The 461,373-nt window shown below is 58.9% G+C and carries 364 protein-coding genes, 12 tRNA genes, 5 pseudogenes and 2 riboswitches (1 of these 383 only partly in view); of the genes and pseudogenes, 217 read left to right on the plus strand and 164 right to left on the minus strand.

All coding sequences use genetic code 11. The annotated features are described in order from the left end of the window. The 3 genes and pseudogenes from H3T90_RS00005 to H3T90_RS00015 all read left to right on the plus strand — a co-directional run. Positions 1 to 408, plus strand: a pseudogene (locus tag H3T90_RS00005) (IS256 family transposase); the annotation flags it as partial. A gap of 1,164 nt (positions 409 to 1,572) precedes the next feature. Next, the gene (locus tag H3T90_RS00010) at positions 1,573 to 1,875 is read left to right on the plus strand and encodes a hypothetical protein (protein ID WP_198229143.1); all 303 of its coding nucleotides are present in this window, start codon (positions 1,573 to 1,575) and stop codon (positions 1,873 to 1,875) included. Between the two features lie 38 nt (positions 1,876 to 1,913). Beyond that, on the plus strand, positions 1,914 to 5,336 hold the full coding sequence (locus H3T90_RS00015) for a hypothetical protein (protein ID WP_198229145.1): 3,423 nt from the start codon (positions 1,914 to 1,916) through the stop codon (positions 5,334 to 5,336). Between the two features lie 470 nt (positions 5,337 to 5,806). Here H3T90_RS00015 and H3T90_RS00020 read toward each other — a convergent pair whose 3' ends face one another. Further along, positions 5,807 to 6,796, minus strand: a complete 990-nt coding sequence (locus H3T90_RS00020) for a helix-turn-helix domain-containing protein (protein WP_198229147.1) — start codon at positions 6,794 to 6,796, stop codon at positions 5,807 to 5,809. Positions 6,797 to 6,971: 175 nt separating this feature from the next. On the opposite strand from H3T90_RS00020, the gene H3T90_RS00025 reads away from it, so the two are divergent. The 6 genes from H3T90_RS00025 (at position 6,972) to H3T90_RS00050 (ending at position 13,772) form a co-directional block, all read left to right on the plus strand. Next, a complete protein-coding gene (locus H3T90_RS00025; RefSeq protein WP_198229149.1) occupies positions 6,972 to 8,990 on the plus strand; it encodes an ABC transporter ATP-binding protein in 2,019 nt (672 codons plus the stop codon). Next, on the plus strand, positions 8,991 to 10,748 hold the full coding sequence (locus H3T90_RS00030; protein WP_198229151.1) for an ABC transporter ATP-binding protein: 1,758 nt from the start codon (positions 8,991 to 8,993) through the stop codon (positions 10,746 to 10,748). 238 nt (positions 10,749 to 10,986) lie between these two features. Continuing rightward, on the plus strand, positions 10,987 to 11,187 hold the full coding sequence (locus H3T90_RS00035; protein ID WP_052733338.1) for a P-loop NTPase family protein: 201 nt from the start codon (positions 10,987 to 10,989) through the stop codon (positions 11,185 to 11,187). Between the two features lie 3 nt (positions 11,188 to 11,190). Next, positions 11,191 to 11,340, plus strand: coding sequence for a hypothetical protein (locus tag H3T90_RS00040; protein WP_015022038.1), 150 nt, complete (start codon positions 11,191 to 11,193; stop codon positions 11,338 to 11,340). A 730-nt stretch (positions 11,341 to 12,070) separates the two neighbouring features. Beyond that, positions 12,071 to 12,985, plus strand: coding sequence for an ABC transporter ATP-binding protein (locus tag H3T90_RS00045; protein ID WP_198229153.1), 915 nt, complete (start codon positions 12,071 to 12,073; stop codon positions 12,983 to 12,985). Between the two features lie 31 nt (positions 12,986 to 13,016). Further along, positions 13,017 to 13,772, plus strand: coding sequence for an ABC transporter permease (locus tag H3T90_RS00050; RefSeq protein WP_198229155.1), 756 nt, complete (start codon positions 13,017 to 13,019; stop codon positions 13,770 to 13,772). A gap of 544 nt (positions 13,773 to 14,316) precedes the next feature. Here the strand turns inward: H3T90_RS00050 and H3T90_RS00055 are convergent. Then, complete coding sequence (locus H3T90_RS00055; protein WP_198229157.1) at positions 14,317 to 15,411, minus strand: LacI family DNA-binding transcriptional regulator; 1,095 nt, start codon at positions 15,409 to 15,411, stop codon at positions 14,317 to 14,319. A gap of 373 nt (positions 15,412 to 15,784) precedes the next feature. Between H3T90_RS00055 and H3T90_RS00060 the strand changes: the two genes are divergently transcribed. The 5 genes from H3T90_RS00060 (at position 15,785) to H3T90_RS00080 (ending at position 23,192) form a co-directional block, all read left to right on the plus strand. Further along, complete coding sequence (locus H3T90_RS00060; protein WP_046323057.1) at positions 15,785 to 17,050, plus strand: ABC transporter substrate-binding protein; 1,266 nt, start codon at positions 15,785 to 15,787, stop codon at positions 17,048 to 17,050. Between the two features lie 141 nt (positions 17,051 to 17,191). After that, positions 17,192 to 18,133: a carbohydrate ABC transporter permease gene (locus tag H3T90_RS00065; RefSeq protein ID WP_198208426.1), complete on the plus strand. Its 942-nt coding sequence runs from the start codon at positions 17,192 to 17,194 to the stop codon at positions 18,131 to 18,133. Next, positions 18,130 to 18,984 carry a carbohydrate ABC transporter permease gene (locus tag H3T90_RS00070; protein ID WP_198229159.1) on the plus strand — a complete coding sequence of 285 codons (855 nt, stop codon included), beginning with the start codon at positions 18,130 to 18,132 and terminating at the stop codon, positions 18,982 to 18,984. The genes H3T90_RS00065 and H3T90_RS00070 overlap by 4 nt, the downstream gene beginning before the upstream one ends. A gap of 102 nt (positions 18,985 to 19,086) precedes the next feature. Further along, complete coding sequence (locus tag H3T90_RS00075; protein WP_198229161.1) at positions 19,087 to 22,077, plus strand: beta-galactosidase; 2,991 nt, start codon at positions 19,087 to 19,089, stop codon at positions 22,075 to 22,077. Between the two features lie 347 nt (positions 22,078 to 22,424). Beyond that, entirely contained in the window at positions 22,425 to 23,192 is a 768-nt protein-coding gene (locus H3T90_RS00080) for an LOG family protein (RefSeq protein WP_198229163.1), read from the plus strand. A gap of 20 nt (positions 23,193 to 23,212) precedes the next feature. Here the strand turns inward: H3T90_RS00080 and H3T90_RS00085 are convergent, their stop codons facing one another. The 3 genes from H3T90_RS00085 to H3T90_RS00095 all read right to left on the minus strand — a co-directional run bounded on the left by H3T90_RS00085 (position 23,213) and on the right by H3T90_RS00095 (position 27,206). After that, a complete protein-coding gene (locus tag H3T90_RS00085; RefSeq protein WP_198229165.1) occupies positions 23,213 to 23,890 on the minus strand; it encodes an O-methyltransferase in 678 nt (225 codons plus the stop codon). Between the two features lie 43 nt (positions 23,891 to 23,933). Beyond that, the gene (locus H3T90_RS00090; RefSeq protein WP_408610674.1) at positions 23,934 to 25,175 is read right to left on the minus strand and encodes a succinate dehydrogenase/fumarate reductase iron-sulfur subunit; all 1,242 of its coding nucleotides are present in this window, start codon (positions 25,173 to 25,175) and stop codon (positions 23,934 to 23,936) included. 129 nt (positions 25,176 to 25,304) lie between these two features. Then, positions 25,305 to 27,206 (minus strand): FAD-dependent oxidoreductase, encoded by a 1,902-nt coding sequence (locus tag H3T90_RS00095; RefSeq protein ID WP_198229169.1) that lies wholly within the window; start codon positions 27,204 to 27,206, stop codon positions 25,305 to 25,307. Between the two features lie 79 nt (positions 27,207 to 27,285). Here H3T90_RS00095 and H3T90_RS00100 point away from each other — a divergent pair, with 79 nt between their 5' ends. After that, positions 27,286 to 27,630 carry an MGMT family protein gene (locus H3T90_RS00100; protein WP_198229171.1) on the plus strand — a complete coding sequence of 115 codons (345 nt, stop codon included), beginning with the start codon at positions 27,286 to 27,288 and terminating at the stop codon, positions 27,628 to 27,630. A gap of 4 nt (positions 27,631 to 27,634) precedes the next feature. Here the strand turns inward: H3T90_RS00100 and H3T90_RS00105 are convergent, their stop codons facing one another. From H3T90_RS00105 to H3T90_RS00120, 4 genes are all read right to left on the minus strand, one after another. After that, positions 27,635 to 29,170: a DNA-processing protein DprA gene (locus H3T90_RS00105; protein WP_198229173.1), complete on the minus strand. Its 1,536-nt coding sequence runs from the start codon at positions 29,168 to 29,170 to the stop codon at positions 27,635 to 27,637. 49 nt (positions 29,171 to 29,219) lie between these two features. Next, positions 29,220 to 30,806: a YifB family Mg chelatase-like AAA ATPase gene (locus tag H3T90_RS00110; RefSeq protein ID WP_198229175.1), complete on the minus strand. Its 1,587-nt coding sequence runs from the start codon at positions 30,804 to 30,806 to the stop codon at positions 29,220 to 29,222. Beyond that, positions 30,806 to 31,534: a YraN family protein gene (locus tag H3T90_RS00115; protein ID WP_332468217.1), complete on the minus strand. Its 729-nt coding sequence runs from the start codon at positions 31,532 to 31,534 to the stop codon at positions 30,806 to 30,808. The genes H3T90_RS00110 and H3T90_RS00115 overlap by 1 nt, the downstream gene beginning before the upstream one ends. A gap of 530 nt (positions 31,535 to 32,064) precedes the next feature. Next, complete coding sequence (locus tag H3T90_RS00120) at positions 32,065 to 32,961, minus strand: pyridoxamine kinase (RefSeq protein ID WP_110425377.1); 897 nt, start codon at positions 32,959 to 32,961, stop codon at positions 32,065 to 32,067. 265 nt (positions 32,962 to 33,226) lie between these two features. Here H3T90_RS00120 and H3T90_RS00125 point away from each other — a divergent pair, with 265 nt between their 5' ends. The 5 genes from H3T90_RS00125 (at position 33,227) to H3T90_RS00145 (ending at position 42,346) form a co-directional block, all read left to right on the plus strand. Beyond that, positions 33,227 to 34,546 carry an O-acetylhomoserine aminocarboxypropyltransferase/cysteine synthase family protein gene (locus H3T90_RS00125; protein ID WP_198229177.1) on the plus strand — a complete coding sequence of 440 codons (1,320 nt, stop codon included), beginning with the start codon at positions 33,227 to 33,229 and terminating at the stop codon, positions 34,544 to 34,546. A 194-nt stretch (positions 34,547 to 34,740) separates the two neighbouring features. After that, positions 34,741 to 35,631, plus strand: a complete 891-nt coding sequence (locus tag H3T90_RS00130; protein WP_232350468.1) for an ABC transporter ATP-binding protein — start codon at positions 34,741 to 34,743, stop codon at positions 35,629 to 35,631. A gap of 11 nt (positions 35,632 to 35,642) precedes the next feature. Continuing rightward, on the plus strand, positions 35,643 to 38,336 hold the full coding sequence (locus H3T90_RS00135; RefSeq protein WP_198229179.1) for an ABC transporter permease: 2,694 nt from the start codon (positions 35,643 to 35,645) through the stop codon (positions 38,334 to 38,336). A gap of 445 nt (positions 38,337 to 38,781) precedes the next feature. Further along, a complete protein-coding gene (locus H3T90_RS00140) occupies positions 38,782 to 39,666 on the plus strand; it encodes an ABC transporter ATP-binding protein (RefSeq protein ID WP_232350469.1) in 885 nt (294 codons plus the stop codon). A gap of 10 nt (positions 39,667 to 39,676) precedes the next feature. Next, positions 39,677 to 42,346, plus strand: a complete 2,670-nt coding sequence (locus H3T90_RS00145; RefSeq protein WP_198229181.1) for an ABC transporter permease — start codon at positions 39,677 to 39,679, stop codon at positions 42,344 to 42,346. A gap of 19 nt (positions 42,347 to 42,365) precedes the next feature. On the opposite strand, the gene H3T90_RS00150 is transcribed toward H3T90_RS00145, so the two are convergent. From H3T90_RS00150 to H3T90_RS00170, 5 genes are all read right to left on the minus strand, one after another. Further along, the gene (locus H3T90_RS00150) at positions 42,366 to 43,055 is read right to left on the minus strand and encodes a response regulator (RefSeq protein ID WP_144177242.1); all 690 of its coding nucleotides are present in this window, start codon (positions 43,053 to 43,055) and stop codon (positions 42,366 to 42,368) included. A gap of 318 nt (positions 43,056 to 43,373) precedes the next feature. Continuing rightward, a complete protein-coding gene (locus H3T90_RS00155; RefSeq protein ID WP_198229183.1) occupies positions 43,374 to 46,097 on the minus strand; it encodes a sensor histidine kinase in 2,724 nt (907 codons plus the stop codon). 523 nt (positions 46,098 to 46,620) lie between these two features. Then, positions 46,621 to 47,604, minus strand: a complete 984-nt coding sequence (locus H3T90_RS00160; protein ID WP_144177238.1) for a ribokinase — start codon at positions 47,602 to 47,604, stop codon at positions 46,621 to 46,623. Between the two features lie 54 nt (positions 47,605 to 47,658). Beyond that, positions 47,659 to 48,696 carry a LacI family DNA-binding transcriptional regulator gene (locus tag H3T90_RS00165; protein WP_144177236.1) on the minus strand — a complete coding sequence of 346 codons (1,038 nt, stop codon included), beginning with the start codon at positions 48,694 to 48,696 and terminating at the stop codon, positions 47,659 to 47,661. Positions 48,697 to 49,173: 477 nt separating this feature from the next. Then, positions 49,174 to 52,734: an RCC1 domain-containing protein gene (locus tag H3T90_RS00170; protein ID WP_144177234.1), complete on the minus strand. Its 3,561-nt coding sequence runs from the start codon at positions 52,732 to 52,734 to the stop codon at positions 49,174 to 49,176. A gap of 253 nt (positions 52,735 to 52,987) precedes the next feature. Here H3T90_RS00170 and H3T90_RS00175 point away from each other — a divergent pair, with 253 nt between their 5' ends. The 6 genes from H3T90_RS00175 to H3T90_RS00200 all read left to right on the plus strand — a co-directional run bounded on the left by H3T90_RS00175 (position 52,988) and on the right by H3T90_RS00200 (position 59,116). Beyond that, the gene (locus tag H3T90_RS00175) at positions 52,988 to 54,367 is read left to right on the plus strand and encodes an alpha/beta fold hydrolase (protein ID WP_144177232.1); all 1,380 of its coding nucleotides are present in this window, start codon (positions 52,988 to 52,990) and stop codon (positions 54,365 to 54,367) included. 10 nt (positions 54,368 to 54,377) lie between these two features. After that, positions 54,378 to 55,181 carry a pyrroline-5-carboxylate reductase gene (gene proC, locus H3T90_RS00180; protein ID WP_144177230.1) on the plus strand — a complete coding sequence of 268 codons (804 nt, stop codon included), beginning with the start codon at positions 54,378 to 54,380 and terminating at the stop codon, positions 55,179 to 55,181. A gap of 56 nt (positions 55,182 to 55,237) precedes the next feature. Further along, positions 55,238 to 56,344 carry a redox-regulated ATPase YchF gene (gene ychF / locus H3T90_RS00185; protein WP_144177228.1) on the plus strand — a complete coding sequence of 369 codons (1,107 nt, stop codon included), beginning with the start codon at positions 55,238 to 55,240 and terminating at the stop codon, positions 56,342 to 56,344. Next, positions 56,341 to 57,141, plus strand: coding sequence for an alpha/beta fold hydrolase (locus tag H3T90_RS00190; protein ID WP_144177226.1), 801 nt, complete (start codon positions 56,341 to 56,343; stop codon positions 57,139 to 57,141). Before ychF ends, H3T90_RS00190 begins: the two co-directional genes overlap by 4 nt. Positions 57,142 to 57,216: 75 nt before the next feature. Beyond that, positions 57,217 to 57,987, plus strand: coding sequence for a L,D-transpeptidase (locus tag H3T90_RS00195; protein ID WP_082097757.1), 771 nt, complete (start codon positions 57,217 to 57,219; stop codon positions 57,985 to 57,987). A gap of 121 nt (positions 57,988 to 58,108) precedes the next feature. Beyond that, on the plus strand, positions 58,109 to 59,116 hold the full coding sequence (locus H3T90_RS00200) for a bile acid:sodium symporter family protein (protein ID WP_046323037.1): 1,008 nt from the start codon (positions 58,109 to 58,111) through the stop codon (positions 59,114 to 59,116). Positions 59,117 to 59,149: 33 nt separating this feature from the next. Here the strand turns inward: H3T90_RS00200 and H3T90_RS00205 are convergent, their stop codons facing one another. The 4 genes from H3T90_RS00205 to H3T90_RS00220 all read right to left on the minus strand — a co-directional run bounded on the left by H3T90_RS00205 (position 59,150) and on the right by H3T90_RS00220 (position 63,278). After that, positions 59,150 to 59,530 (minus strand): fluoride efflux transporter FluC, encoded by a 381-nt coding sequence (locus H3T90_RS00205; protein WP_198208441.1) that lies wholly within the window; start codon positions 59,528 to 59,530, stop codon positions 59,150 to 59,152. Then, positions 59,527 to 59,964, minus strand: coding sequence for a FluC/FEX family fluoride channel (locus tag H3T90_RS00210; protein WP_198208442.1), 438 nt, complete (start codon positions 59,962 to 59,964; stop codon positions 59,527 to 59,529). The genes H3T90_RS00205 and H3T90_RS00210 overlap by 4 nt, the downstream gene beginning before the upstream one ends. A 90-nt stretch (positions 59,965 to 60,054) precedes the next feature. Beyond that, positions 60,055 to 60,127: riboswitch (Fluoride riboswitch) on the minus strand. A 38-nt stretch (positions 60,128 to 60,165) separates the two neighbouring features. Further along, positions 60,166 to 61,542 (minus strand): ABC transporter ATP-binding protein, encoded by a 1,377-nt coding sequence (locus H3T90_RS00215; protein ID WP_181415100.1) that lies wholly within the window; start codon positions 61,540 to 61,542, stop codon positions 60,166 to 60,168. Then, positions 61,539 to 63,278 (minus strand): ABC transporter permease, encoded by a 1,740-nt coding sequence (locus H3T90_RS00220; RefSeq protein ID WP_181415140.1) that lies wholly within the window; start codon positions 63,276 to 63,278, stop codon positions 61,539 to 61,541. Before H3T90_RS00220 ends, H3T90_RS00215 begins: the two co-directional genes overlap by 4 nt. A gap of 97 nt (positions 63,279 to 63,375) precedes the next feature. After that, positions 63,376 to 63,534, minus strand: a riboswitch (M-box (ykoK) riboswitch). Positions 63,535 to 63,667: 133 nt separating this feature from the next. On the opposite strand from H3T90_RS00220, the gene H3T90_RS00225 reads away from it, so the two are divergent. The 13 genes from H3T90_RS00225 to H3T90_RS00285 all read left to right on the plus strand — a co-directional run bounded on the left by H3T90_RS00225 (position 63,668) and on the right by H3T90_RS00285 (position 78,460). Further along, entirely contained in the window at positions 63,668 to 64,300 is a 633-nt protein-coding gene (locus H3T90_RS00225; RefSeq protein WP_198229185.1) for an NAD(P)H-dependent oxidoreductase, read from the plus strand. Further along, a complete protein-coding gene (locus H3T90_RS00230; RefSeq protein WP_198229187.1) occupies positions 64,297 to 65,460 on the plus strand; it encodes a glycosyltransferase family 4 protein in 1,164 nt (387 codons plus the stop codon). The genes H3T90_RS00225 and H3T90_RS00230 overlap by 4 nt, the downstream gene beginning before the upstream one ends. Positions 65,461 to 65,469: 9 nt before the next feature. After that, positions 65,470 to 68,676 (plus strand): UPF0182 family membrane protein, encoded by a 3,207-nt coding sequence (locus H3T90_RS00235; protein ID WP_198229189.1) that lies wholly within the window; start codon positions 65,470 to 65,472, stop codon positions 68,674 to 68,676. Next, positions 68,673 to 69,203, plus strand: a complete 531-nt coding sequence (locus H3T90_RS00240) for a GNAT family N-acetyltransferase (protein WP_332468218.1) — start codon at positions 68,673 to 68,675, stop codon at positions 69,201 to 69,203. Before H3T90_RS00235 ends, H3T90_RS00240 begins: the two co-directional genes overlap by 4 nt. 40 nt (positions 69,204 to 69,243) lie before the next feature. Continuing rightward, the gene (gene pth, locus H3T90_RS00245; RefSeq protein ID WP_110425356.1) at positions 69,244 to 69,843 is read left to right on the plus strand and encodes an aminoacyl-tRNA hydrolase; all 600 of its coding nucleotides are present in this window, start codon (positions 69,244 to 69,246) and stop codon (positions 69,841 to 69,843) included. Beyond that, a complete protein-coding gene (mfd, locus tag H3T90_RS00250) occupies positions 69,833 to 73,456 on the plus strand; it encodes a transcription-repair coupling factor (RefSeq protein WP_198229191.1) in 3,624 nt (1,207 codons plus the stop codon). The genes pth and mfd overlap by 11 nt, the downstream gene beginning before the upstream one ends. Before the next feature lie 43 nt (positions 73,457 to 73,499). Next, positions 73,500 to 74,795: a phosphopyruvate hydratase gene (eno, locus tag H3T90_RS00255; RefSeq protein WP_015021986.1), complete on the plus strand. Its 1,296-nt coding sequence runs from the start codon at positions 73,500 to 73,502 to the stop codon at positions 74,793 to 74,795. A gap of 101 nt (positions 74,796 to 74,896) precedes the next feature. Next, positions 74,897 to 75,475 (plus strand): FtsB family cell division protein, encoded by a 579-nt coding sequence (locus H3T90_RS00260; RefSeq protein ID WP_408610675.1) that lies wholly within the window; start codon positions 74,897 to 74,899, stop codon positions 75,473 to 75,475. 51 nt (positions 75,476 to 75,526) lie between these two features. After that, positions 75,527 to 76,255 (plus strand): DUF501 domain-containing protein, encoded by a 729-nt coding sequence (locus H3T90_RS00265; protein ID WP_198229196.1) that lies wholly within the window; start codon positions 75,527 to 75,529, stop codon positions 76,253 to 76,255. A 10-nt stretch (positions 76,256 to 76,265) separates the two neighbouring features. Further along, positions 76,266 to 77,267, plus strand: a complete 1,002-nt coding sequence (locus tag H3T90_RS00270) for a Ppx/GppA phosphatase family protein (RefSeq protein ID WP_198229198.1) — start codon at positions 76,266 to 76,268, stop codon at positions 77,265 to 77,267. A 24-nt stretch (positions 77,268 to 77,291) separates the two neighbouring features. Further along, positions 77,292 to 77,377: transfer RNA gene (locus H3T90_RS00275), tRNA-Leu, on the plus strand. Between the two features lie 90 nt (positions 77,378 to 77,467). Continuing rightward, positions 77,468 to 77,875: an FKBP-type peptidyl-prolyl cis-trans isomerase gene (locus H3T90_RS00280; RefSeq protein ID WP_046323026.1), complete on the plus strand. Its 408-nt coding sequence runs from the start codon at positions 77,468 to 77,470 to the stop codon at positions 77,873 to 77,875. A 105-nt stretch (positions 77,876 to 77,980) separates the two neighbouring features. Continuing rightward, a complete protein-coding gene (locus H3T90_RS00285; protein WP_024627331.1) occupies positions 77,981 to 78,460 on the plus strand; it encodes a GreA/GreB family elongation factor in 480 nt (159 codons plus the stop codon). Between the two features lie 164 nt (positions 78,461 to 78,624). Here the strand turns inward: H3T90_RS00285 and trhA are convergent, their stop codons facing one another. After that, positions 78,625 to 79,545, minus strand: coding sequence for a PAQR family membrane homeostasis protein TrhA (gene trhA, locus H3T90_RS00290; protein ID WP_198229200.1), 921 nt, complete (start codon positions 79,543 to 79,545; stop codon positions 78,625 to 78,627). A gap of 168 nt (positions 79,546 to 79,713) precedes the next feature. On the opposite strand from trhA, the gene H3T90_RS00295 reads away from it, so the two are divergent. Continuing rightward, positions 79,714 to 81,201: a sensor histidine kinase gene (locus H3T90_RS00295; RefSeq protein ID WP_046323025.1), complete on the plus strand. Its 1,488-nt coding sequence runs from the start codon at positions 79,714 to 79,716 to the stop codon at positions 81,199 to 81,201. Positions 81,202 to 81,301: 100 nt separating this feature from the next. On the opposite strand, the gene H3T90_RS00300 is transcribed toward H3T90_RS00295, so the two are convergent. The 4 genes from H3T90_RS00300 to H3T90_RS00315 form a co-directional block, all read right to left on the minus strand. Beyond that, positions 81,302 to 81,580 carry a WhiB family transcriptional regulator gene (locus tag H3T90_RS00300; protein WP_015021978.1) on the minus strand — a complete coding sequence of 93 codons (279 nt, stop codon included), beginning with the start codon at positions 81,578 to 81,580 and terminating at the stop codon, positions 81,302 to 81,304. A gap of 77 nt (positions 81,581 to 81,657) precedes the next feature. Continuing rightward, positions 81,658 to 83,628: an FtsK/SpoIIIE domain-containing protein gene (locus tag H3T90_RS00305; protein ID WP_198229202.1), complete on the minus strand. Its 1,971-nt coding sequence runs from the start codon at positions 83,626 to 83,628 to the stop codon at positions 81,658 to 81,660. Between the two features lie 90 nt (positions 83,629 to 83,718). Then, the gene (locus H3T90_RS00310) at positions 83,719 to 84,690 is read right to left on the minus strand and encodes an LCP family protein (protein ID WP_232346966.1); all 972 of its coding nucleotides are present in this window, start codon (positions 84,688 to 84,690) and stop codon (positions 83,719 to 83,721) included. Between the two features lie 363 nt (positions 84,691 to 85,053). Further along, positions 85,054 to 86,508 carry an LCP family protein gene (locus tag H3T90_RS00315; protein WP_198229204.1) on the minus strand — a complete coding sequence of 485 codons (1,455 nt, stop codon included), beginning with the start codon at positions 86,506 to 86,508 and terminating at the stop codon, positions 85,054 to 85,056. A 305-nt stretch (positions 86,509 to 86,813) separates the two neighbouring features. Here H3T90_RS00315 and H3T90_RS00320 point away from each other — a divergent pair, with 305 nt between their 5' ends. The 3 genes from H3T90_RS00320 to H3T90_RS00330 are packed head-to-tail and all read left to right on the plus strand — an operon-like array spanning position 86,814 to position 91,790. Further along, positions 86,814 to 87,071 (plus strand): WhiB family transcriptional regulator, encoded by a 258-nt coding sequence (locus tag H3T90_RS00320; protein ID WP_046323023.1) that lies wholly within the window; start codon positions 86,814 to 86,816, stop codon positions 87,069 to 87,071. A 58-nt stretch (positions 87,072 to 87,129) separates the two neighbouring features. Further along, positions 87,130 to 90,270: a glycosyltransferase family 2 protein gene (locus H3T90_RS00325; protein WP_198229206.1), complete on the plus strand. Its 3,141-nt coding sequence runs from the start codon at positions 87,130 to 87,132 to the stop codon at positions 90,268 to 90,270. Then, positions 90,267 to 91,790 (plus strand): DUF5719 family protein, encoded by a 1,524-nt coding sequence (locus H3T90_RS00330; RefSeq protein ID WP_198229208.1) that lies wholly within the window; start codon positions 90,267 to 90,269, stop codon positions 91,788 to 91,790. Before H3T90_RS00325 ends, H3T90_RS00330 begins: the two co-directional genes overlap by 4 nt. 10 nt (positions 91,791 to 91,800) lie before the next feature. On the opposite strand, the gene H3T90_RS00335 is transcribed toward H3T90_RS00330, so the two are convergent. Further along, positions 91,801 to 92,235 carry a metallopeptidase family protein gene (locus tag H3T90_RS00335; RefSeq protein ID WP_046323788.1) on the minus strand — a complete coding sequence of 145 codons (435 nt, stop codon included), beginning with the start codon at positions 92,233 to 92,235 and terminating at the stop codon, positions 91,801 to 91,803. Between the two features lie 65 nt (positions 92,236 to 92,300). On the opposite strand from H3T90_RS00335, the gene H3T90_RS00340 reads away from it, so the two are divergent. Then, entirely contained in the window at positions 92,301 to 93,140 is an 840-nt protein-coding gene (locus H3T90_RS00340; RefSeq protein WP_408610676.1) for an HAD-IIB family hydrolase, read from the plus strand. A gap of 121 nt (positions 93,141 to 93,261) precedes the next feature. Continuing rightward, positions 93,262 to 94,017 carry a ComF family protein gene (locus tag H3T90_RS00345; RefSeq protein WP_198229210.1) on the plus strand — a complete coding sequence of 252 codons (756 nt, stop codon included), beginning with the start codon at positions 93,262 to 93,264 and terminating at the stop codon, positions 94,015 to 94,017. Here the strand turns inward: H3T90_RS00345 and H3T90_RS00350 are convergent. The 4 genes from H3T90_RS00350 to H3T90_RS00365 all read right to left on the minus strand — a co-directional run bounded on the left by H3T90_RS00350 (position 94,014) and on the right by H3T90_RS00365 (position 97,937). Beyond that, positions 94,014 to 95,366, minus strand: a complete 1,353-nt coding sequence (locus H3T90_RS00350; protein ID WP_198229212.1) for a Y-family DNA polymerase — start codon at positions 95,364 to 95,366, stop codon at positions 94,014 to 94,016. The genes H3T90_RS00345 and H3T90_RS00350 overlap by 4 nt on opposite strands. After that, positions 95,363 to 95,980, minus strand: coding sequence for a LexA family protein (locus H3T90_RS00355; protein ID WP_110425341.1), 618 nt, complete (start codon positions 95,978 to 95,980; stop codon positions 95,363 to 95,365). The genes H3T90_RS00350 and H3T90_RS00355 overlap by 4 nt, the downstream gene beginning before the upstream one ends. 88 nt (positions 95,981 to 96,068) lie before the next feature. Then, positions 96,069 to 97,181, minus strand: a complete 1,113-nt coding sequence (locus H3T90_RS00360; protein ID WP_110425639.1) for a sensor histidine kinase — start codon at positions 97,179 to 97,181, stop codon at positions 96,069 to 96,071. An 18-nt stretch (positions 97,182 to 97,199) separates the two neighbouring features. Further along, positions 97,200 to 97,937, minus strand: a complete 738-nt coding sequence (locus tag H3T90_RS00365) for a response regulator transcription factor (protein ID WP_046323019.1) — start codon at positions 97,935 to 97,937, stop codon at positions 97,200 to 97,202. A 224-nt stretch (positions 97,938 to 98,161) separates the two neighbouring features. Here H3T90_RS00365 and H3T90_RS00370 point away from each other — a divergent pair, with 224 nt between their 5' ends. Next, entirely contained in the window at positions 98,162 to 98,782 is a 621-nt protein-coding gene (locus H3T90_RS00370) for a CarD family transcriptional regulator (protein ID WP_198229214.1), read from the plus strand. Between the two features lie 14 nt (positions 98,783 to 98,796). Then, positions 98,797 to 99,276, plus strand: coding sequence for a 2-C-methyl-D-erythritol 2,4-cyclodiphosphate synthase (locus H3T90_RS00375; RefSeq protein WP_198229216.1), 480 nt, complete (start codon positions 98,797 to 98,799; stop codon positions 99,274 to 99,276). 6 nt (positions 99,277 to 99,282) lie between these two features. Here the strand turns inward: H3T90_RS00375 and H3T90_RS00380 are convergent, their stop codons facing one another. Both H3T90_RS00380 and H3T90_RS00385 read right to left on the minus strand, forming a co-directional pair. Next, the gene (locus tag H3T90_RS00380) at positions 99,283 to 100,110 is read right to left on the minus strand and encodes a metal ABC transporter permease (protein WP_198229218.1); all 828 of its coding nucleotides are present in this window, start codon (positions 100,108 to 100,110) and stop codon (positions 99,283 to 99,285) included. Continuing rightward, positions 100,107 to 100,982, minus strand: coding sequence for an ABC transporter ATP-binding protein (locus tag H3T90_RS00385; RefSeq protein WP_198229566.1), 876 nt, complete (start codon positions 100,980 to 100,982; stop codon positions 100,107 to 100,109). The genes H3T90_RS00380 and H3T90_RS00385 overlap by 4 nt, the downstream gene beginning before the upstream one ends. 211 nt (positions 100,983 to 101,193) lie before the next feature. On the opposite strand from H3T90_RS00385, the gene H3T90_RS00390 reads away from it, so the two are divergent. From H3T90_RS00390 to pyk, 6 genes are all read left to right on the plus strand, one after another. Next, positions 101,194 to 102,114 carry a bifunctional methylenetetrahydrofolate dehydrogenase/methenyltetrahydrofolate cyclohydrolase gene (locus tag H3T90_RS00390; RefSeq protein WP_144177204.1) on the plus strand — a complete coding sequence of 307 codons (921 nt, stop codon included), beginning with the start codon at positions 101,194 to 101,196 and terminating at the stop codon, positions 102,112 to 102,114. A gap of 104 nt (positions 102,115 to 102,218) precedes the next feature. Then, positions 102,219 to 103,724, plus strand: coding sequence for a 30S ribosomal protein S1 (rpsA, locus tag H3T90_RS00395; protein WP_046323014.1), 1,506 nt, complete (start codon positions 102,219 to 102,221; stop codon positions 103,722 to 103,724). Between the two features lie 86 nt (positions 103,725 to 103,810). Then, the gene (coaE, locus tag H3T90_RS00400; RefSeq protein WP_198229221.1) at positions 103,811 to 104,443 is read left to right on the plus strand and encodes a dephospho-CoA kinase; all 633 of its coding nucleotides are present in this window, start codon (positions 103,811 to 103,813) and stop codon (positions 104,441 to 104,443) included. 38 nt (positions 104,444 to 104,481) lie between these two features. Further along, positions 104,482 to 106,593, plus strand: a complete 2,112-nt coding sequence (uvrB, locus tag H3T90_RS00405; RefSeq protein WP_198229223.1) for an excinuclease ABC subunit UvrB — start codon at positions 104,482 to 104,484, stop codon at positions 106,591 to 106,593. 185 nt (positions 106,594 to 106,778) lie between these two features. Then, positions 106,779 to 107,777 carry a TerC family protein gene (locus H3T90_RS00410; RefSeq protein ID WP_198229225.1) on the plus strand — a complete coding sequence of 333 codons (999 nt, stop codon included), beginning with the start codon at positions 106,779 to 106,781 and terminating at the stop codon, positions 107,775 to 107,777. Positions 107,778 to 107,891: 114 nt separating this feature from the next. Further along, positions 107,892 to 109,334 carry a pyruvate kinase gene (gene pyk, locus H3T90_RS00415; protein ID WP_046323011.1) on the plus strand — a complete coding sequence of 481 codons (1,443 nt, stop codon included), beginning with the start codon at positions 107,892 to 107,894 and terminating at the stop codon, positions 109,332 to 109,334. A gap of 208 nt (positions 109,335 to 109,542) precedes the next feature. On the opposite strand, the gene H3T90_RS00420 is transcribed toward pyk, so the two are convergent. Next, a complete protein-coding gene (locus H3T90_RS00420; RefSeq protein WP_046323781.1) occupies positions 109,543 to 110,136 on the minus strand; it encodes an NUDIX domain-containing protein in 594 nt (197 codons plus the stop codon). 121 nt (positions 110,137 to 110,257) lie between these two features. Here H3T90_RS00420 and H3T90_RS00425 point away from each other — a divergent pair. The 9 genes from H3T90_RS00425 to H3T90_RS00465 all read left to right on the plus strand — a co-directional run bounded on the left by H3T90_RS00425 (position 110,258) and on the right by H3T90_RS00465 (position 119,301). Continuing rightward, positions 110,258 to 110,331: transfer RNA gene (locus tag H3T90_RS00425), tRNA-Leu, on the plus strand. Positions 110,332 to 110,380: 49 nt separating this feature from the next. Beyond that, the gene (locus H3T90_RS00430) at positions 110,381 to 111,028 is read left to right on the plus strand and encodes an ANTAR domain-containing response regulator (protein WP_015021953.1); all 648 of its coding nucleotides are present in this window, start codon (positions 110,381 to 110,383) and stop codon (positions 111,026 to 111,028) included. Positions 111,029 to 111,036: 8 nt separating this feature from the next. Further along, a complete protein-coding gene (gene polA / locus H3T90_RS00435) occupies positions 111,037 to 113,931 on the plus strand; it encodes a DNA polymerase I (RefSeq protein ID WP_198208461.1) in 2,895 nt (964 codons plus the stop codon). A gap of 48 nt (positions 113,932 to 113,979) precedes the next feature. Then, complete coding sequence (locus H3T90_RS00440) at positions 113,980 to 114,897, plus strand: Nif3-like dinuclear metal center hexameric protein (RefSeq protein ID WP_198229227.1); 918 nt, start codon at positions 113,980 to 113,982, stop codon at positions 114,895 to 114,897. A gap of 35 nt (positions 114,898 to 114,932) precedes the next feature. Then, positions 114,933 to 115,616, plus strand: a complete 684-nt coding sequence (locus H3T90_RS00445; RefSeq protein WP_198229229.1) for an NUDIX hydrolase — start codon at positions 114,933 to 114,935, stop codon at positions 115,614 to 115,616. Between the two features lie 125 nt (positions 115,617 to 115,741). Then, a complete protein-coding gene (locus tag H3T90_RS00450) occupies positions 115,742 to 116,473 on the plus strand; it encodes a TetR/AcrR family transcriptional regulator (RefSeq protein WP_198229231.1) in 732 nt (243 codons plus the stop codon). 99 nt (positions 116,474 to 116,572) lie between these two features. Next, a complete protein-coding gene (locus tag H3T90_RS00455; RefSeq protein ID WP_198229233.1) occupies positions 116,573 to 117,304 on the plus strand; it encodes an ABC transporter ATP-binding protein in 732 nt (243 codons plus the stop codon). A 1-nt stretch (position 117,305) separates the two neighbouring features. Beyond that, positions 117,306 to 118,001 carry an ABC transporter permease gene (locus tag H3T90_RS00460; protein ID WP_198229235.1) on the plus strand — a complete coding sequence of 232 codons (696 nt, stop codon included), beginning with the start codon at positions 117,306 to 117,308 and terminating at the stop codon, positions 117,999 to 118,001. A gap of 13 nt (positions 118,002 to 118,014) precedes the next feature. Continuing rightward, positions 118,015 to 119,301: an MFS transporter gene (locus tag H3T90_RS00465; protein WP_198229237.1), complete on the plus strand. Its 1,287-nt coding sequence runs from the start codon at positions 118,015 to 118,017 to the stop codon at positions 119,299 to 119,301. A 187-nt stretch (positions 119,302 to 119,488) separates the two neighbouring features. Here H3T90_RS00465 and H3T90_RS00470 read toward each other — a convergent pair whose 3' ends face one another. From H3T90_RS00470 to H3T90_RS00490, 5 genes are all read right to left on the minus strand, one after another. Further along, complete coding sequence (locus H3T90_RS00470; RefSeq protein WP_198229240.1) at positions 119,489 to 122,941, minus strand: DUF499 family protein; 3,453 nt, start codon at positions 122,939 to 122,941, stop codon at positions 119,489 to 119,491. Positions 122,942 to 122,976: 35 nt separating this feature from the next. Next, the gene (locus H3T90_RS00475; RefSeq protein WP_198229242.1) at positions 122,977 to 125,739 is read right to left on the minus strand and encodes a DUF1156 domain-containing protein; all 2,763 of its coding nucleotides are present in this window, start codon (positions 125,737 to 125,739) and stop codon (positions 122,977 to 122,979) included. A 74-nt stretch (positions 125,740 to 125,813) separates the two neighbouring features. Then, positions 125,814 to 129,353 (minus strand): helicase-related protein, encoded by a 3,540-nt coding sequence (locus H3T90_RS00480; protein WP_332468220.1) that lies wholly within the window; start codon positions 129,351 to 129,353, stop codon positions 125,814 to 125,816. A 520-nt stretch (positions 129,354 to 129,873) separates the two neighbouring features. Continuing rightward, positions 129,874 to 130,725: a hypothetical protein gene (locus H3T90_RS00485; RefSeq protein WP_198229246.1), complete on the minus strand. Its 852-nt coding sequence runs from the start codon at positions 130,723 to 130,725 to the stop codon at positions 129,874 to 129,876. Positions 130,726 to 130,971: 246 nt separating this feature from the next. Beyond that, positions 130,972 to 131,045 (minus strand) — tRNA-Pro (locus tag H3T90_RS00490). 118 nt (positions 131,046 to 131,163) lie between these two features. On the opposite strand from H3T90_RS00490, the gene aroA reads away from it, so the two are divergent. Further along, complete coding sequence (aroA, locus tag H3T90_RS00495) at positions 131,164 to 132,519, plus strand: 3-phosphoshikimate 1-carboxyvinyltransferase (RefSeq protein WP_408610682.1); 1,356 nt, start codon at positions 131,164 to 131,166, stop codon at positions 132,517 to 132,519. A 32-nt stretch (positions 132,520 to 132,551) separates the two neighbouring features. After that, a complete protein-coding gene (hisN, locus tag H3T90_RS00500) occupies positions 132,552 to 133,352 on the plus strand; it encodes a histidinol-phosphatase (protein ID WP_198229250.1) in 801 nt (266 codons plus the stop codon). 157 nt (positions 133,353 to 133,509) lie between these two features. Here the strand turns inward: hisN and H3T90_RS00505 are convergent, their stop codons facing one another. The 3 genes from H3T90_RS00505 to H3T90_RS00515 form a co-directional block, all read right to left on the minus strand. After that, positions 133,510 to 134,736, minus strand: coding sequence for an acetate/propionate family kinase (locus tag H3T90_RS00505; RefSeq protein WP_198229252.1), 1,227 nt, complete (start codon positions 134,734 to 134,736; stop codon positions 133,510 to 133,512). Positions 134,737 to 134,932: 196 nt separating this feature from the next. Beyond that, positions 134,933 to 136,615 (minus strand): phosphate acetyltransferase, encoded by a 1,683-nt coding sequence (pta, locus tag H3T90_RS00510; RefSeq protein WP_332468221.1) that lies wholly within the window; start codon positions 136,613 to 136,615, stop codon positions 134,933 to 134,935. A 126-nt stretch (positions 136,616 to 136,741) separates the two neighbouring features. Continuing rightward, the gene (locus tag H3T90_RS00515) at positions 136,742 to 139,216 is read right to left on the minus strand and encodes a phosphoketolase (RefSeq protein WP_046323000.1); all 2,475 of its coding nucleotides are present in this window, start codon (positions 139,214 to 139,216) and stop codon (positions 136,742 to 136,744) included. Between the two features lie 336 nt (positions 139,217 to 139,552). Between H3T90_RS00515 and guaA the strand changes: the two genes are divergently transcribed. Beyond that, positions 139,553 to 141,115, plus strand: coding sequence for a glutamine-hydrolyzing GMP synthase (guaA, locus tag H3T90_RS00520; protein ID WP_198229256.1), 1,563 nt, complete (start codon positions 139,553 to 139,555; stop codon positions 141,113 to 141,115). Positions 141,116 to 141,229: 114 nt separating this feature from the next. Here the strand turns inward: guaA and H3T90_RS00525 are convergent, their stop codons facing one another. From H3T90_RS00525 to H3T90_RS00535, 3 genes are read right to left on the minus strand one after another with little or no spacing between them, the layout of a single operon-like run. Beyond that, on the minus strand, positions 141,230 to 141,607 hold the full coding sequence (locus H3T90_RS00525; RefSeq protein ID WP_198229258.1) for a PH domain-containing protein: 378 nt from the start codon (positions 141,605 to 141,607) through the stop codon (positions 141,230 to 141,232). Further along, positions 141,604 to 142,029, minus strand: a complete 426-nt coding sequence (locus H3T90_RS00530; RefSeq protein WP_110425321.1) for a helix-turn-helix domain-containing protein — start codon at positions 142,027 to 142,029, stop codon at positions 141,604 to 141,606. Before H3T90_RS00530 ends, H3T90_RS00525 begins: the two co-directional genes overlap by 4 nt. A 49-nt stretch (positions 142,030 to 142,078) precedes the next feature. Next, the gene (locus H3T90_RS00535) at positions 142,079 to 143,074 is read right to left on the minus strand and encodes a glycosylasparaginase (protein WP_198229259.1); all 996 of its coding nucleotides are present in this window, start codon (positions 143,072 to 143,074) and stop codon (positions 142,079 to 142,081) included. Positions 143,075 to 143,926: 852 nt separating this feature from the next. On the opposite strand from H3T90_RS00535, the gene H3T90_RS00540 reads away from it, so the two are divergent. Continuing rightward, positions 143,927 to 144,955, plus strand: coding sequence for an alpha-L-fucosidase (locus H3T90_RS00540; RefSeq protein ID WP_198229261.1), 1,029 nt, complete (start codon positions 143,927 to 143,929; stop codon positions 144,953 to 144,955). Positions 144,956 to 145,201: 246 nt separating this feature from the next. Here the strand turns inward: H3T90_RS00540 and H3T90_RS00545 are convergent, their stop codons facing one another. After that, positions 145,202 to 146,026, minus strand: coding sequence for an oxidoreductase (locus H3T90_RS00545; RefSeq protein WP_198229263.1), 825 nt, complete (start codon positions 146,024 to 146,026; stop codon positions 145,202 to 145,204). A gap of 715 nt (positions 146,027 to 146,741) precedes the next feature. Here H3T90_RS00545 and H3T90_RS00550 point away from each other — a divergent pair. From H3T90_RS00550 to H3T90_RS00565, 4 genes and pseudogenes are all read left to right on the plus strand, one after another. Then, positions 146,742 to 147,911 carry an aminotransferase class I/II-fold pyridoxal phosphate-dependent enzyme gene (locus H3T90_RS00550; RefSeq protein ID WP_198229265.1) on the plus strand — a complete coding sequence of 390 codons (1,170 nt, stop codon included), beginning with the start codon at positions 146,742 to 146,744 and terminating at the stop codon, positions 147,909 to 147,911. Between the two features lie 68 nt (positions 147,912 to 147,979). Beyond that, positions 147,980 to 148,972, plus strand: coding sequence for a D-2-hydroxyacid dehydrogenase (locus H3T90_RS00555; RefSeq protein WP_198229267.1), 993 nt, complete (start codon positions 147,980 to 147,982; stop codon positions 148,970 to 148,972). A 189-nt stretch (positions 148,973 to 149,161) separates the two neighbouring features. Beyond that, positions 149,162 to 149,411 (plus strand): annotated as a pseudogene (locus tag H3T90_RS09055) (glutamine-hydrolyzing GMP synthase); the annotation flags it as partial. 1,215 nt (positions 149,412 to 150,626) lie between these two features. Continuing rightward, positions 150,627 to 152,324, plus strand: coding sequence for an AIPR family protein (locus H3T90_RS00565; protein ID WP_198229270.1), 1,698 nt, complete (start codon positions 150,627 to 150,629; stop codon positions 152,322 to 152,324). 582 nt (positions 152,325 to 152,906) lie between these two features. Here the strand turns inward: H3T90_RS00565 and H3T90_RS00570 are convergent. Further along, positions 152,907 to 153,524 (minus strand): xanthine phosphoribosyltransferase, encoded by a 618-nt coding sequence (locus H3T90_RS00570; RefSeq protein WP_198229271.1) that lies wholly within the window; start codon positions 153,522 to 153,524, stop codon positions 152,907 to 152,909. Positions 153,525 to 153,771: 247 nt separating this feature from the next. Between H3T90_RS00570 and H3T90_RS00575 the strand changes: the two genes are divergently transcribed. Together H3T90_RS00575 and H3T90_RS00580 are read left to right on the plus strand one after the other, a co-directional pair. Further along, positions 153,772 to 154,065, plus strand: coding sequence for a hypothetical protein (locus H3T90_RS00575; RefSeq protein ID WP_045924523.1), 294 nt, complete (start codon positions 153,772 to 153,774; stop codon positions 154,063 to 154,065). A 206-nt stretch (positions 154,066 to 154,271) separates the two neighbouring features. Further along, complete coding sequence (locus tag H3T90_RS00580; RefSeq protein ID WP_198229272.1) at positions 154,272 to 156,806, plus strand: UvrD-helicase domain-containing protein; 2,535 nt, start codon at positions 154,272 to 154,274, stop codon at positions 156,804 to 156,806. Positions 156,807 to 156,833: 27 nt separating this feature from the next. On the opposite strand, the gene H3T90_RS00585 is transcribed toward H3T90_RS00580, so the two are convergent. Further along, positions 156,834 to 157,487 carry a response regulator transcription factor gene (locus H3T90_RS00585; RefSeq protein WP_198229273.1) on the minus strand — a complete coding sequence of 218 codons (654 nt, stop codon included), beginning with the start codon at positions 157,485 to 157,487 and terminating at the stop codon, positions 156,834 to 156,836. Further along, a complete protein-coding gene (locus H3T90_RS00590) occupies positions 157,484 to 158,746 on the minus strand; it encodes a histidine kinase (RefSeq protein WP_198229274.1) in 1,263 nt (420 codons plus the stop codon). The genes H3T90_RS00585 and H3T90_RS00590 overlap by 4 nt, the downstream gene beginning before the upstream one ends. Before the next feature lie 179 nt (positions 158,747 to 158,925). Here H3T90_RS00590 and H3T90_RS00595 point away from each other — a divergent pair, with 179 nt between their 5' ends. The 4 genes from H3T90_RS00595 to H3T90_RS00610 all read left to right on the plus strand — a co-directional run bounded on the left by H3T90_RS00595 (position 158,926) and on the right by H3T90_RS00610 (position 163,157). Next, the gene (locus tag H3T90_RS00595) at positions 158,926 to 159,882 is read left to right on the plus strand and encodes an ABC transporter ATP-binding protein (RefSeq protein ID WP_198229275.1); all 957 of its coding nucleotides are present in this window, start codon (positions 158,926 to 158,928) and stop codon (positions 159,880 to 159,882) included. 41 nt (positions 159,883 to 159,923) lie between these two features. Continuing rightward, positions 159,924 to 161,117 carry an ABC transporter permease gene (locus H3T90_RS00600; protein WP_198229276.1) on the plus strand — a complete coding sequence of 398 codons (1,194 nt, stop codon included), beginning with the start codon at positions 159,924 to 159,926 and terminating at the stop codon, positions 161,115 to 161,117. Next, positions 161,104 to 162,441, plus strand: coding sequence for an ABC transporter permease (locus H3T90_RS00605; protein ID WP_198229277.1), 1,338 nt, complete (start codon positions 161,104 to 161,106; stop codon positions 162,439 to 162,441). Before H3T90_RS00600 ends, H3T90_RS00605 begins: the two co-directional genes overlap by 14 nt. A 143-nt stretch (positions 162,442 to 162,584) precedes the next feature. Further along, entirely contained in the window at positions 162,585 to 163,157 is a 573-nt protein-coding gene (locus H3T90_RS00610) for an NAD(P)H-dependent oxidoreductase (protein ID WP_198229278.1), read from the plus strand. A 116-nt stretch (positions 163,158 to 163,273) separates the two neighbouring features. Here the strand turns inward: H3T90_RS00610 and H3T90_RS00615 are convergent, their stop codons facing one another. Both H3T90_RS00615 and H3T90_RS00620 read right to left on the minus strand, forming a co-directional pair. Beyond that, positions 163,274 to 164,551 (minus strand): MFS transporter, encoded by a 1,278-nt coding sequence (locus H3T90_RS00615; protein WP_198229279.1) that lies wholly within the window; start codon positions 164,549 to 164,551, stop codon positions 163,274 to 163,276. Beyond that, positions 164,548 to 165,234, minus strand: coding sequence for a TetR/AcrR family transcriptional regulator (locus H3T90_RS00620; protein ID WP_198229280.1), 687 nt, complete (start codon positions 165,232 to 165,234; stop codon positions 164,548 to 164,550). Before H3T90_RS00620 ends, H3T90_RS00615 begins: the two co-directional genes overlap by 4 nt. A gap of 317 nt (positions 165,235 to 165,551) precedes the next feature. Between H3T90_RS00620 and rpsD the strand changes: the two genes are divergently transcribed. From rpsD to mltG, 7 genes are all read left to right on the plus strand, one after another. After that, positions 165,552 to 166,178, plus strand: a complete 627-nt coding sequence (gene rpsD / locus H3T90_RS00625; protein WP_015021916.1) for a 30S ribosomal protein S4 — start codon at positions 165,552 to 165,554, stop codon at positions 166,176 to 166,178. Between the two features lie 92 nt (positions 166,179 to 166,270). After that, the gene (locus tag H3T90_RS00630; protein WP_198190849.1) at positions 166,271 to 166,939 is read left to right on the plus strand and encodes a histidine phosphatase family protein; all 669 of its coding nucleotides are present in this window, start codon (positions 166,271 to 166,273) and stop codon (positions 166,937 to 166,939) included. A gap of 92 nt (positions 166,940 to 167,031) precedes the next feature. After that, on the plus strand, positions 167,032 to 167,463 hold the full coding sequence (locus H3T90_RS00635) for a DUF948 domain-containing protein (protein ID WP_198190848.1): 432 nt from the start codon (positions 167,032 to 167,034) through the stop codon (positions 167,461 to 167,463). Further along, entirely contained in the window at positions 167,463 to 167,702 is a 240-nt protein-coding gene (locus H3T90_RS00640) for a hypothetical protein (RefSeq protein ID WP_046322979.1), read from the plus strand. Before H3T90_RS00635 ends, H3T90_RS00640 begins: the two co-directional genes overlap by 1 nt. 166 nt (positions 167,703 to 167,868) lie before the next feature. Next, on the plus strand, positions 167,869 to 170,550 hold the full coding sequence (gene alaS, locus H3T90_RS00645; protein ID WP_198190847.1) for an alanine--tRNA ligase: 2,682 nt from the start codon (positions 167,869 to 167,871) through the stop codon (positions 170,548 to 170,550). Positions 170,551 to 170,557: 7 nt separating this feature from the next. Beyond that, positions 170,558 to 171,040: a Holliday junction resolvase RuvX gene (ruvX, locus tag H3T90_RS00650; protein WP_082097851.1), complete on the plus strand. Its 483-nt coding sequence runs from the start codon at positions 170,558 to 170,560 to the stop codon at positions 171,038 to 171,040. Then, complete coding sequence (gene mltG / locus H3T90_RS00655) at positions 171,041 to 172,237, plus strand: endolytic transglycosylase MltG (RefSeq protein ID WP_232339342.1); 1,197 nt, start codon at positions 171,041 to 171,043, stop codon at positions 172,235 to 172,237. It abuts the gene before it with no gap. A 52-nt stretch (positions 172,238 to 172,289) separates the two neighbouring features. Here mltG and H3T90_RS00660 read toward each other — a convergent pair whose 3' ends face one another. Then, entirely contained in the window at positions 172,290 to 172,763 is a 474-nt protein-coding gene (locus H3T90_RS00660; protein ID WP_198229281.1) for a prepilin peptidase, read from the minus strand. 62 nt (positions 172,764 to 172,825) lie between these two features. Between H3T90_RS00660 and aroC the strand changes: the two genes are divergently transcribed. The 12 genes from aroC to H3T90_RS00720 all read left to right on the plus strand — a co-directional run bounded on the left by aroC (position 172,826) and on the right by H3T90_RS00720 (position 188,211). Next, positions 172,826 to 174,019 carry a chorismate synthase gene (gene aroC / locus H3T90_RS00665; protein ID WP_046322975.1) on the plus strand — a complete coding sequence of 398 codons (1,194 nt, stop codon included), beginning with the start codon at positions 172,826 to 172,828 and terminating at the stop codon, positions 174,017 to 174,019. A gap of 13 nt (positions 174,020 to 174,032) precedes the next feature. Beyond that, complete coding sequence (locus H3T90_RS00670) at positions 174,033 to 175,664, plus strand: bifunctional shikimate kinase/3-dehydroquinate synthase (RefSeq protein WP_198229282.1); 1,632 nt, start codon at positions 174,033 to 174,035, stop codon at positions 175,662 to 175,664. A gap of 3 nt (positions 175,665 to 175,667) precedes the next feature. Further along, positions 175,668 to 176,138, plus strand: coding sequence for a type II 3-dehydroquinate dehydratase (aroQ, locus tag H3T90_RS00675; protein ID WP_198190845.1), 471 nt, complete (start codon positions 175,668 to 175,670; stop codon positions 176,136 to 176,138). Continuing rightward, positions 176,135 to 178,678, plus strand: coding sequence for an excinuclease ABC subunit UvrA (locus H3T90_RS00680; RefSeq protein ID WP_198229283.1), 2,544 nt, complete (start codon positions 176,135 to 176,137; stop codon positions 178,676 to 178,678). The genes aroQ and H3T90_RS00680 overlap by 4 nt, the downstream gene beginning before the upstream one ends. Positions 178,679 to 178,743: 65 nt before the next feature. After that, entirely contained in the window at positions 178,744 to 180,408 is a 1,665-nt protein-coding gene (locus tag H3T90_RS00685) for a CTP synthase (protein ID WP_046322971.1), read from the plus strand. A 260-nt stretch (positions 180,409 to 180,668) separates the two neighbouring features. After that, positions 180,669 to 182,123 (plus strand): Fe-S cluster assembly protein SufB, encoded by a 1,455-nt coding sequence (gene sufB / locus H3T90_RS00690; RefSeq protein WP_081581024.1) that lies wholly within the window; start codon positions 180,669 to 180,671, stop codon positions 182,121 to 182,123. Then, a complete protein-coding gene (gene sufD, locus H3T90_RS00695) occupies positions 182,123 to 183,349 on the plus strand; it encodes a Fe-S cluster assembly protein SufD (protein ID WP_198190842.1) in 1,227 nt (408 codons plus the stop codon). Before sufB ends, sufD begins: the two co-directional genes overlap by 1 nt. A gap of 1 nt (position 183,350) precedes the next feature. After that, on the plus strand, positions 183,351 to 184,130 hold the full coding sequence (gene sufC / locus H3T90_RS00700) for a Fe-S cluster assembly ATPase SufC (RefSeq protein ID WP_029678566.1): 780 nt from the start codon (positions 183,351 to 183,353) through the stop codon (positions 184,128 to 184,130). Positions 184,131 to 184,151: 21 nt separating this feature from the next. Continuing rightward, a complete protein-coding gene (locus tag H3T90_RS00705; RefSeq protein ID WP_198229284.1) occupies positions 184,152 to 185,426 on the plus strand; it encodes a SufS family cysteine desulfurase in 1,275 nt (424 codons plus the stop codon). Positions 185,427 to 185,486: 60 nt separating this feature from the next. Further along, entirely contained in the window at positions 185,487 to 186,074 is a 588-nt protein-coding gene (sufU, locus tag H3T90_RS00710; protein WP_046322968.1) for a Fe-S cluster assembly sulfur transfer protein SufU, read from the plus strand. Beyond that, positions 186,071 to 186,793 carry a metal-sulfur cluster assembly factor gene (locus H3T90_RS09010; protein WP_046322967.1) on the plus strand — a complete coding sequence of 241 codons (723 nt, stop codon included), beginning with the start codon at positions 186,071 to 186,073 and terminating at the stop codon, positions 186,791 to 186,793. The genes sufU and H3T90_RS09010 overlap by 4 nt, the downstream gene beginning before the upstream one ends. Before the next feature lie 101 nt (positions 186,794 to 186,894). Further along, entirely contained in the window at positions 186,895 to 188,211 is a 1,317-nt protein-coding gene (locus tag H3T90_RS00720) for a uracil-xanthine permease family protein (RefSeq protein ID WP_110417249.1), read from the plus strand. Positions 188,212 to 188,524: 313 nt separating this feature from the next. Here the strand turns inward: H3T90_RS00720 and H3T90_RS00725 are convergent, their stop codons facing one another. Beyond that, positions 188,525 to 189,400, minus strand: coding sequence for a TrmH family RNA methyltransferase (locus H3T90_RS00725; protein ID WP_046322965.1), 876 nt, complete (start codon positions 189,398 to 189,400; stop codon positions 188,525 to 188,527). 238 nt (positions 189,401 to 189,638) lie between these two features. Further along, a tRNA-Leu gene (locus H3T90_RS00730) sits at positions 189,639 to 189,727 on the minus strand. A gap of 119 nt (positions 189,728 to 189,846) precedes the next feature. Between H3T90_RS00730 and H3T90_RS00735 the strand changes: the two genes are divergently transcribed. From H3T90_RS00735 to era, 6 genes are all read left to right on the plus strand, one after another. Continuing rightward, a complete protein-coding gene (locus H3T90_RS00735) occupies positions 189,847 to 190,647 on the plus strand; it encodes a 16S rRNA (uracil(1498)-N(3))-methyltransferase (RefSeq protein ID WP_046322964.1) in 801 nt (266 codons plus the stop codon). An 87-nt stretch (positions 190,648 to 190,734) separates the two neighbouring features. Then, positions 190,735 to 191,082, plus strand: coding sequence for a histidine triad nucleotide-binding protein (locus tag H3T90_RS00740; RefSeq protein ID WP_046322963.1), 348 nt, complete (start codon positions 190,735 to 190,737; stop codon positions 191,080 to 191,082). A 40-nt stretch (positions 191,083 to 191,122) separates the two neighbouring features. Beyond that, a complete protein-coding gene (locus H3T90_RS00745) occupies positions 191,123 to 192,277 on the plus strand; it encodes a PhoH family protein (RefSeq protein WP_046322962.1) in 1,155 nt (384 codons plus the stop codon). Beyond that, on the plus strand, positions 192,274 to 192,828 hold the full coding sequence (ybeY, locus tag H3T90_RS00750) for an rRNA maturation RNase YbeY (RefSeq protein ID WP_046322961.1): 555 nt from the start codon (positions 192,274 to 192,276) through the stop codon (positions 192,826 to 192,828). The genes H3T90_RS00745 and ybeY overlap by 4 nt, the downstream gene beginning before the upstream one ends. Beyond that, on the plus strand, positions 192,821 to 194,239 hold the full coding sequence (locus H3T90_RS00755; protein WP_046322960.1) for a hemolysin family protein: 1,419 nt from the start codon (positions 192,821 to 192,823) through the stop codon (positions 194,237 to 194,239). The genes ybeY and H3T90_RS00755 overlap by 8 nt, the downstream gene beginning before the upstream one ends. Then, positions 194,236 to 195,189 carry a GTPase Era gene (gene era, locus H3T90_RS00760; protein ID WP_046322959.1) on the plus strand — a complete coding sequence of 318 codons (954 nt, stop codon included), beginning with the start codon at positions 194,236 to 194,238 and terminating at the stop codon, positions 195,187 to 195,189. Before H3T90_RS00755 ends, era begins: the two co-directional genes overlap by 4 nt. 6 nt (positions 195,190 to 195,195) lie before the next feature. Here the strand turns inward: era and H3T90_RS00765 are convergent, their stop codons facing one another. Continuing rightward, positions 195,196 to 197,205, minus strand: coding sequence for an AMP-dependent synthetase/ligase (locus tag H3T90_RS00765; protein ID WP_046322958.1), 2,010 nt, complete (start codon positions 197,203 to 197,205; stop codon positions 195,196 to 195,198). A gap of 236 nt (positions 197,206 to 197,441) precedes the next feature. Between H3T90_RS00765 and H3T90_RS00770 the strand changes: the two genes are divergently transcribed. The 3 genes from H3T90_RS00770 (at position 197,442) to H3T90_RS00780 (ending at position 200,369) form a co-directional block, all read left to right on the plus strand. Then, positions 197,442 to 198,065, plus strand: a complete 624-nt coding sequence (locus H3T90_RS00770) for a 50S ribosomal protein L25/general stress protein Ctc (protein WP_110425283.1) — start codon at positions 197,442 to 197,444, stop codon at positions 198,063 to 198,065. 186 nt (positions 198,066 to 198,251) lie between these two features. Further along, entirely contained in the window at positions 198,252 to 199,379 is a 1,128-nt protein-coding gene (locus tag H3T90_RS00775) for a branched-chain amino acid aminotransferase (RefSeq protein WP_046322956.1), read from the plus strand. A gap of 183 nt (positions 199,380 to 199,562) precedes the next feature. Beyond that, positions 199,563 to 200,369: a trimeric intracellular cation channel family protein gene (locus H3T90_RS00780; protein ID WP_198229285.1), complete on the plus strand. Its 807-nt coding sequence runs from the start codon at positions 199,563 to 199,565 to the stop codon at positions 200,367 to 200,369. 40 nt (positions 200,370 to 200,409) lie between these two features. Here H3T90_RS00780 and rpsT read toward each other — a convergent pair whose 3' ends face one another. Next, positions 200,410 to 200,670: a 30S ribosomal protein S20 gene (rpsT, locus tag H3T90_RS00785; protein WP_198229286.1), complete on the minus strand. Its 261-nt coding sequence runs from the start codon at positions 200,668 to 200,670 to the stop codon at positions 200,410 to 200,412. A gap of 147 nt (positions 200,671 to 200,817) precedes the next feature. Here rpsT and lepA point away from each other — a divergent pair, with 147 nt between their 5' ends. The 12 genes from lepA to metF all read left to right on the plus strand — a co-directional run bounded on the left by lepA (position 200,818) and on the right by metF (position 220,642). Further along, complete coding sequence (gene lepA, locus H3T90_RS00790) at positions 200,818 to 202,695, plus strand: translation elongation factor 4 (RefSeq protein WP_198229287.1); 1,878 nt, start codon at positions 200,818 to 200,820, stop codon at positions 202,693 to 202,695. Positions 202,696 to 202,699: 4 nt separating this feature from the next. Beyond that, positions 202,700 to 204,043 (plus strand): radical SAM family heme chaperone HemW, encoded by a 1,344-nt coding sequence (gene hemW / locus H3T90_RS00795; RefSeq protein ID WP_198229288.1) that lies wholly within the window; start codon positions 202,700 to 202,702, stop codon positions 204,041 to 204,043. Positions 204,044 to 204,166: 123 nt separating this feature from the next. Then, positions 204,167 to 208,741, plus strand: coding sequence for a glutamate synthase large subunit (gene gltB / locus H3T90_RS00800; RefSeq protein WP_198229289.1), 4,575 nt, complete (start codon positions 204,167 to 204,169; stop codon positions 208,739 to 208,741). Between the two features lies 1 nt (position 208,742). Beyond that, a complete protein-coding gene (locus H3T90_RS00805) occupies positions 208,743 to 210,290 on the plus strand; it encodes a glutamate synthase subunit beta (protein ID WP_198190837.1) in 1,548 nt (515 codons plus the stop codon). A gap of 45 nt (positions 210,291 to 210,335) precedes the next feature. Beyond that, the gene (locus H3T90_RS00810) at positions 210,336 to 210,788 is read left to right on the plus strand and encodes a tripartite tricarboxylate transporter TctB family protein (protein ID WP_232339339.1); all 453 of its coding nucleotides are present in this window, start codon (positions 210,336 to 210,338) and stop codon (positions 210,786 to 210,788) included. A 2-nt stretch (positions 210,789 to 210,790) separates the two neighbouring features. Next, a complete protein-coding gene (locus H3T90_RS00815) occupies positions 210,791 to 211,630 on the plus strand; it encodes an ABC transporter ATP-binding protein (protein ID WP_198191119.1) in 840 nt (279 codons plus the stop codon). 140 nt (positions 211,631 to 211,770) lie between these two features. Beyond that, entirely contained in the window at positions 211,771 to 213,534 is a 1,764-nt protein-coding gene (locus tag H3T90_RS00820; RefSeq protein WP_198229290.1) for an ABC transporter ATP-binding protein, read from the plus strand. Continuing rightward, the gene (locus tag H3T90_RS00825; protein WP_198229291.1) at positions 213,535 to 215,481 is read left to right on the plus strand and encodes an ABC transporter ATP-binding protein; all 1,947 of its coding nucleotides are present in this window, start codon (positions 213,535 to 213,537) and stop codon (positions 215,479 to 215,481) included. Between the two features lie 6 nt (positions 215,482 to 215,487). Further along, a complete protein-coding gene (locus H3T90_RS00830; RefSeq protein WP_198229292.1) occupies positions 215,488 to 216,621 on the plus strand; it encodes a tRNA (adenine-N1)-methyltransferase in 1,134 nt (377 codons plus the stop codon). A gap of 80 nt (positions 216,622 to 216,701) precedes the next feature. Then, positions 216,702 to 217,262 (plus strand): SixA phosphatase family protein, encoded by a 561-nt coding sequence (locus tag H3T90_RS00835; RefSeq protein ID WP_198229293.1) that lies wholly within the window; start codon positions 216,702 to 216,704, stop codon positions 217,260 to 217,262. 178 nt (positions 217,263 to 217,440) lie between these two features. Beyond that, positions 217,441 to 219,777 (plus strand): 5-methyltetrahydropteroyltriglutamate--homocysteine S-methyltransferase, encoded by a 2,337-nt coding sequence (gene metE / locus H3T90_RS00840; RefSeq protein WP_198229294.1) that lies wholly within the window; start codon positions 217,441 to 217,443, stop codon positions 219,775 to 219,777. Continuing rightward, positions 219,770 to 220,642, plus strand: a complete 873-nt coding sequence (metF, locus tag H3T90_RS00845; protein WP_198229295.1) for a methylenetetrahydrofolate reductase [NAD(P)H] — start codon at positions 219,770 to 219,772, stop codon at positions 220,640 to 220,642. The genes metE and metF overlap by 8 nt, the downstream gene beginning before the upstream one ends. Positions 220,643 to 220,679: 37 nt before the next feature. Here the strand turns inward: metF and H3T90_RS00850 are convergent, their stop codons facing one another. Both H3T90_RS00850 and H3T90_RS00855 read right to left on the minus strand, forming a co-directional pair. After that, entirely contained in the window at positions 220,680 to 222,473 is a 1,794-nt protein-coding gene (locus tag H3T90_RS00850) for a sialate O-acetylesterase (protein ID WP_198229296.1), read from the minus strand. A 14-nt stretch (positions 222,474 to 222,487) separates the two neighbouring features. Continuing rightward, positions 222,488 to 223,564: an SGNH/GDSL hydrolase family protein gene (locus H3T90_RS00855; RefSeq protein ID WP_198229297.1), complete on the minus strand. Its 1,077-nt coding sequence runs from the start codon at positions 223,562 to 223,564 to the stop codon at positions 222,488 to 222,490. Between the two features lie 524 nt (positions 223,565 to 224,088). Here H3T90_RS00855 and H3T90_RS00860 point away from each other — a divergent pair. From H3T90_RS00860 to H3T90_RS00880, 5 genes are all read left to right on the plus strand, one after another. Continuing rightward, a complete protein-coding gene (locus H3T90_RS00860) occupies positions 224,089 to 225,516 on the plus strand; it encodes an ABC transporter substrate-binding protein (protein WP_232350471.1) in 1,428 nt (475 codons plus the stop codon). A gap of 75 nt (positions 225,517 to 225,591) precedes the next feature. Continuing rightward, positions 225,592 to 226,650, plus strand: coding sequence for a carbohydrate ABC transporter permease (locus H3T90_RS00865; protein ID WP_198229298.1), 1,059 nt, complete (start codon positions 225,592 to 225,594; stop codon positions 226,648 to 226,650). Beyond that, on the plus strand, positions 226,650 to 227,543 hold the full coding sequence (locus H3T90_RS00870) for a carbohydrate ABC transporter permease (protein WP_232350511.1): 894 nt from the start codon (positions 226,650 to 226,652) through the stop codon (positions 227,541 to 227,543). Before H3T90_RS00865 ends, H3T90_RS00870 begins: the two co-directional genes overlap by 1 nt. A gap of 123 nt (positions 227,544 to 227,666) precedes the next feature. Then, the gene (locus H3T90_RS00875; RefSeq protein ID WP_232350472.1) at positions 227,667 to 230,378 is read left to right on the plus strand and encodes a glycoside hydrolase family 2 protein; all 2,712 of its coding nucleotides are present in this window, start codon (positions 227,667 to 227,669) and stop codon (positions 230,376 to 230,378) included. A gap of 96 nt (positions 230,379 to 230,474) precedes the next feature. Continuing rightward, entirely contained in the window at positions 230,475 to 231,506 is a 1,032-nt protein-coding gene (locus H3T90_RS00880) for a LacI family DNA-binding transcriptional regulator (RefSeq protein ID WP_198229299.1), read from the plus strand. A gap of 37 nt (positions 231,507 to 231,543) precedes the next feature. Here H3T90_RS00880 and H3T90_RS09060 read toward each other — a convergent pair whose 3' ends face one another. Beyond that, entirely contained in the window at positions 231,544 to 232,179 is a 636-nt protein-coding gene (locus tag H3T90_RS09060) for a DUF624 domain-containing protein (RefSeq protein WP_198229300.1), read from the minus strand. Positions 232,180 to 232,183: 4 nt separating this feature from the next. Further along, positions 232,184 to 232,948, minus strand: a complete 765-nt coding sequence (locus H3T90_RS00890) for a hypothetical protein (protein WP_198229301.1) — start codon at positions 232,946 to 232,948, stop codon at positions 232,184 to 232,186. 228 nt (positions 232,949 to 233,176) lie between these two features. Here H3T90_RS00890 and H3T90_RS00895 point away from each other — a divergent pair, with 228 nt between their 5' ends. The 10 genes from H3T90_RS00895 (at position 233,177) to H3T90_RS00940 (ending at position 245,384) form a co-directional block, all read left to right on the plus strand. After that, positions 233,177 to 234,346, plus strand: a complete 1,170-nt coding sequence (locus tag H3T90_RS00895; protein ID WP_198229302.1) for a glycoside hydrolase family 26 protein — start codon at positions 233,177 to 233,179, stop codon at positions 234,344 to 234,346. A 136-nt stretch (positions 234,347 to 234,482) separates the two neighbouring features. Next, the gene (locus H3T90_RS00900; RefSeq protein WP_198229303.1) at positions 234,483 to 237,587 is read left to right on the plus strand and encodes a bifunctional [glutamine synthetase] adenylyltransferase/[glutamine synthetase]-adenylyl-L-tyrosine phosphorylase; all 3,105 of its coding nucleotides are present in this window, start codon (positions 234,483 to 234,485) and stop codon (positions 237,585 to 237,587) included. Positions 237,588 to 237,657: 70 nt separating this feature from the next. Continuing rightward, positions 237,658 to 238,665: an aspartate carbamoyltransferase gene (gene pyrB, locus H3T90_RS00905; RefSeq protein WP_198229304.1), complete on the plus strand. Its 1,008-nt coding sequence runs from the start codon at positions 237,658 to 237,660 to the stop codon at positions 238,663 to 238,665. Next, on the plus strand, positions 238,662 to 239,075 hold the full coding sequence (locus H3T90_RS00910; RefSeq protein WP_015021856.1) for an aspartate carbamoyltransferase regulatory subunit: 414 nt from the start codon (positions 238,662 to 238,664) through the stop codon (positions 239,073 to 239,075). Before pyrB ends, H3T90_RS00910 begins: the two co-directional genes overlap by 4 nt. A gap of 1 nt (position 239,076) precedes the next feature. After that, complete coding sequence (locus tag H3T90_RS00915; protein ID WP_198229305.1) at positions 239,077 to 240,510, plus strand: dihydroorotase; 1,434 nt, start codon at positions 239,077 to 239,079, stop codon at positions 240,508 to 240,510. Next, positions 240,498 to 241,559 (plus strand): orotidine-5'-phosphate decarboxylase, encoded by a 1,062-nt coding sequence (gene pyrF, locus H3T90_RS00920; RefSeq protein WP_198229306.1) that lies wholly within the window; start codon positions 240,498 to 240,500, stop codon positions 241,557 to 241,559. The genes H3T90_RS00915 and pyrF overlap by 13 nt, the downstream gene beginning before the upstream one ends. After that, a complete protein-coding gene (locus tag H3T90_RS00925; protein WP_198229307.1) occupies positions 241,556 to 242,401 on the plus strand; it encodes a dihydroorotate dehydrogenase electron transfer subunit in 846 nt (281 codons plus the stop codon). The genes pyrF and H3T90_RS00925 overlap by 4 nt, the downstream gene beginning before the upstream one ends. Next, positions 242,398 to 243,369, plus strand: coding sequence for a dihydroorotate dehydrogenase (locus H3T90_RS00930; RefSeq protein WP_232350473.1), 972 nt, complete (start codon positions 242,398 to 242,400; stop codon positions 243,367 to 243,369). The genes H3T90_RS00925 and H3T90_RS00930 overlap by 4 nt, the downstream gene beginning before the upstream one ends. Further along, entirely contained in the window at positions 243,366 to 244,112 is a 747-nt protein-coding gene (gene pyrE, locus H3T90_RS00935) for an orotate phosphoribosyltransferase (RefSeq protein ID WP_232346970.1), read from the plus strand. The genes H3T90_RS00930 and pyrE overlap by 4 nt, the downstream gene beginning before the upstream one ends. 156 nt (positions 244,113 to 244,268) lie before the next feature. Then, the gene (locus tag H3T90_RS00940; RefSeq protein WP_198229308.1) at positions 244,269 to 245,384 is read left to right on the plus strand and encodes a DsbA family protein; all 1,116 of its coding nucleotides are present in this window, start codon (positions 244,269 to 244,271) and stop codon (positions 245,382 to 245,384) included. A gap of 109 nt (positions 245,385 to 245,493) precedes the next feature. On the opposite strand, the gene H3T90_RS00945 is transcribed toward H3T90_RS00940, so the two are convergent. Genes H3T90_RS00945 through H3T90_RS00955 form a run of 3 tightly spaced genes read right to left on the minus strand, consistent with a single transcriptional unit; the run spans position 245,494 to position 249,177 of the window. Then, positions 245,494 to 246,432: a LysR family transcriptional regulator gene (locus H3T90_RS00945; protein ID WP_198229309.1), complete on the minus strand. Its 939-nt coding sequence runs from the start codon at positions 246,430 to 246,432 to the stop codon at positions 245,494 to 245,496. A gap of 24 nt (positions 246,433 to 246,456) precedes the next feature. Continuing rightward, positions 246,457 to 247,239 (minus strand): 2,3-bisphosphoglycerate-dependent phosphoglycerate mutase, encoded by a 783-nt coding sequence (locus tag H3T90_RS00950; RefSeq protein WP_198229310.1) that lies wholly within the window; start codon positions 247,237 to 247,239, stop codon positions 246,457 to 246,459. Between the two features lie 30 nt (positions 247,240 to 247,269). Next, positions 247,270 to 249,177 carry a bifunctional ADP-dependent NAD(P)H-hydrate dehydratase/NAD(P)H-hydrate epimerase gene (locus H3T90_RS00955; protein WP_198229311.1) on the minus strand — a complete coding sequence of 636 codons (1,908 nt, stop codon included), beginning with the start codon at positions 249,175 to 249,177 and terminating at the stop codon, positions 247,270 to 247,272. Positions 249,178 to 249,314: 137 nt separating this feature from the next. Here H3T90_RS00955 and H3T90_RS00960 point away from each other — a divergent pair, with 137 nt between their 5' ends. Beyond that, positions 249,315 to 250,004: an MgtC/SapB family protein gene (locus H3T90_RS00960; protein WP_198229312.1), complete on the plus strand. Its 690-nt coding sequence runs from the start codon at positions 249,315 to 249,317 to the stop codon at positions 250,002 to 250,004. 49 nt (positions 250,005 to 250,053) lie between these two features. Here the strand turns inward: H3T90_RS00960 and H3T90_RS00965 are convergent, their stop codons facing one another. After that, a complete protein-coding gene (locus tag H3T90_RS00965) occupies positions 250,054 to 251,655 on the minus strand; it encodes an ABC-F family ATP-binding cassette domain-containing protein (protein ID WP_198229313.1) in 1,602 nt (533 codons plus the stop codon). A gap of 117 nt (positions 251,656 to 251,772) precedes the next feature. After that, the gene (locus H3T90_RS00970; protein ID WP_198229314.1) at positions 251,773 to 253,005 is read right to left on the minus strand and encodes a TspO/MBR family protein; all 1,233 of its coding nucleotides are present in this window, start codon (positions 253,003 to 253,005) and stop codon (positions 251,773 to 251,775) included. 184 nt (positions 253,006 to 253,189) lie between these two features. Here H3T90_RS00970 and H3T90_RS00975 point away from each other — a divergent pair, with 184 nt between their 5' ends. The 12 genes from H3T90_RS00975 (at position 253,190) to hemH (ending at position 268,151) form a co-directional block, all read left to right on the plus strand. Further along, on the plus strand, positions 253,190 to 253,792 hold the full coding sequence (locus H3T90_RS00975) for a DNA-3-methyladenine glycosylase I (protein ID WP_198190826.1): 603 nt from the start codon (positions 253,190 to 253,192) through the stop codon (positions 253,790 to 253,792). 126 nt (positions 253,793 to 253,918) lie between these two features. After that, positions 253,919 to 256,876, plus strand: a complete 2,958-nt coding sequence (gene uvrA / locus H3T90_RS00980; RefSeq protein WP_198229571.1) for an excinuclease ABC subunit UvrA — start codon at positions 253,919 to 253,921, stop codon at positions 256,874 to 256,876. Next, positions 256,873 to 259,173 carry an excinuclease ABC subunit UvrC gene (gene uvrC, locus H3T90_RS00985; RefSeq protein ID WP_198229315.1) on the plus strand — a complete coding sequence of 767 codons (2,301 nt, stop codon included), beginning with the start codon at positions 256,873 to 256,875 and terminating at the stop codon, positions 259,171 to 259,173. Before uvrA ends, uvrC begins: the two co-directional genes overlap by 4 nt. 60 nt (positions 259,174 to 259,233) lie before the next feature. Beyond that, complete coding sequence (locus H3T90_RS00990; protein ID WP_198229316.1) at positions 259,234 to 260,277, plus strand: shikimate dehydrogenase family protein; 1,044 nt, start codon at positions 259,234 to 259,236, stop codon at positions 260,275 to 260,277. A gap of 2 nt (positions 260,278 to 260,279) precedes the next feature. Next, positions 260,280 to 261,173 carry an RNase adapter RapZ gene (gene rapZ, locus H3T90_RS00995; protein ID WP_121913408.1) on the plus strand — a complete coding sequence of 298 codons (894 nt, stop codon included), beginning with the start codon at positions 260,280 to 260,282 and terminating at the stop codon, positions 261,171 to 261,173. Between the two features lie 120 nt (positions 261,174 to 261,293). Beyond that, positions 261,294 to 262,253: a DNA-binding protein WhiA gene (gene whiA, locus H3T90_RS01000; protein ID WP_110425252.1), complete on the plus strand. Its 960-nt coding sequence runs from the start codon at positions 261,294 to 261,296 to the stop codon at positions 262,251 to 262,253. 79 nt (positions 262,254 to 262,332) lie between these two features. Next, positions 262,333 to 263,529, plus strand: a complete 1,197-nt coding sequence (locus H3T90_RS01005) for a phosphoglycerate kinase (RefSeq protein WP_110425251.1) — start codon at positions 262,333 to 262,335, stop codon at positions 263,527 to 263,529. Positions 263,530 to 263,619: 90 nt separating this feature from the next. Then, entirely contained in the window at positions 263,620 to 264,402 is a 783-nt protein-coding gene (gene tpiA, locus H3T90_RS01010) for a triose-phosphate isomerase (RefSeq protein WP_110412931.1), read from the plus strand. Positions 264,403 to 264,462: 60 nt separating this feature from the next. Then, on the plus strand, positions 264,463 to 264,711 hold the full coding sequence (gene secG, locus H3T90_RS01015; RefSeq protein ID WP_046322919.1) for a preprotein translocase subunit SecG: 249 nt from the start codon (positions 264,463 to 264,465) through the stop codon (positions 264,709 to 264,711). Positions 264,712 to 265,074: 363 nt separating this feature from the next. Further along, a complete protein-coding gene (gene hemQ, locus H3T90_RS01020) occupies positions 265,075 to 265,833 on the plus strand; it encodes a hydrogen peroxide-dependent heme synthase (protein WP_198229317.1) in 759 nt (252 codons plus the stop codon). A gap of 55 nt (positions 265,834 to 265,888) precedes the next feature. Further along, positions 265,889 to 267,235, plus strand: coding sequence for an MFS transporter (locus H3T90_RS01025; RefSeq protein ID WP_232350474.1), 1,347 nt, complete (start codon positions 265,889 to 265,891; stop codon positions 267,233 to 267,235). Beyond that, entirely contained in the window at positions 267,228 to 268,151 is a 924-nt protein-coding gene (gene hemH / locus H3T90_RS01030) for a ferrochelatase (RefSeq protein WP_144177113.1), read from the plus strand. The genes H3T90_RS01025 and hemH overlap by 8 nt, the downstream gene beginning before the upstream one ends. A gap of 78 nt (positions 268,152 to 268,229) precedes the next feature. Here hemH and tal read toward each other — a convergent pair whose 3' ends face one another. Continuing rightward, positions 268,230 to 269,339, minus strand: a complete 1,110-nt coding sequence (gene tal, locus H3T90_RS01035; RefSeq protein ID WP_198208532.1) for a transaldolase — start codon at positions 269,337 to 269,339, stop codon at positions 268,230 to 268,232. 155 nt (positions 269,340 to 269,494) lie between these two features. Further along, the gene (gene tkt, locus H3T90_RS01040; protein ID WP_198208533.1) at positions 269,495 to 271,597 is read right to left on the minus strand and encodes a transketolase; all 2,103 of its coding nucleotides are present in this window, start codon (positions 271,595 to 271,597) and stop codon (positions 269,495 to 269,497) included. Between the two features lie 184 nt (positions 271,598 to 271,781). Here tkt and hrcA point away from each other — a divergent pair, with 184 nt between their 5' ends. Both hrcA and dnaJ read left to right on the plus strand, forming a co-directional pair. Next, a complete protein-coding gene (hrcA, locus tag H3T90_RS01045; RefSeq protein ID WP_198208594.1) occupies positions 271,782 to 272,855 on the plus strand; it encodes a heat-inducible transcriptional repressor HrcA in 1,074 nt (357 codons plus the stop codon). An 84-nt stretch (positions 272,856 to 272,939) separates the two neighbouring features. Next, positions 272,940 to 274,076, plus strand: a complete 1,137-nt coding sequence (dnaJ, locus tag H3T90_RS01050) for a molecular chaperone DnaJ (protein ID WP_198190815.1) — start codon at positions 272,940 to 272,942, stop codon at positions 274,074 to 274,076. A gap of 1 nt (position 274,077) precedes the next feature. Here dnaJ and H3T90_RS01055 read toward each other — a convergent pair whose 3' ends face one another. Beyond that, the gene (locus tag H3T90_RS01055) at positions 274,078 to 274,872 is read right to left on the minus strand and encodes a fructosamine kinase family protein (RefSeq protein ID WP_198190814.1); all 795 of its coding nucleotides are present in this window, start codon (positions 274,870 to 274,872) and stop codon (positions 274,078 to 274,080) included. A 145-nt stretch (positions 274,873 to 275,017) separates the two neighbouring features. On the opposite strand from H3T90_RS01055, the gene H3T90_RS01060 reads away from it, so the two are divergent. From H3T90_RS01060 to H3T90_RS01070, 3 genes are all read left to right on the plus strand, one after another. Beyond that, positions 275,018 to 275,893: an undecaprenyl-diphosphate phosphatase gene (locus H3T90_RS01060; RefSeq protein ID WP_144177105.1), complete on the plus strand. Its 876-nt coding sequence runs from the start codon at positions 275,018 to 275,020 to the stop codon at positions 275,891 to 275,893. Positions 275,894 to 276,426: 533 nt separating this feature from the next. Next, on the plus strand, positions 276,427 to 279,618 hold the full coding sequence (locus tag H3T90_RS01065) for an RCC1 domain-containing protein (RefSeq protein WP_332461838.1): 3,192 nt from the start codon (positions 276,427 to 276,429) through the stop codon (positions 279,616 to 279,618). 741 nt (positions 279,619 to 280,359) lie between these two features. Then, entirely contained in the window at positions 280,360 to 281,013 is a 654-nt protein-coding gene (locus H3T90_RS01070) for a helix-turn-helix transcriptional regulator (RefSeq protein ID WP_110425241.1), read from the plus strand. Between the two features lie 557 nt (positions 281,014 to 281,570). Here H3T90_RS01070 and H3T90_RS01075 read toward each other — a convergent pair. From H3T90_RS01075 to H3T90_RS01090, 4 genes are all read right to left on the minus strand, one after another. Then, positions 281,571 to 281,643 (minus strand) — tRNA-Val (locus H3T90_RS01075). A gap of 31 nt (positions 281,644 to 281,674) precedes the next feature. Next, a tRNA-Val gene (locus H3T90_RS01080) sits at positions 281,675 to 281,746 on the minus strand. A 23-nt stretch (positions 281,747 to 281,769) separates the two neighbouring features. After that, positions 281,770 to 281,840, minus strand: a tRNA-Cys gene (locus H3T90_RS01085). A gap of 27 nt (positions 281,841 to 281,867) precedes the next feature. Next, positions 281,868 to 281,940 (minus strand) — tRNA-Gly (locus H3T90_RS01090). 162 nt (positions 281,941 to 282,102) lie between these two features. Here H3T90_RS01090 and H3T90_RS01095 point away from each other — a divergent pair. The 17 genes from H3T90_RS01095 (at position 282,103) to H3T90_RS01175 (ending at position 299,664) form a co-directional block, all read left to right on the plus strand. After that, complete coding sequence (locus H3T90_RS01095) at positions 282,103 to 282,933, plus strand: PAC2 family protein (protein ID WP_024628113.1); 831 nt, start codon at positions 282,103 to 282,105, stop codon at positions 282,931 to 282,933. Positions 282,934 to 283,010: 77 nt separating this feature from the next. Then, positions 283,011 to 285,056, plus strand: a complete 2,046-nt coding sequence (gene thrS / locus H3T90_RS01100) for a threonine--tRNA ligase (RefSeq protein ID WP_198190812.1) — start codon at positions 283,011 to 283,013, stop codon at positions 285,054 to 285,056. Between the two features lie 3 nt (positions 285,057 to 285,059). Continuing rightward, a complete protein-coding gene (pgsA, locus tag H3T90_RS01105; protein ID WP_198190811.1) occupies positions 285,060 to 285,734 on the plus strand; it encodes a phosphatidylinositol phosphate synthase in 675 nt (224 codons plus the stop codon). A 4-nt stretch (positions 285,735 to 285,738) separates the two neighbouring features. After that, positions 285,739 to 286,749 carry a phosphatidylinositol mannoside acyltransferase gene (locus tag H3T90_RS01110; protein ID WP_198229320.1) on the plus strand — a complete coding sequence of 337 codons (1,011 nt, stop codon included), beginning with the start codon at positions 285,739 to 285,741 and terminating at the stop codon, positions 286,747 to 286,749. Further along, positions 286,724 to 288,010, plus strand: a complete 1,287-nt coding sequence (locus tag H3T90_RS01115; protein WP_198229321.1) for a glycosyltransferase family 4 protein — start codon at positions 286,724 to 286,726, stop codon at positions 288,008 to 288,010. The genes H3T90_RS01110 and H3T90_RS01115 overlap by 26 nt, the downstream gene beginning before the upstream one ends. Before the next feature lie 61 nt (positions 288,011 to 288,071). Continuing rightward, complete coding sequence (locus tag H3T90_RS01120) at positions 288,072 to 288,827, plus strand: YebC/PmpR family DNA-binding transcriptional regulator (RefSeq protein WP_198229322.1); 756 nt, start codon at positions 288,072 to 288,074, stop codon at positions 288,825 to 288,827. Positions 288,828 to 288,831: 4 nt separating this feature from the next. After that, entirely contained in the window at positions 288,832 to 289,413 is a 582-nt protein-coding gene (gene ruvC / locus H3T90_RS01125; RefSeq protein WP_110412913.1) for a crossover junction endodeoxyribonuclease RuvC, read from the plus strand. A gap of 42 nt (positions 289,414 to 289,455) precedes the next feature. Further along, on the plus strand, positions 289,456 to 290,067 hold the full coding sequence (ruvA, locus tag H3T90_RS01130; RefSeq protein ID WP_198229323.1) for a Holliday junction branch migration protein RuvA: 612 nt from the start codon (positions 289,456 to 289,458) through the stop codon (positions 290,065 to 290,067). Between the two features lie 3 nt (positions 290,068 to 290,070). Further along, a complete protein-coding gene (ruvB, locus tag H3T90_RS01135) occupies positions 290,071 to 291,147 on the plus strand; it encodes a Holliday junction branch migration DNA helicase RuvB (RefSeq protein WP_232350475.1) in 1,077 nt (358 codons plus the stop codon). A gap of 66 nt (positions 291,148 to 291,213) precedes the next feature. Next, entirely contained in the window at positions 291,214 to 291,774 is a 561-nt protein-coding gene (locus H3T90_RS01140) for a preprotein translocase subunit YajC (protein WP_198229324.1), read from the plus strand. Between the two features lie 108 nt (positions 291,775 to 291,882). Further along, the gene (locus H3T90_RS01145) at positions 291,883 to 292,467 is read left to right on the plus strand and encodes an adenine phosphoribosyltransferase (RefSeq protein ID WP_046323766.1); all 585 of its coding nucleotides are present in this window, start codon (positions 291,883 to 291,885) and stop codon (positions 292,465 to 292,467) included. A 22-nt stretch (positions 292,468 to 292,489) separates the two neighbouring features. Then, entirely contained in the window at positions 292,490 to 293,704 is a 1,215-nt protein-coding gene (sucC, locus tag H3T90_RS01150) for an ADP-forming succinate--CoA ligase subunit beta (RefSeq protein WP_198229325.1), read from the plus strand. Further along, positions 293,701 to 294,624: a succinate--CoA ligase subunit alpha gene (gene sucD, locus H3T90_RS01155; protein WP_198229326.1), complete on the plus strand. Its 924-nt coding sequence runs from the start codon at positions 293,701 to 293,703 to the stop codon at positions 294,622 to 294,624. Before sucC ends, sucD begins: the two co-directional genes overlap by 4 nt. Further along, a complete protein-coding gene (locus tag H3T90_RS01160) occupies positions 294,621 to 295,997 on the plus strand; it encodes a cell division protein PerM (RefSeq protein ID WP_198208543.1) in 1,377 nt (458 codons plus the stop codon). The genes sucD and H3T90_RS01160 overlap by 4 nt, the downstream gene beginning before the upstream one ends. Positions 295,998 to 296,049: 52 nt before the next feature. Beyond that, a complete protein-coding gene (gene purH, locus H3T90_RS01165) occupies positions 296,050 to 297,651 on the plus strand; it encodes a bifunctional phosphoribosylaminoimidazolecarboxamide formyltransferase/IMP cyclohydrolase (protein WP_198229327.1) in 1,602 nt (533 codons plus the stop codon). Positions 297,652 to 297,782: 131 nt separating this feature from the next. After that, on the plus strand, positions 297,783 to 299,156 hold the full coding sequence (locus H3T90_RS01170; protein WP_198229328.1) for an NAD-dependent succinate-semialdehyde dehydrogenase: 1,374 nt from the start codon (positions 297,783 to 297,785) through the stop codon (positions 299,154 to 299,156). A gap of 160 nt (positions 299,157 to 299,316) precedes the next feature. Continuing rightward, positions 299,317 to 299,664, plus strand: coding sequence for a DUF3017 domain-containing protein (locus tag H3T90_RS01175; protein WP_232350476.1), 348 nt, complete (start codon positions 299,317 to 299,319; stop codon positions 299,662 to 299,664). A gap of 30 nt (positions 299,665 to 299,694) precedes the next feature. On the opposite strand, the gene H3T90_RS01180 is transcribed toward H3T90_RS01175, so the two are convergent. Continuing rightward, entirely contained in the window at positions 299,695 to 300,909 is a 1,215-nt protein-coding gene (locus H3T90_RS01180) for an MIP/aquaporin family protein (protein WP_198229329.1), read from the minus strand. A 170-nt stretch (positions 300,910 to 301,079) separates the two neighbouring features. On the opposite strand from H3T90_RS01180, the gene H3T90_RS01185 reads away from it, so the two are divergent. The 3 genes from H3T90_RS01185 (at position 301,080) to H3T90_RS01195 (ending at position 304,681) form a co-directional block, all read left to right on the plus strand. Continuing rightward, positions 301,080 to 301,853: a pseudouridine synthase gene (locus tag H3T90_RS01185; protein WP_198229330.1), complete on the plus strand. Its 774-nt coding sequence runs from the start codon at positions 301,080 to 301,082 to the stop codon at positions 301,851 to 301,853. Beyond that, the gene (gene der / locus H3T90_RS01190; RefSeq protein WP_198229331.1) at positions 301,850 to 303,958 is read left to right on the plus strand and encodes a bifunctional cytidylate kinase/GTPase Der; all 2,109 of its coding nucleotides are present in this window, start codon (positions 301,850 to 301,852) and stop codon (positions 303,956 to 303,958) included. Before H3T90_RS01185 ends, der begins: the two co-directional genes overlap by 4 nt. 246 nt (positions 303,959 to 304,204) lie before the next feature. Then, complete coding sequence (locus H3T90_RS01195; protein ID WP_198229332.1) at positions 304,205 to 304,681, plus strand: GNAT family N-acetyltransferase; 477 nt, start codon at positions 304,205 to 304,207, stop codon at positions 304,679 to 304,681. A 445-nt stretch (positions 304,682 to 305,126) separates the two neighbouring features. Here H3T90_RS01195 and H3T90_RS01200 read toward each other — a convergent pair whose 3' ends face one another. Together H3T90_RS01200 and H3T90_RS01205 are read right to left on the minus strand one after the other, a co-directional pair. Further along, a complete protein-coding gene (locus tag H3T90_RS01200) occupies positions 305,127 to 305,855 on the minus strand; it encodes an SdpI family protein (protein ID WP_198229333.1) in 729 nt (242 codons plus the stop codon). Between the two features lie 10 nt (positions 305,856 to 305,865). Then, the gene (locus H3T90_RS01205; protein ID WP_052733317.1) at positions 305,866 to 306,204 is read right to left on the minus strand and encodes a metalloregulator ArsR/SmtB family transcription factor; all 339 of its coding nucleotides are present in this window, start codon (positions 306,202 to 306,204) and stop codon (positions 305,866 to 305,868) included. Between the two features lie 284 nt (positions 306,205 to 306,488). On the opposite strand from H3T90_RS01205, the gene H3T90_RS01210 reads away from it, so the two are divergent. From H3T90_RS01210 to H3T90_RS01265, 12 genes are all read left to right on the plus strand, one after another. Beyond that, positions 306,489 to 307,163, plus strand: coding sequence for an HAD family hydrolase (locus H3T90_RS01210; protein ID WP_198229334.1), 675 nt, complete (start codon positions 306,489 to 306,491; stop codon positions 307,161 to 307,163). A gap of 188 nt (positions 307,164 to 307,351) precedes the next feature. After that, positions 307,352 to 307,906, plus strand: a complete 555-nt coding sequence (locus H3T90_RS01215; protein WP_198229335.1) for a DNA repair protein — start codon at positions 307,352 to 307,354, stop codon at positions 307,904 to 307,906. 306 nt (positions 307,907 to 308,212) lie between these two features. Next, positions 308,213 to 309,253, plus strand: coding sequence for a zinc-dependent alcohol dehydrogenase family protein (locus tag H3T90_RS01220; protein WP_198229336.1), 1,041 nt, complete (start codon positions 308,213 to 308,215; stop codon positions 309,251 to 309,253). 315 nt (positions 309,254 to 309,568) lie between these two features. After that, a complete protein-coding gene (locus H3T90_RS01225; RefSeq protein WP_232350477.1) occupies positions 309,569 to 310,300 on the plus strand; it encodes an ABC transporter ATP-binding protein in 732 nt (243 codons plus the stop codon). 32 nt (positions 310,301 to 310,332) lie between these two features. Further along, positions 310,333 to 311,718: an ABC transporter permease family protein gene (locus H3T90_RS01230; protein ID WP_046322885.1), complete on the plus strand. Its 1,386-nt coding sequence runs from the start codon at positions 310,333 to 310,335 to the stop codon at positions 311,716 to 311,718. 312 nt (positions 311,719 to 312,030) lie between these two features. Beyond that, positions 312,031 to 312,564: a ClbS/DfsB family four-helix bundle protein gene (locus H3T90_RS01235; RefSeq protein WP_154313468.1), complete on the plus strand. Its 534-nt coding sequence runs from the start codon at positions 312,031 to 312,033 to the stop codon at positions 312,562 to 312,564. A gap of 241 nt (positions 312,565 to 312,805) precedes the next feature. Further along, positions 312,806 to 313,402: an RNA polymerase sigma factor gene (locus H3T90_RS01240; protein ID WP_324612074.1), complete on the plus strand. Its 597-nt coding sequence runs from the start codon at positions 312,806 to 312,808 to the stop codon at positions 313,400 to 313,402. A gap of 14 nt (positions 313,403 to 313,416) precedes the next feature. Further along, positions 313,417 to 314,262: a hypothetical protein gene (locus H3T90_RS01245; protein WP_198229338.1), complete on the plus strand. Its 846-nt coding sequence runs from the start codon at positions 313,417 to 313,419 to the stop codon at positions 314,260 to 314,262. 239 nt (positions 314,263 to 314,501) lie between these two features. Next, a complete protein-coding gene (locus tag H3T90_RS01250) occupies positions 314,502 to 314,987 on the plus strand; it encodes a hypothetical protein (RefSeq protein ID WP_198229339.1) in 486 nt (161 codons plus the stop codon). After that, a complete protein-coding gene (locus H3T90_RS01255; RefSeq protein WP_154313465.1) occupies positions 314,984 to 315,742 on the plus strand; it encodes a murein hydrolase transporter LrgB in 759 nt (252 codons plus the stop codon). The genes H3T90_RS01250 and H3T90_RS01255 overlap by 4 nt, the downstream gene beginning before the upstream one ends. A 31-nt stretch (positions 315,743 to 315,773) precedes the next feature. After that, a complete protein-coding gene (locus H3T90_RS01260) occupies positions 315,774 to 316,634 on the plus strand; it encodes an ATP-binding cassette domain-containing protein (protein WP_154313464.1) in 861 nt (286 codons plus the stop codon). Between the two features lie 30 nt (positions 316,635 to 316,664). Then, entirely contained in the window at positions 316,665 to 317,075 is a 411-nt protein-coding gene (locus tag H3T90_RS01265) for a DUF2511 domain-containing protein (protein ID WP_198229340.1), read from the plus strand. 309 nt (positions 317,076 to 317,384) lie between these two features. Here the strand turns inward: H3T90_RS01265 and H3T90_RS01270 are convergent, their stop codons facing one another. Further along, a complete protein-coding gene (locus H3T90_RS01270; RefSeq protein WP_198229341.1) occupies positions 317,385 to 317,912 on the minus strand; it encodes a hypothetical protein in 528 nt (175 codons plus the stop codon). 84 nt (positions 317,913 to 317,996) lie between these two features. Continuing rightward, entirely contained in the window at positions 317,997 to 318,800 is an 804-nt protein-coding gene (locus H3T90_RS01275) for a MerR family transcriptional regulator (protein WP_198229342.1), read from the minus strand. A 327-nt stretch (positions 318,801 to 319,127) separates the two neighbouring features. On the opposite strand from H3T90_RS01275, the gene H3T90_RS01280 reads away from it, so the two are divergent. The 5 genes from H3T90_RS01280 (at position 319,128) to H3T90_RS01300 (ending at position 323,851) form a co-directional block, all read left to right on the plus strand. Beyond that, on the plus strand, positions 319,128 to 320,147 hold the full coding sequence (locus H3T90_RS01280) for an ABC transporter ATP-binding protein (protein ID WP_198229343.1): 1,020 nt from the start codon (positions 319,128 to 319,130) through the stop codon (positions 320,145 to 320,147). 95 nt (positions 320,148 to 320,242) lie between these two features. After that, positions 320,243 to 320,995, plus strand: a complete 753-nt coding sequence (locus H3T90_RS01285; protein WP_269751087.1) for an ABC transporter permease — start codon at positions 320,243 to 320,245, stop codon at positions 320,993 to 320,995. Further along, positions 320,992 to 321,792: an ABC-2 family transporter permease gene (locus H3T90_RS01290; RefSeq protein ID WP_198229345.1), complete on the plus strand. Its 801-nt coding sequence runs from the start codon at positions 320,992 to 320,994 to the stop codon at positions 321,790 to 321,792. Before H3T90_RS01285 ends, H3T90_RS01290 begins: the two co-directional genes overlap by 4 nt. A gap of 107 nt (positions 321,793 to 321,899) precedes the next feature. Then, on the plus strand, positions 321,900 to 323,180 hold the full coding sequence (locus H3T90_RS01295) for a sensor histidine kinase (protein ID WP_198229346.1): 1,281 nt from the start codon (positions 321,900 to 321,902) through the stop codon (positions 323,178 to 323,180). Further along, positions 323,177 to 323,851 carry a response regulator transcription factor gene (locus H3T90_RS01300; RefSeq protein WP_198229347.1) on the plus strand — a complete coding sequence of 225 codons (675 nt, stop codon included), beginning with the start codon at positions 323,177 to 323,179 and terminating at the stop codon, positions 323,849 to 323,851. Before H3T90_RS01295 ends, H3T90_RS01300 begins: the two co-directional genes overlap by 4 nt. Positions 323,852 to 323,919: 68 nt before the next feature. On the opposite strand, the gene H3T90_RS01305 is transcribed toward H3T90_RS01300, so the two are convergent. The 6 genes from H3T90_RS01305 to H3T90_RS08850 form a co-directional block, all read right to left on the minus strand. Beyond that, positions 323,920 to 324,936, minus strand: a complete 1,017-nt coding sequence (locus H3T90_RS01305) for an alpha/beta hydrolase family protein (RefSeq protein WP_198229348.1) — start codon at positions 324,934 to 324,936, stop codon at positions 323,920 to 323,922. A 611-nt stretch (positions 324,937 to 325,547) separates the two neighbouring features. Beyond that, positions 325,548 to 325,778, minus strand: coding sequence for a mannosyltransferase YkcB-related protein (locus H3T90_RS08830; RefSeq protein ID WP_232350479.1), 231 nt, complete (start codon positions 325,776 to 325,778; stop codon positions 325,548 to 325,550). 769 nt (positions 325,779 to 326,547) lie between these two features. Beyond that, positions 326,548 to 326,928, minus strand: a complete 381-nt coding sequence (locus tag H3T90_RS08835; protein WP_232350480.1) for a hypothetical protein — start codon at positions 326,926 to 326,928, stop codon at positions 326,548 to 326,550. 88 nt (positions 326,929 to 327,016) lie between these two features. Next, positions 327,017 to 327,907 (minus strand): ArnT family glycosyltransferase, encoded by an 891-nt coding sequence (locus H3T90_RS08840; RefSeq protein ID WP_232350481.1) that lies wholly within the window; start codon positions 327,905 to 327,907, stop codon positions 327,017 to 327,019. A 50-nt stretch (positions 327,908 to 327,957) separates the two neighbouring features. Further along, the gene (locus tag H3T90_RS08845) at positions 327,958 to 328,551 is read right to left on the minus strand and encodes a glycosyltransferase family protein (protein WP_232350482.1); all 594 of its coding nucleotides are present in this window, start codon (positions 328,549 to 328,551) and stop codon (positions 327,958 to 327,960) included. A 21-nt stretch (positions 328,552 to 328,572) separates the two neighbouring features. Then, the gene (locus H3T90_RS08850) at positions 328,573 to 328,959 is read right to left on the minus strand and encodes a glycosyltransferase (protein ID WP_232350483.1); all 387 of its coding nucleotides are present in this window, start codon (positions 328,957 to 328,959) and stop codon (positions 328,573 to 328,575) included. A gap of 1,192 nt (positions 328,960 to 330,151) precedes the next feature. On the opposite strand from H3T90_RS08850, the gene H3T90_RS01320 reads away from it, so the two are divergent. From H3T90_RS01320 to H3T90_RS01345, 6 genes are all read left to right on the plus strand, one after another. After that, positions 330,152 to 330,640, plus strand: coding sequence for a hypothetical protein (locus H3T90_RS01320; RefSeq protein ID WP_198229349.1), 489 nt, complete (start codon positions 330,152 to 330,154; stop codon positions 330,638 to 330,640). Beyond that, positions 330,633 to 330,821 (plus strand): helix-turn-helix transcriptional regulator, encoded by a 189-nt coding sequence (locus H3T90_RS01325; RefSeq protein ID WP_045935340.1) that lies wholly within the window; start codon positions 330,633 to 330,635, stop codon positions 330,819 to 330,821. The genes H3T90_RS01320 and H3T90_RS01325 overlap by 8 nt, the downstream gene beginning before the upstream one ends. A gap of 1,058 nt (positions 330,822 to 331,879) precedes the next feature. Then, positions 331,880 to 333,616 carry an McrB family protein gene (locus H3T90_RS01330; RefSeq protein ID WP_198229350.1) on the plus strand — a complete coding sequence of 579 codons (1,737 nt, stop codon included), beginning with the start codon at positions 331,880 to 331,882 and terminating at the stop codon, positions 333,614 to 333,616. Beyond that, positions 333,613 to 335,100, plus strand: coding sequence for a 5-methylcytosine restriction system specificity protein McrC (locus H3T90_RS01335; protein ID WP_198229351.1), 1,488 nt, complete (start codon positions 333,613 to 333,615; stop codon positions 335,098 to 335,100). The genes H3T90_RS01330 and H3T90_RS01335 overlap by 4 nt, the downstream gene beginning before the upstream one ends. 2,549 nt (positions 335,101 to 337,649) lie before the next feature. Beyond that, on the plus strand, positions 337,650 to 339,230 hold the full coding sequence (locus H3T90_RS01340) for an ATP-binding cassette domain-containing protein (RefSeq protein WP_198229352.1): 1,581 nt from the start codon (positions 337,650 to 337,652) through the stop codon (positions 339,228 to 339,230). A gap of 685 nt (positions 339,231 to 339,915) precedes the next feature. Next, positions 339,916 to 340,506 carry a helix-turn-helix transcriptional regulator gene (locus H3T90_RS01345; RefSeq protein WP_198229353.1) on the plus strand — a complete coding sequence of 197 codons (591 nt, stop codon included), beginning with the start codon at positions 339,916 to 339,918 and terminating at the stop codon, positions 340,504 to 340,506. Between the two features lie 397 nt (positions 340,507 to 340,903). Here H3T90_RS01345 and H3T90_RS01350 read toward each other — a convergent pair. Further along, positions 340,904 to 340,977: transfer RNA gene (locus H3T90_RS01350), tRNA-Pro, on the minus strand. Positions 340,978 to 341,156: 179 nt separating this feature from the next. Here H3T90_RS01350 and H3T90_RS01355 point away from each other — a divergent pair. The 7 genes and pseudogenes from H3T90_RS01355 (at position 341,157) to H3T90_RS01380 (ending at position 348,750) form a co-directional block, all read left to right on the plus strand. Further along, entirely contained in the window at positions 341,157 to 342,587 is a 1,431-nt protein-coding gene (locus tag H3T90_RS01355; RefSeq protein WP_198229354.1) for a UTP--glucose-1-phosphate uridylyltransferase, read from the plus strand. Between the two features lie 143 nt (positions 342,588 to 342,730). Then, positions 342,731 to 343,514 (plus strand): annotated as a pseudogene (locus tag H3T90_RS09065) (helix-turn-helix transcriptional regulator); the annotation flags it as partial. Positions 343,515 to 343,588: 74 nt separating this feature from the next. Continuing rightward, positions 343,589 to 344,686 (plus strand): annotated as a pseudogene (locus H3T90_RS09070) (helix-turn-helix transcriptional regulator); the annotation flags it as partial. A gap of 21 nt (positions 344,687 to 344,707) precedes the next feature. Beyond that, positions 344,708 to 345,031, plus strand: coding sequence for a hypothetical protein (locus H3T90_RS01365; RefSeq protein WP_110425190.1), 324 nt, complete (start codon positions 344,708 to 344,710; stop codon positions 345,029 to 345,031). A gap of 13 nt (positions 345,032 to 345,044) precedes the next feature. After that, positions 345,045 to 347,609: a DEAD/DEAH box helicase gene (locus H3T90_RS01370; protein ID WP_198229355.1), complete on the plus strand. Its 2,565-nt coding sequence runs from the start codon at positions 345,045 to 345,047 to the stop codon at positions 347,607 to 347,609. A gap of 84 nt (positions 347,610 to 347,693) precedes the next feature. Continuing rightward, entirely contained in the window at positions 347,694 to 348,041 is a 348-nt protein-coding gene (locus H3T90_RS01375; protein ID WP_045935333.1) for an RNA polymerase-binding protein RbpA, read from the plus strand. Next, complete coding sequence (locus H3T90_RS01380; RefSeq protein ID WP_198229356.1) at positions 348,034 to 348,750, plus strand: HAD hydrolase-like protein; 717 nt, start codon at positions 348,034 to 348,036, stop codon at positions 348,748 to 348,750. The genes H3T90_RS01375 and H3T90_RS01380 overlap by 8 nt, the downstream gene beginning before the upstream one ends. A 199-nt stretch (positions 348,751 to 348,949) precedes the next feature. On the opposite strand, the gene H3T90_RS01385 is transcribed toward H3T90_RS01380, so the two are convergent. The 24 genes from H3T90_RS01385 to H3T90_RS01500 all read right to left on the minus strand — a co-directional run bounded on the left by H3T90_RS01385 (position 348,950) and on the right by H3T90_RS01500 (position 370,438). Then, positions 348,950 to 349,546, minus strand: a complete 597-nt coding sequence (locus H3T90_RS01385; protein WP_046322860.1) for a MerR family transcriptional regulator — start codon at positions 349,544 to 349,546, stop codon at positions 348,950 to 348,952. Positions 349,547 to 349,559: 13 nt separating this feature from the next. After that, complete coding sequence (locus H3T90_RS01390) at positions 349,560 to 350,003, minus strand: FHA domain-containing protein (RefSeq protein WP_046322859.1); 444 nt, start codon at positions 350,001 to 350,003, stop codon at positions 349,560 to 349,562. A gap of 6 nt (positions 350,004 to 350,009) precedes the next feature. After that, positions 350,010 to 350,843: a DUF881 domain-containing protein gene (locus tag H3T90_RS01395; RefSeq protein ID WP_082097744.1), complete on the minus strand. Its 834-nt coding sequence runs from the start codon at positions 350,841 to 350,843 to the stop codon at positions 350,010 to 350,012. A gap of 4 nt (positions 350,844 to 350,847) precedes the next feature. Further along, a complete protein-coding gene (locus tag H3T90_RS01400; RefSeq protein ID WP_015021764.1) occupies positions 350,848 to 351,180 on the minus strand; it encodes a small basic family protein in 333 nt (110 codons plus the stop codon). Position 351,181: 1 nt separating this feature from the next. Next, positions 351,182 to 352,138 (minus strand): DUF881 domain-containing protein, encoded by a 957-nt coding sequence (locus H3T90_RS01405; RefSeq protein ID WP_110425185.1) that lies wholly within the window; start codon positions 352,136 to 352,138, stop codon positions 351,182 to 351,184. Then, positions 352,131 to 352,745: a CDP-alcohol phosphatidyltransferase family protein gene (locus H3T90_RS01410; RefSeq protein ID WP_198229357.1), complete on the minus strand. Its 615-nt coding sequence runs from the start codon at positions 352,743 to 352,745 to the stop codon at positions 352,131 to 352,133. The genes H3T90_RS01405 and H3T90_RS01410 overlap by 8 nt, the downstream gene beginning before the upstream one ends. A 4-nt stretch (positions 352,746 to 352,749) precedes the next feature. After that, positions 352,750 to 353,601, minus strand: a complete 852-nt coding sequence (hisG, locus tag H3T90_RS01415) for an ATP phosphoribosyltransferase (RefSeq protein WP_198229358.1) — start codon at positions 353,599 to 353,601, stop codon at positions 352,750 to 352,752. 49 nt (positions 353,602 to 353,650) lie between these two features. Further along, positions 353,651 to 353,914 (minus strand): phosphoribosyl-ATP diphosphatase, encoded by a 264-nt coding sequence (locus tag H3T90_RS01420; RefSeq protein ID WP_046322855.1) that lies wholly within the window; start codon positions 353,912 to 353,914, stop codon positions 353,651 to 353,653. A 31-nt stretch (positions 353,915 to 353,945) separates the two neighbouring features. Then, positions 353,946 to 354,611, minus strand: a complete 666-nt coding sequence (rpe, locus tag H3T90_RS01425) for a ribulose-phosphate 3-epimerase (protein ID WP_198229359.1) — start codon at positions 354,609 to 354,611, stop codon at positions 353,946 to 353,948. A 90-nt stretch (positions 354,612 to 354,701) separates the two neighbouring features. Then, positions 354,702 to 355,613, minus strand: coding sequence for a prolipoprotein diacylglyceryl transferase (gene lgt / locus H3T90_RS01430; RefSeq protein WP_198229360.1), 912 nt, complete (start codon positions 355,611 to 355,613; stop codon positions 354,702 to 354,704). A gap of 37 nt (positions 355,614 to 355,650) precedes the next feature. Beyond that, positions 355,651 to 356,532 carry a tryptophan synthase subunit alpha gene (gene trpA, locus H3T90_RS01435; protein ID WP_198229573.1) on the minus strand — a complete coding sequence of 294 codons (882 nt, stop codon included), beginning with the start codon at positions 356,530 to 356,532 and terminating at the stop codon, positions 355,651 to 355,653. Beyond that, positions 356,532 to 358,637, minus strand: a complete 2,106-nt coding sequence (trpB, locus tag H3T90_RS01440) for a tryptophan synthase subunit beta (protein WP_198229361.1) — start codon at positions 358,635 to 358,637, stop codon at positions 356,532 to 356,534. Before trpB ends, trpA begins: the two co-directional genes overlap by 1 nt. 43 nt (positions 358,638 to 358,680) lie before the next feature. After that, positions 358,681 to 359,115: a phosphoribosyl-AMP cyclohydrolase gene (gene hisI / locus H3T90_RS01445; protein ID WP_046322851.1), complete on the minus strand. Its 435-nt coding sequence runs from the start codon at positions 359,113 to 359,115 to the stop codon at positions 358,681 to 358,683. Positions 359,116 to 359,278: 163 nt separating this feature from the next. Continuing rightward, entirely contained in the window at positions 359,279 to 360,055 is a 777-nt protein-coding gene (hisF, locus tag H3T90_RS01450) for an imidazole glycerol phosphate synthase subunit HisF (RefSeq protein WP_198229362.1), read from the minus strand. 114 nt (positions 360,056 to 360,169) lie between these two features. Next, positions 360,170 to 361,357, minus strand: coding sequence for a dual-specificity RNA methyltransferase RlmN (rlmN, locus tag H3T90_RS01455; RefSeq protein WP_408610677.1), 1,188 nt, complete (start codon positions 361,355 to 361,357; stop codon positions 360,170 to 360,172). A gap of 69 nt (positions 361,358 to 361,426) precedes the next feature. After that, the gene (locus H3T90_RS01460; protein WP_198229363.1) at positions 361,427 to 362,416 is read right to left on the minus strand and encodes a phosphatidate cytidylyltransferase; all 990 of its coding nucleotides are present in this window, start codon (positions 362,414 to 362,416) and stop codon (positions 361,427 to 361,429) included. 24 nt (positions 362,417 to 362,440) lie between these two features. Beyond that, positions 362,441 to 362,995 (minus strand): ribosome recycling factor, encoded by a 555-nt coding sequence (gene frr / locus H3T90_RS01465; protein ID WP_046322848.1) that lies wholly within the window; start codon positions 362,993 to 362,995, stop codon positions 362,441 to 362,443. Between the two features lie 116 nt (positions 362,996 to 363,111). Continuing rightward, positions 363,112 to 363,867: a UMP kinase gene (gene pyrH, locus H3T90_RS01470; protein ID WP_110412760.1), complete on the minus strand. Its 756-nt coding sequence runs from the start codon at positions 363,865 to 363,867 to the stop codon at positions 363,112 to 363,114. Between the two features lie 240 nt (positions 363,868 to 364,107). Further along, entirely contained in the window at positions 364,108 to 364,959 is an 852-nt protein-coding gene (gene tsf, locus H3T90_RS01475) for a translation elongation factor Ts (RefSeq protein ID WP_198229364.1), read from the minus strand. Positions 364,960 to 365,009: 50 nt separating this feature from the next. Beyond that, on the minus strand, positions 365,010 to 365,876 hold the full coding sequence (gene rpsB / locus H3T90_RS01480) for a 30S ribosomal protein S2 (protein ID WP_198229365.1): 867 nt from the start codon (positions 365,874 to 365,876) through the stop codon (positions 365,010 to 365,012). Positions 365,877 to 366,101: 225 nt separating this feature from the next. Further along, positions 366,102 to 366,584: a peptide deformylase gene (locus H3T90_RS01485; protein WP_015021747.1), complete on the minus strand. Its 483-nt coding sequence runs from the start codon at positions 366,582 to 366,584 to the stop codon at positions 366,102 to 366,104. A 3-nt stretch (positions 366,585 to 366,587) separates the two neighbouring features. Then, entirely contained in the window at positions 366,588 to 368,570 is a 1,983-nt protein-coding gene (locus H3T90_RS01490) for an AMP-dependent synthetase/ligase (protein ID WP_046322845.1), read from the minus strand. Between the two features lie 38 nt (positions 368,571 to 368,608). Continuing rightward, complete coding sequence (locus H3T90_RS01495; RefSeq protein WP_110425178.1) at positions 368,609 to 369,163, minus strand: Rv3235 family protein; 555 nt, start codon at positions 369,161 to 369,163, stop codon at positions 368,609 to 368,611. A gap of 150 nt (positions 369,164 to 369,313) precedes the next feature. After that, on the minus strand, positions 369,314 to 370,438 hold the full coding sequence (locus tag H3T90_RS01500; protein ID WP_198229366.1) for a GuaB3 family IMP dehydrogenase-related protein: 1,125 nt from the start codon (positions 370,436 to 370,438) through the stop codon (positions 369,314 to 369,316). 163 nt (positions 370,439 to 370,601) lie between these two features. Between H3T90_RS01500 and H3T90_RS01505 the strand changes: the two genes are divergently transcribed. Next, positions 370,602 to 371,852, plus strand: a complete 1,251-nt coding sequence (locus tag H3T90_RS01505) for an NADP-dependent isocitrate dehydrogenase (RefSeq protein ID WP_198229367.1) — start codon at positions 370,602 to 370,604, stop codon at positions 371,850 to 371,852. 230 nt (positions 371,853 to 372,082) lie between these two features. Further along, positions 372,083 to 373,645: a type 1 periplasmic-binding domain-containing protein gene (locus tag H3T90_RS01510; RefSeq protein ID WP_198229575.1), complete on the plus strand. Its 1,563-nt coding sequence runs from the start codon at positions 372,083 to 372,085 to the stop codon at positions 373,643 to 373,645. Here the strand turns inward: H3T90_RS01510 and H3T90_RS01515 are convergent. The 16 genes and pseudogenes from H3T90_RS01515 to H3T90_RS01585 form a co-directional block, all read right to left on the minus strand. Continuing rightward, on the minus strand, positions 373,615 to 375,450 hold the full coding sequence (locus H3T90_RS01515) for an AMP-dependent synthetase/ligase (RefSeq protein ID WP_198229368.1): 1,836 nt from the start codon (positions 375,448 to 375,450) through the stop codon (positions 373,615 to 373,617). The two genes, H3T90_RS01510 and H3T90_RS01515, sit on opposite strands and share 31 nt — an antisense overlap. 110 nt (positions 375,451 to 375,560) lie before the next feature. Further along, the gene (locus tag H3T90_RS01520) at positions 375,561 to 376,229 is read right to left on the minus strand and encodes a M23 family metallopeptidase (RefSeq protein WP_198229369.1); all 669 of its coding nucleotides are present in this window, start codon (positions 376,227 to 376,229) and stop codon (positions 375,561 to 375,563) included. A 194-nt stretch (positions 376,230 to 376,423) separates the two neighbouring features. Continuing rightward, a complete protein-coding gene (gene arfA / locus H3T90_RS01525; RefSeq protein WP_198229370.1) occupies positions 376,424 to 377,959 on the minus strand; it encodes an arabinosylfuranosidase ArfA in 1,536 nt (511 codons plus the stop codon). 371 nt (positions 377,960 to 378,330) lie between these two features. Beyond that, positions 378,331 to 378,403 (minus strand) — tRNA-Asn (locus H3T90_RS01530). A 78-nt stretch (positions 378,404 to 378,481) separates the two neighbouring features. Beyond that, on the minus strand, positions 378,482 to 379,525 hold the full coding sequence (gene tsaD, locus H3T90_RS01535) for a tRNA (adenosine(37)-N6)-threonylcarbamoyltransferase complex transferase subunit TsaD (RefSeq protein WP_198229371.1): 1,044 nt from the start codon (positions 379,523 to 379,525) through the stop codon (positions 378,482 to 378,484). Continuing rightward, entirely contained in the window at positions 379,518 to 380,030 is a 513-nt protein-coding gene (rimI, locus tag H3T90_RS01540) for a ribosomal protein S18-alanine N-acetyltransferase (protein ID WP_198229372.1), read from the minus strand. Before rimI ends, tsaD begins: the two co-directional genes overlap by 8 nt. Continuing rightward, the gene (tsaB, locus tag H3T90_RS01545; RefSeq protein ID WP_198229373.1) at positions 380,027 to 380,815 is read right to left on the minus strand and encodes a tRNA (adenosine(37)-N6)-threonylcarbamoyltransferase complex dimerization subunit type 1 TsaB; all 789 of its coding nucleotides are present in this window, start codon (positions 380,813 to 380,815) and stop codon (positions 380,027 to 380,029) included. Before tsaB ends, rimI begins: the two co-directional genes overlap by 4 nt. Continuing rightward, positions 380,812 to 381,414 (minus strand): tRNA (adenosine(37)-N6)-threonylcarbamoyltransferase complex ATPase subunit type 1 TsaE, encoded by a 603-nt coding sequence (tsaE, locus tag H3T90_RS01550; protein ID WP_198229374.1) that lies wholly within the window; start codon positions 381,412 to 381,414, stop codon positions 380,812 to 380,814. The genes tsaB and tsaE overlap by 4 nt, the downstream gene beginning before the upstream one ends. After that, positions 381,411 to 382,388, minus strand: a complete 978-nt coding sequence (holA, locus tag H3T90_RS01555; RefSeq protein ID WP_198229375.1) for a DNA polymerase III subunit delta — start codon at positions 382,386 to 382,388, stop codon at positions 381,411 to 381,413. The genes tsaE and holA overlap by 4 nt, the downstream gene beginning before the upstream one ends. Before the next feature lie 223 nt (positions 382,389 to 382,611). After that, a pseudogene (locus tag H3T90_RS09075) lies at positions 382,612 to 384,609 on the minus strand (ComEC/Rec2 family competence protein); the annotation flags it as partial. Further along, the gene (locus tag H3T90_RS01560) at positions 384,606 to 385,271 is read right to left on the minus strand and encodes a ComEA family DNA-binding protein (RefSeq protein WP_198229376.1); all 666 of its coding nucleotides are present in this window, start codon (positions 385,269 to 385,271) and stop codon (positions 384,606 to 384,608) included. The gene H3T90_RS01560 and the pseudogene H3T90_RS09075, both read right to left, overlap by 4 nt. A gap of 99 nt (positions 385,272 to 385,370) precedes the next feature. Continuing rightward, complete coding sequence (leuS, locus tag H3T90_RS01565) at positions 385,371 to 388,340, minus strand: leucine--tRNA ligase (RefSeq protein WP_198229377.1); 2,970 nt, start codon at positions 388,338 to 388,340, stop codon at positions 385,371 to 385,373. Positions 388,341 to 388,415: 75 nt separating this feature from the next. Then, on the minus strand, positions 388,416 to 389,246 hold the full coding sequence (locus H3T90_RS01570; protein ID WP_046322835.1) for a glutamate ABC transporter substrate-binding protein: 831 nt from the start codon (positions 389,244 to 389,246) through the stop codon (positions 388,416 to 388,418). 9 nt (positions 389,247 to 389,255) lie between these two features. Next, positions 389,256 to 390,206 (minus strand): magnesium transporter CorA family protein, encoded by a 951-nt coding sequence (locus tag H3T90_RS01575; protein WP_046322833.1) that lies wholly within the window; start codon positions 390,204 to 390,206, stop codon positions 389,256 to 389,258. 106 nt (positions 390,207 to 390,312) lie between these two features. Next, on the minus strand, positions 390,313 to 391,125 hold the full coding sequence (locus H3T90_RS01580) for a DUF1287 domain-containing protein (protein WP_046323744.1): 813 nt from the start codon (positions 391,123 to 391,125) through the stop codon (positions 390,313 to 390,315). 5 nt (positions 391,126 to 391,130) lie between these two features. After that, positions 391,131 to 392,132, minus strand: coding sequence for a D-2-hydroxyacid dehydrogenase (locus tag H3T90_RS01585; RefSeq protein WP_046323743.1), 1,002 nt, complete (start codon positions 392,130 to 392,132; stop codon positions 391,131 to 391,133). Positions 392,133 to 392,367: 235 nt separating this feature from the next. Between H3T90_RS01585 and H3T90_RS01590 the strand changes: the two genes are divergently transcribed. From H3T90_RS01590 to H3T90_RS01605, 4 genes are all read left to right on the plus strand, one after another. Continuing rightward, positions 392,368 to 392,440: transfer RNA gene (locus H3T90_RS01590), tRNA-Ala, on the plus strand. A 385-nt stretch (positions 392,441 to 392,825) separates the two neighbouring features. Continuing rightward, positions 392,826 to 393,821, plus strand: a complete 996-nt coding sequence (locus H3T90_RS01595; protein ID WP_121913316.1) for an ADP-ribosylglycohydrolase family protein — start codon at positions 392,826 to 392,828, stop codon at positions 393,819 to 393,821. Between the two features lie 156 nt (positions 393,822 to 393,977). Then, positions 393,978 to 395,444, plus strand: a complete 1,467-nt coding sequence (locus H3T90_RS01600) for a purine-cytosine permease family protein (RefSeq protein ID WP_198190703.1) — start codon at positions 393,978 to 393,980, stop codon at positions 395,442 to 395,444. Further along, positions 395,437 to 396,405 (plus strand): PfkB family carbohydrate kinase, encoded by a 969-nt coding sequence (locus tag H3T90_RS01605; RefSeq protein WP_198190702.1) that lies wholly within the window; start codon positions 395,437 to 395,439, stop codon positions 396,403 to 396,405. The genes H3T90_RS01600 and H3T90_RS01605 overlap by 8 nt, the downstream gene beginning before the upstream one ends. Positions 396,406 to 396,494: 89 nt before the next feature. Here H3T90_RS01605 and H3T90_RS01610 read toward each other — a convergent pair whose 3' ends face one another. From H3T90_RS01610 to glyA, 12 genes are all read right to left on the minus strand, one after another. Then, positions 396,495 to 397,580, minus strand: a complete 1,086-nt coding sequence (locus H3T90_RS01610; protein WP_198190701.1) for a glycerol dehydrogenase — start codon at positions 397,578 to 397,580, stop codon at positions 396,495 to 396,497. A gap of 128 nt (positions 397,581 to 397,708) precedes the next feature. Continuing rightward, the gene (locus tag H3T90_RS01615) at positions 397,709 to 398,638 is read right to left on the minus strand and encodes a hypothetical protein (protein WP_198190700.1); all 930 of its coding nucleotides are present in this window, start codon (positions 398,636 to 398,638) and stop codon (positions 397,709 to 397,711) included. 95 nt (positions 398,639 to 398,733) lie between these two features. Beyond that, positions 398,734 to 399,474 (minus strand): histidine phosphatase family protein, encoded by a 741-nt coding sequence (locus H3T90_RS01620; RefSeq protein ID WP_046322827.1) that lies wholly within the window; start codon positions 399,472 to 399,474, stop codon positions 398,734 to 398,736. Beyond that, positions 399,467 to 399,943: a ribosome silencing factor gene (rsfS, locus tag H3T90_RS01625; protein WP_046322826.1), complete on the minus strand. Its 477-nt coding sequence runs from the start codon at positions 399,941 to 399,943 to the stop codon at positions 399,467 to 399,469. The genes H3T90_RS01620 and rsfS overlap by 8 nt, the downstream gene beginning before the upstream one ends. A gap of 41 nt (positions 399,944 to 399,984) precedes the next feature. Then, positions 399,985 to 401,361 (minus strand): bifunctional UDP-N-acetylglucosamine diphosphorylase/glucosamine-1-phosphate N-acetyltransferase GlmU, encoded by a 1,377-nt coding sequence (glmU, locus tag H3T90_RS01630; RefSeq protein WP_255297787.1) that lies wholly within the window; start codon positions 401,359 to 401,361, stop codon positions 399,985 to 399,987. Between the two features lie 14 nt (positions 401,362 to 401,375). Then, on the minus strand, positions 401,376 to 402,173 hold the full coding sequence (locus H3T90_RS01635) for an HAD-IIA family hydrolase (protein WP_015021717.1): 798 nt from the start codon (positions 402,171 to 402,173) through the stop codon (positions 401,376 to 401,378). A 67-nt stretch (positions 402,174 to 402,240) separates the two neighbouring features. Further along, positions 402,241 to 402,311: transfer RNA gene (locus H3T90_RS01640), tRNA-Gln, on the minus strand. A gap of 82 nt (positions 402,312 to 402,393) precedes the next feature. Continuing rightward, positions 402,394 to 403,410, minus strand: a complete 1,017-nt coding sequence (locus H3T90_RS01645; RefSeq protein ID WP_029678934.1) for a ribose-phosphate diphosphokinase — start codon at positions 403,408 to 403,410, stop codon at positions 402,394 to 402,396. A gap of 103 nt (positions 403,411 to 403,513) precedes the next feature. Then, a complete protein-coding gene (nadD, locus tag H3T90_RS01650) occupies positions 403,514 to 404,194 on the minus strand; it encodes a nicotinate-nucleotide adenylyltransferase (RefSeq protein ID WP_121913372.1) in 681 nt (226 codons plus the stop codon). Between the two features lie 5 nt (positions 404,195 to 404,199). Then, positions 404,200 to 404,757, minus strand: coding sequence for a hypothetical protein (locus H3T90_RS01655; protein WP_046323738.1), 558 nt, complete (start codon positions 404,755 to 404,757; stop codon positions 404,200 to 404,202). Further along, positions 404,754 to 406,058 (minus strand): glutamate-5-semialdehyde dehydrogenase, encoded by a 1,305-nt coding sequence (locus H3T90_RS01660; protein WP_046322825.1) that lies wholly within the window; start codon positions 406,056 to 406,058, stop codon positions 404,754 to 404,756. Before H3T90_RS01660 ends, H3T90_RS01655 begins: the two co-directional genes overlap by 4 nt. Positions 406,059 to 406,186: 128 nt before the next feature. Then, a complete protein-coding gene (glyA, locus tag H3T90_RS01665) occupies positions 406,187 to 407,494 on the minus strand; it encodes a serine hydroxymethyltransferase (RefSeq protein WP_110417070.1) in 1,308 nt (435 codons plus the stop codon). Positions 407,495 to 407,696: 202 nt separating this feature from the next. Here glyA and thrC point away from each other — a divergent pair, with 202 nt between their 5' ends. Further along, on the plus strand, positions 407,697 to 409,178 hold the full coding sequence (gene thrC / locus H3T90_RS01670; RefSeq protein WP_198229378.1) for a threonine synthase: 1,482 nt from the start codon (positions 407,697 to 407,699) through the stop codon (positions 409,176 to 409,178). Between the two features lie 63 nt (positions 409,179 to 409,241). Here thrC and H3T90_RS08960 read toward each other — a convergent pair whose 3' ends face one another. The 16 genes from H3T90_RS08960 to H3T90_RS01745 form a co-directional block, all read right to left on the minus strand. Then, on the minus strand, positions 409,242 to 409,376 hold the full coding sequence (locus tag H3T90_RS08960) for a hypothetical protein (RefSeq protein ID WP_269751088.1): 135 nt from the start codon (positions 409,374 to 409,376) through the stop codon (positions 409,242 to 409,244). After that, complete coding sequence (locus H3T90_RS01675) at positions 409,373 to 409,963, minus strand: hypothetical protein (protein ID WP_198229379.1); 591 nt, start codon at positions 409,961 to 409,963, stop codon at positions 409,373 to 409,375. Before H3T90_RS01675 ends, H3T90_RS08960 begins: the two co-directional genes overlap by 4 nt. Next, a complete protein-coding gene (locus tag H3T90_RS01680) occupies positions 409,960 to 410,916 on the minus strand; it encodes an ABC transporter ATP-binding protein (RefSeq protein ID WP_408610683.1) in 957 nt (318 codons plus the stop codon). The genes H3T90_RS01675 and H3T90_RS01680 overlap by 4 nt, the downstream gene beginning before the upstream one ends. Positions 410,917 to 410,938: 22 nt before the next feature. Next, positions 410,939 to 411,346 carry a GntR family transcriptional regulator gene (locus H3T90_RS01685; RefSeq protein ID WP_198190696.1) on the minus strand — a complete coding sequence of 136 codons (408 nt, stop codon included), beginning with the start codon at positions 411,344 to 411,346 and terminating at the stop codon, positions 410,939 to 410,941. A 442-nt stretch (positions 411,347 to 411,788) separates the two neighbouring features. Further along, positions 411,789 to 413,561, minus strand: coding sequence for a DNA repair protein RecN (locus H3T90_RS01690; RefSeq protein WP_198229380.1), 1,773 nt, complete (start codon positions 413,559 to 413,561; stop codon positions 411,789 to 411,791). Continuing rightward, complete coding sequence (locus tag H3T90_RS01695) at positions 413,561 to 414,499, minus strand: NAD kinase (RefSeq protein ID WP_198229381.1); 939 nt, start codon at positions 414,497 to 414,499, stop codon at positions 413,561 to 413,563. The genes H3T90_RS01690 and H3T90_RS01695 overlap by 1 nt, the downstream gene beginning before the upstream one ends. A 70-nt stretch (positions 414,500 to 414,569) precedes the next feature. Continuing rightward, positions 414,570 to 415,883: an ATP-dependent Clp protease ATP-binding subunit ClpX gene (gene clpX, locus H3T90_RS01700; protein ID WP_198229382.1), complete on the minus strand. Its 1,314-nt coding sequence runs from the start codon at positions 415,881 to 415,883 to the stop codon at positions 414,570 to 414,572. A 144-nt stretch (positions 415,884 to 416,027) separates the two neighbouring features. Continuing rightward, positions 416,028 to 416,696, minus strand: coding sequence for an ATP-dependent Clp protease proteolytic subunit (locus H3T90_RS01705; RefSeq protein ID WP_015021704.1), 669 nt, complete (start codon positions 416,694 to 416,696; stop codon positions 416,028 to 416,030). A 9-nt stretch (positions 416,697 to 416,705) separates the two neighbouring features. Next, positions 416,706 to 417,293, minus strand: coding sequence for an ATP-dependent Clp protease proteolytic subunit (locus tag H3T90_RS01710; protein WP_029678947.1), 588 nt, complete (start codon positions 417,291 to 417,293; stop codon positions 416,706 to 416,708). A 181-nt stretch (positions 417,294 to 417,474) separates the two neighbouring features. Continuing rightward, positions 417,475 to 418,851, minus strand: coding sequence for a trigger factor (gene tig / locus H3T90_RS01715; protein ID WP_198229383.1), 1,377 nt, complete (start codon positions 418,849 to 418,851; stop codon positions 417,475 to 417,477). A gap of 49 nt (positions 418,852 to 418,900) precedes the next feature. Further along, positions 418,901 to 420,187, minus strand: coding sequence for an HRDC domain-containing protein (locus tag H3T90_RS01720; protein ID WP_198229384.1), 1,287 nt, complete (start codon positions 420,185 to 420,187; stop codon positions 418,901 to 418,903). 351 nt (positions 420,188 to 420,538) lie between these two features. Further along, positions 420,539 to 421,420 (minus strand): pyruvate formate-lyase-activating protein, encoded by an 882-nt coding sequence (pflA, locus tag H3T90_RS01725; protein ID WP_110425144.1) that lies wholly within the window; start codon positions 421,418 to 421,420, stop codon positions 420,539 to 420,541. A gap of 98 nt (positions 421,421 to 421,518) precedes the next feature. Next, complete coding sequence (gene pflB, locus H3T90_RS01730; RefSeq protein WP_046322815.1) at positions 421,519 to 423,894, minus strand: formate C-acetyltransferase; 2,376 nt, start codon at positions 423,892 to 423,894, stop codon at positions 421,519 to 421,521. Between the two features lie 242 nt (positions 423,895 to 424,136). After that, the gene (locus H3T90_RS01735; RefSeq protein ID WP_198229385.1) at positions 424,137 to 424,373 is read right to left on the minus strand and encodes a hypothetical protein; all 237 of its coding nucleotides are present in this window, start codon (positions 424,371 to 424,373) and stop codon (positions 424,137 to 424,139) included. A gap of 5 nt (positions 424,374 to 424,378) precedes the next feature. Beyond that, complete coding sequence (locus H3T90_RS01740; RefSeq protein WP_110425141.1) at positions 424,379 to 426,052, minus strand: NAD+ synthase; 1,674 nt, start codon at positions 426,050 to 426,052, stop codon at positions 424,379 to 424,381. 84 nt (positions 426,053 to 426,136) lie between these two features. After that, positions 426,137 to 427,819, minus strand: a complete 1,683-nt coding sequence (locus H3T90_RS01745; protein WP_198229386.1) for an MFS transporter — start codon at positions 427,817 to 427,819, stop codon at positions 426,137 to 426,139. Between the two features lie 209 nt (positions 427,820 to 428,028). Between H3T90_RS01745 and H3T90_RS01750 the strand changes: the two genes are divergently transcribed. Genes H3T90_RS01750 through H3T90_RS01770 form a run of 5 tightly spaced genes read left to right on the plus strand, consistent with a single transcriptional unit; the run spans position 428,029 to position 431,167 of the window. Beyond that, positions 428,029 to 428,736 carry a TetR/AcrR family transcriptional regulator gene (locus tag H3T90_RS01750; RefSeq protein ID WP_198229387.1) on the plus strand — a complete coding sequence of 236 codons (708 nt, stop codon included), beginning with the start codon at positions 428,029 to 428,031 and terminating at the stop codon, positions 428,734 to 428,736. Beyond that, positions 428,727 to 429,098 (plus strand): YccF domain-containing protein, encoded by a 372-nt coding sequence (locus tag H3T90_RS01755; RefSeq protein ID WP_110425138.1) that lies wholly within the window; start codon positions 428,727 to 428,729, stop codon positions 429,096 to 429,098. Before H3T90_RS01750 ends, H3T90_RS01755 begins: the two co-directional genes overlap by 10 nt. A 13-nt stretch (positions 429,099 to 429,111) precedes the next feature. Then, complete coding sequence (locus H3T90_RS01760; RefSeq protein ID WP_198229388.1) at positions 429,112 to 429,651, plus strand: peptidylprolyl isomerase; 540 nt, start codon at positions 429,112 to 429,114, stop codon at positions 429,649 to 429,651. Between the two features lie 12 nt (positions 429,652 to 429,663). Continuing rightward, on the plus strand, positions 429,664 to 430,155 hold the full coding sequence (locus H3T90_RS01765; protein WP_110425136.1) for a very short patch repair endonuclease: 492 nt from the start codon (positions 429,664 to 429,666) through the stop codon (positions 430,153 to 430,155). After that, complete coding sequence (locus H3T90_RS01770; protein ID WP_198229389.1) at positions 430,121 to 431,167, plus strand: Gfo/Idh/MocA family protein; 1,047 nt, start codon at positions 430,121 to 430,123, stop codon at positions 431,165 to 431,167. The genes H3T90_RS01765 and H3T90_RS01770 overlap by 35 nt, the downstream gene beginning before the upstream one ends. Positions 431,168 to 431,253: 86 nt before the next feature. Here H3T90_RS01770 and H3T90_RS01775 read toward each other — a convergent pair whose 3' ends face one another. Next, positions 431,254 to 431,832, minus strand: coding sequence for a haloacid dehalogenase-like hydrolase (locus H3T90_RS01775; RefSeq protein WP_198229390.1), 579 nt, complete (start codon positions 431,830 to 431,832; stop codon positions 431,254 to 431,256). Between the two features lie 405 nt (positions 431,833 to 432,237). Between H3T90_RS01775 and H3T90_RS01780 the strand changes: the two genes are divergently transcribed. Next, entirely contained in the window at positions 432,238 to 432,678 is a 441-nt protein-coding gene (locus H3T90_RS01780; RefSeq protein WP_046322805.1) for a MarR family winged helix-turn-helix transcriptional regulator, read from the plus strand. A 129-nt stretch (positions 432,679 to 432,807) separates the two neighbouring features. Here H3T90_RS01780 and H3T90_RS01785 read toward each other — a convergent pair whose 3' ends face one another. Then, complete coding sequence (locus H3T90_RS01785; protein WP_198229391.1) at positions 432,808 to 434,205, minus strand: MFS transporter; 1,398 nt, start codon at positions 434,203 to 434,205, stop codon at positions 432,808 to 432,810. Between the two features lie 185 nt (positions 434,206 to 434,390). After that, positions 434,391 to 435,785: a replication-associated recombination protein A gene (locus H3T90_RS01790; protein ID WP_198229392.1), complete on the minus strand. Its 1,395-nt coding sequence runs from the start codon at positions 435,783 to 435,785 to the stop codon at positions 434,391 to 434,393. A gap of 269 nt (positions 435,786 to 436,054) precedes the next feature. Between H3T90_RS01790 and H3T90_RS01795 the strand changes: the two genes are divergently transcribed. Continuing rightward, on the plus strand, positions 436,055 to 437,569 hold the full coding sequence (locus H3T90_RS01795; RefSeq protein ID WP_332468222.1) for an amino acid ABC transporter substrate-binding protein/permease: 1,515 nt from the start codon (positions 436,055 to 436,057) through the stop codon (positions 437,567 to 437,569). An 86-nt stretch (positions 437,570 to 437,655) separates the two neighbouring features. Next, a complete protein-coding gene (locus tag H3T90_RS01800) occupies positions 437,656 to 438,381 on the plus strand; it encodes an amino acid ABC transporter ATP-binding protein (protein ID WP_045936082.1) in 726 nt (241 codons plus the stop codon). Positions 438,382 to 438,391: 10 nt separating this feature from the next. Here the strand turns inward: H3T90_RS01800 and H3T90_RS01805 are convergent, their stop codons facing one another. The 7 genes from H3T90_RS01805 to hisS form a co-directional block, all read right to left on the minus strand. Further along, positions 438,392 to 440,995, minus strand: coding sequence for a DEAD/DEAH box helicase (locus tag H3T90_RS01805; RefSeq protein ID WP_232350484.1), 2,604 nt, complete (start codon positions 440,993 to 440,995; stop codon positions 438,392 to 438,394). Between the two features lie 109 nt (positions 440,996 to 441,104). Next, a complete protein-coding gene (locus H3T90_RS01810) occupies positions 441,105 to 442,295 on the minus strand; it encodes an amino acid ABC transporter permease (protein ID WP_198229393.1) in 1,191 nt (396 codons plus the stop codon). Between the two features lie 6 nt (positions 442,296 to 442,301). Continuing rightward, complete coding sequence (locus H3T90_RS01815) at positions 442,302 to 442,979, minus strand: amino acid ABC transporter permease (protein ID WP_110412705.1); 678 nt, start codon at positions 442,977 to 442,979, stop codon at positions 442,302 to 442,304. 1 nt (position 442,980) lies between these two features. Beyond that, positions 442,981 to 443,811, minus strand: a complete 831-nt coding sequence (locus H3T90_RS01820; RefSeq protein WP_046323731.1) for a glutamate ABC transporter substrate-binding protein — start codon at positions 443,809 to 443,811, stop codon at positions 442,981 to 442,983. Between the two features lie 43 nt (positions 443,812 to 443,854). Then, the gene (locus H3T90_RS01825) at positions 443,855 to 444,709 is read right to left on the minus strand and encodes an amino acid ABC transporter ATP-binding protein (protein WP_269751089.1); all 855 of its coding nucleotides are present in this window, start codon (positions 444,707 to 444,709) and stop codon (positions 443,855 to 443,857) included. Between the two features lie 144 nt (positions 444,710 to 444,853). Next, the gene (gene aspS / locus H3T90_RS01830; RefSeq protein ID WP_198229394.1) at positions 444,854 to 446,656 is read right to left on the minus strand and encodes an aspartate--tRNA ligase; all 1,803 of its coding nucleotides are present in this window, start codon (positions 446,654 to 446,656) and stop codon (positions 444,854 to 444,856) included. Positions 446,657 to 446,695: 39 nt separating this feature from the next. Next, complete coding sequence (gene hisS / locus H3T90_RS01835; protein WP_198229395.1) at positions 446,696 to 448,081, minus strand: histidine--tRNA ligase; 1,386 nt, start codon at positions 448,079 to 448,081, stop codon at positions 446,696 to 446,698. Between the two features lie 84 nt (positions 448,082 to 448,165). Here hisS and H3T90_RS01840 point away from each other — a divergent pair, with 84 nt between their 5' ends. Then, a complete protein-coding gene (locus H3T90_RS01840; protein ID WP_198229396.1) occupies positions 448,166 to 449,728 on the plus strand; it encodes a DUF349 domain-containing protein in 1,563 nt (520 codons plus the stop codon). A 217-nt stretch (positions 449,729 to 449,945) separates the two neighbouring features. Here the strand turns inward: H3T90_RS01840 and H3T90_RS01845 are convergent, their stop codons facing one another. From H3T90_RS01845 to H3T90_RS01855, 3 genes are all read right to left on the minus strand, one after another. Continuing rightward, positions 449,946 to 452,306: a RelA/SpoT family protein gene (locus tag H3T90_RS01845; RefSeq protein WP_232348601.1), complete on the minus strand. Its 2,361-nt coding sequence runs from the start codon at positions 452,304 to 452,306 to the stop codon at positions 449,946 to 449,948. A gap of 83 nt (positions 452,307 to 452,389) precedes the next feature. After that, positions 452,390 to 452,854 carry a dUTP diphosphatase gene (gene dut / locus H3T90_RS01850; protein ID WP_046322794.1) on the minus strand — a complete coding sequence of 155 codons (465 nt, stop codon included), beginning with the start codon at positions 452,852 to 452,854 and terminating at the stop codon, positions 452,390 to 452,392. Further along, positions 452,854 to 453,147 carry a DUF4193 domain-containing protein gene (locus tag H3T90_RS01855; protein WP_024627827.1) on the minus strand — a complete coding sequence of 98 codons (294 nt, stop codon included), beginning with the start codon at positions 453,145 to 453,147 and terminating at the stop codon, positions 452,854 to 452,856. The genes dut and H3T90_RS01855 overlap by 1 nt, the downstream gene beginning before the upstream one ends. A 167-nt stretch (positions 453,148 to 453,314) precedes the next feature. Between H3T90_RS01855 and sepH the strand changes: the two genes are divergently transcribed. Next, positions 453,315 to 454,400: a septation protein SepH gene (sepH, locus tag H3T90_RS01860; protein WP_198229397.1), complete on the plus strand. Its 1,086-nt coding sequence runs from the start codon at positions 453,315 to 453,317 to the stop codon at positions 454,398 to 454,400. 22 nt (positions 454,401 to 454,422) lie between these two features. Here the strand turns inward: sepH and H3T90_RS01865 are convergent, their stop codons facing one another. Next, positions 454,423 to 455,646: an alkaline phosphatase family protein gene (locus H3T90_RS01865; protein ID WP_198229398.1), complete on the minus strand. Its 1,224-nt coding sequence runs from the start codon at positions 455,644 to 455,646 to the stop codon at positions 454,423 to 454,425. 112 nt (positions 455,647 to 455,758) lie between these two features. Here H3T90_RS01865 and H3T90_RS01870 point away from each other — a divergent pair, with 112 nt between their 5' ends. Continuing rightward, a complete protein-coding gene (locus H3T90_RS01870; protein ID WP_198229399.1) occupies positions 455,759 to 458,392 on the plus strand; it encodes a DNA gyrase/topoisomerase IV subunit A in 2,634 nt (877 codons plus the stop codon). Between the two features lie 17 nt (positions 458,393 to 458,409). Here H3T90_RS01870 and H3T90_RS01875 read toward each other — a convergent pair whose 3' ends face one another. Next, positions 458,410 to 461,373: the 3' portion of an ATP-dependent helicase gene (locus H3T90_RS01875; RefSeq protein ID WP_198229400.1), read on the minus strand. It continues 1,956 nt past the right edge of the window; only the last 2,964 of its 4,920 coding nucleotides appear in the window; its start codon lies beyond the right edge, outside the window; it ends in the stop codon at positions 458,410 to 458,412.

A 461,373-nucleotide genomic window follows, 5' to 3' on the forward strand; every position in this document is an offset into this window, starting at 1 on the left:
TCCTGGTGGTGGACCCACCAGGAACTCCGCCGCTGCTACCGCAGGCTCGAACACCTCTTCCAAGACAGGCAGCCCTTCGCCTTCCTGGAACCCGAACTCACCGCCGGCGGGCCAGTGGAACGCACCACCAACCGGCTGGAAGGAGGAGTCAACCCACCCATCAAACGCACCCTCCTGCAACACCACGGCCTACCCGAGAGCCACATGAGACGCGCCTGCGAATGGCACTGCTACATGAAAACCGACAACCCCGACCCCGCCAGCCTGATCAGGGACGAACACCACCAGCCACAACCAGCACCCAAACGGGAAACCAGACAGGAACAGGACGAGCCCGAACACTACGGCACCGCCATCAACTGGAACGAGTTCCACACACCAGTCAGATACCCCAACACCACACTCTGACCAACACACAACCAAACCCACACACAGAACCTAAAACAACGCGTTTAGTTCCTATAGGCCCAATGTCCGAATTATACGCCATGAGGTCTGTCTGAGAGTGTTTGTTAGGTATCAGGAAAGTATGGCTTTAGCCGTTAGTAAGTGTCTACTTTGCCCGAGAATCAAGAAGACGTCGATATGCTCTGTTTGAAGGCAGTCGTGAAGAAGAGCAGTACTGTCGGCGCAGGTCGTATCCATTGGCTGCGTATGTAGTGTGGAGCCTAAAAAGCCACGGCTAAAATTGGTGGGCTGCCAATTTGAGAAGTGACTTGGACTGGTTATTCTCTAAGCAGGAGCTTGATGACGGCGCGAGCGGGGACAAGCCCATCTTGTGACCTGCTCATGGACCGTATCGCCGCCCCCAAGGTCCCAGTGTGTAACGGCGTCGTCAGGGTATCGCTAAGGTCGTCAGGCGCGGCCAGGTACGCTCATACGCTGCTACCTGCCCATATCAGCATGAACCTCATCGCCTTGACCGGTAAGCGACTACGGATGAAGGTCGGCAGGCAGCTGTGGCGCATCGTTGTCACCCTGAACCGGGTGAAGACTGAGGAGGACTTGAGGTAATAACTGGTCGCTTACAACGACTAGGAATGCAAAGGCACGAATGGCTTGAGAGGCAAAGCACATTTAAGGACGAGATTGAGGCTGATATGCCCATCAACGATGCGTAAAAGCTAGAAAACTGTTGAATAAGAGCGTCATGGAAGGCGCCATGAACACCTTTTTCTCCATGGTTGACCAGTGCGAGGACCTGATACTTACGATCAACAAACTACTCGAAGCTTGAAATAAACAACTACACCATGCTCCTCAATCACAACGGCTAGACTGGAACGAACGATATAGCCGATCTGCTGGTGTGCCATCAACAGACCTAAGACTCCCGAGAATCTTCCACTCATCCATTTTCACAATCAGACAAGTTTTGCAACAATCTTTAGAAACCACCCACCATGCCGAAATGTACGGGTGATGGGGATCATCGGTGACGGTGCAATGTACTTCTCGTAAACATTTGCTACTGCTCTTCTCTCACAGCCATAAGTCTTATACCGCTATCAAATCTTATGGGGTATGGAAGTAAGGTAGGTGTAGTCGTTTCATAAGGTCAGGAAGGGAATTATGGGGAGACTGCCGTATTTAGCTCAGCTCAAAGATGTTTATTCATTTGGAAGAACAACTACAGCTCGTTCGACATTGCCTATCCTGATAAGAAGAATTATCTTGCAGTCGAATCAAACAATTACTTTTATTAAAATGCCCGGAGAGGAAGATACGGACCTAGGTGGATACGATGGTCAAGTGCGTGCTGGGCAAGGAAACGCATTTGTTCCATCAGGGTACAGTGTGTGGGAATTCGGCACATCTCGTGGTATCAAAGCTAAAGCCAATTCTGACTATAACAAGCGTACAAAAACCCTTTAGGCATAAACCAATCCGAAACCACCTTCGTCTTTGTTACCTTGGGGAGATGGGCGGATGCACAGGCTTGGGCTTGCGAGAAAAACAAAGAGGGAAAATGGAAAGAAGTCCGTGTATATACCGCCGATGACATATTAACAGCGCTTGAGGAAACTCCAGCGGTATATTTGTGGTTTTCAGAAATGTGCGGGAAATCGGTTCATGGATTATCCAGTCTGGAAACTTGGTGGAATGACTACCGAAAACCGTGTGATAATCTACTTACTTCTGAGCTTGTCTTGTGTGATCGATCTTATGAAAAAAGTCTTCTTAAGAAGAAACTAAGTGACAGCAAGCCGAGTCAAATAATAATAGGGTCTGTGACGATTGAAGATTGTCTTGCATTCGTGGCGGCGACTTTGCTTTCTGATGAGCAAGGAATGCTGTCTAAAGCTGTGGTCGTTAGTGAGACAAGCGCACTGGAGTATTTAAGACAAGTGTCAGAACGTCTAATTGTGCTTTTGTCAGATGCTGCTCTAGTAAGAGAAGCTGAACTACTTACCGGACACCATATAGTTATTGGCGTAAATAAAGTGCAGCAAGTCGCACCAACAATAAATTTGCCTGACATCTCGTATGAAAAAGCTGTAAACTATTTCGAAACGAAGAATATATCAGATGAGAAACAAGCAGAATATGCACGTTCAGCGCATAAAAGTATACCATTGCTGCGTCAAAAAATCGCTCATATACCTCTTCCTGATGCGCTCTTACCGAATTCAAACTCTCCTCATGTAAATGAACTAGTTAGAAGAGCATGGATGCTTGGGCGGTGGGACGGCGCAATAAAGGGGGATGCAGACGTTTTTGCTCGTTTTGTGATAGACCCCAACGATGAAGAGTTAACTGATGCGCTACTTAAAGACGCTAATAGTGCTAATCCTATTTTTTCAATATTTGGAAGTGTGCGTGCAGTTATTTCTCCTATTGAAAGTTCTGAACGTCTGCTACAGACGATAACAAAATCCGATTTAGACGCTTTCCGAGAGGCAGTTTGTTTTGTACTGAAAAAAGCGAATCCCGCTTTGTCTCTTCCCGAAGACCTGCAATGGACGGCAACGATTTATAGAAAGAGGAGGGGAGAATCCGAAGATCTTAGGAAGGGAATTGCGACTACACTTGCCTTGCTAGGTTCCTCGAGTGCGACTGTAAGTGATTTCCCTTCTCTGTCTTTTTCGGATTGGGCGGCCAATGTTGTTTCAGATATACTGCGTTTCGCAAATGACGATTGCACCGGGGGCATATGGATTTCGATAAATGATGTTTTGTCGGAAATTGCTGAGGCGGCACCCGAAGAGTTTCTGGATGAATTGCAAAGAGCAATAAGTCCAAGCGGTGTACTTATGGATAAATTATTCCATGAATCATCTAATTTGTTGGCACCAACCAGCCCGCATGTACAAGTGCTCTGGGCTTTGGAACGTCTGGCAATGATTCCCGATTATTTTGGGAGAGCTATGTGGTTACTTGCATTACTTGCTGATCACGATCCAGGCGGGGAACTCGTTAATCGACCGTTGAACTCTCTCGCTACTATTCTGTGTGCATGGTATCCGCAAACAGCTACATTATCAGATGAAAGGCATTCGTTCGTTCAAAAAGTCTGCAAAAAACTACCTCAGGTTGGTAAATCACTAGTTATTGCTCTCATTCCTAGAATTGGAGAAAGAACTTCAACAATTACGCCGTTTAAATTTAGACAATCCGCTTCACCAAATAAGCCGACCCACAATCAATTCGTTGGTGATATTAACGTATATCTTGGCTGTGCTGTTGACCTTGCTGAAAGTGATCCATCAATCTGGATCAAGATCATCCCTAGGTTGCCGTGTTTGCCTCAAAAGAGCAGAAATACTGCTTTGAATAAGCTCAGTCTCGCTAAGTTGAAATCAAACGATACGCGTGATGCGATATGGTTGGAGTTTTATAAACTTATTGAGGAATATCAGACTTCAGCAAATGTGTCAGCGTCTTTATCTCACAAAGATATCGAACGTTTCAAATCGGTCATGAAAGAGCTAGAACCAGCGGATCCTGTTGTTCAAGTAGCCCCGCTATTTGCCTACGACCGGTTGGTTTACGTCTTGGACAATCATACTCAGTCGATTGATAGAAAGCAGCTTCTGGCAAAAGCAAGAAATGATGCAATAAGTAAGGTCTTTGCGGAAGGCGGTTTGGAGAGCGTATTGCGACTTGCCAAAAGAGTTGAATGCCCTTGGATCGTTGGAGACGCGTTTGCTTGCCTCGGCCTACAGATACAAGACCATGCGATTGCCAGACTATTAGAAAGTGAGTTTTCCGGAGTATGTTCTTTTGCGAGTTCAGCTTTGTATAGACTAACTAATGGTAGATTAAGTAATCTACTGGAGATAATGCATAGTGATAGTTTGTCCAACACGGTAAAAGCTCGCTTGCTCTTACTCTCTAATGAATTCGACGAAGTATGGACATTTCTTATTAGTTATGATGAAGAAGTGGAGATGATATATTGGCTAGAGTTTCCAATTAATCACTTAGGAACCGATTTCATGTTAGCCAATGAAGCAGCAAAACAGCTGGCGAGTCATGGACGAATCGTGGACGCTCTCAAATTGCTTGTGTTATATAGTGAGGCTAGTGCTGTTAAAGTCGATTCGTGCTTAGCAGCTGATCTTATGGAAAAGTTCCTGATAAGCCATGATCATGAAAGTGAGACGTTATCTAGTCACGAAATAAAAGTGCTGATAAAACTCCTCCAAGATAGTGTGAGTGTAGACCGTACTCGTCTTGGGAAACTTGAATGGGCCTATTTGCGTGCATTTAATGATGGGCATGTGTGCTTATTTTTGCACCGGAAACTCGCTGATGACCCGCGCTATTTTGCTGACACTCTCTCTCTTGTATACCCAGAAACTGCTAATGGTGGAAAACAGCTGGAGGTCCCGAAAGAGCAGTCGGAAAATGCTTGGCTTCTGCTAAATACTTGGAGAACAATTCCAGGAGCGGTCAATGAGTCAAGTGAAATTGTCGAAGAACAACTGAGATCATGGATTCAAGAAGTTCAAAAGATACTGGGCTCGCGTGATCTAACTAGACGAGGAGATTACTATATTGGAAAAGTACTGGCTTATGCTCCCGCTGATAGTGACGGCACATGGCCATGTAAATCAGTATGTAATATAATAGAAGACTCTCAATCCACGTCTTTAGATGAAGGTTTCAGTGCTGAGCTGTTCAACAAAAGAGGGGCGGTTAGTCGTAGTTTAGAAGAAGGCGGGAAACAAGAGTATGAGCTTGAAGATGAGCTCCAAAAATGTGCTAACAGAATTAACGTTCAATGGCCGAAGGTGGCTGCGCTGCTGACAAGACAAGCGAGAGAATATCACTCAATGGGATTAAACGAAGATGAGCAAGCTAAAAGGTATAAAGAGGGAATAGATTATTGAGTCTTGTGCTCTGGATTACGGATAATCTGGTTTTGCATTTGATAGTTAAGCAGTAAAACTAGTAATAGTCCTACTTTTTGGCGTTTAGAGTGGTACATATACGGCCGGAAGGCTTTTATTTTGTTTGTGTTTGGTGTATTCCATACAGGTAATGTGTCTGTGCCTTTTGCCAATCAAAATAGTAAAGAATAAATCGACATATACGCCTGGAAGTTCTAGAAATAACGATTCGTGGCGACAAGCTGCGGATAGGCTCATTAGTTTCGATGCAGAGCCATATGGGCCTGATCTATATGTAAGGAGGAACGTGAGCTGGTTCCCTCTGCCAGAACGGGAACATCACCATCGCTCCATACAGCTCCTCTGCCTGGACGCCAAAATCGGACAATGGTCTCAGCTAGGGGAACGTTCATAAAGTCATAGTCCTCAGGTCTGTGACCGTCTACTTGACTTTCGCAATTGCGGACGTATCAATTGCAGCGAGCTTGTTCGATGCGCTTGCTTTGCTCGCGCCAAGTGATTGGAGGGATTCCGGTTTCTCTGGTGAAAGCCGCGCTGAATGAACTCGGACGCGTATATCCGACCCGCCTGCCAATCCGGGCAATGTCTTCCGTGGTTGACGAGAGAAGACGGCGGGCCCGGTCCATTCTTTGCTCTCTGATGTACCTGGCCAGACTTGTTCCGGTCTGACGCCTGAAGGCGAGGCATAAACGGGTGCGTCCCACATACAGGGATTGGGCTATCCGATCAATGGAGAGGTCGCCGTCCATGTGGGATTGGATGTGAGCTTTGACCTGTTGGACCAAGTCGCGGTCGTGTGAGGATTCGTGTCTTTGCACAAGTGCAGAGGAAGCCTGGGCCAACATTGCCATGAGGAGGTCGATGTGTGCTTTTATGAGGAACTCCGTCTGGCCTGGCCTTCCGGGGGCAAACGTTGACAGGGCGGTTAAAGCGGACTGTGCAATATTGGATGGCCAGGGCCTGCCAAAGGCGTCAAAGAGTCCCCCGACCTGACCGGGCCATTGGTTTTCCAGCTCCATGAAATAGCCGGGCAGGATGCAGATGCTCCGGGTCCGAGAGCGAGAGCCTGCCGGTATGCGGTTGGTGACCGATCCCGCCTGCTGGATCAGGGAGACCATATTGCCTTTCTGCATGGTAAATGGCTGCACCCCATAAGGAACAGGGTTGGATACCGGGCTTTCATCCAGGGTCAGGCAGGCGTAGTCGGTCATGGCGTACTCACTGAAGCTCATCTCGCGCAGGAAAATGATGTCGTGCCATATGACCAGGCAATAAGGACCCGCCAAATTGGCTTGGAACCTTCCTCGGCAAATGTCGCCATCCACCTGCCCTTCCAGTCCTCCTGATCGATAATGGAGTTCCATGCCGAGTTGCTCCACCTGGGGGCGGTACAGGGTCTGAATCTCGCGGGATTCGGAGTGCATCTCGTGGTCGGTCATTGCTCACCTGGTTTCATCCTGCCGGCTTTGTGGCAATCTCGGCAGACTTTCGTTTTCGTTCGCAGCTTTTATGGATTCATTCGTCCCTTTGCGACGGTCTTCCGGGCATTGACTTCTCAAATTACGTTCGATGGCAGCGGACGACAAGAGTTTTGGATGAACCTGGAGGAAAGAGATGACCACAGACCAGGCGGATTCGGGTAGCAAGCCGGATTTTGCAGAAGGTAAAGCACAGGGCGGGGGAGGCCGACCTGGCCAGGAGAGGCCACCTGCACGCAGTTCCCTAATGCGGCTGCTCGATTTCGCTGGCCCTCGCAAGGTGTTCTCCTATCTCGGCTGTGGTCTATCCGCGCCCTCCACGATTGCCGGCCTTGGACCTTACATCTGCATATGGCTGGCGGTGAAAGACCTCCTCGCCGTAGCGCCGAAGTGGTCCCAGGCCATGGGAATCGCCATATACGGATGGATTGGATTGGGGTTTGCGGTGGCTTCCGTCATTCTGTACTGTGCAGGACTGTTGATGGCACATCTGGCAGCTTTCCGGAGTGCCTCCAACATGCGTAAAGAGGCCATGAGCCACCTGATGAGCCTGCCCCTGGGGTATTTTGACCTCCACGCTTCAGGCGAGTTGCGTCGCACGATTGATGGCTCGGCCGGCGATACCGAGAATCTGCTTGCCCATATCCTCCCTGATGCAGCCGGCTCCTTCGCCATGATTCTTGGTATGCCGATATTGATGCTGGCTTTCGACTGGCGTATGGGCCTGGCCTGTCTCTTCCCCATCCTGATCGCCCTGGTCTGCATCCGTGTCATGATGAACGATCAGGGACAGTCCTTTGTGAAGAAGTACCAGGATGCCCTGGTGCGAATGTCCAAGACCGGGACCGAATATGTCCGTGGCATTCCTGTGGTCAAGGTCTTCCAGCAGACGGTCTATTCCTTCAAGGCCTTCCACGAGGCCATCGAGCACTACAGCCGAATAGCCAGGAACTATGCCATGCAAATCTGCCACCTGCCCCAGACCATTCAGATGACAGCCCTGAACGGGACTGTAATTTTCCTTGTTCCTGTAGCCATCCTGCTGGCTTCGGGGCATGGTGACTTCACCTCTTTCCTGACTGATTTCGCCTTCTACGCTGTCTTCTCGGGCATGGTTCCCACAGCCATGACCCGTCTGCAGTTCTCCAATGAGTCCTTCAGCAAGGCCGACGATGCCTTGAACAGAATCACCGGCGTGCTCAGCATCGATCCCCTGATGGTAGTTGCCGAACCGGAACACCCGAAGTCGGCGGATGCATCCATGGAACAGGTGTCCTATAGCTATCCAGGTGCCAATCGTCCGGCACTCGATCGGATTGACTTCAAGGTGCCGGAGGGCGCAATGGTGGCTCTGGTTGGTCCCTCGGGAGGAGGAAAATCGACCTGTGCCAGTCTGGTGCCGCGTTTCTGGGATGTGGATTCGGGCAGGGTCGCTTTGGGTGGCATTGATGTCAGATCCATGGATCCCCACGATCTGATGGGGCAGGTCGCCTTCGTTTTCCAGGCCAACAGGCTCTTTTCGACGACCCTGCTCGAAAACGTCCGCGCAGCCAGGCCAGAAGCGACTCCCGAGCAGGTACTGGACGCATTGAGGGCGGCTCAGTGCGTGGACATTGTCGACAAGCTTCCCAATGGGCTGGATACCGTGCTCGGTTCGGGTGGAACCTATCTTTCCGGGGGAGAGGTCCAACGCGTGGCTCTGGCCAGGGCAATCCTCAAAAGGTCTCCCATTGTGGTTCTGGATGAGGCGACTGCTTTTGCCGATCCTGAGAACGAGGTCCTGACACAGAAGGCGCTGACCAAACTGACCCAGGCTGAAGGGGGCCGACGACGAACCGTTCTTATGATTGCCCACCGCCTGTCGACTGTGGCCCACGTCGATCGAATTCTGGTGCTGGACGGGGGCCGTCTGGTTGAGCAGGGTACACATCGCCAGCTTCTTGATGCGCAGGGTACCTATGCCCGTCTCTGGTCTGATTACAAGCGGGCGGTTTCATGGAAGGTCAACAACTCTTCGAAGGCTGCCGGCAAAGCGGATCACGACCTCGCAGGCTCCACTGTGGGTGAGGAGTACGCCGCTTCCGGTGCCGGGCCATACGCTGCGGACTCGTCGACTGGTGATTCCGACATTCAGAGGGAAGGAGGTGAGGCATAAGTGCTCGCCTCATTCAAGAAGAAGTACGCCCTGTCCGATCAGGGCGTGAGAATCGTGGTTCTGGGAACGTTGTGGACTACACTGACCAATCTGATCATCATGGCGGGAACGGCCTCTCTTCTGCTGGTCATGAACGCTTTTGTCGGACACCTGACAGCGGGGGCGCCCCTGCCGGAGATCTTGCCCTATCTAGCTGGTCTCCTGGTCTTTGCCCTCATTCTCTTCGGCTCCTCCTGGTTCCAGTACAGTTACTCCTACGGTGCGGTCTTCAGCCAGACCGGAACTCAGCGGATCAACTTGGCCGAGAGACTGCGCAAACTGCCACTCTCATTTTTTGGGCGGCGTGACCTGGCTGATCTGACCGATACCATTCTGGGTGACGTGGCCACCATGGAACATGCCTACGCCCATGCCTTGAGCCAGCTCTATGGCGCAGTCGTTTCATCCGTCCTGATATTCCTGTCGCTTCTGCCCATCAATTGGGCACTTGATCTGGCTGCCTTCTGGAGTGTGCCGGTGGCCTTCGCTATCATCTTTGCCACTCGACGATTTGTTGAAGCCTCGTCACGGCGCACGAGGCAGGCTCAGGTGCGGGTCAGTGACGGCATTCAGGAGGCGCTTGACTGCGTTCGGGAGATTCACGCCACCAACCAGGAAGACAGGTATCTGGACAGGCTATTCTCGACCATTGACGACACCGAAGCCACTACAGTCCGAACCGAGATGACCAATGGTCTTATAATGAACTCCGCCATGGTGGTTTTGAGGTTGGGTGTGGCAACGACCTTCCTGGTGGCTGCCGGATTGATTATCCAGGGCAGGATCGACTTCATGGTCATGTTCCTCTTCCTCCTGATGGTCTCACGGATCTACTCGCCCTTTGATCAGGCGCTGATGCTGGTTTCGGAGCTCTTCCAATCCCAGGGCTCGGCCCGGCGGATCCGCTCCATCACCGAGGAACCTGTAGCCGGGGGTAGTACGGAATTCCATCCCGATGGGCACGATATCGTCTTCGACCACGTTGCCTTCTCCTATCCCGGTCTTGCGGGTAAGGCGACAGGTGAGCCGGTTCTTGAGGATGTCGGTTTCACTGCCAAGGAGGGGGAGATTACGGCCCTGGTCGGTCCTTCGGGGTCCGGTAAATCGACCTGCGCCCGCCTTGCGGCTCGCTTCTGGGATGCCGTTTCAGGTTCCATCACCGTAGGAGGGGTGGATGTGAGCCAAGTAAATCCGGAGGTTCTCCTGCGAGACTATGCCGTGGTTTTTCAGGACGTGATGCTCTTTGATGACACGGTCTTGGGCAATATTCGGATGGGTCGGAGCGGTGCCAGTGACGAGGAGGTGTTGGCTGCGGCCAGCGCTGCCAACTGCGACCAGTTCGTCTCGCGCCTGCCACAGGGGTACCAGACGATGATTGGTGAAAACGGCTCCAGGCTTTCCGGGGGCGAGCGGCAACGAATCTCAATTGCCAGAGCCATCCTCAAGAATGCCCCGATTGTTTTGCTCGACGAGGCTACCGCCTCCCTGGATGTGGAGAACGAGACGCAGGTGCAGGAAGCCCTGTCGCAATTACTGGTGGGCAAGACCGTCATGGTCATCGCCCACCGGATGCGCACTGTTGAGCAGGCCGACAAGATTGTCGTTCTTGACCATGGGCGTGTGGTCGAGCAGGGTTCTCCCCAGGAGCTTATGTCCGCAGATGGTGAGTTTGCGCGGATGGTTCGCTTGCAGGGGGAGAGCGCAGGATGGTCCTTATAGAACGAGCTTGAATCGGCTGCATGGAGGAGCCAGGAAATCAGGTCCGTTCTGCAGGAATCAAGGCTCATCAGGTCCTTGAGCATCGCGAACAACATCAAGCTGTACCTGCTCTAGGCAGGGACGCCAGGCAAGGTGCATTCGGGAAGATTCGGCCAGGTGGTGGACTCTCTGGGCATTGGGTCTATACTTGGCAAAACCGCTTAAATGCTCCGGTGGGAGAAAAGCAGGAACAGTTTTCGTGCGGGCCGTCATTATGAATTCCGAGGCTGTTCTTGCTGATGAGCCCGCTGCCGCTCTCGATTCAGCGAACAGGTCGAGGATCATCGCTCTGCTCTTTGGCCTGAACCAAGATTCGGGATCCACAATCGTCACCGTTATGCATGACGCCTCACTGGCTGACCAGCATGATCGAATCATCAAACTTCAACGAAAGGCCTAGAACATGGGTTTCTGGATTATGGTATTCGCGGCTTTGCTCGGCTTGGCACTGATTGTTCGGGGATTTGTATTGGGCAAGAAGGACAAGCGCTGGTTCGTGCTGTGCATATTGGGCGCAGCAAGCCTGGCGTTAGCCGTTTGGCTTGCTATATGAGCACACGGTGAAACAATGCCGACCGCCAGCATCGGGTGAGTATAAGTACAAATCGCTGTCAGGTAGGACTGAGTGTGCCCAGTATGTGGCTGGACATACTGCGCATGGGGGGGAAACCTGATAGGTTCAAGCAACTTGTAGTTCTGCTTTGGGTGCTTCGTGGGAGGGATCGATCCTTCCCAGTATAAAAAGAGTCTGACAGGGCCTCTTCCATCTGTAGAAGTCGGATAAGGGTTCTCGTTGCGGTAAAAGCAACGCCCAACAACCTGCGAGACGCATTGTTTCCGTTCGGGGAACTCCGGCATTTGAGATTCAGGCATTTGAGCAAATCGCTTGCTGAAGCCATGGATGAGGAAACCAGGTTCTAGGAGATAGTTTTTTGTTTTGCCAGAGAGGCTGCAGGGGGGCTGCAGATGTCTTATTAGGAGAACCGCAGAGATTCCGTATTGCCGATGGCTGATCGAATTAATAAGTGAGTTCTTTCTTCTTTCTATGAACGTGTGGCAGATACTCATGGCTCACTTGATTCGCCAATGAGTAGAGTTGCATGTTTCTCTTTAGATTTGTAGACAGGTGCTTGAGCATTCGGTCCTAACAGCCAGCGGTTCTTATGCTGATGTATTTCAATCACCATTGGTGGTAATCTTTTCAAAGAGTGTGTGGCAGGTTTGGCCGCTCAATGCAATGAAACTTTAACGAACCGCTGTACCTACCATAAAGGGTGGCACCAATGAATGCTGCTATAGAACTTGGCAATCTAGTTAAAGAGTATGAAACGCCAGCAGGGGTTATCAAGGCCCTGGATCACCTCGATTTAACCGTCCCTGAAGGGGGCATCTTTGGTCTGCTGGGCCCTAACGGTGCCGGAAAATCAACAACGCTCGAAATAGCTGTCGGCTTGAGAAAACCGACTTCCGGAACTGTCAACATATTCGATAGGAATCCGCAGACTGATTCGCAGTGGATTCATCAGAGGGTGAGTATTCAACCACAGGAGTCCACTGTCTTTCCCCAGGAAAGAGTGGGGGAGATACTGTCATTTTGGGCCAGTCTTTATGATCACCCGCGCGACGTGGACAAGGTCGCGAAATGGATGGGCTTGGACGAATTGCTGCTCCGCAAGGTGGCGAAATTATCAGGTGGACAAAAACAACGTCTGAACGTTGGTTTATCCATCATCGGACGGACGAAACTAGCCATACTTGACGAACCTTCCACTGGTCTTGACGTAATGGCTCGAGACGACCTTTGGAAGGTGCTTCGTTTTTTGGCCGAAGAAGGTACGACAATTGTCTTATCGACACATGATTTGGATGAGGCGAGAGTTCTGTGCCAAGAAGTTGCGGTGATAGATCATGGTCGGTCTGTAGCTCAAGGAAGTCCGGAGGAACTCATAAGGAAATATGCCGAGGGGACGTTGATATCTTGCCAAGTAAGCCCAGATGGAATATTGGATCTGATGAGCATGCTTCGAACTTTCGGCGAACCGAAAGTTATTGATAAGACAACCATCTCGATACGTGCCGACGATACGGATCCGGTTATTGCTGTGCTGTCAAGCAATCCTGCGGTTTCCCAATTACGTATGAACGAACCAAGCCTTTATGATGCCTTCGTAAGGCTGACCGGGCATGATTTTGAATAGTTGACGATACTCATTTTTGATAGGACTCCAGATGACACAAAAACGGGACCTTCGCCCCCTGTTGGCGCTACAGACTCGTGAACTAATCAGGAACACTTCATACTTTATTTTTGTCATAATTTTTCCTTTTGCCATGGCTGGTATGTTCCTTTTCATGTCCGAGATGATGAAAGGGCAGGCTGATGCTCCGGACTTCAGCCCCTTTGTCATGCCCATGGCCCTCTTTCTGGCAGTGACCGGTACAGCTTTGACAATGACTGCAGGCCCTTTGGCCGAGGTCAGGCAATCAGGAGCTCTTCGGGTACTTTCAACTACGCCGATTCGCAAAGCTGACTATTTGATGACGTATCTGGCTGTAAGGTTCATTATGGCGACCGTGCAGATCATTGCCATAGTCGGCGCTTCAGTATTGCTTAATCTGCTTCCGCTCAGGGATGTTGGTCGAGTTTTTGTCGTGTCCTTATTGGGCCTGGTCATGTTCCTTGCTCTGGGTTATTTAATGGGCGGGTGTCTTTCCTCATCGCAGTTGGCAACCAACTTGGGAACTCTCGTACAATTGTTGGCTTTGTTCCTCAGCGGTCTGGCCATACCCTTCGCCATCCTTCCAGATTGGTTGACGAATGTTATCAGATGGATTCCTTCGACTCTATTTGGAGATCTTATTTTCTGGGCGTCAAAAAATCCTCTGCAACAAACGGGCGCTATGCTTTCAACCTCCATCGTGCTTGCTGTTACTGTATTGCTTGTGTTTTTGGCGGTTCGTAGTTTCAAATGGGATGTGGAGTGAATTTAGAACACCGATTCTTACTAATATTAAGAGAGTACAGGAAAGTTGAACCGTTGAATACGAAACATAAGTTAATTATGGCACTGGTCAATAAGAGAGTTTGAGGGTTGAGCTAGGCTTCTTTTCTCAATTACTGTCATGTCTGGGATTATCGGCACATACTCAGTGGAACCGATTCAGCCTGTTTATACTTCTGCCGATGGTCAACGGCATCATCTGTTTCAGGAGGATTGCTCAGATGGACCTGATCCCCGTCATTTAAGCCGAGGTTGTTCCATTTGACAATTCATGCTATTGGCAAGGTTTCTTAATCTTCTGTTCTTTTCCTGTGAAGCACTGTACTGCGACTGTCGGTCGTGTGCTGCTATCCCGCTGGCAGTATTGTCATGAAAGTTTCTTTTAGCGCGGCAGATACTTGGTCATGCCGAAGACATGGCATGACCTGCATTTAGTCTGTTTCGGATGTCTATTGTTTAATGGTCCTCCTGTCTGTCGCGACTGTGGCCACCAATGGAACACGTATATCATCGTCGTTTCGGATTTTTTAGAGGGACTTCGTCGATTCACGTTGCAACAGTTGATAGTGGGCGGTAAGTCTTTGGGGTTGTTGCCTGGTTTTGGTTTGAGTCTTCCCGGAGGCTTCGTCTAGGCGCATCACCAGGGTGTCAACAGCCTGCCGGGCCATATCGTTGAAGTCGAAGGCCACAGTACTCAGACTGGGAGCGATGAAGGCTCCCTGGGAGATACCGTCGAAGCCAATGACGGATACTTGATCAGGAATGCTGATATTCCGATCGATTAACGCTCTGATGACGCCAAGCGCCGCAGCATCGTTGATGCAGACCACAGCGTCAAAGCTTACCTGATTGCCGTATTGGTTCCTTGGCGAATTTTCGTAATTGGAGGCGAGGTCATAGTCGATATAATCCAGCATGGTTTGGCGGCTGGTGCCGGGGCTCCAATCCGGAGGGTTGATGAACTGTTGAGGTCCTGGTTTCATGCCGTGGTTTGCCAGTGAGGATTCATAGCCGACGACTCGGGTCGTGGCTGAATTCAGCGGATTTACGCATTCGGTTAAAGGTATATAGGGCATGCCAAAAAAAACAGGATTTCGACAGCCGGAGGCAAATAGATAATCGGTGGCTTCGCGCATGGCTTTTTTGCCTGGGGTTTGCAAAACATCATATTCGGGATTTTCATCTTGAGCGGAAAGGAGTAAAGCGGGTTTGCCGTGTAATTGCGCCTTGATCTGCCGGCTTGTCAATTTACTGGGGCTGAAAATGACTGCATCGCAGAAAGCGCTGATTACATGCTCCAGAATTGTGGTTTCGCTCTCACGACGGTAGAGGGTTTGTTGGATGACTGTTTGTAGCCCCTTGCCCAAGGCATATTCTGAAATAGCGTCAGCTAGCTGGCTGACGTATGGATTGGCAATTTCCTGGACGACCAAGCCGATAGCCCCACTTTTACCAGACTTGAGGTTTCTGGCGGAAAGGTTAACGGCGTAGTCGAGTTCTTGTGCCGCTGCCATGACTCGTGAACGTGTGGCCTCGGAAATCATAGGGTCCCCGTTCAAGGCATAGGATACTGTGGCCTGTGATACACCCGCCAAAGCGGCGACATCACGCATTGTGACCATGAATTCTACCTTCGTCTTTCTTCTGTTTATGCTGTCGATGCCGAACCATAGGAAATTGATTGCTGTCTCCAACCAATGAACAATGCAGCTGAATCCATTAATCTAAGAATTCATTGCATATAGCTCATTACCTATCGTTCTTCTGACTTCAATCATGCTATGACTTCTTCAGCTTATATAAGCAGGCTATGGCAAATCTACATCATATTTGACACGTATAAGTTGCATGCGTTATATTGTTACTGGCAATTAGCTGATTCGATTCAGTAAGTGTCTTCACTGAGTCGAAATCATGTCGAATGGTTGGTGCGTTGATGCCTGGCCATCCGGCAATATATGAGAATCAAGGATTCCTTGAACCAAGGAGGTTTCAATGAGGTCCTGGAAGAAGAAAGGCCTGACCGCGATCCTGGCGGTACTTGCTTCAGTGTCCATGGTGTCTTCACTGGCGGCTTGTGGGGGCAGCAATGGCGCCGGCAAGGATGAATTGGTCCTAACGATCTGGGGTGGTGATATCGACAAACGCGTCATGCAGAAACGCCTGAGCCTGGCTAAGAAGAAATATCCCAATATCCCCGTCAAACTGCAGTATATAGCCAAGGATTACGATACCAAGATCCAGACTATGTTTTCAGGCGGAACACCACCCGATATTTTGGAAATGGCTGATAATATCAACGCATACTCCAGTCGTGGTCAGCTAGCTGATTTGACATCAGATTTCCCGAACGTCGCTCGAGACTATGGCAAAACCAATCAGAAGATCTATACATATAAAGGCAAGCTGTATGGGGCTCCTGACAGGGCGGCACCAGCGGTGATCTTCTATAACAAGGACATTTTCGATGCTGCTGGTGTGGAATACCCCAGCGAAAAGTGGGATTGGAATACCTTCTTGACCAACGCCCAGAAATTGGTCAAGCGTGAGAATGGCAAGACCACTCAGTGGGCCTACTGCGAAGGTGATTGGTGGGCCTGGTATATGACCTGGATCTATCAAAACGGCGGCCGTATTCTCGACAAAGATGGCAAGCCGGTGGTGAATTCGCCTGAGAATGTTGAAGCCATGCAGTTCTATCAAGATCTCATGTACAAGTATGAGGTCATTCCCAAGCCGCAGGAGATCACGGATTCAGGCGCTGACCCCCTGTTCGCACAAGGTAAGACAGCCATGAATGTGACTGGTTTCTGGGACATCTCCTCACTTAAGGATGCCAAATTCAACTGGGGAGTTGCACCCCTGTGGCATGGCAAGAAGACTGCTGTACCCATGTTCTTCAACGCCCTTACGGTCTCTTCTCAGAGCAAGCATAAGGATGATGCAATCAAGATTGTGAAATATCTGACCTCGAAAGAGGGACAGCGGCCTATCGCCGAGAGCGGGCTCGACATGCCAGCGAACCTTGCTGCGGCCAAGGACAAGTCCTTTACCCAGGCATCTTGGAATAAGAATGGATTGGATCTGACTGCTTTCACCAGATCTACCTCGATGACCTATGCTCCGCCGTTGACGCCAGAATGGTCACAGATTACCAAGGCCATGTCCGATGGTATGTCCCAAACCTGGAACGGCAAGCAGGATGTCAAAACTGGCTTGGATAAAGCTCAGAAGACATTGGAGCAGGCTCTGAACAAGTAGCAGGGTCAGTCCAGTTCCAGGCAGCTGGCGGATCCGGCGCATAATGGCCGGATCCGCAGCGCCTTTTTACCCGCAGTGCTCTGTTGCGCCAAGTCAGATGCGCCTGCCGTCGTGTTTTTACATCGTCAAGAGGTGATTTGTATGAGTATATCCGCATCCATAGGTCGTCGTCATCGTGGTTCGCGTCGAGGAATGAAACGGAGCACTAGGGAGACCCTGTTCTTTTACGTATGTATATCTCCGTGGATTATCGGCTTTGTAGTTTTCACTGCGGTGCCTATGTTTTCTTCGCTGTATCTGTCGTTTACCGATTGGGATTCATTTCAGAAACCCAACTGGGTGGGTCTTGGCAACTATGCCAAGGCTCTTACTGCTGATCCTCTTTTTTGGAAAGTGCTCAGAAACACTTTCTATTACGCTATAGTCTCTGTACCTGTCTCCCTGCTCATCGCCCTGTACTTGTCCAATCTGCTTTCTCATGACTTTCGTGGTAAACGCATTTACCGCACCATCATTTATCTGCCTTCATTGGTGCCGCTTGTGGCAGCAGGATTGATTTTTAAATGGTTGCTCAAGCCTGAAGATGGACCAGTCAATGCCTTGCTGGGCCTGTTCGGCATCAAGGGTCCTGCCTGGCTGTTGGATGCAAACTGGGTTATTCCTGCCATAATCCTACTGTCCATCTGGCAGGTTGGAGGTGGAACGATCTTGCTTATTTCTGCCATTAATGGAGTGCCAAAAGAATTGTACGAAGCGGCTGAAATTGATGGAGCAGGTCACTACAGATTGTTTTGGAGCATAACGTTCCCAATGATCACACCTATTTTATTCTTCAATCTGGTCACAGGAATCATTGGCGCTTTCCAGGTCTTTGACCAGGTTTACATCCTGACCCAGGGTGGCCCAGACAATGCCAGCCAGATGATGGTGCCTTATATCTATACGTCCGCGTTCAAGGATTTTCATATGGGTTATGCATCAGCTCTGGCTTGGATACTCTTTGTCATCATCATGGTAATTTCGGCAGCGGTGCTTAAGTCCTCGGATGCCTGGGTGTTTTATGAGTCGGAGGTAAAGAAGTGAATACCCGTTCTGATTTTGGCGGCAAGGCGAGGCGTTACGCCATTCTCACCGTAGTCTCCGCTATTCTTTGTGCCCCACTGGTCTTCGTCGTGTCTATTGCTTTAAGCTCGGATGCAACGACTAAGGCTATGAAGTTTACTTTTCTGCCAGGGGAATGGCACTGGGAGAATTTCATCCAAGTCTTCAGCTCTGGACTTCCTATTGGCAGATTCATCCTCAATTCTCTGATAATCGTCATCCCTGCCTGCATTTTTATGACGTTTTCTTCGGCATTGGTCGCATACGGGTTTGCCAGGCTGCATGCACCAGGCAAGAACATCCTGTTCATCCTGGTTCTATCGACGATGATGATACCCGGCCAGGTGCTGATGATTCCTCAGTTCATTCTCTTCAGAACGCTCGGATGGATCAACACGCTCCTGCCCATGATCGTTCCGAATCTTTTCGCCAACGCTTACAACGTTTTTCTTATGCGTCAGTTCATCACTCGTATCCCCACGGAACTTGATGAGGCAGCGGAGATAGACGGCCTGGGATACTTTAGGATTTTCACCAGAATTATCCTGCCTATGATGGTCCCGGTCTTGGCAGCAGTGTGCGTCTTCACATTTTCATCCAACTGGGGGAGTTTCTTCGGGCCCCTGCTCTACATCAATGATGAGGATAAAATGCCTCTGGCGTTAGGCTTGCAGGTGCTTTCGAGCCAGAGTTCCAGCGTGCAGACACCGCCTTGGAACATGATCATGGTAGGAGCACTGATCCTCATCCTGCCGGTGCTTATCGTTTACTACTTTGCCCAGAGATATCTGTACGAGTCGGGGATGTTCGCCGGATCAGCAGGAATCAAGTAAACACCAAGGTTTGTCTTGTTTTGCAACAAGGCGAAAGGCATAGGAATGATGAGAAGAAAAGCGAAGACTTCGAATACCCTTGGAGCACCTGTAGGTCCGATCATGAATCAGGAGTCGGACGGCCGATTCGGTTATGTTGCGCCGGACATGGCGGTCTCAAATGCCAGGAAGGGCTCACCCTATCCAGTAGCTTTGACTCAAGGGCGTTTGTGGATTGATGGAAAAGCAAGGGTTCTGCTGTGTGCCTCGGTCTTTCCCTTTCGTATACCCCGAAGTCAGTGGGAGCAGCGTCTGAATGCGGTTAAACGGCTGGGTTATCAGGTCATAGATGTCTATACGCCTTGGAACCTGCATATGAGGGAACCGGGCAAGGCTGACTTTTCAGGTCGTTTGGACATCGAGGAGTTTCTGCGCATGACCAAACGTGCCGGTCTCTATGCTTTGATCCGGCCAGGCCCCTATATCTGTGCAGAATGGGATGGCGGGGGTCTGCCAGCCTGGGTGCTTACCGATCCTAAGATTCGAGCCCGGCAGCACGATGAGGCCTTCCTGGAGGCTGTCAGAACCTGGTATCAGCAAATTATCCCCATTATTTCGCGCCAACAATATGCTGGACACGGCCTTGGAGGACCCGTGATCATGGTCCAGGCGGATAACGAACTGGACTTCTTCGACTGTGACGATCCAACTGGCTACATTGGCTCACTGGCCTCCATGATGCGGGAAATGGGAGTGCGTGTGCCCATTGTCGTCTGTGCTGGTCAGGGGGATATGACTCGTGCCGGCGCTGACGCTGCAACGGTGGCGCCCGCTGTCAACCTCTATCCTGATGATGACGATCCGGATTTTGATCGTCAGGTGCGTTATTACCGTCATGCCGCCAGTAGGCGTGGAGCACCCCTGATTGTGACGGAGACTAACCGCGTACATCGCACGCTGAGGCGTTTGGTTGGATCGGGAGCGGCCTTCATAGGACCTTACCTGCAGGTGTCTGGCTGGGATTTCGATTACGGAACCTCCGTCAACAGTTGGGGTTCGTTAGAGGCCTTTATGACAGCCGACTACGACTTCGGCGGAGCTGTCGACCCTGCCGGCGGCGAGCGACCCGAGGCCGATCAGGCACGTCGATTGAGTGCAATCATCAATGCCTTGGGCGACCGGCTGAGCATGGCTCAAGTGGCGGATGAGGAGGCAATCGCCAGCTTTGCCAGTGGAATTCGAGTAGAAGGCCGTCCGCTCAGCCTGGAGGATCCGCAGTTGGGATTGGGTCTCCTGAATTTGGCCGGTGGTGGCAAATTGCTGACCTTGACCAACGTGAGTGAGCAAAATCTGAAGCTGGAGGCTAATAGCGGCCAGGGTTCACCTGACGAATGGCCACTGCCAGCGAAGACTGGGGTGATGCTGGTACGGGATCTCCCTCTGGGATCGGGTTGCCTTTTGGAAGCCACTAGCGGTGAATTGACAGGACTCGAATTCAACGAGAAGACCGGGGTACGAGTGCAAGTGGATGCTCCCGACATGATACCCGGTCCCCTGTGGTTGCGTTTAGCATTTCCTGCCGATACGTCGCTGGATAAGGTGCGGATTGACGGGGACTTGATCTGGCATCCCCTGGCTGACACCTGTAAGGATTCCGCCCAGAATACCGGGCTCGGAGATAAACCTGTCAATGGATTGGCCCTTTCTGGAAAGCATGGAGTCCTCCGAACAATGCTGATTACTCCAGAAGGCCGGAAATCAATTACTGTGCAGTTGGGTCAGCCGGTTACGAGGGCGCAGTCCTCGCATGCACCCATCGTTCGGTTGGAATCGGCGGGCAAGGCTGAATGTGACCAGGTATGGTCTTCTCCGTCTGCGTTGATTCCAGGCAGCAGGCTGCCTATGTTGGAAGAGCGAGGTCTGTGGTCTGGCAGTGGTCTGTATAGTACGCGTTGCTGTCCCGACGGAATTCGCGGGATGGTCCTGCGGCAGGCAGCAGATGTGGTTGGCCTGCAATGGGGGGATCTGGTGATGCCCTGGGTAGCGAATGGCGGCGGTGATTATTGGATGCCATTGGACGGCTCAGCTATCCAACGAACTGATGATGAGGATCCGCTCTTGTCCATAAGAGTAGGCATCTGGGGGCACTCCAATTTCGATGACACGAGATTGCAAGCTCTTCGGTTGTCTGCCGGGCGGGGTTTATCCGGTGTGCTGGCAGTGCATGAAGTCCTGCCCCTGAATTCAGGATGGCAAGCAACTGAAATTAAACGCTGGTCGTCGCCAGCAGGAAAGGCCGATGTGGTCCTTCCGGGGCGAGATCCGGTTCCCCGAATGGGCTTTGGGGGCTGGTCGGCCTCTTATTGGCCCAGGGTGGTGACATATACCCGTTCCCTGCCAAGTTTGTCGGTTTCATACCCGGCAGAGGCTGGTACAAGTTCTCGGTCGAGAATTAAGAATGCATCTTCGGGTCGAATGCTGGATGAAGAGAGCTGGTTGCCGGTCGGAGCCTTGCACTTCAAGGGTTGCCAGTGCAAGTGCGAAGTTGAACTTAACGGCTGCCAGATAGGAACAATCACCCCTTATGAGTCGACGCTTTGGCTGGGGCCCTTACAGGCAACGGATCGGTTGACTATCAGAACGTGGCAGACTTGGGGTGAGCCAACTGGAACGATTGAACTACTGGTAGGCGAACCCATTGCGGACTGGACTTTACGCACGCAAAATCTGACGATGCTTCGAAAGAGCGCAAGTCGGGCAATTTTCAAAGACCAGCGCCTTCCCGTAACTTGCCCGCCCGGCAGCTGCCTCTGGCTACAGGTTTCTCGGTCGGCTCTAGCGCAAGCTCAACAACGTGGATCAACGATAGTCCGCATGCAGGGTCAGGGCCTGCAAGTGACTGCTTTCGGGGAGCACACCAATCTGGGTCGGTTGGTGTTGGGCGGTTTGCCTGGAACGATATTTGCCGGAGGACGCGGCGATCTGCTCATAGTTCCTCAAGAAGAGGGAGATCTTTCGCTGCTCATCGAGTCTACTGGCAAAGAAGCAGGTCGGTTGGAAACAATTCAGCTAGGAGGTGCTGTGGACTTGAACTCAGAGAGCGGAGATCGGTAAATAAATATTCCTGGAACGTTGATCGCTGCTTCATGAGAATGCAAACGGAGACAAAGTCAAATTGGGTTACCGTTCGGTCCAATAATCGTTCTTGGAAGCAATCGTGTGTTTCGAGATTGACTTGTCTAGCGATAGCAAACCAACAGGGGTGATTATAGGCATATTCATTGGGTTTGTACGGGCTTGCCGTTCATCTTAAATGTGCTAGACGGATTGCTTTATTGTGCCCGCTGGCCACTTTTCCATGTTGGTCTTGCTGTCGACTGGGCGGCGGGGGCCGCTATCATGAAAGCCGGAACAGGATCGAGCGGGTCCTTCGGATCAGGGCCCGATGGAGGAATGCGTACATGGCGGATATGGTTGACAATCACAATGACGATGAAGGCCCGGACTTAGGCAGGACCTACCATAGTGGTCCGGTCATCATGCGCGGGCCCATGATTCCTGAGGCGGATGCCAACGCTGGTTTGCTCTCGTCAGGCGGCGATACGGACTGGCTGCATATGGACCCCTGGCGGGTGCTGCGCATCCAGGCTGAGTTCGTCGACGGGTTCGGTGCACTGGCTGAGCTGGGACCGGCAGCCGCCATCTTTGGCTCAGCTCGGACCGGCAGGGAGGATCCCACCTATGCTGCTGCACGCAAGATGGGCGGCGACCTGGCCAAGGCCGGTATGGCAGTAATCACCGGGGGAGGGCCTGGCATCATGGAGGCGGCCAACAAGGGCGCGGCGGAGGTCGGCGGCAAGTCCGTCGGCCTGGGCATCGAATTGCCCATGGAGCAGGGGCTCAACCGCTGGGTGAATCTGGGCATCACCTTCCGTTACTTCTTCGTACGCAAGATGATGTTCATGAAATACTCCTCGGGCATCATCGTCTGCCCCGGTGGGTTCGGCACCCTGGACGAGATGTTTGAGGTCCTGACGCTTGTCCAAACACATAAGGCGCCCAGCATGCCCATCGTCCTCTTCGACAGGGTCTACTGGCAGGGGCTCTTTGACTGGATGTCAGACACAGTGCAGCAGAGGGGCATGATTTCTGAGCTGGACCCCGATCTGGTCATCAGCACTGATGATCCTGATGAGGCTGTCGAAGTCATCCTGCACCACCGTGACTGATAATAATAGGCGGGCGGCGGTCAGCGGGCGCGGGTAGCCATGATCATACCTGTGCCAATGGGTAGCAGACAGGATTCCCAGGCATCGTCTTTGCTCATGGCTTCCATGATGGTCCGTAAGGTGATTGTTTTGGCGGACCTGTTGGCCGGGTTGAGTACGCCGCCCTTGTCCGGATCCTTCAGCAGATCGAAGGCATCCGTGAAGATCACCTGTCCTCGGTCCTTGAGCAGGCGCGGAGCCTGGTCCATGACCTGTTGGTAGTTGTCCCCATTGCCTGAGACGACGATAAGGTCGTAGTCGCTGGGGTTGAGCTTGGGGAAGTAGGTTTTGGCAGCCGCATTGACTGCCCGCAGCCTCATGCCTGGGTGGGCTTTTTCCATGCCCGCGAATATTTTTTTGACCAGTGAGGTGCCTTGGGCTGTGGAGTCGACGGCGGTGAACTGGCCATGACCATGCAGGCCCGTCATCAGGCGCAGGGCTTCGACCACAGAGCCGTTGCCGACCAGGATGATGGATGCCGGAGCGTTCCGGCCAGCCAAAAACTGCAGAAAGGCGCCTTGAGACCGGGAGCACTGTGCGAATCCGGCCTCCGAAGCCTTGTCTCGCAAGGTCTGCAACTTGTCTGATTCGACGTTCAGAGCGCTTGCCTCGGCGAATTCCCATCCTCTGGCGATGTTGTTGTACGAGGTTTTGTCCATGCTAACCATGGTAACGACCAGAGGGCACAAGCCTGTCGAATGCTCATGCTGACCTGTGTGCGTACGAGTCTGACTGTTCCTTGACGGCTTCGACTAGCTTCCACATCTCTTCACCCACGTCGATGCCTCTGGGGCAGGGTCGGGTGCAGGCCCGTATGGACTGGCATGCCTGGATTCCGTCCACCTGGTCAATGGCCTCTAGACGTTCCTGTCGATGGCTGTCGCGGGAATCGTTGATGAATCGAGCCGCTGCGATCATGGCCGCCGGGCCGGCGAAGGCCTCACCGCCCGCATAAATAGGACAGGCACCTTGGCAGAGTCCGCAGGCGATGCAGGTGCTGAGCAGTTCATACCGGGCCAGCTCTTCCGGAGTCTGCCGGTATTCCGACGCCGGTTCTGCGTCGACCACCTTAGCCTTGGCTGCTTGGCTGATGGCTTTTGTTAATGGGTTTTGCACCGAATCTTGGGTCTCTGGTTGATCGGATTCGTGGTGATTTTGGCGGCTTTCGGCAGAGGAATCATCATGAAGCAGATAAGGCTTAAAGCGTCGAATCTGTTCAAACATGGTGTCGGTGTCCACTATCAGGTCTCTGAGTGGGGTGAAGCCGGGGAGCGGACTGATCTCTATCACTGAAGATTTATCAGGGTCTGAAGTTTCTGTAAAGTGTGTGGTGCCTGTATGGTTTGTGGTTTCTGTATGGTCTGAGGCTTCAGAAGGATTTGTGGCTTTAGGGCCTGTGGCTCTGGAGCCTATGCCCGAATCTGAGTGCAATGCCGACGAGGATGTGGCCGTTGCGGTGGTTGCCGAGCCGGTGCGGCGGAAAGCTGGAGGCTGCTGAACTTGTGGACTTCCATTAGCTACACCGAATGAGGCGTATGCGTTCGGCATGGTCTCGGATGCAGACAAGCAGTCGGCGATGGTGGCTGTGCAGAGCAGATCCGGACGGCCGTTGATGAGCACGGCATCCGACCCGCACATGCCATGCCCACAGGAGTACCGGAAGTTCAGTGTGGGATCCACCTCTCGCTTGATCTGCAGAAGGGCATCGAGAACAGTGCGCTGTGGGGCAATGCGGATCGTGTACTCCTGTGTCCATCGGCGTCCTCGTGCTCGTCGGGTACCCGCTGCGGCAAAGGGGTTGCTCTTGGCGAATGGGCTGGTTCGCGCCGGACGCTCTGATTGAGGTCGTGGGGTAAACCGGGCTATTCGGAAGGTCACCGGACGGGGATCGCAGTCCGATGCTGATGCCTTGGATCCGTCTGAGCCTGTGGACTGTGATGTCACGGTTGCTCCTGTCCTTGCTTGAGATGTGGCCCGATGCCCACTAATATGCGCGGCCTCCATCCTAATCCCTGACTGACCAGCATAGGTGTCGAGCAGGTGCCTGTCGGAACAGGTTGAGCTCAGGGTCCATCAGTAGTTGCGGCCCTTGGGAGGCATGTCAACGATATGAACAGGCTGCCAGGAGACAACTTCCCTGGCGTCGATCATAGTGTGAGCCAGGTAGTGTTCGTCGTCGCGTTGCGGATAATCGCTCCGGTACAAGGCACCGCGAGATTCCTTACGTTTCAGGCTGGCGTTCAGTACGGCCCGGGCCAGGGTCAGCAGGTTGTCTACCTCCATGATGGCGGTCACCTCTTGGTTGAGCACTGCTGTGCCACTGTGCGCACGCAACTGCTTGGCATCGGCATCCAGTTGATCAAGGCCACGCAAACCCTTTTCGATGCTGCTCTGATCGCAGCGGACGGCTACGGCCTCCTCCATCAGACGTCCCAGCCGACCCATTAACGCGTAAGGGTTGTTCGGGCTGGCACCGCCATTGGGGTCGGATTCTTCGTTTTGGTTGTTGGTCAATGTTGACTCCGAGGGCTCGGCATCACTCTCTACAGCCAGCAACTTGTCCATGAAGGTCTGACGCCTTCGCAGTGCCTGTGCGAGCGTAGGCGCGTCGGTCATGTCGTTTGGCTTGTCGGCATTGGCCATGATGGCGGCAATGGCCTGTCCGGTTCTGGTGCCGAAAAGGCAGGCGTCCAGCAGGGAGTTGCCACCTAGCCTGTTGGCCCCGTGAACGCTGACGCATGAGCATTCCCCGGCGGCATACAGTCCGTCGACGATTCGACGGCTGCCATCCTGCCAGCGATAGACGTGGCCACGATCTGTGATGGGGATGCCGCCCATGGTGTAGTGGGCGGTGGGTTTGACAGGAACCATGTCCACAGTGGGATCCAGGTGGGCGTAGCGATGGATGGTCTCGGTGACCTGGGGGAGCAGAGTGGTCATGCGCTGGGCGTCAATGCCGGTCATGTCCAGCCAGACGCAATCATGAGGTCCGTCCGGGTCTGATGGATCGGCCACTCCGCGACCTGCATCAATCTCGGCCACAATGGAACGGCTGACTACATCCCTGGCGGCCAGGTCGCCGTGTCCCGGCGCGTAGTCCTGCATGAAGGCCCGTCCTTCGCAGTTCCTGAGCACGCCGCCTTCTGCGCGGGAGGCCTCCGACAGCAGGATGCCAGTGTGACCCAGGCCGGTGGGATGGAATTGGATGAACTCCACATCTTCCAACTGCAGTCCAGCCTGTAGGGCGAGCGCCATGCCGTCACCGGTCAGATCCCAGGAGTTGGAGGTCGTATGGAAGAGTCGGCCGGCCCCACCCGTGCATAGAACGATATTGTCGGCTTGGATGGCCTGCAACTTGCCGGCATGGGTATCCAGCACGATTAGTCCTCGGGCATGGCAGCCGGGTTCCTCATCGGTGGGCGGGTCAAGGACCAGATCGGTCACATACCATTCCTCGGCGAACTCGACTCCACGACGCAGGCACTGCTGCCAGAGGGCGTGGAGAATCTGGTGGCCGATACGGTCTGCTGCATAGGCGGCTCTCCTGACTGGATGGCCGCCATAATCAGCGGTATGGCCGCCGAACTTCCGCTGGGCGATATGCCCGTCTTCGGTCCTTGAGAAGGCCACTCCGTCATGTTCCAGCTCGATGACGATGCCCGGGGCCTGCTCGGCCAGAATCCGCACAGCGTCCTGGTCAGCCAGCCAGTCGCTGCCCTTGACGGTATCGTAGTAGTGCCAATGCCAGTCGTCTTTTTCCTGGTTGCCCAGACTGGCCGCGATGCCTCCTTCTGCTGAGCCGGTGTGGGAGCGTAGGGGCTGCAGCTTGGAGACGACCAAGACCTTTGGAGATAAGTCGCTCTTGCTCTTTTTGTTCTCTAAAGCTCTGTACAGGCCAAGAGCTGTTGACAATCCAGCCGCTCCGGCTCCGACGATGACGGCATCATAGCGGTTTCTGACTTTCTGGGGATTCATACCAACGATACTGTCACGACCTATTGATAGCGGCGCCCTCATCCGGTCGATGTCTGCTTACGCGGGCAGAATGAGTCTTATGACCGAACTTTCCTTCTCCCAGCAGGTTTATCAGGTCGTTAGACGGATCCCTCGCGGCAAGGTGGCCACCTATGGTCAGGTCGCCTCCCTGACAGGTCATCCGCGCAACGCCAGGTTCGTAGGTTATGCGCTTCATGACAATCCCGAACCTGGCGTGATTCCCTGTCATCGCGTGGTCTTTCGTGATGGTTCGCTGGCGCCAGGATTCGCCTTTGGCGGTCCGGAGCGTCAGCGTCAACTGCTGGAGGATGAGGGTGTTCGCTTTGTTCCTCCCCATAGTGACGAATCAGCTGGTGCCGGCGGCTGGGTGGTGGATTTGGATCGCTGTCGCTGGAAGGCCTGACTCTTCAGGTCTTCGGATCTTCGGCTACCACACATCCGTCCTGCAAACTGACCAGACCACGAATTTCCAGGGATCCCAGTAGCTGCATCAGTTTCCTCACGGAGAGCTCATGTCCCTGATTGTCGAGCAGAACACGAAGCTGTCCCGTCATGGGTGGACCATTCTGACGCTGACAGTTGCGGATCGCCACCAGCACTGTGGTCTCTGCCTTAGTTAGGCGCTCATCCCCGGCTTTTTCCCATTCATGGTCCATAGCTGGATTTGATGGCGGGGTTGAAGAATCCTTTTTGCCCTTCGAACGGGCCGAAAGCCTGTCTCTATCTGTCCGGGATTGTTTGAATGTGGTTGAGGGCAGTTGACTGCCGTGGATGGTTTGGATCGGATGATCGGAGTCAAGCGGCGGTATGCGCTGCGTAGGCTGTCGACTTGCTCGGTGGTTCTCATGATCTTCGGTGGTTTTGACTGAAACGCCGGTTCCCTGTTGAACGGATTTGTCAGGGTGGATAGGTGCATGGGCGGGATGGCAGATGTCTTGGATGTCGGTCGCCGACAGGAGCAACTCCGCCTTGCCCTCATGGATGAGTCTGTTGCAGCCGGTGTTTTCTGGCTGGTCGATTCTTCCGGGAGCAGCCAATACACGACGGCCCAATTCCACGCCCCAGTTGGCTGTGTTCAGCGCGCCGGATCGGTGTCGTGCCTGTGCCACTACAATGTCGGAGGCCAGGGCGGCGATGATTCGGTTGCGCAGCAGGAACCGCCGTGCTTCGGGGATAGTGCCTGGCGGCAGCTCGCTGATCAGTGCGCCACCATCTGCCTCAATGTTCTCAAACAGACGACTGTTGCGTTTGGGACCCATATGCAGCAAGCCTCCAGCGAAAACGGCCACCGTTCGTCCGCCGCCAGCGGCCAGTGCTCCCCAGTGGGCGGCGGCATCCGTGCCCATGGCCCCGCCGGAGACGACCAGGTGGCCTTTACCAGCAGCCTGTTTGGCTATCTGGTGAGCGGTGGACCGGCCATACTCGTCGCATGTCCTTGATCCGACTACGGCCAAAGGACGGTCACAGCAGATCAAGGCTTCAGGATTGCCTTGTCCCCACAGGCAGAGGGGAGGGGCCCAATCAGAGCGACGTGCCAGGTCACCCACCTGACCTGGCCAGCAGGGGTCGCCAGGGGTCATCACCCAGAACCGACCTCCACCAGTCATCATGGTCCGCACCTGGTCAGTGTCCATGGCCAGCAAGGGTGTTAGGCGTCTTCGCCAGGAGTCACTGATCTTATGGAACCGAGTTAGGTCTTCAGGGCTCGTTTGTCGTCCCCATCGAGCCGTCCCCTTCAGAAAGCGTTCGTCTAGTCTGGCGCGAGCAGCATCATGAAGGCCGTCGCCATCCGAGTGGTTCGGTGCCTTTAGTTCGATCAGATTTCGACAAAGGTCGGCCGCCTGGTTCGAGCCCAGCAGACAGCTGATCATGAAGGCATCCGGGCCGTCTGCAGCCAGGGTCAGCACAGCTCTGGCAAGCCAGTCACTTTCTACCATGGTCATCGGTCGCGGTTGATCTGCTGGCATGGTTTTCATCAAGGGTTTGGTCATCTCAGACGGCCCTTGTCCTGAGTAGGATGCCGGTGGTCACATCGTCGGCACCGGGGCTGGGCCGTCCGTCCAGGTCTGCCAGAGTCCATGCCAAGCGCATGGTCCTGTCGGCCCCTCGCAGACTGATCCGCTGTCTGCGCAGTGCTTGATCCACGACCGAACGCGCCTTGGATGATGTGTTCTGACGCAGCCATTCGCCGCTGACCTGGGCGTTGCAGGTCCAGCCTTCCTTGTGGAAACGCTCTTTTGCCGTCTGGCGTGCACGTGTCACACGCTTGCGGATCTGGACGCTGTGCTGGCGTGGACGGTGATCGTCGAATCCCGGGTCGATCACCGGGGGGACCGTGGTCTGGATGTCGATGCGGTCCATGATGGGTCCTGACAGCCTGTTCCAATAACGGATGCGCTCGCGGGGCGTGCAGGTGCAGCGCTCGCCTGTGCCGTATCCATATCCGCAAGGACAGGGGTTGGCGGCCATGACCAGCTGGAAACGAGCCGGGAAGGTGGTGCTGCCCTTGGCCCGGGACAAGAAGATCCGCCCGATCTCCATGGGCTCGCGTAGGGATTGGATCACCCTTGGAGAGAATTCCGGCGCCTCATCCATAAAGAGGACTCCGCGATGGGCACGGGTGATGGCACCAGGGGTGGCCAGTCCGGCCCCGCCCCCGACCATGGCCGCCATGGAGATCGTATGATGAGGGGCCTCGAAGGGTGGCACATTGGTAATCCCATACTGGCTCAGCGTGCCGCATAGGGATCGGATGGAAGCCACCTCAAGCTGTTGAACAGCATCCAGAGCGGGCATGATGCTGGGAAGCCGTTCCGCAAGCATGCTCTTGCCGGCTCCTGGAGGACCGACCATGAGCATGTGGTGGCCGCCGGCTGCAGCCACCATCATGGCCCATTTGGTCTCCTCCTGGCCAATCACGTCAGCCATGTCCGGCTTCGGTGGAGCTGGTTCGGCATTGGCGGGGGAGTTGACATTATGAGCTGAGTTCCTAGTGTGCACACTCGCTATGGCGGTTGGCTCGTCGGCTTTCTTATGGCCGTCTGCTTCAGGGACGGCGATTCTGCTTCGCCCGCCCAAGGCCTGAATGAGCTGGCCCAGGTGACGCAGTCCGACAACCTCAATATCGGGAACCAGACGGGCTTCGTCAAGGTTGTCTGCGGGGACGAAGGCTCGCGTGATTCCCTGAGCTCTGGCCTGCGTCAGGATGGGCAGCAGACCGTTGATAGGCAGAATCGTGCCATCCAAGTTAAGCTCGCCCAAGATGACTGTATGATCCAGGCCTTCCGTCGGCAGCGCACCGCCGGCTTCTAGGACGCTGGTCGCAATGGCCAGGTCGTGTGAGGAGCCGTGTTTAGGCTTTGAAGCAGGGGACATGTTGACGGTGACTCTGGTCTGCGGCCACCGAAATCCGCAGGCCGAGCAGGCGGATTTGACCCGTTCCCGCGACTCCGACAAGGAGGCATCCGGCAGCCCGATGATGGAGAAGTAGGGCAGTCCTGGGGAGATGAAGGACTGCACGTGAATGAGAAAGGCCTTGAGCCCTATCAATCCTACGGATTCAGCAGATCCAAGACGCATCAGAAGGCCTCTTTGGTGTGCCTGAGGAAGACTGATCCCGGTTTCCATCCGCCCCTGCCCGAATGGTTGGATCCTCTGACAGTCTCGGCGGATGTCTGACAGGAAGTCAGGGGATGGGCACCCTCGGAATACATGCTTCTGCCAGGGTCGGACTTGACTGACAGGCTGATGACATCGAATCGGGTGCTGCGATGCCGTGCGTTGGGTTCTCGGTCGTGGCTTATCAGCCATTGGACTGCTGCGTGACGCAGGTGGATCTGCTTGCGCGGGCCGACAGCCTGTTCTGGGGATCCGAACCGACCGGTGCGCCTGGTCTTGACCTCTACGAATACCAGAGTCGCCTCGGGATCCAGAGCGATGATGTCCAACTCGCCGAATCTGCTTCTCCAATTGCGGGCTAGAATCTTCCAGTTTCGTTGCCGCAGCCACTGGCAGGCGTAATCCTCACCCAAACGTCCGAGCTCTCGGCTGTCTATGCCACTGACTCTGATCTGTCGTTCAATATCTGCCAGTTCTATGTCGATGGATTCATCGTTGTTCGTACTAAACCTTGCTCCACTAGTTCGTGTATTTTCTGGGTTGTCGAAGGATCTCTTGGAATTGGGCAGAGCTCTTATGGGTCGCGCGACCAATGGGTCTGTGATCATAATATCGGCATCGGTTCTGTCACCCCTGTCGTTTATGGCTGTGCGGAGATTATTTGGTCTAGTCAGTTCTTGTGTGTCCATGTTTCTAGGAGACCACTGAAAGGAAGTCGGTGACTAGCCGAACCAGGCATGTGGTCGAATGATCCTGCGCACGCACGAAAGTGGATGAACGAGTGGATTCCCGATGCTGATGTTGTATCGATTGCATTCATCTCTACACCAGGCAGAGTCGGCAGAGGCAAGAAGAACTGAAACAGAAACGAAAGAAAGGAGAAGCAGGCAAAGCGGAACTAAGTAAAGCAGAAACCAAGGAAACAGAAACGCATGATACACATAGAGAGAAATAAGCGAAGGGAGCAGAGCATCAGGCAACTAAGAAACCAGGAATAAAGAGATAACGGAGACCGGAAGGTACCGTCGGCGAATTCGCTGGCAACGCCTTCCGGTCTGCTGTGTCCGGGTTGCTCTATGACTGATTTGTCACATTGTCGACCACGTATCTGGCCGGCAAGAATGCGCCGATTAAGGCGGTCTAGGTTTTATTCATCCACCTTGGTCTTCCACCTTTGACAAATGCCCAGACTCTTATGCCGCTTTCGCCGACCTTGGGCTCACAGCTCCTGCACCAGAGCAGTCATCTGCCCCAGGTCCAGCTCAAAACTGACCCCGCGTTGCTGATAGTCGGGTTGATTGCGTGTGTGCTGCATGGCCGAGCGGACGAATTCACCGGCGATTCGGGCGGCATCGGCCAAGCCTCGTCCTGTAAAGAGCGCCCCGCAGAGGCTGGAGGCGAAGGCATCACCGGTGCCATGAATCATGAAGGGCAGCTTGTCGTGGACCAGCTCGGTGCGCTCGCTGACTCCGCCATGATCCGCCGAGGCCACGAAGTTGCGCAGCTTGCCGTCCTTCCTGTCGATGCCCTTGATGATGACGTTTTTCGCGCCCATGTCCAGCAGACGGCCCAGACGCTCACCAACCTGGGCATCGTCGAGGTCCTGGCCTTCGTAGTCGATGCCGGTCAGCAGACTGACCTCGGTCAGGTTGGGCATGAGCAGGTCGGCTCCATCGACCAGATTGGTCACGGCCCGGCACATCTCCTCGGTGTAGGTGGGGTACATGGATCCGCCGTCGCCCATAACCGGGTCGACCAGCCTCAGGGCCTTGGGGTATTCCCGATACATGCGCTGAATAATGTCAACCTGTTCGGCGCTGCCCAGGAACCCGCTGTAGATCCCGTCCAGGTCGACACCCTCCTTCTGCCAGGCATCCAGGTATCCCGGCAGCATCTCGGTGGTGTCGTGGAAGGTGTAGTCCTTGAACATGGTGTGCGCGCTGAACAGGGCTGTAGGCACCGGGCAAACGTCGCATCCGGCCGCCGAAAGAATGGGGATGGCGGCCGTCAGCGAGCACTTGCCATACCCGCACATGTCATGCACAGCGGCGACTCGGGGGATGTACTTGCTGTCGCGCTGGTAGAGCCTGTTCTGATCGTCCGTCTGTCCGGCCATCTTTTGAACTCCTTCATGCCTGCTGAGGCTGTTCGCAGCGGAACCTTCTCCGTTGCTTACTCGACTCTACAGCGGAGGGGCTAAACGGATACCTTCGCGTGTGCAATGTCGAGACAAAAAGGCCCGCTTTCAACCTTTTGGAAGCTGTTATAAAAAAGGACGATACCGAAAAGTCCTTTTTGGCTTGAACAGGTGGGCTTGGCCGCTTATGGTCACATTCAAGAACTTACAAGAGGACGCACGTCACCAACAGATAGGAATCGACATGACCGACCAGAACCCGCACAAGTACCATTTCGAGACGCTTCAGCTCCACGTGGGCCAGGAGCAGGCCGACCCCGCCACTGATTCCCGGGCCGTGCCCATCTACGCCACCACCAGCTACGTCTTCCACGACTTCGACCACGCCGAAGCTCGGTTCGCGCTGAAGGATCCGGGCAACATCTACGGCCGTCTGACCAACTCCACCCAGGGGGTCTTCGAGGACAGGATCGCCGCCTTGGAGAACGGCACTGCCGGCTTAGCCGTGGCATCAGGGGCAGCCGCAGTGGAGTATGCATTCCGGAACATCACCCAGACCGGAGACCATATCGTGTCCTCCAAGAACATCTACGGCGGAACCTTCAACCTCCTCAAGCACACTTTGCCCCGCGATGGTGTCGAGACCACCTTCGTGGATCCTTCGGACCCATCCAACTTCGAGTCGGCCATTCAGGAGAACACCAAGCTGGTCTTCTTTGAGACCTTCGGCAACCCCAACGCCGACCTGCCCGACTTCGAGGCCATCTCCAAGATCGCCCATGACCACAACCTGCCGGTGATTGTAGACAATACCTTCGCCACTCCTTACCTGTTCCGTCCGCTGGAGCACGGCGCTGACATCGTCGTGGAATCGGCCACCAAGTTCATCGGTGGCCATGGCACCACCTTGGGCGGGGTAGTCGTGGAAGGCGGCAAGTTCGACTGGGCGGCAGCTCCCGGCAAGTTCCCCACCCTGACTGAGCCTGACCCCAGCTACCACGGTCTGCGCTTCTACCAGGATCTGGGTGCTGCGGCCTTCGTCACCCGCATTCGTGCCATCCTCCTGCGCGACACTGGCGCCGTCATCTCGCCCTTCGCAGCCTTCCTCCTCCTGCAAGGGACCGAGACGCTCTCGCTGAGGGTTGAGCGCCACGTTGAGAACGCCCTGAAGGTAGTGGACTACCTGCAGACCGTGCCGGAAGTGGAGTCGGTCAGCCACCCGGCCATCGAGGGGCGCCCCGACCACGAGCTTTACAAGCGCTACTTCCCGAACGGCGCCGGCTCCATCTTCACCTTCGATCTGAAGGGCGGCAAGGATGCGGCCAGGGTTTTCATCAACAACCTACATCTCTTCTCACTTCTGGCCAACGTGGCTGATGTGAAGTCGCTGGCCATCCACCCAGCATCGACCACCCACTCCCAGGAGACACCGGAGGAGCTGGAGGATCAGGCAATCCATCCCGGTACCATCAGGCTCTCCATCGGCACGGAGAACATTGAGGACATTCTGGATGACCTCAAGGGTGGCTTCCAGGCATTGAAGGAGTCCGGTCTGGCCAAGTAGCCGACAATCACACTTCCTTCTTGGTGCCGTATCCGCGTGATATATGACCGAGAAGAGGAAGAAGCACAAAGTGCCTGTCGAAACCTCATTACGTTTCGATGGGCACTTTTGTATATGTTTCCCTCTTCCCCTCTCCAGTGGCGGACAGCATCTGACTGGTCAGGCTGAAATATTGTGGTGGGTAAAATGGAAGCATGAAACATGGAGCAAAGACGAGGACGTCTTCTGATTTGTCGTCCGGTGCGGGGAAACCGAGGCAGATCGCCCAGGTGGCCATCAAAGCCAAGGGACTGACCAAGGACTATGGGAGTGGGGAGAACCTGGTCCATGCCCTACGGGGTGTTGATGTCGAATTCGAACGGGGCAGGTTCACAGTCATCATGGGTCCCTCCGGGTCGGGCAAGTCCACTCTCATGCATACCTTGGCCGGCTTGGACACCGTTACCTCCGGACATGTCTACCTGAACGGGACCGATGCTGCCGGGGTGAAGGGCAGTCGAGCCAGCCGCCATGGAGGGCGGAGGGGAGTGGTCGACCTGACCAAGCTCAACGACAATCAGCTGACTCTCTTGAGGCGCCAGAGCCTGGGCTTTATTTTCCAAAGCTTCAACCTCCTGCCCATGTTTACGGCCAAGCAGAACATCCTCATGCCTCTGATCCTGGATGGGGCCAAGCCAGACACAGCCTGGCTGGAGGTTCTGGCCAAGACCCTGGGCTTGGAGGAGAGGCTGAGCCACCGGCCCAGCGAGCTTTCGGGCGGTCAGCAGCAACGTGTGGCCATCGCCAGGGCCCTCATTACCAAACCTTCCATTGTCTTTGCGGACGAACCCACCGGAAACTTGGACACGGCCTCTTCGACCGAGGTCCTCAGCTTTCTGCGGGACTCGGTCCGCGAGCTGGGACAGACCATCATCATGGTCACACATGATGTTTTTGCGGCCTCCTTTGCCGACCGCGCTCTGGTCTTTGCGGATGGGCGAATCGTGGCAGACCAGGACAGACCCACTGTGGATTCTATGAACGCACTGCTCTCCGAGGAGGTCATGGCCTCCGCGGCTACAGCTGACTCGGCTGCTCATCGCTGAGGGTAATGCTTATGTTGTTCGTTGCCAGAAAAATGATGCGGCATGACCTGGGCATGATGATTCCCGCGGGCATTGCCATTGTCGTCGGAACACTGTTTATTGCCATGACCTTCCTCTTCGGAAATACCATGGACGTTTCCATGCGGCGGATGGTCTCATCCGATGCTGCTCAGGCCAACTACGCCATCATCCCTGCGGAAGGGAGCCATCCCGATCAGAAGAGGGTGAAGGACTTCAAAACCGAGGAGCTGGCAAAAGTCCCAGGCGTTCACGGAGTCAGATCAGACACGCAGCTCATGGTGGATGTTCGCGCCGGCAAGATCAAAAGCGAGAGCGTGATTGCCATTCCTATGGCGGATTCATCGTTGATGCCGGTCGGTTTGTCCAAGGGATCCTGGCCCAGCGCTGATGACCAAGTGGTCTTACCCGGGCCGACTGTTTCCAGACTCAAGCTCTCCCTGGGTGACAAGGTGAGTCTGAATCTGTCGCCTAATATGCTGTATATTTCCCAGGACCTTGGGCCGAAAGGGCAGGCCAGCGCTGACCAGGTTGCGGGCAGATTCATATCGAAGCCCCTGACCTTGTCGGGCGTCAGTTCGAACCAGGGCAACGAGGGCGGCGAGTTTGGCGAGTCGGGCGGCGCAATCGTGCTGACCCCCAAGGCCATAGATACTTTTATGGCTACAGCAGGTCTTGGTGAAATCGGTAACCTGTATGCCCAGAACGTTTACCTGAATGTTGGCGGGCAGGGAAGCGACCTTGATGGGAGTCTGGCTTCTCTGCGCAGGCTCATGCCTTCCGGCTATTCCCTTGAAGACCGTCACACCATGGAGGACAGACTGGTCAAGACCGCGCTCGGTGGTTCCCGAAACCCCGTGACCACCTTCCTTCTGGTCTTTGGCACACTGGCCATGTTCGTGGCTGCCACCGTCATCGCCAACACCTTCCAGGTCATGGTTGCTCGGCAACGTCGCTACTTGGCCCTCCTGAGGACGATAGGCGCCAATAAGAGCCAGGTCAGGGCCAGCGTCCTGATTCGTTCCATCATCCTGGGCGCTGTGGCATCCTTGATCGGGGTCGGCGCCGCCATTGGCATCATGGCTATTCTGGGTGCAGTTAAGGCTCATACGAATTCCCTCTACTTCCAATTGAAGCTGACTCCGGCGGTTATCCTGGTGCCTCTCGTTTTCGGCACTGTCGTTACGATCTTGGCCTCCCTCAACTCCTCATGGGCCGCCACCAGAGTCAGTCCTTTGGAGGCGCTGAGGCCTGCTGATCTTCTGGAGAACAAACAGACGAGCAGGATACGTCTGTTTTTCAGCGTTGTCATGATTCTGTCGGGCATCACCATGACCGTCTGGTCTCTCTGGCAGGTCAGGTTCAATGTCACGGGAGACAAGGCCGGCAAGGCATCTGGAGACGGGCCGAATATTGTTGCTGTCATAGCTGTCATCGGCATTATCCTTGCCTTCCTGGGCATTTTGCTCAGTGCCAATCGTTGGATTCCTTTCATGCTCAAGGGAATCGGATCCCTGGTTTCGCGGGTTGGGCCCTCGTCCACAATCGCCGTGGCTAACATCGCGCGGAATCATTCCCGTGTGGCGGCAACAGGTACCGCCCTCCTGATCGGTGTGACACTGGTTGCCACGCTGGTCACAGGCGCCGCTAGCGCCAAGCAGACTATGGCCGACATGCTGGATGAGCACTACTCAGTCGATTTGCAGATCAGCGCTGATGGTCTGGATGCCAAGGCTCTGAACGACATTCGACGGATCGACGGGGTTGCACAGGCCGAGCTGGTGCCCCAGTATGCAGCCATGGTCAAATCAGGCGGCGAGAACGGGGCGGGAATGACTATTTTCGCCCTGGATGCGCATAAGATCGATCGTCTTCTGAACTCCAGGGTCGGCAAGGATCTTTCCGGACCGGATGCCCTGCTGCTTCCAGAAAGCCTCATGGACAGACAGAAGGATTTTCACGACGGCGGGAATCTAGGGCTCAATATTCTCAGCCCGATTCAAGGCGACGCTCATGGCGGATCCACGTCGGTGGCTCAAAGACTCTTCGTAACTAGCATCTATGCGCCCTACCAGGGGATTGATGCCAGCAATTTATATGGCTTGACTGACTCATCCTTGCTAAATGGCGTTCAGCCTCAGACCGTGCAGATCTGGGCCAAGGTTGATGGCTCGCCAACAGTCTCGACGTTTATGGACAAGGTGAAGAGTGCGCTTTCTGGATATTCGGCTGTTTACGTGAAGGGAGGGTTGGCTGAAAAGCAGCAGTGGGATCGGACCATCGACAGCCTGCTCATGATTATCCTGGGCCTGCTTGCGGTTGCAGTGGCCATCGCCCTGATCGGCGTAGCCAACACGCTTTCCCTGTCGGTGTTGGAACGTCGGCGGGAGTCTGCCACCCTGCGGGCCATCGGGATGACCCGCAAGCAGATCAGACGTTCCCTGGCTGTGGAGTCAGGTCTGATAGCCCTGGGGTCGTCCTTGTCCGGCATGGTCCTGGGCCTGCTCTTCGGCTGGGCTGCAGCCTATGAGATCTTCTCCTCTCTGGGGACGGTGGCTTTCCCGATTCCTTGGTCCATTGGCCTGGTGATTCTGCTGGTGGCGCTCGTAGCGGCGATTCTGGCAAGCGTCCTGCCTGCAAGGCGCGTCAACCGGACTCCACCGGTCGTGGCTCTAGCAGAGGAATGACGACCAGCAGTCAGATCGCATCAGAGCCAGCCAACTTTCACCAAGGCGCACCTTGGTTGGCGCCGGGAATGAATGATTTATTCTGCCAGATGATGTTTTCCTTGAGGCTGCTTGGAAGCGAGCCGGCTTGATCGCGGGGACCTCGTTATTCTCGTAGTCGATTAAGGGGATCGAGGCAATTGTCTCAATCCTCTGGTCTGATGGATCCATGTCTTTAGGCTCATGTCTTTTGTGCTGAACATGATTTGCTTCATCTCCGCAGAGTCCATCCCCCGTCGCCCGCGTTGATTTGAATGGTGCCAGCTTAACAGGAAGAGTTCTTCAGTGCACTCATCCGTAAGGATGATTATCTTCATCGCTCCTAGGGAGCATATCGCTGCAGCCGATAGCCGGATACGGTCGGAAGCTGACGGGAGAAAGGCTTCCTCGCGGATAAAGGAGCACCATGCAGAACAAAGCGGATACTTCGTCTTCACAAGGTTTAATCGACAGAGCAGTCCCAGGTGTCGCGGGACCGCCTGCCGTCAGTGCCAGACAGCTGACCAAGGATTATGGGCAAGGTTCGAACGTCGTCCACGCCCTGCGCGGAATTGACGTGAATTTTGAGCAAGGCCGGTTCACTGCCATCATGGGCCCTTCAGGTTCGGGCAAATCAACACTTATGCACGTTCTGGCTGGTCTGGATACTGTCACCTCTGGCCATGTCTATATGGCCGCTGATCTTCTGCATTCGAAAAGCGGAGATCGTCACCATCCATCGATTGATCAGGCCGGCCGAGTTGACCTGACACGACTGGACGACCGTCAGCTGACTCTGATCAGGCGGAGGCATCTGGGATTCATCTTCCAGAGCTTCAACCTGTTGCCTATGTTCACTGCCAAACAGAATATCCTCATGCCGCTGGTACTGGACGGCGTTCGGCCTGACAGCTCGTGGATGGAGCAACTGGTAGAGACCCTCGGTTTGTCGGAGAGGCTGGACCATCTTCCCGGTGAATTATCCGGGGGGCAGCAGCAACGGGTCGCCATCGCCAGAGCGCTGATAACCAAACCCGGTCTGGTCTTTGCGGACGAACCGACGGGTAACCTGGACCTGGCCGCCAGCACTGGTGTTCTGAAGTTCCTGCGTGATTCCGTGCGCGAGCTGAATCAGACCGTTATCATGGTCACTCATGATGCCTATGCCGCATCCTACGCAGATCGTGCGCTTGTCTTTGCCGACGGACGGATTGTTTCGGACCGAAAAGATCCGACAGTGAAAGCCATGAACGATCTTCTGGCTGAACAAGTCTCGGCTGGCACTGCCGGCAATTCCCAGTTCCAGGACTAAGGGGTGCATTGTGTGGCGGATAACTCGTACGATGATGAAGCGCGATGCACGTATGATGATGCCGGCTGGTCTGGCCATCGTTATCGGCACCCTCTTTATGTGCCTGACGCTTCTTTTTGGCAACGTGGCGAATGCCTCCATGCGTCGCGAAATCAGCATGGATGCAGGTCAAGCCAACTATGCTGTGACATCCAGAAGGGATCAGGACAAGCCGATCCTGCTCGACGAATTCGATGGCAAAGGGCTGTCGAAACTGCGCGGTGTTAGTGGTTTGCGCCCTGATGCCGACCTTATGGTGGATACGGAAGCAAACGGTCAGTCCAGCAAGGGAATTCTGGCCATTGTGAGTGCCAGGCAGGAGCTTATGCCTGTCGATCTGGCTCGGGGGCAATGGCCTGATTCAGACGATCAGGTTGTGCTGCCGCATTCCGTCGCCAACAGGCTCCAGGTTGGTCTGGGCGATAAGGTGCGCCTCCATCTGTCCCCGCTGATGCTGCCAGGTAGTGATAGTGCTCAGGATTCTTCAAGTAAAGAACGCCTTGTCGACCGAGGCACTGTGGACTTGACCATCTCAGGCATCAGCAAGAGCCATGGGGGAAAGTACGACGATTTCGGCGGAGCTGTGGTGCTGACGGGTTCTCGGATTGAACGCCTGCTGAGTATGGCGGGAATGGTTGGGCCGGAGTCCCTTCCTGTAGGAAACATCTATCTTCAGGTTGATGGACAAGGCAAGGAACTCCAGAACACTCTGCAAAATATCAGTCGATACGTTCCCGACGGATACCAGCTGGAGGACCGTCGTGCCATGGAGGACAGACTGCTCAGTGAGCAGACCGGCAATGGTGTGAACATCATGACTGTTTTCCTCATGACTTTCGGTGTGCTGGCCATGGTGGTGGCTACCTTGGTGATTGCCAACACCTTCCAGATCATGGTGGCCAGACAGCGCAGGTATCTGGCCCTGCTGAGGGTTATTGGTGCTGATCGATGGCAAATCAGGGCAGGCGTGTTGCAGCAGGCCCTGTTCCTTGGCGTTATATCTTCCCTGGTCGGCATCTTTTTGGCTATGGGATTGATGGGCCTTGCCGGTTGCCTTGGTTTGCATTCGGGCACCATGAAGCTTGAACTTCTGCTTACACCTACAGCCCTTCTGGTTCCGTTTGTGCTCGGCGTTCTGGCAACCTTGGTGGCTGCCTTTGGGTCTACTCGTACGGCTATCAGGGTCAGACCGCTTGAAGCCCTGCAACCAGTGGATCATCAGGAACAAGGCAGCAGGAAGCGGACCGGTTTGTGGATCAGCATCCTGCTGGCAGTCGGCGGCTTGGTATTCGTGATCTGGTCCTCTTGGCGCATCACAGAGCTGGTCAGGACAAACTCTGGCGATACAGTCCAGACCAGTAATCAGCAGGAATTATTGCTAGGTCTTGCGGTATTGGGTGTTTTGCTTATTTTCCTGGGTGCCCTGATGGGTGCGCGTCGATGGATTCCGGCTCTTCTGCGTTGCTTGGGTGGACCTGTGTCCCGGATTGGACCATCTTGCAGGGTCGGAGTGGCGAATATCGCTCGAAATCCCTCACGAGTCGCTGCCACAGGTGTTGCTCTGCTGATCGGCGTAACCTTGGTCTCCACTCTGGCTACAGGTGCGGTAACCACTAAACGGACCTTGGCCAAGGATATTGATCAGCGTTATTCCTTGGATATTGAAATATCCGGTCAGGGGCTGAACAAGAATAATGTGCGGGCCATTGAGCGTATCGAAGGTGTTGCTGATGCAGAGCTTGTGCAGCGGTTCAATGCTGAGGTCGAGTCAGGAGGCCCCTCACAAGATTCCATGACTGTCTATGCCTTGGATGCTTCACGGATTAGGCGTGTGCTCCATGCCACTCTGGGTCCAGGTATGCAAAGGTCTGATGCGTTGTTGGTGTCGACCAGAACGATTTCCAAGCATTCCGGTTACCGGGATGGAAGTCAGTTGAAGTTGTTGATAGCTGATCCTCAGGCGGACGATGAACGTGGAAAAGAGGCAGACGCAAGAAGAACATTGACTGGGGTCTTTGCCGGATTCGGCGGGCTGGATACCAGTGGCGTCTATGCAATCACGGACTCTCAAAATGTTGCCGGGATTGACACCAAGACGCATGAAATCTGGATCAGGACGCAGGGAGATCGCGATGCTGCACTGCTCTTGGATGACATACGTCAGGCTGTTGGAGAGCATGACGACATGGCTATGAGCGGAGGGCTGACGCAGAAGAGGATATGGGGTGAAAGAATTGATTCCTTGTTGGCAATCATGGTGGCATTGCTGGGCGTTGCCGTCATTATCGCCCTGATAGGGGTCTCCAATACTTTGATGATGTCGGTGCTGGAGCGCCGTCGTGAGACTGCCACACTCAGGGCAATCGGCATGAGCAGCGTCCAGGTTCGCCGATCCTTGGGAGTCGAGGCCTGCATGATTGCCCTAGGAGCCAGTCTGGCTGGAATCGTTCTAGGAACGCTATTCGGGTGGATAGGAGCTTATCAGGTCTTTGTGCCTTTAGGGTCCGTGACCTTTACCGTACCATGGTCGGCTTTTGCGCTGATACTGCCAGTGGCCTTGCTGGCTGCTGTGGTAGCCAGTGTGCTGCCAGCCAGGGAGGCAGTCAAGGTTTCACCTATTGAGGCGCTCAGCGACGATTGATACCGCCTGACGGCCGGGTTCATACCAGGTGGTTTTCGTAAGCGAAGACCACCGCCTGGACGCGGTCGCGGGCATTGATCTTCTGAAGAATGTGAGTTACATGAGTTTTCACTGTGGGCAGTGAGATCCCCAGATTGTCGGCGATCTCCTGGTTGCTCAGGCCCTGGGCTATGTGAACCAGGACCTGCAGCTCACGATCAGTGAGCAGGTCCGCCTCGGGATCGCGATAGATCGATCCCGATGGCATGGACCTGGTCGCAGGCATGTCATGGGCCATATGTTCGATCAGGCGTTTTGTAGCCGAAGGAGCGATGATCGCATTGCCCTGGTGAACTGTACGGATGGAGGTCAGGAGGGTTTCAGGCTCGGTATCCTTGAGCAGAAATCCTGATGCGCCGGCTTTTATAGCCGCCATGACGTATTCGTCAAGATCGAAGGTGGTTAGCACAATGACCCTGGGCTCGGGGCGGTCAGGTGACAAAGCAGTGATACGGCGGGTGGCTGTCAAACCATCCATGCCGGGCATGCGGACATCCATGAGGATCACATCGGGCCGCAGGCGTGAAGCCAGATCCACTGCTTGCTCGCCGTCCGCGCCTTGGCCGACCACGGTCATGTCATCCTGGGAGCCGATGACCATGGCAAAGCCAGCTCGGACCAGATCCTGGTCGTCCACGATGGCAACGCTGATGGGTTCGGTCCGTTCCATGACTGCCTGCTTCTTTCCGCTATATGGTGGCCAGCGCCACCATCCGATTTTATCTGAGTTGAGTGTTGCTTGAAATTACAACTGGATTTAATTTGGAGCCAGGGTAATCGCTGTCTGATTGATTGCTGATTGAGTAATTGTTGGCTAAGTGACTGTCGTCGGAGAGACTTTCAACTGGTGAAGTTATGCTCGTCAGCAATCGATTCCCGGAGTGGCTAATCTTCGAGTTCGCGATTCATGGAGTGCTCAATTTTTCGATTGTGCTGATTACCTGACACGGTCATTTTCCTGTTTGCTATCCATAGGAGATGCTCATCATCAAGAACGCTCACGCCTGGAGTCTGGGTGGTCCTGTTGGTCTGATTGGGCATGCTCTGGTTCCTTATCCTGTTGCGATTGTTGCGAATAGTTGTCAAGCTGATCATCAAGATCTACTGGCAGGGGTTTGGCTGGGTGAAGAGCCGGTATATGTGGGTTTTTACGGGTGGGCTCGCCAATATGGTTCCTGTCTGAGTTGAGGCTCTTGTTTGGGGAATCGGCAGTGTCAATGTTTGAGCGCAAACCGGTGCTGGAACTGTGACGCAGGACGGTGAGCAGTTGTCGCATGCGAGCCAGGGCCTGGCGTCCTTGAGAAGCAATGTCGCCGAAGGCTTGCGCTACCTGCTCTGGGGGAGGGTTCACCCCCTTGACTTGATAATGGTTCAACTCGGAGATGGCTTTGGTAGTGGATGCAATAACTGTATTCAGGGTTGCAGCCACTTCTACCTGCATGGTAGAGCCAATGAGTTCGCGCTCTTGATTGGCTGCCAGAGCCTGGCTTTCCTGCAGGGTCTGGTTTAGCGCGCGCTCGCGTTCCTGCTGTAGGAGCAGGACTGAACCACGAGTACGTCGGCGTGAGGCAATCAGCATGGTCAGCAGACAGATCAAGGCCGGTGCGGCCATCACTATGAAAAGTGTTAAATGGGATTCAGAGAAAGATGATTCTGCCGGGCCTTCTATCATGTAGGCCAGAATGGTTGGGCACCCTTGGTTATTGGCTACACATCTGACAGCCCATAAAACCGTATCCGTGATGACCGCCAACGGAGCCCACCGCCTGGTGGTGTATTTGCCGTAAACCATTGCTGAATAGACGGCGACTGGGGATAAGACTGCAGCTTCTGGCAGCCAGGGCGAGAAGAGCAGCAGCAGGGTGGCAACTGCAGACACTATAGCGGCGCAAATGCCGGGACGGACCCTGCGCACAATCAGGGGCAAAGCAATACCTAGCGTGGCGATGATCCTTACTGGTCGGCCCGGATCATATTGTCGCGTGACAGGTGCTATAGCAAGAGCTTGACCTGGATTCTCTACCAGTACTAGTCCGATTACCAAACCCAGGTCGGCCGTCAATGGATGGCGTTGAAACCAGACGAAGAGCGTGGAGACAATCGAGCGCAGGGACCATTGAGCTTGTCGATTGGCACGTATCTCCGCTTCAGAGTCTGATTTTGGCGGAGTGGCAAAAGGAATCCACGCTTGGAGGTGGTAACCGCCTTCTGGTTCGGAACCTGTTTGAAGGTCGCCTCCAAGAGAAGTCAGTCGTTCGCGCATCCCTAAAAGACCGAAACCTGAATGCGCAGGTCGCTCCATCTGCGGCGGAGAATCTGAATTGGTAGAGGCATGGTCAAATGGGCGGTCGTCAATGGTTAGACACAAACCGTCCGTGAGCCACTGTTCTTCAACTAGCACAGCCGAAGCCGGAGCGGCATGCTTGCGAACATTGGTCAATGCTTCTTGCAGGACCCGGTAAGCAGTTATGGCGCGGCTGCGATCCAGCTTTTCTGGGCATGGTCGGCCTTTAATGCGTCGGCTGAATTGGGATTTCGGCTGAGCAAGTCGGGCGGCATCTATCAGGTCTGACCATGATTTATAGCTGGTCGGCGGATTGTTTGAAGAGGTGGTAACCGAGGGACAGGTACGCGCATTGTTGGCCGTATCCATGTTGGCCTTGGCAGTGTTGGCAGCTGGAATCTCTTTGATTGTGTGAAGATGGTCGCTGGCTTGGCTCGGCTGAGTGCAATCTGTTCCGGCTGGATTCAGATTATGAGCGTTCGCGGATTGACTAGCGGAATTCGTTTGGGCAGTTGCTTGAGATTGGTCAGGCGGCTGAATATGGGCTGGGTCCGTTGGTGGTGGGGAAGAAGAGTGTTGGCCTGGAAGAGAATCAGCTGTCTTTTGGCTGGTTTCGGGTGCAGGGTTGGTTGGAGTCTTGAGTTTGCCGAAGAGCGAGCTCAGCTCACGTAGGGCGCGACGGCTCTCTTGATCGATGGTGCGCATGGTCTTAAGAGCAAGGTGCGCATCGGCAGTGGCTGCGTACCTGCCGGCATCTGCCTGCACAATGACAATGGACAGAGTGTGGGCGACTACATCGTGCATGTCACGCGCTATGCGGGCCCGCTCAGCGCTGGCAGACAGGGCCGCGCTTTGCTCTGCCTGCAGGGCCAAGGCGTGGTTGCGTCGCCGGGCCTCATCAATGGCATCCCTTCTGGTCCGCGTCCAGTAGGCTGCAACGATGGCTATGAGTAGCAGAAGCCCCTCGATCAGTAAATTCGATAGGAAGGTGATTGCCAGATCTTTGAATGAGGTCGGCAACATTGAGATGTGGTCCGGCCACGTCTTGCCTGGAGGCAGAAACCCCAAATCGACCAATGTGAAGATAAGGCAGGATAGGGGCGTCATGACCCAGGCCACAGTCAGATAGAGTCGGCGCCAGGATGGACGTCCGTAGAGCAGACAGGAATAGACCATCACCAGGCAGACTGCGTCGGAGAGCATGATGGCAGGTCCCAACAGGAGCTGAGCCAGAGCCACAGCGACGAAGAGCCCGGCTGCTACGTTCGGGAATCGGCGACGGATAACGACAGGGGCTATGAGCAGGACCGTCCACATCAGGATCAGGTTTTCCTGCAAGGGGATCAGGGCCCCATCTCGTAGATTGGCGCTGGAGCCGCTCACCAGCAGAAACAAAAGGATGGCGAAGAGGGCGTCAGTCAGTAGCATTCGATTATTGGACCTGGTGATTGGTCGCTGCGCTGTTTGACTGACTGTGTTCATGGAATCAACAATATTCGGGGACAGCGGGAGGTGCCATCAGTCCGAGGGATGATGAGGTCAAACGTGGTCCCAGGCTGTCGCAAGGTGGATGAGCCGGAGCAGTTGTAAGATGTATTTAACACTGGCGATAAGAACAGATTCAGTGCTTGAATTCAGTTGGCAACAAAAGCGGATTTAGGACTTGCTCTCAGTTGGCAATGAGTCTAAATTCCACATTTGCACTCAACTGGCAACAAGTATGCATCCCATATTCATCCATCCAGCCTCTATCGCACAGATACCAGTCAGGCCGACGAATCGTCGTGCATTTTTCGCAACGGTTCATCGGCCTGACAACGCAGGGGAGGGAGTCAGCAGCGCTCTACCTGTCTAATCGTTGGACCCTGACCAGCGGACCCTGGTTACAAGACCCCGGTGGTCAGGATTCCGATGGCTCGACCTTGATGGCTCCGACCACGAACGCCCAGACTCAGGAGAAACGTAGCCTAATCTGCTCGGCCGTGCCGTAGGAGGCCTGCGCCCCCTGCCCGGTGGCAGCGTAGGCGGAGACGTAGGAGGCCAGCTGGGCGGCCTGCACCAGGGTCATGTCGGAGGCCAGGCCGGCCAGCACGGTGCCCATGAAGGCATCCCCGCAGCCAGTGGTGTCCACGGCGTCCACATGCACGGCGTGAATCCGGTAGGTCTGGCCATGGTCCAGCACCATGGACCCCTCGCCGCCCAGGGTGACGATGGCCCGATGGAAGCCGAAGTCCTGCATGGTCTGGTTGATCCGGTCCCAGTCGGCCCCCAGCCAGTCGCCGTCCTCGGGCTCGTCGATGCCCAGCAGCTGGGCCATCTCATGCTCGTTGACCAGGATCAGGTCGGAGTTGGCGATCAGGTCGGTGGGCAGGTCGGCGCGGAAGGGGGAGTCGTTGAGCAGCACGGTCATGTCGGCCTCGTGGCCCATGCGCGCGGCCTCGGTGACCGTCTCGATGGGGCTCTCCAGGCACAAGCCCAGCACCTTGGCCGAGGTCAGGGCCTGGCGGGAGCGGTGGGCGTAGTCCACATCCACCTTGCCGTTGGAGCCGGGGGAGTAGACGATGGTGTTCTCACCACGCGCATCCACGGTGATGACTGTGGTCCCGCTGGCTCCTGGAACGGTCATCACATGGGAGACATCCACCCCGGCGTTGCCCAGCTGCCCCAGCAGAAAGTCGGCGTTTGAGTCGGATCCGACGGCCCCGAAGAGCCGTACCTGAGCGCCGATGCGGGCCGCGGTCGCCGCCTGGTTGGCCGACTTGCCCCCGGGCAGCACCTGCAGGGGACCCCCGTTGATGGTCTCGCCGGGCTTGGGCAGCCGGTCGGTGTTGACGGTGTAGTCCGCATTCATGGACCCGACCACCGAGATGGATCCCTTGATGGTATCCAATCCCTTGAGCACCTGGTCAGATGCCGCCGCCATATCTTGAATCATGTTTCTCCGTTCCTTGATGAGCTTGTCCGCCTTGATGATCACACTGTGACAGGTTCAGGGATCCTGGCCGGTGTGCGCGGGCGGGCGCCCCACCGAGGCGCAGTGGCGGTAGCTGGTCTGCAACCGGACCGACCGCACGGGCGAGCCTGCCATCAGAGCCAGGAGCATGTCCACGCAGCGGATGCCCATGGTGTCGACCTGCTGGGAGATGGTCGACACTGCCGGGGTCAGGATGCGGAAGACGGGCAGGTCGTCGAAGGTGATCATGGACAGGTCCTCGCCGATGCTGATTCCTCGGGACTGGGTCGTTTTGATGGCGCGTATGGCCTCCAGGGAGGATCCGAAGAGCACCCCGGTGATTCCCTGCCGGGCCCAGAGGTGGATCATGTCGGGGTCGAAGGTCCCGGGCTCTACCTGGTCGGCCAGGGGGTCGTCCATGCCCTCGATGCCTGCCAGCAGGTTCCGGTAGACGTCCAGGCGTTCCTGGAAGGTGGCCGATGCTTTGAGAGGGCCGGGCACCAGGGTGATGCGTCGGTGGCCCCGGGTGTGCAGATCCTCAAGGGCCTGCCGCAGGCCGGGTTCGGGGTCGGCGTCCACGCAGGGGATGGTCCGCCCGTCGCGACCGGCGGCACCCTCGGCGGCACGGTCCACGCAGACCAGGGGCAGTCCGCGTCTGGTCAGCTCTTCCAGAGTATGTGAGGAACGCGGCCCGGGCACGATGATGGCTCCGTCAATGTGCTGGCCCAGCAGATTGCGCACCTGGGCCCGGTCTTCGCCTGGGTCGCCCTGGATTGAGGTGCAGATCAGGGTCTGGAAGCCGTGGTTGAGCAGCTGGCCCTGGATCAGATAGGCCAGGTCTGCGAAGTAGGAGTTGCGGATGTCGGGGATGAGCAGGCCGATGGTGCGCGAGTGGGCGGAGTGCATGGATCGGGCTCGGGAGTCCGGCACATAGTGCAGGTCGTGGATGACCTGGTTGATGCGCTGTCGAGTGGCAGGGGAGATGCGCCCGGAGTCGTTAAGGGCTCGGGAGACCGTCGATACGGAGACACCGGCCCGTTGGGCCACATCCCTGATCGTCGCGTACGCCATCATGGCCTTTCGTCGAAGTGGTCGGCCGCCGGGCCGGACTGCCTACCTCGGCGGTTGCCTGACCGCCGCCATGGGCAGGCGAACGGTTCTGACAGCCTTCAGTTATATCAGTGCGGTAACGATACCGCAACTTTTACAGCATGGCCCGTCAAGGCTTGGCTATGAGTGAAGGCGGGCGAGGCTGAATGCTCGAGGATGAGGCTGTTGTTTGCGCGAGTATGCTGGGGTAGGGAGATGAACAGCGGCCGGGCTGGCTGGGGGCTGTTAAGCCTCCTGACCGACCTGGCCGTGTTTCCTCCTCTGCCAGGCAGGGGCGGGGGCGTGCATGCCTGCCCTCGGTTTCCGCCTGCGGAAGTGTGGTGAGGCGCGGGAGGGAAGTGTTGGCTCTCTTGGGGTTTGAGCCTTAAGTGACACTTTTCCTCCCCGCTCCCCATATATGGGCCGGGGGCGTGGGGATTGATACGCCGCCCCCGGCCGTTCTCACCCGTGCGAAGCAAGTGAGAGACTATGTGTTTCCCTCCGGTGGCGGCGTGATGCCAGGACCCCGCCCATGCCGGTCATGCCGGTGGCCAGGGCGAGCAGGATGCCTTCCCCCCCAGCATTGGGGAGCACACCTGCGGGAAGGTACGTGTATTGGAGGGAGGTGTCCGGCGTTTTGGGTGCGCCGCCCAGCGTGTAGTCCACGTTGACCGTGACCGTGCCCGGCGCGTGTGCGGACGTCGTCACGGTCACGCTGCTGCCATCGCCGCGCGTCAGCCCTGATGCGGGGGTCTGGTCGAATCTGACCCCGGTGATCACCAGCTGCAGGTTGAACGACACCGGCACAGGAGCAGGATTCTGAGCTTTACTGTTATATTGCCCTGTGGGAATGCTGTCGTTGCCGAGCTGGCCATTCTCGTTGTCCCCCCATGCGTAGGCGTTGCCGTCGCTGCCTACGGCTAGCGAATGCTGGTATCCGGCGCTGACCTGTTCGGCTTGCAGTCCTTTGCTCTTGTCCTTGGGGCTGGAGGGGTCGCGCACGCGCATAGGAGCAGGATTCGTGTCACCCCACCAGATGGCGATGTTGATGCCGAGCACGCCCTTCTGGTTGGACCCCCATGCGTAGGCGTTGCCGTCGCTGCCCACGGCCAGCGAATAATTGTTCCCGCCGCTGACCTGTGTGTAGGTGAAGTCCGCGGGAGTGTCTGCAGGCGACATGACTTTGACCGGCGTAGTCCGGCGGGTTGTCGTCCCGTCGCCGATCTGGCCAGTGTCGTTATATCCCCATGCGTAGGCGTTGCCGTCGCTGCCCACGGCCAGCGCATGATAGCCTCCGGCGCTGACCTGTGTGTAGGTGAAGTCCGCGGGCGTGTCTGCAGGCGACATGACTTTGACCGGCGTAGTCCGGCGGGTTGTCGTCCCGTCGCCGATCTGGCCTTTGTCGTTTTCTCCCCATGCGTAGGCGTTGCCGTCGCTGCCCAGGGCCAGCGAATAATAGACTCCGGCGCTGACCTGTGTGTAGGTGAAGTCCGCGGGCGTGCCTGCAGGCTTCTTCACTTTGACCGGCGTAGTCCGGCGGGTTGTCGTCCCGTCGCCGATCTGGCCGGAGTAGTTATGTCCCCATGCGTAGGCGTTGCCGTCGCTGCCCAGGGCCAGCGAATGATAGGCTCCGCCGCTGACCTGTGTGTAGGTGAAGTCCGCGGGCGTGCCTGCAGGCTTCTTCACTTTGACCGGTGTCGTCCGGGGGGAAGTGTTGTCCGTCCCGTCGCCGATCTGGCCTTTGCTGTTTTCTCCCCATGCGTAGGCGTTGCCGTCGCTGCCCAGGGCCAGCGAATGCCGACTTCCGGCGCTGACCTGCACGTAGGTGAAATCCATAGGTGTGTCTGCAGGCTTCGGCACCGGGGCGGGCGTGTTCCGCTGGTCGGGCTTGTCGATGCCGAGCTGGCCATAGTAGTTGCTTCCCCATGCCCAGGCGTTGCCGTCGCTGCCCACAGCCAATGAAAAGCCATAGCTGATCGAACTGTCGTACATTGATCCGCTGACCTGGGTGAACCTAATGCCTCGGCTGGTGTCTGGCGGGGTGATGGTGGTGGTTTCGTTGCCGAGGCGGCTACCCTGGTCGGGGTTGATTTTCCACGTGTTGTCGGGGTCTTTGAATGTCCATCTGGCGGTGAGGGTGAGGCTCTTGGTGACGGGCTTGCTGAAGTCGTAGGCGACTTCCCCGGTGAACCATCCGTCGAACAGGTAGCCTTCACGCGCAGGGTCGGGGGAGGGTCGTTTCACCCTGCCGTTTGGAGTGGAGACGTTCTGGTCTGCTGGTTCGGGGTTTCCCCCGCCCGTATCGAAGTGGACCGTGAACGTGGATCTTGGTTCGGCGCCTCGTGTCAGCGGCTGGTCGACCGTGTAGTTGAGGTTTTTGGTGAAGGGTTGGCCGTCCTGTCTGCCGACGATGAGAACAGTGGTTGGTCCCGGCTTGCTGGCGGGCATGTCTGTCTGCCAGGCGTCGTTGTTCTTAGTGAGATTGAGCGGCTGGCCGTTCAGGCTGGCTGACTCCAGGATGGACGCTGTGGTGGTGCTGACTCTTGCTGGCTTGCCGGGCTGTCCCTGCCCGTCCACGTCCCACGTGAACATGCTGCCTTGCCGGTCAATGGCGGTGATCCTGCTGCCGGTGCTTGCGGCCTGCATATACCGCTTGTTCCCGTCGTCCGCGCGCATGGGTGCTTCGCCGGGCTGCCAGGACCATACGTGGCCCTCCGTGTCGGTGATAACGGCCTGGCTATCATTGGCTGTAATCGAGTTGGTTTTTATGTTTGCCGGCAGGTTGACGGCTGTGGGACTGGTCGTGTTGTCGGCCAGGTAACGGATCCGCCTTTCCGTGTCCAGGAGGAGGAACCCCTGGTTGAGGGCATGGGCCTGGATGATGCGCATTCCCGGGTCCTGCTTGATGCGCGCGGGCTTGGCGCTTCCGGTATTGGCCGTCTCCCAGGTCCAGGCCTGCCCGTCAGCGTCCACGATGAGGATCCGGCCGGGGGAGGCGATGGCGGTCACGGCCTGCGCCTTTCCGGGCAGGCTGGTCTCGGCTTGTTTTGTGAATTTCGGGTTCGGCTCCTGGCTGCCGGCATCCCTGGTCTGATAGGCGTGGGCCTGTCCCTGCTGGTCCACGGCCAGGAGTCGATTATCGTTCATGCCGATGCTGGTGAATTTGGTGTCCTGTCCGGTGTCGAGGATCGTGGGCGTCGCTTGACCGCTGTTCCAGGTGTAGATCCGCTGGTCGGATCCCAAGGCGGCCTGCCGGTGGCTGCCGGCTGCGGCCTGCAGGTAGCGGAACCCGTCGGCAGCATGGGTGGGGAGAGGAAATTGCACAGGTGTGCTGTCCTGCGTCCAGGTGTAGATGCGGCCGTCGCCGGTCAGGCCGGCAATCTGGTTTCCTGCGGCTTGGATGCTGGCGATTTGAGGTTCCTGCCTGTCGGGCGGGCTGATGGTCAGCCGCGCCCCTGTGGCGGGCCCGTGATCCGGGCTCAGCGTCCAGTCCGTGACCTTCGTCCACCGGGCTTTCAGGGTCGTGTCCTGGAGGACGGGGGTTTGGAAATCATAGGGCCGGCCGTCAAGCGTCCAACCCTCGAACCGGAAGCCCTCACGCTGTGGATTCTGTTGCGGGGCAGCAGCGAGGGTGCCGGTCTTCACGCTCGCATGGGTGGGCTTGCTGCTGTCGGCCGGGTCGAAAAGCACCGTGTGCGAAGCCTGATCTTCCGTCTTGTCGGCCGATTCAGCCGGAGCGGGGGCTGTGCTGTCAGGCGTGCCCGCCGTCGACGACAGGGTGCTGGGCGTGGGGCTTAATGGTGTGGTGGTTTGTATCGGCGATGGTGAGGACAGTGGAGTGTCTGTTGCGTTGCTGTGGAGAGAGGCGGAGGTTCCGTCAGCTGCGCGAGGGGTCTGACGACCCCCTTCCCCGGAGGGGATGGGAGCGTCCTCTTGGGCGGATGCGACGCCCAGGCCTGCCAGCAGGCTGATCAGGACGGTCATCATCGCCAGGATGCGACGCAGCCGGGTACCCAGATGCATGAAACCGAAACCCCTTCACCGAACACCAAGCAGGGCAAACGCCGCTTGCAGAATAAGGTTCTTCCTGTCGGGAAGCTACCAATGCCTCAACGCCAGTCCGCGCAACAGATTGCGCGAATCATAGAGGAAGCCAGCCGGCTTCCCGACGTCCCCTGCCTCTCACCCTACCACCCAGCCCACAGACAACACACAATCCAGGTCCAACCGCCCGGCGACAATGAACCCGACTGACCTATAGGAAAGGAGCCAGGGTATGACCAACCAGGGATACTATCTGCCGGGACTCTACGTGAGTGAGGGGTCCATCCCCGTTCCCCTGGACTGGGCGGGCAGTGAACCTGGCGTCTGGCGAGCTGAAGATAATGCAGATCAGGCGGTCCTCCGCTGCTTCTACCGCGTGGTCTGCGCCCCTGAGCACTTGAACGACGACCTGCCGCTGCTGGTTTATTTGCAAGGCGGACCCGGGTATGGGGCTCCACGGCCGCTGAGCGCCGTTGCCGACGGGTGGATGGCCGAGGCCCTGCGCCACTTCCGCATTGTTCTGCCCGACCAGCGGGGTACAGGCCGGTCCAGCGCCATCGACGGAACCACCATGGCAGCCCTAGAAGAGCCCCGTGCTCAGGCCGATTATCTGAAGTATTTTCTGGCGGACTCCATCATCCGGGACTTCGAGCACCTGCGTCGCACGGTCTTCGCTGGCCGTCCCTGGGTGGCCTTGGGACAGAGCTTCGGCGGCTACCTGACCTTGGCCTACCTGTCGAACTTCCCCCAGGGGCTGGCTGCGGCCTTCACCGCCGGGGGCGTGCCTCATATCCCCACTGATGCCTACGAGCTCTTCTCTCATACCTTCACCAAAATGGCTCAGCGGTCCCGGGCCTTCTACCAGCGATATCCGAGGGACCAAGACCGTGTGGCGGCCATTGCCGACCGGCTGGCCCAGGGTGATGTGGTCCTGCCCGGCGGCGACCCTTTGAGCGTGGAGCGACTGCAGACCCTGGGCGTCGACCTGGGCAAGAGCGGCGGGTTCGAACGTCTCCACTGGCTGTTGGACACGGCCTTCCTGGACGGCGACGGCAGCCTGCCCGCTTCCGGAGCTAGCAGCTCCCGAGCCACCCTCTCGCAGACCTTCCTGGAAGGCGTGCGGGCGGCTACCTCGGTCAGCCCGCTCTACTGGCCCTTGCAAGAGTTTATCTACGCCGACGGGGACTGCGGCCCCCTGCACTGGGCAGGGCAGCGGGTGCGCGATGCCCGACCCGAATTCGATACTGCTGACCGACCGCTCATGTTCACCGGGGAGGCGATCTTCCCTTGGATGTTCGAGCAGGAGTCCGCCCTGCGTCCCTTCGGTCCGGCGGTCAGCCTGCTCATGGAGGAGGGCTCCTGGGGCCACCTGTACGATCCCGACCGTCTGGCTGACAATCAGGTTCCCCTACAGGCCGTGGTCTACGCCGACGACCTCTACGTGCCCTCCGAGCTCCAGCTGGACACCCTCTCGCGTGTGGGCCACGCCCATGCCTGGGTGACCAACGAGTTCGAGCACGACGGCCTGCACGGGGACAGGGTCTTCGCCCACCTCTACAGGCTGGCCCTGGAGCGCGGCGATCTGGAGGGGCTCTTCCCGGCGCGCGGCTAGACTTGAGAACATGAACACGGACTCATTGACTCTTGGATTCATCGGATACGGCAACATGGCCCAAGCCATGGCCCAGGGGCTTGTCGACGCGGGTGTGCTGCCCGGCGGCCGGATTGTGGCTTGCGCAGCCCACTATGACCGGCTAGTGGAGCGGACGGCTCAGCTAGGTGTGCGGCCCATGCACTCCGGCACCGAGGTGGCCGCGGCTGCCGACCTTGTGATTCTGGCCGTCAAGCCGGGGCAGGTGGCCCAGGTCTGCGAGCCCATCCGCCATGAGCTGGCTGATCCGGACCGCATGGTCCTGTCCGTGGTGGGCGGCATGACCCTTGAGGACTATGCCGACATCCTGGAGGAGGGCACCCACCTGATCTGCGCCATCCCCAACACCCCCATTTCAGTGGGGCAGGGGATTCTGGTCACTCAGGAGGACGATACCCTGACCGACCAGCAACGGGAGCTCTTCACCCAGGTCTTTGACCCGGTGGCCATGATCGTGCGCCTGCCCCGTGAGCTGGTCTCGGTGGGGACGACCATCGCCGGATGTGCGCCCGCCTACACGGCCATGTATATGGAGGCTCTGGCTGACGCTGGGGTGGAGCATGGGCTGCCCAGGCAGGCGGCCTACCGGCTGGCGGCGCGAATGGTGGAGGGGACTGGAGCCCTCTACCTGGCCACCGGCACCAACCCCGGGGCCATGAAGGACGCGGTCTGCTCACCGGGCGGAACCACAATCAAGGGTGTTGCATCCTTGGAGAAGCACGGCTTCCGTGGAGCGGTTATTGAGGCTATTGATGCGGTGGAGCGCGGTGACTGAGCCTGCCGCTCTATGGGGAGCCACGCCGGGGCAGTCCGGGCAATAGACTGGTGGATATGTCGTTAACCATAGGAATCGTCGGGCTGCCCAACGTTGGCAAGTCCACACTCTTCAACGCCCTCACCCGCAACAACGTTCTGGCGGAGAACTACCCCTTCGCCACCATAGAGCCCAACACTGGCATCGTGCCCCTGCCCGACGACCGGCTGCCTGTTCTGGCCAAGCTGGTCCACACGGACAAAATCGTGCCCGCTACGGTCACCTTCGTGGACATCGCCGGCATCGTCAAGGGGGCCTCGGAGGGGGAAGGGCTGGGCAACCAGTTCTTGGCCAACATCCGCGAGGCCGACGCCATCTGCGAGGTGGTCCGCGCTTTCAATGACGACGACATTGTCCACGTCAATGGCAAGGTGGATCCGGCCGACGACATCGACACCATCAACACCGAGCTGATTCTGGCCGACATGCAGACCATCGACAAGGCCCTGCCCAAGCTGGAGAAGGATCAGCGTGGGGGCAAGATCAAGCCCGCCTACCTGGACACCGTCCGCAAGGCCAAGGAGATTCTTGGACAGGGGCGGACCATCGACCAGGCGGCCCAGGCCGGGGACATCGACAAGGATGTGCTCTACGACCTGCATCTGATGACCGCCAAGCCCTTCATCTACGTCTTCAACGTGGATGACGACGAACTGCAGAATGAGGATATGAAAAAGCAGCTGGCTGACTCAGTGGCTCCCGCGCCTGCCATCTTCCTCAACGCTCAGTTCGAGTCCGAGCTGACCGAGCTTGACGAGGCGGATGCCCGCGAGATGCTGACCGATGCCGGGCTCAAGGAGTCCGGCCTGGACCAGCTGGCCCGGGTGGGCTTTGACATTCTTGGTCTGCAGACCTTCCTGACCGCCGGGGTCAAGGAGGTGCGCGCCTGGCAGATTCACAAGGGCTGGACCGCCCCCCAGGCCGCCGGGGTCATCCACACCGATTTCGAGAAGGGCTTCATCAAGGCCGAGGTGGTCTCCTACGACGACTTCGTGGCCGCCGACGGGTCCTACGCCAAGGTGCGCGAGGAGGGCAAGATGCGCCTTGAGGGCAAGGACTATGTCATGCAGGACGGCGACATCGTGGAGTTCAAGACCGGCATCCCCTCCGGTGCCAAGAAGTGAGCACCAGGCCCGGGTTCGCCATTCGCCGGGGTCATGGGCTGCCGCTGATTTTTGTACACGGGTCAGGTGTGGATCACCACATCTTCGATGACTTGGACCCCGTTTTCGAACGGGTGGGCGGCTTTGAGCGGATCTACCTGGACCAGCCCGGCTTTGGCCGCACGCCACCCGACCCGTCCATCCTCGACCTGGACGGTTTGGCTCGGTGGCTGGATGACCAGGTGGACATTTTCAGCGAAGGCGGCCCCTTCGCTCTAGTGGGCAACTCCCTAGGTGGGCTGCTCAGCCGCCATGCCGCCGCCGGGCGGTTGGACCGCTGCCGGGGGATGGCCCTGCTCTCCTCGGTGGTCGACCCGGTGACCGCCCACAGGCGCCTGCCCTCACGTCAGGTGCTGGTCCATGACGACCAGGGCCTGGCCGACGCGGACGAGTTCACCAGGCATGCTTACCGGCAGATGGCAGTGGTGGAGTCCCGGGGGCACTTGGAAGCCTACCAACGCACCATCATGCCCGGCATTCGTTCGGCCGATGCCGATACGGTGGCTCGAATGGAGAAGTACTACCAGTTGGATCTGGACTTCGACCAGGTTTGGTCCGGGTTCATAGCCCCGGTGCTCTTCGTCTGCGGCCGCCAGGACGACCGTGTAGGCTACTTGGATCAGTTTGACCTGGCCTGCCGCTTCCCCCGGGCCTCCTACTCGGTGCTGGACCGGGCCGGCCACAATGTCCAGATCGAGCAGACTGCCCTGGTCTGCGACCTGCTGGAGGACTGGGCCAGGCAGGTGCTGAAAGGCTGAGGCCGTCCTGGTTTCTTCTGTCGCTAAAATGAACTGTGCAAACAGGTTCGTTCAATGGCGACGAAAGGGAAGTAGATGGCTGTCTGGGGATTGGATAGCAAACACCTTAAGCGGCGTGTGCTTGCCATGCTCCGTTGGCTGCTGGACCCTGTACGCCGCACGCCTGTGGTAGTGACGACCGCCCTGTTGACGCTGCTGCTGACAGTTTTGGTCGACAATCTGTTCCAGCCGGTGGATGCGGCTCATGCAGAACGATCGGCAGATGCGAGCACTTCTAGCGCATCAACCGTTTCGGTGAGACAATTTCCCAAGGCGCATCATCCCAGCAAATCCAAGTCCTCCTCTTCATCAGCGGCAAAGAAGCAAACAAAGGTTCAGAAGACAGACCCTGATGGTTCCTCCACTCAGCCTGTCGATTGGCTCAAGCCTTCGCAGCAGGTCGATTACCCGGATCCTGCGGCCCACCCTGGCATCTCCTTGGAGGTCAGCCTTCAGGATCAGCGGGTCTACGTGCGTGATGGGTCTCAACTGCTCTACACCATGTATGCCTCGACAGGTATGGATGACTCCACGCCCAGGGGCAGCTTCCGCATCCAGGCCGAGCGCGGCGACCACTTCTACAACCCCAACGAGGGGATAGGCGCCCGCTACTACACCAGCTTTCTGAACCACGGGGTCTTCCTCTTCCACTCGGTTCCCACTGATCCCAGTGGCAGCTACATAAAGGAGGAGGCTGACTTGTTGGGCATTCGACCCAGCTCCCATGGCTGCATCAGGCTGACGGTGCCCGATGCCCTGTGGATCATGAAGTCCGTGCCCACCGGCACGCCCGTCCTGGTCAACTGAATTCCAGTCGGTACCGGAACATCCTCGTCCAAAATGTGGCCATTCTCGGTCGTGCCTGCCCTCGGTTTTCTAATTTTGCTCTACCACAAAGAGAACTATCGAGAGGAAGTGGTCAGGAATCATGCAAAAGGTGCAGCGGTTCAGTGACTGGTTGACTAAGTGGTTCATTCTGGTGGTCCTGGTTTGGGCCGCCATCAACTTCTTTGTCCCGCAGATTAGCATTTGGGCCCGCAGCTACACCAACTACTTCCTGAGCATTATTCTCTTCGGCATGGGGCTGACCCTGAGCCTGGACGATTTCAAGCGAATTATCAAGATGCCGCTCATGGTCATCGTGGGCACCATAGCCCATTACCTGATCATGCCCCTGCTGGCCGTGCTGCTCTGCCGCATCTTCCGGCTGGACGGCATGATCGCTGTGGGCGTCATCCTGGTGGGCTGCTGCCCCTCGGGGACCTCCTCCAACGTCATGTCCTACCTGTCGCGCGGCGACGTTGCCCTGGATGTGTCCATTGGTCTGCTTTCCACCCTGTGTGCGCCCTTCATGATCCCCATGCTGATGAACCTGCTGGCCAGCCAGTATGTGGCCATCCCCACCAAGCAGCTCTTCCTGACCGCCCTTGAGGTGGTGCTGATCCCCATCGCCCTGGGCCTGGCCGTCCACGCCTTCTTCAAGGAGAAGGTGCAGAAGGTGACCGTGGCCCTGCCGGCGGTCTCGCAGATCGCCATCCTGATCATCATCGGCGTGGTGGTCTCCGTCAACCATGCCAAGCTCTTCACAGCCGCCACCGCCCTGGTCCTGCCGGTTGTCATGCTCCACAACCTGTGCGGGTACGGGCTGGGCTTCCTCTTCAGCCGGCTCATGTACCGCATCTACCCCAAGGGGTTCCGCTACGCCCAGCAGAAGGCCATCACCTTCGAGGTGGGCATGCAGGATTCCGGACTGGGCGCGACCCTGGCCCTGCAGGCCTTTGCCGCCGACCCGATTGTGGCCATACCCTCCACCTTCTTCAGCGTCTGGCACAACATCTCCGGCTCGGTGTTGTCCGCCTGGTGGCGTCGGCATGACGACCGTCTGGGGATTGCTGCCGACTCCGCCCAGGGTCGTCCGGAACCGGCTCGCGCCTAGGTTCCGCAGCTCCTTGATTGCTGGCTGGATCTGCTACATGCCCGGTCCGGCCAGCAGGAAACCCAGGGCTGTCAGCAGGGGCGGCAGGAGCATTGAGGCTGCCAGATAGCCAAGAGCCGCCAGATGCCGTCTCTGCCGGGTCAGGGCCAACACTTCGTTGACCGCTGTCGAGAAGGTGGAGAAGCCGCCCAGTAGTCCTGTGGCCAGCAGCAGCCGTCCCCAGGCGGGCAGTCCGTGGAAGGCGGCCAGGGCGGCCACCAGTCCTGCAGCCAATCCGGCCAGCAGGTTGATGATCATGGTCGAGAGGGGCAGGTACACCTGCCAGCGGGCCTTGACCAGGGTATCCAACAGGTAGCGAAGTCCGGCACCCAGGCCGCCGCACAGGCAGATCAGCAATGTACATGCAATGGTCATCGCACACCCGCCTGGATGTGTGCGGCCAGACGTGCTCCCAGCGCGGCCATGGCCCAGGAGACCATCAGGCCTCCGGCAAAGGAGATCAGCAGGTAGGCAAGGGTTGCCCGGACTTGACCGCCCGACAGTCCTTGGATCAGTTCCAGCGAGAGCGTGGACATGGTCGACAGCCCTCCGCACAGGCCCATGCCCAGGCCCCTGTTGGTCAGTTGCCTTTGGCGCGCGTGTGCGCTTTTGGGCAGCCCGGCCAGGAAGGCGGTCAGCAGGGCGTAGCCTGCGCAGGCGATTAGGTTGGCCAAGAGGGTTCCCGGATGCAGCGGGCCGCTCTGGCCCGGCAGCAGGCTCAGGGCGTACCGGCAGCCGGTGCCCAGGGTTCCGCCCAGCATCACCACCAGGGTTGTGGCCGTGTCAGGTCCGGTAGGGGGTTTGGTCATTGGAGGCCTCGGTTCCCGACGGATCAGCGTCCGCAGGGTCGGGCTGAATGGCATGCGCCTGCACCCGGCCCGCAGACGGGGTCGTCGAATCATGGTGCAGGAACTATCAGCAGTTTGCGGTTCGGAGCTCAAGCCCCGGGCGGGTTCCATCGCCCGGAGCACATTCTAGGAGTGGAAGGGGACCGTAGCTGCCGCGACTACTCACTCGGTGTGGTTCTCCGGGTCCAGCGTCAGCCGGTCGTCGTCGGCATCGTAGTCGAAGAGCTCGCCGTAACGGCCCCAGGTGATGGCGGTGTCGAACTGCTGGACGGCCTCCTTGTCCGAGTGGTGGGCCCGCAGCAGGTCCAGGATAAGAGAGCCGTGCAGACTCTTGTCGTCACTATTCTTCAGGGCCCGGTCGATGATGCGGATCAGGGGAACGTGATCCATCAGCATGCGTGAGAACATCTCCTTGCTCTCCAGGATGTCGGCATCGTGCCAGGCCCGGCCCTGGTCGGTCAGCCTGACGTGCCCGTTGTCCGCCTGGAAGATGCCCAGCATGAGTCCGGCGTCGATCAGGGGGAAAAGGTCGTCCACTTCGAAGGAGAGCTTGGCGGCCAGGTCGGCCAGATCCATGCCGTTGGGCTGGTTGACCATAACATCGGCCAGACCGGCCAGGCCGCCGGGGGTGGCGTCGGGTAGGTTGCGCTCGGCGGTCTCCTCGCCCCGCACCGAGTCCCGAACGGCCTGACGGTTGCGCACCTTGGTCTGCAGACGGCGGCGGATGTCCTCGCTGTCGCGCTGGCCGGTCAGGATGGAGTAGAGGTAGTCCACGCAGGACTGGAAGAGGTCGGACTGCTTGTCCCGAGGCCTGTCCAGGTTGATGGGCACGTTGGCGATGACCCGGCCGGGATGCGAGTCCAAGACCAGGACCCGGTCGGCCATCTCCACGGCCTCCTCGATGTTGTGGGTGACGATCAGGACCGCCTTGACGCTGCCCGCCTCCTCGGACCAGACCTTGAGGACCTCCTGGCGAAGATTCTCGGCAGTCAGCACGTCCAGGGCTGAGAAGGGCTCGTCCATGAAGAGGGCGTCCGGCTTGAGGACCAGAGCCCGGGCGATGCCAACGCGCTGGCGCATGCCGCCGGAGAGCTCCTTGGGGTAGGCGCTCTCGAATCCGTCCAGGCCGATGGCGTCGATGGCGGCCAGGGAGAGTTTCTCACGCTCCTTCTTGGGCACGCCACGGGCCTGCAGGCCCAGCTCGACGTTGTCCTTGACGGTCAGCCAGGGCATCAGGGCGAAGCTCTGGAAGACCAGGGCCACGCCGGGGTTGGGCCCATCCAGCTGCTTGCCCCGGTATTCGACGCTGCCCTTGCTGGCCGGGACCAGGCCGGCCAGGATGCGCAGCAGGGTGGACTTGCCAGCACCGGAACGTCCCAGGATGGCCACCACCTCGCCCTCGTGCAGGGTGAAATCGATGTTGTCCAGGACGGTCAGCTCCGCGCCCTTGTCGGACTGGTAGGTCTTGGTCACGTGCTCGGCCGTGATGATCCCGTTGGAATTGATCTTGGTCATTGTCGAACCTTTCAGACTTCTCATGTCAGGGAATAGCGCCGTTGTGCCAGTGATTGCAGGGGAGACCAGAAGAACCGGTCGGCCAGGACCACGAAGATGCTCATGACGGCCACACCAAGGATGATGCGGGGGGTGTCGCCGGTGGCGGTCACCTGGGCTATGTAGGCACCCAGGCCCCGGGCCGTCAGTTCCGTTTTGCCGTAGGAGACCACCTCGGAGACGATGGAGGCATTCCAGGCCCCGCCCGCCGCTGTGATGCCGCCGGTGCACCAGGAGCCGAACAGGGCCGGTAGGATCAGGGTCTTCCATCGTTGCCAGCGGTTCTGTCCCAGACTGCGCGACATCTCCAGCAGGTCGTCGGGGATGGCCGAGGCCCCGGCGATGACGTTGAAGAGGATGTACCACTGGGTGCCCAGGGCCATAAGCAGGATGCTGCCCCAGTTGATGTCGATTCGCCAGATGATGAAAACCATGGTGACGAAGGGGAAGATGAAGTTGGCCGGGAAGGAGGCCAGGATCTGCACCAAGGGCTGCAGGTAGCGGGAGATGCGCGGATTCATGCCGATCAGAGCACCTATCGGGACCCAGACGATGGTGCAGACCACCATCAGGATCAGCACTCGCAGGAAGGTCAGCAAACCTAGCTGGAAGACGTGCCCGACCTCGCCCAGGCCCAGAGGATGGATGACCATACGGTCCAGCTGCCAGAGACCCCACAGGCCGATCAGAGCCAGGCAGGCCCACCAAACCAGATCGCTTGCCCTCCTGCGTCCGCCGCCACGGCTCCAACGCGCTCCAGTGCGGCCCAGGGGGCGGGTGATCCGATCCAGCATGTCCGCCAAGGGGTGGCCCACCAGGCCCAACAGGTCCTTGACCCCGGACAGGCGGATGACCGTCAGCACCAGGCTGCGCCGGGGCTCGGTGGACTGGCTGCTGGTGTAGCGGAACTTCTCAGCCCAGGCGGTCAGCGGCTTCCAGAGCAGGAAATCAATCAGCAGAACCACCACGATCATGGTCAGGATGGCCAGGCCCACCTTGCCCAGGTCCTGCTCGGCGGTGGCCTCCTCCACAAAGGAGCCGATGCCTGGCAGGGCCAGGGTCCTGTTGTTGACCGAGATCATCTCGGAGGCAGTCAGGAAGAACCAGCCGCCGCCCATGCTCATCATGCAGTTCCAGAGCAGGGGAATCATGGAGTTGGGCACGTCCAGCTTCCAGAAGCGTTGCCAGCGGGTCAGGCGCATCAGCCTCACCGCCTCGTCCAGGTCGGCGGGTTCGCTGGTCAGGGAGTTATAGAAGGAGAAGGCCATGTTCCAGGCCTGGCTGGTGAAGATGGCGAAAATGGAGGCCGCTTCCACGCCCATGATGGACCCGGGGAATAGGACCAGCCAGATGGAGATGGTGGCCGACAGAAAGCCCAGGACGGGCACCGACTGCAGGATGTCCAGCAGGGGGATGAGCACGGCGCCCAGGCGGCGGGAGCGCGCGGCGGCCAGTCCGTAGAGGAAGGCGAAGACCAGGGAGATGATCAGGGCCGTGAACATGCGGAAGAGGGAGCGCAGCGCATAATAGGGCAGGTTAGCCGGATCGGTAGAGACGTGCGAGGGCACGCCGGCCGGGCCAATGGGGGCACCTAGTGCGGGCAGCAGATAGGCCAGGGCCCCCAGTAAAACCAGGGCGCCTATGGCTACGGCCAGGCCCGTCCATATGCGGGTGGAGCGCGATGCCTGGCTGCGGTCGTCGTTCAATGGAGAACGGAGCATTCCTGGCAGTACGACAGTATTCACGATGGCCTCCCTTCAAGGTGCGGAACATCCCTGTCGGCAGCCTCGAAGACGGCGTTGCGATCGGCCATGAGCCGACCATTGTCATCGTTCAAGCTTCGGCTTCGCATGGTGTTTGGCCCTGCATTAGTCCCTGCCTTGACACGACGGGGACTGTTGACCTGCGCGGGGTGTCTCCACCACTTTGCGGCAGCATGCCTTGTCCATGCGGTAGCTTCACCTACCGACCACCCAATAACATAGATGGGCCTAAGAGCAGTGTCAAGCATTTGCCAAACCAGCGTTGCCGTCCTTGCCAGGACTGACAATGGCAAGGGTCTGCACGCAGTCGGTGCAGGCGCGAAATGAAATGTAAGGAGTGAATCCCTATGAAGATCGTGGCAGTCACGGCCAACCCCGAACCCAAGAGTCTGACCGATGCGGCAGGCAACGCCCTGCTGGACGGGGCGGCCGAGGGCGGGGCTCGCACCGAGTTGATCGACCTTTGCGCCGAGGGGTTCAATCCCGTCTTCGGCATGGAGGACAGGACCCACTACCTGGGCCAGGGACCCATGCCCGAGGATGCCCAGGCCATGCAGGAGCGCATCAAGGATGCGGACGTGCTGGCCCTGGTCTTCCCCGTCTACTGGTACAGCATGCCGGCCATCATGAAGGGCTTCGTCGACCGGGTCATCTGCCGGGGCTTCGCCTACCACGCTGATGGAACCCCGGGGGCTCTGGCCGGGCGCCGGGTGGAGCTCGTCATGCTGACCGGCGGGGAAAAGGGATGGTACCAGTCCAGCGGCATCGGAGAGGCCTTGGACAACCAGCTGCGTAGGCAGACCTTCCTCAAGTACTGCCAGGTTGCGCAGGTGGAGACCATTTATGTGGATAATCTGGATTCGGGCAACGATGAACAGCAGGCGCGGGAGGCTGCTGACCGGCACCTGGTGGCCCTGGCCTTGAAGGGTCGTCAGCTGGCCGCAGGGACCGAGCCCGGAGCGGACCAGGACGCTCAGTGACGCTCAGCATCGGGTTCGTCTTCGATGACACCCTGGATGTGTTCGACGGGGTCCAGCAGCACATTCTGATCCTGGGACGGGAGCTGGGCAGGCGGGGTCACAGGGTCCAGTATCTGGTCGGGCATACCGCCCATCCGCCGGTTGACGGAGTCCACTCCCTGTCCCGCAACGTCATGGTCTCCTTCAACGGCAACAGGATGCGCATACCACTCCCTGCACCCAAGGAGCCTATCCGCCGGGTCCTGGAGGCCGGGCACTTCGACCTGTTGCACGTCCAGGCCCCCTATAGCCCCTTCCTGGCAGGGCGGGTCATCCGTGCCGCAGATCCGGCAACGGCCCTGGTGGCCACCTATCACATTGCCCCCACAGGAAACCTGCAGTTGCTGGGCGGTCGGCTGTTGGGGATGATCAACCGAAGGACCCATAGACGCATCGACAGGGTCATCGCAGTCTCGCCTGTGGCGGCCAGTTATGCCCGGCAGACTGCCGGTGTGTCCAGCAGGGTGGTGGCAAACCCTGTGGACGTGGCTGCCCTGCGCCAGGCTCGTCAGGCCGCTGGCGACCAGGAGGTGGCGCGCCTACACGGCCAGGGACCGCATCTGGTCTTTCTGGGACGGTTCGTGGCTCGCAAGGGGGCGGGGATCCTGCTTTCAGCCCTCCAGACGGGGGAGCGTGCCGGCATTCTGCCTGAAGGCCTGCATGTGACTATGGCCGGCAAGGGTCCACTGCTGGAGGATTGCCGTCGAAAGGCCGCCGCCCTGCGCACCCCGGTGGCCTTCCCCGGTTTTGTGGACGAGAAGGACAAACCTGCCCTCCTGGCCTCCTCCGACCTGACGGTCTTTCCCTCCACCGGGGGCGAATCCTTCGGCATCGTCCTCTTGGAGGCCATCGCTTCGGGCACGGCTCCGGTGCTGGCTGGGGACAATCCCGGCTACCGGTCCACCCTGATGGGCGATGAACGGGCTCTGGTGCCCGTCGACTCGCCCAACACCCCCGAACTGATGGCCCGGCGACTTGCCCAGGCCTTAGGGGATCCCTCCTGGAGGCGGAATGTGCGCCACGACCAGCTGACGCTCCTGGACCGCTACGACGTGACCACCGTGGCCGATCAGGTGGAGGAGGTCTACCAGCAAGCCATTCAAGACCGCCGTCTCATGTAGGGTAGGTACATGTCATTCTTTGATTTCTTCGGTGCCATGTTCGACCCTGAGGGCGGTCCAGGCGGACCAGGCCGGCGTCGCAATGAAGACGACCCGGTCATCCTGCATGTGCAAACCGATGGGGAGGGTCCCGGCCAGGGGGGCGGCGGCGCGCCTCGCTTCCGCTTCCCCGGACCAGGTGACCCCCGGCTGACTTCCCGCACGAAGGGCAATGACGGGCCTTCCCGGGGTTCGCGGATCCTGGCAGTGGTTGTGGCAGTCGTGCTGGTCGTCTTCCTGCTACTGTTCGCGCTCAGCCGCTTCATCACCGATGTCATGTGGTTCTCCCAACTGGGGGCGGCGCAGATAGTCTGGACCCAGCTGGGCATCAAGGTGGGCCTATGGCTGGCTTATGCACTGCTGCTGGCCGCGGTGACCCTGCTTTCGGCCATCCTGGCCATCCGCAGCCGTCCCGATTCGCCTGACGGGTCTACCATCAGGGTCAAGGGCGATCTGATTGAGGTAGGCAAGGGAGTCTCCTCACGCACGGCGCTGAAGGTGGCCGTGGTGGTCTCCCTGGTTGTTGGCGTATTCTTCGGCTTCCAGTTCAACGCCGACTGGAAGCAGGTGCTCCTGCTCTTCAACGCCCAGTCCTTCGGGGTGCGCGATCCCCAGTTCGGCCTGGACAACGGCTTCTATGTCTTCATCCTGCCTGGCCTGCAGCTGTTGGTCTCCTCCCTGCTGATGATGCTGCTGGCGGCCACGGTCTTCAGCCTGGTCACCAACTTCCTCATGGGTGGCATTCGCTTGACCATGCCCGTGCACGGCCGGGGCATTCTGGAGATGACCCGTTCCGCCCGCAGACAGGTGGCCGTCTGGTTGATCCTGTTCATGCTGGTCTGGGCCGGCGATACGGCCCTGGGTGTCTTCGGCAGGCTGACCGAGGAGGGCGATCGGATCACCGGCGCCTCTTACACCTCGGTTAAAGCGGCCATCCCAGTGACCCTGATTATGGCCGTGGTCATAGCTCTGCTGGGCATAATTTTGGCCGTCTGGATTCTGAGGTCGCCCACCCTGGAACCCGGCCGTGTCCATGCAGGATCCCTGGGTTCGGCCGTCAAGCAGTGGAGGATTCCCGCTCTGGCTGTAGCCGTCACCATCGTTCTGTCCCTGTTGCTGACCGTCTTCTGGCCGGCCCTGGTCCAGCGCTTCCGGGTCAATCCAAACGCCCAGGAGATGGAATCCGCCTACATTCAGCGCAACATCGCCGCCACCACCAAGGCCTATGGGCTGGATAGACTCAAGACCGAGGCCTATGACGCCACTACCGAGGTCCAGTCAGGCGCTCTCTCCCGGGATGCAGAGACTACCGCACAGATTCGTTTGTTGGATCCCCAGGTGGTTTCTCCCACCTTCCGCCAGCTGCAGCAGTCCAAGCAGTACTACACCTTCGAGGACACTCTGGCCGTTGACAAGTACGACATCGACGGAGTCAGCCAGGATACGGTCATCGGCGCTCGCGAGCTGGACTTGGAGGGCAACGACAACCGCAACTGGGTCAACGACCACACGGTCTTCACCCACGGCTACGGCATCGTGGCCGCCTACGGTAACAAGGTCACCCCGGACGGGCAGCCCGAATTCTTCGAGCAGGACATCCCAACCAAGGGCAAGCTGACCGACAGCCAGCACTACGAGCCGCGAATCTACTTCTCGCCCAACGCGCCCGAGTACTCCATCGTCGGCGCGCCCCAGGGCTCGTCAGGCTGGGAGTTCGACTATCCTACCGGTTCTAAGGGAGCCACCAACACCTTCAAGGGCAACGGCGGCCCCTCGGTGGGCAACTTCCTGGCCCGAGTACTTTACGCCATCCGTTTTGGATCCGATCAGATACTCTTCTCGGACCGCGTCACCCCCGACTCGCAGATTCTCTACAACCGCTCGCCCAAGGAGCGCGTGGCCCAGATCGCCCCCTATCTGACCCTGGACGGGCGCGTCTACCCGGCTGTGGTGGATGGCCGGGTCAAGTGGATCGTCGACGGCTACACCACCTCTGACGCCTACCCCTACTCACAGAAGGTAGACCTGGGGCCCATCACCCAGGACACGACCACCCTGAGCTCTGAGGCCGTCAAGGGCTTGGGCTCTCAGAAGGCTAACTACATCCGCAACTCCGTCAAGGCTACGGTCGATGCCTACGACGGCTCGGTGGATCTGTATGCCTGGGATGCCAAGGATCCGGTGCTCAAGGCATGGCAGAAGGTCTTCCCCGGCCAGTTCAAGCCGCTTTCGTCAATCTCCGGTGACCTGATGAGCCACATGCGTTACCCGGAGAGCCTGTTCAAGGTGCAGCGCCAGCTCCTGTCCCAGTACCACGTCAACTCGGCCAGCCAGTTCTTCTCCGGCGAGGACTTCTGGCAGACCCCCGTGGATCCGACCGGAACCAGCAAGGAGCAGAAGGCGGGTATCAAGCAGCCTCCCTACTATCTGACCTTGCAGACCCCGGGGACTGACAAGCCCGCCTTCTCGCTGACTTCCACCTTCATCCCCGCCGGCACCTCCACCAGGGAGATTCTGACCGGGTTCCTGTCTGTGGATTCCGACGCCGGGTCGACCAAGGGGGTGATAGGGCCGGACTACGGGACCATCCGGCTGATGGAGCTGCCCAAGAATTCCAATGTTCCCGGCCCGGGGCAGGCCCAAAACAACTTCAACTCGGATGCTGCGGTCTCGACCGAGCTCAACCTGCTCCAGTCCGGATCCACCAAGGTCAAACGTGGCAACCTGCTGACTCTGCCAATTGGCGGCGGACTGATCTACATCCAGCCGGTATACGTCCAGTCCAGCGGTGCCACCAGCTTCCCCCTGCTCAAGCGGGTTTTGGTGGCCTTCGGAGACAAGGTTTCTTCCTCAGCGACCTTGGATGCGGCTCTTGACAAGACCTTCCAGGGCAACTCGGGCGCATCGGCAGGCGATGCCGACAACACTGGACGCACCAATTCCAATGCTGACCAGAGCGAGCAATCCGATAAGGCCCCAGGTAAGACCGCCGGGTCCGGCGGGGCATCTACCACAGGAGGACAGGCCTTGAAACAGGCCTTGGACAAGGCCAACCAGGCCATGAGCGACGGCGATGCCGCCCTGAAGAAGGGCGACTTCAGCGCCTACGGCGAGGCTCAGAACCGTCTGCGCGAAGCCCTCAAGGAGGCCTCCGACCAGGAGGGCGGCAACAAGTGAGCGCCACCCCGCGCATCCGGCTCTGCCGTCGCGGGGACCTGGAGGCGGTCACCGATATTTACAACCAGGCGGTCATGGATGGCGGTTCCACGGCGGATACGGCCCCGGTCAGTCTGGACCAGCGCCTGCAATGGTGGCTGGACCACAATCCCGACCAGGGCCATCCGGTCCTGGTCCTGGAGCAGGAGGGCCGGGTGCTGGCCTTCGGCTCCCTGTCGGCATACTACGATCGGCCCGGCTACCAGGAGACCTGCGAGCTGAGCTACTACGTGGACCGTGGCAGCCGTGGCCGTGGCCTGGGTGTCCTGATGGTCCATTCCCTGCTGGAGCGTGCCCAGCGGCAGGGCATGCGTCTGGCCGTGGCCATCATATTCGATGACAATTCGGCCTCCAAGGCCCTTTTGCACCGGTTCGGTTTCAGCCGCTTCGGCCTTCTGCCCCAGGCAGCTTGGGACCGGTTCGTCCTGCATGATGTTTCCTACTGGAGCCTGTCCCTTGAGCGAAATGGGGTCGGGGAGCCTGTGTAGAATCTCACCGTCCCGTCTGAGAGCAGGAGGTATCACCTACATGGCATCCGATTTCTGGCTGATAGCCGGACTGGGCAACCCGGGTGACGAGTATAAGGGCACCAGGCACAACATGGGCTTCATGTGCGCCGATCTGCTGGCCGAACGCTGGTCGGTTAACCTGCGCGACCACAAAGGTCTGGCCCAGCTGGGCCGTGGCACCCTGGATCTTGACGGACGCCGCATACCCTTCTTCCTGGCCAAGCCGCTGACTTTCATGAACGACTCCGGCGATGCCCTGGCCTCCATCTGCTCTTACTACCACATACCGGTTGGGCGGGTCGTGGTCATCCATGACGACATGGACCTAGAGTTCGGCCGGATCAAGGTCAAGGCCGGCGGGTCCTCGGGCGGGCATAACGGCATCCGTTCCATCGACCGTTCTTTGGGCAGCAACGCCTATGCCCGGGTCCGCATGGGCGTGGGGCATGCCCGGAGAGGTCCTGACGCCCACCGGCGCACCGTGGACTGGGTTCTGGGCACCTTTGTCGGCGATCAGCGCAAGCGTCTGCCCGAGTTCCTGGCCGACGGCGCGGATGCCGCAGAAATCGTGATTACCAAGGGCCTCAGCCAGGCTCAGGAGCAGTTCAATGGTCGATGAGCATATCCAGTCAGGGCAGGGGACCGGCAAGAAGGTGGAACCTCAGGAATCGCTGAATGGATCCCTGCGTCCTCTTTTGGACGACCTGCAGGCGGATGCCGCCTTCAAAAGGTTGGTCCAAGGAGATTCCGAGCCTGCTACCGACACCGACACCTCTCTTATGGTGCAGGCTCCCCAGGGGATCAGGCCAGCCCTGGCCGCTGCGGCAGCCGGACGTGCCCCGGTGGTCCTGGTGGTCCCCTCCGAGCGTGATGCCGAGGAGATGGCCGGCGCCATCCGTTCCTGGTATGAGGGCGACCCTGGCGATGTAGCCCTGCTGCGCTCATGGGAGACCCTGCCTCACGAGCGGCTTTCGCCCCGGGCAGACACCGTGGCATCCCGGATGGCCGTCTTCAGGCGGCTGGCCCATCCGATTCAGGACGACCCTGACTTCGGACCCATCCGCATCCTGGTCATGCCCGTGCGCTCCCTGCTGCAGCCGGTTGTTAAAGGTCTGCAGGATGTGGAGCCCCTGGTCTTCCTACGCGGCCAGGACCTGCCTTTGGACCAGGCAGTCGAAGCCTTGGTCCGCAACGCCTACACCCGGGTGGACCTGGTCATGGAGCGCGGACAGTTCGCCGTCAGAGGCGGAATCCTGGATGTCTTCGTCCCCACCATGGCCCACCCGGTGCGCATTGAGTTCTTCGGCGACGAGGTGGACACCATCCGCAGCTTCCACGCCTCCGATCAGCGCACCTACGGCCCCGACCTGGACCGGATCTGGGCGCCGCCCTGCCGCGAGCTGCAGCTGACCGACCAGGTCCGCGCCCGCGCCCGTTCCCTGATCGGGAGCATCCCCAACGCCGACGACATGCTGGAGTCCATCGCCCAAGCCATTCCGGTGGAGGGCATGGAATCCCTTCTGCCTGCCCTGGTCGACGAGCTAGTGCCGGTGGGGTCCATGTTGCCTGAGGGTGCCCTGATTCTGCTGTCTGAGCCGCAGCTGTTGGCCCGCTCCGCCCAGGACCTGGTCAAGACCGCCAACGAGTTCCTGGCCGCAAGCTGGCATGTGGCAGCCTCAGGACAGGGCTCGGGCGCACCCATCAGCTTTGACAGGGCCAGCTTCCTGGACTACGACGAGGTCATCTCATCCTTGGAGTACCGCAAGGGTGAGGTCTGGAAGCTGACCGACCTATCGGTGGATCCGGACCGGGAGGGGGCCGAGCGTCTGGATGCCCTGGCTCCGGACCAGTACCGCGGCGACGAGGATCGGGCCGCTTCGGGCATTGCATCCCTGCTGGAGCGCGGCGACCGGGTTGTTGTGACTGCTCCGGCCCAGGGGACGCTGAGCCGTCTGCGTCGGGCCGTGCAGACCACGGGGATCACTGGGTTGGAGTACCACCGCTCCCTGGCTGTGGACGGCTTCGTGGACCAGTCCGCCCATCTGGCCCTGCTGACCGAGAGGGACCTGACCGGGCGTACCAGCGTGGCCGCTGGCAGCAAGACCTCCAACCGACGGCGCAAGGCCATCGACCTGGACGAGCTCAAGCCCGGTGACTATGTGGTCCACGACCAGCACGGCATCGGCCGCTTCCTAGGCATGCGCCAGCGCAGCGTGGGCGTGGGCCCCAGCAAGGGCAGCCGGGAGTATCTGGTCCTGGAGTACGCCCCCTCCAAGCGCAATGCCCCGCCAGACAAGCTCTTCGTGCCGGCCGACCAGCTGGACCAGGTCAGCCGCTATATCGGTGCCGAAATTCCCAGGCTCAACAAGCTGGGCGGATCCGACTGGTCGGCCACCAAGGCCAAGGCCCGCAAGCACGTTCACAAGATCGCCCAGGGACTGGTCAAACTCTACTCGGCCCGGCAGCGCACCAAGGGCTTCGCCTTCAGTCCCGACACCCCCTGGCAGAAGGAGCTGGAGGATGCCTTCCCCTACCAGGAGACCCCCGACCAGCTGACCGCCATCGACGATGTCAAGGCCGATATGGAGAAGCCGGTGCCCATGGACCGCCTGATCTGCGGGGATGTGGGCTTCGGCAAGACCGAGATAGCCATCCGTGCCGCCTTCAAGGCCGTTCAGGACGGCAAGCAGGTGGTCGTCCTGGTGCCCACGACCCTGCTGGTTCAGCAGCACTATCAAACCTTTACCGAGCGGTTCGAAGGCTTCCCGGTGGATGTGGCCGCCATGAGCCGCTTCCAGACCGCCAAGGAGAACCAGGCCACCATGGAGGGCCTGGCCAGCGGGGCCGTGGACGTGGTCATCGGCACCCACAAGTTGCTCAACCCGCGTATCCGATTCAAGGATCTGGGTCTGATGATCGTGGACGAGGAGCAGCGCTTCGGCGTGGAGGCCAAGGAGACCCTCAAGGCCATGCGGACCAACGTGGATGTCCTGTCCCTGTCGGCTACTCCCATTCCGCGCACCCTGGAGATGGCGGTGACCGGCATCCGCGAGATGTCGACCCTGGCCACGCCCCCCGAGGATCGTCTGCCGGTACTGACCTATGTGGGCGCCTACGAGGATGCCCAGGTGACTGCGGCCATTCGCCGTGAGCTCCTACGCGGGGGCCAGATCTTCTACATCCATAACCGGGTGGAGGACATCGGCAAGGTCTCGGCCAAGGTGCAGACGCTGGTTCCCGAGGCCAAGGTGGGCGTGGCCCACGGCAAGATGGGGGAGAAGCAGCTGGACGGGGTCATCCGGGACTTTTGGCACCGGGATATCGATGTGCTGGTCTGCACCACCATCGTTGAGACTGGCCTTGATATACCCAACGCCAACACGCTGATCGTGGACCGGGCCGACCGCTTCGGTCTCTCCCAGCTCCACCAGCTGCGCGGCCGGGTGGGACGCGGCCGGGAGCGCGCTTACGCCTACTTCCTCTACGACCCCAGCAAGCCCATGACCCAGACCGCCCACGACAGGCTGGCCACCATCGCCCAGAACACAGCTCTAGGGTCCGGCTACGACGTGGCCATGAAGGATCTGGAGCTGCGCGGCACCGGCAACCTGTTGGGCGACGAGCAGTCCGGCCATATCGAGGGGGTCGGCTTCGACCTTTACGTGCGCATGGTCTCCGAAGCGGTGGAAGAGTACAAGGAGCCTGGGCGGACCGAGCCGGTCACCGTCAGCATCGATCTGCCCTTGGAAGCTTCCATCCCTGTGGACTACATTGATTCGGACAAGCTGCGTCTGGAGGCCTACCGCAAGCTGGCCTCGGCCCGCAACGAGCAGGATCTGCGCGACCTGCATGAGGAGCTGACCGACCGATATGGGCGTCCGCCGGCCCAGTTCGACACCCTCTTCGCAGTAGCCAGGCTGCGGGCCAAGGCTCGTTCCCTGGGCATTGCGGAGATCGCCTCCCAGGGCTCCAGAGTGCGGATCAGACCCGTGGCCATGCCCGACTCCCTCCAGGCAAGGATCGCACGCATCTACAAGGGCAGCCAGTACCGTCCTGTGACGCAGACCCTGCTGATCCCAGCGCCCTTCGCGGGCTCCCTGGGTTCGGGACCCATGGATTCAGCGGCCATGACCGCCTGGGTGGACACCTTGCTGGACGACCTGGCTTGGGGGCTGCCCAAGTCCTCCGACGATGGCACGCCAGCGGGTCCCTCGTCCGTCCAACAAAACTAGTATCCTGTAAGGGACATCACAACAACTTATTGAAGGAGCAGTTGTGGCAGCAATTGAAAGCGTGTTCGCGCGCGAAATTCTTGATTCCCGTGGCAACCCGACCGTCGAGGTCGTTCTGCAGACTGAGGACGGCGCCGAGGGGCGTGGTCTGGTTCCCTCCGGTGCTTCCACCGGCGAGGCCGAGGCCTGGGAACGTAGGGATGGCGACAAGAAGCGCTATCAGGGCAAGGGTGTGCTGGACGCCGTCAAGGCGGTCAATGAGACCATCGCTCCTAACGTCATCGGCATGGACGCTACCGATCAGCGCGCCCTGGACGAGACCATGATTGATCTGGACGGCACCCCCAACAAGGGCAAGCTGGGCGCCAATGCCATTCTGGGCGTCTCCCTGGCTGCGCTTTATGCGGCTGCTGAGTCCGCCGAACTGCCTCTCTACCGTTACCTGGGTGGCACCAACGGCCACATCCTGCCCGTGCCCAACATGAACATCATGAACGGCGGTGCCCACGCCGACTTCGCCACCGACATCCAGGAGTACATGATCTCCCCCTACGGCTTCGACTCCTACCGGGAGGCCCTGCGCGCCGGCGTCGAGGTCTACCACACCCTTAAGGGCATCCTCAAGAAGGACGGCCATGAGACCGGCCTGGGCGATGAGGGCGGCTTTGCCCCCAAGATGAAGTCCAACGAGGACTCCTTGAAGTACATCGTCGACGCCATTCAGGCTGCCGGCTACGAGCCTGGCAAGCAGATCGGCCTCTGCCTGGACGTGGCATCCTCGGAGTTCTACAACAAGGACACCGACAAGTACCACTTCGACGGCGAGGATCGCGACGCGGACTACATGCTGGACTACTACCAGGGCCTGGTCGAGAAGTATCCGCTGGTCTCCATCGAGGATCCCTTCGCTGAGGAGGACTGGGGCGCCTGGCAGAAGATTACCGCCGCAATGGGTGACCGTCTGCAGTTTGTGGGCGACGACCTGCTGGTGACCAACCCCAAGAGGCTGCAGAAGGGCATCGACCTGAAGGCCGCCAACTCCCTGCTGGTCAAGCTTAACCAGATAGGCACCGTGACCGAGACTTTGGATGCCATCGAGCTGGCTACTGCCAACGGGTTCACATCCATGGTTTCCCACCGTTCCGGCGAGACCTCCGATACTACCATCGCCGACCTGGCCGTGGCCAAGAACACCCGCCAGATCAAGACCGGTGCTCCGGCCCGTGGCGAGCGCATCGCCAAGTACAACCGGCTGCTGGAGATCGAGGAAGAGCTGGGCTCCACCGCCGAGTATGCCGGCTACAGCGCCTTCAAGGCCTGCAAGAAGTACACCAAGTAAGGCTTTGTCGGTCGGGCCGGACCCTTTGCAGGTTTCGAACCAACCGTGAAGTCTTTCACCCGTGGCGGTCCGCGTCGGCTGCCGCGGGTATTTTTATGGGTATGGCCAAGAACAAACGTGACGGCGCCAACCGGCGGACAAACAGGCAGTCGTCGGGACCCATCACCTTCTTTGTGGCGGTCATCATCGTGGCTCTGGGGCTAATTCAACTGGTCTCCACCTTCCACGCCTACGCCATTAATCTTTCCGAACTCAACGGCCTGCGCAACCAGCAGGCCCAGCTTGTCGAACACAAGCGTGACCTGGAGAACCAGATCCGGCGCTGGGATGACAAGGCCTATGTAACCGCCCAGGCCCGGGATCGGCTGGGATTCATTTTCCCCGACGAGGAGGCTATCCGGGTCCTGCACCCGGAGGCGGTCACGGGCAGCAAGGACAAAGACCAGGCTGGAAGCAAGGGGGTCCGGGCCCCCAGGAAGAACTCCCTGCCCTGGTATCAGGAGATGGCTTACTCCTTCGCCAAGGCGGACCAGGATCCTACTGCCGATAGAAGCAAGGGGAGCACAGGTCAGCATCCTGGCGACGGAGCCAGTCCGAACGGCTCTGCCAGTCCGTCTGGTTCAAGTAGTCCGGGTGGCTCTGATGGCTCCACTCCATCTGGGGGCGGGGGAGCGCAGTGAACTTCGAAGGCTTGGATTTCGCCGCTTCAACAGGCTATGAACTTTGCAGCAATGCACAATCAGAAAGATGAGGACAGCGTGAACAAGGCCCAGGGAAGGCCCCAGGCAGCAGTGGGATCTCAAGTCGTAGACAAGGCCAGGGTCGAGTCCGAGATTGGGCAGAATAAGGTCGAAGCCTTTGTCCTGATTGGCGACCGGGAACTGGCGGCGGTCAGGGATCGGGTCCAGGAGCTTCTGGCGACTCCGGCCACGCCGGAACAGATAGACGTCGTGAACCACCAGCTGGGTCGCTATCCGCGGGGTATGGTGGCCGTGGGCGCTCGCTGTGTCTGCGGCAACCCCCTGGCCGTGGTCACCCGGCCGCAGCTGGAGGACGGCACGCCTTTTCCGACCACGTGCTATCTGACCAGCCCCGAGGCCGTCAAGGCCGTCTCCCGGTTGGAAGCTAACGGTATCATGACCGACTGGAATGCCGAACTTGGTTCCGATCCGGATCTGGCCAGTGCTTATCGCAGGGCCCATGAGCTCTACCTGGCCTTCCGGTCTGCCTTGGCCCATCAGCTGGGCGACGACGAAGGGCACATCGCCGGAATCTCGGCGGGGGGCATGCCCAAGCGGGTCAAGTGCCTGCATGCTCTGACCGCTCAGTCTCTGGTTATGGGCCCTGGGGTTAATCCTTTGGGCGACCGTGCTCTTGGTTTGGTGCGTCAAGTATTCGATCCCCAGGTCTGCAGGTGCGTTCGGCCTTGGACTGAGTCATACCGGGAAGAGAACCGATGAAGGGGGTTTTATGGATCAGGTAACGGTGGCGGGTGTGGATTGCGGCACTAACTCCATACGTCTGCTGATTGCCGAGGTGGACCGGCAGGGGCTCCATCCGGTGGCTCCCAGGCTGATGCGCGTTATCCGGTTGGGGGAGGGCGTGGACCGCAATCACTGCTTCTCCGACCAAGCTCTGGAGCGCGCCTTTGAGGCCTGTCGGCTCTTCGCCCAGCAGCTGCATGAGCACCCGGTAGATGGCCTGCGCTTTGTGGCCACCTCAGCCACCAGGGATGCCGACAACCGAGAAAAATTCGAGGCGGGGGTGCACTCCATCCTAGGGGTCACGCCCGAGGTCATCAGTGGCTCCCAGGAGGCCTCGCTGAGCTTTCTGGGAGCGGTCAGCGTGCTGGAGCAGCGAGGCGGCACCGACATGCCCCCTGCGCCATACCTGGTGGTCGACCTGGGTGGTGGCTCCACCGAGCTGGTCCTGGGCGGGGATGGGAGCGATTTGCTTGTTGACCATGTCAGGGCCTCCTACTCCATGAACATCGGCTCCGTGCGGATGACTGAGCGCCATCTGCTGAACGATCCTCCCAGCCAGGAGCAGATTGACCAGGCGCTTGAGGATGTTGACAGCTGGATCGACCGGGCCTTCGACCAGGTCCCTGTAGCCGGAGTAGGCAGTGTGATCGGAGTCTCCGGCACGGTCACCACCATGAGCGCCTTGGCCCTGGGATGCGAGGTCTACAACCGCCATGCCGTCGATGGTCAGTCCATTTCGGTTGATGCGGCCTGCCGGGTTGACGACCGGGTGCTGAACATGAGCCGGCAGGAGCGTAGGGAGCTCAAGGCCATCCATCCTGGGCGTGTGGATGTGATTGGCGGCGGCGCCCTGATCTGGAGTCGCCTGTTGGAGCGTCTGGGCCAGGCCAGCCCGAGTGCGTTGGCTTCGGGAACCTATGTGGCCAGCGAGCATGGTCTCCTGGACGGCCTGGTCCTGGACTACGGTCGGACCCTCCTGCGCGAATGATATACTAAGGCGTTATGGGTCATGGCCCCGGTGGCGAAATGGTATACGCATCGGACTTAAAATCCGCCGCCTTCACCGGCTTGTGGGTTCGATTCCCACCCGGGGCACCAAGGCCTCATCGGCTTGGACGGCAGTGTCGCAACTTGTCACCCGGCCGACGAACCGATACTCTGGTACGCAAGAAAACCAAAGGAGTTGTCATGAGTGACCAATCCATGCCCGAGGTGAACGCCGAATTCGGCGCCACGCCGACCATAACCTTCCATGGTTCGGCGCCCAGCGGGCTGCGCGCCGTGGAGCTGGTCGAGGGGGACGGGCCAGTCGTCCGCAAGGGCGATACCGTCACCGTCAACTATCACGGTGTCGTTTGGGGGTCCGATCAGGTCTTCGACTCCAGCTTCCAGCGTCATCAGCCAGCCAGCTTCGGCATTGGCGTGGGGCAGGTCATTCGCGGCTGGGACCAGACGGTGCCCGGCCACAACGTGGGGTCCAGGTTGGTGGTCTCCATTCCGCCGGAGTACGGATATGGTCGTCAGGGGATGCCTCAGGCGGGCATCGGCGGCGACGATACCCTGGTTTTCGTGATCGACATCATATCGACACGGTAGACAAGGGTCTCCAGGCGCCGGTGAGGGCCGGCGCCTTTTTCATACCCTTGACTTTGCAGTTCAGGTCGGGCCACGAGACAAGTGCATTAAACAAGGAGGAATCACATGGCTGAGGAAAAGACGATTCTGCTGACACAGGCCGCTTACGACAAGCTGAAGGAGGAGCTTGACCACCGTCAGGGCGAGTACCGCGACGAGATTACCGAACGTATCGCGGCGGCTCGAGCCGAGGGTGATCTGAGCGAGAACGGCGGCTACCAGGCTGCGCGCGAGGAGCAGGGTAAGAACGAGGGGCGGATAAACGAGCTGATCGTCAAGCTTCGCAACGCCAAGATCCTCAAGGCTCCTAAGGCTGGCACGGTGGGCAACGGATCCCTGGTGACCTTGACCATGGCCGGCAATGAAATGGTCTATGTGCTGGGTTCCAGAGATTTGACCGTGGCCACCGACTATGATGTCATCAGCCCCGAGTCGCCTATCGGCGCGGCCCTCATGGGCGCCAAGAAGGGCCAGACCGTGACCTACAAGGCTCCCAATGGCAAGGACATCTCGGTCACCGTCAAGGATGCCCAGCCTCTCAAGTAGCGGGACGACCCCTCACCGTCCCAGCTCGGCCTGAATGAAGCCGCTCTCCGCCATGGTCGACGGGGGGCGGCTTCGTCTGTGGGTGACTGCTCTATGAATGACCACTTGGTTCGTAAGGCAGGCCGATGGTCTTTGTTAAAAGTGCGGTTCGGCTGGAGAGCTGCTCAGCGCAGGTTGCAGACCACCAGATAGATGGCCACGATGTGGCAGGCATAGCCGATGACCGTGCCGCAGTGGAATATCTCATGGAAGCCGAATACCCGGGGCCAAGGGTCCGGCCGACGCAGACCGTAGACAATCGCCCCCAGGATGTAGGCCAGGCCGCCGGCCACGATCAGCCAAACCACCGGCGGACCGGCCATGGGGGAGTCCCAGAAGAGTTTCAGGAAGCCCACTCCCGAGACTCCGAAGACCACGTAGACAAGGGTGTAGAGCCAGCGGGGAGCATCGATCCAGAAGACGTGGACGATCATGGCCACCAGGCTGGCCCCCCACATGCCCAGGATGATGACCCGCCGCCAGAAGGGGTCCAGTGCAAAGGAAATCGGCGTGTAGGTGCCGGCGATGAGCAGGAAGATGTTGACGTGGTCCAAGCGGCGCAGAACGTCCGTGGTCCCCGGGGTCCAGTCGCCCAGATGGTAGAGAGCCGAGTTACCGAAGAGGGCCAGTGAGGCGACCATGAAGACCGCACATGCCAGCTTAAGGCCAGTGCCGTGGGCCAAACAGATCAGCACGATGCCGGCGGCCAGGGCCAGCGGGGCGGCCACGGCGTGAATCCAGCCACGCAGCAGGGGCTTGGGGCGGCCGTGCACATCCAGGCGGACCTTGCGTTCGATCTCCATGTCGGGGATGCCCTCGATTCGTGAGGCTTTGATCTCGGCCTTGGCCATGATCCGTGCAGCCTTGGCCTTGGCTTTGGCGCGCACCGCATCGGCCTTGGCCTGCAGATGGGCCTCATGGGCCACCTCTGCGTCCCTGCGCAGGTAGGTCAGCTCCTGTCGGCGCTGTTGGCGACGGCGTTCGAGATCGGGATCGACCTCCTGGTCCTCAGGCGGTCTGCCGTCCTCGCTGGTCCTGGTTGCCATGGCCCTCCCTTGGCCCCTTGACTGGTCCGGGCCTGTCGGGTCCGGTAGCCGGGGCGAAACATCCGTGAACCACCCTACCCCAGACCTGTGTATTGGACGCGCATGTCATCATCGCCCTGGGCATGACCCACCTATCCGCTTCCGCGGGCCCTTTGTATGATGGAGGGCATGGCTGATTTTTCCGAGATTCTGGCATCCTGCGACGACTGCAATGAGGAGGACCGCGAGTGGCTGCACCACCTAGTGGCCGACTGGCAGGTCATCGCCGATCTAAGCTTTGCCGACCTGCTGCTCCTGCTGCGTACCGGCGAGGGCGAGTTCACTGTAGCCGAGCAGTGCAGGCCCTCTACGGTCATGTCTTTGCGCACCGAAGATGTGGTCGGAGAGCATTTCCCGACTGATCGCAGCGAGGAGCTGGAGGCGGCCATGCAGTCCAAGGGAGTGCTGCGATCCAATAAGCTGCGAACCATCGGCCGCGCCACGGTCTGCGATGTCTATGCCCCTATTCGTCACCAGGGCAAAACCCTGGGCTTGGTGGTCCGCGAGACCAACATGGCCACGCGCGAGTCCAACGGCCGTTACGAAAGCGAGAGCATCAACGCGGGCAAGGAACTCTTCGAGATGATCACCCGCGGCGAGTTCCCCTACGCAGATTCGGTGCTCAACCAGCGGCACAACGCCAGGGTGGCCGACGGTTTCTTTGTGTTGACGGCAAGCGGCGTAGTGCGTTATGCCTCGCCCAACGCCATCAGCTGCTTCCGCCGACTGGGCTCAGTAGAGACCATGATTGGCCAGTACCTGAGCGAGATCGGCACCTCCCTGCTCAAGGAGAACGATCCCGTGCCCGACTCTTTGCCGTTGGTCTTATCGGGCAAGGCGGCTGTGGACTCGGAACTAGATGCCAACGGGTCGGCTGTCTCCATGCGCTCCCTGCCCTTGTACGGCAAGCAGGGCAGGACCGGCGCCATCGTTCTCTGCCGGGACGTGACCGAGCTGCGCCGCCGGGAGAAGGAGCTGCAGACCAAGGATGCCACCATCTCCGAGATCCATCACCGTGTCAAGAACAACCTTCAGGCCGTGTCAGCCCTGCTGCGGCTGCAGGCCAGGCGCACCAAGTCAGACGAGGTCCGCAAGGAGCTGGAGGAAGCCCAGCGCCGCGTCCAGACCATCGCCGTAGTTCACGAGGGCCTCAGCCAGACCGCCGACGAGATTGTGGACTTTGATAAGGTGATTGCCAACCTGCTGAAGATGAGCGTGGACCTGGCCACCACCAGCGACCAGCACATCACCATCTCCTACGTGGGCAAGTTCGGGATGATGCCAGCCCAGGATGCAACACCCTTGTCCCTGGTGCTGACCGAGCTGGTCAACAATGCTGTCGAACACGGTTTTGAGGGCCGTGACGAGGGGCATATCACCATATCGGTAGGCCGGGGCGGCAACAACCTCAATGTGGTGGTCGAGGATGACGGCAACGGCTACAGCACCGAGTCGGATCAGGGACAGGCTCGATCCACCGGGTCCGGGCTGGGCACGCAGATCATCAATACCTTCGTCACCAACGACTTCGGCGGTACGGTCAAGTGGGAGCCACGCCGGGATGGGGGCACCCGGGTGGTCATCAACATCAAGCTGCGCGTGGCGCAGGACGTGTGATATCCCGAAAACCTATTAGCGAGGAGTGCTTTTCAGGAAAAGAAAGGGGCGGTGGCATCAAGCCATCGCCCCTCAACTGTTCGGTGCAATCGGGAAGGAATCAGGACTGCATCTGCATGGCCTGGGACCTGCGCGCACGCATGGCCCGACGCTTGAGAGCCCTGCGTTCGTCCTCGCTCAGTCCGCCCCAGACGCCGTAATCCTGATTGGTGTCCAGGGCGCACTTCAGACAGGCGTCAATGACCTTGCAGGTCCGGCAGACAGCCTTGGCCTCCTCGATCTGCTGATAGGCTGCACCTGTGTTGCCGACAGGGAAGAACAGCTCAGGGTCCTTGTCACGGCAAGCAGCCTTGGCGCGCCAATCAAACGCATTACTCATCTACCTAAGCCTCCAAGAAGTTTTTATCTGTGTTTTATCACTACCCTATGCAAGATAAGCACGATGGGTGACTTTTTTCAAGAGTCCATTTGTTTTACGGCTAAAGAGAACACCTGTAGCGGAATGGCGTGACCCGCCTCCAGAACCAGACACCGTCCAGGAACGGCGTTGGCCCGGGTAGATAGGGCGGCCAGCTGATCGGCGGGGATGCCAGCCGCCAGATCGGCCCCCCGTTCGCCACAGGGGAACACCAGACGACGGCTGAAACGCTCAGGTCTGCGCAGGGCACTGGCCGCATCCACAGCTAGAATCACCGTGGTTCCCTCCTGTCCCAAAGCCTCATGCAAGAGCGGGGACAATGGATCCCGACAGAGTGGATCCAGCAGGTCTTGGGCATCGTCAACAATCCAGACCAGCCCTCGGTTGCCGTGTTGATGACCTTTAGGCGGTGTCGGCACCGGACCTGTCGAGTCCTGGCTGCTGTAGCCCTGGCCTGTTCGCCGCGTGATGCGCAAATCAAAGCTGGGTTCTGGTCGGGCTCCCGGCTTCATCAGGGTAAGCAGGGAACGAAGCAGCAGGGCTAGAAGGGTGCTCTTTCCTCGGCCTGGCGGTCCAATCACAGCCGTATGACCTTTGAGGGGCAGGTGGTAGAGGTGCAGCAGGACCCCGTCGTCGGTGCGCCCCAAAGGTATCAGGGGCCGCCCTGATTGCCAAAGAATCTTTCCGCAGGCCGGATCACGCTCTGGCAGGGGAGGAGAGAAGAGCGGTGCTGGCGGTCGGCTGCCGCAGAAGCGACTGGCTTTGATGATCTGTTCCACCAGAGTTTGTGGGTCAGCTGCCGGGCAGGTGCGGAAGGCCTGGGGGCCCCGACCTTGCTCCAGGAAGCCCAGACCTGGACAGGCAGGGTCAATCGCCGTGGCGCAGGAGGACCCCAGCAACTCTTTGGACTGCAGGGGGTCGCGCACGCGCAGACATATGCCCAGGTTCATGTTGGCACGCATCTGGGCGCTGACCTGCCCCATGGTTTGCTGGGTGCAGGCCACTAGGTTCATACCCAGGGACCTGCCCTGAGATGCCAGGGCGGTCAGTTTGTCCAGATAGTCGGGCAGGAGTTGGCGCAGGGCCTGGAACTCGTCAATGACCACCACCAGGCGCGCTGGTGGATCGGACATCAGGGCAGTGTCCTCCACCCCCGCTCTGGCAACCAGGCGCTGACGGCGCTCCAATTCCCGCTGAAGGCCGTTCAGCGCTCGTACGGCCTGGTCCAGATCCAAATTGGTCACGCAGCCCACGGTGTGTGGCAGTCGGGCCAACAGGCCGAAGCCGGCACCGCCCTTGAAGTCCAGCAGGACCAGATTGAGCCGGTCTGGAGGCTGACTGGCGGCCAGGGCCAGACACCAGGTCTGCAGAAAAACCGACTTGCCTGATCCCGTTGTACCTGCCACCAGGGCGTGGGGTCCGTCACGCGGCAGATCGATGACCAGCGGTCTGTGATCAGGACGGGCACCGATGATTGCCGGTGCTGTCTTCCCCGATGCAGCAAGCCAGGCATGAACGATGCTCTGCCAGAGCAGACCATGTGCTTCCGAAGCCCCTGATCCCAACAGACGGGACTCCAGCCGAGGGCCCGGGTCGGAGGCCAGCTGAGCCAAGTCCTGCCGTGTCTGGTCCTCTGTGCTTGTCGATAGGGAAGCACGATTCGATGCTATGCCGTATTCCAATTGTGCGTGGGCGGGGAGAGATGACGGTGGCTGTTGATGCGCTCGCAGCAGGCTCAAAAGCAGCATGGCCAGGGTACCTGTCAGGCTGGGAAGCAAGAGGAGGAGCAATATCCAGCGGCCCTGGCCGACTGCGTACCAGATCATGCCCGCCTGGGCCAGGGCCGGAGCCGTTTGGGCGACCAGGGTCAGAATGACCTGGATCCTTCCCTTTTTGGCCTTTCGCTCTTTGACGCTGGCAGAGTGCCAATCGCCTGCAACCTGGTTAGAGACTTTCGGCCCGGCTGCTGATATCGGAAATGCAGCTGCTGATGAATTGGCCTTTATCATGTCTTCAGCATGAAGGGCCCGGCTGGGGAGTGCCAGGGCAAATCTGGCATGTGGTCGAATGTGGAATCTGGCCGGGATAGGCGGACGGTGCTACATGCCGCCGACGGTTCCGGGGGCATGACTGCCCTGCGCAAGCTTATTGAACAGATCGGTGTTGCGGGCTTGATCCAGCAGAACGGTGGAACCGAGACCCCAGCCCGGATAGTAGTCAGGATCTGCCCAGTAGACGCTTCCGGTGATGCCTTTGCTACTGCTGGCACTGCGGAAGGCCAGGACCATGCGCACAAGGTCTATGGGGTTGGTCCGCTCATCCACCACCAAGGCATCCAGACCCGCCGAAAGGACCTTTCCGGCCGTCGACGGGTTGAGCATGACCGAGGGCTGGAGCGCCTTGGCAGTGATGGCTGAGATGGCCTGACGCTGGCGTTCGGCACGCCCGAAGTCCCCCTTGGGGTCCGAGTAGCGCATGCGGGTGAAGGCCAGGGCCATACCGCCGTCAGCCTGATGACAGCCGCGGGACCAGACCATGCCTGAGTTGGGGTCGTTGACGTCTGCATCGTAGCAAAGCCTGACACCGCCCAGAGCGTCGACCACCTTACTGAGGCCTCCAAACCGGATCAAGGCCACGTGATCGACCTTATGGCCGGTGATGTCCTCAATCTGGCCGGTCAGGGCCCGGTAGCCCGATGTGTAGGCCACGGCGTTGATTTTCATGTAATCCCCGTCCTGCTTGACCAGGGAATCCCGGGGGACTGAAATCAAGGAGGCGGCTCCGTGCCGGGGCTTGGTCAGTACCAGGATGGTGTCGGTGCGGAAGCCGGTGATGCTGGCATCCTGTCCTGCCCCCGGAGAACCGTCGCGCTGGTCCGATCCCAGAAGGAGCCATGTGGTGGCCTCTGAACCAGGGGCATCGGTCAGCATTTTGTCGCGGGTGAGCTTGCCATTGATCCAGAACCATCCTCCACCCGCCAGTACGACCAGTGCCAGCAGCAGGACCAAAAGCAGAATGGTTATGAATCTGCGCAAGGGGTGTCTGCGGACGAGGGCAGTGCCATTGCGCATGCTTCGATTGCTTCTGTTGCTCCAGTCGTTTCCAACAGGTGCAGCCGTGGCCCTTGGCTGGGGTGTGGTCTTCGATGAGCCGCTGGTGCGTCTGGCCTTCCGGGCCCCGCTGGTCTGCCCCGGCTGATGCCCAGTCCCGGAGGAGGGGGAAAAGCTGGGAGGCGTCTGGCTACGGCTGTGTCTAGCCTCGGTACCTGGGGTTCCGAGGTCGGCAGCCGGACGGTGATGACCGGAGGGCATGAAGCTAGGAGGCTCCTGTCCCTGTCCGCCTTGGTCTGATCCAGTCCGCATACCCTTAACCTCCGTAGCTTTGACCGACTAGGTAAGCAATAGCATGCTTGAACGACCCAGCGGCTTAATCGGCTATCTCTGCGCCGGAACCGCACAGACCGTAGCGAACAGGTAGCGGTCCGCCATACCGATGTACTGTCCGGTGTTTGCATCCCTGATGGTTCCGTCGTCCGGATCGACAATTCCGCCCGTGTTCGGATCTATCAGGGTCTTGTCAGGCATGGTGATCAGTCCGGTGCGGGGATTGGGCTTGGGTAGAGTAGCGGCGGACGCAGATGGGGATTGGGTGCCGTCCTCTGTGTCAGAGCCGTTGCCCGCTGTCTGAGTAGCACCCTGTGTGTTTTGGACACTCTGGGCATCCTGATCATTGCTGGCCTGCTTGTCTGATGAAGATGTTGACTCTGCAGCCTCATTGGCCTGGGTCAAAGGTTTCCCTTCTCGGAGCAGTTGCCAGATAGTGTCGGCCTCATCCGTCCATACCACTCGGTAATTGTCCTGGGACCATTCCTCGACAGGTATGGTACGGGCGTAGATATGTTTGGTGTCTATGTGCTTGAGCGAATTGCCCAGACCCAGCAGGGTCTGGAAGTTGCCCAAGCCCTCGCTCAGTTGCAGGGTGGACATGGAGGTGGTGGCCAGACGGTAGGCCTTGGGCAGGTCGGAATAGATATTGACGGCCTTGGCTTCGTTGACCAGACTCTTGATCAGATACTGCTGGCGGGTGGTTCGCATAATGTCCGACCCGTCGGCAGCGGTTCCATGGCGCATGCGAGCGTACTCGGTGGCTTGGGTTCCGTCCAGATGCCGCAGACCGCGCTTCAGGTTGATGCCGGTATAGCCGTCCCAGGTATCCTTGGGGATGCACACGTCGACCCCGCCCAGGGCGTCGATGATGGACTTGAAACCGTTGAAGTCAGCCACCGCGAACTGTTGAATGTCCAAACCGGTCAGTGAGCGGACCGCAGCCAGAGAGCAGCTGGCGGCCGAATTCACATCGCCGCCCTGGCTGTAGCCTTCGGCAAAGATGGAGTTGAACATGACCTGGCGGCGGGCCGGAATAGTTTCCCCCTTGCTGGTGGTGCAGGCCGGGGCGTTCACGATGGAGTCCCTGGGAATGGAGACCACGTTCACGTAGGAACGGTCTGCGGCGATCTGGACCACCATGGCCGTGTCCGACTGGTGATTCTCCTCTAGGCCGTCGCCGCTGCCGCCCACATCGGCATTGCCCTTGCCGTCCCGGGTGTCCTGTCCCAGGACCAGGATGTTCAGGGTTTTGCCTTTGTAGATGTCTTCCGGGGCCTTGTTGCTTTGAGCAAGGGTGACGGGCTCCAGCACGTGCATGTGACCGTTGATGTCGGTCCAGAAGGCCGCCACTGTCGAGGCTACGAAACAAAGAATGAAGGTAAGGGCCAGACAGATGCCCGTGCGCAGACGGTGGCTGTTGCGAAACCCACCGCTGTGCTGGGGCTTGCCGTTCCTGCCCGCCTTGATGTTGGGCAGACCCATCTTTCTGGTTGGGGACGTCAATGGTTATGCCTTCCTCATCGGCTGTCGCTGTAGGGGTCATTCCGGCGGGAAGAACCGGGATGACGGTAAAGCGTGCTTGAACCAGTCATAGTATAGTCTGACCCTCATCCGCAGCTCCTCTTCGGGCGATATGGCCTCCTCTACGTGTTGCTCAGTTGCGCTTGCAGACATGTAGGGGTTGACAGAAGACCTCCGTAGCGGCTGTAATAAAAGTGTGTAAACACACTAGGGACTGGGGGGTCGCTATGAGTGGTTTTATAGACACTCGATACAGCAGTACAACTAAAAACAGGCTGACGCCGCTGATGCAATGGTTCGAAGTCAACATCGGACCATCCTGGCGGAGCGAGGCGCTCTGTGCACAGACAGACCCGGAAGCATTCTTCCCAGGCAAGGGAGGCTCCACTCAGGAAGCCAAGCGGGTCTGCGCCGACTGCACCGTCCGAAAGCAGTGCTTGGACTGGGCGGTCGAACACGACGAACGCTTTGGCATCTGGGGTGGCATGAGCGAACGGGAGCGCCGCCGTTACAAGAAGAGGATGCGCGCGCAGCACCAGGTCTGAATCGCCGCAGGTGCCCGAGCGAGGCATCCGGTGACCTGGATTGCGTAGACTGGAACGCATGAGTTTCGTCGCGCCTCAAGCCCAGGATGTCCGGCAGGTCCTCTCTGCAGTTATGAACGCATGTTCGCCTGCTGCCAGTCCTCATGTGGAGGATGCCGTGGCGGCGGTGATCACGGTCGAGCATGACCTGACCTACCTGTCTGATACCCTGCGCGCCCTCTTGCGACAGAGCCTCTTGCCTAGGGTCATAGTTATTGCGGACTGTTCGGGGATCACTGTGGAGCCTCTCTATGCGCAGTTCCCGGTGGACGGGCCAGCGCGGGTGGAAGTGCAGGTGGTTCGCGCCAAAGGCGCCTCTTCCTTCGGCGATGCCGTGGACAAGGCACTTGGCTATGCCCGTCTGCCTGGTCGAATCCGTGCCCTTTGGCTTCTGCACGACGACTGCCGTCCGATGGATGAGCATTGCCTAGACAGGCTGGTGGACACCTGGCACAGCAATCCCACTGCTTCCCTGTTGGGCGCCAAGCAGTATGACTGGCAGGGCGAGGGACTGCGGGATGTGGGTCGGTATGCCTACCATCACCGAACGGTGAGCCTGGTAGTGGACAGCGAGCCCGACCAGGAGCAGTATGACGCACGCCAGGATGTTTTCGCGGTGAGTCTGGCTGGTGCCCTGGTGCCCATGCAGACTATGAAGGATCTGGGTGGACCAGGTGCCTGGGCTGGAACTTTCGGCCAAGCCGACGACCTTTGCCGCCGCATCTGCCTGTCAGGGGGGCGTGTGGTAGTGGTGCCCAGTGTCCGGATGGCCCATGCCAGCGCACGGATGAGCGGATTGCGCGACCGGAATGGGCGGCCGGTGCAGCCCGACCGTCCCTTGGATGCCTCCATGGGGCCCATACTGGCTCGAGAGCGTTACCTGCTGACTGACTTTGCCCTTCCCTGGTGGCCACTGGTCTGGCTCTGGCGAGTTCTGGCGGCACTGTGGTTCATGGCCCTTGATCTCATCGGCAAACGGCCTTACAGGGCCCTGTGCCGTCTGTGTGCGCCCTGGCGGATTCTAACCCGTCCTGCGGCCTTGCTGACCATGCGTCGCCGTCTGACTTCCGCCTGCCATGGCGGTCCCCGCCGATTGAACATTCTCCAAGCCAACAGTCAGCAGATCCGGCAGTGGCGGCAACGCAGACAAGCCTTCCGTGACCAACAGGAGCATCCCATGCTCAGCCACCTGGCCCTGGCTCATCTGCGCCAGCAGTTCCTGCGTCGCCTGGCTTGGGCATCGGGGATGACCATAGCAGTCTTGGTGGCTCTGGTTGCCACTCACTGGCCCCTCTGCCGAGCAATTTTCTCAGGAGGTGCCATCCACGCGCCCTTCCTGCCCTCGTCAGGAGCTGACTGGTCCCGCCTGCTGGCGGCGGCCACCACCTCCTGGTCCTGGGCCGGGGGCGTGGGACAGCCTGCAGTTCCTGCCCCCTTCCTCTTGGTGCTCCTACCCTTCGCCCTGTTGACTGGCGGTCATGTGGCCCAGGCCATGGCCTTGATGCTCCTGGCCGAAACGGGACTGGCCGCTCTGTCTTTCTGGGCCCTGGCCGGCGTGGTCACCAGGTCCAATCCCATCCGCTTCCTGCTGGGGCTGCTCTGGACTTGTCTGGCATTCGCCCTAGGCATCGTGGATGGTCTGCAGTTGCCCATGCTGACGGTCATGGCCTTCATGCCTGCCGCCTTTGCCTTCGTTTTCAAGGCCGTGGGGCTGTATCAGACCGAGGCTCCCGTGCACCCCAAGGCTTCGGTGCAGCAGGCGGCTCTGGCCTCCATCTGCTTCCTGCCGGTCCTGGTAGCCGAACCTCAGCTCATATTGGCCATGATTCCGCTCTTCATCATGGCAATCTGCCTGGTGTCATCCCATCGGATAATGCTGTTGCTGATGCCCCTGCCTTCGGTGCTGGCCCTGGCGCCAACCCTGGTCAACTCCCTGCATCATGCCAAGGACGGGCTTTGGAGGCAGCTTTTCGCAGATCTGATGGTTCCCTCGGTGGATCTGACCGGTCAGCCTCGAACCGGGAGCCTAGGGGAACTGCTGGCCCGCCTGCTGGGCCTGGATGCTTCGGCCCTGTGGCCCACCAGGTGGCGACCTGAACTCTGGCGTCCTGCCACGCTGGCCTGCTGTCTGCTGGCGGTGGTCCTCCTGGCCTTTGTTACCTTGATTGTGCCTCGGGTGCTCAACGCGGCCAGGATTCTTTGGATCACGGTCCTGTTGGGCCTGGTCCTGGCGCTGGCCTCGCAGGCGGTCTGCACTGGCCTGGACGAGACCGGTCCAGTGGCCGGTTCAGTCCTGCCTGGCATGATGATGGCATTTATGGGTCTTCTGGCCTGCCTTGGTCTGCTGGCTGGCAGGGCCGTCCGTCCCTTCTCGCCCCTTGCTTCTGGGCATGATCAGGCCCCTGACAACGATGCCGATCGTCCGCCCCTGCCTCCTGCGCAACCCTCTTCAACCTCTGCAATTGCAGTTAATGGTGGCGGACGTGTTTTCAGGCTCTTGCTGGTCCTGGTCCTGGCCCTAGTCACTGTGGGTGTAGCAGTGATCGGTCTGGTGGCGCCTGTCGGTGGGCCCCTGTCTGCGGACGGCCGGCAGCTTCCGGCTGTGGCGGTGGACTACCTGGAGAAGGATCCATCCCATCGGGTGCTGGTGCTGACATCGCCCTCCCATGGTCGCGTGGCCTACACCGGTCTGCACACCTCACGAGGAGAGCTGGTAGATGCCTCGCCTGCCCTGCGCGTCCAGAGAATGAATGGCAGTCAGCTGGCTGGCGAGGATGTCCTCTCGCATTCAGCAGCTGCTCTGATGGCCAAAGCCGACTCAAAAGCCGTAGCTGTGGTGGTCGACCTAGGCTTCGGCGGTATCTACGTGCCAGTTGATCGTTCCGGAACAGCGGGATTGGGGTCCACGCCCAACGATGACCTGGTGTCCAATATCACCGCCAGCGAAGGTGCCCAGCAGGTGGTGGCCAATGCACAGGGAACCTATTTCCGTTTGAACTCACAGTCCGGCAAGGACGTGGGCGTTGACATGACTGGTGTCACACGAGCAGAGGCCAGCACTTGGAGGCGGGTCTGGCTGTGGACCCTGGGCCTGGTCCTGCTGGGATACTGCCTGGTGGCTCTGCCGCGTCCGGGCTACTTTGGAGGGGAGCAGCTATGAGTGCACGAAGCAAGGGATCCCTGGTGGCCGCTCTGGTCACGGCGCCCCTGGTGGTGGTCCTGATTGCCGTTCTGCTGATCTGGGCACCTCCGGCCTCATTGGCTGATGGTGCCCGAGGATCTACAGCCGTTTCCAGCCGGGTCAGTCAGCGAGAGGTAGCGGCCTACTGTCCGGCTCGAATGACGGTAGCGGACGAGGATAAGGTCGGTGATGACCAGTTCAAGGCATCGGAGGGCGATCTGAGCTCCCGCGTCACGGCCGCCGCCTTCGGATCCATTGGCAGTTCCAGCCTGACCCCAATGGGAAGTGGGCGACACACCACGTTGACTGATCCCGATCTCTTGGACGGGCAGAAAGTCATGGCCGCTTCGCTCGACCCCGGCGCTTCGGCCACTGCCTTCGATTCCCGGATGCTCAAGTCCCAGCCGGGTACGGGGGCTACTGCCGGTATGGTCTCCTGGGCCACGAAGGGTGATCTTAGAGGAATCCAGGCGCTGGCCTGCCCCCGGGCCGTCATGGATGCCGACTTCCTGTTGCCCGCCACCAGCAGAGGGAATACCCAGCGGTTGGTGGTCTACAACCCGTCATCCAAGGCCACGGTGATCAGTCTCGAGGTCCAGGGTTCGCACTCCTCAGGTAGGCTGCCCCTGGAGACAGGCAAGACCATGACCGTGGCTCCTGGCGGCCATGCCTCATATGATCTGTCTGCGGCGGCTCCTGGTCAGCAGGCCATCTACGTCCGGGCTCGCAGCTCACAGGCTCCGGTAGCCATGTCGGTCTCCGTCAATGTTATGGCCGGGCTCGATCCACGCGGGTCTGATCAGGTGACTACATTGGCGGCTCCCGGCCGTGATCTGGTCATTCCCGGCCTGCGCGGGGCTGACCAGGCCACTCTGCTTCTACAGGGATCCCATGCCACGGCGGTGGACCTGTTCTGGGTGGATGAAGGCGGTCAGCAATCCTCGCGGCGGGTGGATCTGCAGGGCTCTCAGGCCACCGCGGTGGATCTGGGTGGTGTGCCCGATGGCAAGCTGGCTCTGCAGGTGCATGCCGACCGGCCCGTCCGTGCAGTCCTGCAGGTGACAGGCCAGGGTAGCCAGGACCAGTCACAGTCCGACCTGGCTCTGATTCCCGCGGGGACTGCTACTGCCTCCTCGGCCCTGACTATATCCCAGCCTGCCCAGGCCGCACTGACACTGGTCAACCCATCAACGAATCAGATCAAGGCCGAACTGGTTGGATTCGACGAGAAGGGCAACAAGCTGGGGGAGCGCTCGCTGACCATAGAAGCAGGTCGTGCCCATGAGCTTTCAACCCACGATTTGGGCGACCATGTGGCCGCCGTGCGGCTGAATGAGGCTTCCGAGCATGGCTCCTCCCGGTTGATCTGGAACGCACGCCTGAGTGTGGACGCGGTCAAACAGGCTGGCTTGTCTGGTCTGGCGATCATGACTCCTGACGGGCTCATGCCCACGACCACCGTGATCCGCTCCGGCCCAGACTCCACTGTCCTGCCCTAAGATTCGGCCCTCAGCGTCCCCACATGGGGTCGATCTCTTCGGGGTCACGCCCGTACAGGTCAGCCAGCTGGAGGACAAGCTCGTCGCGGATGATCAGCTCCAGCTCCGTGCGGTCTCGGGTCTTGCTCTGGATGGGCATTCGGTAGAGAACGATCCTGGCGGGGATGCCGCGGCCTGCCGGAAAACTGCGTGAGAAGAGGTCTGACTGGTCCTCCCATGGGGTGGGGTCGGATGGCGGTACATCCTCGACCGCGAATTGGACGGGCTTGACCAGTTGTGGCCAGCCGGCACCCAACCGCCGAATTTGAGCTGCTGTCAGATCGTCGAAGATTCCGCATCTGGTGCGATAGCGGGGCAGGCGGGTGCCGAAGGTGGGCCGACGAATCCCCCGGCCATGACTGTTCCGGTAGACGCTACGGGACCAAGGCGGCTGATCGTTGATCATGACACTCACCATAGCCCCCAACCCGGAGGCATTTTTCGATTCAGGGTGTCTTGTAGCATGGAGCGATGATCGACAAGCGGATGGGAGCAATCATGGCGGAGGATGGTGCGGTGAACGTGGCCTGGTGGGGCAGCCAAGACATAAGGTCCATCTGCGCACGGGCACGGGTGCTGGCCTTCGATCTGGACAACACCCTGGCGCTGTCCAAGACCCGCATGGACCAGACCATGGCTGTCCATTTCGCTGCCCTCACCCGGTTCCGGCCCGTGGCCATCGTCTCTGGCGGGCGGTTCAGCCAGTTCCGCGACCAGGTGTTGGATGCCCTGCCTGAGGATACCTGTTTCAATCAGCTGCATCTGATGCCCACCAGCGGCACTCGCTACTACCGCTGGCAGGATGGAAGCTGGGGTTGCGTTTATGCCCACGATCTGAGCACCCAGGACCGGCAGGCCGCCGAGGCCAGCCTGGAGCGCAGGGCCAAGCAGCTGGGAGACTGGGAGGAGCAGGTCTGGGGGCCGCGCATCGAGGATCGCGGCAGCCAGATAACCTTCTCCGCCCTGGGTCAGCAGGCCCCAGTCCAAGCCAAGGAGGCCTGGGATCCGGACAACAGCCGCAAGGATGCCCTAGCCCGGGCCGTGGCCGCAGACCTGCCCCACCTGCAGGTGCGATCCGGCGGCTCCACCAGCGTGGACATCTCAGCCAAGGGCATCGACAAGGCCTATGCCATGACCTCCCTGGCCAAGATACTGGGCGTAGATGTCGGTCAGATCGCTTTCGTGGGCGACCGGATGGATCCGGACGGCAACGATTATCCAGCTGCTATGGCCGGGGCCATGGCTCTGCGTGTGCATAATCCGGCCGATACCCTGGACCTGATCCGGGCTCTTGAGGCAGATCTGGTCTGAACCTGCTGAACCTGTCTGCAGACAATCCTGTGAGCGGATGGTCTGTGAACGGATGGTCTGTTCATGCACATGGCTCTGTCCTGCTTTCCTATCCTCAATGTTTGAGGGTTGACTAGGCGTTATGTGCAACCTTTCATTGGCATCCGGCCGGTTCCGACAGGCCGCTTATACTGTCGCCTCAGCCTTGGTCAGCTCGGCGCTGGACTTGCTGGCTCCTCGATCCTGCGCCGGCTGTGATCGCCCCGATCTTCTGCTATGCCCCACTTGCAGATCCCTGCTCTTCCGGCCCCTGTCGGTGCCTGCGCCCGCCTATGCCATGGGCCTGGCTCTGGCCTGTGCTCCATATCGAGGACCTGTCAGGCGGATCATTCTAGCTTGGAAGGACCACGACAACCGGCCCTTGGACGCACCCTTGGGCCAGGTCATGGCCGATCTTGCTCCAGTTCTGGCCAGACTGATCGATCCTCTGCTCCGGTCCAAGCCTGCGAAGGCGATCCTGGTGGTTCCCGCCCCCTCCTCGGCTGCCTCCCTGCGAAGGCGGGGGAGGGTTCATCTGCAGCCGATCCTTTTGTCTCTGGTTCAGGCTCTGCAGGAGCAGGGCCTGACTGCCAGTGTGGAACCCGCGCTGATCATGAACTCCGTCAGCACCAAGTCCGTCCAGGCGGGCGGCCGCCGGAACCGTTCGCGTCGGCTGGCAGGCCGGATCGCGGTTGCGGATCCCTTACGGTTGGCCGGCCATCCCGTCCTGGTGGTGGACGACATCATTACCACAGGATCCACCATCCGCCAGTGCGCTCGTGCCCTGGAGACCGCAGGCGCCCTGCCGTTGGCTGCCTTAGCTCTAGCGGCCGTTTCTCCAGGCCATGAGGATCTCTAGCGGGCCTGGACCACGGCCATCTCATCCCAGCGGGTGGTAGATCGGGGGGAGAGCATGCCCCGGTTCATGGCCCAGTCGGCCCCTGTATCCTCGTCGCCTCGGCCCTTGCCGCGGATGCCTCCGTAGCCTACGCCCACCCGGAAGGGACCGAAACGACGGGTGGCATCCTCTAGGACATCCCCCAGACCATGGGTGTCCCGGGCTGCGTCCAGGCCTTCCAGGGTGCGGAAGTGGTCGGCATCAGTCAGATCCAACAGAACCACCCCGGCTCGGATCCAGCGGGCGTGCGGATCCACTCGACCCTTGAGCGCCCGGCTGGCTGCGCCGGCGATGACCAGGGGGTCGTCGCTGGGATCCTCCAGGATGACAGTCCGGCCGACTGCGCAGAACTGCTGGGGCGCATAGGGACTGGTGGAGCAGAAGACCCGCACCTTGCCGCACAGGCCGTGCTGTCGACGCAGACGGCGGCAGGCCTTCTGGGCATAGATGCTCAGCGCCTGGGCCAGAGTGGTGTAGCCCTCGATAGGGTGGGAGAACATGCGCGAGCACAGAATCTGATCGGTGCGCACACCCCTGGCGGCATCCGCCTCGGGTTCGATGCAGGGCCGTCCCCTCAATTCCAGGACAGTGCGTTGCAGCATGACGGAGAACCGGTGACGGATCAGCGAGGGATCGGCATCGCGCAGATCCAGAGCGGTGGTGATGCCCATGCCCATGAGCCTGCCTGTCAGCCGTCGGCCCACCCCCCAAACCTGGTCGACGGGCACTGATGCCAGAGCCTGGTCGCCGTACTGGGCTTCCACCTGGCTCCAGAGGGTGATTCCCTCGGTCGAGGGATGGTCCTTGGCCCAGTGGTTGGCCACCTTGGCCAGGGTCTTGGTAGGCGCCACCCCCACGCTGACGGGAATGCCGGTGGACCGCAGGACTGCGGCACGTAGCTCCCGGCAGATCTCGACAGTGCGCTTGTCGTTCCAGATGCTGTCCATGAAGCACTCGTCGATGGAATAGACCTCCTGGTTGGGCAGGAAATGGGCCATGATGGCCATCATGCGCCGGGAGAGGCTGGCGTAGAGCTCATAGTTGGAACTGCGGGCCACCACCCCGTCCTGTAGGGCCCGTTCACGAATGGTGAACCAGGGTGTGCCGTTGGTGATGCCCAGGGCCTTGGCCGGGCGGTTGCGGGCCACTACACAGCCGTCATTGTTGGACAGCACGACCACCGGGCGGTCAGCCAGGGAAGGGTCGAAGACGGCCTCGCAGGAGGCAAAGAAAGAATTGGCATCAGCCAGGACTACTCGGCCTGTCAGAGCGGTCCCGGGTGCAGGATCGGCCGGTTTTGGCGTGCTCATGCCGACCCCCAGCCCGTGGAAGGATAGGCGGGTTTTCGGCCCTGGCTTCCCGTACGCCTGCGTTCATGCAGGGTGTGTCCGGGATAGGTGACCTGCGGCAGGGGAGAGCCGCTCCGGGATTCGCCCTTGGTGTCTACCCGCTGCCAGTGGTAGTTGCCGATGACCACCCCCCAGATGACCAGTTCCTCGCCCTCCTGGGGCATGAAGTCGGGGTAGGCGGGGTTCTCGGCCCGCAACATGGTCCGTCCCTTGTACCTGGCCAGCCGCTTGACCAGCAGCTCGTCGTCCAGGATGGCGATGACGATGTCCCCCTCACGTGGCTCCAGGGAACGGTCGACCACCAGCAGATCCCCATCGAAGATGCCGGCGCCGGTCATGGAATCGCCTGCCACATGGATGATGAAGGTGGCGTCGGGGTGGACGATGACGTTCTGATCGAAGCTGAAGTCGCCGCTGAAGTAGTCCTGAGCGACTGAGGGAAAGCCGGCGTGGACGGCCTCCAAGGCCTGGGGAACGGGACTGGGGTGCCCTCGGAAGAGGCTCAGGGCATCGACCCGGCACTCCGGCAGAGAAGCAGGGGCCGCCTCTGGCGACCCATGGATGGTAGCGACCATGGCACACCTCGAACTCGATGACATTCGAACAAATGTTCGATTTCATTATGAGTCGAAGTCCGCCTCCCAGTCAATGCGGCGCGTCGGATCAGTCGGAACGGCCCACGCCCTCCTCGTCCTCGTCGAGGTCACGGTGATATCTGGGCAGGGTGATCTCGAAGTCCGCTCCGCGCGGATCGTCCACCACCTGCACCTGACCTCCATGCAGCTGGGCCGCCCAGCGCGCGATGGACAGTCCCAGCCCGGTGCCGCCCGACTCCGTGCCCGGCCCGGCCTTGCCTTTGACGAAACGCCGGAAGATATCGGTACGGGCCTCGGGAGGTATCTGCGAGCCGAAGTTGACCACGTTGGTGACTATGGTCTCCTGCTGCCGGTCCTCGTGGGCTTGGATCAGCACCGTGGTGCCGTCGGCCGAGTGCTTCAGGGCGTTGCTGATGACGTTGGTGAAGAGCTGGCGCAGCCGGTCCTGGTCGCCCTCCATTCTCAGGCCCTTCTCCAGGTCCACCTGGATGTCGTGGGCGTGCCCGGCATCGGCTATGGCTAGGGGCTGAAGGGTCTCGTCGATGAAGTCCCCGAAGTCGAAGTCCTCGATTTGCAGGCTGGCGGCCCCGGCCTCCATCCTCGACAGGTCCAACAGGAAGGCGATCAGGTCGGACAGACGATGGGTCTGCTCCAGAATTCCCTCCAGGTTGGCTGGTGTGGGCTCGGTCACCCCGTCCGCCATGTTCTCCACCATGGCCTGCAGGGCCGAGACCGGGGTACGCAGCTCGTGGCTGACATTGGCCACCATGTCCCGGCGCATCTGGTCGGCGTGCTGGAGCTCCTCGGCCATCTCGTTGAAGGACTGGGCCAGGAGCCCCACCTCGTCATGGCTGGTCGTGGTGGCGTGGACCCGGACCGTGTAGTCCCCGTCGGCCATGGCCTCGGCAGCATCCCGCATCTGCCGCAGGGGGGCGGTGAGTCCTCGGGAGAAGAAATAGGTGATTCCCAAGGCCACCACCAGGGTCAGCGGCATGGCAATCCAGCCGCTCCAGCCCATCTTCAGCAGGAACCAGGCCATGACGAAGGCGATGGCTGTGGAGATGATGATCAGAACGCTCAGCTCCACCTTCAATGAGGCGAAGGATCCGATGGGCCGTTCGCGGTCCACCCGTGCACTCAGACTGGGTCCCTTGCGCCGGCTCCTGCCGTCCTTGCTCATGGTGTGCATCCGCGGCCGTTACCGCTGGTCCTGGTCCTGATCCTCGGGCGGCTCGAAGGCGTAGCCCACTCCATGCACGGTGCGGATCATCTGCGAGCCCAGCTTGTGACGCAGGGCCTTGACGTGGGAATCCACCGTCCTGGTGCCCGAGGCATCCACCCAGTCCCAGACCTCCTCCAGCAGCTTCTCGCGGGTGAGTACGGACTTAGGTCGGCGGGCCAGCGTCGCCAGCAGGTCGAATTCGGTGGGGGTCAGATGGATCTGCTCCCCGCGTAGGGTCACGATGCGCTGGGCCGGGTCGATGACCAGGGATCCAAAATCCAGCACCTTCTCGTTCTCGGAGTTCTTGGCGATGACCTTGGCCCGCTCCACCCGGCGCAGGAGGGCCTTGCAGCGGGCGATCAGCTCGCGCATGGAGAAGGGCTTGGTCATATAATCGTCGGCACCGGCGCCCAGACCGGTCACCTTGTCGGCCTCATCGTCCCGGGCGGTCAGAATCAGCACCGGTACCGGCCGCTCGGCCACGATCCTCTTGGTGGCCTCCAGTCCGTCCATGACGGGCAGCATGATATCCATGATGACCAGGTCGGGTTTGATCTGGGATGCGGCCTGCACGGCGCTGGCACCGTCCGAGGCCACCCGTGCCGTCCACCCTTCGGCGGTGATGCGCTGGGCGATGGCGGTGGCCAGGGTGGGTTCGTCCTCAACCACCAGGATGGTGCTGGGTGTAGTGTAGCGGCTTGTGTTTTTGATCATGCCTACCTCTGTCTTCGATCACTGATCCGCAAAACGATGCTCGTCATGCGGGGTGGAGCCTTGTCGGCATTCGTTCCACCACCGTCGTTTCTTCCAGAATAGTCTTCAGAGCCTCCAGGGGAAGTGTGCTCGCAGAGAATCGCGTCGTCGTCGAGTCCCCGTCGGCAAGTCCATACGCAATGGCATTATTATATGGTATTTTCTCGACTCGTTCTGGAGGGCATATGGGTTACAAGGTCGGTGACATGGTCGTCTATCCGCGTCATGGGGCCGCCAGAGTGGATGCCATCACCGAACGGACCGTCAAGGGTGTCACCCGCAAGTACCTGCAGCTGTCCGTGCTCTCCTCGGATGGGCTGGTCATCAACGTCCCCGTCGAGAACGCGGCCAAGGTGGGCGTCAGGGACATCGTCGACGCCAAGGCGGTGGCCAAGGTCTTCGAGATTCTGCGCACTCCGGTGGTCGAGGAGAAGGAGATGAACTGGTCCCGCCGCTACAAGCTGAACGTAGAGAAGATCGCCACCGGCGAGGTCAACAAGATCGCCGAAGTGGTGCGCGACCTCTCCCAACGCGACGTGGACGAGCACGGGCTGTCGGCGGGCGAGAAGCGGATGCTGATCAAGGCCCGCAAGATCCTGACCTCCGAGATCGCCCTGTCCGAGAATCTGGACGAGGACGAGGCCCAGCGTCTGCTGGATGTCAATCTGGGCTATGCGGAGCCCATGCCCGGTGACGACAAGCACCATACCAAGTCTCCCACGGAGCCAGCTTCCAAGACTCTGGCACGGGTGGCCCAGGAGGCTGCCAAGACCAAGGGCAAGGGTAAGACCAAGGGTAAGCGCTGAGGCCGGAGCCGGCCATGGATCATCCAAGCATCGGACTGGGTTTTGATGCCCATCGCTTCGATCCGACTGGTGAACGTCCCCTCTGGCTGGCCTGCCTGTCCTGGAATGATGGAACCCCCGGCCTGCTGGGCGATTCTGACGGTGATGCAGCTGCCCATGCCCTGATTGATGCCATCCTGTCAGCTACTGACTTGGGCGATATAGGCACCTTGTTCGGCCTGGGTGCACAGGCTCCTGGAGCGGGCATGCATGGGGCAGCCATGTTGGAGAAAACCATGACCTGCCTGCATGAGCACGGTCGCAGGCTGCTCAATGCTTCCCTGGTTATCGTCGGCCAGCGCCCCAGACTTTCTTCTCGTCGCCACCTGGCGCAGCAGGCCATGAGCCAGGCAGTTGGCGCACCGGTTCGGCTGACCGCCACCACCACTGATGGCATGGGTTTTACCGGTCACGACGAGGGCATCGCCGTCATGGCCACCGCGCTGGTGGGCTGACTGGCATCAGGCACGCAGGGCTGTCCATCCCTTGGCCAGAGCCCAAAAGAGGGTGGATAGGGTCACGATGATGAAGCTTGGCGGGGCTGGCACCATGGCCGAAATCACCAGGCCTCCCCAGATGGAAGCCAGGCAGATCAGTCCCGACAGAAGCATGGCCCTCAGGGGAGAGGCCACCAGGATGTTGGCCGTGGCCGCTGGGGTGACGACCAGAGCGAAGATGAGCAGGGTCCCCACTGCTGGCACGGCGATGGTGATAACCCCGGCCATGATGGCCATGAAGGTCAGGTTCATCAGCCCGATGGGCACGCCGCGAGCCTGGGCCACCTGCTCATCCAGGGAGCTGAAAAGCAAGGGCCGATAGATCAGAGCCAGCAGGATTAACAGGACTGCGTCGAAGATTATGAAGCCGATGACCTGCCCTCGGGTGATGGTCAGGATGGATCCGAAGAGGATGGCCTGCATCTGCTGGGAGGCCGAACTGGACATCCTGGCGAAGAAGAGCCCCAGACCGGTGGCAAAGGCCAGGACCGTGCCTGTGGCGATTTCCCTCTGGGAGGCTCGCTTGCCCAGGGCTCCGATGACCAGTGCCCCGCCCAGGGCGAACAGGCCCATGCCGGCAGAGACCGGCAGCCCAAGCAGGACGGCCCCCGTGGCGCCTGGCAACCCGATGTGGGCCAGGGCATGGGCGGCGAAGGTGGAGTGTCTGGCGATGGTGAAGTAGCCCATGGCTCCGGCGGCCACAGCGATGCACAGACCAGCCACCATGGCGTTACGCATAAAGGGAGCGGCGAGGATTTCCATCCAATGGGGATCGAAGACTTGTGTGGTCATGAGGTCCTTTCCCGGTCCGTCCCATGCAGGCGGGCCACCTGGCTGGGTTGGTAGCGATTGTGGACGGGTCCGATCGGCTCGTCCATGTCGGGGGCTACGAACATGTCCCCCTGGGGTGTGGTGACCACCTCCACCTTGGTGCCGTAGAGGTGGGTGAGCAGGTCCGAGTCCAGCACGTCGTCCATGCGGGCGTAGTGGGGGTGCCCGTCCAGCAGGTAGACCGCCCCGGTCAGCACCGGCAGCAGCATGTTCAGGTCATGGGCCACCACTTGGATGGTCATGCCCAGACGGCTGTTGAGCTGTGCCAGCAGGTGGACGGTGGCGCGCTGCCCGGCCAGATCCAGATTGGCCAAGGGCTCATCAAGCATGAGCAGATAAGGATCGCAGACCAGGGCCTGGGCGATTGCCACCCGCTGGCGCAGGCCGCCGGAGAGCTGTGACAGGCGCAGGTGTGCCCTGTCCTCCACGCCGACGAAGCGCATGGCCTTTCTGGCGCGCTCGCGGTCCTGCCTAGTGACGGGGTGGATGCCGAAACGGGTGCCGGTCAGCCCGAGCAGAACGGACTGCTCAGCCGTCAGGTTGGAGTCGATATCCGAGGTATAGCTCTGGGGTACGTAGCCGATGTGGTCGTTGGCTTGGCCGGCCGGCTGCCCCAGGACCTGCAGGCTGCCGGCATCCAGGGGGAGCAAGCCCAGCTCGGCCTGCATCATGCTGGTTTTGCCGGTGCCGTTGGTGCCCACGATGGCTGTTACGGTCCCCGATGGAATGGCGAAGGTCCCCTCCGACCAGATCAGCCGCCCGGATCGGCGGATGGCGGCATGGTCGAAGACGATGCAGGCCTGCGTGGATGTTCTATCTGTGTCCGTATCCATGGCGTCCTTCTCACAGGCATCCAAATTAGTGATCCTGCTCTTATTGAGCATGATTCTCATTATGGTGGAGAAGGGGACAGCGCGCAACTTCGTCAGCCAAGTCCTCCCGGACCGGCCATTGGACAGTGGTTCCAGTCGGGGAGGAATCTGCGCTAGTCTGGCTCAGACAACTTTGACAAGGGTTTGCGCCCGCTTGAATGATGGAGACCTATTGACGGCAGTGAAACTAGACGGAAAGGCGGCGGCTGCAGAACTCAAGGAGGACCTGCGCGCTCGCGTGGCTAGGCTGACGGCCATGGGACGCACTCCTGGCCTGGGGACCATCCTGGTAGGGGAGGATCCCGGTTCGCTCAAGTATGTGGAGGGCAAGCACCGGGACTGCAGCCAGGTGGGCATCCGGTCCATCCGAGTGGATCTGCCCGCCGATGCCGGCAAAGATCGGATTCTAGCTGCAGTGGATCAGCTCAACCAGGATCCTGACTGCACCGGCTACATTGTCCAGTTGCCCCTGCCCGATGGAGTGGACCCCACTGAGATCATCGAGCGCATCGATCCGGCCAAGGACGCCGACGGCATGCATCCTTACAATCTGGGCCAGCTGGTTCTGCATGCCGACGGCCGGGTGCGGACCCCTCTGCCCTGCACCCCGCGGGGGGTCCTGTACCTGCTGGACCATTACGGGATTGACCTGGCCGGCAAGGAGGTCTGTGTGCTGGGCCGAGGATTGACTGTGGGTCGCACCATCGGACTGCTCCTGACCAACCGCGGGGTGGATGCCACCGTGACCCTCTGCCATACCCGCACCAAGGATATTGATGCCCATCTGCGCAGGGCTGATGTGATCATTGCAGCCGTGGGTCAAGCCGGGCTGGTTGGCCCAGACCAGGTTCGCCAAGGTACCGTCCTGGTGGATGTAGGCGTCTCCCGGATTTGGGATCAGCAGGAGAAGCGCTGGCGGATCAAGGGCGACATCGATCCGGCCGCAAGGCTGTCTGCAGCTGCCTATACGCCAAATCCCGGCGGCGTGGGGCCCATGACCCGGGCTATGCTCTTGGCCAATGTTGTCGATTCCGCTGAGCGAGCCGCAGGAATCCCTGTGCGCGACACGCCCGAGGCTCCCCGGCGACAATGACCGTGGTGTCTCCTATCATGGGGAATGTTCACGCCTGCCGGCGGGAACGCATAACTCAATAACGGTAAAAATATCCACCAACTATACAAGAAACAATTTAATTAATGGCAGAGAATAACAAGGAAGTCCCTCAGGTCGCGGTCAATGACATCGGATCCGAGGAAGACTTCATCAAGGCAGTCGATTCCACCATCAAGAACTTCGACGATGGGGATCTGGTCGAGGGGACGGTCGTTAAGATCGACCATGACGAGGTTCTGCTGGACATCGGCTACAAGACCGAGGGCGTGATTCCCTCCCGCGAGCTTTCCATCAAGAAGGATGTCGATCCCGACGATGTGGTCCAGGTCGGTGACACCATTGAGGCTCTGGTCGTCACCAAGGAGGACAAGGAAGGCCGTCTGATCCTGTCCAAGAAGCGCGCACAGTACGAGCGTGCCTGGGGCGACATCGAGAAGATCAAGGATGCTGACGGCGTCGTCGAGGGCACCGTCATCGAGGCCGTCAAGGGCGGACTCATCGTCGACATCGGCCTGCGTGGCTTCCTGCCCGCATCCCTGGTCGAGATGCGCCGCGTTCGCGACCTGTCTCCCTACATCGGCCAGAAGATCAAGGCCAAGATCCTGGAGCTGGACAAGAACCGCAACAATGTGGTCCTCTCCCGCCGCCAGTACCTGGAGGAGACCCAGTCCGAGGTGCGTGAGACCTTCATGGCCCAGCTCAAGAAGGGCCAGATCCGCGAGGGCACGGTCAGCTCCATCGTCAACTTCGGCGCCTTCGTCGACTTGGGCGGCGTGGACGGCCTGATCCACGTTTCCGAGCTCTCCTGGAAGCACATCGATCACCCCAGCGAGGTCGTCAAGGTGGGCGACAAGGTCACCGTCGAAGTGCTGGATGTCGATATGGACCGTGAGCGTATCTCACTGTCCCTCAAGGCCACCCAGGAAGACCCCTGGCAGCGCTTCGCCCGGACCCATGTGCCCGGACAGATCGTCAAGGGCAAAGTCACCAAGATTGTGCAGTTCGGCGTCTTCGTCTCCGTCGAGGACGGCATCGAGGGCCTGGTTCATATCTCCGAGCTGGCCAACCGCCACGTGGAGAACCCAGAGACCGTGGTCAAGCAGGGTGAGGAGATCTTCGTCAAGGTTATTGACGTCGATCTGGATCGCCGCCGCATCTCACTGTCCCTCAAGCAGGCCGACGACTCTGTCGACCCGACTTCCGAGGACTTCGACCCGGCCATCTACGGCATGCCTGCCGAATATGACGAGGACGGCAACTACAAGTACCCCGAGGGCTTCGATCCCGAGAGCAACGAGTGGATCGCCGGCTACGAGAAGCAGCGGGAGGAGTGGGAGTCCCAGTATGCGGCCGCCCACGACCTCTGGGAGCAGCACAAGGCTTTCGTGGCCAAGGAGTTGGAGAACGCCGAGGCTTCGGCCGCCGAGGACAGCCGGTCCTCCCAGGCGCCCGCCGCCGGTTCCCACTCCCACCGTCAGAGCTCCGAGGAGACCACCAACTACAGCTCGGAGTCCAGCTCCGAGGGCACTTTGGCCTCCGACGATCAGCTGGCCGCCCTGCGCGAGCAGCTGCTCAAGGAAAAGAAGTGAGCATTAAGTAGTGAATGGAGGGGTCCGGCCTCGGTCGGGTCCCTCCATTTGTATGTGTTGCCATCAGCATTGCCTGGGAGGTCTGGATGATACGTGTGGGATTGACCGGGGGGATTGCGGCCGGCAAGAGCACGGTGGCGGCTCGGCTGGCTCGGAACGGGGCCAGGGTCATCGACTACGACAGGCTCTCCCACGAGGTCATCGCTCCGGGCGGACCTGGGGTAGGGCCGGTCCTCGAGCGGTTCGGAGCAGACTGCGGGGACGGCCATGGGGGAGTGGACAGGTCAGCCTTGGCTGCACGGGTCTTCGGAGGGGCGACGGCGGACCAGGATCGCAAGGATTTGGACGACCTCATCCATCCGCTGGTCTATGACCTAGCCGCCAAAGCCGAGCGGCCCTGGCTGGAGGGTTCCGAGGTGGTAGTCCACGACGTGCCCCTGCTGACCGAGGTGCGCTCAGCTATACCTTTTCACTTTGACAAGGTTCTGCTGGTAGAAGCCCCCAGTCAGGTGAGGATTGCGCGCATGGTGAATCAGAGGCATATGACTCAGAGTCAGGCTGTTGAGCGCATCGGCTCACAGACCAACAGCAGTGCGCGACGCGCTCAGGCCGACCTGCTGGTGGACGGGTCCCAGCCTATCGAACAAATGTTCGAGTCTGTTGATAGGATATATAAAGAGCTGAAATCCTTGGCCCTGGGTTCCTCGCACAGTAACTGACGGGCCTTGGCGAATGACGCATCCTGGAAGGGAGTTTCATGGGGTTCAACATAGAGCGGACCGATAAGCCCTTCGTGGTCAAGTCTCCCTACAAGCCCTCCGGCGACCAGCCAGAGGCTATCGAGGAGCTGGCTACACGGATTGAGAATGGCGAGAACGATGTGGTGCTCATGGGCGCCACCGGCACGGGCAAGACCGCGACCACGGCCTGGCTGATTGAGCGCCTGCAGCGGCCCACTCTGATTCTGGAGCCCAACAAGACCCTGGCCGCCCAGCTATGCGCCGAGTTCCGCGAGCTCATGCCCGACAATGCGGTCTCCTACTTCGTCTCCTACTACGACTACTACCAGCCCGAGGCCTACATTCCACAGACGGACACCTACATCGAAAAGGACTCCAACATCAACGACGATGTGGAGCGGCTCCGGCACGCCGCCACTGCCAACTTGCTGACTAGGCGCGACTGCGTGGTGGTGGCCACCGTCTCCTGTATCTACGGCTTGGGCACGCCCGAGGAGTACGCCGGCCGCATGCTCTTTCTGCACGAGGGGGACCGGATCAACCGGGACGACCTGCTGCGCAAGTTCGTGGACATGCAGTACAAGCGCAACGACATCGCCTTCACCCGAGGCACCTTCCGAGTACGCGGCGACACGGTTGAGATCATCCCCGTCTATGAGGAGCTGGCCGTCCGCATCGAATTCTTTGGCGATGAGATCGACCGCATCTCCACCCTGCACCCGCTGACCGGGGACGAGATCGCCCATGAGACCTCAGTGCACATCTTCCCCGCTTCCCACTATGTGGCCGGTCCCGAACGGATGGAGCGCGCCCTGAAGACCATCAAGGAGGAGTTGGACTGGCGTGTGGGCCAACTGCGCAAGCAGGGCAAGGAGCTGGAGGCCCAGAGGCTGACCATGCGCACCACCTACGACCTGGAGATGCTCACCCAGATTGGCACTTGCTCCGGAGTGGAGAACTACTCCCGTCACTTCGACGGGCGCGAACCTGGGACGCCGCCTCACACCTTGCTGGACTTCTTCCCTGACGACTTCCTGCTGGTCATCGACGAGTCCCATGTGACCGTCCCCCAGATCGGAGCCATGTACGAGGGTGATGCCAGCCGCAAGCGGACTCTGGTGGAGCACGGCTTCCGCTTGCCTTCGGCCATGGACAACCGTCCGCTGAAGTGGCCTGAGTTTCTGGACAAGGTGGGCCAGACGGTCTACCTGTCGGCAACGCCAGGCGACTATGAGATGGGCCTGTCCGACGGGGTGGTAGAGCAGGTCATACGGCCCACAGGCCTGCTGGATCCCGAGGTGGAGGTTAGGCCTGTCAAGGGCCAGGTGGATGATCTCCTGGACGAAATCAAGACAAGGGTGGATCGCCACGAGCGGGTTCTGGTAACCACGCTGACCAAGAAGATGGCCGAGGACCTGACCGATTACCTACTTGAGCGCGACATCAAAGTGGAATACTTGCACTCTGACGTGGACACCCTCAGGCGGGTGGAGCTCCTGCGGGAGCTGCGCGAGGGCAAGATCGACGTCATCGTGGGCATCAACCTCCTACGCGAGGGACTGGACCTGCCTGAGGTCTCCTTGGTGGCCATTCTGGATGCGGACAAGGAGGGCTTCCTGCGCTCATACCGCTCACTGATCCAAACCATCGGCCGTGCGGCCAGGAACGTGTCCGGCAAGGTCATCATGTACGCCGACGAGGTCACCGACTCCATGGACAAGGCCATCAGCGAGACCAATCGTCGTCGGGCCAAGCAGATCGCCTACAACAAGGAACATGGCGTGAATCCCAAGCCATTGATCAAGAAGATCAGCGATGTCAACGACATGCTGGCCAAGGAGGACGTGGATACCCAGACCCTGCTGGCAGGAGGCTACCGCAACGCCAACAAGGCTGGCAATTCCCACCTGGGCGTTCCCCTCTACGACAAGGAGGAGGCCGACAAGCGGCACCAGGAGATTCTCCAGGCTGGTCTGCCGGCGCAGGATCTTGCCGACCTGATTCGTCAGCTGAGCGACCAGATGCACACGGCTGCGCAACAGCTGCAGTTCGAGCTTGCAGCCCGTCTGCGCGACGAAATTAAGGATCTGAAGAAGGAGCTGAGGCAGATGACCGAGGCCAAAAAATAAGTTTAGCCTTAGCCTTAGCCTTAGCCTTGGCCCATGGCTTTTGGTCCGACCAGGCCATGCTTCAAGCTTGTGACAATGAATGAGGAATCATAGGCCCGATCCTGCGGAACATTGCTTGCGAGGATGTTCTGATGGGTGGGCCGGGAAGATGAGCACGTCATATCTTGCCACTAGAGTCAGGTGATATGTCCGAGACACCTCTGCCGTTCATGGTTGTGAGCCTGGTTGTGCTGGCCCTCTTCTTCGTGGTCGATCTTCTGGTGATCGGACGGCGACCACACGTGCCTTCCACCGGCGAGTGCGTGCGGCACATTGCCTTCTTCGTGGTCATGGCCTTGATTTTTGGTGCGCTGATCTGGAAGGTGGCTGGGTCCAAGCCGGCCATCGAGTTCTACTCGGGTTGGCTGACCGAGTACTCGCTCAGCATTGACAACCTCTTCGTCTTCGTCATCATCATGAGCAATTTTGCCGTGCCCTTGCGTCTTCAGCGCTATGTGCTCAGCATCGGCATTACTATCGCCCTACTGCTGCGCGGCGTCTTCATCCTGGCCGGAACGGCACTAATTACCCGCTTCACTTGGGTATTCTTCATCTTCGGCTTCTTTCTGCTCTATACCGCCTGGAACATGGTCTCCAGCCGCGGCAAGCAGGAGGAGTACCACGAGAACGGGCTGATCAGGATCCTGCGCCGGGTCATCCCCATCACCAGCCACTATGACGGCGAACATCTGCGGACCACCTTTGAGGGCAAGCACTACTTCACGCCCATGCTGGTGGTTTTCCTGGCCATTGGCACTACAGATGTCATGTTCGCCTTCGACTCCATTCCGGCCATCTTCGGACTGACCAAGGATCCCTTCATCGTTTTCACCTCCAATGTCTTCGCCCTGCTGGGCCTTCAGCAGCTTTACTTCCTGCTTGGATCCCTGCTCGACAAGCTGGAGTATCTGCCCCTTGGGCTGGCTGTGGTTCTGGCCTTCATCGGAGTCAAGCTGATCATGGAGGCTCTGCACGGCAACACCCTGCCTTTCATCAACGGCGGGCGGTCCTTGACTGCCGTGCCGGAGATACCGACCTGGGTGTCCCTGCTGGTCATCGTCCTGGCCATCGGTATATCCGCACTGGCCTCAGTGCTCAAGAGTCGCCATCAGTCCTTTGAATCAGCTGCACAGGGAGAAAGGTAATTAACAATCCACTGAGCCACTAGGGTTGTTAGCGCTAACGGGAAATACTGGTTCCCATCACCCTAAGTCTGTACAATAGAACGGTAAGTAAGAAAAAGAACAGGCAGGTAGCATATGCGCAAAGCCAAGATCGTCGATACCATCGGGCCGGCTTCGGAGTCGCTGGAGAACATCACCAAGCTGGTCAGGGCCGGCATGGATGTGGCCAGGCTCAACCGGTCCCACGGCACCCCCGAAGATCACCTCAAGGTTTACAACAACGTGCGTCAGGCCAGCAAGGAGACTGGACGCAACGTGGCGGCCCTTGTCGATTTGCAGGGTCCTAAGATTCGTTGCGGCTGGTTTAAGAAGAACGAGCAGGGCGAAGACAAGGTCTTCCTCAAGGAGGGCCAGGAGTTCACCATCACCACCGACGATGTCGAGGGTGACGAGCACATGACCTCCACCACCTTCAAGGGTCTGCCCGGTGACTGCCATCCCGGCGATCCCATTTTGATTGATGACGGCAAGGTCCGTCTGGAGGTCACCAAGGTCGAGGGCAACCAGGTTCACACCAAGGTGGTCGTGGCTGGTCCGGTCTCCTCCCACAAGGGCATCAACCTGCCCGGCGTGGCCGTGAGCCTACCGGCATTGACCCCCAAGGACGAGGAGGACTTGCGCTGGGGTATCCGCACCGGTGCCGACATCATTGCCATGTCTTTCGTCCGCTTCGCCACTGACATCGACCGCGCCCATGAGATCATGGACGAGGAGGGTCGCCGCATCCCCATCGTGGCCAAGATCGAAAAGCCCCAGGCGGTTGAGAACCTGGAGGAGATCGTCAAAGCCTTCGACGGCATCATGGTAGCCCGCGGCGACATGGCTGTGGAGATGCCGTTCGAGCAGGTTCCCCTGGTGACCAAGCGCTGCATCGAGCTGGCCCGTCAGTACGCCAAGCCGGTCATCGTCGCTACCGAGGTTCTGGGATCCATGGTTCATTCGCCCATCCCCAGCCGCGCCGAGGCCTCCGACTGCGCCAATGCCGTCCTTGACGGTGCCGACGCCACCATGACCTCCAACGAGACCGCCGTGGGCGACTACCCCGACACCACGGTCTCTACAATGGCCCGGATCTCTGAGTACGCCACCACCCACGGGTTTGATCGTATCCCGGATATGCACAACCTGGACATGTCCAACTCGGGTGCTGTTTCTTCCGCTGCCGTGGACCTGGCTGACAAGATCAACGCCAAGGCCATCGTGGCCTTCACTCAGACCGGCAACACCGTGCACCGCGTCTCCCGCGAGCGTCCGGCCGCCCCCATCTATGCGCTGACCACCGATGAGCACACTTATCATTGGCTGGCACTGAGCTGGGGCACCGAGGCCTTCATGTGTGAGCAGGACTACCACGACTTCAACCGTGCAGGCCTCATGGCCTTCGTGGACTCCACTTTGAAGAAGCAGGGCAAGGTCTCCGACGGCGACTGCCTGGTGGTGCTCAGTAGCGCCCAAGGCGAGTATGAGCCGGGAAACACCGACTGCATCTACGTCCACACAGTTGGCGCCAACGACTGATCTCCGGACTGTTGCCTGACTGCCGTCTGAGTCAGCCAGGCAGCTGGACCTTTAGAGTCATTCGATGCTGACACAGCAAAGAACCGGTGGTCTTTCCCCGCCTAACAAGGTAGGGGGAGAGGTCACCGGTTCGCTATGTGATTGCTCCTGTGCTAGTCGGCTCGCTGCTAAGGCGTTTAGGTAGCAGGCAATTGTCGCAGGAACAGCCTCAGTGCAGGTCGGACAGTCCGATTTTGGCTCGCAGGATGGCGATGGTGGTTTTAGCATCCAATATGGTCCCTGCGATCACCATGTCATAGGCCTCATCCACGGTGAAGAGCCGCACATTCTGGTGGGGAGTCTCTGGTGCCAGGCTGGAAGGTTGCACCGCTGTCAAGCCTTCGGCATAGAAGAGCGTGGTGTGTTGCGTGGAGAAGCTTGGAGTGTTGATGAACCTCGCGAACTGGTTGAAGGAGGCAGCCTTGTATCCGGCCTCTTCGCGCAGTCGTCTGGTAGCCACATCGATGGGGGCCTCCTTGTCGTTGAGCGGATGGCCGGCCGGCAGCTCAAGGGTCCAACGATGGGTGGGCAGACGGTACTGCTCGACCAGGGGTATCCTTCCATCGTCGGTGATGGCTAGGACGGCGATGGTGTCTCCATGCTTCTCGCTGACGATGCTGCGATCGAAGGTCTGATTGTCACTGGATTCAAAGGTGACCCTGTCGACGCTGAAGTAATGGCTGTCCATAATTTGCTTGCGGGCCTTTTCCTGGACGGGGGAGGTGCGCCAAGGATCGAACCGTCGATAGATCTGAGTGGTCATCATGCTCTCCTTCGACTGCTGATGTGCCTGTATACATAACTGTCTTCATTCTAAGGCAGATTCAACACGAATAGCCTTGCGTCGTCGCCAAAGTATGGTAAATTCTCTGTGGTAACGAAAAGCCCCCGTATCCCAATTGGTAGAGGAAACGGCCTCAAAATCCGTGCAGTGTGAGTTCGAGTCTCACCGGGGGCACGATAAAGCGAACCCCATCCGTCACTCATCGGTTTTCGGTGGAGCCAGGATGGACTTTCAGGAAACGAGGTTGAAAGTGGCTTCAGAGAGTAAGAACCGCAGCGATTCCCCTGAAGGGCGGACCGTGGTTGTGGCGGAAGATGAGGCTTTGATCAGGCTCGATACCGTCGAAGCTCTCGAGGATGCCGGCTATGACGTGGTCGGCCAGGCAGCCAGCGGCCAGGAGGCCATTGATCTGACTCGTGAGCTGAGACCCGATGTAGTCGTTATGGACGTGAAGATGCCCGGCACCGACGGCATTACCGCCGCCACTGAGATCGGCAAGGAGAATCTGGCCCCGGTGGTTATGCTGACGGCGTTTTCTCAGCAGAGTCTGGTCGAGAAGGCGGCTGATGCTGGGGCTATGGCCTATGTGGTCAAGCCCTTCGCTCCGGAAAAGCTGCTTCCGGCCCTTGAGGTGGCCATTTCACGCTTCGATCAGATCAACGCCCTGAAGGACGAGGTAACCGACATGAAGGCCCGTTTCGAAGCCCGGAAGCGGGTGGACAGGGCCAAGGGTCTGCTCATGGAGAGCATGGGCATGACCGAGTCTGAGGCCTTCCGCTGGATCCAGAAGACATCCATGGACCGCAGGCTGACTATGCAGGAGGTGGCCGACGTGGTCATCAACAACGTGGCCAATCAGAACGATCGTTAGTCATTCTTATGGAAGACCAGACGAAGGAGCAGGACAAGGACGGCCGCACCCTGCTGGTCGTCGATGGACATTCGCTGGCCTTCCGGGCCTTCTATGCCCTTCCCGTCGAGAGCTTCACTACCTCGACGGGGCAACCCACCAACGCGGTATGGGGCTTTGCCACCATGCTGGCGGATGTAATGGCCAAGGAGAAGCCCACTCACATGGGCGTGGCCTTTGACGTCAAGGGCGGCACCTTCCGCAACGCAATGTTGCCCCAATACAAGGGCACCCGTGAAGCCGCTCCTAAGGAACTGCTGAGCCAGCTGCCTCTGATCCAGGACCTGCTTAAGGGCCTGGGCATCACCTATATCGAAAAGCCCGGTTACGAGGGCGACGATATCATCGGCACGCTGGCCACCATGGGGGAGCAGGCCGGGTTCAAGACCCTGGTCCTGTCGGGGGACAGGGATGCCTTTCAGCTAGTGGACGACGACATCACCGTGCTCTACCCAGGCCACCACTTCAAGAACCTCAAGCACATGACGCCCCAGGCCATCATGGATCGCTACAAGGTGACCCCGGAGCAGTATCCGGATCTGGCCGCCATGCGCGGCGAGGGGGCCGACAACATCCCTGGCGTGCCGGGTGTGGGCGACGGCTATGCCGCCAAGTGGATCAACAAGTACGGATCGTTGGATTCCATTCTGGAACACGCTGACGAAATCGGCGGCAAGAAGGGCCAGGCATTGGCGGAGAATGCCGACCAGGTGCGGCTCAACCGGAAGGTCAATGCCCTGGTGCGCGACCTGGATCTGGGCGTGAAGGTGGAGGATCTGCGTTTCGGCACCATCCATACGGATCAGGTTCTGCCCATCTTTGAGCAGCTGCAGTTCGGCCCGCAGACCCGCAAGAAGATCCTGCGCGGATTCAACACGGTTGCCGATTACGATTACTCTCCAGCTTCAGCGCTGGTGGATGTCAGCAACAAGCAAGAGGAGTTCACGCAGCCCGAGCGTGATAAGGCGGAGTCCGCCGACCAGCTGCGGGACTGGTGTGAGAAGCATCTGCCGGATAAGGCCCTCTGCCGGCGCTCGGCAGACCATGTCAAGGCCATGGCAGATGCCCTGGACCAAATCAAAGACATCGGAGACTCCGACCAGAATGCCATGCGCTGCAGTGAAGCCATGAAAGAGCACTGGGTTCTTCACGCTATCGGCTGGGCCAAGCACGGCGACTACGGCCTGGAGGAACTGGCTATTCTCTCCATGGATGGCCACGGCCTGGTCCTTATGGCGGAAGACATTGACGAAGCCATGCGTGAAGCCATCCAGGAGCTGATTGACCAGCGGATTGGGACCTGCGTGGTCCATGGTTATAAGGAGCATCTGCACTTCTTGGAGAGCCAGGGACTGCACATGTCCCTGCCCCTGTTCGATACCAAGCTGGCAGGCTATTTGGCTGAGCCTGATTTCCACGCTGACAATCTGGAACAGGCCGTAGCCCACTTCCTGGCCATCCCCGTAGAGGAGGAGCCTGAAGCCACACAGGGGGCCCTGGCCCTGGACGGGCGAGAGGATGAGGACGAGCGTCGGCGGGGGACTCGGATTCTTCGTCAGGCGCAATACGTTATGATGGTTTCCGAGCGCCTGCAGGAACTTATGGACGAGCGTCATCAGTACGGGCTGCTCCGCACCATAGAGCTGCCCACCTCCGCAGTCCTGGCGCAGATGGAGACCGAGGGCGCCAAGGTGGACGATGCCCGCCTGAAGGAGATGCACGACCGGTTCGCTGCAGAGGCCCGTCAGGCTCAGGAAATCGCTTGGGATAAGGCCGGCAGCCGTGTCAACCTGCAGAGCCCCAAGCAGCTTAGCAAGGTGCTCTTTGATGATATGGGCCTGGTGCCCACCCATAGGACTAAGACCGGTTCCTATTCCACCAACGTCTCGGTCCTGCAGGACTTGTATATAAAGTCGGTCAACAACGAACGGGCCAACGACTTCCTGGGTGCGCTCCTCAAGCACAGGGAGACCAACAAGCTCAAGCAGATCGTGCAAACCCTGCGCGAGGCTGTCAATCCCCGGGATGGACGGCTGCACACCACCTATGAGCAGACCGTGGCCGCCACTGGCCGGTTGAGCTCGGTTGATCCCAACTTGCAGAACATTCCCAACCGGGATGCCCGTGGGCGTGAGATTCGTTCGGCCTTCGTGCCTGGCAGCGGGTACGAGGCGCTGCTTTCCTCGGACTACTCCCAGGTGGAGCTGCGGATCATGGCCCATCTTTCCGGGGACCAGGCCTTGATCGATGCCTTCAAGTCTGGCGCTGACTTCCACCGGTACGTGGCCAGCTTGGTCTACGACATCCCCATGGAGGAGGTCACCGGGGACCAGCGCTCCCATGTGAAGGCCATGAGCTATGGGCTGGCCTATGGGCTGAGCACCTATGGCCTGGCCCAGCAACTCAAGATCAGCCCGGCCGCGGCTGATGTGCTGCGCGCCAAGTACTTCGCCACCTTCGGCAAGGTCCATGAGTACTTGGAGTCCCTGGTGGCCGATGCCCGTGAGAAGGGTTACACCGAGACCATGTTCGGTCGGCGGCGCTACTTCCCAGGGCTGCGTTCCAAGCGCCGTCCCACCCGCGAAGCCGCCGAGAGGGCTGCTCTGAACGCGCCCATCCAGGGGTCAGCTGCCGATATCATGAAAATCGCCATGATCAAGGCCAGCCGTGCCTTGTCCGATCAGGGGCTGAAGAGCCGAATCTCCCTGCAGATCCACGATGAATTGCTGGTGGAGATCGCTCCCGGAGAGACCGACAAGGCCACCAAACTGGTCAAGGATTCCATGGAACATGCCGTTGAATTGGCCGTGCCCCTGGATGTGTCCACCGGCATTGGCCAGGATTGGGAGCTAGCCGCTCACTGAACTAACATGGGGTGGCTTGGGCCCAGCAGGATCCGAGGAGGGATCGTTATGTCTGATGGGCAAGATGAGGTTCAGAGGCCTTCGGTGTCCCTGGGCCAGGTTGTGGATCTGCTGGAGGGGCTTTACCCCTTGGAATACGCAGAGGACTGGGATTATCCTGGTCTGGTGGCGGGGGATCCGTCCTGGCCGGTCAGGCGGATTTGGTGCGCCGTAGACCCTCGGCCCGATGTGGTTCAGGAGGCTCTTGACCACAAGGCCGACCTGCTGATCACCCACCATCCGCTCTTCTTCAGGTCGGTCCACCAGGTTTCCGGCCAGGATTTCCGCGGGGATATGATAACCAGGCTGATTGAGGGCCGTTGTGGGCTCTGGGTTGGGCATACCAACGCTGATGCTGCTTACCGTGGCGTGGCCCAGGCCGCTGCCGATGTTCTTGACCTGCAGGAGGCGAGACCACTGGCTCCTCAGTCGGTCTCTAAACGCGATTTACACGCTGATCAGGGGATCCAGGTAGGCCTGGGTCGTTGGGGACGGCTTCCTAAGCCCGCACCATTTGAGGATTTGGTCCATACCGTGGCGGGCCTCCTGCCCAGGACGGCTCTGGGTGTTCAGGCGGTCGGTGTGCCCGAGGCCATGGTTTCCACGGTCGCCCTGCTGCCCGGCTCTGGGGACTCCGAGTTCGACCTGGTCCGGTCCACGGGGGCAGATGTCTACATTACCAGCGATTTGCGCCATCATCCAGCCACGGATGCCTACCAGCAGGCCCTTTATGAGGCCCGGATGGCGGGTCGTCCCAATCAGCCCAGACCCATGCTGATCAACACCCCGCACTCGGCCATCGAAAGTCTCTGGTTCCGCTACGCCAGGGGAGACATTGCCCAGGCCCTGGAGATGGCTACTGGTGTTCGTCCACAGGTGGAGGTCTCATCGATCGTCACCGACCCTTGGACCATGGTGGTGCGCTGACGGCTGGGGGTTGATGATTGAGGAGGAATGATTGCATGAGCGATGAAGCACAGGATCTGCAGGCACGATTGGCTGCCAGACTGGCCGACCGGGATGGCCAGGGGCCCAAGGGCATCGATATGGACCGTGTACCCGAGCTGATGGATGATAGGGAGGTCTTCCGCGGCCCGATATTCGTTATCGACCAACAGCAGGTGGCCATGTTCCGGCGTGACGGTTCTAAGGAGATCATCGGCAGACAGCTCATCCGTCACGCCCCCTGCGTGGTCATGCTGGTGCACGACTGCACTGCCGATGCCTATCTGCTGACCCGTGAGTACCGGGTGGGCGCCCAGGCCTACGTATTCGGCCTGCCAGCCGGCTTCATCGACCCGGGCGAGAGCCCTGTCAAGGCCGTCCTGCGCGAGCTGCGTGAGGAGACCGGTTTGGTACCTGGGCCTGAGGGTGCTCCGGGCTCAGAAAGCCATCTGGATCCGGACAACGGCTGGATTGATGCCGCTCCCGACGTCTACTCCTCCCTGGGCATGAGTGACGAGCTCGGACACATCGTGGTCCTGCATTTGCGTCGCTGGCATCAGGGGCCAACCGACTTCGACCCGGGCGAGCACATCCAGTCGGCCTGGGTCTCCTGGCAGGAGCTCTGCGCAGCAGGAGTCGCCGATGCCAAGGCGGTGGTTGCCATTCAGCACGAGGCCATCCGTCGTCTGCTGAAGGATTGATATCGAGGCATAAAGTTTATGATTGGTCAAGCAGAACATACCAGTGGTATGATAGCTTTTGTCGGACAAGATGGTCAGACCAGGATGGTCAGGCATTGATGCACTGACAGGAAGAGGAGCACCGCATGGGCACGCCGAAGGATCCCGAAGGGCATCGCAATCAGATCCTTGATGTAGCTCAGCGGCTCTTCCTGGAAAAGGGCTACGACGGAACCAGCATTCAGGACATTGTCGATGGTCTGGGTGGCATGACCAAGGGAGCTGTCTACTACCATTTTCCTTCCAAGACGGCCATTTTCCATGCGGTCACCGAGCGCATGGCTTCGTCCTCATCCCAGGGGGACTGGCTGGGGGAATGGCCCGGAAAAACTGGCCTGGACAAACTGCGCAACGAGCTGATTGCCTCTCTGTCGGCTTACTCGCGTCTCGATGTGACCTTTTCAGCCAGAACCTTGTTGAAGAGCCCCCGCATGGTCGGGGAGATGTACTTGAAATCCATGGACAGGATTGTGGACGTGATCACCCCCTACGTTCGTGAAGGCGTGGAGGACGGCTCCATTGCCCCCTGCAATCCCGAGGATCTGGCCCAGGTGCTCTATATCCTGCTCAACATGTGGATAGGGATCCGGTTCTCGACCATGACTCGGGACCAAGTGGTTTCCAAGTTTACTCTGTTGGCCGATATGCTCAAGGGGATCGGGGCACCGGTCATAGATGATCGGGTCATTCGCGCAGCCGTGCACTTGCATGCGCATCTGAAGAGCAATCCACTGACTGCCACTGGTGGCGAGTCCACTCAGGAGAAATCCGACCGGGATCAGGATCACGAGGCCTCTCTGAGCCGAGAGATCTCTTAGGGCCTAGATGGCTCTGGCGATTAGCAAGATTCGGGTACTCAACGGGTGAATGGTTTTGTTTCCGCCAAACATACCATTGGTATTTTTGAAAGGAGTTTCATGAAAATTCTGGAGGCGGACGGTATCGTCCAAGTGTTTGAAGGCAGGGAGGTGCTGGCTGGGCTGGACCTGTCATTGGAGCAGGGCGAAATTCTGGGCCTGTTGGGAGCCAACGGGGCTGGCAAGTCCACGCTGTTGAAGATTCTGACTGGAATGCAGAGACCTGCCGGCGGACAGGTCCGCTTTCTGGAGAAACCTCTCAGCAAAGGCTACCCGGGCAGTTTGGCAAGGATGGGGGTGTCCATCAACGAGCCCGTATTTTATGAGTCCCTCAGTGCCAGGCAGAACCTGGAGATCGACCTGTCCTACCATTCGTTGGCAAGCGGGGAGCATAGAGCCGTTGATCTCGCCGGAATCAGCCAACTCTTGGAGAACGTCGGATTGACTGCCGATTCAACCACGCCTGTTGGCAGATATTCCATGGGCATGAGGCAGAGGCTGGCCCTGGCAAGATGCATGGGCCATCATCCTGACCTTTGCCTACTGGACGAGCCGCTCAACGGATTGGATCCTGTGGCCATCGGACAGCTGCGAAACAGCCTGCAAAGTCTGGCTGCCCAAGGCAGTGCGGTCCTCTTTTCCAGCCACATCCTCTCCGAGGTGCTGCACACTGCCGACCGTGTGATGGTGGTGGCGGACGGCAGGGTAAGTCTGCGGGCCAGCGTCTCGGAGCTCCTCAATAAGGGCCAAGAGGCCGCCGAACAGACCCTGATCAATGCTATGGAGGGCTGATATGAAGACGCTGCTGCAATTGGAGCTGAAAAAGACGAGACTATGGCCCTGCATTTTCGGAGGACTGGCAGTGGTGGCCGCATCCTTGGCCCTGGGAGGCATGTTCCTGGCCATTGGCCACACGAGCGGGCGGTCTGATCCTCGGCTGTCCAGTCTGGCTTTCGTGTTGCAGATGGCCATGGTCATCCTTCTGGTAGGTTTCTCTTTGGTGGCCGCTGCCCTCTGCAACCTGGTCTTCATCGAACCCTATACAGGGAGGAATCTGACACTCACCCTGTCGTGCCCCATCTCGCGGGAACGAATCCTGCTGGCCAAACTGGTGTTCGTCGGCTTCTTCACGGCCCTGTCCTATCTGGCGGGGACGGCCGTTACCCTGACCGTCTTGCTGCTGGTCGACCGTCTTGTGGGTTCACTCGGAAAGGGTTCGCCAGTCAGCCTGTTCGGACAGGTTCTCTTCATGCTGGTCACCAGTCTCGCGGGACTGGCAGGGCTGGTCGGCATTGCCCTTTCCTTGGGCTTCTGGAAGCGCTCGCTGCCCATCATGTTTGGGGTCCTGCTCCTGCTGGACGCTTTGGTGGGCAACCTGCTCTCCCTTTCCCCACTGCTGTCTGCGCTGGTGCTTCTGATCATCTTTCTGACCTCCCTGCCGGCCTGGTGGTTGCTTCACCGGACTCTCATGAAGATCGAACTGCCCTGAACGGCTGCTGACCATGCAGGAACTTCTGAAGAACAAGCCTTTCGTGACCATGGTTCTGGCCAGTTTGTTTAATACGGTCGGGGGCGAGCTCTTCAACATCGTCTTCATCGTCTATGCCCAGACCATGCCCTTTGCCGGACTGGCCGTCTCCATAGCTTCAATGGCCTGGGTGGCGCCAACGCTGACGGCCATCCTGACCGGATACTTGGCCGACAGGACCGTGCACAAGACACGGATGCAAGTGGTGATCAAGCTGATTCAGGTGTGTATTTACCTGGCTATGGCCATGACAATCGGCAGGTCCAAGAGTTTGCCCGTCTTTCTACTGCTGGTAGCCATGGACATGGCATCTTCCATGCTGGAGGGATATGCGGGCAGTCTGTGGATGCCGGTCCTCAAACACCTGGTCCAGCCAGGCCAGCTCCATCAGGCGACCTCAATCACCTCCGCTGCATCCAATGTCGCGGCTGTCATCAGTGCAGGCGGAGGTGTGGTGTTGATCGCTATCCTGGGCAACAGATTCGCTGTATTCGCGCTGATCAATGCTGCCACCTTTCTGCTGGCGGGAATTCTGGTGGCCATTGGCTATAAGGCATTCGCCAGGGCGGAGGTCACAGGCAATGATTCACCTGTGGGCAAGCATGTGGGCCTGTCCTCCAGCCTCCGTATGACCTTGGGGGAGTTTCGCAGCTCTACATTCCTGGTCCTGATGGTGGGCTTCGGCTGTCTGGTCAACCTTCTGGGGACGGCTCTGCAACCCTTGCTCAATCTGGGGCTGATTTCCATGTCCGAGGTCTGGTGGGGAAGCTACGGCACAACCATAGCCGTAGTCAACGGCATCTCCTCGCTTGGACTGATCCTTGGCGCACTCCTTGCCGCAGATCCGCTCAGGCGGCTGCCCATGGCCCACCTGCTGACCGGAGTCATGGCTGCAGCCGCTACGGTAGGTGTCAACCTGGTTTGGCTGCACATCCATGCCCTGCTGCTCCTCCCGCTCCTGGCCATGAACTATCTTTTGGGCAAGATCAACCCTCGGTTCATGACCATGCTCATCCGCACAGTGGGCGAGGACCATCTGGCTGCAACTATGGGAGTGGTACAGACTGTCATGATGTTAGGGGCGCCTCTGGGGCAGACGATTTTTCTAACGCTGGGAAATCTGGTTGGCATCGCCATTACCATGTCCATTTATGCGAGCCTGACGGGCCTTCTGGCTCTGACGATTCTCCTTGCAGGATTGCTGGGCATGAATGCCAAGGATCCGACTCCCGACATGGGCCAAAAGCAAAAGTCGGGCTAGCCGGATTTGAACCGGCGAAATTTTAATAATTCGGAGCTTTTTGAATGGATTCAATCTGATTTCTCATACTAAACGGCATTGGGAATCAGCCGTTTTGACTTCCAATGCCGTTCAGTTAGACAAAGTAAAATTGATTGATTATGACGATCATTGTTTATCTATGAGAATGCGCAGCATGTACCAGTGGTCATTCCTCCTCAAAGTTGGACACATCTAGTTTAAGTGACGCTGCGTTGGAATTGATGACTTCTACAATATTCTTGTCGAAGCCATCGTCGTTTTCTGCGCTGATTTCGAGACTGAGCTTGATCTTGGCATGACTCATGCGTAGTTGATCGATTATCTTCTCATTGATCCGAGCGAAATCACGGTTCATAAAATCAGGGTCCAACTTGACAGTGCCGTAGTAGCGCTTCATCGACGCCTGGATGGGCGTAGCAGGTGTGCCAACAGGCTGCTCATCATTTTCATTGGAGCCAGAGCCGAAATTGTCGGCAGCGGAGTCACCGTTTACAGACTGCGATTCTAGATTACCTTCGTCTCCCGGATTCCCAATCAGATCCCGCGTCGCGTCATCCACAAGGGACTTCCTGCTGCTTTCTTCAATCTCGCGCTCATACTGCTGATGCGCAGCAATGGCTGTGTCCCACTCGACAAATAGCGTGGAGTCGGTGACCTGCAGCACTCTATCATTCTCAGTGACACCAGGAATAATCAGGTTGTGGAACCTGCCGCTTTCCTCGTCACGACCTGATGCCAGTGCGAATCGTTCATCCGGAAGAGCTGGCCTGTTCAGAGAGCCTTCAATGGCTTGATCGAGCACGTCGCGGTTCACGAACCTGGGCATGTATGGGAACCGTGTGATATAACTCCATACAGTCTTGACATCTAGCACGCCGTCCTTGAACGCGGACTTGATATTCTTCAATATCTCGTAACCCAGGCCGGATGAGTCGTAAACATCTATAAGCAGATCATCGGCAGCCATCTGATCACCGGTACGCTGCGCCATGCTGTCGCCGCCGGTATCGGATATCTTCTTGACAGCTAGACGGTATGCGGCCTTCGGGTCAAATTGCTCAGGGTAGATGGCCCAGTTATAAGCAGCTCGGATACGCTCATCCAGAGTCTTGCTGAAGTGCGCCATGTCAGTCTGGGCCTGTTGCAACTGCTGGTGGGTCAGGTTTAGCTGAAGCTCGTTGTCCGACACATGCTTCCAGCCAAGGTATGATCGGGCAGCATCCTGCGCCAGTTCAATACCGTTTTTGTCAGCGGCGAGGAACACGAGCATGTTCCTGTTTGTTCTCTGTGCGGTGCCGCGTCGTTCAATGGCATCTCGAATCCAATGCATGGAGTCGGAGCTTTCTCCTTCGCCTTTGCTGGTGCTCCAACGTGGGTGTGTGATGACAAGGGTGGCCTCATCAACGTCAGGGATACCGTCATGAGATGCAGGTGCCACACACACGCGGCGGAACTTGCCACGCATAGCCTTACGTCCTTCTGGCTGTATACGCTCGACAATCTCGTTGTACACTGTCTCTGGGTCTTCACGCAAACGTTCTGCGAAGTCGCGAGCAGTTTTGCCAATAGAAGGCTGCAGACTATATCGGTAGTGGGATTCCTCGTTGAAGAAGTATGTGGACCGCTGTTCCAGCATGTTCAATGCTGTGCCAAAGTTGCCCTGCTGATCGCCTGGGATGGCTGTTCCCAGCCGCACATACTGTTCGCTGATGCCGGGGTTCTGTGCGCCATTGCGAGGCACAGAACCCATAAATACCGTGCGTGCGATTCGCTGTGTCAGATGACGTTGTCCAAGCGCGGGCCTGTCATTGTCGATGTATGCGGCAGTGGAATCTGGCCCAGACACGTCGGCATCGATGATCGGCTTCCACGGGTCGCGCAGGTACTGGGTTAGATTTGAATTTACGGACTCAGATTCCAAGGGTACGTTGCCTGGCAGAATCAGCGGACTGGAGTCGTTCGATACCCACAGTTCGTGGATGATGCTCGATACTAAAGTCAGTACTCCTCGCGTGCGCTGGAAGTTCTCCAAACCGGACCAATCCTCGTACAGGCGATCCAGTAGCTCAGGGTGTAACGGATAGGATGCTCGGATGCGTTTCTCGTAGTCGTTGGAGTCCACGCCGGAGGGATAGTATTTCACTCCCTGACGGTACATTTCAACGAACCGGCGTGCGGTCAGTGCGATCTGTTCTTGTGCGGTGGCGGTAGGTGCCTCGAAGAGGCGCTTGCGGACTATTTCGAAGGATTCATCACGAGTTGATGGCCGCCACTGGTCGGCCTTGCGGCGCACGATATTCTGCAACCGTTGTAGAGCCTGATGGCCGTTCTCTCCACCAATTTCAATGTCATTTGCACTGTCGCCGGTATCGGATGCAGGGATGGAGATTACGAGCATGCAATTCGGAGTGGATGCCACTGCTTCAGTCAGTGTTTGGGCGAATACGAACTGGTCATCGAACGTGCCAGCTGGGAGGTCGTCATGGTTGACAAGCTGTTTGGCGTAGGCTACCCACTCATCAATGAGTATCAGACATGGCGAGTATTTTTTGAGTAGTCTGTCGATGCCGTTGCCTGGGTTCTTGCCCATCTTGTCGTTTTCGGCAATCATGTCGTAGGCCTCGCGCCCGCCGAGCTGCCAAGCAAGCTCACCCCAGATGGTGTGCACCTCAGTACCGTCAGCCTTTACGTCGGGCTGCGCGACGTTAAGCCTAGTGCCCACCAAAGCCACACGTCGCACACGGCCTGGCTGCCAGGCATTCACACCCAATCCTGCGACGAGATTTTGCACGTCGGATGACAGGTCAGTCACGGGCTTGTCGCCGAACAGGTGGTATAAGGCGAGCAGGGAGTGGGTCTTGCCGCCACCGAAATTGGTCTGTAGATTCACTACAGGCGAGCCGGAGTTGTCTCCGGTCAGGCGGCGTATGGCGCGGGTGAGCAAGTCACGTAGGCCTTCAGTCAGATAGGTGCGGTTAAAGAACTCAACTGGGTCACCATAGGCGTTGCCTGGTTCGCATACGGATTTGTCTACTGCGACCTGCCACAGGTCGGCCGCGAACTCGGATGCCGTGAATCTGCCGGATGCTACATCCGGGTGAGGCTTGATGACATAGCGCCACGGCTTCATACCTTGCGTAGGATCAATAGAAAGAACCTTGCGGTGGCTGGCCTTCCTAGTGTGATCTTCGTACACGGTACGCTGCAAGTCATCACGCAGCTTGCGTACGTCGGCCGCGGAATCTGGAGCACTCACTGCATTGAGCAGATATTCGATGGTGCTCAAGGCTCGGATTGTGTCATCTGAACTGAACGCCTGCATATGTGCCCAACGGTTGCGTGTATCACGTAGCTCTGAGGCATATGCCTGCTGGAAACGGGAAAGCGTACCCTGGAAATTGCGTCCGAACTCGGTGATGGCACGCAACTGGACTTGTACATCCTCCTTGGACATTTTATGCATCGTGCTGCCACGATTCTGCTGGTCATAATGCGCCCACGCATCCGGCCAGCTCTGCGTTCTGAATACCTGGGTCATGACATTGTCAACTGGATCTTTCAGCCCCTCGGACAGGTATTCGAATGCCTTGCCGACTCTGTCTCTATTGTTCATCGCCATAGCAGGCTCCTTTTACTATCAGGATGTTTCAACTTTTAGTACACATCCAGCTCGCCTTGGACGTTCTCCTGCGGGTTCGTGGCTTCCTTCTTGGTCTTTGTCGACAGGTCATCCCACATGGACACTAAGCTATTGAATTTGATTGCGCCCTCAGTATCCTTGCGTTTCTCTGCCTCATGGAACATCCGGAATCCCAAAGCTCTGACATCATCCAAAGGTATGCGCTCACCAAGCTGTGCCATCATCGGGGCTACAGTGTCCGCACCTTTAGAGTCGAGGATGCCGGTCAGACGTACCATGCCCTCCCAAAGACTGATGTGGTCGTCCTTGATTGGGTTCCATTCGCCTGTTATTTCATCGGGTTTGAACAGACGGGCCTTGCCTCCAGCCGCTTCGAACACGCCGCTTCGCCTTAGAGCATCAGGTGTGGTACCGCAGGATCGCGATAATTGATCGGCCATCCCAGAGCTTTCCTGATTCCAACCGTATGATTGGTACCATTTTACGGCGAAACGTGTGTCGGGATCATAGTCTGAGTCAGCGTCGCCCATAACTTCATCAATAACATGGTTGATGACTTCCAATGCTTTCTGTATCGGCATATCGGTGCCATCAGCTTCGCGAATGCGCGAATACCTGGAATAGACGCTGATGCCAGGGCCGATGGCTGCTTGATTTAAGTCCACTGGATCGATACCTGAAGCCATGAGCGTCTTTAGTTCCTTAGTGAGTTCCTCGCGCAGCACGCTGTTGAACACACGCATAGGAATTGATGGTGCATCTCTAGGGCGAGGACGGCATGCAAGCACAATAGAGGATGCCAGTGCGTTGGAATCAATGACACGCATCCTACCTGATCGTTCGCTACGCACAGGCCATGTGGCAGTAATCTCCCAACCACCGTGAATCAGTCCGTCGAGTAGTGCGTACCAGCCTGTGGAAGTCCCGGTTTTGTCGTCCTTTTGTTTGTAGGCGTAGTAAACGGCCATGGGAATATCAGTGCGTGCGGTTTTCCGTACATGTTCAAAGACATGGTTAAACCCTTCCACGAAGAATCGAGCAGCACCGTCCTTACCGCCGTGACGGTAAGGATCGGCTACTAGTTCCTGCGCCTTAGGAGTAAGTATGGTGGCGCAAACGGATGGCAAGATGTCTTTGAGCATGCGTCGTAACCAAACATAGAAATAGTCAGACAAGTCAGCATAACCTATATTGTCGTAATATGGCGGATCAGTGGACACTACAACGTTATTATAATTACGTGTGGCGGCATCATCCTGATGAGCCTCGCATGACGGCTTAGCGGGAACAGTCTCTACAGCCTCAGCCACCCAGTTGACCTGTCCTAGGAAATTACCAGACCGTGACGAGAAAGGATTCGCCTCTGCGAAGTCCCATGTCATTGAGATTGCTTGACGAGCGAATACATTACGCATCTGTTCGCCAGTATTGTTCCAAGTGCAAATGCTGGAGCTATAGTCTGCTTGACGGCTGACCGCGAGCGATAGGTAAAGCGACAACGTATCTGCATAGGCTGTTGCACCGTCACCGCCCCCGTCTAATGGTTCACCTTCAGGCATGCCGGATGCCAAGGCATCGGCCAACACCAGGTTGCGAATCTCACTGACCGTGTCCGCCAAATTCATCAACACTGTCAACTGACGGTTTGTGAATAAATCAGACCATGCTTTAAAACCATAAGCTTGAACGCGAAAACCTAGAGCATGCTCCGGTAACAGTTCCAGTGGTTTATCAACAGGCTCACCAACGGCTGCAGCCCTGATTTGGCTACTTGTCGGAGAAAAGTATATGCGTCCATCTTCACTATCCCCGACAATCGCAACTAGACTCGAACCTATACGACCTGCTTTGCCTTGTTGACGAATATACTTCAGATCAATTGGCGTTCCGTCGACAATCGAGATAGCACCTTTTCGACTTACTGTGCCTTCGTCATCTCCTCTGGGCCCATTAGCATTGTGCTGCACATCATAATGGATGGAACCATCCTTCTGGATTGAAGGTTTGATCCAAGCTTCTCTGCCCTTCTTCTTGGACAGCCACCAAGATCGCACCAATGGCACCCGTACAGGGTTAGCCGGGTTGGGATTGATGACAGTGCGTGCCCAAATCAACGCAATGACGGTATGGTCTTCACCATTTTTGTCTTTGATCTTCGGATATAAGTGACCCACTTTCTCGAAGGCCCTGTCGTGCAGGAGCTTCCCATAGTATCGAATATCATCAGCAAGGCCACCGGACTTGTCGCTAGTAGCTACTGCAGCTGGGTGCACCGCTGGCTTATTACAGAAGCGAGATGGAAACTCGATCAATGCCTTGTTGATGATGACTGCCAAAGGGTTCAGGTCAGAAGCATGCGCCTCCGCGCCTAGCCGCTGAGCTTCCAACGGAATTGCGCCACCGCCTGCAAACGGATCGAGCACAACGGGCATAACCCCATTGTTGGAATCAAGAATTGCTTTGCGGGCTTCATCATAGAGGCTTTTGTCACGGATGTTTTCCCATCGCGCAAGTCTAACCATCAGATTATGTAGACGTGTACGCTCCCGGCCCTGGGCCTCCTCGGTAGGAAAACGGTCTGAATGAGCAGATGGGTCATCGACCAGTTGGGCGAACAGGATGGAGCGTGTGGTGGCTAATGGACGGCGAGCCCAGTACAAATGCAGAGTCGAAGGCAGTCCATGTCGCAAAGACTTTTCACGGGAGGACTCTTCGTTGATTTTCTTGAGGGGTATACCTGTTTCAATGAGCTTCTTTCTGCGCTCAGTGTCCGCCATGATTCTTACTCCTTGCAGTGTTTTACCTTCATGCAATATCTGTTGCATCTACCTATTGCACCAATTACATTTTTTCAGCATGGCGTGACGCCTCGCTCCCAGTATGATTGCAAACTCTCGTTGAATGATCTAGTGGTATCAGCTGGCGCAATCAAGTCGAACGCATGCTCCACATAGCGTAGCCTGTCATGTTCTGCTCCTCGTGGGCTGACCTTGACCAAAGCTAATCGGTGGCGATCTCCTTGCGATTGTGCAAAGGCCACTTCATTGGCAGTCACTGTGAATGTGTCAACATCTGGCAGGTCTATCCGGCCTTTGACTTCAATGAAGTACGTATATCCCAGCTTATCGGTGGATTTGATGTCGAAGCCCTTGTTGTTGTGAGGCATCTCTTCAGGAGTGCGGCCGAGCTTACGCTCGGCATTCATCGTCATGGTGATAGCTCTGCAGTCCACATCCTCGGTGTTCTTAGCAAACAGTCTGGAAGCATTGACCTTATCAATTGGAGCGACCAGTCTTTCGGGCACGATCAATGCAATGCCACGCATAGTTGGTGACTTTGCGCGTAGACGTGTGTCACCAGTGAGCTCGTGTTCACGTTTTTTGAGACGTTGCTCGTATTCCTCAGCGCGCTTGCGGGCGATATCAGAGTTCATGTTTTTCCCGCGCTTCTCACCATTGCGTTCCTTCTCGGAGAGCTTATTGTGCAACTTCCACCAGAACTCGCTTTCCGCGTGTAACCGGTTGTGTATCTGAACGAGCAGATGCTCGTTCTCTGCGTCCTGACGGGCCTGTAATTCCTTTATGCGTGGTTTGGTACCGTTTGTGTATACATACTGGCGCATCTCACCAATGTAATCACGTCCCTGTGAATCCTTGTTCATCAGCTTGGTAATCTCGGCCTTCTCATCGTCATGCGGCCTGTCATAGTCTAGATAAGGTGGTGCTGGCGAGAACCGAACTTCCCCCTGCTTAGGCAACTGCAGGTAGTCGAAATGCTTTGAGACGACCTTGCCCTCGGGATTTGTAATCGTCTGCTCGGCGGCAACCATCACCACAGGTTCATCAGGTTGACTGTCTGTACGGTCCACGAATACGGTGCCATGCACCAATGCGGCACCATAGCGTTTGATGATCAACTGGCTTACGGCATCCAGCAGCGGTGTGCCCGGTGCCACAAGTACCGCATCCGGACCGTCGTCTATATGCGTGAGTGATGGCTCGAAGGTTATGCGTTCATATGCGTCGGCTATCGTCTGGTGCCGATTAATGGTTTCGCCCATATGGCGCACGTCCTGGGGCACATGTGTAATCTCCCAACGGTTCGTCTCGCGTAAATGTATGGTGCCGCCAAGTTTCCTAAATGCAGGGACAAAGAACGCTGAAATGTAGCCCGGTTGGAGCTTTCGTTCGCGGGTTTTCTCCATAAGACGGCGCACTTCCTCGACGTTCACGGTAGAATACCTATCCGGATGCGCGGAGCGTTCATTGATTAGATCGTTAAGTCCTTTGTTAACGCTGCTATCGATAACCTCGTTCAATCTCGCTTGTACCTTGGGGTTGTCGCCATGTTTGATGGCATCAAGCATAAGATCTTTCAACGACTTGCCATCGAAAGCTTTGCCGTCGCCAAGCACGTTGAACAAACGACCATCATAGGCCTTACCGATTGTCTCAATCTTCTCTAATAATTTGCCGTATACCTCGCCCTCGCGCGTATTCTTTGCCACGAGGTTCCATAGGGAGCAGGACCTTTTCTGGCCGATGCGGTGAATACGACCGAACCGCTGCTCTATACGGTTGGGGTTCCAAGGCAGATCGTAGTTGACCATTAAATCAGCTCTTTGAAGGTTTAAGCCTTCGCCGGCAGCGTCGGTGGCCACGAGGATACGCACGCTGGGGTCGTTCATGAATCTTTCCTGCACAGCCTTGCGTTCGTCATGGTTCATGCCGCCATGGATTGTTACTACTGACTCGGGTTTGCCCAGCAGTGTCCTGATTTGACTGCTCAAGTAGTTGAGAGTGTCCCTGTGTTCGGTGAACACGATGAGCTTATGCGGCTGTTCGGATGTACCAGCGTTGAGCACGTTGTTGTTCAGGATGTCGCTCAGCTGAGTCCATTTAGTATCCGTGCCCGAATGCCTGACCTCGCGAGCTTGCGCGACGAGACTATCAAGCTGGCTGATTTCGGAGCGTAGCTCTTCCACTGTCTGGGCTGCGGTTGCTGAGTCCATAACCTCGTCGAGTGTAAGTTCGAGCTGTCCCTGACCATCCTCTCCAGTTTCCACCCACATGTCGTCGTATTCATCCGAATCATCAGGAGCATCAGCAGCAGGCTCAAGAATATTCTCTATATTGTATGGATTCTTCTCGATGCTCTGCAGCAGGTCATTCAAGCGATCGCGGCGTCGTCTCAACGACTGATAGATTGCCTCGGGACTGGATGCCAAACGGCGTTGAAGGATCGTCAATGCGAAGCCGATGCTGCTGCCGCGCCGTCCGTCTACCTGCCGAATACGCTGTGCGGCATTCATGCCTCCCCGTACGTAGTCTGTCACGGCCTTGTACAGCCGACTCTCGCCTTCTGATAGCGCGTATTCAACTGTCTCAGCCTTGCGTTCAGGAAACAGCGGCTTTCCTTCGAAGGTTAGCAGTTCTTCTTTAACCATCCGACGCATAAGACCTTTGGTGTCGGTAATGTACCGCTTCTTCTTGGACCATTGGCCGGCGAACCTGTCCTTGTCGAGCAGGGACATGAATAGTTGGAAGTCCTCTTCTTTGCCTGAATGTGGTGTCGCCGTCATTAACAACAAGTTTTCTGATGTAGATGCTAATGTTTCGCCGAGCTTGAAGCGTTTGGTCAGGTCGATGTCACCGTAGTTGTTCTTATAGTGTGCGCTCATGCGATGGGCTTCGTCCACGATGGCGATGTCCCATTTCACCTCGCTGAGCATACGCTGGAAGTCATCGTTACGGGCCACCTGATCCATACGCACAATTAGTCGGTTCTGGTCACGAAACGGATTACCCGAAGGGGCCTGATCTTGCATAAACGGTTGGAACACATCGAAATGAAGGTTGAACTTCTCCGTAAGCTCGTCCCGCCATTGGTCGGCTAATCCACCAGGGCAGACAATGATAATTCGCACAGCGGCAGAGCGCAGTAGCATCTCCTTGATGTACAGGCCGGCCATGATGGTTTTGCCGGCACCCGGATCATCGGCCAACAGAAACCGCAAGGGCACCTTCGGCAGCATGTCCTCGTATACGGCACGGATCTGGTGAGGCAGCGGGTCGATACTTGAAGAGTACACGGCAGACATCGGATCATACAGAGCAGCACAGTTGATACGTAGAGCCTCTGCCGCCAATCGAAATTCTTCAGGGTCAGCATCCAGTTTTGGTTTCTGTCCTGGCTGAACTATGCGAAGTTCTTTGAAAGCAGCATCGTCGATGATTTCCTGACTTACCTTACCATCTGCGGTCTCGTAGTACAGATTGATGACATCGCCGATCGGCTCAGTAGAGACGACTTTAACCAACTGATTTGGTATCACGCCGGAAAGGGTCAGCCCCTGTCGGAGATCAACGGACGAAAGTGATTCCTGTTCCACTATTCTGCCCACCTTCTTGCTTCTATTTGATTCAAGTTTACGCTGACGGTTTCATCGGTCTGTCGAGCGTTGAAGCAGATTGGCTCATGACAAAAAGAAAACTCGACCGTTGCGCGATGATGAAATTGGGTAGGTGTGGGAAGGTAAGTAATACGTTGTCAGGGCCGAAAAGCGCATTGGTGAAGACGAATATCTGCCGCTGAATTTGTCGGATGGCAAGAAGTGTGCTGTGCTTGTCCGCAAACCATAGATATGCGGCTGATGGCTTACCATGAACGGGTGCAAGCGCAGCTTAAATTCCATCATTGATTGCTTTTATGAGCCTATTGTTCACCGCGACCTCTGGTCTGCGTGACAGACCCAACACACGTTCGATATTGACTGGAAAACTGGTCAATGACCAACATGAGTGGGAATAGGGTGATTAACTATCTGTCCTGAGAAAACAGCAGCAATCCAGTATGATGTTCATGCATGGCACCGTTACCTTTGCAAAGCTGTGACAGATCATCGCTATTCTTTAATCTTTATCTTTATGAGATGAAGACTCCAGCTTGGCTTTGAAAGGCTCCAAACTAAGCGCCATTCGTAGGGCATCGCCGCTCAGAGGCACAAAGTCGCCATCCTTAGATACGTTTCCCAGCATTGCGGACCAAGTATCGAAGCCTTCTTGTTTCTTAAGCAGCGGAATATTACGCTCCAAGGCTGTGTTGATCAAGTTTGTCACGTTCTGTGTCGTCAATTTCTCCACGGTTTGACGCAGATCCATTTTCCGCTTCTCGTCAAAAGGAGAATCTTGAATGTTGGCCGCAGAAAGTTCACGAATATCTCTGGCGAGGTCCATTGCCTTGTACATGATGATGAGAAGACGATTCTGGGCTTCCTCGCTGTCCATGTTCGATTGGCATTCTTCGATTGCTCCATCTGCTTCTTTGGAGAATGCCTCTGTTTCCTCTGAATTCGCTGTTATCAACGCTATCGGCTGGGAATTTTCGGAGTTGTTCTCCTCCTGATGAGTTATCTTGCTCCACACTTTATCTGCAGTGTGTATGACAGAATCCCGCCACCAGTGGACAATGGTCTTGTCCCACCATCCCTTGAACTTTTCATTATTTGCCAAGTAGACTGCGGTTCCTGCTACTAGGGCAACCGCGATTGCTGCAGCAGAAATCGCGGTTGCTGGCGAACTCTTGTCATCATCGTTGTTCCCAGTATCATCGGAAACAGGCTCCCAGCGCGCCTGTCCTCGCAAGTGGTTGTCTTCATCGAAGATTGCTCCCAGATACTGGCTCGGATTATCATGAGGACTGGCCAAATGCATAGCTTCCATGCCTTCGGGCATACTTAAACGAAATAATGATCCGTCATCCATAGAGGCTCCTTGATCTGTTCGCTGCGCGCTTGGAATATAGGTATTACTATACTCGCCGACTTTTGTTCTGGTGAAGGCTTAGCTTGATCGCGCGAGTGACATTGATGGAAAATGTGCCGAATAGTGCGACGACAAAGGGTATTAGCGGATTAAGTTAATCTGTGAACCATGGTATTTGTTGACCTAAGCTGAAATCAGAGAGTGAAAAGAAACCTTACGCCCCAGATGGAGGTAGGGTTTTCGCAGTCGGGCTAGCCGGATTTGAACCGGCGACATCCTGCACCCAAAGCAGGCGCGCTACCAAGCTGCGCTATAGCCCGGCGCCCATCAGTATCACCGTATGGGCACAATGTATCAATATAGCACAGGGTCGGGTCCCCACTGGACCTCTAGGGGTGAGCAGGGAGCAGAAACAGCTCTGCGCCTGCGGTTACCATGGTGACCATGACAGTGGAAGAGACATGGGCGGCGCCGCAGGCGGATGGCCCCTTGGATGCAACGGTGACCATACCGGGGAGCAAGTCCCTTTCGAACAGGTATCTGATTCTGGCGGCCCTGGGAAGTCGCCCTGTCAGGTTGACTGGTCTACTCAGGTCACGTGATACGGACCTGATGATTCAGGCTCTGGAGGCCCTTGGCGTGAGCTGTCGGGTTGACCCGAACAGTCCCACAGAAGTGACAGTTGTTCCACCGGCAGGCGGACGTTTCCGTGGCGGCGCCCGGGTAGAATGCGGACTGGCTGGAACCGTTATGCGTTTCGTGCCGGGTCTGGCCATGCTGGCTGATGGTCCCACACACTTCGACGGGGACCAGCAGGCCTATCGGCGACCTATGAGGCCCCTGTTGGACGGCCTGACCCAGTTGGGAGCCAAGATAGATTACCTGGGCCAGGAAGGTTTCCTGCCCTTTGTGCTCACACCGCCGGACCGCCTGGTAGGCAGGGAGGTGACCATAGACTCCTCGGCATCCTCGCAGTTCATTTCCGGCCTCCTGCTCCTGGCTGCTAGGGCTGATGGCACTATGACCATCGTTCACTCTGGTCAGCATCTTCCCAGCCTTCCACACATCGCCATGACTGTTGAGGATTTGCGTCAGGCCGGAGTTCAGGTCCAGGCCAATCCCGACCGTTGCAGGTGGAGCGTTGAAGGCAGGGGATTTGCTGGGACGCAGCTGCCTGATCAGGTCCAGGTGGAGCCCGACCTGTCAAATGCGGCCCCCTTCCTGGGAGCGGCTCTGATAGGTGGCGGGCAAGTCAGCGTGCCCAACTGGCCAGATCGGACCACACAGCCAGGCGGCTTGCTGCCCAAGTATTTGGAGACCATGGGCGCGAAGGTAGACATGGTTCCCGACGGGCAGGGTAGCGCCACCTGCAGGGTGACCGGCGGGGAAGCCATACACGGACTCGGCGACTTCGATCTGTCTCCCGCGGGGGAGATTGTGCCCTCTATTGCAGCCATCCTGGTTTTTGCCGACAGACCCAGTCGCCTGCACGGCATCGGCCACCTGCGTGGTCATGAGACCAACCGGCTGAAGGCGCTGGCCACGGAAATCACCAGAATAGGAGGTCAAGCCCGCGAACTGGATGATGGCCTGGCAATTGAGCCTGTGCCGACTCAGCGTATGCACGGGGCCGTCATGGAGACCTATGCCGACCATCGCATGGCTACTTTCGCCGCCATGATTGGTCTTAAGATACCTGGCATCCGGGTGCGCAACATCGGTACCACGGCCAAGACCATGCCTGACTTCCCGGGTATGTGGAAGCGAATGCTAGCGGGCGAGGGTCAAGGCTAAACCAGAGCGATTCAAGCGAAAGGAGCCGTGCTATGAGCATCGAGGATGAAAGGCAGACCTGGCAGGAGGATCTGGATCTGGCCATCGCCATGGCCGATCAGGCAGATCAGGTCACCGTGGGCTACTTCAAGTCGCCAGATCTTAAGGTGGAACGCAAGGAGGACAATACCCCAGTCACCCAGGCCGACAAAGAGGCGGAGGCGGTGATTCGTCGCGTTTTGGCCCGAGCAAGGCCCAACGATACCATCTATGCTGAGGAGTTGGGAAAGCAGGAGTCCAACGGCAGGCGGTGGATCATCGATCCGATTGACGGGACCAAGAACTATGTGCGCGGGGTCCCTGTCTGGGCGACCCTGATCGGCTTGGAGGTAGACCACCAGATGGTGGTCGGCGCGGTATCGGCCCCCATGCTGGGCACCCGCTGGTATGCTGCGCAGGGTCAGGGAGCCTGCATGGCGCGCCAGGGCGAAGCCCCCAAGGCCATCCACGTATCAAGAGTGGACCGGATGGAGGACGCCTCCATGTCCCTGTCGTCGCTGACCGGTTGGAAGGCCATAGGCCGCCGGGAGCGGCTTCTCGACCTGACTGACCGGATCTGGCGTCTGCGCGGATTCGGCGACTTCTGGCAGTACATGCTCCTGGCCCAGGGTGCCATCGATCTGGCGGCCGAACCTGAGCTGGACCTCTACGACATGGGTGCCCTGGTCCCCATCGTGACCGAGGCAGGCGGGAGCTTTACCGACCTGGCAGGCAACCCGGGTCCATGGGGTGGCAGTGGTCTAGCCAGCAACGGTCTTCTGCACAAGGAGGCATTGGCGGCTTTGGGGGACTGAGCTATACGACATATAGAAAGAGGCCGGCGACCACAGCAATGCATGTGGTCGCCGGCCTCTTTCTGCTCTTAGGACCAGGTTCCTAGAACCAAACCTTGAACTCAATCATCCCTCATTCAATCATCAATCAGATTGAGGGGACAGATCAGGTTAACGGTCAGGCCTGGAACTTGTTGCCGTAGGCATCGCCCTGGCTGGCGACGACCTCGGCCTGGCGGGCGATGGAGAGCTCCTCGTTGGTGGGGATGACGCAGACGGAGACCGTGCTGTCAGGAGCGGAGATGATCCGGGCCTCCTTGGACCGCTGGTCGTTCTTCTCCTGGTCCAGCTTCACGCCGAAGGGCGCCAGCTGCTCGATGACCCGACGGCGCACGATCTCGTCGTTTTCGCCCACGCCGGCCGTGAAGGTAATGGCATCCAGGCCGCCCATCTGGGCCGTGTAGTTGCCGATGTAGCCGACAATGCGGTGAACGTAGATGTCCAGGGCCAGCTTGGCATCCTCGTCGCCCTCGGCGATCAGCTTGTGAACCTCGCGCATGTCGCCATGGCCGGTCAGGCCGGTCATCCCGGAACGCTTGTTGAAGAGGGTGTCCAGCTCATCCACGCTCATGTGGGCGTTGCGGATCAGGTGGAAGACAACGGCAGGGTCAATGTCGCCGGTGCGGCCGCCCATGACCAGGCCCTCCAGTGGGGTCAGACCCATGGAGGTCTCGACGGGATGCCCGGAGACCTGCGCTGAAGCGGAAGCACCGTTGCCGATGTGTAGGACGATCTGCCGCAGACCTTCTGCAGGCTTGCCCAGCAGACCGGGAACCAGCTGGCCCACATACTGGTGGCTGGTGCCGTGGGCGCCGTAACGACGGATGTGGTACTGCTTGGCAATGTCCTTGTTGAGAGCGTAGGTGGAGGCCTTCTTGGGCAGCTCGAAGAAGAAGGAGGAGTCGAAGACGAAGACCTGCGGGGTCTGGGGCATCAGCCGGCTCATGACTTCGGCGCCCTCTGCCTCTGGTCCGTTGTGCAGAGGGGCCAGCACAGCCAGATCCTTAACCTGGCTCAGGGTCTTCTTAGTCAGGAGTGCAGGCTTGGGGAAGATGGCTCCACCTTGGACGACACGGTGGCCAACGGCGATGATGCCGGCCTTGTCCAAATCAGGACCGTACTCCTTGAAGAAACCCAGGACACGCTTGAGCCCGACCTCATGATCGTGGATGGGCTCCTCAAGCTCGTGCTTTTCGCCGTTGACCTCGTGCTTGTAATGGCCGTCGGTGGGCTCGCCGATCTTCTCGACCAGACCCGAGGCCAGGCTCTGGCTGGTCTCCAGATCGACCAGCTGGTACTTGATCGAGCTTGAACCCGAATTGATGACTAGGACGGTTTTCGCCATTGGGGCATCCTCCTGATGTGCTTGTATAGAGCCTGCGCTCCTCAATCAGTCTTCAAGATTACTCGTCGGCCCTTACAAGGAGCGGTATATTGCCGGACTGACATGATTTTGGGGCTGCTACTGGATCCGTTTTGGAGGTAGGATCCAGTAGCAGCCCCAGAGGTTTATAGAGACGTTACAGGGACGGCGATCAGTCCTAAGCCTCGACGGCGGTCAGGGCTACGGTGTTGATGATGTCGGCAACCAAGGCGCCGCGTGAAAGGTCGTTTACCGGCTTATTCAGACCCTGTAGGACCGGTCCGATGGCCAGGGCGCCCGAGGTTCGCTGAACGGCCTTGTAGCCGATGTTGCCTGCGCTCAGGCTGGGGAAGACGAAGACGTTGACCTTTCCGGCAACCGGATCACCCTTGGCCTTGGTGGCTGCCACAGTGGGGGACCAGGCCGCGTCGAACTGGATGGGGCCCACGATGGGCAGGTCCGGTGCCTTCTCCTTGGCCAGGCGGGTAGCCTCTTCAACCAGGTCCACATCCGGGCCCTTGCCTGATCCCAGGGTGGAGTAGGAGAGCATGCCCACGCGCGGGTCCACGCCGAAGGAGCGAGCGGTTTGGGCCGACTGGATGGCGATGTCGGCCAGCTGCTCGGACGATGGGTTGAGGTTGATGGCACAGTCCGCGAAGACCGCCACATGGTCGGGGAAGCACATGAGGAAGGCTCCAGAAACCAGCGAGGCGCCCGGCTTGGTCTTGATCACCTGCAGAGCGGGACGGACCGTGTTGGCAGTGGAATTAATCGAGCCTGACACCAGGCCGTCGGCCTTGCCCAGCACGACCAGCATGGTGCCGAAATAAGAGGGATCGGCCAGCTGCTTGCGCGCCTGCTCCGAAGTCATGCCTTTCTTGGCACGCAGCTGGCAGAGGCGATCGACCATGGGCGCCATCACCTGCTCGTCGTTCATGGGCTGGAATGAGGCCTTGTCCAGGTGGTTGAGGCCAAGCTCCTTGCCGCGCGCCAGAATGGAATCCTCGTCGCCCACGATGATCAGGTCGACGATGTTGCGGGCCAGCAGGTAGTCGGCCGCCTTGATGATGCGGTCCTCGCCTCCTTCCGGCAGGACGATGGTCTTCCTGTTGGCCTTGGCCTTGGCCAACAGATCGTTCTGGAAGGCTACAGGCGTGGTGGCCTTGGGGCTGGCGGCGTCGGCGGCCTTCACCACCTGGTCGACATCCACCTCCTGCTGGAATGTCTGGCTGGTGGCCTGGCGGGCCTGATCGGCGGACGGATCCGTGTCGAAGTCCATCTTGGAGACGGTCCAGGTCGGCAGGTCGTACTCCTGGAAGGCCTGGGTAAGAGGCGCCTTCTGCTCTGGCTGGCATCCGGTGATGAAGACTCCGGCAAGCACGGCTCCTTGGGCCTCGATGGTCCTGCGGCAGGCAGCCACGGTCTTCATGACCTGGCCGGGTTCCCTGCCGATGGTGCAGACGGCCAGCATGACCGGAGACCTCAGGTCGGCGGCGATTTGTGCATTGAGAGCAAACAGGCCGGGGTCGAAGAGTTTCGAGGCATCGCTGCCCACGATCAGGACACGCTCGGGATGGGTGGCTTCCACCAGCCCGTCATAGGCATTGAGGACATCGGCACGGGTCTGCATGGGATCCTCAGTGGCGTGCCCAGGGCACTTGCCACGGCAGATCTCCGGATCTGTATCGGGGAAAGAGCTGGCTGCAACCAGTTCCGGGGTCAACGGGTGCTTCCTGCAGGCGATTGGCCTGAATACGGCCGTTTTGGCTTTGGCGCTCAGGGCCTTGGTCAGGCCGTAGGCCACGACATTGCGGCCGTTGGCGGCTTCTGGGCTGATGATGGTGATGCTTGCAAGACTCACTGTGTCTTCTCCTGTCCGGACGTGGTTGCCTTGATGACTGCTTTGTTCACAACCTTGTCCAGTATACAGAAACCGCCCGCCATGCGGGCTGCGCATGACGGGCGGTTCCAGGGTCGGATCAGCGTATCACTCGTTGTCTCCGGCGGTCGCGGCGGTGGCGGAGATGGTCTCCTGGCCGGCGCGGTTGGCATCGGGCCAGACCCAATCGGTGTAATCGGGGTGGTCGTAGCCCTTGTCCACGGCGAACTGGAAGGCCTCGTCGCGGAACTTGGTCCACTTGTCGATCTGGTCGGCGTACTTGCCGGCGTCCACCAGCTTCAGGGCGGAGGCGGCCAGGCACCAACGATCCATGTTGTTGACGCGCACCATGTCGAAGGGCGTGGTGGTGGAGCCCTGCTCCTCGTAGCCGTGCACGGAGAAGTTGTCGTGGTTGGGACGTCCGTGGATCAGGCGGTAGATGGAGCCGGGGTAGGCGTGGAAGGCGAACAAGACCGGCTTGTCCTTGCTGAAGAGCTCGGTGAACTCCTCGTCGGACAGGGCCTGATCATTCTCTTCGGCGTCCTGGATTTTCAGCAGATCAACCACGTTGACGAACTGGACCTTCACGCCCAGCTTCTGCAGCATGTCGTCGGCAGCCAGGGCCTCTTGGGTGGGGATGTCACCTGCAGTGGCGATGACCACATCAGCATCCTCGGCATCCTTGGCGTTGGAGGCCCAATCCCAGCGGGCGGCCCCCTTCTCCAGCTCGGCGGCGGCCTCGTCCACGCTCTGGTAGGTGGCGGCGGGCTGCTTGCCGGCGAAGATGGCGTTGATGCAGTTGGTCGACTTGTAGCAACGTTCGCCCACGTTTAGCAGCATGTTGGCATCGGCGGGGAAGTAGATGTTGACCACGTGATCGTTGTTGAAGTTCTTGTTCAGCAGGATGTCGACGAAGCCGGGATCCTGGTGGGAGAACCCGTTGTGGTCCTGACGCCAGACGTGCGAGGTGACCAGGAGGTTCAGTCCGGCGATGGGCTTGCGCCACGGAATCTCGCGGACGGTGGCCTCCAGCCACTTGGCGTGCTGGTTGATCATGGAGTCGATGACGTGCACGAAGGACTCGTAGGAGCTCCAGATGCCGTGGCGTCCGGTCAGCAGATAGCCCTCCAGGAAGCCTTCCATCTGGTGCTCGGAGAGCTGCTCGATGACCTGGCCGGTATGAGCCATATGCTCGTCGGTCAGCTCCGACAGGTAGTCGGCATCCCACTGCTTGTTGGTCACCTCATAGGCGGCTGCCAGACGGTTGGAAGCCGTCTCGTCAGGCCCGAAAATGCGGAAGTCGGTGGGGTTCTTGGCCAGTACGTCGCGAGTGTAGTATCCCAGGACGCGGGTGGCCTCGGTGGCGCCCCAACCATGGCCGTGCTTCTTGATGTCGATCTCGTAATCGTGGATGTCAGGCAGCTCCAGCGGTTTGAGCAGCCGGCCACCGTTGGCGTTGGGGTTCTCGCCGATGCGCAGGTCGCCCTTGGGCATGAAGCTGGTGACCTCGGGACGCAGGGTGCCCTTCTCGTCGAAGAGCTCCTCGGGCTTGTAGGAGGCCAGCCAGTTCTTGAGGATCTGGAAGTGGGCCTCGGTGTCGCGGGCGGAGGTCAGCGGCACCTGGTGGGCCCGCCAGGATCCCTCGGTCTTCTTGCCGTCGATGAACTTGGGGCAGGTCCAGCCCTTGGGGGTGCGGAAGATGATCATGGGGTAGAAGGGACGCGTCATGTCGTCGGTTTCGGCCCGGGCCTTGATGTCGCAGATCTTGTCGAAGACAGTCTCCAGCATGTCTGCGAAGCGACGGTGGATGGACAGATGGTCCTCATCATCGAACCCTGCGACGAACTCGAAGGGCTCGTAGCCCATGCCATGGAAGTACTCATGCAGCTCCTCGTCGGAGATGCGCGAAAGGATGGTCGGGTTGGCAATCTTGTAACCGTTCAGGTGCAGGATGGGCAGGACGATGCCGTCGGTGCGGGGGTTGACCAGCTTGTTGGACTGCCAGCCGGTGGCCAGAGGGCCGGTCTCGGCTTCGCCGTCGCCCACGATGCAGGGCACGAAGAGGCTGGGGTTGTTCATAATGGCGCCGTAGGCGTGGGAGAGGGCGTAACCCAGTTCCCCGCCCTCGTGAATGGACCCGGGGGTCTCAGGCGCGAAGTGGGAGGGGATGCCTCCCGGGTAGGAGAACTGGCGGAAGAACTTCTGCAGGCCAGCCTCATCGTTGGTGATCTTGGGGTAGTACTCGCTGTAGGTGCCATCCAGGTAGGACTGCGAGGTACCGGCGGGGCCGCCATGGCCGGGGCCCATGATGATCACGGTGTTCTGCTGATGGTCGGCGATCAGACGGTTGATATGACCCAGCAGGAAGTTCAAGCCGGGGGTGGTGCCCCAGTGGCCGACCAGACGATGCTTGACATCCTCCCGAGTGAAGGGCTCCTTCATCAGGGGGTTGCTGCGAAGATAAATCTGTCCGATGGAAAGATAGTTGGCCGCCCGCCAATACTTGTCGACGGCCTCGAGGGTCTCCTCGGCGATTGGGGTCTCCAGCTTCGCCCAAGGGGTGCCGATAACAGGATTCGTCATGTGTACTCCTGCACTTTAGTGCGATTGTTTATTTACTTCGGTTACGGGCTTGTGCAGTGTCATTTCAGGCATCTGCCGGGTCCGTACCCAATGCCTACATGGTACGTGAACGAGCAGACTTTTCTGAACGTTTTCTTGCAGTGTGTGTTCGCTCTTGTGAGAAAATGCGATGGAATTGTCTGCTTGCAGGCATGTATTTCCTCTGGGGGTGCGACCAGGCCGCAATGACGGTAGCATTGTCGAAAACTGCAACCATACTGGACTTGTCCGCGGGCGTTGAATCGTCGCTCTCGGGCATCCATGGCAGACACAGCATACATATATATAAGGAGTCTTATGGCACAGGGTCCCGTCCTGGTGGTCGATTTCGGTGCGCAGTACGCCCAGCTGATCGCTCGTCGAGTCAGGGAGGCGGGGGTCTACTCTGAGCTGGTGCCTCATTCGATGAGCCTGGACCAGATGCTGGCCAAGGATCCCAAGGCGGTCATCCTTTCCGGCGGCCCAGCCTCCGTCTACGTGGACGGGGCGCCGACTATCGACAAGAGGGTTTTCGAGGCGGGGGTGCCTGTGCTGGGCATCTGCTACGGCTTCCAGGTCATGGCCCATGAGCTGGGTGGCGAGGTGGACAAGGCAGCCCTGGGGGAGTACGGCAAGACCGAGGCCTTCATCGACAGCGCCAAGGGAATACTGCAGGATTCGCCCGCGCAGCAGGATGTATGGATGAGCCATGGCGTCGCCGTCAATCGAGCGCCCGATGGCTTTGAGGTTTTGGCGCATACCGAGGGTGCCCCGGTGGCGGCCATGCAGGATCCATCCCGGGGGCTGTACGGGGTCCAGTGGCATCCCGAGGTGACCAACACCCCTCTGGGGCAGGACCTGATCGACCGCTTCCTGCACCAGTGCGCCGGACTGCCGTCGGATTGGAACGCCTCAGGCATCATCGAACAACAGGTGGAGAAGATCCGTCGCACGGTGGGTGACGACCAGGTCATCTGCGGCCTGTCGGGCGGCGTCGATTCAGCCGTAGCAGCTGCCTTGGTCCACAGGGCCGTCGGCGACCAGCTGACCTGCGTCTTCGTGGATCATGGCCTGCTGCGTAAGGGGGAGGCCGAACAGGTCAAGCATGATTTTGTGGCCGCCACGGGCATCAAGCTGATCGCCGTGGATGCCTCGCAGGACTTCCTGACCGCTCTCAAGGGCGTTTCCGAGCCTGAGCGCAAGCGCAAGATCATCGGGGAGAAGTTCATCCGCACTTTTGAAAAAGCCCAGCGGCAGGTGATCGAGGAGGCCGGCAAGACCGGCAAGGAAGTCAAGTTCCTGGTGCAGGGCACGCTCTACCCAGACGTGGTCGAGTCTGGTGGTGGAGACGGAGCGGCCAATATCAAGTCCCACCACAATGTGGGTGGTCTGCCCAAGGATGTCAAGTTCAAGCTCATCGAGCCCCTGCGCACCCTCTTCAAGGATGAAGTCCGGGCCATCGGCACCGAACTGGGCCTGCCTGACCAGATCGTCTGGCGTCAGCCCTTCCCGGGTCCTGGTCTGGGCATCCGCATCATTGGCGAAATCACCCGTGAACGCTTGGAGACTCTGCGTGAGGCTGATGCCATCGCCCGCGAGGAGCTGTCACGAGCCGGACTGGATCGGCAGATCTGGCAGTGCCCGGTGGTGCTGCTGGCCAATGTGCATTCAGTAGGTGTGCAGGGCGACGAGCGTACCTATGGTTCGCCGATCGTGCTGCGTCCTGTTTCCTCTGAGGACGCCATGACCGCCGACTGGACACGTCTGCCCTATGACGTGCTGGCCACTATTTCCACACGCATTACCAACGAGTGCCCGGGCATCAACCGCGTGGTCCTGGATTGCACCTCGAAGCCTCCGGCAACCATCGAGTGGGAGTGAGTATCTGGGTCGACAAGCCATACGGCAATGTGTCAAAGACAGTATTGTTCAGATGACTTGTCGGCCCAGTTATTTGGTGCTTGGGCTATAAATGTCAATGGTCGATAAAAGAACTCAGATGCTGCAATTCGTCCTTTGTTGCTCGCTGATGGCCGCGTTGATCCGGTTGACCAACTCATGGGGATGTTCCACCCCAAGCACCAGTCGGTCATAGCGTTCGCCCTTGAGTTGGATGACGATGGGACTTTCCGGTCTGGTGACATTCCAGAATGTTATCTCCCCATGCTCGGTGAATGTACCGGCCCATTTACCGGGAACATGAAGGCCAAGTGCACGCCAGCCTTTGGCATCATCAAGAATGCCCGGATCCTCGCTCGCACCTAGAACATGCTCGATTGGCATCACTAATTTTCGCTTGAACGACCACATTTTATCTAAACCCTGTGGTTCAATCTCCAGTGTTCGCCCGACAATTGCCACCTTGTTGTTCATGACTTGCTTCTTTCATTATCAGACTGCAACTGAACATGTGCACGTTGCAGCAGCCTTTCGCCAAGGAGCGTGGCGACATTAACGGTGACGGCGTTGGTATCGCCTGATTCCGAGCAGGACAGCTTCACGAGGTAATCCCTGACCAGCCCACGAACCTCCAAATCATGATCTGACAGCTCCATGAGTGCCACCAATACCAGATTGAGCACTTTTGAATCGCGCGACTCCGAATCTGTTGCATCATGCAGCGCAGCTACGAACATGCCACGCTTGCTGCCGAACGCACCGTAGAGACTACCTCGGAGCAGACCCGTGGCCTTGACGAGAGCATCGATCGACGTGCCCTCATAGCCATGCTCCAAGAAAACCTCGCGGGCACGGGCAAGCACCTCATCATCATCGAAGCTTCTCTTGCGACCCATGCTCGCCAAGATAGCATTATTTGACCAAACAGTCAAGAATAATAGACGTTCATTTGATGGGTGCCTTGAGCGAGCGTTTATATTCCTGCAGCCATTCCTTAGTCACTGGTTCGATTCGTGTTCTGCCCTTACCGTCCGGATTGGCCATGAGTATGCGTATCTGCTGGCCTTTCTTGGCTGTGCAGAAGGTGAATTCCACGTTGGTGGCGACCCCCCAATCCCCTCTCTTGTTGAGGGCGATCAGAGAGATCTCGCCGGCCTTGCCGTAGCGGTTCCTCAGGAGGTCGTCGAATTCGTAGACTGCAGAATCGCAGGCTTCCTGCGGGGTCAATCCGCTTCCCATCAGGGCGACGATACGATAGGAGAGGCATCCTTTCATGATGTCTTCTCCCAGCCCGGTGGCGGCAGCTCCTCCGATAGTGCTGTCCACGTAGAAGCCCGAGCCGGGCAGGGGTGAATCGCCCACTCTGCCCGGCTCCTTCATAAAGAGACCCGATGTCGATGTGCCAACAGCCATCGATCCCTGCATATCCAAGGAGATGGCCCCGACCGTATCGTGCCCTCGATAGGGGCTGGCAGACTCCGGTGTTGTGGTCTTGGCAGCCTCCAGCTCCCAACGTCTTCTGGCTCTGTCCGTCAGCATATTGCGCATTTCGAATCCGCTGACCTGGGCGTAGCGAGTCGCTCCCTGTCCAACCAGAAAGCTGCTGGTATGGCGTCGACTCAGTTGCCTTGCCACGGATATGGGGTGGAGTACATGCTGGATGCCGGCCACTGCGCCCAAGGCCATGCTGTTCCCGTCCATGAAAGCAGCATCCATCTCCATCTCGCCTTCCCGGTTCGGCAAGGCGCCATAACCGACGGAGGTGTAATCCGGGTTGGCCTCAACTTCTTGAATCAGCCTCTCGACAGCATCGCCCGACTGGCCGCCCTCTTCAAGACCGGAACTGGCCTTGACCATACCTTCATAGGCCATCCGCCAGGTAGCAATAGATGCCCAAGTGGACTGATCGTGACTGGCTTTCTGCGGGGATGAATCACACATTTGCTTGTTCCTTTCTGTCGGTATGGTTGTTTGGCTCTTCCTGACCGGAACACGAATGCAGTTAGTGTGCCGGTCCTCAGCCGATCGTCGAATGACCAAGCTGATGGACCGTGCTCTTGAGGGCAAACTGTCAGTAGCGGGCTTGCCTTGCTCGCATGCAGACAGCAATGATGTCCTCTATCCTATTCTTGTCTGTTAATGACAGTTACTAAAGATACTTCTTGTTTTGTAGAATGTCATGTTTGTGCTCTTAATCGTTTGTCAGATATCAGTTTTGCATACATGCCATTAAGTCGCTTTAAAGACCGGATACTAATAATATGCTCGTTAATCGCCCTATGGCAGATCTTGATAATTCATAGTGGCATGAAGTCTCTGGCATGTATGATTCTGAATTGGGTATATACTGTTAACAAAATAGTACCTATCGAAGTATTCATGACCAAGATGGTTCATGGAATCCGGTTGTTTTGCAGTATATGAGTGAAGCAATCGCTCTCCATCACGAATGGGGAACGTGCTGACAGTTCCGAGGAAGGAACCTTCATGGGGTCAAAAGAGGTACAGTGAACAGCAGTCCACCGATTTTGATGCTAGGCACCTTATCTACGTCATTTGAAGGCTTTGCAGCCAATACCACCGGGATCCTCAGCTCCCTGGTTGCTCGTTACTTCTTTCCAGGTTTCGGTCAGGGTACTTGGCAGGAAAGATCCAGGTTTCATGATCATGTGTACAGGAGTCCGCTATGTGCGTATGGCTCTTTATGATACTTTCGTTGTCAAGAAGGGCAAGCTGACCATCTGAGGTCCGGTTCAAACAATTCGTGTTAATCAGCAGAAACAGAGGTAAGTAATGAGCGATACCGTGGAATGGTTCAAGCAAGCCAAGTATGGAATGATGATTCACTGGGGTCTCTATTCGCTCCTGGGAGGGGAGTACCAGGGAAAGTCGTCAAGCAACTACGCGGAGTGGATCCAATCCAAGCTCCAGATTCCCAACAAGGAGTACGAACGCCTGACCCAGGCCTTCAATCCCATCTACTTCGATGCCGATGCCATAGTCGATCTTGCAAAGCGTTGCGGCATGCAGTATCTGGTCGTCACAGCAAAGCACCACGACGGCTTCGCCATGTACCGATCCCTGGTAGATGCTTACAACGTCTATGACGCGACACCATTTCACCGGGATGTAATTGGCGAGTTGTCCCTGGCCTGCCGCAAGGCTGGCCTGCGATTTGGCCTTTACTATTCTCAAGATTTGGATTGGCATGAACCGGATGGCGGCGGATACCTCTCAAATGACATCGAGACGGCGGGCACCACCTGGGACAACAGCTGGGACTTTGTGGGGGAGAAGAACTACGACCGTGCGTTCAAGCACAAGATCATGCCGCAGATCGAAGAGATCATGAGCAACTACGGGGAAATATCGGTCGCCTGGTTCGACATGCCCATGACTCTCAGCGACGAGCAGAGCCAGACCATCTACGATACGGTCAAGCGCCTGCAGCCCGACTGCCTGATTAATTCCAGACTGGGCAACGGTCGCTACGACTATGTTTCGTTGGGAGACAACGAGATTCCTGAGGATTCGGATGCCAGCGCCAAGGCCTCCTCGGAGGAAGATGTCGATTACAATTCCGTCGAAGGATTCAAACCCTCAAAGCTCGGCCTTTATGAGACCGCCGGAACCATCAACGATTCCTGGGGATTCTCCTACCATGACCAGAACTGGAAGAGCCCGAAGACCATTCACGATTACAAGGCCCATCTGAACAAGTACGGCATCAACTACCTGCTCAATGTTGGTCTGGATGGACTGGGACGAGTCCCCATGGCGGCAGAGCAGGCGCTCCTAGGAGCTCAAGCTCTAGAGGTTTGAGGAGTCGGAATTCTGCCAATTGGCGAGGGACTCTGTGGTAAGGATGCTGATCCTGTCCTACGGAATCCCTTGCTGACTGTCTGCTTCATTTTGCATAGCTTGGCGGCTTTCAAAAGCGAGCTTTTCGTATTCAGCAGCAGTGAATCTAAGAAGCTGTGGACCGGTTCATCTGAATGAACATGCCCTAAATGCCTTTATTCCTTTGAAACTCGACGGTGGGGTATCGTTTGATACCTTTTTTATTGTCTACAAGTCCTTAGCATGGACCATCAGATAGTCCCATGCACGGGTGGGGAGCAGGGCATGAAGGGCGACCAGAGGCTTGGCGCCGAAGCCCAGAAGGTAACGTGGACGGGGATGGCGTACTGTCGAGGCACGTACGATGGTCTTGGCGATGGTTGATGGTTGGGTCAAATGCCTGCTGGAGTACAGTTTGCGCAACCCGGCGGCAGCTTGGGATCCTGACTTTTGATAGGCATTCTTGCGTGTGACTGTCTGGAGATGTTCGGCGGCTATCGCGCCCCAGTTGGTGGCGATGGCCCCCGGCTCGATTAGGACCACGTCGATGCCGAAGGGACGCACTTCCATGCGCAAAGCATCACTGAAGGCTTCAAGAGCGTATTTGGTGGCATGGTACCAGGCACCCATATAGGTGACCATCCGGCCAGCCATGGATGATGTGTTCACGATCCGGCCGTGTCTGGCTCGGCGCATGGCGGGCAGTACCAGCTGGGTTAAGCGGGCAAGGCCGAAGAGGTTGACCTCAAATTGTCGTCGCACCTCTTCGATGGAGACCTGTTCGACCGGACCATAGGAGCCATATCCGGCATTGTTGACCAGCAGGTCGACGCGTTTTTCCTTCTGCAGAATTCGTGCGACAGCCTTCTCAATGGATGCAGAATCAGTCAGGTCCATCTGCACAGCCGTCACCCCCTTGTCGCCAAGCGGCTCCAGCCGTTGAACGCGTCGTCCTGCTGCATACACTCGGTATCCATGCTCTGCGAGCATTCGAGCGGTTTCATACCCAATGCCGCTGGTGGCCCCTGTGACCAGTGCAACTCGAATGGTCATTTCCTCACCCCTTTTGGCCGGCACAACCAAGAATTCTGTCTCTTGCCTGTCTTTGAGGCAAAGTATATGACAGAGATCTCAATGCAGGGACGCAACAGTCGGATAAGGCGAATCTCGCGTCCGAGTTTGGTAGTGCGACACAACTTTGACAAGACTTTTACCCGAATTCGTTCTTGCCGAGCATAGCTTACAGACCGTAGTGAAGAGATAGGACCCAGGATGCAAACGACCAATGCTTCGGTACGGGATGAGCTTGTATGGGAAGGGGTATCTGAATGTGTTGATTACGGATTCGCAGGCTGCGGCTTGCGAGAGACTCCCAAGGGAGCCTTAAGATAAATCTCTGAAATTTCGAGATTAGTCTGGTCTGTCTTGTCATAGGCACGTTTATTTTGGATGCTTATCGCGTCCGCAAAATGCAAGCGTCTGGTCAAATAATGGTCGCGTTTATAAGATTGCTGGAACTTCGCTGTACGCTTACTCTAATGCTGATTGTAGATTCCGCAGGAGGTTTCAGCATGCAGGGCACACGATTTACCTATTGGTGGCACGGATTCGATCTGTGACGCCCGGTGCCTTGTAGGAACGGTTGCACGGATCGGAACCCACCGGCCCTGCAGTCGTCGACAGCATTTCCCGTGCATCGTCACCGCATAGTCGGTAGGGCAGTACCAGCGACAATGGTTGTAGTAACCGCATGGGAAAGGACAAGCCAATGACATTGGCGGATCATATGAATGCCAGGGTCAAAGCTCTGGCGCCGAGCGACATACTCGAATTCAACAAGGAGATCGCCGGAATAGACGGCATCGTGAAGCTGACCCTGGGGGAGCCTGACTTCTTCACCCCCGAGCATGTCAAGCAGGCGGGCATCGAGGCCATTCAAAACAATTACAGTCATTACACCGAGAGCCGCGGTATGCCCAGTCTGCGTAAGGCAGCTGCCGACTATCTTCAGGCCAAGTACGGGCTGGACTACGACCCTGACAGCCAGATTGTGATTACGGCCGGTGCCACCGGGGGCATCTTCTCGGGCCTTACCGCCATGATCAACCCGGGTGATACGGTCATTCTGCCCACGCCCATCTTCCCGCTTTACATCCCCATCGCCCAGCTGAGCGGCGCCAAAACCGTCTTCGTGGATACCTCCGAGGACGGCTTCATTCTCAAGCCGGACAAACTGGAGGCCGCCGTCGAAAACAGCGAGGGTCCGGTCAAAGCCCTGGTGCTCAACTATCCCACCAACCCCACCGGCGTGACCTATGCCCGTGAGGATCTGGAGGCTCTGGCCCAGGTGGCGCGCAAGCACGGCTTCTTCGTGCTCAGCGATGAAATCTACGCCGAGCTGACCTACCAGGGTACTCACGTGTCCATGGGCACTATCCTGCCCGAGCAGACAGTCGTTCTTGGCGGGGTTTCCAAGTCCCATGCCATGACTGGATGGCGTGTCGGCATCGCAGCTGGCCCCGCCGACGTTATTGATCAGATCAGCAAGGTTAACGAGTTCACTATTACCTCGGTGACCACCAACGCCCAGTATGCGGCCCAGGAGGCTCTGACCAAGGGTATGAATGACACGGACCCGATGCGCGAAGCATATCGCAAGCGGCGGGACTATCTGGTCAAGGCCCTGCCCGAGGTCGGTCTGGATGTCATTGATCCCAAGGGCGCCTTCTATATCTTCGCCCGGCTGCCCGAGGGCATGCGCGACAGCTGGAGCTTCGTCTATGACCTGGCTCGCAAGGCCAAGGTGGCGGTAATCCCCGGGGCAAGCTTTGGGCCCGGGGGTGAGGGCTACGTCCGCATCTCCTACGCGGCTTCCATGGAGGACCTGCACACCGCCGTGGAGCGGATCGGCGACTATATGCGTCAGAATCGCGGATGACTCATCTGGCGATTCATCCGACAGCCGGCAAAAATCATCAATGAAGACAGTTACCAAGGACAGGAAAAATGACCAGCATTCTTATGTATTCAGTACGTCCCGACGAGCAGGAGGCCATTCAGGCCTGGGCGCAAGCCAATGACATTCAAGTGGATACCACTGACCACGATCTGGGGATGAACACTGTTGACATGATCAAGGGATACGACGGAATCGTCATCCAGCAGCACGCGGCCCTGCCCGAGCCTGAGCTCTACCAGCGGCTCAAGGAGTATGGTCTCAAGCAACTGACCCTGCGAATCACCGGGTATGACATCGTCAACCTGCAGGCCGCTCGGGAGAACGGGTTGGTCGTCACCAACGTACCTGCCTACTCGCCCCGGTCGGTCTCCGAACTGGTTCTGGCCCAGGTCATGCGTCTGGTTCGGCATCTGGGGGAGGCCAGCGCTCGCGAGGCCAAGGATGACTATACCTGGGATGGACTTCAGGCCCATGAGATCCACAACCTGACCGTGGGGATCATCGGAGCAGGCAAAATCGGATCGGCCGTGGCCAGAATCTTCAGGGCCCTGGGCTCCACCGTCATCGCCAACGATCCGGTCCACCGCCCCGAGCTGGCAGACACCCTGGATTACGTCGATCTGCCCACGCTTTTGAAGCGGGCCGACATCGTCACCGTTCATACGCCGCTGGACGATACCACCCATCATCTGATCAATGCCCAGGCACTGGATGCCATGAAGCCCTCGGCCTTCCTGATCAACGCCGCCCGCGGCCCCATTGTGGACACCCCGGCCCTGATTGAGGCCCTGCAGACCAAGTCCATCGCTGGTGCCGCCATCGACACCATCGAGGGTGAGGCGGGCATCTTCGAAAAGGATCTGAGCGGGACCAAGGTCGACAACCAGGCCCTGGAGACCCTCAAGGCCATGCCCAATGTAGAGGTCTCACCACACATCGGCTTCTACACCGATGCTGCCGTGACCGCCATGGTAAATATCTCCCTGAATGATGTGAAGACCATTCTGGAGGGCGGCACCAGCGAGCATCAGGTGGACTGATCCATTTTATTGCAGCGACCCGAACCGGGGCAGACCGACTCAGGCAGGATTCTGAGCAAAGGTGTTGATGTCCTGGTCCGGGTACATGCTTTACACGATGGCCAAGGACTTGAGGTTGTAGCCCTCTTTGCGCAGGGTGCGGCCGCCCTCCTGGAATCCGCTCTCCACGGCGATGTCGATGCTATCAATGAGGACCTTGGTATCGTGGCAGATGATGAGGTACGGGTCATCGGCATCAAGCTGGGCTTGCCTGACGAGATTGTCTAGTGTTAGCCTTTCCCCTTCCTGGCTTGGGCATTCGCGTTATTGGCGACATTGCTAAGAAGCGACAGTATCTTCTGAGAGAGGCCGATGCCATCGCTCTTGAGAAAATGACCGAGGCCGGTATGGAGGGCATCTAGCAGTCCTTCTGCCCGATGTCCATTCCGTTGGTGTACAGCGTTGATGAGTACGCGCCAAAGTTTCAGCTATCGTTCTGCGCTTTATCTAATCAGAGGATGCCACAACAACCGATTGCTCCATGTTTCCCTGACGATATGCTATCAGCCGCCTCCAAAAAGAAAGCACTCTCTGCTCTAGCATCAACAGTTTGGTTCGAATGTCACCTACAAACCGCTGACAACCATTGAACGGGAATGATACGATACCACTCTTACATGTAATTCAACATTTGTACATAATACAGTGTCAGATTCCCACATATATTTAAGCGGGCGACAGCAGGTTGTAGGACCGTCGGATATTAGATGATTCTTCTATTGAGTAGGAGAAGAGACTCATTCTCCTCTGGGGTTAAGGGTTCTCTGCAATTCTCGGTTTAAACAACAAAGTATGTGTAGTGGCTAAGAACAGTTTCTTGCGGTTTTAAGTAGCTAAAGATGATATTGCACTGCTATACAGAGAAGCTGTCATCATCAAGACTGCCGAAGTTTTTCTGTAGTGGTTTGTAACCATAGTGATCGTGAGTTTACGGTTTTGCGGCAGGCGTCAATTCGATATTTGTTGATCGTTGTAATCTATGAGTATTTTTATCAAAGTATGGGGGAACGAACAGATTGATTTTAATACTGCAATAACTTTACCTATTCCGCATATTACTGCAATCTTGGTTTTTTTAGTGGTATCTGCTGATTTAGCGTCGAATCTGACTTTGAGCACTAGAATACCTGCTCTTGAAGTCATCTTATTATCTACAAGCTTGAATCTTGAATAATGAATGCTAGTATAACACTGTTTTATATCCACATATCGAAGCGAACGTTTGTGAAGAAAACATGCCTTAGATTTTAGAGTAACAGTAGATTCTTATACAAATATATGTGAGCACATCCCCCGTTATCTGTCTTAAGGCTCCATCCTGCTTTATGTGGGGTCAATTCGAGTCATCGCAAGTATGGCGACTATCGGTAGCTTTGTCTAGGCTCAATTCTGTAATTGTGGTTCAGTCTCGAATTTTTGTCTAAATGTGCTGTTTCCGAGTTTGAGTTTGCAAGTTGAGCTTTGCTCCTTTGCATTAGTAGTATCCGTTCACGCAGTACCGATGGTCACATTGTTGATATATATATTGATATATTTTTGGATTTGTTTGGTCAATTATGCTTAAATAGTTGTAAATACAAACATGGAAGTAAGGGAAATGACTAGAAAACTAAATATGACACAGGCTACGATCCGTAACTTTGTCGAAAGTGAACGTTTTCGAATTGATAAGAATATGGGTGCTGATGAAGCTTTTGAAAGAGTCGTAGCTCAGCAAGTTTTGACTCAGTATCTTCTCGATGATGACGAAGTAACAAGAGGTATGACCGATGGTGGGCTCGATGGCGGTTACGACGGAATATTTATATTCGTTAACGATACTCTTATGAATGGCGAAGATCCCAAATCTATTTCACTAGATAGCAAAAGCCAAATTGATATTCACCTTATACAATCAAAAAATCAAACTCATTTTTCAGAAGCCATTGTTCAAAACTGGAAAGTTTCTTTTCCGAATCTTGTCGAGACAGACCAGCCGGATAAAGACAGGTACAATCAGGCAGTAATTGATCTCTTTGAACTCATAAGAATTATTTTAGAGCAAACCATAAAAAAGCGACTTCAGGTATCGATTCATTTCTGGGCGGTTTCTTTAGCTGTGAGAGTTCACCCAAATCTCTTGAAGCAGGCAGAAGAACTAAAGGAGCTTGTAGAATCCATCATCCCTTCCAAGAACACGTCTGTTCATGTGGATTTTGTAACGGCAAAGAACTTGTTTGAGCTGATTGAGGAAGCTCCCGATGAAACGGTTAGTTTAAAAGGTACAAAGGAACCTCTATGTCCTGATGAGTCAAGTGCGATATTGACTGTCTTGCTTGGAGATTATTTTTCATTCATCACAGATGAAAAACAGAATCTTAAGAAGTCACTTTTTGAAGCGAATATTCGTGACTATCAAGGAAAAGTACATGTCAATAAAGCAATTCATGAAACACTCGAGAATAAGTCTGATATTGACTTCTGGTGGCTTAACAACGGAATCACAATTGTCGCTGATAAAGTGACACGAGATATGGGGAACTCAATTTCCTTGACTAATCCCAGAATTGTAAATGGGCTTCAGACATCCAATGAGATTGCTCAGTATTGTAAATCGGAAAAGAGCCTAGATGACAACAGAACAGTTCTTATTAAGTGCATCGCTTCCAGTGACCATGCGACCAGGGCTAAAATAATACAGGCAACAAATAACCAAACATCGATTCCTCCTGCATTCCTTCATTCGCTTGAGACGATACACTTACAAATAGAAAGATACTTTAGTGATCGACATCTTCAGTATGATCGCCGGAAGAGCACCGGAAAAAACAACGGCTGGCCTGCAAAGGACATTATTTCTATCTCATTTTTGGGGCAATGTCTTATTTCAACGCTTCTTGGGCAGCCTGATTATGCGCGTGCTAGACCAGCACAAATACTTGGTGACGCAAAGAAGTACGCGAGGATTTTTAATGAGCACGTGCCATTGGAAGCCTATTATAGACTAGCGCGAACAAGCGCTAATATAAAGCAGCTAATTAAAGGTTGCGGGCTGACACGAGGGGAACAAAACGACCTACTATTTCATACGATATATCTTTACTGTGCAAAGGATGCAGGTTCTTTGAAATTAGATTCGGAAGACCTTGTAAACTTGCATCAGCCTAAAGAGAAAGAATTTAAAGAAGTTGTCAATTTGGCAAAATCAGTTTATTTGGAAAACGGCGGAAATGCTCAAACTGCTAAAAATGCTTCATTTGTCGTGAAGCTTCAGGAAAGAGCAGCTGATGAGTGGGGACTTAGACAGCAGGCAGATAACAGGAAGCAAGGTTAAAATTTCAAAAAACTTAGGTTATCGGCATATTAAGGATGGACATTAACTGTGATCTGATTGGCTTGGTCTGCATGAAAACGCATAACAGGTGCGAATCAGCTTCGAAGCTAAGTGGCTTAAGGGTTTAATTTCGCTGTATCTCTGAATTAACGTGATTTTACTTGATAGACCCGCACTGAGTTAGCTGAGTTATATAGAGTTGATTCGAGTATCTCTTCTTTTACTCGAGCTAAGGGCGAATAGAATTGTTCCGATATCTTTGTGTAAGAGATGCTTGATGAGTCTATTTATGTCTCGAGATTTACTCGGTGTTTACACCGTTAAAGGGCAGACGGTATTTCCGAGAAAACCGGAGCCAAGAAGACTATTATCCAAATATGCTAAAGGACTCCCAAATCCGAACAGGCACTATATTTGCACTATGTATGGAGTCAAACGTCGCTTTGGACGTGTATGAGAGGATTGTACTGCCAAATTGATGTGAGCAATTACACTGGAATACCGTCGTGAGGCAAGTGAACTGACCAGAAAAAGCGTTAAAAAAGTCAGGTTGAACAATCCACCTGACGCGAGTTGTTGCTTCTAATTGGCTCTGGCGGAAGGAGCGTTTGAATTCTCATTGGACGCAAAGGTGATGGTGCCCTGGTCCGGGTCCATGCTTTCCACGATGGCTAGGGACTTGAGGTTGTAGCCCTCTTTGCGCAGGGTACGGCCGCCCTCCTGGAATCCCTTCTCCACGGCGATGCCGATACCCTCAATGACAACCTTGGCGTCATGACAGATGTCGATCAGACCATGCAAGGCGTTGCCCTTGGCAAGGAAGTCGTCAAGGATCAGTACATGCTCGCCTTCCTTGAGGAAGCGCTTGGCCACGATGACGGGGTACTCACGCTGCTTGGTGAAGGAGTAGATGCGGGCCGTGTACTGGTCGCCGTCAAGGTTGATGGACTGGGTCTTCTTGGCGAAGACCACCGGCACGTCCCCGAAGTGGCGGGCGGCCAGGCAGGCGATGCCGATTCCGGATGCCTCGATGGTCAGAATCTTGTCGATCTGGTGTCCAGCGAACAGGCGGGCCCATTCAGCGCCCATGTGGTCGAAGAGCCGCACGTCGCACTGATGGTTGAGGAAGGCGTCCACCTTGAGTACATTGCCAGGCTTGACCGTGCCCTGGCGGCGGATTCGCTCCTCAAGTTCCTGCATGTCATCGTCCTTGTCGTCATGAAAGCGGGACCCCTATGGTCCCGACGGATAAACACCAAGATAACCCGGTTCTGGGACTGTGGTCTGGCTGCCCTGATCCGTCAGGTTTCACCGCCAGCGGATTGGAGTGTCTTCCTGGCGTGTCAGCCCGTCAATCCGCGGATTTAAGGCCCTGACTGTTACAGTGAAAATTGACCGCAATGGTCACGCATCGTCACGGTGCGTTCAAGGACCTAAGGAGGACCATATGGGGATTCTGGATGATGCAAAGGATGCCATGAAGTCTGCCGGCGAGAAGATTTCCGATGTCGCTGGCGATGTCAAGGACACCGTTATGGACAAGGCATCCGATGCCAAGGACGCCGTTGCCGATAAGATGGGCGACGCCAAGGACGCTGCCCAGGACAAGATGGGCGACGCCAAGGACGCCGCCTCCGACAAGATGGACCAGGCCAAGGCCGATGCCAAGGTCGGCAAGGCCAAGGCTGAGCAGGGCGCCACCGAGGCTGTCAACAACGCCAAGGACCAAGTGCGCAACTGACTGGGTCATCTCGACTTCCCCCGACTAAATCCCGTTCGCTTTCCCTATCTAAGGCGGACGGGGTCTTTTATGTCTGCTGACATCTCTGCTGGCTAACCCTTGAGCCAAGATCCGATGACACCGCTTTGTGGTAGAAATGGTTGTTTGCCGGGTGTGCGCCATCCGGCCTGTGACGGTGACGGAGACCAGATGGCAAGAGGTGGCTTGTGAACGAGGAACCGGACTTGATCCAGCGCAGTGCCAAGGAGCTGCTCAAGGGGCTCAACGATCGGCAGGCCGAGGCAGTACAATACCAGGGGCAGGCCCTGCTGATCGGTGCAGGTGCAGGCTCGGGCAAGACCAGGGTGCTGACCCGCAGAATCGCCTGGATCCTCAGTCAGTTTGGCGCCTGGCCCAGTCAGGTTCTGGCCATCACCTTCACCAACAAGGCGGCCTCCGAGATGCGCGAACGTCTGCGCAGGTTGATTGGGCCTGTGGCCGACCGCATGTGGGTGTCTACCTTCCATTCAGCCTGCGTGCGTATTCTGAGGCGAGATGGCAAGGAGATCGGCTTGCGGTCGGGCTTCACCATCTATGACACAGCCGATTCCGAGCGCCTGATCAAGCTGATCGGCAAGGATCTCAACATTGATCTGAAGCGCTACACCCCCAGAAACATTCTGAGCCACATATCCGACTACAAGAACAACCTGCAGGATTGGCGCACGCAGCTGCATGAGTACGCCCCCGACTACCGTCCCGGGCAGCGCGGCCAGCAGATCACCGCCCGCTTCGGCAACGAGGAGGAGCTCTACTCCGTAATCTACGCCGAGTATGAGCATCGGCTGGCTCAGGCCAATGCTGTCGACTTCGACGATCTGATCGTACGTACGGTCCAGTTGCTCCAACAATCCCCAATGGTGGCGCAGTACTACCATCATCGTTTCCGCTACGTGCTGGTGGACGAGTACCAGGACACCAACCATGCCCAGTATGTACTCATGCGCGAGCTGGCCGGCGCCGATGCTGACAAGCAGGATCCCGCCTGGATTACCGTGGTGGGCGATTCGGATCAGTCCATCTATGCCTTCCGAGGGGCTGACATCAGCAACATCAGGGACTTTGAAAAGGACTTCCCCGGAGCCCGGACCATCCTCCTGGAGCAGAACTACCGTTCCACCCAGACCATTCTGGATGCGGCCAATGCCATCATCGTCAAGAACGAGGGCCGCAAGCCCAAGAAACTCTGGACTGCCCTGGGCAAGGGGGAGCCCATCGTGGGCTATGCAGCCGACAACGCCCAGCAGGAGGCCGCCTGGATTGCCACCGAGATCGCCCGGTTGCGCAGCGAGGAGGGCATTCCCTACTCCGACATGGCCATCATGTACCGGGCCAACGCCCAGTCCCGCGCCCTGGAAGAGGGATTGATCAATGCCGGCCTGCCTTATCAGCTGGTGGGTGGGACCCGCTTCTATGAGCGCAAGGAGATCAAGGACGCACTGGCCTATCTGCACGCCATCGCCAATCCCCAGGACGACGTGAACATGCGGCGGATACTCAACGTGCCCAAGCGGGGCCTGGCCGCACGTGCCGAGGCAGCGGCGACCTCCTATGCGGATTTGCATCAGGTCTCCTTCTGGGAGGGGGTGCAACATATAGAGGAGGTGCCCGGGGCTTCCACGCTGATGGTCAAGCGGATGAAGGCCTTCAGGGATCTGATCACCTCCCTGACAGGCTTTGCTGCAGAGCATGATACCAAGCCGTCTCAGATCGTCGAGAAGGTTCTGGAGGAGTCCGGCATGCTGGATGAGCTTCGCAAGTCGGTTGACCCGCAGGATGCCTCCCGGCTTGAGAACCTTGGCCAGTTGCAGTCCGTGGCCGCCGAGTTTGAACAGAAGACTCCTGACGCTACCTTGGCAGGTTTCCTGGAGACCACAGCACTGGTGGCTGACTCGGACCAGCTGCCAGGCCTGGGCGACGACTCAGGCAAGGTGACGCTGATGACCCTGCACACGGCTAAGGGCCTGGAGTATCCTGTGGTCTTCCTGACCGGTATGGAGCAGGGAACCTTCCCGCACTCCCGCTGTCTGGAAGATGCCGATGAGATGCAGGAAGAGCGTCGGCTGGCCTATGTGGGCGTGACTCGTGCCAAGCGGCGTCTCTACCTGACCCGGGCGGCCGTCCGCTCTCAGTGGGGGCAGGTCAATGAGATGCTACCCAGCCAGTTCCTGGACGACATCCCTGACGAGTTAATCGACTGGAAGCGTCGACAGGCAGGAAACGAGCGGATGCGCGCAGGTTGGGACCTGGGTGATGACGAGGACGAATTCGGTGGTTTCGAGGATGAAAGCGATGGCCGAGCGTTCGGTCATCGCTCATTCGGTGGGTTTGGCTCCGGATCCGGGTTTGGCTCTTCCCGCAGTGGGTATGGGCGCTCGCGAACCTCCTCACAGCGTTCGTTTAGATCATCAGGGTATGGCTCTCGCGGCTCCTCCTCAAGAAATGGAAGGGTCACGACCAGACGCAGCACAACAAGCTCATCGTCAACCTCACACGCTGGCAGGGCCTCAGCCCAACCAAAATCGAATGGCCTGTCCATTCAAGACTTTTCCTTGGGTGACAGGGTGGCCCACGACCAGTATGGCCTGGGCAAGGTTGTCGACATTCAGGACAAGGGTCACAACTCGGTTCTGACAGTGGACTTCGGCTCCGAGGGGACCAAGAGGCTGATGCTGCGCTTGGCGCCGATCGAAAAGCTCTGAACGATCGAGACTCCAAAAGCTGTATGCTCACGACTCTTGCATGGACAGCCATTCCACGGCGAGTTGGGTGCGGTTGGCCAGGTTGGTCTTGGCCAGGATGGCTGAGATGTGATTGCGGACGGTGCCCTCACTGAGATAGAGCCGCCTGGCGATGGCCTGGTTATCGAGGCCGTCGGCCACCAGAGCGACGATTTCCTGTTCGCGGTCGGTCAGTGTTTGGAAGCGCCGGGTAACAGGTTCTGCTGGGTCTTTTCGTGTCTGCTCCTCCTGCTTGCCAAGTGAGAGATTAGCCACTGCTTCAGCGCCAAGAACCGTCTGCCCAGCCATCACAGCTTGCAGGGCCGGCACCACAGAAGCCACGTTCTGCTTGATTACATAGCCCTTGGCACCCAAGGCCAAGGCACGGGAAATATACTCCTTGTCGGCAAAGGTGGTCAGAAAGAGTACACGGGCAGTCGAATCCATGGCGATGATGCGCTCCGCCGCCTCCAGGCCGTCCATACCAGGCATCTGCACGTCAAGCAGCAGTACGTCAGGCCTGCCACCAGCGGCCTGGTAACAATCCAGGGTTGACTGGCCGTCACTGGCGGTCCAGAGCACGTCTGCAGTGCCGGTTGCGGTCAGAATCGTTGACAGGGACGAGCAGACGATCGGATCGTCATCAGCGATAGCGACTTTCATGCCATAACCTTCTTATTCTCTACATGCTCAGTTGCACTCTGGTTGAACCAGGGTTCCTTGGGCAAGGATACGAAAACCTTCCATCCTTTTCGGTTGGGTCCACTGTTGGCTGTGCCGCCCAGGGCTCTGGCCCTGGCCTCTATATCGGCCAACCCCATGCCGCGCTGGAGATCTGGTTTCTTAAGACGCGAGCTGTAAGGCTGCGATTGCTGGATCGCGCCGTCATCCTGCACCACCATCTGCCAGAAGGCTGGGAGGTCGCGCAGAATTACTTGCGCTGACTTGGCTGAAGAATGGCGGACCGTATTGGTAAGGGCCTCACGAACAATGCTGGCCAGGCAACGGCACACTGGTGCAGGCGCTGTCTTAATGCCGTTGTTTAGATCGACCTGTAGCTGCCCCATAGAAGCCTCGGAGCTGGCATCCTCCATCTGGGATGCGAAGTCGGTGCCCTCATCCTCCAAGTCATGCACCGAACGACGAATTGTGGTCATGGCTTCGTCTAAAGTCTTTCCGACACTATCAAAGACTTGCTCGGTACTCTGATCGCCCTTGCTCTGAGCAACCACCCGGCCAGCCTGGGTCTGCATGATGGCTCGAGTGAGTAGGTGGCCCACATTGTCATGAATATCTCGCGCGATCCGGGTCCGCTCGGATAAGTGCGCCATCCGTGTTGCTTGGGACCTCTCCTCGTCCAGGTCGCTGATGCGGCCATGCAGTTGGCGGATCCTGTAGCGTTCGATGTCTTCAATCTGCCATACACGACCCTTGGCTACGGCCAAGTGCGCGCACGTCAGTCCGCCGCCTTGCGCCAGTGCTGAGGTCAATAAAGTCAGCAGGGCATAGCGTTGGGGGAGGCCTCTGAACTGTATGAGGTCGGCCATGCCAGGTATCAGCCAAAAGAATGTCGGCAGCAAGGCTAAGAGCAGCCTGGGCCAGACCAGTCCAGAGTCCTTGGTCTGGGGGACCTTCATACCGACTGACCCGGTAGCCGGGACCATGCTTCCGAGTCCGACCCCCGCCTCAAAAGCCAGCGCTGGCAAGAAGAAAAGCCAGTCTGGTATAAACGTTGCCAAAAGCGACACCAGAGCGCCACCCCACGTGGAACCCGGCGCTGGCAACAGCCATTCGCTCAGGGCTCCTGTGGCTACTGAGGCCAAGAGGCCTGCGATCAGGATTCCTGAAATCTCTGAACCATACCATGATCCGCATAAGGTCCCCAGACCAAGCAGGACCAGCCAGCCAGCTATCCTGCCCATGAATGTCTCCTCGCCCAGTTGCCCTATTGTCTCAAATAGTAATTGGCGGGCTACCCGTTCCTGAGCCTATCCGAAGGCAGGACTACCCATGACAAATGTCATAGGTCTGATTTGAGCATCCACAACATTGATGACGGCTGTCATGGTGTTGGGCCAGTTGTAGCTGGGATGATGGAATCATGAACAGTTCACGTGAGCAAGAGCCGGCCTTGAAGGTCAATGCATTGGTGAAGCGCTACGGTGACATGGTGGCCTTGGACCACTTCGACATGGAAGTCAATCGAGGCGAAGTTTTCGGACTGCTTGGTCCCAATGGTTCAGGCAAGTCAACCGCCATCAACTGCATACTGGCCCTGCTCAGCTTTGAATCGGGGACGGTTCGGGTATTTGGGCAGGAGATGACCCCGACCTCCTATGACCTCAAAAGTCATATCGGCGTGGTTCCACAGAATGTGGCTGTTTTCAACGAACTGAACGTGCAGGAGAACATCGACTATTTTTGCTCCCTCTATGTGCCCAAGAAGGCCGACCGCAAGGAGCTGGTTGAGCAGGCTATTGACTTCGTGGGGCTGGGTGACTTCCGCAGGTTCCGTCCCGGCAAGCTGTCGGGCGGTCTGTTGCGCAGGCTCAACATCGCCTGTGGCATCGCCCATCAGCCCGACCTCATCTTCTTTGACGAGCCCACCGTCGCCGTGGATCCCCAGAGCCGCAACGCCATACTGGAAGGTATCGAGCGGCTAAACGCCCAGGGGGCCACCGTAGTTTACACCAGCCATTACATGGAGGAGGTGGAGCAGATTTGCACGCGCATCATGATCATGGACCACGGCCGACAGATTGCCCTAGGCACTGCTGAGGAGCTCAAGGGCATGGTCCAGGCCGGCGAGCAGGTCACTGTCGAGACACTGGATTTGAAGGAGTCTACACTGGCCAAGATCCGTGCTCTGCCTCTGGCCCAGTCCGTCGATTATGACGGCAAGGAATTGGTTATCCACTGCCGGCAGGGCGAGCACAACTTGCAGGATGTGCTGACGGTCCTGGAATCCACCCAGACCAGCTACGGCCACCTGACCAGCCGTCCGCCATCCCTGAACGACGTGTTTCTGGAACTGACCGGCAAGGAACTACGCGACTGAGCGCGGTCCCTAGGCTCAATTGCCGTAAGGAGCACATATCTATGTGGAACTCATTCCTGATCAACGTCAAGACCTCGATACGCAATACCTCCTCCCTCTTCTGGGTACTGGCCTTTCCAGTCATATTGGCCGCTCTGATGCTGGGCATCATGGGCAACCTTCAGGACGGTTACACTGCCGAGGCGCAACATTTCGCCATTGTCTCTGACGCCAACTGGAAAGCCAGCCTGGGCGCTGACGAATTGGTTTCATCACTATCGAAGAAACCCAAGGCCGGGTCCGATGACACTCAGCTGCTTATCCCGACGACAGTGGCTTCCAGAGCCGAAGCAGACACACGTCTGGATAGTCAGAAGGACATCGGCTACCTGTACGCTGGTTCTGACGGACGGGTCAACATGGTCCTGTCCGATCGTGAAGCCGCCAACATCCAATCCGACTCAACTGCCTCAGAAGGCATAACGGTCTCTATTCTCTCCGCCTCGCTAGTCAGCTTCAATCAGGCTAACTCGGCAAGCTCAATCTTGGCCTTGCCAAATACTCAAATACTGCTGCATTCCGGCCAACAGACCTACACTAAGCAAATCCGTCTGACCCATATCAATCCTTCGATGACCGCACCTTACTTCTTTGCCGTGCTCGCTATGGCCTGCCTTATCGGCGCCAGCACCGCAGCAGAGATGATTGCCAGGACTCAGCCCAACCTTTCAGCCCTGGGAGCCCGACGGGCCAGTTCTCCCAGCTCCAAGTGGCGGCAGGCAGCGGGCGCCTTCCTGGCCTCCTGGCTCTTCTCCGCAGTCAGCCTTCTGGTTGCCTACATCTTCGTCCGCACAGTCTGCGGCGTGCAAACCGGTGGTCGTGACCCGATAGCCCTCGTAGCCATCGCCGTGGGCACCTTTATGGCTACCGCTTTCGGCTCTATGATGGGAGCGATCCCTAAACTTTCCACCGAAACGAAGATTGGCCTGGTCATAGGCATCGACTGTACGCTGAGTGCCTTTATCGGCCTCTACGGCAGCCTGGCTATGGACCTTAATAACGCCATCCAGGAGCATGCTCCGATCCTTCACCTGATCAACCCGGTCAAGCAGGTCTCCAACCTCTTCTACGACATCGTCTATTACGACAGCCTGGAACCCTTTGCCCGCACCTGCGGCATCCTGGCTATCATGGCCGCCGTCTTCCTGGCCATTTGTGGTCTGTTCCTAAGGAAACAACGTTATGAATACTTGTAAAACAGCACTGCGCGTCATCTGGGCGCATAAGTTCTACCTCCTCTTGTATCTGGTGGGCATGAGCCTCATCATGATTGTCATCGGTTCCACGAACATGCAGGCCGCGGTACGTGCCAATGCCTCAAGCTCGGTTGGTCGCTTTGAACCCGCGAAGGCGAAAATAGTCGTTATTAACAGGGACCACGGCAACCAGGTTGGTTGTGAGCTGGGCCAAGGTCTGGAGCGGTATCTGGGCAAGTCGGCCCAACTGGTGACAGTCGAAGATAGACCCCAGGCCCTGCAGGATGCCAACGTATCCGGCAAAAGCGATTTGACCGTCATCATTCCAGCGGGATATGGCCAACGCTTTCTTGATGCGCTTGAAAATACTGCTGCTCAAGCTCACAGCGGTAGCAAAGCCCCTGGTTTCCCTAAAGTTGAAACAGCTGCCTCCTATAATTCCAGCCGCGGCAGTTTGGCACAACTGCAGGTGGACAGTTATTTCGATGCTCTTCGTACTGCTCTGCTGCCAGATCTGGGCCAAAACGGTCCCATGGAGCTGCATTCGTCTGCTGCGATCAAGGATGCGGCTGCCTATGCAGTATCGCACTATGCCAGCAACCAGCCACATGTGGGCATCCATACCAGCCCAAAGGATGATGACCATGGCGCCCTCTTGGAAGGTTTCGCCACCACCGTCGGCCTGGCTGCCTTTCCCTTGATGACAGCGCTGACGGTCTGTGTTGCGACGCTTTTCGGAGCCTTCAGCTCTCCGGACCGACATCGACGCCTGCTTGCCTCTCCAATGCGTTCAAGCAGCCTGAACGGACAGGAGCTCACGGCAGCCCTCATCCTGGCAGGCTTCTCCTGGATATATTACGTGGCACTCGTCGCCTTCAGCATGGCGACGTCAGGGGTGTCTTTGGCTTCGCTTGGCTGGGGGAGGGTGCTGCTGAGCTTTTTCGTCATGCTGATATTTGCTGTGTCGGCGGCCTCCTTTGGATTCATGCTTGCTCAGTTCAATCCTTCCTCTTCTCTCATAAACTCGGTAGGGGTCATCTTCGGCTTGGTGGTTATGTTCACCTCCGGGTCAAGTTCGGGAGGCCCCCTGCCTCCGGTCATGCAGACCATCGGCAAATTGACTCCTGGCTGGTGGTACAACACCGCTGTCCAATCAATCATGGATTCACGTGCAGCAGGTCTGACATCTTGGGGTCTTCCGCTGATCGTGGTTGCCCTGTTCGCTCTGGCCTATGCCTGTGTCGGTCTCATGGTCTCACGCCTCACCCGCACCCGCGCCACCCTGGTCGCTCCTGTCAGTTCCGACCCCAGTATGATCGGGTAGTTTTCCTGCATTCATATCATCTTTCTGTCAACAGTTTTGCTTATGATAATCTACCAAATATTAAATTATTTTAGATAATAGAGTCGGCAGAGGTTTTCGATAGCGCCTAAGCCAGATGCAGCATAACTGAAGAAGTAAACGATATGAACATACTCGTTATTCAAGGATCACCCTATGAAGGTAGTTTCAGCCGTACCAACGCCCAGGCTTATGCACAAGCTGCCCGGCGTAAAGGCCACACGGTCGAAATGATCGACCTCAGCCAGGAAGACTTCGACCCGGTGCTTCGCTACGGCTATGTCAAGCACATGGAAGACGAATCAGCACCTAAGCGTTATCAAAGCATGGTCGCCCGAGCCGATCATCTGGTCTTTGTCTTCCCCATTTGGTGGGCAGGTGAACCGGCCATCCTCAAGGGCTGGTTAGATAGGGTACTCACGCCACAATTTGCATACCGGTATGAAAGCAGCCTTAAATCGGAGGGGCTGCTCAGAGGCAAGACGGCGCAAATTATCAGCAGCAGCCATGGGCCGGCCTTCGTCTCCAAGATGTATGGCTCAACCGTGACCCGATGGAAGTACTCCATCCTGAAATTCTGCGGTATCAAATTCACCGGGGCCAGCATTCTGGGCCGCATAGACTCGAAGGTTGATACACCTGAACGCCGCGAAGCCTTCACTCAGAAGATTTGCAAGACAGTACCCTCAACAAAGTAAGGCCTGTCAGCCTTATTGAGATGCTTATGTGTCTACGTCGCTAAGTAATGGACCTTTGGTCGTCAATGTCGAAAAGCGCCGGCGCGGCATTCAAAAAAGGGCATATGCCATGCCATTTATTCGTCCGGATTCATGGCAAGCCTGGCAATCACACATGTCAGCAGTGTCACCGTGACCACCCCAGCGATGATCAGGGTCATGGGGCAGTGGTCGATCAGCGGGCCGAAGGCGGCCTGCCCCAGTGGAATCGCGCACATGCATAGGCTGTTGGTCAGTCCTATCACCTTGCCTATCAGCCCTACAGGGGTATGAATCTGCTCATAGGAAAGGGATGTGATGTTGACCGTCTGCACCACTCCCGCAGCCAGAGCCATGCACCCGGTGACCAGGGCGAAGAGGACATGAGTAGGCAAATGCAGAAGCAGCCCTGCGGCAATGGGCAGGAGGACCAGGGCGCTGCCCGAAAGCAGCATGGGTATCCGTTGCAGATAGAACCAGGTTGGGCGGATGGACACCAAGATGGCTCCAAGCAGGCTCCCGCAGGCCAGTATTCCTTCGGCCAGCCCCTGCATGGCATTGTTCAGACCCAGCGTACGAGTGACCATATATGGTAGTGCCACGTTGACGTAGGAGGCAAAGATCAAGTTGGCCGCCAGACTGAGTCCTATGACCACTTTGAGGTTGCCATGCCTGACCAGAAATTGTGCAGCAGCTTTGGTGTCCGCGACCAGATGGCTCACCAGTGCTCTCGGACCTTGGGAGGTGCCCTGTGCTGGTTCAGGAATCCTGACGGCAATTCTGATCCAGACGGCAGAAAGAAGACAGACCAAGGCGGCAACCCCGACTACTTGCATGATTCCGAAGAAGCCCATGACCATGCCGGCCAATACTGGTCCGATCATTCCTACGAGGGAGATCGCCTGGGAAACCATGGCTGATGCGCGGGTTAGGTCTTTTCTGTCTACCAGGCAGTGGAGGGCTGCTTGCACCGTTGGGCTGTAACAGGCCCTATAGGCATTGACCAGCATCATGCAGGCCACGGTCAAAAAAACCGGGTCGATCTTGCGGCTGATCAGGATGTACAAGAGTGCTGTCAATGCCGACAGAACGTCCAGGACTGCCATGGTGGACTGCTTGTGCAACCGGTCGGCCAGAGCTCCGCCCAGGGGGGTCAGGAGAATGGATGGAAGGACTGCCAGAGCAGATGCCATGCTATAAAGTGATGCCGATCCTGAGATGTTGAGCAGGTGAAGCGGGAGGGCGAAGACCAAGCATGTTTGCCCTAGATTGGAGAGGATCTCAGTCGTCAGAAGAGCAATGAATGGCAGTGTCAGCAGTCCCTTGCCCTTGGAGTGGTCCATGTTTGAGGTTTGGTCGCTAGCGGGCGGGTTCATATACCGCCTTCGCTTTCAGTCTTTTCCTTGTTGTTGCCTTTGGTGTCGGTACCGAAGGATGCCAGCGAGTCGGAGAATCCCTGGTCTTGCAGGGGGATACCCAAGCTTTGCATGATCGTGAAGAAACAGGCGGCTCTGGTGCGTAGTTCAGCCTGCGTACCACGGCGAAAGAAAGGCAGCAGCCACATGTTGGCCAGCAAGCGGAGAATCTCCGCGGCTTGTTTGACGTGGTCCACGTGCAGTGAGCCGTCCTGATTGCCTTGTTTCAAGAGATCGACAAAGTCGTCCCGCTCGTCCACCATGGCGGTGAATTCCATGCCGATCATCTTGGGATTAGCCTTTGGATTGAATTTGCGGAACATCAGCTCCGCGGCCTCCAGTCTCTTTTGCGCTCGCCCGGGGGAGAAGAGCGACTGCAGCTGCTCCAATGCCGTGCCTTGTTCCGTCCGGGGTCGGGTCTTGTCGGTTGTCTCGCTCATGGTCCTCATCAACCTATCGGCCACGGCATCAAAGAGGTCTTCCTTGGACTGGAAGTGATGGTAGACGGCTCCCTTGCTCAAGCCTCCGGTCGCATCGATGATGTCCTGCATGCTGGTTTTGTCGTAGCCCCGGCTGGTGAAGAGCCCGGTTGCGGCTTTGATGATTCGTTCCTGCGTCAGCTCAGGGTGTGCGTTGCGGGCCATGGTCGTTTTCCTTTCAGGTCGATGATGATGAGCCGTCGTCGATTGGATGGTGAGGCTGCCATTCCTGCGTCAATTTCATACCGACCGTTGGTATGAATATATCACAACACTCTCCTCTGGCAGGTCAGGCACATGTGGTTTAATAAACACTTGGTTTGCGCATTTGTGCGTGAATCTATCTGGAGTCTCAGCCCATCAATGGGTCGGCGGCCGCAAGGTCGTTCGTGCTTGGCACGGTGAAGCATTGGAGAGGCCTGACTCGACGGTTCCGGCCGTCTTCGTTCAGATAACGACAGAAGCAAGTAAGGATTGCATCAATGACTAACATTCAGCGTGCACGTCGGCAGGTCCGCCTGTCCCGTGCTCTGGGCATTGCCCTGACGCCCAAGGCCCAGCGCCTGTTCGAGAAGCGCCCCTATGGCCCCGGCGAGCACGGCCGCAGCCGTCGTCGCACCGAGTCCGATTACGCCGTTCGTCTGCGGGAGAAGCAGAGGCTGCGCGCCCAGTACGGCGTCTCTGAGAAGCAACTGCGTGCCGCCTATGAGCGGGGCACCCACGAGTCCGGCCAGACCGGTGCCGCAATGCTTCGCGAGCTGGAGTGCCGCCTGGATAACCTGGTCCTGCGCGCCGGCATCGCCCGCACCACCGCTCAGGCCCGTCAGTACGTGGTTCACCGCCACATCCTGGTCGACGGCAACATCGTGGACCGGCCCTCCTACAGGGTCAAGCCCGGCCAGACCATCCAGGTCAAGCCCAAGAGCCAGACCATGGTGCCCTTCCAGATCGCAGCAGAAGGCGTCCACCGGGATGTGCTGCCAGCAGTCCCCGGCTACCTGGACGTGGACCTGGCCTCCCTGAAGGCCAGTCTGGTCCGCAAGCCCGAGCCGGAGGAGATTCCGGTTCAGATTAACATCCAGTACGTGGTCGAGTTCTACGCTCGCTGACCGCCAGCAACTTTGGGGCCCCGGTTTGTCCGGGGCCCTTTGCATACCAAAATCTGCCGCTTCTGCCGAAGCATGGGTGGGATAATAGAGGCATGTTGCTCCATCTGTATGCTGTCCGCCATGGACAGACCTATTTCAATCGCTACAACCGTCTCCAGGGATGGTCCAACTCGCCGCTGACTTCATCGGGGCTGCAGGATGCCGACCGTGCAGGCCACAAATTGAGCCAGGTGAGCTTTGCGGCCGCCTACTGCTCGGACACCACACGCGCCCAAGAGACAGTCCACAGGATCCTGGACAAGAACCAGTCGGAGAAGAAGCCTGAGCCGGTCAGTGACAGCCACTTCCGTGAGCAGTTCTACGGCTATTTCGAGGGACAGGACATGGCCATGGCCTGGTGGGCTGCAGGCGCGCCTCATGGGGCTGGCACCTATCAGCAGATCGTGGACCGTTTCGGCCTGGCAGCCACCAGGGACTTCCTCAAGGAGGCAGATCCCTTTGGCGATGCCGAGTCCGACAACGAGTATTGGACGCGGATTGCCGGCGGATTCGCCCTGATTGCCTCCGGCCAGCACCTGAAGAATGACGACCGCGTCCTACTGATCTCGCACGGCAACACACTGCTTAGTTTGGTCAACCGCTTCGGCGGGGGCAGATATGACACCAGCAGCCGCCCAAGCAATGGAAGCGTCACCATATTCGACTTCGATACGGATGCCCCTTTTGAGCGGGCCCTGCAGGTACGGTCCTTCAATCGCTGAACCGGCTTCAACAGGCCGGTCATGTCCTGGACTGATAGACGGCGCGTGCTAGCGTTGTCCCCAGTATCGTACCAATGGAAGAGAGGTAGCAGATGGACGTAGGACAGATTGCCGGCCTGATAGCGGCTATTGCCTTCGCTATCCTGGCGGGGTTTCTGATCTATCCCCTGATTCGTCTGGGGAAGCTCTTCGATCAGCTGGCGCAGACCATCAAGCAGACGGGCGATCATGTGGTGCCCACCCTGGACGAGTCCACCAGCACGGTCACTCAACTCAACCAGACTCTGACTGACGTCAATCGCATCTCCGCAGCGGCCTCAACCACTGCAGGCAACGTCGGTGCTCTAACCGATCTGTACGGATCAATGCTGGGCAAGCCGGTCATCAAAGTAGCAGCCTTCCTATATGCCTTGCGCAAGACGATTTCGTCATTCCTTTCAGGAGGCCGTGACAACGCTGGAGTCCAGTCCTCAACAGCCAAAAAGGCCAATGACGGCCAAGGGAACGAGGGGAGGACCCGCTGATGTTCAAACGGATCTTCTGGCTGGGGTTGGGCGTGACAACAGGCGTGGTCCTGGTGACCAAGGCTGAGGCCTATGTGAGGGCCAATACCCCCAAGCGTGCCCGGGAATTCGTTCTGGGCGAGGACCAGGACCAGGTGGCCTCTCGGACCTTGTCCGGACTGGTGCGCCAATTCACCCAGACAATGCATCAGCGGCAGGACGAGCTGGACCGCCGCTATCTGGACCGTTTCCAGGGCTGAGCCTGGGGCGGACAGACCAGGACAGATGCACCTGGTCGGTGTAAAATCACCATATTCAGCTATGAGTCCGGAGTGCGGGCGACCTGCTCGTGCCCCGGACAACCGAGTCATTTGGACAACCCGCAAGCCCGTCGGCGTTCACCGGGTCTGAAGGAGCAGAAGCAGCATGCGCACATCGGAAATCGCCAAGCGTTTCCTCGATTATTTCCAGGGCAAGGATCATCTGGTGGTCCCATCCGCATCCCTGATCTCGCCCAATCCCACCACGCTCTTCACCATCGCCGGCATGGTCCCCTTCATCCCCTACCTGTTGGGGGAACAGACCCCGCCCAAGAGCCGGATGGCCAGCAACCAGAAGTGCGTGCGCACTCTGGACATCGACGAGGTGGGTAAGACCACCCGTCACGGCACCTTCTTCCAGATGCTGGGCAACTTCTCCTTTGGGGACTACTTCAAGGAGGAGGCCATCCACTACGCCTGGGACCTGCTGACCAAGCCCCAGGACCAGGGCGGCTACGGCTTCGACCCCGATACGATCTGGGTGACCACCTACACCGACGATGACGAGGCTCGCTCCCTATGGAAAAACGAGGGCTTCGACCCCGAGCACATGGAAATTTTGGGCATGGAGGACAACTTCTGGACCACCGGCGGCCCCGGCCCTGGCGGCCCTTGCTCTGAAATCTATGTGGACCGTGGGCCTGCTTATGGCAAGGAGGGCGGCCCCTCGGCCGATGAGAACCGGTACATCGAAATATGGGATCTGGTCTTCGAGAACTACGAGGTGGACAACGTCCGCTCCAAGACCGACCTGCACATCGTGGGCGAGCTGGAGCACAAGAACATCGACACCGGCGCCGGATTGGAGCGCCTGGCCTACCTGCTTCAGGGCAAGCAGAACATCTACGAGACCGACGAGGTCTATCCCGTCATCCAGGCGGCCGAAGGTCTGTCCGCTCGGCACTACGGCGATGACGCCCAGGATGACGTGCGCTTCCGTGTGGTGGCTGACCATGTTCGCTCGGCTTTGATGATCATGAGCGACGGCGTCCGTCCCAGCAACGTCGGCCGTGGCTATGTGCTGCGTCGTCTGCTGCGCCGGACCATCCGCTCCATGAAGATGCTGGGCGTGGACCAGGAGGTTCTGCCCCAGCTCTTCCCGGTCTCCAAGGAGGCCATGGCTCCCAGCTACCCAGAGCTCAACGACACCTTCTCCGAGGTGGCCGAATCGGCCTATGGCGAGGAGCTGGCCTTCCGCCGGACCCTGGACAAGGGGACCACCATTTTGGATACGGCCGTCAACAAGGCCAAGAGCGGGAAGGGCGACCCCGAGGTTTCGGGCAAGGATGCCTTTACCCTGCATGACACTTACGGCTTCCCCATCGAGCTGACCCTGGAGATGGCTGCCGAGCAGGGTGTCAAGGTGGACCAGGACGAGTTCCGAAAGCTCATGAATGAGCAGAAGTCCAGGGCCCGCGCCGATGCCATGAAGAAGCGGCACAACGTCGATCTGAGTGTCTACGACGATATGCGCAAGAGTCTGGACGAGCCTCAGGTCTTCCTGGGCTACACCGACTTCTCCAGCCGCTCGACCGTCCTGGGCATCATCCAGGAGGGCAAGGGGGCGGTTCCGGCTGTCAAGGCACCTGCTCAGGTTGAGGTTATTCTGGACCGCTCGCCCTTCTACGCCGAGGCCGGCGGCCAGCTGGCCGACCAGGGTGAGATATTGACCGACGATGGAGCCGTCCTGGAGGTGGACGACGTGCAAAAGCCCATCAAAGGGCTGACCATCCACCGCTGCCGGCTGACTGAAGGAACGCTGATCCTGCAGGCCAAGGTCACGGCCACCATCGACCGGAACCGGCGCGGCGCCATCGCCCGCTCGCACACCGCCACGCACATGGTCCATAAGGCTCTGCGAGAGGAACTGGGTCCCCAGGCCACGCAGCGCGGTTCCGAGGATGCACCCAACAGGCTGCGTTTCGACTTCCAATGGTCGCAAGCTCCCAGCCGCCAGGCCATGGATGCGGTGGAATCCCGTGTCAACGACCGCCTGCGGGACAACCTGGCCGTGACCGCGCAGGAGATGAAGTATGACGATGCCATCGCCCTGGGCGCCATGCATCTGTTCGGGGAGAAGTACGGCGACGTGGTCCGTGTGGTCTCCATTGGCGAGGACGGCTGGAGCCGTGAGCTCTGCGGGGGAACCCATGTGGATCACGTGGGCAAGATCGGTGCGGTCTCCATCATGTCCGAAGCCTCGGTGGGTACCGGTGTTCGTCGTGTGGATGCCGTGGTGGGCCAGGGCGCTTACGAGTACAACGCCCGTGAGCACGCCCTGGTCTCTCAGCTTTCCGACAAGCTCAACGCCCGCCCTGACGAGCTTGAGTCAAGGATTTCGGCCCTGCTGGCCAAGCTCAAGGAGTCCGACCGCCGACTGGCGGCCACCTATGAGCAGCAGATGGCCCAGGCTGTGCCCGAACTGGCCAACCAGGCCTTGCATGCCCCGGGCGAGGTCAAGGTTGCATCCCGGAACATGGGACATTTCGGCTCGGTCGATGCTCTGCGCAAGACGGTGACCGACCTGCGGGCCCGCATGGGCGAGGAGTACCCGGTTGTGGTCGCACTGGCCGGTGTAAGCGAGGATGGCAAGCCCGTCATCTTCGTAGCCACCAACCAGGCGGCCCGTGACCGCGGTCTCAGGGCCGGCGATTTGGTCAGGACGGCTTCCAAGGTCCTGGGAGGCGGCGGTGGGGGCAAGCCTGACTTTGCCCAGGGTGGCGGCCAGGATGCCTCGGCCATCGATCGGGCCTTGAAAGCCCTGAGTGATCAGGTCCAAGAAGGCTGAGCTTCCCGTGGGATCACAGACAGCCGTGTGGCTGGGGGTGGATCTTGGTGAGGCCAGGGTGGGTCTGGCCCTGTCGGACCCGGAGCTGACCCTGGCCTTTCCCGCTGGCAACATCAAGGTTCAGGGCGACTACTTCCAAGCCCTGGACCAGGTGGAAGACCTGATTATGGACAAGTGTGTTTCCAAGGTTGTAGTCGGACACCCCTTGCTTCTGAGCGGCCAGGCTGGTCGCAGCGCAAAAAAGGCGGCCCGTTGGGTGCGTGCATTGACTGGACGCCTGCAGGAGGCCGCCCAGGATGCCGACATTGCCCCTGAGCAGCTGCCCAGTGTAGTATTGCGAGACGAACGACTGACGACCGTCAGCGCCCATCGTCAGCTATATGATGCCCGCGTGGACGGGCGAAGACATCGTCCCGTGGTCGATCAGCAGTCCGCTGTTGTGCTGTTGCAGTCGGCCCTGGACGACCAACGTGCCGACAAGGAGTGCTAATTGGCCGACGACATGCAGGAATTCTTCCAGAACAAAGTTCAGTGGGTTACCGATGGGCAGGCCCCGGTTTCCGCCATGCCGCCGCGTCCTCCTCATTCGCGCCGTGAAATGCGCCGTCGGCGCGAAAGGCGCAAGCATCGCAAGCAGATCATGATCGTTATCATCGCCCTGGCTGTTGTGCTGGCCACCTCATGCGTAGTGATTCTGGTAGGCGGGCTGCGTCATGGCGCCCCTAGGATCGTAGCCACCAAGGAGGTCGCCCCTGACTATCCAGGTCCCGGCGGACAGCCGCTGGAGTTTACTGTCGAGAGCGGTCAGGGTGCTGATCAGGTGGGTGCCAATTTGGTCAAGGCCGGGGTGGTCAAGTCCACGGCAGCCTTCCTGCACGCCATCACCAGTACCCAGTCCGAATCCAGGCTTCTGCCCGGCGTTTTCGATCTGCGTTTGCGGATGAAGGCCTCGGATGTGGTTGCCATTCTGACTGACAGCAGCAAGGCTGGAGGCTTCCTGCAGGTGCGGGCCGGCGAACGGGTCCGCGACGTGGTCGCCCGGGCCGCCCAGCTTTCCGGTGTTCCGCAGAGCGAATTCGACACCCTGATTCAAGCCAAGGGCGAGGGCATCCTGCCCCAGGAGGCACAGGGCAACTTCGAGGGGTGGCTGCAACCTGGCGAGTACGACGTGCGCAAAGCCGGGTCGGCCAAGGCCATTTTGAGCAATCTGGTGTCCAAGCGAATCGAGCACCTGGACCAGTTGGGCGTGCCCGGTGGTCAGGATCGGCAGACCATACTCAATACGGCCTCCATCACCGAGGCCGAGGTCAACAAGTCGGAATACTACAGCAAGGTGGCCCGGGTCATAGAAAACCGATTGGCCAAGGGGATGCCCTTGGGCATGGACAGCACCGTGGCATACTCCAACAATGTCTCCGCCTTGAAGCTGACCGATGCCATGTTGAAGAACGCCGATGACCCCTACAACACCAGGGTCCATCCGGGTCTGCCTCCAGGCCCCATCGGCAGCCCTGGGGATGAGGCCATCCAAGCAGTCATGCACCCTGAGTCGGGCGACTGGCTCTATTTCGTCACTGTGAACATGGATACAGGAGAGACCAGGTTCAGCGACAACCAGGATCAGTTCAACCGGGATGTCAAGGAGTACAAGGCCTGGGAGTCCCAGCACAACCAGCAGGGCGAGTAGCGCTTTTTCCCTGGATTTCAAGGTCTCAATTGTCAACTAGATGCATACGGCATTAGAAGGCATTGATTATTAAGGCCGTTACCGCTGCGGCGAGGATGATCGGGACATAGGCCAGCGAGAGTGGGGTGTTTGTTCTGTCTGATCTGCGGCGGCGTGCCAACCAGACCAAAGCCAGCGCGACCAGTCCCAGCAGCCCCATCATCAACCACCAAACCAGGATGGTTGTCCATCCCAGAACTGACAGGCTCAGGGCGACCAGACCCGTGGCGGTCACGTCGCCCAGTCCCAGGGCGCCGGGTCGGACCAGGGCCAGCAAAAACTGAAGGCCTGCAGAGGTCAGAGTCAATAGCAGGCACTGCGCGAGCAGCATCGGCCGACCTTGGATCAGCGCAAATGCCAGCAGGATCACGGTCTGCAACACCATTCCCAAGAGCACCAGAAGACGTGGGACTCGCCGGGAGCGGATGTCGATCAGGGCCAGGAGGAGGGCGGTCAGCAGTCCAGGTGCTGGGATGAGGTAGACCATCTTCTAAGATAATCATACGTAGCCCTAACCTGGCAAACGATGAACGAACGAGGAGCTTGAATATGTTGCGCTGGCAGACGGCAGGGGAATCCCATGGAGAGGCCCTAGTGGCCATGTTGGAGGGTCTGCCCGCCGGGGTTGCCGTGTCCACCAAGGATATTGAATCAGCCCTGGCTCGCCGCCGGTTGGGCTATGGTCGCGGGGCCAGGATGGGCTTTGAGCAGGACCGGGTGCGACTGTTGACCGGTGTCAGGCATGGACGGACGCTCGGTTCGCCAGTGGCCATCGAGATCGGTAACACTGAGTGGCCCAAGTGGGAGCAGGTGATGAGTGTGGACGAGCTGCCTGCCGATCAGGAGCCTCCGGCCACCGGTCGTAATGCACCACTGACCAGGCCCAGACCCGGCCACGCCGATCTGACCGGTATGCGCAAGTATGGGTTTACAGATGCGCGTCCGGTACTTGAGCGTTCCTCGGCCAGGGAGACTGCCTCCCGGGTTGCTCTGGGATCGGTGGCTGCCGACTTCCTGCAGCAAGCCTTGGGCATACGAACTGTCTCCCATGTCATCTCTATAGCCGGTGTCGGCTTGGAGGGTCATGAAGTCACGCCCGGCCCTGAGGACGCACCCGCCTTGGATGCCTCGCCGGTCAGGACTCTGGACAAGGACGCTGAGAAGCGGATGATGGCCAGAATCGATCAGATCAAGAAGGACGGCGACACCGCTGGTGGGGTCTTCGAGGTCATCGCTTATGGCGTGCCTGCGGGCTTGGGCACTTATGTGGAGGACGACCGGCGTTTGGATGCGGCCCTGGCCAGCGCCTTCATGGGCATTCAAGCCATCAAGGGCGTGGAGATCGGCGACGGATTCAGCGAGGCTGATCGTCCAGGATCGCAGGCCCATGACGAAATGGAGCCCGGTCCTGACGGCACCATTCGCAGGCTCAGCAACCATGCAGGCGGTCTGGAGGGTGGCACGTCCAACGGCCAGCCCATTAGGGTGAGGGCCGCCATGAAGCCCATCTCCTCGGTGCCGCGGGCTCTGCGTACGGTGGATGTGGCCACCGGACTGCCTGCCCAGGCCATCCATCAGCGTTCCGATGTGACCGCCGTGCCTGCCGCTGCAGTGATCGGCGAAGCTATGATGAACCTGACCCTGGCGCGATTCGCTTTGGAGAAGTTCGGCGGCGACTCGCTCGAAGAGGTTCGGCGCAATGCCCAGGCCTACCTTCAGTCCTGGCCCGAGCATCTGCGGTGAGGGGCGGTCTTGCATGATTGAAAGCAACAGCATGCCCAAGGCCGTCGTCATCGGCATGCCCGGTGCGGGCAAGACCCGTCTGGGCAGGGAGACAGCCACCCTGATCAAAGCGCCCTTCCGGGACACGGACCAGTGCATTGAGGAAGAGGCAGGCCAATCGGTCAGTGAGATCTTCGACGCTCAGGGCGAGCAGGCTTTCCGAGACATGGAGACCGGGGTGATACTGGACCTGCTGAAGGACTTTTCCGGTGGAATCCTGTCCTTGGGAGGAGGTGCTCCAATGAGCACCGAGGTCTTTCAGGCGCTGCAGGAATATCGGCGGGCAGGCGGAGCTGTGGTCTACCTGCAGATCGACCCGGAGGAGGGGGTCAGTCGGGCGGTTCGGTCGGATCATCGCCCCCTTCTTCGCGGTGCCGCATCGGAGCGCTGGATGGCCCTCTATCGTGAGCGCCGCAGCGTCTACCAGGAGCTGGCCACCATCACCCTCAAATCCAGGAACACCACCCCCCGGGCCCTGGCCCGTCGTCTGGCCGATGCCTTGACTGAGCGGGTGGTTCACGTAAGCGGTCCCGACCCCTACGATGTCAGGATCGGTGCAGGAGTGACCGGGCGGTTGCATGAGATGCTTGGAGACCAGGCCATGCGCGTGGCCCTGATTCACACCCAGCCCGTCCAGCGCCATTCCGACCATGCCAGGGCCCTCCTCCGTCAGGCCGGGTATCAGGTCGTGGATCTGACCATTCCCGATGCGGAGGCCGGCAAGACCATTCAGGTCAGCCAGGGTATCTGGGAGCGCCTGGCCACCGAGGGCTTCACCCGTTCCGACGCGGTTGTAGGACTAGGTGGGGGAGCGGCTACAGACCAAGCTGGGTTCATCGCCGCCACCTGGATGCGAGGTATCCGTTATGTGAACTGTCCGACCTCTCTGCTGGCCATGGTCGATGCCTCTACCGGAGGCAAAACCGGCATCAACCTGGAGCAGGGCAAGAATCTGGTCGGCAGCTTCTATACCCCTGCCGGTGTCCTGGCTGATCTGCGAACCCTGCGGACCCTGCCCAATGAGATTTTTGTAGAGGGCCTGGGCGAGGTGGCCAAGTCTGGTTTCATCATGGACGGCGGCATTCTGAGTGAACTTGAGGAGCGGGCCGACTCCCTTCGTTCCTTCGATGGGCAGGAGTCCGACCAGTCGTTGGGCACGGTGGTCCAGGATCTGATTGAACGCACCGTAGAGGTCAAGGCCCGGCATGTCTCAGTGGACCTCAAGGAATCCGGCTTGCGGGAGTTCCTCAACTATGGTCACACCCTGGGCCACGCCATCGAGAAGATCGAACACTTCACCTGGCGGCATGGTCAGGCCGTGTCCGTGGGCATGGTCTTCGCAGCCGAGTTGGCCAGGATCACCGGCCACCTGGATCAGGATGCGGTCGACTACCACCGGCGGCTTCTTTCCTCCCTAGGCTTGCGAACCTGGTGGAATGGGGGAGACTTCGACCAGGTACTGGCGCTCATGCATAGGGACAAAAAGGCCCGCGGCAACAAGTTGCGGTTTATCATTCTTGATGGTTTGGGCGAACCCACCCACCTGGACGACCCGCCGGTTTCGGCGCTCAAGGAGGCCTTCCAGGCCATACGCAAGGAGGAATGACAGATGGCGGATGCCGACAAGGGCAGGCAGACGGTTCTGGTGGTCAACGGACCCAACCTGGGTCGGCTGGGAGTGCGCGACCCTGATGTTTACGGTCGTCAGGATCTGGCTACTCTGACCCGTGACTGCGAAGACTGGGGTCAGCAACTGGGTCTGGATGTCCAGGTGCTGCAATCGGACGACGAAGGCCAGGTCATTCGCTGGATGCATCAGGCCGTGGACCAGGGCAGCGCAGTGGTGCTCAACCCGGCGGCTTTCACCCACTACAGCTACGGGCTTGCCGATGCCGCCGTTCAGGTCACCCAAGCAGGGTTGCCGCTGATGGAGGTTCATATTTCCAATCCTTCGTCCAGGGAGGCCTTCCGCCGACGCAGCGTCATCTCACCGGTGGCCACCGGCACCATCACCGGCATGGGCTTCTATGGCTACCGGCTTGCCCTGGAAGCTGTGGCCCATCTGTTGGAGAGCGCATGAGTGAGAGTGGAGAGACCGGCAAGAAACTCTCCGCACCGCCCAAGGCCATCCTTGTCCGCGGCGCCAGGGTCCACAACCTGCACAATCTGGATGTCGACATTCCTTTGAATCACTTGGTGGGCATTGCCGGGGTCTCGGGCTCCGGCAAGTCCTCCCTGGCTCTGGGGGTCCTCTACGCCGAGGGGTCCCGGCGTTATTTGGAATCCTTATCCACCTACACCAGGAGGCGGATGACCCAGGCCCAGCGCCCCCAGGTGGACTCGGTGCGCTTTCTGCCGCCGGCTTTAGCTCTGCGTCAACGGCCGGGCGTGGGAGGCATGCGCTCCACTTTCGGCACCGCCACCGAGCTACTCAACGTACTTCGGCTGATGTTCTCACGGCTGGCCAGCCATGTCTGCCCCAATGACCATCGCCAGGAGCCCACCCTGGCTGTGGCAGCCGAGATACCCATCGCCTGCCCTACTTGCGGTGCTAAAGTGGAGCCTCCCAGCGCTGAGGAGCTGGCTTTCAACTCTCTGGGAGCCTGCCCTACCTGCCAGGGGACCGGGACCGTGCGCGAGGTGGACGATGCCACCCTGGTTCCCGATGACAGTCTGACTATCGACCAGGGTGCCGTGGTGCCTTGGCGAACCTTCGGTTTCAACGTCCAGCCAGACATCGTCCGCGAGTTCGGAGTCCGCACCGACGTACCTTGGCGGGACCTGACCGATCGGGAGCGGAAGATCGTTTTCGAAGGGCCGGCTGAGAAGAAGCACATCACCATCACTTCGGTCAAGGGGGTTCACGAGCTGGACTTCACTTTCCGCAACGCACGCTTGACCGTGACCGAGGAGCTCAAGAGGGCTAATGATGACAAGCGACTGGCCAAGGTGGCCAAGTTTCTGACTGAGCGGACCTGCCCGGACTGCAAGGGTACCCGGCTCAACCAGCGAGCGCGTCTGCCTGAGATCAATGGGGACAATCTGGCCGCGGTTACCTCCTGGCCTCTGGACAAGGTGCTGGGCTGGGGACGAAAGTTGCCGCCCACGCTGCCTGAACCCATGCAGCCCATGGCTTCGGCCCTATGCAAGACCCTGGACGAGATGGGCAGGCGGTTGATTCAGTTGGGACTGAGCTACCTGACCTTGGACCGCTCCAGCACATCCCTGTCCACAGGTGAGAGGCAGCGGGCCCAGCTAGCCAGGGCGGTGCGTAATGAGACCACAGGCGTGCTCTATGTGCTGGACGAGCCCTCGACCGGTCTGCATCCTGCCAACCTGGAGGGGCTTATAGGGGTCATGCGCGACCTGTTGGCTGATGGCAATTCGGTGGTTTTCGTCGACCACGATGTCAAGGTACTAGAATCGGCCGATTATCTGATCGAAATGGGTCCCGGGGCAGGGGAGCGCGGCGGCAGGATCCTGGCCCAGGGAGCTCCTGAACGGATCGCTGCAGACCCGGGCTCGCGCATCGCAGGTTTTCTGGATGGACGCGAGCCGGTTCTGGTAAGGGACCGTCACCCTATGCCTGCAGAGGATGGATGGATTCGTATGCAGTCAGGACTCATTCACACGGTCCGCCCTCTGGATCTGGCCATTCCTCGTGGGTGCATGACGGCTGTTACCGGCGTATCCGGCTCAGGCAAGACCACCATGATCCTGGAGTCCTTGGTCCCGGCCCTGCAGGCTTGCATCCAGGGCGACCCCATGCCCAAACATGTGCACAGTCTGGACCCAGCCGGCATCGACAGGGTTCGTCTGGTGGATTCCTCGCCCATAGGCATCAACGTGCGCTCCACGGTGGCCACCTACTCAGGGCTCATGGACCGGTTGCGCCGCCTCTTCGCGGCCACTGACCAGGCGAAAAAGGACAAGCTGGGCATCTCAGCATTCTCATACAACACAGGATCACTGCGCTGTCCCCAGTGCGACGGAACCGGCCAGATCAGCCTGGACGTGCAGTTCCTGCCCGACATCCCCATCACCTGCCCCAGCTGTCAGGGTCGTCGATACCGTCCGGAGGCCGAGCATTACCGTCTGTCCACACCGGCACACTCCAAGCCGCTGAGCCTGCCCGATCTGCTGGCCATGGAGGTGGGCCGGGTCCTGGAGGTCTTTGCGCAGGGCCGCGAGTACACGGCCATTCGCCGAGGCTTGCAGACCTTGAAAGACCTGGGCCTTGACTACTTGACCCTGGGAGAGGACACTCCCTCCCTGTCTGGCGGAGAGGCCCAGCGGCTGAAGCTGTCCAACGAATTGGGCCGCAGGCAGAATGGTTCCATGTTCGTCCTGGACGAGCCCACCACAGGTCTGCATCCCTTGGATGTGCGCGTCCTGATTGGAGTGCTGGAGCGTCTGGTCAGCAAGGGGGCCACGGTGGTCTTCATCGAGCACGATCTGGATATGATCGCCAACGCCGACCATGTGGTCGATATGGGTCCGGGCGGCGGCGATCGTGGCGGAAGAATCGTAGCTCAGGGCGACCCTGAATCTGTGGCCCGCAACCCTGATTCAGTGACCGGTCGCTACCTGGCTGACCACCTGCATCTGAGTCGTCCCTGAAACCTTCCGTTCTCCTCGAGTGTTGGCCGGTTTCTGGTCGCTCCTGCCTGATAGGCTGAAGTTCCATGGTCAGAGAACATGGAAATTCGCAAGGGCATATCACCAAACACATTTTCGTCACCGGCGGCGTGGTTTCTTCACTGGGCAAGGGACTGACCGCATCATCTCTGGGCCGACTGCTGAGAAGCCGCGGAATCCGCGTTCTTCAACAGAAGCTGGATCCCTACATCAACGTCGATCCGGGGACCATGAACCCCTTCCAACACGGCGAAGTCTACGTGACCGAGGATGGGGCCGAAACCGATCTGGACATCGGCCACTATGAGCGTTTCACCGATGTCTTCCTCTCCCAGAAGGCCAACGTGACCACCGGTCAGATTTACCAGTCTGTTCTGCGTAAGGAGCGGGCGGGGGAATACCTGGGCCAGTGCGTCCAGGTCATTCCCCACGTGACCAACGAAATCAAGAGCCGCATGCGGGCCCAGGCCAGCGACGATGTGGACGTGATCATCACCGAGATCGGCGGGACTGTGGGCGACATCGAGTCCCAGCCCTTCATGGAAGCCGCCCGCGAGGTGCGTCGGGACATCGGCCCGGACAACTGCATGTTCGTCCATGTCTCCCTGGTGCCCTACGTGGCCGCCGCCCACGAGCTCAAGACCAAGCCCACCCAGCACTCGGTCATGGCCCTGCGCCAGCTGGGCATCGCCCCCGATGCCCTGGTGCTGCGCTCCGACCGGCCGCTCAATCAAGGCATCAAGGACAAGATCTCCCTCATGTGCGACGTGGATGCCGAGGGCGTAGTCAACTGCGTGGATGCGCCCAGCATCTACGACGTGCCCAAGATCCTCTATAAGGAGGGCCTTGACACCTACGTGGTGCGTAAGCTGGGGTTGCCCTTCCACGACGTCGACTGGAACGAGTGGGAGGACCTGCTGGACCGAGTCCACAATCCCCGTACCAAGGTGGCCATCGCCATCGTGGGCAAGTACATCGACCTGCCTGATGCCTACCTGTCGGTTATCGAGGCGCTGAAGGCCGGCGGCTTCGCCAACCGTTCCCAGGTCCAGGTCAAGCTGGTGGCAGCCGACACCTGCGAGACCATGGATGGTGCCCGCAAGGCCCTGGAGGGCGTGGATGGCATCGTGGTTCCCGGCGGCTTCGGCATCCGCGGCATCGAGGGCAAGATTGGCGCCCTTCGCTACGCCCGCGAGACTGGCCTGCCTGCCCTGGGACTCTGCCTGGGTCTGCAGTCCATGGTCATCGAGTTCGCCCGCCACGTCCTGGGGCTGGAGGACGCCAACTCCTCGGAGTTCGAGCCTGACTGCGAAAACCCGGTCATCGCCACCATGGAGGAACAGAAGGATATCGTGGCCGGCCATGGCGATATGGGCCACACCATGCGGCTGGGCGCCTACCCGGCAGTGCTCAAGCCCGACTCCCTGGTGGCCCGGCTCTATGGCTCCACCGAGATCTCCGAGCGTCACCGCCACCGCTACGAGGTCAACGTGGCCTACAAGGAGCGGCTGGACAAGGCCGGCCTGCACATCTCGGGCACCAGCCCGGACGGGCAGCTGACCGAGTTCGTAGAGCTCTCCCAGGACCAGCATCCCTTCTATGTGGGCACCCAGGCCCACCCGGAGTTCAAGTCCCGGCCCACCAAGCCGCACCCCCTCTTCGCCGGCCTGGTCAAGGCCAGCCTAGAGCACGGAGGCCAGGAGGCCGCCTGAGGTCAATCCGTTTTCAAAAACGTTGACTATGATCGCCCGTTTCCCTCTTATGGGAAGCGGGCGATTGTCCGTATCGGTACTGTTGTCAAGAGGAAGGGCCGGATTCCTTAGAGAGCGTAAGCCGGGGTCTGGCGGTTCACTATGGTCCCGGTTATCCTGTAATGGTGTGAACGGCCGCATATGGCGGCCGTGCGTGTGTTAGGAGGTCTCAGCTCGTGGACAGCACCTCGCAGCGGACAGACACATCGCGGGATGTGGAAATGAGCCAGTACGTGGCCGACCGCTCCCGCGTCAACGAAGAAAAAATCAAAAAAGACGACCAGATCATCTCCGAGTTCGGCGACTATACCTATGGCTGGCACGACTCCGATGATGCCGGGCGCAATGCCCACAAGGGCATTGACGAGGACGTGGTCCGGGCCATCTCGGCCGACAAGGGCGAGCCTGATTGGATGCTGCAGATGCGTCTCAAGGGCTATCGGGCCTTCATGGAAAAGCCCATGCCCAAGTGGGGCGTGGATTTAAGCGGGTTCGATGCCGACGACTTCAAGTACTATGTCAAGCCTTTAAAGGAGCAGGCCAAGGACTGGAAGGACCTGCCCGACGACATCCGTACCACCTATGACCGGCTGGGCATCCCCGAGGCCGAGAAGAAGCGGCTGGTCTCCGGTGTTGCCGCCCAGTACGAGTCTGAGGTCATCTACAACTCCATTCGCGACGACTTGCGCAAACAAGGGGTCATCTTCCTGGATACGGACACGGCCTTGAAAGAGTACCCGGACCTCTTCCGCAAGTACTTCGCCACGGTCATCCCCCCGGACGACAACAAGTTCGCCGCACTGAACACGGCGGCCTGGTCGGGCGGATCCTTCGTCTACGTGCCCAAGGGCGTCCATGTGGACATCCCCCTGCAGGCCTACTTCCGTATCAACACACCCAACATGGGCCAGTTCGAGCGCACGCTGATCATTGCCGACGAGGGTTCCTACGTCCATTACGTGGAGGGCTGCACAGCACCCATTTACTCCACTGACTCTTTGCACGCGGCCAACGTGGAGATTGTGGTCGAACCTCATGCACGTGTGCGCTACACCACGGTCCAGAACTGGTCCAACAACGTTTACAACCTGGTCACTCAGCGTGCCTATGTGCGCGAGGGCGGCACCATGGAGTGGGTGGACGGCAACATCGGGTCCAAGGCGACCATGAAATATCCGGCCTGCATCCTGGCCGAGCCCTACGCCAAGGCCGAGACCCTCTCCCTGGGCTTCGCCGGCAAGGGGCAGTACCAGGACACGGGCGCCAAGATGATTCACCTGGCACCCCATACCTCATCCACCATCGTCTCCAAGTCCATCTCCCGCAACGGGGGAAGGGCCGCTTACCGAGGCCTGGTCAAGATCATCAAAGGCGCCGAGAAGTCCTCTTCTTCGGTGGTCTGCGACGCCTTGCTGGTGGACGACTACTCTCGTTCGGATACCTACCCGCACGTGGATGTTCGCGAGGACGACGTTTCCATGGCTCATGAGGCCACCGTCTCCAAGGTCTCCGAGGACCAGCTCTTCTATCTGATGAGCCGCGGCCTGGAGGAGAAGGAGGCCATGGGCATGATCGTGCGGGGGTTCGTGGAGCCCATTTCCCGGCAGCTGCCCATGGAGTACGCGTTGGAGCTTAACCGCTTGGTCGAATTGCAGATGGAGGGTTCGGTAGGCTGATGTCACAAAACAGCGAAATAACCATTCCGCATGCGGATCCCAAGGATCCCTATGCTTTCCCGGCCACCATGCCGTCCAGTGCCGACAAGGAGCCACGTTCCTTCAACCCTGATGACTTTCTCATGCCTACCCGCAAGCAGGATGATTGGCGGTTCACCCCCATCGACCGGATGGAGGAGTTCTTCACTGTCTTCAAGCCCAGCGGTCTGACCAAGGTCTCAGTCACCATGATCGACGGGTCCGAACCGCCCGCGGATCAGGTCAGCTTCAGCCAAATTCCTATGGATCAGGCTCCCTGCGGCACCGTCCTCAAGCCCAGCGACCGAGCGGCAGCCGTGGAGTGGGCGAGCGGTAAGCAGGCGACTGTGGTCAACCTCAAGGGCACGCTGGATCAGCCTGTGCTGGTCCGTGTCAACGGTGGCGGCCCCGAACTCGATGCTTTCCACTTGGTGATCAAGGCCGAAGCGGGCACCAAGGCCGATCTGGTGGTCGAGCACCAGGGCCAGGCACGTCTGGCTGAGGGGGTTGAAATCGACATCGGTGACAATTCGCAGATGTCGACCACCTTCATTCAGGAGTGGGACAAGGGCAGCAAGCATGTAGGCAACCACCGCATTCATCTGGGCGCCGAGGCCTCCCTGCGCCACTCTGTGGTCAGTCTGGGCGGCGATGTCGTGCGGCTGCGCATGGACCAGGACTTCGGCGGCGAGCAGGGCGACCTGAACATGCTGGGCATCTACTTCGTCGATCCCGGCCAGCACATGGAGCACCGGACCATGGTGGTGCACAACCATCCCAATTGCAAGTCCCGTGTGGTCTACAAGGGTGCCTTGGACGGAATCGGCGCGCACACCACCTGGGTGGGCAACGCGCTCATTCAGCCGACTGCGCCTGGAACCGACTCATACGAGCTCAACCGGAACCTGGTTCTGACCCCTGGGGCCATCGCCGATTCCGAGCCCAACCTGGAGATCGAGAACGGCGACATCATCGGGGCAGGCCATGCGAGTTCGGTCGGACGCTTCGACGACGAGGAGCTCTTCTACTTGCAGTCCCGCGGCATTCCCGAGCAGGAAGCCCGCAAGCTGGTGGTTCGAGGCTTCTTCGGTGAACTGGTGGAGGAGATTGACGTCCCCAGCGTCTCCGGGCACCTGATGGGGGTCATCGACCGCAGGCTGGCGGCCGGCGAGGATCAAGAGATGCAGCACGTTTTGGAGGAGAACTGACATGTCCACATTGGAAATCAAGGATCTGCACGTCTCGGTGGAGACCAAGGAGGGTCGCAAGCAGATCCTCAAGGGGGCCACGCTGACCGTCCACTCCGGTGAGACCCACGCCATCATGGGGCCCAACGGGTCGGGCAAGTCCACCCTGGCCTACACCCTGGCCGGGCATCCCAAGTACGAGGTGGATTCAGGCCAGGCCCTGCTGGATGGGCAAGATCTGCTCAAGATGACCCCAGACGAGCGAGCCAAGGCCGGGCTCTTCTTGGCCATGCAGTACCCGGTCGAGGTGCCCGGTGTATCCATGACCAACTTCCTGCGTACCGCCAAGACCGAGGTCGACGGCAAGGCCCCGGCCATCCGTCAGTGGACCAAGGATCTGAATGAAGCCATGAAGCGGCTACGCATGGATCCCAAGTTTGCCCAGCGCTCGGTCAACGAGGGCTTCTCAGGCGGCGAGAAGAAGCGTGCCGAGGTCCTGCAGCTGGAGCTGCTCAAGCCTAAGTTCGCCATCCTGGACGAAACCGACTCCGGTCTGGACGTGGATGCCCTGCGCATCGTCTCCGAAGGGGTCAACAGGGCCAAGGAGAATACCGGCATGGGTGTGCTCATGGTTACCCACTACACCAGGATTCTCAAGTACATCAAGCCTGACATCGTCCACGTTTTCGCAGATGGCCGCTTTGTGAAGACCGGTGGCCCTGAGCTGGCCGACACCCTGGAGGAGACCGGGTACGACCAGTACCTGCCCGAGGGCGCCGACTCTGAATCAGCCCTGGCCTGAGGATAAGAGAAGAGGTCCGCAATGGTCATTGATGACAGCATTCGACAGCAGTTTCCGATTCTGGACCAGCAGGTGCATGGCCACCCTCTGGTCTATCTGGATTCGGCTGCCACTGCCCAGAAACCCCTGGCGGTCATCGATGCCGTTCGGGACTTCTACCTGAAGGACAATGCCGGGGTGCACAGGGGCGCCCACGAACTGGCCGCCCGCAGCACCATGGCTTTCGAGCACGCGCGCTCACGTGTGGCTGCCCTGGTCGGCGCAGAAGGCCAGGAGGGCAGCGAGGAGATTGTCGTCACCGCCGGGGCCACGGCTGCTCTGAACCTGCTCGCCACCGCCTTCGGCAACGCCAGTCTGGGTCGCGGAGGCAAGGCGGCGCGTCGATTTGCGCTGAAGCCCGGGGATGAAGTCGTGGTCAGCAAGGCCGAGCACCACTCGGTCCTGCTGCCCTTCCAGGAGCTCTGCTATCGGACCGGAGCAGTCCTCAAGTACTTTGATCTGGACCCTGAAGGCCGTGTTCTGGCCGATACCGCCGACCAGGTCATTACCGAGCGAACCAAGGTGGTCGCCGTCACCCACGTCAGCAATGTGACTGGTGCCATCACTGACATAAAGCCCATCGTCCGCCGTGCCCATCAGGTGGGTGCCCTGGTGGTGCTTGACGTTTGCCAGTCGGTGCCTCATCTGCCTGTGGATCTGCACGCCATGGATGTGGACTTCGCTGCCTGGAGCGCCCACAAGATGTATGGCCCGACCGGTGTGGGCTTCCTCTATGGCCGTAGGGAACTCCTGGAGGCCCTGCCTCCGGCATCATTCGGCGGTTCCATGGTGGAGTTGGCCTATCTGGATCGTCCTGCCAGCTATATGGATCCCCCGGCTCGGTTCGAGGCCGGTACACAGCCGGTGGCACAGATGATCGGGGCCGGAGTAGCCGCCGATTGGCTGATGGATTTGGGCATGGATAAGGTGGCCGAACATGAGAAGGCCATCACCGCCGGTCTGTTGAGGCTGGGGGAGTTGGACGGAGTGCGCATCCTAGGTCCGACCACACCAGAGGACCGGATCGGCACGGTCGCTTTCGACGTTCAGGGAGTCCATCCCCACGACGTAGGCCAGTATGTGGATTCGCGTGGTATTGCCATCCGCGTAGGGCACCACTGCGCTCAGCCGGTGCATCGTCACTTTGGCCTGATGGCCTCCAACCGGGCCTCTACCGGCGTCTACAATACTGTGGCCGACACGGATGCCCTGCTGGATGCCGTCTCCGGCGTTCGCGGCTTCTTCAAAGTAGGCTGAGGGTCTTCACCGGCGGCACATTGACGGTTTTAGCAAAGACTTACTGGTAGGTTTAAGGACATGGCGGATTTCGGGATGGATGACGAAGAACTGGAGCAGATGTACCAGGAGGTGATTCTGGACGCAGCCCGTGATCCTCACGGGCGCGTAGGGGATCAGGCTGATGGGGGAGAAGACTCCGATGGCGACGGCGTGACCATCCGGGTGGAGCACGAGGCCTGCCTGGCTGCCGAGTCCCATCAGTTCAACCCCACCTGCGGGGACCAGGCCACCATCCATGTGGAAGTGGCGCCTGGCGAGCAGGGCGGCCCCGACCTCATCCAGCGAATCGTCTGGCAGGGTTCGGGTTGTTCCATCAGCCAGGCCAGTCTGTCCATCATGGTGGATCTGGTCCAGGGGCAGACTGTTGATCATGCCATGGACCTGGCTGCTGACTTCCGCAGGCTCATGGAATCTCGCGGAGCCGGACTTGAGGATGAGCAGGCCCAGGACGCTCTTGGCGATGCCATGGTCTTCCAGGGTGTGTCCAAGTACCCCATGCGAATCAAGTGCGCTCTACTGGGCTGGGAAGGCATGAAGGCCTCGGTAGCCCAAGCCCTGTCAGCTGGACGTGAGGGCAGCGAAGGTGAGAAGGAGGAGCAGGTATGAGCGGCAATACGAATCTGGTTCCCGAGCCACAGGACTCCATTCTGGCCTCGGTTGGCAGAGCCATCAGTGATCCTGGCACGGCGCAGGCGCTGGCCAGCAATCCCTTGGGCGCGGAGACAGTCCTGAAATCGGCCGAGGGCACTTCCATGCGTAAGGTCGATGGCCGGGAGGATAAGAAGTCCGATTCGGCCAAGTCTGACGATAAGCCTGTTGACACAGCTACCCCTGAAGCTTCCACTGAAGGTGCGTCGGCTGGACAGGGTTCGAATGTAGAATCCGCGGAAAGTGTGTCAGCCACCAATGGTGAGAAGCCTGCGGATCAGAATGCCGCTGATGCCGAGGCTGCTGCTGAGGAGGCCATCCCTCTGAAGGCAGTTGACGACATCGGCCGGGCCACTGCAGAGGATGTCAGGGAGGCCCTGCACCAGGTCATCGATCCCGAGTTGGGTATTGATGTGGTCGATCTGGGCTTGGTCTATGGCATTGAAATCGACGAACTGGGACGGGCCATCATCACCATGACCCTGACCACGCCGGCCTGCCCGTTGACTGACCTGATCGAGGATCAGTGTGCCAGCGTCCTGGCGGGCCTGGTCGAGGAGTTCCGCATCGATTGGACCTGGTCGCCACGTTGGACCCTGGACATGATCACCCCTGAGGGTCGTGAACAATTGGCCGCCATCGGCTTCAACTTCGAGAACATGCCCACCTATCAGTGAGACCATCCGCCCGGTAGATGGTTTCGGGTCCTCCCATGTGAATATACTGATGATTCCGGTCCGCCGTGACCGGCACGGCGCACGAGAGAAAGCACAGTGAAATGGCATTGTCCATGGGCTGGAAACTGCACGGCGACGGGAAAACATTAGCTCCGGGCGAAGTGGTGGAACCCGATGAGCGACTCACATGGCCACGTACGGCTGGCATCGGTGCGCAGCATGTCATTGCCATGTTCGGCTCCACTTTCCTGGTTCCCATTCTGACTGGATTCGACCCCTCCACCACCCTCTTCTTCACGGCCATGTCCACGGCCCTCTTCCTGCTGATCAACCGCAACCGTCTGCCCTCCTACCTGGGCAGCTCCTTCGGCTTCATCGCCCCGGTCCTGGCAGTGACCACCGCCCACAAGGGTCTGGCTGTGGCCTCCTTCGGGATCATGGTCACCGGCGCCCTGCTCTTCCTGATTGGTCTGATCGTCCACTTCGCAGGTTCGCGATGGATCGATATGATTATGCCCCCGGTGGTCAACGGTGCCATCGTCGCCATCATCGGCTTCAACCTGGCCCCCTCGGCCTGGAAGAACTTCAAGTCGGCCCCGCTGACCGCCCTGATCACCCTGGTGGCTGTTATGCTGATAGCCGTCCTCTTCAAGGGCCTGATCGGCCGTCTCAACATCCTTTTGGGCGTCATTGTCGGCTACATCTTCGCAGTCACCCAGGGCCAGGTGGACTTCGCTGCTGTGGAAAAGGCTGCCTGGTTCGGTCTACCTCACTTCCACACTCCTCAGGCCGACCCATCTGTCTTGGCCATGTTCATCCCCGTGGTGCTGGTCCTGGTGGCCGAGAACATCGGTCACGTCAAGTCGGTGGCCCTGATGACCGGCCGAGATTATGACGATCAGATCGGAACCGCCCTGATGGCCGACGGACTGGGCACTACGCTTGCCGGGCTGGGTGGAGGCTCGGGCACCACTACTTACGCAGAGAACATCGGCGTCATGGCCGCCACCAAGGTCTACTCCACGGCCGCCTACTGGTGTGCCGCCATCTTTGCCTTCCTGCTCTCCCTGTGCCCCAAGTTCGGGGCCATTATCAACACCATTCCCACCGGCGTTCTGGGCGGGGTCACCACCATGCTCTATGGCATGATCGGCATGCTGGGCATCCGTATCTGGGTGGAGAACAAGGTGGACTTCGGCAAGTCCGTCAACATGACTGTGGGTGCCGTCGTCATGATCGTGGGCATCGCGGACTTCACCTTCGCGGTGGCCGGAGTCAGCTTCAACGGCATCGCCATCGGCTCGGTTGCCACCCTCATCATGTACCACGGTTTGAAGGCCATCGGCCGCTGGCGGGGGACCATCGACCCTGACGACTACATCCATGAGGATTCGCAGGCTGTCTCAAAAGAGGGCTGATTGCGTAGGGTCATCCGTTTTCCTTGGTCGCCTCATGTTCGGATGTTGTCTGTGATCAGGCATCGCCTGATGCCAAGGGTCGTCTGATGTCAAAGATTGTCTGGTACTAAGTGCTCGACCCGGCCATGGAGTGAAGCGACTGAGGCACCATGAATCTGCTATGTAGTACGGGCTCGATTTACAAGCTCAGTCAGTCGCTTAGTGGGTTCAGTTGGTTGCCAGACATCAGTTGGCTGCCAGAGATCAGTTGGTCGGCTCGGTCAGTTTGTTAACGAGCTCAACTGGCTGGCTGGGCTTAGTTGCCAGACTTGGTTCAGCCAGCATGCTTGGGTCTGGTCGCGTAAAAGGCCACGGCACTTGAGGCTGCTACATTCAGGCTGTCCACCTCGTGGCTCATGGGGATGCGCACGGTCAGGTCCGCCCGGGCGATGGTCCTGTGGCTCAGCCCGTCGCCTTCGGTACCGAATATCAGGGCCAGGCGATCGATCTGGTCAGTCCCTGGTCCTAGGCGTTCAGCCAATTCATCCAGGCTGATGGCATCCCGGTTCAGGGCCATGGCCGCCGTGGTGAAGCCGAGATCATGGAGTTGGCGCATGCCTTGGTTGGGCCAGGCGTGGACGTCGTCGCCGCCAATCCTGGTCCAGGGAACCTGAAAGACCGTGCCCATTGAGACCCGTGCGGCCCTGCGGTAAAGGGGATCGGAGCAGGAGGGGGTGACCAGGACCGCATCCACCTGCAGGGCTGCCGCAGAACGCATCAGGGCGCCGATGTTGGTGTGATCAACGATGTTCTCCATGACGGCCACCCGCTTTGCCGAGCGGCAGATCTGCTCTACTGTAGGCAGAGGCCAGCGTCGCATGGCGGCCAGCGCGCCCCGATGCAGCCGGTACCCGGTTATGGTCTTGAGCTGAGCAGGACTGGCCACGTAGATGGGAACGTTGGGTCCAAAGGCTGCGTCCACCTGGTCGAACATGGAGCTCATTCCCTCAAGCCAAGGCTCCTCGACCAGGAAGGAAATGGGCTCAACCCCGGCATCCAGGGCACGGGCGATGACCTTGGGGGACTCGGCGATGAACAGACCCTTGGCTGGTTCCAGACGATTGCGCAACTGCGGCTCGGTCAGCCTGGTGTAGGCCTCGATTCTGTCGTCCTCGATGGAGTCGATTCTCACCTTCAGCACGCCTGCCATACCTCCTTCTGGTTCTGACAACAGCATAGGCGGCGCGACCGAAAACCAAGTCTTGATCATTTCGGTGAAGAAGTCAGACGACAAGTCAAAAAGAGCCGTATGGATCAGCTGCCTGAATCAAAGCCACGATTCCAGCCATACATGGATTTACGAATTCTATATGTGACACTGATTCTCAGCAAATATATAAATTAGAAAAGATACGAACCTCAGCAGTCACCAACGACGTGGAATCGAGTGTCCGGAACGGGAGTTGAACCCGTACGCCTGTATATATATAGGCACTAGCACCTCAAGCTAGCGCGTCTACCATTCCGCCACCCGGACAGGTGCGTAATCGCAACGGAAATAATCATAGCATCTCAGGCGGCATTGCGCACTGGTCGATTGGGGGAGCGTGTCGTCGTAGGCGAGTGCTTTTCGGCAGCGGGCTGTAGCCTAACACCATGACCGCACCCCTCTTCCTGCTGGATCCCGACCATGATGATTCCCCATTGGCCAGTGATGAGCTCCATACAGGCTGGCGCCTGACCCTGCCCGAGCACATCCGTCGCCATGCCCTGGGCTCCATGAGGCTGAAGAACGGGGACCAGCTGGATCTTTCAGACGGAGATGGACTGCGCATCAGCGCCCTGGTCAGGGATGCATCGACCGGCTTGGTGGAGGTCACCACTGTAGGACGCCAGGCACCTCCCGAGAAGGAATTGATTCTTGTTCAGGCTCTGGCTAAGGGCGGTAGGGACGAGCAGGCCATCGACATGGCTACCCAGATCGGGGTGGATCAGGTCATGCCCTGGCAGGCTGACCGGTCCATAGCCAAATGGCGGCCCGGCCGCAACGACCGGCACTGGCAGACCACCTTGGACGCGGCTACCGAACAGAGCCGAAGGTCCTACCGTCCTCGACTGCTGGACAAGGTGGACAGTCATGGTCTCGCATCTTGGTGCCGGAAGGCGACCGATCAGGGACGTCTGGTCCTGGTACTGCACCAGGATGCCGACCTTGGATGGGATGCGGTCCGCAAACGCGTAAATAAGCTGCCGTCGGGCTCGTCGGTTGCCATAGTTGTGGGGCCCGAAGGAGGCATTGCCGATCAGGAGATTCAGGGCATGATGAGGCAGGGGGCCCTACCGGTCCGGCTGGGGGGCAACATCCTCCGTGCCGCTTTGGCCGGACCTGTGGCCTTGACCCTTCTGGCGGACATGCTGGGTCGTTGGCAGTCAGAAGCCCCTGAGCTCAGCGCATGAAGTCGCGCGCAATATACGACCTCGACAATAAGATGGGTAACAGCGAAAACGCCAAAAAGCCATGTCGGCAAACGGTAAGGAGTGGTCATGAGCGATGACGATCGACAGGAGGACTGCATTTTCTGCAAAATCGTGGCAGGGGAGGTCCCCAGTGAAAAGGTCTATGAGGATGAGACCGTCTACGCTTTCAAGGATGCCAACCCCAAGGCCGCCGTCCATGTCCTGATCGTCCCGCGTCACCACTACGCGTCCGTGGCTGAATTGGCCAAGGCCGATCCCAACACCCTGGCCCACATCGTCCAGGTGGCGCAGCAGATCGCCGACCAGGATTTCCACGGAGCCTACCGGCTGATCTTCAACACGGGGGAGGATGCCGGCCAATCGGTCTTTCATGTCCACGCCCACGTCCTGACCGGACAGGTGCTGCCCGAGTGAAGCCCATGTTCACCATCGTCATCGTGCAGGAAGGGAATCCGTGGCGGTAACTACGCGAACCCTGGAGATTCCGGAGGGAATCGACCCGGTTCAGGTGTTGGGGCCGGAAGACGCAGTCATTGACAGGATCGAGCATGCCTTCCCGGCAGTGTCTATCCTGGTTCGTGGCAACCGGATTATGCTGCGGGCTCAGGACCGGCAGGGCGACGTTGAGGCGGCACAGATCAGGGATCTACTGACCGAACTCATGCAGAACGCCGATCAGGTTCCCGTGGATGCCGATCAGGTGGGGCGAATACTGGACCACCGTCGTTTGGGGAACGCCGACGCAGCCGATTACTCCCATCCGGAAGAGCAGAAAATTACAGACCGCAATACTCAGGATCGCAATACGATAAACCATACTTCTGTAGACCGCGATTATGGGCAGACAGCTATGGCAGAGTCGGAGCGGAACAACGCTCTGGAAGGCATTGACCAACCACGTCAGGCAGCCCCAGCTGCAGTTCGCCGCCGCCCTCTGACCCAGGCTTCCAAGGGTCCGATCAGGCCCAAGACCGCTGGCCAGTCCGCCTATGTGGCCGCCATTGAAACGCATACCATCACTTTCGGCATTGGTCCGGCCGGCACCGGCAAGACCTATTTGGCAGTGGCCAAGGCCGTTCAGGAATTCCGGGCCGGCCGCATCGGCCGCATCATCCTGACCCGGCCTGCTGTGGAGGCGGGAGAGAGCCTGGGCTTTCTGCCTGGCACCCTCAATGAGAAGGTCGACCCCTATCTGCGGCCCCTCTACGATGCCCTGGCCGACATGCTGGGCACTTCGCGGCTCCACCGCCTTCTGGCCGATGAGACCATTGAAGTGGCCCCGCTGGCCTACATGCGGGGGCGCACCCTGAACGATGCCTTCGTCATCCTGGACGAAGCGCAGAACACCACCCGCAGGCAGATGAAGATGTTCTTGACCCGCCTGGGTTTCAACACCAAGATGGTCATCACCGGCGACGTCACCCAGGTGGATTTGGGTGGGCCTGCATCTGGTCTGGCCACTATCGAACAGGTTCTGCACGGCATCGACGATATTGCCTTCGTGCACCTGCAGGCGGCCGATGTGGTGCGCAATCGGCTGGTCGGGCAGATTGTCCGGGCCTACGACCGCGCCGATCAAGCCCGCAGCCGGAGACGGGAGCAGGCATGAGCGTTGAAGTGACCAACGAGACCCAATGGCTGATCGATGCCAAAACCTTCTCCGATCTGGGAGTGTGGGTGCTGGACCAGATGCGGGTGAGCACCCAGTCTGACATGACTATCATCTTCAACGATCCCGAGCCCATGGCGGTGCTGCACGAGCGCTGGATGAACCTGGTCGGCCCTACTGATGTCATGAGCTTCCCTATGGACGAGCTGCGTCCCGGCGACGAGAACCATCGGCAGGAGGGCATCCTGGGCGACATCGTCATCTGCCCCTGGGTGGCGGCACAGCAGGCTCTGGCTGCCGGTCATTCCACCATGGAGGAGATGCTGCTGCTGGCGATTCACGGCACCCTGCATCTGCTTGGATACGACCACGCCAGCAGGGAGCAGGAGGCGCAGATGTTCGGACTGCAGCGCCAGCTGCTGCTGACCTTCCTGGCCTTGCGCCAGGGGCCCATTGCGAATGCCGCGCTGCCGGCCGGAGCCACCAATGCTTTGGAGATCTATGAGCGGTACGGCCGTGGTGCCTCTCAGAGAGGCAAATCTCATGAATGAGCGGACCATAGCCGCCATGGTGGTCATGGCTTTGGCCATCATCGCCTTGGTCATACTCTCCCTGGCGCTGGCCGAGGCCCAGGGGGCGCTCAACAGAGTGACCCGATCCAGTCTCAACAATTTGATTTTGGGCCTGCAGACCGACCAGGAACTCAGCCAGTTCTCCAGGATGAAGCGAATCGACCGCATTCATCGGGCCCAGAACCTAATCTCCCAGCGGCAGGTGACTGGAAGCGCCTGTGCCTTTTTCCGCATCATCTGTGACATCATGGTCGGCGTCCTGGTGGCCTGCATGGCTGCTCTTGGTGGCATGCCTCTCTGGGAGCAGCTGCTGTGCGGAGTGGTCATGGCCATCCTGGTGGCTGCCATCTCCGTCACCCTGGGCCCTCGTGGTCGTTCCCGTCAGCCCATGGAAGCGTTGCTCAAACACGTGCGCCTGGTCGGGATGGCTGTTCTGTTGACCCCCTTCAAGCGTCGACGGCAGGCTGAAGCCAGTGCCCGCAAAAACCTTCGCGGCGAACTTTCCGACGACGAGGAACTGGAGAAGATCCAGATCGAACAGGGTCGGGCCATGGTCGACCAGCTGGTGGAGGCCGGTGCCTTTGATCCCGAGATCTCCGAGATGTTGAAGAATGTGCTGACACTATCGACTACGCTGACACGCGAAATCATGGTTCCTCGCACCGACATGATCTGCATCTCCAAGGATGCCAGTTTGGATTCGGCTCTGAAGCTCTTCTCCCGGTCGGGATTCTCCCGTATTCCCGCCATTGGTGAAGACGTGGATGACCTGGTCGGTATCGTCTATTTGAAGGACGTGGTCCGTGCCCTGGCCTTCAACCGCAAGGGTGACAGATCAGTTGCCTCCATCATCCGTCGTCCCGTTCTGGTGCCAGAGTCCAAGCCCGTGGACGACCTCTTCCACTACATGCAACGCTCACGCCACCACCTGGCTGTGGTTGTGGACGAGTACGGGGGCATAGCCGGTTTGGTCACCATTGAGGATGCCATCGAGCAGATCGTGGGCGAGCTGGAGGATGAGCACGACCGGGTCCAGCACGACGAGCCCAAGCAGATCGGCCCGCATACTTGGCAGCTGCCGGTCCGCACGCCTATCGCCGACCTGGAGGAGCTCTACGAGATCACCATTGATGAAGATGACGTAGATACGGTCTACGGTTTGTTGACCAAGCTGCTGGGCTCCGTGCCAGTTTCAGGCTCATCGGCGGTGACCCGAGGAATAAGATTGACCGCCGGCGAGGCGGTCGGCCGTCGCAAGAAGATCGCCACCATCGTGGTCGAGCCAGCCAACGGATCCAACATCGCCCTGGACCTGGAAGACGGTGCTGAGCAAGGAGACGAACAGGCCGACAGGGATCAATCCGAGCAGGACAGTCAGGAGAATTCATGACCAAGGAAGAACAGAGCGAGGGCAAGGCACCGGTCCACCGATCGGGTTTCGTGGCGGTAGTGGGCCGACCCAATGTGGGCAAGTCCACGCTCATGAACGCCCTGGTAGGCAGGCCCATCGCCATAGCTTCCTCAAGGCCAGAGACTACCCGCAAGGCCATTCGGGGGATAATGACCCGCCCAGAGGCCCAGGTGGTCTTGGTGGACACCCCAGGCATCCATCGCCCGCGTACCTTGTTGGGCCAACGGCTCAACGACGTGGTGGAGGCATCCCTGTCGGACGTGGATGCCATTGCGTTCCTGCTGCCCGCAGACCAGGCCATCGGTCCAGGCGACCGTCGCATTCTCAGCCGGTTGCGGTCCGATTTCGCCCATAAGGACAAGGACGGCAAGTGGATTTGGCGAAAGCCTCTGATCGCCGTAGTGACGAAGATCGACCAGCTGAGCAAAAGCCAGCTGGTGGACAAGCTCCTGCAGATCGGGGCCTTCGCCGACTTCTCCCAGATTGTTCCGGTCAGCGCCCTGGAGGCTGACAACGTGGACGAGGTGGCCAAGGTTCTAATGGATGTCATGCCCGAAGGCCCTCAGCTCTACCCTGACGACCAGCTGACCGAGGAGCGTCCCGAGGACATGATTGCTGAGCTGGTTCGCGGAGCCTACCTGGAGGAGCTCAACGACGAGCTGCCCCACTCCCTGGCAGTTCGTGTGGAGTCAATCGATCCGGATCCAGAGGGCGGGCGCGACACGGTCCATATAGGCATTTATGTAGAGCGTGACTCCCAGAAGCCCATCGTCATCGGGCGGGGGGCTGAGCACCTGGTGCGCGTGAAGAAGAAGTTGCGCACCGCCGTCAACCGGACCATGGGTCGCAAGGTCCGGTTGGATTTGCACGTCAAGGTCGCCCGCAACTGGCAGACTGACCCCAAGCAGTTGGAGCGCCTGGGGTTCTGATCGTGTTCAGCGGCGGGGTGCCGGGGTGCGCTTGGCCGTATACATCCGGGTGTTCAGCAGGTCAGCGTAGCGCTCGATGACCTTGGGCCGAATCACCTTCATGGATGGTGTCATCAGACCATTGTCCTGGGTGAACTCCTCGGGCAGGATGATAAACTTGCGCACCGACTCGGCCCGGGAGACGCCCTCGTTGGCCCGGTCCACATACTCCTGGACCTCGGCCCGGACCACAGCGTTCTGTGCTGCCTCCTGAAGGGACATGTTGCGATCCAGACCCTTGGAGGCCAGCCAGGGACGCAGGGCTGTTTCGTTCAGGGTGACCAGGGCTGAGATGAAGGGGCGCTTGTCGCCCAGAACCAGGGCCTGGGAGACAATTTCGGAGCGCTCGATGACCTCCTCGATGGGCCTGGGGGAGACGTTCTTGCCGCCGGCCGTGATGATCAGGTCCTTCTTGCGCCCGGTCAGGAAGAGGAACCCGTCTCGGGAGAGCCGTCCCAGGTCGCCGGTGGCGTACCAGCCGTCCTCTGTGAAGGAATCGCGGGTGGCCTCCTCATTCTTGTGGTAGCGGTGGAATACACAGATGCCCTTGATCTGCACCTCGCTGTCCGAGGCGATGCGGATGGTGAATCCTGGGAAGGGGATGCCCACCGAGCCCCGGTGGTAGGGGGTGCCCAGGGGGTTGAAGGCGCAGGGTGCAGTGGTCTCGGTCAGGCCGTAGCCCTCATAGACCGGAACATTGGCGCCGCGGAAGAACCCCAGCAGCTCCGGGTCCAGGGGAGCTCCTCCGGAGACAATCCACTTGGCCCGCCCGCCCAGCACCTGGCGCAGAGAAGAATAGACCAGCGGGTCATATACGGCTCTCCGCAGGGCGCTGCGCCTGGTCGGCCATCCCTGACGGGAGATGTCCTCCATGTATGTGCGTGCAGCCCGGGCCGCCCCGTTGAAGATCCTGCCCTTGATGCCGTGCCCGGCCTTCTGGGATGCGGCGTTGTAGACCTTCTCGAAGACCCTGGGCACGCCGATGATGACCGTTGGCTTGGACTCCTGCAGATCGGACAGCAGGGTAGCCAGACCAGAGGAGATGTAGACGTGCATGGTCCCGTAGACGACCCCGTAGCTGATGGCCCGAGCAAACGTGTGGGCTTGGGGCAGGAAGAGCAGGATGGATCCATCCGGGTCGTGGGTCAGATTGGGAATGAAAGCGTTCAGGTTTCTGGCCAGCTGGCAGTAGTGCTCATGGGTCATCTCCACGCCCTTGGGCGCCGCAGTGGAACCAGAGGTGTAGACGATGGAGCAGAGGTCGGTCTTGTGGATGGAGTTGATCCGCTCGTCAAGCTCGGCGTCGCTGACCGATTCCCCATAGGCCTGCAGTTCCTGCAGGGCCCCGGATTCCAGGCAGGCGATCCGATCCAGGGTGGGGCACTCCTTGTCAGCCCCCTCGGCCTTGGCGCGCATCTCTGTGGTCTGCACCACCAATAGCCTGGCATCGGAGTTGTTGACGATGAATCGGATTTGCTCGGCCGAGTCGGTGTCGTAGATGGTGGCGATGACCCCGCCAATGGAGAGGACCGCGGCATCCACGATGTCCCACTCATAGCTTGTCCTGCACATGAAGGCCACGGCATCGCCCTTCTTCAGCCCGTAGTGCATGAAGCCCTTAGCGGTGGTCCTGATGTCGTGCAGAATCTCTCGGCCGGTCCGGTAGGTCCAGCTGCCGTTCTCCACAAAGTGCAGAACCGGCTGGTCAGGAGTGCGGCGGGCCCGATCAGCGTAGATGTCGTAGACGGTCATGTCGTCTGGCACTGGACCCATACCGGCGGTGGTGGCTGAAAGCAGTCCCGAGGCTGGATCCATGCGCGTGGTGGTGGCGTAGTCAGCTGACCAGAAATGCGTATTGGGCAGGGCGAGGGCTTCCTGGGCGGCACCTGATGGATCCGCGGCCTCCTCGCCGGTCGGTCCCTCCCCATGACCCACCTGGTGTGCCACAAAAGATTTGACCGATGCTAGTAACGACACGTTGTCTCCTTCAATAATCGCGGGATATGTCCAGAATAGCCGTTTACTTGGAGAAGGGCGGGCCCGGTGCTAAAGTAGGCACGTTGCTTTGGCGAGGGAGGCTTTCACGGCCTCCGTTATCGACTCGGCTGGATCATCGGCGGCCTTTCCTTTTGGGCGGTCCGGAATCCGACGCGGCGATGCGCCAGGACCGGCCCAGGTCGGTCTTGAGGAACCACTCAAGGAAGGAAGCCAACATGGCTAACACAATTAAGCTCGAGGGCGAAGTCCGCGACCAATTTGGCAAGGGGGCGGCACGCCGCATGCGCGTGGCCCAGCAGATCCCCGCCACCATCTACGCCGGCGGCGCCCAGCCCGACTACATCAAGCTGCCCATGCGCGAGACAACTTTAGCCCTGCGTCGCGCCAACGCCCTCTTCTCCATCAGCTTCGGCGGGCAGACCAAGACGGCGGTGGTCAAGGACGTGCAGCGCAACCCGGTCAAGCGCCAGGTAGAGCACATCGACTTCTATGAGGTCCGCGCCGGCGAGAAGGTCACCGTGGAGGTGCCTGTCTTCGTCAGCGGCGAGACCAAGGGCGCTGCCGTGGCCTTGGTCGACACCCAGAACTTGCAGGTCCGGGCCGACGTGTCCAACCTGCCCGAGCGCATCGATATCAGTGTTGAGGGCCTGGCAGAGGGCGACAAGATCCTGGCCAAGGACATCAAGCTGCCCGAAGGCTCCGAGCTGATCATCGACGATATGGAGGAATCCATCGTCTCCGTCGAGATCCCCAAGGAGGAGAGCCTGGAGACCCCCACCGAGGAAACCGGACAGACCGAGGCGGAAGCTGCCCCGGAGGCCGACGAACAGAGCGAGTGAACTAAGAGGTTCGATCTGCAAGGCCGTGGGATCATCACGATCCTGCGGCCTTTTTGTCTATAACGGTCACTATGCGAAATACGCTGAACGGGTCAGGGTCTGCCTATGCGATAGTTCGGGTACCGGGCATCGCCATAAGCATAGCGCCCGAGCAACCAAAACAGTAGCAAGAAGAAGTGGTAGATAATGGCAGAGCAATCACATCACGACCCGAAGGCACTCAATGAGTTGGCGGACGCTTTCAAGGTCATTCCCAACGATCATCCCGCCTCTGACGAGGAGCGTGCCCGGCTGATTGATAAGCCTGCCTTCGGCCAGCTCTTCTCAGACAACATGGCCCACATGGGATGGACTTCAAACGACGGCTGGAAGGACCGCAGGGTTGAGCCCTACGGACCACTCAGCCTGGATCCGGGCGCCTCGGTGCTTCACTATGCCCAGGAGGCCTTTGAGGGGCTCAAGGCCTACTACCATGACGACGGCTCCATCTGGCTCTTCCGGCCCGATGCCAATGCTCAGCGCTTCTACAATTCCGCCAAGCGTCTGGCCCTGCCTCCGCTCGAGCCCGATGACTTCCTGGGATCGGTCGCGGCCTTGGTCCGCCGTGACGCGGCCTGGGTGCCCAAGCGTCGTGAGTATACGCTCTATATGCGCCCCTATATGTTCGCCTCCGAGCCTTTCCTGGGTGTGCGCGCTCCACATGCGGTGGATTATTGCGTCATCGCCTCGCCCTCGGGACCTTACTTCGCCGGCGGTGTCAAGCCGGTCAGCATCTGGGTGGAAGACAAGTGGTTCCGCACCGGCCCCGGCGGCACCGGCTTCGCCAAGTGCGGCGGCAACTATGCGGCATCCCTGCTGGGTGAGAACCGCGGTGCTGAGCACGGTTGCGAGCAGGTCTGCTTCGTCGACGCGGCCACTAAGACCTACCTGGAAGAGCTTGGCGGCATGAACATGTTCACTGTCCACAAGGACGGACACCTGGAGACCCCCAGCCTGACCGGAACCATTCTGCCCGGCGTCACCCGCAACTCCCTGATCACCCTGGCCCAGGACCACGGCCGTGACGTGGTTGAGACCATGATCCGTCTGGACACGCTGCTGGATGACATCCGCTCCGGCGAGGTCACCGAGGTGTTCGCCTGTGGGACCGCCGCCATCATCACACCGATCGGGCGCTTCAAGTCTGAGAACTTCGACGTTGAGGTGGCCGATGGTGGTTCAGGCAAGGTTACTATGGACTTCCGCAACGAGCTCCTGGGCATCCAGCTGGGCGAGATCGAGGATCCGCACGACTGGATGTGGAAGGTCTGCTGAGCGCTGACTCCATTACTGCCTGATAGGTCTTGAAAGGAAAGCGGCTTCAGGGTGATATTCCGCCTTGGGTCGCTTTCTCTCATGTTTGTAGCCTTGCGCACATCACCGGCCTGTTCTGCTGTGTGTTTGGCTAATCTATAGACAGACCTGAGTGCGGGACGATTCCGGGAGGAGAGGCGCAGGATGAAGACGGCCTTGGAGGGGAATCTGATCTTCATGGTCATCGAGTACCTGGGCATCCTCAGTTGCGGTCTTTCAGGCGGTCTGGCTGCTGTGCGCAAGGGCTATGACATCATCGCCATTCTGCTGGTTTCGTGGATCAGCGCCCTGGGCGGCGGGGTGGTCCGTGATGTCCTGCTGGGTCAGGTGCCACCCAGCGGCATCACCGACAAGGGCTCGGTCATCGTTACCCTGGCATCCGGCTTGGTCGTAGCTGTCGCTCATCCTGAAATCAGCAGGATGACCTGGTCCATGCTGGTCACCGATGCCATGGCCCTGGGGTCTTTCGCTGTCAACGGGACCGCCAAGGCTTTGATGTGTGGAACTGGGGGCATGACGGCCATCTTTATGGGCATGGCCACGGCCCTGGTAGGTGGTCTGCTGCGAGACATCCTTCTCAACCAAGTGCCTGCAGTCATCCAGGACCAGCATTGGTATGCGCTGCCTTCCCTGATCGGCTGCCTGCTGACCCTAGCCTCCACGCGCGCCCAGCAGCACGGGCTCTATCCGACACGGGTCGACATGGCTCTGGACCTGGCCATCGTGGCCCTGGTGGTCGTCCTGCGCATAATCTCGGTGAAATTCGACATTCTGGTGCCTGGAGCAGTGGACCGGCGCTCGGCCCGGCTGCCGCTCAACGATGCCCAGCTGGCCAGGGCCATCCGTCATCTGATGCGCGGCCGGTCGAATATCAGCGTCACCATCAAGCACACCGACGAGGATACCGGTGAGAATCCGGATGCGAATTCGGATACCAAAAAGGGCCGGTGATCCAAGCGCTTGGATCACCGGCCCTTATGGGGCACCCGGTTCAGAGGGCGTTGACGGCGTTGGCCAGACCGGACTTGCGGTTGGCGGCCTGGTTGCGGTGGATTACACCCTTTCCTGCAGCCTTGTCCAGACGGCGGGCGGCCACCTGGTAAGCAGCCTGAGCGGCCTCCTTGTCACCGGCATCCACGGCATTACGCACGGAACGCACTGAGGTCTTGATTGTGCTCTTGACCTCCTTGTTGCGCAGGTGCGCCTTTTCGTTGGTGATGACCCGCTTCTTCTGCGACTTGATGTTTGCCAATGTTGCTCCAAACGATGAATGTATCTGTACAGACAACCCACCATAATAGCACCCGACCGGGAGAAGAATCCTCTTGGAGCGGGCGCTTCGGCCCAGGGCATCGTCTAGAATCGTTAGACCAGACGTACGTGTGAGGAGAGCAGACCGGTGCAGGAAGCCAAGAACCAACCAGGATTCACCGACCAATCGCTGATCCGCAACTTCTGCATCATCGCCCACATCGATCACGGAAAATCCACGGTGGCCGACCGGATTCTGCAGCTGAGCGGAATCGTGCCCAAGCGCGAGATGCACGATCGGTTCCTAGACAGGATGGACATCGAGCAGGAGCGCGGGATCACCATCAAATCTCAGGCCGTTCGCCTGCCCTGGGTCAAGGACGGCATCGAATACACCCTGGGAATGATTGACACCCCCGGTCATGTGGACTTTACCTACGAGGTCTCCCGGGCCCTGGAAGCCTGCGAGGGCGCGGTTCTGCTGGTGGACGCCACCCAAGGCATTGAGGCGCAGACCCTCTCCAACCTGTATATGGCCCTGGAGGATGACCTGACCATTATCCCTGTCCTCAACAAGATCGACCTACCCTCGGCCGAGCCGGACAAGCATGCCGAGGAGATTGCCAACCTGATCGGTTGCTCCACGGACGAGGTGCTCCGGGTGTCGGGCAAGACCGGCCAAGGTATCCGCGAACTGGTGGACCGGATCGTGGATCAAGTGCCAGCCCCCAAGGGAGATCCCAAGGCTCCGGCCCGGGCTCTGATTTTCGATTCAGTCTATGACTCCTACCGGGGAATCGTCACCTATATCAGGATGGTGGACGGCGAACTCAAGGAGCGCCAGAAGATTCGGATGATGGGCCGGGGGACCGTGCATGACCCCATCGAGTTGGGCGTCATCAGCCCCGACATGACCCCCACCAAGGCCCTGGGCGCCGGTGAGGTCGGCTACGTCATCACCGGTGTCAAGGATGTCAGCCAGTCCAAGGTGGGCGACACAGTCACCACCGAGGCCAACCCGGCCAAGGAGCCCCTGCCCGGTTATCAGGATCCCCAGCCCATGGTCTATTCCGGGCTCTTCCCCATCGACAACGCCCAGTTCCCCGAGCTGCGCGACGCCCTGGACAAGCTCAAGCTCAACGATGCGGCCCTGGTCTACGAGCCAGAGACCTCGGTGGCCCTGGGCTTCGGCTTCCGCTGTGGCTTCCTTGGGCTGTTGCACATGGAGATCGTCACCGAGCGTCTGAGCAGGGAGTTCGGCATGGATCTGATCGCTACGGCCCCCAACGTTACCTATCAGGTCACCATGGAGGACGGCAGCGAGCACACGGTGACCAACCCCAGCGAGTTCCCCGATGGCAAGGTTCGTCAGATTCTGGAACCCGTTGTCAGCGCCGATATCATCACCCCCAAGGAGTTCATCGGACCGGTCATGGAGCTCTGCCAGGACCATCGCGGGCAGATGGGGACCATGGAGTACCTGAGCCCCGAGCGCGTCGAGATGCACTACAAGATGCCCCTGGCCGAGATAGTCTTCGACTTCTTCGACCAGCTGAAGAGCCGGACCAAGGGCTACGCCAGCTTGGACTACCAGCCCGACGGCGCGCAGTCCGCTGACCTGGTCAAGGTGGACATCCTCATCCAGGGGGAGAAGATCGACGCTTTCTCGGCCATCGTCCACAAGGACAAGGCCTACGCCTATGGGGTGATGATGACCAAGAAGCTGCGCAAGCTGATTCCCCGCCAGCAGTTCGAGATCCCCATACAGGCGGCCATAGGATCCCGGATCATCGCCCGGGAGACCATCAGCGCCTTGCGCAAGGACGTGCTGGCCAAGTGCTACGGGGGCGACATCACCCGCAAACGCAAGCTGCTGGAGAAGCAGAAGGCCGGCAAGAAGCGCATGAAGATGCTGGGACATGTCGAAGTGCCCCAGGAGGCCTTCATCGCCGCCCTGAGCACTGGCCAGACCCAGGATCGGGACACCAAGGACAAGATCCGGGCCGCCGCCAAGAAGGAGGGCTGAAGGGGTGGGATCCTACCAGGTCTACATCCATGTGCCCTTCTGCATGCGCCGCTGCGGCTATTGCGACTTCAACACCTACACAGCCCGGGACCTGGGCGAGGGCGCCAGCCGAGAGCACTACGCCGACCTGGCCATCCAGGAGATGCGCATGGTCCGCGACTGGCAGACCTCTAGGGGGCTGATAGAGCCGCCCGTGTCCACCATCTTCTTCGGTGGAGGTACCCCGACCATTCTGCCGGCCCAGGATCTAGTGCGCATGGTCGAGGCCGTAGCCGACCTCTGGGGCCTGTCCTCCGGGGCCGAGATCACCACCGAGGCCAATCCCGACACTGTGGATCGGACCTACCTGAAGCAGTTACTCCGGGGCGGCATCAATCGCGTTTCTTTCGGTATGCAGTCAGCGGTGCCCAGCGTCCTGGCAACCCTGGATCGTACCCATACCCCGGCCAATGTGACCAATGACGTGGCCGCTGCCCAGGATTTGGGGCTTAGGGCCAGCGTGGATCTGATCTACGGCACGCCAGGGGAGCGGCTCGAGGATTGGCGGACCAGCCTGCAGGCGGCCCTGAACCTGGGCGTGGACCATGTCTCTGCCTATGCCCTGACCCTGGAACCGACCACCAAGATGGGCCGAGCTGTGCGCCGGGGTCAACTGCCCGCGCCCGATGACGATGACGAGGCGGCCAAGTACGAGATGGCCGACGACATGCTCTCCAAGGCGGGCCTCTACTGGTACGAGATCTCAAACTGGGCCCGCCCCGGCCAGGAGAGCCGTCACAACCTAGGCTACTGGCACAACGTGGACTGGGCCGGCATCGGGCCTGGCGCCCACTCCCACTATCGTGCTCTGGAAGGGGAGGGTACAGGCGTGGCACCGGTGGAAGAAGCCCGGGAACCGGAGCCCGTCTCCTCCGTTTCTCCCGGGTTCAGGGCCACTGGAAAAGCAGCAGCTCAAGAGGCCGATCCTGGGGTACGCTGGTGGCTTTCGCCGGAGCCCGGTCTGGGGGAACGGCGTGCCCGTGCCATTCGTTCCTGGGACATTGCCCACCCCAGGGACTGGGCCACCGCTATGGATGCAGGACATGTGCCCTGGCAGGATGCCGAGCTTCTGGGATGGAGGCAGGACCTGGAGGAGACAGTCATGTTGGCCTTGCGTCTGCCAGAAGGCCTAGGAATGGATCGACTGACCAAGATGGCAGGTCGTCCACCGGACCCGCAGATCCTCAAGGATCTGGTCGACCAGGGGCTCCTGCTGCCCGTGCGTGACAGAATCCAGGTGACCCGCCGGGGCCGCCTGCTCAACGATCTGGTCATCGATCAGGTCCTGGAGGCGGTAGGAATTCGTTAGTCACTGCGGAACGTTACACGGATGTCACCTGAGGATGCATTATTCTGTTGATTCACCATTGACAAGGCTCCTCAAAGGCGGAGCATGCCGGCCCCGCCCCCGTCCACGAATGAGGTGATTGCAGTGTCATTCACGGCCCCTCTCGATCTGCACGTTCACGGCCCGCAAGGGCTCTATGACCCTGATACGGAACACGATGCCTGCGGTTTCGGCATGGTGGCCACCCTCAACCGACGGGACGAAAGACTGATCGTCGAGCAGGGCATCCGCGTACTGGTCAACCTGGACCACCGAGGGGCCGTGGGAGCCGAGCCCAACACCGGCGATGGGGCCGGCATCATGCTCTCCATGCCTGACGAGTTCATGCGCACCCGCGTCTACCGAGATCTGCCTGAAGCCGGCCACTATCTGGCAGGCATGGCCTTCCTGGACAGGGATCCGGCTCAGGCTGCCGGCCAGGAGGAGGCCATCGCCTCCATTGCCGGCCAGGAGGGGCTGCGCGTCCTGGCCTGGCGGTCAGTACCCACCGATCCGGACGGATTGGGTCTGCAGGCTCTGGCCTCCATGCCCCGCTTCCTCATGCCCATCATGTGTGACGCCGGTCCTGAGGGCCGTGGAGATCTGGATCTGGAGCGGCTGGGCTACCGGGTTCGTAAGCGCGCCGAGCACGAGCTGGGTGTCTACTTTGCCTCCCTGTCCTGCCGAACCATCACCTACAAGGGCATGCTGACCACCAAGCAGCTACAGGGATTCTTCCCGGACCTGAGTGATCCGGCCATGAAGGCCCGCCTGGCCATCGTCCATTCCCGCTTCTCAACCAATACCTTCCCATCCTGGCCCTTGGCCCAGCCCTTCAGGATGATCGCCCACAACGGGGAGATCAACACCATTCAGGGCAACCGCAACTGGATGTCAGCCCGGGAAGGAATGCTGAGCTCAGAGTTGCTGGGCGATATGGCCCCGCTGCTGCCGGTCAACACCCCGGGAGCCTCGGACTCGGGCACCTTCGACGAGACCCTGGAACTGCTCCACCTGGCGGGTCGGTCCTTGCCCCACGCCGTCTCCATGATGATGCCTCCGGCCTGGCAGCAGGATCCGGACATGGACCCGGATCTGAAGGCCTTCTACGAGTACAACGACACCCTGATCGAGCCCTGGGACGGCCCGGCGGCCATCGTATTCACCGACGGAACCCTGGTGGGTGCCCAGCTGGACCGCAATGGCCTGCGCCCTGGCCGCTGGCAGCTGACCGATGACGGCCACCTGGTCCTGGCCTCGGAGGCCGGTGTCCTAGAGGACACGCCCCAGGAGTCCATCGTCTCCAAGGGCAGGCTGGAGCCGGGGCGCATGTTCCTGGCCGACACCAAAGAGGGCCGGATAGTGCCCGACGGCGAGATCAAGCGCCAGCTGGCCGGTCTGCACCCCTACAGGAAGTGGATTTCCGAGCGCACCGTCCGCCTGGACGATCTGCCCGAGCGAGAGCATGTCAATTACTCGCGCATCTCGGTCCACCGTCGGCAGCAGGCCTTCGGCTACACCCGGGAGGACCTGACCATGCTGTTGGGGCCCATGGCCGAAACCGGCAGTGAGCCCATCGGCTCAATGGGCAATGACGCGCCCATCGCCGTGCTCTCACGCCGGTCCTGTATGCTCTTCGACTACTTCACCCAGAAGTTTGCCCAGGTCACCAATCCGCCCCTGGACTGGGAGCGCGAAGAGCTGGTGACCAGCATCGCTTCAGCCATCGGGCCCGAGCCCAATCTTTTGGAAGACACCCCCGAGCACGCTTGGAAGATTCACATCGACCTGCCAGTGGTGAACTCCGTCCAGATGGCGCAGATCAAGCGTCTGGACCGGGCGCCGGTCCTGGAAGGCCGCTTCCGCCCCCGTCTGATCCGCGGCCTCTACCAGGTGGCCGGAGGCGGCAAGGCGCTTGAGGAGCGTCTGGAAGCCATCGAAAAGGAGGTGGATCAGGCCATCGAGGAGGGCTGCAACGTGCTTGTCCTGTCCGACCGGGACTCCAACCACATTTGGGGACCCATACCCTCCCTGCTGCTAACCGGGGCCGTACAGCACCACCTGCTTCGTCAGCACACGCGTACCCAGGTCTCCCTGGCGGTGGAGGCCGGCGACGTGCGCGAGGTCCACCACGTGGCCCTGCTGATTGCCTATGGCGCAGCCTGCGTCAATCCCTACCTGGCTCTGGAGTCTGTGGAGAATCTGGCCAACAGCGGGGACTTGCATGTGGATGCCAAAAAGGCCTCCAACAACCTGGTCCGGGCTTTGAGCACCGGGGTCCTCAAAATTATGAGCAAGATGGGCGTGAGCACCATCATGTCCTACCGCGGCTCCCAGCTCTTCGAGGCCGTCGGACTCAGTCGGGAGGTCATCGACCGCTGGTTCACGGGCACTACCTCCCTGGTGGGCGGCATAGGCCTGGATGAGATCGCTGCCGAGGTGGCCCAGCGCCATCGGGTGGCCTATCCCATTGAGTGGACCGCTGGCTCCGGGCATGATCTGGAAACAGGCGGCAACTACCACTGGCGCCGCACCGGCGAGGACCACCTGAACGACCCAGAGTCCATCTTCCTGCTTCAGCAGTCCACCAAACGAGGGGACTACGGGCTCTTCAGGGCCTACACCGACCATGTGAACGCGGCGGTCAAGCAGGGCATGACCCTGCGCGGCCTCATGGAGCTGCACTCCGACAGGGCGCCCATACCGCTGGACCAGGTGGAGGCCGCCGAGTCCATCGTCACCCGCTTCTCCACTGGAGCCATGAGCTACGGGTCCATCTCCCAAGAAGCCCATGAGACCATGGCAGTGGCCATGAATCGGCTCGGGGCCAGGTCCAACTCGGGCGAAGGTGGCGAGTCCCCGGATCGAATCGCAGACCCGGCCCGAACCAGCCGCATCAAGCAGGTGGCCTCGGCCCGATTCGGGGTCACCAGCGACTATCTGGTTTCGGCCACCGACCTGCAGATCAAGTTGGCCCAGGGAGCCAAGCCGGGGGAGGGTGGCCACCTTCCCGGCGCCAAGGTTCCCCCCTGGATCGCCCAGGTCAGGCGCTCCACACCTGGGGTCGAGCTCATCTCCCCTCCGCCCCACCATGACATCTATTCCATCGAGGATCTCAAACAGCTCATCCATGACCTGAAGATGGCCAACCCGCGGGCTCGCATCCACGTCAAGCTGGTCTCCGAGCACGGGGTGGGAACCGTGGCCGCAGGCGTGGCCAAATGCCATGCCGACGTGGTCCTCATCTCCGGCCAGGACGGTGGAACGGGAGCGGCGCCCCTCAATGCCATCAAGCACGCGGGCACCCCCTGGGAGCTGGGCCTGGCCGAGACCCAGCAGACCCTGGTCATGAACGACCTGCGCTCGCGGATTGTGGTCCAGTGCGACGGGGAGCTCAAAACCGGCCGCGACGTTGTCATAGCCGCTCTGCTGGGTGCCGAGGAGTTCGGTTTCGCCACCACGGCGCTCCAGGTGGAGGGCTGCGTCATGATGCGGGCCTGCCATAAGAACACCTGCCCCCAGGGCATAGCCACCCAGGATCCGGAGCTGCGCTCCCGCTTCACCGGTCGGCCCGAGGATCTGATCAACTTCTTCATGTTCATGGCTCGCCAGGTGCGGGAAATTCTGGCCTCCTTGGGCTTCGCCAGCCTGGAGGAGGCAGTCGGTCACGTGGAGTGCCTGCGCCGGGACCCCTCTGTGCAGACCTGGAAGAGCCAGGGCATCGACCTAAATGCCATTCTGCGCAAGCCGGGCCCCACTCCGGGCACTGTGCTGCACCACACTCAGGCCCAGGACCACGAGCTGGACAAGTCACTGGATGTGGATCTGATCAATCAGGCCATCGACGCCTTGGACGAGGGTCGGCCGGTGGCCATCAGGGGAACCGTGCGCAACGTCAACCGGAGCGTAGGTACCATGCTGGGCTACAGAATCACCCGCAAATACGGTGCGGCCGGCCTGCCCCCGAACACCGTGGACATCACGCTGACAGGTTCTGCCGGACAGTCCCTGGGTGCCTTCATTCCTAGAGGCGAGACCATTCGGGTGATCGGTGAGGCCAACGACTATGCAGGCAAGGGCCTGTCCGGCGGCCGTCTGGTCCTCCACGCTGCCCAGGGAGTTCGCTTCGATCCTCACGAGACCGTCATCTGCGGCAACGTGGCAGGATTCGGTGCCACCTCAGGCGATATGTTCGTGGCTGGACGGGCCGGGGAGCGCTTTGCCGTGCGCAACGGTGGCGGCCGCTTCGTGGTCGAGGGTCTGGGCGACCACGGTTGCGAGTACATGACCGGTGGCCTGGTGGTGGTTCTGGGTTCCACTGGACGCAACTTCGGCGCTGGCTTCTCGGGAGGGGATGTCTACCTGCTGGATATGGATACCTCCCGTCTCAATCCTGAAGCCTGGAATGACGGCTCCCTGCTGGCCCTGGAGCCCGACCAGGACCAGGCAGCCATGCTCAAGGAACTGATAGCGGAGCATGTCCGGCTGACTGGCTCAAAGGCTGCAGCCACCCTGCTCGCGGACTGGCCAAACGCGCTGGCCCGGTTCACCCATCTGGTACCCCGTCGTTATTTGGCCATGAAGCAGGCCATGGAAGAGGCCGAACGTGAGCAGGTGGACTTCAACGAGCCCGGCGTCTGGGATGCCACCTACGCCCAGGTCATGGAAGGAGCGCACTAATATGGTCGACCCCAAGGGATTTCTCAAGGTACGTACCCGGCACGAGCTGGCCGAGCGCCCGGTCGCTGAACGTCTGAAGGACTGGCGGGATGTGCACCAGTCCACCGGCCCCGGGCCCTGGACCGCCGAGCAGGCCGCCCGCTGCATGGACTGCGGCACCCCCTTCTGCATGACCGGCTGCCCTCTGGGCAACCTGATCCCCGAGTTCAACGACCTGCTGTCCCGGGGCCGCTGGGAGGAGGCCTACGAGCGGCTGAGCCTAACCAACAACTTCCCGGAGTTCACCGGACGAATCTGCCCTGCTCCCTGCGAGTCCTCCTGCGTGCTCTCGATTCACCAACCGGCCACCACCATCAAGCTTGACGAGCAGACCATCATTGACCAGGCCTGGTCCCTAGGCCTGGTCAAGCCCCGGCCTCCGCAGCGGTTGACCGACATGACTGTGGCTGTGGTCGGGTCGGGTCCAGCAGGGTTGGCCTGCGCCCAGCAGTTGACCAGGGCCGGACACACGGTAGTTGTCTATGAGCGCGCCGATGCCATAGGCGGCCTCTTGCGTTACGGCATTCCCGCCTTCAAGCTGGAGAAGTCCCTGCTGGATCGCCGGTTGGAGCAGATGGAGGCTGAGGGGACCCGATTCCGCACTGGCATCGAAATCGGCCGAGAACTGGGTTGGGACCAGCTGCGTGCCCGATACGATGCCCTGGTGGTGGCCATCGGTTCAACTGAACCCAGGCGTGTGGACCTGCCCGGACGGGAGCTGAAGGGTATCCACTACGCCATGGACTTTCTGCCTGACCCCACCCGTAAACTCATGGGCCGCGAGCCCATCAACGACATCGATGCATCCGACAAGAACGTCATCATCATCGGCGGCGGCGACACCGGGTCGGACTGCTTGGGCACGGCTCTTCGAGAGGGCGCCAAGTCGGTTACCGTCCTGCAGATCCGGCCTCGGGAACCCACATCCAGGCCTGATAACCGGCCCTGGCCAACTTACGCCAGGCTTTACAATCCCACCTCCTCCATGGAGGAGGGCGGCCACTACGAATACGCGGTGGACAGCCTGGAATACCTGGGTGCCGGGGCTGATGACCGAATCAACCTGGACCAGACCAGCGCCCCCACCGGCTTCGACAGGGACGATGAGGGACGAGTGTGCGGAGTTCGCGTGGTGGATGTCAGTCGTGACGACCAGGACCGAATCATTCCCCATCCCGACACCGAGCGAGTCCTGCCGGCAGACCTGGTGCTGATCAGCATTGGCTTTGCCCATCCGGAGACGGTCACCCTAACAGGACAGACCGGCGTAGGACTGGACCCTCGCGGCAACGTGGCCCGTGATGCCGACTATGCCACCGACCGTGACGGGATCTTCGTGTGCGGTGATGCCGGACGCGGCCAGTCCCTGGTGGTCTGGGCGCTGGCCGAGGGTCGTTCCTGCGCGGCGGCAGTGGACCGGTATCTGACCGGCGCCACCGAACTGCCTGCTCCCATTCGAGCCGATGAGCGCGCCATGACTCTGCCTGCGGCCGACCGGTACCCACGCTAATATGAAAAGGTATGGTGCCGATCGAAGGGATGGAGGCAGTGGGATATGACCAACCGCGCTGAACGTAGGGCGCAGGCCAAGCGGAGCCGCCGTAGCGGCAGCGACGACCGGAGGATGGCGGCCAAGGGCAGGGCCGGAGTGATGGACGAACGGGCCTTGCAGGAGCGTTCCCGTCGGCTGGAGGCTGGCCAGGGCGCCGAGTGGAAGCCCACCGGGCACACCGATGACCTGGTGCAGAAGGACTCCGTGGACCCCAACAATCGCAACCCCCGTCTGTTGAAGGCTCCTAGTGGTGTGCGTGAGTGGCTGCGAATCCTGGTCTGGGCCCTGATCATTTGCTCCGGCCTGGCCTTCCTGGTCTGCATGTGGTTGCCCCACGTTCCAATCTGGGCCACCATCGCCATCGCGGTGGTCTTCTGCCTGGGCGTACTGGGGCTCTTCCTGGTCGGCGGCAACCGGGACAATCCCCGACTGGACTCCTACGGAACGGCCCTGTGACCATGACCGAAAGCGTGGCAGAAAAGCAGGCTGTGCTCATGCAGCATGTGGGATTCCGCCGTCAGGGCCGGGTCATTCTTGACGATGTCAATCTTGAGGTGGACCGCGGGCAGAAGTGGGTACTCTTCGGACCCAACGGTGTGGGCAAATCCACCCTGGTGGCCATGATGAGCACCAGAGGCTTCCCCAGCACCGGCAGCGTAGAGATCCTGGGCAACCGGCTGGGCAAGGTGAACGTCTTCTCCTACCGGCATCGGATTGGTCTGGCCTCGGCTGGCCTGGCTAAGACCATCAGCCCCCAGGAGGATCCCTACGACGTGGTGCTGACCGCCTTCAGCGACACTACCGGCCGCTGGAGGGAGACCTTCACGGCCGAGCAGGAGGAGGCCACCCTGGCCTTGATGGATCGGTTCGGCATCGCCTACCTCAAGGGCAAGCGCATGTACCGGCTCTCCGAGGGTGAGCGCGGCCGGGTGCTGATATGCCGGGCGCTGATGGCCAATCCCGACCTGCTCATTCTGGACGAGCCGACCACAGGACTGGACCTGGGTGGCCGTGAGCTGGTGCTCAGGGCCTTGAGCGACATAGGCAGGGAGGACAGGGACAGGACGGTCATCCTGGTCACCCACCGGCTTGAGGAGATTCCTCTGGGCTTCGATCGGATAGCCATGATGGGACGACGTCCTGTGGACACTGCAGACACAGGCGATCCGGATCCTGGCACCATCGTCTACCAGGGGCCCCTGGAGGGTGGACTGACCGGTCCACGCCTGAGCGAGCTCTTCGGTCTGGATCTGACCGTGGTCCACCGCGACGGACGTTGGGGTGCCTTCGCCGTCTGAAGACCACTTGCCGCCGAAGTTCTGACATGCCCGTATCAGCTCAAGGAATAGCAAATTCGTTCACCGAGGCGCGGGTATAGACTGTGGTGGTTTGTCTGCCCAGGGACCGCGGCAGACCTGTATGCGTGAAGGATGTTGACGTGATCAAGATATGGACCCGCTACCTGCGGCCTTACTGGCTCCAGGTGGCCGTTCTGGTGCTCTTCCAGGTGGCGCAGACGGCCTTGAACCTCTACCTGCCCAACCTGCAGGCGGACATCATCGACAAGGGCGTGGCCGTAGGCGACCAGGATGCCATCTACAGGATCGGCTGGGAGATGATGGGGATCACCGCCATCCAGATCGTTGCCAATGTGGTCGCCGTCTACTGCGCCACACGTCTGTCCATGAGGATGGGCTACGAGCTGCGCAGGGACCTGTTCGCCTCGGTGGAGGGCTTCAGCCTCAACGAGATCGAGCGCTTCTCGGCAGGATCCCTGATCACCCGCACAACCAATGATGTTCAACAGATGCAGATGACCACCATGCAGACACTGATGATCATCCTGCAGGCCCCGGTCATGCTGATCGGCGGTCTGGTTTTGGCCTTGCGCCAAGACGGCCCCCTGACCTGGTCGTTGGCGGTCATCGTTCCCCTTATCCTCTTGGTGGCCCTGGTACTCATGGGCAGGATGGGACCCCTGTTCACCCGCTTGCAGAACATGCTGGACTCCGTCAACCGTCTGGTCCGTGAGCAGATCTCAGGCGTGCGGGTCATCCGCGCCTTCGTTCGTGAGAAGACCGAGGCAGCACGTTTCGACAAAGCAAACCGCGACGTCTATGGTGTTCTGATCTCCACCGGCCGGCTGATGAGCATGATGGTGCCGCTCATGTGGTTCCTGCTGAATATGTCCAATGTGGCCATCATGTGGTTCGGCGGCCGCCGCATCGACTCCGGGGCTATGCAGATCGGCGCCCTGCAGGCCTTCATCCAGTACCTGATGATCATTCTGTCAGGCCTGATGATGGCCGCCATGATGTCAGTCATGCTGCCAAGGGCCGCTGTGGCCGCCCGAAGGATCAACGAGGTCCTGGAGGCCACCAGCGAGATCGCAGCACCCGAGCATCCCTACCGCATCGAGCACCCCCAGGGTCTGCTGGAGTTCAAGCACGTGGACTTCAGCTACCCGGGCGCTCAGGACCCGGTCCTTTCGGACATCTCCTTCACCGCACGGCCGGGGACAACCACGGCAATTATCGGGGCCACGGGATCCGGCAAGTCCACCATCATCAGACTTTCCAACCGCATGTTCGATGTCACCGACGGCCAGGTCCTGGTGGACGGGCACGACGTGCGTGAGTACGACCCCGACCAGCTGGCTCTGATATTCGGGCCAGTCCCGCAAAAGGCCACCCTCTTCACCGGAACCATCCGCGACAACATGCACTATGGGGACCCCGACGCCGACGACGACCGCATTTGGGAAGCCTTGCGCATCGCCCAGGCCGAGGACTTTGTGCGTGAGATCCCCGAGGGCCTGGATGCCCGCGTGGCCGAGGGTGGTACCAACTTCTCTGGCGGGCAGAAGCAGCGGCTTTGCATGGCCAGGGCCATCCTGCGCAATCCCCGCATCTACACCTTCGATGACTCCTTCTCCGCACTGGACATGACCACCGACCGGGCCCTGCACGAGGCCCTGGTGCCGGTCACCCGAGAGGCCACCCAGATCGTCGTGGCCCAGCGGGCGGCCTCCATCCGCGAGGCCGACCAGATTCTGGTCCTGGACCGTGGCCGTATCGTCGGCCGGGGGACCCATGACCAGCTCATGGAGGACTGCCCAACCTACCAGGAGATCGTCCAATCCCAGGGCGGTCAGGGTCCCGACGTGGAAGAGCTCAGCATTGACGAGGGGAGGGCCGAGTAGATGGCTAAGAACTTGAGCGTAAATACAGGCTCACAGGCCGTGGGCGGCCGCCGTCACACTGTGGGCCGGCTGGTCCATTATCTGTTGGCCAGCCCCTGGAGGGTCATCGTCATGGTCCTCGCCGGCATGACCGCCGTGGCCATGATTGTCATCGGTCCCAAGGTAATGGGCGAGGCCACCAACGTCCTCTTCGAGGGGCTATTGGGGTCCATGCTGGTCAAGATGGGCGCCAAGCCCGGCAGTCCTAAGCAGGCTGTGGTCACCTATCTGCAGTCTCGTGGTCAGGACAAGTTCGCCCGGATGATCGACTCCATGAACGTCCAGGTGGGCGTGGGGATCGATTGGGGGCGCTTCGGCACCATCCTCATGTTCGTCATCGGCATCTACCTGGTCTCCATCCTGGTCAGGCTGGTGCAGAACTTCCTGATGACCCGGCTGGTCTCAGACGCGGTCTATACCATGCGCAGACAGATTGAGGACAAGCTGGACCGGCTGCCCCTGCAGTACTTCGATCGGACCCCGCGCGGCGAGGTCATGAGCCGGACCACCAACGACATCGACAACATCTCGGGCACCCTGCAGCAGATCCTGGGCGAGCTGATCTTCTCGGTCTTCTCCATCATTGGTGCCTTCATCATGATGCTGACCATCTCGCCCCTACTGACCTTGATAGCATTCATCATCATCCCGGTCATGGCCCTGTGCGCCGGCGTCATCCTTAAGAAGACCCAGCCACAGTTCACCCGGCAGTGGATTCGCACCGGCCAGGTCAACAGCCACGTGGAGGAGATGTTCTCCGGCCACATGGTGGTCCGGGCCTTTGGCCACCAGCGCAAGGCTGAAGAGGAGTTCGAGGAGCGCAACCAGGAGCTCTACCAGGCCAGCTTCAAGGCCTCCTTCTTCTCGGCTCTGGTCACGCCCATGTCTACCTTCTTCGGCAACCTGAGCTTCGTGATAGTAGTCATCATCGGCGGCGTGCATGTGCTCAACGGCAGCATGAGTCTAGGCGGTCTGCAGGCCTTCACCCAGTACACCCGTCAGGCCTCACAACCTATCGGTCAGCTGGCCTCCATGGGCACCATGCTCCAGTCCTCCCTGGCCTCCTGCCGCAGGGTCTTCGACTTTCTGGACGAGGCCGAGGAGGTGCCGGACATCGAGCATCCCGACCATCTGGGCCAGGAGACCGGAGGCAAGGTCGAGGGCCATGTCCGCTTCGATCATGTCCGCTTCTCCTACGATCCGGCCGAGCCGCTGATCAAGGATCTGTCCATCGAGGCCAAACCTGGACAGACCATAGCCATCGTCGGGCCCACCGGGGCGGGCAAGACGACCCTGGTCAACCTGCTCATGCGCTTCTACGAGATCCAGGGCGGGCGCATCACCATCGACGGCGTGGACACCTCCAGGGTGACCCGTCACGACCTGCGCAGCCACTTTGGCATGGTCCTGCAGGACACATGGCTCTTTGACGGAACAGTTCGTGACAACCTGCTCTACGGGCTGGACGAGGGGCAGACCATCTCAGAGCAGACCATGATCGACGGTGCCAAGGCCACCCACGTGGATGAGTTCATCCGCAAGCTGCCCCAGGGCTACGACACCGTTCTTAACGAGGACAGCAGCGAGCTCAGCCAGGGCGAACGCCAGCTGATGACCATCTGCCGGGCCTTCCTGTCTGATCCCGACATCCTGATCCTGGACGAGGCTACATCCTCGGTGGACACCAGGACCGAGCTGCTGGTCCAGCAGGCTATGAACACTCTGCGCAAGGGCAGGACCTCCTTCGTCATAGCGCACCGGCTGTCCACCATCCGCGACGCCGATCTGATTCTGGTCGTCAACCACGGCTCGGTGGTTGAGCAGGGCACCCATGACCAGCTGCTGGAGCGCGGCGGCGCCTATGCATCCCTCTACAACTCTCAGTTCACCAAGGGCGAGGAGGGCTGAGGAGGCATGAGCCTTAGACGCGGTCCGCTGAGCGTAGGTGAGCGGGTCCAGCTGACCGACCGGCGTGGCCGCAAGCTGACGGTCATGCTGGAACCTGGCGGTTTGACCCAGACCGACCATGGCCTCCTGCCGCACGAGGCCATGATTGGCCTGCCGGAGGGATCCGTGGTAGTGACCATCTCAGCCGACAAGTGGCGGCAGATGCGCCACAAACAGGATGCCAGCACTGAAACGGAAGTGCCTGACAGGGCCAAGCCCTGGAAGTCCTCACGAGGCATCGGGGGATGGGCTTTCACCGTTATGCGTCCACGGCTTGAGGACTACATTCTCTCCATGCCTCGGGGCGCTCAGATCATGTACCCCAAGGATGTGGCCCGAGTCATCCTTCTGGGCGACATCCGTCCCGGCATGAGGGTCCTGGAGTCGGGAGCCGGCTCAGGGGCCATGAGCCTGGGTCTTCTGGATGCCATTGGCACAGAGGGGAAGCTGACCAGCATTGAACGGCGGGAGGAGTTCGCCCGGGTGGCAATGGGCAACGCCACCGTCTTCTTTGGGCAGCGCCCAGCCCAGTGGGATCTGCGTACCGGCGACTTTGATGCCATTGCTGCCGACCTGCCGGAGGACGGATTCGACCGTATCGTTCTGGACATGCTGGACCCATGGAACCGTCTGGAACAGGCCTATCGTGTCATGGCAGCCGGAGGCGTGCTGACCGCCTACGTTACCACCACCACACAGCTCAGCCGATTGGCCGAGGCTCTGCGTGCAGACGGACGGTGGACCGAGCCAGAAATCATGGAGAGCCTGGAGCGCTCTTGGAAGGCCGACGGTCTGGCGGTCCGGCCGGAGCATGAGATGATCGGACACACCGGCTTCCTCTTGATTAGCAGAGCCATGGCTCCGGGCCAACAGGCTCTTCGCAAGCATGTCCGGGCCACCAAGGACTACCAAACCGATGTAGATCAGAGCCGGCGGCCTGACACGAGCAGTAAATTCAGTCAGGAGCGTGAGATGCAGGACGTGGAGGATCTTGAGGATCTGGAGCTGCGCCGGGTCTCCGATCGTAAGCTGCGCAAGGTGTTGCGCGACCTGGACCATCAGGTGCGCACCTTGCAGGGAGGCCAGGGTCAGGAAGGCTGATCGCCCATGACCCGCACCTTCAGTCAGCTCTGCCATAATGGAAAAGATGCCTGATATGAACTTCGGGAAAGGAAGCATGCATGGGTTTACGAAAAGGTCTGAAGGCCGAGGATCTGCGCAGGTGTAGCCGAACTCTTATGCTCATGCGTCACGCCAAGACCGATCGCCAGGGGTCACAGGGCGATCGCAGCCGTCAGCTGACCGACCGTGGCCAGAAACAGGCCCGGATCATGGGCCGTGGATTGACTGCTTTGGGTCTGGTTCCCGACCGCATCATCTGCTCGGGTGCGCCCCGAGCCCGTCAGACCCTGGACGGCATGCTCAAACCTCTGGGCGACGGACCCCGTGTCGATTACCGGGAATCCCTCTACGAATCGGGCATGCAGGCAGTCTTCGACGAGCTGGCGCAGACCGAGGACCGTGACCGCCGGGTCCTGATCCTAGGGCACGAGCCCACCATGTCTATCTGCTCACAGTGGCTGGCCGAGGACAACTCCGATCCCGATCTTTTGGACCTGCTCAATCTTGGACTGCCGCCGGCCACCATGGTTCTTCTGGGCTCTGAGCGGCCCTTGACCGACTGGGGAACCCATCAGGCCTGTTTGCTTGGCATTCTCGGCCCCCAGGACCTGGAGGACTGACTGGCGGAACCAGCTATAGGCAACCCTTCAGAGGCAGTCTTAGTGACCAACAGTCCCCTGCCCGTAGTCCTGTCGTTATCGATTCAAGTTATGGCGACACCTTATTTGCACCAATTACCCGCCGCCCTCCGCCGCTGATAGGCTGACCGAAGACATCAGGACGAAACTGGGAGGTTTCATGGCAGCGATTACATCCGTGTCCGGGTTCCCGCGCATCGGTGCGCATCGTGAACTCAAGAGGGCCATCGAAGGCTACTGGAAGGGCGAACGGAATCTGGACGAGGTCCGGCGCACGGCCGCGGACCTGCGTGCCAGGCATTGGCAGCTTCAGCAGGAGGCCGGCGTCGACCAGATTCCCGTCAATGATTTCAGCTACTATGACCAGGTCTTGGACACTTCTATCCTCTTGGGCGTCGTGCCTAAGCGCTATCGGAAGCTGGGCCTGGGCCCCGAGGACACCCTCTTCGCCATGGGCCGCGGCTACCAGGGGGAGCAGGGTGACGTGACCGCCCTGCCTATGAAGAAGTGGTTCACCACCAATTACCACTACCTGGTTCCCGAAATCGACCAGGACACCAAAATCGTTCTTGAAGGCGACAAACCCTTCAAAGAGTTCCAGGAGGCGCGCGAGCAAGGCATCGCCGCCAAGCCGGTGCTGATAGGCCCATACACCTTCCTCAAGCTGGCACGCGGTCCCCAGGGCGAGCTGCTGGATCCCGACCCGGCACTGGTCCAGGACCTGGCCAAGGCCTACGCGACCATACTAGAGCGGTTCATCGGCCTTAAGGCCGACTGGGTGCAGCTGGACGAACCCTACCTGGTCCTGGACAAGGAACAGGGCGACCGGGATCTCTTCGAAACCCTCTACCAGCCCATTCTCAAAGCCCGTGAGAGCGACAAAGGCAAGGTCCGTATCCTCCTCAACACCTACTTCGGCCATGTGGGCGACTGTTACGACCAGCTGGCTGACCTGGGCTTCGATGGCATCGGCCTGGATCTGGTCGAGGGCAGGGATGAGAACCTGGCGGCCCTGAAGGAGCACGGCGTGCCGGATGGAACCACCATCTTCGCTGGCCTGGTCAACGGTCGCAACATCTGGCGCAACGACTACGCAGTCAGCCTTGGCCTGCTGGATGCCCTGCACCAGGTGACCTCGAACGTGGTGGTGTCCACCGCATGCTCCCTCCTGCATGTGCCCTACACCGTGGCCGACGAGGATGGGCTGGATGCCGACACCGTGCGGCCTCACTTCGCTTTCGCCCTGGAGAAGCTGGGCGAGCTGCATGACCTGGCTCAGTTGGCTGATGCCGACGAGGACCAGCGTCGCTCCAGCAAGGCTCTTGCCGATAACCAGCAGCTCTTCGACGGCAGCCGCGTACAGCCCGACACCCAGGTGCAGCAACGCCTGGCCGGCCTTAAGGACGAGGACTTTGTACGCACCCCGGCCCGGCCCGAGCGCCAGAGGATCCAGGCCCAGGAGCTGGATCTGCCCCTGCTGCCAACCACCACCATCGGTTCCTTCCCCCAGACTGCCGAGGTCCGCGCCGGGCGGGCCCGCCTGCGCAAGAAGGAGATCAGCCAGGAGGACTACGACAGCTTCATCGCCCGCAAAATCGACCAGGTCATCGACCACCAGGAGCAGATTGGCCTGGACGTTCTGGTCCATGGCGAGTTCGAGCGCAACGACATGGTCGAATACTTCGGCCAGAACCTCAAGGGCTACCTGTTCACCCGGAATGCCTGGGTCCAGTCCTATGGCACCCGCTGCGTCAAGCCTCCGATCGTCTGGGGGGACATCTCCCGCGCCCGGCCCATCACCGTGCGCTGGTCCTCATACGCCCAGTCCCGTACCAACCATGTGGTCAAGGGGATGCTGACCGGTCCGGTGACCATTCTCAACTGGTCCTGGCCCCGCGAGGACATCGATCACAAGCAGCAGACCCGCCAGCTGGCCCTGGCCATCCGTGATGAGGTCCTGGACCTGGAGGCCGCTGGCATCCGCATCATCCAGATCGACGAGGCCGCCCTGCGCGAGAAGCTGCCGCTGCGGCGCTCCTACTGGCACAGCCGATACCTGGACTGGGCCATTCCCGCCTTCCGTCTGGTTCATTCCGGGGTTAAACCCACTACCCAAATTCACACCCACATGTGCTACTCGGAGTTCAACGACATCATCAAGGACATTGATGCCATGGACGCCGATGTGATCTCCTTCGAAGCCTCCCGCTCCGATCTGACCGTTCTTGATGCCATTCAGGAGGCCAAGTTCGAGACCGAGGCAGGCCCTGGAGTCTACGACATCCACTCGCCGCGCATCCCCTCCACCGAGGAGATCGTGGACCGGATCCACGCCATACTGAAGAAGCTCGATGCGGCCAAGGTATGGATCAATCCCGACTGCGGACTCAAGACCCGAGGCGATAAGGAGACCTGGCCCAGCCTGGAGCACATGGTGGCCGCCGCCCATCAGGTGCGCGCGGAGCTATCGTCCAGTCAGGAGTCGGATCATGCATGAGCCTATCTTTTCCCTGGAGGTCTTTCCCCCCAAGCGCGATGCCCCGGTGGGCACCATCTATGACACCTTGGATGGACTGGAAGGGTTGATGCCTGACTTCATCTCGGTGACCTACGGGACCGGCCGGCGTTCGGACCGCACGGCCACGGCCCGCATAGCCAAGACCATCCATACCGAGTACGGCATCCCTGCCGTGGCGCATTTGACCGCCCAGTATGCGGACCGCGAGGTGATCGACCAGGCACTGGACATGTTTGATGACGCAGGGGTGGCAGCGGTGCTGGCCCTACGCGGCGACAGCGTGGAGGGCCGTGAGCCCGCCGGAGTATTCGACCATGCCAGCGACCTTGCCGCCTACATCCGCTCCCGTCGGCCCAACCTGTCGATTTACGGAGCTTGTTATCCGGAGACCCACCCGGAGGCCGCCTCGCCCGAGGAGGACATGGAGCATCTGCGAATCAAAGTGGATGCAGGAGTGGACCATCTGGTTTCGCAACTCTTCTACGACAACGCTGATTTTCTGGACTTCCTGGACCGGGCAAGGGCTGCTGGCATCCAGGTGCCCATTGAGGCCGGCATCATGCCCATCACCAACGAGGGCCAGGTTCGGCACATGAGCGAGGTCTGCAAGGCGCGGATCCCCGCGGCCGTTGAGTCCATCCTGGGACGTTGGGGCGACGACCGGGCCAGCCTGCGCGAGGCGGGCATCATCTACGCCTCACAGCAGATCGCCGACCTGGTGGCCCACGGGGTGGACGGCATCCACCTTTACTCCATGAACCATTCTGGCGTCACCAGGCGCATCTGGCACAACGTCCGTCACCTTTTCCGGCAGGTGGATGCCGGAGGGACTGTCAGACTCTAATCGGTAGCAAAATTCCTTTTACTGAAGTCGCCCTTGTCTATTTATCATCTCTCGATATTGCCTTGAAAAAAGGTGGAGCAGGAAGGCCGGCATCATTCATCAGTGGTGCCGGCCCCCATCCGTGCCAGGCGTAACGAATCCAACGCGGATTTCTGACATTGTTCAGTGACAATATAATGATTCTGCAATCGTCTTGTCTGCCAACCGCTTGATGTAGATGTTCCAATGGATGGCAAGAAATCTTTCTTGAAGATAGCATAATCTTGGCCGCTACTGGATAAAAGTGGCCATCTCGCCCTGCTACTTCAAAACCAGATTTCCCTGCTTCACTAAAATCAGTGGTATGAGCAATCTCTGCATGCGGCAAACCTGGCATCTTCGCGCTGAAGTGCATGCCAGCAGCATAAACCATGGGCAGTGAAAGATGGACTGGGTCGATTTGACTTGGCGTGAGTGGACTTGGTCCATTGATCGGCAGTGCATGTTGACCGTACACCCTATGAAGCACATGAACCGCCGAACGCTCACCTGGGGTGCGCTTGTCCTTCGGATGCAAGTTATGTTCTTCTCCGCAATCAATCAGACAAATTATGTACACATCACTCCTTGTCTGACTCGTTGCCCACTGTGCTTTTCTGATACGAGGCCAATCGGAGTCGGTTACCATGTCGTTTTCACCTTGTGAGGGAGACCACTGAGGCAATTGAACGACAAAAAAAGGCAGCTTTGTCTGCGCAACACCATCAGAGGCGTTTAGCATATTATCCGGTAGCCGCCATAACGACCTCCACCGGTCTATAAGCAATCCAAGCAAAGTTTGGTAAGTTGAGCTAAACGGACCATCTTCTTCTCCTTGATACCATAGAATACCTGCTATAGCATAGGGCGCTATCCGTTCGAGCATAGAGGCGAAAGCACCCGTTGGACGATATTTAGAGTGCCGGGTAATCGGAGGCGGCCACGGGCATTGGCCGCATGCTGAGTTAATTTCTTCGTCAGATATCTCGGGATATGCTTGCCGCAGTTTCGATACCCTGTTGTTCCACGAATCAAAGCTTGATTGCCATGATTCTGCTTGGGCTTCCAGCTCTTCATCAGTGTGACCCGATACTGTCTTACTGAAACGATCCAGATAACCCTGTCCTTCCGGACAAGATTGCAATGTTTCTTGATCAAGCCAGACAGCTATTGATGTACCGCCTATATAGCAATCGATGATTCCCACTGCGGTCTTTGGAGAGAGATTCTTGCGAAGCTTATGGGCAAAGTAGTAGGCCACTGCCGACATTTGTCCGCTTGTCTTCGGATCGCAGCAATTCCAGCGTGCATGAGCTTCTGCTTGCTTGTCTATACGACCAGTCTGAGGAACCTGGTAAAACCTCATCAATGGGTCTTGGCTTCCAGCCACAACAGTTGCGCCATCGGCGCTGTCCACTAAGTCCAATGCCATATTGCTTTGACCTGAACACATCCATACTTCACCAATCATCAGATTTTGCAGATTAACGCATTCATTTTTAGTGCGAACAGAAAGGCTGTATGGCCCCCCAGGTTGGCATGGCGGAAGAACGCCAAGCCATTTTCCACTGTCGTCAACCTTACAAGTTGTGCTGATCGGTCCGGTCACTCGATGAGCATTAGTCGGGGTTAATTCAATGTGGACTATACCTTCCGGTTGAGACCAGCCAAAGATAGGGATTGGTTTGGAACTTTGCAGGACTGCACCATCAGCGAAGATGGCAGCTAGCTGTAATTTATGATGGTCAAAGTCGGTAACAGTCTTTTTTCTTTTCTGCAAACCACTTGCATATTGGTAATCCTCGTCTGTCATCAGAACCTTTCCTGTCACCAAATCTCGCTACCTAGCGCACGAATGAAAGCAACAACTTCATCAGCCATTTCCTGCTGTTCGCTTATACGTGGATGGCCTCTCGTGGCAATGCCATTGCGGCGATATACAAGATGGTGAATACAAGACCGGCCCAACTCTCGGCACACATCCTCAATGGCCCGGTCCCAATGTTCATCGTGGGCCAGAACGGAAGTAGCGGTTATGATTTGTGCTTGAGGATAAGTCTCCATGAGAGTCTGAAGAAACTTTGCATAGCTCAGTCGCCAATGCTCAGCCTGCGAACCTGAGTAGTCGTGAGCCATGAAATCCCTTGGATGCGCATCATTCTGTCCGAGGGCAACAATAACCACTTGCGGTTGGTATTGTGAAAAATCCCAGGTTTTGCAGGGACCTATAGACGAATTGTATTCGATTTTATTCCAAATACTCTCCATACCTATGGGCCGTGGTTCCTGGAACCAGCCAAGACCGTCAAGCAGAGCGGCCCCGCCCTGTGAAACGTCATGGAGTTGCGCCCCCAGCGATCTTGCTGCAATAGCTGCAAAGGAGTACCAAGAATTACTATATGAACTAAGGTCTGCCGCTGGATCCTCACAGCTTGCATACAAGCTGGCTTCATTGCGCTCTCCACAGGAAATGGAGTCTCCGAAGACCTCCATTCGTCGTTGTGATGGCTGTTCTCTATCGGGATACAGTTTGGCAGATTCTTCAAGCATTATGCCGGTTAACTTGAGATAATGCTGCCCATCCTGACGTTTGAATATTATTGCTTCATGCTCGATGTCAGGCAGATTGTCAGCTATAGTCACTTCTACCGAATATGGAGATACTGCTGAATCAGGCCACACAAATTCCTGATTCTTCGCCGGCGTGTTCCTTCGTGAAGAGCAGTGAACGAGGTCTATTCGATATTCAAATCCGTCTATAAATGCACCTAGACAGCTGGTTCCATATTGGCGTGCGTTTATTAGCCGGACACCCAGGTAATTTCCGGTGAATCTAAATCTCACCTGAGTATAGGGAAAGACCCATAATGGGCATTGATCGGTGTTCCAGTCCATCCTGCCCATGTACGTAAAAGCCTTGTTCGCTGGCTTTATGAGTCGACGTGTTTTCGTCTCGTTTGGCTTCGCATAGCTGTCACTCAATGACGACACCTCTCATCGCGACACCATTCGGCGACAATAAATAGTATTCGTCGTGTTCATGTCAAGTCAAATGGCATGCAGCATTACTGTTTGTAGTTATCAATCTCATAGTAGCTGAACCGATTCATTAATGCAAAAAAGAATGGCACGCCATCATGCTGCTTGCTTTTGAATGCTCGATATTAGAATAGATTTGCTCTTTCGACGACTGGCATTCATAGCTCGGCACGATGCTCTATATAATTTGCGAGCACATAATATCCAAAATATTAATCGGTTTAAAGGAATAAACTTAACCGGTTGACAAAACGTGCATAGGTTGCTATTTTGTCAAGTATCGAATCCATTCATGTGATTCAGGAATGAATCGATGCTGAACTATTTCCAATAATGCCAATGAATGTGCTTTATCGGAACCGCTCAATATGTTGCATAAATGAAGATCAATGGATTTCAACGAGGAGATTTCAATGAAGAATGCACGCAAATTGATTGCAGTAGCTTTGGCTGGCTTATGTTTTTGGCCCTTGTCTGGATGTGGAGGAAACGGAGCTGCTGATTCAAATGGACAAGCGACAAAACTGAATTATCCATCTATCAAACTCGGTACGACCGGAAAGGATATTCACACCAAAATAAAGCTTTTTAATCACAAGACCGACATGTCCGTTGATACTTATCCTGGCAAAAACTGGAAGCAGTATGTCGCTGATTTCAACAAGCTGTATCCAGGCATCTCCATTGAGATAGAAACCGATACCAATTATGCCGGCGATGCCTTAACGAGGCTGCAGGGCAAGGATTGGGGCGACATGATGATGATACCTGCGGTGGATCGTTCTGATCTCAGTACATATTTTTTGCCTTTTGGCACCAAAGAGGAAATGTCAAAGGTGATTCGTTGGTCCAATGCTTCTGAATATGGCGGAAAAGTATATGGCGTGCCGAGCAACGGAAACGGTCTGGGGATCGTCTACAACAAACGAATCTTCAAGGAGGCCGGGATTAATGAGAATCCGAAAACGCCTCAGGAATTCATACAGGCCTTGAAAGCCATAAAAGAAAAGACAAAAGCTATACCGCTATATACAAATTATGCAGCAGGTTGGACAATGGCAGCTTGGGACGGATATATTGGCGTCAACGCCACCGGGGATGGGCGTTATATGAACCAAAAACTGTTGCACACAAAAAATCCTTTCTCTGATCCAGGAGATGACACCCACGCTTACAATGTCTACAAGATTCTCTATGACGCTGTTTCAGACGGTTTGACTGAAGACGATTATTCGACGACTGATTGGGAGTCAAGCAAAGCCAGAATCAACCGAGGTGAGATAGCCACAATGGTTCTAGGTGCCTGGGCAGTCTCACAATGCAAAAATGCTGCAGACCATCCGGACGATATCGGTTATATGCCATTCCCGATTAGTGTCAAAAACAAGCAATACACGGTTTCTGCTGGGGATTATGCATATGGCATAAATAGTCATGTGTCAAAGACTCGTCAAGAGGCGTCAATGATCTTTATCAAATGGATGACGGAGCGTTCCGGTTTCGCCAAGAATGAGGGAGGTATACCCACAGCGCAGTCTGACAAGAGCATGCCTGACGCCTACAAGGAATTCGCTGATGTTCATTTTGTCGAGGACCAGCCATCCGTCAAAGGTGAAGAAGATCTGTTTAATACTTTGAATTCTGACTCGGAGCTTGCAGTAAATTCAGGCGGCAATGCGCGAATTCAAGCCATTGTAGAGCATGCTTCCAAGCATGACAAACCATACAATGACCTGGTCAAGGATTGGAATTCCAAGTGGAATGATGCTCTGAAAACCGAGGGCATCGAAGCGCAGTATGACACAGCCAGTAAGTAAATATCCAAGCTGATCAAGAGGCTGCCGACGGCGCTTTACCGTCGGCAGCCTGGACAAACCAAGGAAGAAGGAGTTATGACAGCAACAACGGTTGAGTCTTCGCTGCCTCCTGATGTTCCGGACAACAAGCGACCCTTTGATTGGAGAAAGGGCATCATTATTGTGGCCTTTTGTTTCATTCCTTTGACGCTTCTTGTTGTTTTTACTTATGTTCCGTTTGGGCAAATGGTTGGATTCAGCTTCTACCGCATGAAATATATCGGTGTTCCCCATTGGGTAGGTTTGCAGAATTATCGCCAGATTGTGACAAGGCCGGACATACTGCCCTCTCTGAAACTTAGTTTATATTACATGGCGGGGTCAGTACTTCATATTTCGTTGGCGTTGTATCTTGCAACCATACTGAGTTTCCGGGTAAGATGCGGCAATCTTTTTAAGGGTTTGTTCTTCTTTCCCTATCTCATCAATGGCATAGCTGTCGGTTTTATATTTAAATTCTTCTATACCAGGGGTTTCATATTTGACAGCGTTCTCCAATGGTGCGGTTTCAGTTTAAACAGCCTGCCGTATTGGCTGAAGGATCAGTCCATCAACAACTGGTCATTGGTGGGCGCCTCCGTCTGGCGATATATGGGCCAAACCATGATTCTATTCATAGGAGCCATCATGTCTATCGATCAATCACTCTATGAAGCTGCCGAAATAGATGGGGCCAATAAGTTCCAGCAATTTCTACATATAATTCTTCCGAGCATCAAAACGATCCTGGTTCTGAATGTCGTGTTGTCGGTTACTGGAGCCTTAAGCGTTTTTGAGATTCCATTTGTAATAACTACCGGGGCCAACGGCACAGGAAGTTATTTCGTTCTTATGGACCGCATAGCACATACAAATCAAAAAGTAGGTTTGGCTTCGGCTATGGCTGTAGTCTTGTTGATTGTTATTTTGATATTCGCACTTTTGCAGCAAATTCTGTTCAAATTCCTTTTCCGAAATCAGGACGATGGAGTTAAAGCAGCAAAAAGGCGTGACCGTCGTGCCAAGCGTCAAAGGAATCGCATCGCTGCGGGTAAGGCACCGCTACTTGCAAATGGTAGACGACAGAAGGCTTACAGCATGGAGCGGGGGCAGTGATGCAAGCGAAAAAGATGACAGCGACAATCGATAGTTTAGGTCGATTCCGAGCGAATCGATTGCCTCTTAAGGATATCATTTTCAACATACTCAAATATGCAGTACTGATATTCCTGGCTTTCTGGTTTATGCTGCCCTTGATAAGCTGTGTGATCACTGCGGCCAAAACTGATAAGGAATACGCCACAACCACAGTTACGCAGTTGCCAAAGAACTGGTTCAATATACAAAGCTATATCAATGCTTTTACCCTCTCCAATATGGGTAACGCCTTCAAGAACTCGATTATTATTCTTGTAGTCGTTTTAGTCTGTACTACCTTAATTGGCACGCAGCTTGCCTACGTTCTAAGCAGATTCACGTTTCCGGGCAATACTCTTATCAGAGGGTTGTTTACTGTTGCTGCTCTCTTGCCCGGCATTGCAATGCAAGTTGCCTTGTATAAAATGATGGTTGGCATGCATGCGGTCAATTCGCTGTGGGGATACATTATCATGTCGATGGGCACTGATGTGATTTCCATATATGTTTTCATACAGTATTTTGAGAATATTCCAATTTCCTTGGATGAATCCGCTATAGTGGATGGTGCTTCATATTTTACTGTCTACTCAAAGATCTTGTTGCCGTTGCTTAAGCCAGCAATCGTCACCTGCGTCATTCTGAAAGGTGTCGGTGTTTATAACGAGTATTATGCCGCAAACCTGTATCTGCAAAGTGCGAATTTGAAGACCGTTGCTATAGCGCTGTATACTTTCACCGGCCCGCAGGGAAGCAAATACAATCTTATTTGCGCGGGAGTGATTCTGACTCTGCTTCCGATGCTCGTGCTGTTCCTGCTTTTCCAAAAGCAGATATACACCGGTATAGCAGCCGGAGCAGTAAAGGAGTAAATCACTCTTCCTAACAAAGCAAAGGTGTTGATGCAGAGGCTACAAGATCAATCTACTTGTGTCTCGGTTAAGAGAATTTCATTGGACAGGTATAAACCGATCAGCTGTGGAGAAGGAATAAGAATGACGTCTGGACAGTTGCACTCAACAAGTGATTCTGTGTGTTTCCTATCACTCAACAAAGAATGGAATGTGCGGGCTCTCAACCCTGAAAAGGCACCAACCAATCTTCGAGAAAGTCTGCGTGAGGGCTTTCCTGCTGAAGTACCGGGCGAAGTTACCCTGGACCTTCTGAGGGCAGGGCTGATATCCGATCCATTTGATGGCGACAATGAGCGGATGCAACAGTGGATCGGCGACATTGATTGGCAATACACATGTCATTTTGCATGGCATGAAGATGATCAGCAATGTCATGATTTGGTGGCTTGCGGGTTAGACACCGTGGCCTTGGTGCAACTCAATGGCCGTGTGCTGGGAACCGGCAAGAATTTTTATTGCATGTACCGGTGGAATATTGACGGTTTTCTGCAACAAGGCATAAATACGTTGGTTGTTACTCTGAATTCACCTGTTCGAGAATCTGAAAAGTGCGAAAAGCTTATTGGGTATTATCCGCATACTGAGCATCATGCATTCAACCAACTGCGCAAGCCGGCCTACCAATTTGGATGGGATTGGGGCATTGATGTGGCCGGAGTTGGCATATGGAGGCCTATTGGCATTGATTCTTGGTCACAGACAAGAATCCGAGCCGTGCGACCGTTCATTCAGGTGCAGGATGATGGCACAGGCGTTGCTGAGGTTCACGTCGATCTCGACTGGGCTCGACTTTCTACGTCTCTGCCAGGCAAACAACCCCCTTCGGAGATTGCTCCGGTGGAATATCAACTGACGGTTGAAGGCCATGGGACGAGAAAGGCTGTGGAGGGAACCATTGCTTATGGAGTCTCTGAACTGGTTTCGACTGTGAAGGTTCCTGAAGCTATGCTGTGGTGGCCACGCGGGTACGGGGAACAGCCCTTATACGATTTGTCTATGCGTGTCGGAACGGCCGAATGGAAGGGACGGATTGGCTTTCGTACGGTAACGGTGGATACCAGGGCAGATAAGGATGGACGTCCTTTTCGTCTATATATCAACGGGCTTCCAATTCATGCAAGAGGGTTCAATTGGGTGCCTCTGGATGCGTTCATTTCCAGGGCGGATTCAGCGACGTATCGAGCTCGATTCCAAGATCTTGTCGAATCAAATGCCAACATGGTCAGAGCATGGGGAGGTGGCATTTACGAAACAGATGAATTTTATGATCTAGCTGATGAGTATGGGATCATGGTCTGGCAGGATTTCGCTTTTGCATGCGCCGCATATCCAGAAACAGCCGAAATGCGCCAAGAAGTCGAGTCTGAGGCAATACAGCAGATCAGTAGATTATGCCCGCATCCGAGTCTGGTTGTATGGAATGGTTCGAATGAAAATTATGTTGCTTACGCACAGTGGGACGGTTTTAAGCAGGCGTTGAACGACGATCAAGAACCGAATAACGCTTACGGTTATGGCGAAAGGGGATGGGGAGATTATTATTATTCTTTGCTATTGCCCAAATTGCTGAAGCGACTTGATAATACTCGTGTTTATATACCAAGTTCTCCCATGAGTTTCACTCCATTCGTGGACGCTAATGCCGATACGGATGGCACCATGCACATCTGGGATGTATGGAACAATGCTGATTACCATCGATACCGCGCCTATCGCCCTCGTTTCGCTGACGAATTTGGATACCAAGCCCCTCCAGCCTGGAGCACTTTGATGAGAGTGATCCACGATCCTCAGCCTGGACCGTCTTCTCCTCAGATGTTGGTTCATCAAAAGGCTTCGTCAGGCAATGAAAAACTGGCAAAAGGCATGCGGTCCCATTTGACTCCAGGACAATTTGAAGACATCGCTTACGGTCTGGATGGTTCACGAAATTGGTTAATCCCCAGTGATCGTTGGCGTGATTTGGAGGATTGGCACTGGGCCTGCCAGCTGCAACAAGGGCAGGCAATTCGCTTCGGGCTGGAACACATGAGATCATTGGAACCGCTCAACGCTGGAACATTGATTTGGCAGCTCAACGATGATTGGCCGGTTATTTCCTGGTCGGCGATAGACTATGACGGGCACAAAAAGCCGCTTTGGTTTGTGGCACGCACATGCTTCGCGCCCTGCTTTGCAACAATTCAGCCATGGACTTCCAATCAGAGGATACAGGATCGGAGCTGGGAGGGTTCCCAGGTGGATCCAGACAGCCTCGCTCTTGTGCTAATCAACGACAGCATCTGTGACCAGCATGTGACTTGGAAGGTTGAACGACGTACCTTAGGGGGAGCTGTATTAGCTCAGCAGGTTTTCCACGTCGATATAGAGCGGCTGAGTAAAAGGACTCTCTTACTGAATGACGATGTGGCAGCCTGCTCCGATCCATATAATGAGCTGCTTGTGGCTACGCCGAATGGGCAAGCAATCAGTAATCCGACATTTGCCAGAACCGTTTACGACTTTGCTGAAGTGATCGATCAACATTTGAATCCCAATCCTCTATCAGTACAAGCAAAAACGTGTACAGATGGGTATCTTTTGGAAATTACTGCCAATGCGTACGCTCGCGATATCTTCTGCATGGTTGACAAAATTGATTCTTCAGCCTCCATCGATGGCGGAATGGTTTCTCTGCTTCCGGGAGAAAGTCTGCGTTGGCATATAGCTTCGCGAAAGAAGGTGGATCCCCAGGGTTTTGCCCAAAAACGTGTGTTGCGTTGCGCCAATGATTTGCGAGAATGCCATCAGTGAATCTTAGGCTACTACAATAGCTTGGTACGTGCTGTAAAGTGCACGGGTCTGCATTCGCCCTCGTTTTCAAGCTATGCATTGACGGGAGAACAGAGCATGGTATTGCCGAAGTCGAAAGTGACTATTTCTGATGTGGCCCAAGAGGCTGGTGTCTCCAACAGTGCTGTCTCTTATGCTCTTAATGGTAAACCTGGTGTTTCAAGTAAAACACGGCGAAAGGTATTGGACGTAGCTGAACATCTTGGATGGCGGCCTAATAGCGCGGCCAAGGCGCTTTCCGATGCCAAGACCCACAATGTGGGACTGGTGCTTACGTACGACACCGGTATCCTGTCAGTCGAGTCCTACACGATGGAGCTTATTGCCGGGTTGACGACAGAGCTGGAGAAAAAGGGTTATTCGCTATTATTGCGATCCTCGCAAAGTCGGCAACAGGAGGTGGCAATTCTCAAAGAATGGATCAGTGCCGGTGCAGTTGACGCCACGTTGATCATGAATCTAGAGCTGGGCGATCCACGGATGGCTCTATTCAAACGTCACCCTGATATGCCTGTGCTGGCTTTGTGCGATGTCTCAATTGCTGATGGGTTGCCGTCTTTGTCTGATAATGCTCAGAGCGCGGCTCATCTTATTGTTGATTATTTGCATGAAATAGGTCATCACAAGATTGCAAGAATAGCTGGACCCGAGACTTTGGAGCATACTTTCGTCAGAGATAATGCCTTTGTTGAGGAAGTGGCGGAATTAGGCTTACAGTACAGTTGTTTTCACACTGATTATTCGCCTGACGAAGCACGAGCAAGTACGAAACGATTTTTGCAATTGCCTGAAAGACCAACGGCTATTGTTTATGACAGCGATGTGATGGCGCTCTCTTCGCTCAAGACGATTGCGGACATGGGGCTGCGGATTCCTGAGGACCTCTCGGTTATTTCGTGGAACAATTCTTTTATGTGCGAGGTCGGACGGCCAAGTATAACAGCATTGGACCGTGATGTTGTGGCGAGAGGTCGGAAAGCAGCTCAAATGATGCTGGCCTTGATTGCAGGAGACAGGGTCAGTTCTCAAAGCGAGGATGACAGCAGTCTCATTTTCCGCCAGTCGAGTGGTCCCCTGGAAACCCATTGACTCTTTAGACACGAAACTCGTCATTCAATCACCTGCTCTATGATCGCGGTGCAGGTGGAGGAGCAATCCGACGCAAAAATGCATTCGCGATATATGCCGTGACACCCGTTCCCAAAATGCTCCATATAAGCAAAATGGCAGGAATCGAGGCCGGTGTGACGATTACGAGTATCAGGGGCAATAGCTTTAAAGCGGCTATGGTGCATGCATATAGGGGATGCAGCAGGGCTAGCCGAGCTGAGGCCGTTATCAGTTGCGCAGCCTTTGCATCGCTGCGAGCAGCGAGCGGGAATACAAATGAACCAGCTGCTATTAATACAAAAGAAGTTGTTGCTACTATCCCGTAAGCCAGTGAAGACAAATCAGAGCCCATCATCCCGTTGGAAAAATACCAAAGGTCAAAGCCAGCCAAAGAGACTAGAGATGCCATCACGATTGTCAATTTGAATGACCGTAGTATATTTTTAAGCAGTCCACGGAAGAAGTGTCTGATCATATGGCTTCCGCGGCCAGTTTGAAGTTGTTCAATCTGAATGTACAAGGCAGTGTCGGCTGCACCTATGGTAACCAGGGGAATACAGGATATAATCCAACAAATACTGAGTACTGATAAGTCTCCGATGGCTGACATGACGGTATTATATGGGCTATCCTGCCGAAACATAGATGTCATCAGCTCACCTTCCACACGCAAACTTCGTGAATCGTACAGCCTCCTGCATGTGAGGACTGTTTACTGCCAATCCAATTACCGCTTGATCAGTCGATGCGCTCTTGGCCTTTGCTAATCCATGTTTGCCACTCTCTTTGTTCTGGTGTGGCCGCCAGCGCTGATTTTGTACGGAATCACACATTAATCCGTAAGGCCTTATCGGGCTTTTACCTATTGAGGATCCTGCTTTGTCGTCTTGGTTGTCGTCTGCTGGACCGGGTAACAGCACTTGTTCACCAAACTGCTTATCCGGAAAAAGGCGGCTCAAATCAGTCATATATCCATAGCTGGTCAACCGAGTAAAGGTGCTCTTAGGTGCGATGATCACATCGACTGTACCGGCGCTAAGCATTGTCTGGAGTTTAGGAAGACCGTCACGTGAACAATCAAAACCGTCGTCGACAACCAAACCGGAATTATCATCTGCCTTCATATGCAGGGCAATTGCCGCTTGCTTGTTCATTTCACCTGCTTGTTCACTTCCTATAGGATGATCGACAAGAGCCACGAAAAGCCTGGGACCGGTAGTAGGGTTCATAATGTGCAAGGTTAGCCAGATTAACAGGCAGCAAATGGTGATAATCGTGATGATTGAAACCAAAAAATGATCGATGAAATAGGACCAGCGTTTTTTCCCAGAAAGCGATCGCCAAATGGCCAACCGTCCTCCAGTTCTCACCGGAGACGATGCCAGGACATCTACTGCTTCGGGGCGATGCTCGTTCGGCATTGTCAAGGCGATTCTCCTTTCTGCAGCTTCTTCGCAGCCACGGCAAACTCAGTGATAAGACAGCCGAATGGGCAAGTCATTGGTCATGATGCTATATTCCAGTATAACTGAACCGATTCATATACGCGACTTTGCCATACATAGCTGCTTTTTGCTGGCATGGCCTTAGTCACGGCATCGTTTCAGTGGTTCTGGTCGATAAAGCAACTGCCAGGAGAGAGGAGAGACATGCATCGTATAGAATCACCCGTCGATAGTCACCCAACAGACCAACTACTAAGTTTATACTCGCATTTGAGGGGGTTGACCGGGAAGAAAACAATGTTCGGTCATCAAGATACAACACTATGCAGACTCATGCACGAATGCGACAGTGATGTTGTGACTCTTACAGGAGCATACCCAGCCGTTTGGGGATTCGATTTGGGGCGTATTGAATTGGGCTGGAAAAAGAATATTGATGATGTTTCTTTTGATCAAATTCGTCAACAGGTCTTGCGCGCACATGATATTGGCGCAATCCCCACCCTCACGTGGCATTCGGTAAATCCAATCACCAGTGGTGGATACGGCAGCAATATGGCTCCAGGCTCCGTTCGTGCGGTTCTGCCGGGAGGGGATCGCCACGGGCGCTTTCTTGACTGGCTTGACCGTGTGGCTATAGTGCTCAGCTCTTTGACTGATGAAGATAACTTACCGATTCCAGTGATTTTTAGACCTTTTCATGAGCACAATGGCACCTGGTTCTGGTGGTCACTTGGTTCCCCCATAGAAGCAATTGATACTTCAGAAGATGAGTTCAGGCAATTATGGCGCATGAGTGTTGATTATTTAAGAAATAGCTGCGGTATTCACCATGTCCTTTATGCCTATTCTCCGGACCGCAGCAGAATAGACCTAACCGATGAAACTACTATGACAGGTGGATATCTATATGGGTATCCAGGAGACGACTATGTCGATGTGCTCGGAATCGACGATTATTGGGACATGGATCAGCAACCTTTAGACAAAAGTCCATCAAAGCAACATAAGGATCTTATTACTATGCTCACCCTGGTCGGATATCTCGCCGAAGAGCGGGGAAAGCTGGCAGCTGCTACGGAAATCGGTTCGCCAGGAGCCTTCGCCTCAAGACTCAACAATGGAAGAGACGGGGAAAAAGTATGCGTTCCTCGTCCTTGGACAGGCTATTTGCTTTCTGCTTTGGAAGCGAACCAGTTCACTACTCGAATGCTATGGTGCCTCCCATGGCGTAATTCCTTGGAAGCGGAGGGAACAGGCGCTTATGGAACCCCTTCTGCTGATTCTCCCTACGCACAAGATTTTATTGATTTTGCACAAAACAAGCGCATCGTTCTTATTAAAAAGTTAGCAAAATCGCCAGTTGACGAATAAGCCGGCATTCACACAAAACTCTGTATTGCCCAGACAATCCAACTGAGGCTGACGACCTGTCACCCCTATAATGCCTGTACCGGTTCCGCTGACACCAGAGTTCTCGCGGAGCTTGAGGAAAGGCAGGTGACAAGTCATGGAAGATCCGGCACAACCGACAACTTCGACCCTGATCCACCTTGGGCTGCACGACCTGGACAAGGCACGGGTTCGGCTGAATCGGCTTATCCGTCTGGTGGACGACCAGGCTCTGGCACAAACCCTGGTCCAAGCCCTGGGACAGGCCTGCGATCCGGACGAAGCCCTTGCTGGGCTGATACGAATTCTAGAGCAGTATCCACAGGGAGCCCGGCCGGACTTTCTTGCCGGATCCCCAATGGAAAACCAAGAGGCCGCCCAGTCGCTGATCAGGGTGTTGGGGGCCTCGGAGGCCATGGGCCGACTGATGCGCTCGCGGCCGGAGTTGGTAGAGGCGGCCACCTTCGACCCCGACCATCTGGCTGACTGCACGGCGGAAACCAGACAGAAGCGGGTTCTTGACGCCTTGGATAAGGCGGAGGCAAATTCGGACTCCGTGCCCTCGCTGGCGGCCTACGCCGATGCGCTGCGGTTCGAATACCGGCTGCAGCTAGCTGCCGTCATGGCCCGGGATCTGGCAGTAGAGGATCCTCAAGAGCTGGAGCCGGAAATCAGCCGCGCTTTGTCGGACATGGCCGACGCTGCAATACAAGGGGCTCTGAGCATCGCCAGTCGTCAGGTTCCCAATGCGGATTCATGCCGTCTGACGGTCATTGGCATGGGCAAGCTGGGTGCCCAGGAACTCAACTACGTGTCCGATGTGGATCTCATGTACTTGGTGGAGCCGGCCTCGGGGGCGGACACAAGCGTGACTGATCCCATCGCAGTGGGCACTGCCATGGCCGTCCTCCTGCAGCGGGTCTGCCAGTCGGTCATCCCCGGTTCGACAGAGCCGCCGCTCTGGAAGGTCGATACTGCCCTGAGGCCCGAGGGACGTGACGGCCCTCTAGTGCGCCGTCTGGCATCCTACGCTGACTACTACGCCCAATGGGCTGAGAATTGGGAGTTCCAGGCCCTTCTCAAGGCCCGTCCGGTTGCGGGCGACAAGGACCTGGGTGAGGACTATTCGGCCATGGTCGAGCCCCTGGTCTGGGGAGCATGCCAGCGACCCAACTTCGTATACGATTGCCAGCGGATGCGCCAGCGTGTGGAGCGGCTGATACCAGAGGACCGCAAGGAGCGCGAGATTAAGTTGGGCCAGGGCGGACTGCGGGACGTGGAATTTACCGTCCAAATGCTCCAGCTGGTCCATGGCTCCAGCGACGAGGATCTGCGATGTCCGGCCACCCTGGATGCCCTGCAGGCCCTGTCGCGCGGCGGTTACATTTCACGCAAGCACGGCGACCAGCTGGATCATGACTACCGGTTCGAGAGGGTCGTGGAGCATCGTCTGCAGATGTGGCAGCTGCGTCGCACTCATCTTTTTCCAAAAATCAACCGTTCAGGCGCCCCTGGCCATCGGCCACCCAGCCTGGAAGAGCTGGAGAACAACCGTGATCTTCGGCGACTGGCCCGGGCCTTCGGACTGCATGCCGACCAGATGCTGGCCCAATACCAAGCCACCAGGATCGAGGTCCGCAACCTTCACCAGGCCATCTATTTCCGTCCCATGCTGCCCATCAACGCCCAGGTGGACGAGGATGAGGTCAGCCTGCGCCCCCAGGCGGCACGTGCCAGATTTGCATCTATTGGCTTCGCGGACCCTGATGCAGCCATTCGCCATGTCACGGCCCTGACCACAGGGGTCACTCGATCGGCGCGTATCAACCGGATTCTCATGCCCGCCGTCCTCCAGTGGCTGGGGGAGGGGCAAGACCCTGACATGGGACTCCTGGGCTGGCGAACCCTGGAGGAGCACTTCGGCGGCAAGAGCACCTATCTGGGCTTTCTACGGGACTCCACCTCGGCAGCCCGCCGCCTGTGCCATATCCTGTCCAACTCGCGTTACCTGTCCGGCGCCCTGGCTCGATCCGTCCAGTCGGTGACCTGGCTGGGTCACGACCAGGATATGATCCCCCGTGATCGAGTCACCTTGGACAAGCGCGCTGTAGCTTATCGAACCCGGCATGCGGACTCGCTGGAGGATTTCGCCACTGCAGTGCGGGCCATGCGCCGCCAGGAAATCGAGCGGATCGGGTTGGGTTGGATGAGCGGTGTGGACGATCAGCAGGCCTGCCTAGCGGGCATGTCCGATGTTTACGATGCAGCTATCGATGCCGCCCTGGACTGGGCCGTGGACCACCGTCTGGGTCAGACAGGTTCGAGTGATGAAGAACTACGTCAAGCGCCGGCAGAAATGGCCCTGATCGCTATGGGCCGCTACGGAGGCAGGGAGGTCAACTTCAACTCGGACGCCGACATCATGCTGGTATACCGTCCCGCATCAGGCGCCGACCAGGATCAGGCGGCTGAATTCGCACGTGGCGTGACTGCCGATCTGCGGGCCGTCCTGGCTGGATCGGCCAGCCTGGAGCCCGGCATCGACCTGGACTTCGACCTGCGTCCCGAAGGACGTCAGGGGCCTCTGGTGCGTTCCCTGGACTCCTACCAGCGCTACTACCGCGACTGGTCAGAAACCTGGGAACATCAGGCCCTGATCCGTGCCAGATTCGCAGCTGGGAATGCTGCTCTGGCCAAGGATTTTCTGGAGGGTATAGCCAATCCGCTTCGCTACCCCGAGCAGCCGCCAAATGAGGAGGAGCTAGGGCAGATCCGCCGTCTTAAAGCCCGAATGGAGGCGGAGCGACTTCCGCGCGGCGTGCGTCGGGATCGGCATCTGAAGCTGGGCCGGGGAGGGCTGTCTGACGTGGAATGGACGGTTCAGCTCCTCCAGCTGCGTCACGCCCATGATCTGCCTGAGCTACAGGTCACCGGGACGCTGACCGCCTTGGATGCCTTGGAGTCTGCGGGACTCATAGAGGCCAAGGATGCCAAGGCCCTGCGCCGCAGCTGGGTGCTCTGCACCGCAGCCCGGAACGCCAACTTCCTCTGGTCCGGACGTGTCTCCCAGGCGGACATCCTGCCCGACGACGGGCAGGTTCTGGGGGGCATCGCGGTCTGCCTGGGCTACCCGGCCCACCGGGGCCAGCACTTCGTCAACGAGCTGCTGGCGGCCATGCGCCGCTGTAGGCAGGTCATGGAACGACTCTTTTACGGCCGATGACTCTGGGTCCATCCGGGGTCGTATGCTTGTTCAGGTCACATAAGGTGGCCACCTTGAGGAAGGTGAGCCGTTGTCCCAACAAGTTGATCACGCATCCAACACCTCTTCCGCCGTCGTTCCGCTTCGTGGGCGAAGTGTGGTTACCCTCGACGACATTCCCATGACCCAGATCCTGGACCTGCTGGATCGTGCGGCCTACATAGACACCCATCGCCGTCAGGTGGCCCATACCTGCGACGGCCGGGTTCTGGCCACGCTCTTCTATGAACCCAGCACCCGCACACGGCTCAGCTTCGAGACGGCCATGCTCCGTCTGGGAGGCCAGGTCATAGGATTCGCCGGCGCCCAGCTGGCCAGCGTCTCCAAGGGGGAGTCCATCAGCGACACTCTGAAGACGGTCTCCAACTACGCTGACATCGTGGCTATTCGCCACCCTAAGGAGGGTGCTGCCTTGGTGGCCTCCCAGGCGGCTACGGTCCCAGTCATCAACGCCGGTGACGGTGGGCACATGCACCCGACCCAAACCCTGACCGACCTGGCCACCATCCGCGCCCGCAAGGGTCGGCTGAACCATCTGACCATCGGTCTGTGCGGAGACCTGACCTTCGGTCGTACCGTCCACTCACTGATCACTACCCTCTGCCGACTGGGCCACGTGGACTTCGTCCTGATCAGCCCCGACGAGCTGCGCACTCCCGAATACGTTCTGGAAAGGATCCGCTCTTCGGCCGATTGCACCTACCGTGAGACCGGGGATCTGAACGGTGTCATCGGCGACTTGGACGTGCTCTATATGACCCGCGTCCAGCAGGAGCGATTCTTCAACGAAGACGACTACCTGCGTCTGCGTGACACCTACATTCTGGATGTCGACAAGCTTCGGGCTGCGCGCCCCGACATGGCCATCCTCCATCCGTTGCCCAGGGTCAACGAAATTGCCGTGGAGGTGGACGATGATCCGCGTGCGGCCTACTTCCAGCAGGTTCGCAACGGCATGCTGGTCAGAATGGCCCTGGAGAGCGCCTTGCTGGGCGACGAGTTGCCCGGTTACCGCAAGCAGAAGGAGGTGGCGGCATGAAGGTCACCAGCATTGTTGACGGCATCATCATCGACCACGTTCGTGCGGGCACAGCCCTGAAGGTCTTGCACTATCTGCGTGTGGACCCGGCGAAGACCCGGCTGGCCCTGATCATGAATACGGACAGCCGCAAGTACGGTTCCAAGGACATCATCAAGATCGAGCAGACCGGTGATCTGGACTTGACCGCCCTTGGGTTCATCGCCCCCGAGGCCACCGTCGATGTAGTCAGGCAGGGCCGGATCGTCAGCAAGCATCAGCCTGACCGGCCAAACCATTTGGTCAACGTCATCACCTGCGTCAACCCTCGTTGCGTCACCACGGTGGAGACTGGCGTGGACCAGCGCTTCCACTTGGACGCTGCCGGGGTCTACCGCTGCGACTACTGCGACGAGAAGGCAGAAGACTGACATGCGGCTGCTGGGGTTGACTGATTGGCGCACCGGCAGGGCGGTCGATCTGATGCTTCCCCAGACGGTTGGCAGCACGCTGATTGACGAGACCGGCGCCATGTCGGCAGAGGTGGATCAGATAGATGCCTCGGGGCTGGTACTGGCTCCGGCCCTGGTAGACCCGCACGTCCACCTGCGCGACCCTGGTCAGACTGACAAAGAGGACATGGTCACCGGCACAGCTGCCGCAGCTGCCGGAGGCTACGGGCTGATACTGCTCATGCCCAATACCCAGCCAGCCATGGACGGCCGTGCGAGGATGGCCGATGGGCGTACGATCATCGACTACCTGGAATCCTACGAGCAGGACCATGGGCTGAGCCTGCCGGTGGACTACGACCTCTGCGTGGCGGCCACTCTGGACCGGGCGGGCAGGCAGGCCTCAAACCCAGACCAGTGGTCGAGTCACCTGTCTGGCCACGGATACGACCATCCTGTAGTGGCCATCAGCGATGACGGCTCGGCAGTGACCGATCAGACCCTGGAGGCTGTTGCTGCCAATGCCCGAGAATTCGACCTGCCCATCCTGGATCACTGTGAACATCACGAGCATGGTCAGGTCAACCTGGGGACCGTCAGCCGCAGGCTGGGGCTGGAAGGGATTCCCGCCTCCACCGAGACCGCCATTATCAATCGGGACATCGAACTGGCAGAACGTACCGGCACCCGGGTGCATCTGCAGCATGTCAGCACTGCCGGGGGATTCGAGGCTGTTCGCCGGGCCAAGACCCGTGGGTTGCCGGTCACCTGCGAGACCGCACCCCACTATCTGGCCCTCTGCGACGAGGACCTGCTGCGTTGCGGCAGCATGGCCAAGATGAACCCTCCACTGCGCTCCCGCGCTGACCAGCAGGCTGCACTTGAGGCCGTAGCCGACGGCACCGTGGACATGATTGCCACCGACCATGCCCCCCACACCGCTGCTGAGAAGGCACAGGGGCTCAAGGATGCCCCCAACGGCATCATCGGTCTGGAGACTGCCTATGCAGTCTGCAACCAGGTCCTGGTCAAGAGCGGGCTCGTCAGCCATGACCGCCTGATCGAACTCATGTCCCTGGCTCCAGCCGAGCTCATGGGCATGCGTCGGCTCCTGCCTGAAGACCTGCCTTCGCACCGGGCGAACAAGGTCAATAAAGCCGGTCACCTGCAGCTGGAGGCCGACCGTCACAACGATGCCGGTCTGCCACCCGTTGACCTGGTCATCTTGGACCCCGAGGCCAAGTGGGAGGTAGATCCCAGCCGCTTCCATTCCAAGGCACGGAACACCCCCTTCGCCGGAACAGAGCTGGCCGGACGGGTCATGGCCACCATAAAGGATGGGCGTCTGGTATTCTCCCGCCTGCCCACAAGCCGCGTCATCGCCAGGGAAAGGATCCGAGTATGGACCGACTGACTGCGCTCGTCCAAGACAAGAACAATCCGACCGTGGTCGGTCTGGATCCGCGACCGGAACTGCTGCCCAGCCAGCTGATCGAACAGGCCAGACAGCGCGCAGCCGGGAGCATGGCTCAGATGGGCCTGGACCCCAAGGACCTGCAGCAGACCCAGGGCGAACAGGCTCAGGCTGTCTGGGCGGACCACCTGGCCAGGGCTTATCTGCGCTTTAACCTGGCCATCCTGGAAGGCGTGGCCGACCTGGTGCCTGCAGTCAAGCCTCAGATTGCCATGTACGAGGCACTGGGACCTTGGGGTATCAGAGCCTACACCGGCACCTGCCGAGCCGCAGCCGACCGTGGCCTCTATGTCATCGGGGATGTCAAGCGTGGTGACATCGGCTCCACGGCTGAGGCCTACGCCGCCCACCTGGACGGGCTCCCTCTACCCTTCACTCCAGGGCAGACGATCGACGGGCCGGCCCACAGTGGCGGGAGATTCCCCTGGTACGAGGATGCCCTGACCATCAATGTCTACCTGGGCTCCGACGGGGTGGAACCCTTCATGCAGGCTGCCGAGCACATCCAGGGCGACTTATTCGCCCTGGTGCGCACCTCCAATCCCTCGGGCAGCCAAATCCAGGAACTGGGACTGGACCCGGCCTCAGGCGGCGGAACCATCTATCAGCGCCTGGGCGATCTGGTGGAATCATGGGGGCAATCCTCAATCGGAGAATCGGGTTACTCCAGGCTTGGTGCTGTGGTCGGCGGTACCCATCCTGAGGATGGCGCCCTTCTGCGGCAGGCCATGCCCCACACCTTTTTCCTGGTCCCCGGTTACGGAGCGCAAGGCGGTTCAGCGGCCGACGTGGCGCCCATGTTCGACCAGTCCGGCGGCGGCGCTGTGGTCAACTCCTCTCGGGGAATCATCGCAGCCTGGCGGAAGGATCCGGACTACAGCCCGCGGCTCAGCATTCAGGCGGCCCTGGGCATGGTCACCCGCGATGCCCGCCAAGCTGCGCAGGCTATGAAGGACGATCTCAATCAGGCGATCAAGGAGGCCCGATGAAAACCAACCTCTTTATATCCACCAGTCGGGTGGAAGAACAGGCCGAACGGGCAGGTCGGCTGCCTGGACGGCGTACTGCCCAGGTCACCGGCATGGAGCCCCTGGACCGGCAGGTCTGGCGAATGACCATCCGCGACCCTTACCTGGCCGCCCACGCCCCTGCAGGAGCCTTCATCAACCTTTACTCTGCAGACCGCATGACCATGATGCCCAGACCCTTCGGCATCAGCCGGGTTCTGGCGGGCGAGCAGATCGAGATTATCTTCGCCGTAGTCGGCCAGGGGACCAATGAATTCTCCCGCCTGCAACCGGGCATGGCTGTGGATCTGCTGGGGCCCCTGGGCCATGGCTTCGACCTGGAGAAGCCCGCAGACTATCTGTTGGTAGGCGGCGGCTTGGGTGTTCCTCCGCTGATCCGCGCAGCCCAATGCCTCCACGGCCGGTCCGGTGTGCGCACCACCGCCCTGCTGGGCTACCGGGACCATCGGTTCGCTGATGCCATCATGGGCTCGCTGACCGACCGGCTGGAGTCCATCGACAATGCTTCCGGGGATGTCATAACCCTCTTGGATCGGGTTCGCGGCGACATCGATACCGAACGGACCATGATCCTGACCTGCGGACCCTTGCCCATGATGCGGGCCGTGGCCGCCTGGGCCCGCAAGACCGGCCTGCCCGCCCAGTGCTGCATGGAGTCCCGGATGGGTTGTGGCTATGGTACCTGTGTGGCCTGCGTGGTCGATACCGTTGACGGCAGGCTCAAGGTCTGCAAGGACGGCCCGGTCTTCGCTGCCGATCGTCTTATCTGGGATGCAGAAGGAAGCAAGGAGATGCCGCGATGAGCCAGCAGATAATCGCAGAGATGCAGACGGCCATAGCCATGGATCCTCTGGAACCGCACGTCTGGCGGCATGGCACTGTTGTGGCCGGCACGCCTTGGAAGAACCCGGTGGGTACCGCCTCGGGCACCTTCAACCTGGATGCCTGCGGGGGTTATTACGACGTCTCCCAGATGGGCGCCATTTCCACCAAGGGGGTTTCGCCGGTTCCCTGGGAAGGCAACCCAACGCCCAGGACCGCCGAAAGCCCAGCCGGCATGGTCAACTCTGTGGGACTGCAGAACCCGGGCGTGGACCATTACCTGGTGGACGAACTGCCCAGGCTCAAGGCCCTGGGAGCCACCGTGGTCACCAACGTGGCCGGCCACAGCGATGAGGACTACGCCATCGTTGTGCAACGGCTGGCAGACTCCCCGGCGGATATGTTGGAGATCAACGTCTCCTGCCCCAACGTCTCACATGGAGGGATGTCCGTAGGCACTGATGCCAAGGCTCTGAATCGGTTGATCACCCGGCTGCGGGGTCTGACCGACAAGCCCATGGTGGTCAAGCTGACCCCCAACGTCACGGACATTGTGGAGGTGGCCCGAGCGGCCGTTGATGGGGGAGCAGATGCCCTCAGCCTGATTAATACCCTGGTGGGCATGCGCATCGACATCAATACGGGCAAACCCATCCTGGCCCAAGGCACCGGTGGTGTCTCAGGCCCCTGCATCCTGCCAATCGCTTTGTCCTTCGTCTGGCGGGTGCGCCAGGCTTTGCCCGACATTCCCATCATCGGCATCGGAGGAATCGACTCGGGACGCACGGCCTTGGAATTCCTCTATGCGGGGGCCAACGCCGTGGAGGTGGGGGCTGCGGCCCTGGTGGACCCTGTGGCGCCCATGAGGGTGGCCCGCGAACTGGATGATCTTTTAGACGAGCGGCCCGATCTGGCCGAATTGCTCAAGAAAGGGAAGTGCTGGCGATGAGCGCAACCGCTGCGGAAAACAACGACCATGACGGGGATGCCCTGGAACAGACCCGCCGCATCCAGGAGGGTTTCACCAGCTTCCTGCTGCAGAGCGGAGCGCTCAAGTTTGGTGACTTCACCCTGAAGTCAGGGCGGCGCTCGCCCTACTTCATCAACGCCGGGGCCTTCAATGACGGACGGCTGATTGCCCTACTGGGGGAGTTTTACGCCCGGACCATTGTGCAGGCTGTGAAGCAGGGGACACTGCCCGCAGACATCGATACGGTATTCGGCCCGGCCTACAAGGGAATTCCCCTGGCCGTCTCCACCGCCATAGCGCTGAGCGGGGCGCACGGCATGCCGGTCGGCTACACCTTTGACCGCAAGGAGGTCAAGGACCATGGCGATGGAGGCCTCATGGTCGGCACCCAGCTCAGGGATGGCATGAGGGTGCTGCTGGTGGATGATGTCATGACCGCCGGGACCGCGGTCCGACAGGTGGTGCCCAAGATCATGTCCCAGGCCAAGGTGACCATCGTCGGTCTAGTGCTCTCCGTGGACCGAATGGAGCGCACCGGACAGGGCCAAGGCTCGGCCGTGGAGTCAATCATGGACGAGTTCCACTTCCCGGTCATCAGCATCGTCAACGTCCGCCAGATCTTTGGCGCGGCCGCCTCTATGAAGGGTCCGGACGGGTCGCCCATTCTGGACCAGCGCACGGCTGATGCCGCCAGGAACTATCTGGCGCGCTACGGTGCTTGAGCAAATGCCTGGCTCATGTCGATATGTTGATTGTGCGTGCAGGCCACATTGACGCACATTCTTCGAATGGTCATTCTGTCGGATGACCCTCGTGTAGATTGGTAAAGGTCCGACGGGCACGCCGACGGATCATCATCGCAAGGAAGGCCATGGATCATGACGAAACCGCTGGAGCAGAATGGTCATGAGGAACCGGACCAGACTGAGGTCGACGAAGTGAATGCCGCTCCTCAGGCGAATTCAGAGGAGACGGCCAAGCCTGCCGTTTCTGACACAGCAACTAGTGCAGAGAAATCTTCGGATGAGGCAGAACCTGCTGATGAGCGTCCTTCGACTGTTGAGGAACCGGAAGAGACAGGCCGGCCTGCGCAGCGGTCTCGGAGGCTACCGCTAATACTGGTTGCGATTGCTCTTGTGCTGGTGCTTGTAGCCGGCTTCTACATGCTGTGGACTAACCGTTCAGGAGACGACCAGTCAGCCCAAAAGCCTTCCTCGAAGGTATCGACCACCCAAGTCAGCAAGGGCCCCACTGGGGATGCCAAGGCCTACAAGGCACTGCAAGCGGTCACCGTCAAGCCGTCAGTTGCCGACGACCAGGGAGGGCTGACCGTTTCAGCTAAGGGAGTCGGCAGCAAGAAGAAGGTTGCTGATGTGCCTACCCTTGAGATCTTCATGGATCCCATGTGTCCATGGTGCGGCAAGGTGGGCCGGGTCATCGATCCCCAGCTGCAGCGCATGATCAGCGCAGGCCAGATCAACGTCACCTACAACTTTTTGAACTTCCTTGATTCGGCCTCCAGTGACCAGTACTCCAGCCGCGTGGACAACGCCTTGGCTATGGTGGCCCAGGAGGATCCGGATCATCTGCCGGCCTTCGCCGCCGCCATCTTTGCTGCCGACTTCCAGCCCAATGAAAGCTCCTATCAGGCCGTCTCCGACGCGCGCCTGGCCGACCAGGCCGTAGGGGCGGGCGTGCCCAGGTCCCTGGCAGACCGTTTTGCCCAGGGCACCTACAGACCATGGGTGGACAAGGTCAACGCCTATGCCATCACCCGCAAGGACGCCAAGGATGCCAAAGGAGAGTTCTCGACCCCCACCATCATGATCAACGGCAAAGTCTGGGACCTGACCGCAGCTGCAAAGAGCCAGGGAGGCCTGGAACATCTGGACCGGGCCCTGCTCAAAGCCCTGGGACTGAAATCGCAGGATGTGGGTCACCAAGGGAAGATGCCATCCATCGGAGCCCAAGGAACAGCGATGAAAGCAGAATAAGCGGCAACTGCTAAGCGCCTATGATCTGTGGCAAAAATTAAGGATCGCCATTATTCGATCAGTCGTTTGCGTTTAGCCTTTGTCGGTTCGGCTGTTGCTCGCTTGACTGTTACTTGCCTGACTCCTGCTCGATCAGCGAATATCCGTGGTTGGACACCACCTGGCGTAGCTTGTCCAAGTAGAGTTCGGCGGCATGGGACAGCTTGGTCCGGCTATTGACGATCCAGCCCAAAAGCATGGATTCATCCGACTCCAGGGGGACACTGACGATCTTCTCGTTGTTCAGGTCCTCGTTGTCGATGCCAGTGCAGACCGTGTAGGCGTTGAGCCCGACGATGAAGTTGAGCATTGTGGCCCGGTCGCTCACGGTGATTTGCTTGGGGGAGTAGTCGGGCCAGACTGCCTCCTCTGCAAAATAGAAGGAACCCTCCTCGCCCTGCTCATACTGCAGGAAGGGGTAGGGCTCCAAGTCCTTCATGGTCACCATGGCCCGATCAGCCAAGGGGTTGGTCCGGGCGATAAAGACATGCAGATCTGCACGGAAGAGGGGATGGAAGTCCAGGTGTTTCTCACGAAGCATCTTGGACAGGACCCGTTTGTTGAAGTCGGACTCGTAGATGATGCCTATCTCGGACTGAAGAGTGGCCACCTGGTCAATGATGTCCCTGGTGCGCGTCTCTCGTATGGTGAATTCGTACTCATCCGAATCGATGGAGTTGATCATCTCCACGAAAGCTTCCACAGCGAACATGTAGTGCTGGGTTGAAACCCGGCAGAGCTGCTTGCGGGGCCTGACCTGCCGGTAGCGGGCCTCCAGCAGGTCGGTCTGATCCAGAATCTGCCTGGCATAGGTAAGGAATTCCGCCCCGTCTACTGTCAGAGCAATCCCCTGGGAGTGGCGGGTGAAGATTTCGATGCCCAACTCGTTTTCCAGCTCCTTGACCGATGAGCTCAGAGCCGGCTGGGAGATGTAGAGCTCGTGCGAGGCCTCGTTCATGGAGCCGCATTCGACAATCTTGACGATGTAGCGCAGTTGGAGCAGTGTCATGTAAGCAAATCTATACCCAAGTCTCTATCGGCCCAGGGCCGCGGTTTCAGCTATGCCCCGGTTCGCAGCCTTCTGATCAAGATAGCGACCCGGACCCATGACTTGAAGATTGCCATCTTCGTCGGTCTTGAAGTTGTAGACCATAGGAACGCCCGTGGGCACGTTGATGGACCGGATGTCCTTGTCGTCAACGTCTTCAAGGACCTTGATCAGGCTCCGAACTACGGAACCATGGGTGACGATGAGCACAGTCCGACCTTGGGCCAGGTTGGGGGCTATCCGGCTTCGCCAGTAGGGATGCAGACGGAGCAGCAGATCCTTGAGGCACTCGGCGCGGATCTCGGCCGGATTCTGGCCGTCCAGCCCGTCGCCCATGGCAGGGTAATAGCGTGGATCCGGTCCCTGAAAGTATGGTGAATCGGTTTCGATGGCAGGCGGCCTAACATCGTAGGAACGTCGGTAAATGTCGAATTGCTGCTGACCATAGCGTTCCAGCATGGCCGGTCGCGTCTGTCCCTGGAATGCACCATAGTGGCGCTCGTTCAGCCGCCAGGTGCGCTCTACCGGAATCCAGGCCCGATCAACCAGATCCAGCACCGTGTTGGCAGTGACGATGCTGCGGGTCAGCAGAGAGGTGAAGACCAGGTCGGGCAACAGGCCTGATTCCTTGAGCAGCTGTCCGGCATGACGGGCCTGTTGCAGTCCGCGATCCGTCAGGGGCACGTCCACCCAACCGGCGAAACGGTTGACCGACTTCTGAGTCCAGACGCTTTCTCCGTGACGCATGACGATGAGCTGCGAGGTCATCAAATCAACTCCTTTTCTGATGACGTGTTTTTAGAACCAGAGCGAGCTGTTTTCGAAGAAGAGGGAAGCATCGTCCACTTCCTGGGCGGATTGGTCGATTTGATCAGCAGACTCTGCGGCTCTTGACATGACCAGACCTATAGCCCTGGGCAGAGCATCGGCCACCTGGCCGGCACGAATCGGCTGCCCCATAAGCCCTAAAGCTATCCCGCGGCCCTCCTGCTGGCTGTCCTGGGCTACCAGATCCGCAAAATCCTGAGGCTTACGCGGGTCGAAGATCAGCGGTTGCTCCCAGCCGGTCTGTCTGCCCCCGCTGGCCAGAGAACCGGCAAGCCCGTGCACGAAGGCCGCAACAGCTGTTAGATCCACCATCAGCGTGGCATCATCCTGGATTGGTCCGGCATTTTGTGCCAGCATGGCCCCGATGGTTCCGGAGAGCACGTCTCCTGATCCGGCTGTAGACAGCCATGCTGGGCCGAAGCCGGTGGTCATGACGCGGGGACGGTCGGTGCCGTCCTCGCCGACGACCAATGTGATGGCCCCCTTGAGCAGAATGGTGGCCCCGGTCAGCTGACAGGCTCGGATTGCCCAATGCAGGGGTTCGGCCATGACCTGGTCGCCGTCCACGTTCTCGCCATGCGAGTTGAGTAAGGCTGCCATTTCGCCAGCATGTGGGGTAAGCACCGTGCGTGGGCCCAGCCGGTCCGGCAGCAGATCCAAAGCACCCGCATCGGCTACTACCGGCGGGTCAGCTGCTGCTTCATCCTCGTCCAGGTCGGCGGCCTGACGGCTGAGTATATCGGCAATCAGATCACGCTGATCGTCCTGGCCTTGAGGTCCAGATGCCTCCTGTGCTTGCCTGGCGGGTACACCCGAGCCCAGAACCCAGGATTCAACCCTTCCGCGGCCTAGGACGGTCTCGGGCAGCTCCTGCAGGATCAGGTCGCCCACCTGCTCGGGGCCGCAGTAACGGATCATGCCCACGTTGCCGTTGGCAGCAGCCTTGCTGGAGAGCAGCCCGGCGCCATGGTAGAGGGCGGATCCGGTGACCAGGCCGACCACGCCCCGACTGTACTTGGTGTCATTTACCCGAGGCACTCTCAGGAGACTGGCGCAGTCCTCAGCGCTCATGCAGGAGACGCTGGGGACCAGGGCCGAGGTGTCAAAACCGAAGTCAACCAGGACGATTCTGCCGCAGACATAGGCGGCCGGGGGCAGCATCAGGCAGGGTTTCATGGCTCCCATGGTCACGGTCACATCTGCCGGAATGTAGGCACCGGGAAGTGTGCCCTCGTCCACGTCCAAACCGGAGGGGGTATCCACGGCCAGAACCAAGGGCCTATCCTGGCCGGCGGGGTCGTGCCAGGCTGGTCTGTCGGGCAGACCGCTCTCCACGCCCAGTTCTGCGGCCAGAGCAGCGGGAATGCCGCGCAACGCCCCCTTGAGGCCGATACCCGTCATGGCATCGATAATCAGATCCGCCTGTCGGCACAGTTCCAAGGCCTGGTCCATCTCCTCGGATGCTTGGTCCGGTCCGGAGGGGGCCTCGCAACCGGGGATGGCTGCCTGGGGATCCAGGGCCGTGACCACTCCGCCGGCACGTAGAAGAGCATCCAGCCCACCCTGGTGCAGGCTGCGTCCGGTGGCCACCACAGTCACGTCGGCCCCGTGCCCGGCCAGGTCAGCTGAGGCATAGAGCCCGTCGCCGCCATTGTTGCCGGCCCCTGCCAGCAGGACGATCCTGGCGCCTGCCGGCTCCAGTCCAGCCTGGGTCAGCATGACATCGGCCACGGAGGCCAGGGATCCGGCGGCAATGCGCATCAGAGGCACTCCGTCATCCAAAAACGGCTGCTCCAGGGATCGGATCATGTCGGCGGAATAGGCGCTGGTGGCCAGGGTCCGCCGGGCTTCGTGGCGTTCATCTGGTGACGGCTTCATGGCATTACACCCCTCATTCAAAAGGTCCACGTGCGACGGCGGCACGGCCGGCCACGTGCTGGCTCCACTCTATCCGATGGCCATGTCCTGAAAGCGTTATAAGGTCTGCCTATTTACGAGGGCAGGAAAGGAAATTCATGCAGGGATTCGCAATGCCGAACCAGGGCCAGATTATGGCAGTGGTCCTGACGGTGGCCCTATGTGGCCTGATCGGTTTCGAGCGCGAGTTCCTCAAACATGACGCTGGCATCCGCACCCATATTCTGGTGGGTCTGGGCAGCTGCCTGTTCACCATGGTCTCCCTTTACGGCATCCAAGCCGCTGTAGGCAACTACTCTTGGGATGCCTCCCGAATTGCGGCCGGAGTGGCCTCGGGCATCGGCTTCATCGGCGCCGGGGTCATCTTCTTCAACCACGATTCCGTCAAGGGTCTGACGACGGCCAGTGCCATCTGGGTGGCCGCTGCTGTGGGCATGGCCTGCGGGGTCCAGCTCTTCGCCATAGCCATCCTGGCTGTCGTCTTCTACTTCCTGGCCGTTCTGGTCATCGCACCCATCCTCAAGTGGTTCCTGCGCAACCGTCAGAACACAGTTCTGCGCATCGTATATCAAGACGGCCACGGCTGCCTGCGTGAATCCCTGCTGCTGGCCACCCGCATGGGCTTCGAGTCCCGGGTGCTGACCATCCACGAGCTGCACCGGGATGCCTGGAAGGGCGCCGATGTCACTGTCAACCTGTTGGGCAAGGGGGACGTGACCGAGCTGGTCGAATCCATAGGCCAGACTCCAGGGGTCAAAGGGGTTGAGGTCCTGGGGGAGGACGACTGACCCGCTGACGACGCAGACGACCCACAGCCATGGGCCAACAGGTGGCTACCTACTCCTCGGCCACCAGATCCAGATAGTCGTCGCTCCAGAGGTCCTCATCACCGTCGGGCATGAGCAGCACCCGTTCAGGGTTGAGCGCCTTGACGGCCCCCTCGTCGTGGGTGACCAGCACGATGGCCCCCTCGTACTTGGCGATGGCCTTGAGTATCTCGTCCCGCGAGGCGGGGTCCAGGTTGTTGGTGGGCTCGTCCAACAGCAGGACGTTGGCCCGGCTGGTCACCAGTGTGGCCAGGGCCAGGCGTGTCTTCTCGCCACCCGAAAGAACCTTGGTGGGCTTCATGGCGTCGTCCCCTGAGAAGAGGAAGGAGCCCAGGATGGTCCGCGCCTGGGTGTTGTCCAGGTCCGGGGCCACGTGCTGTAGGTTCTCCAGAACGGTGACATCGTTATCCAGGGTGTCGTGCTCCTGAGCGAAGTAGCCGATCTTGGCCCCATGCCCCAGGGTCACCTTGCCAGTGTCGGGCTGCTCGATGCCGGCCAGCAACCGCAGGGTGGTGGTCTTGCCAGCGCCGTTGTACCCCAGGATGACCACCCGGGAGCCCTTGTCGATGGCCAGGTTGATGCCGGCGAAGACAATGTTGGATCCGTAGGCCTTGGACAGGTCCTCGGCCATGATGGGCGTGCGGCCGCAGGGAGCGGGATCCGGGAAGCGCAGGTCGGCCACCTTTTCTGCCTTTTCCGCCTCTTGGGTGTCGGCCAGCAGGCGCTGGGCGCGGCGCATCATGTTCTGGGCGGCCACGGCCTTGGTGGCCTTGGCGTGCAGGCGGATGCCCTGCCGCATCAGGCGGTCGGCCTTCTTCTCGGCCACCTCGCGTTCGCGGCGTCGGCGCTCCTCGTCCACCACCCGCTGGCGCAGGTAGGCCTTCCATCCCATGGTGTACATGTCGATGCAGGAGCGCTGGGCATCCAGATGCCAGATGCGGTTGACGGTCTCGTCAAGCAGCTCGGTGGAGTGGGAGATGATCAGGAAGCCGCCCTCGAACCGGCGCAGGTAGCCTTTGAGCCACTCAATGGAGTCGGCATCCAAATGGTTGGTGGGCTCGTCCAGAATCAGGGTGTCGGCATCGGAGAAAAGGATTCTGGCCAGTTCGACCCGTCGGCGCTGACCGCCGGAGAGGGTACCCAGTGCCTGCTGCAGTGTCTCTTGGCTGAGCCCCAGGCTCTCACCCATGACGATGGCCTGTGACTGGGCCGCATAGCCTCCGGCGTTCTCAAAGTCCTGCTGGGCCTTGTCGTAGCGCTTCATGGCCTTTTCCATGATTTTGGGATCCGGATTGGTCATCTCGGTCTCGGCCTTACGCATCCGCTGGATGATGGATGCGATGTCCCTGGCGCTCATGACCCGGTCCAGGGCGCTTTGCTCGGCATCACCCGCATGTGTGGACTGCGGCAGGTATCCCAGCTGTCCGGTCACCCGCACCTTGCCGGCCGAGGGGAGCATGTCTCCGGTGATGACCCTGGTCAACGTGGTCTTGCCGGCGCCGTTGCGACCTACCAGGCCGATGCGGTCGCCTTTGGTCACATGGAAGTCGGTGGCTTGCAGCAGTAGTCGGGCACCTATTCGGATCTCAAGTCCCTGCGCCTCAATAGCCATGCCGCCTCCGACCCCGCTTTCCTTGTGGATTCAAAACTTGCAAGGAATCATGGTAGCAAGAAGCAAGCCCTGCCAGTGCGTCTCGGCTGACGGGGCAATGGATGAGTCGTGGATGAATCAGCGACGGACCAGTCTGAACTTGCTCCAGGGGAAGTAGACCAGGAAGGCGCCCACGGCCGTCAGGGCGATGACCAACACACCCATGGCGGCCGCGAAGGAGAAGATCCTGATGCCGATGCCCAGGCATGCCCAGATGACCACCAGGCCGAAGACCCAGTCCTTGCCATGCCTGTTCATCAGATAGGCTACGGCCAGGAGTGCGCCGACCACGATGATGGTGGCAAATCCCTGGACGGCATTGCTGACCTTGTGCCCGGCGACCACCATGTATCCTGCGTTGACCAGGGTGGCCACGCTCAGCCAGCTGGCGTAGATGGACAGGGGAATCCAGTCCAGGGCCTTTGCGGCGGTCGGGGTTCCGGCCTTGGTGGCGTCCCTGCGCACCAGGGCATAGAGCATCCAGGACAGCACAGCCAGAATGAGGATGATGACCAGGGCCCAGAAATTGCGCTCCATGTGCCACAGAGCCAGCCAGGCGATATTCAGGCAGCAAGTGGCCACAAAGAGCAACCCGCTCAGCGTGAAGGGCAGGAATCCCAGGCGTTTGCGGCTGGGGCCCGCCAGGCAGAAGCGGAAGAGCCATATGGCCAGGGCAATGTAGATGACCCCCCAGATAGCGAAAACGTAGCCGGCGGGCATGATCCAGAGGTCGACCTTGCGGGCCAGGCCACCCACGGTCGTGCCATGGAAGTGGTAGACCTCCGCATAACCGTTGAAGCCCACCATTGCCATCCAGGCCACCCAGAGCAGGATGTCCTCGAAGAGCTTCCAGCCGCGACCCTTGGAGGATTCCTGTTCCTTTTCAGGCTGACCCTGCTTTTGATGTTGCTCCTTTGTTCGTTCCTGAGCCCGATTTGATCCCTGCGTCGCCTCATTGCTGCTGCGATCAGAGCGACCTTTGCCTCCATTGGCGGTCTCATCAGCACTGGTTTTCCCAGCCGCTGCCTTCTCTGACGAATCATCGGACTGCTTGGCTGCAGTACCCGAAAGCGATGAACCCGAAGCAGACAAGTCTGGAGTTGATGAATTCGAAGTCGACGGATTTGTAGATGCCGAACGTACATCTGTCGAACTCCGAGTTGCCGATGCAGAGCTCGATTTCGTGGAACCTGCACCTGCTGAATTTTTGGCTGATTGGCTGCCCTGCATGGCAGGGGAGGTACGCTTGGCTCTCTCGACCGGATCCTCCTTGTCGATCCAGAGTCTACGCGGATTGTCCTTGTCAGTCATGGCACATGCTTCCTCTCCTTGCCGGCCGCAACCGTACTGCCGCCATGGGGATGACCCCGGGCATGGGCCGACCGGCCTCTGCTTCAACTCTAAATCGGCCAGCCTGGCTCGGTGGTATTGACCACCCGGTCAGGACTGCCGCCGGTGCTAGCCTGAAGCCGAATGCCAGAAAGGGGAGTACAGCATGGCCGAACCTTCACATAGATGCGACTGGGCTCGAGTAGACGACCCGCTCATGCGCAGCTACCACGACCATGAGTGGGGCCGCCCCCTGCATGGCTCCCAGAGGCTCTTCGCTATGCTCTCCTTGGAGATATTCCAGTGCGGGCTCAGCTGGCAGCTGATCCTGCATCGTCGTCAGGCCTTCTTCAAGGATTTCAACAACTTCGATATTCAAGCGGTCGCCGCCTTCGACACCGACCGAATCGACCGTCTCATGGCCGACCCTGCCATCATCCGCAATCGACGCAAGATCGAAGCCACGGTGGCCAATGCCGTCGTGGTCGCCAGCCAATTCCCCGGGGAGGAATTCGACCGCTACTGCTGGTCCTTTACCGGTGGGCTGACAATCAATCACGACTACCCGGACGATTCGTCCATACCGCGCTACGACCACCTGTCAGCCATCGTGTGCAAGGACATGCGCGACCTGGGCCTACGCTTCCTGGGCCCGGTGACCGTCCACTCCTTCCTCCAGGCAGCCGGCATGATCAACGACCACCAGCACGACTGCTTCCTCAACGGTTGCAAACGCCCGCCTCTTGATTCGCCGGACTTGTCCATCTAAGCCGTCATCGAACACCTGTTCGAATTATTCGGCCCAGGCGATATTATGGTCAGGCTTTGGCCTCAGCCTTGGCCATGGGTCTTCAGGGAAGCGGATGGGAAGCACGTGAAGCAGCAGAACAAGCCTATGTCGATAGTGGACGCGGCCATCGAAAACCCGCGCATGATCGAATCCAAGGGGTCCCTGGTGGCGGACCTGTCCATGGTGCCCAACGACCGAAAAATCGTCATCCAAGGCGCCCGGGCTCACAACCTTAAGAACGTCAACCTGTCCATACCCCGCAACCGGATGGTGGTCTTCACCGGCCTGTCAGGCTCCGGCAAGTCCTCTCTGGCCTTCGATACCCTCTTCGCAGAGGGTCAGCGCCGCTACGTGGAGTCCCTTTCCGCCTATGCCCGCCAGTTCCTGGGCCAGATGGACAAGCCCGACGTGGACTTCATCGAGGGCCTGAGCCCGGCGGTCTCCATTGACCAGAAAACCACCAACCGCAACCCCCGGTCCACTGTGGGAACCATCACCGAGGTCTACGACTACCTGCGCCTGCTTTTCGCCAGAACCGGCATTCCCCACTGCCCGGTCTGCGGGGCCGAGGTGCGCGCCCAGTCGCCGCAGCAGATCGTCGACACCCTTATGTCCAGGCCGGAAGGGACCCGTTTCCAGCTGCTGGCCCCCATCGTCAAGGGCCGCAAGGGCGAGTTCGTAGAGACCCTGGAGCTCCTGCGCTCCGACGGCTACTCCCGGGCCATCATCGACGGGGACATGCACCAGCTGTCCGATTCCATCAAGCTGACCAAGCAGAAGAAGCACACCATCGAGGTGGTGGTGGACAGACTGGTCATCCGCGAAGGCATGCGCCAGCGGCTGACCGACTCCGTGGAGACTGCCCTGCGACTGGCCAAGGGCACCGTGGTTGCCGACTTCGTGGATATGGATGCCAAGGATCCCGAGCGTCGCCAACCCTTCTCCGAGAAGCGGTCCTGCCCCAACGGCCACGAACTGGAACTGGACGAGATCGAGCCACGGACCTTCTCCTTCAACGCTCCCTATGGAGCCTGCCCGGCCTGCACCGGCCTGGGATTCAACCTGGAGATCGACCCTGAGCTGGTAGTGCCCGACCCGGAGAAGAGCCTCAAGGACGGGGCTGTGGAACCCTGGAGCGGCACCAAGAGCCAGCAGCGCTTCTACGGCCACCTGCTGGATGGCCTGGCCAAGGAAATGGGCTTCTCCACCTCGACCCCCTGGAAGGACCTGCCGGAGGAAGTCCGCCATGCCGTCATGTACGGGCACGACTTCAAGGTGGATGTCTCCTATCGGAACCGCTGGGGTCGCCTGCGCGAGTACACCACCGGATTCGAGGGCGTGGTCCGCACCCTGATGCGCCGCCACGACGAGACCGACTCACAGCCCATGAAGCAGTACTACGAGTCCTACATGCGCGAGGTGCCCTGCCAGGTCTGCCAAGGCAAGCGCCTGAAGCCCGAGGTGCTGGCCGTGACCGTGGATGGCCTGTCCATCGCCCAGGTCTGCGATATGGCCGTATCCGCCAGCCTGAAGTGGGTGGAGGGCCTGCATATGGAGGGCGCCCAGGCCAAGATCGCCGGCGAGGTCCTCAAAGAGATCCGTGCACGCCTGCGCTTCCTCAACGACGTGGGTCTGAACTACCTGACCCTGTCCCGGGCCGCAGCCACCCTCTCCGGTGGCGAGGCCCAGCGCATCCGCCTGGCCACCCAGATCGGCTCCGGGCTGGTGGGCGTCATGTACGTGCTGGACGAGCCCTCCATAGGCCTGCACCAGCGGGACAACGACCGGTTGATCAAGACCCTGCAACGGCTACGCGATTTGGGCAACACCTTGATCGTCGTCGAACACGACGAGGACACCATCCGGCAGGCCGACTGGCTGGTCGATATTGGCCCGGGGGCCGGCGAGCATGGCGGTGAGGTCATCTTCTCCGGGCGCTCGCAGGACCTGGTCAAGGCCTCGCGTTCAATCACCGCCGACTACATCGCCGGTCGCCGTTCCATCGAGGTGCCCAAGCGCCGCCGCAAGACCAGCCGGACCCGTCAGCTGACTGTGGTGGGGGCTCGGGAGAACAATCTGAAGAACCTCAGGGTCTCCTTCCCGCTGGGGGTCATGACCCTGGTCACCGGCGTCTCCGGCTCCGGCAAGTCCACACTGGTCAACTCCATCCTCTATCCGGTCCTGGCCGACCAGCTCAACAACGCCCGCATCGTGCCTGGCAAGCACACCCGGGTGGAGGGCGTGGACCAGGTGCGCAAGGTCATCCATGTGGACCAGAACCCCATCGGTCGCACCCCGCGCTCCAACCCAGCCACCTATACCGGCGTCTGGGACAAGATCCGCCAGCTCTTCGCCAAGACCCCGGAGGCCCAGGTGCGTGGCTATGGTCCCGGCCGCTTCTCCTTCAACGTCAAGGGCGGCCGTTGCGAGACCTGCCACGGTGACGGAACCATCAAGATCGAGATGAACTTCCTGCCCGACGTCTACGTGCAGTGCGAGACCTGCCACGGCAAGCGCTACAACAGGGAGACTTTGGAAGTCACCTACAACGGCAAGACCGTTTCGGACGTGCTGGACATGCCCATCGAGGAGGCCGCCCACTTCTTCAAGGCCTATCCCTCCATCGCCCGCTACCTGGACACCCTGGTGGACGTGGGCCTGGGCTACATCCGCTTGGGTCAGCCTGCGCCCACCCTGTCTGGAGGCGAGTCCCAGCGGGTCAAGCTGGCCACCGAACTGCAACGCCGTTCCGACGGCAAGACCGTCTACATCCTGGACGAGCCGACCACGGGCCTGCACTTCGAGGATGTCCGTAAGCTGCTCAAGGTCCTTCACGGCCTAGTTGATAAAGGCAACACGGTCATCGTCATCGAGCACAACCTGGACGTGATCAAGACCGCTGACTGGATCATCGACCTTGGACCCGAGGGCGGCGACGGTGGCGGCACAGTGGTGGCCCAAGGGACTCCTGAGCAGGTGGCCGCCAATCCAGACAGCTGGACAGGCAAGTATTTGAAGCCCATGCTGGATCCCGCCAAGGTAGCCAAGGCTGCACGATCATGACCCGCAGCTGCTTCGAGCGTCACACGCCGCAGGTATGGCGACGCACCGCTCAAGCCCTGGAGGAGGAGTCCGCCACCGGCACCACCGCCGGCGTCAACAAGAACGGCGCACCCTTGCTGGGCGACAGCCGTGACCTCTTCCGCCCCAAAACGTCGGACATTCCAGCCCAGCCCGGTGTCTACAAGTGGCGGGATGGCGACGGTCGAGTTATCTATGTGGGCAAGGCCAAGAACCTGCGCAACCGCCTGACCAATTACTTCCAGCCCCTGGAAAACTTGCATCCGCGCACCCAGACCATGGTGCTGACGGCCCGAAGTCTGGAGTGGACCGTCGTGGGCACCGACCTGGAGTCCCTGACCCTTGAATACACCTGGATCAAGGAGTTCGACCCCCGCTTCAACGTCAAGCTGCGTGACGACAAGACATACCCCTACCTGGCTGTCTCCGTGGGAGAGGAGTTCCCCCGGGTCTGGATGACCCGCGTGCGCAAGCGGCATGACACCCGCTACTTCGGCCCCTACGCCAAGGTCTGGGACATGAAGCACACCCTGGATGCCTTGCTCAAGACCTATCCTGTGCGCACCTGCACCCCCGGCGTCTTCCGCAAGGCCAAGCTCAGCGGCCGCCCCTGTCTGCTGGCCTCCATCGGCAAGTGCTCGGCACCCTGCGTGGGCCGGATCAGCGCAAGCGACCACCGTCGTCTCTGTACGGAGCTGACTGGGGTCATCACAGGCAGGCTGGGCAAGAGCTACCGGGCCAGCCTGACCAGGAGCATGCAGAAGGCCAGTAAGGAGCTGGACTTCGAGAAGGCCGCCCGTCTGCGCGACCAGATCGCCATGCTGGATACGGTCATCGAGCAGAACGCCGTGGCCTTCGCCTCCAACGTGGATGTGGATGTCTTCGGCGTGGCCTCGGACGAACTGGAGGCCTCGGTACACGCTTTCTTCGTGCGCTCTGGAGCCATCCGTGGCGAACGCAACTGGAGCGTGGAGCGGGTCGAGGACGTCTCCGACAGCGAGCTGATCAGCGACCTGCTGGTACAGGTCTACTCGGACCTGATGAATGAGAACGACAGCGAACTGCACAAGCTGCCAACAGAGTCGGACACACCCGTCTCCATCAGCCAGGACAGGGATGCCATGGGCTCCACCCAGAAGGTCACGGCCCTGGATGCCGAAGCTCGGGCCAAGGCCACCAGGAGCCGACACCAGCATCAGGATCAGACCGGACGTGCCGACCTGCTGGCCCCCATTTCTCCAGTGCCTCCCGAAGTCATTGTCCCTATCCAGCCGGATCGGACCGGCGACTTGCAGGAGTGGCTGCGGGAGCTGCGCGGATCCGCAGTGACCATCCGTGTGGCCAGTCGTGGTGAGAAGAAGTCTCTGATGGACCGGGCCAACGCCAACGCCCGCCAGGCCCTGCAGCGCAGCAAGCTCAGTCGTATGAGCGACATGGGCACCCGCACCCAGGCCATGAACGACGTGGCCAAGGCCCTTGGGCTGGACCGCGCTCCGCTGCGCATCGAGTGTTACGACATCTCCAACACCGTGGGTGGCCAGTTCCAGGTGGCCTCCATGGTGGTTTTTGAGGATGCCGTCCCTAAGAAGTCCGAGTACCGTCGATTCGCCATTCGAGGCGAGGACGGCAAGGGCGCTGTGGACGATATGAGCGCCATCTATGAGACTCTGACCCGGCGCTTCCGTCACGGCAACATAGCCGGTGACAGCGGTGACAGTATGGAGGCCGAGCGAAAGGCCAGCGACAAGGCGCCTGAATTGGTGGAGCAGGAGGAGGGGGCCATCGTTCAGCAGAACACCTCCGCCCGCCACTTCGCCTACAAACCCAACCTGATCGTAGTCGATGGCGGCAAGCCTCAGGTAACCGCTGCAGCACGGGCCCTGCACGACTGCGGTGTGGACGATGTGGCCCTCTGCGGGCTGGCTAAGCGACTGGAGGAGGTCTGGGTGCCTAACGATGACTATCCCATCATCCTCAAGCGCCAGTCTGAGGGCATGTACCTGCTGCAGCGCGTGAGGGACGAGTCTCACCGGTTCGCCATTACCTACCACCGTCAGACCCGGCGCAAGGGTGCTCTCCGGTCGGCTCTGGACGAGATTCCGGGCATCGGACCCACCTACCAGAAGAAGTTGCTCAATCACTTTGGATCAGTCAAGCGCATGCGCCAGGCATCACAGGAAGAGCTGGAGGCCGTCAAGGGCATCGGCTCTGCCAAGGCCAAGGCCATCTATCAGACCTTGCATAGTGACCAGGACCAGACCGGGGACAGCCAGCGATAAAATGGCTCAGGAGGCTGGCAAAGAGCCATGCCATGATTTGATTGGTGCGTGATTGCAGATATGAATGGACCTGATCGTCGTTGTGCCGTTCTGGGCGACCCAATCAGCCATTCCCTTTCGCCTCTTTTGCATAGATCAGCCTATGCCGCACTCGGCCTGGACGGCTGGCGCTACGACTGTGTGCGCGTGGATGCTGACGGCTTGGCGGACTTTATCCACGGTCTTGACCCGTCCTGGGCCGGTCTCAGTCTGACCATGCCCTTAAAGAGTGCTGTCGGCGCCTTGGGAGACTTTAGTGATTTCTGGTCTGAGACCCTAAGGGTGGCCAACACAATTGTCTTTGAGCAAGGCGGTCCCGGGAAAAGGCCGTCTCTCTACAACACCGACGTGGAGGGTATCGTAGCCGCCCTGCTGGAGGCTGCCGACCGCTGCCATGCCGATGAAGACCCTGACGATTTGGCTGCTCTGCTGGAGGCAGCATGTCAAGGGCAACAAGACCAGCTGCCCGACCAACCGTACGGAGGAGCGCGGGCTTTGGTCATCGGCAACGGGAACACCGCCGAGTCCGCCTTCTGCGCCTTGAAGGTGTTGGGAGTCAAGCGTGTAGACCTGCTGGCCCGCAATCCGAAGCACTGTGACCACATGCTGGACCTCGCTTCTCGATTGGATTTGTCTGAGCCAGCCGTCACCGCCATGGACCAATCTGAGACAGCCAAAAAGGCTCTGACCGAGGCCGATATTGTCGTCTCCACCCTCCCTGCGGGAGCAGCCGACCCCCTGTCTGATCTACTCAGTACAGTTGAGACTCCTGACGCCAAAACTTCCGAGACAGAGACCGCCAAGGCCGATACTCCTGGTGCCAAGCCCGCCGATGCCATTGGTACCGATGAAGACGGACGCCTGGGCTCGGTTCTGCTTGATGTGGTCTATGACCCCCGACCCACCCCGCTCATGAAGGCCTTCTGCCGTCAGGCGGGCGCTCGTGCCATCAGCGGTGAACGCATGCTGCTCTATCAAGCAGTGCGTCAGGTGGCACTGATGACCGATCGACCACTGGCCGCTGTTCCGGCAGCTGCTATGGACCGAGCCTTGAGGGAGGTATGACGATGACGACGGAAAAACCGCCCTTCGCAGGCTTCGAGGTACTGCTAATAACGGGAATGTCCGGCGCAGGCCGCACCCGTGCTGCCGACTCCATGGAGGACATGGGCTGGTATGTGGTTGACAACATGCCCCCGCGTCTGCTTGTACCCCTGGTCGACATGATGACCTCCGCCGGAAGCTCCCTGCACCGCCTAGCTGCCGTTATCGACGTCCGTTCCCGCTCCTACTTCGACGACCTGTCGGCTGTGCTCAGCCATCTGGACGACCTGGGCGTGCGCTGCCGCATCCTCTTTCTGGATGCCTCTGACCAGGTTCTGGTCAAGCGTTATGAGTCCGTCCGCCGACCCCACCCCTTGCAGGGCTCCGGTCGCCTGATCGACGGCATCCACGAGGAGCGCCGCCTACTTGGTGGTCTCAAGGAGCGTGCCGACATGGTCATCGACACCTCCAATCTGAGCATCCATCAGCTCTCTACTCGCCTGTATGAAATGGTTCTGGGCTCCGGCCCGACCACAGTGGGCGTTCACATCATGAGCTTCGGATTCAAGTACGGCTTGCCCATCGATGCCGACTTCGTAGCGGATGTGCGCTTCCTGCCCAACCCCTACTGGGTCCCCGAGCTGCGGGACCTGAACGGCCATGACGGCCCGGTCCGTGACTATGTGATGGCCAGCAAGGGTGCCAAAGAGTTTCTGGATGCCTACACCACCGCCATCTTGACCGCACTCAGCGGCTATGCGCGTGAAGACAAACACTATGTGACCATCGCCTTTGGCTGTACTGGCGGACAGCACCGCTCAGTGGCCATGGCCGACGCTCTGGCCGCCCGTTTGCGGTCCCGGGGAATGGAGGTGACCGTCTCGGCCCGCGAGCTGCCGCACCGTCCCCGCGGATAGCCAAAGGCGCAATTTGTCCAAGATATTCGATATCACAGTAATCCGGTGGTCGGCACGGCAGGTGTGTCGTGTGGCCAAGAAGTATTCATTTTTCAGTATTTTTTCGTAGGAGGACGGCTCTTGGCCCTACTTGATGATGTCAAAAGCGAGCTGGCCGCGATTGACAACGAACCCCCCTCTGCCAAGAAAGCACAATCGGCGGCCATGATCCGCTTCGGTGGCGGTCTGCACATCATTCAGCGTCACATTGTGGTGGAAGCGCAATTCGACTCCCTGCCAGCAGCGCAGTGGTTGCAGAACACCATCAGGGACGTCTACGGCCATGATTCAGATCTGATCCAGGTCAAGCGGCAGGCCCCCACCGGCAACCTGACCCGCTACTCGGTCCGCGTGCTGCGGGCAGGCGGTGCCCTGGCCCTGCAGACCGGACTGCTGGACCGTCGCAAGCACCCGGTTCGTGGTCTTCCCGCCGACATCGTCTCGGGCAATATCGCCCAGGTCAAGGCCGCCTGGCGAGGGGCCTTCCTGGCCCATGGCGAGCTGTCCGACCCGGGCAAGGCCTCCTATCTAGAGATTGTCTGCCCCGGATCCGAGGCCGCCTTGGCCCTGGTAGGCGCCGCCCGCCGTCTGGGCATCAACGCCAAGGCCCGCCAGGTGCGCAGCTCCGAGCGCGTCACCCTGCGTGACCCGGATGTGATCGAGCGCATGCTCAACCTGATGGGCGCCCCCAAGTCCTCCAGGGAGTGGACCGGCAAGCGCAGCGACGGTGAATCCCGCGGTAAGGCCAATCGCCTGGCGAACTTCGACGATGCCAACATGCGCCGCTCTGCCAAGGCAGCCGTGGAGGCCAGTGCCAAGGTCACCAAGGCCTTCGAAATTCTGGGCGACGACATCCCCGAGAATCTGCGTGCGGCCGGCCAGCTTCGTCTGGACCATCGTGAGGCCTCCCTTGAAGAGCTGGGCCGCCTGGCCGATCCACCGGTCACCAAAGACGCCATCGCCGGACGCATCCGCCGTCTGCTGCAGCTGGCCACCAAGGTCGAAAAGAAGAGGACCGAGGAACAGACCAAACAAGAGTGAGATAGCTCACACAGGTCGGTCTGCCTGAGTACCATGGCAGGGGAGCGGGCGCATGGACCCGCAGTCAGAAAGGATACGCATGAAAACACTGAAGAGCCTCGGTGATCTCAAGGGCAAGCGCGTGCTCGTCCGCGCGGACTTCAACGTGCCGCTGGACGGCACCACTATTACAGACGACGGCCGCATACGCGCAGCCTTGCCAACCATCGAGCAGCTTCGTGGCCAGGGCGCCAAGGTTATCCTCATGGCCCACCTGGGTCGCCCCAAGGGCAAGGTCGTTCCCGAGCTGAGTCTGGCACCTGTGGCCGACCGCCTGGGCGAGCTGCTGGGCGTGCAGGTTCCTCTGGCGGAGGACACCTACGGTCCCGATGCTCATGCCAAGGTGGCTGCCATGAACGACGGCGATGTGGTCCTGCTGCAGAACGTGCGCTACAACCCCGAGGAGACCAGCAAAGACGAGGCTGAGCGTGATGCCTACGCCCGCAAAATCGCCGACCTGGGCGATGTCTTCGTCTCCGACGGTTTCGGCGTGGTCCACCGCGCCCAGGGCTCCAACTACTCTGTGGCCAAGTTCCTGCCTTCTGCCGCAGGCCTGTTGGTCGAGAAGGAGGTCAAGGCCCTGTCCAAGGCGACCGAGAACCCCGAGCGGCCCTTCACTGTGGTCCTGGGCGGCTCCAAGGTCTCCGACAAGCTGGGCGTCATCGAGAACCTGCTCAGCAAGGCCGACCGTCTGGTCATCGGCGGCGGCATGGTCTTCACCTTCCTGAAGGCCGAGGGCTATGAGGTCGGCTCCTCCCTGCTGGAGGAGGATCAGGTCGATACTGTCAAGGGCTACATCGCCACTGCCCGTGAGAAGGGCGTGGAGCTGGTCCTGCCCACCGACATCGTGGTGGCTGACGAGTTCAAGGCGGATTCGCCTCACCAGGTAGTTCCTGCCGACGGCATCCCCGCAGACAAGATGGGTCTGGACATCGGTCCTGACTCCCAGAAGCTCTTCCACGACAAGATTGTGGACTCCAAGACCGTGGTCTGGAACGGGCCCATGGGCGTCTTCGAGTTCCCGGCATTCGCCGATGGCACCCGTGCTGTAGCTCAGGGCCTGGTCGATGCCACCAAGGCCGGAGCTTTCACCATCGTCGGCGGCGGCGACTCTGCCTCGGCCGTGCGCAACCTGGGCTTCCCTGAGGATGGCTTCTCGCACATTTCCACCGGCGGCGGCGCTTCTCTGGAATTCCTTGAGGGCAAGGAGCTTCCGGGTCTGAAGGTGCTGGAGTAAAATCGGCAAACAGACGGGCAATGCCGGGTCACCGGGTTTCGCATCCGGCAGCCCGGCATTGCTGTTGTTGCGCGGATGGAAAGGTCTGGTATGGCACGCATTCCCCTGGTGGCCGGCAATTGGAAGATGAACTTCGACCACCTGGAAGCCACCTATTTCGTGCAGAAGCTGGCCTGGCTCCTGCGCGACGCCCACTTCGACCGCAGGCGCTGCCAGGTGGCTCTTATGCCCGCTTTCACTGCCCTGCGTTCCGTCCAGGTGCTTGTGGAGGCCGACAACCTGCCAATTGAATATGGGGCCCAGGCTGTTTCCGTTACCACCCAAGGCGCCTTCACCGGGGATGTGTCCGCGGACATGCTGGCCCAGCTGGGCTGCAGCTACGTCATTGTGGGCCACTCCGAGCGGCGCAAGTACCATCCAGAGGACGATGCCAACATTGTCGACCAGGTCCGTGCCGTACTGGCTGCGGACATGAAACCCATCCTATGTGTGGGGGAGAGCTACGAGGAGCGCCGCCAGGGCATCCAGCTGGACTTCGCCGTGGGCCAAGTCAACGACGTCACCCGCGACTTGGCCAAGGAGGACATGGCCAACCTGATTGTGGCCTATGAACCAGTCTGGGCCATCGGCACCGGCATGGTGGCCACTCCGGACACCGCCCAGCAGGCCGCTCGTGCCATCCGCGACCACATCTCAAGCAAATTTGGAGACCCAGCCGGCCAGTCCGTGCGCATCCTCTACGGCGGCTCGGTCACCTCCAAGAACGCCTCCCAGATGATCAGCCAGCCGGACGTGGACGGCTTTCTGGTGGGCGGCGCCTCCCTGGATGTGGAGGAGTTCGCACGAATCGTGAGACTGGCCGCCAAGGGCTGATGCGTTTTTCGCCGGGTATCTGTATACTTGTTCCCAGTTCCTTACATGGAGGTATATGCCGTGACCATTGTCAAGATTGTGCTCGAAGTCGTTGTGATTCTTGCAAGCGTGCTGCTAACCATGCTGATTCTATTGCACAAGGGCAAGGGCGGCGGCCTGTCCGATATGTTCGGCGGCGGAATCGGCTCCAACGCTGGCACCTCGGGTGCAGCCGAGAAGAACCTGAACCGTCTAACCATTATTGTGGCTCTGATCTGGGTGGCCATCATCATAGCTCTGGACCTCATTTCCAAGTACAAGCTGGCCTGATTCCAGCAACCAATACCTGAAATACCTGACCCCGGCATCAACCGGGGTTTTCCATATCTGGATGATTTTTCCCTTATAGCTGTTGGTCATGCCGACCTACCAGCGCCTTTGACATCCTATTTTGCATGCCACTTTATCGTGATTCTATATGGATGTCTTATACACGAGGTCTGTACACAAGACCTGTTTTCTTCATCGATAGTGCAAGGCTCATAGTCCTTGACTATTACCACAATATGTCATTCACAATGCACCGATAATCCAACGATTCAGCCTCTTGGCCTATAGAGTGAGTAAGGGTGTGCCGGATGAACGGCACATCACACAATGTCGTGCAAGCTAAGCAAGCGAAAGGATGTGCTCATGGCTGAGCAAGCTGCACCGAGCCTGGAGGGCTGGTTCTGTCTCCACCTCTTCTGGAAAATCGATTGGGCTAAGTGGCGCCGAGTGCCGCAAGACGAACGCCAGGAATGCCTGGATGAGTTCAAGGCCCTTGCCACACAGCTGGACACAGTCCAGTCCCAGGGCCAGGGAAGCCACTACTGGTGCCGGGTCAATGGGCAAAAGGCCGACCTGGGCCTAATGGTCCTCAGGGAGACACTGGACCAGCTCCAGGAGGTCGAGACCTCCCTAGAGAAGCTGCGCATCTCCGATTATTTGGAGCCGACCATCTCCTATGTGTCAGTCACCGAGGTAGGCCTCTACTCGGGCAAGCCGACCACGGACCGCGGCTGGTCCTACGTCAACGCCAGCCTGCATCCCAAGACGCCCGACAAGCCCTATATCTGCTTCTATCCCATGTCGAAGACCCGAGTTCCAGGTGCCAACTGGTACACGCTGCCCTACGACCAGCGCAAGGCCTACATGCACGACCATGGCAAAATCGGCCGTTCCTACGCCGGTAAGGTCTCCATCATCCTGACAGGCTCCATCGGCCTGGACGACTACGAGTGGGGCGTCACCCTCTTCGCCGACGATCCTGTTCAATTCAAGAAGATCGTCACCGAAATGCGCTTCATCGAAGCCAGCTCCATCTACGGCGAATTCCCCTACTTTCTGGTAGGCACCCAGGCTGATCCTGAGCGCATTGACAAGCTGCTCACGGACCAGTTGGGACAGTAACACCATGTCGACAAGAGAGAGAAGATCGATCCTTTCCACGCCCGTATGGTTCTTCATGGTCATCGTCTTCATCACCCAGCTGGATGGGGGAGCGGTGCCGACCATGCTGCCGTCCATCACACGGACCTTCGGCCTGACCACCATGGGCTCCTCCTGGGTGGTGGGCCTGTACACCCTGGGTCTGGTGGTGGGCACTCCCATCACCTCCAACCTCTCCGACGCCCACGGGACCAGGAAGGTCTTCCTCTGGGAGCTGGCCTTCTGGTTTCTTGGATGTCTGATGACGGCGGTCTCGCCCAACTATGCGGTCATGCTGCTGGGCCGGTTCATCCAGTCTCTGGGAGACAGCGGCATCATGGTCCTGTCCATGAACGTTCTTCTGCAACGCGCCCGCAGAAACAACCAGGGCAGGAAGGTCTCCACGGTGGGCATCATAGCCGGTCTATCCGCCATGGTCAGCCCGGTCCTGTCTGGCGTGCTCCTGGGCATCACCCACGGTTGGCGGGCCTACTACTTCCTGATGCTGCCCTTCCTGGCCGTTTTGTTCATCCTGTCCTTGTTCATGATGGGTGACTCACAAACCGACCGCGCCTGGAAGACCGACTACCTTGGCCTGGGCTCCTTCAGCATCGCTCTGGCCCTGCTGATGGTAGCGATCACCTTCCTCCAGTACGGAACCACCTACTTGGCCCTGATCATTGGGTGCCTCCTGGTCGCAGTGGTGGCCGGCGTGATCTTCCTGGTGCATGAGCGGAATCTGGACGGTTCAAAGGAAACCATGCCCTTCCTGCCCATCCACCTGCTGAAGCTGCCCTCCTACGGGCTCACCCTGCTGCTGGGGACGCTGGGAGGCATGTTCTTCTCCCTCTTCGTCTACATTCCAACCTATGTCCACTCTGTCTTCGGGCTTCCGGTCCGCTCGGCCGGCATGGTCATGGTCGGTGTCGGGCTCGGCTCTGTGGTCGGATCCTGGCTGGGCGGGCTCCTGGTCGACAAGTTCGGCTACCGGACCACGCTCGTCTTCTCCTCATCGCTGATAGGCCTGATGGCCCTGATGATCACCCTGACCCTGCACAACCTGCAGCTCTTCATGGTCCTGTCCTTCCTGATGGGGGTGGGCATGGGCTCCATGATGTCCTCGCCGCTCCAAGTCATCGCCGGAAGGCTGGCCGGTCCCGAGAACCGCATGCAGGCCATCGGCGGGCTGTCGGCCTGCAAGAAGATCGGTACCACCATCGCCCCACTGCTCTTCGCCTCGTCTATTGAACTGGGCAAGGTGGGCGGACAGGCCGGACTGGCATCCTACAGGAACATGTTCCTGGTTGTCATCGTCATAACCTTGGTCAACATCGGCCTGACTTATTGCATTCCATTTTCACAGAAAGGAGTTGCTAATGACTGAACCTACAGCAGTCCTCCTCATGGCTTACGGCACCCCCTATCAGGAGTCCGATATCTTGGGGTACTACACCAACATCCGTCATGGGCAGGAGCCGCCCAAGCCGCTCATGGATCAGCTGGTCGGCCGCTACAAGGCCATCGGTCTACCCTCACCTCTGGCCAGGATCACCAGGGCACAGCGCGACGGTCTCCAGGTTGCGTTGGACAATGCCCATCCCGGTGCCTACAAGGTTTACGAAGGGCTGAAGTACATCGCCCCCTTCATCAAGGATGCGGTTGACCAGATTGCCGCCGATGGCATTACCAAGGTTATTGGCCTGCCTCTGGCCCCGCAGTACTCCTCCTATTCAAGCGAGGACTACCACAACCGCGCCCGCAAGGCCATCGAGGCCCATCCGGGCATGAAATACCTGCCCGTGCGGTCCTGGTGGAACCACCAGGAGCTGATCCACTTCTGGAGCGACCAGCTGGTGGCCAAAAAGGATCTGATCGCCCGGCCGGATACCAAGGTGATCTTCAGTGCCCATTCCCTGCCCCTGCGCATCATCCAGGGAGGGGACCCCTACAAGGATGAGGTCATCGGTCTGTCCAATGCCGTGGCTCAGGCCGCCGGCCTCAATGAGGACCAGTACGTGCTGGCCTGGCAGTCGGCAGGCCGTACCCAGGAACCCTGGATCGGCCCTGACTTCGTCAAGGTTGCCAAGGATCTGATCACCGAGAGCGGCATGAAGACCATCGTTTCCGCCTCCATCGGCTTCATCGCCGACAACCTAGAGATCTGCTACGACGTGGACATGGAGCTGGCCAAAGCCATAGAATCCGCCGGCGGGACCCTGACCAGGCTGAACATGCCCAACGACAGCCCAGCCCTGATCGCCACCCTGCAGCAGGTGGTCGAGGAGACCAAGGCCGAGTAACTGATACCAATTGTGCCCCGTCCGGTTCAAACCAGACGGGGCACAATCTTTTAATAGCAGCGACTGACAGTCAGGCGCTCAGCCGTTGACGCGGTCGATGCCCTTCTGCACGTCGGAGAGGACCGAATCCCAGGAGTCGATGAAGGCGGCGACGCCATCGGCCTCCAGCTTGTCGGTCACATCCTTGATGTTGATGCCCAGGTCTGCCAGCTTCTGCATCACCTGGTGGCTCTCCTCGTAGGTGCCCTTGACCGAGGGAGCACCGTTGCCGTGATCGGCCAGAGCGTTCAGGGTCTTCTCAGGCATGGTGTTGACCACGTCAGGGGCCACCAGCTCGTCCACGTACTTGCAGTCGGAGTAGGCAGCGTTCTTGGTGCCGGTGGAGGCCCAGAGCGGACGCTGACGCTTGGCGCCCTTGGCTTCCAGGTCGGCCCAGCGAGGATCGCTGTCGAAGGCCTTCTCGAAGAGCTCGTAGGCCAGGCGGGCGTTGGCCACAGCGGCCTTGCCCTCCAGGGACTTGGCCTCGTCAGAGCCGTTGGCCTCCAGCAGCTTGTCAACCGCAGTGTCCACACGGGAGACGAAGAAGGAGGCGACCGAGCCCATGCGCTTCAGGTCATGGCCGTTCTTGTCGGCCTGGACCATGCCCTCGATGAAGGCGTCGATGACCTGCTTGTAGCGCTCCAGAGAGAAGATCAGGGTCACGTTGACCGAGATGCCTTTGGCCAGGGTGGCGGTGATGGCAGGCAGGCCCTCCAGGGTGGCGGGGATCTTGATCATGGCGTTGGGACGATCGACCTTGTTCCAAAGCTCTTCGGCCTGCTTCTCGGTCTCTTCGGTGTTGTGGGCCAGACGAGGATCGACCTCGATGGAGACGCGTCCATCCACGTAGTCGGTCTTCTCGGCAACCTCGCGGAAGATGTCGGTGGCGTTGCGCACATCGGTGGTGGTCAGCTCGCGGACGGCCTGCTCAACGGGGATGCGGCCCAGCTGCTTGAGCTGTTCGTCATAGGGACCCACCTGGCTCAGGGCCTTCTGGAAAATCGAGGGGTTGGTAGTCACGCCCACCACATTGCGCTCGGCGATCAGTTGCTGCAGATTGCCCGACTCGATGCGGGTGCGGCTCAGATCGTCCAACCAGATCGAGACACCTGAATCGCTGGTGCGCTGGGTGTTTGCATTTTCTGCCATCTTGTCACTCCTTATTTGGGTTCCCGATGGAATCACATTCACTATGCACTACCGGGAAGTCTGTTGCTGTATTCCCGCAGGCCCGCGTTTCGGGCGCGCCTGCAGGGGAGGGGGCCGGCGTCGCGGACGGCCCCCGATTGATCACGATGCCGGGTTCAGCGGGCCCGACGGACTTCCTCCAAGGAGGCCTGTGCTGCTTCGACCACATGATCGGCGGTGATGCCCAGGTCGCGCATGTTCTCGTCGCCGCTGCCCTGCAGGCCGAACTGCTCGATGGAGACGGGCTTGCCATAGCTGCCCAGGTACTTGTACCAGGGTGTGGCCAATCCGGCCTCAACGGAGACGCGGGCCTTGACGGAGGCGGGCAGAACGGCTTCCTTGTAATCGTCGTCCTGCTCCTCGAACCACTCCAGCGAGGGCACGGAGATGACGCGGGCCTTGACGCCCTGCTCGGCCAGGGTCTTGGAGGCGGCCACAGCGTGCTGCACCTCGGAGCCGGAGGCCATGATCAGCACGTCGGGCTGGCCCTCGGTGTCGACCAGCACGTAGGCGCCCTTGCGCACGCCTTCGCGGGCCTTGGCCTTGGTCTCTTCCAGGGTGGGCACGCCCTGCCTGGTCAGGATCATGGCCGTGGGGTGGGTGTTGTCCTTCTCGAAGAAGGCGCGGTAGGCTTCAGCGGTCTCGTACTGATCGGCGGGGCGCACAACCTCCATCTGGGGGATAGCGCGCACGGCGGTCAGATGCTCGATGGGCTGGTGGGTGGGGCCATCCTCGCCCAGGGCCACGGAATCGTGGGTCCACACATACAGGTTGGGGATGTCCATCAGGGCGGCCAGACGCACCGAGGGGCGCTCATAGTCGCTGAACTGGAAGAAGGTCCCGTTGTAGGGCCTGGTGTCCGAACCCAGCAGGATGCCGTTGGTGATGGCGCCCATGCCGAACTCGCGCACGCCGAAGTGCAGCTGGCGGCCGTACTTGCTGGCCTTGGGCCACTGGACGGTCTTGTCGGCCTCCGGGGCGAAGGAGACGGCACCGTTGATGTTGGTGTTGTTGGAGCCGCCCAGATCAGCGGATCCGCCCCAGAGCTCGGGCATGATGGGGGCCAGGGCGTTGATGACTGCGCCGGAGGCCTTGCGGGTAGCCACCTTGGAGCCGGGCTCGAAGCCAGCCTCCAGATCGTCCAGGGCCTTGTCGAAGCCCTCCGGCAGCTTGCCGGCATGGATGCGGTCGTAGAGGTCGGCCTTGTCGGGGTTGGCCTTGCGCCAGGCCTGGTACTTCTCGTCCCAGTCCTTGTGGGCGGCCAGGCCGCGCTGGGCAACCTCGCGTGCGTGGGCCAGAGCCTCCTCGTCCACCTGGAAGCTCTGCTCCGGGTCGTAACCCAGGGCCTTCTTCAGACCGGCGACAGCCTCGGCGCCCAGGGCTGAGCCGTGGGCTGAAGGATCGTTGGTCTTGCCAGGGGTAGGCCAGGCCATCAGGGTGTCCACCTTGATGAACTTGGGCCGGTCGGTGACCTGCTCGGCCTTCTCCAGGACGGCAGCCAGGCCCTCGACGTCCTCCTTGTAGGAGCCGTCGGGCTGGATGAAGCTGAACTCGTCGGTGTACCAGCCGTAGGCCTGGTAGCGCTTGAGAATGTCCTCGCCCAGGGAGATGCGGGTGTCGCCCTCGATCTGGATGTGGTTGGCATCGAAGATGACGGTCAGGTTGCCCAGGCGCTGGTCGCCGGCTAGGGAGCTGGCCTCGGAGGAGACGCCCTCCTCGACGTCGCCCTCGCCGCAGATGACCCAGACCTTATGGTCGAAGGGGGACTGCCCCTCGGGTGCATCCGGATCCAGCAGACCGCGCTCGTAACGCTGTCCATAGGCGAAGCCCACGGCCGAGGCCAGACCCTGGCCAAGCGGGCCGGTGGTCATTTCGATGCCGGGAGTCAGGCCGTACTCGGGGTGGCCGGGGGTCCGGGTGCCAGCGGTGCGGAAACGCTTCAGATCGTCCAGGGTCAGCCCATACCCGGAGAAGTAGAGCTGCACGTACTGGGTCAGCGAGGCGTGGCCGCCGGAAAGAATGAACCGATCACGCCCAACCCAGTCAGGGTCGTTGGGGTCGTGACGGATGAAGTGCTGGTAAAGCGCGTAAGCGATGGGTGCTAGTGAAATAGGGGAGCCAGGGTGACCGCTTCCGGCCTTCTCGACCGCGTCGGCCGAGAGGACCTTGGCCATCTTGACAGCCCGCTCATCGAGCTCGGACCATGTGAAATCTGCCATATGGTGCTGCTTTCCTTCCAATCTAGAGGTCTCCATGTTCGACTTATGTCGAAAATGTTCGTTTACCTTCACAATGCGTTTCCATCGTATCGGTTTGAGACGACACAATTCGGCTCTTCGCGCGACGTTTTGGCACTCTCATGGCCCGAGTGCTAATAATGTAACCATGACGGAAGGAGCGACATTGCCTAATACCAGACGCATGCTGGTGCTGCGCGCGGTCGTCGAGGACTATATTCGTTCTCGCGAGCCGGTAGGGTCGGGTTCGCTCACCAGAAATCATCAGCTTGGAGTCAGCTCCGCCACCGTGCGCAACGACATGGCGGCCCTGGAGAGCGAGGGCTACCTGGTCCAGCCCCATACCTCGGCCGGCCGCATCCCCACCCAGAAGGGCTACCGTTACTTCGTCGACAGGCTGGCCACCATCGTGCCCCTGTCCGCCGCCCAGCGCCGGGGGATCAACGCTTTTCTCTCCGGGTCGGTCAACCTGGAGGACACTCTACAGCACGCCGCCCGGCTTCTGGCCCAGATTACCGGGCAGATCGCCGTAGTGGCCTCACCCTCCCTGGCCAGCTCGAACCTACGTAGGGCTGAACTCATAGGACTTAGCCGGGGAACCGTACTTATGGTGGTTATCACCGACACCGGCCGGGTGGTCCAGCGTACCCTGCATGGGCCCCTTCAGGAGGACCCGAACGCCCTGGCGGATCTGTCCGACCGAATCAACCGGCAATGCCAAGATCTGTCTCTTGACCGTGCCGCCGACCGCTGCCGCATGCTTGCCGACTCCCTTACCGAGGGCCGCGACAAGTCCATGCTGCGCCTGGTGGCCACAGTCTTCGACGAGATGGCTACCCGAGAGCAGACCAGCGGCCTCTACATGGCTGGCACTTCCCAGCTGACCCACAGTCAGGCCGTCTCCCTGGGGGATCTGGGCTCATTGCTGGATGCCCTGGAGGAGCAGGTGGTGCTCATGCGGCTCATGCGGGCGCAGAGCGAGCTTTCCCGCGAGAGTAACGGGGTCAGCGTGGCCATCGGCACCGAGACCCGGACTCCAGAACTGGCCCATGCCTCTGTGGTGACCAGTGGATACGGGCACGCCAGGGCCAGGCAGACCGACGGCTCCGAAGCCGACGAGCCAGTCGCATTTGTGGGCTCCATCGGGCCTACCCATATGGACTATCCAGCGACCATGAGCGCGGTTCGTGCTGTGGCCTCTTACTTGACCGGTTTTCTAGCCGGCGACGGGGAGCCGTGACCGTCAAGGCAACGGCACAAGTCATAGGTATCGTGGGCCCATGCAACTATGGGTCGAGAGGGCATCAAACGAAAAGGATGATCGGTGGCAGATTACTACGAGGTTTTGGGAGTCGACCGCGGCGCGAGCGATCAGGACATCAAGCGTGCCTATCGCAAGATGAGCCGCAAGTACCACCCGGACATCGCCGGGCCTGAATACGAGGATAAGTTCAAAGAGGTCAACAGCGCCTACGAGGTACTCTCCGACCCTGAGAAGCGGCGTATGTACGACGCGGGCGTGGATCCCAACGACCCTCAGGCCTCCCAGGGAGCCGGCCCCTTCGACATGGGCGACGTCTTCAACCAGTTCTTCGGCGGCGGCTTCGGGGGCTCCACCCAGGGGCCCATTCCGCGCACACAGCCCGGCCGGGACTCACTGGCCCAGGTCTCCGTGGACATGAAGACCGCCATTTTTGGCGGCGTTGTACGCACCCCCATCAGTACCTATGGCCTCTGCCAGGAGTGCGGCGGCTCGGGTGCCCAGAAAGGGACCTCCCCGGTGACCTGCCCGGTCTGCAACGGCAAGGGCTATGCCCAGAAGGTGGTGCGAACCCTGCTGGGCCAGATGATGAGCCAGGCACCCTGCGAGCGATGCGAGGGCCACGGCACCATCATCGAGCACCCCTGCCCGGTCTGCAACGGCCACGGCCGTGTGCGCACCCGGCGCGAGGTGGGCGTCAACGTGCCCGCAGGCGTGGCTGACGGCTCCCGGCTACGGCTGGCCTCCCAGGGCGAGGTAGGCGAGGGTGGCGGTGCCGCCGGCGACCTGTACGTGGACATCACCATCAAGCCCGACAAGCGCTACACTCGCAGCGGCCAAGACCTGCATTGCTGGATTGCCGTGCCCATGACCTGGGCCGTGCTGGGCCACCAGGTTGACTTGGAGACCTTCGACGGCCAGCGACAGGTGGACATTCCCGCCGGCTGCCAGCCCGACCAGGAGATCACCATCAAGGGTCTGGGCGTCACCAGGCTGGGCAATCGCGAGGAGCGCGGCGACATCATCGTCCACGTGCTGGTCCAGATTCCCACAAAGCTGGATGACGATCAGCGCCGCCTGATTGAGGACTTCGCCAACAGCCACGACTCCGAAGCCAAGCAGGTCCCGCAGAGCGCCAAGCCTGCCGGAGTCGGGGGCCGCAAGGGGATCTTCGGCAAGCTCAAGGACATCTTCAGCTGAGTCAGCCCAGCAGCGACCGGCACATGGACCTGTACTCGCTCACATAGCCGCCGCCGAAGAAGGCACAGTGACCGGCGATGGCGTAGAGCTGCCAGAGTGTAGTCCGATTCTGGTAACCGTCCGCCAGCGGATGCACGCTCTGGTAGCCGTCCAGAATCTGCCCTAGATAGGGGATGCCGAACAGCTGCAGCATGGCCAGGTCCTCCTCGCGATGACCGCCGTGAGCTGCAGGATCGATCAGAACTGCTTGGGTGTTCCCGTCGTTCCTGGTCCACATGACGTTCCCGCTCCACAGGTCCCCGTGGACCCGGGCTGGCTTGTCATTGGCAGCCGCACCCAGCAACTCCGGCAGGGCCTGGATCACCTCTTCGGTCATCTTCATGTCCTCGCGGTTCAGTGCTCGCCGATCCATGGCCATGCTCACCATGGGTTCAAGCCGCCCCTTGGCCCAATATGTGGCTGGGTCGTCCCAGGCACCCACGTCCATGGGCAGCGGATCCTGCAGGGGGCCGAAATAGCAGGTGCCCGTGTAGCCCTCGGGCGCGGAGCCGAAGTGGTCGGCCCCGGCATCATGCATGTGGGCCAGCTGGGCGCCGAAGCGGTAGGCCGCGCCAGGCGTGGGGGAGGCGGAGGTCACCTCCTCGATGTCCAGATAGTCCGGGCCCCAGTCGTAGACGTCCACCACGCGGGGACCGCCCTGCGCCTGCGCCTCGCCCAGCCATTTAAGTCCGCGCCCCTCGCACTCGAAGAATCCCGCCGGGGCCCCGCCCCTGGATTTTCTGTAGGTCTTGGCCATGATGATCCACACCCCTATTCGTCGAGTCGTCGATTCCGACAAGATCCATTGTGGGCATTCTGCGAGACATGCCCGGCCCTTGGTTCTTCCTGCCTTGCGCGGTGGCTATGCTTGCCATTGTTGTCCGACATAGCAAGAGGGGTCCATGAATTTCTTCGAAGCCATTCTGTTCGGCCTGGTGCAGGCCCTGACGGAGTATTTCCCCGTCTCATCCAGCGCCCATATCCGCATTGTGGGCGGCCTGCTGGGCCAGGACCCGGGCGCAGCCTTCACAGCCATCATCCAATTCGGCACTGAGCTGGCGGTCCTGCTCTACTTCCGGCATGACATTGCCCGCATACTGACTCATTGGTTCCGTTGCCTGGCCGGCAAGGACGGCTCCTCCTGGCGCGAGCGGATGGGATCCAAGGACCATGATGCGGCCCTGGGCTGGTACATCATTCTGGGAACCCTGCCCATCGTGGTGGCGGGTCTGCTCTTCCAGAAAATAATCGAGACCAAGCTGCGCAACCTCTGGATCACCGTGGTAGTGCTGATCGTCTTCGGTCTGCTACTGGACTACTTTGACCGCCACGGCCGCCAAAACAAGGAGATCCGCCAGATGAATGCCCGAGACGCCCTGCTCTTCGGCATCGGGCAGATGCTGGCCCTGATCCCCGGCGTATCCCGCTCGGGCGGCACCATGACCTTCGGCCGCGCACTAGGCTACACTCGCGAGTCCGCCACCCGGGTCAGCTTCCTCATGGCCATCCCCGCCGTCTTCGGCGCCGGCATCCTAGAGACGATCAAGTCCTTGAAGAACATCAATGCGGACGCTGCCTTCCCCGGTTGGGGGGCCACCATCTGCGCCACAGTGGTCAGCTTCCTGCTGGGATACATCGTCATCATCGCCTTTTTGAAGATCGTCTCACGCTTTTCCTACCGGGGATTCGTCATCTACCGGATCGGCCTGGCCATCTTCGTGGCCATCATGCTCATGGTCGGCGCCCTGCCCGCCGTAGGCGGCGTGGCGGCCAACTGAGCCTGCAAGAACTGCCGAGGAATTCGGCGCTCTCCTGAATAAGTGATAATATTTTGTCACATGTTGCCCATGGTTCTTAGGGGTGGAATCAGTCCAGGCCTGTATAAGGTTTGTGGTCAATGAGGCATCATGAATTTTGGGGAGGTTTGAAGTGGTTTCGTCGTCTAGGTCTGCTGATTCTCGCAGTCATAGGTTTGGTCTTCGGTCACTCATATCGACATTGGTGCTGATACCCCTGCTTCTGACCGGCATGGCTGCCGGCACCGTTTTCGCCTCCGACGCAGATGTCAACGGGGGGGGGGGGTCGCTATACCGATCCGGTAGATAACGGTTCGCTTGGCAATTTACAACCGACTAGTCTGCCTTCTCCGTCACCGCTGACGACCTCATCTGTTTCACCGTCGCCTGCTCAATCTCAGTCTGAATCAGCTCCGAGCAATTCTCACGAGGATGCCAAAACCCAGTCAGCTACTGCCGATTCCCACACTGTGGTATTTGATTCCGCCAATGGAGGCAAAGCAGAACGCGTAACTGTGCCGGATGGTTCCTTGGCGTCACCGCCTATTCGCAATCCACAGCGTGACGGCTATCGTTTTGACGGCTGGGCGGAGCATGACGGGATCATGGATTTCCGCACCCCGATCACCAAAGACATCACCTTAAAGGCTAAGTGGACCGCGGTTACTGATTGGACTCTGAGTCCCGACCATGGTCCGGCTTCCGGCGGCACCAGCATCACCGTTACACCTCCGAACGCGGATTCCCTTTCCTTTAGCACGTTGGAAGCCCGTGACGACAAGCTGATCGGTGTGACCGGCGATGGCCGCCTGTTCACGTGGACAACGAACCATAAGATACCCGTTCAGGTGCCATCACCTCGAAGTACGTCTGGCGACGTGCGATTCATAACTGGAGTCGTTGGCAGGAACCGTTACGCGGCCTTGAGCCGGGACCACCGCATCTACACCTGGAATGGGAGCGGGGATACACCAGCCTTGCTCGCCTCAGACTCCACGACCTACGCCAGCATCGCCATGACTCCTGGCCACCTCTTAGCAGTGAATCAAGATGGCCTTATATGCGCATGGACCAGTAAGGGGAAGCTGACAGGAAAGGCCATGAGCCTGCCCAAACAGGCCTTAGCAGTCAAGGCGGTTGGCAATGCTGATCGCCTGCTCGCCTTGGATAGCAAGGGCCAGGTATGGACTTGGAAGCCGGATGCCGTCGATATCAATCAGATACAACCCGTCAAGGTCACCAGCCGCATTGTTCAGATATCATCCATGGATCATGGCTTTATACTTCTTGACTTAACAGGTCAGATTAGCTATCTGGATAACGAACAAAGCCAGCCAAAACCGCTTGTTTCATCTGAACTTTCTGCCATTACAGCCATAAGCAGTAACGTTATGCAAGCAACTCTTATAGACTCAAAAGGCCGCATCTGGGCCTGGAAGCCCGGCGAAGCGCCCATATGTACGACCGATGGGAATCAGCAGTACATGCAAGCCGCCGAAGCCGCCGGCAGCAGGATCACCGCCATCAGCAGGACGGGCGACATATATAGGTGGAGCCTGGACGAGCAGGGCCGGCCCGGCAAGCCAGCAAGGCTCGACACCAGCACCGCGCCCACACTGGAATCAGCCAGCATGGACGGCCAAGCATTGACGTTCAACAAGAACGACGACGCCTGGCAGGCGGAGATTCCCGCCCACAAGCCAGGGCAAACCGCCATCACCATCGCCGGCAGGCAGGACGGCCAGCCCTTCACCAGGAGTCTCAACTACACGGTCGACCAGCCCCTGACCAGGGAGGAGGTGCAAAGCCCCACTTACACGGTCACCTTCAATGCAGAAGGCGGAAACCCCAAACCCGCAGACCAGAACGTCTCCACCCCGTACGGCAGGGCCAAGCGTCCCTCCCCCGACCCGGCTCGCCAGGGCTACCTGTTCGACGGATGGTTCATCGGGGAGGTCGCCTATGACTTCAGCAGACCCGTCACCCAGAACCTTACCCTCACCGCCAAATGGACCTTCAAAGACCCCAACAACACGTGGAAAATTAACCCTGATAAAGGCAGCCAGACAGGAGGCCAACAGACCACCATCACCCCGCCAGACATTCCCAGGCGAGGCATCAGGTTCAGCCAGGTCAGCGAAGGAAAAGAAGGGAAAGATACCTATTTGACCAATTTTTCCTTGGCTTTGGGCAGTGACGGGAACGCCTACGCCTGGGGGAAAAACGACCATGGCCAGCTCGGCGACGGGACGTACACCGACCGGACTACGCCGGTCATGGTGCAGAAGCCTGCCGGCGTGCCTGCGGATTTCACCTACGTGCAGGTCAGTGCCGGAGGTGCCCATTCGCTGGCCCTGGGCAGCGACGGGAACGTCTACGGCTGGGGATTCAACCGGTATGGCGAGCTCGGCGACACGACGAGAACCGAACGGAATACGCCGGGCAAGGTGCCCAAGCCTGTGAATTGTCCGGACCTACCAGCGGATTTCACCTACGTACAGATCAGCGCCGGAGAGGATGATTCGCTGGCCGTGGGCAGCGACGGGAACGTCTACGCCTGGGGATGGGACTGGGATGGCGAGCTCGGCGACGGGATGGAGGGCGGCCTTTGGCTTGAGTCGCACAGAACGCTGAAGCCTGAAGGCACACCCACGAACTTTGCCTTCGTGCAGGTCAGCGCCGGAGGCGCTCATACGCTAGCCATAGGCAACGACGGAAACGCTTACGCCTGGGGATTAAACAGCACTGGTCAGCTCGGAGACGGGACGGACACCTACACCCAGACTAAGCCGGTCATGGTGAGGACGCCTGATCGCAAGACGTATCCGGACGTGCCTGCGGATTTCACCTACGTGCAGGTCAGCGCCGGAGACGCTCATACGCTAGCCATAGGCAGCGACGGGAACGTCTATGCCTGGGGAATCAATGTTGATGGCGAGCTTGGCAATAACAGCGAAGGTGACTTTGCAGGTTCGTCTGTTCCCGTGCGCGTGCGCGACCCAAGCAGCCCCACTGACGCGAGCAAAGGACTGAAAGCCACACAGGTCTACGCCGGAAGCCATCATTCACTGGCCGTGGGCAGCGACGGATACGCCTATGCCTGGGGAGAAGACAAGTATGGCAGGCTCGGCAACAACAGCGGCGGCTCTTCGAGCGTTCCTATTCATGTGCGCGACCCCGCCAGCCCCACTGACGCGAGCAAAGGACTGAAAGCCACACAGGTCAGCGCCGGAATGTATCGATCGCTGGCCGTGGGCAGCGACGGGAAAGCCTACACCTGGGGATACAAAGCCTACACCTGGGAATACGACCACGCTTCCGGTGATATCATCGACGGCGCCACCAACAACTGGAGTGTTCCAGTGCCGGTGGAGATCAAACTGCAGCTGGTGATCACCGGCGTCAGATTCGACCAGACCCCCGTATCAGAACTGAAGCTCGGCGATGGCGGCAGCGTGATCGTGACTACGCCTGCACACATGCCGGGCACGGTCACCGTCAGCGTGGACTACACGGTGCTGGGAGGACCCCAGCAGCCGGACACCTCCCTCAAATACACGTACTTGGCTGCAGGCGTGCTCCCAAAGGCGGGCGGGGAAGGCATCCTGCTCGCCCTGGCCACCGGCATGACCAGCGTGGGCGGGGTCCTGGCATCCCGCCGCCACCGGAGGGAGACACGCCTGCTGTCACACGCTTCGCACGAGTAAGACAGGCCTGAGGCGGATCAATCCCCCCGCCCCGGCCCACAAAAGGGGGCAGGGAGGCCAGTGTCAGTCAAGGCTCAACCCCAAGTGAGCCGACGCTCCCTCCCGCGCCCCCACCACACTTACGCCTGCTGGAGTTCAAGGCAGGCATGAACGCACCTCCCGCCTGGGAGTAGAGGGAACACGGCCGGGCCAGCCACGGGCAGAAACCCGCAGCCAGCCTTGCCGTTGTTTACTCATATAGGCATATGTTGTATAGACCTGTTCAACATCTTTGGTCAAGTCGCCTTTGGATCCAGCTGACATCTAAAAGTACGTGATCAGGCTCACATTATTCCTGTACCTTGTCCTAGGCATGCTATGGTACTTATCCTCAGCTTCTGAATTACTCAGTTTCCCATGATTACCAGGTTTCCGCTCTCATCCAGACCTGCAGGATTCGTGTAAAGCAGCTCCGCTACAACATCGAGTCCATTCCGACTGGCCGGGTTTGCGAAAAGCAAGATTCAGCCGCCTTCTTGCGTTACCATGAAAATTCATTCGGCACCTCAGCACTCCTGCGGTCTCAATAGGTCGTATGTAAAGGACTGAAGTGCACAAAAGAAGGTCTAATATACGGGATTAGAGGAGGCCGATTGGCTGGTATGGAGGTGATGGACCATATCACGCCATCCAATACCTTTCGCTTCCCGCAGCACCAACCGGTGGTTACAAGCCGCCCTGTTAGGATGTTGAGGATCAGCCATGCATTTCACAGTAGACAACCTTGAAGAGGTATTTCCCCTGGCAGAATTCATAGCCGATTCCTTCGGTCCCATGGCCGAGATTGTTGTGCATGACATCACACGCCCGGAAAATTCCATCGTCTTCATCCGCAACGGCCAGCTCTCCGGACGCTCCCTGGGCGACGCAGTCACAGACCAGACCCGACAACTGGCCATACGGGCCGACCAGGACGGGGCCGACTTCGTCTCCGACTACAGAGGGCGCCGGCTGAACAAGCACGAGTTCCGCGTCTCCTCCTACCTGGTCCGCAACCGGGAGCAGACCGTCATTGGTCTGCTTTGCATCAGCATCAACATTACCGAGTTGCAGCAGGCTGCCCATGTGTTGCAGACGCTGTCCTCGATCGACTCCGACGATGTACAGATCTCCACTGAGACCTCCCGCCACCACGTGAGCGAGGAGCCCGCGGAGAACATTCGCAGAATCACCAGAGATGAAGTCCGCCAGTTCAACATTCCTATGGACAAGCTGACCAAGCAGGACAGGCTGGAGATCATTCGCAACATCAAGGACCGGGGCATCTTCCTCATCAAAGGCGCGGTGGGCATCGTAGCCCCTGAGCTCAAGATATCAATTCCCACCCTCTACCGGTACCTGCAGGCCCTGAAATAAGGGCTAAAAAGTAAGACCTCCGGCGGCAGGAGAGGGGGGTATATTTCTGTGCCGCCGGAGGAGCTTTACAGCACGGCCGCCGCCATTGGCGACAACCGGAACATGGCCATACATACAAACCACGCAAGTATTACATAGGTAAAACAGGGAGCCCTCAGTTTCCTCGAGCTGGGGTGCATTGCAGATTCAGCCAGGCTAGATACGTGCTCTCATTGGCCTAGGCCTTTCTTCATGCTATCACCTCTTCAAGGATGTATCAGGTACTCCCGTTTCTGACAGGTCCCCCGACCTGCTACTAAGAGCAAATTATCACAAGGTCCCGGACATACTCAACACTCCGTTCGCTATCCGCCACGAAAACCGGTCGACAGCCACTGTAGTTAAGCATGAACAGCAAACTTCAGTCATGCTGGTAACAATAATTTATTACTTGCATCTTTGCCGGGGAATGACTAATGAGGGATCATCGAGAATTCAGAAAGTTCGTAAAATGCCAATCGCTGACTGAGAACTATCGGTAGATAAAAGATAGGGGAGGGGGAAGGAGAAAATCCAGGTGGGCGATGCAGGAATCGAACCTGCGACCCCTTCGGTGTGAACGAAGTGCGCTAGCCGCTGCGCCAATCGCCCGGATTGGAAAAGACCACCGAAGTGATCCTCGTGGGCGATACTGGATTCGAACCAGTGACCCCTTCCGTGTCAGGGAAGTGCGCTACCTCTGCGCCAACCGCCCGGGTCATTCTCGTTTCGAGAGAGAGGTGGGTACGAGAGTCGAACTCGTCTATACGGCTTTGCAGGCCGCTGCCTAACCGCTTGGCTAACCCACCGTATTGGTTAAACTGCTCGAAACCTCGAGCGGGCAACGGGACTCGGACCCGCGGTCTCGACCTTGGCAAGGTCGCGCTTTACCAACTAAGCTATGCCCGCACATTCAACTTTCACCGTGGTGGTGACTGCCGAAGCACGTTGCACTACTGTAGCGTAGACCTCCGCACTTGGCAAAAAGCGCGTGTCGCCGCGTCATAGAGCCACCCTCCGCTGACGGCAAAGCCGCCAAGTACAAGGCTTCCTACCGGTAGGGTGAGAGGTATGAGTGAAGAAGCCAGGCAGCACTGCACCATGGTGGCCGCCTTCGATGGCTGGAACGATGCGTGCTCAGCCTCGACCAACGTCATCCGCCACCTGTTAAACGTCTATGAGTCCCATGAGATCGGCAGCATTCCGGGCGATGGGTTCTACGACTATCAGATGTCACGGCCCATGCTCTGCCACGTGCAGGGTCGGCGGCGAATTATCTGGCCCTCTACCAAGATCTACCGGGTGCAGATTGATGATACCCACACGCTTCTGCTGGAGATGGGCCCGGAGCCCAACTACCACTGGAGCGACTTCTGCAGGCGCAGCATCCACTGGGCCGAAGACGATGAGGCGGAGGCCATCATCACACTGGGCGCCATGTTCGCCGACTGCCCCCACACCAGGCCCCTGCCCATTGACGACCTGGCTGGCGACCAGCCCAAGACCGACACCGATGGCCACTCCGGCCCCATAGGCATCCCCACCGTTCTGGACGCCCTGGCCACCCAGGACGGCTACAGCACCGAATCCATTTGGGTCTCCGTGCCCCAGTACCTGGGTAGCGACGAGTGCGCCCAGGGAACCCTGCAGCTGCTGCAAAGGCTCTCAGCCATGCTTGGCGTCCACCTTGACGAGGGGGAGCTGCCCCGCAAGGCCGCTGAATGGAAGGCCCAGGCCGGCATGCTTCTGCGCTGCAACGATGACCTGGCCAACTATGTCCACCGTCTGGAGATGGATGTCGACCAGGCCCAGGTGGACGAGCCGGCCGCCGAAGAGCTGGTCCGGGAAGCCGAGGATTATCTGCGCTCCATGGGCAACAAAGGCCCCTCCTTGTCTGAGTGACGACCTAGGCTGTGGGTCGATAAACCATGTCCAGCCTGCACCCTGTAACGCGGGCTCCGATAGCAAGGACGGCATTCATGACACAGTCGAGCATCTCCATCATCGTCAAAGGCGAACGGAAGGAGGTGGCGGCGGATCAGACTGGCGTCCAGCTTTTTGCTGACGACAAGGACATCATCGCCGTCGACCTCAACGGGCAGCCACGCGACCTCTACACACCCCTGCACGAAGGCGACAAGGTCGATCCCATCACCTTGGAGAGCGACCAGGGACTGGCCATCATGCGGCACTCGGCAACCCACGTCATGGCTCAGGCCGTCCAGGAAATTCGCCCGGACGCCAAGCTGGGCATCGGCCCGGCCATCAAAGATGGCTTCTATTACGACTTCGACGTGGACAAGCCCTTCACCCCCGACGACCTCAAGCAGATCGAACAGCGGATGAAGAGGATTATCAAGTCCTCCCAGAGCTTCCGTCGTCGCGTGGTGACCGAGGAGGAGGCCCGCAAGGAGGAGGCCGACCAGCCCTACAAGCTGGAGCTGATCGGAGCCAAAGAGGCCGAGATCAATAGTGAGGAAGCCACTGAGGTGGCCACCGGTGGCGAGCTGACCATGTACGACAATCTGGACCGCGAGGGCAACACGGTCTGGAAGGACCTATGCCGTGGCCCCCACCTGCCCAACACCCGCTACATCCGCTGCTTCAAGCTCATGCGAACGGCAGCCGCTTACTGGCGCGGGGATGAGAAGAACCCCATGCTCCAGCGCATCTACGGCACTGCCTGGGCCAACAAGGACGACATGAAGGCCTACACCGCCCGCCTGGAGGAGGCCGCCCGCCGCGACCATCGCAAGCTGGGCGCCGAGATGGACCTCTTCTCCTTCCCTGATGAGATCGGGCCCGGACTGCCCGTCTTCCACCCCAAGGGCGCGGCCGTCATCAACGTCATGGAGGACTACTCCCGCCAGATGCACCGGCGCAACGGCTACTCCTTTGTGCAGACCCCGCACATCACCAAGGGCCACCTCTACGAAATCTCGGGCCATCTGCAGTGGTACAAGGACGGCATGTACCCGCCCATGCACCTGGATGAGGAGAAGGACGCCAACGGCAAGGTCACCCGCCAAGGCTTCGACTACTACCTGAAGCCCATGAACTGCCCCATGCACAACCTTATCTTCAAGTCCCGGCAGCGCTCCTACAAGGAGCTGCCCCTGCGGCTGTTCGAGTTCGGCACCGTCTACCGCTACGAGAAGTCCGGCGAGGTACACGGCCTGACCCGCGTGCGCGGCCTGACCCAGGACGACTCCCACATCTACTGCACCCGTGACCAGATGAAGGGGGAGCTGACCAACCTGCTCCAGTTTGTGCTCAAGGTGCTCAAGGACTTCGGCCTGAACGACTTCTACCTGGAGTTGTCGACCAAGGATCCCAACAAGTTCGTCGGTTCTGACGAGGTCTGGGAGGAGGCTACCAACACCTTGGCCGAGGTGGCCAAGGACTCCGGGCTGGAACTGGTTGACGACCCCGAAGGCGCCGCCTTCTACGGGCCCAAGATCTCCGTACAGGCGCGCGACGCCATCGGGCGCACCTGGCAGGTCTCCACGATTCAGCTTGACTTCAACCTGCCTGAGCGCTTCCAGCTGGAGTACATCGCAGCCGACGGCTCCCACCAGCGGCCGGTCATGATCCACCGGGCCCTCTTCGGTTCCATCGAGCGCTTCTTCGCCATCCTGCTGGAGCACTACGCCGGCGCCTTCCCGGCCTGGCTTGCACCGGTCCAGGTGCAGGCTGTGCCCGTGGCTGACGAGTTCGCCCCCCACTTGGAGCACCTGCTGGACGAGCTGCGCGATGACATGGTCCGCTGCGAGATCGACCGCTCCGACGATCGCTTTGGCAAGAAGATCCGCAACGCAGCCAAGTCCAAGGCACCCTTCATCCTGATTGCCGGCGAGGAAGATGTTTCCAAGGACGCGGTCTCCTTCCGCTTCCGCGACGGCAGCCAGCTCAACGGAGTGCCTGTGAAGCAGGCCCGCGCCTGGATCAACGAGGCCATCAAGGTCCGCGCGCAGATCAACTCGGCAGACGACTTCCGAGCGAATACCTCCTGCAGTCAGGACTGACCAATGTTCGAGCATCTACGGCGCCCCTGGAAGCGCATCATCGCCCCTATCGCCCGCGGCCTGGTTCATCTGGGCGTGAGCGCCAACGGTGTCACGATCATCGGAGCCGTAGGCACCACTCTGGTCGCCATCGTGACCGGGTTCACCGGCTGGCTCCTGCCCGGGGCCATCGTCCTGGCCATCCTGGTGGCCTTCGACTCCCTGGATGGTTCCGTGGCCTCGCTGACCGGCGGAGGCACCCAGTTCGGGGGCTTCCTGGACTCCACCCTTGACCGGATAGCCGACTGGGCCGTCCTGACCGGGGTCATCATCTACCTGCGCCGCCACGAACTGGCCTGGGTGGCGGATGGCAGCCACCAGGATCCCGACATCTGGGCCCAGGTCGGCATGGCTGCAGCGCTCTTCGCTATCATGACCTCCTTCGTCACCTCCTACGCCCGGGCCCGGGCCGAGGCAGAGGGCTTCGAGGCCAAGAACGGCATCGCCACCAGGTCGGATCGGCTGGTCATCATCCTGGTGGGCATGGCACTGACGGGAGCCGGGCTGCCCCTGGCTGTGCTCAGCTGCTTCCTGGTACTGCTGGCCCTGCTGGGCATCGTCACCGTCTGGCAGCGAATCAGCCACGTCGCCAGGGACATGAGCCGCAACCCACAGCCTGCCAACCCCAACCACGAGTGAGCCTATGCCGGATCGACTGCTCATCTTTCTGGCGCAGCATGCGCGTCTGGTGCCCGAGAGGTTGTTGCGCGGCCTCTTCCTGGCAGCAGCCGACTTCTGCTGGCTGTTTCGGATAGGCGGTGTCAGGCAGCTGGAGCGCAACCTGGCCCATGTCATGCCGGAGGTCGACCATCCCAGTCTGCGTCGCACCTCGCGCCAGGGCATGCGCTCCTACTTCGTCTACTTCGTCGAAGCCCTGACCGTGGGGGCCCGCACCAAGGAGCAGCTGTTGGCACGTATACACGGTGGCGGCAGCGCATACCCGGATCCAGCCAAGACAGATATCGGCCTGCGCTCCCTGCCCATCGGCATGGGCCACCAGGGCAACTGGGACTACGCGGGGTTCTGGGCCTGCTCCACGGTCGGGCAGGTCACCACGGTGGCAGAGCGGCTGCGGGACCAAGGCATGCTCAACACCTTTGCGGACATCCGTCGCCGCCTGGGCATGAACATCCTGCTGACCGGTGAGCCGAACATCACCGGCCGTCTGACAACCCTGCTGCGGGAGCCTGATCAAGTCGTGCCCCTGCTGGCCGACCGCGATCTGAGCCGCCGAGGCGTCTTCGTCAGAGCTTTTAACTCCTGGATCCGCGTGGCCGCTGGCCCTGCCGTCATAGCCTTGGATGCCCGCCTGCCCCTGTATACCGTGAACATGCACAGGGAAAAGCTGACGGGGGAACGTCGCCGACAAGCCAAGGCCCCCTACGGCTATGTCTGCCAGGTGGACGGGCCCATCGCCATCGAATCCTACCTGGACATGCCCCGGGAGCAGGCCATCAACGATCTGACCCAGGCCTGGGTGGACCAGTGGGCCCAGGGTATTCGCGAGCATCCCGAGGACTGGCACATGCTCCAGCCGATTTTCCTTGAGGATCTGGATCTTTCTCGGATGCACGACCTGCCCGACTTCATCCTGGCCCAGGCATCCAAGAACAAGGGAGGTAACAGGCATGAAGGCACCCGAGCAAAGGCCTGAGCAGGAGGCGGAACGTGCCGCTATCAAGGCCCCTCTGCGGGTTGGGATCATTTCGCCCTACTCCTTCGAGACCCCAGGAGGCGTCCAACTGCACATCCGCGACTTCGCCAGGCATCTTATGGACCGCGGCCACCAGGTGCAGGTTCTGGCGCCGGGCCGACGCACCAAGGACATGCCCCTCTGGGTACAGACCACCGGCTCCTCCTTCTCCATTCCCTACAACGGATCCGTGGCCAACCTGAGCTACTTCGGCGTGGCCGGTCACAAGACCAGACAGTGGGTCAGGCAGGGCCACTTCGACATTCTGCATCTGCATGAGCCCGAGGTGCCCTCCCTGAGCCACAAGCCCCTGCGGCCCGGATTCATTCCCTGCCCCTATGTGGCCACCTTCCATGCGGCCTTCGATTCGACTCCGCTGGCCCTGAGGCTGACCAGGCGCTACCTGCGCCGATACCTGGCCAATATCAGCCAAGCTATCTTCGTCAGCCCCTCAGCCATGCAGAACGCCCGGAATCTGCTGGAGCCGGGCATCCCCAGCCAGATAATTCCCAACGGCATCGAAACGAGAGCTCTGCGCAATGCCAGGCCTCGTCCAGAATGGCAGGGGAGCGACCGGCAGCCCACCATCGGCTTCCTGGGAAGGATGAAGGAAGAGCGCAAGGGGTTCAGAATCTTGGCCCAGGCCGCACCTGCCATTCTTCAGCGTGTGCCCGGAGTCCGCTTCATTTGTGCAGGTGACGGCCAGGCGGATGCCAGGAAAGTACTTGAGGCTGTTGATCCCGGACTGGCCCAGCACTTCACCTTCCTGGGTCGGATCAGTGACGAGGACAAAGCCTCCTTCTACCACAGCCTGAATATGTATGTAGCCCCGCAGACCGGGGGAGAAAGCTTCGGCATCGTGCTGGTCGAGGCCATGGCGGCAGGCTGCCCGGTGGTGGCCTCGGACCTGCCAGCATTCAAGGATGTCTCACAGAACGGCCGCAGCGCGCGTCTGTTCGCCACCGGAGACCCCCAGGACTGCGCCCGGGTGGTCCTTGAACTGCTGGACGACCGACCCACACGTCTGGGTCTGGCTTCGTGCGGAATGGGTCGGGCCAGCGACTACGACTGGGAGCGGGTCACCGACCAGATTCTGGACGTCTATGCCCGGGCCCTGGCAGCTCGGCCTGATCATCGCCGTGGCTTGCTGGGCAGACTGGTGGGCCGGAAGGTTGGTTCTCTTTACGATGAAGCCCCCACGGGGGGGCCTGAAAACCCGTAAAATTGTCAAAGAGCGGAACTAGAATTCCATTCGTTTACGCATTCGTACCGTCAGGAGACATATGTCAGGGCATTCGAAGTGGGCGACCACCAAGCACAAGAAAGCAGCCATCGACGCCAAGCGTGGCAAGCTCTTCGCCAAGCTGATCAAGAACATCGAGATCGCTGCCCGCACCGGCGGCGGTGACCCCGACGGTAACCCCACCCTCTACGACGCCATCGTCAAGGCCAAGAAGTCCTCCGTTCCCGCAGACAACATCACCAGGGCCGTCAAGCGTGGCTCGGGCGAGGAGGCCGGAGCGGCCAACTACGAGAGCATCGTCTACGAGGGCTACGCTCCCGCCGGCGTGGGCATAATCATCGAGTGCCTGACCGACAACCGCAACCGTGCGGCCGCCGAGGTCCGTTCCACCCTGACCAAGGGCGGCGGCTCCCTGGCCCAAAACGGGTCTGTCAGCTTCAACTTCGAGCGCAAGGGCCAGATCATCGTCCCCTCGGAGGGCCTGGACTACGATACGGTCTTCGAGAAGGCCGCCGAGGCAGGTGCTGAGGATGTGCAGGACAACGGCGAGAGCTACACTGTACTGACTGCCCCCGGCGATATGGTCAACGTCCGTAAGGCCCTGCAGGATGCCGGTATGGACTACGACTCCGCCGACTTGGTCCTCAACCCCAAGAGCGAGGTCACCCTGGACCTGGACTCCGCCCGCAAGGTCTCAAAGCTGATCGATAACCTGGACGATCTGGACGACGTGCAGGATATCTACAGCAACTGGACTGCGCCCGACGAGGTCATGGCCCAGTTGGACGACGAGTGACCTTATGATCGTTCTCGGCGTCGACCCGGGGCTCACCCGATGCGGCGTTGGCGTCATTGAAGCCGGTGCATCGCGCCGGCTTTCCTTTGTTCATGTGGACGTCGTGCGCTCAGACCCCGAACAGAGCCAGGACCTGCGTCTGCTGACCATCTACCAGGGGCTGACGGCCGCCTTGGACCGTTTCAGTCCCGACGTGGTATCAATCGAGCGAGTCTTTGCCCAGTCCAATCACAACACCGTGCTGGGAACCGCTCAGGCGGCAGGACTAGCCATGCTGGGTGCTGCGCAGCGGGGGATTCCCGTGGCCCTGCACACACCCACCGAGGCCAAGATGGCCGTAACCGGCAACGGCCAGGCTGACAAAATCCAGGTGCAACGGATGGTGGCCCGCATTCTGGGGCTCAATCAGCTGCCCAAGCCTGCCGATGCCGCCGATGCTCTGGCCCAGGCCATCTGCCATGCCCTAAGACCTGCCGGGGCCATCCAAGGCGGGGAACGCGAGGAACATCTGACCCAGGCCCAGCGTCAGTGGGCCCAGGCCTCTGCCAAGTACGGCAAGCATCGGGGAGTCCAACGAGACATGTAAGCTGATTCGAACAGACGTTCGATTCTATCGAGGGGTGATCAAGTGCTGGCAATGCTGACCGGGCGGGTGGCCGCCATCGAAACGGGCTCGGCGGTCATTGATGTTTCGGGAGTAGGTTTCGAGGTGCGCATGCCTCAGTCAGATCTAGCCTGCATGCGGGCCGAGTCCACGGTCACCGTCTACACCGCTCTGTCCCTGACTCAAGACGCACTGACCCTCTACGGATTCCTCAGCCGCACCTCCAAATCCCTCTTTGCCCAGTTGCAGAAAGTCAGCGGCATCGGACCTCGTGTGGCCCTGTCCATTCTTGCCACCCTGAACTCAGACCAACTGGCCCAGGCCGTGGCTGACGGCGATGCTGCGGCCCTATCCCGGGCGCCAGGCCTAGGCAAGAAGGGTGCTCAGAAGATCATCCTCGAACTCTCCGGAAAGCTTGATTTGGATGCCAGCACGGGCAGACAGGGGCCAGCTCAGACCGACGATGGCGCCCACCAGGTGGTTGAGGGACTGATCTCCCTAGGATGGCTACAGCGTGATGCCGAGCAGGCTGTTGAACAGACATGCCGCGATGGAGGCTACACCCTGCCCCTGCAGTCTGCCGAAATTCCCAAGGTGCTCAAGCAGGCCCTGACCCGGCTGGACAGGGGGCGCTGATCCATGGCTGACAAGCAGATGTCTACAGGGTATATAGATACCCAGAATGGTGATGCGCAAGAGGAATCCCTGCGGATGGTCTCGGCCAGGCCCATCGAAGGCGAGCCGGTCAGTGACGAGGAGCTGCGTCCGGAAACCCTGGACGGGTTCATCGGACAGCCCCGGCTCAAGGCCCAGTTGAGCCTCTTTTTGAAGGCTGCCAAAAAGAGGGATGTGGCCCCGGATCATATTCTGCTCGCAGGCCCCCCGGGCCTAGGCAAGACCACCCTGGCCATGATCGTTGCCCATGAGCTGGAGGTTCCCATTCGTGTCACCTCGGGGCCAGCTGTTCAGCATGCCGGCGACCTGGCCTCCATCCTGAGCTCTCTGGAGGCCGGTGAGGTGCTCTTCATAGACGAGATCCACCGTCTGCCTCGGGCCGCCGAAGAACTGCTCTACATCGCCATGGAAGACTTCCGGGTGGATGTCATGGTGGGCAAGGGCCCCGGAGCCTCCTCCATTCCGCTGACCCTGCCCAGATTCACGGTCATCGGAGCCACCACTCGTGAGGGCATGCTGCCCTCGCCGCTGCGAGCCCGTTTCGGCTTCACCGCCCACCTGGACTTCTACCCGGAGGAGGAGCTGGAGAAGTTGGTCGAGCGATCAGCCAAGGTGCTAGGCATTGTCCTACAGGATGACGCCGCCCATCAGCTGGCCCTCCGCTCCCGTGGCACGCCCAGGATCGCCAACCGCCTCCTGCGCCGTGTGCGTGACTGGGCCATAGTCCACGATCTTGACCAGGTCGGCCCTGATGATGTCAAGCAGGCCCTGGCCCTCTACCAGATTGATTCCGAGGGGCTGGACCGTCTGGATTTGGCCGTCCTCAAGGCCATCGTCAACAGTTTCGACGGTGGCCCCGTAGGCCTGAACAACCTTGCCGCTATGGTGGGCGAGGAGGCCGAGACGGTCGAAACGGTCTGTGAGCCCTACCTGGTGCGCGAGGGCTTCTTGGTACGTACACCAAAAGGGCGTGTGGCCACTTCTAAGGCCTGGGAGCACCTGGGCCGCAAACCGCCCGAGGATGTCATGAAGCTGTTCTAGACTGGGGTCTTCGCAGCAATGCATATCGCCGTTTGATACCAGCCGAAACAAGGAGTGGAAACAACCATGGGATCCATGATTTTCATGATCGTCATCATCGCACTGATGATCGCCATGATGTGGGGAAGCTCCCGCAAGAGCAAGCAGCAGCAGGCCGCCGTCCAGGACTTCCGTCAGTCCCTGCAGCCCGGTGACGAGGTAGCCACCACCACCGGTCTTCTGGGCAAGGTCGTCTCAGTTGACCTGGAGAAGGAGCAGGTAGTCATCGACTCCGAAGGTTCGCAGTCCCGCTGGCGCATCCAGGCCATCACCAGGCCACCAATCGTCCCCGCCTACGTTCACGACGACGAGGTTGATGAAAACGGCAACCCCCTGCCCGAGCAGGTTGAAGGCCACTCCGAGGATGTGTATGCCCCAGTCGAGGTCAGCGCCGCTGAAGACGATGACAAGGCCGATGATGAAGAACGCGCCGCTGACGATACTGCCACACAGAACTTTACAGCCTCAGAGGGCAAGGATGAGGCCGGATCCAAGTCGAATACCGAGCGGGAGCCGGAGAACGAATCAGGCAAGGCAGAGACTGCAGAGAAGTCCGACGACGCGGATTCGACTTCCGCCAAGTCGTGAGCATTATACGCCCGCCACACCTTCCGTCAGGCTGACTCTGAACGGAAACGCGGCGCGCGTATGATGGCCCCGTCAACCACTTCCAAGGAGCAAGGCAGAAAGAAGATCATGGCTCAATCGGACGATATCAAGGTTGGAGAACTTAAGCAGGTGGGCGATGACGACGCCGCTTATCTGATCTCATTGATCCGTACCATTCCGGACTTTCCCAAGAAGGGGATCCTTTTCAGGGACTTTATTCCGGCCATGTCGGATCCCAGGGGACTGGCCATCATCCTCGATGCCATGAAGCGCACCCTCCCCGTGAAGCCAGAGGACTTCGACCTGGTAGCCGGCCTTGAAGCACGCGGCTTTCTGATTGGTCCACAGCTGGCCAGCGATCTAGGCAAGGGCTTCTTGCCCATGCGCAAGGCCGGCAAGCTCCCCGAGCCCACCTACAGCCAGGAATATGCCCTTGAATATGGCAACGCCCGCATTGAAATCGAGCAGGGTTGCCTGCAACCAGGCCAGCGAGTCCTGATAGTCGATGACCTGATTGCTACCGGCGGTTCCGCCCAGGCAGCTGCACGTCTAGTGGAGCAGGCTGGCGGTCAGGTTGCCGGTTTCAGCTTCGTCATGGAGCTCAACGGGTTGGATGGCCGCAAGGCTCTGGGCGCCTACCCGGTCACCTGCCTGATGAACATGCCCGCCTGAGCACGATTGGGGGATCAGCACCATGGATTTGTACGAATATCAGGCCAGGCAGCTGCTCGCTGAGCATGGGATTTCCCAGCCAAGGGCTGTCTATGCCTCAACCGCTGAAGAGGCCGGGCAGGCAGCCGACGTTATCGGGTACCCCTGCATGATCAAGGGCCAGGCCACCATCGGTCACCGGGGACAAGCGGGAGCAGTCAAGCGAGCCGAAAATCACCAGCAGGCTGTGGCACTGGCCGAGGCCATCCTGCCCATGAACATCGACGGCCATCCAGTCAGCGGGATCCTGGTCACCGAAGCCCGCAATATCCTGCACGAGTATTACCTGTCCATCTCAGTGGACCGCACCTCCCGGGACTACGATGTCCTGGCCACTGCCAGCGGCGGCACCGAGGTGGAGACCATCGCCCGTGAGCACCCCGAATCGGTCCGGCGCCTGCACATCGGCCCACTGGAGGATTTCGACAGGCAGGCCGCCCGCACCATGGCCGAGCGCATCGGCTTCTACCACGCAGATATGGAGCAAGCCACACAGATACTTTTAGGCATGTGGCACACCTTCCAGGACAGCGACGCGACCCTGGTCGAGATCAACCCCTTGGCCAAAGTGGGCGACCCGGATGACGAGGCCACCAAGCATCTGGACGCCCTCGATGCCAAGATCTCCCTAGACGGGAACGCAGCCTTCCGACACGACGGTTGGAAACGCTTCACGGACCCTGCACAGGTGGATCCCTTGGAAGCCAAGGCCAAGGCCGCAGGCCTGCACTATGTCCATCTTGACGGCCAGGTGGGTGTCATCGGCAACGGTGCAGGACTGGTCATGAGCTCCTTGGATGCGGTCGCCGGGTCAGGACGCCGACAGGGTGTTCCTATTGGACCGGCTAACTTCTTGGACATCGGTGGCGGTGCCTCTCCAGAGGTCATGCGCACCAGCCTGGACGTGGTCCTCTTCGACCCCCAGGTTCGTTCGGTCATGGTCAACGTTTATGGAGGTATCACCTCTTGCCAGCAGGTAGCCCAGGGCATCCTGGCAGCCGTGGATGCTGCAGGCAAGCAAGACCAATACGGCGACCAGCCCATTGTGGTCCGCTTCGACGGCAATGAGGCTGCAGAGGGACTGGACCTGCTGGCCAAGGCCCAGCAACCTCGGCTCAAGGTGGCCCGCACCATGGAGGAGGCGGCAGACCAGGCCGTGGCCCTAGCCGCTCAGGCAGGAAAGGAGACGGGACGATGACCCTCTTTATCGAGGACGGCGCCCCCGTTATGGTCCAGGGCATGACCGGTCACCAGGGCATGGTTCACACGGCCCGCATGATGGCGGCCGGCACCAATATCTTGGCCGGAGTCAATGCCCGCAAGGCCGGAATGACGGTGGATTTCGACGGTCCGAATGGTCAGGCCCGTCATGTGCCCGTATACGCCGATTGTGCAACAGCGTGCAAGGCGACCGGAGCCCGTACCTCGGTGGTATTCGTCCCGCCCAGATTCGCCAAGGACGCCATGATCGAGGCCATCGAGGCCGGCATCACCCTAATCGTGGTAATCACCGAGGGCGTTCCTGTGGCCGATACCGCATACTGCGTGGCCCTGGCCAGGGAACGCGGTTGCCGCATCGTCGGTCCCAACTGCCCAGGACTGATGACCATGTCTGGGCGGCCCAACGGCGTCGGTGTAGACCTGGGCATCATCCCGCAGGGCATCGCCGGTCGAGGCCCGCTTGGCCTGGTTTCCAAATCCGGTACCTTGACCTATCAGCTCATGGGGGAGTTGTCCTCTATAGGCTTCACAGCCTGCCTGGGTATTGGCGGCGACCCCATCGTGGGAACCACCATGCTAGAGGCTCTGCAAGCCTTCAACAGAGATCCTGAGACCAAGGCCTGTGTCATGATCGGTGAAATCGGCGGCTCGGCCGAACAGGAGGCAGCCCATTGGGCCTCCACCCACATGACCAAGCCCATCGTGGCTTACATCGCCGGCTTTACCGCCCCGGAGGGCAAGCAGATGGGCCACGCCGGAGCCATCATCTCGGGCGGCAAGGGCACAGCCGCTGACAAGAAGAAAGTGCTAGAGTCCGTCGGCATCAAGGTGGGCACCACACCCTGCGAGACTGCCCAGCTTGCCCGCGATCTGCTACGGGAGCATGCCATCATATGACCGACAGGGTAAAAGTATGGCTCCGGGGGGCCCTAGAGGCCTTCCTAGCCATACTTATCTACACCGTCGCCCTCGGTGCATGCATGGCCCTGCTCCTGCTCATCATTTCCATCGAGGAGGGCGGGCCATCCCTGTCAATGGCCACCGTGGCCCTGACAGAAACGATCACTCTGCTCACCCAGGGCTGCGGGTTCACAGCCGGAGCCCTGACCCTAACCATCATCCCCCTGCTGCTGACTGGCCTGCTGATATGGATAATCCGTACTCTGGTCGGCCGCATGGGCATGTCTGTAGGTGGCTGCATTGCCGGCTTGGTAGTCTGGTTGCTGTGCAGCCTCATCCTCATGCAGGGTAGCCAGACCATTCAGGTCGACACCACCACGGTTATTCTTCTGCGCACCAGCCTAGTCTTTCTGCTGGGTTACGGCTGGGCCTGGGTTCGCTCCGAACCTTTCCGTCAGGCTTTTGCCAAACTCATCAAAGAAACCCTGCCAGTCCAGGTCCGCATGACCATCAGACTTGGACTTACGGCCGGCGCGATACTCTTGGCAGTCATGCTGGTTGCCGGTATGATCACCGTGGTTGTCTGGATCGCCCTCTATCACGGAGATGTGGGCCGCCTGTTTAAACTGACGCGTATGGGCACTGCCTCGGCTGTGATGACCAGTCTGGCATCCCTGGTCTGGCTGCCCAACCTGATCATCTGGGCTGTCTCCTGGCTCTTCGGAAACGGTTTCAACATCGGCAGGCTGGCCACTTTCACTCTTTGGTCGGGCCACGCCTCCAGCCTGCCCTCGCTGCCCTTCTTTGGACTTTTCCCAGAGCCCGTTTCACGGCAGGAAGTTCGTCTGATCCTGCTCAACCTGCCTCTGCTGGCAGGAGTTGTTGCCGGCATTCTGTTGCTCACCGGTCCGTGGGGGGTCAGAATTCATGCCGCCGTGCGTCAAGCAGGGCTAAAATCCCGAGATACTGCAGTCTGCTTCCTTATCGCAACCCTGGCAATGGCTCTGACCTGGCTGGTCACCCTGCTCGGTCTTGCCCTGCTTTTCCAACTCTCCAATGGGGCTCTGGGCCGCCAGCGACTGGCCGGGGTAGGCGTGCCCATTGCCTCCTCACTACGCATGATCGGAACATCCCTGGGGGTTGGCCTGCTGGGAGTATGGCTGCTGCCCCTCATCCTCGCCGCCCTGGTCATCATCAAGGACGCCCTGATCGACTATCTGCGCCAGGCAGACCACAAAAAAACTTCCGCCAAGGCGGGAAACAAGGAAAAACAAAACCAATCACGCGGTCAGGAGGGAAAGGAGCCCAAAGTCACCGACCGAGCAGACACACCACGACAGGTCTCGTCCACCCGCAGACCAGGCAAATAGATCCGAGGGTGGCGGGGCGCCTCGGCATTCAAGCATAGGAGTAGGAGTTTCCATGGTCACCACGAATCGAACGATCAACCGAGCACTGGTCTCGGTCTACCACAAGCAGGGACTTGAGGCCCTGGCATCGGCCTTCCGCCAGGCAGGCACCGAGGTCATCTCCACCGGCAGCACCGCAAAGAAGCTGCAGGATCTGGGTGTCCAGGTCACCCCGGTGGAAAAGGTCACCGGCTTTCCTGAAAGCTTTGACGGCCGGGTCAAAACCCTGGATCCGCACATCCACGCCGGTCTGCTGGCCGACATGACCAACCCCGACCATGTCCAGCAGCTCAAAGACTTGGGCATCGCCCCCTTCGACCTGGTAGTGGTCAACCTCTACCCCTTCGAGCAGACCGTCCTTGATGGTGCAAACGCTGACCAGTGCTTGGAGCGCATCGACATCGGAGGCCCTGCCATGATCCGGGCCGCAGCCAAGAACCATGCCAGCGTGGCTGTAATCACCGACCCGGACGACTATGCTCTGGCCGCCGAGCGCATTGCTTCAGGCACCGGTTTCAGCCTGGCTGAACGCGCACGCTTGGCTGCAAAAGCTTTCGCCCTGACCGCCTCCTATGATGCGGCCATCGCCGAGTGGACAGCACACACATGGGTTGACGACAAGCAGGACAAGGTAGAGGATCAGAGACCAACCCAGACGTTGACTCGCACCTGGCGTCTAGCCAGTCAGCTACGCTACGGGGAGAACCCTCACCAGCAGGCCGCCCTCTATCTGGATCCGTTGGACCGGGACGGCTTCGCTGCGGCAGAGCACCTGGGCGGGGCCAAGGAAATGAGCTACAACAATTATGTAGATGCGGATTCCGCCTGGCGCTCGGTCTGGGACTTCCCCGACCTGCCCGCAGTGGCCGTAGTCAAGCACTCCAACCCCTGCGGTCTTGCCGTGGGTGAGGACATCGCCCAGGCCCACCGCCGCGCCCACGCCTGTGACCCCATGAGCGCCTATGGCGGGGTCATTGCCGCCAACCGCACAGTCACCCTGGCCATGGCCCAGCAGATCAAGCCGGTCTTCACCGAGGTGATTGTTGCACCAGGCTATGAGCCCGAGGCCCTTGACCTGCTGCGGACTAAGAAGAACCTGCGCATCCTGTCTGTACAACGCCGCCCGCGTCAGCGCCCGGTCATCCGTCCCATCGACGGGGGAGCACTAGTCCAGACGCCCGACCTGATTGACGCTCCTGGCGACAATCCCTCCACCTGGCGTCTGGTCTCCGGCAAACCAGCCGACCAGGCGACCATGGATGATTTGACCTTCGCCTGGCGCGCCATCCGCTCCGTAAAGTCCAACGCCGTGCTCCTGGCCAACCAAGGAGCGACTGTGGGCATCGGCATGGGCCAAGTCAACAGGGTGGACTCCAGCCACCTAGCAGTCGAGCGGGCCAATACTCTGGATGAAGGCCGTAACCGGGCCAAGGGCTCGGTGGCCGCTTCCGATGCCTTCTTCCCCTTCGCAGATGGTCTGGAGTACCTGATCCAGGCCGGCATCAGGGCCGTGGTACAGCCGGGAGGGTCCATCCGTGATCCCGAGGTGATCAAGGCCGCCCAGAATGCCGATCTGACCATGTATCTGACCGGAACCCGCCACTTCTTCCACTGATAAAACCGGACCCCGCGGTCAAATGTCGCCCTACGACAAAATCCTTGACCGCGGGGTCCAATACGGTGCTATGCTGAATGAACTGAGCAGCGATGATGCTGACTAGGTACCCATAATTCAAAGGAGATATTGTGACCTATCAGACAGTCAATCCTTTTAACAATCAACTGGTCAAGACCTATCCAGATGCAACCGACGAAGACCTGGAGAATGCCCTGGCCCGTGGCCATGACCTCTACAAGACCTGGCGCAAGCAAGAAGGCCCCGGAGACCGTCCCGCACAACTGCGCCAGGTCGCCAAGCTCTTCCGTCAGAATGAGGATGCCCTGGCTGCCAACCTGACCCTGGACATGGGCAAACTGGTGGGCGAGGCTCGCGCCGAGGTAGAGCTGTGCGCAGACATCGCCGACTACTTCGCCGACCACGCCGAGGAGCTGCTGGCTCCCGTCCCCCTGGACAACCCCGCTGGCAAGGCCTACTACGTCAAGCAGGCCACCGGCATCGTGTTCATGGTCGAGCCTTGGAACTTCCCCTACTACCAGATCATGCGCGTGTTCGCCCCCAACTTCATTCTGGGCAACCCCATGATCCTCAAGCATGCCTCCAACGTGCCAGGCTCGGCTGTGGCCTTCGAGCAGACCGTAAGAGAAGCAGGAGCCCCCGAGGGCAGCCTGACCAACCTCTTCGTCAACTATGACCAGGTGGACCGTGCCATCGCCGATCCCCGCGTCTCTGGCGTGGCCCTGACCGGGTCAGAGCGCGGCGGCGCCTCCGTGGCCAAGTCGGCCGGAGCCAACCTGAAGAAATCCTCCATGGAGCTGGGCGGCAACGACGTCTTCATCGTCCTGGATGATGCTGACTGGGATCTGCTCAAGAAGGTGGCCCCAAGTGCCAGGCTGATGAACGCCGGCCAGGTCTGCACCTCCTCCAAGCGCTTCATCGTCACGGAGAACCGTTATGACGACTTCGTCTCGCTAATCGTCGACGCCTTCTCGCACGCGGTTCTGGGCGATCCCAGTAACCCCGAAACCACGCTGGCACCCATGTGCATGGTCTCCGCCCGCGACAACCTGGCCAAGCAGGTCGAAAGCGCTGTGGCAGGTGGAGCCAAGGTCGCCTACGGCAACAAACCCTACGATTCGCCGGGGGCCTTCTTCACCCCGACGGTTCTGACGGACATCGACCACAACAACCCTGTATACAACCAGGAGATGTTCGGCCCTGTGGCCTCCATTTACAAGGTGGCCAACGAGGATGAGGCCATTGAACTGGCCAACGACTCCAGCTACGGCCTGGGCGGTGTGGTCTTCTCCTCGGATGCTGACCATGCGGATGCTCTGGCACGTCGCATCGAGACCGGAATGACCTTCATCAACGGCGGATGGGTGACCATGCCTGAGCTGCCCTTCGGCGGCATCAAGAACTCTGGCTACGGCCGCGAGCTCTACAGCCTGGGCTTCGACACCTTCGCCAACGAGCATCTGATTTTCCAGCACAAGAACTGATTCGACTGCTCCGGCTTCTTGTTGAAACAGCGACCGTGTCGTCATCGTCCAAGAGCGATGGCGGCACGGTCGCTTTGCGTCAGCGGCGCTGGTAGGCTCGAACCGGCAGATCAAGTACAGCAACAAATGGAGGTCGTCGGGAATGCGCAAACTGGGGAGCATGGCAGACGCAGATAAGGCCGAGAACCCGGATCTCAAGCCCCCGCAGTCGTCCAAGTCATCTGGTCGAGGCCATCCCTTCGTCTCGGAGGCTCAGGAGGGTCGTCCTATCTGTGAGGGCATCATCTTTCTGGTGGTGCTGATTGCCGCGCTCGTAGCCTTCCTCGGATACACCTGGGCCGCAACTGGACTAGTGTCCGTCGCGGCCCTGGTTTGTGGCGCTCTGCGTCTGACTCTCAAGGATCGCAGCCCTTGGAAGGTTCGATCAGTACCCTTCGATGCCTTCATCAGCATCGCTCTGGGCATCGGCCTTCTGGTCACCTACTTCAGCATTCAGCTGTTGCTGTGACCCCTTTCAGGCTTTTCGGTCCTCGGTGGTTCAGTTTTCAGTGGGCTTGTTTTTGGATACCTCGTCACCGTCTTCTGTTTTGGATGCAGTGCGAAGGGGCTCTACCTGAAGATCGGGAATAGTTCCTGCATCGGCAGGGGCAACATCATCCTGGCCACTCTCAGCATGCTTGCTTGAATTGGTGTCATGGCCAGCATCGACATCGGAAAGAGCCGATACATCAACAGTCTGAGCCGTGGTGTCTGCAGGAGCGTTTTGAACCGGTGCAGGAGATGCCTGGGTCGATTGATCCTGAGTCTGGACACCGGTCGCAGCAAAGGCATCAGGTTGTGTTTGTGCTTGAGCATCTGCGCCCGCCTGTGCAACTTGCTGGGGATCAGTAGCGGTGCCCATAGCGCGCATGGCCATATTGTCGGTGACGATGTTGGTCATGATGATGACCAACGCCACCAGAGAGGCAGCCAGCAGGGGGCAGATCCAGAAGAGCCAGAGCTGCGAGATCGGGCTGACGGCCATGTGCTTGGACTGGGCGAAGATGGCGATGCCGGTAGACCGAGCCGGGTTCAGCCCCGAACAGGTGATGGGGTAGGTGACCAGCACGCCGACGCCGTAGGCCAGCCCGGTATAGAGGGCATGGTTGCGACGTGCGCGGCCGTCGGAGCGCAAGGTGGTGATGGCCGCAGCCACCACGATTATGCATCCGATCAGCTCAGCCACGATGGCCATGGGCGCCCCGAAGGCGATGTGTTGCTGGCCCAGGGTGGCTGCAGCAGGCGAACCACCGGAAAAACCGTTGACAGAGAACATGAGCCAGGTCCTGTCCGGCACGGACTTGCTGACCGGAATAAGGGCGACGGCGATCGCACCGGCGCCAATAGCACCGATCACCTGGGCAACGATGTAGATCAACCCATCCACCATGCTGATCTGTGAGGTGAACATGGCGGCCACGGTCACGGCGGGATTGAAGTGTCCGCCGGAGACGCCGCCCAGCATGGCCGTCACGGCCAGGTAGGTCAGGGCGGTTCCCAGGACCGGCAGCACCACACTGGGCTGGCCCATGACCAGTTGGCCGAAGCTGTAGGACAGGTAGATGACCGCGCAGATCAAGAAGGTGCCCACCAGCTCTGCGGCCGCACGAATCCAACGAACATCACGAGGCCTGATCCGCCTGCGGACGGGCTTTGCGGCAACCTGCCCGTCGGCCTGTTCGAGAACCGGCTCAGCACTTGCTTCCATAGTCATGTTCCCCACCTTGCAATCCCTTCGACGACAATGAACAACAACAGCTTCTAGCTTAGGGCAAGCCAACAACACTTCCCTAGTCTCCGATATAGTATGATATGACCTTTTGGCGGCTGTGGCCGTCCAGAACAATATCCGTTACATATCCATCAGGCCACGTTGGGAGAACGATGCCACATCCATATACACAGGCGATCAGAGCGCACGAACAACGGGAGGAGGGCATCCGCCTCCAGAAGGTGCTGGCCCAGGCCGGATTCGGCTCTCGTCGCAAATGCGAACAGATCATCACCCAGGGCAGGGTCGAGGTCGACGGCGAGCTGGTCACCACCTTGGGCAGCCGGGTGGATCCCTCCCGCCAGCAGATCCGCGTGGATGGATCCCGCATCCATCTGAACGACAAGCACATCACCTTGGCCCTGAACAAGCCTCGGAAGGTCCTCTCGACCATGGACGACCCCAAGGGCCGGTTCACCCTGCGCGACATCATCGGGGACCGCTACGAGCGGGTCTTCCACATGGGCAGACTCGACTACGACTCCGAGGGCCTGATTCTCATGACCGACGACGGGGAGCTGGCCCAGCACGTCATGCATCCGCGTTACGAGGTGGAGAAGACCTATATCGCCACACTCAGCGGCCACATCGGCGGCAACGTCTGCCGACGGCTGGTCACCCAAGGGGTGGAGCTGGACGACGGCCTCATCCGCCTGGACCACTGCGCCATCATCGACCACAACCGCGAGCACACCATCGTCAAGGTGGTCCTGCATTCGGGCAAGAACCGGATAGTGCGACGCATCTTCGGCGCCATCGGTTACCCGGTGACCCGGCTGGTGCGCACCCAGATCGGCCCCATCCGGCTGGGCGAGATCCGCCCGGGCTCCTACCGAGTGCTCTCCGCTACCGAGATCAAGGCCCTGGATAAGGAGGTCGGACTGTGATCACCGTCGCCATCGATGGCCCGGCAGGCGTAGGCAAGTCCTCCACCTCGCGGGCTCTGGCCAAGCATTTCGGCCTGGCCTACCTGGACACGGGCGCCATGTACCGGGCCGTCACCCTATGGTGCATGGACCGCGGACTGGATCTGGACGTGGACCAGCCTGACCAGGAGGCGATCACCGAGGCCGTGGCGGATTCCATCACTGGCGGCCACCTGGTCATGGGGCTCGACCCCGAACATCCCAGAGTCAGCCTGGACGACCGTGACGTGGATGAGGAGATACGCTCAACCGAGGTATCCGAACACGTCTCCATGGTCTCTTCGATTCCAGCTGTGCGACATGTCCTCATCGCCGCTCAGCGGGCCATTATGGCCGACCAGGAGCGGGGTGTGGTGGCCGAAGGGCGAGACATCACCACAGTGGTGGCCTCGGACGCCCAGGTCCGTGTGCTGCTGACAGCCCGTGAAGAGGTCCGCCAGGCCCGTCGCAGCGGCCAGGCTCAGGCCGGGTCAGCCGGCGCCGAGGATCTGGCTGCCCGGGATGCCCGAGATTCCAAGGTCACCTCCTTCATGAGCGCCGCCGACGGGGTTACTACTGTAGACAACTCCGATCTGACCTTCGAACAAACCCTGCAGGTCCTGATTGATTTGGTCTCCTCGGCCATGGAGGAGGACTCCTATGACGAGTACGCTCGCAATCTTGATGACTACGAACTGGATGAAGAAGACCGTGCCCTGCTGGAGGGCGGCTCTGAAAACCAGAATGACCAGGACCAAGGCCCTAAGGCCGTAGGCGTTCTGGCCGTGGTGGGAAGGCCCAACGTGGGCAAGTCCACCCTGGTCAACAGGATTCTCGGACGCCGTGCCGCTGTGGTCGAGGACACCCCTGGCGTTACCAGGGACCGGGTCAGCTACGAGGCCGAGTGGGCAGGCACCCAATTCAAGCTGGTAGATACTGGCGGCTGGGAGAGCGATGTGGAGGGCATCGAATCCGCCATCGCATCCCAAGCGCAGGTAGCCGTATCACTGGCTGATGCCGTCATTCTGGTCGTGGATGGCCAGGTGGGGCTGACCGCCAGCGACGAACGGATCGTCACCATGCTGCGGGCCGCGGGCAAGCCGGTCGTCCTGGCCGTCAACAAGCTGGATGACCGGATGGCCGACTACACCGCATCCGAATTCTGGAAGCTGGGTCTGGGCGAACCCTATGCCATCTCCGCCATGCACGGCCGGGGGATAGGCGACCTGCTGGATGCGGCGCTGGAACAGCTCAGCAAGGCCGAAAAGACCTCGGGATTCCTCACCCCGGAGGGTCTGCGCCGGGTGGCCCTGGTCGGACGACCCAACGTGGGCAAGTCCTCCTTGCTCAACCAGCTGGCTCACGAGGAGCGGGCCGTCGTTCACGATGTGGCGGGCACCACCCGCGATCCGGTCGACGAGGTGGTACAGGTGGACGGCGAGGACTGGCTTTTCATCGACACCGCCGGCATCAAGCGCCGCCTGCACAAGATTTCTGGTGCCGAGTACTACTCCAGCCTGCGCACGCAGGCGGCCATCGAACGCTCGGAACTGGCGCTGATCCTCTTCGACGCCTCGCAGCCCATAGCCGACCAGGACTTGAAGGTCATGAGCCAGGCCGTGGATGCTGGTCGGGCCATCGTCCTGGTCTTTAACAAGTGGGATCTGCTGGACGACTTCGGTCGGCAGCGTCTTGAGCGGCTCTGGCAGACCGAGTTCGACCGGGTCACCTGGGCCGAGCGGGTCAACCTGTCTGCGAAGACCGGCTGGCACACCAACCGGCTGGCCAGGGCCATGCGGACCGCTCTGGAATCGTGGGACAAGCGCATACCGACCGGCAAGCTCAACTCCTTCCTAGGCAAGGTTCAGGCTGCACACCCGCATCCGCTACGGGGCGGCAAGCAGCCAAGGATTCTCTTCGCCACCCAGGCCTCCACCAGGCCACCGCGTTTCGTGATCTTCGCCACCGGCTTTCTGGAGCACGGCTACCGCCGCTATCTGGAACGCTGCCTGCGCGAGGAGTTCGGCTTCGAAGGCACCCCCATCCAGATCTCCGTGCATATCCGCGAGAAAAAGAAGCGCAAATAAGGATGGTAGAAGGTCCCTAGCCCGACTCTTAAGTCAGCCTAGGGGCCTTTCCATACCCCTGCAGATTGGGCGCAGCACATCGATCATCTCACTCCAATAGCCTCGCAATGCAAACTTGGCTGACAGTATTTGTGTCTGTCTCCCAGTTCGGGTTTTATTGATTAACCTTTGGGTCACTTAAACAAAAACTCTTGACTATTACTACCGATATTAATTCGGAGTCTGCACATTAAGTAAGGAGTAAATATGATATTTAAGAAAATGGCACACTTAACTCAGGCAAATGCAGACCAGATCGCTAGAAAATGGCACTATAGTGGCCAATACAGCTTTTATGATATGGAAAATGATCTAGAGGATCTTGAAGAGATAATCACTCCGAAGTTGCGTGGAGATAAGTATTACCAGGTTGTGGATGATCAAGATGAACTGGTTGGTTATTTTTGCTTGGAAAGGCTTTCAGAGGAAAAAGTAGAAGTTGGTTTAGGATTGAGACCGGATTTGACTGGACACGGGTTGGGATTAAATTTCGTCAAAGGAATCGAAGAATTCATACAGAATAATTTTAATTATAGAATTATTGTTCTTTCAGTAGCCAGCTTCAATAAACGTGCAATTAAAGTTTATCAGGGCGCAGGATTTAAAATAACGGGTTCTAAAAGGCAAAAATCAAACGATGGCGTATATGAATTCCTTAATCTAAGCAAGACTATGAATCGGTAATAGGACGTACGAACTTCCCTGAGATCTAAACTGACTAAATAGCTAAACGAATTTTATAGCGTGCACGCAGAAGATCGCCTAGTGTGTAGCCGGTCATTATTGGGTTAATTAGATAATAAAGGTAATATAGAAGCTCTTACATCCCCAACAATCCCCGATAGAAATGCACTGCTTTCATCCTCATTTCGAGTGCATTCAACCTTGTTGCCATGAAATACAGGGTTTGTGCGGTGTCTGTTATTACAGTTTCCAGGGTGAGAGCAGATACCTGTCCAGACTGTTGCAACTTGGTTCGTGAAATGATGCTGATGATGAAGGACCGTATTGGCGGGTGCTTGATTTGATCTAAATCAGCTTTGAGTCCTTCAACGAACTCAGGAAGTTCTTACTTGTATCCTGACCTGTCATTTACAGCCTCTTTTAGCTCACGCATTGCATACAGGAACTAATGGTGGTAGATAGGTCCTCCCTGTCCGGCATACTTTCTGCCCGCGTATGACCCATAGGCAAACATGAGTACAAGGACGATTGCCAGAGCGGTTCCACAGGTCCAGTAGAGCCTGACTCCGCCATAAGCCAGGGCAGCCAGGATCATGACCACGCCCAGAATCATGGAGAGCACCCCGCCAAATTGCTGACAACGGCGCCAAGCCTCGCGGCTGGAGTAGGCACCTGGCACTCGAAAACCGCTGATGCCGTTGGGTCTGATTTTAGGAGCAAGATTGCCGATGACTATTAGAATCAGACCGGTCAATAGCATGGCGACTTTATCGATGCCGAAATCCGTCGGCCACCAGTCCCAATGAGGATCGGCAGCGGCTATGGAGAACGTATCTATAACAGCGAAAACAATCTGCATGCCTAGCCCACCCAGCAGAAAAACGGTTAAGGTATGTCCCGCTTCATCACCACGTTTAATCAAATATGCGCGCAGGACGAGCATGAGGATGGTCCAAATCAGCGCAATGACAAGACAGAAGCAGGGCATCCAAACCAGCTCCTGGGGAGAGCCCCAGCGATCCACCTGGTTCTGTGCATTCCAATGAAGCGGGACCTTTTCGTTTGGCAGACGATTGACAACTAAGCAGCTTACGCCCAGCATGATCATCCCCGGCAACCACTGAGCCACGACCAGGGTCGGGACGAACCGACCCGCTTTGCCGCCATCAGCCATGAGAATCTCCTTAGGACTCTGAAACCGCCGCCGAATCAGTTTCCGTGCTTGCAGTCTGCGGTACAGGCAGACTTCTCTTGTCACTGGCGCTTGTCCGCAGGCGGTAGAGCCATTGAATGGTGCTGTCCAGCACGCTCAGATTGAGTTCGTAGATGACCCTGGTGCCCTGTTTGTGGCCGACAATCAGGTCTGCTTCTTTCAATTTCCGCAGATGATAGGACAGCTTGGATGGCGTCATTCCCAGTTTTTCGGCCAGGCGTCCCGCCTCCATGCCGCCCTGCTCCAAAAGATCCAGCACACGACGACGCAGGGGATCAGCCAGAGCCGCTGTTGTTTCCTGAATAGCCATAAGACTCCTTTTTCGATGATTTTCTCTAGTATTTGCATGCTAACATTGTTTCAACCAATATTGTATATATTATTCAACTTTTATGTGCTTTTCGCTCGCTGAGCGCAAAATAATTGTCAATCGCTGAGATTAATAGCTTGCATGGCAATATTAAACTGTTGAACATACCTACTTTTCTGAAGCCAAGGCTGATCGGGGAGAACATTGGTTCAAATCCAGTTAGCCAGACCTGATCCGAGATCATGCTACTATGAATAACTTCGGCGAATAGGAGAATTTGCGGCATGGGCGGAAATGGAATAAAAGTCAACATTGGCAAGGCCGCCATCTTCGATCTCGACGGCACGCTTCTGGATTCTATGGGAGTCTGGGAGGAAATCGACCAACGTTTCTTCGCTCGCCGCAACATCCCCTTGCCGGACGATTACGCATCTGCAGTTGCCTCCATGCAGACCGGTGCCATCGCCAGATACACCATCGACCGCTTCCACCTTGACGAGCGCCCAGAAGATCTTGTGGAGGAGTGGAACGAGGACGCACTCCTGCTCTACGCCACAGCTGTGCAGCCCAAGCCACATGCACTCGATTACCTGCAGGTGCTAAAAGCAAGCGGTGCCGCTCTGGCTGTGGCAACCAGCCTCCCTCCGCGCCTGCGACAGGCTGCTCTGAAGCACGCTGGAATGACCGATTGTTTCGACCAGGTCTGCAGCGTGGATGACGCCAAAAGCATCGGCAAGGAGGAGCCGGAAATCTACCTGTTGGCTTCGCGGATGCTGGGCGTACCACCTGACCACTGCACAGTGTTCGAGGATCTTCTGGTCGCCGTCGATTCGGCCAAGCGCGCTGGGATGAAGGTCTGGGCCATGTACGACCAGTCCTCGGCAAAGGAATGGGACTCCATTCGCTCTGAGGCCGATGGCGCTATCACTGACTTCGCCCAGGCGCCTGCCATACTCTGACTCGCTCCGCACCGGCTGGAGCCGGCTGTTACCATGAAAAGCGTCAAGCATTTGGTGGAGGCATTATGGGCAATTCAGGCAAGGTAAATGCCGGTTGCTCAAAGTGGCTGTACTCACGTTTGCTCGCTCGTCTGGGATTGCAGAATTGGTGGCCAGCAGAGACTGACTTCGAAATGATGATAGGAGCGGTGCTGGTCCAACATACAGCCTGGGGAAACGCAGCCATGTCCATCGAGCAGCTGCGCAAGGCCAACCTGCTCAACCCCTGCAACATGGCCGACGTCGACCTGACAAGACTGACGAACCTGATCAGATCAAGCGGCTTTATGAAGGCCAAGGCACGCACCTGCAAAGCCCTGGCTCAGTGGCTGCTGGCTCACGGCATCCGCACGGCTGATGTTGAGGACTGCACGGATGAAGGCCTGCGTGACAGCCTGCTCACCATTGCCGGAGTCGGACGTGAGACGGCGGATGTCATACGGCTTTATGCCTTCGGCCAGCGTTGCTTCATCTGGGACGCCTATGCACGCCGGATGCTGGACGGTCTGGGGTGGGCCTCCTTGAGGTCATACCAGGAGGGCGAAGAGTACGAGGCGGATTTTATCCGGGTTGATCAATGGCCACTGAACGATCTGCGTGAATATCACGGGCTGATTGTCCAAGCAGGCAAAAACCATCGCAACCCCCAGGCCTACGCTGCCTTCCTCACGGGACTTGGCAGCCCACAAAGCTCCTCCAAATGAGTTGAATCGTTGAGGTTCGGCCCATGACGTGCATGCAAGGATGCATACGATTTATCACAAGACGTATGACGATACCTGAATACGCCACCTCTACATAGCAACCCTTATACGGCACCCCTATACAGCACCTATATATGGCTGCATCTTATGACCGTATTCCCGTGTGACAATCTTGTCCGCACCTCTGTGAATCGCGCACAATAAGGAGTTGACTTGACTTCGAGCGGATTGAACTCCGTAGACTATGTTTCATCCGCATACTTGGCAGACGGATCCGCCAGGTAGTGAAGAATGGGGAGCAGGAGCATGAAGACAGCAAAGTTTGTGAAGCCAGGCCGCATCGAGCTGGAGGAAGCGCCGATGCCGACCATCGAAAAGCCCGGAGATGCCGTGATTCGGATCGTCCGGGCCTGCGTGTGCGGATCCGACTTGTGGTGGTACCGGGGGATTTCCTCAATGCCCTCAGGCAGTCACGTAGGGCACGAAGCCATCGGCTTGGTCGAAAAGGTGGGCTCCGATGTCACCCACGTCAAACCTGGTGACTTCGTCATAGCGCCCTTCACCCATGGCTGCGGGCACTGCACAGCCTGCAGGGCCGGCTTCGACGGTGACTGCCTTGATCCGGACAGGCGGGGGAGCGGCGGCTACCAGAGCGAGTATCTGCGATTCACCAACGCGGATTGGGCGCTGGTGCAGATTCCAGGCCAGCCTGAGGACTACAGCGACGACATGCTCGACTCTCTGCTGACCCTCTCCGACGTGATGGCCACGGGTTATCATGCAGCCGCAACTGCCCAGGTCAAAGAAGGCGACACGGTCGTGGTCATGGGCGATGGGGCAGTGGGTCTGTGCGGAGTCATAGCAGCCAAGCTGCGTGGGGCCGAACGCATCATCGCCATGAGCCGGCATGAGGACCGCCAGAAGCTGGCGCGTGAATTCGGAGCCACTGACATCGTGGCTGAACGTGGCGACGCTGCTGTGGAGCAGGTCATGGCCCTCACCGACGGAGCAGGAGCCGATGCGGTTCTGGAATGCGTGGGCACCGAACTGTCCACCGATACTGCCGTCAGAGTGGCCCGGCCCGGCGCAGTGGTCGGCCGGGTGGGCGTGCCACAGCAGGCTACCATGGACACCTCTAAGCTGTTCTGGCGCAATGTTGGGCTGCGAGGAGGCACGGCCGCAGTCACCACATATGACAGGCATCTGCTGCTTGACCAAGTGCTCAAGGGCAGCATCCAGCCAGGCAAGGTCTTCACCAAGCGCTTTGCCTTGGATCACATCCAGGAGGCCTATGAGGCCATGGACCAGCGCACCGCCATCAAATCCCTGCTGCTTGTTAGCGAATGAGGCTGCAGCAGTAATCAGCTGATTCTCGGCGCTGCTGACATTACCGGTGGCGCCGCGTAAGCATGCCTGCCTGAACATGCCTCTTACTCCGAAAAAATCAGGGCCGAGTCAGGGATAATTCAGGGTAAATCAGGGTATTTCATCCCTTCTTTCGCTGATATGAATGGAATTGACTGATGACGACAAGGATGACCGTCATACAGGGGCAAGCGACGAACGAGGGCGCATGACATCTGCGAGGCGAATCAGCATTACTGAGCGTAGATGCCTCAGTCTGGAAGGTCGTCGATGATCATCCAAGGGAAAGATGCAACCATGAATAACCCCAACGTAAGCGAAAGCAGAGGCCCGACACCAACGATTGAAGCGACGGGGCTGTCCATGGTGGTCTCCCCGCGCCGCGGCGATTCACTGACCATTCTCAATGACATCGCATTCACTGCGTATCCGGGGGAGATGACCGGCATCATAGGGCCGTCAGGCAGCGGGAAATCGACGCTGCTGTACTGCCTGGCTGGGCTGGAGAAGGCCACTAGCGGCACTGTGCTTCTGCTGGGCAAGGACATAACCCGTCTGGGGATATCGGCCATGACCAAGTTCAGACGCCAGCATCTAGGCTTCGTATTCCAGTCCTACAACCTGATCACCAGCATGACAGTCGAACAGAATCTGGCTCTGCCATTCACCCTTCGCGGATCCCGCTTTCCCAGAAAGACGGCGGATTCCCTCTTGAAGTACTTTGGCTTGATCGATCAGAAAAAGCAAAGCGTCACCCTGCTGTCAGGCGGCGAGCAGCAACGTGTTGCCCTGGCCCGCGTCCTGTTATCCGACGCAGACGTGGTATTCGCGGACGAGCCGACTGGCGCCCTGGATCAGGAATCCGGAGAAAAGGTCATATCGGTGCTGAAGGAACTCGCCAACCACGAGAAGAAAACCATCATACTGGTGACGCATAGCAATGAAGTGGCAGGTCAGTGCGATCGGTTGTTTGCCGTGCGCGATGGCCGAATCAGCCAGTCATTCTCTGCGAAAGCGCCCATGGCATGAGAGGCGCTCTGTCCGAACTCAAAGCAGCGCCCATGGTCTGGAGCGCCGTCTTGCTGGCCATGGTCGTATCCCAGACTGTCATCTGCTCCCTCATCGCGATCGCCACGATCATTGATCAGGACTATCAGGGCCCGGAGCAGGTACTTGGATCCACATACACTGGTCCCGCCTTGGCATTCAGCGTGATCATCACCATAGCTGTGCTGCTATGGGTCATGAATTCAGCACTGAATCAACGCCGGCATCAACTGGCGCTCATGGTTTTGCAAGGCGCTCTGCCTTGGCAACTGCTGGCCTGGAATCTGCTGATAGTCATGGGATTATTCATCCTGTCCATTGCAGCCACCTGCCTTTTGCTGCCGGTGATTACGCCCTTGACCTTCGCCATGGTGACAAATCCATTTGATTTGCATTTGACCTATGCCGGCAGCCACCTGTTCGATTCGCTAGGCAAAGGCCTCGCTTTCAGCGCTGCGCCCATCTTCATAAGCACCTTGTTGACTATCCGTTCGCTCTCGAAAATACGACCAATGGAAGCCCTCAGGCAATCCCAGGACCCTCCAAAGCGGATAGGCGTCTTCCGCTTCCTCCTGGGAATCGTATGCTTGATTGGTGCTGGCTGCATGTTGCTGATTCCAGCTTTTGCACTTGCAACTAACCCTCGTGCCAGTCAGATGAGCAGCGATGCCGCTCCAGATCGGATGACGGTATTTCTCGCCTTCGCCATGGGCGGCATGTTCCTCCTGATATTTTCGCTGGCAGCTTTCGCGCCATATCTCCTGCCCGGCTTCACGGCGATATGGACGCGTATTGTAGCGTTGCCATCCAGAACCTGGAGGCTGGCAGGCCAACAGGCTGTCGGCAGCATACAGCGCCAGGGAGCGACGATAATCCCGATGACTGCGGGTCTATCATTGCTGATGACCGTCAGCGGAGGGTTGAGCACAATGATCACCACCTTGCTAGTCGCTTTTCCCCACACACCAGGCAGCGTTCCGGCGACCACAGACATGTTTGCGAGTCTCTTGGCGCTCACTGGACCGCCAATAATCATCGCGATAACAGGTGCAATTGCAGGCACCTTGATCACTTCCAAAGGCAGAGGACTTGATCTGGCGCTGACCTACGTATCAGGTGCTGGAATCGGCCAGCTCAGAGTATTGGGCGCGCTTGACGGCATCATCACTATGATTACCAGCGCACTGTTCTCCCTGGTCATCACATTGCTCTGCACCTCATCCCTGACTTTCATGCTCTCACGCTTCATGGGCAAAGCACAGATGAGCGTGCAATGGGGCGCATGGATCGTAGTGGTGCTCATCGTATCCCTGCTTGGTGCCGCAGCCACAGGAATCCAAGCTCTGACCACCAGATTCGAGAACTCTGTCAGCGTCATATCGCATGCCATCGGCGAGTAATAAAGTCCTGCTGTATGCACCCGAATACATATTTGAGCCACAGCAACCCTGCCGACTTCTGTCATTCCTTCAGGTCTCTTGTTAAATCAATTAAGTCGGTACATGCAACGCTCGCGTTGATGAATTTAATTGGTAGGTGCGACTTTGAGTACTTGATGGCTTTCCACCAATATAGGTAAACACTGGAGTATGCGACGATTTCCTACACAGGAGCATTTGCAAGGCCCATATAGGGTACAGTCAATGACAAACCGTGACAGGTGACGATGAACCAGTCAAATCTTGTCGAACAAAGACAAATGGAGGACCATCATGGCGCGACCGACCACCAAGGAAGAACTTATCAAGGCGGCTGATGATGGCTTCGACAAACTCATAGCGTTGCTTGAGTCGCTGACACCAGATGAACGCAATGGCCGCTTTTCCTTCGACCTGAGCAAGGAGAAGGGGGCCCATTGGGCACGCGACAGGAACATCAAGGATGTGCTCGTCCATCTCTACGAGTGGCATCAGCTGCTGTTGAACTGGGTGGAGGACAACCAGCAGGGCAGGACCCACGACTTTCTTCCTGACGGCTACAACTGGCGCAATTACGGCGAAATGAATGTGAAGCTGCGGGACAAGCATGATGACACCACCTACGATCAGGCCTTGAACCTGTTTATCGAATCCCATAAGAAGGTCATGACCCTGGCGCAATCGTTCACCGACGAGCAGCTATTCACCAAGGGCGCCCTCCCATGGACAGGCAACTCTACCTTGGGCTCTGCCTTCATCTCTTCGACCTCCAGCCATTACGACTGGGCCCTGAAGAAGATACGGAAGTACTTGAAAGGACGCAAATAAGCGCTAGGATACCTGAAAAGAATCAGTTTCATACAAGACAGTAATGGGTTGCCATGCGATGTGATTCACAGGATGGGCGATCCTAAAAGCAGCATCTCAGCATATTCGTAATAGCAATGGAGCAAAACCGCGACAACCGCTTGCATAGCAATATGCAAGACGTTATCTCGGATGTAAGCACGACGGCGAAGGACACATATCCCCATAAAGGCGAAGGGACATCATCGAAAGGACATCATCAGTGAAACGATCTCGCATTGATCCAGATACTGATGATATAAGGCTGATCAAGATGGTGGCTGACGGAAATGAATCGGCCTTTGAAGCACTTTACCATAAGTATGCCCATACCGTCCAAGCCTTTATTTCCCTGCGAATATCCGACGATGAGGATGCCAGCGAAGTTTTTGCTGACACTTGGCTGGGCTGCTGGCGTTCCTCAAAAACCTTCCGTGCAGACAGCAAGGTGCTTACCTGGATACTCAGCATTGCCCGGCGGCAAATCTATATGAAACGTCGCAAACCGAAACCACCTGACCAAATGGATCAGGTGGAACTTGACTCGATAACCGATGATCAGCTGGAGCCTGTAGAACTGGTCAGTAAAGATCTGACGATGGAAATAATACGGCAAAGGATTGATGCACTCCCAGCAGAAATGGCATACACGGTGACGCTGGCATGGCTTCACGAGTTACCCTACCCGGAAATAGCCTCCCTGCTCGACGTTCCGGTCGGGACTGTGAAATCTCGCATTGCCCGGGCAAGACAGATCCTGCGCCCGCAGTTGACCGACCTCGCTCCAGTCAAAACCCAAAAACTGCAGAGCCAGAGATAATTGAAGGGGTGATTATGGCAGACCGATATAAGAGCACAAGCCCAGACAGCACAGGCCCGCTCACCGAAGAATACCGGGGTGAAGTTCAAGAGGCGCTTAGGGAAAGAGAGCAGAATGTTCAGCCGGCAGTTCCAGCTTTTAATAGCGTACTGAAGGCCATCCAACAGAAGCCGTCGCTGGCAACGGATCGACCAATACCATTCATGCGTCGAGTGCGTTCCTGTGGCCCGCTTGTTCTGGCACAATTCCGCCTCATACCGCGATATATCTTACTGGTGGAAATTGCGATAGCAGCGTGCTCCGTTTTAATTAGCAACCTTATGCAAGGTGCACGTTACGGCAGTCTCGGTACGCATATCTTTTCAAATATACTCATGCTCAACATGGCACTGACCATGATCCTGGTCTTTTCCATTAAAGATGATCGTGAATTAATGCTCAGTATGCCCCTGGGACCTCAAGTTGTAGTAGGTTCTAGGCTATTGCTGGCCTTCATCTCCAATATTGTCGTCGGGGGAGTAACCTTATTGATTGTCACTGCAATCAACCCTGGAATAAGACCCCTGACAGTTATTGCCCAAACGATAGCCCCCATAACACTCCTGGCGAATATTGTGGCCCTCTTATGCATATGGCAATGCTCGTGGATTGCACTGCTCCTAGGGGTACTTGCACCACTATTGAGAACTTTGCAGAACTTGAGGCCATCATTTTTCCTACCGGCATGGGTCAATTCGGTACCCACTACAACCGCAGCCTGGGCAGGGACCATCCTACTGACAGTGGGACTCCTATCTGCTGTTATCCTTACCGCTCCTCTTGCCTGGCATACTCGACTCGCCGGTGGAGATAAAAATTAATGAACCTTTTCATCCTCTCTCGCTACTAACTAAGCAGACGGAACGAGTAGCGAACAATGTCTGGCAGCAGCCGAGGCCAAAACCAGATATGAGGAAGGTGGACGAGGTTGGCTTTCGTAGGTATACAGCTCAAGAGGCTTTATAGGCTAGTATTACTGCCGTTCATACTGACTGCAGGTGTTCTTCTTGCGGGCTTCGTACTGGAGAGCATTTGGTCATTGCGCCGCATACGGCCGGTTATGATGGTTCTTACTCAGGTGCCAGTAATTGCTGCTGGTCTATCTACAGCTTTTGTACTCAACGGTGATCCAATCGTTGAACTTGCTGAGTCAACCCCAACTGGATGGCGGAAGGTTCAAGTGACCAGGCTGCTTATCATTACCGGAGCATTTCTTGCAGCCGCAGGCCTTCTTTTTACCGGCTTGCATATGATGCGACTTTGGCCACGCGACATGGGGTGGGTGAGCATCGTTACCCCGGTTGGCAGTATATTCATTGTCAACTGTCTGGTTTTCCTTATAGCCGTACTCACCACGTCTATGCCAACATCGTCGCTGGCTTCCATAGCTATTTGGCTGTTTTTATGTTTTATATGGGATCCATACATAACCGATCCGGTCCGGCAACGACTCATTCCATTGTTTATTGCAGCAGCAGGCGCAATCTTCGGATGGAACATGTGCGGTGATGCGGAGCGCAATGTTGTAAGGGTGGCAGCCCTATGAGGATACTGAGCCTTGTACGCATCACGCTACTGATGTTTTATCGGCGCAAGGCCTTGTGGATAGCCAGCATACCGCTGGCGCTCTTCGCCCTCTTTTTGGCCTATGCTTCTCCTATGTCACCTGGATTCAGCAACACAGATGGTCTTGTCTTTACCGGACAGGTTCTTGCTATGTTCACCCCGTTGGCATACGCAGCATCTTTTAGCGACCTTATGACTGCCGGCAGGCGAACAGGTATGGACGAACTTGAATCCACCTCCCCCTTGCCGATGGCCGTCATCCGCTCGGCTCATGTCTTGGGAGCCTGGGTCATCTGCATATCATCTTCCCTGCTTTTCCTTGTATTGATCGCGGTACACCAAGCCTTTAAAGGCAACGGTAAGGCAATACTGGTGGCCCTGGCAGTAGCACTTGTCATACTCTCACCATCAATGCTGATCGCTATGGGGATATCCGCCCTGCTAGGAGCCCTGTTGCCCACAATCGTAGCCCGAATTCTTGCCGTCCTGGCATGGGCCTGGCTGGCTTTCTATACCCCCCTATTGCCACTTCCAACGCTCAATGGCGGCCCGCTGGCCGTCATTGGTGATCCCATTGCGCAGGGATGGTTCCATACCGATCCTATATACGCACCAGCGAACGGCCCCTTTACCGTCCAATCGGGAGTCATATCCTTGCTCTGGCAGGCGTGTATTATCCTCCTTCTCTTCACTGGCGCAAACATAGCCTCCAACCACATAAAAGCTCAGGTCTGACTTTCATCTGACTCTGAAAGGAATTACTCACATGTTTATCTCTATTGACCATCTGACCAAGGATTTTCGGGGGAGACCGGCGGCTTTGAACGATCTGACCGTTGATCTTCCACAGGGCATGATAGGGCTTATTGGTCCAAATGGTGCCGGCAAAACAACCCTCATGCGCATTCTCACTGGAATAATCAAACCGACTGAAGGTAAAGTTTTTATTGATGGGCAAGACCTGTCTTTGCCGGCCAATAGGCGAAATTTAAAACGACACCTGGGTTATCTGCCTCAGCACATCACCCCGTACGACAACCTGTCGCCACTTGGATTCCTTGATTATATCGGCATCTTGAAAATGATTGGCAATAAACGTGTGCGGCAGGAGCAGGCCCATACCCTCCTGGAACAAGTGGGGTTGGATGATGTGATGAACCAACCTATCGGAGGGTTGTCCGGGGGTATGAGGCGCAGGGTTGGCATCGCACAGGCCCTTATGGGCGATCCCCAGCTGCTGGTAGTCGACGAGCCCACAGCGGGGTTGGATCCCGAAGAGCGCATGCGGTTCCGCACGCTCCTTGCCCAGCTGGGGCAGGATCGAACCGTTATCCTCTCCACCCACATACTCGATGACGTTGCACAAACCTGCCCCTGGGTATGCGTATTACGTTTCGGACGCAACCAGTATGACGGGCCGACTGAGGGGCTGATCCATGAAGCTGCCGGTCACACCTGGGTCACGCCTCCCATCGCGGCCCCACCGGATAATGCCACAATCATCAACGCGGAACCCACCCCACAGGGGACAAGATACCGCATAGTTACCGATACACCGCCCGCGGGCTCTGTAGAAACTGCGCCCAACCTTGAGGACGGATATATGGCTTTGGCCAGCGAGCGCTAGAAACCATCTCCAAGTATGAAAGAACGTCGAATGATTATAAAGCTAATCAAGCAGAGCCTCAGAACCCTTTTCCTGATATACGCCACAATTATGCTGACATTGGGGGTTGTCGGATGCACTGATGGCATGAAGCACCCTGAAGAGTATTCCACTGATGGAAGCAATAAGGTTGCAGCCACCAGTAACCCGCAAACAATTTCGAAGGAAGATCTGGGACACACCTGGCCTTTGAAGGTAGATAAAGGTGCCGTGTCCTGCAGGCTCAGCAAGCAGGGAGACCCCATCCTCCGCTTTACCACCTCAGATGGCGCACAGTACGCACTGAACCAGGTACAAGACAATGAGCATCTCAAAAGCATTGAAACACTAAAATCAGACAAGAGTAAGTCAGTAGGAACTCTGATGAGTTTTGCCTTCTCGGTCTGCGACATACCAAAATAAACCAATTAAACCAATTTTACAGGGCTTTGCGGTTTGTCCTCTTCAGGTGGCCTACCTGATCTTACCGGGTCCAGAGCAGCCTGCCGGATTATGTATCTACATTCTGTTACAACCGTACCATTCAACTGGCTGGCAGCGCAGTTGGAATGCACCTCTTACCACCATGTTCTGCCGGCCATCGAGGCTGGAGCCAATAATTATCTGCTCAAAGACATTAGAGCCTTATGTTTTAACCCACCAGCCGTTCGGAACATCTAATCGTTGCTCTTAGAATCAAATCATGACGGGGGAGGAGGGCTTGAACTTTGCTCATTGACCGTGCGAGTTCAGATAAACTTCGGTCTGCTTTTTATCGACAGCCAAGGCAGCCGTAAGGGTAAGGGCCAGGCCTTCTGGAGTGTGAATACTAGCTTCAAGCGAGTTCCACGGCTTACGTATTGAAGCTGAAGTGGATCCCGGACGAAGGCGCTCACATGCGTCCACAATCTTGCTGATCTGCTTTTCCGTGACTGCTACGCTCAGGCTTCCTATGGACTCCATATCCGTATCAGAGTCGCCAGTATTGGAACCACTCTTACGAATCAGCACATCCTGAAAGGCCCAGCGCCGCAAGTGAATCATCATGCCCGGCATGGTGTATAAATTGATAAAGCCCAATCCCTGCGTCCAGAAAACCTCTGATTCATCTAGATCGTCGCTATACAGGCACATGAACATAGGCATGAGATAGATGCCCCTATAAGGTTCCGGCGGTTCCGCATCCTTCCCCGGCTCCGGCACGGGACTTATGCCTGCACCTGCACAAGCATTAGCTTTGGGCTGGTCACGGTTGTCCATGGCTACCTCGTTCCTTAGTTGAAGTGTTTTGAATTGGGTAGTCAAACAGAAAACGTGATACGTAGACGGAAGATACTGACTGCATCACTCCCATTTGACGGTTGCCGGATCTATCCCGTTTGCACGCGCTGCAGTTTCAATTGCAACCAGCATCCATTTCGCCAATCCAGGTTCCAGTTGTTCGTAATGGCGCCTAAAACGCGGGTCGGCCACATACATCCTCCCCAGAATGACGTGCATGGACGGCGTCACATGGAACCATGACAAAGCCTGCCGATGCTCGTCAATCAGTTCTAGAACCTTATCTGAGGACGGTGGCAGGCCTTTTTGTTTGGCTTGTGCAAGCTCACTTTCCACGTCTTTAAGCCGGGTCATGTCCTTTTTCTGTTCTTGTTCGGAGCGGGAAGCTTTTCGCTCCGCATACTCAAGCCACTGTCTGCTAGCACCCCAGAGTTCGTATGCTTCCGAAAAGTACTGGTCCTCCTGATCGGTCTTCGTAGGAGCTGAATCATTACCTGACCTTCCCTCGGCAAAGGCTATGAGTCGGTCCAGACGATCCGCAGCTTTCCTAAGATGCTGGATTTTCTCATCAATTCGCGAGCGCTGTCCCTGCAACTCGTCCAAAGCAAGCGGTGTCTTGCAATCGAGCAATGCCTTGATTTGTCTGGCATTGAATCCCATCTCCCTGTAGGTCACAATTCGCTCCAGCCGTGCGACGTCATCCTGCATATATTGCCGGTAATTTGACAGTCCACGAATGGGATAGATCAGTCCTTCCTCTTCCCAGTGGCGCAGCATTCTCCTACTGACCCCTGTAAGTTCAGACATCTGACCGATGCTCAAGCCGCTCTTGCTGCCTTCGCCACTGAATTCGCTCTCGCGTGTCATGCCTTGACCCTAAACCCTGCCATCATGTCAGGGTCAAATCAATTGTTTCCCGGAGTGGGGTGAGGGAGTGTATGCACACACCGGCCCCAAACGCCCCAATAACAGGTTCTTGAGGAGGCAGCTTTTGATCCTGCTTGTTTGCGAAGTATCCCCCCCCGATTATGAAAACGACTAAATCCAGCGTGACTCCTTTCCCATGGGTGCAAATTAGCCTCGTCAGCAGCGACGTGTCCCCTACAGGGGACAGTTTCTTTTCCCGCGTTGAAGGATTGCGCCCGTCGAACTTGCATAGGAATCAGTTGAATTCCGATTGGAAGGGGAGGCGCAATGGCATATACGGACGGAAACAACGACCCGCAACTGGCTGTATCCACACAGGGGTTGGTCAAGGCCTATGGCGGATTCAAAGCCGTGGATGGGCTGAATCTACGGGTGCCGGCTGGCGGGGTCTACGGACTGCTGGGACCAAACGGAGCCGGAAAATCGACCACTATGAAACTCCTCCTGGGATTGACAAAACCGACTGCTGGAAGCATGTGGCTGCTGGGACAGCAGGTCGGAAACAAGAGCACAATCCAGCCGGGCCGTGTGGGCTCCATGATTGAAGGGCCCAGCTTCTATCCAGGCCTGTCGGGTCTCGATAACTGCCGCATGGTAGCCGATTATCTGGGTTTGCCAGTTTCGGATGCCTCAGCGGTGTTGGCCAAGGTGGGATTGCGGGAATACGAGAAAAGGAAGGCGGGCGCCTATTCTCTAGGAATGAAGCAGCGGCTGGGCATCGCCATGGCGCTGATCTCGCATCCGGAGCTCCTGCTCCTGGATGAGCCCACCAATGGCTTGGATGCCGAGGCAGTGGTCGAGGTGCGACGAATGATTATGGACTTGGCCGCCTCGGAGGGGGTCACTGTCATCATCAGCAGCCATATCCTGTCGGAGATTGAAAAGATGGCTCCGGTGGTTGGCATCATTGCCGATGGTCATTTGCTCTACCAGGGAACTTTGAAAAACCTGCGGGAAGAGGGTCATATCGATCTACGGGTGTCCGATCCTGGGCTCGCGTCAGAGATGCTCGAAACTCAAGGCATTCAACACGAATATATCAGGAAGAGCGCAACCCTGCGCATTCCCGAGATACCAGACCCGCAAATCGGGTCGCTGGTAACTCGACTGGTATCGCATGGTCTGCAGGTATACCGTGTCGCCTCCGAACGCAAAAGCTTGGAAGAAGCCTTCCTCGAACTAGTGGAAAACCCGCAGAACCATATTCCACAAAACTATGTCTTACAGAACCATGTAGCGCAGAGTGATATGAAGCCGTCCGATCTTAAACGGAGGAACACACGATGAGCTCTGTCGAATCAATCTCCATGCGGTCCGAAGAATTTCGATTGGGGAAACCGCCACGCCCATCCCATCCAGGAGGGCTACCTGTTCTGCTTTCCATGGAGCTTCGTAAGTTGAAAGGCTCCTCATTTTGGTGGATGGCCTTGGGCATGATTGTTCTGGTTTCGTCATGGTCAGGCTTGGCATTCATGAAACGAGCTGAATCTTCGAACCCCGCCACACGTACCGTAGCCCTTGCACAAGGTGAGATCTTCCAGACCGTAGGCCTGCTGGCACCTATCCTCGCGGCCCTGCTGACCAGCCGGCTTGCCGTCATGGAGAGCAGCGAGCGCATGGATCTCAAATGGCTCTCCTTGGGCCAGAGCCCGATTGGGAGGTTTCTTGCCAAGCTCGTAGTTGCGGGGTGCGCGCTTACACTTTGCTTCATAATTCCCCTGACTTGGATACCGTTGACGGCCTCGGCACAAGGGTTCCATCTCGACGGGAGTCTGGCCGAATACATATTCGTTCCGGCACTGATTGCCTGCTTCTCGTCCATGGCTGTCACGGCTATACAACTCGCCCTCTCCCTGACTATCGAAAGGCAGGCCATAGGCCTGGGTCTGGGTGTGATAGCCGGTCTGATCGGGACTGGACTGGGCCCGATGAATATGCCGGCTCTGGGCTGGTTCTTCCCAGCCGGGATCAGTTCCGCGGCCAGCCCCTTCCTGTTTTCAGCCAGCTCTGATGGTTTTGCCAGAATGACCTTGGTCGCCAATCCCTGGCCAAAAGTCCTGACTAGCCTTCTGGTCTGCATTATCTGGTCGGGAATATCAGCATTCATCATCAAGGTCAAGGAGTCAGGCCGATGAACAGGCAATACCCTGCAAATGCTATAACCATCACCCCGATGCATCGCCACAAGCCATCAATCGCCGCCGCCTTCAAATGGGAGATTCGCAAGGCCGGCAATCTCTGGTACTGGCTGGCCACCATGCTCTTCGACGCCGTCGGAATCTTCAACGGTTGGGACCAGTATCAAAGCTACAAACCGGACTTCCAGGCTCAAGGGGTGACCTGGGCTGCGGTCTGGGGGCAGGCGATCCTTCTGCCAAGCATGGTCTTCATGCCAGTCCTGGTCGCGGCCTTTGCAGCCCAGGTTGAAGCCAACGAGCACAAGGGACGAAACTGGCAGCGGCTTAATGCCTCAGGCATGGTCGGGACTGCCCTAGCCGGGAAGGTGATGTATGGACTGCTGGCCTCCCTCCTTACCGTCGCCATCTTCGAATCCGAATTCATACTCGTGGGTGTTCTGGTAGGAGGATTCAGCCCAGTGGAACTCGGTCCCTATCTTATGCGTGGCTTACCGATGACGTTGGCAGTGTGGGCCATTATGACTCTGACACAGGCCATAGCTGCCAGAGCCGAATCCTTTGCCTCAACCATGAGCATCATGTTTCTGCTCACCCTTGCAGGCTGTGCGCTGTCGGTTGCCGCACCTGCCTTGGCACTGCCTTATCCGCTGGCCCTGATCACCACTGCATCCGCAGCCCGTGACATGGGCAATATCGCGTCTACGGCCTCTATGGCGGCCTCGTGCATGACGGCAATCCTCTGGGTGCTGATCAGCCTCCTTATATTCCGGCACGAGGCCCGCAGAGCAGTCTAATTTTGATGCAGAGTCAATGAAGAGAGGATGCAGCACTCGCAAGGTCGCACATTTCAGTGTCTGACAGCATAATGGACTACCAGCAGTTACCAGGAAGAGGCTCGTCGATGAGGGCAGACAAGAAGACTCAAGGTTGGATTCAGTTATGGAACCGGCCATACACGGCCTTCGCGGCAGTCTTTCTCTGCGCCATCTACGAGACGATGATGCTGACCAGGCTGATTCTCGCCCCGGGCAGTGCCAATCGAACCCTTTACCAGGTTTTGAAGTCTGACAGCTGGGGCTTGCCCCTGTTCGTGGTCATTATTTTTGTCGCACTTGTCACCCTATGCCTGCGCCGCCTATATCCTATGGCGACCCTACTGGTTTTCAGTGGCCTGCTTGCCCTGACTGCCGCAATCTATGGCTCGGGATGCACCTACCTGATCATTCCCTGGCTCGTCAACCTCTACGCCTGCGCTGTAGAAGCCAAAAGCATGGCATCATTGGCAGCTGGACTGTGTAGTTCCACCATTCTGGGTCTGCTCAGCATTGCACTCTCTACCAACTGGCATCATGATGTCCACTTCACTGACCTTCTATATCCGACTGGTCTGGCATTCGCCCTGTGTCTGACAGCCGCCTTTTTCTCACGCTCAGCGAGGCAGTCACGCATGTCGGAGCAGGCACTGGAGGAGGAGCGCTCGCATGCCCAGACCCTGGCCCGTGAGCGGGACGAGGCCATGTATCAGTCCAAGGTCGCCGCCGATTTGCACGACAGCCTGGGTCACGACTTGACCGCTATCATCGCCCTATCCGAGGGGATGAATCATGCCAGCGGTAAGCCGGAAATCGATGAGGCCATCTCGATGATCAACGACCTGGCACGACAGGGATTGGACGACACTAGAACAGCTGTAAAAACCCTGCAATCAAAGGCAGGACCTGAAAACGACCCAGCGCAGTCCATAGGGGAGGAACATGGCTGGAATGACATCAAACCCATCCTCGACCACGCCCGTCATGCCGGCATCAGCACTGCCCTGACAGAGACAGGCCGTCGACCACAAGATCCCAGGCAGGCCAATCTTGCTTTTACTGTGACCAGGGAGGCGATCACCAACGCTCTCCGCCACGGACAAGGAGTCGATCGTATTGTGGTTTCCTGGGATCACGACAGCCAGGGCGGCACAAACATTACCGTTCGTGATGATGGCCAACTTTTGAACAACGATACTGACAACAACGGTAGCAACGGTACAGGCCTTGCCAGGTTAGGAGCCGAAGTGCAAGCTCATGGGGGCAGCTTCCATTCTGGTCCTGGTCCTGACGGTTGGACCTTGCATGCTCGTATACCCTCACTAGCCGCAATGGCAGCTGACAACACGGGTAAGGAGGAAAGTGCATGATCCGTGTCATGATCGTCGACGACCAGCGCCCGACCCGCATGGGACTGGCACTCATGGTCGCCAAGGATCCAACCTTGCATGTCGTAGCACAGGCGGCCAACGGCCAAGATGCTCTGGATCAGCTGGCTACAGCCGCCGAAAATCAGCAGCCTCTGCCCGATGTGATTCTGATGGATGTGCGCATGCCTGTCATGGACGGGCTGGATGCCACCAGCCGTATCAAAAAGCTCCATCCTGAAATGAGCATTCTTATTCTGACCACCTACGACGAGGACGACTATGCCTTCACAGCCTTAGGGGCAGGCGCCTCCGGATTCCTGCTCAAGGATGTCAAGACAGCCGATCTGAATAGAGCCATCCATGCGGTGCATGCAGGCGATGCCATTCTTACGCCGCGCATCACGGCCGAAGTGATCAGGAGAGGAGTCCCAAAGACAAGAGCCAGTGATGAGTCTAAGGCTCGCGAAAAATTCGCCCAGCTGGGCAAACGCGAGCTTGAGGTCGCTTCGCTGGTAAGCCAAGGCCTGACGAATGCGGAGATTGCCGAGCGCCTCCAGCTGCAGCCCGACTCGGTCAAAAAGACAGTCAGCCGCATACTGGCAAAACTCAAAGTCAGGGACCGGATCAACATCGCCGTCCTTTGGTATCAGGCCAACATTGCAAACCACTGAATAGCACTGAATGCAAGCGGGCTTATCCGTAGATGGAAGAGGGCTGCATCCGGCTGTATCTTTACGGCTTAATCCATATATTGGCGATAAAAGTCCGCCATTTGGTTCATCAACGGCATATCCAGCTCGTAGCCCTTCGACTTGTCGAAATGCTTGGCCGAATATGCGTTATAGCTTTCGTTAGAAGGCTTTTGACCCAGTTGTCTCATGCGCTCCTTGTATTCCTGGTCGAATTGCTTTCGGTATCGCACCGAGTCCTGTGAATAGTAGACATAGGCGTGCCCGCGATCCTGGTATTCACGAAAACGGAATCGTGGGTTGGACTGAAATTCCTCATGGAAGAGGTCATAACTATATCTGACCGGGACCACCTGATCGTCCCGGCTCTGAGTGATGAAAATTCCCGCCTTGGATTTCTTCAAGCCATCCAAGGCGGTATAGCCCGCAAACTTCCCGAACTTTACATGCTCATACAAGCTCACGCAGGGCATGATGAGCGAGACGGCAGGGCCAGCGATTTTTCTGCCGGGCTGACGCATCATATCGATCGAGCGATTGAATCCAGAAACCATGACCGCGGCCTTGACCTCTGGGTGAAGGTTGAGAACAGCGCCGACGGCATAGCCTCCCCAGCTCTGTCCGAACAGGAAAAGAGGGAGACCCTTATATGATTGCTCACCCTCCACGAAACGAAGAGCTTGGCCAAGATCCTCGACCCCTTGAGGAAGGCCCCTGACGGACTTGCCGGCGCTTTCATCATTGCCGGTGGCGTCATAGGCGAAGACCAGGAAGCCCTGGGAGGTGAAGTAGTTGGCAACATCCATGTAGGTATTCTGTCCGCCGCCGCCGAAACCATGAGCAATGACCACCAGGCCCTCAGCCTTGTCCTCTCGCTGGTTCGGATTATTTCTTGAATACTGATATCCCGCCAGTTTCTTATTGTCCTTGGACCGGAAGACGCACCGCTTCATGCGCAAGCCGGGGAAGTCTGCGAGCGCATAACGCATCCATCCGGGAGTGTTATACCGTTTTCCGAAGGTGTCCTCATAGACCAAAATGGAAGCCCCCGGCAGAATGATAACCATGACAAGAACAAGTACTATTGCCAGGGCAAGAAGGACCCGCCTCCAATTGCTTTTGGGCTTTGTCCCGCCCGGTTTTTCGGACATTTCACTCCCTGATCGGCACCCCATTGTCTGTTTGTATAACTATAAACTTTACAGCTGTGAAGCCAGGCCGACTAATCGGTATCGCAATGCCGTAATCGGCTGTTTGTAAGTATTTGTCCTCCTATTCATATGGCAGAGGTAGTCAGAATCTTATTAGCCGATGATTGTTTGAGAATGGTTCCATTTGTATGGATTATCTACCACCGTGCAATGCAAACCAATGCAACGCAGACCAGCGTAATGAAATCAATAACGCTATTGAGTTTGACCTGAAGTGCCTTGGTCTGCAATAACTAGTCTTGCTCTAATCGGACACAAATACCATTTTGTATTGATCAATAAGAAATGAGCGGGCTGGGATAGTTCCAATCCACTCACTGCTTAGCTCTTAACTGCTTTGCACTTTTTCAACGCGCAAACGAGGAAACTACTCGCAACCGACAGATTAGAAGTCAGTAGCTCTTCTCATCTTTATCTTGTTACCGCAAACCTGGGAGTATCCCTTAGCCAAGAGCTGCCCCCACCGCTCAGCTGGCCTGCTGCTGGGTCAGATCATAAACAGTGACGCCATCAACCGTGGTTGAGGTGTAGTGCTTGGCCACCCACTGTGAGATTTGTGTGGCCGTATCGGAGCCTCCCATCTGATGGCCACCCATCTCACCGGCTATGTAGTAATGAATCTGCTTATCCTTCACGTACTGCTTGAACTGTTCCAAGCTGAGGTAGGGGTCGGAACCATTGAACCCGCCAATGGCCATAACCGGCTTTTAGGGGCCAGCTGATAGCCCGCCGCCTGCTGGGATCCTGTCGTGGCAGCAGCCCAACGATGGGAGTCGGATGACTTTTCCAGCATGGCGACGACCTTGGAACTGGACTGGCCTCCACCAAGCAGACATCCTCCTCTTATCCTTCCTCCTTCTGGTCCACTACGGAATCCAGATTTGCCCCTGCGCTATGAGTGTATGGAGGGCGCACCCGAAGAGCTGGATTCCCCTTGTGGTCCTGAAGAATCCTGGCCCATGGGACCTGGTCCTTGAGAATTCATGCTGGGAGTCTGTTGGCTATTCGAACTGCCTCCGGGCATCTGGCCCTGCTTGCTCGGCTGTCCCTGCTGATCCATCTGGCCTTGGCCCATTTGATATGAGCCCATGGAACCACCGTCATCACCAGGCATACCTCGCTGTTGCATATTGCCAGGTGCCATGCCTCCTGCCTGACCACCACCAGGCCGACCGCCATCAGAAGCACCTCCGGGCATACCACCGGGGCCGCCACCCATATTCCCTGAAGTCAGGCCGGGTCCGGCCAGGACGATTGATCCCATGTGTCCTTGGGATTGGTGTACAGCGTCCATGCAGCAGGGCCAGTCATAAGCCCTATGGCTGAGAGAATGAGGGTTGCAAGAGCGAGTCGTCGTATTCGCAAGAGTCCAGCCAGGGCAAAACCGAGGGCGCCCATGAGACCGATTATGAGGATAGCCCACTTGAGCCAGGGGAGCCACTGGGAGCGACCAGCCAGGTTGAAATCTCAGAATGCAGTGAAGGCGATAAGAATTGGCGTGACGATCCTGGGCCAGAGCTTGTCCCGGGCGATCCACAGACTGAATGCGCCGATGGCCACCATCGCAGCCAGGGCTGGAGCCAGTGCCACAGTGTAATACTGGTGGAAAATGCCGGCCATAAAGCTGAAAACGAGCCAGGTAACGATCAACCAACCTCCGAAAGCAATGACCCTGGCCCTGCGCACATCAGTACGGGCAGCTCTGCCGATAACTAACAAGCTGATGACAATGCCCGCGAAAGCCAAAGGAGCCAGCCAGGAAATCTGCGTACCGAACTCGCCGCTGAACAGACGGTTAAGGCCAGTCTGGCCCCACTTGCCGCCACGACGACCGCCACCGGACGGCATACCGCAACCTTCATGGCCGTGGCCGGGTATGACGGATCCTTCTTCACTGCCGGTCAAGCGTCCGAAACCGTTGTAGCCAAAAGTGAGCTCAAGGAAGGAATTGCGCTGGGAGCCACCCTATATAAGGTCTGTCGCTGGCTGGCACGATGACCGTCAGCAGCACCCACCAGCCGGCGGCGACGATCATTGAACCAATGGCAGCAAGTGTATCTAGGATGCGACGAACCATGCCTGTTGGCGAGGCCAGAAGAAAAGCCAGGGCAAAACCGGGCAGTACGAGCAGCACCTGCAGTTGCTTGGCAGGGAAGCCAAATCCGATCAGAGCACCGGCCAGAACCATCCACCAGGTACGCTTTCGATTGCCAGAAGGATGGTTGACATACTCCAGAGATCTGAGGAGCGCGTGAGTGGCGCCAGTCATCAATAACACCAGCAAGGCATCGGGGTTGTTGAAGCGGAACATGAGCGCGGCTACCGGAGTAAGCATGAAGATGAAACCGGTGACAATGCCCGCCCAGTTTCCCCAATACCGGCGCACTGTGGCATAGAGCAGGTAGGTGGTCGCAACCCCCATCAGCGCTTCCGGCAGGAGGATGGCGAAGGAACTCAGACCAAAGATGCGCACGGAAAGCGCCATCAGCCAGAGGGCTGCCGGCGGCTTGTCCACGGTGATGGCATTACCCGAGTCCAGAGACCCCCAGAGAAAGGCTTTCCAGCTGACCGAGCCAGCCTGGGCTGCAGTCGAATAAAACTCGTTGGCGTATCGAGAAGCCGTAAGGTTGATAAAGAATATTGCGCAGGCCACAAGCAGCATGACACCCAGTGCCACCCAGTCTCCACGAGTCCGTCGAGGCAGAATATATGCGCGGGAAGAGTGCTCATCAGCGACTGCATCTGCGCTTGTTGATCGTGGCGAAGTGAAAGTCCGTGAATGCGGGGAGAAGCCATAGCTGCTGCTAGAAGCCAATGAAGCGTTCATGATAGGTGAGTTTGCTCTTTCTGTATGAGATTTCGTTTGCTGTCAGCCGCTCAGCAAGCGGCAGCTTCTTTGCCTGGATTCTGCATACGTGAATGCGAATCCCCCTCTTTGGCAGGCAAGAGGGATCCGCGCAGCTCATGCTGACGTATCTGATCCCAGACGGCAGGGGAGTCTAGGTCGACGCGAAGCTGCTCGACCGCTCGGGCCTCCATACCCTCCCTGACCCGGTGCATGCCTTCCAGATCCTTCTTCACCGTGTCTGGAATGTCGACCGTCGAGCTGGCATCCTCCACCCAGCGAACAGGAAGTTCCAACATGGTCATCCCGGCCTGCTGGGCACGCGCAAGCAGCTCCGTATCGAAGAACCATTCGTTATCCTTCACCTGAGGCAGCAGGGCATGTGCAGCCTGGGTAGTAATGGCCTTAAAGCCGCACTGGGCATCATGAAAGCAGACCGCCAGATATGAGCGGAGCATGAGGTTGTAGGTGCGCGAAATGAATTCACGTTTGGGGGAGCGGGTGACCTGAGATTGCGGCAACAGACGCGAGCCAAAGGCGATATCAGCCCCTCCTTCGAGCAGAGGAAGAATAAGGCTGCCCGTAGAGCCGATGTCGGTGGATAGATCCACATCCATATATGCCACTACTGCTGCCTTGGAGCTGAGTCAGGCCTGTTTCAGAGCGTACCCGCGACCCTTTCTCGCGAGGTGCAAGGCACGCACCTGGTTGGGGCACCAGTCGCACAAAGACTTGGCGATCTGCCAACTGGCGTCTGTGCTGGCGTTGTCTGCAATCACGATATTCCAGCTGAAGGGTGTCAGATCTCTGGCGAGACGATCCAGAAAGCTGCATAAGGTGGATACGGAGTCCGCCAGCTGAACCTCCTCGTTGTATATCGGAATGACAATATCGGCGTCGACCGATTTTGGACTGCCGTAAAAGACAGGCGAATCAACTTCACCCAGTGGGATTCGCCCGTTGTCAGAAGAGCGCCTGTCAGGCACATAGAACTGACTATTGATGTTTCTTTCGAGAATATTCGTTGCGTTCATGCCTCATAGTAAACAGCGGCTTCTTGGGATATTCCTCGAACTTGTCTTTATAAACTGATTGGACTCCTTAAAAAGAATCATGAGAATTTCTCAGTGTTTGCTGACATCGCTGCACCAAATAGCAGCAGTCAATATCGTTTAATTAGAACGATTAGCATAGTTCTGCTTGGCTTGCTACAGGGATTAAACCGAAACTAACTTATGTAATGCATTTAGGAAAAGGCCACGGTCATACACATTTAAGCTGTATCTATAACATAAAGAATAATGAAGTAATGATTCTATGAGCAATGCAAAGCATAGTTAAGCATCCTTGGGTTTACCTACTTCGTATGCCTAAATCAAGTCCTGCTGAAACCGTAAAACAACGCTATAGATTGGCGATTGTCGCAAGCGCGCTTAATGACAACTAGAGTAAAATGCAATCAGACTTTCCTCTGCTGATACAAAAGACGACAGGTGTCCTCAACGGACACTCAAGTTCAGAGAAAACAGAAAACAAAAAGGCAAATTACAAGGAACAAAGGCATCTCGGACAACACGACGAGCAGGCTGGCATCTTAATAGTCACCTGTGTCATTAACATGACAAAACCGTAAGTACGGCAATACTTGCGCCATCAATTACCGTCAAGCTTTCTGCGCAGCCAGGGTACACCAAACACAATGGCGCAATATGTTATGGTTCCGCAAGTTAAACCAATTATCGTGTAAGGACTTGTTACTACGTCCTTCCAAGGTCTTCCTATCGCCCAGGAAATAGCCACTATCAGCAGTAGACAAAATCCTATATATAACGGTATAAACAGCAATTTTCTCATCATTATGAAGTCACGAGACCTTCCATGCATCGAGTCTTGGTTAAAGCGAACACATCCATCTTCTTTGGTTGACGCGTGAACCCATGAATATTTCTACATTAACAGGGAGCAGAGGTGTTCCCAAATTCGTTTTGAACGATAGGTCTTTTGCTTATAACTGTGAATGGCTTTCCGCCACCAGCCTGGTTTCGCAACGACCATAAGACCGAAAACAGCCTCGAGATCCACCGTCAATGTTGCGGCAAAAGACGCTTGGTAAACAAGACCAAGATAATGGGGGTCAAATTGACTTGACGTAAAGCTTGCTTTACATTATTCTGGTGCTCATTCAGGTAGACCGGTCCTGATTTGAGCTTATCAAAGGAGAAACCCATGAAGGACGAAAAGAGCGGTAAAGCAACTGTCAATGTGCGACCCAGATCGTTTGGCACTGTTCGTTTCGGTTCCCGCTCGATGCCAGCGCTCACAACCGCTTTGATTCCAGGCCTGGCGAGCAGCATAGTTCTGGGAATCCTTCTGGCCGGCTTCATGCCACAGTCCGTACCGTGGATGGTCAAAGCTTTAATAGTGGCTGTAATACTTTGTCCTATAGCTGTGAGCCTTTGGTGGATAATTTTAGTGGATCCCAATACCTTGCCTGGAACCAATCCGCATGCAGAAGAGAACATAGAGAGCCACTGGTACGGAAGGGCCGAGCAACTTTCATACCGTATTTTCATCGGGTTGGTGTCGGCCGGTTGCCTGCTGGCCAGTTTGATGGGAGCCGATCAGTGGGCCCTCGTGCTGGTATGCGTTCTGATAGCGATGCTCTTGATCCTTGCACTGTCGTATGCATTTGTAAGGTTCGCCCATCATGAATAACCGCCTGGCAAAAATGCGAAAGGAGCGTGGCTGGTCTCAGGAGCAGCTATCAAAAAAGCTGGGAGTGAGTCGCCAAACGGTAATTTCGATCGAAAAAGGCCATTTCGATCCCTCACTCCCATTGGCCTTCCGCCTGGCCGACGTCTTCGATTCAACCATCGAGGATATATTTCGGCCTTGAACCTCACTTTTTCTCGTAAAACTCGAATCAGCAAAGGAACTGTGGGCCGGATCTATCTTTCTCAGCCAGAGTAAGAGGATTGGCTTTAAAGAGTTGTCTCTAGCTTATAGCTAGTCAAAAAACGATAGCAAGGGCGGCTTGAGGTCCAGACACATATACAGGCTGAGAGAATGACACTGCACAAGCCATTAATGACAAACGAAGTCCTTTTGAGCCAAAAGACCAGGTACGGTATAGCGGTTACTTCCAACGTCTGGACAATTTAGGCGAGAGACCTGTCCCTATTTCCAACAATCAGCTTCATACACGGATCAAACAGTGAACGCTCCAGTCGGGAAACACAGTGGACCTTGCCTTGGAACGCAAAATCAGAGATAATCCTTTTTAGGAGTAACGATTTGTAGAATGGTTCAAAACGCTGGACTCGTTGAGAATTCCAGCACAGATTGCATCCCTCGTACATCAGAAGAAACTTCGTCTGGCAACACTGACTGTAAGGCTTAGGGGCCCACAGGAATGCCTATAACTTATAGGCACCGTAATCGGTCCAAAAAAAAAATACACTCACCATCCAGAAATACAAAACTACAAAAACAAGATTAATATTAGAACCTTAGAAGAATTAATTCGTTCAAAATGTTATAAGAAACGTTTATTCGTTGAGGCAATGAACTGGTTATAAACTAAATCAGACTTCACAATAAACCTCAATACTACAGATCTTCTTATTCGAACCTTTTACAACTCAGGGGAATAAGAGGTTGATAAATCAACCAGACAACTCAAAATTATGTTGTGCTGAGGGTATAATCTAAGTTTAGGCGGTAATAGCTTGTTATCCAGTAAAATTACCAACTACGGTAGATTTGAACAGGTATCACCAAAGTGAGGGGAACACATTGATATCGACGGAATCGGACAAATGGAAGAGCAGCAAAGAAACGCCCGCAACCATTCAAGAAGAAAGATTCAAGAGCTGGAATAGGACACATCTAATAGATAAGGGTACTTTACCAAGAGGAAACTATACATATACGCTCGAAAGTACGCTTAGGAATATGAAAACTAGGCTCCTTGACCAAGCTGGAAGTCAGGTTGCGACTGCTGTCAAAGAATCAGCTTTTGATTATCTTACTTACGACGAATTCAAACCTATTTACGATCAAATCTTAGCTGACTCAGATTTTAAGAAAAATTCCAGTGCTTTACATCATTATGATATGAAAGCAGGAATAGATCGATATAAACAATTTCTTTTTGAGTTCCGCCAAACGGAAGAGGATTACGAAAAGTTCGCTCGTTTACTGGATTTCTTCATTAAACACAATGACGAAAATGTAGAAGCAAAGAAAAACGGTTCACGCCTCGAGTATACGAACAGCACGCGGAGAGGTTTTGCGGAACATTGGAACTTGGACGATGGCTTTAATGTCCTTTCAACAGGCATGGATTTCACCTTGTGGTTCTTTAAAAATGGGGCTTATGCTACACCTAATTCCACGTATATAAATGTAAACGGAACCTTCCTTGATATCCGTCCGATTTTCAAAGAGAAAAGTAAAAGTATTACAGGGTTGCGTGCTGGCTGGCATCCGGTCAGGTCAGAACCATGGCAGAAAGAACTGCCCTCACTTTCTTGCTCTGTAGATGATCTTGATTTGTCAGCAAAGAGACCGAACCGACTGGTCAAGCAAATGCTTGATTTAATTGTCCAGCTAAACAAGATATATAGAACTTATAAGACTGGTAAAACTAAAATGCCTCACAACATGACCTCGGAACAATACAGCAGGCTCAGTGAACGAGCAAAACAACTACTAGAAGTCAGAAACATTATTTTCCATGGTGCACCGGGAACCGGAAAGACTACAGTCGCCAGGAAAATAGCCGCTGAATTGCTATGCCTAGACTATGACAACGATGAGCAACTAAACGAACAACTCAATGAAAGTCCGCAATATGAATTTGTCCAATTTCATCCTAGCTATGACTACACGGATTTCGTAGAAGGCCTTCGACCTGAGACAACAGCATCAGGCAATGTGGGTTTTCAACTGTATCCTGGGACGTTTACTAAGTTCGTCAACGAAGCAAGAACTAATCCAGAACAGAATTATGTGATTGTCATTGACGAAATCAACAGAGGAGATCTGTCGAAGATATTCGGAGAGCTGTTCTTCAGCATCGACCCCGATTACCGAGGGAAAAAAGGGAGCGTTGACACTCAATATACCAACCTCCATTCTTCAGCTTATAAAAAACGTGGCGGATTGGATGCAGGCCAGAAGTTTTATATTCCCGGGAATGTGTACATCATCGGAACTATGAACGACATAGACCGCAGCGTAGATTCCTTTGATTTCGCTATGAGACGCCGCTTCACTTTTGTCGAAATAACTGCAGAAGAATCGGCGAGAGCTCTTGACGGTACGCCCAATGGGGATAAAGCAAAGAGCATGATGACAGCTGTAAATCGCAAAATAAGCGACTTCTTAGGGACAGATTATGTGTTAGGAGTCGGATACTTCCTCAAGATAGCACAGTCAAGAGAAGATAAGGCACCTATGGAACTTTGGAAGAACCATCTCGAACCATTGCTGACTGATTATCTGAGGGGTATGGATGATGCCGATAGAAAATTAAAAGAGATCCATAACGAGTTTGAAACAAGCGATGCTTCTAAAGATAAAAAGGAAACCACAACAGGGAACGATTCCTCCAGTGCCAAACACGAATCCACTCAGGGGGATGACGCACCCACAGCTAGCAGTGATTCAGACTCCAGTGAGGCATGAGAAAAGTGGTCAAAAGCGCTTCAGATGCAGGCCAGCAGTTCTGGTACCTCACGGATAACAGCCCTATTGAAGATGACATATTTACTTCAACCGACCTCTGTAAATCGTTACGGAATCAGACAGTAGAAACATTACTGGATGAAGAAGGTATTATTTATGTAGGACAGGACGAGGATGGGGATGTTGATGTAAGTCTCAACCAGCGCGTTATTGGCACTTATCAGGGCAAGACAAGAACGCAAAACCTTATAGGAGTGCTTGGGGACGACCATGATGTAGTTAGCATATCCACACGTTTTTTCAAGCGGAATGAAGAACCTGTCCACATAGAGGATGACTATTTCTTTGCGTATCTATTGGAGAAGGTTCTACATGTAGATGTGGCAAAGGGATTCAACTTTCCACCTCTTAAGAACAACCGCTGGAAAAAGCTGCTGATACTTTTATTCCCATATTTCTTGAGTAAGGCTCTTCAAGTCGGTGCATACAAAATGTATGTGAGGCGAGAGTATAACGATTCACGGCTGAAGGGTACAGTCGATTTAGCGAGATACCTCAGTATTGATATCCCTTTCATCGGGCGTGTGGCGTATACCACCAGGGATCTTGATCTTGATAACCCCGTTAGTGAATTAATCAGGCACACAATTGAATATATTGTTTCAGGATTTAAAATTGGACAGCAGTTGCTTAATGGCAACAAAAACGTCAGGGACAATGTACGAACTATCCGGCTGAGGACTCGGCGATATCTCAAGTCAGAAAGAAACAAGATCATAGACTGGAATATCCGGCATCCCGTTGTCAATGAGTACTTTCGGAGTTACAGGCTACTACAAAAAATATGCGTGGCTATCCTGTGCCATGACTCCATATCAGCAAGTGCCTTAAGGAACGGTCACATCAACGGCATTCTATTCGACTGCTCATGGCTATGGGAGGAGTATCTTAACGTTCTTTTGCGCAACAAATGTAAGGACCTATCTTTCGTTCATCCCCGCAACAAGTCAAAAACCGGAAAACAATACTTGTTTGCCAATCCTGAAAAATATAGCAGAACTTCCCAAGTCAAAGGAGTTACTGGACTTATATATCCTGATTTCTTAATAAGCAGTGCCCCCATCGTGGTTGCTGACGCGAAATACAAACCGGTGGACAATATTTCTGGTGCAGACTATCTTCAACTACTGGCATACATGTATCGGTTTGATTCCCGTGATGGACAGTACTGGTATCCAGAACCACAAAAGGATGATAACTGCAAACCAAATGTAAATAGGCTTGAATTGCTCACTGGGATCGATAACGGTGAGCAAAGTAAGCAATTCAGACAGGAGAAGCAGAAAGTCGTACTCGACAAAGTTGGTTTTCCAATTCCCGGTGGAGCATCGACTTATGAGGAGTACTCTTCGTCTATGCAAAAGAGCGAAGAACAATTCGCACAATCAATCATGGCATTGCAAAATCAAGGCATTGCAAGCTAAATCGTGGCTATCTGAGAACGTTAATCCGCTCTACAGCAAACCAGGCTCTTTAACCTCAGAAACCTTGCTATCTGATCAGACCGGTGGTATTAAACATGTGATTCCTAGAAGTGTGCGTTTATAACTTCGTAAGCTGTGACATGCAGTTTTTTCTTAATATTCTTACATTTTTAGCGTTCAGCAGGAGTACATTGCTATGCGCTTATATAGCGTCTCTATCCCCCCTGGAGAACCAATGGCGGTATCAAAAGAATGCTTGAATTCAGCGACACATATAAGATATAACAAGATTGAATAAAACGGCCGGCTTACCATATTTATTCGCATGTGGAGCTGAAATGCGTGTCGTCCGGATAATTGAATGGGATAACAACAGCAACTACCGGCCTTATTGACAAGAGCGCATCGTGAATTGAAGCGCATACACGTTCAAGACTAAACCTTGCAATATCAGCCTAGCCTATCAGTTTGATATGCAGACTTTATCGGATACGAGAGTAATCATGACCGGTACCCTCTGTTCGTTAATGCCTGCTGTTGAGTTGTGATCTGGATAGATTGAGAACACGAACTCAGGGCTGTAAGGATATCAGTAAGATGCCATAGCCAGGAAATGGACAACCCTGATGATCCAAGAGAACGTCCTAGCCGCCACATCAGCGAACGTCCCGATAAGGGAGTGCATACTCCGAGGCAAGACCTCGTCTTTTTAATGGGTATAAGAAAAGAGCACTTTCCTCTGCCGAAGCGATGCTGGATTAGAATACAAAAAATCGCAAACAATTTACATGTTGACAGCGCGAACGCTGAAAAAATAAAACTGCGCTAATAATTCACGAAAATGAATCCTGACCATACGGTGTTATTACTAATAACGCATAGTTAAAGGGTGGGCGAAGTTTGATGACAATGATATGGATTCATTCCTTGACATGTACTCGCCCTATACCAGTGATGGTAGTGTGTAGACTGCTTTTGTCGTCCAGCCAATCTCACTAAAATCTAATCGCCAATATTAGGCGCAGGCCGATACCAGTGAAAAGGGGTATCTATGAAAGTGGTTGCGATAATAATGAATGTTGCGAGCATATTTGGTTTAGCTGTCACAGCTGCCATACAAATTCGAGCTGGCTATTACAGCGACGAGCACTCTAGCCTCTTTACTCAGTTCGATTCGACGCAATCAGATCTTGCATGGATTTGTGCCTTGCTATTTTTCATTCTTTTCGTATTATCACTTTCAACACTGATTTACTTTGTCGAACAAGCAAAACGGAAGTCACCGAATCAATAAGCACACCTTTAACGAATCCTGTTCCACACCAAGAATACGTTTCATAAATGTCGTGTCACCTGCCGCTGAAGGCAGAAACTACAGCATTTTATAGCTTTGTCCCTATCAAAATCTCTGGCAATAACGCTAGGTATAGAACAATAGAAGCCTTGCAAGAACTCGTCATCAGCAAATCCAACAGTATTATATGTCAGGCGAGTTTGTATAACACACTCACTAAAGGCTTTCAAACAACTTCTTACTTGCAATTCAGATGTCTTGCCGGACCTACGGGATTTTGACACGCGCCCCTCCAAGAGAAGGCCGCTGTACTTGTGCGTGCTAGTTACCTTTGACTGTTGCCAGTATCAACTAGAATTCAGGCGATGCTAGCAAGCTCCCACTACTAATTTATACGAGCTGAAGTAGATAGTTGGTGCACCATTGTGCCATATCGATTTTTCTATGATTTTCGAAAGATAATAGACAGAAATCCTTGCTGTTTGACAAATCTTAGCGTAACTATACTCAACTTCCTAGAGATGGAATGATACCGAGGAATGGAAAATTAGACATTTACGGACATAATTGTTAACTCGCTATATGTTGAATATCAGAAAATGCTGGCCAATTAGTAACTCCATTTTACTGACATACCCGGTCATTCTTGCAGTCTAAGTAAGTAACTTTTGGCTATGGCAATCATCGAAAATCGTAGCGGATCAGCGACCAGAGCCCTGTCAAACTACATCAACCCGACCAACTCCCGAGTTCGCAACAACTATGTATGAGAATCAAAATCTCGTTGATTCCTCAACTAATCCTCTGCAGGCAACTCGGTAAACCAATATCGGGCTGAAACACGGTGCGAATGAGGAGACTCCAGATTAGAGTTGGGAGAAGAGCGCTATTTGGAAGGCCTGCCCCATATGCCAAGGCAGTCCGAGTGAAAGAGGACATCGACTTGCGTCTGTGATGAGACAGTTGCCCAGACGGTCAGCTAGACCGTCAGAACTGGTGAGCTTTGTTCCAATCCGCCACCCGCGCAAAGTGATCAAAGTACGAGCTCCCCGGTTATTCGCGGTGACTGTCTCCAGAAGGGGAGTCTTCAGGCCAAAACTTCTGTCACTCGTATTCTCGCCATCCACTGCAACATGCCCACATGATGCCAACGGGCCAAAGCTACAAGGTGACGGGCTGAGAAACTGATCGACCAGTTACAGCCGACGATTCCCCTGATGATGAACCAGACCGCATCACCATCAGAAGGAAACCCATGCAGAACCCTAGTGTCATCACCGTCACCGACCTCGGCTTCGCCTATCCGAGTAGCCCATCCGCCATTTTCGAGCATCTGTCCGCGACCCTTGACCGGGGCTGGACCGCCCTGCTCGGCGACAACGGCTGCGGTAAAACCACCTTGGCTCTGCTCCTGTGCGGACGCCTATCGCCGACCCAGGGAAGCATCAGCCCGAAACCAAGCAGCCTGGTCTGCGAATACTGCCCCCAGGACATCGCCGAGCAACCGCATAACCTGGACGATTTTGCCAACGACTGGTCACAACGGACCGTTGCCATCAGGCGGACCCTGGGCATAGCAGACGATTGGGTCTACCGGTATCCGACCCTCTCCGGCGGTGAGGCGAAGCGCCTGCAAGTGGCCTGCTCCCTCAGCCGGGAACCTGACCTGCTGGTCCTGGACGAGCCGACCAACCATGTGGATGCAGCGACCAGAACCCATATCGGCAAGGCCATGGACTGCTTCGCAGGCATCGGTCTATTGATCTCTCACGACCGGGCCCTGATCGACGCCAGCTGCCCTAGGTCGTTGGTTTTCCGCAAACGTCACATGCAGGCCGGCAATGTGCTGACGCTGACCCAGTTCAAAGGCAGGCTGGCGCAGATCGAGGAGCAGGAAAAGGCTGAAGACCGTCACGCCCAGGAGGAATTGGATGGCAACCACAAGGAATTGGACAGGCTTATGCGGTACAAGGCTGCCCGCTTCCAGAAACTCCAGCATGTGGATGCCATGAGACGGCAGGGAGGCCGGATCGACCCACACGACCACGACGCCCGGAACATTCACAAACTGGCCAGGCCCGGGGCCTCGGGAACTGCAGCTGCCCGCGGCTATCGGCAAGCTGACGCGCGCATCGCCGCGACCAGCAGAAAGACCGCCGACCTACAGACTGCCGCTAAACGCTATGACGGGAGCATGAGCCTGCAGACCGAAGCCAGCCACAAACGTGAATTGGTCCGGGTTGATGGCGGCGACCTAAGTGACTGGATGGAAAGGCATGGTGTCGAAGACTTCCGCCTGTATCTGCGCGGGAATGCAGCTACAGACAGAGGGGCAGACAGCCAGCATGGTCCAGCCATAGAGACCATCAGCATCGGGCCGAAAGACCACATCGGCATCAGTGGGCCGAATGGACGGGGCAAATCCACCTTGCTCGAGCTGCTGGTCGCCGGTCTGCCCGCGGATCTACCGCGCCTGATCCTGCCCCAGATCATTGGCTCGGCACGAATACACAAGGCCTTGGAGGACGCGGTCGCACTGCCGGAGACTCAGCGAAAGAAACTGATGACGGCATACGCCCAGCTCAACGCTGATCCAGAAGATCTCCTGGCCGGTCACGAACTCTCTGCAGGCGAAGGCCGCAAACTATTGCTGTGCCTGGGATTCTTGAAACATCCCCAGCTACTGATTCTGGACGAACCGACCAATCATCTGGACCTTCGCTCCCAGGCAGCTCTAGCCGAGGTGCTGACACCCTACCAGGGAGCCCTAGTGGTCGTCTCCCACGATGAAGGCCTGCTGGACGCTGTAAGTTCGATTCGCTGGGAGGTCGAATGATCGCGGGACATCAGGCAGCCCGATATGGGTGTGAAGGGTAGGGGACGCGAGTTAGTGAAATTCCAGTTGCATTATGCCCTTCATATAAATATGCCACTCCCAATCCGCTACAGCGCGGTGCAGAAAAGAACGAATAACACCAGAAGGCCGATGATATACCAAATACACGCCCAACGTCAGGGAATACAAATAATGCCATGGTTTAAAACCTCGGGTTCGTTGTTATTTGGCCGTGCCGACGGGATTTGAACCAGCAACCTCTTGTTGAGAAAAGCTGCTGTACGTGTGTACATGCTAGCTGCCCGTAACTGTTGTTAATAACGACTGGAATACTGCCTACACCATCGTGTTCCAAGCACTAGCTGATACAAGCTGAACTGCTACGTCCGCCTTCGCCGGGGTCAGCAGCTTGGTAATAGGCACCAGGAGGCGGGTGTGGTTGGTGTGGTGTCGATAACCCGTCCGGGGCGTTTCCCTCCAACCTGTGTTTAGGTTGAATTATGCCGATAATCCTTGAAAAACAAGGATGTCAAAGACTTTAGACAGGGGAATTTTTGGCGGGTGAGGGGTTTGGTTGATAGCGTGAGGGGGGTCGGGCGTGCGCATGCCTCGATGATGCAGGCACATGGTCGTCAACCAACAATCGGACGGCGGACGATGGCCAGGGAAGGCGGGTGGCAGGGGTATGGAACTGGGCAGTCAGATTCGCCGGTATCGCTCGGAGCGGGGCATGTCCCAGGACGATCTCGCCGGCAGGATATTCGTGTCCCGCCAGACCATATCCAACTGGGAGAACGACCGCACCTACCCGGACGTGCAGAACCTGCTCCTCCTGTCCAACCTCTTCGACGTGACCATCGACCAGCTGATCAAAGGAGACCTCGACACCATGAAGCAGGCGCTCGATAAGGACGTACGGAGCATGAAGATCCTGAATATGATCCTCTATGGCCTGGCCGCGGGCATCTTCATTGTGGATGGGTTGGTGCTGTATGGGGTTGCAGTTGCGAAGCGGGAGTGGCCGTGGTTGCTTTCACTCTTGGGGCTCCTCGCCCTCCTGGTCCTGTTGGGATTGATCGGCGGCCTTGAGGAGAATATCAAACGACGAAACGATATCCGCACCTACAGGGAGATCAAGGCTTTTCTGGCGGGTGAGGAGGTGGACCGGTCTGATCGTGGCCATATGCCCAGCCTGAAGAAGAGGCTGTTGTTGCTGCTGCTCGTAATGGTGGTCTGCGCTGTTGCCGGGTATGCTCTTGCGGCCCTGCTCTGGTGACAGCCCTCCTCGGCCGGCAATAGGAAACGGGGCTTTACCTGTACCAACTGGCCTGATAAAGCCACGACTAGAAGTCAGCTTTGTCCCAGCAAGCAGCCGGGGGGGGGGGATCTTCTTCTTGCTTTGGCCTCGAGTGCATTTAAGGTTCAGCCATCAGTCATCGGAGAGGCGACAGAAGGGGGGGGGGGGCTCATACCAGCATGCAGCCTGTTATGCCATACAGCACACTTGACTCCGTGCAGTTCTATAAGCATTGTTTCGGCGTATAACACGAAACACAATGCGGCCGGCAAAAGCTGGGAGAGGACCTTGCATAAACGATGCGCCCGAAATGTGCCCGATTCCGGAAATAAGAATGGTTCCGAGGCGAAGGAGCCTTGGAACCATTGGTTTCTTGTCGGGCCGGCGGGATTTGAACCCGCGACCCCTTGACCCCCAGTCAAGTGCGCTACCAAACTGCGCTACGGCCCGACAGTGCATCAGCACCGAGTAGAGATATTAGCACAGCGAAGCTGGACCGACAATGGTCCGGCGAGTCCCTGCAGACGAGTCCAGACAGACCGGGTCACATGATCAACTTGCTATCATGTTTCTGGACGGTCGACGCAACCCGCGTCGACCGCAAGTCGTCCCAGCCCGGAAGGGGTTCCATGAGCACAGACGTTTTCGACCTTTCGGCCGCGAAGATGCGAGACAAGGGCATGAGCGAAGTCTCCATCAACCAGTTCAAGCAGCTTTACGAAACTTGGGAACGGGGAGACGCCAAGGCGTGCGTGCGCGAGAAGGATGTCACTCCGCTCAAGGACGTGCCCCGTACCAAAGATATCCACGACACCATGGACATGGACATGGCCCTGGATGCATTCTCCCGCACCGCCTTCATCAAGCTTAATGGAGGACTGGGCACCTCCATGGGCCTGGAGAAGGCCAAATCCCTGCTGCCCATCCGTCGCCACAAGGCCCGTCGCATGCGTTTCCTGGACATCATCATGGGCCAGGTGCTGACGGCCCGCAAGCGCCTAGGGGTTCCGCTGCCGCTGATCTTCATGAACTCCTTCCGCACCTCGCGCGACACCATGCGCGCGGTCAAGCAGGACCGCCGCTTTGTTCAGAATGACGTGCCCGTGGAGATCATTCAGCACATCGAGCCCAAGATCGACGCTGACACCGGCCGTCCTGTCGACTTCCCAGCCAACCCCGACCTTGAATGGTGCCCTCCCGGCCATGGCGACATCTTCTCGACCATCTGGGAGACGGGCCTACTGGATACACTCAAGGAGCATGGAATCGACTATCTGTTCATCTCTAACTCCGACAACCTGGGCGCCCGGCCTTCAAGGACCTTGGCCGGTTATTTCGCGCAGTCCGGAGCGCCCTTCATGATCGAGGTGGCCAAGCGCACCGATGCTGACCGGAAGGGCGGCCATATCGTTATCGATAAGGCCAGCGGACGCCTTATCCTGCGGGAGATGTCCCAGGTGGACCCGCACGACCGCAGCTCAGCCATGTCCATTCGCAAGCATCCCTACTTCAATACCAACAGCATCTGGGTCAGGGTCGATGCCCTGCGCGACAAGCTGACCGAATACAACGGCGTGCTGCCGCTGCCCATCATCGAGAATCGGAAGACCGTGGACCCCACCGATCCATCCACCCGCCCCGTGGTGCAACTGGAGACCGCCATGGGCTCTGCCGCCACGCTCTTCGAAGGGGCCATCTGCGTACAGGTGGACCGTATGCGCTTTCTGCCGGTCAAGACCACCGACGACCTATTCATCATGCGCTCCGACCGCTTCCATCTGACCGACTCCTATGAGATGGAGGATGGCAACTACGATTTCCCAAACGTTCAGCTGGATGAGCGCTACTACAAGTACATCGCCGACTTTGACGAGCGCTTCCCCTATGGGGTTCCCAGCCTGGCGGCCGCCAACTCGGTCACGATCGAAGGCGACTGGACCTTCGGCAGGGATGTGACCCTGTATGCTGATGCTCATCTGAGTGATCGGGGGCGCTCCTCATACGTGCCCAATGGTCAGTATGTGGGACCCCAGGGAATCGAACCGGACGAGTGGGTCTAAGGCCAGTCTCAGCAGGGTTCAGCCTGTCAAGAAAAGGTACCGTATTTGGGTGTTTGGCTCCCACGGTCCTGAAAATCAATCTATGATAGATAAACGTGCGTTAGGCGCACTAATACACAAATTTTAACGATACGCGAGGACTGATGGCAGAAGGCACGAACGGAAGACGGCGTTTCTCGGATAAATGGGGCAAGCACGAACTTGATGTCCTAGCCGTCTTATCGTCAGCTTTCCCACAATGGCTTACATCTCGGCAAATAGCCCAACGGGTCAAGGCCTATGCCGACTCCTATGGCGAGCTGGCTGACCAGGCCGCCAAGGCAGCCTTCGCCAAGCAGTTCCAGCGTGACCGCGCCAAGCTGGCGGCCATGGGCATAGCCATAGAATCCCGTCAGCCCGAGTATTCCTCCAAGTCAGAGGGGCAGGATTTCGCCTCCTACCGTCTGCAGCTGGGGGATGAGCCCCGCATCCGTATGCACTTCAATCAGGAGGACATGCCGGTGCTGGCCGCGGCCAACTACCTAGCGCGATCCATAGCCATGTCCCAGGAGGCCAGCGAGGAGCCGACCCGACCGGTCTCGCGCACCACGCCCCGGGTACCGCAGGTGCCCATTCCCGGCCTGGGCCTGGACTCCATAGCCCCTGGATTGGGCACCCAGCGCATTCCCGACGATCTGGTCAAGGTCATCGATTCCCGCCGCTTCGCCGCCACTGTGGACGTGGACGGGGAGAACCTCAACGTGGCCTATGCCGACTCCGATGACCTGGCCATGTTCGTCCTGGAGCACCCCGATGCCTCCATCGTCAGCCCTCAGGAAGCTGCAGATGCCTTCCGGCGCCGTCTGGATGCAGCCGCCCGCTTTAAGCTGGCCGACGAGTCTTTGAGCCCTGGAGCGGCAACGGTCATCTCTCCGGAGATTGCCCGGACCAGCGTCGAGCATTTCGCCACTGACCTAAGCGACGACGACACCGACCTCCGCCACGCCCGTCGTGTCAGTGCATCCTCCTTCCAGACCGGATCCGAGGTGGACCGCCGCCTGAGGCTCATGCTCTTCCTGTCCGCCCACTTGGGCGAGGAGTTCTCCCTGGCCGAGCTGGCCGATCGCTTCATCGGCCACCCCAACAGCAAGGAAGAGCTACGCAAATATGTCAATACCATTCACAAGGACATCAACACCCTGACTACGGTTTCGGACGACGGGGAGATGGCAGGCAGCCAGTTCTTCGATATCGACTGGTCCCTGCTGGACGACAGTGGGATCGTCTCGGCCACCAACTCGCTGGGGCTGGAACGACTGGCCGGCATTTCACCCCAGTACCTGAGCATGCTGACCGCCTCTCTCAACTACCTGGCCCATTCGCCCCTGCTGCCCGAACAGTCCCGCACCCAGGCCGAGTCGCTCTACCAGCGCCTGCGCACGCATGTAGGGCCGGGGGAGACACCCTGGCTCTCCCTGACCGGTTATGAGACTGAACCCAAGAGCTTCTCGGTAGTCCGACGTGCCATCAAGACCGAGTCTTTGTTGGACATGGAGTACACGGACGCCGCCGGCCGCACCCGCCGCAAGGTGGTGGCACCTGCCAAGATCTTCGTGGATGAGGGCGTCTACTATGTCGCCGCCTGGACCGATATCGGCGACGCAGCCGAGGGCACTGAGGCTGCGGACGCTCCCTCGGATTCCAGCCGCCACCTCAAGCAGGGCACCGGACGAAACCGGCAGTGGCAGGTTCTGCGAATCGCCAGAATCGAGCATGCGACCATTGTCAAGCCCAGCCACAAGGTGGAGTTCCCGGATGTGCCAGTCAGCGAGCTGCGCAAGTGGTCCTTCGACAATGGCACGGCTGCAGTCTTCATCACCGACCGGCCGGATCTGCCCTACATCAAGTCCCTGCCGGGCGCCTCGGTCGAGCCATGCGGATCCGGGCAGAAGGTCCACCTGACCGTCTCCTCGGACTCATGGTTCGTGGCCTTCTGCATAGCGCACGCCAAGCACATCACCGCAGTGGCGCCCAAGACCCTGCGCACCATGATCCTGGCCCGCGCCCAGCGCGAGATCACCATCAGCGACGCTCACGACAAGGAGCAGGACCGGCACTAGTCCCGGTCGGAGAGGAGTGCCATGCCTGGATGGATCTGGATATTTCTGGTGATCTTCATGCTGGCTATGCTGATTGGCGGAGCCGTCTACGCCATCCGCCATGCCATGACAGCCGGCCGATCCATAGGGCGGGTCTCAGACGATCTGAACCGACACATGCCCCAGCCCCCAGTTGCAGGACAATCCCAGGCAACAGATAGGGCTGAAGGTCCGGCTTTCGCCCTGCCCCTGTCGCACTCAACCGAACGCTACAGCCAGGCCCACGCCCAGGTTCTGCAGCGCAAGGAGCAGCGCAGGAGGAATCATGCCCGCGTCTGGCGGCGGTGGAAGCAGTTCAATAAGTAGTTCTTGGAGGAATATGTCAGGTCATCGTCACCACGGACAGGATTCATCAACATCCGAACCGGGGCCGGCGGAACGCTATGCCCGTTTCAGTCGTCACCGTAAGCGAATGATCGGAGCGCCCGCACGTTTTCAGTCCAAGTTGCCCTTCCCTTTGGACGACTTCCAGCTGGAAGCCATCACTGCTCTGGAGGATGGCGACAACGTTCTGGTGGCCGCTCCGACCGGCGCCGGGAAGACCATCGTAGCCGATTTTGCAGTATTTTTGGCCCAGGAGCAGAACGTCAAGACCTTCTATACCACCCCCATCAAGGCCCTGAGCAACCAGAAATACCATGACCTGGTCGACCGCTACGGCGAGGACCGGGTGGGACTGCTCACCGGCGACACCTCCATCAACTCCGAGGCGGACATCGTAGTCATGACCACCGAGGTCCTGCGCAACATGCTCTATGAGCAGTCCTCCACCCTGACGGCCCTCAAGTACGTGATTCTGGATGAGGTCCATTATCTGGCCGACCGCTTCCGGGGACCCGTCTGGGAGGAGGTCATCATCCATCTTCCTGCCTCCATCCGCATTGTGGGGCTGTCGGCCACCGTGTCCAACGTGGAGGAATTCTCCGACTGGATCTCATCGGTGCGTGGACGCACCCATCTGGTGGTCTCCGAACGCAGGCCCGTACCGCTGGAGCAGCACGTCCTGGTCCAGGCCGACAGGCACACCGAGCCCGAGATCCTGGACCTGTATCGGCACGACGGTTCAGGACGGCAGACCCCAAAGATCAACCCACGTCTGGTCTCCCGGCTGGCCCAGCTGGACAAGGCCGGACAGGAGCGCGCCCAGGCCCGCGACCAAGGACACCATCACCACCATGGTCGCGGCGGCAGGCCGGAGCGACGGATGGGGGAGCGGTATCGTCCAAGCCGGGCAGACGTGGTCGATGAGCTGGACTTCATGGACATGTTGCCCGGCATCTACTTCATCTTCTCCCGTACCGGCTGCGACCAGGCCGTCCAACAGTGCATCCGGGCAGGCCTGCAGTTGACTACTGATGAGGAGGCCCGCCGAATACGGCACATCGTGGACTCCATGGCAGCCGGCCAGCTCAGCAAGGAGGATCTCAAGGCACTGGGATTCTCCCAGTTCCGTTTCGCTCTGGAGCAGGGCTTCGCCGCCCATCACGCTGGCGTGGTCACCCTCTTCCGTCAGATAGTCGAACATCTGTTCGAACTGGGACTACTTAAGGTGGTCTTCGCCACCGAGACCCTGGCTCTGGGCATCAACATGCCTGCCCGCTGCGTCGTGGTCGAAAAGCTGGAGAAGTTTGACGGCACCGGCCATGTAGCCCTGACGCCCGGCGAATTCACCCAGCTGACCGGTCGAGCCGGCCGGCGCGGCATCGACGACATCGGCCATGTAGTAGTGGTCGACCACCGGGACTTCAGCCCCAAGACCATGGTGGCCCTGTCCAGCCGGAGAGTCTATCCGCTGCACTCCAGCTTCCGACCCACCTTCAACATGGCCGTCAACCTGCTCAACTCCTCCAGCTACACGCGTGCCCGGGATACCCTGGACCATTCCTTTGCTCAGTGGGAAGCCAACCGATCAGCCTCAGAGCTGGAGGAGCGCATCGAGACTCTGACCAGCGGCCTGGAGGACTACCGTAAGGCCGCCCAATGCAGCCGCGGCGATCTGATCGAGTTCATGCGCATCCGTGCAGCCCTCTCTTCGGCCCAGAAGAACGATCGCCGCCGTTTGAAGCGTCAAAGGTTCACCAACGAGAAAGCTCGCGACCAGGCATTCCGTGACCTTGACCGGCACATCGACCAGCTGCGCGAGCAGGAGCGCAACCATCCCTGCCGCCAGTGCCCGGATCTGCCCAAGCACCTTCGCTGGGGGAACCGGTGGATTCGCATGGACAAGGAGCTGCAGAGGACTCGAGAACAGTACGAGTCCAAAACAGGATCAGTCTCGCGCCAGTTCGACAGAATCTGCCAGATTCTGGCTGACCTGCACTACACCCGTCCCGTCGACCCTGATGACTGCCGATTGACGCGCAAAGGGCAGCTGCTTCGGCGCATCTACAGTGAGCAGGATCTGAGCCTTGCCGAGATCCTGGATCGGGGCCTCCTCAACGATCTGGAGCCCGCAGAACTGGCGGCCGCCGTTTCCGGACTGGTCTACGAATCCCGACGTGGGGTAGGGGAGCAGCCGGGGGAGAGGGCCGGATACAGAGCTCCCAGGCTGGTCGAGGCCATGGAGGATATGAAGCGTCAGTGGTCCCAGGTGCAGGAACGTTGCGATCAGGCCGGGCTGGAACTGCCCCCGGAACTTGATTTTGACTTAGGGCCGACCATCTACGACTGGGCCTGCGGTGACTCTCTGACCACCATCCTGCGTGACAGCGATTTGACGGCGGGGGACTTCGTGCGTAACGCCAAGCGCCTGTCCGATGTGCTCACCCAGATCGTCCAAGTGGAACCCTACCTGGGCAGGGGAGGGCATCACCTGGCCAGGGCAGCCAGCATCGCCGCCGACCAGGTCAATCGCGGCATTGTGGCATATACAGGCGTGGAGTGAACACGGCCGCAGACAGGGAATAAGTTTCAGGTCAACACTGTTCTGTAGCTTGGAGGCAGTGACGGACACGAGTAAGGAGGAATCATGGCAGAGCGTAGTCTTCGCGGCATGAGTATTGGGGCGAAGTCCCTGGAATCTGATCAGAATGTGGACTTCGCGGCACGCAGCGAGGTCGCCTACATCTGCCCCAAGGGCCATCGGACCATCCTGCCCTTGGCCGAGGGCGCTGAGGTGCCGCAGGAGTGGGAGTGCCGCTGTGGGCAGATCGCTCACCTTGAGGGACATGACGAGCAGGAGTCCGGCAAGACTGGCAAACCGACCAGGACCCACTGGGACATGCTGTTGGAGCGTCGATCCGAGGACGAGCTCAAGGCTGTGCTGGACAAGCGCCTGAAAATGCACCGCGAAGGATGGTTCCCCGACTATGAGTAAATCACCGCGCCGCCTGGTTCTGCTGGATCTGGACGGTACCCTGACTGCTTCTCATCCGGGCATTATCGCCTCTGTGGTGCAGACTTTCAAAGAGCTTGGTCATCCTGTGCCCGACGAGAGCGAGCTTCGACGATTCATCGGACCAGCTATCGAAGTATCCTTGCGCAACAACGGCATTAAAGAGGAGGACGTAGATAGGGGCGTTCAAATCTACCGGCGCTATTACAGTGAGACAGCATCATTCGAAGATCCAAGGCATGCGGGACAACGTGTCCCTGGACGCCTACTCGCCACGGTCTTTGATGGCATTCCCGAGCAGCTCAACCGTATGCGCGGGCATGGTCTGACATTGGCTGTGGCAACCTGCAAGCCTGAGTATCAGGCCCTGCCCGTATGTGACCATTTCGGATTGAGGCCACTGATAGATGGAGTCTATGGCGCCAGCAAGGACTCCACTAGGGTCACCAAGGGCCAAGTCATCACTTACGCGCTGCAGCGGCTTGGTTTAGATACCAAACACGGCGACCGGGCCCTTATGGTCGGCGACCGTTGGACTGATGCCGATGGGGCCCTGGAAACCGGTCTGGACTGCCTAGGATGCGGCTGGGGCTATGCCGAGCCCGGAGAACTTGAGTCTCACGGGTGCTACCGAGTCATCGACCATGTCGACCAATTGTGCCAAGCTGCCGAGGATTACTTCCAGGAATAACACCTTGTTCAGGATCTGTCTTGCGCAAACAATCGCAAAGCTCCAAGCCAGGACAGTAACAACCCTGAAATCACAGTCAACAAAGAAAATTGCTATGAACTGCCAGTATGCCGATAATGTACGTTATGTCAAATTACTTATTATTTTTCTCCCCCATTTAGGCCGCCACATGGCCTTCGCACAATGTTGTCCTCGTCGATCATGCAGCCCGTTGACGCTGCTCGTGCTGGTGCTCCAAACGCTGGCGCAGACGCATAGCCGTCAGCTCGTCGATGGGCCGCTCAGGCAAGCCTGGTGTCAGCTGTCCGGTAGTCAAATCCACATGGTCGCAGGTCTGCAGTTCCAGATCCATCCGATGCCAGATAGCACCCACAGAGATAGCAAAGACGGCACGCCCGGACTGCATCAAAGCGAAGACCTGATCCGGGCCTGAACACTCACTAACCTCGTCCCCGTCGCAAACCACAGTCACATGCTCAAGCTGACCGACTGTCCGATGCTCAAGATAAGCCACAGTGCTCGTTGCGTTGACCAGGTTGACGCCGGCATCCAGAAGTCGCTTGAGGACCGCCAGGATGACCACATCTTTAAAAGAATATAGCCTGCGGGAGCCTGATCCGTGTGAGGCCTTAATTGAGGGCTCTACAATCCGTTTGCGGGCCCAGTAATCCAGCTGTCTATAGGTGATGCCGGCCACCTTGGCCGCGACAGTTCCCCGGTAGCCTCGGGTCGTGCCCTCGGCCTGCTCAGCCGAGAAGAGTTCCCCCTGCACCAGCTTCGGCACCTCTTCGGCCATGCCATGCCCCCTATCAGCTCTTGGCGATGACTGCCCGATTGTCGAAGTAGACCAGCCTGAACTTGCCGATCATAATCTCGTCGCCGTTGTGCAGGTCGGCCTGGTCCACGCGTTCACGGTTGACGTAGGTGCCGTTGAGGCTACCCGTGTCCTCGACCCTGAAGCCTTGGTCAGTCCGTACAAATATGGCGTGCGCCCTGGAGACTGTCGAGTCGTCCAACAGAATATCCGCTTTGGGATCACGGCCCACGCTGACCTGGTCCTCATCCAGCAGATAACGCGATCCCGACACCGCTCCCCTAGTAGAGATCAGCAGGGCTGTACCCTCAGGCAATCGGGCCATAGTCTCCAGGTCGTCCTTGGTTAGTGGACGGTCACCGTTGGAAGTGACTGGAATGTTCAGGGCCGGCATGCCAATGATGGTCGTCTCGCCCGCAGTGGGAATAGGTTCTGTCATAACTGTCTATTCTACAGGCTTTGCATACTGGTAGTCCTGCACGCGTCGAACCTGGTCGATTCTGACACTATCGGACTGCTCCACTGATACAGATGCATGGAATTGCACCTTGATCCGCGAGCCCACTCCCCCGGCAATCTGAATGGCGTTCTGCAGGCTGTCCGGGTCCCCGATGGCCTTGACGACATAGGGGCTTTGCAGCTTGGAGTGGTCGCACTGCAGGCCGGTGCGCGTATCCAGCAGATAGGTGTTGGTGACCACCCGGACATCGTTGAAGGATATGACCTCAGCCCCTGCATTGCGTAGCTCCTCGATCAGGTTGAACATAGTCGAGGCATCCACACGGTCGCTGTCCTCGGTGACAGTCACCACTACTCCCCTGCCCTGGGCTGGCAACCGTCCGGACAGGATGCCGCTGCTCTGCTCGTTCTGCTGGGCGATGCGGGCGGCCTCCTTTTGCTTGTCGGCAGCGGACTTTATAGAGGTCAGCTGCTGGTTGAGTTGACTCTTGCGCTCCTCCAGCTTATCGACCTGGTTGCTGGTCTCGTCCAGCACCCGCACCAGCTCTTCCTCCGATAGGCTCTGGTAGGAGGACTGGTTATTGCGCACTTGAACGGCGTATCCGAAGCCCAGCAAGGCGCACATAAGGGCCACCAAGACGCTGGTGACCAGCCTGACCCTGGTGGCGTTGGAGTTGAGTGTGCGCAGAGGCCGCCGACGAACCACCGGGAAAGCACCGGTCTGCGTATCGTCGGATGGAGCCCTGACCCGCCCAGGCCGCCTGGGCGGAATACTCTCGGGCATCCGTTCATCCCGCTTCTTCCTGAGGGTGTGTCTCATATACTCACCCCTTGAAAATGAACCGTCGAATGGCGGAGACGTTAGAGAAGATGCGGATACCCAAGACCACGATGACAGCTGTGGACAGCTGGGAGCCCACGCCCAGCTGATTGCCCAGGAAGACCAGCAGAGTGGCGGTGATCACGTTGGAGATGAAGGAAACCACGAAGACCCGGTCCGAGAAGCTGCGCTCGAAGTAGGAACGGACCGCGCCCATGAGTGCATCCAGGGCCGCCACCACCATAATGGGCAGGTAGGGCTGCAGGACGATGGGAATGTCTGGCTTGAGGAAGATGCCCGCCACCACACCTAGGATCAGGCCTAGAATTGCCGACATGTCAATGACTCCTTCCGGCATAGGACAGATTGGGCAGACCTACTGCATTCAGGTTCAGGCGCCGCTGCTTATTCACATTGACGGTGATGTTCGCATTCTTCAGGTCATGCAGGCGGCTCTGCAGATCGCTGCGAGACATCAGATCAGACAGTGCACCCTGGTCGCCTATGGCCTCAATCTTGTAAGGTGCCTCGATGGAAGCGGTCCCCACCAGGATGGTTTGACCGGCCGTGCGCACTGATGTCTGTGTCCCTATTCTATTGCCGTTGATGGCTATGGCCTCGGCTCCCGCGGACCAGAGCTTGGTCAGGAACCACTGCAGATCCTGGTCGGTGACCAATTTGATCTGATCCGCATTGTCTCGGACATCCTTGGAGGCAATAGGGTTAGCCAGGGTGATAACGATGCCTTGGCCCTGCACCTTGCTGGTACCGTTGGTCAGATCGTCGGCGGTCTGGGTGCCGTTCTGCCCCTGGCCGCCAACTTGACCCGAAAGCGTGTCGATCTTTCCGTTGAGGTCTGAAATCTGGCTGTTGAGGTCATTAGCACGTTTACTGACCACCTCCACCTGGGAGATCAGCTTTTCACGTACCTTCTGACGCGGGTCCCGGTGCAGCACCTGCACTATGCCCGTGCCAGCCAAACCAACCAGCACACAGATGACAAAGACCAGGATCCTGTTGACCCAGACGCTCAGCGGTGATCTGCGTTCAGCAGGCAGCAGGCGGGCATCCTCAAACATAGGATCCATGGGGCGGTTGGTCAGATCGTCGATCAGCCTCAAGGACTCATCGGCCATGCGCCGACGAATGGACTCCTGTGAGGGCTCAGAGCTCTCTTCATCAACATAGTGGCGTTCCAGACCAGAAGTGGAACGCGAAAAAGCCGCCCGGCGGTGAATCAGGGCACGGTCGGGCGGCACGGGGAAAGATTCAGGCATCCTCTGCGGTTCAGTCATGTTGTCGGTCCTGACCAATCAGTCCGATGCCTTGACGTGCGTATATCAGCCCTGCCAGCCAATAGAGGCCCACCCCCCAAATGACGGCTGCCAGGGCCACCAGATGAAAGAAGCGGAAGAAAGGTGAAGTACCAACATCCGCAAAGATCAGGGCCGGTATGGCCAGCATGAGTACGGCTGTGCCAGTCTTGCCCGCGAAGTGAACAGGCAGAGGACCATAGTTGTGCTGAGCCAGCACCAGAACCAGCAGACCCATGAGCACGTCCCGGGCCCCGACCAGGGCCAGAAGCCACCAGGGCAGGATCGAGGCAATACTCAGGGCAAGGACGGAGCAGAGAATGAGTAGACGATCGGCAACCGGATCCAGGATCTGCCCCAGCTTGCTGACCTGGTTGAACCTGCGGGCAATGATTCCGTCCACCCCATCTGACAGGGCCGAAATCAGCATGACCACCAGAGAGATGATCAGGTGCCGATTGGCCACCAGGTAGGCAATAAGGGGTATGGATAGGATACGGAGCAGGCTGATGACATTCGGTACAGTGAGAATCACAGACCGCGGCTCAGGGCTGTACCTGCTGCGTGAAATTCGATCAATCAGTGCCATCCGACTACATTCTAGAAGCTTGAAGGGCTGTTACAAGGATGGCACGCGCACCAATCTCATAGAGGCGGTCCATTAGGTTGTTCACCTGGCCCCTGGGGACCATGGCCCTGACTGCCGCCCACTGCTTGTCATGCAGGGAGGAGACTGTCGGCGACTCGTACCCGGGCGTGATGCCTACAGCCATGGCTACACGCTCGACCGGGATGTCGTAATCCATCAGTACATAGCGACGGGCTGTGAGCACACCCTCCAGCCTACGGGACATGACCGCCAGCCGCTCATCATCCGGATCCAGGCGAGGCGACCTGATGAGAATCCCCTCCGATTTCAAAATGGGATCGCCGAAGACCCGAAGCCCGGCGTTGCGCAGGGTGGTGCCGGTGGAGACCACATCGGCAATCAGGTCGGCTACTCCCAGCTGGACTGACGACTCCACTGCCCCGTCCAAGTGGATCAGTTCAGCCTTGAGCCCTTTGCTGGTCAGGTAGTCCTCAAGAAGCCGGTCGAAAGTGGTGCCGATCCGTTTGCCGTCCACGTCCTGCAAGGCGCTGATGGAACTGTCTTCTGGAGCAGCGAACCTGAAAGTGGAAGCGCCGAATCCCAGCTGCGTGACCTCGACGGCCCCAGTACCAGAGTTGAGCAGAAGATCACGCCCCGTGATGCCCAGATCGATGGTTCCAAGGCCGACATAGACCGCTATGTCGTTGGGCCTTAAGTAAAAGAGCTGGATGTCGTTGTCAATGTCATCAACGACCAACTGCCGATCATTGGAGCGCAGACGATAGCCAGACTCTGATAGCAGCCTCCATGCGGGCTGGGACAACATGCCTTTATTGGGCACCGCGACCTTCAACACGGCAACCTCCTAATTGCGGAAGCGAATCTACAGTGGGACGGGATTGGGGTCACAGGTACCTGTAGACATCCTCCAAGGTAATGCCCCGATCAATCATCATGACCTGAATGTGATACAGCAGCTGGCTCATCTCCTCGGCTGTCCGCTCCTTGCCCTCATACTCGGCGGCAATCCAGGTCTCCCCAGCCTCTTCATTGATCTTCTTGCCGATGAAATGCGTGCCCTTGTCCAGCTCGTCCACTGTCAAGGACCCTTCTGGGCGCTCCTTGGCCTTGGTCGTGAGCTCCTCAAACAACCCATCGAAAGTCTTCATCTGGCTATCTCCATTCTTCCTGCAAAACCTGTCAGTCCTTGTAGCTTACCTGCGCGGCCTGTCTGATCCGGTCAATGGCCTTGGCCGGATCATCAGCGCCATAGACGGCGGAGCCCGCAACCAGAACATCGGCTCCAGCCTCTGCCACGATGGGAGCCGTAGTGGGGCTTACCCCGCCATCCACCTGGATGTGGGTCTTAAGACCGCGAGCTGTGATCTGGTCACGCAGGCGGCGGGTCTTAGGCATCTGATTGTTCAGGAACTTCTGGCCGCCGAAGCCTGGCTCCACGGTCATGACCAGAATCATGTCAAACTCATCGAGAATATCGAAGATCGGTTCCACAGGTTCGGCGGGGCGCACGGCCAGGCAGGCCTTGACCCCCATGTCGTGCAGCTGGCGGGCCAGACGAACCGGGGCATGGACGGCTCCGGTATGGAAGGTGACAGAGGCAACACCCAGCTTGGCGAATTCAGGGGCCCAGCGGTCGGGGTCCTCGATCATCAGATGTACGTCCACTGGCAGGTCGGTCACTTGGCAGATGCGCTCCACCACGGGCTCGCCAAGCGTCAGGTTGGGAACAAAATGATGATCCATCACATCCACGTGGACCATATCGGCATTGGCAATAGCCTTGAGATCCCGCTCCAGGTTGGCGAAATCGGCGGAAAGAATGCTGGGTGCTATCTGAATGCTCATGGAGATTATTCTATGTTGTACGGAAGACCGGCGGCACCGGTTTGTGGCTCAATTGCACAGGTCCCGACCTTCGGGCAACCGACCCCTGACTTACTTGCTCTTGCCCTCGGATTCCTGACGTACCTCAAGCTCGGTAATGGTCCTCAGCTTTTCGGACAGCAAGGAGGTCGGCTTGCCCTTGCGCGCTATGAGGACGAAGGCTGCAGCCGCCAGGAAGAAGACCGTCATGGACACCCAGACGTTGATCCTGACACCTAGGAATTCGTGGGCGAAGTCGATGCGAAGGGCCTCGATCCAGGTGCGCCCCAGGGTGTACCACATGACATAGAGGGCGAAGAGGGAGCCGGCCTTGAGGATGTTGACGGCCTTGTGGCCGATCCAGACCAGGAGGGCCGCACCAATCAGGTTCCAGATCATCTCATACAGGAAAGTGGGCTGGAAGAGGGTGCCGGTCGGACAGGTGGCCCCGTCATAGCACTGTTCGCTGCTGCCGATGGCGGAACCTGCGGCGTCGATCTTCAGCCCCCAAGGCAGCGTGGTGGGAGCCCCGTAGAGCTCCTGGTTGAACCAGTTGCCCAGCCGCCCGATGGCCTGGGCCACCAGAAGGGCAGGAGCCACGCAGTCGGCCAGCAGGGCGGTCGGGTAATTCTTGTGACGGCACCAGGCCCAGGCTGCCAGAGCTCCCAGGAAAACCGCACCCCAAATGCCCAGGCCTCCACGCCAGATGCGCAGGATGTCAGCTGGGTTGCCATCAGCTCCGAAGTAGCGTTCGGGGGTGGTGATGACGTGATAGAGCCTTGCGCCAACGATGCCGGCTGGAACCGCGCAGATGGCGATGTCCAGAATCTGGTCAGTCCGGCCACCCTCCTTCTTCCAGCGTCTGGTCGTGATCCAAGCAGCCACGATGATGGCCAGGAGCATGGTCAGGGCATAGAACCGGATGGTGACCGGCCCCAGATGGAAGCTGGATATTCCCGGCGATGGAATGTAGGCAAGCGTCATAAAGCCCCAATCTAGCCCCTGGGCCTTACAGCCCCACTCATTTCCTGGCCTGGGAGATGCCCCAGCGCAGGTCGGAGCAAATCTCAGCCAGGGCCTCAAGAGCTTTTCTGCGGTCTTTCCGTGGTCTGCCCTCGTCATCCAGAAGACAGTGGACCAGGGCCGATCCGACGATTACCCCGTCTGCATAGGCGCCAACCTGAGAGGCCTGCTGGGCAGTCGAAACCCCGATACCCACGCACACATAAGGAGCGCCCGCATGTCTGACTCTTGCCACCAGGTTCTGGGCCGAATTGGACATGCTGGTTCGTTCGCCGGTCACTCCCATTCGTGAGGTCGCATAGACGAATCCTCTGGCGGCTCGAGAGGTGATCTGCAGACGTGCATCAGTGGAGTCGGGCGAGACCAGATAGACCCGATCAAGCCCATAGCGGTCAGACTGCTCTATCCATTCCCCGGATTCGTCGACAATCAGATCCGGGGTAACCAGTCCGGACCCGCCAGCCTCGGCCATGCGCTGGGCAAAGTCCGCTACGCCATAATGCAGAATCAGATTCCAATAGCTCATGACCAGAGCCCTTGCACCGTCCGCCTGGACCTGGCGAACCGCATCGAAGACACCCTCGACCTTAACGCCATTATCGATGGCGCACTTGCTGGCTGCCTGGATTACTGGGCCATCCATGACCGGGTCGCTATAGGGCAGTCCGATCTCAACGATGTCGACCCCGCTTTTCACCATGACCCGCATAGCCTCCAAGGATGTTGGCACGTCGGGGAATCCGTAGGGGAAGTAGCCGATAAAGGCAGGCCTGCCCTGCTGCCGGAGGGCCTGCAAAGTGGATGCCACCGGGCTGGTCGCGCGGCTGAACCCTTTGGGCTGGGCGGGGGCTTTTTGCCATTGCCATATCTGGTTGACCATCATCGGGCCTCCTCTTCCGCTTGATCACTCTTGCCGTGCCCGGCCTGGGCTTCCAGCGCACTGGCCTCCTGCTCGGACAGATAGCCGAACCATCTGCCCGCAGTGGCTACATCCTTGTCGCCTCGGCCAGAGATGTTGATCAGGATGACAGGATTCCTGATTCCTTTGCGCAAAAGGTCGGTGGCTGCCTTGCTGGCTCCGGCCAAGGCGTGCGAAGACTCCAGAGCGGGGATGATGCCTTCGGTCCGGCAGAGGTCGCTGAAAGCCTGCATGGCCTCCTTGTCGGTTGCGTAGTCATACTTAACCCGGCCCATGTCGTGCAGCCAGGCATGCTCAGGTCCCACCGAAGCGTAATCCAGGCCGGCGGAAATCGAGTAGGTGTCCATAGTTTGGCCTTGGTCATCCTCCAAAAGATAGGACTTGGTCCCCTGGAAGACGCCGATCTGGCCTGTCCCTGGCGACAGGCGGATGGCGTGCTCGCCTGACTTGGGCCCGTTTCCACCAGCCTCGTAAGCGTATAGGGAGACTCGGGGATCATCCAGGAAAGTGTTCATGATGCCGATGGCGTTGGAGCCTCCGCCGACGCAGGCCACAACTCCATCAGGATGGTCGATGCCGTACGCAGACAGCTGGGCGGAGGCTTCTTCGCCGATGATCTTCTGAAAGTCCCTGACGATGGTCGGGAAGGGATGGGGGCCTGCTACCGTGCCCAGCAGGTAGTGAGTGGATTCCACGTTGGTCACCCAATCGCGCAGGGCCTCGTTGATGGCATCCTTGAGAATCCTGGTCCCGGTGGTCACCTCGACGACTTCGGCTCCCAACATTCGCATCCTGGCCACATTCAGGGCCTGTCTGCGGGCATCGACCTGCCCCATGTAGATTCGGCACTTGAAGCCAAGGAGGGCGCAGACTGTAGCCGTGGCCACGCCGTGCTGCCCAGCGCCGGTCTCGGCGATAACGCGGGTCTTGCCCATGCGCTTGACCAGGAGCCCTTGACCCAGGGCGTTGTTGATCTTGTGGGCGCCCGTATGGTTCAAATCCTCCCGTTTCAGAAAGACCCTGACCTGGCCGCCGACCCGATCGCTGATCAGCTTGGCGAACCGAGGCGCAGGTGTCAGGGCTGAGGGACGCCCCACATAGACCCGGTTGAGCCTGTTCAGCTCCTCACGGAAGGCCGGATCGGCCTTGGCCTCCTTGTAGACACGCTCCAGTTCATCAAGGGCGCCAACCAGGGCCTCAGGTACATAACGACCGCCATAGGGGCCGAAATAGGGACCGTCATGGGTAGAGAGGGGCCTGGCCTCTGCAGCCTTGAATCGATGACCAGCCTGAACCAGCAAGCGAACCGTCCCCTCCTGGTCCTGGGATGTGACCAGACCTTCTCCTATCAGGACTGCATCGGCCCCGGCCCGGGCGTACTGCTCCAGCTCGACCGTCCCGAACACTCCGGACTCAGCCACCTTGACCACATCCTTGGGCAGATTGGAAGCTAGACGGGCATACTGGTCAACGTCAACGCTCAAGTCCTTCAGGTTGCGGGCGTTGATGCCAATCACCTTGGCACCGGCCGCAATGGCACGCTCGATTTCCTGACGATCATGCGTCTCGACCAGGGCGGTCATGCCCAGACTCCCGGCCAGGTCGAGTAGGTGCTTGAGGCGGGTGTCATCCAAGGCCGCCACAATCAGCAGGATCATATCGGCCCCATTGGCTCTGGACTCCCAGACCTGGTAGTCGGAGACGATGAAGTTCTTGTTGAGCACGGGAATGCCCACTGCCTGCCTGACCTGTCGCAAATCTTCCAAGGACCCCAGGAAGCGTCTGCCCTCAGTCAGGACAGATATGGCTGAGGCGCCTCCGTTGGCATACTGTCGGGCCAGGGCAGCAGGATTTTTGATGTCGGCAAGATACCCCTTGGAGGGCGAGGCGCGCTTAATCTCTGCGATAATCGGAATGCCGACGCTCTCCCTGAGCAGTCGGGCGGCATCCAGAGGTTTGCGCTTCATGCTCCTGACCTGTTGCTTGAGGCTTTCCAAGGGAATCTTCTGTACCCGGCCCCTAGCATCCTCCACGGCGCCGGCCACCAGTTCATCCAAGACGGTCATAGAGCCCTTCCCTCCAGTTTTCTGAGTGTTCCCTGCAACAACCTTAGCGTCTTTCTGCACTGGATGGCCCTTCCTGACTCTGCATTTCCGCCTGAGTGCGATTGCCTTGCACTACCGGAAGCGGTCCGCCGGCTTCGAAGCACGACCTGGTCCCGGTATGGCAGGCCGCCCCTACCTGGTCCACCTCCACAAGAAGCGCGTCCCCGTCGCAGTCAATGCTGACTCCCTTAACATACTGGACATGCCCGGAGGTGTCCCCTTTCCGCCAGTATTCCTGCCTAGAGCGGGACCAGAATGTGACTCTTCCTGTTGTCAGGGTCCGTCTAAGGGCCTCCTCGTCCATGTAACCTACCATGAGCACTTGGCGACTGTCATACTGCTGGACCACTGCAGCCACGAGTCCCTTGGCGTCCTTCTTGAGCCTGGCCGCTATGCTCGGATCCAAACGTTCTTCCTGATCCTTCGAAGACTGTGACATTGATCCTCATTCTCCTTGATTCAGCTAATTAATTCGGCTAGTTTGTCCGACATAACCTTGGCGGTTGATTGTTCATGGTATGGGTATAGTTTCCCGATGGCTGCCAACAAGGCCTGCAAAAGCCATGCACCATGTGGTGCCAAAATTTTTCTATGGGATTGGTTCAGGCCTGCCATCGAACCGGATACCCGGCCGCATGGAGCGCCTGCTTGACGTCCTTGATGGACACCTGGCCAAAATGGAAGACGGAAGCCGCCAGGACCGCATCAGCCCCAGCCTTGACCGCAGGAGGAAAATCGGCAGCCTTGCCTGCCCCGCCGCTGGCGATGAGCGGAAGGGATACTGCCTTGCGCACGTCGGCGATCATTTCCAGATCGAACCCTTGACGGGTGCCGTCCGCATCCATGGAATTGAGGAGAACCTCGCCGGCTCCGAGTTCCTGAGCCTGCTTGACCCAGTCAACAGCATCGATGCCAGTAGACCGGTGGCCGCCCATGGTGGTCACTTCATATCCCGAGGTAATGCCCTGTGCATTAGATCGGCGGGCATCGACCGAGAGCACCAGAACCTGGCGACCAAACCGCTGGGCGATATCGCCGATGACCTGCGGGTTGGCGATAGCTGCTGTATTGATGCCGACCTTGTCAGCCCCGGACCGCAGGAGAGTGTCGACATCCTGCGGGGTGCGCACGCCTCCGCCGACAGTCAGCGGAATGAAAATCTGGTCGGCAGTGCTTTTGACCAGGTCCACCATGGTGGCTCGCCCGCTGCCCGAAGCAGTCACATCCAGAAAGGTCAGCTCGTCGGCTCCCTGTTGGTAGTAAGTGGAAGCCAGTTCGACCGGATCACCCGCATCGCGCAGATTCTTGAAGTGGACGCCTTTGACCACACGGCCCTGGTCGACATCAAGGCAGGGAATGACACGAACCGCTACCGTCATGCGACCTGCCTTCCTGCCTGAACCAAATTGTTTGAATCAAAACTTTAGCTTCTGCTGTGTCTGAAGACTACCGCATGTCCACACTATGGCATGACAAGATTGCAAAACGCTAAATCAGGCCTGAAGCTTGACGGCCTTGGCTGCCAGCTGTCCGCAGGCGCCGTCGATGTCCGATCCGCGGGTGTCCCTCATGGTTGCAGTAATGCCGGCCTTGTGAAGGATATCCAGGAAGCGCTGCTCATCCTCAGGCTTGGAGGCCGTCCAACGAGACCCCTCAATCGGATTCAGAGGTATGGGATTGACGTGCACCCAGTCGTCCCCATAGTGGTTGAGGCGCTTGGCAAGAAGACGGGCATGCTCGACCTGGTCGTTGATGCCTCGCATTAGGGCATACTCGATGCTGACCCGTCTGCCGCTGGCCAGGTAGTAGTCGTGAGCTGCATCCAGAACCTGGGTCGTGTTGAAGCGCCTGTTCATGGGCACCAGCTCGTCGCGCAACTTGTCGCTGGGGGCATGGAGGGAGACGGCTAGACGGACCGGAATTCCCTCTTTGGTCAGCTTGCGGATGCCGGGAACCACGCCCACCGTGGACACAGTGATGTTCCTGGCCGAGATGCCGAATCCCTTGGGCGGCAGGGCACTGATCTGCCTGACTGCGGACAGGACAGCCCGGTAGTTACCCATGGGCTCGCCCATCCCCATGAAGACGATATTACTCAGGCGTCCCGGGCCCCCGGCAACCTGTCCGGACCTCATCATGTGAGAGGCGGCCCTGACCTGTTCCAGAATCTCGCCAGTCGACATGTTCCGAGTCAACCCAAGCTGACCGGTGGCGCAGAAGGGGCAGCCCATGCCGCAGCCGACCTGGCTGGAGATACAGAGGGTGGCCCTGGAGGGATATCGCATGAGCACGGACTCGATTCTGGACCCGTCGAAAAGCTCCCAGAGGGTCTTGATGGTCGTTCCCTGATCGGCTTTCTGGACGGCGACTGGGGTGATCAATTCAGGGAAAAAGCGGCGAGCGGCCTCTTGACGACTGGCCGCAGGGAAATCCGTGAAGTCACCCGGATTGATGGACAGATGACTGAAGTAATGGTTGGCCAGCTGAGAGACACGGAATTTCGGCAGGCCCAGTTGAGCGCAGACCTCCTGACGCTCCTGCTGGTCCATGTCCGTAAAGTGGCGCGGCGGCTTGCCTCGACGTGCATGGTCGGCCGCCAGAACGTCCCTGAAGGCACCATCTTTGCCTCCGGGGGTGATGCCGGTTTCAGGCTCGGCACCGGTCATGTCGACATCTGTCATACCTCTACCTCATCCTGTATCAGCTACTCAACCGCCAAAACTATGAAAAACACGTACAGTCAATTCCGATCACAGACCAGTGATCAAAAGGACCAGTGTGATGAATGGTGCGGACATGAGGATGGAATCCACCCTGTCCAGCACTCCGCCGTGGCCCTTGAGCAGGTGGCCCATGTCCTTGATCCCCAGGTCGCGTTTGATCAAAGATGCACTCAAGTCACCCAAAGTGCCAGTGGTTCCGACCATGATGCCCATGAGCAGGGCGACCCACCAGATCCGCCCCCAATCCGCCATAGGATAGGTGGCCGCAAAGATGACCAGAGCGCCGACCAGACAGCAGAGCATGGAGCCTGCGAGACCCTCCAGGGACTTGCCGGGAGAGATGCGGGGCGCAATCTTATGCTTGCCGAAAAGCGAACCGAAGAGAAGTCCGCCGATGTCGCTTAGGGCAGGCAGGAAAATCACCATGAAGGCATGCGCGGCAGGATGCCCGCCGAAGGTAGTGGGCAAGGTTATCAGACAGGCCAGGAGGGTGATGTAGACAACAGTCAAAAGAGTGACGCCCACACTGGCAAGGCTGCTTAACTGGCTCTCCCCTTTTGCAGCACCGTAGGAGGCATCGGCCATGGTCTGTGCATCCTTGCCCGACAGCTTGGCATTCACCGCCTTGAGCAGACGGCCACCCAGGCGATGATTGCGAGTGGCCGCAAGAGCCCCGATCAAGGCAGTGACCAGAACACCAGCGGTCATGACCACCACGTGGTCCGGCGCGTAGAACGAGGCAAGCATGGTGGCCGCCGAGCAGATCCAGAGCTCTATCACCGGTATATGCAGACCTGCCGTGGCAAAGTCCACCCTGAGCTCCCAGAGCCCCAGGGTCATGAAAATCACAATCAGATAGATGAATGCGTCGATTCGCACAAGGATGCAGGCCAGGATGATGACGACCAGAAGCGCGCCAGTGGCCACCGCCTGCGGCATGTTGCGCCCGGTCCGCTTGTTCAGGGTTTCGACGGCATCCTGACCTGTCTTCTCGGCGGAGCTTTCCTTGGTACTCATGAACAGTGGATCCTCCCAGGCGAATCAGACCTCGAGGATTTCCTTCTCCTTCGCATCCAGGAGCTGGTCGATCATGTCGTTCTTCTGCTTGGTGACGGTCTCCAGCTCCTTCTGCAGCCGGTTGCCCTCATCCTCGCCCAGGTCGCCATCCTTGACCTTGCCCTCCAGCTCTTCCTTGACCTTACGTCGGATGTTGCGGACAGCCACCTTACCCTCCTCGGCCTTGTTCTTGGCCAGCTTGACATAGTCCCGGCGACGCTCCTCGGTCAGCTCGGGCATGGTGACCCTGATGACGTTGCCGTCACGGCTGGGGTTGACGCCCAGGTCCGAGTCGCGGATGGCCTTCTCGACTGCGCCTGCCTGAGAGGGGTCGAAGGGGGTAACGGCCAGGGTGCGGGGTTCCGGGACGCCAATGGATGCCAGCGACTTGATGGGCGTAGGTGTGCCGTAATACTCCACCATGATGTCGTTGAGGAAGGAGGGGTTGGCACGCCCGGTCCTAATTCCCGAGAAGTTCTCCTTGGTCGCCTCGATGCTCTTGTCCATCTGCCTTCCGGCCTGGTCCACCACTGTGGTCATGATCTGCTCCTTGCTGTATGGACCATCCGCCTGTGCGCGCGAGGTCCGTCATTCTTATACTCTACGGCCATGGGGCCACAGGGGCCAAGCGGCGCGGGGTGTGTGCCCGCAACCGGTCACAGGGTACGATCAGGACCGCCGTGGACCAAGGTGCCCAGGCGCTGGCCTTTAAGCGCCCCGGTCACGTTGCCTTCACCCTCCAGTCCGAAGACGCGGATGGGCATGTCATTGTCCCGGGCCATGGACAGCGCTGCCGCGTCCATGACGGCCAGGTTGTCCACTAGGGCCCGCTGGTAGCTGAGATTGGTGAACATTCGCGCAGAAGCCTGCTTGTGCGGATCAGCCGTATACACACCGTCCACACCGTTCTTGCCCATGAGCACCTCGACGCAATGTATCTCCAAGGCCCGCTGTATGGAGACCGTGTCGGTTGAGAAGTAAGGCATGCCGGATCCGGCGCCGAAGATGACCACGCGTCCCTTCTCCAGGTGGCGGATGGCCTTGAGCGGAATGTAGGGCTCGGCCACCTGGCCCATGGTGATGGCTGTCTGCACCCTGGTGGCCTGACCATCCTGCTCCAGGAAGTCCTGCAGAGCCAGGCAGTTCATGACCGTGCCCAGCATGCCCATGTAGTCGCCGCGCGAACGTTCGATTCCGGCCTGACTGAGCTCGGCTCCGCGGAAGAAGTTGCCACCGCCCACCACGATGGCCACCTGAACGCCGCCCTGCACCGCCTGGACGATCTCCTTGGCCACCCGCTTGACCACCTGCACGTCGATGCCGACCTCGCCTCCCCCGAAGGCCTCTCCGGAAAGCTTGAGCAGCACACGACGAGGCGATGCTTGGTTTTGCGCTGAATCGGATCCGGTCATAAAAGCCCTTTCTCCAGACATGATGACGGGCGGTATACGCCGATAACAGGGTATCCGTGCTGGGCGACAACCCCTCTTGAGCAGACCGAGGGGATAGGCCCTGGGAATTGACTTAGGACAAAAGAAGGGGAGCGGCTACGAAAGCCACTCCCCTGCCATCTATGCCGGACGTCTGCCAGTCCCTTAGACAAGATCAAGCGAGACGACACAAAACATTGCTGAACTACTTACTACTCCTCGCTACTCCTCGTCGCCCTTGCCGACCTCGAGACGGGCGAAGGCCAGAGCCTTGCCGCCTGCCTGCTTGAAGAGGTCACCAATGGTCTTGGAGGTGTCCTTGACGTACTGCTGCTCCAGTAGAACGGTCTCCTTGAAGAAGGCGTTCAGACGCCCCTCTACAATCTTGGGAATGATTTTCTCGGGCTTGCCTTCGGCCTGGGACTTCTCAGTGGCCACGCGACGCTCGGACTCCACCACATCGGCGGGCACATCTTCGCGGCTGAGCCACTTGGGGCTCATGGCGGAGATCTGGAGGGCCACCTCATGGGCGACCTGGGCTCCGGCCTCATCAGTGGCGATCATGGCCACGATGGATGGGGGCATCTCCACAGACTTGCGATGGGCGTAAATCTCTACACGGGGACCTTCAACCCGGGCCACCTGGCCGACCTTGACGTGCTCATGGAAGAGAGCACCAGCTTCCTCCACGGTCTCCTTGACGGTGCCTGACTTGGATGGAGCGGCATCGACCTGCTCGGCGTTGGAGGCATCAGCCTTGGCCACGTCGCCGATGACCTCCTGGCCAAACTCGATGAACTGAGGGGTCTTGGCCACGAAATCAGTCTCGGAGTTGAGCTCGACGGCGTAGCCGATCTGACCCTGCCCGCCCTCGATGACGGTGGAGGCGATCAGGCCCTCCTGAGCTTTGCGGCCCTCACGGGCGCCTGCGGCCTGGATGCCGGTGGCGCGGATAATCTCCTTGGCGCGGGCCATGTCGCCCTCGGCCTCGATCAGGGCCTTCTTGACGTCCATCATGCCGGCGCCGGTCTGGTCACGCAACTCCTTGATCAGTGCAGCGGTGATTTTTGCCATAAAACTCTCCTATCTGGTCTTTCCTGAATGCATCATCTAGACGCCAAAGTTCAGGCGGCCTGATCGGCAGCGGGGGTCTCCTGCTGCTGCGCGGGCTGCTCGGCCTGGGAAGCCTGGGCGGTCTCCTGGGCCTGCTCCTGCGGCTGTCCATCCTTGTTCTCCAGCAGATTCTTCTCCCACTCGGCCATGGGCTGGTCAGAGGCCTCCTCGGTCTTGGCGGCCTTGCCAGAGCGCTCCAGCAGACCGTCAGCCACGGCATCGGCCATCAGCCGAGTCAGCAGCTCGACGCCGCGAATAGCATCGTCGTTGGCCGGAATAGGGTAGGTGACAAGCTCAGGATCAGTATTGGTGTCCACCAGGGCCACGACCGGGATACCCAGCTTGTTAGCCTCGGAGACCGCCAGGGCCTCCTTGTTGATGTCGACCACGAACAGGGCCGAAGGGGTGCGGCTCATGTTGCGGATGCCGCCCAGCTGACGCTCCAGCTTGTCCTTCTCGCGCCGCAGGAGCAGGAGCTCCTTCTTGGTCAGTCCCGAGCCATGCACGTCGTCGAAGTCCATCTCCTCCAGCTCCTTCAAGCGGCCGACCCGCTTGGTCACGGTCTGGAAGTTGGTCAGCATGCCGCCCAGCCAGCGCTCGGAGACGTAGGGCATGTTCACCCGGGTGGCTTGAGCTTTGATGGCCTCCTGGGCCTGCTTCTTGGTCCCCACGAAGAGCACGGTGCCGTTGTGGGCCACAGTCTGCTTGATGAAGTCATAGGCTTGGTCGATCAGACCGAGCGACTTGAAGAGATTGATGATGTGGATGCCGTTGCGCTCCATCAGGATGTACTGCTTCATCTTGGGGTTCCAACGACGGGTCTGGTGTCCGAAGTGGACGCCGGCCTTCAGCATTTCGCTCATGGTGATCTGTGCCATGTCCATACCTTTCATTGTCGGTTATTGCCTGGCCATGTGCACCTGCGTGCAACTCCGAGGAGCCGACCGACACAGGACGTCGCGGACATGGCGCGAATTTACGGCGTGTGTTTGGGAATACTCTTGGCGCACCTGCCCACCCGTGACAGCGGACCTGCGCAATGACACGCCGAATTACTATGATACCCGAGGCCAATGACCTCGGGCACCGTGTTCGCCCTCTGCCTACCTGGCTGATCTCAGCTGCTGCATGGCCTTGCGGCGGACATCGCTCTCCAGCCGATCCACATAGACATGGCCGTCCAGGTGATCGCACTCGTGCTGGATCATCCGACCCATGATGCCATGGCCTTCGAGAGTCACTGTCTTGCCGTCCAGATCGATGCCGTGGGCTCGTGCGTAGTCGGCCCGTCTGGTCGGATACCAAAGGTTTGGAAGGGACAGGCACCCCTCCTCGCCATACTGCTCGCCGGAGGTCTTGTCGATGACCGGATTGATGATGTAGCCCACCTTGCCGCCGATATTATACGAGAAGACTCGCAGGCCCACGCCGATCTGATTGGCCGATAGGCCCGCCCTGCCCGGATCGTCGACAGTGTCCACCAGGTCACGCACCAGACTGCGCACAGCCGGGGTGATGCTGGTCACAGGATCGCATGGGGTACGCAAAACCGGATCGGGAACCACTCTGATTGTACGAATCGCCACTGCCTACTCCTCGTCATCCCGGCCGTCGTGGCCGTCCTTCTCGTCCTCCGGGGCCGCTTCCTCCTCCTGGCGGCCATCACGCTTGCGTCCGGTCATACTGGCCAGGGAATCGCTCATAGTGGTCCGTGCCCTGCTGACGATGTCGTTCTCCTTGGCAGCGGGTTTGGCTGGCGTCCTAGGCGCATAGAGGACCTTGTCCACAAGTTCGGCATACTGGCGGAGCACCTCGGGGCGCACAACCTTCAGGCTGGGGGTCAGGGTACCGTCCTCCTGGCTGAAATCCTTGTCCAGCACCAGGAACTTCCGCACCGACTCGGCCCGCGAGACGTTGCAGTTGGCCTTGTCCACATACTGCTGGATGAAGGCATGGATCGCATCGTTATGGCTGGCCTGCTCCATGCTCATGTCAGCGTCCAGACCTTGGGAGGTCAGCCACGATTTCAGCATGCCGACATCCAAAGTAACCAGGGCGCCCACGAAGGGTCTGCCGTCGCCCACGACCACGGCTTGAGAGACTATCGGACAGGTGCTGATCACATCCTCCAAAGGTGCCGGGCTCACGTTCTTGCCGCCGGCGGTGATGATGACGTCCTTCTTTCGGCCGGTGATGAAGACGAAGCCCTGATCGTCGATTTGGGCTAAATCGCCGGTATGCAGCCAGCCGTCCTTATCAAGCACGGTGGAATCCAGCTCGGGCTGGTGGTAGTAGCCCATAAAGACGCTGGGGCCCTTGACCAAAAGCTCATCGTCGTCGCTCAGCCTGACCGTGATGCCCGAGCCAGGTCGACCGACCGAACCAACTTCGTTGGCATCCTCGAAGTTGACAATGCAGGGGGCCGCCGTCTCGGTCATTCCGTATCCCTGAATGAAGGTGATCCCGTCGATTCCGTTGAAGAAGTGGGCCAGGTCGGCGTTCATGGGTGCGCCGCCGCAAGCCAGATAGCTCAGGTTGGAACCCAGGGCGGACTCAATTGTATTGCCGACGGTTTTGGTGTAGAAGGCGTGAGCCAGGCGGGTCAGCGGCGAGTGGCCGCGCCCCTCCTGCTCGTCCTTTGACCACTTGATAAAGTGCCTGGTGGCCTTGGCAAAGACCTTGCCGGCCAAACCTGTGCCGGCCTTCTGCGAGGCGGCATTGTAGACCTTCTCGAAGACTCGGGGCACGCCCAACAGATAGGTGGGCCGGAAGGTGCGCAGGTCAGTCAGCAGGTGCTTGGCGTTGGAGACGTATCCGACCACGCCCTGAGCGCCGATGGCCACGTACTGGATGTAGCGGGCGAAGCAGTGGGCCAGGGGCAGGAAAAGCATCAGGCGGGAGGGGGCTGCCAGCATGTGGTAGAGCACATCCCAGCCGACGAAAACGATGTGGACGAAGTTCCGGTTGGAAAGCATAGCGCCTTTGGGCTCACCGGTGGAGCCCGAAGTGTATACGATGGTGGCCAAATCGTCGGCTTTGACCTGGGCGATGGCTTGATCCAGGCGCTCGTCGTCAATCCCCTGGCCGAATTCACTGACTGCATTCAGGCCCCCTGCCTCGAAATTGAAGACATACTTGAGCTTGGGCGATGACCCCCGAACCTGCTCAAGGATCTGCGCATGCTCCGAGTCGCCGGCAAAGGCCAGAACGCAGTCCACGTCCTGAACGATCTTCTGGGCCTGGCTGGGCGAGTCGGTCTCATAGATGGGCACAGAGACCGCCCCGATGGCCGCGCAAGCGAAGTCCGTGACCCCCCAGTCATAGCTGGTCGAGGCGTAGATGACTACGGTGCTGCCTTTTTCCACACCCAGGGCCATCATGCCCTTGGCCACGGCACGAACCCGCGCGGACATCTGCCCGGCCTTGACATCGTGCCAATTTCTGGTCATGGGATCCTGCCACTGGGCAACCAGCTCCTCAGGATCGCGAGCGGTGCGTTTTGCCAGGAGCGAATAGATGGTGTCCTTGTCCGTCGTCGGGTGTTGAAGCTCGACCGTATATTCACGCAACATACCCACCATCATATGGGTCAACCCGCCAAAGCCGCCGCCTAGCCCATGTCGAAGCGTACACAGACCCAGCGCGAACCGCTCCTTGCAACAATCATGTTGGCAAGCACAGTGCGCTCGCCGACCAGGAATCCGATAGTGGTTTCGTATCGGTCACGGTCCACGCGGTAGATCTCAACCAGTTTAGGAATCAGCGGCAAGTATGTCATTCCGGCATGATCTGCAGTACGAACCATGCCCAGATGCCGATCATTCAGCAACCGGGCCAGTAGGGCCAGCCGTTCCATGCATACGCGGTTGAGCACACGCTCCAGGCTCTTCATCGGCAGACGGCCCCTTAGCACATCGAAAACCCTGGAAGCCAGTGCGCACAGGTTGACGAGAATTCGCTTGAGACCCCCTGGCAGACCCTCATTCTCAGCAACATCTTCCGGCCGTACGAAATTGACTGTTCGCACTGTCAGATTGATGTCGCCGAGTCCGAGCGGCACCTGCGTACAGGTGGACGGCCACCAGCTGTCGAACTCCTGTCCTTCTGGATCCTCGATTGCCTGATCACTATCCCAGGCCGGTGCCAGATCCATATACTCCGTCATACTTCTCTCCTTGCACTTCGGCGTGCCTGATCCCCCTCCGCGCACCGGGCAACTGACGCAACGACAGCGATTACGTTCAGAACAGGAATGCGCAGAGGGATTGTAAATGTAAGTGTTATGAATAAATAGGTTGTGGATGTCTTCTTCTGCTTAGCTGCGTGGAGCAGGAGTCACTGCCACACGGCACTTTTGGAAGTTCTTGACATCCACGTAGCCGGTGGAAGCCATGGCTCGCCGCAGAGCCCCGATAAAATTCAGACTGCCATCGGTGCGATCGCTGGGTCCAAAAAGTATGCGCTTCAGGCTCCCCACCTGGCCGACCTGGACCCTGCGACCCCTTGGCAGCTCAGGATGATGGGCCTCGGCCCCCCAATGCATGCCCTGGCCGGGAGCATCGGTAGCCTTAGCCAGAGGCGTGCCCAGCATGACCGCGTCAGCCCCCATGGCCAAGGCCTTGACAAAGGACCCCGATGTGCCCGTCTCACCGTCGGCGATGACCTGAACGTAGCGTCCGCCGGACTCATCCAAGTAGTCGCGACGCGCCTCAGCCACATCCGAGATGGCCGTAGCCATGGGGGCCTGAATGCCGATGGTGGCGGAGTCAGTTGAGGAGGCTCCCCCGCCGAACCCGACAAGGACCCCAGCGGCACCCGTGCGCATCAGATGCAGAGCCGCCTGGTAGGTGGCGGCCCCGCCAACGATCACCGGAACGTCCAGGTCGTAGATGAATTTCTTCAAATCCAAGGGCTCATGGCTGGTAGAGACATGCTCAGCCGAGACTGCCGTCCCACGGATCACGAAGAGATCCACGCCCGCATCAACCACCGTAGTGTAGAACTCCTGAGTGCGCTGAGGGGACAGAGCACCGGCCACTGTGACTCCGGCCTTGCGAATCTCCTGCAGACGGCGAGTAATCAGCTCAGCCTTTACCGGCTCCCGGTAGACCTCCTGAATAACCCCAGTCGCCTGCTCCGACGAGGCATGGGCTATCCTGTCCAGCTGCGGACGCGGATCTTCATATCGGGTCCACAATCCTTCCAGGTCAAGCACACCCAATCCACCTAACCGTCCCAGGGCAATTGCCGTCTCGGGGCTGGTCGCCGAATCCATAGGCGCCCCCAGCAAAGGCAGGTCGAACTCGTAGGCATCCACCTGCCAAGCCGTGGAGACATCCTGGGGATCCCTAGTCCTCCTTGAGGGGAGTATGGAAACATCATCGAGCGTGTAGGCGACTGTAGCCTTCTTGCCGAGACCAATTTCGATTTCCTGTGTCATGTCTGTCAGCCTAGCGCCTCATGATGACGCTCCGGCGTGCTACGAACGGGTTACGAGAAGGGGAACAGAGAGTAACAAACTTGGGATAGAACTGTTCGCGAGCGCAATTGCGGCATCGGGAGCAGGATCCGGCCCCCGACCCGCCGACCGATAGGAGGCCGCCATGGACAAGATCGCCGTGAAGGGACGCATCGTCGAGCTCGACGGTGACGAGATGACCCGGGTCATCTGGAAAATGATCAAGGAACGGCTGATTCTGCCCTATCTGGACGTGGACCTGGACTATTACGACCTGGGCATCCGCAACAGGGATGCCACCGACGACGAGGTCACCGTGCAGGCGGCTCAGGCCATTCAACGCGAGCACGTGGGAGTCAAGTGCGCCACCATTACTCCGGACGAGGCCCGCGTAAAGGAATTCGGTCTTAAGCGCATGTGGAAGTCGCCCAACGGCACCATCCGCAACATCCTTGGTGGAACCATCTTCCGCGAGCCCATCGTCATCGACAATATTCCCCGGCTGGTTCCCGGATGGACCAAACCCATTGTGGTGGCCCGCCATGCCTTCGGCGACCAGTACCAGGCGACTGATTTCACCGTTCCCGGACCGGGAAAGCTAAGCGTCGTGTTCACTCCTGATGACGGGAGCGACCCTGTGACCAGACAGGTGACAATCTACCCAGGTCCGGGCGTGGCCCAGGTGCAGTTCAACCTTGATGATTCCATCCGTGACTTCGCGCGTTCCTGCTTCAACTATGCCCTGCAGAGGCACTATCCAGTCTACCTGAGCACCAAGAACACCATCCTCAAGGCCTATGACGGTCGGTTCAAGGATATTTTCGCCCAGGTCTACGAGCAGGAATACCAGAGTCGGTTCGAGGAAGAGGGACTGACCTATCAGCATCGGCTGATCGACGACATGGTGGCCTCCTCGCTCAAGTGGCCGGGAGGATACGTCTGGGCCTGCAAGAATTACGACGGTGATGTCCAGTCTGATGCAATAGCTCAAGGGTTCGGGTCTCTTGGCCTTATGACCTCCATGCTGATGACGGCCGACGGGCAAACTGTAGAAGCCGAGGCTGCCCATGGGACCGTGACCAGGCATTACCGGCGCTGGCTCAAGGGCGAAACCACCTCCACCAACCCGATCGCCTCCATTTTTGCCTGGACCGGCGGACTCAAGCAACGGGCTCGGCTGGATGATACGCCCAAGGTAGCTTGGTTTGCGCGAACTCTGGAATCTGTGGTTATCGAGACCGTGCGCTCCGGCCGCATGACCAAGGATCTGGCCAGCCTGGTCGGTCCTGATCAGCCCTGGCTGGACACCGAGGGCTTCATGGATGCCCTGGACCATGCCCTTGCCGAACGTATGGTTTCAGCTGCGACAGAGGCCAAGGACAGCAAGGCGGACTAACAGATCACACAGAGCATCATCTCCTAGCTATTGCAGACGTTTAATCTGTTCGGATCGATCTTGACCGTCTGCCCCTCGGCGAGAACCTTGTCACAAAAGCAAGGAGGCTCCATACGCTCCTGCCCGGGAGCCATACAATGGTTGCTCGGGACCCGGCCAGAGTCGGGCTCTGTCGGGACGAAGGAGCGAATGTGAAGAAGACCGGCTTTGCACGGCATTTGTCCGGCTTGATGACCCTGCTGGCATGCCTGGTCATGGTCGCATCAGCAAGTGCCTGCGGTCCAGCCATAAGCGGGGGGAGACAATCCCCGACCGCCCCGCAGAGCCAGGCGACCTCCACGTCAACTGCCGAAGTACCCGGTCGGGTGGCCATTTTCACTCCCTCTGACGGCATCACCCTCTCCCAGCACACACCCATCAACAAATGGGCCGCCCTGGTTCCAGAGCTCAAGTCGGCACTGACCAAGGAGCATCTTTCCAGCAAGCGCATCGACGCATACACCAGCGGGAATCTGGAGGATCAAAGCAAGGAACTGCAGGATTACGTGGTCAACCGTCTTTCGGAGCGCAAGACCGAAAAGACCTCAGAGCCGACCACATTGGTGGTGGCACCCATGACCTCGCCAGACTCCATTACCCGCCAGTATGGCGACTATATCAGCAAGTCACTCGATGTCGATGCCAAAGACAAGGCGAGTTCACGTCTGGTCTCGTCTCTGCGTCTGGCTGCTGGAGCGGGTATGCACGTGGTGCTGATGGCCAACCAAGTACCGGGCATTCAGCCGGATCTATTCGTACAGTTGTCTGACGCACGGGCCATTGGTCAGATGCAGGCGGAGAAGCTGGCCAGCAAGCTGGAGCTGGACAAGGCCAGCAAGGACAACCCCTGCAGCATCGAGATCCTGCTGCCGAACCGTCCGGCCGATGCATCCTCTGATGCATCCTCTGCTGACACGGGTGCTGAAGCCAACCAGGCTGAACAGGACCAGCAAGAGGATCAGAATTCCTTCCCCGCCCAGGCCTTCGCCGGAATCTGGCAGGTGCTAGGTCCATATTTCAAGGATGGAAGGGCCGACAGTCCCTCGGGACGCCTGCAGGCCGACAGTACCGAACGGGACTGGCAGGCTGTCGCCTTCGATCCAGGCAAGGATGCCTCGGCTACAGGCAAAGAGCTGGCAACCCGTCTATCCATGAACGACGACGCCAAATCCCATACCGAGGTAGACGGCATTCTGGCCATGAACGACTTCATCGTTTCCGGAGTGGTCTCTGAGCTCAGGGATTTAGGATATCGAGGTTCGTCGGCGGACGTCAACCCGGAAATTTCCATATCCGGCATCGTGGGATCCATGGCCGGCCGTCAGGATCTGCACCGTCAGCGCGTGCCCAAACCCGCCCAGAGCCCTGCAAGCCAGAATTCGTCGGGGTCGCAAGCGGATTCTTCGCAGAACACGGGCAAGACCCAAGAATCCACGTCCTCCGACGACCACACCGCCTGGCCCATCATCAGTGGGTATGGCGCCTATGCGGACAACATCCCCCAAATCGTGGATGGACAGCAGTGGATGACCGGGCTGGAAGACAGACTGGGGCTTGCGGGTGATATTGCCAAGGCCTGCGTCAACCTCAACAGCCAGGGGAAGGTGCCAGCCATGGATACGATTCAGACCGTCAATCAGGATGGCAAACAGTTACACCGTCTGTCAAGACCTTTGGTTGCGGTTTCGGCATCCAACCTCAAGGCGACGCTGATCGACACCGGCTACATCAAACCTGCCGATGCTGGTCTTTGAGCATAGATCTCCTGCTCGATCCGATCCTCATACCGCTTGAGAACCTCCTGACGGCGGGGCTTGTATGATGCGGTGAGCAGACCGTTTTCACGAGTGAAGTCCTGGTCCAGAATCAGATAGCGGCGGATGCCCTCGGCCCGGGATACCTGAGCATTGGCCGCGTCCACTGCACGGTCGACCTCGGTGCGGATAATGGGGTTCTCCCCAGCCGGAGCGGCCTCTTTCAGGGGCTCAGCGCCCTGGTCCCGCAACCAGCGGTCAACCTCCTCGGAATTGAGGGTGATCAAGGCCGAGACGAATGGCCTGCGATCTCCGATGACCATACAGTGGCTGATAATGGGCGAACGTTCAACAGCCGTCTCCAGCAGCGCCGGCGAGATGTTCTTGCCACCAGCAGTAATGATGATTTCCTTGCGCCGGCCAGTCAGCCGAACGAACCCGTCCTCGTCCAGACTTCCCAGATCGCCGGTCAGCAACCAGCCGTCGCGAATCTGCCTGGTGGTGATTTCTGGATGGTTGTGGTAGCCCATGCAGACATCGGGGCCCTTGACACAGAGCTGGCCCTCCTGGTCGATGCCCACGGTGATGCCGGGCATGGGCAAGCCGATGGTGCCCAGCCGGTAGCCCTTGGTAGGGTTGACCGTCACCGGACCCATGGTCTCGGTCATGCCATAGCCCTCGAGGAGGGGCAGACCTATGCCGTTGAAGAAGTCCGCGATGTCCCTGTCCAGGGGTGCTCCGCCCGAAATGGCATACTTGACCCGGCCGCCCAAGGCCTCGAGGATGGGATCGTAGACGGTGCCCGTGTACATGAGGTGCTTGGTCTTCAACGACATGGGAACGCGGGTGCCGTTCTGTTGGTGACGGGACCACTGCCTGGCCACCCCTGCAGCATCCAGGAAAATCCTGCCCCTAGCGCCTGTGCCGGCCCGCTGGGATGCGGCGTTGTAGATCTTCTCGAAGATTCGCGGCACAGCCAGGATGAAGGTGGGCTTGAAAGTCTGCGTGTCCTGCAGCAGATTGCGGATGGACCCGGTGAGCCCCAGGGTGAGATCCGTGGCGATGGCGAAGAACTGCAGGCAACGGGCAAAGGCGTGGGCCAGAGGCAGACAGAGTAGAAGCCGCCTGCCCTCGCCCAAGCAGATGTCAGGAACCGCCTGAGCACCCGAACGAACGGTGAAGACGATGTTGCTGTGACTGATCTCTATGCCCTTGGGCTTGCCCGTGGAGCCTGAAGTGTAGACGATAGTTGCCAAGTCGGAGCCTCGCACCGAGTCGGCCCGGGATTGGAAGTCTGCCTGGTCCACCGCCCGTCCGTAGGCGGTCATGGTGGTCAGCGCCCCCCTTGTTATCACATACAGATCATTCAGATAGGCACACTGGGAACGAACCGCGTCCACCCGGGCCCTCATGTCGTCATCCTCCAGAAAGGCCAAGCCCACGTGGGAGTCGTTGAAGATACGGCGGATCTGATCGGGCGAGTCTGTCTCGTAGACCGGCACCGTAACTGCTCCGATGGACAGGATAGCCATGTCCAGGGCAGTCCACTCCCATCGGGTGTGCGAGACGATGGCCACCGAATCCCCCCGACCTATCCCTCGTGCCATAAGCCCCTTGGCCAGCCCGACCACACGATCCCGGAACTCACGGGCCGTGATGGTGTTCCACTCACGTCCGCTTCGGTATTCAATCAAAGGATCGTCCCCCAGGCGCACCACCCTGTCTTCAAGCAGGGAGAAGACGCTGGCATCGGCATCTATGGGCTCCTCAAGCGGACGCGTGAATTCTTGCTGAATGTTCTGCATGACCACTCCCTGCTGAAACGGCGTTATGCTTAACGATTCTAACCGCTCCCCCGGGCCAGCGATATACCCGGTCTGCAGACGCGCGCGTCATCTGAACGACTGTGGCACTGCTATAAGGGTTTGAGACGAATCCTATGATTTCCGACTTTAGCGCCGGGATTCAAATAGCGGCCTTGACCGTCTTTGAGACCCCAGTGCAGACAATCCTGAGCACAGTGGTCCGAGACCCCCTCTACTTTCCCCCAGACCGTGCCGGCCCGAAGCCGGGTTCCCGTCGGCAAAGAGCTCTGTGCAGGCTCGTAGGTGGAGACCAGATTACCGTGACGAATGGAGACCACGTCCTTGCCTGCTACGGAACCTGCAAAGGCGATGACACCGTCTGCCGGAGTCCTGATACGCCTGCCCTGCTGCGCTGCCAGGTCAATCCCACGATGACCGCTCAGCCAAGGATGATCCGGCGGATCAAAGGGACGAATAATAACCTGCGATGCGGCATTATCTGCAGTCAGGGGTTCAAGGGGCCACAGCCAGCCCCGGCGGCAGGCTGCAGTCGATGATGTAACTCGACCGTTCTGCGCCGGAATTGCAGCCGAAGGTAGGGTCGGCGCAGGCTGAGCCATGACAGTTGCCGTGGGTCCTGCGGCCGACAGGACCAGTGCCAGCATCAGCACCAGCAGAGTCCTGGGGAACCAAGGAGGCCGACAGCCGGAAGGCATAATGGGCATCCGGCCGGTAATCCGTTTGATGCCCTTGTTCTTATGGTCACGCGCACAGGCCATAGGTGCACCTTCCCTCCGTCATCGTGGACGCCCGATTGAGCGTCCACCATCAGGATGGATTGGATGCCAAGGCCGCGTGAACCGGAAAAAGGCATGTGGTCGAATATCCAGTCGTCCACATCCAGATGGACCGTAAAGGCACCATACCCGAAAACCCTGAAAGGGTTCCCAGCCCAGATGCCTTTATCGGCCTTTTAAGCCAAATGAATGACCGTCCAAGAGATGGGAGGCAGCTGAAGATTCAAGGCATCCTCATCCATCTTGAAGTCTTTCCGGGCATGCATGACGACCCGTTCCTGGTCTTCAAGAGTGTTGCGTGCCGAGGGGTCGTCCTCATGTAGAGTGCTGACTGTGGCTTGTCTGCGTCGATCCTGTTCAGGCAGGGCGATTCTGAAATCAACAGAACTGTCAGGACTGCGGTTGACCACAAAAACGTTTAGTGAACCATCGGCACCTCTGACGGCCACTGAATCGGTCATGGGCACCTGACCATATCGCGAAGTCTCATAGGTGTCGCCGCTTTGCAGACTCTTGAGCACGTTGCCGCCTCGTGCATAACGAGCCGTCAGGGCGAAGGGGTAGAAAATGGTCTGCCGCCAAGCAGGACCGCCGGGCTCAGTCATGATGGGGGCAATGACGTTGACCAGCTGGGCCAGGCTGGCTGCATGAACGACATCGGCATGCCTGAGCAGGGTAATCAGCAAGTCGCCCACCACCACGGCATCTGCTGCCGAATAGACATCCTCCAAAAGCGGCGAGCCTAGAGGCCAATTGCCGATGCCTTCAGGCGATCTGCTGGCCTGAGCCTCCTGGTACCATACATTCCACTCGTCAAAGGAGATGAAAACCTGATGATCGCTGCCCAGCCGGGCACGCGAGGCGGCGATGATGGCCGCCACATCGGTGATGAAACTGTCCATGTCCACGCCGGAAGCCAGAAAGCTGGCCATGTCTCCATCCTTGGGTGCGTAATAGGCATGGCATGAGAGGAAGTTCACATTTTCGAAGCAGCGCTCCAGGACCGTACGCTCCCAGAGGCCGAAAGTGGGCATGGTGTGCGAGGAAGACCCGCATACAACCAGATCCAAGTCCGGGTCGATCATCCTCATGGCCACAGCCGTCCGGTTGGCCAGATCAGCGTATTCCTGTGCACTCTTGTGGCCAATCTGCCAGTCGCCATCCATCTCGTTGCCCAGACACCACATCTTGATGCCAAAGGGACGATCATGGCCGTTGGCCCGCCGCCGTTCGGACAGCTCGGTGCCCGATGGCACATTGCAGTATTCGAGCAGGTCCAGGGCTTCCTGCATGCCCCTGGTACCCAGGTTGACGGCCTCCATAAGCTCGTTGCCGCCCAGCTTGCCCAGCCAGTCGCTCATCTCATGCAGGCCGAATTCGTTGCTTTCGCCGGAGTGCCAGGCCAGATCGAGACGGCGAGGACGGCTTTCGCGCGGTCCCACACCATCCTCCCAGCGATAGCCCGAAACGAAGTTGCCACCTGGGTATCTGATGGTTGTCACGCCTAATTCCTTCACAAGATCCATGACGTCGCGGCGGAAGCCCTGCTCGTCTGCTGTCGGATGCCCCGGTTCATAGATACCCGAGTAAATGCCCCGGCCCAGGTGCTCCACGAAAGATCCGAAGAGGCGATCGTCAATGGGTGTAGACTCCTGCTCCTCATCCACCTTGAACTGTGCACCGCTTCTGTGATTTTGCTGCCCTTGCGTCACTGTCTGGCTCCTTCGTTCTGACTTTATCGTCAATGATTCTCGTCCATCTCCAAAACTATGGATCATCTGAATAGTACAACGTTGCTAATTCGGCCAGGCACCTGTCTGTCGCCTCATGCAATACCGAAAAGGTGCCTTCCGGGTGCCAAACGAAAGGCTACATAATCATTCAGCTGTCATGAAAGAAGCGAATCTCCAAAATAAACTGACATCATCAATTCCTGGATTAGGAGACTCCAACAGCAATTCAATAGACTGATCGTCCCGATACTCGTGTTGACAACAACCAAGACCATTGGGGATAACAGGATTGCATGTGTCTGAAAAATCGCACAATATAAAGAAACCGCCGGAAGACCGGCGGTTGAGAGCTCCCGCAGCTGGGCTTGAACCAGCGACATTTCGATTAACAGTCGAACGCTCTGCCAACTGAGCTATGCGGGAATGTCCCGTTCAACTCTCGCTGAACACAATTACCATACTATAGTCAGGACCTTCGTATCCGACAACTTGGCGTGTCGATTACATGAGGATCTTGTCCATTGGCATGGCTGAATCAATAGAGAAGTCAGGAGCAGAGGGAGGCAGGCCGGCCTGAACCAGATTGACGCCCAGCATGGCCACCATGGCACCGTTGTCCGTGCACAAGTTGATCTTCGGAATACGGACCTTGACGCCCTCCTCGTCGCCGAACTCCTGAAGCCTGCCGCGCAGCTGCGAGTTGGCCGAGAACCCGCCGCCGACAATCAGGGTATCCGTGTCGAACCGGTGGCAGGCAGCCATGGCCTTGCGAGAGAGGACAGTGGCCACGGAGTCTGCCAGCGAGGCGCAGACATCATCCACGGGAATATCGAGCCCGGCCTGCTGTCTGCGCTCGACCCATCGAGCCACTGCGGTCTTGACCCCCGAGAAGCTGAAGTCATAAGGATGCTCGGCTCCAGCCCGGCCCTTTGTCAGCCCCTGGGGCACGGCGATGGCGTTGGGGTCGCCCAGACGGGCATGACGGTCGATGTGGGGACCGCCCGGATAGGGGAAGCCGAGCAAACGTGCAATCTTGTCGAAGCACTCCCCCGCCGCATCGTCCAGTGTGGTGCCCACCACCTGGACCGATCGCGCCAGATCATCCACGTGCAGCAGCGAGGTGTGGCCGCCGGAGACAATCAGAGCCAGGGCATTCTGGGGGAATGGACCGAATTGGAGCTGGGTGACCGCTATATGGCCGATGACGTGGTTGATACCGTACAAGGGCTTTTTCGCCGCCCAAGCCAGCGCCTTGGCACCGGAAACGCCTACGGCCAGGCATCCAGCCAGCCCAGGACCGGCCGAGACCGCTATGGCATCGACCTGGGACAGGTTCATATCCGCATCGTTCAGGGCCTTGGAGACGACCGGCACAAAGGACTCAGCGTGTGCCCGTGAGGCGATCTCGGGTATGACGCCGCCATAGCGGGCATGCTCGTTCATGGAGGATGCCACCACGTTGGACAACAGCCGGTTGCCCTGAACCAAGGCGGCCGCGGTCTCGTCGCAGGTGGATTCGATGCCAAGCACCAGAGGCTCACTCATGGTCAATGATCCTTTCCTGTCCTTTCGAAAGCTTGTTGCTGCCAAAGCCCACCGGGCCCGGTCCCACCGAGATTAAGGGCCTGGTCATAGCCCAGGCATCCACATCTTCAGGCTGATAATAGCCTTTGCACAGACCCATCCGTGAGAAGCCAAAGTCCTCGTAGAGGTCAATGGCAGCGGAGTTGTCTACACGCACTTTCAGGTTCATGCGCTGCAAACCCTCGCGATCGGCTCCAGCGATCAACCTGGCCAGCAAGAATCCTGCAATGCCTCGATTCCGGGCTTCCGGCAGCACCCCGATGGTCATCAGCTCGGCATCCCGTTCACCAGACCAGTAACCTCCGTAGCCCAGGATGGCTCCCTGATCATCCCATACCAGGTAGGTGCGTGAGGGCGCAGACAGCTCGAACCGCAGCGCCTGCCGACTCCAGGCTTGATCGCCGAAAACGCTCGCCTCCAGATCGACCAGCTTGTCCAAATCCCCCGAGGCCACCCCGCGAATCATGACTGGACGGCTACGTGTTTGAGCGGATTGGGCACGGAGACATCCGGCCTGCGAAGGTAAAGCGGCTCCACAGGATCGATCAGCCCCTGTTGGGCACGTCGGCATGCACAAGCAGCCATCAGGCTTGTCCCGTCAATCCGATCCTCTAGGAAAAATCCCTCGTCCAGCACAACCCGTATATCAGATTGCTTGTTCAGACGCTCCCATTGGTCAGCGTAGCGACCGGTTCCGTGGCCGCTGACGACCACGGTGACAGGATCTTGGTCGGGAGACCTCCGCTCTTCTGCAATGGCCGTGATCTTCTCACAGATAGCTGCTGGATAGTCGATGCTCATCTCGGTCAGCGGCCTGGCCGGGCCCTCCACGTCTCCAAAGTCGTCAAAAAGACGATAGTAGAGCTGGCGACGCCGAGCGTCATTGACTGCCAGGACCAGGAGCCGGGTATGGTCTTGGTCCTGCTGCTTGAACCGGCTGTAGGCATAGCGGGCTTGCGGCTCCAGGATGTCCTGGCCAAGCAGACGGGCACCCGTGGCAAAAGCCAGAGCCTTGGCGGTGACGATGCCTGCCCGCAGACCAGTGAAAGGCGCAGGACCCAGTCCCACTACGATGGTCCTCAGCTCGTCGGCAGATAATCCAGCCTGGTCCATGACCTTGGCGATATTGACTTGAAGACGTTCCACATGCGAGCGCGAGTCGGTCTCGATGCAGGGCTCCCTCCCGGGCAGCCCCACAGTCGAGCCATATGAGGTATCGATCACTAAAAGGGGCGTATCGCTCCCGCTCATGCCGTCATCGCCTTTCTCAGCTCCTCCAGTCTCGTGGCCCATGAAGGACCCACTCCACACAGACGTACCATACGCTGACCCTGGGAGCTGGGTGGCGCGTCAGGATCTTCCCGGGCGTCCACGGGTCGGTTGATGGTCACTTCCAAACGTTGATCGGCCAGCGCCGAGGCCATCTGCTCCCCCCATTCCATCAGGATGACGGTGCTTTGACCCGGATCTTCCAATTCCTCGTCCAGACCAAGGGACTCCAGCTCGTCCAGAAGCCGATCCACGGCATCTTCGCCAGGCAGATAATCCTGTCCGCCTAACCTATAGGCATCCACATGAATCAGAGTCACAGGTGAGTCGTCGGACAGATGGCCGTGCAACTCTCTTGCGATGGTGAACGTGGGCGAGACTACAGGGCCGTCCACTCCAAGTCCGCTGCCCAGCCCCTGGGCCAGCGTGGTCTTGCCCGCCCCCAAAGGACCGGACAGAAGAATCACATCCCCGCCATGCACACACGAGGCCAGGTTTCTGCCCAGGCGTTGCATGTCCTCGCCCGTAGGCACGGCCAGCTCAAATCCATCCTGCTGACCGGCGCTACCCTGCAGGCTCATGCCAATGTCCTTCCCTTGGCGGCAATCAGCTCCACTGCCCGTTCCAGTGCATAGCGAGCATCGCCGCTGCTGGTCTTGCTGACCTCATCTGCCTGGGCCAAGGCCTCAATGCAGGCCGCAAGACCGGAGGAGGTCCATCCATGCAGCTGCCGTTTTGCCTCCCGCAACTGCCAGTAGGCGGCCTTGGCCTCGGCTGTTGTGATGGATCCCGATTCGATGGCCGCCTCCTTGCCGAGCGTCCGCAACTTCAGAGCCAGTACTCCAATTAGAGAAACCGGTTCATTGCCCTGTTCCAAAGCTGAGCGCAGGGCGACAACGGCTTGGGCCGGTCGCCCAGCAAGGGCCCTGTCCGCCACGGCGAATCCGGATACAGCCGGATTATCAGTCAAATACCTGTTAACGATCTCCAAGGTCATGGGCTCCTGGTCAAAATCGAAACAGAGCTGGGAGCACATGGCGGCCAGTTCAGGAGTACGTTCGCCCAGGACATCCACCAGACGCTGGGCCGCCCTTGGCTGGATGCGGCGCTGATGGGCCTTGAATTGTCCATAGACGAAGTCGATCTTGTCATCGAACTTCTTCAGATCCGGCATCCGCTCTATGACTGCTCCGACTCGTTCCATCTGGTCCAGAAGCCTGCGGCCCCGGTTGCCCCCGTCATGACGTGCGATGACAATGCTGGATTCGGATTCTGCCGGATCCCGGCAAAAATCCACCAGGGCCTGAGTCAAGGCCTCATCGGCCGCCTGCAGATCATCCAGAAGAACCACGGCCGTCTGACTGAGCAGAGAGGGTCCGACTGCCTCCTGAAAGGCGTAAGCGTCGCAGTCTGACGCGTCCATTTCTATGTATTCGCTGTCCGGATGGGCTGCACATGCCTGTGCACACAGTTCCTTGACGCGTTGCCCGTTGAGGAAGGGATCGCCACCAACCACCAGATGGACGGAAGGGTTCTCCTGCTGAGCTTTGGTCATGCCTCAAATCTCCCTTCATCACTGGACATTGACGTCGGTTGTTTTTGAAGACTAACTGGGCCAAAAGTCCATAGGTCTGTTGCAGCCAGCCCCTGATTGACGCCCAGGCCGACGGCCGAAAGGGCACCCCCGGAGCCACGTTTGTCACAGTTGACCATGAACAGTCCCGCCTCCGGACGCGGATGAGTCGAATCAGCCGGTGATCAGTCACGGCCATGAGACCCAGACCAAGCAGGCAGGCACTGCCAACTGGCCCCGATGGCCAAGCCGCCGGAGCAATAGCCTCGCCCATCCACTTGGCGGTAAAAGCCATAACTCCGGTACCCAGGGAGGTCAGTCGTGCCAGCAAGAGCCCCACTGGAGGCCACAGCCAGGAGGTGAGCAGAGCCAGCAGGCCGGTCACTGTGGCAGCATCGACCACAGGAGTGACTAACAGGTTGGCCAGCGGGGCCAGCAGAGGCAGTCCTGGACTCATCAGCATCTGCACGGGCAGCGTCCCGGCCTGGGCACACAGGGTCGGGGCCAATGGACGTGCAAGAAGTGCAGGAAGATGGTCTTCAAGAAAGGCCGTCAAACGCCGGTTGCCCAGACCGATGCCCAGCACGGCTGCGCAGGAGAGCGCGAAGCCGAAACTTGCTGCCATGGAAGGCCGCAGAATTAGTATCAGCAGCACACACCAGGACAGGGTGTTCAATGACTGGGCAGGCCGACAGGCAGCCAGAGCCAATGCCGAAAGAAGTCCCATGGCCTGAGCTCGCAAGACTGAATCCCCGGGAACCATCAGCATACCCAAACCCATATAGGCTGCAGACAAAACCAAGGACATCAGCAAGGGCGGCGAGCGCAGGGCCCGCATGATCGAAACCAGCAGCGAGGCCAGGATCATGAAGTGTCCGCCGGAGACGGCCATCAGATGCAGGATGCCAGATGCCCGGAAATCCTGGGTTAGACGAGCAGCATATGCAGGCTCCACTGCCGGTCTGCCCAGAGAACCACCCGACCCGGGTAGGGCTTGGTTACCAAGGATGCCCATGGTCAACCCCGGCACCAGGATTCGCCCCTGGTCATCAAGCTTGCTGGTCTGTTCAAGAAAGGCCTTTTGCATACGAGCTATCAATCGTCTACAGGGTCCTGGCGGCCTGACCTGTTGCAAGCCATCCTCCACGTCCAGCCAAGGCATAGGACGGCCGTACGTGGGGGGTTCCAAAAGGCCTCGCGCACGATACTGTCCGCCCTGCTGCAACAGGCATGACCGGCTGCGGGCGAAGAGCACGATCCGTTCATCGGAAGGCATGCGCACCCCGGTCAAAGTCACCCATTTCAGTTTTAATTCCGCCTGACAGTCCCAGCCTCGCCGAGAGGATGCGCTCATAGGGCCCACAGCTCGGCCATGCACCTCGGCAAGTGCCTTCCCCTGCCGAATCTGACGGGCTGCAGGCCCATTACGGACTGATTCATGACCAACTGCAGCGGCAGTTGCTACAGCCAAAGCCACCGCAGTCAGAACGGCGAGCATTGGTAGCCTCCGAGGACCAAACCAAGCGGACACCAATGTTTGCAAGGCGGAAACAAGCATGGAAGAAGAACGGAATGAGGAAGACTTGCAATCAGAATAGCGCCTGAACCCAGGGTATGAGCGTTTGCTTGAGAACCGGCGCAACCACTGAATCCGGATATCCCGATGAGTCGTATTCTTATAAACGGTGTCTTTGGTGTTCGTGGTATTCACGCAGGGTGCATTCCGATGGTTTTCGTTCCAACGACTTTTGTCCCTATGATTCTTCTGCCCAGGACTCGCACAAACTCGGGACAGCTGGTTCCGTCTGCGTAAGCGAGGGGACCGCCGACATATCTGACTTCTGCAATTGGGATCCACGGTGGCGGACAAGCAGACGAGTTTGATGGCAAGCAGGACCATTGCAAGGAGTAATGGAAGCGCTAGGGCAAGCGGCATTATCCAGACCGCCATGCCCATGCTTCCACCGGGTGTACTCCCGCCGGCCATAGCGCCTCTGGAATCCTCCGCCGTCTTGGCCCAATCACCGCTCTTGCCTGATACTGGCATGACTCCGCCCATGCTCCTGTCCAGAAGCCATGGGACCAGTAGTGCAACCGCCCAGGCCAGACAGGCAGCGGGGAGCATTCGAAGATTGCAGCTGCCGTTCTCCTGATCAATTGCATCGTGAACCCCAGCGTGAACTCTTGAATGAACGGCCATCATTGCGCCATCAAATATGGGCGTAAGCGGGCCAAGGTCTTGGCACCGATGCCGGGAACATCCAGGATCTGGTCTACCGAAGTGTACCGACCGCCGATGGCGCGCCGGTGCTCCAATATTTTTGCAGCCTTGACCGGGCCAATTCCCTTGACATTTTCCAGATCCTGCTGGCTGGCGCTGTTAAGATTCACGCGTCCCGCCTGGTCTGCTGACTCCGAAGAGGAACTGGGGGCCGGCACAGCATGAGCATTGTCGGTCTTTTCAGTATGTTGGGCGGAGTCTGAGGCCGGATCGGCCTGCTCGCTTACTACTGCGCTCGAAGTGTCCCGGCTACGTTCGTTACCCGAGGCTTGCTTGCCTCGGTGTGCAGCGCTGTTCACATTACCGTTCGCAGGAGCCGATGAACTGGTCCCGGATCCGTCAACGGCTGCTCCTGCAGCCAGCGCCCGTCCCTGCTGGGCCAGCAGGGTCAGACTTAGGGCAAGAGCCGACACCAGAATAAGGATGGCTGTCAAGGCCTGGAGGGGCGTAAACGACCAGACGGGCCGATCCCGTCGGACCTGGGACTTGGCCTTGCCTTCGGCTGACCCCTCCGAACGAACCGATTGATTCAGGGCCAAAGCCTGTAGGGGCGGCGCTGGCGGCTGGGTGATGTTGATGCTCATGGACCCAGCCTGGCATGAAAAGTCCCCCGATATGAGGTCGGGGGGCTATGTGGTCGAAGGTCGTCATCCGTCCACAGCCTGGCTGCGGACAGTACAGGATCAGGCCGGCACGACCGAAACGATCTTAGGGGCCTTGACGATGACCTTCCGCGGCTCCTTGCCACCCAGCCGCTCCTGGACGGCGGGCAGTTCCAGGGCCATGGCCTCGAGTTCATCAGGCGCGATGTCGGGACTGACCTGCAGCTTGCCGCGGACCTTGCCTTTGACCTGGACAACGGCGGTGACTGTGTCCTCGCCAAGATAGCGATCATCCCAGGTCGGCCACTGGGCGTGCGCCAGGGACTCCTTGTGTCCCAGACGGCTCCAGAGCTCCTCGCAGATGTGGGGGGCGATGGGCGAGAGCATAAGTACCAGGGGCTCAATGGCTGCCCTGGGCGTCGGATTCAGCCCGGTCAGATGGTTGTTGAGCACGATCATCCTGGCGATGGCCGTGTTGGGCCGCATGGCCTCCATCTCCACCGTCACGTCGTGGATGGTGGCGTTGAGCAGCTTCAGGGTCTTCTGGTCGAGCTCACCCTCGTCCAGAACCACCTCGCCGGTCCGTTCGTCCATCACGTTGCGCCAGAGCCGCTGCAGGAAGCGCATGCCGCCCACCACGTTGCGCGTATTCCAGGGCCGGGACTCGTCCAGGGGTCCCATGCTCATCTCGTAGAGGCGGAAGGTGTCGGCCCCATAGGTGCGGTACATGTCGTCAGGGGTGATGATGTTCTTCAGGCTCTTGCCCATCTTGCCGAACTCGCGGTTGACCGGCTGTCCCTGCCAGGTGTAGCTGACCTCGCCGCCTTCATCATGCTCCTCCACCTCGGCAGCGGGCACGTATTGACCGCGCTGGTCCGTGAAGGCGTAGGCCTGGATCATTCCTTGGTTGAAGAGCTTGTGGAAGGGCTCCTTGGACGAAACGTAACCCAGATCATAGAGCACCTTGTGCCAGAAGCGGGCATAGAGCAGATGCAGTACCGCGTGCTCAACACCGCCCACGTAGAGGTCGACACCGCCTGACTCCCCGGCCGTGGCGTTGTGCCTGGGCCCCAGCCAGTAGTCGTATTCCTCCGGATCGACCATGTGCTGGTCATTCTTGGGATCGATGTAGCGCATGTAATACCAGCAGGAGCCGGCCCAGTTGGGCATGGTGTTGGTGTCCCTGTGGTAGACCTTGGGTCCGTCACCCAGGTCCAGGGTCACGTTCACCCAATCCTGGTTGCGGCTCAGCGGGGCCTCCGGGCTGGACTGGGCATCCTCGGGATCAAAGGTCTTAGGCGAGTAGTCGGGCACGTCCGGCAGGGCCACCGGAAGCTGATCGTCGGGCAGCAGGTGGGGCAGGCCCTGATCATCATAGACCACCGGGAAGGGCTCGCCCCAGTAGCGCTGACGGGAGAAGAGCCAGTCGCGCAGCCGGTAGGAGACTGTCCCATGGCCCACGCCTGCCGACTCCAGCCAGGCAGTGACTTTCTCGATGGCCTGGTCAACCCGCAAACCATCCAAGCTGAGCGAGTCGCCAGCGGCCTGGGTTGCCTGAACCGAAGAGTCGACCACAATGCCGTCGTGAGAGACGAAAGGTGCCTTGCCCCGATAGTCGTCCAAGGTCTGTCCGGACTCAGCCAGTGGGCTGACCGTGTAGACGACGGGAAGGCCGTACTTGACGGCGAAGTCGTAATCGCGCTGGTCACCGCCTGGCACAGCCATGATGGCTCCGGTACCGTAGTCCATCAGCACGTAGTCAGCAGTGAAGATGGGCAACTTGGCCCCGGTGATGGGGTTGATCGCGTACAGCCCGGTAAACAGGCCGGTCTTGGCTCCGCCCTCGTCCACGCGATCCTTGGCGGTCTTGGCCTCGGCGGCCCGTCGGTAGGCTTGCACACCATCAGCAGGATTGACATAGCCGCCCTTCCACTGCTCGGGCACATCTTCCGGCCACTCCTGGGGCAAGTGCTGCAGCAGGTCGTGCTCTGGGGAAACCACAGCGAAGGTAGCACCGAAAAGCGTGTCAGGACGGGTGGTGTAGACCTCCATGGTCTGATCGCCGTCAGGGCTGGGCACGGTGAAGTCCACCGAAGCCCCGTGTGACTCCCCGATCCAGTTGCGCTGCATGAGCTTGACCTTATCGGGCCAGTCCAGGATATCCAGATCCTCCAGAAGCCGGTGGCCGTAGGCGGTGATGCGCATGGACCACTGCTTGAGCTCACGCTGGTAGACCGGGTAGTTACCTCGTTCCGAGCGCCCCTCGGCGGTCACCTCCTCATTGGCCAGGACCGTGCCCAGTCCGGGGCACCAGTTGACCGGCGAGCGAGAGATGTAGGCCAAACGGAAGTCGTTGAGCACCTCGGAGCGCTCGGCCTCGTCCAGGTCATCCCAGGAGGCATCGGCATGGCCGGGGATGGGCCTGCTTCCGGACTTGAAGGCCTCAACCAACTCGCTGATGGGCCTGGCCGAGCCCGTCCCTCCATCTGCACGGCGGTAGTCGGGGTCATACCAGGACTCGTAGATGCGCGAGAAGATCCACTGTGTCCAGCGCACGTAGTCGGTATCGATGGTGGCGAAGGAGCGGCGGTCGTCGAAGCTGAGCCCCAGCCGGTGCAGCTGCCACCGCATGTTGGCGATGTTCTGCTCAGTAGTGACCCGGGGGTGCTGGCCGGTCTGGACCGCATACTGCTCGGCGGGCAGGCCGAAGGCGTCATAGCCCATGGCATGCAGGACGTTCTCGCCCTTCATCCGGTGATAGCGGCTGACCACATCTGTGGCGATGTAGCCCAAGGGGTGGCCCACATGCAGGCCCTTGCCCGAAGGATAGGGGAACATGTCGATGACGAAGTAGGGACTGCGGCCCCCAGCATGATCTCCCTGGGCATCCGTCAAGTCGCCCTTGGTGTTGGCGGCCCAGAAGGTGCCCTCCTTGTCCCAGCGCTGCTGCCAGCGCTCCTCGATGGTCTGAGCCATGGCGGCATCGTAGCGGAATTGAGGCTGTTCGGATTCCTGGGTCTGCTGATGATCCCTGTCTTCATTCGCGTTCATATCGTGAATTATCGCCATTCACATGGACACAGCCAGGCTTATGTCCAGCATCCGTCATCCTAACCGGAGCTGTGCTCAGTGGTCGCCAGGCTGCAGGGTGCGAGCTGCGGCATTGATGGAGAAGCCGATGGACTTGGAGGCCCGACCCAGTGCGGCCTTGAAGGATCCGTCCCGCATCATCCTCTTCAAAGCCTGGTCAATGACATCCACCAGCTCCGGATCCCCGTGGGGCACGCCGATACCGTACCGTTCATGGGAGAAGGGATTGCCGACCAGGCGCAGCTGGCCGCCGCCGCGAACATGAGTCAGGCCGGCCAGGGCAAAGTCGTCCCCGCTGGCGGCATCAGTGTCCCCGCTGAGCAGGGCCGTGATGCACTCGGGGAACTCCTCCCGCTCCTGTACCTGGGCTTGGGGGGCCAGCGAGCGCACCAGAGCCCCGGAGGTGGACCCAGATGCCACGCAGACCCGCTTTTGGGCCAGATCCTCCACCCCGGCGATATCGTTCTGAGTGCGGCGAACCAGCAGGTCCTGCCCCGCAGCCAGGTAAGGCCCGGCGAAATCCACCAGCTTTTGCCGTTCCTGGGTGATGGAATAGCCAGCCACGACCATGTCTACCTGACCTTGTTCGAGCATGCGCTCGCGGTCCGCAGGCTTCACCTGGCGGAAAACAATCTGCGACTCGGCGTATCCAAGTTCGTGGACCACGTACCGGGCCACATCCACATCCAGACCCCGGTACTGGCCGGACTGGGCGAATCCAAGCCCGGGCTGGTCGAAGGAGATGCCCACGCTGATCTTGGGCCCGATGGAACCAGCCCGGTAGCGATCCTCCTGGCGGTCGCACCCGCTCAGGGGCACCGCCAGAACCAGCGCAACCAGAGCCGCCGCAATCCTGCGTGCAAACATAACCGGCCCCTACTTGAACATTCTCGAGCGCGTCAGGAACCAGGTTACCAGGGCGGTCAGCAGGCCTGACAGAATCACCACGACCGCAAATCCCCAGGGCTTGTCGGTAAAGGGCATGCCGAACATACCCTGGTTGAAGTTCATGCCATACATGGAGAAAATCAGCGTGGGCACCGACAGGCTGATGGAGATGATAGTGAAGATCCTCATGACGTTGTTGACATTGTTGGAGACAATGGAGGCGAAGGCGTCAGTCATGTTTGAAAGCACGCTTGAGTAAATGTTGGCCATCTCGATGGCCTGCTTGTTTTCGGTAATCACGTCGCCCAGAAGATCCTCGTCGTCCGGGTAGCGCTTGATCCGCTCCAGGCCGGTCAGCTTCTCCAGGACGATCTCGTTGGACTTGAGGCTGGTGGCGAAGTAGACCAAGGTCTTGTTGAGCTCCAACAGCATGAGAATCTCTCTGTTCTGCATGGAGTGGCGCAACTTGAGCTCCAGCCGGTCCGACTCGCGGTCGATGATGCGCAGGTAGCGCAGATAGAGGGTGGCGTTACGGTAAAGGATCTGCAGGATGAAGCGGGACTTCATGAAAGTGTTGAAACCCCGAATGGTGCCCTCCATAAAGGGATGGAGCAGAACCGTGTCCTGCATGCAGACGGTGACGATCAGATCCTCGGTAACGATGATGGACAGAGGAATGGTCTCGTAGTAGTCCCGCCCGTCGCGCTCCTCGGCCCGGGGAATGTCAACGATGACCATGGTGTATTCGTCCTCCACGTCCACACGCGAGCGCTCCTCATCGTCCAAGGGGGCGCGCAGGTCAGCCAGGTCGATGCCCGTGGTCTGCGAGACGTTGGCCAGCTCGACATCGGTGGGCGCCGATAAGCATATCCATGAGCCCTTGGAAGCCTTGCCGATCTGCTCGATCTGCCCGTTCATGGTGCTGAATACTCTCATCATCGCCATCACCGCCTCTCGTGCTCGAACCCGGCCGACGTGTCTGGCCGAACCGATAGTAGCAGATAACCAGTTGCCGCCGTGTTCAATTTCGCAGGGTAGTCCCTGGTCACCCCCTCCATGGGCGCAGGACGGCGGGTTGGATTTTGGAGGCGTCGAAGCGGAAATGACCGGTGATGGGACGATGACCGGGCGATTCCAGGTAGTCGTTCTCCCTGGCGCGCTGGCCCATGTTATGCAGAAGCAAGGGAATACCCCGGCTGTCCCTTTTATCCGAGGCCATGCCGATGCGCCAGGAGGTATCGAAGATGACGATGTCGCCCTGCTGCCACTGGTCGGTGGCCGCGATGTCGTTGGTCAGACGCTGGGCGTGCCGGGACAGGAATACGCCGAGGACGTTGGTGCGTCTGAAGTCGATGTTCGGATCAGGCCTGCTGATGACTCCGGCATAGGCCCCAGGAGACGAGGCGATGTCAGCGTCGACCATGGCTTTCAGATCGTAGCCGGCCTGTCGGAAGGCCCTCCAGATCTCATCGGTACAGGCACCCCGGTCATCGGGTGGATAGCCGCCCTGATAGTAGCCGCTGTCATAACGTGGATGGATGCGTGCCTCCTGATGGGCTCCACGCACCATAGCCGTGTAATCGTCCACACCGTCGTGGTTGTAGTCCACAGGCGAGATCAGAGGCGGGTGGACAGCAGTCTGCTCAGGAGAATACCCGAGAGGGCTATGGGAAGCGGTCTTGCGGCCGTTTGCAGAGGAACTTTGATTATCATGGCGAGCAGATCCGACACCCATCAGCCTGCCAGCCAAGGCCAAGGAGCCCGCCACAATCAAAGCAAGCGCCAGCAGAACGGCCACCCACCGCAGAACAGTCGTCCGCCCACGACTGTTGCCGCTACGGCTTTGCTCTGTCGGCACGGCGGTCACCTCATCCGGTTGCGAAGGGGTCTGCCATCCATGAACCGACGAAGATTATCCAGGCAAATTTCCCGAACCTTGTCCATGTTGGAGGGGAGATGAGCTCCCCCGGCTACATGCGGAGTGAGCAGGCAGCGTGGTTGCCTCCAGAGTGGGTGGTCTTCAGGCAGAGGTTCCGGTTCGGTCACATCCAGCCCTGCACCGAAAATGCCATCCTTATCCAGGGCTTGGGCCAGAGCCATGCAATCCACGGCATCTCCCCTGCCCGCGTTGATCAGCACGGCGGTGGACTTCATCAATGCAAGACGATGGCCGTCGATGATATGTCTGGTCTGCGGCGTTGAAGGCAGGGCCAGAGCCACTACATCCATCTCAGGCAGCAGGGCATCCAGATCGTCAAAACCAGCCAGACGGTCGAACCCCTCCACCGGCTGGTCGGGATGCCGCCTGATACCGATGGTCCGAGCGCCTACAGCCTTGGCCAGACGAGCGAAGGAGGCTCCGATATCCCCCGTGCCCAACACCAGAACCTGGCAACCGCGCGGTGAAAGGACAGCCCCGCGAGGTTCCCAACGGCCCATGCGTTGATTGTCCCGGTAACCAGGAAGGTCCTTCATCAGGGCCCACATCATGGCGAACATGTGCTCGGAGACCGACTGCCCGTAAACGCCTGAGGCACTGGTCAACATGGCATCCGGAGGCAGAACCCCCGGTTTCAGGTAGGCATCCACACCCGCGCTGCTGGTCTGCAGCCAGACCAGGTTACGGCAGGCAATCACCTGCTCGGCCGGCGGATTACCCAAAATGATCGTGGCCTCCGATCGGAGGGATTGAGGGACATCGATGAGCCAATGCATGCTCTGCCGCATGTCCGTGTCGACAATGAACTCCTGATGAACGCCTGGAGCCGCCTGAAGGAATTCCTGTCGCTCACCCTTATCCAAGGGCAGGCAGTTGATGATCAGCTGGTCCCCGGGATGGTCCTTGTTCCGCTTTTCATCCCGCATTTCGGCATCGACTTTGCCTGTCATGGTCCGCCGCCTTTCAGTTGCTGCCGACCCCCTTGGTCGCCCCTTGCCCTCATGCTAGCGCACTAGCAAGCTCAAAACGACCCAAGACCATTCGAGGATAAAATCCATCAAATAGCTCACAATCCCTGCAATTCCGGGGCAACACACTGAGTTGCTCCATTCGCCAATCCCGGTGTACTATAAGCAAGGCTTCACCAAGCAAGGTAAGTACGGGGCTATGGCGCAGCTGGTAGCGCGTCTCCATGGCATGGAGAAGGTCGGGGGTTCGAATCCCCCTAGCTCCACAGATAGAATCCCGAGGTCACCTCGGGATTCTTTTTTATATCCAATGCCCTTGCATATGCTGGAGCCTGGACCAAGACAGCACTGCCAAACTCCAGTACGGCGTAGACGGACGATCCCGTTCAATGGCCGTCTGCACTATATAGAACACACATCTCGATATCTCGATCAAGTCTTTAACCCCAGATTGCCTGCAATGTTTTTATCTCCCACTCCACTGGGTGGAGCTCGTTCAGTTCCCCATTCTTCCGTGCGAATCTTGCCTGCTGCATCCGTCGTACTGACAATCTTCCAGGGGCCTTACAATGATTCTGATTAAAAATGTCGCAGTCTATCTGCAGACAGATTAATAGGCTCATCGCAGCGACTCCGGAGGCTTGTACAACAATGACCAGAACTGAAAAGGGCGCACTGGGCGCGCTTACTGGGTTGTCCTTAGGGGACGCGTTGGGCATGCCCACGCAGAGCATGAGTCCTGCAGCAATACATGAGGCCTACGGCAGGATCCACACCCTTTGCGATGCCATTCCGGATCAGCCCATAGCTCCCGGTATGCCTGCAGGGTCTGTAACCGATGATACCGAGCAGGCGTTGATCGTGGCGGAACTGACTATCGAGGGTAAGGGACACATCGATCCGAAAGAGTTTGCCAAGCGTCTTCTGGCCTGGGAGGATGACATGAAGTCGCGTGGATCGCTCGATTTGCTCGGACCATCCACCAAGCTGGCCCTGGAACAGGTTCGCCAGGGCGCGGACATCATGACCACAGGAAGGACCGGCACCACCAACGGAGCCGCCATGCGAGTCACTCCGGTAGGCATAGCCAACAGGCCCGAGGACACCAGACGACTGGCCAATCGCATCTACGAGTCCTGCCAGGTCACCCACGACACGGTCGCAGGCTTCCAAAGTGCTGCGCTGATCGCTACGACAGTCAGCCTGGGGCTTGAGGGGATGACCGTTCGCCAGGCACTGAACGAGTCCTTGCGTATGGTGCCCGCCATGGAAACGTCCGGGGCCTGGACTCCGAAGGCATCGGTCCCCGCACGCGCTCGCCAGGCAATACGACTATCTGAGGAATTCAGCGATGAGGACGATTTCGAATGTCACCTCATTGAAGACTGCGGGACCTCGGTCGAGGCCAATGAGTCTGTGGCAGCCGCCTTTTCCCTGGCTTGGAGATTCGCCGACAATCCTCAATCGGCTCTGTTCGCCGCAGTCAACCTTGGTGGCGATACGGACACCATCGCCGCAATGACCGGCGCAATGACCGGCGCGTGCACAGGTCCCGAGGTCTTCGACCCTGCACTCTGCTCCCATGTAGCTTCGGTATCCCACCTCGACCTGCAGAAAACTGCCCGTGGCCTGATTGCCCTAAGGTAGCAAAGCGCAAAACGAATACCGTCGAATCCTTCAGGAACACAACAATGTAAAATCCACTCAACCCCAAGACCATGGGGTCCACCCAGACCACACCACAGGACTGAACAGACAAGTCATCACTACATCCAGTACATCTTGAGTCGAAGGAGACAATCCATGTCAACTGCACCAAAGGAGGGCACCATCCTCTCCAGAGTCGAGCAAAGGGGCATCGAACCTGTGCCCGAGGACCAGAGGAACGGATCGCCCGGACAACTCTTCTGGGTCTGGTTCGCCGCCAATATCTCAATTCTGGGAATCCCTCTGGGAGCTACCCTGATTGCCCAGGGTCTCAACCTCTGGCAGGCCGTGCTCGCCACGATCATCGGAGCCTTCGGATCCTTCGCCCTCGTCGGCATCATCTCCATAGCCGGCAGAAGAGGCGGCGCGCCCACGCTGACCCTGTCCCGGGCCATTTTCGGCGTCAGAGGCAATGCAGGCCCCACGCTGGTGGCCCTGCTGTCCAGACTGGGCTGGGAGACGGTGAACACGATGACCGGCGCTTTTGCGCTGCTCTCCCTGATCGCCATCATCTTCGGAACCTCAGCCGATGCCAAGCGCTCCCCCCTCCTGACCTTCGTCTGCATTGCCGTCTTCGTGGCCTTGACCGTGGTGGTCTCAGCCGCCGGTCACGCCTTCATTCTCACCGTGCAGAAGTGGGCCACCTGGATATTCGGCGCCCTTACACTCCTAGTGGCCATCTATCTGGCCACGACCGTCGACTGGTCCTCCTTCCTCGGCAATGCCCCCGGCTCAGCCAGTGCTTTCTTGATTGGCGTCGGCACCATAGCTGCGGGGACGGGCATCGGCTGGGTCAACTCCGGTGCAGACATGGCCCGTTACCAGAAGACCTCGGTAAAATCAGGCCCTCTGATCCTGACCGCGGCGGCAGGCGCCGGAATCCCCCTGGTCGTGGTCATCGGCCTGGGATCGGTCCTGACAGCAGGCAACTCCACCATTGCCTCCGCCGCCGATCCTGTCGCCGCGGTTCGAAGCGCTCTGCCTGCATGGGTTTCAATCCCCTATCTGATTGCCGCATTTGCAGGCCTGCTTATGTCAAACAACCTTTCCGTATATTCGGCCGGCCTGACCACCATCACCCTGGGCATCAGAATCCCCCGCGTCTATGCGGTCGTGGTCGATGTGGTGGTGACCACCTGCGGAGCCTTGTACTTTACCTTGGGTTCCGACGGATTCTACGGCCCCTTCGTCACCTTCATCTCCCTGCTGGCAGTGCCACTGAGCACCTGGGCAGGCATCTTCCTGTCAGATATGATCTTCCGCAAGCGTTACGATTCGGACGGCCTGCTGAATCTTCAAGCAGATTCCCCATACTGGTATTGGCACGGAGTCAACCTCCCAGCCATCATCAGCTGGCTGGTGGGGATAGTCGTCGGCTTTCTGTTTGTGACGGCCCAGGTCTCCAAGAACGAAGTCTGGTTCTCAGGACCGCTGTCCGGCAGCTTCCTGGGCAGGAACGGCCTAGCATGGCTCGTATCCCTCCTCCTGGGAGGAATCCTCTACGCCATTTTGCACCTCCTCTCCAAGGATTCCGTGGCGGTGGGGAGCAGGAGCCATGACTGAACCCAGCATCCTCCATCTGGGTCAGGTGGTGGTTGACCTTAGCATGGACATCGACCACCTCCCGGAGCGTGGAGGGGACATTTTCGCCAGACGAAGTGCCATAAAGGTTGGCGGCGGATACAACGTGATTCGCGCAGCCAGGCAGATGGGAGCGCCCATAGCCTACATGGGAGCGATTGGCACAGGTCCGATGGCGGACATGGTCCGTGTGGCCCTTGCCGCCCTTCAAGTTCCCGCCCAAGGGCCTGTTCTGGAAGACTGCGATACCGGATACTCGGTAGCCATGATCGAACCCTCCGGCGAACGCACCTTTGTTTCAGCAAGGGGCGCAGAGACCCGCGTACCAGAGGGCACCTACGAAAGCATGAATCTGGTTCCTGGCGATGTCATCTATCTGAGCGGATATTCCTTCTGTCACAAGGACAATACCCGAAGCCTGGTCGGTTTTGCTGAGAAACACCAGGACGAGGGATTTCCTGTACTCTTCGATGTGGGACCCATGGTGGCCGATATTGAGCTGGATGTGCTTGATGCGGTCAACGGACTGCATCCGATCTGGTCGCTGAATGAACGCGAGGGACCAATCCTGGCGGAACGTGTGGGATGCCAACTCGAAACTGGCGACGTAACCGAGTTGGAATCCCTCTGCCGCTCGCTTTCGCTAAGACTGGACAGTCCGGTGGTTCTTAGGGCCGGCGCTCGCGGTGCCTGGTACTGCCAGCCCAAGAATGCGATGCAAATCAAGTACATTCCCACCCCACAGGTTCGTACCATAGACACCAACGGTGCCGGCGATGCCCATTCGGGCGTTCTTTGCGCCGGCATATTCCAAGGCCTGCCCATCGAGGAGTCACTGATATTGGCAAACTGTGCAGGAGCGCTTTCCACTACTCAGCCCGGTCCAGCCACATGCCCAGATGAGGAAGCCATACGAAAGGCCGCCAGCTCGCTTCAAGGGTGACCAATGCAACGTCGGGAAAAATAAAAGCGACCGCCGACTCCATGCCGACGGTCGCTTGGCATCTCAAAGAAAGATCAGAGCAAGAGGACTCAGAGTTGCTTGCCCAGCTGATCGGCTGCGCGCAGGGCGTGAGCCACATCGGTGGGAGTCACCCCGAAGGGCATGTTGCCCATGGTCTCGTCGGGACCGCAGGCATGCTCGCCGACCTTGAGCAGATCCTCCTCGCTGGCCTGGCCGATGCCGATCTGCTCCAGGGAGGTGGGCAGACCCACGCTGCGGAAGAAGTCATAGACCCCGCGGGTCTCCTCCAGAGGCCGATCCTCAAGGACCAACTGGGCCAGGGTGCCGAAGGCCACCTTTTCGCCGTGCAGCATGGAGTGGGTGCCCTCCAGGGCGGTCATCCCGTCATGAATGGCGTGGGCTGCAGCCAGGCCAGAGCTCTCGAAGCCCAGACCGCTCAGCAGCGTATTGGCCTCGATGATCTTCTCCAGCGCAGCTGTGCGCACACCGGCCTTGGCAGCGGCCACGGCCTTGACCCCATCTTCCAGCAGGGTATCGCGGCAGAGACGGGCCAAGGCAAAGGCGGCCATGGTGGCGTGGCCTCCGGTCATGGTCACGGCGTTCGACTGCACGCAGGCGGCGGCCTCGTAGTAAGTAGCGAAGGCATCGCCCAGCCCTGATACCAGGAAGCGCACCGGAGCCTTGGCGATGACGTCGGTATCCATCAGGACCACGTTGGGGTTGGCAGGCAGGGGCAGATAACGGTCAAAGACACCCTCAGGCGTATAGAGCACGGACAGCCTTGAGCAAGGCGCATCCGAGGAGGCTGCCGTGGGCACAATCATGACCGGCAGATGGGCGAAGTGAGCCACAGCCTTGGCGGTATCCAAGGTCTTGCCGCCGCCGATGCCGATCACCGCGTCACTGCCGCCCAAATGGGCACGATGACGGTCGATCTCCTCCATGGAGCACTCGCCGCCGAATTTCATCAGTTCGTAGGGGATCCCATCGTGCTCAAAGGAGGCGACAATGTCGTCGTGGTAGAGCCCGTCGATGACCGGATCGACGATCAGATGGGCGCCCTTGGTGCCCAGAGCCGCATATTCTCCGGCCAGCTTTCCCATGGCGCCCTCCTGCTGAACATAGGAGCCTGGAGAGCACAGAACCTTGCGCATATACACACCTTTCTCATTGCTGATCCCACCTTCAGGACCGGGACCTTCGAGACGGGCCTCTTGGACCGTCCAAAAGTGACCCTAGTCACATTACATGATGGAATGGGTGTGCCGCGCCGGGTCGTTCGTCAGTTGTGAGGCGAGGGACTGGTCGTTGTCATCGGTGACGACTGTGGTGTTGAAGTCGTGCTTGAGGGACTGGGTGTGGAGCTGGTCGCGTCGGCAGACGGCGAAGGCGAGCTCGTAGGGTTGCCTCCATGCTGCTGACTTTGCCCGGATCCCTGTTCGTTGCCCTGGTTCTGATTCGTTCCTGAAGGTTGATTTTGAGGGGCACTCGGGGTCGACTGATATTCGGGCTCCTCTGTCCGCTGCACCGGTTTGGAGGGGGTCTCTTCATCCTGGTTGGGGGTTACCACCTGGCTGGTCGGTGGGCTGACCACGTTGCGAACCACCTTGTCGGTGCCTTCGCCCTTGGTCAGAGCATTGATGGCCAGGGCGGACAGCAGTACGGCCACCAGGGCGCTGACCACAGAGACAATGATGACGTTGCGCCGGCGCTGATCCAGCTTCTTCTTACTGGTTGCTGCAATGGAGGCCGTATGGGTTCGTGGTCCATTGCTTGACGAAATGGTTCTGCCGGTCTTGGCTGCCGACTCTTCGTCACCGACCGTAGGCATGACCTGGGTGGACCCATCTACCGGGGCCATTACCTGGGTCGATCCGTCGGCAATATTGCTTGAATCGTTTGGATGACCCTTTCCCTGGGCCGGCAACGCCGTGGTCTGTCCATCGGCGGCTAAATCGGCACTCGATTCAGTTCTGGAATCGTCATCATCCTTGTCGGCACTACCGCCCACGGACTCCTGAAGCTTCTGGCCAGAGGCTTCCAAAACATTCTTGTAGATCTGCGAGGCCACAGCAGAGACGATGGAACCGATGGCTACGCCGATGATGGATCCCGCCACGCCGATCTTGGCGGCCAGCCAGAAGGAGGTCATGGCTGCAAGAGCGCCGGCGATGATCTGCGCCCAGGAAATGTCATGAAAGAACTGCTTCACTCCGACCCCTTTTGATCCAACGGCTGGTTGCTGCGCTCTTATGGTAGCTGGTGGTCATGGCGATAGTGTGATGGTGGGCCGATCGCCCAAAAACCTCAGTCGGTCTGGACCAGCCCCCTGGGATTGTCCCAGTCACCCCGCATGGCGATGGCTGGTCCACGATTGTAATCAATCATGGACCATCGCAGGCCACCGTCTGGCAGGTCTCGTGGCATCAATCGCGCCCAGTGGGCGTTCCGCATGGTGACCAGGCCCAGGTATTCGGGATACGCAGTGGCCATGCCCAGCAGAGCCTGAAGGGTCTCGGCAATAAAGGACCCATGGGAGAAGACCATGAGATCCGTGTCCGGACCAGCCCGGTGAATCCATCGATTCAGGGTTTCCAGGCCTCGTTTGCCCACCTGGGCCTTGGTCTCGGCACCGTGGAGCAGCTCTCCCCCGGCGCCCCGGGACCAGGATTCGTAATCCTCAGGCCAGCGTTGACGAACCTCCTCAGCACTGGCTCCCTCCCACTCGCCAAAGCTGCGTTCACGCAGCCCGCGATCAAGATGGACCGGCTGATCCAATGGATCGGCGAAGGCATGAGCAGTGGCAGCAGCCCGGCCCAGATCAGAGGAAACCACCAGCAGGTGACGGTCTTGGGGTGCGCCGTCCACATATTCAGCCCGCAACTCCTCGCCGGTCCTCTCCACCTGCCAGCGGCCTACGCTGTTGAGAGGAATGTCAATCTGGCCCTGCATCCTGTGCCCTGCATTGTATGAGGTCTGCCCATGGCGGACCACAGTCATGGAGCGCACATGCCGGCTATCTTTGGCGGTGGTATCTGTGTCAGTCATGGCTTTCCTGAGGATCAGCGAAACGGCTGCGCAGATCATCCTCATTCAGATCATCCGCCTTGGAGGCCAGCTGGCCGTCCGGGTCATCATCGGCAAGGGTGAAGGGATGCTCCAGCTGCAGGTCCACCTGGGGGCAGTCCTTCCAGAGCCGTTCCAGGTCGTAGTAGGCTCGGGCCTGTTTGTGCATGATGTGGATGACGAAGTCACCGTAGTCCAGCAGAACCCACTGAGCCTCCTGGACGCCTTCCCGAGAGCGCGGGTCCAGATTCTTTTGCAGATGAAGCTGCTTCTCCACCTCCTCGGCGATGGCCAGAACCTGACGTTCGTTGCTACCGGTGGCCACCATGAAGATGTCGGTGATGGCAATGGGTTGGGAGACGTCGAAGGCCACGATATCCATGGCCTTGACATCGTTGGCAGCCCGAGCGGCCACCCGGACCGCGTCGATGGATTCCTGCAATGCTGGCACTTGTCACGCCTTTCCTCGTTGTGAAGCAGATGCTGTCATGGTTACCGTTCCCAGGCGGGCTTCCAGTCCGGAACCTGATGCTGGTCATTAGTGGAATAAACCATGGCCCCGTCTTCCACCGGATGGCGGATGACCGAACCGGCTCCGGTCGTGACTCCGTCGCCCACCTGGACCGGAGCTACGAAGAGATTCCCTGCGCCCACGTGCACTTCCGACCCAATCTCGGTCCGGTTCTTATGCACGCCATCGTAGTTGGCCGTGATGGATCCGCCACCCACGTTGCTGTCGTGGCCTATGTGCGCATCCCCTACATAGGAAAGATGGGGAACCTTGGTCCCGTGGTCAATGGTGGCCTTCTTCATCTCGACGAAGGCCCCGGCCTTGGTGTCCTCGGCAAGGATGTTGCCAGCCCTTAGATAGGTCCAGGGGCCGATGTTGGCCCGGGCTCCAATCCGGGTCTCCTGCACGCGGGAGCGCTCAACCTTGGCCTGCGGCTCCACGATCGCATCGATCAGGGTGGTATATGGGCCGATGACGGCATCCGAGGCGATCTCGGTATGACCCTGCAGGAAGCAGCCGGGAAGAATGACGGCATCCCGCTGGATGACCACGTCGTCCTCAATCCAGGTGGTGGATGGGTCCAGGATGGTCACCCCCTGGCGCATGAACTCCTGGCAGACCCGCAGGTTATGGGCCTTAGCCAGATCGGCCAACTGAATCCTGTCGTTGACCCCTTCAACCTTGAGCGGATCAGGAGCGGCGAAGGCCCCGACCCTGCCCAGGCGACGAGCAGTCTCCAAGGCATCGGTCAGATAGAACTCCCCCTGGGCGTTGCTGTCGTCCAGGCCGCGGACTGCCTGTCGGAGCAGGTCAGCCTCGAAGACGTAAACAGAGGTGTTGACTTCCTTGACGGCCAGCTCGGTGCCGGTGGCATCCCGCTGTTCGACGATGCGCAGAACCCGTCCATCCTGGTCACGAATGATGCGACCGTATCCGGTGGGATCGTCCAGATTTACTGTCAGCACGGTGGCGCCGTCGCCGGAGCTGACATGATAGTCGAGCAGACGATGCAACGTGTCTGCGTCCAACAGGGGCATGTCGGAGGCGACGATCAGCACCTGACCGTCGTGTCGAAGTTCTCCATCCAGCTGATCCACGGCGCACTGGACCGCGCGTCCCGTACCCGGTCGGCTGTCCTGACGCACGATGCGCACCTGCGAATCGTAAGAGCGTGCAGCCTGCGCCACCAGGTCGGCCTGATGATGAACTACCACAGCCGTCAGCTCGGGATTCAGAGCAGTCACCGAAGTCATGACCCGCTGCAAGAAAGTCTTGCCGGCCAGGGTGTGCAGAACCTTGGGATGGGCCGAGCGCATACGAGTGCCCTCGCCTGCAGCCAGAATGATGCCAGCGGTCAGCGTCTGCCCGCCGCTCAAAACTCCACCACCCCGCTCTCGGCGATGTCGATCAGATCCTGAATGGAGTCCACCACCTGGTCAGGGCGGTAGGGGAAGGTTTCCACCTCAGATCGTGTAGTGATGCCTGTCAGCACCAGGAAGGTGTTCAGGCCAGCCTCAACTCCGGCCACCACATCAGTATCCATACGGTCGCCAATCATGGCCGTGGTCTCGGAGTGGCCACCCACCCTGTTTAGAGCCGTGCGGAACATAATGGGATTGGGCTTGCCCACAAAGTAGGGCTCCCGGTTGGTGGCCTTGGTCACCAGAGCTGCGACGGCTCCCGCCGCAGGCAGGACACCGTTCTCGCTGGGGCCTGTGGCGTCCGGGTTGGTGCAGATGAAACGGGCCCCGCCCAGAATCAAGCGGATAGCTGTGGTGATGGACTCAAAGGAGTAGGTTCGGGTCTCGCCCAGAATCACATAGTCCGGGTTGATATCGGAAAGAATGAACCCGGCCTCGTGCAAGGCTGTGGTCAGCCCGGCCTCACCAATCACATAGGCCGATCCCCGCGGCATAGTCCGAGACACGAAGTCGGCTGTAGCCAAGGCTGAGGTCCAGATCCGGTCTTCAGGCACATCGATACCCGAACGACCAAGGCGGGCCGAAAGGTCGCGAGGGGTGTAGATGGGATTGTTGGTCAGCACCAGATACTGGCGGTTATTGCGCTTGAGGGTGTCGATGAATTCGGCAGCGCCGGGCAGGGCCGTGTTCTCGTGCACCAGCACGCCGTCCATGTCGGTGAGCCAGGTTTCGATCTTCTTGACTGCCAAGACAGTTCCTTTCGGTTGGTCACCGACCCCAAGGAGGCCGTCTCCGACCGGAATCGGCGAGCGTAAGCTCCCCCACCTGGATTCGAACCAAGACTAAGGGTTCCAAAGACCCGTGTGCTGCCTTTACACCATGGGGGAAAGACGGAGCCCTTCAGGCCCCGCCAGGTTCATTATGCCACAGCCGGACGATTACGCCACGCCATGCCAGGCAGGCAAGGCTTTAAGCGAAGAGGAAGCCCTGACCATGATGAGCTGGATACGTGTCGAAGAGGCGGGCCACCGAGCCGTCCTCGAAGACCGCCTTGATGGCCGAGGCCAGCAGGGGGGCGATGGACAGAACGGTCAGGCCATCCCAGCGCTTCTCCTGGGGAATGGGAACCGTATCGGTCAGAATGACCTCCTTGGCCTTGCAGGACTTGAGCCGCTCCACGGCGGGTCCGGACATGACGCCATGGGTGGCCACGATAGTGATGGAGTTGGCCCCAGCCTCATCCAGCACGTTGCAGGCCTCGGCAATGGTGCCACCAGTGTCGATCAGGTCGTCCACCAGCACGCAGTCCAGGCCGCGCACGTCGCCCACCACCCGGTGAGCCACAGCCTTGTTGGGCTGGGTGATGTCACGGGTCTTGTGGATGAAGGCCAGGGGCACACCTCCCAGACGCTGGGCCCACTGCTCGGCCACCCGGATGCGGCCCGCATCGGGAGAGACCACGGCCACCTTGGACAGATCCATCCGGTCGCGCACATAGTCCACCAACACGGGCATGGCAATCAGGTGATCCACAGGCCCGTCGAAGAAGCCCTGGGACTGGGCGGCGTGCAGGTCCACCGACATGATTCGGTCCGCGCCGGCTGCCTTGAGCAGGTCGAACATGAGCCGGCAGGAGATGGGCTCACGGCCCAGATGCTTCTTGTCCTGACGGGAGTAGCCCAGGAGTGGGCAGACAGCGGTGATGGACCGCGCCGATGCCCTCTTGAGGGCATCGATCATGATCAGCTGCTCCATGATGGACTTGTTGACCGGGTCGGAGTGGGTCTGCAAAACGAAGACATCGGCTCCACGCACCGACTCCGTATAACGCACATACATCTCACCGTTGGCAAAGTCGTATGCTGTCGTCTCCAGGACGTCAATGCCGAGTTGATCGGCCACGTCCGCCGCGAGTCTGGGATGGGTCCGGCCTGTGACAAGTATGAGATTTTTTCCTGGTCTGCCTTTGAGTATCGCGCTCACCATATCTCCAAACGTTGTTTTCGCTGAAGCGGACAGCCTCCATAATAATGGCGCGCGCTGACACAGCAGGGCAGTTCGTGTTGGCGAGTCCGACGGTATACGAAGCTCAGGAAGCCGAACGGTAGAGCCCGTGCTTGTTGATATACTGCACCACCCCATCCGGGACCAGGTACCAGACCGGCATACCCCGGGCCGAGCGACGGCGCACGTCCGTGGACGAGATGGACAGGGCCGGAATCTCCAAGGTATCCACCCGCTGAGCAGGCACCTGAAGGTTGTCCAGGCTGGAGGAGTAGCCGGGTCGGGAGACGGCCACGAACTTGGCCAGATCCCACATCCGGTTAGCATCCTTCCAACGCATGATCTCGGCCACGGCATCCGCCCCGGTGATGAAGAAGAGATCGCTGTCGGGGCGCATCCGCTTGATGTCGCGCAGGGTGTCCACAGTATAGGTGATGCCAGGACGCTCAATGTCCACCCTGGAGACCGTGAACTTGGGGTTTGAGGCCGTGGCGATCACGGTCATCAGATAGCGGTCCTCGGCATTGGTCACCGTCTTGTTCAGTTTGAAGGCCGGGCGGCCGGTAGGCACAAAGATGACCTCATCCAGGTCGTAGACCCAGGCCACCTCCGAGGCAGCCACCAAGTGGCCATTATGGATGGGGTCGAAGGTGCCGCCCATGATTCCCACCCGAGGTCGACGGTTATGGTGGGATGGCCCACAGGCCCGATCAATATCTGATGGCTCCTGCCCAGACTCCCCCTCCTTGGACAGTTCAGACATCATCCGGTTCACGCCTGCTCGCCCTCCCGTCTGGCTTCCGAGGCGTTCTCCTCGTTTTCGGACTCGGCCTCCTGGCGCATCTGCTCGGCGCTGGGGTTGACCCTGTCGGGATCAATCCGCTCCATATCGGCATTCCACTCTTCCTGAACCACACGGCGGATCTCGGAATAGGTGGGCAGGGGAAAGCCTGGCTGGTAGGCTCGACGGACCTGGGCCACGCATCCAGTGATGGCTACCAATGAATCAGACAGATCGGCGATGCGCCCCTCCTGCTCCTGTTTGCGGAAGACAGGAACCCGCTCCTCCATGACGGTGATGTCATGCCTGACCTTGTTGAGCTGGTCCTGGTCCAGGTCATATACATCATCGGCATGTTCGTCGGGCCAGCCAATCAGGACCGCATCGGCGTACTCCAGGCAGGAGCGCTGATCTGCATCCGGGATGCCGTCCTCGATTTGGACCAGAAAGACGTACCGCAGCAGGCTCAGCCGCTCTGAAGCCACCCTCAGCCAGATGCGCGGATTGTCGTGCTCGCGTTGGAAGAGCTCTTCAATCTTCTCGTTCACGGCCGCACCTGCCCCCTGCCGTAGCCAATCCACTTGGTGGTGGTCAGCTCCTGCAGACCCATGGGTCCTCGAGCATGCAGCTTCTGGGTGGAGATGCCCAGCTCGGCGCCCATGCCGAACATGCCTCCATCGGTGAATCGCGTTGAGGCGTTGACCATGATCACAGCTGAATCCACGCGACGGGAGAACTCCTCAACAGCCTCATAATCCCGGGCCAGGATGGCCTCGGTATGGCCGGTGGAGTGACGGTTGATGTGCTCGATTGCCTGGTCAAGGGAGTCCACCACGCGCACCCCCATTTTCAAATCCAGATACTCACGGTCCCAGTCGGCTTCCTCAGCGCGAACCAGCAGTTCTTCTGGCAGACCATGCCCGGCCAGGATGTCCATGGAGACCGCGTCCAGGTGCAACTCGACCTGGGCCTGGGTCAGCGCTTGCGCAACACGTGGCAGGAACTCAGCGGCCACATCCCTGTGGACGATCAGTTTTTCAGCGGCGTTGCAGACGCCCACCCTCTGGGTCTTGGCGTTGACGATGATGGGAATGGCCTGATCCATATCCACCGAGCGATCCACATAAATATGGACATTGCCAGCCCCGGTCTCGATGGTGGGCACGGTGGCCTGCTCTATTACGCTGCGGATCAGCCCTCGGCCACCTCTGGGCACTAGCAGATCAATATGACCGCGTGCCTTCATCAGAGCCTGGGCCCCTTCGCGACCGTATCTGTCTACGGAAGCCACCAGATCCGGATCCAATCCCTGCTCACGAAGTACCCCGCCTATCAGCTCCACAAGGGCGTGATTGGTGCGTTCAGCCGCGTGACCCCCTCGCAGAAGGGCCGCATTGCCAGATTTGAGGCAGAGGGCCACCACATCGATGGTGACATTGGGTCGGGCCTCATAAATCATGGCCACCACGCCCAAGGGAACCCGCACCTGATTGAGCCGCATGCCGTTGGGCATGTCATGGCCGCGAACCACCTCGCCCAGGGGATCGGTCAGCCCGGCCACCATGCGCACGCCGCTGGCGGCATCCGCGATACGAACCTTGTCCAAGCGCAGACGATCGATCAGACCGGCGCTCATTCCTTCTTCAAAAGCCTGCGTGCAGTCCTGCTCGTTGACTGCTGCAATCTGATCGGCCTGGTCGATCAGTGCATCGGCCAGGGCCAGCAAGAGAGCGTTCCTGGCCTGGCCGGTCATGCCTGCCAGACCTGCTTGTGCAACAGCCGCTGCATCGGCCATGGCACAGACCCGATCGAACACACCCTGACGATTGGAGTTCTCGTTTTCACTCATGTTCGTCAGATCCTTTCGCCCTCGCGGGTCAGCCAGACCCATATTCTGTACCGATTGTAACCCTCAGTGAGGGCAATGATGACAGGAGGAGGGAGGGCATTGCTGCACCTCCCTCCTCCAAGGGCCAATCAGTGGGTCTGGTCCAGCTCAGGATAGAGCGGGAAGGCCTCAACCAGCCGGTCCACCCGGGCCTTGAGAGCATCCAGATCCGCCTGGGGACCCTGGGCCAGCGCTGTGCCGATCACGTCGGCCACCTCCTCGTACTGAGCCGGGCCGAATCCGCGAGTAGCCAGGGCGGAAGTCCCGATGCGCAGACCGGAGGCCACAGAGGCCGGGCGAGGATCGAAAGGTACTGTATTGCGGTTGACAGTGATGCCGATCTTGGCCAGCAGGTCCTCCCCCTGGCGGCCGTCCATCTCGCTGTTGCGCAAATCCACCATGACCAGGTGGACATCCGTACCTCCAGTGAGCACGGTGATACCGTTGTCGGCCACATCCTTGGCCATCAGGCGTTCAGCCAGGATCTTCGCACCCTCCAGGGTGCGCTCCATGCGTTCCTTGAATTCAGGCGTTCCTGCCAGCTTGAAGGCCACAGCCTTGGCAGCGATCACATGCATAAGCGGGCCGCCCTGGTTGCCGGGGAAGACCGAGGAGTTGAGCTTCTTGGCATATTCCTGACGGGCCAGGATGAAGCCGGACCGAGGTCCGCCCAGGGTCTTGTGGGCCGTGGAGGAGACCACATCGGCATAGGGCACCGGGCTGGGGTGCAGGCCGGCTGCCACCATACCCGCAAAGTGGGCCATATCCACCCAGAACTTGGCACCTACCTCGTCGGCAATTTCCTTCATGGCTGCGAAGTCCTCAATACGCGGATAAGCGCTCCATCCGCCGATAATCAGGGCTGGATGGGTTTCCAAGGCCCGCTGGCGGATGATCTCGGGCTCGATGCGGAAGGTCTTCGGATCGACCCCGTAGGATTCGGCATGGTAAAAACGTCCGGAGAAGTTGATCTTCATACCGTGGGTCAGATGGCCGCCATGATCCAGGGCCAGGCCCAGCACGGTGTCGCCGGGCTTGATCAGGGCCTGATAGACGGCGGCGTTGGCCTGTGCGCCCGAATGAGGCTGGACATTGGCGTACTCGGCGCCGAACAGAGCCTTGGCGCGGTCCCGGGCAAGGTTCTCGACCTGATCCACCCACTCGCATCCGCCGTAGTAACGTCTGCCTGGATAGCCCTCGGCATACTTGTTGGTCAGCACGGATCCCTGGGCTTGCAAGACGGCCTTGGGCACGAAGTTCTCTGAGGCGATCATCTCCAGACCACCGCGTTGGCGCTCCAACTCTCCATCCAGCAGTGCAGCGATCTCCGGATCCACCTGCGAGATCGAAGAGTTCAGGACATCGTAGGATTGCTGTACCGGGTTCTCTTCGACCATGGGTCACTCCTTTGTCTATAAGGTCCAGCCACGGATACAGGGCTGGTGGGCAATACTGTACGCCATGCCAACCCCTGGCAGGCCGTGGCGTCCATAGACGGTTTCCTCCGCGAGCCGAGCAAGGCCATGGTTCGGACTCCTGTACGGGGTAGAATGCCTTGGTAATGATCTGTTCGGCGACATGGCGGAGGGGCAGGCAACCATGAGCACATACCACAGCACCCGAGGCGGCAAGGAGCAACTGCAGTCCAAGCAGGCCATCAGACGAGGCCTGGCTCCTGACGGCGGACTCTATGTCAGCGATGAACTGGACGCTGAGACCATCGACACTGCATCGGTCGCCGGTCTGGACTACAAGGGCACAGCCAAACTGGTCCTTTCGAGACTGCTGAGTGATTACTCTTCCGCTCAGCTGGACTCCTGCCTGGACGCAGCCTATGGAGAACAGTGGTCCGATACGGCAATCACCCCTCTGGTGGACCTGGGCGGTAACGACTTCGTACTGGAGCTCTTCCGCGGGCCCACTTCGGCCTTCAAGGACGTGGCCCTGCAGCTTTTGCCAAGACTGATGGCGCTGGCCGGAGACGATGATGAGCGAATCATGGTGCTTACGGCCACTTCCGGAGACACAGGCAAGGCGGCGCTGGCCGGATTCGCAGACGCGCCGGGCACGGGCATCACCGTCTTCTACCCACAGGGCAAGGTCAGTCAGATCCAGCGCCTGCAGATGGTCACCCAGCAGGGCGGCAACCTACAGGTCTGCGCAGTTCGGGGCAATTTCGACGATGCCCAGTCCGCAGTCAAATCCATCTTTGCCGACGCCGACCTGGCTGGTGAACTGGAAGAGAAAGCCTCGACCGTTCTCTCATCGGCCAACTCCATCAATGTGGGCCGCCTGGCACCGCAGGTCGTCTATTACTTCCGGGCCTATGGCTCCCTGATGGAACGAGGGGTGATCAGACCCGGGGATCCGGTCGAGTTCTGTGTGCCCACCGGGAACTTCGGCGATGTGCTGGCCGGATACTATGCCAAGATGATGAGCCTTCCGGTGGCCCGTCTGACCGTGGCCTCGGACCGCAACCGGGTCCTCAACGACTTCCTGACCACAGGTGTCTATGACCGCAACCGTCCCTTCTACACCACCACCTCCCCCAGCATGGACATCCTGATTTCCTCCAACCTGGAACGGATGCTCTATTACATGGCCGACGGCGACACCATACTGATTGCCTCGCTTATGGCCGATTTGGAGTCCACGGGACGCTACCAGGTGCCTGAGGCCTTGATGACCAGAATCCGCGGGCTTTTCTCCTGTGGCTGGGCCGACGAGGACCAGGTGGCCTCAGCCATCAGCGACTGCTGGGAGGACCGGGGATACCTGATCGATCCGCACACGGCCTGCGGCTACCAGGTCATGACCGGCCAGACCGACAGGAATCCTGCCGTACCCCGGGTGCTGCTGTCCACAGCAAGCCCCTACAAGTTCCCTAGGGTGGTCTGCCAGTCCCTGGGCCTGGAGACACCGGAAAGTGACTTCGACTGCATGGACATCCTGGCCGAGGCCACCGACACCAGGCCCCCCAAGGCTCTGCGCGCCCTGGAAAACGCACCTGTGCGCTTCCAGGACTGCATCGATCCCGGGGACATGTCCGACTACGTCCGCCGTGCGGTCATGCGGTCCTGAAGCCTGACCCAGGACTGCGAGGACAAAGGTCACCGTAATCACTGCCAGATTGAAAGTCTGACATCAATCAATCTCCCTGCGTGCGTAGACCCTGCTGGAAACGCCTGCTGAGACCAGGTTCGCCAACAGGACTATGGCCAGACCAAGGGTTACAGGTTTCCACAGGTCCCCCGTAAGAAAACGCCCCAGCTTGGTCATGAGGGTTCCCAGTCCATTGGTAGCCACGCCAAGACAATACCGACTAGGGCAATAAGAGCGAAAAGCACCAACAGGGCCCTTAAGGCTTTTACCGGCTCAAGCCAGTAGAAAATTGGGGCAGCCAAGGCAAAAAGCAGCATTTCCAACACGAAGATAGCCAAGGTAAACAGGGTCGCAGCCTGCCAAGGATCCGAACCCTTCCAAGGCTGACCTCCAGCTATCCGCAAATAGATCGCGAAACTGCAGCATTGAGCCAGGACCAGTAGCATAACAGCCGAATAGCGTCCCAGCACCTGATGATCACGCGAAATAGGCACAATGCCATTCAGACGCGTTGCTGAAGAGGAAAATTCAATGAATAATTGAATTTGCATGGCGGCAGCACCTGCAACGCAGAAACCTGTGACTAATCCACTTACCAAGTCTATATTTCCGTCCTGGTTGTGGCCGGTTACGACCAGAACGCCCTTCAGGACGACTCCTGCCAGTGGTGCAGCAATGAGGAGCAGCACACCCGGCCAATAACCGCCGGTGCCTCCGCTGCAACGTTGCATGTCCAACCTGATCTGCTTTGCTATCGCCCTCATGACTCCACCTCCTTATTTTTGTCGGCCGCAGCAGGTGAGCCCGCGGTCAGTCTGATGATGTTGTCAAAGTCGGCCCGCTCCACCAGGTAGCGGCCCTCTGAAAGCTCCACGGCTGCAGGGGAAGCCGATGCCAGAAAATCCTTCACGTGTTCAGTGGGCACCAGGGCCTCGAAACCGATGGCGGAACGCTGCAGGCCCATCAGATGCGGCATTTGCGCTCTAGCCAGATCGTCCGGTCCCCCTCTCACAACCTGAAAAGCCTCCAGCAGTTCATCCTTGGGGCCAGTGTAGAAAATCGATCCCCGATTGATATAGGTAACGAAGTCAGCCACCCGTTCAAGATCTGCGGTGATGTGAGTGGAGAAAAGCACCGAGTGACGACCGTCACCGATGTAGTCCAGCAGAATATCCATGAGCTCGTCTCTGGACAGGACATCCAGGCCGCTGGTGGGTTCATCCAGAATCAAGAGCCTTGCATCGTGACTGAGGGCAACGGCCAGCATCAGCTTCATCTGCATGCCACGGGAAAGCTTGCCGATTCTGCGGTTTTCTTGTAGACCGAACCGATGCAGATAATCCTGATAACGATCACTGTTCCAGGAGGGATACATGGGTGCCATCACTGGCTCGACGGCCTTGACCTTCCATGTCTCTAGGAAATAAATGGAATCGAAGACCACACCCAGGTCTGCTTTGACCTCCTCCTCCTGGCTCAAGGGATCACGGCCCAGAATACTGATTTCTCCGTTGTCTCGGCGGATCATATTCAGCAAGAGCCGGATCAGGGTGGATTTGCCTGCGCCGTTGGGGCCTATCAATCCCATGATGTAGCCCATGGGCAGGTCCATGGTGACCTGGTGCAGGCGGAAACCCGTGCCGTCAGCCTTGACGTAGCTTTTCCCCAGGTCGCTGACGCGCAGGGCATAGTCGACCTCTTCACCAGAAGTTGTCATCGGCGGTGATGCACGCATACTGCTATTCCTTTCCTTGTTCGGACGCGGGTGCAGAAACCCTGTTGCCAAGCAGGCCGTCGAGCAGGCCGCGAATCCGGTCCGGCTCCATGCCGGCCCGACGAGCCGTGTCGACCGCCTCGCCCAGCAGGGACTGCACACGGTCCTCCAGATGCTGCCGCATGACCTTGTCTCCGCTGTCGGTCACGAAGGTCCCCTTGCCTTGGATGTTTTCCACCAAACCCTCTTGAGCGAGTTCGGTATAGGCGCGGGTCACGGTCAGCACGGACACCCTGAGCTCCTGCGAGAGATGTCGCAGGGAAGGCAGCCCCTCCCCCGCTTGCAGGTCTCCGGTCAGGATGGCCGAACGTATCTGGTCCTCGATCTGCCGATAAATCGGCTGTCCGGACAGGGATGAGATGATCAGCTTCATCCAAGCCCCTTTCATTGATAGTCGGCACGACCCTGGCTGAGCTGTGCCGGTGTTCATGTATACACTATAACAGTTTGGCCATGAAGACAAGCCTGTCGCTGATCTTCTGTCTACGTGATTCAAGATTCGATAGAAACGGTCTGTAGTGCTGATCTGCTGGCCAATCACGGGTAAAGGCAAACGGCCATCAGAATCGGGTCGCCGCAACATTACTCAAGCCAAGGACGGACACGGTGTACTCAACGAAAAATCCAACATGATCGTACCGCACGGCCACCAACAGCCGAATGAGTACAGTCAAAGCATCAAAATGAAAAGCAACGGAATGACGGATGTCGAGCATGCAGTGGCAAGGCCGCAAAAGGCAGCGATGTCGCCAAGACTTGTCAAAGTCACTAAATTGACGAACGTTGGCACGACAAAGCGTAGACGGCAACCAGACCTATCGGGCCTGGAGCCTGCTGGAGGTCAGAAGCTCCCGAGCGTGCTTCAGGGAGGTCGTAGACTCGCTGCCAGCCAGCATCCGGGCGATCTCCCGCTCTCTGTCTTCGCCCTCTACCTGGCGGACCAGGGTCTCTACAGCATCGCCACCTTCACGTCCTTTGGCCACGACGAACTGTCGATCGGCCCAGGAAGCCACCTGCGGCAGGTGGGTGACCACAATCACCTGGGCGGTGACAGCCAATCGGGCCAGACGATGACCCAGCTCCACGGCAGCCCGACCGCCGACACCAGCGTCCACTTCGTCGAAGATGAAGGTCATCGTTGGGTCGCCAACCTGGGAATCAAGGCTAGCTTGCCCATGACCAGAACCGTCAGGCCCCGATGAAATCCGGCTTTCGGCGGCCACCAGCTCCAGGGCCAGCATGAGCCTGCTGAGTTCGCCGCCCGAGGCGCTCTTACCCATGGGCAGAAGGTCCGAACCGGGATATGGCCTGAAGAGAAAGTCGATCTGGTCCAGACCATGCCCGTCCATGTCCTGGTCCTGGCGTGGCCTGACGCGGATCTCCAGCCCGGCGCCCGACATGGCCAGGGAGTGCAATTCGCCATCGACAAGTTCGCTCAGTCTTCGTGCAGCCTTGCCCCGCGACGCTGACAGTTTCCGTGCCGCTTTCAAGGCGCTCCCGCGAAGCTGCTCAACCTGTCCTTGAAGCTCCTCCAGCTTCTCGGGTGAGGCATCCATGTCTTCAAGCTCAAACGCAGCCTTCTTGCGCCAGGCCAGAACGTCGTCGATATCTGGTCCCCAGCGTCGGGTCAGCTCATCCAAATCGTGAATCCGGGCGTTGATCTTGTCCAGATCGCCCTCCTGGCCTTCGTCATCCAATTGGCTACTCAGGGTGAAGACCAGATCAGACAGATCGGCATTCATCGACCGCAGCCGCTGGGCCGACTCCTGAAAGACCCCCTCCACACCGATGCCTTCCAAAGCGGCAATGGCCCGTTCGACCAGTGCCGTGGCCGATGGTGCGTCAGCATCAGGGTCGATTTGGCCGGAGTCCAAAGCAGACAGCGCAGACATGACTCCCTGACTGATCTGGGCAGCATGCTCAATCCGGTCCCGCTGGGCCTTGAGTTCACGATCCTCCCCGGAATGAGGGCCAACGCGGTCAATCCGGGCAATGGATTCACGAAGATAATCAGCTTGGGCCATCGCGCCGGACTGCTGGTTACGCAGCTCCTCCAGATGGTCCTGAGCCTGTCGGTACTGCCTGAAGGCCTTGGAAAAAGCCTCCAGCTGCGGGCCGTCACCGGCATAGGCATCCAGAAATTCGCGCTGCCGGGCCGGACTGGCCATACGCATCTGATCCGCCTGGCCATGAACAGTGACCAGCATCCCAGCCACCTCCTCCAGCAGGCCACGAGGGGCCGTCCTACCGTTCAGAGCGGCACGGGAACGCCCCTTGACTGGCATGGTTCGGGCCAGGAAGATCTGTCCCTCATCCTCCACGGGCAGGCCAGCCTCGGTTACGGCAGCGGTCACTGGATTCTCGGCTCCTGCCGCTCCAGCATCAAAAATCCCCTGTACCCAGGACTCGCGTGCTCCGGGAGACACCAACTGCGGACGGGCAGCGGACCCTGAGATCAGTCTGATGGCGTTGAGCAGCATGGACTTGCCAGCCCCGGTCTCCCCGGTGATGGCCGTCATGCCAGCAGCAGGGCGTAGCAGGGCATGATGGATGGGACCCAGGTCTCGTACTTCCAGCTCTTCCAACATCAGTGCTCCTTATTGGACTCCGGCAGCTCCCCCTGATCCTGCCCGTTCGCAGCCGCCGAAGGGCGATGCTGCTCCCTCCAGCCGACCACAGGCAGGTCGAACTTGGAGACCAGCCGTCTGGTGAAGGGCACCCCGGACAGCCTGGCCAGCCTCAGGATGTCATGGGACTGTCGCACCACAATACGGGACCGCTTGGGCACTGGCCGCTGACGGCGCCCGTCGTTGCAAATCCAACCGGCCGACTGGGAATCACTCAGGACATCCAGGGTGAATTGCGACTTTGGACCGATGATCAGGGATCGGGCAAAAAGGGCATGGGCAGCAATGGGCACCATCTGCAACGACTGCGCATCCGGCCAGACGATGGGCCCGCCTACCGAAAAGGCATAGGCCGTCGATCCGGTTGGGGTGGCCACAATCATGCCGTCGCAGCCGAAGGAGCTCATCTCCACATCGTCCACTCGGACCGATACCTCGATCATCTTGCCCCGATCATATCGTTCCAGGGTCATGTCGTTGAGGGCCCAGTCGCTCAGTGGTCGATCGGCCCCAGGTATCCACAGGTCCACATGGGCCACCATGCGTTCGTCGATGGAATAGTCATGATCAGCCACCCGACGAATGGCCTCCCCTATCTGGAAGCTCTCGAACTCTGCCAGGAATCCCACATGGCCCAGGTTGACCCCCAAAATGGGCACCTGGGTGCCCTTGACCAGCTCTGCAGCCCGCAGAATGGTCCCATCACCACCCAGAACAATGACAATCTCGGTGTCGTCGGCCACCTTCTGACTGGGGCTGCCGAATTCCGGGGCGGCAATGTTGTCGACGATTGAAACGCGAAACCCGTCCCGGCGCAACTGCTGCTCGACCTCGTTCACCAGGTGGCCGCTTGCCCGGACCCTGCTGTGCGTGACTACGACAGCGCTACGAGCACCCATGGGGCCTCCCTTCCGGCAACAATGATCATCCTATCGGGCCCGGTCAACAGCGGGGCTCATCGTGGCGGGGTCAAGCCAATCGACGACCAGCAGCTGTGGCCACGCCCTGCCCGGTCTCATACCGGGGCGATCCCGTCCCGTCCACGGCATCGGCATCCACCACAACACGGGAAACATCCGTCCTGTCTGGCAGCTCGAACATGGTCGCCTCAAGGGTGTGCTCAATGATTCCTCGCAAGCCTCGGGCGCCGACCTTGCGCTCCAGGGCGACGGCCGCAACCCGATCTAAGGCGGCATCCGTGAAGATCAGATCAGCCCCGTCATCCAGGAACATGCGCCGGTACTGATCGACCAAGGCATTGTCCGGTTCGGTCAGCACTCTCCGCAACTCATCGACGCCCAGGGGCTCCAGGGTGGAGATGACCGGCAACCGCCCCACAAACTCGGGAAGCAAGCCAAACTGTTCCAGATCCTCGGCCCTGACCTGGCTCATGACCCGGTCGTCGGGCACTCTGTCAGTCCCCTGAGCAGCCGAGAATCCGCTCTCCCGCAGGCCCAGCCGCCGACGAACAATCTCCTCAAGACCGACGAAGGCGCCGCCGCAGATGAAGAGGATATTGGACGTATCCATGATGACCGTGCGGACATCACCATGCCGCCGCGAACCCTGTACCGGCACGCGGGCCTGGGTGCCCTCGATGATCTTGAGAAGGGCCTGCTGGACCCCCTCGCCGGACACGTCCCGGGTGATGGAGGTGTTCTCCCCCGATTTTCTGGCGATCTTGTCGATCTCATCAATGTAGATAATCCCCCGCTGGGCCAGGTCCATGTTGCCGTCGGCAGCCTGGAGCAGCCCCTGCAGGACGGATTCCACGTCCTCGCCTACATACCCCGCCTCGGTCAGGCTGGTGGCATCCACAATGACGAAGGGAACGTTCATGATGGTGGCCAGTGTCCGCGCCAGGTAGGTCTTGCCCACGCCGGTGGGGCCCATAAGCAGGATGTTGGACTTGTCCACTTGGACGCGTGGGACCGCACCTTTGCGCTCAAACGCAGTGTCTGCAGCACGCCCACGGTCGCCCAGGTCCATGTTAACGCGTTTGTAGTGGTTGTAGACCGCCACCGACAGCGTGCGCTTGGCGGCCTCCTGACCGATGACATACCGGTTTAGATAGGCGAATATCTTTGAGGGTGCAGGCAGGGTCACCCGCTGGTCGGCAGCGTCCTTGGCCATGTCCTCCTGAATGATCTGGGCGCATAGACGTATGCATTCGTCGCAGATGGCGCAGGAAGGACCCTTGACCAGGCGGCGCACCTGATGCTCATCCTTGCCGCAGAACTCGCAGCGATTCAGTCCGTCATTGTAGCTGACCACACGGCCCATGGCTCTCCCTTCCCGGAGAATCCGCAAGGATCGGCAAAATCAAATTTGACTGGCATCGTCCATGATGCCAAAAACGTCCGGAGGCCGTGGGTCCCAGGGGCCCGCCGCCATCCGGACAATCAATCATACGCGCAGTCACCGGAGCTAATTGCGGTGCTCCAGGACCTCGTCCACCATCCCGTAGTCCTTGGCCTGCTGGGCGGTCAGAATGGTGTCCACCTCGATGTCCTTGCGGATCTTTTCCACATCCTGACCGGTGTGCTTGGCCAGGGTCTCCTCCAGCCAGGTGCGCATGCGCAGCATCTCCTTGGCCTGGATCTCGATCTCGGTGGCCTTGCCGAAGTCCTGCTCCATGGCCGGCTGATGAATCAGCACACGGGCGTTGGGCAGGATCAAGCGCTTGCCCTTGGTGCCTGCCGCCAGGAGAACTGCAGCGGCCGAAGCAGCCTGGCCCAGGCAGACAGTCTGTACATCGGGCTTGATGTACTGCATTGTGTCATAGATGGCGGTCATGGCCGTCATGGATCCCCCCGGCGAGTTGATGTAGATGATCACGTCGCGATTGGGATCCTGGCTCTCCAGAACCAGGAGCTGGGCCATAATGTCGTCCGATGAAGTGTCATCCACCTGGACGCCCATGAAGATGATCCTGTCGTCGAAGAGCCTGGTGTAGGGGTCCTGGCGCTTGTAGCCGTATGGGGTGCGCTCCTCGAACTGCGGCAGCACATAGCGGTCGGTGGGCACAGCGGCCAGGCCGCGAGGGCCTGCCAGTCGACGGGCCCGAGCTACGAATTGCGCTTCTTCAGATGCCATATGGAGTGCTCACTTCCCTTGATCCGCGGTCATAGTGCCGTGGGTGGTCACGATCCGGTCGACGAAGCCATACTCCAGGGCCTGCTGGGCCGTGAACCAGTGATCGTATTCGTTGTCCCGGTAGATCTCTTCCAGGGTGTGGCCAGTCTGCTCGGCTGTCAACTGGGAGAGTGTACGCTTCATGTCCATGATCAGCTCGGCGTTGATCCTGACATCAGTGGCCGTGCCTCCGACACCGCCCGAGGGCTGATGCATGAGCACCCGCGCATGGGAGGTGACGAAGCGCTTGCCCTTGGCCCCGCTAGAAAGCAGGAACTGGCCCATGGAAGCAGCCATGCCGACCGCGACCGTAGCCACGTCGGGCTCGATCAGCTGCATGGTGTCGTAGATGGCCATGCCGGCCGTAATGGAGCCGCCAGGCGAGTTGATATAGAGCCAGATATCCTTCTTGGGATCCTCGGCCGCCAGCATCAGCATCTGTGCGCAGATGACGTTGGCGTTGGCGTCCTTGACCTCGTCCCCCAGCCAGATGATCCTGTCCTTGAGCAGTCGGTTGAAGATGGGATCGGTCGGCGTAGGGGCCTCCCCCTCCTCCATCACAGGACTGGTTGCCAATGAGTTGTTCACCCTGTCTCCTTCGATAAACGTATCTGTATTGAGAGTAGCCCCCGCAATCGACGCGTCCACAGTCTTTCTGCTCTTTGCGCAACCGCTACGACAGGGCCGCACCCAGGCTGTTTCGCCACTGGGTGCGGCCCTGTTCGCTGCTTTGAAAAAGCTACTCCTGATCCTGGGAGAGCTGGTCGGCCACTTCAGCCGCAGCAGAGGCAGCCTGGACGCTCTCGTCCTGCTCCTCCTGGGCCTCGGACTCATCCTCGCCCAGGAAGCGGCTCAGGTCCACCTCCTGGCCATCGGGATCCTTGAAGGTGACGGCCCGCATTCCGGCCAGCATACCCTTGGAGCGGCCGACCTCCTGCACGGCCGAACCCAGCTGGCCGTTACGGACGATGCCGTTGATGAAGGCGCTGGGATCCATACCATACTGCTGGGCGATGGAGGCCAGGAAGTTGGTCACGTCAGCCTGGCTGACCGTGATGCCCAGCTTCTCAGCCAAGGCATCCAGGGTCATCTGGTCGCGCAGCTCCTTCTCCACAGTCTGTTCGGCCTCGGCCTTCTCGTCCTTGCTGGCCTTGTCGGGATCCTTGCCGGTGTTCTTAAGCTGATCGGTCACCATGGACTGCTTGATGCCCTTGGGCACCGGGATGTCCAGGTCGTCCTGGAGCTTAGCGATGAAGGCATCGCGGGCGTCAGTGGCCTGCCGACCCTCGGCATCCACCTGGCACTGCTTGCGTACGTCCTCGCGCAGCTCCTTCAGTGTCTCGAACTCCGAGGCCTCCTTGGCGAACTCGTCGTCCAGGTCGGGCAGTTCCTCGGCCTTGACCGAGTTGACCTTGACCTTGATTTGGGCCTTCTCGCCCTGGTGCTCGCCGGCCTCCAGGGTACCCTCGAAGGTGGTCTCTTCCCCGGCGGACAGCCCGTCAAGGGCCTCATCCAGGCCATCCAGCATGGTGTTGGAGCCCAGCTCGTAGCTGACCCCCTGCTGGGAGTCCACGGACTCACCGTCGATGACGGCATCCAGATCGATGTTGGCGTAGTCACCTTTGGTGGCGGGGCGATCCACGCTGACCAGGGTGCCGAAACGCTGACGCAGGTTGTCCAGACGCTTGTCCACGTCCTCGTCGGTGACGGCAGGCTTGGGGACCTCAATCTCCATGCCCTCAATGTCGGGAAGCTCGAACTTGGGACGAATCTCCACCTCGGCGGTGAACTTAAGCTTGGTGTCGTCCTTGGCCGAGGAAGGAATGTCCTTGACATCGATCTGCGGCTGGGCCATGGCGTGCAGCTGCTTCTCCTCCAGAGCCTTGGAATAGAGTTCGGGCACGCCCGCGTTGACGGCCTCGCCCGCCACGCTGGCAAAGCCTACGCGCTGATCGATGATGGGTCCAGGCACATGGCCTTTGCGGAAGCCGGGGATGGTCACCTGCTTGCCGATCTCCTTACGGGCCTGATCCAGGTAGGGGTTCAGCTCATCGGGATCGACGGTGATGGTGAGCCTGACCTTGGTGGGCTCGAGGTTTCTGACGCTGATTTTCACGCTGCGCTCCAATTCATCCAAACCGTTTGATCTGCCAGTAAGGCAACCGTTACATAATAGCGCGAGTCAGAGACTCTGACAGGAGTGAAACCTGCCAGGGGCGGGCACCCTCCTGATGCAAAAAGTCGGCCACATCGCGCTTTTCCGGTTCGTCTGTCCAGCAGAGGTTGCGCAGGTAGCGGGGCTTGATCAGAATCTCGTCGGGTGTGTTGGTCCGGCGTCCCACTTCAGTCACCGCCTTGCGCGCTGCCTCCAGCCTTGCAAACCGGTCCGGATGACGATGCCGCCAGATCTGCATGGACTTGGGAGCATTGGTCTCCTCACACCGCGGCTTGGGAGGCACCGGCAGCTCTTCGGTAGGCAGACTCAGCGCCTCCAGAATAGCCTGTTTCCAGACTGCGGACCTGACCCGGCGCTGGATGGGCGCATAGCGCTCGAACATGCGGTCCTGCTCGCCGCCGGTGTGGATCCTGACCCGCTCGTTCAAGGATCGGATGGCTCGGAACTGCGCGTTGTTGTGCGGCTTGAGTCTGCCGGCCTCGATGATGGCCTTGTCGGGCAGGAGGAGCGTCGGAGCGATGTCGTTGCGTCTGGCCAGCTGATCCCTGACGGTCCACAACGAGCGGGCCACAGCCAGGCCTCGACGGTCATTGTGCAAGGCGTTGATATGCGAGATATGTCGCCAGGGCTGCTCAGGCTCCGGCTTGGGGATTTTGCCCTGCTCCAGCAACCAGGCGAATTCCTGCCTGGCCCATTCATTCTTGCCGTGACTGCGCAGGTCCTCCAGCTCGCGCGTTCGCACCTGATCCAGCAGCTCCACGTCCAAGGCTGCGTAATTGCGCCAATCACGCGGCAGTGGGCGGTAGGACCAGTCTGCGGCAGAATGCTCCTTGGCCAGCGTCAGCCCCAGGTAGTGCGCGGTCACTGCAGACAGGCCGTAATGCCCCAGATTAAGCATCCTGGCTGCAAGCTCGGTATCGAAGAGAGAGGAGGGCCTCATGCCCAACGCATAGAAGCCAGGCAGATCCTGAGGAGAGTCATGAATGATCCACTGGGCCCCATCAACAGCCTTATTGAATTCCGACCAGTCACAGCCCGCCTTCATCAGCGCCGGTGGGTCCAGCAGGAATATCCCCGCTCCCCGGCGCTTGAACTGGACCAGGTAGTCGTCGTGGCCATAGCGGAAGCCAGAGGCCCGTTCAGCATCCGCGGCCAGCGCACCGCTCCCCTTTGACAGCATTCGACAGGCCCGGCGGTATTCGGCCATATCGTCGATGACCGACGGCACACCCTGGGCGGGCTCTGAAAGCAGCTGCGTCTTAGGTTCCGTGGTCACCTGCGCTCAACCTCTTTTTTAGTTTGTCTTCCATCACGCTACCGGACCGACCGGCCCGGAAAACACACGCCTGAAAGCATAGTCCATGGCCTCAACCCACCGATAAACCCTTGCTAAGCAGACTTCGTCGACAATTGATCGATTTACGGGGTTGATCATTTACCAAGCCGGTCATTCACCGTGCCCGGCATTTAGTGAATCTGACAGTGAGTGAGTCTGTCATTCGCTGATTGGCTGGCTGGTCTCCGCTCAAGCAAACAAAACTCCCCACGACATCTGCCGTGGGGAGTCACAAGAAAATTAATTGGCTTTCTCCTGGGTCCGTCATGGAACCACAAAGGGTTCTGAGGCTCAGTAGACCACGAAGCCATGGGCCTCCAGCTGCTTCTTGACCCTATCCTTCAGGGCCGCCGAGGGGCCTTTGGCATCCTCCAGTGGGTAGGGAATGCGCAGCTCATGCCATTTGGGCCGTCCAAGCTGATGGAAGGGAAGCACATCAATGTGCTCAATGGCATCCTTGAACTGTTCGCACACACGAGCGACATTCTCGACGTTCTCCTCCGAGTCGGTCAGCCCAGGCACCAGCACAAAGCGAACCCAGATCTTACTACCACGGGCGGCAAGACGCTTGCCAAATTCGATCGTGGGGGCCAGGGTGCCGCCGGTCACCTTCTTGTAGGTGGTCTCGTCGCCAGATTTGACATCCAACAGGCACAGGTCGATATCGTCAATCATGGCATCTGTGTAGTTGCGATTGAGGAAGCCTGAGGTGTCCAGGCATGTGTGGACGCCCATCTCCTTGGCGGCCCGAAAGACGCGTGAGACAAAGGCTGCCTGCATCATGGACTCGCCGCCGCTGAAGGTGATTCCTCCGCCCGTACTTTTGAAGAGGTCCTGGTAGCGGGCCACCTTATCGATCATGGCCTGTAGGTATACGGGCTGGCCATCGCGCATCTTCCAGGTGTCAGGATTCTGGCAGTACTGGCAACGCAGGGGGCATCCGCTCATGAAGACGGTCATCCTTGTGCCCGGCCCGTCCACTGAGGTATTGATGTCCCAGGAGTGAACAAATCCGATGTCGCCCGTGCGCAGGGCATTCATGCGGTCGTGCCGGTCCAGTCCAATGGGCGATTCGAACCCCGAAAGGCCGCCCATCAGGGTCTGGCTCTGGTAAACCTTGGATTCCTTGAGCATGTGCGGCTGTGTGGTATGGAAGGTGGTGGTCTCCGTCATTGGATCCTCCTGAAAAAGACGAAAAGGGGGCGGGGCCTTGGTGCGCCCCGCCCCATGATTCACCGTCTCATCAACGGTTGACTATCGCACAAGGGCGATCAGTCGGTCACCGCACCCTGGTGGAAGGTGCGGGAGATCACGTCGAGCTGCTGCTCGCGGGTCAGCTTGACGAAGTTGACGGCGTAGCCCGAGACGCGCACAGTCAGGTGCGGGTACTTCTCGGGGTGTTCGACGGCATCCTCCAGCTGCTCCTTGCGCAGGACGTTGATGTTGGCGTGGTAGAGCCCGTGGCCGTTGCCAGCGTCCAGGATGCCCACCAGGTTGTTGATGCGCTCATCCTCGTCGCGGCCCAGGCCGTCAGGGGTGATCGTGTTGGTCAGCGAGATGCCGTCCAGGGCGTCGTCGTAGTCGATCTTGCCCACGGAGAACATGGAGGGCAGCATGCCGTGCGAATCCATGCCATTCTCGGGGTTGGCTCCGGGAGCGTACGGGGTGCCCTTCTTGTGGCCGGAGGGGAAGGACCCGGTGTTCTTGCCATACTCCACGTTGGAGGTGATGGTCAGGATGGACTGGGTCGGCACAGCGCCACGGTAGACAGGCAGACGCTTGATCTGGCCCATAACGGTGGAGACAGTCCACTTGGCCAGGTCGTCGGCGCGATCGTCGTCGTTGCCGTAGATCGGGAACTCGCCGACGGTCTTGTAGTTGACGATCAGATCGTCGTCAGCGCCCTCGACATACTCAGGGGTGCCCTTGGCATCCTTGTTGTAGATCGGGTAGACCTTGGCGTACTTGATAGCCGACAGGGAGTCAGCGGCGATGGACAGGCCGGACATGCCGCAACCCAGGGTGCGGTAGACCTCCTTGTCGTGCAGGGCCATCTCAATGGACTCGTAGTCGTACTTATCGTGCATGTAGTGGATGATGTTCAGAGCCTCGACGTAGGTCTCGCTCAGCCACTCCAGGGCCTTCTCGTAGTTGTCCTTGACCTCCTGGAAGTCCAGAGAACCGTCTTCCTTGGGGGTGACAGGCTTGATCACGTCCTTGTCGATGACCTGCATGCCGGTCATCTCGTCACGGCCGCCGTTCATGGCGTACAACAGAGCCTTGGCGGAGTTGACGCGGGCGCCGAAGAACTGCATCTGCTTGCCGACCCTCATGGGGGACACGCAGCAGGCGATGGCAGCGTCATCACCCCAGTGGGCGCGAATGTCCTTGTCGGACTCGTACTGGATGGCGGAGGTGTCGATGGAGATACGGGCACAGAAGCGCTTGTAGCCCTCAGGCAGCTTCGGATCCCAGAAGATGGTGATGTTGGGCTCGGGACCGGGTCCAAGGTGCTCCAAGGTCAGAGTAGCCAGCAGACGGAAGGAGGTCTTGGTGACCATGGGCCTGCCATCGTCGCCGAAGCCAGCGTCGGACCAAGTGGCCCAGTAGGGGTCGCCCGAGAAGATGTTGTCGTAGTCCTTGGTCCGCAGGAAGCGCACGATGCGCAGCTTCATCACGATGTTGTCGATGATCTCCTGGGCATCGGTCTCGTCGATCAGGCCAGCGGCCAGATCACGCTCGAAGTAGACGTCGAAGAAAGCAGACAGGCGGCCGATGGACATAGCGGCACCATCCTGGCTCTTGACCGAAGCCAGGTAAGCCATGTAGGTCCACTGCACAGCTTCCTTGGCGTTCATGGCAGGACGGCTCAGGTCCAGGCCGTACTCCTTGCCCAGGTTCAGCAACTGCTTCAGAGCCTTGATCTGCTCAGCGTGCTCCTCACGGAAGCGGATCCAGTGCTCGATCTCTTCCTCGGTGAAGTCGTTACGGTAAGGAATCGAATCCTTGTCGGCCTTCTTGCGGGCAATCAGCTCATCAATGCCATACAGGGCCACACGACGGTAGTCGCCAATAATGCGGCCACGGCCGTAAGCATCGGGCAGACCAGTCAGAATCTTGTTGTGGCGGGCCAGCTTGATCCTCTTGGTGTAAACATCGAAGACTCCATCGTTGTGGGTCTTGCGATACCGAGTGAAGATCTTCTTGACTTCAGGATCGGGCTCCTTGCCGGCCTCCTTGAGGGCCTGCTCAACCATACGCCAGCCGCCATAGGGCATCATCGCACGCTTGCAGGGGACATCGGTCTGAATGCCGACAATCACGTCGTCTTGTGTTTCGCCGGCAGGCTTGCCATCGATGTATCCGGCTGGGAAGGCGTCAATGCCCGCCGGAGTGTGGGTGTCCACGTCGTAGACGCGCTGCTTGCGCTCTACGGCAAGGAAATTGTCATCCAGGTAGTTCCACAGGAACTTGGTCTTCTCTGTAGCCGGCGCGAGGAAGGATTCGTCACCGGTGTACGGAGTGTAGTTCTTTTGAATGAAGTCGCGAACGTCGATGTCTTTCTTCCAGTCCTCGCCCTTGAAGCCCTTCCAAGCCTTGGCTTGCAGCTCTGCGGGAGAGACGGTATTGGTCTCAACTGCTGTCATAGTCAACTCCTTGTTGATATGGTCAATGGCGCTTCCTCACACCACTGTCACTTTCAAGTATAGGGGGCGCATTACCACGGGAAACCGAATCACGACGTGAGCTATATCACACTGCGAGCAGACTCGCAATAGGCGCCACGCCCATATCCTGCAAGCTCGCCTGGCACACCGCCTGAGCCCCGATCCATTCTGATTGCTCAGCCAACTGGTTGCCAACGCTGGTGTGCGATCCAGCGGAAGCTTCATCTGTCAGCTGAGGACTGTTCCTGCCCTGGATCACCCTCCCAGGCCTGCCGCCAACGGCGGTCCTCTTCATCCCATTCCTTGTTCCGGCGCTTGGCAATCTTCCAGGCATCGAGGGCCTCCTGCCTGCTGTGGTAGGGGCCCATCCGCCTGTCCTGCGGAGACAGCTTGCCCTGCTCGGGTCTGCCGGTGACGGTGTTGAAGTACCAGGCCGCTTGCTCCTGTTCGGAACCCATGGCGATCACTCCCTGAAAGCGTTGGTGACGGGCAGCCGCCGGTCCCGGCCGAAGGCCAGGGAGGTGACCTTGGGCCCCAGCGGGTACTGGCGCCGCTTCCACTCGGCCCGATCCACCAGCCGCATGACCGTGTCGACCGTGTCGGGATCGAAGCCGTCGGCCAGAAGGTCGGCCCGACCATGCGCATGCTCGATGTATGCCTCAAGGACCTTGTCGAGCAGGCTGTAGTCTGGCAGGGAATCAGAGTCTTTTTGCCCTTGGCGCAGCTCGGCCGAGGGAGGCTTGACGATGGAGTTGACCGGGATGGGCTCACGCTCACCCCTTGCCTGGGCCTCAGCGTTGCGCCAGCGGGCCAGCTGCCAGACCCGGGTTTTGAGCAGATCCTTGATGGGTGCGTAACCGCCGACCGCATCGCCATAAATAGTTGAATAGCCACAGGCCAGCTCGGACTTGTTTCCGGTGGCCAGGGCCAGAAGCCCCTCGGCATTCGCGTAGGCCATGACAATGACGCCGCGTATCCGAGCCTGCAGATTCTCTTCCGCTACCCCTTCCAGATGCAACTGCCCTTGGAAGGCATCAAATTCCGGGCCTATGGCTTGGACCACGTAACGCACGCCCAAACGCTGGGCCAGGTCGGCAGCATCATCCCGGGAACCTTCCGAAGAATAACGGCTGGGCATGGAGATGCCGCGTACATGCTCCCCCCCGCAGGCATCGGCGGCCATGGTGGCCACCAGGGCCGAGTCGATTCCGCCTGACAGCCCCAGGCAGACGCCCGTAAAGTGGTTCTTGGCCATATAGTCTTTCAGCCCCAACACGCAGGCCCGATAGACCTCCTCATCCCCGGGCATCTCTTCGGCCATGCATGACTCACTGGGCAGTGGGCGCTCCCCTGGTGCAGGAAGGGTCCAAGTAGACAGATCCTGGACGAATCTAGGCGAGCGCTCCAGCAAGGTGCCATCCTGGTTCACCACGAAACTGCCGCCGTCAAAGACCAGATCGTCCTGCCCGCCCACCTGGTTCAGGTAGAGCAGAGGCGCACCGACCTGCTTGGCCCGGCGAGCCGCTAACTCGTAGCGGACATGCCCCTTGCCCTCCTCGAAGGGAGAGCCATTGATGGTCACCAGGAGGTCAATGCCCCTGCCAGCCAGGTCGCTGATGGGATCGCCCTCCTGCCAGATGTCCTCGCAGATGGCCAGCCCTATCCGGTGCCCCTGCACCTCCAGGACCACAGTCCTATCCCCCGGGGTAAAAATCCTGTATTCGTCAAAGACCCCGTAGTTGGGCAGGAAGTGCTTGTCGTAGCCGGCCTCGACCCGCCCCTGGTGCAGGACCACCAGCCGATTGCGAGGCCTGTCCTGATCCGTATCGGTGCCAACGGTCCCCACGATCACATACAGATGGCCCAGACCCTGCTCGTCCAGCTCCTTGGCCAGACGGTCGGCCCTAGACCAGGCGGCCCTACGAAAGCTGGCACGAAATGCCAGGTCCTCGATTGGGTAACCGGTCAGGCTCATCTCGGGAAAGACCACCAGGGTCGCTCCCTGCTCAGCTGCCTTTCGGGAGTAGTCCATAATAATGTCGGCGTTGCCGTCAAGATCGCCCACACAGGTGTCGATCTGAGCCAGAGCCACCAGCAGATCGCCATCCCGCCGCGGCTGTTCCTCTTGTTTGACCATACCAATGATTCTAAACCGTGCCTGGGCCTGCTGACCGGCAGACAATCCCAAAAAACCGAGGCAAAGAAGCAGGGTGCGGATGCCTCAGACCTTATCGGCCCCAGCCTTGCGAGCAGCCCGACGCACCAGCACCGAGGCGACCAGTCCCAGGAGAAGCAACAGAACTGCAAAGCCCATGGCCCACTGAGCGCCTTGAGTGAATCCCTCAGTCAAGGCATTGGTCACTTGAGGACCCAAGGCTCCCAGTCGGCCCCGGGTGCCTTGAGCTCGCATGCCGACGATGGCATTACCTGCAGAGGACTGAACCGATCTGACCAGGCCATCGGCGATCTGCACTGAAATCCCCTTGAGGGCCGTCAGATGTCTTGGCAGCACCAGACTCAGAGCCAGGGAAAGGGCGGAACCGGAAACTGCAGCGCCCAGGGCAGTCCCCCACTGACGAATGGTGGACTGGGTGGCTGAAGCCTGGCCGGACTGGGATACCGGAACACCGGACAGCACCAGACTGGTCAGCTGTGCCGAGGCAAAGCCCAGACCAGCACCGTAGATAATCAGAGTCAGGGTCATGGGCCAAACTGGCACCGACCCACGCATGAGCAGAATGGACAGGGCCACGCCGACGATTTCCATCAACAGGCCCGTCTGCACCGTGCCTCCAGCTCCCAGTCGGGCTGAGACCACTCGAGCCAGACCCCCCGAAACAACTGACCCCAGGGCCATGACGCCCAGGATGGATCCTGCCCCCAGGGGACTCAGGCCTCTGGCGTTGATCAGGTAGAGAGGCAGGATGAACATGACCGCGAACTGACCGGCGTTGACGATGGCGGCCGTCAGGTTGCCCCAGCCGAAGGTGCCAATGGCGAACATGGACACGTCCAGGATGACCATCTTGCCCTTTCGTGCCCTGGCCAGCTCGGTCAGCGCAAAGGCGGCCAACAGGACCAATCCGAGGATCAGACTGACCGGAACCGGCGACAGGGGCACTGCTGCAGACCAGTGCAGTGAGCCCAGTTCAAATGCGGCACGCGGATGCCACCAGCCGTAGGTCTGCCCCTCGATCAGCGCAAAGACCACCAGGGCCGACCCTAGAGCAGAAAGAAGTATGCCCTTCCAGTCGGCAAGCATTCCCCACCGGTCACCAGTCTGCCGGGGAGCGGACTTGGTCTCGGGCACAAAGACTGCGCTGGCCACGAGAACGATCAGTCCCAGAGGCAGATTGACCAGGAAGATCCACCGCCATCCGATGGTGCTGGTGAAGACCCCGCCCAGGAAGGGACCGACCGCCGCAGCGGATGACATGACGGCCCCCCAGATGCCAAACGCAGTGGCTCGGTGACGACCCCGGAAGGTGGCGGAAACGGTGGACAAGGTGGAAGGCATGACCAGGGAGCCGCCGATTCCCTGAACAAGCCGGGCTAGAAGCAGCATTGTGCCGGAGGAGGCCGATGCAGCGAAGATGGAACCCAACACAAAGATGACCGTACCCACCTGCAGGATCCGCTTGCGTCCGATCATGTCCCCCAAACGACCGGAAGGCAGGAGCAGGGCCGCCAGGACGATGCTGTAGAGAGCGGTCACCCATTGAGCTTGAGCCAAGTTGATGTGGATGGCAGCGATGATGGAAGGAATGGAGACGTTGACAATGGACGAATCCAGCACAATCATGGCCAGACCCAGGGCCAACACCCAGAGGGCACGCCAGGGCGGTGTCGTCTCCTGAGAACCCTGGCTACCTTTCTTCACGTCTATGCTTGCCGATCCAGTCATCAGATCTCCCCCCTCGCCCTGGTCTGCGAATTTTTTGCGACTATACGTCGCGAAAATCCATCTGGCAAGTTCACTCAGCGCGGACAAGCCGCACGCTAAAGAGACCCTTACGGCTTGGCTCTGCTGTAAATAGGCCATATCATATGCCCCATGACCGGCTGAGCTTGATTCATCGTCGCTGCAACCCGGAGGCCGAACCAAGGAGGACCATGCCCAGGATCCACGAATCCACGCTCCAGGAACACCGCGCCAAAACACTAGACCAGATCATTGCCGCCGCCGAGGCCATCCTGCGCACCGGCGGACGCGACCGGCTGACCATGGCTGAGGTGGCCCGACGCACCAATCTGGCCCGGAACTCCCTATACCGCTATGCCCGGGATGCCGACCAGCTCTGCGACATGGTCATGGAACGGCACCTGCCCGACTGGGGTCAGGCCCTGGACCAGGCCTTGGGCAGGACAGACGACCCGCGCCGGACAGTCGAGATTTGGACCCGCACCAATCTGGAACAAGCCGGACTGCACGGACATGGTTGGCTGATGAACCTCTATGCCGAGCAACACGACGAGCAGTTACGCCAGACCCTGATCTACGGCAATCCCTCCAACCCCCAGGAGCCCGTCCCAAGGAGCGATCGACCCACGGACCGGCAGGCCCAAGCCCTTCTGGACTTCCACCGGCAGGTCAACCAGCCGCTGATCCAGGCATGGGCAGCCCTGCGGCCAACAGATCCTGCCATGGGCGTGGAAGTGACACGTGGCATCGTCCAATCCGGCATGCGACTGATCGATGCTCTGGACCAGGATCGTGCGCCCGAACAGCGGCAGGAACGGCTGACCATCATCATTAAAAAAGTGACCGCCTGCGCCAAGGCCGTCATCGCCACACTGACGGAAGGACCTACATGCGCCTGATCGGCAACATCTGCTGGCTGCTGCTGGGAGGACTGGCCATTGCACTGGCCTGGACCCTGATGGGCATCGTGCTCTGCCTGACAGTGGTGGGTATCCCCCTGGGGGTCCAGGCCTTCAAGATGGCCAGACTCACCCTGACCCCATTTGGCCGACAGGTCATCTACGGAGGCGGGCTGGGATCCTGGCTGGCCAACCTGCTCTGGATCATCCTGGGTGGCTGGTGGCTGGCTCTGGCCTATCTGGCGGCCGGACTGGTCACCATGCTGACCGTGGTGGGCATACCATTCGGCCTGCAGGCCTTCAAGATGGCCCGCCTGGCCCTGATGCCTTTTGGATCCTCGGTGCGCGTCGCCGTCTTATGAAAGGATTGGGGATATGAGCAAAGTCATCATGCATACCTCAGAAGGCGACATTCGCCTGGACCTCTTTGAGGATAAGGCCCCTGAAACCGTAGCCAACTTCCTGGACCTGGCCGCCGGCCACAAGGACTGGACCGACCCTGAGACGGGCCAGAAGCGTCAGGATCCTTTCTATGACGGGCTGACCTTCCACCGGATCATCAAGGACTTCATGATCCAGGGCGGCTGCCCGCTGGGCACCGGCACAGGCGGCCCCGGCTACGAATTCGACGATGAGATCGACCCCTCTCTGACCTTTGAGGAACCCTACAAGCTGGCCATGGCCAATGCAGGGTTGCGCCGGGACCCCGCCACCGGAAAGACCCATGGCACCAACGGATCACAGTTCTTCATCACCACCGTTCCCACCCCCTGGCTGAACGGGCACCACACCATCTTCGGCCAGGTTGCCGATGAGGATTCCCGGCAGGTGGTCGACAAGCTAGATGCCGTGGCCACCGACTCGGGCGACCGTCCCCTTGAGCCGGTCTTCATCAACAGCGTCGAAGTCCTCTGAGCCGTGCCGGGGATGGTTTCGAAAAAGACACCCAGCAGATTCCAGCCCGGCACACGCAGCTACACCATGTCCCGAATCAGGGGCACAGAAACATCAATAGAACGCCAGGTCCGGTCCTACCTCTTCTCGCGCGGTCTGCGGTTCCGCAAGAATGACAAGAGGTATCCGGGCCATCCTGATGTGGTTCTGCCCAAGTGGCGGGCCATGGTATTCGTCAATGGCTGTTTCTGGCACATGCATCAGGGCTGTGCCAAATTCTCCCTTCCCAAATCCAATGTGGAGTTTTGGACCACAAAGCTGACAAGGAACCGTCTGCGGGATCAGGAGCAGGGCGATAAGCTGAAAGCCATGGGCTGGCGGGTTTTCACCGTCTGGGAGTGCGAGCTGGATGCACGTCATGCCCAAGAAACCCTGCAGAAATTGTATGAGGCCATCACAGCAGATGGCCATTCGAACGAAGGAGTCAAGGATGAGCAGATTGAACGGCAAACGACAAGAGGCTGAGCAGAAGGGAATGCAGGTCAACTTCGCCATTCTCGGCGTTGGAAGTATAGCCAACGCCCTAGCCAAGACGGTGGTCATGATGGCCCAAGATCCGCAGTACAGCCACCTGGTGGCCCCCTATGCTGTGGCCTCCAGGGACGGGGATCGTGCAGCCGACTTCGCCCAAAAATATGGATTCCAGCATTCCTATGGCTCCTACCAGGAACTCCTGGATGATCCCCAGGTGGATCTGGTCTACATCGCCACGCCTCACAGCCTCCACGCCGAGCAGGCCATCGCCTGCATGAAGGCCGGGAAGAACGTGCTGGTTGAGAAGTCCTTCACCGCTAACGCCGACCAAGCCAGGCAGGTCATGGAGACATCCGAGAGCACCGGCTTGCTCTGCACCGAGGCCATCTGGACCAGGTACATGCCCTCGCGCTCCATCATCGACGATGTCATCTCCTCGGGAGAAATAGGCACCGTCAAAACCGTGACCGCCAACCTGGGATATGTAACCGTGGGCAAGGCCAGAATGACCGACCCCGCCCTGGCCGGTGGCGCCCTGCTCGACGTGGGTGTCTACCCTCTCAACTTCATCGACATGGTCTTGGGACCCAAGCCCATCGAACGGGTCTGCACGGATTGGGTCCGCAGCCCAGAGGGCGTGGACAGCCAGAACTCCACAACCATTTTCTACCAGGATGGATCCATGGGAGCAGCAACCAGCTCCATGGTCTCAGTCAGCGACCGGACCGGCCGCATCTGGGGAGACCAGGGTTACCTGCAGTGTGCCAATATCAACAATGTGGAGTCCATCGACCTGTACGACGAGGACCATAAATTGAGGAAGAGCTACCCCATCCCCGACCAGCTGACCGGTTATGAGTACGAGGTGGCCAGCGCCGCACAGGCCATCCTGGACGGCAAGACCGAGTGCGCCCAGATGCCCCACAAAGACTCCCTGCGCATCATGGAGCTCATGGACTCCCTGCGCCGCCAGTGGGGATTGGTCTTCCCCTTCGAATCATGAACTAGCACACAGGCCGCTTCAATGATGGAATCATCCCTCCAGAAGGAGTCTTTGCCAGTGAGGAGGAGGATGCAGGCAGACTTGGCCTATTTGATGCGGCGGACCTTGCCATGCTCGACCAGGTAGGCCCGCCGGGCAAGATTGATCATGGGCAGGTCGAAGGCCGAATCGGTGTAGAAGGCGTCAATTGCCGCCTCCTGGCCCAGGGTCCGCTGAAAGTGCAGGGGCTTGTCAGGTCCGAAGTTGAGGTAGCCCACGGTCAGGGACTCCAAATCCAGAGTGGAGCCGATGCAGTGGTTGATGCCCAGTCGTCGGCAGGCCTCCCCGGCCACCAGATCGAATGAGGCGGTCACCACCACGTCGTCGGCCTGGGGGGTGTACCAATCCATGATTTTGTGCATGTTGGCATCCCAGAACTGGCTGACCAGCCGGTCCATGTCAAAGCCGGGACGCGAGGTCAACCGTCGCAGGTAGCGCGAGCCCACCCGACGCATGGCCGAATCTAGCTGCTCCAGGGTGACCCGGCCCAAGCGGTAGCGGACGGCATAGAAGAGGGCAACCGGCAGGTAGTGCAGCACCCGCGGATCCTTGCGGGCAGTGAACAGGTAGAAGTCAAGCAAACTCTCGCCATCGTAGATGGTGCCGTCGAAGTCCAGTACCCGCATGCCAGCCCTTTCCAGATTAGGTCGCGAAAAGAGAACATTTTAGCATACCGTGGAGCAACGACGGTGATAGTCCCCGACCTTGGACGAGCAAAAAGGCAATTCCTTTTAGTTCAGGAGCCTGAGGTAGACAGAAAATTCCTGGATGATCGACTGATATGGACATTGAGTAGGAGCAGGGCATGAGAAATCATGATGAGCCTGGTCCCTGTTCCGATTGTGGACCATCCCCAAGGTGTCGACAGCATTGATATGATGAAAAATGCGTCGTCCGTGCTGGGCCGAGGCTAGGGAGTTGCTGAAAATAGGCCTGGAAGGGGAACGGCGCCGAAGGGGTCCATGCGGTTATCGGGTTAACCATGCCTGCAGAATTCTTCGATCTTCCTTACCAGCTAGGGGGCAGCAGCGATGTTAAAGAAGAGCCACTACCACAACCTGAGCAGCTGCATAGCCGGAATCTACCGGCATGCACGCAACGATGCCAGCCGCTATACAGGCGACTCCACTTTACGGGGTACCCAAGGTGATCTGATTGTATACCTCTATGATCATCCAGGCCTCAGCCAGCGCCAGATAGCACGGGACCTGTGCGTGGATCCCAGTCTGCTGGCTCGGGATCTCAAGGCTTTGAAAGCCCAGGGCCTGGTCAGCCGTGAACAGAACCCCGCTGATCACCGAGTCAATATCATCGCCCTGACCAGGTCAGGCGCAGATATGGCTCGCAAGAGGATCAGGTTGGTCAACAATTGGTGGATTGACCTGTTCAAGCAGAATCCCGACATCGACCCTGAGACCTTTCAAACCGAGTTACGTTGCGTCTACAACCGGCTGCTGGCTAACCAGCTCTGATCTCTCTTCCTGAGCAAGGATTAATAATGAGAAAAGGACCTGGCCGATCCCTTGACCGCCCGTCGACGGTACCAGGCTCATGCCAGGCCTTTTACCTTTTATATCCTTTACGCCCTTGGATCGGCCCTATCAGCCCACCGAACGGCCGGACGTCTCCCAGCCCATCAGGCCCACAACCAGCATGGAGGCCAAGGCCACCAGGCTGATGGTGACAAATATTGAAGTGCTCCCCCACCGGCTGAGCATGGCTCCAATGAGCACAGGCATGAGCACATTGCAGAGCTTGGCAACGGCATTGGCAATGCCTACGCAACGGAAGCGGACAGTGGTCGGGAAGAGCTCGGGCGCATAGACCGCCACCACCGAAGACATGAGGACATAGAGGCTGGCCATAAGCAGGATGCCCACCAGAATGGCTGTGACCTGGCTGGTCTGCGCGGCATAGAGCAGACCGAAGACCGCCGTCAGCAGGAAGGCTGTGACGATGATCCGCTTGCGGCCAATCCGGTCCAGAAGCAGGGATCCAATCAGGCAGCCCAGAGGGGCACCCAGCATCATCAGAGTGCTGATCCACAGGGATCCGCTCAGATCAATACCCCGCTTGAGCAGGATGGTGGGCACCCAGGAGGTGAAAGCGTAGGAGCAGACGTTAGTGGCTGAAACTGCCACAGTTGCCACAATCAGGCCACGGACAACGCTACCCGATGCCTTGGCAGGTACCTTAATTCCCTCATTTTTTCCGGCGAGGGCGGAGCCGCTGACAGCGCCAGAGTCTGACTCTTTCCGACCGTTATCGGCCTCCAGAAGTTCAACCACCTGGGTGGCCTCGGCCATCCGCCCATGCAGGGCAAGCCAGCGAGGAGACTCAGGGATGTCACGCCGCAAGTACCAGATCAGCGCAGCTGCCAAGCCGATTCCCACGAAGAGCGGCCTCCATGACCAGCGGGGAATGATCCAGGCGCACAGGAGCATGGCCAGGGGCACTCCGGTGTTAGCCACGAGGGAGACGATGGCACTCCAACGGCCGCGGTGCTTGATGGGAGCGAATTCGTTGACCATGGAGAAGCCGGTGACAATCTCGGCGCCCAGCCCCAGGCCGGCCCCTAAACGACAGACCGAAAGGACGGCCATGTTCGGTGCCAGAGCGCCCAGCAGGGTAAAGCCTCCGAAGAGCAGCAGGTTGATCTGATAGGCGGTCTTGCGTCCCCGCAGATCTCCGATGAACCCAGCCAGCAGCGAGCCCACCAAGAGCCCTAAGAAACCAGCCGACAGGAAGAGGGAATTCTGGGCGACCGTGGACCATCCGGTGCTCAAGGCCGAACTGGCTACTGCGCTGCCCACATAGACATCGATGCTGTCCATGAGCATTCCCGCGGCCACCAGGGCCACGATCTTGTAAAAAGTAGCCGATTCACGAGCATTATCTACTCGCTGGGTAATCTCGCGGACCGCCAGGTCGTCCTCGGCCACACCGAGACCCTTTGATTGTTCGGATATGTCTGCTTTGTCAATGACCGCTGTCGACATCGTCACCCTCGCGCCCGTGCATGAGGCAGGCAAACCCCATGCGTCCATGCCAGGCCTGCCGACGACGACAGACTCCTTGTGGGAGCGTGGCGACCGTCAATATGGAAGGCCTGGACCCTGCGGCGTTTCGGTCATTGTGTGGCTGCTCAACGTCTATTGGGTGTTCAGTATAGGAGTCTCGGCGGTCATTGCCTAGACCCGGCGTTTCCCTCCGGCGCGGCGGCCCTGTCCAGGATGGCCCTGATGGCCTCCAGCCGGGGACCCAGCTGGCGCTCATAGCCCCGATTATTCGGGTGGTAATAGCGTCGTCCGACCAATTCGTCCGGCATGTACTGCTGGGGTGCCACTGCGTCCGGCGCATCGTGGGCATACTGATAGCCTTCGTGGTTGCCCCAGGCCTTCATCAGCTTGGTGGGAGCGTTGCGCAGATGAAGGGGAACCTGGCCGATATGCCCGGCGTCCACGTCTTCCAGGGCCTGGTTGATGGCCAGGTAGGACGCGTTGGACTTGGGTGCGGTAGCCACGGCGATAACTGCCTCGGCCAGGATCAGGCGGGCCTCAGGCATGCCCACCATGGCCACGGCCTGAGCAGCTGCGACCGTGATCTCCAACACCTCCGGAGAAGCCATGCCTACCTCCTCGGCAGAGGCGATCATGATTCGTCGGGCGATGAAGCGCGGATCTTCGCCAGCCCGGATCATCCGAGCCAGGTAGTGCAGGGCCGCATCCACGTCAGAACCCCGCATTGACTTGATGAAGGCCGATGCCACGTCGTAGTGATCGTCACCCTTCTTGTCATAGCGGACAGAGGCCACGTCCATGACCGAGGAGACCACCTTGGCATTGATCAGCGGCCGACGCGCCCCCTTGGCACGAGGCCCGTCCTCGGTGACAGCTCCCGCTGCAGCCTCCAAAATGGTCAGAGCACGACGGGCATCACCTCCGGAAAAACGCACGATCTGGTCCAAAGCCTCTGGATCCAGTCTTACCTGATCCTTGAGCCCCCGCTGGTCCTTGACAGCCCTGCGGACCAGCTTGGCCAGGTCCTGATCGTCCAAGGCCTCCAGCTTGACCACCACCGAGCGCGAAAGCAGGGGCGAGATGACCGAAAAGCTGGGATTCTCCGTGGTGGCTGCGATAAAAGTCACATCCCGATTCTCTACGCTGGGCAGCAGTGCATCCTGCTGCGACTTGGAAAAACGGTGGACCTCATCGATGAAGAGGACCGTTTCCTGCCCCTGACTGACCAGCCGCTCACGAGCCTGGGCGATAACCTGCCGGACCTCCTTAACCCCCGAGGTAACAGCCGAAAGCTCCTCGAAATGCCGCCCGGATTGTCGGGCGACGATGTAGGCCAGGGTGGTCTTGCCCACACCGGGAGGACCGAAAAGAATAACCGAGCTGGGAGCCGTCAGACGGTTGTTCGGATCCGACCGGGCCAGGCGCTCCAAGGGGGTTCCAGGGGCTGTGACCTTGTCCTGGCCGACCACCTCGTCCAGGCTTCTGGGCCGCATCCTGACAGCCAAAGGCAGGGTGTGCTCCTCGGGGGGATCAGCCGCCTGGAAGAGATCATCAACCATCTGCAATACCTCATTCCTCGGGGCCCCTATGGCTCCCCGCCCTCACCAGCATAGGCCTGAGCCTGCCACAAATAGCAAGACGAACGCGCTAGACTGGAAACCTATATGGCCGTATCGCCCAGCGCGTAGTTGGGTTCCAGAAATACGGTGTGTGTACAGTTTACTGGTCATCAGCCTGGATATCTTCAGGAAAGTCCATGGGCGGCAGCAAGGCCTGTCGCCTGAAAAATCGGGACCGGTACAGGTCGGAGCAATAAGGAGAATCGCCAGTGATCGCCAAGCATGTTCGCCAGGGATGGACATCGGGTCCAGGCATGTGGGTCGTCGGCCTGCTCGCCCTGGTCCTGGGGCTCTCAGCCCTGATCGTCGCCCCCCTGGCCACGCCGGCGCAGGCGACCCAGGACTCCCCCGCCGCGCAGGCGGTCCACGGACGAACCTTCCGCGTCGCCACCGACACCACTTTTGCCCCCTTCGAATTCAGGGACTCCTCTGGCAATCTGGTCGGCATCGATATGGATCTGATTCGCAAGATCGCCGATATTGAGGGGTTCTCGGTGCAGATCCAGTCCTTGGGCTTCAACGCCGCCCTGCAGGCCTTGAACTCCCAGCAGGCCGATGTGGTCATAGCCGGCATGACCATCACCGACCAGCGCAAACAGGTCTACGATTTCACCGACCCATATTTCGACTCCGGCGTACAGATGGCCATCGCCAAGGACAACGACCAGATCCACAGCTACAAGGATCTGCAAGGCACGGTGGTGGCCGTGAAGATGGGTAGCGAGGGTGAGGCTTTCGCCAAGCAGCGTGCAGCCCAATACGGCTTCACAGTCAAGGCGGTGGACCAGTCCTCCACCATGTACGAGATGGTCAAGTCCGGCAATGCCCAAGCGGTCATCGATGACTACCCGGTCCTGGCCTACGGCATCGCCCAGGGCAACGGACTGAAGACCGTGACCAAGAAGGAGCCTGGCGCCTCCTACGGGGCAGCCGTCCGCAAGGGCGAGAACAAGGAGTTCGTAGCCGCCTTCAACGAGGGTCTGGCCAAGATGAAGGCCGACGGCAGCTATAAGAAGCTGGTTGATTCCTACGTAGGCAGCGGCCACTCCAGCAAGAGTGCCTCCGCCTCCAGGCCAGGATTCTTCGAACTGGTCCGCCAGGCATTCCCATCCCTGATGCTGGGCCTGCGCAACACCCTGGCCATCACAGCCATATCCTTCGTCATCGCCCTGGCCATCGGCATCATCCTGGGACTGTGGCGGATAAGCCCCAACCGGATCCTGTCCTGGATTGCCCGCATCTACGTGGCGGTCTTCAGGGGCACACCCGTCCTGGTCTGGGCCTTCTTCTTCTACCTGGGTGTCCCCCAGCTGATCGGCCACCGCATCAGCATCTGGCTGGCCGGCGCGCTGACATTGTCCCTCAACTCCGGAGCCTATCTGGTGGAGATCGTGCGCGGGGCCATTGACTCGGTGGACGTCGGGCAGATGGAGGGGGCCCGTAGCCTGGGCCTGACACGACGCATGGCCTTGCGCCGGGTCATCCTGCCCCAGGCCGTAAGGTTCGCCTCGCCCTCCATCATCAACCAGCTGGTCATCATGCTCAAGGATTCCTCCCTGCTGCTGGCCATCGGCTTCGGCGAACTGCTCTACCAGGCACAGCAGATCTACGCGGCCAACTTCCGCGTGACCGAAACCCTGTTCATGGTGGGCGTCATCTACTTCGTCGCCATCAGCGCCCTGACCTGGATGGCCAATATGCTCGATAGGAGGCTGCATCGATGAACTTCGAGGACCCGGACATGGACACCGGACGACTGACCCGTCGCATCCGCCAGAACCAAAGTCGCCGCAACCAGGGAGAGTCCCAGATGGCCGTATCCATCCGCGACCTGCACAAGCGCTACGGCGACACCGAGGTCCTCAAGGGGATCGACATGGAGGTCAAGCCGGGCGAGGTCATCTCCATCATCGGCCCCTCCGGCGCGGGCAAGTCCACCCTGCTGCGCTGCATCAACGCCCTGGAGATGCCGACCTCGGGCACCATCAGCGTCTATGGAATCGACATTTCCGATCCAAAGACCAACATCGACAAGCTGCGCGAGCACGTGGGCATGGTCTTCCAGCACTTCAACCTCTTCCCCAACATGAGTGTGGCCGACAACATCATGCTGGCCCCTCATATGCTGCACAAGACGCCCAAGGAGGATGCCCGTCAGCAGGCTCTGGACCTGCTGGAGACCGTAGGGCTTCAGGAGAAGGCGGACGCGCGGCCCACGGATCTGTCAGGCGGGCAGCAGCAGCGTGTGGCCATCGCCCGCGCCCTGGCCATGCACCCGGACATCATGCTCTTCGACGAGGCCACCTCGGCCCTGGATCCGGAGATGGTGGGCGACGTGCTTGAAGTCATCCGCTCCCTGGCTGAGGGCGGCATGACTATGATTCTGGTCACCCACGAGATGGCCTTCGCCCGGGAGGTCTCCTCCAGGGTGATCTTCACCGATGCCGGGATCATCGAGGAGGAGGGCACGCCCGAACAGATCTTCGGCCACCCGCAGAGCCCTCGGCTGCAGTCCTTCCTCTCCAAGGTCCTATAGGGACCCGGGTTTATAGGTCCATCAGTTCCTCGATGGGACCCACCCGGTACTCCTTGAAGACCACCTGGCCGCTCTCCTGGGTGGCATCCAGATCCACGATGCCTGCGATGCCCCAGTCGCGCTCCCCCTCGACGTCGTCGAAGATCTGTTGGACCCGCCAGGTGTGCCCCTGGTACTCGTCACGGTCATCCAGGCTGAAGAAGTCCGAGGACCTGGCCTGGGCATCGGTCAGAATCTGCTCATGGTCCTCGTAAAGGTCGTCCAGCGCGTCGCTCCAGGCCCGCAGGCCATAGCCCCAGTCCGCATCCAGGTCGGCCAGGACCTCCGGCCGGTCGGCGGCAACCAGCTCCACCCGCTGGAACATGGCGTTGCGCACCAGCAGGGTCAGTCCCCGCCGGTCCGCCACCACCTGGTTCTCCACCTTGGGCGGAGCGGCATCCAGGCCGCTTGCGACTTCGCCATTTTCAGCCCTGCCCGCGGCCTCCCACTCATCCACCAGGCTGGAATCCACCGAGCGCACAATAAGTCCCAGCCAGGCCAGGATGTCCTCCAGCCGCTCATCCATGAACTCTTCGGGAACCGTCCTGCTGAGCGCCCGATAGGCGTCGGACAGATAGCGCAGCAGTGTCCCCTCCGACCGGGATATTCCGTAGCGGGCGATGTAACCGTTGAAGTCCGAGGCCGTCTCGATCATGTCCCGCAGAACGGACTTGGGGTGGATCTCATAGTCGTTGGCCCAGGGAACATCCCGACGGTAGCGGTCGAAGGCCTCCCCCAGCAGCTCCTCCAGGGGCTTGGGCCAGGTCACCTCCTGCAGACGCTCCATCCGTTCCTCGTACTCCAGGCCATCCTCCTTCATCTGCTGGATGGCCGCGTCACGGGCCTGCCGCTGCTGGGCCTTGAGAATCTGCCGGGGATCCTCCAGGGTGGCCTCGACCATGGAGAGCAGATTCATGTCGTAGTCAGGGTCCTCGGGATCCAGCAGCTCCAGGGCGGCCAGCAGGAAGGGCGAAAGAGGCTGATCCAGGGCGAAGTCCTCGGGCAGGTCCACGGTCGTGAAGTAGTCCAGGCCGCCGTCGGGGTTTCGTTCGGTCTCGATGACCCCGGTGTCGGTCAGGGTCTGGAAGATCTCGTCGGCCCGGTCCTGCAGATGCTCCTTCTGCTGCGGTGTCTGACGGGAGTCCTCGATCAGGTCCTCCACCCGTCTCCTGGCATCCCCACCCTGGTCGACCTCGTTGAGCACCATGGCATGGGAGATCTTCAGGTGCGGCGTCAGGGTCTCGGGACGGGCCTCGATCAGCTTGTCGAAGGTCCCCTTGCCCCAGGTAACAAACCCCTCCTGGGGCTTCTTGCGTTTGATCCGCTTGAGCTTCTTGGGGTCGTTGCCAGCCTTGGCCACGGCCCGGGCGTTCTCAATCTCGTATTCGGGGGCCTCGGCCACGACCAGTCCACTGGTATCGAAGCCCATGCGCCCGGCCCTGCCTGCGATTTGGTGGAATTCACGGGCCCGCAGACGGCGCATCCTGTAGCCGTCGAACTTGGTCAGTCCGGTCAGCAGGACCGTGTGGATGGGCACGTTGATGCCAACCCCCAGAGTGTCCGTGCCACAGATGACCGGCAGAAGTCCATCCTGGGCCAGCTGCTCCACCAGACGCCGGTACCTGGGCAGCATGCCCGCATGGTGGACCCCGACCCCGGTGCGCAGCAGCCGCTGCAGAATCCTGCCGAAGGCCGTGGTGAAGCGGGTGCCGGCCATGGTCTCCTTGATCCGGTCGCGCTGGCCCCGGTCGGAGACCCCCGTGCTGGACAGGGCCTGGGCCGTCTCCAGGGCGGCATCCTGTGAGAAGTGGACGATGTAGACCGGCGAATCCCCATCGGCCAGCAAGGACTCCACAGTGTTAGGCAAGGGGGTGTCCACGTAGCGGTAGTCCAGAGGCACCGGTCGGGGGGCATCGGCGACGATGTCCACCCCCACCCCGGTTTTGCGCTCCAGGTCCACGGCGATCTGATCCACGTCGCCCAGGGTGGCCGACATGAGCAGGAACTGCACATCGGGCAGGGTCAGCAGGGGCACCTGCCAGGCCCAGCCTCGGTCCGGATCCCCGTAATAGTGGAACTCATCCATGGCCACACAGCCGATATCGGCATGGCGACCCTCCCTGAGCGCCTGGTTGGCCAGGATCTCGGCAGTGCAGCAGATGACCGGGGCATCCGTGTTGATATGGGTGTCGCCGGTGATCATGCCAACACGGTCGCGGCCCAGAACCGAAACCAGGTCGAAGAACTTCTCGGAGACCAGGGCCTTGATGGGAGCCGTGTAATAGGAGCGCCGCCCAGTGCACAGGGCGATGAAATGCATGGCCAGGGCCACCATGGACTTGCCCGAGCCGGTCGGGGTCGACAAAATCACATGGTCGCCAGAAACCAGGGAGAGGACGGCCTCCTCCTGATGCGGCCAGGGGGTGATGCCCCGGGAAGCCACCCAGGAGAAGAAACGGTCGTAGATCTGATCCTCGGTCAGATTGCGGGGGCCTCCCGCCTCAGGGACCAGGTCGCCCAGAGATGGAGGCTGGTCGGTTGAGGCGGTTGAGGAATCAGCATGTTCTTGGACCATGTCCACCAGTCTATCCGGCCAGGCACACAAGTCCGGCCGGACACAGGCTTCGTCAACTAAGTCCAGAAATGGGAAAGCCGCCAGACAGGGAACAGCAAGGAGCTCTTCGTCAGCTCCTGTTCTTGCTGTCTTTGTCGCTGCCGCCTTTCTTCTCCTTCCTGGTCCTCCCCTCGGCTTTCTGCTCACCACCGGAGCGGCTGCCACGGCCGGGTTTAAGGAAGTCCGGAATCTCAAGGCTCGCCTTGTGCGGATCGACCAGCGTGTCGGGCTGAGTCCGGTCATAGCCCTGGATGTAGCGGGTCTTCCTCCAGTGCTGGATGGAGGCATTGGATCCACGGTGGTGGGCGTGGTACTGCAACGGCGCACCGCCGTACCGGTCCTCGTCCACCTCCTTGGCTACGGCTATCTGGTTGACGTTGGAGGGATCCATGATGGCCACGGGCGCGGCCGGCTCCACGAAGTCGGCGGGGGCGGCAGTGCGCTCCTGCATCTTTTTCGGTAGCCAGCGGGCAAAGTGGGACAGCAGGAAGCAGACGAAGAAGTAGACCACCGAGGCCACCACCAGGGTCTGCAGGATGTTGAAGTACATGGAGCCCAGACGACGGGACTCCTGCAGCAGATCCGTGTACATGATGATGGATCCCAGAGCCGTATCCTTGAGAACCACGACCAGCTGGGTCACAGCCGCCGGCAGCATGGCGTAGACGGCCTGGGGAACCTCGATCTGCATCAGCGACTGGGTCCTGGTCAGCCCCAGGGCCAGGGAGGCTTCTCGCTGGCCGTTGGGCAGGTTGCCCACGCCCGAACGGATCAGCTCGGCCACCACTGAGCCGTTGTAGAGGATCAGGCCTAGTACGACAGCCCAATAGGAGGCCTGGCTGACTCCTGCAAAGGCGAACCAGCGCCAGAAGAAGATCATCATCATCAGCACCGGAACGGCCCGGCAGAACTCCACGATGATTCCTGAGACTGCCCTTACCAGCCAGTTGGGCAGCAGACGGCCAAGGCCGAAGACAAACCCGAAGATGACCGAGCCAATCACAGCAACCACCGAAGCCTTGATGGTCAGCCAGAGCCCAGGCAGATAGAAGTCCGACCAAGCTTCGTAGTCCAGGGCCGGACGCCAAAGCTCCCAGCTGAGCTGGTTCTCCCCATCAGGAGGATTGTGCAGCCTCATCAGCACCAGAATGACCACTATGGCGAAGATGATAGCGGCTATCCAATTGGCGATTCGTATGGTGCGCCGACCCTTGGGACCGGGCTGATCGAAGAGCAGCGAGCTCTCATTATCTGGTGCCATGGCCGCTCACCTCCTCACTGCCAGCTTGTTGGACAGGTACGTGGTCAAAGCTCCGATGGGCAAAACCAGAATCACATATCCTAGGGCGAAAATCAGGAAGATGGCCACAATGGCATTGGCATGGAACTCTATCATCTCGCTCATCAGGGAGGAGCTCTCGGATGCCACGGAGGCTGCTGCAGCCACGGTGGAGTTCTTCAGCAGGGCGATGAAGGTGTTACCCAAGGGCGCCACCGAACCACGGAAGGCCTGGGGCAGTATGATCTGCGAGGCCGACTGGAAGAAGCTCAGCCCCAGGGCACGGGCCGCCTCGGCCTGGCCCAGAGGAACCGTGTTGATGCCCGAGCGCAAGGACTCGCAGACAAATGCTGCCGTATACAGGGACAGGCCCGTCACCGCCAGCCAGAAGAAGTTGACGGAGAATTCCGGCGAGAAGCTGATCTTGAGCTGTGCGAAGGCACCCAGGACCATGAAGACCATGATGATGGTCAAAGGCATGTTCTGGAAGAACTCCACATACCCTCGGCCGACGGCCCGCAGGGAGGAGATGGGCGAGATGCGCATGATCACCAGGATGATGCCCAGGATCAGCGAGAAGAGGGCCGACCAGAGGGTCAGCTGGATGTTGACCCAAAAGGCTGCCGGGATGTCGTAGTCGGTGAACAGTTCGATGATGGTTGACATCTCACTCCCCCTCCTTGGGCTTAGGTGGGTTGTAGCGCGGATCGGGTTTGTAATGGGTGCCCCGGGTGTTGTTCTCGAGCGCCCGCTGCCAGGAGCCGTTGGCCTCCATGTCGGCCAGAGCCGCGTTGATCTTGTGGGCCAGCTTGGTATTGCCTTTTTTGATGCCCACACCGTAGTACTCCTGGGTGAAGGGCTTGCCCACCAGCCGCAGCCTTCCACGGGAGGCAGAAGCCAGACCAGCCAGGATGATGTCGTCAGTGGTGACTGCATCGACGATGCCGGAGAAGAGGGCGGTGGCGCATTCGGCGTAGCCCGGCTGCTCCATCAGCTGGACCTCTTTGGCGAACCGTTTCTTGACGGTGACGGCCGAGGTGGATCCGGTCACTGAGCACAGTCGTTTGCCGTTGAGGTCTTCGGGGCCACGGATATGGTGGTCCTCCTTGCGCACCAGCAGGTCCTGTCCGGCCACGATGTAGGGTCCAGCGAAAGAGACGGCCCGCTTGCGCTCATCCGTTATGGAATAGGAGGCCAGGATCATGTCCACGTCGCCGTTCTGGAGCATGGCCTCACGCTGCTTTGAGGGGGCCTCCTTCCAGACGATGTCGTCGGGGCTATAACCTAGCTTGTCGGCGATGTAGGTGGCCACGTCCACGTCAAAGCCCACATAGGTTCCGGCCTTCTTGAAGCCCAGACCAGGCTGGTCGAACTTGATGCCCACCCGAATCTTGCCTGCCTCCTTGTCGGAGCCGCAGGCCGCCAAGGAGATCAGGCAACCCAAAGCGCACAGGATCGCGGTCAAATTCCTGGCAAGCCGTTTCAACGGCTGGCCCATGCCATGCATGCTTGCATTCATGCGGATACGCTTCCCTCCTGCTTCAGTGGGTCAGAATTTTGGACAGGAAGTCGGCGGCCCTCTGGGTCTTGGGGTGATCGAAGAAGTCGTCGGGGTCGTCCTTCTCCAGAATCCGTCCATCGGCCATGAAAACGATATGGTCGGCGGCCTGGCGGGCAAAGCCCATCTCGTGGGTCACGCAGATCATGGTCATGCCCTCCTGGGCCAGCTGAATCATCACATCCAGCACCTCGTTGACCATCTCCGGGTCAAGAGCCGATGTGGGCTCGTCGAAGAGCATGATCTTGGGCTGCATGGCCAGGGCGCGGGCTATGGCCACACGCTGCTGCTGGCCTCCTGAGAGCTGGGAGGGCATCTTGGAGGCCTGGGATTCCACGCCCACCCGGGCCAAGAGGTCCATGGCCAGGTCCTCAGCATCCTTCTTGGGCATATGGCGCACCTTGATGGGCGCCAGGGTCATGTTCTCCAGGATGGTCTTGTTGGCGAACAGATTGAAAGACTGGAAGACCATGCCCACCTCGGCCCTGAGCCGAGCCAGGTCACGTCCCTCCTGAGGCAAAGGCTCTCCCTCGATCCTGATGACACCGGAGTCGATGGACTCCAGACGATTGATAGTCCGGCACATGGTGGACTTGCCGGAGCCTGAGGGGCCGACCACCACCAGCACTTCGCCGGTATCAACCTGCAGGTTGATGTCCTTGAGGACGTGCAGGTTGCCAAAATGCTTCTCGACGTGCGCCAGCTCGACCAGCGGCCCGGAGTTATCCTGGACGGGGCGATCCGAGGCCGGTTTCTCCGGCAGAATCCGCTCCGACGGCTGTTTGGTTGTTTCGCTCATATTGGGCAGTTTACTCATCCTTTGTTGCAGAGCGGTCATAGAAACGGTTCTCCTGAAAAGCAGACCCACTGGCCGAACGCGACCGATTGACCTGCTGCGCATAAACTGGCCTAAACAATAAGGGCCGAAATCCCGCAGAATTCCAGCCCTTTTAGACTCTCGTCGACCAGTGACGAAGTGCGCTCAGTCGGTATCCTCCTGATCCGGTTCCCAATCCACGCCGGTCTCGGCGCGTTGCTGGTCGGAGATGGGCGCTGGAGCCCCGGTCATGGGATCCTGGCCGCCACCGGACTTGGGGAAGGCGATGACATCGCGGATGGAGTCCGCTCCGGTCAGGATCTGGGCAGTCCTGTCCCAACCGAAGGCGATGCCTGCGTGGGGCGGAGCGCCGTACTTGAAGGCCTCCAGCAGGAAGCCGAACTTCTCCTGGGCCTCCTCGGGGCCGATGCCCAGCACTTTGAAGACCCGATCCTGAATGTCGTCGCGGTGAATACGCACCGAGCCGCCGCCCATCTCCTCGCCGTTGCAGACGATGTCATAGGAGTCGCTCATGGCGTGTTCGGGATCCTTGTCGAAGCGGTCGATCCAGTCGGCCGAAGGCATGGTGAAAGGATGGTGCATGGAGGTCCACTTAGAATGTCCCACGGCCACATCGTCGTCGTCCGGGTCGTCGGTGGGCTTGAAGAGCGGGAAGTCCACCACCCAGGTCAGGGCGAATTCGTCGGGTTTGAGCAGCCCCTGGCGACGGGCGATCTCCACACGGGCCGCGCCAAGCAGGGTTTGCGAAGCCTCACGGGGACCGGCTGCAAAGAAGACGGCATCCCCGTCCGTGGCGCCTACGGCCTTCTTGAGGCCTTGGCGCTCGGCATCAGACAGGTTCTTGGCCACCGGGCCCTTGAGAGTGCCGGCGCCGGTGAACTGGACATAGGCCAGACCCTTTGCACCACGCTGGCGGGCCCATTCCTGCCAAGCGTCGAACTGCCTGCGGGGCAGGTTAGCCGCACCCTGGTAGACCACGGCGCCTACGTAGGGAGCCTGGAAGACCCGGAAGGGGGTGTTCTTGAAGTAGTCGGTCAGTTCGACGATAGGGTTGCCGAAGCGCAGGTCAGGCTTATCGGAACCATACTTGTCCATGGCCTCCTGCCAGCTGATCCTGGGGATGGGCAGGGTGACCTCGAATCCTGCAGCCTTCCAGACCTCGGCAATGACCTGCTCGGCCATGGCCATGACGTCCTCCTGGGAGGCGAAGCTCATCTCGATATCCAGCTGGGTGAACTCAGGCTGCCTGTCGGCGCGGAAGTCCTCGTCGCGGTAGCAACGGGCGATTTGGTAGTAACGCTCAAAGCCGCCCACCATCAGCAACTGCTTGAGCAGCTGGGGAGACTGCGGCAGGGCGTACCAGGATCCGGGCACCAGGCGGGCCGGCACCAGGAAGTCACGGGCGCCCTCGGGGGTGGACTTGATCAGGGTCGGCGTCTCGATCTCGCAGAAATCCATCTTGTCCAGGGCAGCACGGGCGGCACGGTTCATGGCGGCCCTCAGACGGATGTTGTGCTGCATGGAGGGGCGACGCAGGTCCAGATAACGGTAGCGCAGTCGCACATCCTCGCCGGGCAGCTTGTTCTCGGCCTCGTTCTCCAGGGCTGTGGACACCTGGAAGGGCAGGGCTGCCGACTTAGCCAGAACCTCAATCTTGTCTGCAACGATCTCGATGTGTCCGGTGGACAGGTGTTCGTTGTCATTGCCCTCAGGACGTTCGCGAACCTTGCCGGTGACCTGGATGACGTACTCGCTACGCAGGGGCCGGGCCTCCTCCTCGTCATAGATGACGATCTGCACCAGACCGGAGCGGTCACGCAGGTCGATGAAGGCCACGCCTCCGTGATCACGGCGGCGATCCACCCATCCGGCCACCGTCACCTGGCGACCGACCATATCTTCAGTGACATCCGTGGCGTAGCTCGTTCTGTAAGCCGACTGGCCCATGCTTTCCTGTACCTCCATAATGCTCGGCCTGCCCCTGCGTCAGGCCTGGTATTCCACACTCTGCCGGGCATACAGGCTATCCGGCGTCCACGACACCAGGTCAGCCGGAGTCTGATCGCCGGTGATGATGTTCTTGACCTGGTCGCCCTCCTGCTGGCCCTCCTTGGCAGGGAACCAGACATAGGGGATGCCCAGGTGGTCGGCATAGCGGATCTGTTTGCCAATCTTGGCTGCAGTAGGCGCCACATCAGCGGCAATACCCCTGGCCCGCAGATCCTGGGCGATGTGGTTGCTGATGGTCCGATCCTCTTCGTCCCAGACGGCGACCATGACCGCAGCCGGAGAAACCCTGGAGGCCTGAACCCCGTGGGCCAGCAGGTAGGAGAGCAGGCGAGAAAGCCCAATGGACAACCCTACGCCTGGATAGGTCCGGTTGCCCTGGCTAGCAAGATTGTCATAGCGGCCGCCGGAACAGATGGATCCCAGGGACTGCGCCCCCTCCAGGAAGGTCTCGTAGACAGAGCCGGTATAGTAGTCCAGCCCGCGGGCGATCTTCAGGTCGGCGATGACCGAGCCCGGCCGAATGCGGGCAGCCTCGTCGATGATCATGGCCAGCGTCTCCAGCCCCTCAATGGCTAAGGCGTACGAAGAAGACTCCTTGTCGATGCCAACCTTGTCAACCAAGGCATCGAACCGCTGGCGCAGCTGCTTGCCATCGTCGGCGGTCAGCTCGGCCAGATCCAGGCAGGCCTTGGCCTGGTCCTGATTGGCGCCGCACTCACTGACCAACAGGCTGGCCACCTCGTCAGGGCCGATCTTGTCCAGCTTGTCGATCTCGCGCAAAACGCCCTCGACATCCTCCAGACCCAGACCCCGGTAGAATCCCTCGGATAGCTTGCGGTTGTTGGCGTGCACAGTGGGCTTGGGCAGGCCGAAGGCCCTCAGCTCCTCCAGAGCACTCAGCATGACCAGGGGCACCTCGACCTCGTAGTGGTCGGGCAGCTCTCCGTTGCCAATTACGTCAATGTCAGCCTGAACGAACTCCCTGAACCGTCCCTCCTGGGGGCGCTCTCCTCGCCAGACCTTCTGAATCTGCCAGCGTTTGAAGGGGAAGGTCAAGTCGTTGCTGTGCTCCACCACATAGCGGCTCAGCGGCACGGTCAGGTCAAAATGCAGGCCCAGCCGGCGCTCCACTGGCACATCCTTTTCCTGGCCCAGATCCTGCAGTCGGGAGAGCAGGTAGATCTCCTTGCTGGTCTCCCCCTTCTTGAGCAGGCTGGAGCCCTCTTCTACGGCTCTGGTCTCAATACCGATGTAGCCGTTCAATTCGAAGACCTTGCGAAGCGTGTCGAGGATGCGCTGCTCCACCACTCTTTGCGAAGGAAGCCATTCTGGGAAACCGGATAGAGATGTGCCTTTTGCCATAAGAACCTATACTATAGGAGGTCAAGGAAAATGGTATTGCCATATTTTGCGATCTCTCCAACACACAAGCCTAAGGAGCTGGCCATGGCCGACAACACCGCCATCACACCCGAGAACACCTCGACACCGCAGGAGGAGCACACCGCGGACGCGGAGGGCCAGGTCGCCGCTGCGACAACGCCCGAAGCCGGGCAGGAACAGGCTGCCCCCGGACAGACCGCATCTACTGAGGATGCACCAACCCAGAGCGCACCGGTACCGTCTGAGCCACAGCCTGCAACTGCGGAAGCACCCGCGCCAGCAGCTACACCTGCTGCGCCCAAGCCCAAGGCGGTTCCCTCCCCCGCAGCTCTGGCCCACAAGGCCCCTCACGTCAAGGCCGCCCCGGCCGCTCCCACCTACAGCCAGGAGGAGATCGACAAGGCAGAAGCCTTCGGCCGGGTGGACGAGCAGGGCAACGTCTTCGTCCGCGAGGGTGACCAGGAGCGCCAGGTGGGCCAGTTCCCCAATGCAGATCCCAAGGAGGCCCTGGACCTTTACGCCCGCCGATACTTGGACCTCAAGGAGAAGCTGAATTTATTCGCCTCCAGACTGCGCAGTCCCAAGATCAAGGCCCATGAGATCGACGAATCCATAACCTCACTCAAGGAGGAGACCAGTCAGCCTGAAGCAGTCGGCGACCTTGCCGCCCTGCGCACGCAACTGGAGCAGCTGGCCGAAAAGGGGCAGACCCGCAAGGCTGGACTGGCGCAAGCACGCAAGGATGCCATGGCCAAGGCCATCAAGGAGCGGACCGCCATCGTGGAGAAGGCCGAAGATCTGGCAGCCTCCCTGGGCGACTCCACCAACTGGCGATCCACAGCAGACAAGTTCCGTTCCCTCTTCGAGCAGTGGCAGCACCACCAGCGCACTACCATCCGCATTGACAAGGCCGACGCGGACGCGCTCTGGAAGCGTTTCTCCTCCGCCCGCACCACCTTCAACCAGGCCCGCCGCAAGTGGGCCCAGCAGCGTGACGCCCAGCGGTCCGAGACCAAGCGGATCAAGGAAGAAATCATCGCCGAGGCCGACCAGATCAAGGACTCCACTGACTGGGGACCCACCTCCCATCAGTTCAACGAGCTCATGGACCGCTGGAAGCAGGCCGGGCGTGCAGGACGTCAGGATGACGACGCCCTCTGGGCTCGGTTCCGTCAGGCCGCGGATGTCTTCTTCAACGCCCGTCAGGCCGACCGGGACAAGACCTCGGTCAACGAGCGCGAGAACCTGACCAAGAAGGAGGCCCTGGTGGCCAAGGCCGAGGCCTTGCTGCCCGTCAAGGATTCCAAGGCCGCCAAGCAAGCCCGGCAAGAGCTGGCCAAGATTCAGGAGGAATGGGACGCCATTGGTTTCGTCCCCCGTGACGACGTGCGCCGAATCGAGGGCAGGATGGATGCCGTGGACCGGCAAATCAAGGCCGTGGAAGATGCGGCCTGGAACCAGTCCGACCCCGAGGCCGATGCCCGCGTCTCCAGCTTCGAGCAGCAGCTGGCCGCCCAGCTTCAGGACCTGGATCAGCGAATCGCCGCCGAGCAGGATCCGGCCAAGAAGCAGGAACTGGAGGCCGAGAAGGCCACCAAGGAGCAGTGGATGAACGCCGTGCGCTGATTGTAGCAGTTTCCGTTAGAACCCCCGGCTTGGTCATTGACCACCGGGGGTCTTTCTGTAATAACCGTTAATAACCGTCTTTTTAATAACCGTCTTTTAGACTTTGAGCCGTTGAATTTTCAAGGCTGAAAGCAAGTAATAGGTTTGACGAGATACCGGCAAAATGCCGTCGCGAGAGTAAGAGGAAAAGTAGGCATAACGGTAATTGCAGGGAAAGTCAGATGGCCCGCATATGAGGTCTGGTCGAGCCCTTGGCTCCGGTCAGCCGGTAGGCATCGAAGACACCGTCGATCTTCCTGACAGCCGATAGGAGCGTATTCAGATGTTGGGGGTCGCCCATCTCGAAGACGAATTGACTGACCGCAACCCGGTCACGACCGGTGGATTGGCTGCCCGACAGGATGTTGACCCCGTGGTCGGACAGGACCTGAGTAATGTCCGAGAGCAGGTGGGGCCGGTCCAGGGCCTCCACTTGAATCTGGACCATGAAAGTGCCCTGTTTGCCCGTCCAGGAGACCTCTATGATGCGTTCGGGCTGCTTCTTGCGCAGTTCCAGAAGATTCTGGCAGTCGGACCGATGAACCGAGACGCCCTGGTTGCGGGTGATGAACCCGGTGATGGGGTCCCCTGGCACTGGAGTACAGCAACGGGCCAGCTTGACCCAGACATCGTCCACGCCCTTGACCGAAATCCCCTGGGAGGTCTCCGGCCGGCTGGACTTGGTGACCCGCTGCAGGGGAATGGCCTCCTGCTCCACCTCGTCCTCAAGGGCCGACCGGCCGGCATCATGTACCAGCCGGGAGATCACGTTCTGAGTGGAGACCTGTCCGTCGCCAATAGCGGCGTAAACCGCCTTCTCATTGGGATAGTTGAGCTCGTCGGCAGCCCCCACCATGGCTTCAGGGGTCAGCAGGCTGGCCACGGGCAGGTTCCGCTTGCGCATGGCGCGGATGAGCTCGTCCTTGCCCTCCTCGATGGTCTCCGAACGGCGCTCCTTGCTGAACCACTGACGGATTTTGCTGCGGGCACGGGGGCTCTTGGCAAAGCTGAGCCAGTCGCGCGAGGGCCCATCGGTGTCGGACTTGCTGGTCAGAATCTCTACCGTGTCCCCGTTGCGCAGCTTGGTGTCCAGGGGGACCAGGCGGCCATTGACCCTGGCGCCCATGGTTCTGTGGCCAACCTCGGTGTGGACGGCATAGGCGAAGTCCACGGGCGTTGAATCGGCCGGCAGGGAGATGATCTTGCCTTTGGGCGTGAATACGTAAACCTCGGCCGCGCCCAGATCATCCTTAAGGGAGCCCAGGAACTCGTTGGAGTCCGGAGTCTCGCTGGTCCAGTCGGCCAACTGCTGGATCCAGGTCAGGTTGTCCTCCTGGCTCAGCTCCCCCTCCTGGCGCTCACGCTTGACGTCGGACTTGTCGGGCTGGGAGAGCTCGCGGCCTGCAGAACCGTTCTCCTTGTACTTCCAGTGGGCGGCGATGCCGAATTCGGCGCGGCGGTGCATCTGCCAGGTGCGAATCTGGATCTCGACCGGCTTTCCGCCCGGGCCCACCACCGTGGTATGCAGGGACTGGTAGCGGTTGGTCTTGGGCATGGCGATGTAGTCCTTGAACCGCCCAGGCACCGGGCTCCAACGGGCATGGACGGCACCCAGGGCAGCATAGCAGTCGCGAATGGTATCCACGATGATGCGCACCCCAACCAGGTCGTAGATGTTGGCGAAATCGTGCCCGCGCACGATCATCTTCTGGTAGATGCTGAAGTAGTCCTTGGGCCGCCCTGTCACCTGAGCCTTGATGCCCTGAGCATCCAGATCCTCGTGAATCTCGTCCAGGATCTGCTGCAGGTAGACCTCCCGCTGGCCGGCTCTGCGGGAGACCAGAACCACGATTTCATTGTAGATCTTGGGATAGAGGGTCTTGAAGCTGAGCTCCTCCAGCTCGGTCTTGATGGCGTTCATGCCCAGCCGGTTGGCAAGGGGCGCATATACGTCCAGGGTCTCACGGGCCTTGCGCTGGGCTGATGAAGCCTTGACATAGCGCCAGGTGCGGGCGTTGTGCACACGGTCAGCCAGCTTGACCACCAGGACGCGGACATCCCGGCTCATGGCCACAATCATCTTGCGGATGGTCTCAGCCTGGGCCGAATCGCCGTAATCCATCTTGGATATCTTGGTGACCCCGTCCACCAAGCCAGCCACCGTGTCGCCGAACTCGTCCCTGCACTGCTCCAGGGTGTAGTCGGTGTCCTCCACGGTGTCGTGCAGTAGACCGGCCGAAACTACCGTGGGCCCCATGCCAAGGTCGGCCAGAATTTGTGCCACAGCCAATGGATGGATGATGTAGGGCTCGCCAGACTTGCGCCTCTGGTCGGCATGCTGGACCACGGCCCGGTCATAGGCGCGCTGAAGCATGGACAAATCCTCATCAGGATGATGGGCGGCGCAGATCTCCCAGATTGGCATCAGGGGGTTGAGCGGATCGTCGCTGACCTCACAGCCCAAGGCTCTGGAGGACAAGCCGGAAGGGGCCTGGTCGCCGACATCATTGCTACAGACGCTGCCCTCCTGAGTGACCATTCAAGCCTCCAATATCCCGATATAATGCACCAATCCTACACTTCGATATAGCCCATTCAGGTCGCTCGTGTCCGAACCGCGCCTCAGCGGCCGGTCGAGCCGAATCCGCTATCCGAACGCGCCGAGCCAGGCAGGCGTTCAGCAGGCACGAAACGGGCCTGCACGTAACGCTGGATGACCAGCTGGGCGATGCGCTCCCCAGGCTCGAAGTGGACCGACTCATGAGGATCCAGGTTGATCAACGGCACCTTGATCTCACCCCGGTACCCAGCATCAATCGTCCCCGGCGCGTTGAGCACGGTCACCCCCATTTTCACTGCCAGCCCCGAGCGCGGGTGAACCAGGCCGACGTACCCGTTGGGCAGGGCCAAGGCCACTCCCGTGGGAACTAGCGCCCGCTGGAAGGGAGCCAGATCCACAGCCATCCTGGTTCGTAGATCGGCCCCGGCATCGCCGGGCATGGCGTATTCCGGCACGTCGGCCCCGCCCAAGGACTTGAACAGGACCTCGACCGTTTCGGGCTCGTTGTAGGACTCGTCATAGGCCATCAGGCGGCGCACTCCTTGCAGACGGGCTTGCCGTCGGGGGTGGTGTAGGCCAGTTGGCTCCGGTGCTTGACCAGGAAGCAGTTGGAGCAGATGAATTCATCGCCCTGCATGGGGATGACGGTCACCGAAGAATCCTCATTGCTTAAGTCGGCGCCAGGAAGCTCGTAGTCCTCGGCGATGGCGTTCTCGTCGTCGTCCAGATCGGCCCCGGCATCCTGGCCGCTTTTGCCGAGCTCCTGCAGGGATTCCTCGTCTTCATCCTTGTCTCGCGGGGTATCGTAATCTTGTGCCATCGTGTACCCTTTCCTTGTTCGACCAGTCACCTCGTATACCGGTCATTCCACACGATATGTACTGCGCATAGGATACACGATTTCAAAAGCACGTAAAATACCAACCGTAGGGCACAATGGAAATACCTGAGGCCGTGTAAAGGAACCGTAAGAGGATAGGGGCGTGCATGTCTGAGAATGGGACCAGGATGGCCAGCTTTGACCATGTCGACGACAGGGGCGATCTGGTCTTCGTCTGTGACCACCGGCACTTCGCCGTACGGGTCGACGATGCGCTTGATCGCGCCATTCTTGAGGCCAAGCAGGTCAAGGAGGAAGAGGATGTGGATCCCCGGACCGGCAAGTCCAAGCCCCTACCTGTCTCGGCCATCCAGGCGGCTGTGCGTGCCGGCGCCCGCCCCGAGCAGGTGGCACAACAATACGCTGTCAACGAAGCGCTGGTACGGCGTTTCGCGGCCCCGGTGGAGACCGAAAAGAAATATGCCATAGAGCAGTTCCTGACCATGCCGGCGCCCAAAGGGTCGGGCGGGCGAAATTATCAGGAACTGATCGGCAAGGTGCTGGCCCGTGCCGGGGTCAGCCTGGCACAGGTTTCCTGGCAGGCCACCAGACGAGGGTACGAACCCTGGAACATCAACGGCGTGTTTACGCTGGACAAGCGGATTTTCAACGCCCGCTGGGCCTGGAACATGCATGACAACACTGTGACCTGCCTGAACAGGGCAGCCAGGATGCTGCTGGATGATTCCGCAGACGACCATGGCCAGGATCGGCCCGATTTGGACCAGGGCACAGCCGAAGAGATCGATGACCAGACTGACAGGCGCCCTCCAAGCCAGGACGATGCCTTTGCCCAAATAGAGGACGAGGAAGAGGACCATGGATCGGGCGACCAGGAGAACGGGGAGCGTCAGGCGGCGCTCACGGCCTGGCTCTATGGCAAACCCAAGGAAGGCCAGGAGCGGACAGCCGAACGAGACCCCAACCACCTCAGTGCCGAGCTGACTGAGGACCCCGACACGGCTGAGCATCCCCCAATCAGGGACACCGAGTCCACCATGGTCCTTCCTGTTCAGAGCCATGGGCAGAGCCAGGCTGACCAGGAGCAGCTCCAGCAGCCGGATCAAGGCGATGATGCCAGTCAGGACGGTCAGGAGGACGAACCCAAGGAAGGTCGCCGGAGCAAACGCGCCAAAAAGCACTCCGGACGGTCGGCCGTACCCAGCTGGGACGAAATCCTCTTCGGCAAGTAGCTGTAGGGTTCTACCCCAGCAGTCAGACCAGATCGATCAGGCAGGGAATCTGCGTCTCCAGACGGGTCCAGGAGCCGTGGACGCCAGGCAGTCTGGTCGCTGCATCAGTCTGATCAGCCGAATTCACCAGGGTGACCCGGTCACCGGCCAGAACCAGAAGGTCACCGATCATGGGGCGAATCCGAACGTCCACCGGGCCGAAGATTCCCCTTTCGATGGCCTGATCCCGGGTCAGCACCCAGGCCCGCTCCCCCAGACGCTCCCGCCAACGGGCGGCCACGACCTTGGGATCCGCCCTCTGGTCCAGATAGAGCATGACGGCCCTGGGCTCGCCGCCAACCAGTCGCACTTCCCGGTTCAATTCCCGGTCTTGAGCGATGTCAATGCGCTGATCCGGATCAGCTTCGACCATGCCGTGATCGGCTACGATAACCGTCAGCGTCCCGGCTGGCAGGCGGCGATGAAGCTCGGCCAGCTGTGCATCGGTCGCTTCGAGAGCGGCCACCCATTCTTCGCCCTCCCAACCGCTGTGGTGTCCCACCTTGTCCACATCGCGGATGTAGAGGTAGGTCAGCCCTGGCTGGCGGGCAGCCTGGCAGGCGGCCAGGAGACGCTGACGGGAGTGGTTGTGGGCCAGGTACTCTCCGCCGCGCAGAGCCGCACGGGTCAGGGCGGAGTCACGAAAACGCGGCAGGCCCGAAGATGTCACGCGGACCCCCTGCGCCTGGAGGGTCTCGAAGACAGTTGGACGGCGCTGCAGGCGCTCGGGGTCCTGGGCGCCTCTGAACTGGATCATCTGACCAAGCTGGCCGGTGTCGGGGTTCAGCTGTGTGTAGCCGGTCATACCGGTCAGTCCAGGGCTGGTCCCGGTGCCGAAGACCCCCATGGCCGCCACCGTAGTCGAGGGCAGGCTGGTATAGAGCGGACGCTGGTTGATGGGTTCGGACAGCAGCGAGCGCAGGTAGGGCACATGGCCCTGACGGCTGACCAGGTTCCAGAATCCCAGACCATCCACAAGGACGACGACAACCGACCGGGCATCAGGCAGCCCCAGGGCCTCCTGGAGGGCCTTGGCAGACGGATGGACGTCAGTGGCCACAGGCACTCCCAGACATGCGCTCAGGGCGGGCAGGACAGCGGACAGATGCCGAGGTCCGCCAACATGATTGTCCCCCGCCTGGTCCCCGTATTGGATAGGCAGACTCGGCTCCAGCAGTTCCTTCATGTCAGGTGTATCCAGACCCATACCTTCCATTCAAGCACGGTCAGACCCCAGGCCGACACCGGACCCAGCAGGCACGCTTTGGCGGACCGTCCGGTTATCATAAGGCGGAACGTGAAGGAGCAGGAGCTGGAGCATGGCAACTCATCGCAGGAGCAAGGCGGCGGGGTACGACCCCCGGCAGGTCAAGGAGCACATCGTCGAAACCCCCCTGAACGAGGAGATGAGCAAGTCCTTCCTGGAATACGCCTACTCGGTCATCTACGCCAGGGCCCTGCCCGATGCCCGTGACGGACTCAAGCCGGTCCAGCGACGGATCATCTACCAGATGGGCCAGATGAACCTCAACCCGGACCGCCCATACATGAAGTCCGCCAGGGCCGTGGGCGAGGTCATGGGCAAGCTGCATCCCCATGGCGACTCCTCCATATATGAGGCCATGGTCCGTCTTGCCCAGCCCTTCGCCATGCGCCTGCCTCTGGTCGACGGCCACGGCAACTTCGGATCCTTGGACGACGGACCGGCGGCCTCCCGTTACACCGAGGCCCGGCTGGCCCCGGCGGCTCTGGGCATGAACGCCGACATCGACCAGGACACGGTGGACTTCTCCCCCAACTACGACAACAAACTCAAGGAGCCCCAGGTCCTGCCCTCGGCCATCCCCAACCTGCTGGTCAACGGAGCCTCGGGCATCGCCGTGGGTATGGCCACCAATATGATCACCCACAACCTGGGCGAGGTGGTGGCCGCCGCCAAGTATCTGATGGCCCACCCGGACGCAGGGCTGGATGAACTCATGCGCTATGTACCCGGTCCGGATCTGCCCGGGGGCGGGATCATCATAGGGCGGGACGGCATCCGCAAGGCCTACGAGCACGGTCGGGGGGCCTTTGTGACCAGGTCCGTCACCCACCTGGAGAACGTGACCGCCCGAAAGAAGGCCATCGTGGTCACCGAACTGCCCTTCATGGTAGGCCCCGAGCGGGTTCTGGAGCGCATCTCCGAAGGGGTGCGCAACCACAAGCTGGAGGGCATCTCCAGCGCCATCGATCTGACCGACCGGCACAACGGGACCCGCCTGGTCATCGAGATCAAGACGGGATTCGACCCAGGCAAGGTCCTAGGCAAGCTCTTCAAGTACACGCCCCTGGAGGACTCTTTCACCATAAACAACGTGGCCTTGGTCCATGGACGGCCCAGAACCATGGGGCTCAAGGAGCTGCTGGAGGTCTGGGTGGAGCACCGGCGGACGGTCATCCACCGTCGCAGCGAGTTCCGCCGCAAGAAGGCCCTGGAGCGTCTGCACCTGGTCGAAGGGCTCCTGCTGGCCTTGGTTGACATCGACGAGGTCATCCAGGTCATCCGCAGTTCGGACGACGCGGATGCGGCTAAGACCAAGCTGATGGCGGTCTTCGACCTGGATCAGACCCAGGCCCAGTATATTCTCGACCTGCGGCTGCGGCGGCTGACCAAGATGAGCAGGATCGAGCTGGAGGGCGAGCGCGACGACCTCAAGAAGCAGCTGGAGGAACTGGAGCGGATTCTGGACTCCTCGGCCGAGCTGGATCGGGTGGTCATCCAGGAGATGGATCAGGCGGTGGCCCAGTGGGGCACACCCAGGCGCACGGTCATCCTGGACCAGGAGCCATCCGGAGATCTGGCCCCTGTGCAGTCGGCAGCCAGTGATCAGCAGACCGCTCAACAGACCACCAGTAAGGCCAGTGCTGGCCGAAAGGTTGCACTAGCGGTCAACGGAGGAACCAGCCGCAGCGAAGATGGTGGCGATCTGCACATGGAGGACAAGCCCTGCACGGTCATGATGAGCGCCACCGGACTGCTGGCACGCAGCACTCCAGGCGCCCTGGATGCATGGCGGTCCCGGCCACGCAACCAGGACCGTGGGCATGACGACCAGATCATCGCCATATTCGCCACCACCACCCTGGCCACATACGGCCTGGTCACCACGGCTGGACGGCTGATCACCGCTCCTGTGGCCGACCTACCGCTGATCCCGGCCACCGCCAACCCCAACCTGAGCGGAGGCATCGTGGCCGACGAGCTCCTGAGCGGAACGGCCAGCACCGAACCCCAGGCCGACGAGCACGCCGTCACCGTCATCAACATGACCGACTCCCGGCCTCTGGCACTGGGCACACGCCTGGGCAAGGTCAAACGCTGGAACCGCGAGTCGCCGACCACCATGGACTCCTGGTCGGTCATCGATCTCAAGGATGACGACCAGGTGGTCTTCGCAGCCCCCTGCCAGGACGGGGACCGCATGGTCCTCATCTCCTCGGATGCCAGCCTGCTGACCTTCACCGGGGACAAGGTCCGACCCCAGGGCCGCAATGCAACAGGCATGGCGGGCATACGTCTGGCCCAGGACTGCCAGGTTGCCACCTTCGCGGTCGTACCGGCCGGGGATATCGGCTGGACCTACCAGGAGACCGGCGAGGATGGCATGAGCACCCAGGCCGGGGCCGTGGTCCTGACCGTGGCCGGCGACTCCGAGGCCCTGCCAGGCACCGAGAATGGATCGGCCAAGCTGACGCCGCTGGAAATGTATCCGGTCAAGGGCCGTGGCACGGGCGGCGTGCGCTCCCAGCGCTTCCTCAAAGGTCAGGACACCCTGCTGCTGGCCCGGGTGGGCTCCTGGCCCCTGCACGCCAGCACTGCTGCCGGATCGCCGGTTGAACTGCCCGACGTGGACATGCGACGGGATGCCTCCGGCCAGGAACTGGCAGCACCTATCGCCTTCGTGGCATGAGGACGCTCAGCAAAGGCTCAGTAGAGGGCCATGCCACCCGGCCCGGCCGTGAATCCGGCAGCGGACATGGCCATGCCCACCGGTTCGCGCATAGTCAGGGGTCGGCCATTGGCATCACTGAAGAGAATGCGTCCCTGCCCACCCCGCCTCAGCCATGAGGCCAGCTGGGCGAAGGCGGCCTCCAACAATCCACGGTCCGGCTTGCCGAAGACCAGCAGATGATGACCCTTGGGTGCCGCATAGACCAGGACACGGCCTCGATTCTGCACCATGAGGTTCCCCATACGCCGAATGGGCCGACCGCCGCCATCCCCTGTTGTGGTTGGCCAGGCAAGAGCCGTGCCATAGAGGTTGGCTGGATCGGTCACGTCCATGACCACGGGTTCGGGGGGCCGCTGCTCCGATTCGCCTTCACCATCATTATTGCGCTCACCTTCTTGGAAGTCCCTGAGCTGGTCGATCACCTCCCGCGGGGCGAACTGGGCGCCGCCGAAACCGTCAACGATGACTCCGCGCGTCAGCTGGCCGGCCTCCTCCATGCGTCTGCAGACCTGATAGAGGGCCGAGAATCCGCCAGGGAGGGACCGCACTTCAGACAGTACCGGAGCCAGGAGCCCATAACGGTCCAGGATGGCTTGCTCCTCGTGGACCAGGCGGACGGTCCGCTGCCGGTCAGCGTCCTGGCTACTACCTCTAAGCTCATCGCTTGAATCATCCTTGTGAGTCCCTGACGCACCTCCCGCTGCTCCGCGCTCATCCGCAACCAGAGTCCAGAACCCCTCCGTAGCCGCTGACAGCGCTGATGAGCCGGCTGTCCGCGTCAAGGCCGAACGACCCAAGGGCCTGCCGCGTCCACGCAATCCATGAGGCAAACGGCGGGTCCTACCTGAGGTCTGTGGGCCTGACCCTCGGACAAGGCGCCGTACTGGAGCCAAGGAGGCGTTGGTGACCATTCCACGCCTGACCAGCCACCAGAGCGACCGGGCCAGAGCCTCCTGGTCGGGGGTCTCAGAATCAGTGGAATCAATGTCACTTCTGCCCCGATCGGCGCAGGCTCGCAGAAGCCGATCGAAGCGGTAGGCTCCGCCATCAGCCAGAACATTCAGCAAGGTCTCTTCCAGATCGCCCGCGTTGCCCGAGTTGCTCGACTTGTCGGCCTCATCCGTGACTGGTAGAGAACCGGCAGCTTGTGCTGGAAGCTCCTTATCTAGGTCCTCGGCCAGATAAAAGGTCATGGCGCCCAGAGGCCCCTCGCCCTGTTCGGAACCCACCCAGACCACCTTGCCCGAGGCCAGCAGATCGTCCATCAATGCGGGACCGTAATCACGCACCCTGGCCGGGAAGATGGCCGATTCCCAGAGCGCAGGCGGAAGAGCCAGCCCTTCCAGCTGCCCGACTACCTCCAGTAGCCCCTCAGTGCCCATCAGAGGTTCCTGACCGAGGGGTGCCAGACCCTGCTGATGAAGAAGAAAGTCGCTGTAGACATGGCCGGGAACGGGGCTGGCGGCCTTGCTCGCCTTGGCCAGGGACCTCGAGCGCAGCCGACGGAAGACCTCGGGATCCAGCCATCCTCGACGGGGTTCGCCTCCCTCCCATCCGGGCTCACCATAGGCACTCAGGTCAGGACGGGGGAAGACCCCGGTCATGAGTAGCTCGCGTGCGACCATGGAACGCAGTCTGTCCTCCAAGAGAGCACTGCCCAGGCCCAGGTGGCCAGCCAGGTCCTTGGTGGTGAACGGCCCATGGACTGCAGCGTATTGCCTGATCAGCTGGTCGAAGGCCTCGCTGTCTGATTCCTTTGTTGACTGGGCGGATGGCTGGATGCCTGGGCCCAGGACCGCCGTAAGTCGCCCCGCCTGACCAGCCCATACCCAGCAGTCGCGAGCGCCTAGCCTGATCTGTACCACCCTGTGCTGGGCTTTCAGCTCTTCCAAAATGACACGAACCTGTGCCTCCGTCGCCGGTTCGTCCTCCTGCCCGTGCATACGCCGACGAATCCCCGCCAAATCCATGGGGCCCAAGATGCGCAGCAGGTCGGCCAGTCCTTCGGCCCCCTTGGCCCGGGTCCTGGGCGAAAGCCGCTGCAAATCAGCGGTCACCTGGTCTACTGTCTCCTGGTCCAGAAGGTCAGCCATGTCCACCTGGCCGACCATCTGCTCCAGCAAGTCGGAGTCGATGGCCAGCATGGCGGCATCGCGCTCGGCCTTGGGCATGTCGTACTGGTACATGAAGGTACCCAGGTAACCGAAGAGCAGCCCTGAGGCCATGGGCGAGGGGGTCTTGGTAGAGGCCGGGACCAGACGGACGCTCCCCTGCTCCAGGTCGGCCATCAGCTCGCGCAGGGCAGGCATGTTGTAGACGTCCTGCAGGCACTCGCGCATGGTCTCCAGGACCAGGGGGAAGTCATCCTCCTTCAGGGCTGCATCCAGCAGACGGGAGGCCCGTAGACGCTGCTGCCAGAGCGGAACCCTGCGGCCAGGCTCCATCCTGGGCATGTAGAGCGAGCGGGCTGCGCACTGGCGGAAGCGGGCTTGGAAGAGCGCAGAGCCAACCAGATGCCGTCGAACCTCGCGTTCCACCTGATCGGGGGTGAATCCGAATATTCGCTGATCTTCCAGGAAGGCATCCGTGTCTGGAATCTGCACGACAATGCCGTCCTCGCCTGCCCAGACGGATCCGTCGTAGCCGCGCTCGCGGGAGAGCCGTGCGGTGATGGCCAGGGCCCAGGGCTCGTTGACCCTGCGGCCGTATGGCGAATGGAGGACCAGTCTCAGGTCGCCCTCCTCGTTGGGGCAACGCTCGACCACCAGATGCCGGTCGTCGGGCACCTGGCCCGTAGAGGCCTGCTGCTCGGCCAGAAAGGCGGCCAAATTGTTGATAGCAGGACGGTCCAGGCCGTCCTCCAACAGACGAGAGCAGACAGCTTGAGTGAAGCCCGGCCGACCGGAGGCGGTCTGGACCGCCGGTATCAGACCCTGGGA

Source organism: Bifidobacterium polysaccharolyticum, assembly GCF_016101585.1.
GTDB lineage: Bacteria > Actinomycetota > Actinomycetes > Actinomycetales > Bifidobacteriaceae > Bombiscardovia > Bombiscardovia polysaccharolytica.

Bases quoted from the DNA above. Each gene is read 5' to 3' on its own strand.
- H3T90_RS00360 (WP_110425639.1), bottom strand. From the start codon at position 97,181: ATGAGCAAGGACGGCAGGAGCCGGCGCAAGGGACCCAGTCTGAGTGCA.
- H3T90_RS01335 (WP_198229351.1), top strand. From the start codon at position 333,613: ATGAGAAAAGTGGTCAAAAGCGCTTCAGATGCAGGCCAGCAGTTCTGG.
- H3T90_RS01390 (WP_046322859.1), bottom strand. From the start codon at position 350,003: ATGACAGAACCTATTCCCACTGCGGGCGAGACGACCATCATTGGCATG.
- H3T90_RS00310 (WP_232346966.1), bottom strand. From the start codon at position 84,690: ATGCGCAATGGCACTGCCCTCGTCCGCAGACACCCCTTGCGCAGATTC.
- H3T90_RS01145 (WP_046323766.1), top strand. From the start codon at position 291,883: ATGGCTCAATCGGACGATATCAAGGTTGGAGAACTTAAGCAGGTGGGC.
- tal (WP_198208532.1), bottom strand. From the start codon at position 269,339: ATGGCAGAAAATGCAAACACCCAGCGCACCAGCGATTCAGGTGTCTCG.
- H3T90_RS00450 (WP_198229231.1), top strand. From the start codon at position 115,742: ATGGGCACGCCGAAGGATCCCGAAGGGCATCGCAATCAGATCCTTGAT.
- trpB (WP_198229361.1), bottom strand. From the start codon at position 358,637: ATGACCGTCTTGGATGAACTGGTGGCCGGCGCCGTGGAGGATGCTAGG.
- H3T90_RS00805 (WP_198190837.1), top strand. From the start codon at position 208,743: ATGGTCGACCCCAAGGGATTTCTCAAGGTACGTACCCGGCACGAGCTG.
- tsf (WP_198229364.1), bottom strand. From the start codon at position 364,959: ATGGCAAAAATCACCGCTGCACTGATCAAGGAGTTGCGTGACCAGACC.
- pyrH (WP_110412760.1), bottom strand. From the start codon at position 363,867: ATGACCGGATCCGATTCAGCGCAAAACCAAGCATCGCCTCGTCGTGTG.
- H3T90_RS01685 (WP_198190696.1), bottom strand. From the start codon at position 411,346: ATGAAGCTGATCATCTCATCCCTGTCCGGACAGCCGATTTATCGGCAG.
- H3T90_RS00970 (WP_198229314.1), bottom strand. From the start codon at position 253,005: ATGACTGACAAGGACAATCCGCGTAGACTCTGGATCGACAAGGAGGAT.
- tsaB (WP_198229373.1), bottom strand. From the start codon at position 380,815: ATGAGCGGGAGCGATACGCCCCTTTTAGTGATCGATACCTCATATGGC.
- H3T90_RS08840 (WP_232350481.1), bottom strand. From the start codon at position 327,907: ATGAACGCTTCATTGGCTTCTAGCAGCAGCTATGGCTTCTCCCCGCAT.
- H3T90_RS00350 (WP_198229212.1), bottom strand. From the start codon at position 95,366: ATGAGCACGCCAAAACCGGCCGATCCTGCACCCGGGACCGCTCTGACA.
- H3T90_RS00725 (WP_046322965.1), bottom strand. From the start codon at position 189,400: ATGGCAGGCGTGCTGAAGGTGAGAATCGACTCCATCGAGGACGACAGA.
- hisI (WP_046322851.1), bottom strand. From the start codon at position 359,115: ATGTCACAGTCTTCGAAGGATCAGGAAGAACGTTTGGATCCGAGCATA.
- H3T90_RS00635 (WP_198190848.1), top strand. From the start codon at position 167,032: ATGGACGTAGGACAGATTGCCGGCCTGATAGCGGCTATTGCCTTCGCT.
- trhA (WP_198229200.1), bottom strand. From the start codon at position 79,545: ATGGCAACCAGGACCAGCGAGGACGGCAGACCGCCTGAGGACCAGGAG.
- H3T90_RS01115 (WP_198229321.1), top strand. From the start codon at position 286,724: ATGAAGGCACCCGAGCAAAGGCCTGAGCAGGAGGCGGAACGTGCCGCT.
- H3T90_RS01870 (WP_198229399.1), top strand. From the start codon at position 455,759: ATGGCAACTCATCGCAGGAGCAAGGCGGCGGGGTACGACCCCCGGCAG.
- H3T90_RS00155 (WP_198229183.1), bottom strand. From the start codon at position 46,097: ATGCTACTGACTGACGCCCTCTTCGCCATCCTTTTGTTTCTGCTGGTG.
- H3T90_RS00465 (WP_198229237.1), top strand. From the start codon at position 118,015: ATGCAGGAACTTCTGAAGAACAAGCCTTTCGTGACCATGGTTCTGGCC.
- H3T90_RS00430 (WP_015021953.1), top strand. From the start codon at position 110,381: ATGGACTTTCAGGAAACGAGGTTGAAAGTGGCTTCAGAGAGTAAGAAC.
- H3T90_RS01295 (WP_198229346.1), top strand. From the start codon at position 321,900: ATGAGGGCAGACAAGAAGACTCAAGGTTGGATTCAGTTATGGAACCGG.
- ruvB (WP_232350475.1), top strand. From the start codon at position 290,071: ATGGCTGACAAGCAGATGTCTACAGGGTATATAGATACCCAGAATGGT.
- H3T90_RS01205 (WP_052733317.1), bottom strand. From the start codon at position 306,204: ATGGCTATTCAGGAAACAACAGCGGCTCTGGCTGATCCCCTGCGTCGT.
- aroQ (WP_198190845.1), top strand. From the start codon at position 175,668: ATGGCGGATGCCGACAAGGGCAGGCAGACGGTTCTGGTGGTCAACGGA.
- H3T90_RS00270 (WP_198229198.1), top strand. From the start codon at position 76,266: ATGGATCAGGTAACGGTGGCGGGTGTGGATTGCGGCACTAACTCCATA.
- H3T90_RS09010 (WP_046322967.1), top strand. From the start codon at position 186,071: ATGAGCGGCAATACGAATCTGGTTCCCGAGCCACAGGACTCCATTCTG.
- H3T90_RS00910 (WP_015021856.1), top strand. From the start codon at position 238,662: ATGAAGGTCACCAGCATTGTTGACGGCATCATCATCGACCACGTTCGT.
- H3T90_RS00810 (WP_232339339.1), top strand. From the start codon at position 210,336: ATGACCAACCGCGCTGAACGTAGGGCGCAGGCCAAGCGGAGCCGCCGT.
- H3T90_RS01285 (WP_269751087.1), top strand. From the start codon at position 320,243: ATGGAGCTTCGTAAGTTGAAAGGCTCCTCATTTTGGTGGATGGCCTTG.
- H3T90_RS00410 (WP_198229225.1), top strand. From the start codon at position 106,779: ATGTCCGAGACACCTCTGCCGTTCATGGTTGTGAGCCTGGTTGTGCTG.
- H3T90_RS01355 (WP_198229354.1), top strand. From the start codon at position 341,157: ATGAGCACAGACGTTTTCGACCTTTCGGCCGCGAAGATGCGAGACAAG.
- H3T90_RS01600 (WP_198190703.1), top strand. From the start codon at position 393,978: ATGTCAACTGCACCAAAGGAGGGCACCATCCTCTCCAGAGTCGAGCAA.
- H3T90_RS00295 (WP_046323025.1), top strand. From the start codon at position 79,714: ATGGCTGATTTTTCCGAGATTCTGGCATCCTGCGACGACTGCAATGAG.
- H3T90_RS01810 (WP_198229393.1), bottom strand. From the start codon at position 442,295: ATGGCACCAGATAATGAGAGCTCGCTGCTCTTCGATCAGCCCGGTCCC.
- H3T90_RS01330 (WP_198229350.1), top strand. From the start codon at position 331,880: ATGAAAACTAGGCTCCTTGACCAAGCTGGAAGTCAGGTTGCGACTGCT.
- H3T90_RS01265 (WP_198229340.1), top strand. From the start codon at position 316,665: ATGATTATAAAGCTAATCAAGCAGAGCCTCAGAACCCTTTTCCTGATA.
- H3T90_RS01305 (WP_198229348.1), bottom strand. From the start codon at position 324,936: ATGGTTATCATTCTGCCGGGGGCTTCCATTTTGGTCTATGAGGACACC.
- H3T90_RS00260 (WP_408610675.1), top strand. From the start codon at position 74,897: ATGGCCAAGAACAAACGTGACGGCGCCAACCGGCGGACAAACAGGCAG.
- H3T90_RS01820 (WP_046323731.1), bottom strand. From the start codon at position 443,811: ATGGGCCAGCCGTTGAAACGGCTTGCCAGGAATTTGACCGCGATCCTG.
- clpX (WP_198229382.1), bottom strand. From the start codon at position 415,883: ATGGGCCGTGTGGTCAGCTACAATGACGGACTGAATCGCTGCGAGTTC.
- H3T90_RS00955 (WP_198229311.1), bottom strand. From the start codon at position 249,177: ATGAAGCCGTCACCAGATGAACGCCACGAAGCCCGGCGGACCCTGGCC.
- H3T90_RS00775 (WP_046322956.1), top strand. From the start codon at position 198,252: ATGGCAGAGCAATCACATCACGACCCGAAGGCACTCAATGAGTTGGCG.
- H3T90_RS00780 (WP_198229285.1), top strand. From the start codon at position 199,563: ATGAAGACGGCCTTGGAGGGGAATCTGATCTTCATGGTCATCGAGTAC.
- H3T90_RS00555 (WP_198229267.1), top strand. From the start codon at position 147,980: ATGACCAGCATTCTTATGTATTCAGTACGTCCCGACGAGCAGGAGGCC.
- H3T90_RS01345 (WP_198229353.1), top strand. From the start codon at position 339,916: ATGGAACTGGGCAGTCAGATTCGCCGGTATCGCTCGGAGCGGGGCATG.
- sepH (WP_198229397.1), top strand. From the start codon at position 453,315: ATGTCTGAGAATGGGACCAGGATGGCCAGCTTTGACCATGTCGACGAC.
- H3T90_RS01845 (WP_232348601.1), bottom strand. From the start codon at position 452,306: ATGGTCACTCAGGAGGGCAGCGTCTGTAGCAATGATGTCGGCGACCAG.
- tkt (WP_198208533.1), bottom strand. From the start codon at position 271,597: ATGGCAGATTTCACATGGTCCGAGCTCGATGAGCGGGCTGTCAAGATG.
- H3T90_RS00205 (WP_198208441.1), bottom strand. From the start codon at position 59,530: ATGACCATTGCATGTACATTGCTGATCTGCCTGTGCGGCGGCCTGGGT.
- H3T90_RS01815 (WP_110412705.1), bottom strand. From the start codon at position 442,979: ATGTCAACCATCATCGAACTGTTCACCGACTACGACATCCCGGCAGCC.
- H3T90_RS00950 (WP_198229310.1), bottom strand. From the start codon at position 247,239: ATGACCTCGCAGCTCATCGTCATGCGTCACGGAGAAAGCGTCTGGACT.
- H3T90_RS01660 (WP_046322825.1), bottom strand. From the start codon at position 406,058: ATGAGTGAAAACGAGAACTCCAATCGTCAGGGTGTGTTCGATCGGGTC.
- H3T90_RS08835 (WP_232350480.1), bottom strand. From the start codon at position 326,928: ATGCCGTCCGGTGGCGGTCGTCGTGGCGGCAAGTGGGGCCAGACTGGC.
- H3T90_RS01250 (WP_198229339.1), top strand. From the start codon at position 314,502: ATGATGGTTCTTACTCAGGTGCCAGTAATTGCTGCTGGTCTATCTACA.
- alaS (WP_198190847.1), top strand. From the start codon at position 167,869: ATGCGCACATCGGAAATCGCCAAGCGTTTCCTCGATTATTTCCAGGGC.
- H3T90_RS00095 (WP_198229169.1), bottom strand. From the start codon at position 27,206: ATGAATCCCCAGAAAGTCAGAAACCGCTATGATGCCGTCATCGTCGGA.
- era (WP_046322959.1), top strand. From the start codon at position 194,236: ATGACCAAGGAAGAACAGAGCGAGGGCAAGGCACCGGTCCACCGATCG.
- H3T90_RS00550 (WP_198229265.1), top strand. From the start codon at position 146,742: ATGACATTGGCGGATCATATGAATGCCAGGGTCAAAGCTCTGGCGCCG.
- H3T90_RS00990 (WP_198229316.1), top strand. From the start codon at position 259,234: ATGAATGGACCTGATCGTCGTTGTGCCGTTCTGGGCGACCCAATCAGC.
- H3T90_RS00055 (WP_198229157.1), bottom strand. From the start codon at position 15,411: ATGGTCACAATGCGTGATGTCGCCGCTTTGGCGGGTGTATCACAGGCC.
- H3T90_RS01160 (WP_198208543.1), top strand. From the start codon at position 294,621: ATGACCGACAGGGTAAAAGTATGGCTCCGGGGGGCCCTAGAGGCCTTC.
- pyrE (WP_232346970.1), top strand. From the start codon at position 243,366: ATGAGCGCAACCGCTGCGGAAAACAACGACCATGACGGGGATGCCCTG.
- H3T90_RS00325 (WP_198229206.1), top strand. From the start codon at position 87,130: ATGAGTTTCGTCGCGCCTCAAGCCCAGGATGTCCGGCAGGTCCTCTCT.
- H3T90_RS00925 (WP_198229307.1), top strand. From the start codon at position 241,556: ATGAAAACCAACCTCTTTATATCCACCAGTCGGGTGGAAGAACAGGCC.
- dut (WP_046322794.1), bottom strand. From the start codon at position 452,854: ATGGCCTATGACGAGTCCTACAACGAGCCCGAAACGGTCGAGGTCCTG.
- uvrC (WP_198229315.1), top strand. From the start codon at position 256,873: ATGACCCGCAGCTGCTTCGAGCGTCACACGCCGCAGGTATGGCGACGC.
- H3T90_RS00670 (WP_198229282.1), top strand. From the start codon at position 174,033: ATGATTGAAAGCAACAGCATGCCCAAGGCCGTCGTCATCGGCATGCCC.
- coaE (WP_198229221.1), top strand. From the start codon at position 103,811: ATGATACGTGTGGGATTGACCGGGGGGATTGCGGCCGGCAAGAGCACG.
- H3T90_RS00835 (WP_198229293.1), top strand. From the start codon at position 216,702: ATGGGTTTACGAAAAGGTCTGAAGGCCGAGGATCTGCGCAGGTGTAGC.
- H3T90_RS00720 (WP_110417249.1), top strand. From the start codon at position 186,895: ATGGCATTGTCCATGGGCTGGAAACTGCACGGCGACGGGAAAACATTA.
- H3T90_RS00890 (WP_198229301.1), bottom strand. From the start codon at position 232,948: ATGCCGAACGAGCATCGCCCCGAAGCAGTAGATGTCCTGGCATCGTCT.
- thrC (WP_198229378.1), top strand. From the start codon at position 407,697: ATGAGCACATACCACAGCACCCGAGGCGGCAAGGAGCAACTGCAGTCC.
- H3T90_RS01340 (WP_198229352.1), top strand. From the start codon at position 337,650: ATGCAGAACCCTAGTGTCATCACCGTCACCGACCTCGGCTTCGCCTAT.
- H3T90_RS01745 (WP_198229386.1), bottom strand. From the start codon at position 427,819: ATGACTGGATCGGCAAGCATAGACGTGAAGAAAGGTAGCCAGGGTTCT.
- H3T90_RS01495 (WP_110425178.1), bottom strand. From the start codon at position 369,163: ATGACGGAGTATATGGATCTGGCACCGGCCTGGGATAGTGATCAGGCA.
- H3T90_RS00960 (WP_198229312.1), top strand. From the start codon at position 249,315: ATGCAGGGATTCGCAATGCCGAACCAGGGCCAGATTATGGCAGTGGTC.
- H3T90_RS01595 (WP_121913316.1), top strand. From the start codon at position 392,826: ATGACCAGAACTGAAAAGGGCGCACTGGGCGCGCTTACTGGGTTGTCC.
- H3T90_RS00485 (WP_198229246.1), bottom strand. From the start codon at position 130,725: ATGGATGACGGATCATTATTTCGTTTAAGTATGCCCGAAGGCATGGAA.
- leuS (WP_198229377.1), bottom strand. From the start codon at position 388,340: ATGAACGCGAATGAAGACAGGGATCATCAGCAGACCCAGGAATCCGAA.
- H3T90_RS00170 (WP_144177234.1), bottom strand. From the start codon at position 52,734: ATGCATCTGGGTACCCGGCTGCGTCGCATCCTGGCGATGATGACCGTC.
- H3T90_RS00040 (WP_015022038.1), top strand. From the start codon at position 11,191: ATGGGTTTCTGGATTATGGTATTCGCGGCTTTGCTCGGCTTGGCACTG.
- H3T90_RS00420 (WP_046323781.1), bottom strand. From the start codon at position 110,136: ATGACCACTCAGATCTATCGACGGTTCGATCCTTGGCGCACCTCCCCC.
- H3T90_RS00075 (WP_198229161.1), top strand. From the start codon at position 19,087: ATGAATCAGGAGTCGGACGGCCGATTCGGTTATGTTGCGCCGGACATG.
- pgsA (WP_198190811.1), top strand. From the start codon at position 285,060: ATGTTCGAGCATCTACGGCGCCCCTGGAAGCGCATCATCGCCCCTATC.
- trpA (WP_198229573.1), bottom strand. From the start codon at position 356,532: ATGGTCAACCAGATATGGCAATGGCAAAAAGCCCCCGCCCAGCCCAAA.
- rapZ (WP_121913408.1), top strand. From the start codon at position 260,280: ATGACGACGGAAAAACCGCCCTTCGCAGGCTTCGAGGTACTGCTAATA.
- H3T90_RS00740 (WP_046322963.1), top strand. From the start codon at position 190,735: ATGAGCGATGACGATCGACAGGAGGACTGCATTTTCTGCAAAATCGTG.
- H3T90_RS01755 (WP_110425138.1), top strand. From the start codon at position 428,727: ATGCGCCTGATCGGCAACATCTGCTGGCTGCTGCTGGGAGGACTGGCC.
- H3T90_RS01840 (WP_198229396.1), top strand. From the start codon at position 448,166: ATGGCCGACAACACCGCCATCACACCCGAGAACACCTCGACACCGCAG.
- H3T90_RS00025 (WP_198229149.1), top strand. From the start codon at position 6,972: ATGACCACAGACCAGGCGGATTCGGGTAGCAAGCCGGATTTTGCAGAA.
- H3T90_RS00210 (WP_198208442.1), bottom strand. From the start codon at position 59,964: ATGACCAAACCCCCTACCGGACCTGACACGGCCACAACCCTGGTGGTG.
- H3T90_RS00010 (WP_198229143.1), top strand. From the start codon at position 1,573: ATGGGGAGACTGCCGTATTTAGCTCAGCTCAAAGATGTTTATTCATTT.
- hemH (WP_144177113.1), top strand. From the start codon at position 267,228: ATGACTGAACCTACAGCAGTCCTCCTCATGGCTTACGGCACCCCCTAT.
- H3T90_RS00445 (WP_198229229.1), top strand. From the start codon at position 114,933: ATGAGCGATGAAGCACAGGATCTGCAGGCACGATTGGCTGCCAGACTG.
- H3T90_RS00660 (WP_198229281.1), bottom strand. From the start codon at position 172,763: ATGGTCTACCTCATCCCAGCACCTGGACTGCTGACCGCCCTCCTCCTG.
- rpe (WP_198229359.1), bottom strand. From the start codon at position 354,611: ATGAGCATTCAGATAGCACCCAGCATTCTTTCCGCCGATTTCGCCAAC.
- H3T90_RS01220 (WP_198229336.1), top strand. From the start codon at position 308,213: ATGAAGACAGCAAAGTTTGTGAAGCCAGGCCGCATCGAGCTGGAGGAA.
- H3T90_RS00685 (WP_046322971.1), top strand. From the start codon at position 178,744: ATGGTCAGAGAACATGGAAATTCGCAAGGGCATATCACCAAACACATT.
- proC (WP_144177230.1), top strand. From the start codon at position 54,378: ATGAACACGGACTCATTGACTCTTGGATTCATCGGATACGGCAACATG.
- hisN (WP_198229250.1), top strand. From the start codon at position 132,552: ATGAGCATCGAGGATGAAAGGCAGACCTGGCAGGAGGATCTGGATCTG.
- H3T90_RS00165 (WP_144177236.1), bottom strand. From the start codon at position 48,696: ATGATGGCGTACGCGACGATCAGGGATGTGGCCCAACGGGCCGGTGTC.
- ruvC (WP_110412913.1), top strand. From the start codon at position 288,832: ATGATCGTTCTCGGCGTCGACCCGGGGCTCACCCGATGCGGCGTTGGC.
- H3T90_RS00535 (WP_198229259.1), bottom strand. From the start codon at position 143,074: ATGTGTGATTCATCCCCGCAGAAAGCCAGTCACGATCAGTCCACTTGG.
- sufD (WP_198190842.1), top strand. From the start codon at position 182,123: ATGTCACAAAACAGCGAAATAACCATTCCGCATGCGGATCCCAAGGAT.
- H3T90_RS01175 (WP_232350476.1), top strand. From the start codon at position 299,317: ATGGCAGACGCAGATAAGGCCGAGAACCCGGATCTCAAGCCCCCGCAG.
- H3T90_RS01750 (WP_198229387.1), top strand. From the start codon at position 428,029: ATGCCCAGGATCCACGAATCCACGCTCCAGGAACACCGCGCCAAAACA.
- H3T90_RS00545 (WP_198229263.1), bottom strand. From the start codon at position 146,026: ATGACCATTCGAGTTGCACTGGTCACAGGGGCCACCAGCGGCATTGGG.
- H3T90_RS00300 (WP_015021978.1), bottom strand. From the start codon at position 81,580: ATGAGTAATGCGTTTGATTGGCGCGCCAAGGCTGCTTGCCGTGACAAG.
- H3T90_RS00080 (WP_198229163.1), top strand. From the start codon at position 22,425: ATGGCGGATATGGTTGACAATCACAATGACGATGAAGGCCCGGACTTA.
- H3T90_RS00160 (WP_144177238.1), bottom strand. From the start codon at position 47,604: ATGATTCAAGATATGGCGGCGGCATCTGACCAGGTGCTCAAGGGATTG.
- lgt (WP_198229360.1), bottom strand. From the start codon at position 355,613: ATGACGCTTGCCTACATTCCATCGCCGGGAATATCCAGCTTCCATCTG.
- H3T90_RS01695 (WP_198229381.1), bottom strand. From the start codon at position 414,499: ATGGGTGCTCGTAGCGCTGTCGTAGTCACGCACAGCAGGGTCCGGGCA.
- H3T90_RS01765 (WP_110425136.1), top strand. From the start codon at position 429,664: ATGGTTTCGAAAAAGACACCCAGCAGATTCCAGCCCGGCACACGCAGC.
- H3T90_RS00470 (WP_198229240.1), bottom strand. From the start codon at position 122,941: ATGGCGATGAACAATAGAGACAGAGTCGGCAAGGCATTCGAATACCTG.
- H3T90_RS00045 (WP_198229153.1), top strand. From the start codon at position 12,071: ATGAATGCTGCTATAGAACTTGGCAATCTAGTTAAAGAGTATGAAACG.
- H3T90_RS00385 (WP_198229566.1), bottom strand. From the start codon at position 100,982: ATGGATACGGACACAGATAGAACATCCACGCAGGCCTGCATCGTCTTC.
- rpsD (WP_015021916.1), top strand. From the start codon at position 165,552: ATGACTAACATTCAGCGTGCACGTCGGCAGGTCCGCCTGTCCCGTGCT.
- H3T90_RS01605 (WP_198190702.1), top strand. From the start codon at position 395,437: ATGACTGAACCCAGCATCCTCCATCTGGGTCAGGTGGTGGTTGACCTT.
- H3T90_RS01575 (WP_046322833.1), bottom strand. From the start codon at position 390,206: ATGATGAGAGTATTCAGCACCATGAACGGGCAGATCGAGCAGATCGGC.
- H3T90_RS01300 (WP_198229347.1), top strand. From the start codon at position 323,177: ATGATCCGTGTCATGATCGTCGACGACCAGCGCCCGACCCGCATGGGA.
- H3T90_RS00880 (WP_198229299.1), top strand. From the start codon at position 230,475: ATGGTATTGCCGAAGTCGAAAGTGACTATTTCTGATGTGGCCCAAGAG.
- H3T90_RS00755 (WP_046322960.1), top strand. From the start codon at position 192,821: ATGAATGAGCGGACCATAGCCGCCATGGTGGTCATGGCTTTGGCCATC.
- H3T90_RS01185 (WP_198229330.1), top strand. From the start codon at position 301,080: ATGCCACATCCATATACACAGGCGATCAGAGCGCACGAACAACGGGAG.
- H3T90_RS00100 (WP_198229171.1), top strand. From the start codon at position 27,286: ATGACCGAACTTTCCTTCTCCCAGCAGGTTTATCAGGTCGTTAGACGG.
- H3T90_RS00830 (WP_198229292.1), top strand. From the start codon at position 215,488: ATGAGCCTTAGACGCGGTCCGCTGAGCGTAGGTGAGCGGGTCCAGCTG.
- H3T90_RS01245 (WP_198229338.1), top strand. From the start codon at position 313,417: ATGGCAGACCGATATAAGAGCACAAGCCCAGACAGCACAGGCCCGCTC.
- H3T90_RS01805 (WP_232350484.1), bottom strand. From the start codon at position 440,995: ATGGTCCAAGAACATGCTGATTCCTCAACCGCCTCAACCGACCAGCCT.
- H3T90_RS01865 (WP_198229398.1), bottom strand. From the start codon at position 455,646: ATGGGTCTGGATACACCTGACATGAAGGAACTGCTGGAGCCGAGTCTG.
- H3T90_RS01110 (WP_198229320.1), top strand. From the start codon at position 285,739: ATGCCGGATCGACTGCTCATCTTTCTGGCGCAGCATGCGCGTCTGGTG.
- H3T90_RS00640 (WP_046322979.1), top strand. From the start codon at position 167,463: ATGTTCAAACGGATCTTCTGGCTGGGGTTGGGCGTGACAACAGGCGTG.
- H3T90_RS00460 (WP_198229235.1), top strand. From the start codon at position 117,306: ATGAAGACGCTGCTGCAATTGGAGCTGAAAAAGACGAGACTATGGCCC.
- H3T90_RS00125 (WP_198229177.1), top strand. From the start codon at position 33,227: ATGACCGACCAGAACCCGCACAAGTACCATTTCGAGACGCTTCAGCTC.
- H3T90_RS01770 (WP_198229389.1), top strand. From the start codon at position 430,121: ATGAGCAGATTGAACGGCAAACGACAAGAGGCTGAGCAGAAGGGAATG.
- pyk (WP_046323011.1), top strand. From the start codon at position 107,892: ATGCGCAAAGCCAAGATCGTCGATACCATCGGGCCGGCTTCGGAGTCG.
- H3T90_RS01585 (WP_046323743.1), bottom strand. From the start codon at position 392,132: ATGCGGGATGAAAAGCGGAACAAGGACCATCCCGGGGACCAGCTGATC.
- H3T90_RS00870 (WP_232350511.1), top strand. From the start codon at position 226,650: ATGCAAGCGAAAAAGATGACAGCGACAATCGATAGTTTAGGTCGATTC.
- H3T90_RS01120 (WP_198229322.1), top strand. From the start codon at position 288,072: ATGTCAGGGCATTCGAAGTGGGCGACCACCAAGCACAAGAAAGCAGCC.
- frr (WP_046322848.1), bottom strand. From the start codon at position 362,995: ATGACCACAGTGGTGGACCAGGCCGGAAGGCAGATGGACAAGAGCATC.
- rimI (WP_198229372.1), bottom strand. From the start codon at position 380,030: ATGATTCGCGGGGTGGCCTCGGGGGATTTGGACAAGCTGGTCGATCTG.
- metF (WP_198229295.1), top strand. From the start codon at position 219,770: ATGCATGAGCCTATCTTTTCCCTGGAGGTCTTTCCCCCCAAGCGCGAT.
- H3T90_RS00105 (WP_198229173.1), bottom strand. From the start codon at position 29,170: ATGACCATGGTAGAAAGTGACTGGCTTGCCAGAGCTGTGCTGACCCTG.
- H3T90_RS00085 (WP_198229165.1), bottom strand. From the start codon at position 23,890: ATGGACAAAACCTCGTACAACAACATCGCCAGAGGATGGGAATTCGCC.
- nadD (WP_121913372.1), bottom strand. From the start codon at position 404,194: ATGATGTCTGAACTGTCCAAGGAGGGGGAGTCTGGGCAGGAGCCATCA.
- rpsA (WP_046323014.1), top strand. From the start codon at position 102,219: ATGGCAGAGAATAACAAGGAAGTCCCTCAGGTCGCGGTCAATGACATC.
- H3T90_RS01275 (WP_198229342.1), bottom strand. From the start codon at position 318,800: ATGACACGCGAGAGCGAATTCAGTGGCGAAGGCAGCAAGAGCGGCTTG.
- H3T90_RS00850 (WP_198229296.1), bottom strand. From the start codon at position 222,473: ATGACAGACGAGGATTACCAATATGCAAGTGGTTTGCAGAAAAGAAAA.
- H3T90_RS01710 (WP_029678947.1), bottom strand. From the start codon at position 417,293: ATGGAGGAGGGGGAGGCCCCTACGCCGACCGATCCCATCTTCAACCGA.
- H3T90_RS00115 (WP_332468217.1), bottom strand. From the start codon at position 31,534: ATGGACACACAAGAACTGACTAGACCAAATAATCTCCGCACAGCCATA.
- metE (WP_198229294.1), top strand. From the start codon at position 217,441: ATGGCAGCGATTACATCCGTGTCCGGGTTCCCGCGCATCGGTGCGCAT.
- glyA (WP_110417070.1), bottom strand. From the start codon at position 407,494: ATGGTCGAAGAGAACCCGGTACAGCAATCCTACGATGTCCTGAACTCT.
- H3T90_RS00860 (WP_232350471.1), top strand. From the start codon at position 224,089: ATGGATTTCAACGAGGAGATTTCAATGAAGAATGCACGCAAATTGATT.
- H3T90_RS01705 (WP_015021704.1), bottom strand. From the start codon at position 416,696: ATGGCATCTGAAGAAGCGCAATTCGTAGCTCGGGCCCGTCGACTGGCA.
- H3T90_RS00235 (WP_198229189.1), top strand. From the start codon at position 65,470: ATGTCATTCTTTGATTTCTTCGGTGCCATGTTCGACCCTGAGGGCGGT.
- H3T90_RS00265 (WP_198229196.1), top strand. From the start codon at position 75,527: ATGCACAATCAGAAAGATGAGGACAGCGTGAACAAGGCCCAGGGAAGG.
- H3T90_RS01405 (WP_110425185.1), bottom strand. From the start codon at position 352,138: ATGACTGAACCGCAGAGGATGCCTGAATCTTTCCCCGTGCCGCCCGAC.
- H3T90_RS01380 (WP_198229356.1), top strand. From the start codon at position 348,034: ATGAGTAAATCACCGCGCCGCCTGGTTCTGCTGGATCTGGACGGTACC.
- H3T90_RS01395 (WP_082097744.1), bottom strand. From the start codon at position 350,843: ATGAGACACACCCTCAGGAAGAAGCGGGATGAACGGATGCCCGAGAGT.
- hemQ (WP_198229317.1), top strand. From the start codon at position 265,075: ATGGCTGAGCAAGCTGCACCGAGCCTGGAGGGCTGGTTCTGTCTCCAC.
- H3T90_RS00525 (WP_198229258.1), bottom strand. From the start codon at position 141,607: ATGAACAACAAGGTGGCAATTGTCGGGCGAACACTGGAGATTGAACCA.
- H3T90_RS00365 (WP_046323019.1), bottom strand. From the start codon at position 97,937: ATGATCAAAAACACAAGCCGCTACACTACACCCAGCACCATCCTGGTG.
- H3T90_RS01645 (WP_029678934.1), bottom strand. From the start codon at position 403,410: ATGGTGAGCGCGATACTCAAAGGCAGACCAGGAAAAAATCTCATACTT.
- H3T90_RS01690 (WP_198229380.1), bottom strand. From the start codon at position 413,561: ATGTTGGAAGAGCTGGAAGTACGAGACCTGGGTCCCATCCATCATGCC.
- pflA (WP_110425144.1), bottom strand. From the start codon at position 421,420: ATGACGGAGACCACCACCTTCCATACCACACAGCCGCACATGCTCAAG.
- sufC (WP_029678566.1), top strand. From the start codon at position 183,351: ATGTCCACATTGGAAATCAAGGATCTGCACGTCTCGGTGGAGACCAAG.
- H3T90_RS00505 (WP_198229252.1), bottom strand. From the start codon at position 134,736: ATGGCGAAAACCGTCCTAGTCATCAATTCGGGTTCAAGCTCGATCAAG.
- H3T90_RS00110 (WP_198229175.1), bottom strand. From the start codon at position 30,806: ATGCGTCTTGGATCTGCTGAATCCGTAGGATTGATAGGGCTCAAGGCC.
- H3T90_RS08830 (WP_232350479.1), bottom strand. From the start codon at position 325,778: ATGGCCATTGGCGGGTTCAATGGTTCCGACCCCTACCTCAGCTTGGAA.
- H3T90_RS00200 (WP_046323037.1), top strand. From the start codon at position 58,109: ATGCAAAAGGTGCAGCGGTTCAGTGACTGGTTGACTAAGTGGTTCATT.
- H3T90_RS01460 (WP_198229363.1), bottom strand. From the start codon at position 362,416: ATGAGTACCAAGGAAAGCTCCGCCGAGAAGACAGGTCAGGATGCCGTC.
- rlmN (WP_408610677.1), bottom strand. From the start codon at position 361,357: ATGACAGATGTCGACATGACCGGTGCCGAGCCTGAAACCGGCATCACC.
- pth (WP_110425356.1), top strand. From the start codon at position 69,244: ATGGCATCCGATTTCTGGCTGATAGCCGGACTGGGCAACCCGGGTGAC.
- H3T90_RS00940 (WP_198229308.1), top strand. From the start codon at position 244,269: ATGACGAAACCGCTGGAGCAGAATGGTCATGAGGAACCGGACCAGACT.
- H3T90_RS01095 (WP_024628113.1), top strand. From the start codon at position 282,103: ATGAGTGAAGAAGCCAGGCAGCACTGCACCATGGTGGCCGCCTTCGAT.
- guaA (WP_198229256.1), top strand. From the start codon at position 139,553: ATGGCACAGGGTCCCGTCCTGGTGGTCGATTTCGGTGCGCAGTACGCC.
- H3T90_RS00320 (WP_046323023.1), top strand. From the start codon at position 86,814: ATGCAATGGTTCGAAGTCAACATCGGACCATCCTGGCGGAGCGAGGCG.
- H3T90_RS00020 (WP_198229147.1), bottom strand. From the start codon at position 6,796: ATGACCGACCACGAGATGCACTCCGAATCCCGCGAGATTCAGACCCTG.
- H3T90_RS00825 (WP_198229291.1), top strand. From the start codon at position 213,535: ATGGCTAAGAACTTGAGCGTAAATACAGGCTCACAGGCCGTGGGCGGC.
- H3T90_RS00895 (WP_198229302.1), top strand. From the start codon at position 233,177: ATGCATCGTATAGAATCACCCGTCGATAGTCACCCAACAGACCAACTA.
- H3T90_RS01735 (WP_198229385.1), bottom strand. From the start codon at position 424,373: ATGGGTTCCGAACAGGAGCAAGCGGCCTGGTACTTCAACACCGTCACC.
- H3T90_RS01420 (WP_046322855.1), bottom strand. From the start codon at position 353,914: ATGAAGACTTTCGATGGGTTGTTTGAGGAGCTCACGACCAAGGCCAAG.
- H3T90_RS01325 (WP_045935340.1), top strand. From the start codon at position 330,633: ATGAATAACCGCCTGGCAAAAATGCGAAAGGAGCGTGGCTGGTCTCAG.
- H3T90_RS01370 (WP_198229355.1), top strand. From the start codon at position 345,045: ATGTCAGGTCATCGTCACCACGGACAGGATTCATCAACATCCGAACCG.
- H3T90_RS00735 (WP_046322964.1), top strand. From the start codon at position 189,847: ATGACCGCACCCCTCTTCCTGCTGGATCCCGACCATGATGATTCCCCA.
- H3T90_RS01560 (WP_198229376.1), bottom strand. From the start codon at position 385,271: ATGAGCATCAACATCACCCAGCCGCCAGCGCCGCCCCTACAGGCTTTG.
- H3T90_RS01510 (WP_198229575.1), top strand. From the start codon at position 372,083: ATGACCCTGCTGGCATGCCTGGTCATGGTCGCATCAGCAAGTGCCTGC.
- pyrF (WP_198229306.1), top strand. From the start codon at position 240,498: ATGGACCGACTGACTGCGCTCGTCCAAGACAAGAACAATCCGACCGTG.
- H3T90_RS00370 (WP_198229214.1), top strand. From the start codon at position 98,162: ATGGGTTACAAGGTCGGTGACATGGTCGTCTATCCGCGTCATGGGGCC.
- H3T90_RS01290 (WP_198229345.1), top strand. From the start codon at position 320,992: ATGAACAGGCAATACCCTGCAAATGCTATAACCATCACCCCGATGCAT.
- tpiA (WP_110412931.1), top strand. From the start codon at position 263,620: ATGGCACGCATTCCCCTGGTGGCCGGCAATTGGAAGATGAACTTCGAC.
- H3T90_RS01230 (WP_046322885.1), top strand. From the start codon at position 310,333: ATGGTCTGGAGCGCCGTCTTGCTGGCCATGGTCGTATCCCAGACTGTC.
- H3T90_RS01195 (WP_198229332.1), top strand. From the start codon at position 304,205: ATGATATTTAAGAAAATGGCACACTTAACTCAGGCAAATGCAGACCAG.
- H3T90_RS00975 (WP_198190826.1), top strand. From the start codon at position 253,190: ATGGCCGAACCTTCACATAGATGCGACTGGGCTCGAGTAGACGACCCG.
- tsaD (WP_198229371.1), bottom strand. From the start codon at position 379,525: ATGAGTGAGCCTCTGGTGCTTGGCATCGAATCCACCTGCGACGAGACC.
- H3T90_RS00590 (WP_198229274.1), bottom strand. From the start codon at position 158,746: ATGGGCAGGATAGCTGGCTGGCTGGTCCTGCTTGGTCTGGGGACCTTA.
- mfd (WP_198229191.1), top strand. From the start codon at position 69,833: ATGGTCGATGAGCATATCCAGTCAGGGCAGGGGACCGGCAAGAAGGTG.
- H3T90_RS00815 (WP_198191119.1), top strand. From the start codon at position 210,791: ATGACCGAAAGCGTGGCAGAAAAGCAGGCTGTGCTCATGCAGCATGTG.
- H3T90_RS00130 (WP_232350468.1), top strand. From the start codon at position 34,741: ATGAAACATGGAGCAAAGACGAGGACGTCTTCTGATTTGTCGTCCGGT.
- thrS (WP_198190812.1), top strand. From the start codon at position 283,011: ATGACACAGTCGAGCATCTCCATCATCGTCAAAGGCGAACGGAAGGAG.
- sufB (WP_081581024.1), top strand. From the start codon at position 180,669: ATGAGCCAGTACGTGGCCGACCGCTCCCGCGTCAACGAAGAAAAAATC.
- H3T90_RS00375 (WP_198229216.1), top strand. From the start codon at position 98,797: ATGGATCATCCAAGCATCGGACTGGGTTTTGATGCCCATCGCTTCGAT.
- H3T90_RS01260 (WP_154313464.1), top strand. From the start codon at position 315,774: ATGTTTATCTCTATTGACCATCTGACCAAGGATTTTCGGGGGAGACCG.
- H3T90_RS01515 (WP_198229368.1), bottom strand. From the start codon at position 375,450: ATGCAGAACATTCAGCAAGAATTCACGCGTCCGCTTGAGGAGCCCATA.
- H3T90_RS01785 (WP_198229391.1), bottom strand. From the start codon at position 434,205: ATGTCGACAGCGGTCATTGACAAAGCAGACATATCCGAACAATCAAAG.
- H3T90_RS00330 (WP_198229208.1), top strand. From the start codon at position 90,267: ATGAGTGCACGAAGCAAGGGATCCCTGGTGGCCGCTCTGGTCACGGCG.
- H3T90_RS00335 (WP_046323788.1), bottom strand. From the start codon at position 92,235: ATGATCAACGATCAGCCGCCTTGGTCCCGTAGCGTCTACCGGAACAGT.
- hisF (WP_198229362.1), bottom strand. From the start codon at position 360,055: ATGACGGTAGCGGTTCGTGTCATTCCCTGCCTTGATGTCGACCAGGGC.
- tsaE (WP_198229374.1), bottom strand. From the start codon at position 381,414: ATGAGCCTGCAGGGTAGCGCCGGTCAGCAGGATGGATTTGAGCTGGCC.
- H3T90_RS00050 (WP_198229155.1), top strand. From the start codon at position 13,017: ATGACACAAAAACGGGACCTTCGCCCCCTGTTGGCGCTACAGACTCGT.
- holA (WP_198229375.1), bottom strand. From the start codon at position 382,388: ATGACCAAAGCTCAGCAGGAGAACCCTTCCGTCCATCTGGTGGTTGGT.
- H3T90_RS00515 (WP_046323000.1), bottom strand. From the start codon at position 139,216: ATGACGAATCCTGTTATCGGCACCCCTTGGGCGAAGCTGGAGACCCCA.
- H3T90_RS08850 (WP_232350483.1), bottom strand. From the start codon at position 328,959: ATGAACGCAACGAATATTCTCGAAAGAAACATCAATAGTCAGTTCTAT.
- H3T90_RS00945 (WP_198229309.1), bottom strand. From the start codon at position 246,432: ATGACACTGCTCCAACTGCGCTACATCGTCAAGATTGTCGAATGCGGC.
- H3T90_RS00215 (WP_181415100.1), bottom strand. From the start codon at position 61,542: ATGAGAAGTCTGAAAGGTTCGACAATGACCAAGATCAATTCCAACGGG.
- H3T90_RS01505 (WP_198229367.1), top strand. From the start codon at position 370,602: ATGGACAAGATCGCCGTGAAGGGACGCATCGTCGAGCTCGACGGTGAC.
- hisS (WP_198229395.1), bottom strand. From the start codon at position 448,081: ATGGCAAAAGGCACATCTCTATCCGGTTTCCCAGAATGGCTTCCTTCG.
- H3T90_RS00585 (WP_198229273.1), bottom strand. From the start codon at position 157,487: ATGAAAGTCGCTATCGCTGATGACGATCCGATCGTCTGCTCGTCCCTG.
- H3T90_RS01055 (WP_198190814.1), bottom strand. From the start codon at position 274,872: ATGGCCAAGACCTACAGAAAATCCAGGGGCGGGGCCCCGGCGGGATTC.
- polA (WP_198208461.1), top strand. From the start codon at position 111,037: ATGGAAGACCAGACGAAGGAGCAGGACAAGGACGGCCGCACCCTGCTG.
- H3T90_RS01255 (WP_154313465.1), top strand. From the start codon at position 314,984: ATGAGGATACTGAGCCTTGTACGCATCACGCTACTGATGTTTTATCGG.
- H3T90_RS00770 (WP_110425283.1), top strand. From the start codon at position 197,442: ATGGCTAACACAATTAAGCTCGAGGGCGAAGTCCGCGACCAATTTGGC.
- H3T90_RS01780 (WP_046322805.1), top strand. From the start codon at position 432,238: ATGTTAAAGAAGAGCCACTACCACAACCTGAGCAGCTGCATAGCCGGA.
- H3T90_RS00705 (WP_198229284.1), top strand. From the start codon at position 184,152: ATGGTCATTGATGACAGCATTCGACAGCAGTTTCCGATTCTGGACCAG.
- H3T90_RS00595 (WP_198229275.1), top strand. From the start codon at position 158,926: ATGAACAGTTCACGTGAGCAAGAGCCGGCCTTGAAGGTCAATGCATTG.
- aroC (WP_046322975.1), top strand. From the start codon at position 172,826: ATGTTGCGCTGGCAGACGGCAGGGGAATCCCATGGAGAGGCCCTAGTG.
- H3T90_RS00855 (WP_198229297.1), bottom strand. From the start codon at position 223,564: ATGGGCAGGATGGACTGGAACACCGATCAATGCCCATTATGGGTCTTT.
- H3T90_RS00455 (WP_198229233.1), top strand. From the start codon at position 116,573: ATGAAAATTCTGGAGGCGGACGGTATCGTCCAAGTGTTTGAAGGCAGG.
- H3T90_RS01375 (WP_045935333.1), top strand. From the start codon at position 347,694: ATGGCAGAGCGTAGTCTTCGCGGCATGAGTATTGGGGCGAAGTCCCTG.
- pflB (WP_046322815.1), bottom strand. From the start codon at position 423,894: ATGACAGCAGTTGAGACCAATACCGTCTCTCCCGCAGAGCTGCAAGCC.
- H3T90_RS01025 (WP_232350474.1), top strand. From the start codon at position 265,889: ATGGTCATCGTCTTCATCACCCAGCTGGATGGGGGAGCGGTGCCGACC.
- H3T90_RS01790 (WP_198229392.1), bottom strand. From the start codon at position 435,785: ATGGTTGATGATCTCTTCCAGGCGGCTGATCCCCCCGAGGAGCACACC.
- H3T90_RS01365 (WP_110425190.1), top strand. From the start codon at position 344,708: ATGCCTGGATGGATCTGGATATTTCTGGTGATCTTCATGCTGGCTATG.
- ychF (WP_144177228.1), top strand. From the start codon at position 55,238: ATGTCGTTAACCATAGGAATCGTCGGGCTGCCCAACGTTGGCAAGTCC.
- H3T90_RS01800 (WP_045936082.1), top strand. From the start codon at position 437,656: ATGGCCGTATCCATCCGCGACCTGCACAAGCGCTACGGCGACACCGAG.
- H3T90_RS08960 (WP_269751088.1), bottom strand. From the start codon at position 409,376: ATGACCAAGCTGGGGCGTTTTCTTACGGGGGACCTGTGGAAACCTGTA.
- H3T90_RS00195 (WP_082097757.1), top strand. From the start codon at position 57,217: ATGGCTGTCTGGGGATTGGATAGCAAACACCTTAAGCGGCGTGTGCTT.
- H3T90_RS00610 (WP_198229278.1), top strand. From the start codon at position 162,585: ATGAACATACTCGTTATTCAAGGATCACCCTATGAAGGTAGTTTCAGC.
- H3T90_RS09060 (WP_198229300.1), bottom strand. From the start codon at position 232,179: ATGACATCTATGTTTCGGCAGGATAGCCCATATAATACCGTCATGTCA.
- H3T90_RS00150 (WP_144177242.1), bottom strand. From the start codon at position 43,055: ATGGAACGGACCGAACCCATCAGCGTTGCCATCGTGGACGACCAGGAT.
- uvrA (WP_198229571.1), top strand. From the start codon at position 253,919: ATGTCGATAGTGGACGCGGCCATCGAAAACCCGCGCATGATCGAATCC.
- H3T90_RS01490 (WP_046322845.1), bottom strand. From the start codon at position 368,570: ATGTTGCGTGAATATACGGTCGAGCTTCAACACCCGACGACGGACAAG.
- H3T90_RS00605 (WP_198229277.1), top strand. From the start codon at position 161,104: ATGAATACTTGTAAAACAGCACTGCGCGTCATCTGGGCGCATAAGTTC.
- H3T90_RS00120 (WP_110425377.1), bottom strand. From the start codon at position 32,961: ATGGCCGGACAGACGGACGATCAGAACAGGCTCTACCAGCGCGACAGC.
- H3T90_RS01775 (WP_198229390.1), bottom strand. From the start codon at position 431,832: ATGCGGGTACTGGACTTCGACGGCACCATCTACGATGGCGAGAGTTTG.
- H3T90_RS00220 (WP_181415140.1), bottom strand. From the start codon at position 63,278: ATGCTCCGTTCTCCATTGAACGACGACCGCAGCCAGGCATCGCGCTCC.
- H3T90_RS00280 (WP_046323026.1), top strand. From the start codon at position 77,468: ATGAGTGACCAATCCATGCCCGAGGTGAACGCCGAATTCGGCGCCACG.
- H3T90_RS01270 (WP_198229341.1), bottom strand. From the start codon at position 317,912: ATGGACAACCGTGACCAGCCCAAAGCTAATGCTTGTGCAGGTGCAGGC.
- H3T90_RS00575 (WP_045924523.1), top strand. From the start codon at position 153,772: ATGGGGATTCTGGATGATGCAAAGGATGCCATGAAGTCTGCCGGCGAG.
- H3T90_RS01675 (WP_198229379.1), bottom strand. From the start codon at position 409,963: ATGAGGGCGATAGCAAAGCAGATCAGGTTGGACATGCAACGTTGCAGC.
- H3T90_RS00340 (WP_408610676.1), top strand. From the start codon at position 92,301: ATGATCGACAAGCGGATGGGAGCAATCATGGCGGAGGATGGTGCGGTG.
- H3T90_RS01210 (WP_198229334.1), top strand. From the start codon at position 306,489: ATGGGCGGAAATGGAATAAAAGTCAACATTGGCAAGGCCGCCATCTTC.
- H3T90_RS01005 (WP_110425251.1), top strand. From the start codon at position 262,333: ATGAAAACACTGAAGAGCCTCGGTGATCTCAAGGGCAAGCGCGTGCTC.
- sucD (WP_198229326.1), top strand. From the start codon at position 293,701: ATGACCCTCTTTATCGAGGACGGCGCCCCCGTTATGGTCCAGGGCATG.
- H3T90_RS00135 (WP_198229179.1), top strand. From the start codon at position 35,643: ATGTTGTTCGTTGCCAGAAAAATGATGCGGCATGACCTGGGCATGATG.
- H3T90_RS00530 (WP_110425321.1), bottom strand. From the start codon at position 142,029: ATGGGTCGCAAGAGAAGCTTCGATGATGATGAGGTGCTTGCCCGTGCC.
- H3T90_RS01400 (WP_015021764.1), bottom strand. From the start codon at position 351,180: ATGTCGGCAATTCTAGGCCTGATCCTAGGTGTGGTGGCGGGCATCTTC.
- H3T90_RS00865 (WP_198229298.1), top strand. From the start codon at position 225,592: ATGACAGCAACAACGGTTGAGTCTTCGCTGCCTCCTGATGTTCCGGAC.
- H3T90_RS01280 (WP_198229343.1), top strand. From the start codon at position 319,128: ATGGCATATACGGACGGAAACAACGACCCGCAACTGGCTGTATCCACA.
- H3T90_RS01610 (WP_198190701.1), bottom strand. From the start codon at position 397,580: ATGCGCAAGGTTCTGTGCTCTCCAGGCTCCTATGTTCAGCAGGAGGGC.
- H3T90_RS00620 (WP_198229280.1), bottom strand. From the start codon at position 165,234: ATGGCCCGCAACGCACACCCTGAGCTGACGCAGGAACGAATCATCAAA.
- purH (WP_198229327.1), top strand. From the start codon at position 296,050: ATGGTCACCACGAATCGAACGATCAACCGAGCACTGGTCTCGGTCTAC.
- H3T90_RS00440 (WP_198229227.1), top strand. From the start codon at position 113,980: ATGTCTGATGGGCAAGATGAGGTTCAGAGGCCTTCGGTGTCCCTGGGC.
- H3T90_RS00380 (WP_198229218.1), bottom strand. From the start codon at position 100,110: ATGACCACACAAGTCTTCGATCCCCATTGGATGGAAATCCTCGCCGCT.
- H3T90_RS01180 (WP_198229329.1), bottom strand. From the start codon at position 300,909: ATGACTATGGAAGCAAGTGCTGAGCCGGTTCTCGAACAGGCCGACGGG.
- H3T90_RS00875 (WP_232350472.1), top strand. From the start codon at position 227,667: ATGACGTCTGGACAGTTGCACTCAACAAGTGATTCTGTGTGTTTCCTA.
- H3T90_RS00600 (WP_198229276.1), top strand. From the start codon at position 159,924: ATGTGGAACTCATTCCTGATCAACGTCAAGACCTCGATACGCAATACC.
- H3T90_RS01200 (WP_198229333.1), bottom strand. From the start codon at position 305,855: ATGGCTGATGGCGGCAAAGCGGGTCGGTTCGTCCCGACCCTGGTCGTG.
- H3T90_RS01520 (WP_198229369.1), bottom strand. From the start codon at position 376,229: ATGGCCTGTGCGCGTGACCATAAGAACAAGGGCATCAAACGGATTACC.
- H3T90_RS00305 (WP_198229202.1), bottom strand. From the start codon at position 83,628: ATGATAAAGGCCAATTCATCAGCAGCTGCATTTCCGATATCAGCAGCC.
- H3T90_RS01070 (WP_110425241.1), top strand. From the start codon at position 280,360: ATGCATTTCACAGTAGACAACCTTGAAGAGGTATTTCCCCTGGCAGAA.
- H3T90_RS00060 (WP_046323057.1), top strand. From the start codon at position 15,785: ATGAGGTCCTGGAAGAAGAAAGGCCTGACCGCGATCCTGGCGGTACTT.
- H3T90_RS01060 (WP_144177105.1), top strand. From the start codon at position 275,018: ATGAATTTCTTCGAAGCCATTCTGTTCGGCCTGGTGCAGGCCCTGACG.
- H3T90_RS00930 (WP_232350473.1), top strand. From the start codon at position 242,398: ATGAGCCAGCAGATAATCGCAGAGATGCAGACGGCCATAGCCATGGAT.
- H3T90_RS00345 (WP_198229210.1), top strand. From the start codon at position 93,262: ATGTGCAACCTTTCATTGGCATCCGGCCGGTTCCGACAGGCCGCTTAT.
- H3T90_RS01825 (WP_269751089.1), bottom strand. From the start codon at position 444,709: ATGACCGCTCTGCAACAAAGGATGAGTAAACTGCCCAATATGAGCGAA.
- H3T90_RS01140 (WP_198229324.1), top strand. From the start codon at position 291,214: ATGGGATCCATGATTTTCATGATCGTCATCATCGCACTGATGATCGCC.
- H3T90_RS01620 (WP_046322827.1), bottom strand. From the start codon at position 399,474: ATGACTGACACAGATACCACCGCCAAAGATAGCCGGCATGTGCGCTCC.
- H3T90_RS00900 (WP_198229303.1), top strand. From the start codon at position 234,483: ATGGAAGATCCGGCACAACCGACAACTTCGACCCTGATCCACCTTGGG.
- H3T90_RS00475 (WP_198229242.1), bottom strand. From the start codon at position 125,739: ATGGCGGACACTGAGCGCAGAAAGAAGCTCATTGAAACAGGTATACCC.
- H3T90_RS01320 (WP_198229349.1), top strand. From the start codon at position 330,152: ATGAAGGACGAAAAGAGCGGTAAAGCAACTGTCAATGTGCGACCCAGA.
- H3T90_RS01385 (WP_046322860.1), bottom strand. From the start codon at position 349,546: ATGGCCGAAGAGGTGCCGAAGCTGGTGCAGGGGGAACTCTTCTCGGCT.
- H3T90_RS00570 (WP_198229271.1), bottom strand. From the start codon at position 153,524: ATGCAGGAACTTGAGGAGCGAATCCGCCGCCAGGGCACGGTCAAGCCT.
- H3T90_RS01740 (WP_110425141.1), bottom strand. From the start codon at position 426,052: ATGGTCAAACAAGAGGAACAGCCGCGGCGGGATGGCGATCTGCTGGTG.
- aspS (WP_198229394.1), bottom strand. From the start codon at position 446,656: ATGGGCCAGTCGGCTTACAGAACGAGCTACGCCACGGATGTCACTGAA.
- H3T90_RS01500 (WP_198229366.1), bottom strand. From the start codon at position 370,438: ATGACACAGGAAATCGAAATTGGTCTCGGCAAGAAGGCTACAGTCGCC.
- H3T90_RS00680 (WP_198229283.1), top strand. From the start codon at position 176,135: ATGAGTGAGAGTGGAGAGACCGGCAAGAAACTCTCCGCACCGCCCAAG.
- H3T90_RS00630 (WP_198190849.1), top strand. From the start codon at position 166,271: ATGTTGCTCCATCTGTATGCTGTCCGCCATGGACAGACCTATTTCAAT.
- H3T90_RS01680 (WP_408610683.1), bottom strand. From the start codon at position 410,916: ATGACAACTTCTGGTGAAGAGGTCGACTATGCCCTGCGCGTCAGCGAC.
- sucC (WP_198229325.1), top strand. From the start codon at position 292,490: ATGGATTTGTACGAATATCAGGCCAGGCAGCTGCTCGCTGAGCATGGG.
- H3T90_RS00565 (WP_198229270.1), top strand. From the start codon at position 150,627: ATGACACAGGCTACGATCCGTAACTTTGTCGAAAGTGAACGTTTTCGA.
- H3T90_RS01855 (WP_024627827.1), bottom strand. From the start codon at position 453,147: ATGGCACAAGATTACGATACCCCGCGAGACAAGGATGAAGACGAGGAA.
- H3T90_RS00615 (WP_198229279.1), bottom strand. From the start codon at position 164,551: ATGAACCCGCCCGCTAGCGACCAAACCTCAAACATGGACCACTCCAAG.
- H3T90_RS01235 (WP_154313468.1), top strand. From the start codon at position 312,031: ATGGCGCGACCGACCACCAAGGAAGAACTTATCAAGGCGGCTGATGAT.
- H3T90_RS00285 (WP_024627331.1), top strand. From the start codon at position 77,981: ATGGCTGAGGAAAAGACGATTCTGCTGACACAGGCCGCTTACGACAAG.
- H3T90_RS00915 (WP_198229305.1), top strand. From the start codon at position 239,077: ATGCGGCTGCTGGGGTTGACTGATTGGCGCACCGGCAGGGCGGTCGAT.
- H3T90_RS00175 (WP_144177232.1), top strand. From the start codon at position 52,988: ATGACCAACCAGGGATACTATCTGCCGGGACTCTACGTGAGTGAGGGG.
- rpsB (WP_198229365.1), bottom strand. From the start codon at position 365,876: ATGGCACAGATCACCATGAGCGAAATGCTGAAGGCCGGCGTCCACTTC.
- H3T90_RS00355 (WP_110425341.1), bottom strand. From the start codon at position 95,980: ATGGTCGCTACCATCCATGGGTCGCCAGAGGCGGCCCCTGCTTCTCTG.
- H3T90_RS01570 (WP_046322835.1), bottom strand. From the start codon at position 389,246: ATGTTTGCACGCAGGATTGCGGCGGCTCTGGTTGCGCTGGTTCTGGCG.
- ybeY (WP_046322961.1), top strand. From the start codon at position 192,274: ATGAGCGTTGAAGTGACCAACGAGACCCAATGGCTGATCGATGCCAAA.
- sufU (WP_046322968.1), top strand. From the start codon at position 185,487: ATGGCGGATTTCGGGATGGATGACGAAGAACTGGAGCAGATGTACCAG.
- H3T90_RS01225 (WP_232350477.1), top strand. From the start codon at position 309,569: ATGAATAACCCCAACGTAAGCGAAAGCAGAGGCCCGACACCAACGATT.
- H3T90_RS00540 (WP_198229261.1), top strand. From the start codon at position 143,927: ATGAGCGATACCGTGGAATGGTTCAAGCAAGCCAAGTATGGAATGATG.
- H3T90_RS01760 (WP_198229388.1), top strand. From the start codon at position 429,112: ATGAGCAAAGTCATCATGCATACCTCAGAAGGCGACATTCGCCTGGAC.
- uvrB (WP_198229223.1), top strand. From the start codon at position 104,482: ATGGGGTTCAACATAGAGCGGACCGATAAGCCCTTCGTGGTCAAGTCT.
- H3T90_RS01410 (WP_198229357.1), bottom strand. From the start codon at position 352,745: ATGGCACTGATTGATCGAATTTCACGCAGCAGGTACAGCCCTGAGCCG.
- H3T90_RS00140 (WP_232350469.1), top strand. From the start codon at position 38,782: ATGCAGAACAAAGCGGATACTTCGTCTTCACAAGGTTTAATCGACAGA.
- H3T90_RS00965 (WP_198229313.1), bottom strand. From the start codon at position 251,655: ATGGCTATTGAGGCGCAGGGACTTGAGATCCGAATAGGTGCCCGACTA.
- H3T90_RS00065 (WP_198208426.1), top strand. From the start codon at position 17,192: ATGAGTATATCCGCATCCATAGGTCGTCGTCATCGTGGTTCGCGTCGA.
- H3T90_RS00225 (WP_198229185.1), top strand. From the start codon at position 63,668: ATGAAGATCGTGGCAGTCACGGCCAACCCCGAACCCAAGAGTCTGACC.